We start from the raw sequence: 354,904 nt of genomic DNA, 5'->3' as shown, positions 1-354,904 counted from the left end.
TGAAGCTGGCGACGGTGAGGGTGTTATCCACATCGCTGTCGTTGTCCAGCACGTTGCCGATAGCCGGATTGTCTTCGGCCACGGAGTTGCTGTCAGCGATCAGAGCGGACGCATCGTCCTCCGGGGTGACGATGATATCCAGTGTGGAATCGCTGCCGGTATTGGTGACGTAAGTGACCTGCGGGACCGTGCCATTCCAATTGGCGGCCGGGGTGAAGGTGTAATCACCATTGCTGCCGAGGGTGAAGGTGCCGACGTTGGCGATGGTGGCGGTATCGCCGGCGTTGAAGCTGCCTGTAACACCGGTCACGGTGAAGCTGGCGACGGTGAGGGTGTTATCCACATCGCTGTCGTTGTCCAGCACGTTGCCGATAGCCGGATTGTCTTCGGCCACGGAGTTGCTGTCAGCGATCAGGGCGGACGCATCGTCCTCCGGGGTGACGATGATATCCAGTGTGGAATCGCTGCCGGTGTTGGTGGTGTAGGTGACCTGCGGGACCGTGCCATTCCAGTTGGCGGCCGGGGTGAAGGTGTAGTTGCCGTTCGCCGCGATGGTCAGGGTGCCCACGCCGGTGATCACGGCGTTGGAGCCAGCGGTGAAGGAGCCCGGCACGCCAGTGATGCTGAAGCTGGTAACGGTGAGGGTGTTATCCACATCGCCGTCGTTATCCAGCACGTTGCCGGTGGCGGGATTGTCTTCAGCCACAGTGTTGCTGTCAGCGATCATCACGGACGCATCGTCAACCGGGGTGACATTGCCGAAGCTCAGTTCGGCGGTGTCGGTGAGGTTGCCGTCGGAAACGGTGTAGGTCGCGGTCGGTACCGGGCCGTTGTAGTTCGGGGCGGGGGTGAAGGTGAAGCTGCCGTTGGCGTTGATCACCAGGGTGCCAACGCCTGCAACGGTGCCGCTCTGGCCGGCCAGGTAAGTGCTGCCGCCGAAGCTGAAGCCGGTGACGGTCAGGGTGCTGTTGTCGACGTCATTGTCGTTGGTCAGGACATTGCCGGTGGCGGCGATATCCTCGGTCACCGGAATCGGGCCGTCATTGGAGGCGACAGGGCCGTCATTCTCCGGCGTAACGGTGATGGTTAGCGTGGAATTGCTGCCGGTGTTGGTGACGTAAGTAACTTCCGGCACCGAACCGTTCCAGTTGGCGGCTGGAGTGAAGGTGTAATCCCCGTTGCTGCCGAGGGTGAAGGTACCGACGTTGGCGATGGTCGCGGTATCGCCGGCGCTGAAGTTGCCGGTGACGCCCGCGACGGTGAAGCTGGTAACCGTCAGGGTGTTATCCGCATCGCTGTCATTGGTCAGCACGTTGCCGGTGGCCGGGTTGTCCTCGGTGACGGTCTGGGTGTCAGCAATCAGAACGGACGCATCGTCGACCGGCGACACGTTGCCGAAGCTCAGCTCGGCAGTGTCGGTGAGGTTGCCGTCGGATACGGTGTAGGTCGCGGTCGGTACCGGGCCGTTATAGTTCGGTGCGGGGGTGAAGGTGAAGCTGCCGTTGGCGTTGATCACCAGGGTGCCGACGCCCGCGACTGTGCCGCTCTGGCCGGCCAAGTAGGTGCTGCCGCCGAAGGTGAAGTCGGTGACGGTCAGGGTGTCGTTTTCGACGTCACTGTCATTGGTCAGCACATTGCCGGTGGCTGGGGTGTCCTCGGTTACCAGCACCGGGCCGTCGTTGGCCGCCAGCGGTGAATCGTTTTCCGGTGTGGCGGTGATGTCCAGCGTCGAGCTGCTGCCGGTGTTGGTGATGTAGGTCACCTGCGGCACCGTGCCGTTCCAGTTGGCGGCTGGGGTGAACGTGTAGTTGCCGTCCGCAGCGATGGTCAGGGTGCCGACCCCGGCAATGACGGCGTTGGAACCTGCGGTGAAGCTGCCGGTGAGGCCGGCCACGCTGAAACTGGTGACCGTCAGGGTGTTATCCACATCGCTGTCGTTGCCCAGCACGTTACCGATGGCCGGGTTGTCCTCGGTCACGCTGTTGTTGTCAGCGACCAGGACGGACGCATCGTTCACCGGCGTCACGGTGATATCCAGCGTAGAGCTGCTGCCAGTATTGGTGGTGTAGGTGACCTGCGGAACGTCACCGTTCCAGTTCTGCACCGGAGTGAAGGTGTAGTTGCCGTCAGCGGCGATGGTCAGGGTGCCGACACCGGCGATGACCGCACTGGAGCCAGCGGTGAAGGTGCCAGTCACGCCACTGATGCTGAAGCTGGCGATGGTGAGGCCGTTATCCACATCGCTGTCGTTGCCCAACACGTTGCCGATGGCCGGGTTGTCCTCGGCGACGCTGTTGCTGTCGGCAACCAGAGCCGACGCATCGTCCACCGGCGTGACATTGCCAAAGCTCAGCTCACCGGTATCGGTGGCGGTGCCGTCGGACACGGTATAGGTCGCCGTCGGCACCGGGCCGTTGTAGTTCAGTGCTGGGGTGAAGGTGTACGAACCATTGGCATTGATCACCAGGGTACCAACGCCTGCAACAGTGCCACTCTGGCCAGCCAGGTAATTGGTTCCGCCGAAGCTGAAGCCGGTAACGGTCAAGGCATCGCCATCGGCGTCATTGTCATTGGTCAGGACATTGCCGCTGGCCGGGCTGTCCTCGGTCACCAGGACCGGGCCGTCGTTGGAGGCAACAGGGGCATCGTTCACTGGGATGACGTTGCCAAAGCTCAGCTCGCCGGTATCGGTGGCAGTGCCATCGGTGACGGCATAGGTCGCGGTCGGTACCGGGCCGTTGTAGTTCGGGGCCGGGGTGAAGGTGAAGCTGCCGTCGCTGTTGATCACCAGGGTGCCGACGCCGCTCAGGGTGGCCGTCTGGCCGGCGGAGTAGGTAGTCCCGCCCACTTCGAATTGGGTGACGGTGAGGGAATCGGCTTCTACGTCGCTGTCGTTGTTCAGGACGTTGCCAGTGGCCGGGGTGTCCTCGGTTACCGGGACCGGACCATCGTTGGCCGCGACCGGCGCATCGTTCACCGGGGTGACGCTGATGCTCAGCGTCGAGCTGCTTCCGGTGTTGGTGATGTAGGTGATCTGCGGAACCGCACCGTTCCAGTTGGCTTCCGGGGTGAAGGTGTAGGTGCCGTTGGCGTTGATCACCAGGCTGCCGATGCCATTGATGGTGGCGGTCTGGCCCGCATTGAAGCTGCCGTTGATGCCGGCCACGCTGAAGCTGGCGACGGTAAGCGCGTCGTCCACGTCGCCATCGTTAGCCAACACGTTGCCGGTGGCCGAACTGTCTTCGGCCATGGTGCTGCTGTCGGGGCTGAGGACCGAGGCGTCGTTCACCGGAGCGACATTGCCAAAACTCAGCTCGGCGGTGTCGGTGGTGGTGCCGTCACTGACGGTGTAGGTCGCGGTCGGGACCGGGCCGTTGTAGTTCGGCGCCGGTGTGAAGGTGTAGGAGCCATTGGTATTGATGACCAGGGTGCCGACGCCGGAGAGGGTGGCGGTCTGGCCAGCCGAATAGGTGGTTCCGCCTACGCTGAACTGGGTGACGGTGAGGCTATCGCCGTCGGTGTCGCCGTCGTTGGTCAGCACGTTGCCGCTGGCCGGAGTGTCCTCGGTCACCGCCGTAGGACCATCGTTGGCTGCGGCGGGGGCGTCGTTCACCGGATTCACGCCGATAGTGACGACGATGGTATCGGTGCCACCTTTGCCGTCTTCGACTATCACCGTGAAGTTGTCGGTGCCGTTGAAATTCGGGTTGGGCGTGTAGGTGTAGGAGCCATCCGGATCGATCACCACAGTGCCGTTACGCGGGCCGTCGCCGGGCGAGTAGGTCAGCGGGTCGCCCTCGGGATCGGTGGCGCCCAGTTGCCCGGTCACCGGGGTGTCTTCGTCGGTGGCGAGGCTGGCGTCCTGGGCTTGCGGGGCGCCATTGGGGACATCCGGTCCCGGCAGGGTTTCATCCGGCAGTCCGGTATCGGGCTCATCGGCCGGGGCTGCATCCACGGTGGGTGTGGTGTCGTCCTCTGCCAGCACTTCGGAAGCGAGCGGCGCGGTTCCGGTGGTGAAACCAATGATGGGGTCGACGCGATCACCCGTCGCATCCAGCATCACGAAGCTGTGGCCGCCACCTGCGGCACCACCACCCGCACCACCCGCGCTCGGGCCGGCCGCGGTAGCTTCGAGTTCCTTGGTCGGGTCGACGCCCGCCTCGATGGCCTTCTGCAGTTGGGCGACATCATCAGCAGGTGTTTGCGGAGCCGGCTGTGCAGCCTGGGTCTCAACGCTGGCTACTGCGTCGGTCTCGCTCCACTGAACGTCACGCCCCAGATCGACGGTACGACCGTCGGTGAGCTCAAGCGTCACCATCCCCTCGAGGCCCGTCTGCAACTGGTCGCCCTTGAACAGGCGGTCACCCTCTACGAGCAGGCGCTGGAACCCTTCCGGGGACATTGCGAAGACCTGGCCAACAATGCTTTTGACGATCGCAATAACACTGCTCATGGGGTGACTCTCCTGAATTGGATCTGGCTTGTCGTCACTGGGGTCGAATTGGCAGGACTTCGCGCAGGACTGACATTCCCTATCTATAGTTGTTACATGGCGAAAAGGTGGCGCCAAGATATTGGCTTATTACAATTGGCTATTGGAAATATGCCAAAGTATTGACCAATTGGCTTCCATCCTAAACAATCGATTTCATGCTGTCACTTTGATATTTATGTGTGCGTCCACCGGATTCGAATGTGACTCCGTTCACGAAATCCGGGCTTTGACGGGCAGCAAGCGCCAGTGAAGTTTTCGGACCTCAAATTCAACGAAAAGGATGCCAAGAATATGCGTCTGCGACTCTCCGCCGTTCTCCCTTTCGCCCTGGCTGCAAGCCTTCCCGTGCAAGCCCAGAGCCTCTCCGAGGCGATGCAGCGAGCCATGGACGTTCACCCGGAAATCCAGGCGGGCGTTAATAGCCGCCTTTCTGCTGACAAGCAGCTGAGGGCAGCCAAGGGCGGCTACCTACCGTCCGTCGACCTGCTGGGCGGTTATGGTCGCGAAGGCACCGACAACACCACCACGCGCGCCACCGGTAACGACCACTGGAAAACCATGACCCGTGGCGAGTCCAGCCTGCGACTGCAGCAGATGGTGTTCGACGGTTTTGCCACGCAGAACGAAGTCGGCCGCCAGCAGGCCACCGTGAACTCCCGTGCCTACTCCCTGATGGGGACTTCCGAGCGGACCGCGCTGGACGTGGCGCAGGTCTATATAGATGTGCTGCGCCGCGAAGAAATGGTCCGCCTGGCCCAGGCCAACCTGCGCAGCCACGAGCGCATCTTCGATCAGATCAGCCTGCGCAGTGAGCGCGGGGTAGGGCGTCTGGCCGACCAGGACCAGGCTGAAGCGCGTCTGGCCCAGGCCCGCAACAACCTGATCACCGAGCAGACCAACCTCAACGATGCCCGCACCAACTACTACAGCGTCGTGGGCATGGACCCGGCGGATCTGAGCGAGCCGGCCGGTCTGCCGGGGCAACTGCCGGAGTCCCTCGAGGGAGCCCGCCAGACCCTGCTGGCCAACAGTCCGATCCTGCGTTCCGCCGAGTCCGATGTCGCTGCTGCCGAGAAGCAGTACGACGCCGCCAAGTCCTTCTTCTATCCGCGCTTCGATGCTGAATTGTCCCGTGGAGCGGACAATGACATCGACGGTGAGGACGGCCACGTCAACGAATGGCAGGCGATGTTGCGCATGCGTTACAACCTGTTTGCCGGGGGTAGTAACAAGGCGGACCTGGAGTCCAAGGCCTACCAGATCAACGAAGCGCTGGATATCCGTAACAACGCCCTGCGCGTGTTGAACGAAGAACTGGGCCTGTCCTGGAACGCCCTGGGCAATGCCCGCGAGCAGCTGCCGATCGCCCAGCAATATGTCGACTACAGCACCCGCGTGCGTGAGTCCTACCAGCAGCAATTCAGCATTGGCGAACGTACCCTGCTCGACCTTCTGGACAGCGAGAACGAGCTGTTCACCGCCTCACGTCGCCTGGTGGACCTGCGCTACACCGAGCTGTTTACTCAGTACCGCATCAAGGCGACCATAGGCGAGTTGCTGAAAAGCCAGGGAGTGGTGGCACCGATGGCGACGGTCGTGCAAACCGAACTCAAGCCCGAAGCAACGCTCCCCGGCCTCAACTAGGTACCTGATTCGGATCCGCACGGCGCAGCAGGAAGTCCCCTCCCTCTACGCCGTGTCGTCCGGCCTGGGACCTGAATACCCGAAGAACCCAGAGCAGAGAATCCAGGCGTGGATCCAGAAGTCAGTCGCGCACACATCAATACCGATCCTCGCGGGCAGCATGACGATCCTTTGCTCGACTCGCTGCTATCCCTTTGTGTCCTGCATCGAAAGCCTGCCAATCGGGCGATGCTCACCAGCGGCCTGCCGCTGCCCAAACAACGCCTGACGGCCGAACTGCTGCCCCGCGCTGCCGCCCGTGTCGGCCTGCAGGGCCGCTTGCTGCAGCGTCGCCTGGAACAGATCCCGAAGATCGCCATGCCGGCCTTGCTGCTGCTCAAGGAAGGCCGTTGCGCGGTGATGCTTGGCTGGGACGACGACGGTAGTGCGCGCCTGCTGCTCAGCGAGAGCGATGGCGGTGAGGTGAAGGTCACCCGCGAGCTGCTGCAGGAGGACTACAGCGGCCATGTGTTCTTCGCCCAGCCCCAGCACAAGTACGACCTCAATCAGGGCAGCCTGATCCCGCGCACCAAGTCCTGGTTCCGCGACACCCTCAAGCGCTCCCGCTGGCTCTACACCGATGCGGTTGCCGCCAGCCTGCTGATCAACCTGATCGGCCTGGGCGCTCCGCTTTTCGTGATGAACGTCTACGACCGCGTGGTACCTAACCAGGCCGTCGCCACCCTCTGGGTGCTGGCCGTCGGCATCGGCGGTGCCTACGTGTTCGACCTGCTGCTCAAGACCATGCGCGGCCTGTGCCTGGACCTGGCCGGCAAGAAGACCGACCTGATCATTTCCGCGACGCTGTTCGAGCGCATCGTTGGCATGGCGATGAAATACCGCCCGGCGCGGGTCGGCAGCTTTGCCCAGAACATCCACGAGTTCCAGACTCTGCGGGACTTCCTCGCCTCGCTGACGTTGACCAGTGTCATCGACCTGCCGTTCACCTTGTTGATCCTGCTGGTGATCGGCTTGCTCGGCGGCCACCTGGTATGGGTGCCGATCCTGGCGTTTCCGCTCGCCATGGGCATCAGTTGGCTGTTGCAGAAGCCGTTGGTGGCGACCATGGATCGCACCATGGCACTGGCCGCCGAGCGCCAGTCGAGCCTGATCGAAACCCTCGCCGGCCTCGATGCGGTGAAGGTCAACAATGCCGAGAGCGACCGCCAGTACCTCTGGGAGCAGACCATCGGCACCCTGGGTCGCCTCGAGCTGCGGGTGAAGATGCTTTCCAGCCTGGCAATGAACCTGACGCTGATGATCCAGCAACTGGCTGGCGTGGTGATGATCGTTGCCGGCGTCTACCTGATCATGGCTGGCGACCTCAGCATGGGCGGGCTGATCGCCTGCTACATGCTGAATGGCCGTGCCCTCGGTCCGCTGACCCAGCTCTCCGGGCTGCTGACCCGCTACCAGCAGGCGCGCCTGACCATGAAGTCGGTGGATCAGATGATGGACCTGCCCCAGGAACGCCAGGAAAGCGAACAGCCCCTGGTACGTTCCAAATTGCAGGGCAGCCTCGAACTGCGCCAGATCAACTTCACCTACCCGCACCAGCAGACGCTCGCGCTCAGTGAGGTCAATCTGGTCATCCGTCCGGGCGAGAAGATCGGCATCATTGGTCGCAGCGGCTCGGGCAAGAGCTCCCTGGCCAAGCTGATCGTCGGCCTCTACCAGGCAGACTCGGGCAGCCTGCTGGTGGACGGCACCGACATCCGCCAGCTGGATGTCAGCGAGCTGCGCCACAACGTCGGCTATGTACCCCAGGACATCCAGCTGTTCAGCGGCACCCTGCGCGACAACCTCATGTCCGGCGCCCGCTATGTGGAAGACGAGCTGGTATTGCAGGCGGCCGAGTTGTCCGGCGTACACGAGTTCGCCCGGATGCACCCGCAGGGCTATGAGCTGCAGGTCGGCGAGCGGGGCCAGAACCTCTCCGGCGGTCAGCGACAGAACGTCGCCCTGGCCCGCGCGCTGTTGCTGGACCCGCCCATCCTGCTGCTCGACGAACCGACCAGCTCCATGGACAACCCTGGCGAGGAACGCCTCAAGGAACGTCTCTCCGCGGTAATTGCCAACAAGACCCTGCTACTGGTCACGCACCGTGCCTCGATGCTCTCGCTGGTGGACCGCCTGCTGATCATCGACCGTGGCCGGGTCATCGCCGACGGTCCGAAGGAAGCGGTCATGGAAGCGCTGAAGAAGGGGCAGATCAGTGTCGCATAAGGGTTTCGGCGCACTGCGTCAGTACTTCAAAGGTGGTGATTCCCTGGCCGACCAACCGCTGCCGGAGGTCAACAAGGCTCTGGTGGAGGACGCGCCGCGCGTGGTGCGCCTGACCATCTGGGTGCTTATTGGCTTCACCCTGTTCATGCTGCTCTGGGCGCACTTCGCGCAGGTGGACGAGGTCACCCGTGGCGAAGGCAAGGCGATTCCATCGTCCAAGCTGCAGAAGGTGCAGAACCTGGAAGGCGGCATCGTTTCCGAGCTGTTCATCCGCGAAGGCCAGGTGGTGGAAGTCGGTGACCCACTGCTGCGCCTGGACCCGACACGCTTCGAGTCCAACGTCGGTGAAACCGAGGCCGACCGCACTGCGATGCAACTGCGGGTGGAGCGCCTGAGTGCCGAGGTGGATGACCGCCCGCTGCAGATTTCCGAAGAGCTGCGCAAGCTCGCGCCCGAGCAGGCGAACAGCGAAGACGCCCTCTACCGCAGTCGCCAGCAGCAGTTGCAGGAAGAAGTGGCTGGCCTCGAAGAGCAGCTGGTGCAGCGTCGCCAGGAGCTGCAGGAGTTCATTTCCAAGCAGGGCCAGTACCGCAACAGCCTGCAGCTCCTGCGGCAGGAAATCTCCATTTCCGAACCGCTGGTGGCCCAGGGGGCGATCTCCAAGGTGGAAGTCCTGCGCCTACGTCGGGCCGAGGTCGAGAACCGCGGCGAACTGGAAGCCACCAGCCTGGCCATTCCCCGCGCGGAGTCGGCGATCAAGGAAGCCGAGCGCAAGATTGCAGAGACCCGTTCGCGCTTCCGCAGCGAGGCGTTGGCCCAGCTCAACGAGGCGCGCACCGAACTGAACAAGGCCAACGCCACCGGCAAGGCCCTGGAGGACCGAGTCAAGCGGACCCTGGTCACTTCGCCGGTGCGGGGCATCGTCAAGCAGTTGCTGGTCAACACCATCGGCGGCGTGATCCAGCCGGGCAGCGACCTGGTGGAAATCGTGCCGCTGGACGATACGTTGCTGGTGGAAGCGCGTATCCGCCCGCAGGACATTGCCTTCCTGCACCCCGGGCAGAGCGCCATGGTCAAATTCACCGCTTATGACTACACCATCTACGGCGGGCTGACCGCGGACCTCGAGCAGATTGGCGCGGACACCATCACCGACGAAGAGGGCAACAGCTTCTACCTGATCAAGCTGCGGACCCAGAAGAGCCATCTGGGAAGCGACCAGAACCCGCTGCTGATCATCCCCGGCATGGTGGCCTCGGTGGACATCATGACCGGCAAGAAAAGCATCCTGAGCTACCTCTTGAAGCCCATCATCAAGGCTCGTGCCGAGGCGTTGCGGGAGCGGTGATTCCGCCGAACTTGTAGGAGCGAGCTTGCTCGCGAACAGCCCGAGCACGATCGTTCGCGAGCAAGGGAACGTTCGCTCTGCCCCAGGCAGAGCCGATGACTGATGACCACGCTCTCAGGACTTGCCGAACTTGTAGAAGCGAGCTTGCTCGCGAACAGTCCGAGCACGACCTTTCGCGAGCAAGAACTGGGCGTCCCCCTCGGTCCTACAGAAAAGCTGTCCTCATTCGGTGAACAGCTTCTGCACCACCGAGAAGTCTTTCCTGCCCTTGCCCTGCTTGAGCAGCAGACGGTAGAGCTGCAACGCCAGGGCACCCATCGGCGTGCTGGAAAGACTGCCCTGTGCCGTTTCCTGAGCCAGTCCAAGGTCCTTGGTCATCAGTTCTGCCATGAAGCCGCCATCGTAGTCCTTGCTCGCCGGTGCGTTGGGCATGACCCCGGGCCAGGGATTGTAGCGTTCCAGCACCCAGTTGCCGCCCGAACTCTGGCGCATGATTTCGGCCAGTACAGCCGGGTCCAGGCCGTTGGCCACACCAAGGGCCATGGACTCCGCGGTGCCGATCATCTGCACCGCCAGCAGCTGGTTGTTGCAGACCTTGGCCACCTGGCCGGCGCCGTCGGGACCCGCGTGGAAAATGTTCTTGCCCATGGCCTGGAAGACCGGCCGCGCCTTTTCCAGTGTCGCCGCCTCGCCGCCCACCATGAACGTCAGGGTGCCGGCCGCAGCGCCTGCCGTGCCGCCTGACACCGGAGCGTCCAGCAACTCGATGCCTTTCGCCTTGGCGGCGGCGTGAACCTTGCGCGCGGATTCCGGAGCGATGGTCGAGCATTCCAGCACCACACTGCCGGGGGGAATGGATTCGAGCAATCCGTCGCTACCCAGCAACAGGCCTTCCACATGCTTGCTCGCCGGCAGCATGGTGATGACGACCTCGGCTCCGCTGACGGCATCGCGAGCGTCCCGGGCCGACTTGGCGCCCTCGGCCGCCAGCTCGTCGACGGCGGCCTGAACCAGGTCGTAGACCTTGAGTTCATGGCCGGCCTTGAGCAGGTTGCGGGCCATGGGCAGGCCCATGTGGCCCAGTCCGATAAAGGCGATCTTGCTCATCGTGCTTCTCCTGGGCCCGGCGCGGTGGCGGCGGGCGAGTTGTCAGAGATCGTCCAGCGGATGCCGGCCTTCCCACACCGGCTCGAAATGGGCCTCGATCACCGTACGGGGAATGGCCGCCACATCCGGCCAGTGCCAGCGCGGGGCGTTGTCCTTGTCGATCAGTCGGGCCCGCACACCCTCGGGGAACTCCGGATGGCGGCAGCAATTCAGGCTCATGGCGTATTCCATGCGGAAGACTTCGGCCAGCGACAGGTGCTTTGCGCGGCGTATCTGTTCCCACACCAGGTGCGCCGTGAGCGGGCAGCCGCCAACCAGGGTCTTGGCGGCGCGTGCCAGGGGCACGTCGCTGTCATGCTGCAAGGCGGCAATGGCCTTCCAGGCGGCCGCCACGTCGGGCACATCCAGCAGATCGTCGATACGCTGGCGTCGTGGCAGCCATTGAGCTTCCGGCAGTTGGCCGCGGGCTTCGTGTTCCAGTGCCTTGAGCAGACTGTTGAGCTGGGCTTCGGGGTGATCGCGCCAATTCAGCTGGACCAGGCCTGCGACCAGGGCTTCCTGCTGATCCTCCAGCAGGAAGCGGTCGGCCAGGTCGAGGTCCAGGGCATCGTGGGCGTTGATGGTTGCGGCGCCGAGACCGAGGAACAGGCCGAGCTTGCCCGGCAGGCGGGCGAGGAACCAGCTTCCGCCCACGTCCGGGTAGAGGCCGATGTTGATTTCCGGCATGCCCAGGCGACTGGAGGGCGTGACGATGCGGATGGACGCGCCTTGCATCAGCCCCATGCCGCCACCCAGCACATGGCCGTGGGCCCAGCAGATCAGCGGTTTGGGAAAGGTGTGGATGCGGTGGTCGAGGCGGTACTCATCAGCGAAGAAGCGGCCTGCCAGCGGCGGCACCACGCCGGGATGCTCGCGGCACGCGTCCACCAGCTTGCGGACATCCCCACCGGCGCAGAACGCCTTGGGACCGTTGCCGCGCAGCAGCACGCAGACGATTTCCGGGTCATCGGCCCAGGCGCGCAGTTTGGCGTCCAGGGCCTCGATCATCGGCAGGGAAAGGGCGTTGAGGCTGGTCTCGGCATCCAGGCTGGCGATGCCGATGCGCGCGCCGTGATGGCCGCTGCGTTCTTCGAAACTCACATTCATGATCGTTCTCGTCGGGCTCGAGGTCATTTGTTGCGCCAGTGCGGGTCGCGCTTTTCCAGGAAGGCGTTGACGCCTTCGCGGGTGTCCTCGGCGTCGAACAGGTCGACGAAGCGTTCGCGCTCTTCCGACAACCAGCTGTTCGGCCCACGCTCCCGGGCACCCTGGATCAGCGGCTTGATGGTGCGTACCGCCACCGGGCTCTGCCGCGCCACCTTGGCGGCCAGCAGCAGGGCGGTGCCACGGGCTTGGCCGCTGTCCACCACCTGTTCCACCAGGCCGATGCGCAGGGCGGTTTCCGCATCCACGCGCTCGCCGCAGAGGATCATGCGCTTGGCCCAGCCTTCACCCACCATCCAGGACAGCGCCTGGGTGCCGCCGGCGCAGGGCAGCAGGCCAACCGCCGCTTCCGGCAGGGCCATCTGTGCCTGGCGTTCGGCGATGCGGATATCGCAGGCCAGGGCGCATTCCAGGCCACCGCCCATGGCGTAGCCGTTGATCGCGGCGATGGATACGCCACGGAAGTCCCGCAGGGATTCGAACGCCTCGCCGAAGCGGCGGGCCATTTCGCGGGCGCGCGCCTTGTCGCCATCAGCGAAGAGGTTGAGGTCCGCCCCCGCACTGAAGAACTTCGGCCCCTGGCCGGTCACCACCAGCGCGTAGATCTGGTCGTCGTGGTTGAGGTGCGTGATCAACTGCTTGAGGCCGATCAGCGACTCACGGTCCCACGTATTCGCGGGCGGGTGATTGATGGTGATCAGCGCGGTGTGGCCGTGCTTTTCCACCGTCAGCTTGTGGGTGAGGTCGAAAATTCCGGGCTGGTAGGGTTCAACGGCGGTAGACATGTGCATCTCCTTACAGCAGGCGGTCGATGGCTCCGCCTTGTTCCAGTAAACGGCGCGCCACGATGACGCGCATGATCTCGTTGGTGCCTTCAAGGATCTGGTGCACCCGGGTATCCCGTACCCAGCGCTCCAGAGGATAGTCGTTCAGGTAACCGTAGCCGCCATGCAGTTGCAGGGCCTCGTTGCACAGCTCGAAGCACTGGTCGGTGGCAAAACGCTTGGCCATCGCGCAGTAGAGGCTGGCCTCGGCATGGCGATGGTCCAGGCGGTGAGCGGCCAGGCGCACCATCTGCCGGCTGGCTGTGAGCGCGGTGAGCATGTCGGCGAGCTTGAACTGCACGGCCTGGAAGTCGGCCAGCGGCTTGCCGAATTGTTTGCGTTCCTCGACATAGCGCAGGCTCTGTTCCAGGGCCGCCTGGGCGGCGCCGAGGGAGCAGCTGGCAATGTTCAGACGGCCGCCGTCCAGGCCCTTCATCGCATAGACGAAGCCCTGGCCTTCCGGGCCGATGCGATTGGCGACGGGAATGCGCACAGCTTCGAAGGTGATGGTGCGGGTAGGTTGGGCGCGCCAGCCCATCTTGTCTTCATTGCGGCCATAGCGGATGCCCTCGGCATCGGCTGGCACCAGGAAGCAGGAAATACCTTTGGCGCCTTCCTGTCCGGTACGCGCCATGACGATCAGGACTTGCGTACTGCCGGCGCCGGAAATGAAGCACTTGCTGCCGTCCAGCACGTAGTGGTCGCCATCGCGGCGAGCGCGGGTGCGCAGGTGGGCGGCATCGGAGCCGGCATCCGGCTCCGTCAGGCAGTACGAGGCAAGCAGTTCGCCGCTGATCAGTCCGGGCAGCCAGTGCGCCTTCAGCGCGGCGTCGCCGAAGGACGCGAGCATCCAGGTGGCCATGTTGTGAATGGTGAGGTAGGCGGTTGTGGCCACGCAGCCTGCCGCGAGCTGTTCGAAGATCAGCGCGGCGCTCAGTCGGGAAAGGCCCAGGCCGCCATCCTCTTCGGCGATATAGAGCGCCAGGAAGCCCTGTTCCGCAGCACGACGTATCACCTCCAGCGGGAAGTGGTGGTTGCGGTCCCAGTCTGCGGCGGATGGTGCCAGTTCATGGCTGGCGAAGGCGCGGGCGCTGTCCACCAGCAAGCGTTGTTCTTCGGTGAGGTCGAAATCCATATGTCGTCTGCCTTTGCTCGGTCCCGTGGCGCAGCCGGGCGCCTCGCCGCTACTTCAGGTGGATGGTCATGTTCGGACCGGTGACCGGGCTGTCATCGAACCAGCGGGAGGTGACGGTCTTGGTCTCGGTGTAGAAGCGCACCGCCTGTTTGCCATAGGCATGCAGGTCGCCATAGAAGGAGCCTTTCCAGCCGGTGAAGGAGAAAAACGGCAGGGGCACGGGGATGGGGACGTTGATCCCCACCTGGCCGACTTCCACCGCATGCTGGAAGTGCCGGGCGGCGCCGCCGGAACGGGTGAACAGGCTGGTGCCGTTGCCGTACGGGTTGGCGTTCACCAGTGTGATGGCGTCTTCCAGGGTGTCCACCTCCATGCACACCAGCACCGGGCCGAAGATTTCTTCGCGGTACAGGCCCATCTTCGCGGTTACGCCGCTGAAGAGGGTGGGGCCAAGCCAATTGCCGTTCGGATATCCAGGCACCTCGCACTGCGAGCCGTCGAGCAGGCATTGAGCACCTTCCGCCTTGCCTTCGGCTATCAGGCGCAGGACGCGTTGGCGAGCCTGCTGGCTGATCAAGGGGCCGAATGCCGAATGGGCGTCTTTCCAGTGGCCCGGGCGCAGTTCGGCCATTTGCGCGGCCAGGTCCGGAATCCACTCACGCGCCTCGCCAACGAAGATGGCCACGCTGATGGCCATGCAGCGCTGGCCGGCAGCTCCGCAGCTCGCACCCACCAGGTTGCTCAGCACCTGATCCTTGTGGGCATCGGGTAGCACCACCATGTGGTTCTTCGCACCGGCGAAGGCTTGCACGCGCTTCAGATGGGCCGTGCCGGTGCGGTAGATGTGCTGACCCACCGGGACCGAACCGACGAAGGAGATGGCGCGCACATCGGGATGAGTGAGCAGGGCGTCCACCTGTTCGCGGCCGCCGTGGAGTACCTGCAGGACGCCTTTGGGGGCGCCGGCTTCGAGGAACAGTTCGGCGAGGCGGTTGGGCGTCAGCGGGTCCTGCTCCGAGGGCTTGAGGACGAAGGTATTGCCGCAGGCGATGGCCAGCGGAAACATCCACAGCGGGATCATCGCCGGGAAGTTGAAGGGTGTGATTCCGACGCACACGCCCAAGGGTTGCACCCAACTGGCCGTGTCGATTTCACGGGCGACGTTCTCCACCGTCTCGCCCATCATCAGGCTGGCCACGTTGGCGGCGTGCTCGGCCACCTCGATGCCCCGCCAGACATCGCCCTTGGCATCGGCGAAGGTCTTGCCGGTCTCGCTGGCCAGCAGTTCGGCGAGTTCGTCGTGATGCTCCTTGAGCAACTGCTGGTAGCGCAGCATCAACCGGGCGCGCTCCGGGACCGGCACTTCACGCCAGGTGAGGAAGGCCTGCTTGGCGCTGGCGACGGCGGCTTCGATTTCCTCCGCCGTGGCCTTGGGCGCGAGGGCGAGGACTTCCTGGGTCGCCGGGTCGGTGATTTCGATCAGCTCGCGGGCACGGCTGTCGCGCCACTCACCGTCGATCAACTGCGGAATTGTCCGGGGCATCTGGTCCTCCACCCGTGAGACGGGACCTTGTTGTTTCTTGCCCTTATAGCGGCCGCCGATCCGGATGTGGATTGACGATCTTGGCTGCGGGATGGACGATCTTGGCATTGCAGGCCACTACAAGAATCCACATGAGCCGCTCCGTCGAGACCTCCAACTGGCCTTTGCCGGCCAATGGCGTGCGCTTCACCACGCCGCCCCGCCTGCGTCGCCTGCTGGCCCGCCACCCGCTGACTTCTGCCTGTTATCCACTGGCCCTGGGCTACTACCCGGAGGCGCTGGGGCACCGTATGGAACGGCATCAGCCCGAGGACAACCTGTTGATCTACTGCCGGTCCGGACAGGGCTGGCTGGACAGTGGGGATGGACGATTCGAGGTGGGCGGTGGCGACCTGCTGCTGTTGCCCAAGGGACAGGTCCATGCCTACGGCGCGGATGCGCAGCGGCCGTGGAGCATCTACTGGGTGCATTTCGAAGGCGAGCTGGTGGAGGACTACCTGCGCCCGCTGGGGAAATCGGCATTGCGCCGGATCGGCGTGCAGCCTCGGTTGCTGGCGGATTTCGACGCCTTGCTGGGGTTGCGCAAGCAGGGCCTGAACCTGCCGCACTTCGTCCATGCCGCGCATCAGTTACAGACCCTGCTGACGTCCCTCGCGATACTGCCCGTGCGGGGGTATCTGAAGTCAGGCCGCGTACTGGACGTGGACGCGGTGCAAGCGGTGATGCGCGCCCATTTGCACGACAGCCTCAACCTCGATCAGTTGGCGGCGCAGTTCAAGCTGTCGCGCTTCCACTTCGCCAAGACCTACCGTGCCCTGACCGGCCATGCGCCGATCCAGGATTTCATCCAGCTGAAGATGGCCCATGCCTGCCGTCTGCTCGATGAGGGCGACCGCGGTGTGAAGCAGATCGCCGAGCAACTGGGCTATGAGGACGTCTATTACTTCTCGCGACTGTTCCGCAAGGTGGTGGGCATGGCGCCCAGTCATTACCGGGTGTTGCATCAGGGGTGATTCGCGTTCCTGTAGGGGCGATTTCAATCGCCAAGCGGATCACAGGTTCGCCCTTGGGGTTTCCCGTAGGAGCTGGCTTGCCAGCGAATGGCCCCGTTTCGCTAGCAAGCTAGCTCCTACAAGGCTCCTGGGCCCCTACAGCAGGATCAATCCGCCTCCGGCGGCCTGCCGCCCAACAGCTTGAGCCACAGCGCGACCACCTCGGCCAGTTCGGCGCGGAGCACCTGGGGCGTCGGCAGTTCCATGCGCTGGTAGGCCGGTAGTCGTGCCAGGCGGTCATCGTTGCGGGGTTCTTCCAGCAGTTGGCTGGCGACCTGCACCACGTCAGCGAGGTCAACCGCGCCCTTGTGCTGGCGGCACCAGTCGCGGCGCAGGCGTGCACAGTCCTGCAGGCTGGTCGGCAATTTCCAGGCGCTGAGCAACAGCACGCCGACTTCGGCCGAGAGCTGTTCGCAGAGCCGTTGCACGTCGACTTCCAGGCGTGACACCTGTGGCCATTGGTGCAGCTCTCTGAGCAGCGGCAGGCTGCCGATGTCCTGAAGCAGGCCTGCCAGCAGCGCGTCTTCTTCCTCCAGGTGGGGCAGGTGCTGGGCCAGGCCGGCGCTCACGGCGGCGCGTTGCAGGCTGAGGTGCCAGCGCTTGTTGAAGACTTTGCGCAGGCTGGGTTCGTCGCCTTCGAACAACTGGTGCAACTCGAACGCCAGCACCAGGTTGACCAGGCGCCTGCCATCCAGTTGCCTGACCACGTCCAGCAGCCGCGCACCGGGTTGGATGTGTCCGAGCAGGGGCAGGGCCGCGAACTCCATCAATCGTTCGACCAGGTTGGGGAAGTTCTCCAGCAGGGCACTGGCCTGCTCGTGGGAGGGGGTGTCACTCGTCAGCAATTGGCGCAGGCGCAGGGAGGCCTCAGGCATTGGCGGCAGCGCGCCGGCGTCCTTGAGAAAGCGCTCGTAGAGCGCGAGTTTCACCGTGTCGTGACGATTATCCATGTGGGCTTGCTCCAGACGTCCTTGATTGACAAGGGTAGTGGGCATTTCTTAGGGTGCCCGACCATCGGGCGGGAAGCGCCCCGGCAACCGCCACGGAACAGATAGAGCGATGACTGAAAGCGACGACCGGATCAGGCTCGAAGAGAGCTGGAAAGAAGCCCTGCGGGATGAGTTCGAAAAGCCCTACATGAAGGCCCTGGGAGACTTCCTGCGCCAGGAAAAGAACGCCGGCAAGGTGATCTTCCCGCCCGGACCTTTGATCTTCAATGCCCTGAACTCCACTCCGCTGGAGCAGGTGAAGGTGGTCGTCATCGGCCAGGACCCTTACCACGGGCCGGGTCAGGCGCATGGTCTGTGTTTCTCGGTTCAGCCGGGCGTGCCGACTCCGCCGTCCTTGCAGAACATCTACAAGGAACTCAAGCGCGACCTGAATATCGAGATTCCTTCCCACGGCTACCTGCAGTCCTGGGCGGAGCAGGGTGTGTTGCTGCTCAATACCTCCCTCACCGTCGAGCAGGCTCGCGCTGGTTCCCACGCCGCTGCCGGCTGGCAGCCCTTCACCGACAAGGTCATCGAAGTCGTGAGCCAGAGCCGTCCGCGTCTAGTGTTCCTGCTCTGGGGCTCCCACGCGCAGAGCAAGGAACGGCTGATCGACCCTACCAAGCACCTGATCCTGAAATCGGCGCATCCCTCGCCGCTGTCGGCCTATCGGGGCTTCCTCGGTAATGGCCACTTCAGCCGCTGCAACAAGTTCCTCGCCCAGCACGGCATGGACCCGATCAACTGGAGCCTGCCCGACCTCTGAGGTCGGGTTCAGTCGGGAAAGCACTCCAGCCCTTTGAGGTCGGTGACCATTTCGCCAATGTATTCGCGCAGCGCATTGCGCTGGCGCTCATCGGCGCTGTTGAACAGGTCGGTGAGCAACTGCGCAAGGGCGTTTTCCGCGGCCGGATAGGCCTTGCGGTACTCCGGCGTCCAGGCGTCTTCCGGTTCCTGCAGCAAAGCAGTCAGGCGCGCCGGGAAGTTCGAGGCATGGCGAACGTACAGGGCGTTGCGCACCTCCTTCTGCCAGTTCTCGCGGTTCTCCGCCCAGATGCGGTTGTAATCGCCCTGGCCTCTGGCCCAGGTATCGATTCGCGCCACCTGGCTCGCCCGCAAAGGCCCCATCCATTCCTCGACGCGTTGGCGCATCCGCAGCGACCTGGCTGTCACCTGCGCCTTCAGGGGCGGCGCCACGTGCTCTTCGCGAAGTTCCGCATTGCGTTCGTCCATGGCGACATAGAATTCGCCCATCTGCTTGGGCGAAAGGCCCTTCGCCAGGCCCAGCACCGTAGGGGTGACTTGTACGGAGATGTCGTGCACGGCATTGCGCACCTGCACGAACTGGCCGCGCAGGTCGGTGGCGGTTAGTTGCGGGCGCTGGCTGATCTGCTCGAGTTGTTCCAGCCAAGCCACGTACTCCGGCAGTTGCGTGCTGCAGTGCCAGGCGAGGTGCTTTTGCAGTCGTGGTGTCATCCAGGCTTCCTGGCTGTCATCGAGAGTGATGTATTTGCTGATCCACCACGGGATGACCAGGTCAAGATTGCGGTAGGCCAGGTCGAGGCGGCTGCAGGCGACCAGCAGCAGGATGGCTGTGGCGAGCAGCGAATAGCGGAATGCAGCCATGCGTCCGGACATGAAAGTCAGCCTTGGGCGACCAGCGAATAGGGGAGAGCATAGGCGCGTCTCATTTCCTGTGGACCGGTGGCCGCAACCGGATGTTGCAGAAGAATAAAAAAAGCCCGCACAAGGCGGGCTAAGCGTGGCTCTCTTGTTTCGTCCAGCGCCGGAACACCGGTTCGGCGAGGAACAGCACCAATAGCAATCGCAGCACCTGCAGGGCGGTGACCAGCGGCACCGAGAGTTGCAGGGCTTCCGCGGTCAGGCTGAGCTCGGCGATGCCACCTGGCATCATGCCCAGCATCAGCGAGCGGTGATCGAGCCCATCCAGCCACCCGAGCAGCTCCGCTGCCAGCGCGGCAAAGGCCATGCCCAGGGCAGTGGCGAACAGCGTACGGGCGATGAAGGAGGGCGCCCGACGGAAAAATGCGCGGTCGAAGTGGCAGCCCAGGGCGCTGCCGATCAGCCATTGGCCCAGCTGGCTGGCGCCCTGCGGTAGACCGAGTTGCAGGTCGAAGCCGATGCTCATCGCGGCACTCACCAGTAATGGGCCGATCAGCCAGGGATTGGGCTGGTGAAAGCGTTGCATCAGCATCGCCAGCAACGCGCCACCGCCCAGCAGAAGGGCAAGCCAACTCCAGTCGACCTGTGCCACCTGGTGCTGTGTGGCAGGCACGCCAACGAACAGCTGGAACAGCGCAGGCACGCTCAGCACCACCAGCAACAGGCGCAGGCTCTGGCCAGCGGCGACGCGGCTGAGCACCGCGCCATTGCGCTGGCCGAGGTTGACCATCTCGCTGGCACCACCGGGCATGCTGGCGAAGAAGGCGGTGGCGCGATCCTCGCCGCTGCGCAGCATCAGGCTGATACCGATGACGCTGGAGAGGGTAGTGGCCACGGCACCGACCAGGATGATCGCGCTATTGGCCAGCACCTGCTCGATGACCGCCGGGGTGAAATGCAGGCCGATGCCGATGCCGATGCCGACCACCCACTGACCGCATTTGCGACCGCCAGGGACTTCCGCCAGCGGCAGGTTGCCGATGCAGCGCACGGCGATAACGCCCAGCAGCGAGCCCACCATCCATGGCAGCGGCCAGCCAATCAGGCTGGCCAGCCAGCCACCGGCGGCACCCACCAGCGGCGTCAGCAACCACTTAGGCATTGGCCAGGGCCGCCTTGGTGCGGCGTGCACGCATCCAGCGGATACCCGGCAGGGCCAGCATGATCGCGGTCAGCACCCACAGCGCGATAGTGATCGGGCTGCTCCAGAGGATGCCCAGGTCACCGTCGGTGATGGACAGGGCTCGGCGCAGGTTGGACTCCATCAGCTCACCCAGGACGAAACCGAGGATCAGCGACGACAGCGGGAAGTCCATCTTGCGCAGGAGGTAGCCGAACACACCGAGGGCGGCCATCAGCACCAGGTCGAAGGTGGTGCTGTGCACGGCGTAGACGCCGACCACGCTGACGATGGTGATCGCCGGCACCAGGATCCAGGTCGGAACGCTGAGCATGCGTGCGAACAGTCCCACCAGCGGGATGTTCATCACCAGCAGGATGACGTTGCCGATGAACAGCGAGGCGATCAGGCCCCACACCACATCAGGCTGCTGCTCGAACAGCAGCGGGCCGGGCGTGATGTTGTACAGGGTCAGGGCGCCGATCATTACGGCGGTGGTGCCAGAGCCCGGTACACCGAGGGTCAGCATGGGAATCAGCGAACCGCAGGCCGATGCGTTGTTGGCGGCTTCCGGTGCTGCCACACCACGCAGGTCGCCCTCGCCGAAGCGACCGGAGCTACCTGCCATGCGCTTTTCGCTCATGTAGGTGATGGCGCTGGCGATGGTGGCGCCGGCGCCCGGCAGCACGCCGATAACGAAGCCCGCCAAGGAGCTGCGCACGCTGCTCCACCAGGTGAAACTGAACTCCTTGAAGTTGAACAGCATGCGTCCGCTGGCCTTGACCGCTTGCTGGCCGGTAGCGGTGTGTTCGAGCATCAGCAGTACTTCGCTGACGCTGAACAGGCCGATGACGACGATCACGAACTGGATGCCGTCGGAGAGGCCAACGCTGTCGAAGGTGAAGCGATAGACGCCGGTGGTTGCGTCCACACCAACGGTGGCCAGGCCCAGGCCGATCAGGGCCGAGAGCAGCGTCTTGACCGGCTTGTCGCCGACCATCCCGCCCAGGCAGGCGATGGCGAAGACCATCAGCACGAAATACTCGGCGGGTCCGAAGGCCACCGCCCAGTTGGCCAGAATCGGAGCGAAAAGCACGACCCCGATGGTGGCGATGGTGCTGCCGATGAAGGAACTCATGGCCGACAGCGAGAGGGCGATGCCCGCTTTGCCCTGGCGCGCCATCGGGTAGCCATCGAGGGTGGTCATGATGGCCGCGGCGTCACCCGGTACGTTGAGCAGGATCGCCGAGATGCGCCCGCCGTATTCGCAACCCAGGTACACGGCGGCCAGCAGGATCAATGCGGTTTCCGGCGGCAGGCCGAGGGCGAAGGCCAGAGGCAGGAGGATGGCCACGCCATTGATCGGCCCAAGACCCGGAAGCAGACCGACGACGGTGCCGACGAACGCGCCGAACAGCGCTACCAGCAGATTGATCGGGCGCAGGGCGACATCGAAGCCCTGGGCCAGGAAGTTCAGGGTTTCCATCTCAGTTCTCCATGAATGCCAGCAGGCCCAGGGGCAGCGGGACATCCAGCAGGTAGTCGAACAGGCCGTAGAGCAGCACGCCCATCAGCACACCGCTGACCAGGCTGGCCAGCGGTCGCCCCATGAACAGCACGCCGAGGCCGAAGCCGACCAGGGAGGTGCTGACGATGAAACCAAGGGGTTCGAAGAGCAGTGCATAGGCGAACAGGGCGAACACGCAGAGGGCCACCTTGCGCGCCAGTGGCCAGGAGATCGGCAGGTTGTCGGCATCGCCTGGCTTGTAGATCAGCCAGATTGCAGCGGTGGCCATCAGGAACAGCAGCAGCAGGGGGTAGGCGCGCGGGCCGACCGGGTCGTAGCTGAAGGGGGCCTGGAAGCCCCAGGCGACCACGGCGAGCACGGTGCAGACGAGCAGCCAGACCGCAGCGAAGATTCGTACGTACATGGCGGAATACCCAGAAAGGATGTAATCCCCTCCCCGTGTCGGAGAGGGGAGGGATCAGGCGTTTACTGCGCCAGGCCGAATTCGCCAGCGAGTTGCTTGTATTGCTTCACCTGGTCGAAGACGTAGGCCTTCAACTGGTCGCCGGTGAGGCTCAGGGGGAACAGGTCGCGCTGTTCACGCAGCTTGCCGAACTCGTCGCTGGCCAACAGGGTGTCGAACTGCTGCTTCCACCAGTTGAAGTCCTCGTCGCTCACCTCCGGGCCCATGTAGAAACCACGGATCACCGGCCAGACGATGTCGAAACCCTGTTCCTTGGCGGTGGGAATCTCCGCCAGCTTGCCGGGCAGGCGCTGATCGGACAGCACGGCGAGGATGCGAATCTTGCCGGCGGCGAGCTGCGGCGTGATTTCCCCCAGGCCGCTGCTGGTGACCTGCACATGACCGCCGAGCATGGCGGTAAGGGTTTCTCCGCCGCCCTCGAAGGCTACGTAGCGCAGTTTCTGCGGGTCGATGCCGGCGGCGCGGGCGATCAAGGCGGTCTGCATCCAGTCCTGGCCGCCAATGGTAGCGCCGGCGCCGAAGACGATGGCGGCCGGGTCTTTCTTTACCGCTTCGACCAGTTCGCCGAGGGTCTTGTAGGGGGAGTCGGCGCGCACGGAGATGGCGCCGTAGTCGGTGCCGATGCCCGCCAGCCAGCGCACGGCGTTCTCGTCATAGCGGCCGAACTTGCCTTGCGCGAGGTTCAACAGGGAGCCGGAGGAGAAGGCGGTGATGGTGCCGGCGTCCTTCGGGCGCTGGGCGACCACTGCGTTGTAGGCCACGGCGCCGACGCCGCCGGGCATGTAGGTCACGCGCATGGGGGCCTTGAGCAGGCCTTCATCCTTCAGGCCGCTCTGCGCCAGCTTGCAGGTGAGGTCGAAGCCGCCGCCGGGTTTGGCCGGGGCGATGCACTCGGGGCGCTTGGGCTCGGCCATCAGCTGGGTGGACAACAACAGGCCGGAGGTGATCAGGGCGATGCGGGAGAGGGCAGTTTTCATCGGGGTTCTCCTGTGGAGTTTTATTGTGGTTCACCAAATGGGCAGCGCGTAACTGACGATCAGGCGCAGTTCATCCGCATCGCGGGCGAAGTTGGAGCGGAATCCGGCGTGGCGGGCGCGGAAAGTGAGGTTCTTCAGGCTGCCGTTGGGCACCACGTACTTGAACTCGACATCGCGCTCCCACTCGCGGCCTTCATCAAGGCTGTTGGTGACCTCGGCGTTGTCGCTGGTGATGTAGCGGGTCATGAAGCTCAGGCCCGGCACGCCCATGGCGGCGAAGTCCAGGTCGTAGCGGGCTTGCCAGGAACGCTGGTCGGCGTTGGCGAAGTCGTTGATCTGCACGAAGTTGATGAGGAACGGGTCGCTGCCGTCGATGTAGGCGAAGCCGGTGTCACCGCTCATGCGCTGGTATCCCAGGCCGAACTTGTGGCTGCCCTGTCCGTAGCTGACCATGCCGTTGAGGGCACGGTTGTCCACCTTGCCGGCCTCGGCGCGGCCGCTGTCATCGCTGATGGCGTAGCGCAGGTCGGCGCTCAGCACGCCGGCGCCGAGTGGCTGGGTGGCCAGCAGGCCGAAGAAGTTCTGGCGATAGACGTCGTCCAGCTCGGCGAAGTAATAGCGGCCGGTGAGTTGCGGGTTGAATGCGTAGTCGGCGCCGGCAAGGTCGAAATGATCCCCTGTGGCGGCAGCGGCGAAGCGCTTGTTCTTGTTGCTGATGGCCAGATCTTCGGAGTTGGTGGAAGCGCGGTCCTTGACCTCTGACAGGCGCCCGCCGGTGAAGGTCAGGTTGCTGATTTCCTTCGAACTCAGCAGGCCGCCCTCGAAGACCTGGGGCAGGATGCGACTGTCGCTGGCTTTCACCACCGGCAGCTCTGGAATGTGCGTTCCCAGCCGCAGCTCGCTCTTCGAGGCGCGGATTTTCGCGGTCAGGCCGAGCTTGCTGTATTCATCCGGAGTGCCGCCGTCGTCCTGCACTGGCAGCAGGTCGGTACCGCTGCGGCCGGGGCCGGAGTCGAGCTTGATGCCGAGCATGCCGAGCGCGTCGAGGCCAAGGCCGACAGTGCCTTCGGTGTAGCCGGATTCGATATTGAGGATGAAGCCTTGAGCCCATTCTTCGCGCTTGGACTGGCCGCTGCCGTCGCGGAAGTCGCGATTGAGGTAGATGTTGCGGGCTTCGAGGGTCGCCGAGCTGTCCTTGATGAACTCGGCATGGGCCGGGGTGGCCAGGGTGTAGCCAGCGATGGCGAGGCTGAGTGTGCAAACAGGCGGAAGCGCCTGCCGTGCGGCAGTGAGCATCGAGTGGTCTCCATTGTTGTTCTTGTAAGCCGGCGCAACCACGGGCCGGCTTTTAGGGGGTGGTACTTGCCACCCTGTCGCGATGCTATGCAGTGAAACTTTCGCCAGCCTTTCAGCGTGAAAGAAAGTCGTCATGTCGTTCACAGAGGCTGGCGCACCGTTAAACTTCTGAGCGATCGCTGCCATTCCGGAGACTTTGTCGTGCGAATCCTGCTGGTCGAAGACCATCCACAGTTGGCTGAGAGCGTTGCCCAGGTGCTCAAGGGCGCGGGTTGGACGGTGGACGTATTGCACGACGGTGTCGCCGCCGACCTGGCGCTGGCCAGCGAGGACTACGCGCTGGCGGTTCTGGACGTCGGCTTGCCGCGCATGGACGGCTTCGAGGTGCTGGCGCGTCTGCGTGGGCGCGGCAAGACACTCCCGGTGCTGATGCTGACCGCCCGCGGCGAGGTGAAAGACCGGGTCCATGGCCTGAATCTCGGTGCCGATGATTACCTGGCCAAGCCCTTCGAACTCACCGAGCTGGAAGCGCGGGTGAAGGCGCTGCTGCGACGCAGTGTTCTCGGGGGCGAGCAACAGCAACGCTGCGGCGCGCTGGTGTATGACCTGGGCACGCGGCGTTTCAGCCTGGCGGACGAAATCCTCAGCCTGACGTCACGGGAACAGTCGGTGCTGGAAGCGCTGATCGCGCGGCCGGGGCGCGTGATGAGCAAGGAGCAACTGGCCTCACAGGTTTTCGGCCTGGACGAAGAAGCCAGTCCCGATGCCATCGAAATCTACATCCATCGGCTGCGCAAGAAGCTGGAAGGCAGCGCAGTGCGTATCGTCACTTTCCGGGGCCTGGGCTACCTGCTGGAGAGCCAGGATGCGTGAAGCCGGGAGCCTGCGCGGGCGGCTGCTGCGGCGTCTGGCGTTGATGCTGGGTGTGCTGCTGCTGATCGCCAGCCTGAGTTCCTACTGGAACGCCCGCGAGGCCGCCGACACGGCCTACGACCGCACGCTGCTGGCCTCGGCTCGGGCTATCGCCGATGGCCTCTATGAGACCGATGGTCGCTTGCGTGCGGACGTGCCCTACGTGGCGCTCGATGTCTTCGCCTACGACAGTGCCGGGCGCATCTTCTACCAGGTGATCGATCCGGACGGGAAACTGGTGTCCGGCTACGACCACCTGCCGGCGCCACCGCCGGGCACCCTTCGCACGGACGATTACCCCGCCTTGGCGCGCTTTTACGACGCCGAGTACGAAGGCACGGGCGTGCGCGTGGTCAGCCTGCTGCAGCCGGTGAGTGAGCCCAGGCTGAATGGCATTGCGGAAATCCGCGTGGCGGAAACCGAAAGCGCCCGTGAGCGCCTCGCCCGGGGCCTGCTGGTCGACAGCATCTGGCGCCTGGTGTTGCTGGTGGTGGCGGCACTGGTGCTGGTCTGGCTGGCCGTCAGCGCCGCCCTGCGTCCCTTGAACAAGCTGCGCCTGGCGGTGGAAGAGCGTCAGGCGGATGACCTTCGTCCCTTGCCGGAAGTCGCGGTGCAGCGTGAGTTGCGTCCTCTGGTAGATGCGCTCAACCAGTTCACCGAACGTTTGCGCGGACTGTTCCAGCGCCAGGCGGATTTCATTGCCGATGCTTCCCATGAATTGCGCACGCCGCTGGCCGCCCTCAAGGCGCGGGTGGAGCTGGGCTTGCGCGAGCACGAACCGGCGGTCTGGCGCTCGACGCTTGAGGAGGCAGCGCAGAACACCGATCGCCTGACTCACCTGGCCAATCAGTTGCTGTCCTTGGCGCGAATCGAAAGCGGTGCGCGTGCCATCGCCGAAGGCGGTGCCGAACGCATCGAGCTGGGCCAACTGGCCAGGGAACTGGGCATGGCGCTGGCGCCCCTGGCCCATGCCCGTGGTATCGCTCTTGCCCTGGAGGCGGAAGATCAGGTCTGGGTGATGGGCGAGCCGACCCTGCTCAACGAGCTGCTCTGCAACCTGGTGGACAACGCGCTGGCCCATACGCCCAAGGGCGGCAACGTGATCCTGCGGGTGCGTTCACCTGCGCTGCTGGAGGTCGAGGACGACGGCAGCGGCATTCCGCCCGAGGAGCGCGACAAGGTGTTCCAGCGCTTCTATCGCCGCAATGCCCAGAGCGGGGGTGCAGGGCTGGGGCTGGCCATCGTCGGTGAGATCTGCCGTGCGCATCAGGCAGAAATCAGCCTGCACGATGGTGACAGTGGTGGATTGAAGGTGCGGGTGAGTTTCCCGCCGGCGTGATGCCATGCCATGTGATGCGGGGTTGCCCCTGCAGGAGCTGGCTTGCCAGCGAATGGCCCCTTTTCGCTAGCAAGCTAGCTCCTACGAGATATTCCCAACACCTAAGGCGCGAGGCTCAGCGGCTGCTGGACTTCCATCAGGTACTGGGCAACCTTGCCACTTTCGCGCAAGCGGGCCAGCCCCTGGTTGAAACGGGCGATCAGCTCGGCGTTGCCGGGCACCTCGCGGGAGAGCATCAGGTGCAGGCTGTCGCTGCGCAGGGGGAGGGGATGAAAGCTCATCTGCTTGCGCTCGGCGGAGCTGAACTTGTCGTTGAGGAGGGCGAAGGCGACCACCTTGTCCATTGGAAAAGCATCGAGCCGTCCGGCCAGGACCATGCGCAGGCCTTGTTCCTCACCGCTCAGGCGCTTGACCTGGATCTGGCCGCTGCGCTCGGCCTGCTGGAAGGTCGCCCCGTAGTCATAGCCAATCGCACCGCCGAGGCGTATGCCCTTGAGGTCGGGGATGCGTTTCCAGTCGAGGGGGCGATCCTTGCGGTGGAACAGGTAGTAGCTGCTTTCCACGACCGGGTCGCTGACGAAGAAGCGTTGCTCCCGTTCCGGGCTGCGCAGCCAGACGGCGGTACCGGCGCGTTCGCCGCGTTCGGCCAGGTGCATCGAGCGGGCCCAGGGATAGAACTCCCAATTCACCTTGATCCCTTCCAGGGCGAAAGCTTCTTCGACGATGCGCGACGCCACGCCCTGATGAGGCAGCTTGGCGCCCAGGTAGGGCGCCCATTCGCCATTGGTCAGGCGAACCTCTTCCGCAGCGGCGAAGCCGTGGCACAGCAGGCAGAGGGCGAGAAGGAGTACGCGCATCCGGATCCATCCAGCGACGTCAGGGGAAGGCTGAGTCTAGCGCTGTATGGCTGAATGCGCGTGGGCCTTTTACTGGAGCATGCCCATGGCCGCTTCCATGGCGGCGGAGAGGTCTTCGTCCGCCTGCATGTCGACGTTCGGGTCGAGGCCGAGCTTGGCGAAGGCGGGCACTTTGGCCCAGTCCAGTTGGGTGTAGGGATGCTCGCTGCCGAGGTAGCTCTGCAGGGTGGCGACCTGGACGATGTCGATGTAGTCGACGCGGGCCGAGTTGCGGCTGAAGTCCAGATACTGGTTGGGAACGGCAGCGATCGGCTCGGGGAATTCCCAGGCACGCAGGATGCGGTCGCCGATGAGCGGGTGAATGCGCTCGATCACGTGGTTGAGGCTGATGGAGTCGGCCAGCAGTTCGTTGTGCTCTTCGGCATAGGTGAGGATCGGCAGTACGCCGATCTGGTGCACCAGGCCGGCCAGGGTGGCCTGGTCAGGCATCAGGCGGGTGTAGTGACGGCAGAGCACGTGGCAGATGCCGGCGATTTCGGTGCTCTTGTTCCAGACTTCGCGCATCTTGCGGTCGACCACGTCGGTGGTGGCCTGGAACATTTGCTCCATGGCCAGGCCGGTGGCGAGGTTGCTGGTGTAGTTGATGCCGAGACGGCTGATGGCCATCTGCAGGTCGGTGATTTCCTTGTTGGTGCGCAGCAGCGGACTGTTCACCACCTTGATGATGCGGGCGGTCAGCGCGGCGTCATTGCCGATTACCTTGGTCAGGTCCTGGATGCTGGCGTTCGGGTCTTCGGCGGTTTCGCGCACCTTCAGCGCCACTTCCGGCAGGGTCGGCAGCACCAGTTCATCGCATTCGATCGCTTTGATGAGGTCTTGGAGGACTTTGTCGGCAAGCTTGCTCATTGAGATTCTCGTCAGGGGCGGGCTAGCGTTGTATTTCGCGGTCAGCGTCCAGGGTATAGGGCAGGTCGAGCAGGCTCAGGGTCGGGCCATCGGCAGTGCCGAGGTGGATGCGGCCATCCTTCACGGCGTCCTCCTGAAGCACGGCGAGCAGCTCGTAACCGTTCGTTGCTGGCGCTGCTAGCACCACCTCACCGACGGAGCTCTGGTGGACCGGGGAGAACAGTTCGGCACCCGGCAGGGGCAGCTCGCCGGCGGCCAGGGCCAGGCGGTAGAGGCGGCGCTTGAGTTTGCCCAGGTACTGCATGCGGGCAACGATTTCCTGGCCGGTGTAGCAACCTTTCTTGAAGCTGACGCCGCCCAGGGCCTGGAGATTGATCATCTGCGGGATGAACATCTCGCGAGTGGCACTGAACACCTGGCCCACGCCAGCGCGTACCTGCGCCAGCAGCCAGGCATCCAGGGGAGCTTGCGGCAATTGCGCGGCCAGGCGGGCCTCGACGGTAGCAGCCTCTGCCTGGGGCACCCAGAGTTCGGCGCGGCCGTCGGCCATACGCACGGCGATCAGCTTGCCGTCACGGGCGACGCTGTCGGCGGTGTGTGGCAGGTCCAGCCCCAGGGCAAGCAGCGCACCATCGCCCTGGCTGAGGCCGAAACGCACCCAGTCGGCGCTTTCGTCGGTGAGGGTGGATTTGGAGAAGACGGCATACTTCTTCAGGTCGGCCAGTTGCGTTTCGACCAGGTCGCTGGCCATGGCCAGGAGTAGGCCTTCGCCCTCGATGAGGATGCGGAAGCTGGAGGTCATCCGGCCCTTGGGCGTGCAGCGGGCACCCAGGCTGCTGGTGGCCTGGTCCAGGTAATTGAGGTTGCAGGTCACCTGGCCCTGGAGGAATTTCGCGGCGTCCACGCCGCGGACGGCGAGCAGGCCTTCATGGGTGAGCGGGCAGAAGAATGCTGAGTCGGCCATTGCGGATCGCTGGAAAAAAGTCTGGGGCGCCATCATAGAGTCCCGCTGGTGGCTTGTCAGCGGGTGCCCGGGACGACGGCTGTGGTTATAATGCGCGCCTCATTCCTGGAGGCGCTGTGATGGCCGACTCAATTGAACTGAACCGACTCTTCTGGCACAGCCGTCGCGGCATGCTGGAGCTGGACGTGCTGCTCGTCCCCTTCGTGCAGGAGGTCTATCCGAGTCTCGACGCCGAAGACCAGGCCCGCTACCGCAAGCTGCTGGAATGCGAAGACCAGGACATGTTCGGCTGGTTCATGCAGCGCGGCGAACCGGAAGATGCGGACCTGCGCCGCATGGTTCGCATGATCCTGGATCGTGTCCAGCCCAAGTAACGCCTTCGAATGCCACTGGCGCCCATCGCGGCGCCTGCTGGTGCTCTACCTGATCCTGTCTTTCCTGGCCTTTGCGGCTTTGTCGCTCGCCGACATTCCCCTGTGGGCGCGGCTTGCCGGCTTTCTCGCCTGCTTCGCACACGCCGCCTGGTGCCTGCCCAGGCAGATTCTCCTGACATCCCCCAAAGCCTTTACCGGATTGCGCCTGAACGACGACGGCTGGCAGCTGTGGCGCGCGCTGGATGGCTGGACGCCGATCCGCTTGCGCCCGGACAGCATGGCGCTGCCGCCGGCGGTGATGCTGCGCTTTCGGGTTCCGGGGGCTTACTGGAGTAGCGGGCTGTGCATTCCGGCGGATGCCCTCGATCAGGAGCAGCATCGCCGGTTGCGGGTGACGCTGGGCTTCAGTCGCCGAAGGTGGGCGGAGCCAGGATAGTGTCCTTGGCCTCCGGAAGCAGGTCCGGGTAATCCAGCGTGTAGTGCAGGCCGCGGCTCTCGTGCCGCTGCATGGCCGAGCGGATGATCAGTTCGGCCACCTGCGCGAGGTTGCGCAATTCGATCAGGTCGCGGCTGACCTTGTAGTTGCTGTAGAACTCATCGATTTCACTGAGCAGCAGGCGCACACGGTGCTGGGCGCGCTGCAGGCGCTTGCTGGTGCGCACGATACCCACGTAGTCCCACATGAAGCGCCGTAGCTCGTCCCAGTTGTGGGCGATGATCACGTCCTCGTCCGAGTCGGTCACCTGGCTGGCGTCCCAGGTCGGCAGGTGCGTGGGCATGCGCACCTTGTCCAGCTGGCCGAGCATGTGTTCCGCCGCCGAGCGGCCATACACGAAGCACTCCAGCAGGGAGTTGCTGGCCATGCGGTTGGCGCCGTGCAGGCCGGTGAAGCTGGTCTCGCCAATGGCGTAGAGCCCCGGAATGTCGGTGCGCCCGTGCTTGTCCACCACCACGCCGCCGCAGGTGTAGTGCGCCGCGGGAACCACCGGGATGGGCTCGCGGGTGATGTCGATGCCGAAGTCCAGGCAACGCTCGTAGACGGTGGGGAAGTGGCTCTTCACGAACTCGGCGGGCTTGTGGCTGATGTCCAGGTAGACGCAGTCCACGCCCAGGCGCTTCATTTCATGGTCGATGGCCCGAGCCACGACATCGCGTGGGGCCAGCTCGGCGCGAGGGTGGAAACGCTGCATGAAGCGTTCGCCATTGGGCAACTTCAGCAGTCCGCCTTCGCCTCGGACCGCTTCGGTGATCAGGAAGCTCTTGGCCTGCGGGTGGTAGAGGCAGGTGGGGTGGAACTGGTTGAACTCGAGGTTGCCGACCCGGCAGCCAGCGCGCCAGGCCATGGCGATACCGTCGCCGCAGGCGCCGTCGGGGTTGCTCGTGTAGAGGTAGACCTTGGCGGCGCCCCCGCAGGCCAGCACCGTGAAGCGGGCGTGGAAGGTGTCCACTTCCCCATTGTTGCGATTCAGTACATAGGCGCCCAGGCAGCGCTGGCCCTCGCGCCCAAGCTTGCGCTCGGTAATCAGGTCGACGGCCACCCGTTGTTCCAGCAGCTGGATGTTGGGGCGTTTCTTGGCCTGTTCCAGCAGGGTATTGAAGATGGCGGCGCCGGTAGCGTCGGCGGCATGGATGATGCGCCGATGGCTGTGGCCGCCTTCGCGGGTGAGGTGGAATTCGAAACCGCCGTCTTCGCGGGCGCTTTCGTCGTCACGGGTGAATGGCACGCCCTGGTCGATCAGCCATTGGATGGCCGCACGGCTGTGCTCTACCGTGAAGCGCACGGCATCTTCGCGACACAGGCCGGCACCGGCGATGAGGGTGTCCTCGACATGGGAATCGACCGTGTCGGTATCGTCCAACACAGCGGCGACCCCGCCCTGCGCCCAGTAGGTCGAACCATTGCTGAGATCGGCCTTGCTCAGGACCACGATGTTGAGGTGCGAGGGCAGGGTAAGGGCCAGGGTCAGGCCGGCGGCGCCGCTGCCGATGACCAGTACGTCATGCTGGAAATGTTGGCTCATGTCGGTTCCCGCGAAAAAAGCGGCGGCTAGTATATAGCTGGGGTGGGCGTCACAATAGCGCGCTTATGACGCTGTATGGTCCTACGGAACTTTTTTAGTCGTTCAGGTTCCATTCAGGGTCACCATTTTGAAGAGACGGTGCTTGCTTACATTGACGCAACGAATGCACATGAAATGTGCAACCCGGATGCCTGTAGATCAAGCGACTTATATTCGGCGCAGCATGGCCGCGAGCCCTGCTGCGCAATTCCGTGCAGATGAAAAAACAATCTGCAGGAAGCTTGCTTGGAGGGGAGAACTTTTGCGCAACGCCCGAGTCTATTTTGGCAAGCCGATCTACTGGCTGGCGCAACACCCCTTCGAGATCGACGAGGAGTGTTCATGCTAACCCAGGAACAGGATCAGCAACTGGTCGAACGGGTGCAGCGAGGCGACAAGCGGGCTTTCGACCTGCTGGTGCTGAAGTACCAGCACAAGATTCTCGGATTGATCGTGCGTTTCGTGCACGACGCCCAGGAAGCCCAGGACGTAGCCCAGGAAGCCTTTATCAAGGCTTACCGTGCGCTCGGAAACTTCCGCGGCGACAGTGCGTTTTATACGTGGCTGTACCGTATCGCCATCAATACGGCGAAGAACCACCTGGTGGCGCGTGGCAGACGCCCGCCAGATAGTGATGTAAGTGCTGAGGACGCCGAGTTTTATGACGGCGATCACGCCCTCAAGGATATCGAGTCACCGGAGCGAGCCCTGCTTCGTGACGAGATCGAGGCCACAGTGCACCGGAGCATCCAGCAACTGCCGGAAGATTTGCGCACGGCGTTGACCCTGCGCGAGTTCGACGGTCTGAGTTACGAAGACATTGCGAGCGTTATGCAGTGTCCGGTCGGTACTGTGCGATCCCGCATCTTCCGGGCGCGGGAAGCCATCGATAAAGCCTTGCAACCTCTGTTGCATGGAACCTGAGACAGCGGCGACAGCCAAGAGGGGAACCGCCATGAGTCGTGAAGCTTTGCAGGAATCGCTGTCCGCGGTGATGGATAACGAGGCGGACGAACTGGAGCTGCGTCGAGTTCTCGCCGCCAGCGAAGATCAAGAATTGCGGGCAACCTGGTCGCGTTACCAGATCGCTCGGGCCGTGATGCACAAGGAGCTGCTGGAGCCGCGCCTGGACATTGCCGCCGCCGTATCGGCCGCGTTGGCCGAGGAGGCCGCACCGCCGGTCAAGGTGGTTCGTGGGCCTTGGCGCAGCCTGGGTCGCCTGGCTGTGGCCGCATCGGTCACCGTGGCAGTGCTGGCGGGTGTTCGCCTGTACAACCAGGACGAAGCCGCCGGCACCCAGCAACTGGCTCAGCAGCAAGCTGGTCAACCCGCCATGGTCATGCCGCAGGCCCAGCAGGGTGCCGTGCTGGCTGGCTATAGTGAGGAAGCCCAGCAAGTGCAGCAGCCCATCGGCGCGACCCAGTCGTCGTCCGGTTGGCATGAGAAGCGCTTGCCGGCTTACCTGCGGCAACATGCGCAGCAGGCGGCCATGAGCGGTAGCGACAGTGCTCTGCCATACGCCCGCGCTGCCAGTCTGGAGAGCCGCTGAGGAGGAACATGCGCGCACTACCGGTAATCATCTTGCTTGGCGGCTGGTTGGCTCAACCAGCCCTGGCCGCCGACGCTCAGGACTGGCTGCAGCGACTCGCTGACGCGGAGCTGCGCCAGAGTTTCCAGGGAACGTTCGTCTACGAACGAAATGGGAGTTTCTCCACTCACGAAGTCTGGCATCAGGTCCAGCAGGGTGGGGAAGTGCGCGAGCGTTTGTTACAGCTCGATGGGCCGGCCCAGGAAGTGGTGCGGGTCAATGGCCGCACCCAGTGCGTGGGTGGTTCCCTATCCGATCAGTTGTCCGATGGCCAGGTGTGGCCTGCCCGGGCGATGGATACCAAGCAGCTCTCCGAGTGGTACGACCTGCGCCTGGCAGGTGAGTCACGCGTAGCCGGGCGACCGGCAACGGTGCTGACCCTGACCCCGCGTGACCAGCACCGCTACGGCTTCGAGCTGCATCTGGACCGCAATACCGGCCTGCCGCTCAAGTCGCTGTTGCTCAGTGACAAGGGGCAGCTCCTCGAACGCTTCCAGTTCACCCGCCTCGATACTGCCGGAACCCCGGCCGATGCCGATCTGCAGCCCAGCTCCACCTGCAAGGCCGTGCGGCTCACCGAGGCGCAAGGCGAAAAGCCTGTCCGCTGGCGATCTGAATGGCTGCCTCCGGGCTTCAGCCTGTCCAGTGCCCAGGAGCGTCGTAGCCCAGTGTCATCCGATGCCGTGTCCAGCCTGCTCTACAGCGACGGACTGGCGCGCTTCTCGGTATTCCTCGAGCCGCTGCATGGCGCTGTCGTCGAAGATGCGCGCAGCCAGCTGGGGCCGACCGTGATGGTGTCCAAGCGGGTCAGTACGCCAGATGGCGACGTGATGGTGACGGTGGTCGGCGAGATCCCGCTGGGAACGGCCGAGCGCGTCGCCCTGTCCATGCGGGCAGCGGAGGCCACTGCGACACAATGATCCCTGCTACAGGATCTGCATCCGAATTGCAGCGCGGGAGCCCAGGCTCCCGCCTTGTCTTTTTCACGTTGTTCCACCGGGCCTGGGGCTGATGCTCCGGGCCCGTTTTGCTTTTGTTTTTCTGTTTTGCTCGCAGGGCCGGGCGGCCCGGTGAGTTCATACCACTCGTTATGCGACGGGAGCTGTATGTCGATGCTTAACCTCAAATCCTGTATGACCGCCGTGGCAGCCCTGCTGCTACTCGGTCAAACCCTCGTGGCCCGTGCTGAACTGCCGGACTTCACGCCTCTGGTTGAAGAGGCGTCCCCGGCAGTCGTCAACATCAGTACCCGGCAGAAGCTGCCCCAGCGTGGTGCGGCCGGTGCCCCGGTGATGCCTGACCTGGAAGGCCTGCCGCCGATGCTGCGCGAATTCTTCGAGCGCAACATGCCGCAAGTGCCGCGCAATCCCCAGGGCGGCCGCCAGCGCGAGGCGCAGTCCCTTGGTTCCGGCTTCATCATTTCCAAGGACGGCTATGTCCTGACCAACAACCATGTGGTGGCCGATGCCGATGAGATCATCGTGCGCCTGTCCGACCGCAGTGAGCTGGAAGCCAAGCTCATCGGCGCCGATCCGCGTACCGACGTGGCGCTGCTGAAGGTCGAGGGCAAGGATCTGCCGATCGTGAAGATCGGCAAGTCCGACGAACTCAAGGTGGGAAGCTGGGTGCTGGCCATCGGTTCGCCCTTCGGTTTCGACCATTCGGTGACCGCCGGTATCGTCAGCGCGAAGGGCCGCAGCCTGCCGAACGAGAACTACGTGCCGTTCATCCAGACCGACGTGGCCATCAACCCGGGCAACTCCGGTGGCCCGCTGTTCAACCTGGACGGTGAAGTGGTCGGCATCAACTCGCAGATCTTCACTCGCTCCGGCGGCTTCATGGGCCTGTCGTTCGCCATCCCGATCGATGTCGCCATGAGCGTGGCCGACCAGCTCAAGTCCGAGGGCAAGGTCAGCCGCGGCTGGCTGGGCGTCGTGATCCAGGAAGTGAACAAGGACCTGGCCGAATCCTTCGGTCTGGACAAGCCGGCCGGTGCGCTGGTTGCCCAGGTCCAGGAAGGTGGACCGGCAGCCAAGGGCGGCCTGCAGGTCGGTGACGTCATCCTCAGCATGAACGGCCAGCCGATCGTGGTTTCCGCTGACCTGCCGCACCTCGTGGGCAATCTCAAGCCCGGCAGCAAGATTCAGCTCGAAGTGGTACGTGGCGGTAGCCGCAAGAGCCTCGATATGGCCATCGGTGCGCTTCCGGAAGAGGGTGACGAAATGGCTGCCGCGACCGGCGATGGCGTCGAGCGCAGCAGCAATCGCCTGGGCGTGAGCGTGGTCGAGTTGACCGATGAGCAGAAAAAGTCCCTGGACATCCAGGGTGGCGTGGTCATCAAGGAAGTCCAGGATGGTCCGGCTGCCATGATGGGGCTGCGTCCGGGCGATGTGATCACTCACCTGAACAACCAGGCCATCACGTCGGCCAAAGCGTTCACCCAGGTCGCCAAGGACCTGCCGAAAAACCGTTCGGTGTCCATGCGTGTCCTGCGTCAGGGCCGCGCAAGCTTCATTACCTTCAAGCTGGCCGAGTAAAGCGGTTGCGGTACGAAAGGGCGGCCATTGGCCGCCCTTTTTCGTTCCAGCCTTCCGCCGCATGGGCGTGACGGGCAGGTCGCCGATCAGGTAAACTCCCCCGCTATTTTTCGGCGAGCAACCTGCTTGCGGCTTCTTTTGAGTGTTGACCTGTGAGTGACCTGAGTCATATCCGCAATTTCTCCATCATCGCCCACATCGACCATGGCAAGTCGACCCTGGCTGACCGCTTCATCCAGATGTGCGGTGGCCTGTCCGATCGCGAGATGGAGGCCCAGGTACTGGACTCCATGGACCTGGAACGCGAGCGCGGCATCACCATCAAGGCCCACAGCGTCACCCTGCACTACAAGGCTCAGAGTGGTAAGACCTACCAGCTGAACTTCATCGACACCCCTGGCCACGTGGACTTCACCTACGAAGTCAGCCGTTCCCTGGCAGCCTGCGAGGGCGCGCTGCTGGTGGTGGACGCCGGCCAGGGCGTTGAAGCCCAGTCCGTGGCCAACTGCTACACCGCCATCGAGCAGGGCCTGGAAGTCATGCCCGTGCTGAACAAGATGGACCTGCCCCAGGCCGAGCCGGAGCGGGTGAAGGAAGAAATCGAACACATCATCGGCATCGACGCTACCGACGCCGTCCCTTGCAGCGCCAAGAGCGGCATGGGCGTGATCGACGTGCTGGAGCGCCTGGTGGAAGTGATCCCTGCGCCGGAAGGCGAGGTCGACGCTCCGCTGCAAGCCCTGATCATCGACTCCTGGTTCGACAACTACCTGGGCGTGGTCTCTCTGGTGCGCGTCAAACATGGTCGCGTGAAGAAGGGCGACAAGATCCTGGTGAAGTCCACCGGCAAGCTCCACCAGGTGGACAGCGTGGGCGTATTCACCCCGAAACACACCGAAATGCCCGATCTGAAGGCTGGCGAAGTAGGTTTCATCATCGCCGGCATCAAGGACATCCTGGGCGCGCCGGTAGGCGATACCTTGACCCTGTCCAACACCCCCGATGTGGACGTGCTGCCAGGCTTCCAGCGCATCAAGCCGCAGGTTTACGCCGGCCTGTTCCCGGTCAGCTCCGACGATTTCGAGGACTTCCGTGAAGCCCTGCAGAAGCTGACCCTGAACGACGCGGCCCTGCAGTACGAACCGGAAAGCTCCGAGGCCCTGGGCTTCGGTTTCCGTATCGGCTTCCTCGGCATGCTGCACATGGAGATCATCCAGGAGCGCCTGGAGCGCGAATACGACCTGGACCTGATCACCACTGCGCCGACCGTGGTCTTCGAGATCGTGCAGAAGAACGGCGAAACGATTTACGTCGACAACCCGTCCAAGCTGCCCGACCTCGCCTCCATCGCCGAAATGCGCGAGCCAATCGTCCGCGCCAACATCCTGGTTCCCCAGGAGCACCTCGGCAACGTCATCACCCTGTGCATCGAGAAACGCGGCGTCCAGCGCGACATGCAGTTCCTCAGCTCGCAGGTTCAGGTTTGCTACGACCTGCCGATGAACGAAGTGGTGCTCGACTTCTTCGATCGCCTGAAGTCGGTAAGTCGTGGTTATGCGTCGCTGGATTACAGCTTCGATCGCTTCGAACCCGCTAATCTGGTGAGGCTGGACGTGCTGATCAACGGCGAGAAAGTCGATGCCCTGGCACTCATCGTGCACCGCGACCAGGCCCACTACAAAGGCCGTGCGTTGACCGAGAAGATGAAGGAATTGATCCCGCGTCAGATGTTCGACGTGGCGATCCAGGCGGCGATCGGTGGACAGATCGTTGCGCGTACTACCGTAAAGGCGCTCAGGAAGAACGTTCTGGCCAAGTGCTACGGCGGCGACGTCAGCCGTAAGAAAAAGCTGCTGGAGAAGCAGAAGGCCGGTAAGAAACGGATGAAGCAGGTCGGCAGCGTGGAAATCCCGCAGGAAGCCTTCCTCGCTGTGCTCAAAGTGGATAGCTAGGGTCTATGTCGATCAATTTCCCGCTGTTGTTGGTTATCGCCGTGGCAGTTTGCGGCGTCCTCGCGCTTGTCGACCTCGTTCTGCTGGCGCCGCGCCGGCGCTCTGCGATTGCCGCTTACGAAGGGCAGGTCACCGAGCCCGATCCGGACGTCCTCGACAGGCTGAACAAGGAACCGCTGCTGGTGGAGTACGGGAAGTCCTTCTTCCCGGTACTGGCCATCGTGCTGGTGCTGCGCTCCTTCCTGGTCGAGCCGTTCCAGATCCCGTCCGGCTCGATGAAGCCGACGCTGGAAGTGGGCGATTTCATCCTGGTCAACAAGTTCGCCTATGGCATCCGCCTGCCGGTGCTGGATAACAAGGTGATCGAGGTGGGTGACCCGCAGCGCGGCGATGTCATGGTGTTCCGCTATCCCAGCGACCCGAACATCAACTACATCAAGCGTGTGATCGGCCTGCCGGGCGATCGCATTGCCTACAGCAGCGACAAGCACCTGACCATCAACGGTCAGCCGGTCGCCGAGAAACTGCTGGGCGAAGAGCCGGGCACGCTGGGCAGCGCCAATCTCTATGAAGAGAAACTGGGCGAGGCCGAGCACCTGATCCGCAAGGAAATGAAACGCTACCGCATGGAGCCGGGCCGCGAGTGGGTGGTGCCCCAGGGGCATTACTTCATGATGGGCGACAACCGGGACAACTCCAACGACAGCCGTTACTGGAACGACCCCCGCATTCCGAAGGACCTGCTTGGCATGGTTCCGGACCGGAATATCGTCGGCAAGGCCTTCGCCGTGTGGATGAGCTGGCCCGATCCGAAGATGCGCAACCTGCCAAACTTCTCCCGAGTGGGCCTGATTCACTGACAGGCCCCTCGTCATCGCGGTTTTGCGGCGTTGTTCATGACAGCGCCGCAGTCGCTATATAGTCTTGCTTGCGGGCCAACCGGCCTCCAATAAAAACAGACATTGAGGTCGATCATGACGTTCGCGCGTAAGCAGAAGGGTATGTCGGTTATGGGCTGGCTGCTGGTCCTGGCCGTAGTGGCTTTCCTGGCCAGCACCGCCTTCAAGGTCATCCCGCATTACCTGGATTTCTTCTCGCTGGAGAAGATAATCACTTCGGTGGAAACCGAGAAAGCGCTGGAAATCAGGACGATTCCCGACTTCTACAGCCATGTATCCAAGGGCATGCAGGTCAACGGTATCCGTGACCTGGACCTGGACAAGGCATTGAAGGTGACCCTGGAAAACAACGAGTTCCAGGCGCACCTGCAGTATGAAAAACGCGAACCTCTGGTCGAGAACCTCGATCTGGTGGTGCGCTTCGACAAAGAATTCCGTGTGCGAGCCCAGTGAGCGTATCCCTCAGTCGTCTCGAGCGTAAGCTCGGCTATACCTTCAAGGACCAGAGTCTGATGACTCTGGCCCTGACCCACCGCAGTTTTGCGGGGCGCAACAACGAGCGCCTCGAATTCCTCGGCGATGCCATCCTCAACTTCGTCGCCGGCGAGGCGTTGTTCGAGCGCTTCCCCCAGGCCCGAGAGGGCCAGTTGTCGCGCTTGCGCGCGCGGCTGGTGAAGGGCGAGACCCTGGCGCTGCTGGCTCGTGGCTTCGAACTGGGCGAGTACCTGCGCCTGGGGTCGGGCGAGCTGAAGAGCGGCGGTTTCCGCCGTGAGTCGATTCTCGCCGATGCACTGGAAGCGCTGATCGGCGCCATCTACCTGGATTCCGGCATGGAAGCCGCGCGCGAGCGCGTTATCGCCTGGCTGACCAATGAACTGGAAGGCCTGACCCTGGTGGATACCAACAAGGATCCCAAGACCCGTCTGCAGGAATTCCTGCAATCGCGGGCCTGCGAACTGCCACGCTATGAAGTGGTGGATATCCAGGGTGAACCGCACTGCCGAACCTTTTTCGTCGAGTGCCAGGTTACCCTGCTGAATGACAAGACCCAGGGCCAGGGCGCCAGCCGCCGTATCGCTGAACAGGTGGCCGCGGCCGCCGCCCTGGTCGCCCTTGGTGTGGAGAATGGCAATGACTGATATCGATACCCCCCGCTGCGGCTATGTCGCCATCGTCGGCCGCCCCAATGTGGGCAAGTCCACGCTGCTCAATCACATCCTCGGACAGAAGCTGGCGATCACCTCGCGCAAGCCGCAGACCACCCGCCACAACATGCTGGGGATCAAGACCGAGGGCAACGTTCAGGCGATCTACGTCGACACCCCCGGCCTGCACAAGAAGAGCGACAAGGCGCTGAACCGCTACATGAACCGCAGCGCCTCGGCGGCGTTGAAGGACGTGGACGTGGTCGTCTTCGTCGTCGACCGTGACCGCTGGACCGAAGAGGACCAGCTGGTGCTGGAGCGTGTGCAGTATGTACAGGGTCCGGTGCTGCTCGCGGTGAACAAGACCGACCGCATGGACGAGAAGGGCGACCTGATCCCGCACCTGTCCTGGCTCCAGGAACAGCTGCCGAACGCCGAGCTGGTGCCAATCTCCGCCCTGCAAGGCCACAACCTGGATACGCTGGAGCGCCTGGTGGCCGAGCGTCTGCCGGAAGGCGATCACTTCTTCCCGGAAGACCAGATCACCGACCGCAGCAGCCGCTTCCTTGCCGCTGAACTGGTGCGCGAGAAGATCATGCGCCAGCTGGGCGCCGAGCTGCCCTACCAGATCACCGTGGAAATCGAAGAGTTCAAGCAGGAAGGCCATGTCCTGCACATCCACGCCCTGATCCTGGTTGAGCGCGATGGTCAGAAGAAAATCATCATCGGCGACGGCGGCGAGCGCATCAAGCGCATCGGCCAGGACGCCCGCAAGGACATGGAAACCATGTTCGACTCCAAGGTCATGCTCAACCTCTGGGTGAAAGTGAAGGGCGGCTGGTCCGACGACGAGCGTGCCCTGCGTTCCCTGGGCTACAACGACCTCTGAGCCTCTCCATGATCAGCACGGCGCTGCCGACGTTCGTCCTGCACAGCAGGGCCTATCGGGAAAGCAGCGCGCTGGTCGACTTCTTCACGCCTGAAGGCCTCCTGCGCGCGGTGCTGCGTGGTGCTCGCGGCAAGGCCGGCACCCTGGCGCGGCCATTCCTGCCGTTGGAAGCCGAATTCCGCGGCCGCGGCGAGCTGAAGAACGTTGGCAGGCTGGAGAGTGCCGGCATTCCCAACCTGCTGGCTGGCGAGGCGCTGTTCAGCGGCCTCTACCTCAACGAGCTGCTGATTCGCCTGCTGCCGGCCGAAGATCCGCAGCCGGCGCTGTTCGAGCATTACGCCGTCACCGTCCAGGCCCTGGCCGCCAACCGTCCGCTGGAACCTCTGCTGCGCGCATTCGAATGGCGCCTGCTGGACGAGCTGGGCTATGGTTTCGCCCTGGATTCGGATGTCGCCGGGCAACCCATCGCACCCGACGGCATCTACCGCTTGCTGCCGGATGCCGGACTGGAGCCGGTGGGGCAGCTGCAACCCGGCCTGTTCCAGGGCCGCGAACTCCTCGCGCTGGCCGAAGCCGACTGGAGCGCCCCCGGCGCCCTCGGTGCGGCCAAGCGCCTGATGCGCCAGGCCCTGGCACCTCACCTGGGCGGCCGGCCACTGGTCAGCCGCGAGCTATTCATGACGATCAAGGAACCTCCCCGTGACTGAAGCCAACCGCGTACTTCTCGGCGTCAACATCGACCACGTCGCCACCCTTCGCCAGGCCCGCGGCACTCGCTACCCGGACCCGGTCAAGGCAGCGCTGGACGCCGAAGAGGCAGGCGCCGACGGTATCACCGTGCACCTGCGTGAAGACCGCCGTCACATCCAGGAGCGCGATGTGCGCCTGCTCAAGGAGGTTCTGCAGACCCGCATGAACTTCGAGATGGGCGTTACCGAGGAAATGATGGTCTTCGCCGAGGAGATTCGTCCCGAGCATGTCTGCCTGGTGCCGGAAACGCGCCAGGAGCTGACCACCGAGGGTGGCCTCGACGTTGCCGGCCAGGAGGCTCGCATCAAGGCCGCCGTGGAGCGCCTGGCCAAGGTGGGCAGTGAAGTGTCGCTGTTCATCGACGCCGATCCGCAGCAGATCGAGGCCTCGCATCGCGTGGGGGCTCCGGCCATCGAACTGCACACCGGCCGCTACGCCGATGCCCACAATCCGGAAGAAGCCGCTCGCGAATTGCAACGCATCCAGGAGGGCGTGGCGCTGGGCCTTCGCCTCGGCCTGATCGTCAACGCCGGTCATGGCCTGCACTACCACAACGTCGAGCCGGTTGCGGCGATCCCGGGAATCAACGAACTCAACATCGGCCACGCGCTGGTGGCCCACGCGCTGTTCGTTGGTTTCAAGCAGGCGGTGGTAGAGATGAAGCAACTGATCGTATCGGCTGCCCCCAAACGCTGATAGGTGCGGCTTTGTAGTCCGCTCAGCGAATGAATTCGCCCCCACAGGATTCGGTTCCTGTGGGGGCGAATTGCTTTAGCCGGGTAGTGTGGGAGCGATTTCAATCGCGAATGAATTCGCTCCCACAAAAAGCGCGGATCAGGGTTTTCGGGCGATCAGCACGGCGCGAGCCGGTGCCGGCAGGCCCTCGACGGTGCGGCTGTGGTCGGCGGGGTCGAGGAATTCGGGCAGCGACTGATAACGCATCCACTCGGTGCTGCGCTGCTCTTCGACGCTGGTGTAGCTGACATCCACGCAGCGGACATCCACATAACCCGCGCGGCGCAGCCACAGCTCCAGTGCCGGGACCGAAGGCAGGAACCAGACATTGCGCATCTGCGCGTAGCGGTCTTCCGGCACCAGTACTTGCTGGGCATCACCTTCCACCACCAATGTTTCCAGCACCAGCTCGCCATTCCGGCGCAGGCAGTCCTTGAGGTCGAAGAGGTGGTCGATGGGCGAGCGACGGTGGTAGAGCACGCCCATGGAGAACACGGTGTCGAAACCTTCCAGCTTCGCTGGCAAGTCTTCCAGCGCCAGCGGCAGGTGCCAGGCCGGGAGGTCCGGGAGGAAGCGCTTCATGGCCAGGAACTGGCAGAAGAACAACCAGTTCGGATCGATACCCACCACGCTATCCGCGCCGGCACCCAGCATGCGCCACTGGTAGTAACCATTGCCACAACCGACATCCAGCACACGGCGGCCGCACAGGTCGAGATGGGGCGCTACCCGTGACCACTTCCAGTCCGAACGCCACTCGGTGTCGACGTGCACGCCGAACAACTCGAACGGTCCCTTGCGCCACGGGATGAGTCCCTGCAGTGCGGACTTCAGCGCGGCGCGGGTCGATTCGTCACAGGGGCCGTCGAGCAGGAAGCGCTGGGCCAGTTCCACCTGTTGCGGTTGCAGGTCCGGGAGAGCATTTACCGCCGCGCCCCAGCGCTCCAGGTCGCCGTGGCCGACCGTCATCTTTGCGTCGAGTTGTGCGGGCAGGTCGGCTGCCCAATCCTGCAGGGGAGTGCCTGCCAGCTTTTGCTGCAGGGCATCGAGGTCCAGCTTACGAATCATGGCAGGGCGATCAGTGAGGCGAAATTGAGGCACTGGAACCAGGGCACCACCTTGGAGAACCCGGCGGCCAGCAGGCGCTCGCGGTGTTCTTCCAGGCTGTCCGGGTGCATGACGTTTTCCAGCGCGCTGCGCTTCTGGGCGATTTCCAGCTCGCTGTAACCGTTGGCGCGCTTGAACGCGATATGCAGTTCGGTGAGCAACTGGTGCTCCTCGGCATCTTCGAAGCGCAGCTTCTCGGAGAGGATCAGCGCACCGCCAGGCAGCAGCGCCTTGTGGATGCGGGAGAGGAGTTCGACACGGTGTTCTCGGGGCACGAATTGCAGGGTGAAGTTCATCGCCACCAGCGAGCAGGGCTGGAAGTCGAGGGCGAGGATATCGGCTTCGATCACGTCGACCGGCAACAACTCCTGGAACATGGCGTCCTGGGCGTGCAGGTATTCGCGGCAGCGTTCCACCATGGCGCTGGAGTTATCCACAGCGATGACCTTGCAACCGTCGGTCTTCACATGGCGACGCAGTGCCTGGGTCACCGCGCCAAGGGAACTGCCCAGGTCGTAGAGCGGGGTGCCGGGCTGGGCGAACTGCGCGGCCAGCACGCCAATGTTCTCGACGATGGTGGGATAACCCGGTACCGAGCGCTTGATCATGTCCGGGAAGACCCGGACCACGTCCTCGTTAAAGGCGAAGTCGGCGACTTGGGCCTGGGGATTGGCGTAGATGCGATCGGGACGTTCGGTCACGGGCCGGTACCAGCAATGGAAAAGGCCGGCATTCTAACGGACTGCGCGGCGCGGCCAAACCACCCTCACTTCAGCTGATCGGAAAAGAACTCGCCCGCGCCCTGCAGCGGCCCCAGTGGATTGCGCTTGACCTCATGCCGGCGGATGTTCGGCTCGCCGTTACTGACCTTGTGCACCACCACGTCATCCACCAGCACGAACACCGCGCGGAAGACCCAACCCTGCAACTCCCGGTTCTTGCGGAAGTTGAACACGTCGGCCCAGAAGTTGCCGACCCGCTGGGTATCCGTCTTGGTGAACTCGAAGGCGTAGCCGATACAGCGATCCTTGGCTTCCAGGCATTTCATCAAGCCTTCAGGCAGGTAGTCGATGGGCACGTTGGGCTGGACGAACATGAGACGCACATCGATGAAAGAAAGCATCTTGCCATTGCCCTGGATCAGCGGGTCGAAGCCCAGGGAAAACAGCTCGGGGCGCGTTGTCTTGCCGGGAACCGCCTGCGAATAGCGGATCTCCGCATCGGTGTAGTCCCTGAACGGCGACAGAACTTCGGCCCGCTCGCTGGGCAGCAGGCTACCGCAGCCTGCGAGAAGAACCGCACAGCAAAGCAGGCTCCACAGTCGTACCAGGCTGCCCATCACACGCTCCATTTTCCAGTGTCCGCCTAATTGCTATAGCCGATTTCCCGAGAGGGTGCCGATGGTTTTTTCGAGGAGGGTACTGCGGTCGAAAATGCCACTACGGAGGCCGCGATGCAGAACTGGCCCAGCCAGTAGGTGAGAATGATGAAGTAGCTCGCGCCGTCGAATGGCGAAACGAAACGGTTGATGCCGATGAGGCTGTCGGAGAGCACGAATAGCGCTGCGCCGCCTGCCGCCAGCATCGCCGACCTGCGCTCGACGCCCGCGCTTAGACGGGCCAGTGCGCGCCAGAGCATCGCGCTGATAGCCAGTGCATAGCAGGCTACCGGTAATAGCAGCGTGCCCAGTTCGCCAGAGGCGAGCAGGGCGAAGATGCCGCCTCCGCAGCCTACCGCCACCAGCAGGGCCAGCGGCGCCAGTCGGCTGCTCTGCTGCAGGTAAGCGCGCAGGTAGGCGAGGTGGGCGAGCAGGAAGGCTCCGAGGCCAAAGACGAACAGATCGGCCGGCCATTCCAGCAGCATGTCGCCGAGCAGCGAAAGGAGCAGGCCAATCGTGATCCAGCGGCGATAGGACCCGGAAGGCGCGCGGCGCAGCCAGAGCAGCAGGGCGATGATGGGAACCGGCTTGCTGACGAAGCACAGCCAATCCAGTTCAAGTGCAACGCCGGTGAGGAAGGACAGCACACCGGCCAGGCCGAAGATCAAGGTTCCCATGAATGCTCCCGCGAATCTGTCAGAGCAGCACTATGGGAACCCGTCACGGCGCTCGCCAGGCGGTGGACGCCATTGGTGCAGTCATTTGGCGCTATTTGACGCTGATCTGGCAGTCGAAGGATTCGGCCGGTGCCACATCGATCTCCCAGGGACGCTGGTAATCCAGGTGCAGGCGGCCCTCGCCGGGCTGGCTGGCCTTGAAGCGCCAGGTGGATTGGCCCGCGCTTCCCACCAGACCCGCGTCTTCGGGGGTCGAATAAACCTCCGGGCCGAGGCTCTGCAGCACATTGGTGGCGGCGTCGCGGACGACCCAGCGGAAACCGGTGGTGGGGTTGCTGGGCAGAGTCAGCACCAGTGGCTGGCCCTGGCTAAGGGATAGCGGGCAATCGTCCTGCTGGTCCTGAAGCACCACGGGGCCGGTCTTCTGCTGGGCGCAGGCGCCGAGCAGGATGAATCCCAGGGGCAGCAGCAGGCGAGGGGAGGGAACGAGGGACATCGGCGGCTCCGTCGGTCAAGGGCGGGGGTCAGCATAACGGCTGACTCCGCCCTTGCGTAGGTTCCGAAGGGGAAATCTCATCTCAAGCGAGGCTGTGGGAGTGATTTCAATCGCGAATGATTTCGCTGTGTCCGCATTAAGTGTTGCAAGTGGCTGCAGTGTCCGTAGGAGCTGGCTTGCCAGCGAATGGCCCCGTTTCGCTAGCAAGCTAGCTCCTACAAGGCCCCTGGACCGATGGCCGATCTCTGGCAACAGCTAACGCAGACATAGCCAATGATTTCGCTCCCACCCGCCGGACGCGCAGGCTCAGGCGAACAGCACCTTCGCCACATCGCCGAAGCGGCGCGCGAAGTGCACCGTCAGGCCTTCCTTGAGGTAGTCCGGCAGTTCTTCGAAGGCGCCGCGGTTGGCCTCCGGCAGGATCAGCTCGAAGATTTTCTGCCGGCGGGCGGCAATGACCTTCTCGCGGACTCCGCCGATGGGCAGCACCTGGCCGGTGAGCGTCAACTCGCCGGTCATGGCCACGCCTTTCTTCGGCGTCTGGTTGCGTGCCAGGGAGAGCAGGGCGCTGGCCATGGTGATGCCGGCGCTGGGACCATCCTTGGGCGTCGCGCCCTCCGGCACGTGGAGGTGGACGAAGGCCTGGTCGAAGAACGTCGGGTCGCCGCCATAACGCTTCAGGTTCGAGCTGATGTAGCTGTAGGCGATCTCGGCCGACTCCTTCATGACTTCGCCCAACTGGCCGGTCAGCTTGAAGCCCCGGTTCAGGGTATGGATGCGCGTCGCTTCGATGGGCAGGGTGGCGCCGCCCAGGCTCGTCCAGGCCAGTCCAGTGATCACGCCGATACCCGCCAGCACCTGTTCCCGGCGGAACGGCGGCAGGCCGAGGAAGTTCTCCAGGTCCTTCTGCCCAACCTTGATCTTCGCCTCGGGCTCCTCCAGCAGGCGCACCACGGACTTGCGGATGATCTTGCCCAACTGCTTCTCCAGCTGGCGAACGCCCGCTTCCCGCGCATAACCATCGATCACCGAGGTGAGGGCGCCGTCGGTGATGGACAGGCGGTCCTTCGGCACGCCGGTGCGTTCCAGCAGGCGCGGCCAGAGGTGGCGCTTGGCGATGGCGTGCTTCTCTTCGGTGATGTAGCCGGAGAGGCGAATGGTTTCCATGCGGTCCAGCAGCGGACCGGGGATGGAATCCAGGGTGTTGGCGGTGCAGACGAACAGGACCTTGGACAGGTCCAGGCGCAGGTCCAGGTAGTGGTCGAGGAATTCGACGTTCTGCTCCGGGTCGAGCGTCTCCAGGAGGGCCGAAGCTGGGTCGCCCTGGTAGCTGGCGCCGAGCTTGTCGATCTCGTCGAGCATGATGACCGGGTTCATCACCTCCACTTCCTTCAGGGCTTGCACCAGCTTGCCGGGCAAGGCCCCGATGTAGGTGCGGCGGTGACCCTTGATTTCGGCTTCGTCGCGCATGCCGCCGACGCTGAAGCGGTAGAACGGGCGACCCAGAGATTCGGCGATGGACTTGCCGATGCTGGTCTTGCCCACGCCGGGCGGGCCCACCAGCAGCACGATGGAACCGGATATCTCGCCTTTGAAGGCACCCACCGCGAGAAACTCGAGGATGCGGTTCTTCACGTCGTCGAGCCCGGCGTGGTGTTTGTCCAGCACCCTGCGGGCATGCTTGAGATCGAGCTTGTCGGCCCCGTACACGCCCCAGGGCACGGACGTGGCCCAGTCCAGGTAATTGCGGGTCACCGCGTATTCCGGCGATCCGGTTTCCAGGATCGACAGCTTGTTCAACTCTTCGTCGATACGCTTCTTCGCCTGCTCCGGCAGCACCTTGCCTTCCAGTCGCTGGGTGAACTGCTCGCTGTCGGCACTGCGGTCATCCTTGGTGATGCCCAGCTCCTGCTGGATCAGCTTGAGCTGCTCCTTGAGGAAGAACTCGCGCTGGTGCTGGCCGATCTTGCGGTTCACCTCGGCGGACAGCTCGCTTTGCAGCCGCGCCATTTCCACTTCCTTGCGCAGCAGCGGCAGCACCTTCTCCATGCGCTTGAGGATCGGCACCGTGTCCAGCACCTCCTGCAGCTCATGGGCGGGGGCGGTGGTCAATGCGGCGGCGAAGTCGGTCAGCGGCGACGGGTCGTTCGGGCTGAAGCGGTTGAGGTAGTTCTTCAGTTCTTCGCTGTACAACGGGTTGAGCGGCAATAGCTCCTTGATCGCATTGATCAGCGCCATGCCGTAGGCCTTCACCTCGTCGCGCGGGTCTTGGGGGCTCTGTGGATAATCCACCTCCACCAGGAAGGGAGGGCGATGGCGCTTGAGCCAGCCGCGAATGCGTACGCGCGACAAGCCCTGGGCCACGAACTGCAGTTTGCCGCCCTCGCGGCTGGCGTGGTGCACGCGCACCAGGGTGCCGTGTTCCGGCAGGGTATTGGGATCGAAATGGCGCGGATCTTCCGGCGGGTTCTCCATGAAGAACAGCGCCAGGCAGTGATGCTCCGTCTTGGCCACCAGCTCGAGGGTTTCCCCCCAGGGTTCCTCGTTGACGATCACCGGCAGTACCTGCGCCGGGAAGAACGGGCGGTTGTGGATGGGAATGATGTAGACCTTGTCCGGCAGGGTCTGGCCAGGCAGTACCAAGCCTGTCCGCTGGCTGGAAGTGGCTTCTTCGACGATGTCGGCGTTGATGTCCTGATCGCTCATGGGGGCACCTGGCAATTGGCTTACCCAGGCTATGTGGGGCAATGCGATGGCCTTTTCAACCGCCCGATGTCACGGCCTTCTGCCGTGCGGCGCTGTGCAACCCCGGTTGCGCCGGCTAGAATGCGCAAATTTTGATCAAGCCCCCCATGCTCGAAGCCCGCCTCCTGCGCCTGGACGATCAGGCCCGTCACCACGCCCACGACCATCACCAACTGGTGATGTCCCTTGCCGGCCGCGCCGAGTTCGAGGTGGATGGCCGCGGTGGCGAGGTCTGCCGGATGCGCGCGTGCCTGGTGCCGGGCGATGCCGGGCACGAGTTCGCGGGCGTGGGCGAGAACCGCATGCTGATCCTCGATCTGGACGAACACGGCACGTCGGCCGAGGACCTCGATCTGCTGGGTCGACTCTTCGAGACACCGCGTTTTCCGGAACTGGATGCGGACTTCCAGAACCTCCTGAGCTATGCCGGCGCGGAACTGGCGCGCTATGGCAGCGACCCGCTGCTGGCCAGATCCCTGGGTGGACTGCTGTTGCGCGCCCTGTATCTGCGCCTGTTCGGGGATGTGCAGCGTCGACCAGCGGGCAACCTCGATATCGAGCGTCTGGATGGCTATATCCAGGGCAACCTGTCGCGGCGGATCAGTGTGGCGGAGCTGGCCCAGGTAGCCTGCCTGAGCCCGAGCCACTTCCATGCCCAGTTCAAGGACCACCTGGGCCTGACGCCTCACCAGTACCTGCTGAAAACCCGCCTCGATCGCGCCGCCCGTCTGTTGCGCGAGAGCGAACAACCCCTGGTGCGGATCGCCGAGGAATGCGGCTTCTCCAGCCAGAGCGCGTTGACCACTGCCATGCGGCGTTATCTGGGGCTGACCCCCAAGCGACTGCGCAGCGCCAAGTAGTTCTTTCCTGCTACTCCGCCATCGATCTGTTTTCTGCCCTGGGTAACTGTCGGAGTTGCAACCTTTTCCGGGGTTCTTCCTTTTGGTTGTACCTGCTGGGCAACCTGATGTTCGGGATGGAAATGGGGAAATTGCCGGAATGTCCATTTCATGGGCTTGCACGCGGGTTGCACCTTTTGGCGGAAAGTTCCCTGAATCGGAGGATTTGGCAAAGAAACCAGAGAATCCTAAAAGAAAGGCGCAGTGCCATATCTCTAAATTCCGCACTCGCCTTCCGGGGCCCAAATGGGAATCGTTCTTGCGAGCCCTGATGGATGTACTAGACCGAGCAATAGCGCGGTTCGCAGGTGCGCCGGGAGCGTCACGGATTCGTGCGATGGACCAGGTCCAACAGAGCTGGTCCGTCGTCGCATTGGCGGGGCCGGATGCCCTGCGTCAATTGCCCGATCGGGATTGCATCGGCCCCATGGCCGAGGTGGTCGGGAAGTAAACCGGTGGTCGCCACGAGCGCCCGCCAAATACTAACCACGGGAGCGGACTACCCGCCGCCCCCGAATAAAAACAAACGAGCAGGGGAGACCCCCATGAGTATGAGCAACCCGATGCTGATCACTTTCGTGATCTATATCGCGGCCATGGTGCTGATCGGCTTCGCCGCCTATCGCTCCACCAACAACCTTTCCGACTACATCCTCGGTGGCCGCAGCCTCGGTAGCTTCGTTACCGCCCTGTCCGCCGGCGCCTCCGACATGAGCGGCTGGCTGCTGATGGGCCTGCCGGGTGCCGTCTACCTCTCCGGTCTCTCCGAAAGCTGGATCGCCATTGGCCTGATCATCGGCGCCTACCTCAACTGGCTGCTGGTTGCCGGCCGTCTGCGCGTGCAGACCGAGCACAACGGCAACGCCCTGACCCTGCCGGACTACTTCACCAACCGCTTCGAAGACAACAGCCGCATCCTGCGTATCTTCTCCGCCGTGGTGATCCTGGTGTTCTTCACCATCTACTGCGCGTCCGGCGTTGTCGCCGGTGCCCGCCTGTTCGAGAGCACCTTCGGCATCTCCTACGAAACCGCCCTGTGGGCCGGTGCCGCTGCCACCATCTGCTACACCTTCGTCGGTGGCTTCCTGGCTGTGAGCTGGACTGACACCGTCCAGGCCAGCCTGATGATCTTCGCCCTGATCCTCACCCCGATCATCGTGATGATTGCCACCGGTGGCATGGATACTACCTTCGCTGCCATCGAACTGAAGGACGCAGCCAACTTCGACATGCTCAAGGGCGCCAGCTTCGTCGGCGTGATTTCCTTGCTCGCCTGGGGCCTGGGCTACTTCGGCCAGCCGCACATCCTGGCGCGCTTCATGGCTGCTGACTCGGTCAAGTCCATCCCGAACGCCCGCCGCATCTCCATGGCCTGGATGATCTTCTGCCTGGCCGGCGCCGTGGCCGTGGGCTTCTTCGGTATCGCCTACTTCTCCGCCCATCCGGAGCAGGCTGGCGCGGTTACCGAGAACCACGAGCGCGTGTTCATCGAACTGGCCAAGATCCTCTTCAACCCCTGGATCGCCGGCGTGCTGCTGTCCGCCATCCTGGCCGCGGTAATGTCCACCCTGAGCTGCCAGCTGCTGGTGTGCTCCAGTGCCCTGACCGAAGACTTCTACAAGGCCTTCTTCCGCAAGAACGCCAGCCAGACCGAACTGGTCTGGGTCGGTCGCGCCATGGTGCTGCTGGTTGCCGTGATTTCCATCGCCATCGCCGCTGATCCGGAAAGCAAGGTTCTGGGCCTGGTGTCCTATGCCTGGGCCGGTTTCGGCGCTGCCTTCGGTCCGGTGGTGATCCTGTCCCTGATCTGGAAAGGCATGACCCGTAACGGCGCCCTGGCCGGCATGATCCTCGGTGCAGTCACCGTGGTGGTGTGGAAGAACTTCTTCGGCTGGACCGGCCTGTACGAAATCGTTCCGGGCTTTATCCTCTGCATCCTCGGCATCCTGATCTTCAGCCGCATTGGCAACGGCCCGTCCGCTGCAATGATCAAGCGCTTCGACGAAGCCGAGAAGGAATACCAGGACGCCCACGTCTGACACTGTGCGGCACGCGGCCGGTCGTCCGCGTGCCGTGCTCCGGGTTGATCCCGGGCTCTCACCAACGACCCGATAGTGCTTCACCGGCCCATGTCCCTGGATATGGGCCGGTTTTTTTTGCCCTGTGGATAAGTAAATGCGTGCCTGTCCGGCACTACGCGATTTTCGGTGCTTCGACCATAGTCCGGGTTTGGTAAGACCATGGTCGAATGGCCCTGTAGAAGGGTGGGGGATACAAAAGACGCCATACAAAAACAACTACCCACCGAGGTAAGACCCAATGAGTGCTGCTTCTCTTTATCCGGTCCGCCCTGAAGTGGCCGCCCAGTCCCTCACCGACGAAGCGACCTACAAAGCCATGTACCAGCAGTCCGTGATCAACCCAGACGGATTCTGGCGCGAACAGGCCAAGCGCCTGGACTGGATCAAGCCTTTCACCAAGGTTAAGCAGACCTCCTTCGACGACCATCACGTCGATATCAAGTGGTTCGCCGACGGCACCCTCAACGTCTCCGCCAACTGCCTGGACCGCCATCTCGCCGAGCGCGGCGACCAGGTCGCGATCATCTGGGAGGGCGACGATCCTTCCGAGCACGAACACATCACCTACCGCGACCTGCACGAGCGGGTCTGCAAGTTCGCCAACGCCCTGCGCGGCCAGGACGTGCATCGCGGCGACGTCGTGACCATCTACATGCCGATGATCCCGGAAGCCGTGGTCGCCATGCTGGCCTGTACCCGCATCGGTGCCATCCACTCCGTGGTGTTCGGTGGCTTCTCCCCCGAGGCCCTGGCTGGCCGCATCATCGATTGCCGCTCCAAGGTGGTGATCACCGCCGACGAAGGCTTGCGCGGCGGCAAGAAGACTCCGCTCAAGGCCAACGTCGATGACGCGCTGACCAACCCGGAAACCAGCAGCGTGCAGAAGATCATCGTGGTCAAGCGCACCGGCAGCGAGATCAAGTGGAACCAGCACCGCGACGTCTGGTACGAAGACCTCATGAAAGTGGCGGGCAGCACCTGCGCGCCGAAAGAGATGGGTGCCGAGGACCCGCTGTTCATCCTCTACACCTCCGGTTCCACCGGGAAGCCCAAGGGTGTACTGCACACCACCGGTGGCTACCTGACCTACGCATCGCTGACCCATGAGCGCGTGTTCGACTACCGCCCGGGCGAAGTGTTCTGGTGCACCGCCGACATCGGCTGGGTGACCGGCCACACCTATCTGGTCTACGGGCCGCTGTCCAACGGCGCCACGACCGTGATGTTCGAAGGCGTGCCGAACTATCCGGACATGACTCGCGTGGCGAAGATCGTCGACAAGCACAAGGTCAACGTGCTCTACACCGCGCCGACCGCCATTCGCGCCATGATGGCCGAGGGCAAGGCTGCGGTCGAAGGCGCCGATGGTTCCAGCCTGCGCCTGCTCGGTTCCGTGGGCGAGCCGATCAACCCGGAAGCCTGGCACTGGTACTACGAGAACGTCGGCCAGAGCCGCTGCCCGATCGTCGACACCTGGTGGCAGACCGAAACCGGCGCCTGCCTGATGACGCCGCTGCCGGGCGCCCATGCCATGAAGCCGGGTTCCGCAGCCCGTCCGTTCTTCGGCGTTCAGCCGGCACTTGTGGATAACCTCGGCAACATCATCGAGGGTCCGGCCGAAGGCAACCTGGTGATCATTGATTCCTGGCCGGGCCAGGCGCGCACCCTGTACGGCGACCACGACCGTTTCGTCGATACCTACTTCAAGACCTTCCGTGGCATGTACTTCACGGGCGACGGTGCTCGTCGCGACGAAGACGGCTACTGGTGGATCACCGGCCGCGTGGATGATGTGCTGAACGTCTCCGGTCACCGCATGGGCACCGCCGAGATCGAAAGCGCGATGGTGGCCCACCCGAAAGTCGCCGAGGCCGCGGTGGTGGGCGTGCCGCACGACATCAAGGGGCAGGGGATCTATGTGTACGTCACCCTGAACGCAGGCGAGGAGACTACCGAGCAACTGCGTCAGGAACTGAGAAACTGGGTGCGCAAGGAGATCGGTCCGATCGCTACCCCAGACGTAATCCAGTGGGCTCCGGGCCTTCCGAAGACCCGCTCGGGCAAGATCATGCGCCGTATCCTGCGCAAGATCGCCGTCGCCGAGTACGACTCCCTCGGCGACATCTCCACCCTGGCTGATCCCGGCGTGGTGCAACACCTCATCGATACTCATCGCACCATGCAGGCCGCCTGACCGGCACCTGCAGCAAAACCCCGCCCGGGCCACAAGCCCTGGCGGGGTTTTGCATTTCATGGCCGGAAGAATTGGTGCAGCGTCGCGCGGATGAAATCCCCCCCCATTTCGGCCGAATGGAAACTGCATCACTGCGTTGTAATTGCCGATTCTTTATCGGGTTTCCGCAGGGGGAGGGGAGTGGGGGTAACAGTCGCGGTTACGGGGTATCCCCATCTGGTTCCAACGGGAACGTGTTGCGCTCTTTCGGGGCGTTCTTTGCGTCATTGAAAACAACTTCAAAATCGTAAGGCCCCAGAACTATTGGGCTTTCTATTTTGTGGTCCGATAATTGCCTTGTTAAAAGGTTCTGTGTATCGCCTTTCCGGCACTTTTCCATGTGCCTGTCAATCCTCTTTCGACCTCTCTCCAGTGCTTCTGTAATTTGTTGTCGCATTGAAGAAATATCGACTTCGGGGCTGTGGCTAGAATGCCGCACACCCAGTCGGAGCCTTTTGCACACGGCATTCAGCCAGCAAAGACGACGACTCTTTCTACAATTCGTGGACCGTCTGGGCGAATCTCACGCTGCCAACAGAAGCCATATCCCTTTGAAGGAGTCATAACATGAAGAAGATTGCACTTCTCGGCGCCATGGCGCTGTCCCTGTTGTCGCCGTTGGCCGCTATTGCAGACGATGCGAAGCCTTTGCGTATCGGTATCGAAGCCGCTTACCCGCCCTTCGCCTACAAGACTCCGGAAGGCAAGATCACCGGCTTCGACTACGACATCGGCAACGCCCTGTGCGCCGAGATGAAAGTCGAGTGCAAGTGGATCGAGCAGGAGTTCGACGGCCTGATCCCGGCCCTGAAAGTACGCAAGTTCGACGCTGTGCTCTCTTCCATGAGCATCACCGAAGAGCGCCTGAAATCGGTCGACTTCACCAAGAAGTACTACCACACCCCTGCTCGCCTCGCGATGAAGGAAGGCACTGTCATCAATGACCCGCTGACCGACCTCAAAGGCAAGAAAGTCGGCGTGCAGCGCGCTTCCATCTACGACCGTTACGCAACCGACGTTTTCGCGCCGGCGGGTGCCGAAGTGGTTCGCTACAGCTCGCAGAACGAAATCTTCCTGGACATGACCGCCGGCCGTCTCGACGCCACCCTGGCGGACGTGGTGAACATCGATGACGGTTTCCTCAAGACCGACGCCGGCAAGGGCTTTGCCCTGGTAGGTCCCGACTTCAACGAGAAGAAGTACTTCGGTGAAGGTGCCGGTATCGCCGTGCGCAAGGGCGACACCGCCCTGGCCGAGAAGATCAACACTGCCATCGCCGCCATCCGCGCCAATGGCAAGTACAAGGAAGTGCAGGACAAGTACTTCAAGTTCGACGTCTACGGCGAGTAATCGCTTTTCCCTGAAAGTGGCACAAACTTCACATAGCGGTTTGTGCCACTTTTTCGTTGTGGCGGTGCCGCCCGGTGCATTCCGGCGCGCTGCATGAGGATCTGAATCATGCTCAACGGCTACGGCTCGACCATTCTCGATGGTGCCTGGCTCACCCTGTTGCTGGCCCTGTCTTCCATAACCATGGCGGTGGTGCTCGGCCTGATCGGCGCGGCGTTCCGACTGTCCCCGATCAAGTGGCTGTCCTTGCTGGGCGAGGCTTACGCCACCGTGATCCGTGGCATTCCCGACCTGGTGCTGATCCTGCTGATCTTCTACGGCGGCCAGCAAATCGTGAACGTCGTCGCGCCCATGGTGGGTTACGAGGACTACATCGATCTGGACCCCTTCTGGTCCGGCGTCTTCACCCTCGGTTTCATTTTCGGCGCGTACCTCTCGGAAACCTTCCGGGGCGCTTTCATGGCGATCCCGAAAGGGCAGGGCGAGGCGGGCCTGGCCTATGGCATGAGCGGCACCAAGGTGTTCTTCCGCATCCTCGTGCCGCAGATGATCCGCCTGGCGATTCCCGGTTTTACCAACAACTGGCTGGTGATGACCAAGGCCACCGCGCTGATTTCGGTGGTCGGCCTGCAGGACATGATGTTCAAGGCCAAGAGTGCAGCGGATGCGACCCGTGAACCCTTCACTTTCTACCTCGCGGTTGCCGCGCTCTATCTGGTGCTGACCAGCGTCTCCTTGCTGGCGCTGCGTTACATGGAGCGACGTTACTCGGCGGGCATCAAGGCGGCTGAACTATGATCTTCGACTACAACGTGATCTGGGAGAGCCTGCCGCTCTACTTCGGTGGTGTGCTGGTAACCCTCAAGCTCCTGGCGATTTCCCTGGCACTGGGCCTGACCACGGCCGTGCCGCTGGCGCTGATGCGGGTGTCCAAACAGCCCTGGGTGAACTTCCCGGCCTGGCTCTACACCTATGTGATTCGCGGCACCCCGATGCTGGTGCAGCTGTTCCTCATCTACTACGGCCTGGCCCAGTTCGAAGCGGTGCGTGAAAGCGTCTTCTGGCCTTATCTGTCCAACGCGACCTTCTGCGCCTGTTTGGCTTTCGCAATCAACACCAGCGCCTATACCGCCGAGATTCTCGCCGGCAGCATCAAGGCAACGCCTCATGGCGAGATTGAAGCGGCCAAGGCCATGGGCATGTCCCGCGGCAAGCTCTACCGCCGCATTCTGCTGCCGTCGGCCCTGCGTCGTGCGCTGCCGCAGTACAGCAACGAAGTCATCATGATGCTGCACACCACCAGCCTGGCGTCCATCGTCACCCTGATCGACATCACCGGCGCCGCGCGCACCGTGAACTCGCAGTACTACCTGCCGTTCGAGGCCTTCATCACCGCGGGTGCGTTCTACCTGTGCCTGACCTTCGTCCTGGTACGCCTGTTCAAGGCGGCCGAGCGCCGCTACCTGGCCTACCTGGCCCCGCGCAAGGCCTGACCTCATGCAGCGTATCGACCATGAACTGCCCTGGGGATGCCTGGGGACCCGCCGCCAGCTGACGGTCTTCCGTTTCGGCAGCGGCGAGCGCAAGGCGTACATCCAGGCGTCCCTGCATGCCGATGAGCTGCCGGGCATGCGTGTGGCCGTGGAACTCAAGCGCCGCCTGCGCGAGCTGGAAGAGCAGGGCCGCTTGAAGGGCGTGATCGAGCTGGTGCCGGTGGCCAACCCGGTCGGCCTTGGCCAGCTTGTCCAGGCTGCCCAGCAGGGCCGCTTCGAGCTGGGTAGCGGAAAGAACTTCAACCGTGATTTCGCGGACCTCGCCAGCCTCGTGGTGGATCGTCTGGACGGCCGTCTGGGCGCCGACGCGACTGCGAACGTGGCGCTCATCCGCCAGGCCATGGGCGAAGCCCTGACCGGGTTGCCACCGGCAGGTTCCGAGCTGGCGGGCATGCAGCGTCTGCTCCTGCAGCATGCCTGCGACGCCGACCTGGTCCTGGACCTGCACTGCGACTTCGAAGCGGCAGTACATCTCTACTGCCTGCCGCAGCACTGGAGCGCACTGCGTCCTTTGGCTGCGCGCCTGGAGGCCGGTGCGGTCCTGACCGCCGAAGACTCCGGCGGCAGCTCGTTCGATGAGTCCTGCTCGCTGCCCTGGCTGCGTCTGGCCCAGCGTTTCCCCGACGCATCGATTCCGCCGGCCTGCATGGCGACCACCGTGGAGCTGGGCAGCATGGCGGATACCGACAAGCCGCTGGCCGAGGTGCGCGCTGAAGCCATCCTGGCCTTCCTCGCCGACCAGGGGCTGATCACCGGTGAGTGGCCGGTTGTCCCGCAGGACTGCTGCGAGGCGACGCCGTTCGAAGGGGCTGAATATCTCTATGCACCGCACTCCGGGGTCGTGAGCTTCCTCCAGAGCGCCGGGGCGAAGGTCAAGGCTGGCGATCCGCTGTTCGAAGTGATCGACCCGCTGGATGACCGTCATGCAGTGATTTGCGCGTCGATTGACGGCGTGCTGTTCGCGCGTGAGCGGATGCGATTCGCGCAACCTGGACTTTGGCTGGCCAAGGTGGCCGGCCGTGAACCCATTCGTCAGGGACGCCTGCTGAGCGACTGAGCCAAACGAGACCGAAACCATGTACAAACTGGAAGTCCAAGATCTGCACAAGCGCTATGGCAGCCACGAAGTCCTCAAGGGCGTGTCCCTGGCGGCGAAGGCTGGCGACGTCATCAGCATCATCGGCTCGAGCGGCTCGGGCAAGAGTACCTTCCTGCGCTGCATCAACATGCTGGAGCAGCCCCACGGCGGCAAGATCCTCCTCAATGGCGAAGAGCTGAAGCTCGTGGCCAACAAGGATGGCGGCCTGAAGGCGGCCGACGCCAAGCAACTGCAACGCATGCGCTCACGTCTGGCGATGGTGTTCCAGCACTTCAACCTCTGGTCGCACATGAGCGCCCTGGAGAACGTGATCGAAGCGCCGGTGCATGTGCTCGGTGTACCGAAGAAGGAAGCCATCGAGAAGGCCGAGCACTACCTGGCCAAGGTGGGCGTTGCCCATCGCAAGGACGCCTATCCGGCGCACATGTCAGGCGGTGAGCAACAGCGCGTGGCGATTGCCCGTGCCCTGGCCATGGAGCCGGAAGTGATGCTGTTCGACGAACCCACTTCGGCTCTCGACCCGGAACTGGTGGGCGAAGTGCTGAAGGTCATGAAGGACCTGGCCGTCGAAGGCCGCACCATGGTCGTGGTCACCCACGAGATGGGTTTTGCCCGCGAGGTATCCAACCAGCTGGTGTTCCTGCACAAGGGCCTGGTGGAAGAGCGCGGTTGCCCGAAGGAAGTGCTGGCAAACCCGCAGTCCGATCGCCTCAAGCAGTTCCTTTCCGGCAGTCTGAAGTGATCCCCGCTGCGGCGGCCTGAGGGCCGCCGCAGCACGTTCGAATCCCTGTTTCACCACGTCTCTTTCCTTTTTCCGGGGTCTGCTAAGCTGCCTGCCATGACTGCCCATCGAATCGCTTTTCTCCTCTGGCCCGGTACCAAGGCACTGACCCTGGCGCTGGCCGAGGAAGCTCTGCGCGTTGCCCAGCGACTGCATCCGGAAGTGGTCTACGACATGTCCTTCCTGCAGGCCGAACCGGCCACCGAGGGAGCCTGGCGTCTGCCAGGCGACGCATGGGTGGGCAAGCTGGAAGGCCTGCATCGCCTGTTCCTGGTGGCCGACGAGCCGCCAGCCCAGACCTCGCCGGCACTCTCTGCCGCGCTCAAGCAGGCCGTGCGTGCCGGCTGCGTGGTCGGCGGTCTCTCCGCCGGCGTCTATCCGCTGGCCCAGCTGGGCCTGCTGGATGGCTACCGTGCGGCGGTGCACTGGCGCTGGCAGGACGACTTCACGGAGCGATTCCCCAAAGTCATTGCGACCAGTCATCTGTTCGACTGGGACCGCGATCGTCTGACCGCATGCGGTGGCTTGGCGGTGCTCGACCTGCTGCTGGCTGTGCTGGCCCGTGATCACGGTGCCGAGCTGGCTGGCGCGGTGTCCGAGGAACTGGTGGTGGAGCGCATCCGTGAGGGTGGCGAGCGCCAGCGCATTCCGTTGCAGAACCGACTCGGCTCCAGCCATCCGAAGCTGACCCAGGCCGTGCTGTTGATGGAAGCCAATATCGAAGAGCCGCTGACCACCGACGAAATCGCCCAGCACGTCTGCGTGTCCCGTCGCCAGCTGGAGCGGATCTTCAAGCAGTACCTCAATCGCGTGCCCAGCCAGTACTACCTGGAGCTGCGCCTGAACAAGGCACGGCAGATGCTGATGCAGACCAGCAAATCGATCATCCAGATCGGCCTGTCCTGCGGCTTCTCTTCCGGTCCGCACTTCTCCAGCGCGTACCGCAATTTCTTCGGCGTTACCCCGCGCGAAGACCGCAACCAGCGCCGCGGCTCCAGCCCCTTCGAAACGCAGCAACCGTTGCCGACCCCGGTGGCGGAGCGGACCTGACCCTCGTTTCACCCCAGCTTTTCTTGTAGGGGTGAATTCATTCAGAGATCGACATCGGTCCAGTGCCTTGTAGGAGCTAGCTTGCTAGCGAAAGGGGGCCATTCGCTGGCAAGCCAGCTCGGGCGCAGCGGCCCGTAGGTTGGTCCGAGCGAAGCGAGGCCCAACGAGGCAATGTCCAACCCCGCGTTGTTGGGCTGCGCTGCGCTCAGCACCAACCTACAAAAGTTCCTTACCGGACCGCCCATCACTTGCCTGCCCAATACCCACCAGTCACCCCGTGGAGAAAATTTCCCGGCGGGTGCGTAGCGGTGGCGATCAGCGTTTAAACTGCGCCTTCCCGACGCTTTCTGTCGCATTTCCATAAGCGCCGGTTTTCGCAGGGTTGGCGCTGTAAGAAGTTGTCGCATGGCGGCAATGCCAACCCAGAATCAGTCCCTACAATCCTTTCATCACTAGCCGTTCATGGCAGGAGAAACTGATGTCCGTTGAGCATGCGCAGGTCGAGCGCGCCGATTTCGACAAGGTGATGGTTCCCAACTACGCCCCCGCCGCTTTCATCCCGGTGCGTGGCCAGGGTTCCCGTGTCTGGGACCAATCCGGTCGCGAGCTGATCGATTTTGCCGGCGGTATCGCAGTGAACTCCCTCGGCCATGCACACCCGGCGCTGGTCAAGGCGCTGACCGAGCAGGCCAACAAGATCTGGCACGTCTCCAACGTCTTCACCAACGAGCCGGCCCTGCGCCTGGCCAAGAAGCTGGTGGACGCCACCTTCGCCGAGCGTGTGTTCCTGGCCAACTCCGGTGCCGAAGCCAACGAAGCGGCTTTCAAACTGGCCCGTCGTTATGCCCATGACGTCTATGGCCCGCAGAAACACGAAATCATTTCCGCCACCAACAGCTTCCACGGTCGCACCCTGTTCACCGTGACCGTTGGCGGCCAGCCGAAATACTCCGACGGCTTCGGCCCGAAGATGGAAGGCATCACCCATGTGCCTTACAACGACCTGGAAGCCCTGAAGGCAGCCATTTCCGACAAGACCTGCGCCGTGGTCCTGGAGCCCGTGCAGGGTGAAGGCGGCGTGCTGCCGGCGGACAAGGCTTACCTGGAAGGCGCCCGCAAGCTGTGCGACGAGCACAACGCGCTGCTGATCTTCGACGAAGTGCAGAGCGGCATGGGCCGTACCGGCCACCTGTTTGCCTACGAGCACTACGGTGTAACCCCGGACATCCTGTCCAGCGCGAAAAGCCTGGGCGGTGGTTTCCCCATCGGCGCCATGCTGACCACCACCGAGATCGCCAAGCACCTGGCGGTCGGCACCCACGGCACCACCTACGGCGGTAACCCGCTGGCCAGTGCCGTCGCCGAGGCCGTGCTCGACGTGATCAACACCCCGGAAGTGCTCAGCGGCATCATTGCCAAGCATGACCGCTTCAAGACCCGCCTCGAGGCAATCGGCGCCAAGTACGGCCTCTTCTCCGAGGTTCGTGGCCTGGGCCTGCTGATCGGCGCTGCCCTGTCCGATGCCTGGAAAGGCAAGGCCAAGGACGTACTGAACGCGGCCGAGAAGGAAGCTGTGATGGTCCTGCAGGCTGGCCCGGACGTGGTGCGCTTCGCCCCCAGCCTGGTGATCCCGGATGCGGACATCGACGAAGGGCTGGATCGCTTCGAGCGCGCCGTCGCCAAGCTGACCCAGGCGTAAACCTCTGCTGGACGCAGCGCACGGAAGCGCTGCGCTGCGATCCCAGGGATGGACAGATTCATGCGTGAGTGCGGGCCATTGGGGCCCGTCTTTTCTCCGGATGGAACCACTGGTTCGTTCGGAGTCTTCAACAAGAAAAGGAGTGACCCCCATGTTGGTGATGCGCCCCGCGCAAATGGCCGATCTCGCTGAAGTCCAGCGTCTGGCCGCGGACAGCCCCGTGGGTGTCACTTCGTTGCCGGATGACGCCGAGGTACTGGGCGAGAAGATTGCCGCGTCCGAGGCATCCTTCTCCGCCGAAGTGAGCTTCAACGGCGAAGAGAGCTATTTCTTCGTCCTCGAAGACAGCAAGACCGGTCGTCTCGCCGGCTGCTCGGCGATCGTCGCCTCGGCCGGTTTCTCCGAGCCGTTCTACAGCTTCCGCAACGAGACGTTCGTACATGCCTCTCGTTCGCTGTCGATCCACAACAAGATCCACGTCCTGTCGCTCTGCCACGACCTTACTGGAAACAGCCTGCTGACCAGTTTCTACGTCGAGCGCGACCTGGTGAACACCTCCATTGCCGAACTCAACTCCCGCGGCCGCCTACTGTTCATGGCGAGCAACCCGGAGCGCTTCGCCGATGCCGTGGTCGTGGAAATCGTCGGCTACAGCGACGAGCACGGCGAGTCGCCGTTCTGGGACGCGGTGGGGCGCAACTTCTTCGACCTCAACTACACCGAGGCCGAGCGCCTGTCCGGCCTGAAGAGCCGCACCTTCCTCGCCGAGCTGATGCCGCATTACCCGATCTATGTGCCGCTGCTGCCGGACGAAGCCCAGGAATCCATGGGCCAGGTGCACCCGCGCGCGCAGATCACCTTCGACATCCTGATGCGCGAAGGCTTCGAGACCGACAACTACATCGACATCTTCGATGGCGGTCCGACCCTCCATGCGCGCACCTCGAGCATCCGTTCCATCGCCCAGAGCCGCATGGTGCCGGTGAAGCTCGGCGAGCAGGGCAAGGGCGGACGGCAGTACCTGGTGTGCAACGGCCAATTGCAGGATTTCCGCGCGATCGTCGCCGATCTCGACTGGGTTCCGGGCAAGCCGGTGGTGTTGGGTGAAGAAGCCGCTGAAGCACTGGGTGTTGGTGAAGGCGCCAGCGTCCGCCTGATCGCGGTTTGAGTCTTTGATCCTCCTCCCGTCGGGAGGGGGTGGCCCCTGGTGGGCCGGATGAGGGCACTGCTCTCTCCCTCGCTTCCTTCCCGGACGGAAGGAGCGCAATTTCTGGAGGCACTATGATCGTTCGTCCCGTACGCAGCGCCGACTTACCGGCCCTGATCGACCTGGCGCGCAGCACTGGCGCAGGCCTGACCACGCTGCCGGCCAATGAGGAGCGCCTGTCGCATCGCGTCGGCTGGGCGGAGAAGGCATTCCGTGGAGAGGCCGAGCGTGCCGACGCGGACTACCTGTTCGTTCTCGAGGACGACGATGGCACCGTCATCGGCATTTCCGCCGTGGCAGGCGCCGTGGGTCTGCGCGAGCCCTGGTACAACTACCGCGTCGGGCTGACCGTCAGCGCCTCCCAGGAACTGCATATCCACCGTCAGATCCCCACCCTGTTCCTGGCCAACGACCTGACCGGCAATTCCGAGCTCTGCTCGCTGTTCCTCCATGCCGGCCATCGCAGCGGCCTGAATGGTCGCCTGCTGTCCAAGGCGCGTTTCCTGTTCATTGCCGAGTTCCCGGAGCTGTTCGGTGACAAGGTGATCGCCGAGATGCGCGGCATGTCCGACGAGCATGGCGTTTCCCCGTTCTGGGAAAGCCTGGGCCGGCACTTCTTCAAGATGGAGTTCTCCCGCGCCGACTACCTCACCGGCGTCGGCAACAAGGCCTTCATCGCCGAACTGATGCCCCGGTTCCCGCTGTACACCTGCTTCCTCTCCGAAGCGGCGCGCAACATCATCGGCCGCGTGCACACCGACACCGAGCCGGCGCTGGCCATGCTCAAGGGCGAGGGCTTCAGCTATCAGGGCTACGTCGACATCTTCGACGCCGGCCCGGCCATCGAATGCGAAACGTCGAAGATCCGTGCAGTGCGCGACAGCCAGAGCCTGGTGCTCGCTGTCGGTACGCCGGGCGATGACGCGACGCCTTTCCTGATCCATAACCGCAAGCGCGAAGACTGCCGCATCACCGCTGCGCCGGCCCGCCTGGCTTCCGGCACCCTCGTGGTGGACGCACTGACGGCCAAGCGCCTGAAGCTCTCTGCCGGTGCCTCGGTTCGCGCTGTTCCGCTGTCGGCCAAGGAGTCCGTATAAATGAGCACTCATTTCATTGCAGGTAGTTGGCAGGCAGGGCAGGGCGAAGCCTTCGATTCGTTGAACCCGGTGACTCAGTCGGTCGTCTGGTCCGGCCAAGGTGCCAGCGCCGTCCAGGTGGACGAAGCCGTGAAGGCCGCCCGTGCAGCGTTCCCGGCCTGGGCACGTCGCCCGCTGGAAGAGCGCATTTCCATTCTTGAGCAGTTCGCGGTGGCGCTGCGCAGCCATGCCGATGAACTGGCCCGCTGCATTGGCGAAGAAACCGGCAAGCCGCTGTGGGAGTCGGCCACCGAAGTGACCAGCATGGTCAACAAGGTCGCCATCTCGATCCAGAGCTACCGTGAGCGCACCGGCGAGAAAAGCGGCCCGCTGGCTGACGCCACTGCGGTGCTGCGCCACAAGCCCCACGGCGTGGTGGCGGTATTCGGCCCGTACAACTTCCCCGGCCATCTGCCCAATGGCCATATCGTCCCGGCCCTGCTGGCGGGTAACGCGGTGATCTTCAAGCCCAGCGAGCTGACCCCGAAAGTCGCCGAACTGACAGTGAAATGCTGGGTCGAGGCGGGCCTGCCGGCCGGCGTGCTCAACCTGGTACAGGGTGCCCGTGAAACCGGCATCGCCCTGGCTGGCAATGCGGGTATCGACGGTCTGTTCTTCACCGGCTCCAGCCGCACCGGCAATCTGCTCCACCAGCAGTTCGCCGGCCGCCCGGACAAGATCCTCGCCCTGGAAATGGGCGGCAACAACCCGTTGGTGGTGGATCAGGTCCAGGATGTGGACGCTGCCGTCTACACCATCATCCAGTCGGCCTTCATTTCCGCAGGCCAGCGCTGCACCTGTGCCCGCCGCCTGCTGGTGCCCGAAGGCGCCTGGGGCGATGCCCTGCTGGCGCGCCTGGTGAGCGTTGCCAGCACCATCAAGGTTGGCGCTTTCGACGCCCAGCCCGCGCCCTTCATGGGTTCGGTGGTTTCCCTGGATGCGGCGCGCCACTTGCTCAAGGCCCAGGATCATCTGATCGCGGGCGGTGCTTCGGTGCTGCTGGCCATGTCCCAGCCGCTGGAGAACGCGGCTCTGCTGACTCCGGGCATCCTCGACGTCACCGCCGTGGCGGATCGTCCGGATGAAGAGTTCTTCGGCCCGCTGCTGCAGGTGATCCGCTACAGCGATTTCGACGCGGCGATTGCCGAGGCCAATGCCACCCAGTACGGCCTGGCCGCCGGCCTGCTGTCCGATTCCGCCGAGCGCTACCAGCAGTTCCTCGTCGAGAGCCGTGCCGGCATCGTCAACTGGAACAAGCAACTGACCGGCGCCGCCAGCAGCGCGCCCTTCGGTGGCGTCGGCGCCTCCGGCAACCACCGCGCCAGCGCCTATTACGCCGCTGACTATTGCGCCTATCCGGTCGCCTCGCTGGAAAGCGAAACCCTTGCCCTGCCTGCAACCCTTACTCCAGGAGTCAGCCTGTGAACGCCTATGAAGTGAACTTCGACGGACTGGTCGGCCCGACCCACAACTACGGTGGTCTGTCCTACGGTAACGTCGCCTCGCAGAGCAACAGCCAGGCGGTTTCCAATCCGAAGGAAGCGGCACTGCAGGGCCTGGGCAAGATGAAGGCGCTGATGGAAATGGGCTTCAAGCAGGGCGTGTTCGCGCCGCAGGAGCGCCAGGACGTCGCTGCCCTGCGCAGCCTTGGCTTCGCCGGCACCGATGCGGAAGTCATCGCCAAGGCCGCCAAGGAAGCCATGCCGCTGCTGGCGGCCTGCAGTTCCGCCTCCAGCATGTGGACCGCCAACTCCTGCACCGTCAGTCCCAGCGCCGACACAGCGGATGGCCGCGTACACTTCACCGCCGCCAACCTGAACTGCAAGTTCCACCGTTCCATCGAGCATCCGACCACCAGTCGCGTGCTCGGCGCGATGTTCGCCAACGACAAGTTCTTCGCCCACCATGCGGCGCTGCCGGCGGTAGGCCAGTTCGGCGACGAAGGCGCGGCCAACCACACCCGGTTCTGCAAGGGCTACGGTGAGGCGGGCGTCGAATTCTTCGTCTTTGGCCGTAGCGCCTTTGACAGCCGTTTCCCGTCTCCGCAGCGTTACCCGGCGCGACAGACCCTGGAAGCCTGCCATGCGGTCGCTCGCCTGCATGGGCTGGGTGCGGAGGGTGTGGTCTACGCTCAACAGAACCCGGCGGTGATCGATCAGGGCGTGTTCCACAACGATGTGATTTCGGTGGGTAACGGCGAGGTGCTGTTCTACCACGAGGATGCCTTCCTCGAGACCGACAAGGTGCTGGCCGAGCTGGATACCAAGCTGGGCAAGCGTGGTGGTCGTTTCCAGGCGGTTCGCGTGCCGCGCAGCGCGGTGGGTGTGGAGGACGCGGTGCGTTCCTACCTGTTCAACAGCCAACTGCTCACCCGCGCCGATGGCAGCATGCTGCTGATCGTTCCGGAAGAATGCCGTGGCAATGCCAACGTCTGGAACTACCTGAATGAGCTGACCTCGGGGCAGGGGCCGATCCGCGAAGTGAAGGTCTTCGACCTCAAGCAGAGCATGCAGAACGGCGGTGGCCCGGCTTGCCTGCGCCTGCGCGTGGCACTCAAGGAAGACGAGCTGGCGGCGGTGAACCAGGGGGTGATCATGACCCCGGAACTCCACACCACCCTGGCCACCTGGGTCGAGAAGCACTATCGCGACCGCGTTAGCGAGTCCGACCTGGCTGATCCGCAATTGCTGGTGGAATGCCGGACGGCATTGGATGAACTGACGCAGATCCTTAAACTGGGCGCTGTTTATCCCTTCCAGCTCAACTGAGAAACCTGAAATGTCCGACGCCCTGCAACTCATCCTCGAAGATACCGACGGCACCCAGCTCGAAACCTCTTGCACCCGCTTCGCCGTCGTCTGGCAGGGCAAGGAAGTCTGGATCCAGCAGGCCGGCAATGGCCAGTTGCTGATCGGCGTGGACGTGGAGGAGGGCGACACCGAGTACGCCAACCTGCTGCTGCGCCCGCTGGCCACCAACCTGGTCAGCCTGCAGCTGGAAATGGAACCGGCCGACGCCGCTGGCGACGACGATGACCATGTACATGGTCCCGACTGCGATCACGATTGAGGTAACAGGATGCTAGCCCTCGGAAAACTGCTCGAACTGACCCTCGCCGGCCGCGAGCCGACCGAGAAGATCCAGCTGACATCCGGGGGCGTGCGTCTGCACTGGCTGGGGGAGGGGGCGCTGGACGTCACTCCGCCGGCCGCCGAAGACAGTGGGCTTGACCTGATCCTTTCGGCCGGGGTGCACGGTAACGAGACCGCCCCGATCGAACTGCTGGACCGCCTGGTCCAGGCCATCGCACGCGGCCAGTTGAAGCCGCGTACGCGCATTCTCTTCCTGCTGGGCAATCCCGAAGCCATTCGTCGCGGCGATCGCTTCGTCGAGCAGGACATCAACCGCCTGTTCAATGGTCGACATGCTGAATCCAGCGGTTTCGAAGCCATGCGCGCCGGGGAACTGGAGCGCTACGCCGCTGCCTTCTTCAGCAAGCCAGATCGCTCGCGCCTGCACTACGACCTGCATACCGCCATCCGTGGGTCGAAAATCGAACAGTTCGCCCTCTATCCCTATGTCGAAGGCCGTGAGCATTCGCGCAGGGAGCTGGCCCGCCTGCGTGACGCCGGTATCGACGCCGTGCTGCTGCAGAACAAGACCGGCATCACCTTCAGCTCCTACACCTACGCGCGGCTGGATGCGGAGGCCTTTACCCTGGAACTGGGCAAGGCGCGTCCGTTCGGCAGCAACGCGGAGGTCAACCTCGACCGACTCGAGGCGCGCCTGCATGCGCTGATCGAAGGATGCGAGCCGAAAGCCGACGGCGAAAGCCTGGATGGCCTGCAACTGTTCTCGGTATCGCGCGAGATCATCAAGCACAGCGAGTCCTTCCAACTGCACCTGGCGCCGGATATCGAGAACTTCAGCGAGCTGCCCGTAGGCTATCTGCTGGCCGAGGACATCGCCGGTACGCGCTGGGTGGTGGAAGAGCAGGGTGCGCGGATCATCTTCCCCAATCCAAAGGTGAAGAACGGCCTGCGGGCTGGAATCCTCATAGTGCCTGCCGACGTCTGAGAGCCTGGCCACGATCTGCTCACGAGACCGTGAACAGGTTCTACGTCTTTCTTTCCATCTGTACCTGTACCCGCACGGGGCCGGGATTTAGGATCGGGCCCTTCGCCCATCCAAGGAGCCCGGCATGAGCCTGATCGACCTGCGTAGCGACACCGTCACCCAACCCACAGCTGGTATGCGCGAGGCCATGCAGCGCGCCGAACTGGGCGACGATGTCTATGGCGAAGACCCAACCGTAAACCGCCTGGAAGCCAGCCTGGCCGAACGCCTGGGCTTCGAGGCCGCGCTTTTCGTGCCGACCGGCACCATGAGCAACCTGCTGGGCCTGATGGCCCATTGCGAGCGCGGTGATGAATACATCGTCGGCCAGCAGGCGCATACCTATAAATACGAAGGTGGCGGCGCCGCCGTGCTGGGCTCCATCCAGCCCCAGCCCATCGAGGGCGAGGCGGACGGCAGTCTGGATCTCGCCAAGGTCGAGGCCGCCATCAAGCAGGATGACTTCCACTTCGCTCGCACCCGTTTGCTGGCGCTGGAAAACACCATGCAAGGCAAGGTGCTGCCGCTGGACTACCTGGCCGCCGCCCGTGAACTGACCCGGCGTCGCGGCCTGGGCCTGCATCTCGACGGCGCCCGCTTGTACAACGCGGCGGTGAAGCTGGGTGTGGACGCCCGAGAGATCACGCAGCACTTCGATTCGGTGTCCGTGTGCCTGTCCAAGGGGCTTGGCGCTCCGGTGGGCTCGGTGCTCTGTGGCAGCGCGGCACTGATCGCCAAGGCCCGGCGTCTGCGCAAGATGGTGGGTGGCGGCATGCGCCAGGCCGGCCTGCTGGCTGCGGCGGGACTCTACGCGCTGGATCACCAGGTAGAACGCCTGGCGGAAGATCACGCCAACGCCGAGCGCCTGGGGGCGGGCCTGCGAGAGCTGGGCTACAGCATCGAGCCGGTACAGACGAACATGGTTTATGTGCAGATCGGCGACCAGGCTCGCGAGCTGGGCGGTTTCCTGGCGGGGCGCGGTATTCGCGTCAGCCCTGCCGCGCGCTTGCGCCTGGTAACCCACCTGGACGTGCAAGCCGCTGATATTCCCTCTGTGATCGAGGCTTTTGCCGCCTTCCGACAAGCCTGATCGGATGGCGGGCATAAATAGCCGCCATCTATCGCACAAAGAGACTATCCCGCTGGCGCAGGGCCGATATAATGCGGCCCTTTGCCGGTGATTCGTATGCCTGTCGCCAGACGGCTGCGAGTTTCGCGCGCAACGTGGGAAACAGGCGTTAAATGCCGGGATATTCTTGAGAACCTGCTGCTTTTTCGCCGATTTCCGCTTGCCGCCCTTCGCCGATAACGATTAGCACCCGCCGTCGTGGCCGCAGTTTCCGTGGAAGAACCTATGAAAAGCGCAGAAATCCGTGAAGCCTTCCTGAGCTTCTTCGAAGAGAAGGGGCATACCCGTGTCGCTTCCAGCTCCCTGATTCCGGGCAACGACCCGACCCTGCTGTTCACCAACGCGGGGATGAACCAGTTCAAGGACTGCTTCCTTGGCCTGGAAAAGCGCGCCTACACCCGTGCCACCACCAGCCAGAAATGCGTCCGTGCCGGCGGCAAGCACAACGACCTGGAAAACGTCGGCTACACCGCGCGCCACCACACCTTCTTCGAAATGCTGGGCAACTTCAGCTTCGGCGACTATTTCAAGCGCGATGCCATCCATTACGCGTGGGAATTCCTCACTGGCGACAACTGGCTGAAGCTGCCGAAGGACAAGCTCTGGGTCACCGTCTACGCCACTGACGACGAGGCCTACGAAATCTGGACCAAGGAAGTTGGCGTGCCGGAAGAGCGCATGGTGCGCATCGGCGACAACAAGGGCGCCCCGTACGCCTCCGACAACTTCTGGGCGATGGGCGACACCGGTCCTTGCGGCCCGTGCACCGAGATCTTCTTCGACCACGGCCCGGAAATCTGGGGTGGCCCGCCCGGCTCTCCGGAAGAAGACGGCGACCGCTACATCGAGATCTGGAACAACGTGTTCATGCAGTTCAACCGCACTGCGGACGGCGTGATGCACGCGCTGCCGGCGCCGAGCGTGGACACCGGCATGGGCCTGGAGCGCATCAGCGCCGTGCTGCAGCACGTCCACTCGAACTACGAGATCGACCTGTTCCAGAGCCTGCTGAAGGCTTCCGCTGACGCCATCGGCTGCGCCAATGACGACGCGCCGTCGCTGAAAGTCGTGGCCGACCACATTCGTTCCTGCTCCTTCCTCATTGCCGACGGCGTACTGCCTTCCAACGAAGGCCGTGGCTACGTGCTGCGCCGCATCATTCGTCGCGCCTGCCGTCACGGGAACAAGCTGGGTGCCAAGGGCGCCTTCTTCCACAAGATCGTCGCGGCCCTCGCCGGCGAAATGGGCGAAGCCTTCCCCGAGCTCAAGCAGCAGCAAGCGCACATCGAGCGCGTGTTGAAGACTGAAGAAGAGCAGTTCGCCAAGACCCTGGAACAGGGTCTGCGCATCCTCGAACAGGACCTGTCCGGCCTTTCCGGCACCGTGATCCCGGGCGATGTGGTGTTCAAGCTGTACGACACCTATGGCTTCCCGATGGACCTGACGGGCGACATCGCTCGTGAGCGCGGCCTGACCCTCGACGAGGAAGGCTTCGAGCGCGAGATGGACAAGCAGCGCGAAATGTCCCGCGCCTCCAGCGCCTTCGGCATGGATTACAACGCCCTGGTCAAGGTCGACGCCGACACTGATTTCACCGGCTACGTCTGCACTCACGGCGATGCCAATGTCGTCGCCTTGTTCAAGGACGGCCAAGCCGTCGAGCAACTCGCAGAAGGCGAGGAGGGCGTACTGGTCCTGGATCGCACGCCGTTCTATGCCGAGTCCGGCGGTCAGGTGGGTGATTGCGGCTTCATCGCTGCAACCGGCCTGCGCTTCGATGTGCGCGATACCACCAAGGCCGGTGGCGCCTTCCTCCACCATGGTGTGGTCGATCACGGCGTCCTTCGCGTTGGCAGCGCTGTCACCGCTCAGGTGGATGCCACCGTTCGTCAGGCAACCGCCCTCAACCACTCCGCCACCCACCTGCTGCACGCTGCGCTGCGCCAGGTGCTGGGTGACCATGTCCAGCAGAAAGGCTCCCTGGTCGACAGTCAGCGCCTGCGCTTCGACTTCAGCCATTTCGAGGCCATCAAGCCCGAGCAACTGAAAGCCCTGGAAGACATCGTCAACGCCGAAATCCGCAAGAACAGCGAAGTCGAGACCGAAGAGACCGACATCGACACCGCCAAGGCCAAAGGTGCCATGGCCCTGTTCGGTGAGAAGTACGGCGACCAGGTGCGCGTTCTGACCATGGGCGGCGATTTCTCTGTCGAACTCTGCGGTGGTACCCACGTATCCCGTACCGGCGACATTGGCCTGTTCAAGATCACCAGCGAAGGCGGTGTCGCGGCTGGCGTGCGTCGTATCGAAGCCGTGAGCGGCGCTGCTGCCCTGGCCTACCTGAACGGTGCCGAAGAACAAATCAAGGAAGCCGCGGGCCTGGTCAAAGGCAGCCGCGACAACCTGCTGGATAAACTGTCCGCGCTGCTGGAGCGCAACCGCCAGCTGGAGAAAGAGCTGGAGCAGCTCAAGGCCAAGGCGGCCAGTGCTGCCGGCGACGACCTGGCTTCTTCCGCCATCGATATCAAAGGCGTGAAGGTGCTGGCTGCGCGACTGGACGGACTGGACGGCGACGCGCTCCTGGCGCTGGTCGACCAACTCAAGAACAAGCTCGGCCGCGCGGTGATCCTGCTCGGCGGTGCGCTGGAGGGCAAGGTGACACTGGTCGCCGGTGTCACCCAGGACCTGACCGGCCAACTCAAAGCCGGTGATCTGATGAAGCAGGCCGCGGCAGCGGTTGGCGGCAAGGGCGGCGGTCGCCCTGACATGGCGCGTGGCGGCGGTACCGACGCTGCGGCCCTGGAACAGGCTCTGGCCCTGGCTGCACCGTTCGTCGAACAGGGCCTCTAAGGCCCGCCACCAACGGTCCGCCCCACGCCCGGCGGGCCTTGGCAGTGTTCTGCGTTGATTGTTTAATGGGCGCCCTTCACGGGATTAGGCGGCTTTTGAAATGGCTTTGATCGTACAGAAGTTTGGGGGGACCTCGGTCGGCACTGTCGAGCGCATCGAGCAGGTGGCCGAGAAGGTGAAAAAGTTCCGCGAAGGCGGCGATGACATCGTGGTCGTGGTTTCCGCCATGAGCGGCGAAACCAACCGCCTGATCGATCTGGCCAAACAGATCAGCGAGCAGCCGGTACCGCGCGAACTGGACGTAATGGTCTCCACTGGTGAGCAGGTGACCATCGCCCTGCTGGCCATGGCTCTGATCAAGCGCGGTGTGCCGGCGGTTTCCTACACCGGCAACCAGGTGCGCATCCTCACCGACAGCGCCCACAACAAGGCGCGCATCCTGCAGATCGACGACCAGAAGATCCGTGGCGACCTCAAGGCTGGCCGCGTTGTCGTGGTTGCCGGCTTCCAGGGTGTGGATGAGCACGGCAACATCACCACCCTCGGTCGTGGCGGTTCCGACACCACCGGCGTAGCCCTGGCAGCGGCCCTGAAGGCCGACGAGTGCCAGATCTACACCGATGTAGATGGTGTCTACACCACCGACCCGCGCGTGGTGCCCCAGGCTCAGCGCCTGGACAAGATCACCTTCGAAGAGATGCTGGAAATGGCCAGCCTCGGCTCCAAGGTGCTGCAGATCCGTTCGGTGGAGTTCGCCGGCAAATACAATGTCCCGCTGCGCGTGCTGCACAGCTTCCAGGAGGGTCCGGGTACCCTCATTACCCTTGATGAAGAGGAATCCATGGAACAGCCGATCATCTCCGGCATCGCCTTCAATCGCGACGAAGCCAAGCTGACCATCCGTGGCGTGCCGGACATCCCCGGCGTGGCCTTCAAGATCCTGGGCCCGATCAGTGCCGCCAACATCGAAGTCGACATGATCGTGCAGAACGTGGCGCACGATAACACCACCGATTTCACCTTCACCGTGCACCGCAATGACTACCAGAATGCCCAGCGCGTGCTGGAGCAGACCGCTAGCGAACTCGGCGCCCGTGAAGTGATCGGCGACACCAAGATCGCCAAGGTCTCCATCGTGGGTGTCGGCATGCGCTCCCATGCTGGTGTGGCCAGCCGTATGTTCGAAGCCCTGGCCAAGGAGACCATCAACATCCAGATGATCTCCACTTCGGAAATCAAGGTGTCCGTGGTCATCGAAGAGAAATACCTCGAACTGGCGGTGCGCGCGCTGCACACTGCGTTCGAGCTGGACGCCCCGACCCGACAGGGCGAGTAAGGCAAATTTCAAAAGGCGCGGCTCACCCCGCGCCTTTTGTCGTTTTTGGCTGCTACGGTGGAACTTTCCTTTTGCCGGGGCTGGTCAATACTTGGGTGTAAGCTCCAGCGGCAGTTCGTTCTGGGGCCGTAACCATTTCTTTTTTGCAGACTGTTGTCCCGAAACGAATCCGTAAGGAGAAAGGAATGCTGATTCTGACTCGCCGGGTCGGAGAGACCCTGATGGTGGGTGACGATGTCACTGTGACCGTGCTTGGGGTGAAAGGTAACCAGGTGCGCATTGGTGTCAATGCTCCCAAAGAGGTTGCCGTGCACCGTGAGGAAATTTACCAGCGCATACAGAAAGAGAAAGACCAAGAACCAAGCCACTAATTTTTCTGCAATTTTTGGCTTTGCAAACGGGGAAAACATGGTTATCATGCGCCCCGTGTTGCGGAGAGGTGGCCGAGTGGCCGAAGGCGCTCCCCTGCTAAGGGAGTACACCTCAAAAGGGTGTCGGGGGTTCGAATCCCCCCTTCTCCGCCATTATTTAGTGTTGTAGGGGTGGTTAGGTGCTAGATCGATAAGTTATTGAAACTTATCAAAAAAGCAGTTGACCGAAGCAAAAAAATCCCTATAATGCGCGCCCACAACGCACTCATAGCTCAGCTGGATAGAGTACCCGGCTACGAACCGGGCGGTCGGAGGTTCGAATCCTCCTGAGTGCGCCATCTTCCAAGATCCGCGGCGTTGCCAGGGTCCTGAAGAAACCAGCGGTGATCTGGTCTAAAAACACCAACTGCGCACTCATAGCTCAGCTGGATAGAGTACCCGGCTACGAACCGGGCGGTCGGAGGTTCGAATCCTCCTGAGTGCGCCATACCGAAAGGGCCTGCAGAAATGCAGGCCCTTTTCTTTTGCGCGTTATTTCCCCTCTTTCACGCAGCCGTTCGTGTCGAATGCCACCTGGTAGCTGACGCCTTTCTTCGGCTTGTAGTGGTAGCGCAACTTGCCATTGCTTCCGCTGATACGGTCTGGCTTGCCTAGGGCGCTTTCCACATCCGTGCGGGTCATGCCGCTGCGAATCTGTTTGCGAATGATCGCCTTGCGCCTTTCCTGCGCTGAAATCATGTCGCCGCACACCTCCTCTCGCTCACCGACCACTACTATTTCCTGAAAGCGTTCAGGGCTTTCCCATTTCTGAATCGGAAAATGCGAGTCGCTCCCTTCGTTCAGTATCGGGTCGCTGCTCAAGAGATTCGGCGTTCGCGTGCGATGTCGTTCGACCTGACTGTCTGTTGGGCAGCCATGCTGGTTGAAGCTGACGTTGCCCTCGGCGTCGCTGCAGCGGAAGACCGATGCCGCTTCCAGTGGGGGCTGCGACCAGCAGGGTAGGGCGGTAAGGATGAATATCGAGAGTCGTTTCATGGTGCCGTCTCCTTGGCATGGGCTCTCGAGGGTATCCGCTGAATCTCCACGCGCGGGCGTGTCCTACAGATGGGTGCCGTCGTCGCAGGAGGGTGACGGCAATCCCAGCTTTGCGATGCAAGCGATTGTTCTTTCCATGATTTTGTAACGCGTGAGTCTAAAGGCGGTGTTATCATTGCGCGGTCAGCCCCGCCGGGGCATTCGGACAACCATCATGGACTTACCCAGTAGTTACTCAGAATCCCGATTGCACAATCGCGAAATGACTTTCTGACCCCTTCTGGCGTGCTCTGCCACTGGGGGTGGAGCGCGCTATATGACTGAAGTAGAAGCCAAAAAGCCGCAAGAGAGCCTGCAGGACCGCCTGGCCCAGGTAATCGAACTGCTGCATCGCCACAAGCTGGTGGAAGACCTGACGCATCGTCAGGAAGGCCAGCATCGCGACCTCGTTGAAAATCTCGTCCATCGCCAGAACCTCGCGGAACTGCAGCGCAAGCTGGACGAGTTGCACCCTGCCGACATCGCCCACATCCTCGAAGCCCTGCCGCTCCAGGACCGTCTGACGGTCTGGCAGTTGGTCAAGGCCGAGCGCGACGGCGACATCCTCCTTGAAGTGTCCGATGCGGTCCGCGAAACGCTGATCGCGGACATGGACAATCACGAGCTGCTCGCGGCCGCCAAGGAGATGGACGCCGACGAACTGGCCGACCTCGCGCCCGAATTGCCGCGGGATGTGATCCATGAGCTGATGGAGTCCCTCGATGCGCAGCAGCGTGAGCGTGTTCGCTCCGTGCTGTCCTATGAGGAAGACCAGGTCGGCGCGCTGATGGACTTCGAGATGGTCACCATCCGCGATGATGTCGCCCTCGAAGTGGTGTTGCGCTACCTGCGCCGTCTCAAGGAATTGCCCGGCCACACCGACAAGCTCTTCGTGGTGGATTACGACGGCGTCCTCCAGGGCGTGTTGCCCATCAAGCGTCTGCTGGTCAATGACCCGGACAAGGAAGTGGCCGAAGTGATGGCCACCGACCCGGTGAGCTTCCATCCGGATGAGGACGCCTACGATGCTGCCCAGGCGTTCGAGCGTTACGACCTGGTATCGGCGCCGGTGGTGGACAAGAACGGCAAGCTGATCGGCCGTCTGACCATCGACGAAATGGTCGACCTGATCCGTGAGGAGAGCGAGACCGAAGTGCTCAACATGGCCGGTCTGCGTGAAGAAGAAGACATCTTCGCCTCGGTGTGGAAGTCGGTCGGCAACCGCTGGGCCTGGCTGGCGGTCAATCTGGTCACCGCCTTCATCGCGTCCCGCGTGATCGGGTTGTTCGAAGGTTCCATCGAGAAGCTGGTAGCGCTCGCGGCGCTCATGCCGATCGTTGCCGGTATCGGCGGCAACTCGGGAAACCAGACCATCACCATGATCGTCCGCGCCATGGCCCTGGACCAGATGGGCCCCGGCAACACGTCGCGCCTGCTGCGCAAGGAATTGGGCGTTGCGCTGATCAATGGCCTGATCTGGGGTGGGGTCATCGGTGCCGTCGCCTACTACCTCTATGGCAACTGGTCGCTGGGCGTGGTGATGACCGGGGCGATGACGCTCAACCTGCTGTTGGCAGCGCTGATGGGCGTACTTATCCCGATGACGCTGACGCGCATGGGGCGCGACCCGGCGATGGGGTCGAGCGTGATGATCACAGCCATGACCGACAGCGGTGGCTTCTTCATCTTCCTGGGGCTGGCCACGCTCTTCCTGCTCTGACAATCGAACCAATAAAGAAGCCGCCTCAACAGGGCGGCTTCTTCGTTTTTGCGATCATCCCAGACGCAGTTCCGGAATCGCGGGCATGAAAAAACCGGCAATCGCCGGTCTTTCATTCAATGCGGGTGGCCTCAGGATTCCTCTGCCGCCAGTTCCGCATCGTGGGCGATCAGGGCAACCAGGGCATTCTGCTGGCGCCGGGAGAGCTGGCGGAAACGCTGCAGCAGCTCGCGCTCGTGCAGGGTCAGCTCCGGGCTGTCCAGGCGCATGGAGACGCCTTCGTCCAGTGCGCCTTCCTGGAGCATGCTCTGCTCCAGGCGGGCGATTATTTCGGAGTTCATGCTGCGATGGTGATTGCGGGCCACGACAGCGATGCGCTCTCGCATACCCTCGGGGAGGCGAACGACGAATTTGTCAGCCGTGCGACTGGAATAGATAGCCTGTTTCATAGGGCGCATACATTCAACCGGTTAGTTCAGGAAAGCGATGCTGGCAATGAGCTGCAAGATTGTCACCGGTTTGACTGTTCTTAGCAGCAATTGTTCAACCAGTTTCGCGATTCGAGTCGGTATGACCCTAAGGTCGGAAAAACGTTTCCTTGACGTCAAATTGGTGTCAGATTGTGATCGTAATAGAGGCTTTTGGCCAGCACCAATTGTCCGAATTGCGAGTGGCTGAACACTTTCCAGACAATTCCCAAAGGCCGATTCCACCGCTCTATAACCATCATTGACCACAGTCCGACAGCCGCATTGCCCCTCGAAGCCCCATTCAAGGTCCATGAAGGCAGGATGATGCTGTCTGGCCATCATGTTTAAGGGTAGCTGCAGTTGTCAGACCATGCCCTGTGCAAAAGAATCCTTTGCGCTGTCATGAAAGCGGTTCAAAATTTTCATCTGTGATTTGCTTCGAATTCCGGCCGTGATCCATGGCCATTTCCCATTCCTCCAGGTGCACCCATGAAAGGCAGGCTCATCTACCTGATAGGCCCTTCCGGTTCCGGCAAGGACAGCCTGCTCGATGCCGTGCGAGAGCAGGCGGGCGCGCAGGGCTGCCGCGTAGCGCGCCGGGTCATCACTCGTTCTGCGGAAGCGAAAGGAGAGCTTGCCGAGGCGGTCAGTCCCGAAGCTTTCGCTGAGCGCGAAGAGCGCGGCGACTTCGCCATGAGCTGGTACGCCAATGGACTGTCCTACGGCATTCCCCGCCTGATCGACGATTGGCTGGAAGGAGGCGACGACGTGCTGGTCAACGGCTCCCGTGGCTACCTGCCCGAAGCTCGTCGGCGCTACCCGCACCTGCTGGCCGTGCTGCTGACGGTTGAAGACGAGGTACTGCGTCGGCGTCTGCATGCTCGCGGCCGTGAGTCGGCGGAGGAGATCGAAGCCCGCCTGGCCCGCAACACCGGATTCGCCGACACCCTGTTGGCCGGTGAGAACGACGACCTCTGCCTGCTGGACAATTCCGGCTCCATCGCCGAGACCTGCCAGCGCCTGCTGCGGCTCATCGAAGAGCACCGGCCCGTCGCCTGGCCCGACTCGGCCTGAGCCCTAGGAGCCTATTTACGATCTGCTGCGCGTCGGCCCTGCGGCGCTAAAAAAAGGTCCTCAATCCAACGGCAGCTCCGTGGTGCGCTTGACCTCGCTCATGGCGATGTTCGAGTGCGCCTCCAGCACATGGGGTCGTTGCAGCAGTTGATCCCGCAGGAAGCGTTCATAGCTGGCGATGTCCTTGGCCACCACTTTCAACAGGTAGTCCGAGCCGCCGGCCATGGTGTAGCACTCCAGCACTTCCGGATAGCCGACGATGGCCTCTTCGAACTCGGTGAGGTTGTTGCGGCCGTGGGCGGACAGCTTGATGTTGACGAACACCGTGATCGAGAAGCCCAGCAGTTTCGGATTGAGCAGGGCCACCTTGCGTTCGATCAGTCCTTCCTCCTGCATGCGATGAATCCGCCGCCAGCACGGTGATTGCGACAGCTCAACCCTTTCGGCCACTTCGGCGGCGGAAAGGTCGGCGTCGTGCTGCAGCAGGCGCAAAATCTTGCGGTCGATGGGGCTCAGAGGGTTTTGCATGAGTCAGTCCGAAATCTTGTTTTTGTTGGAAGGATCATGCGCAAGTCTGGCGTTGGAGCCCGAAAATAGAAAGAAAAAATCAGCACTGTCCGGTCATAGTCTTGGCACGCGTCCGACGCAGCGATCCTGCTTCGGACTGAACACAAGATGGCACTCACCGTTGCCATCAAGGTCGCCATAAAAATAAAAGGAGCGCCTGCATGTCTCTGGCCGAGATCCGCCTGGATGACAAATACCGCCTCGAAACCGGTCACCTCTACCTCACTGGCACCCAAGCACTCACCCGCTTGCCGATGCTGCAGAAGCAACGTGACAAGGCCCACGGCCTGAACACCGCCTGCTTCATCTCCGGCTACCGCGGTTCGCCCCTCGGCAACCTCGATAAGAGCCTCTGGGAAGCCAAGTCCTTCCTCAAGGAAAACCACGTCCACTTCCAGCCCGGCGTCAACGAAGAACTGGCCGCCACCGCCTGCTGGGGAAGCCAGCAGACCAGCCTGTTCCCCGGTGCCCGCTACGACGGTGTGTTCTCCATGTGGTACGGCAAAGGTCCGGGTGTGGATCGCTGCGGCGACGTCTTCAAGCACGGTAACTCCGCTGGCGTATCGCCTCATGGCGGCGTCCTGCTGCTGGCCGGCGACGACCACGGCTGCAAATCCTCCAGCATCGCCAACCAGAGCGAGCACGCCTTCATCGGCGCTTCCATTCCCGTGCTGAACCCGTCCAACGTCCAGGAAATCCTCGACTACGGGATCATCGGCTGGGAGCTGTCGCGTTACAGCGGTTGCTGGGTGGCGCTCAAGACCATCGCCGAGAACGTCGATTCCTCCGCCGTGGTGGAAGTGGACCCGCTGCGCGTTGATGTGCAGATTCCTCAAGACTTCGTCCTGCCGGAAGACGGCGTGCACATCCGCTGGCCGGACCCGCCCCTGGCGCAGGAAAAGCGCCTCAACATGTACAAGATCTACGCCGCCCGTGCCTTCGCCCGCGCCAACAACCTCAACCAGGTGATGCTCGACTCGCCCAACCCGCGCCTCGGCATCATCACCACCGGCAAGTCCTACCTCGACGTGCGCCAAGCCCTGAATGACCTGGGCCTGGACGAAGAGCTGTGTGCCAAGGTCGGCCTGCGCGTGCTCAAGGTCGGCATGAGCTGGCCGCTGGAGCCCGTCTCCGTCCACGAATTCGCAGAAGGCCTGGATGAAATCCTGGTGGTGGAAGAGAAGCGCAGCGTCATCGAGGACCAGGTTACTGGCCAGCTCTATAACTGGCCTGTGGATAAACGCCCGCGCGTCGTGGGCGAGTTCGACGAAGAGGGCACCTCGCTGCTGCCCAACCTCAGCGAACTGACCCCTGCCATGATCGCCCGCGTCATCGCCAAGCGCCTGGCGCCGATCTACTCCAGCGAGCAGATCGAATCCCGCCTGGCCTTCCTCGCCGCCAAGGAAAAAGCCCTGGCCGCGCCCAAGCACACGACCACCCGCACGCCGCACTTCTGCTCCGGCTGCCCGCACAACAGCTCCACCAAACTGCCCGAGGGCAGCCGCGCCCAGGGCGGTATCGGCTGCCACTACATGACCCAGTGGATGGACCGTAACACCGACACCTACACGCAGATGGGCGGGGAGGGTGCCACCTGGATCGGCCAGGCCCCCTTCACCGATACCCCGCATATCTTCCAGAACCTGGGTGACGGCACCTACTTCCACTCCGGTCAACTGGCCCTGCGCGCGGCCGTCGCCGCCGGGGTCAACATCACCTACAAGATCCTCTACAACGACGCGGTGGCCATGACCGGCGGCCAGCCCATCGACGGCGAACTGCGCGTCGACCAGCTCAGTCATCAGGTCTTCGCCGAAGGCGTGAAACGCATCGCCCTGGTCACCGACGAGCCGGAGAAGTACCCGACTCGCGATACCTTCGCGCCCATCGTCACCTTCCACCATCGCCGCGAACTGGATGCCGTGCAGCGCGAGCTGCGCGAGTTCAAGGGCGTGTCGGTGCTGATCTACGACCAGACCTGCGCCACCGAAAAGCGTCGCCGCCGCAAGCGCGGCAAGCTGGTGGACCCGGCCAAGCGCGCGTTCATCAACCCGGCCGTGTGTGAAGGCTGCGGCGACTGCAGCGTCAAATCCAACTGCCTGTCCGTGCTGCCGCTGGAAACCGAACTGGGCCGTAAGCGCCAGATCGACCAGAACGCCTGCAACAAGGACTTCTCCTGCGTTGAAGGCTTCTGCCCGAGCTTTGTCACCGTGCATGGCGGCAGCCTGCGCAAGCCCGAGGCCGCCGGTGCCAAGGCGCTCTTCGTAGCGTTGCCCGAACCGCGCCAGCCGAGCCTGGAGCGTCCCTGGAACATCCTCCTGCCGGGCGTTGGCGGCAGTGGCGTGACCACCGTCGGCGCGCTGCTGGGCATGGCCGCTCACATCGAAGGCAAAGGCTGCACCGTCCTCGACCAGGCCGGCCTGGCGCAGAAGTTCGGCCCGGTGATCACCCACATCCGCATCGCCGCCAAACAGGACGACATCTACGCCGTGCGCATCGCCGCTGGTGAGACCGACCTGCTGCTGGGTTGCGACCTGGTGGTGGCGGCCAGCGAAGAGGCCCTGGCCAAGCTCAACGACCGAATCGCCCACGCGGTGGTCAACAGCCATGAGGCCGCGACCGCAGAATTCACCCGCAATCCCGATGCCCAGGTGCCCGGCCAGGCCATGCGCGACGCGCTGGCAGAAGCTGTCGGTAGTGCCAAGACCCACTTCGTCGACGCCACGCGCCTGGCCACCCGCCTGCTCGGCGACAGCATCGCCACCAACCTGTTCATGCTGGGCTTTGCCTATCAGCGCGGCCTGGTGCCGATCTCTGCCGAAGCCATCGATAAAGCCATCGAACTCAACGGCGTGTCGGTCACCCTCAACCGGCAGGCGTTCCTCTGGGGTCGCCGCGCCGCCCACGACCTCGTGGCGGTGGAAAAGCTGGCCAAACCGGCGGAAGTGGAAGCACCGCGTTGCGAAACCCTGGAAGAAATCATCCAGCACCGCGCCGATCACCTGCGTGCCTACCAGAACGCCGATTACGCCGAGCGCTACCGCGCCCTGGTGGAGCGTGTGCGTCAGGCCGACAGCGGTGAAGACAAGGCCCTGAGCCGCGCCGTTGCTCGCTACTACGCCAAGCTGCTGGCCTACAAGGACGAGTACGAAGTGGCGCGCCTCTACAGCGCCGATGCCTTCCGCAAGCAGCTCGAAGCCCAGTTCGAGGGTGACTTCCACCTGGAGTTCTACCTGGCGCCGTCCTGGCTGGCCAAGCCCGACCCGGTCACCGGCGAACCGCGCAAGCGCCGCTTCGGACCCTGGATGCTCAAGGCCTTCGGTGTGCTGGCGCGCTTCAAGTTCCTGCGTGGCTCCGCCTTCGACCCCTTCGGCCATAGCGAGGAGCGCAAGGTCGAGCGCGAGCTGATCGCCGGGTACGAGGCCACGGTCGACCTGCTCATCAAGGAGCTGAAGCCGAGCAACTACGCCGCCGCCGTCGCCCTCGCCGAACTGCCGGAGCAGATCCGTGGTTACGGCCCGGTGAAGGATCGCGCCCTGGCCAAGGTCCGCGAGCAGGAGAAGCAGCTTCGCGCCCGTCTCACCGCCAGCGAAATTCAGGTGCTGCACCTGTTCGATCCGGCTGCCTGAACCCAATTACGCCCCCAGACCTCCCCCCTTTCCCGCATACGGGAGAGGGGCCGGGGGAGAGGGCGCTCTTCGACTTGATACACATCTCTACCGAAACAGAGGTACCTCCATGTCCGTCTTCACCCATGTCGAGTTCGATCATCACGAGCAGGTGGTCTTCGGCCACGACAAGGCCACCGGCCTCAAGGCCATCATTGCCGTCCACAACAGCAACCTCGGCCCGGCCCTCGGCGGCTGCCGCATGTGGCCCTACCTGAACGACGAACAGGCCCTGCGCGATGTGCTGCGCCTGTCCCGTGGCATGACCTACAAATCCGCCCTGGCCAACCTGCCGCTGGGCGGCGGCAAGGCCGTGATCATCGGCGACCCGCACCGCGACAAGAGCGAAGCGCTGTTCCAGGCCATGGGCGATTTCGTCGACAGCCTGGGTGGCCGCTACATCACCGCCGCCGACTCCGGCACCGGCGTCACCGAGATGCGCATCATGGCCGAGCGCAGCCGCCACGTGGCCGGCGCCGGCACCCGCGAAGCCCTGGGTGGCGGCGTGCGTGACGGCAACCCGTCGCCGTCCACCGCCTACGGCACCTTCGTCGGCATCCGCGTGGCAGCGAAGCACCGACTCGGCCGTGACGACCTGACCGGCCTGCGCGTGGCCATCCAGGGCGTTGGCCAGGTGGGCTTCAGCCTGGCGCAGTACCTCAAGGAGGCGGGCGCCCAGCTTTGGGTCTGCGATATCCACGAAGCCAACGCCCGTAAAGCCGCCGAGCAACTGGGCGCCCAGGTAGTGGGGCAGAACGAAATCTACGGCCTCGATGTGGACGTCTTCGCGCCGTGCGCCATGGGCGGCATCATCAACCCGCAGACCCTCGAAGCCCTGCGCGCGCCCATCATCGCCGGCGCCGCCAACAACCAGCTGGCCGACGCGGGCCTGGCCGAGGAGCTGCGCCGTCGCGGCACCCTCTACGCACCGGACTACGCCATCAATGCCGGTGGCATCATCGACGTCTGGTACGAGCGCAGCAACGGCAGCGAAACGGCGCTGCGCCAGCATGTCGAAGGTATCGGCGAGACCCTGCGGGAAATCTTCGTTCGCGCCGACAGCGAAGGCCGCACCACCACCGCCGTGGCAGATAGCCTGGCCGAAGAACGCTTCGGCCGCTGAGGTGAAGGCCTCGCGGGACACTGGTCCCGCGAGGCATGACAAAACGCACGGACGTCGCTAACATGCCGCCCGTCCTCCGGACCTCGCCAGCAATTGGCGAGTGCCGCGTCCCAGTAGCTCAATTGGATAGAGCATCCCCCTCCTAAGGGGAAGGTTGGTGGTTCGAACCCACTCTGGGACGCCATATATTCCGCGGCTTCCAGCCGATTCTCCTGCCGGCGATCTTCAATCCTACCAGCAGCGTACCAGCAGTTTTTACCTGATCCGGTTTGGGTGCGCTCGCATGCGCGTAACCATCGCCCGGCCACTTGCTGAGCTGGTGCAGTGCTTCGAGCAAAAAGGCCGTGCGCCAACGAGCACGCTTCAGGTCTTGCGTTCCGAGCGGAACCCCCCAAGTTTTGAAGTCGAGAAGCATCTGGCTGGCGCCGGGTTTGCTGAGTGGCGCGTCCAGGGCGGCGAAATACTGCTCGCCGTCTTTGAAGGCCACCGGCCGCAGGCTTTCCAGAATCTCCAGGCGGTGATAGCCCGCCGTGAAGGGCTGAAGTGCCAACTGCTGCGGGGGGGCAGCGAGCCGAGGGGCAGGTCCAGCGAGTGCAGCGCCCGGTAGTTCAGGGTGCGCAGCTGTTCCAGTTGCTGCAGCACCTGCTGCGCACTCAGGCCGGGTGCCTTCGCCACCAGCTTTCCAAAACCGGCATTGAGTTTCTCGGCGAGTTGCTTGGCGGTCTCGTGGTGCGAGCCGAGCGACCAGCGCACGGCCTTGGGCAGGCCCGGGATCTGGCTCATCGATTTTGGCAGGGCGAAGTAGTACTGGAAGCCGACACCGGAGGTGAAGACCAGATGGGGGATGCGTTGCGTGGGTTTAGACATGGGTAAGTCCTCAGAAATGGAATTTCTTGGACTGACAGCTACCCATTTGCCTCAAAGCCGTCGCGGAAGGCCCATGCTAGAGCGGTTCCGTGAGGATTATGGAGCGGGCGAAGGGAATCGAACCCTCGTCATGAGCTTGGGAAGCTCAGGTAATGCCATTATACGACGCCCGCGAAGGGTGCCCTTTTTACCAGAAGGCGCGGGCGAGGTGAAGCCCGGGGCAGCCACAAGTTACTGAAAATACTTGCGCCTGTCCGGGCGGCCACGCGTTCAAACGGCTACTGCCTGGTAGTCGGCAACCTGTGGGCGAGCCATGCCCTTGGTGGCCGGAGTCTTGAGGAAGCCCAGCATGGCTTGCTGGGTCTGCAGCCAGGCGGCCTTGGTTTCGACGTCGACGAAGTGGCCGGCGTTGTCGATGGTGGCGAACTGGCAATCACGCACGTGCTTGGCGAAGTGGCGGGCATCCTCTGCGGAGGTGTACTCATCCCGGTCGCCATTGATGAACAGCAGCGGGATGTCGACATTGGCCAGGCAATCCACGTAGCAGCGCGAATCCATGTTCAGCACCTGGCACACGTGGTGGTGCATCTGCAGGTATTCGTGATCGTCGAGGCTGCTGCAGTGCTTGTGGTTGAAGCGCTGGTACAGGCTCGGCAGGTATTTGCCGATGGTGTTGTTGACCAGATGGCCCACGGCGTCACGATCGATGGCGGACAGGCAATCCAGGCCACGGTTGAGGTAGTCCATCATCGGCGCGTTGAGGATGGGCGAGAAGGAGGTGACGATGGCCTTCTTGATCCGAGCCGGGCACTGGGCCAGGGCGAGCAGGGCGGAAACGCTGCCCCACGAGAAGGACATCAGGTAGTCCACCCGGAAGTGCTCGATCAGGTGGAGGAGGATGTCGGCCTCGGTCTCCTTGCCGATGAAGCGCGAGTTGTCGTTATGCGGCTTGGATTGGCCGGCATAGGGCTCGTCGAAGAGCACCACGTTGAAATGCGGTTGCAGGTATTTCACTGTCTGCGCGAACGAGGCGGTCGTCGACAAGGAGCCGTTGACCAGAATGATGGTCTCCCTGGCTTCCGGGTTGCCGTAGAACTCCGTGTAAACCTTGTACTGGCTGTGAATCTCGACGATGGCGGTTTCCGGCCTCATGTCGTTTCCTCCTGGCGCAGATGGGTCATGCGGGCCCTCTCAACGGCTTGGTCCGCTCTAAGTCTTGGCAGTAGGAAAACGCCTTTCGATGACAATCGAATGTCAGGCGGGAATTTTTAAAATTCTTTATTTATCAAGCGGATAGGTCGAGAAAAGACGAGGTAGTCCGGCGCTTTCAGGGCACCGAACGAGTCTTCTAACCAGGCAGGGAACCTACGAGTGCAGAGCACAGGAGACCGCAGGGAACGCTTAGACGGTCGGCGTGACTCTTTGGTCACGCTCTGACCTTGGGTTCGATTTAAGCAGGCCATGATTTCACTCGCAAGCGTATTGAAAGGAAAAATTCTTGCAGTTCGTCGGGTTATTCGATCCCGATGTGACTCACGAGTGTTCTAGCTAAAAGCAGGCCACTTCCGCGGCGGTGAGCGACCGGTAGTCGCCTGGCTGCATGTGGGCGTCAAGCTTCAGCGGGCCGACGCTCTCGCGGTGCAGGCGTACGACCTTGTTCTGGAAGTGACCGAACATGCGCTTGACCTGGTGGTAGCGGCCTTCATGGAGGGTCAGCCGGGCTGCACGGGGGGCGAGGATTTCCAGCTGGGCGGGGAGGGTGGTCAGCCCTTCATAGGCGAAATAGAGCCCCTGGGCGAAGATGTCGATGTACTCCGCGCCGATGGGTTGCTCGGTTTCCACGTAGTAGACCTTGGGCTGCTTGCTGCCGGGCAGGGTGAGCCGGCGCGACCAGAGTCCGTCGTTGGTGATCAGCACCAGGCCCGTGGTGGTGAGGTCCAGGCGTCCGCCCAGGTGCAGCTCGTGTTTGTCGGGCTCGTCCAGCAGGTCGAGCACCGTCGGATGCTCCGGGTGCTCGGTGGCGCTGACATGGCCGGAAGGCTTGTAGAGCATGAAGTAGCGGGCTGGCTTGCCGGCCTGGAGCAGGCGATCGTCGAGCTCGACGCGGCTGAATTCCCGGACCTCGACGCGGCTGTCGGTAACTGTTTGGCCATCCACTCGAATCCGACCGGCGGCCAGCAGCAGGCGCGCATCGAGACGGCTGAATTCCGGGAAATTGCTCAAAAATCGATCAAGGCGCATCAGCTTGGTGCATCGGGTGGCAACGCGCGCGCGCAGCGGGGGCAGAGGCAGGTGCGGTCGATGTCCTGCGGAGGAATCCTGTCGATCACAGCCGGGTCGATCTTTGCGTCGAAACACCAGCATGCCTCGCCACTCCTGGCAGGATCAGCCTGGGTGCACTGGTTGCTCTGGCCGCAAAGTGGGCAGCGGGTGGGATCGGATGGGGCGCTCATGGCAGTCGATCAGGTTGGAAAGGGCGCAAGGGTGCCGCCTTGGGATTCGGGCTGCAAGTCCGCGCCGATGGGGGCCGTTTTTCGGATGATCGCGCCGCCGACCGGTATTGCCGTCTGGCGCGGATGACCTAGGCTCGAATATGCAAGGTGAAGATGTCTGAAAACGACATGGCCGGCTTCACAAAACTCTGAAGGCATTTGAGAAGCTAACGCATAATCGCGGTCTATCGATTCTGTCGCCCACCATTTAGAGCAGAGCTGCCTCGTGTCCACCAACATAAGTGTCGTCAATAAAGCCAAGGCCTGGTCCGCTCACGGTGTCACTGCCACCGGCGTTGTGCTGGCCCTGATGGCCATTCTCGCCCTGTTCGACAACCAGCCCCGCGATTGCCTCCTCTGGCTCGGCGCCGCCCTGCTGGTAGACGGTCTGGATGGCACCCTCGCCAGGCGTGTACAGACCAGCACCATGCTGCCCAATTTCGACGGCTCGACCCTGGACCTGGTGATCGACTACCTCACCTACGTGTTCATTCCGGCCATCTTCATCTACCGCTACATCGACCTGCCGGAGCACACGGCGCTGGTGGCGGTGAGCCTGATCCTGGTGTCGTCGCTGTTCTGTTTCTGCAATCTGAACATGAAGAGCAGCGATAACTACTTCGTGGGATTCCCCGCTGCGTGGAACGTGGTGGCGCTGTACATCTGGATCATCGATCCGCCGGCGGTGGTAAGCCTGCTGCTGATCTGCGTCCTCGCAGCGCTGACACTGACCAAACTGAAGTTCCTCCACCCGTTCCGGGTACGCAAGCTGATGCCGCTGAACATCGTGGTCACCTTCGTGTGGATGATCAGCAGCATGCTGCTCATTCTCCAGCACCCGTTCTACAAATCCCTGGTGCTGGGCATCTGGTGGCTGGCCTCGGCCTACTTCGTGGGCATCTGCCTGTGGCGCAGCCTGCTGGACTGGACACACAAGCTGAAAGCCTGACCGTATTTTGTAGGGGCGATTTCAATCGCCAATGGCTGCACAGCTGCCACGGCCAAGCCCAAGCGCCGAACCTTCGGTCCGGTTGGCGAATGAATTCGCCCCTACAGGTGATCTGCGACCGCCTGATTTATCAGGATTGGCCTCCCCGTATTCAGGCCAATTGGCCGTAGGTCAAAGACACCGCCAGCAGTAGTTTGGAGGCATCCCTTCCCACCCTGAGGATGCCCCGATGACACCCCGCCTGGATTTCTACGCCGCCTCCCCCGATGCCCTCAAGGCGATGCTCGCCCTGGATGCTGCGGTGAGCAAATTGCCGCTGGAGAAGCCGCTGCTGGAGCTGGTGAAGCTGCGTGCATCGCAGCTCAACGGCTGCGCCTTCTGCGTCGACCTGCACAGCTCGGATGCCCGCAAGCGCGGGGAAACCGAGCGCCGTCTCTATGCGGTGGCAGTCTGGCGCGAGAGCCCCTTCTTCACCCCGCGCGAGCGTGCCGCCCTGGCCTGGACCGAAGCCCTGACGCGTCTTTCTGAAACCCACGCCCCGGATGAGGACTACGCGCAGCTGGCCGCCGAGTTCAGCGAGCGCGAGCAGGTGGACTTGACCGTGGCAATCAGCACCATCAATTCCTGGAACCGGCTGGCAGTCGGTTTCCGCAAAATCCCGAGTGAGTGAGGCCACCATGCGCAACCTGAAGACCTTGAGTGTGCTGGCCGCCGGCCTGGCACTGTTGAACGTTCCGTTGGCCTATGCGCACGAAGCGGGCGAGGGCCAGGAGCAAGTCACCATCCTGCAGGATCACGAGTTGCTCAATGCACCTGGCAAGCAGGCGATCCTGCTGACCGTGGACTATGCGCCGGGGCAGCGCTCCGTGGCTCACAGTCATGCGGGTTCGGTGTATGCCTACGTGGAGGAAGGGGAGGTGATCTCCCAGCTCAAGGGCGAAGAAGCCAAGCACTACAAGGCGGGCGAAAGTTGGTACGAGCCCGCTGGCAGCGTCCACCTGCAATCGCGCAATGCCAGCGACTCCAAACCGGCGAAGCTGGTGGTGTGGATGCTGAAGGGCCCGAAGGAAGCGGTTCTGGACCCTTACAAGCAGTGATGGTGCTTGGCTGCCGGGACGCGCGTTCGTTGGGCTTCGCGTAGCTCAACCGCAACCTGCGTGTAGGTGGGTGCTGCCGGGAACGCCGTAGGATGGATGCCGTAGGTCGATCGAAATACGCAGCACAGCTTCTGTGTAGGAGCGAGCTTGCTCGCGAAAGGTCTGACTCGGAAGGTTCGCGAGCAGAACTCGCTCCTACAGGTGCAGCGGGTTAGCCGGGTGCCGGGGTTGGCTCGGAGCGTTGTGATGTAGGAGCGAGCTTGCTCGCGAAGGGTCTGGCTCGGAAGGTTCGCGAGCAAGCTCGCTCCTACAAATGCTGGCGGGATGCCACGGTGACCCCTTACCAGAGCGGCAGGGTGTAGCTGAGGATCAGGCGGTTCTCGTCGAGGTCGTTGCCGAAGTTGGTGGAGCGTACCGTGGCGTTGCGCCACTTCACGCCGAGGTTTTTCAGCGGCCCGCTCTGCACCACGTAGGCGATGTCGGTGTCGCGTTCCCACTCCTTGCCGTCCTCGCGACCGGCGCCCAGTTCCACGCCGTCGCCGCTGAGGTAGCGGGTCATGAAGGTCAACCCCGGAATCCCCACGGCCGCGAAGTTGTAGTCATAGCGCGCTTGCCAGGAGCGCTCCTCGCGGTTGGCGAAGTCGCTGATCTGCACGAAGTTCACCAGGTAGGCGTCGCTGCCGTTGACGTAGGCGAAGCCGGTGTCGCCGCTCATGTGCTGGTAGCCCAGGCCCAGGGCGTGGCCACCGATACCGTAGGTGAACATGGCGCCGAAGGCCTTGTTGTCGACGTTGCTGCCGCCCTCGTCGGTAGAGCGGGCGAAGCGCAGGTCGCTCTTCAGGCTCTGGCCATCGCCGAGTGGCAACAGGTGGTTCAGGCTCAGGTAGTGCTGGCGGTAGAAGTCGTCCAGGCGGCCGAAGCCGTAGCCGGTGGTGAGGGCGTCGTTCCACTTGTAGCTGAGGTTGGCGAAGTCGAAGGCGTCGCTGGTGGTCTGGCGGGCGCGGATGTTCTTCACGCCCACCGTGGTAATGCTCATGTCCTCGTAATCGGAGGAATCGCGCTGGTTCACCTGGCGCAGGCGGCCGGCGTCGAAGGTCAGGCCGTCGATCTCCAGGGAATTGAGCTGGCCGCCCTCGAAGGTCTGCGGCAGCAGGCGCGAATCGTTGGCCAGCAGCACCGGCAGCTTGGGCATCAGGGTGCCGAGCTTGAGGGTGCTCTTCGAGGCCCGCAGCTTGGCGGTCAGGCCCAGCTCACCGTACTCGTCCTGGGCGCGTTTGGGTGCTTCGCGATCTCGCTTGAGCAGGCCGGAGCCGGCGCGGTCGGGGCTGGAGTCCAGCTTCACGCCCAGCAGGCCGATAGCGTCCAGGCCCACGCCGATGCTGCCTTCGGTGAAACCCGACTCGTAGCGCAGGAGGAAGCCTTGCGCCCATTCCTCGGCCTTGGCCTGCGGCGCGGCGTGCTGGCGGAAGTCGCGGTTGAAGTAGAAGTTGCGCAGCTCCAGGCTGGCTTTCGAATCCTTGATGAAGTCCGCTGTGGCGGTGCCGGATAGACCGAGGGCGCCGCCGGACAGCAGTAGGACGGTGGTGAGGGGATTACGGGTCATCATGATTCCTCTTGTTGTTGTTTTTTCAGGTACAGCGGAATAAAAGAGCGCGGCCCAAAGGAGCCCAGGCCGCGCCACGCTCAAACGTCAGAACTGTTCGCTGGAAAGACCGAAGAGCGGCTCGGCGCCAGCGCGGATGCTGGCCTCCAGGGCGAGGGTGCGCGGCAGTAGGCGGCGGAAGAAGAACTCGGCGGTGGCCCGCTTGGCACCGTAAAAGGCCTCGTCCTCGGCTTGACGCGCCTCGGCTACGGCAGCCATGCGCGCCCACAGCCAGGCGTAGGCCACATGGCCGAAGAGCTGCAGGTATTCCACCGAGGCCGCACCCACTTCGTTGGGGCTGCGGCTGGCCTGGGCCAGCAGCCATTCACTGGTGCCTTCCAGGCGCCCGAGTGCTTCCAGCAGCTCGGCGGAGTAGGGCGTGGCAGGTTGGCTGGCGAAGGCGCGCACCTCGGCGCAGAACAGCTTGAGCGCGGCGCCGCCATTGGCCACTACCTTGCGACCCAGCAGGTCGAGGGCCTGGATGCCGTTGGTGCCTTCGTAGATCTGCGCGATGCGTACATCGCGCACCAGTTGTTCCTGGCCCCATTCGCGGATGTAGCCGTGACCACCGAACACCTGCTGGCCGAGCACGCAGCTGTCCAGGCCGGTGTCGGTGAAGAAGGCCTTGGCCACCGGAGTGAGCAGGGCCACCAGGGCCTCGGCGCGCGTGCGTTCGTCGCTGTCATCGGTGTACTTGGCCAGGTCCAGTTGCTGGCCGACATAGCAGGCGAAGGCGCGGCCGCCCTCGGTCATGGCCTTCATGCTGAGCAGCATGCGGCGCACGTCGGGGTGATGGATGATCGGGTCGGCCACCTTGTCCTGCGCCACCGGGCCGGTGGGTGCGCGGCTCTGGATGCGCTCGCGGGCGTAGGCCACGGCGGCCTGGTAGGAGGCGTCGGCGCAGCCAATGCCCTGGATGCCGATGGACAGACGCTCGTAGTTCATCATGGTGAACATCGCCGCCAGGCCCTTGTTGGCTTCGCCGATCAGCCAGCCCCTGGCGCCGTCGAAGTTCATGACGCAGGTGGCCGAGGCCTTGATGCCCATCTTGTGTTCGATGGAGCCGCAGGACACGGCGTTCTGCTCGCCGAGGGATCCGTCCGCACTGACCATGACCTTGGGCACCAGGAACAGGGAGATGCCTTTCGGACCAGCCGGCGCGTCCGGCAGCTTGGCCAGTACCAGGTGGATGATGTTCTCGGTCAGGTCCTGCTCGCCTCCGGTGATGAAGATCTTGGTACCGGTGACGCGGTAGCTGCCGTCGGCCTGGGGTTCGGCCTTGGTGCGGATGATGCCGAGGTCGGTACCAGCCTGTGGTTCGGTGAGGCACATGGAGCCGGCCCAGCGTCCTTCGTACATCGGGGGCAGGTAGGTCTGTTTCAGGTCGGCACTGGCGTGGGCGTCGATCGCCAGGCAAGCGCCGGAGGACAGCGCGGAATACAGGGCGAAGCTGGAGTTCGCGGCGTAGAGCATTTCCTCGAACTGCACGGCAAGCATCTTCGGCATGCCCAGACCGCCGAAGTCGGGATTGCCGGAAAGCCCTACCCAGCCACCTTCGATGTAGGTGCCATAGGCCTCCTTGAAGCCCGCCGGGGTGCTGACCATGCCCGCATGCCACTGCGCGCCTTCTTCGTCGCCGCTGCGGTTGAGCGGGGCGATGAGCTGCCCGGTGACCTTGGCCGCTTCTTCCAGGATTGCGTCGGCGGTATCGGCATCGACCCGTTCGGCCAACGCAGGCAGGCGCGCCCAGAGGGACGGGGCGTCGAAGACCTCATGCAGGACAAAGCGCAGGTCGCGCAGCGGGGCGTTGTATTCGGGCATGGTGAGGAACCTCTGTTACGGCGATTGCGGGAAGGCACGGCCCGCAGGCCGTGCCGGATGGATCAATGGTTGCTGGCGGCCGCGGCTCCCAGGCCGGTCTGAGCGCGGACGAATTGGTCGGCGTAGGCGGCCCGCTCGCGGCTTGCGCGGGCGCTGCGGTCCAGGCTGGAAACCAGCACGATCACCGCGAAGGCCAACGGCATGGAGAACAGCGCCGGGTGGTCATAGGGGAAGATTGCCTTGGCATGGCCGAGCACCGTCACCCACACCGCTGGCGAGAGGGTCACCAGCACCAGGGCCGACACCAGGCCGACGAACCCGCCGCAGAGGGCGCCACGGGTGGTCAGGCCCTTCCAGTACATGGCCATGATCAGCACCGGGAAGTTGGCCGACGCGGCGACGCCGAAGGTCAGGCCGACGAGGAAGGCGATGTTCATCTGCTCGAACAACAGACCCAGGCCGATGGCCACCAGGCCCAGGCAGACGGTGGCGATGCGGCTCACGCGCATTTCATCCTTCTCGCTGGCACGGCCCTTCTTCAGCACCGTGGCGTAAAGGTCGTGGGAGATGGCCGACGCCCCGGCCAGGGCCAGCCCGGCGACCACGGCGAGGATGGTGGCGAAGGCCACGGCGGAGAGGAAACCGAGGAACAGGTTGCCACCCACGGCCTGGGCCAGGTGCATGGCGACCATATTGCCGCCGCCCACCAGGGCGCCGCCCAGCTTGCCGTCGACGAAGTACTGCGGGTCGGTGCCGACGATGACGATGGCGGTGTAGCCAAGCACGCAGACCACCAGGAAGAAGAAGCCGATGAAGCCGGTGGCGAACAGCACCGAGCGGCGGGCTTCCTTGGCGTTGGGCACAGTGAAGAAGCGCATGAGGATGTGCGGCAGGCCGGCAATGCCAAACACCAGGCCGAGGGACAGCGAGACGGCATTGATCGGATCGGCCAGCATCGAGCCGGGGCCCATGATGCCATTGCCGATGGCATGGGTTTCCACCGCGCGGCCGGCCAGTTCCTCGAAGCTGAAGCCGAACTCGCTCATGGCCATCAGCATCAGGGTGGTGCCACCGGCCAACAGCAGGACGGCCTTGACGATCTGTACCCAGGTGGTGGCGATCATGCCGCCGAAGATCACGTAGACCAGCATCAGCACACCGACCACCACCACCGCCATCTGATAGTCCAGGCCGAACAGCAGCTTGATCAGCTGACCGGCGCCGACCATCTGCACGATCAGGTAGCAGCAGACCACGGTCAGCGAACCGAGGGCGGCGAAGCTGCGTACGCGGGTCTGGTCGAGGCGGTAGGAGACGATGTCGGCGAAGGTGTACTTGCCCAGGTTGCGCAGGCGCTCGGCCATCAGGAAGGTGATCACCGGCCAGCCGACGAAGAACCCGATGATGTAGACGAAGCCGTCGTAGCCCTTGGTGAATACCAGGCTGGTCAGGCCCAGCAAGGTGGCCGCGGACATGTAGTCACCGGCAATGGCCAGGCCGTTCTGGAAGCCCGAGATACCGCCGCCAGCGGTGTAGAAGTCGGCGGTGGAGCGGGTGCGGCGTGCGGCCCACCAGGTAATCGCCAGGGTGGCGAGGACGAAAACGAAGAACATGCCGATGGCATGCAGGTTGAGCGGTTGCTTCTGCGCGGTGATGGTGTCTGCGAAGGCGCTCAGAGGTGCCAGGGCGAAGAGGGCGAGGAGGGCTTTCATGCCTGGGCCTCCGCGAGGATTTCTGTGCTGAGGCTGTCGAAACGGGTATTGGCGCTGCGCACGTACCAGGCGGTCAGCAGCCAGGAAAGGACAATGATGGCGGCGCCCAGCGGGATGCCTCGACTGAGGTGGCTGCCCTCGTAGAGTGGCATGTGCAACCAGCCGGGGACGAAGGCCACCAGCATGATGAACAGGTAGTAGACGCCCAGCACCACGGCGCTGAGTGACCAGGCGAGCACCGCGCGTTGGCGTGCCAGACGTTGGAACTTGGGGTTTGACCGGATGCGGTCGCAGCTTTGGACGTGAGGTGTGTTGTGGGTACTCATGACGGGCTCCGCTTGTTGTTGTTGTCGATGCCTGTTGCCGGCCGCCGCAGCTTTTTCGGACATGCGACGGCCCTTGGTGGCAACCGCTGGCTGCCACCCTGTTCTTGAAGCGCTGCTGTGTCCGGCCGCTGCCGGAGGCGGGTTAGAGGTTCTTCGCCATATCCCGCAGGACGTACTTCTGGATCTTGCCGGTGGAGGTCTTCGGCAACTGGGTGAAGATCACCGTCCTAGGCACCTTGAAACCGGCCAGGTGTTCGCGGCAGAAAGCGATGATGTCGGCCTCACGCGTTTCCTGCTGGTCGGCCTTGAGGGTGATGAAGGCGCAGGGGGTTTCACCCCATTTTTCGTCCGGGCGCGCCACCACGGCCGCTTCCAGTACCGCTGGGTGGCGGTAGAGCACGCCTTCCAGTTCGATGGTGGAGATGTTCTCGCCACCGGAAATGATGATGTCCTTCAACCGGTCGCGGATTTCCACGTAGCCATCCGGGTGCCAGACCGCCAGGTCGCCGGTGTGGAACCAGCCGCCCTCGAAGGCTTCGCTGGTTGCACTGGGGTTCTTCAGGTAGCCCTTCATGACGGTGTTGCCGCGCATGAAGATCTCGCCGATGGTCTGGCCGTCCATGGGGGCGGGTTCGAGGGTCTTCGGATCAGCCACCATCACGCCTTCCAGGGTGGGGTAGCGCACGCCCTGGCGGGACTTGATGCGGGCGCGCTCTTCCAGCGGCAGCTCGTCCCATTCCTCGTGCCAGGCACAGACGGTCACCGGCCCGTAAACCTCGGTGAGGCCGTAGACGTGGGTCACGCGGATGCCCATTTCCTCTACGGCACCAATCACCTTGGCCGGCGGCGCGGCGCCGGCCACCATGGCGTTCACCGGGTGGTCGATGGCGGCCTTGGCCGATTCGGGCATGTTGACCAGGGCGTTGAGCACGATGGGCGCACCGCACAGGTGGCTGACCTGGTGTTCGCGAATCAGGTTGAGGATTTTCTGCGGGTCGACCCGGCGCAGGAAGACGTGCACGCCTGCCAGCGCGGTTACGGTCCAGGGGTAGCACCAGCCGTTGCAGTGGAACATCGGCAGCGTCCAGAGGTAGACCGGATGGTTGCCCATGTTCCAGGTCATCTGGTTGCCAAGGGCGTTCAGGTAGGCGCCACGGTGGTGGTAGACCACGCCCTTGGGATTTCCGGTGGTGCCAGAGGTGTAGTTCAGGGAGATGGCCTGCCATTCATCCTCGGGCCATTGCCAGGCGTAGTCCGGGTCGCCTTCTGCCAGTAGCGCTTCGTAGTCCAGCTCACTCACGGCCACGCCCTCGCCGTATTCCGGGTCCTCGACGTCTATCACCAGCGGTGGGTGGTCGAGCATCCCGATGGCGGCGTGGATCACCTCATGGAATTCGCGGTCGGTGATCAGCACCTTGGCTTCGCCGTGCTGCAGCATGAAGGCAATGGCTTCGGCGTCCAGGCGCACGTTCAGGGTGTTGAGCACCGCGCCGATCATCGGCACGCCAAAGTGCGCCTCGAGCATCTGCGGGATGTTCGGCAGCATCACCGCCACCGTGTCACCCTTGCCAATGCCACGGCCGGCCAGGGCCGACGCCAGACGCCGGCAGCGCGCATAGGTCTGCGCCCAGTTGCGGCGGATGGAGCCGTGGATCACGGCCGGGTAATGGGGGTAAACGGCGGCAGTACGCTCGATGAAGCTGAGGGGGGAGAGGGCGATATGGTTGACGGCAGCAGGGGCGAGGCCCTGATCGTAGATCGACATGCTGGATACCCGGCGGCTGATTATTAGCTCTTCTGCACCGGCACATCTGGAAGATGCCGGTAGCTCTCTGGGGTGATTTATATACCAATTTCAGAATTGTATGGAAGTACTTCTATAGTCATATAGTAGAAGTACTATATTGTTTCTGTTCCTTCTGCAGGCCGGTATATCCTTGCCCACCCCCCAGCCGCTGGACTCGCCATGACCCAGACCCCGGTTCGACTTCACACTTGGCTGCGCCTGCAACGCGAGGGCGTGCCCCTGGCGGCCCGCGCCGATGCCCTATGCAGGGCGCTGCGCGGTTGCGCTGAGGTGCGGCAGGCCTTCTATCTGAGCTGGCAATCCGGTGCGCGCATTTACAGCCATGAGGGCAGTTGCCAGCAGCTACCGCCGGGGCAAGGTGACCCGCTGCAGGCCAGCGACGAACGTCTGGTCGAGCGTCTGGCGGAGGATGGGCGGCTGTCGCTGCATCAACTCCGCCAGCTCGATTGCTGGCTGGCTGGGCGCCTGCGCCGGGCCGCGATCAGCCATGGCCAAGCGTTCGACCTGACGCTGGAGATCGGCCAGCGGGGGCTGCTGCTGGTGGAAGTGCACGAAGGCGTGGCGCTGGATTGGCTGGGCTGCGTGCACGAGTTACTCACCACTCTGCTCGGCAGCGTCAACGGCCTGTTGCGCGCTTCGCCGTTGCTTGGCCATGACCCGCAACCGAGCCTGCTGGTGGATGCCGGGGCCGCCCCACTGGAACTGAACGCCGCGCTGCTGGCGATGCTCGGGGAAATGCCCATGGCCGAGGTGCTGCGCTTTTTGCCGGTGAACCATGCCTCCCTGGTGCGTGCCTGCCTGGTCCAGGAGCGCGCCATCGAAGGGGTGGAGGCCCAGTGCGGCGAACGCATGCTGGTCTGGACCTATATTCCCGATCCGCGGGAGCAGCGGGTGTTGGCGCGCTGCCGCGAAGCGACCACGCAGATCCTCGCTGAGCGCGAGGCAGCACGGGCGCGTCGCCTCTACCGATTGATCACTGAGAACACCACCGACCTGATTTCCCGGCATACCCCCGAAGGCCGCTTCCTCGACGCCTCACCGGCCTCCTGGACCCTGCTCGGCTACTGGCCGGAAGAGCTGCGCGGACAGCTCGCCCAGTGCCTCTTTCATCCCCAGGAGCTGGCCCAACTGGTGCAGCGCGCCCGGGATGCGCTGGAGCAAGACGGTTACCACACCATGACTTACCGCATCCGCCATCGTGCAGGGCATTACCTCTGGTTCGAGACGGCCAGCCGCGCTATCCGCGAGACCTACACCGGGGCGGTGGTGGAGGTGGTCAGCGTGTCCCGTGACATCACCGCGCGGGTGCAGGCCGAGGAAAACCGGCGGCGTCTGGCCGAGGTGGTGGAGGCCAACACCGACCCTGTGCTGTTCGTCGACCCCGCTGGGCACATCACCTACCTCAACCCGGCCGCCCGCCGGGCTCTGGGCCTGGAGGCCCGACAGTCGATGCCGGCGCTGGCCGAGGTGATGCTGGCGGACGATCTTGCGCGCCTGCAGCGCGAGGGCTGGCGCACCGCCGAGCGCAAGGGGGTGTGGAGCATCGATTCGCGGCTGCTGCCACCGGACGGCGGCGCATCGGTGCCGGTGTCCATGGTGCTGCTGGCCCACAGTACGGCGGGAGGCGAACGCTACTACTCGCTGGTGGCCCACGACATGACCGAGCGCGAGTTGCGCGAAGCCCAGCAGCGTCGCCACCAGGATGAGCTGGCGCACACCGCGCGGCTGGTGACCCTGGGCGAGCTGGCCTCCGGCATCGCCCACGAGATCAACCAGCCCCTCGCCGCGGTAGTCAATTACGCCAGTGCCAGCCAGCGCTACCTGCAATCCCTGGGCAGCAACCCCAAGGCGGCGGAGCGAGTGGCCCAGGGGCTGGAGCGCATCACCGAACACGCCAACCATGCCTCGGAAGTGATCAAGCGGCTGCGGGCCTTCCTGCGCAAGGGGCAGCGCAAGATGCAGGCGCTGGACGTGGCCGAAGTGGTCCGCGAAGCGGTACGGCTGTGCGCCTGGGAGGCCAGCGCCTGCCAGGTGGCGATCGCCGAGCAATTACCGGACAATCTGCCGCCGGTTTACGCCGATCGGGTGCTGCTCGAACAGGTGCTGCTCAACCTGCTGCGCAACGCCATCGACGCCAACCGCGAGGCTCATCCGGGCCGGGAGTCGATCATCCGATTGGCAGCCTCGGCGCAGGACGGCCAACTGCTCATCGAGGTTCGCGATCAGGGGCCAGGGCTCGGCGAAGAGGAACTGGGGCGCATCTTCACCCCCTTCTACACCAGCAAGCCGGACGGCCTGGGCCTGGGGCTGTCGATGAGTCGCAGCATTATCGAAGGATTCGGTGGCGCACTGGACGGGATGCCGAACGGGGAGGGCGGGCTGCTCATGCGTTGCCGCCTGCCACTGCAATAACAAGAAGGCAACAGGAGCGATTTGATGTCCAACAGTGGAGAACAGGTGGTCTATGTGGTGGACGACGACCAGGGCATGCTCGATTCCACGGTCTGGCTCCTGGAGTCGGTAGGCCTCAAGGCGCTGCCCTTCACCAGCGGCCGTGCCTTCCTCGACGCCTGCGACGCCAGTCTCGACGCCTGTGTATTGCTCGACGTACGCATGCCCGGAATGGGTGGCCTCAATGTTCAGGAGGAAATGCGCAGCCGCGGCCTGGACCTGCCGGTGATCTTCGTCAGTGGACACGCCGATGTGCCGATCGTGGTGCGCGCCTTCAAGGCGGGCGCCCATGATTTCATCGAGAAGCCCTACAACGAGCAGCTCCTGCTGGATAGCGTGCAGCAGGCATTGTCCCGCGTCGACCACCAGCGCACGGCTTCGGGCGGCCAGGGCCAGTTGCAGGAGTGTCTCGACAGCCTGACTCCGCGTGAGCGCGATGTGCTGCTACCGCTGGTACAGGGCTACACCAACCGCGAGATTGCCGAGCAGTTGGACATCAGCGTGAAGACCATCGACCTCTATCGGGCCCGCGTGATGAAGCGCATGCAGGCCGAACGCCTGCCTGACCTGGTGGGCATGGCCATCGCGGCAGGCCTGGTTGACCCTCTGAAACTGCGTTAGGCCTGGTTGTATGCCGGGCTAGGCAGCGGACGCCCTGCGGTCCAAGAGCCTTGTAGGAGCTAGCTTGCTAGCGAAACGGGGCCATTCGCTGGCAAGCCAGCTCCTACGGGCAATGCAGCTACTTGCAACACTTAATGAAGACGCAGCCATTTCAAGCACGGATGACCTCACTCCCGCGGCCAGGTTTAATGTTTATCCGTTGCTTAACTAAAGATAGGAAAACCTGAATTTTATTCACCCATCCCGCCGTGCGAGCCTCCATCGCATTCCAATAACACGGCTTTTCCCATGGGTTGTTCCACCGCGCACCAATCGTTGCTGGCCGCCTTGCCCCTAGGGCTGGTTCGCGCCGCGCGCCGTGCGCCGGGAGTCGCCCCGACGGTCCTGTTCTCCCGCAAGTGGGCCAGCCACCTTCTGATTTCCCTGCCGCTCGAACTCGCTTTCTGGGCGCTCTGGCATTGCCGTCACGCTCGTCCGCCGGATAGCGCTCTCGTCTGATCGGGCCGCCGCCGCAGCGGCCACCTCACCCCCAGAAAGAGAAATTCGATCCTTGCCCGAAGCGGCGAGGGTCAGATTGCGTGCCCACGGGCACTAAAGAGAGCGACATGACATTTGCCAGCGTGCAGGAAGCCCAGGATTTCCTCGAACAGAATCCGGACATCGACGCATTCGAACTCTTCATCCTCGACGCCAATGGCGTGCCTCGCGGCAAGCTGTTGCATCGCGACGAGCTCCTGGCCGTTTACGAAAGCGGCCGACCCTTACCCAGCACCATCCTCGGCCTGACCATGCACGGAGAGGATGTGGAAAACTCCGGCCTGGTGTGGGATGTGGGCGATATCGACTGCCGCGCCTATCCCCTGGCCGGCAGCCTGGTGCGCATGCCCTGGCGCAAGATGCCCACCGCCGCCGTACAGGTCAGCATGCACCCGCAAGAGGGGATGCCTGCCGCCATCGCCGACCCGCGTCATGTACTGGTGGAAGTGATCGATCGTCTCAAGGCCGATGGTTTCTACCCGGTAATGGCCTGCGAGCTGGAGTTCTACCTGCTCGACCAGAAGCGCGACGCCGATGGCCGCCCGCAGCCGGCGCTGGATGCCGATGGCCATCGTCCGCGTGGCACCCAGGTCTACGGGCTGCGTGAGCTGGAGCAGATCGAGCCGTTCCTTGCCGATCTCTATGCAGCCTGCAAGGCCCAGGGCATTCCGGCGCGTACCGCGATCTCCGAATACGCGCCCGGCCAGGTGGAAATCACCCTCGAACACGGCGATGCGCTGCAAGCCATGGATCAGGCCGTGCGTTACAAACGCCTGGTGAAGGGCGTCGCCCACGCCCACGGCATGCAGGCCTGCTTCATGGCCAAACCCTTCGCCGAGATCGCCGGCACCGGCATGCACATGCATGTGAGCCTGGCTGACGCCGAAGGCCGCAACCTCTACGCCAGCGAAGATCCGGCCGGCACGCCGCTGCTGCGTCAGTCCGTGGGAGGCATGCTCAAGAGCCTGCTGGATTCGCTGCTGCTGTTCTGCCCGAACGCCAACTCCTATCGCCGTTTCCAGGCCAACAGCTATGCACCGCTGGCACCGACCTGGGGTGTGGATAACCGCACCGTGAGCCTTCGCGTTCCGGGTGGCCCGGCCAACAGCCGGCACATCGAGCACCGCATCTGCGGCGCCGACGCGAACCCTTACCTGGCGGCGGCGGCCATCCTGGCCGGCATCCATCGTGGTATCCGCGAGGACATCGATCCGGGTAATCCCATCGAAGGCAACGGCTATGCCCAGGCGACGGAGTTGCTGCCGACCGACTGGCTGACGTCGCTGTGCGCCCTGGAGCAATCCAGTTGGGCCCGCGACGCGTTCGGCACCGCCTTCCTGGGCGTCTACCAGGCGGTGAAGCGCGCCGAGTACCGCCAGTTCATGTCCGAAGTCGGCGCGCAGGATTGGCGCTGGTACCTGAACCAGGCTTGAACCCGAATCTCAATGTTGAATCGAGGCTGCTCTTGTAGGGGCGAATTCATTCGCCAAGCAGGCCGAAGGTCTGCCCTGACGGCCTTGTGAATTTTCGAAGGACTCCACCATGACCGCTGCAATCAAACATCCGCTGCCCGCCGCCGAGCGCGCGCCCTCCTATTACTCCGCGACCCTCAACGAGGAGACCGCCTATCCCACCCTCGACGGTGAGGTGAATGTCGACGTCGCCATTATTGGTGGCGGCTTCACCGGTGTGGCGACGGCGGTCGAGATGGCGGAGCGCGGCTACAAGGTGGCCCTGGTGGAGACCCACAAGATTGGCTGGGGCGCCACCGGCCGCAACGGCGGCCAGGTGACGGGCAGCCTCTCGGGCGATGCGGCCATGCGCAAGCAGATGAGCCGGTTCCTGGGCAAGGATGTGGACGACTTCATCTGGTACCTGCGCTGGCGCGGCCACGAAATCATCAAGAGCCGGGTGGCGAAGTACGGCATCCAGTGCGACCTCAAGCACGGCCATCTACATGCGGCGATGAAGGCCTCGCACATGGACGAGTTGAAGGCTTCCTATGAGGAAGCGGTACGCCGTGGCATGGCAGACGATGTGACCCTGCTGGATACGGCCGGCGTGCGCGAGCACCTGGACTCCGACCTCTACGTCGGCGCCATCAAGAACACCCGCAACATGCACCTGCACCCGCTGAACCTGTGCATCGGCGAAGCCAAGGCCGCCGCCAGCCTGGGCGCGCTGATCTTCGAGCATTCGGAGGTGCAGGACATCATCCACGGCGATCGCCCGGCGGTGGTCACCAGCCGCGGCCGGATCAACGCCCAGCAGATCCTGCTGGCCGGCGATGTCTACCACAAGCTGGAGCGCAAGAAGCTCAAGGGCATGATCTTCCCGGCCATGGGCGGCATCGTCACCACCAAGCCCCTGGGCGACCTGGCCAAGCAGATCAACCCACAGGACCTGGCCGTCTACGACTGCCGCTTCGTGCTCGACTACTACCGCATGACGGGTGATGGCCGCCTGCTGTTCGGCGGTGGCGCCAACTACTCCGGGCGGGATTCCCGCGATATTGCCGCGGAACTGCGTCCCTGCATCGAGCGCACGTTCCCGAAACTCAAGGGCGTCGAGATCGACTTCAAGTGGAGCTGCGCCATGGGCATCGTGATGAACCGCATTCCGCAGCTGGGCAAGCTGTCGAAGAACGTCTGGTACTGCCAGGGCTACTCCGGGCACGGCGTGGCGACCACCCACATCATGGGCGAGGTCATGGCCAATGCCATGAGCGGCAGCCTGGAGAAGTTCGACACCTTCGCCCAGTGCCAGCACATTCGCGTGCCGCTCAGCGAGCGCCTCGGCAACCATATGCTGGCGGTGGGCATGTGGTACTACCAGATGATGGAAAAGCTGCGCTGATCGAATTGTTGTGCGTCTTTCAGCCGGCCTCGTGCCGGCTTCTTTTTTTTTGCCCGTAGGAGCTGGCTTGCCAGCGAATGGAGTCGCTTCGCCAGCAAGCTGGCTCCTACAGGAGTTTATCGATCCATGTCGCTGTAGGAGCTGGCTTGCCAGCGAATGGCCAGCTCCTACAACCGCTAACGCAGACAACAAAAAGCCCCGCATTTGCGGGGCTTTTCAGGCAAGGCGCCAGCTACAGGTCGAAGTCGTAGTCGGAGAGCTGTTTCTGCAGGCGGCGTTCTTCGAGGTAGTTGTCGATGATGCGGCGCTTGGTCAGGTTGGTCTTCGCGGTCTCGGCCGGGGCATCCGAATCGTCGGCTTCCTCGGAGACGAATTCCTCTTCGAGTTCGATTTCTTCTTTGGCAGTGGTCATAAGGTTCACTCCACAATGCGGGGCGCTATTGGCGCACCTTATAACCACAAAGCCAGAGCCGGTAAAAAAGATTTTTTCAATCAGATACCTGAGCGATTTAATAGGACATCAATCGTCAGAAGTCTTCGCCTTGTATTCGCACAGATCTTCGATGCGGCACGCGCCGCAGCGCGGTTTGCGGGCCACACAGACATAGCGGCCATGCAGGATCAGCCAATGGTGGGCGTCCAGCAGGAATTCTTTTGGTACGAACTTCAGCAGCTTTTTTTCCACTTCCAGCACGTTCTTGCCGGGGGCGATGCCGGTGCGATTGCTGACCCTGAAGATGTGCGTGTCCACGGCCATGGCGGGCTGGCGGAAGGCGGTATTGAGCACGACGTTGGCCGTTTTGCGACCGACGCCGGGCAGGGCCTCGAGGTCCTCGCGATTGTCCGGCACCTGGCTGCCATGCTTCTCGATGAGCAGGCGACAGGTCTCGATGACGTTCTTCGCCTTGCTGTTGTACAGGCCGATGGTCTTGATGTACTCCGACAGGCCATCTACGCCCAGCGCATGGATGGCTTCCGGGGTATTGGCCACCGGGTACAGCTTGGCTGTGGCTTTGTTCACGCCGACGTCGGTCGCCTGCGCGGAAAGGATGACCGCGATCAGGAGCTCGAACGGCGTGTTGTAGGCCAACTCGGTGGTGGGATTGGGGTCATCGTCGTGGAGACGACGGAAGATCTCGTAGCGTTTTGCGGCATTCATTGGGAATCAGCGGTCCGGTTGGTCAAGTGGCGCAGCAATGCCAATAGCGTACCCAGCAGGATAAAGGCTCCGGGCGCGAGGGCGAACAGCGGAATGCCATCGGCACCGAACTGCAGGCGCCAGCCGAGCGCGACAGGCCCCAGCAGCCAGTCGAAGTGGGTGAACAGGCTGGCATGTCCAAGGGCTTCCCGCAGGGCACCCAGCAATAGGGCGAGCAACGTGAAGACAAGCCCGGCGTACAGGCCATCGACGGCGTCTGTGGACGCCATTGCGGCCAATTGCAGGCAGGGCACCACCAGCAGGTAGAGGTAAGGGCCGAGGGCGCGATGCAACTCGAAGGCGCCCGCCTGCAGCAACAGGCTGGCCAGGCTCGCCAGCAGGGCGGCCAGCAGCAACGCGCCGAGCCAGTAGCCGGCGTCTTGCAGATGGCGGCGCAGGATTGGCAGGACCAGGGCGAATACCACCAGTACAGGCAAGCCGGCGAGGGCTATTCCCACGCCCTTGATCAGCAGGTCCGTGGCACCCAACAGCAGGGCCAGCCCTATCAGGTCGAAATGCCGGACGCTCATGGCGATGGGCTCCTGAGCAGTATTTGGCGATGGCCATCGAAGTATTGCAGCGCGTGCTGGATGGCACTGACCACGGCGCGGGAGGTGATCGTGGCGCCGGCGATCTGGTCGAATTCGCCCTTGTCGGCCTTCACTCGCCATTCCGCTTCGGGATGGCCGGCCAGGGAGGCGTCGGTGAAGATGTTCAGCCAGGCGCTGCGAGCGGGTTCGATGCGGTCGCCGATCCCCGCGGTTTCCCGGTGGCCGAGAACTTTAGTGGCCAGCAGGCGGCCGTCCGGGCGTATGGCCAGCAGCAGATGGATCGGGCCTTCGTAGCCCTTGGCCGTGGCCGGTAGCAGGACGGCGACCGGCGTACCTTCGCGGGTGGCCAGCCAGGCCCGGGTTGGCGCCGGATCACCCAGCAGTTCGCTGGCGGGCAGTGCAATGGGGTGGGCCAGGGGATGATTGTCGTAGCTGCCCGGCGGGAGCAGGTCGAGCAGGGCGCGCTCATCGGCCGCCTGGCGCTCGGCGTCGATGCGGCTGTCGAGCAATTGACTGGTGGCGATCAGCACGGCCAGGCCAAGCCCGGCCAATGTCGCCAGCCATGCCAGGCTGCGCCCGTTCATGGCTGCGTCTCCTGGCCACGTGCGGCCAGGCGGTCGAGGGTCGGCACTACCAGGTTCATCAGCAGGATGGCGAAGGCCATGCCGTCCGCATACCCACCCCAGGTGCGAATCACATACACCAGCACGCCTGTACCGACGCCGAACAGCAGGCGCGCGCGATCACTCCCGGCGCCGGACACCGGTTCGGTGGCGATGAAGAAGGCGCCGAGCATGGTGGCGCCGCTGAACAGATGGAACAGGGGAGAACCATTGGAATCCGAACCGGAGCCGTTCCAGCACAGGAGGCTGACCACGAAGAGACCCGCAAGCAGGCCCACTGGCGCGTGCCAGCGAATCACCTTTCGTTGCAGCAGGAACAGGCCGCCCAGCAGGAACGCCAGATTGATCCATTCCGCACCACGGCCACCAAAGCTGCCAAAGGCGTGATGGCTGGCGAAGAGTTCGTCGATGGTCAGGCGGTTGTTGTGCTTGAGACTGTCCAGCGCGGTGGCCTGGCTCCAGCCATCCACCAGCCCGCCGCCGAAACCCAGCACCTGCTGCAGGGATTCACCCAGGCCGGGGTGCTGGCCGGGCGTTGGCCACTGGTTGAGCTGAGCCGGGAAGGCCACCAGCACCAGGGCATAGCCGAGCATGGCCGGGTTGAACGGATTCTGGCCAAAGCCGCCGAACAGCGCCTTGCCGAACAGCAGGGCAAATGCGCAAGCGCAGGCGGTCAGCCACCAGGGTGAGTAGGGCGGCAGGGCCAGCGCGAGCAGCACGGCACTGACCAGGGCACTGCCTTCACCCAGCAAGGGTTGGTTGAGGAGTGACGACTCCGGTAGGGCGGGCTGCTGGCGCAGGCGGCGCACCAGGGCCTCGCAGGCGATGGCGACCGGCAGGGCCACCAGCAATTGCAACACGCTACCCCAGCCGTATTGCCAGAACAGCGCGAGAAGGCCCGGCAGGCAGGCGACCAACACCAGCTGCATGCTGGGGCGCGGGTCGAAGGCCGGGCGCGTGGTCATGGCCGGACTCGCAGGAAATCGTCGGCGCGAGCTGGCTCGTGAAGAATGCGGTGCAGCGTCCGTTCGCGAGCAAGCTCGCTCCTACAGACGATGCACTGCTCAGCGCTGCTCATTGAGGTTTCGCTCAGCCCGGGCCAGGCGCTCGCGAGCCTGGGCCAGCGCTGCCGGGTCGGCGTCAGTCTGGCGCTCCAGCTTGCTGACGTCGGCGCGGGCGTAGGCCAGTTCGGTTTTCAGCGCGCGCACGGCCGGGTCCACGGGGCGCTTGTCGATGCGCTGGAGGTCTGGCGGCTGCTTGCCGGAGGCGTCCTCGGCGGCGTGCAGTCCGGCTTCGGCATCGGCCAGTGCCTGGCGCAACGGAGCCAGTTCCGCTTCGTCGGCGCCGCGCTGTTCGGCGTCCTTGAGCTCGGCGCGACGGCTGACGAGGGTGATCTTGGCCTGTTTGAGGCGCGCTTCACCTTCCGTGGCCACTGGCGAGGCCGGGGCGCCATGAGCAGCGTCCAGGCGTTGCTGGGCCTGTTCCACGGCGGCACGCAGCTCGGCCAATTGGACCTGCTGATCCTCGGTGGGGGAATCACCGAAGGCCTTCTCGGCCCGCGCCAACTGGGTGCGGCTCATGGCGGCGGCGATCTTCGCCTGCTTGAGGGTGGCCTCGTCTGCTTGTGGCGCAGCGGCGTCCAGGGCTGCCTTGAGTGCGGCCTGGGCCTTCTCGTTGGCGGCACGCAGTTCGACGACCAATGCCTGCAGGTCGGACGTGCCGTAAACCTCCAGCTTGTCTTCGGCCTTTTTCAGCGCCACCTGAGCCATGGCGGCCTCGATCTTCAGGCGCTTCTGCTGGTCGCTGAGGCTCGGGATGGCAGCCTTCTGCGCCTTTACCCGCTCGATGGCGGCCTGCACAGCGTCCAACGGCGCCGCAGTCGTGTTCTGCTGGGCTTGCGCGGCGCGGGCGGCACGGGCTTCGCGTTCGGCACGGCGGCGGGCGTCGTCACGGGCGAGACGGGCATTGCGGAATTCGAAACGTTGGCGGAACTGGTCAGCGTGCTGGCGCTGGGCGCTGGCAGCCGGTTCGGCCAGGGGCAGGATGTCGATGCAGTCCACTGGACAGGGCGCCACGCAGAGCTCGCAGCCGGTGCATTCGTCGGTGATGACGGTGTGCATCTGCTTGGCGGCGCCGACGATGGCGTCAACCGGGCAGGCCTGGATGCACTTGGTGCAGCCGATGCATTCCGCCTCGCGGATGAACGCGATCTGCGGCGGCACCGGGCCGTTGGGCGCATCCAGCGGCAGCGGCTGGACCTTCAGCAGGTCGGCCAGGGCGATGATGGTGGTGGTGCCGCCGGGCGGGCACTTGTTGATCGCTTCGCCTTGGGCGATGCCTTCGGCGTAGGGCTTGCAGCCGGGGTGACCACACTTGCCACACTGCGTTTGCGGCAGGAGGGCATCGATGCTCTGGATCAGGTTGGCCTGGCTCATTGCGCCCCCATGCCATTGAAGCCGAGGAAGGCCAGACCCATCAGGCCGGCGCACACCAGCAGCATCGGCGTGCCGCGGAACGCGACCGGCACCTTGGTTTCATCCACTTGCTGCAGCAGATCGTCCAGCAGGGTCAGCACCAGCCAGAAGCCAAGGCCGCCGCCGAGGCCCAGGCCAATCGCCGCGCCGAAACCGCTCGCGCTGCCGATCAGCATGGCGCCAAGCGCCGCACCGTTCGCCAGGAGCAGGGGCCAGAGGCCTTCGCGGGGCAGGTTTGGTCGCACACGGCCGACGCCTTCGAGGCAGAGCCAGGTGAGCGGGGCGAGCAAGGGCAGGAAGATGAACAGACGCAGCGCACCCAGCCCCTGCGGCGCCAGTACGAACTGGTCGAGCAGCCAGGCGAGCGGGGTGGCCAGGGTGATCAGCGCGCCACCCGCCAGGGCCAGCGCCTGACTGCGCGGCTGGCGCAGGCTGTCGGCGCCCAGGGGCAAGCCGAGGATGAGGTTGTTGACCAGGGCCGCGCCGAGCAGGGCGAAGATGAAGTCGGTCATAGGGACGGAGCGTCGCCAGGCTGGAAAAAGGGCCGCGTATTATCCGGAATGCAGCCGGAGTGGTACAGGGGGCAGCCGCGATGGCCGGCGCCCTGATACAAGGCTAGCTCAGGTCCATGTGGAGTCGGTTAGCGGGTTGAAGCTGGCCATGGGTATCGCTTCGCTCCAGCGGAGCGCCGCCCGCCACATCCTACGTTCTCCGGTGCGAGTGTTCCTGAACAAAAATGCCCGCATGTGCGGGCATTTTGCTGGAGCTTGCGGTGTTACTTCACGCGCTGACCGGGCTTGGCGCCGCTGTCGGGGCTGAGCAGGTAGATTTCCTCGCCACCGGGACCGGCGGCCAGGACCATGCCTTCGGAGACGCCGAACTTCATCTTGCGCGCCGCCAGGTTGGCGACGTACAGGGTGAGGCGGCCTTCCAGCTTGCTCGGGTCCGGGTAGGCGCTCTTGATGCCGGAGAAGACGTTGCGCTTGGCGTCGCCGATGTCCAGGGTCAGGCGCAGCAGCTTGTCTGCGCCTTCGACGAACTCGGCCTTCTCGATCAGCGCGATGCGCAGGTCGACGGCGGCGAAGGTGTCGAAGGCGATTTCCGCCGCCAGCGGGTCCTTCGTCAGTTCGCCGTTGCCCTTGGGCGCCGACGCGGCGGCCAGGTCTTCCTTGGAAGCGGCGACCATGGCTTCGATCTTCGCCGGCTCGATGCGGGTCATCAGCGGGTTGAACGGGTTCAACTGGTGGTCGGCCAGCAGCACCTTGTGGTCGTCCCAGCTCAGCGGAGCGACATTGAGGAACTGCTCGGCGGCAACGGCCAGTTGCGGCAGCACGGGCTTCAGGAAGATGACCAACTGACGGAACAGGTTCACACCCGCGGCGCAGACTGCCTGTACCTCGGCCTGCTTGCCTTCCTGCTTGGCCAGGGCCCAGGGCGCCTTGTCGGCGATCCAGGCGTTGGCACGGTCGGCGAGCGCCATGATTTCGCGCATGGCGCGGGCGAAGTCACGGTTTTCATAGGCTTCGGTAATGCTCGGCGCGGCGGCGGCGAACTCGGTGAACAGCTCTGGCGCGGCGTTCTCGGCCACCAGCTTGCCGGCATTGCCCTTGTGGATGAAACCGGCGCAACGGCTGGCGATGTTGACCACCTTGCCCACCAGGTCGGAGTTCACCTTCTGCACGAAGTCCTCGAGGTTCAGGTCGAGGTCGTCGACGCTGCGGCTCAGCTTGGACGCGTAGTAGTAGCGCAGGTATTCCGGCTGCAGGTGGTCCAGGTAGGTGCGCGCCTTGATGAAGGTGCCGCGGGACTTGGACATCTTCTGGCCGTTCACGGTCAGGTAGCCGTGCACGTTCAGCGCGGTGGGCTTGCGGTAACCGGCGCCTTCGAGCATGGCGGGCCAGAACAGGGCGTGGAAGTTGACGATGTCCTTGCCGATGAAGTGATACAGCTCGGCGTTGGAGTCCTTGTTCCAGAAAGCGTCGAAGTCCAGTTCCGGACGGCGCGCGCAGAGGTTCTGGAAGCTGGCCATGTAGCCGATCGGGGCGTCCAGCCAGACGTAGAAGTATTTGCCAGGGGCGTCCGGGATCTCGAAACCGAAGTAGGGCGCATCACGGCTGATGTCCCACTCCTGCAGGCCGGCGTCCAGCCATTCGGCGATCTTGTTGGCCACCGAGTCCTGCAGGGCGCCGCTGCGGGTCCACTCCTTCAGCATGGCGTCGAAGTCCGGCAGCTTGAAGAAGTAGTGCAGGGATTCCTTGAGTACCGGAGTGGCGCCGGAAATGGCGGACTTCGGGTTCTTCAGCTCGGTGGGCGAGTAGGTCGCGCCGCACACTTCGCAGTTGTCGCCGTACTGGTCGTCGGCCGCGCATTTCGGGCAGGTGCCCTTGATGAAACGGTCGGCCAGGAACATCTGCTTGTCCGGGTCGAAGTACTGGGTCACCGGGCGGGTGGCGATGTGGCCGGCGTCGCGCAGCTTGGTGTAGATGCTGCTGGACAGGACGCGGTTCTCTTCCGAATGGGTGGAGTGGTAGTTGTCGAAGTCCACCAGGAAGTCGGCGAAGTCGGTGGTGTGCTCGGCGCGCACGTTGTCGATCAACTGCTCGGAAGTGATGCCTTCCTTTTCGGCGCGCAGCATGATGGCCGAGCCGTGGGCGTCGTCGGCGCAGACGTAGACAGCCTGGTTGCCACGCATCTTCTGGAAGCGCACCCAGATATCGGTCTGGATGTACTCAACCATATGCCCGAGGTGGATGGACCCGTTGGCATAGGGAAGGGCGCTTGTCACAAGGATCTTGCGGGGCTCGCTCATGGTGCTCGGCTACCGGATATGGAACAAAAGGGAAGTCGGCAACTATATAGGCCCGGCGCGATTTTTTCACCCGTGGACGACCCAGCGGTGAGGTGGTCGGGTACGATAGCCGCCTGATTTGCTCGGTCTTTCCGGAGTCATGCGATGAGTAGCCTTTCCCGCGCCCAGGTCGAAGCCACCCTGCGCCAGTTCACCGATCCCCACCTCGATCAGGACCCGGTCAGTGCCGGCTGCCTGCGCGAAGTCGATATCCAGGGCGGCAACGTCCGCGTGCGCCTGGAGCTCGGCTATGCCGCCGGCCTGTTCAAGGCTGGCTGGGCGCAGATGCTGAAAATGGCCCTGGAAAACCTGGGCGGCGTGGACCGCGCCGAGGTTCAGGTGGATTGCGTCATCGAGGCGCACAAGGCCCAGGAACAGGTGCCCGCGCTGGCCAATGTGAAGAACATCATTGCCGTGGCCTCCGGCAAGGGCGGTGTGGGCAAGTCCACCACCGCGGCCAACCTGGCCCTGGCGCTGGCCCGTGAAGGTGCGCGGGTGGGCATTCTCGACGCCGATATCTATGGTCCCAGCCAGGGCATCATGTTCGGCATTCCCGAAGGCACCCGGCCGAAGGTGCGGGACCAGAAGTTCTTCATTCCGTTGGAAGCCCATGGCGTGCAGGTGATGTCCATGGCATTCCTGACCGACGACAACACCCCGGTGGTGTGGCGCGGTCCGATGGTCTCCGGTGCGCTGATCCAACTGATCACCCAGACCGCCTGGGAAGACCTGGACTACCTGGTGGTGGACATGCCGCCGGGCACCGGTGACATCCAGCTGACCCTGGCGCAGAAAGTACCGGTGGCCGGCGCGGTGATCGTCACCACTCCGCAGGACCTGGCCCTGCTGGACGCCAGGAAGGGCGTGGAGATGTTCCGCAAGGTGAACATCCCCGTGCTGGGCGTGGTGGAGAACATGGCTGTGCACATCTGCTCCAACTGCGGTCACGCCGAGCACCTGTTCGGCGAGGGCGGCGGCGAGAAGCTGGCGGCCCAGTACGGCGTGGATCTGCTGGCCTCGTTGCCGCTTTCCATGGCCATCCGCATGCAGTCCGATGGCGGCAAGCCCACCACCATCGCTGACCCGGAAAGCCAGATCGCGATGATCTACCAGCAGGCGGCCCGCTGCGTCGGCGCGCGTATTGCGCTGTCCGACCAGGCCGCGACCGCCATGCCGAACATCACCATCAGCGACGACTGACGCTCCGGCCATCCGGCGGGGCCTTTGCCGAGGCTTCCGCCGGACTGTAAGATTCGCGGTCAAATTTTCAGCCCCCTCACAGGACGCCCGCCATGACCATCAAATCGGATAAGTGGATTCGCCGCATGGCGCTGGAGCACGGCATGATCGAGCCGTTCGTCGAGCGCCAGGTGCGTGGTGCGGACGATAGCCGGGTGATTTCCTACGGCGTTTCCAGCTACGGCTACGACGTGCGCTGCGCCGCCGAATTCAAGGTGTTCACCAACATCCATTCCGCCGTGGTGGACCCGAAGAACTTCGACGAGAAGAGCTTCGTCGATATCAACAGCGACGTCTGCATCATCCCGCCGAACTCCTTCGCGCTGGCCCGCACAGTGGAATACTTCCGCATTCCCCGCGACGTGCTGACCATCTGCCTCGGTAAGAGCACCTATGCCCGTTGCGGCATCATCGTCAACGTGACCCCGCTGGAGCCTGAGTGGGAAGGCCACGTGACCCTGGAGTTTTCCAACACCACCAACCTGCCGGCGAAGATCTATGCCCACGAAGGTGTGGCGCAAATGCTGTTCCTGCAGTCGGACGAGGCTTGTGAGGTTTCCTACAAGGATCGCGGCGGCAAGTATCAGGGCCAGCGTGGTGTGACCCTGCCAAAGGCCTGAGGCCTGCCAGCAATGAAAGAACCGGGCTCGAAGCCCGGTTTTTTTGTGCCCGGCGTCCGCAGGTCGGAAAGCTTGAATGCCCAGCGCTGGGAGGGGCTCTATGCAGGGAACTCCCTTCCACTGAGGAATACGGGATGCAAATCGACAAACTCATAGAGGCACTGTCGCCGGAATCCAGCTTCCTGCTGGGGACCGTTCTGCACGAGCTGCTGGCCGGACGCGACCCCTTGCATGAGGAGGGGCCGGGCGATCCGGATCAACCCGGCGAACCGAGCCAACCCCATGAGCCGGGGGAGCCCACCATTCCGGATGAGCCGCCACCGGCACCGGTGGTCTGAGGATCAGGGCACCAGCGGCAGGACGCGCTTGTGCTGGCTGTTGTCGTAGGTGCGGACGATGATGGCGTAGGCTTCGGGGCTGACCGGCTGGCCATGCAGGAAGGCGTCGATCTCGACGTAGGTCACCCCGTGGGCTTCTTCGTCGGGCTTGCCGGGGCGCAGTTCTTCCAGGTCGGCGGTGGGCACCTTGTGGACGGCGCTTTCCGGCGCGCCCAGGTAGCGGGCGATGCTGCGCACCTGGTGCTTCACCAGGCCGGAGAGCGGGGCGAGGTCGCAGGCGCCGTCGCCGAATTTGGTGAAGAAGCCCATGACCGCTTCGGCGGCGTGGTCGGTGCCGATCACCAGGCCGTTGTTGGCGTTGGCGATGGCGAACTGGGCAACCATGCGGATGCGCGCCTTGATGTTGCCGGTGACGAAGTCGCGGCGGGCGTCGGCGAGGTGGTTCAGGTGGGTGACCTGCTCGGAGAGGCCGATCACGCTGTCGGCGATATTCACGGTTTCTTCTTCGTCGGCGCGGATGAAGTTCATCGCCACCTGGGCGTCCGCTTCGTCGTGCTGGACGTTGTAGGGCAGGCGCACGGCGATGAAGCGGTAGCCATTATCACCGGTCTCGGCGCGTAGCTCTTCGACGCTGAGCTGGGCCAGGCGGCCGGCAGTGGTGGAGTCGACGCCGCCACTGATACCCAGCACCAGGACCTTGAGGCCGGACTTGCGCAGGCAATCCTTGATGAAAGCCTTGCGGCGTTCGACTTCGGCCACCAGCGCTGCTTCATCGGCGAAGGGCGGGACAACATCCAGGGCTTTGGCGATTTCTTGCTGGCGGTTGCTCATGTGCGGAGTCCTTACTGGGCGTCGGTGACGCGGAAAACGTGTTTCAGGTAGGCGACGAAGTTCTCGTCGCGGCATTGGGTCTTGCCCGGCTCATCGGAAATCTTCGCCACCGGCTGGCCGTTGCAGGCGGTCATCTTGATCACGATGTTCATGGGTTCGACGCCGGGGATATCGCAGGTCAGGTTGGTGCCAATGCCGAAGCTGACCTGGATGCGCCCGCGCAGGGCGCGGTAGAGCGCGAGTGCGCGGGGCATGTCGAGGCCGTCGGAGAATACGAGGGTCTTGGTCTGCGGGTCTATGCCCAGCTTCTCGTAATGCGTGATGGCCCTTTCCGCCCATTGCAGCGGGTCGCCGGAGTCGTGCCGCAGGCCGTCGAAGAGCTTGGCGAAGTACAGGTCGAAGTCGTTGAGGAAAGCCTGCATGTTGATGCAATCGGTCAGGGCGATCCCCAGCAGGCCACGGTACTCGCGGACCCAGCAGTCGAGGGCGGCGATCTGGCTGTCGATCAGGCGCGGGCCGAGCTGCTGGTGAGCCATCAGCCATTCGTGCGCCATGGTGCCGATGGGCTTGATGTCGTATTCGCGGGCCAGGTGCACGTTGCTGGTGCCGACGAAACGGCCGGGGAAGTCGCGTTTGAGGATGTGCACGACTTCTTCCTGGACACGGTAGGAGAAGCGTCTGCGGGTTCCGAAATCAGCCAGTTGGAAGCCGGCCAGTTCGTCGTCGCTGGCATTGGCGCTGAGCCAGTCGAGCTTGCGGTAGAGCCGCTCACGCGCCTGTACCAGCTTGACGTCGCGGTAGCGGTAGCGGTTGCGGACTTCGCTGATGATCGCCAGCAAGGGGATCTCGAAGAGGATCACATGCAGCCAGGGGCCACGCAGGCGCACGCAGAGCTGGCCGTTGTCGATGCCCAGTTGCAGATAGCGCAGGTTGAAGCGGAACAGGCTGAGGAAACGGATGAAGTCCTGCTTGATGAAGGGGATGCGCTCGAGGAAGTTCAACTGGTCGGGCGTGATCGAGATGTCCGCCAGCTGTTCGATCTGGAAGCGGATTTCCGCGAGGTAGGGCGTCAGGTCTTCATCGTTGCGGCAGCGCAACTCCCACTCGACTTCTGCGTTGGGGTAGTTGTGCAGCACCGCCTGCATCATCGTCAGCTTGTAGAAGTCGGTATCCAGCAGGTTCTGGATGATGCGGCCGGAAAAGGCGCTGTCGGGCATGTCGGTTCTCGGGGCTCCGGGCAAACCGTGGAAAGGGCGCAGGATGCGGCACGGGCGGGTGATACGCAAGGTTGCGGGAATGCTTGTTGTGGGGGCGAATTCATTCGCTGACCGGACCGCGGGGCCGGCTTGCGGATGCTGTGCATCCCCTTTGCGAATGAATTCGCCCCCACAGTAAAGGCTGTTCCCTGCCGGCGATCAGGCAAAAGAAAAGGCGCCCGGGGGCGCCTTGAAATGTGATCTATGGAGTAAGTCCACCAGATCAGAGCGGTGGGGCGGTGGGAAGTTCCACCGCCGGCCAATCATTTTTGCGGGGTCAGCATCAGGCGTTTGGTGCCGTAGATGGCATCGAGGTTCTGCGGCTGGAAGGGGAATTTCACGTAGCGCGCCTTCAGCCAGGCATCGATGCCGTCGGCGTAATGCGGGCTCGCCGGGTTGCCGGACTGGCCGGAGCTGTTCACGCCGATCATGGGCTCGGGCTGGCCGAAGTCGACGACGATGCGCATGGCTGGGATCAGCCAGGTATCGAAGCCTTCGCCCCAGTGATAGGCCGAGACGTTGAGGGTGGTGTGATCGCCGCCGGCTGGGTAGGGGCCGCGATCCAGGTAACCCTTCAGGGCGTTGAGGCCGCTGCGTTGGGTCGCACTCATGTAGGGCGCGAGCTGGGTGCTCTCGGTAACCCATTCATAGGTATGCAACTTGCCCCATTGCCAGGACTTGCGATCCGCTCCCAGGCGGCTTTCGGCGTAGCTGACGGCGGCGGCCAGGCTGCGCGCGAGGATGGCCGGCTTGTCTTCCTTCTGCGGGGTGTTCACGTCGTCCCAGAACGGGCTGTCGACGCGGCCCAGCAGATGGTCGGCCTGGGCCGAGTAGGACAGGTCGGCGGTCTGCACCAGGGCGCGCCACGCCGGGTTGGTCTCCGGGCCCAGTTCGTCGAGGAAGATCTGCCGGGCGCTTTCGTGAAGGAAGGCGCCGTAGTAGGCGGCGTCGGCGGATGTCGGGCTGAGACGGCCGTCGAAGGCCAGCAGGCGGTCGAAACCTTCCTGGGCCTTGGCCCGGTCGGCGGGCGGCAGGGCATTGATCGCCTGCTTGAGCGGCTGGGTCATGCCGGGGTCTTGCAGCATGGCCTTGAGTTTGACCGGGAAGGGGCTGGTCTGGTCGTACTGCATGGCGATCATGCTCTGCCAGTCGTGCTTGCCACTGCCGCCGGCCAGTTCGGCGATGCGTTCGGCGCGTTCCGGGTAGTACCAGGAGTTGGACAACTGCACCCCATAGCCGCCCTGGACGGTACGGTGGTTGGCGGTGCCGAGCCAGCCCTGCGCCGGGTCCTGGTCGTACGGATGGAGCATCGGGTCGGCATAGCCGTCCCAGTCATAGCGACCGTCCCAGCCGGGCGATGGCAGCAGGCCGCGGCCTTCGCGGCGATTCGGGTAGCGGCCGGTGACCTGCCAGGCGATGTGCTTGTCGTCGGCATAGAGGATGTTCAGGCCCATGGCGCGGATGGAGCGGGTGGCCTCGTGAGCCTGCTCCACCGATTGCGCGCGGGACAGGGCGAAGAAGGCGTCCAGTGACTGGTCGGCCTCGAGCTGGCTGGTCTGCAGGGCGATGCCGTAGCCGCTCTTGATTTCCAGTGGCTGCATCGGGTGTTTACGCTGGCCCAGCACCGAGTTCAGCAGCGGGCCGTGGCGGGTCTCGTAGATCACCTCGCGTACCGGGCGCTCGCCCTTCACGAAGAAGGTTTCCATGCGCTCGCTGGCAGGTACCCACTTGCCGTTGGCCTGGTAGTAGAGGCGGCTGCCTTCGCGCTTGATCTTCTCCAGGAACAGGTCCTGGTTGTCGCCCATGACCATGGTCATGCCCCAGGCCAGCTTGCCGTTGTAACCAGCGACTATGGCCGGCACGCCGGCGACGGAGACACCAGCGGCCTGGAATTTCGGCGAGCGGATCTGTACGAAGTTCCACACCGAAGGCATCGAAATGGGGAGGTGGGTGTCGTTGGCCAGGATGCTGCGGCCGGTGCGGCTCTTCTGTGGCGCGATGGCCCAGTTGTTGGATGCGGCGACACCGAGCATGTTGAGCGAGGCGATCTGACTCGCGGTATCTTCCAGTGCGCTTAGGCCCGGAATCTGGCCACCCAGTTGCAGGCCTTTGAGCTTCTCCGCTTCTTCGAAGGGCAAGGGTTCATCTGGATAGATGGGCGTGAGCCACGCCAGCTTGTCGGCACCGACCTTCTGCGCCAGGACCAGGGAGGCGATCTCTTCCTGCAGGTTCACGGCCAGGCCGAAGTTCAGCAGGGTGAACACCAGCACCGAGTCTTCGGGCTTCCAGTAGGCAGGTTTGTAGCCGGACTCGGCCAGGTCCATCGGCAGCTTGTCGCGGTAGCGATAGAGGTAGGCGTTGACCCCACGGGCGTAGACCGCGAAGAACTCCTTCAGGCGCGGCGAGGCGTTCTTGTAGAGGATGTCGGCGCTCTTGCGCAGGTTCACTGCGCGCATGAAGCGGTCGATTTCCAGCACGCCGGGGCCGGCCATTTCGGCGAGTCGGCCTTCGGCCATCAGGCGCAGCCCGACCATCTGGCTGAGGCGGTCGGACGCGTGCACATAGCCGAGGGTGAAGAGGGCGTCGTGGAAGGTCGTGGTTTCGATCAGCGGCATGCCCAGCGGGTTGCGGCGGATCGACACGCTCTGCGCAAGGCCTTTCACCGGCTGGAAACCAGAGGTGGGTGGCAGGCTGTCCGAGTAGCGGCTATCCAGCCAGGACTGGCAGCCGCTGAGGGCGATCATGGCGCCAGCAGCGGCGGCAACGCAGAACCGGGGAAGGAAGCGCTTGAAGGCTGGCGAAGCCATGGAACGGGCTCTCCTGAGAGGGGGCATCGGATCAAACGCGCTACGTTAGTGAGCCGCCCCGCGCCGTGCAAGCACCGCCCGGATTACTTTTTTGCGGTCGTCGGCTCGGTCCGAAGAGATGGACGGTGACCGGAAACGAAAAGGCCCGCACTAGGCGGGCCTTGATGAGTGCTGCGGCATCAGGCGCCATGGCACTTCTTGAATTTCTTCTGGCTGCCGCAGGGGCAGGGATCGTTGCGGCCCACTTCCTTCAGCGGGTTGCGCACCGGCTCCTGGTGGCCGTGATTGCAGTGCGGGCCGTGGACATGGCCGTGGTGGTGATCGTGGTCATGGTCGTGGTTGCAGTTCGGACCGTGGACGTGGGGTTCTTGACTCATGAAAGTACTACTCCGGGATGTAACTGCCGGGGATTATCTCGCCATTGCGGCTCAGGTGCACGCTCTTGCCGAACATCAACCCGGTCTTGACCTCGCCCTGCAAGCGGTACTTGATCGGCTCGTCGGGTTTTTCCAGCAGCTTCACGATGTACTTCATGTGGCGCCACAGGTTGGTGCGAACCGGGACTTCGAAGGTCTGGCTGCCATGGGCGGGCACGGTGAACCAGGTGCTGGATTCGCCGGATGCCAGTTTCACTTCGTTGAGGTGAACGGTGTAGATCAGTCCGCGCACGGGCAGGCTGACATCGTTGGGGTTGTCTATGCGAAAACGCAGCACGAACTGTTGTTCCAGCAGCTTGGCGCGTACCACGTCCACCTTGATCAGGCGCACGTCGGGGTCCTGGAAGCTGCCGCTGATCCAGGTAGAGCATCCACTGAGGCCCGAAAATGGGAGGGCGAAGAAAAACAGTAGGCTGAGAATTCTTATCGTTTGCGCCTGGTAAAACATTGCAATACTCCAAGTGACGCTCCAGTGTAACAAGCAACTGCTCGGCCGCAACCAGTTGTGGGGGTAAAAAAAGCTGCGCCATACTGCTAGGTAATTTGGACAGGAGTGTTACCAATGGGGCGTTATGAGATCGCCTTCTCCGGGAAGCTGGTACCGGGGGCGCAACTGGAATTGGTGCAGGCCAATCTGGCCAAGCTGTTCCAGGCTGACGCCCAACGCGTTGCCATGCTTTTCTCCGGGCGGCGCGTGATTCTCAAGAACAACCTGGACGAAGCCTCTGCGGAGAAGTATCGCTCGACCCTGGAACGCGCCGGTGCGCTGGTCGAAGTGATATCCATGGAGCCGGAAATAGAAGAGGTGGAGCTGGCGCCGCCGCCAGAGCCCGAACCCCAGGTCCAGCCCGCGCCCGTGCTGAGTCCGGTGCAGGCTGCATCGACCGGTCGCTTGAAGGTGGTACCACGGGATGAGTACATGGCGGCTTTTGTCGGCGTGGATGCGCCGGACTTCGGCATTGCACCGGTTGGCGCCGACCTGCAGGATGCCAAGCCTCAGGCGTCGGCACCGCGTTTCGACTTTTCCAGTTTCAGCCTGGCGCCTGTAGGTAGCGACATGGGGCAGCAGAAGAAGTCCCCGTCAGGGCCGCCGCCTGACACCTCCCATCTGCGACTCGAAGAGCACAAATAGATAGAAGAAAGGCCCGCGATTGCGGTAATGCTGTTCACATAAGAACGCCGCTAATCCCTTACCGGGTGAGCGGCGTTCTTGGTTTCTGCAGTGGGGAAACGCTGTAGGAGCCAGCTTGCTGGCGAATGGGCGATATCCCGGAAAGCTTCGCGAGCAAGCTCGCTCCTACAACAACAGCGACACCTCGTTGGCGGGGCTAACTGAACAGTATTACGCGATTGCGGGCCTTTTCTGTCGTCGAATCAGAAATAGCTCGAACAACATTTCTTGAACTTGAGACCGCTTCCACAGGGACACGGATCGTTGCGGCTCGCTTTCACCGGCACAGTCGGGTCGAGGAAGTACCAGTGGTTGTCCGCCTGGACGAAAGCTGAACGTTCACGATGGCTGTGCTCGCCACTCTGGTCGTGCCAGCGCGCGGTAAAGGTAACGAAGGCGTGCTCCGGCTGGCCGCCGAGCAACTCATGGTTTTCCACCTCCAGCCCGAGCCAGGTGCTGCCGAGGCTCCAGGCGCGGATGGCTTCTATATCCAGCCCCGAGCGCTGGGCGGGTAGGGTGGTCTCCACGAGGTAGTCCACCAGGCCCAGTACATAGGCGCTGTAGCGCGAACGCATCAGCGCCTCGGCGCTGGCCGCAGGATGGCCGGCGTGATGACGGCCACAGCAGACCTCGAGGAGATTGCCGCTTCCGCAGGGGCAGATTGCAGTGCTCATGGCTACCACCAGTACTTGCCGAAGTTTTGCGGGTTGGCCCAGAACTGAGAGGTAGGTGGCGGCAGGCCAAGCGTAGCGGGCTTCATAGCGGACCTCAAGCGTTATTGGTGACACGATGGTGACAGTGTTGGTGACAGATGACGAGCCTATAAGGTGACACGATGGGTCAACTTTCGGGCTCTTATCGTGGGCCTTGGGAATCCTCAGGCGCCGGGCGGGTAAGGGGGGAACCTGGGGAGCCTCTATATTGAAATGGGGTCTCAGATTTTTGACCCATTTTCTCAAAGGCTCCCCAGCGTGCCTAACTACTGGATTGGCTGCGAGATGATTTACGGGATTGGGACTCTGATGGGGCTTCCTTTCCGAAAGTCCCGCCAGCGGCAACGTAACCACCCACACCAGCAGTCACCACATCCAGGGCCTGGGCGATCTTAGAGGTACGGAACACAGGCGCCGAGGATTTGAGCTGGGACTTAGTGTTCTCCACGTTGCCCACTTGGTTCGCAAAGATCGTCTGGTAGTCGCGCTTGTAGTTGTCCACTACGGCCATCTTCTCGCGTGAGGTCTCCGCTTCCGTGACTCGCTTAATGCGGTCCATGGAGTTGCCCGAGAGGTTCGACTCGCCGATAGCAGCAGCGACCATCCCACGGTTTCTGAGGGACTTCAGGTTGATCTCTGTGAGCTGCTGGTTAGCCTGCTCGGCCTTGTCCTTGGCTTCGAGCGAGAGGTCCGCGTTGGCAATGTTCATCTGCTTGACGAGTTCGATCTGGGACCTCCTTCGGGCGTCCTCAGCTTGGCCTTCAGCCTTCGCCTTGTCCCGAGCGCCCATTGCGGCTCCTGCTGCACTGAGGCCGCCCATGGCCATGCTTATACTTATTGGCTCACACATAGCTGACCTCCTTACGGGCCTTCAGGGGCCGGCTGTTCAGTCAGTACGATCTGCTTGACGATTGGCAAGGCGACGGAAGTGGTCTCCCAGTCGGAGCCGGCCACTTTGACTTCCACCATAGCGGTAGCCATTACGTCCACCACAGCGGAGACCTCAAGTTCCCAGCTCAGCAAGGCGCTATTGCGGGTCAGTTCGATGTGCCATACGTCGCCGTCCTTGTTCTCACGGAAGGACAGCAGGGCGAACGCCTTGGGCACCAAGAAGATGCCACGGTCTGGGCCGCTGTAGACCTGTACGCGAGTGCCCACAAGGTCATCAATGTCCTCCAGGCCAGCCCGTTGAGCTGCACGGTTGAGCACGGGGCGAAGGCTTACCGGCACCAGTACGCCGAACTCCGCGATGTCTCGACCCCAGAAGGTGTCCAAGTGGACAGCAAGGAGGTCAAGGACATCCTCAGCCTGGGCAGCAGGGGTGCCAGTGAGTGGCCCTGCGTAGACCTTGGACACCGAGGGTTGACCTTCCAGGCTCTCGGCGATCTTGCCCGCCAGGGTTAGCTCAAGGTCGTTAAGTGCCTTGTCGCCGGTCTGTTCCATGCTGCGCTCGGTAAAACCGAACTGCACCGTATGGTCGAGTATGGAAATTCGAGCCGACACGAGGATGCCCACGTCTGGTGCCTCCATGGACACCAGCGAGCCCGCTACGGCTTCACCTTGGGTCACTGTGCGGCCATCGTAGGTCTGGCGGGGATCGAAGGTGACGGAGCGATCAGCCATGAGGGCGACCTGGGGGGCCGTTGGCACTGAACCGAATGGGCGAACCTCGGAGGGGAATGCATTGTTCATGTTCTCCCGCCACTCAGGACCGTTAAGTTGCTCATCGAAGGCTTCTTGCATCACTTGGGCATAGATCACGGGGTCGCTTGCGGCCATCTCAGCGGCTCGAATGTCCGAGTTGTGAAAGGTCACTTGGGTAAGCCCGAGAGATTTGACGGACTGGGTGTAGGTGCGGTCAGGGGTTTTGTTCTGGAACGGTTTCATTGTCTATAACTCCTAAGATTTCTGAGGGTGTGCTATCAGCGGCCAAGCTGGGCGCGCATGGCGGCCCCGATGTCTCGAATACGCGCGGCCTCAGCGATGCGCTTGGCCTTCTTCTCCGCGATCTCTTGCGGGGTCGGCACTTGGCAGCGCTCGGCGTGGACTCGGGATTCGGCGCGTTGACGGGCCTCAAGTTGCGCCTGTTCGGCCAAGTGCTCCCGGTAGACACGGGAAGCCACGGGGCTTGCATCCAGGGACAGGCCAGCAAGGGCAAACGCTTTAGCCACCTTGAAGACACCAGCGTGGTTCCCGCCTTGAGCTGCTACCAGCAAGGGAAGCAGGATGCCCTCAACGTACTCACGGGCCAGGGGTTGACCATTGACGGTCACCTTGGAGGGAGTTACAGGGGTGATTTCAATATTCATGGGTGGATGTCTCCTTCCCATAGAGCAACCTTCAGTCCGCACGGTGGGCGCGACAAGACACAAGGAGACGTGATCACGCCGACCCTGAAGGCTGCTCTATGGATTCTTGATTTCGATTGAGGCCCGTGGGAAGGGCACTGTGGAGACTTCAGGTGGGAGCTGAAGGTGAAACGGGGAGGACCGGTGGGCAGCAACCTACAGGATTCTTGTAGGTTGTTCGTTCGGTCTAACGGACATCCATTGCGAATCGAAGCGGGACGGTGAGGGCATCCCGCAGGGGAACCCCGGACGCCTCAAGGGACGCAAGCAGCTTGGGCAGCAGCGGCGACTTATGGCGGTCTATCAGATACTGCCGCTCGCTCTGCCATTCCCGGTGCGGCTTGAAAGAAGACCTGAGACCGATCAGCAGCGATAGCTTCGCTCGGTTATCGATAGCTTCGCGGAGCTGACCCAAGGTCGCTAAGTGCTCTTCCGTCGCGTCGGATCGGGCTTGGATTGGGTGACGCATTGTCGTTGTTCCTTTTTGATTGCTCCCTGAGTTCGCTCCCGATGACCGGCACACAGACCCACGACAAGGGATCGGCATCGGCACAAGGAGCAATCAGAAAAGCTGTGTTGATGGAGACGCCCAGCGACGGGCTGAAGGACCGAAGACAGCTCAATAGCTGACCTCAAGGGAATCGGGATCGTGGTCTGACAAGACCCGTCCCAACTCAGGGAAACCAAGGAGGTAACTTTGAGAATTCTCAAGGAGCTATTTATTTGTTTAAACAAGATAAATATTTGATTCCCTTAGAAAACTTTAAGATAAGCCCCTCTGTTCTCGTGGTCAGTTCGAGCGCCCCCAGTTCTCGAAAAGGCCCAGGTGAAGAAGTCATCCGAGCGAACACCACGATACGCCTGTCTGCTTGAGGCTCGGGCTCATCGGTCCCGATTGTCCTCCGGGTGTCCGCCTTGGCATGACCCCGGAGGGGTAGCGACTGGCGACGAACAGGGAGGCGGCCTTGTGATCGGCCAGCAGTGGAAACGAAAGGGCCACCCAGTGAATTGGGCGGGCTTATCTTTCTGTTCCCCTAAGAGTGAGGGGATTTGGCTGCGCCTTCAGTCGTGCCGATCAAACTCACCGTGGCGACGGAGGAGTTTTCGTTTCCAATCGGAGTCGAGAAGTACGACAAAGAGGAGAATCCCGCCGCCAATCAGGAAGAAGAAACTCTCGGGGCTCAGGTCGTACATTGTGGGTCCCCCTGCTGGCGTTTGCGTCTGTAAGCCACCAGTGGCCAGTTGATTACAGCCGTCAGCATAGCCATCCCACCAATCATGGTCATCGATGCTCCCAGGATCATCAGGGCGATCATGGAGAGGACCAGCAGTGCCGAGACGATCTTGACGAGGATGTCCACAAGTGAAAGCACTCGATTCACGAAGGTGGCCTGGCTCATTCCTTGGCCCCCCCAAAGGATTCCTTAAGGGCACCTTCGAGCTTCTTGACGCCTACCTGCTGGCTCCCACCATAGAGATCGAAGGTGATCGACTGGGAGCTGTGGCCCATGATGCTCTGTGCGATCTCTGTCTGGACCCCGTGGTGCTTCATCAGGCCAGCCAGGGAGTGGCGCAGGGAGTGATACGTCAGACCCTCACCAGAGTCGTGCTGTAGGGTGTCCCTAAGGGTCTCATTCAGAACCCGAGTGAAGTTGTGGGCCACCCTGTCGAACAGCTTCCCCTCGCAGCCCTCGACGTACTTAAGGAACGCCTTCAGGTCGAACCCGTAGGCTCCGTCAACGAGAGGCACAAGGCGATTCGAGTGTTTGTTCTTTAGGGTCTTCTCGTCACTGTCGTTGATTGAAACAACCACAGCGTCCCCGATCCTTAGGACATCCGCCTTGGTCAACTGGTAGACCTCCCCGATGCGAGCCCCAGTGATGACCCCAAGGGACATCGCCCAGCGCTTCCACGAGCTACCTGGGAGCTGGGCCATCTGGTCCATGAGCTTCTGAATCTGCTCCCCGGTGAACGCCTTACGGCCACTCTCGGCGCCCTTACTGATCTTCAGGCCCTTGTTGTATGCCTTTTCGAGATACCCACTGTTGATCGCCCAGGTAATGAGGGTCGATAGACGAGTGAGTAGCTTGTTCACCGTGAGAGGCTTCCGGCCATCCATCAGCTTCGCCTTCAGGTTCACCATGTCCTCGCGGGTGTGGGTCTTCAGGTCAAGCTCCTTGCCGGTAGCAGGGTCCGTAAGGGCCTCAGCCAGGGTCTTGAAGGCGCTCTTCATGTCCCGAATGGAGGCTGGAGCCAGCTCGCTTTGCTGCTCTGCGAGGTACAGCTCTGCGAGGACACTCAGGAGAACCTTGTCGGAAGCTGGTGCATGCGATTCATTTTGAGTCGCACCTGAGCAGGGCTCGGCCTTGCCATTGGACTTATAGGGACCACTAAGGCGATCCGGTATTGGGAAAAGCAGCTCTCGGGGAAAGTCACGCCAGTCCCTGCCGCCGTCAATCGCGTAGTGCAAGTCAAAATCCACCAGCTTCCAATATGAAACGCAACCACAACGGAAGCATCGTGCCGCTTCTATGAGGTCAGGGTGGAGAGGCCCACCCTTTCCGCTGGGAAAGTCGTGCGAAATGCCCCCATATTCGACATCAGCGGGTCGCTCGCAATGGGGGCAGAGGAAGATGCCGATGGGGTTGGACATGCCCTCAGCGTCGTACTCTGCTCGAAGTGCGGCAGCCTCGGCGCTCATCGTGACGAAAGCGTTCATGCCGAAGCTCCTTCAAAGGCAGCGCGCAGTGCTGCATACAGCGTCCCCACTGGGACCCTTTGAGACCCCGCGTAGAGATCGTATGTAATGTTCCCGGAGCTATGTCCGGTGATGCTCTGCGCGATTACTTCAGGCGTTGCGGCGGCCTTCAGTAGCCCCGACAGGGAATGCCTCAGCGAATGGAACGACTGGTCGCTACCTGCCGAGAGGCCCAGCGGTTCACGTAGCGCCTCATTAAGCGGTTTGTTGAAGTAATGAGCCTTGGCCTTGAACAACTTCCCCGGCTCCCCTGCGACCCACTCAAGGAATGCCTTCAGGGAGAACCCGTAGGTTCCATCGACAAGCGGAACCTGCCTCACGGAGAAGTCGTTCTTCAGGGTCTTGCCTTGCTCATCCTTGTTGATATCAATGACAGTGATTCCGTCCACCTGTTTCACATCGCCCTGAGTGAGCTGGTAAAGCTCGCCTATGCGGGCACCTGTAAGGACGCCGAGAGACAGCGCCCAGCGCTTCCAATCGCCTGATGGCAGGCTGTTAGCGTGGGCCATGATGGTTGCTACCTGACCCCGTGAGAAGGGCTTACGGTCGCTTTCTGCGCCTCGTTCGATCTTCAGGCCCTTATCGAAAGCCCGGTCAATGTGGCCGTTGTTCTTGGCCCAATCCATGACGGTCGATAGCTGAGTAAGCAGCTTGTTAATGGTCAGGGGCTTCCGGTCTTCCATGAGTTTCTCCTTGAGCGTCACCATGTCAGCCCGTGTATGGGTCGTGATGTCGAGGTCGCCCAGGAGCTTAGAAAGCGTCCTGCAATTGGACTGAATGGCGCGCAGGGTGGAGCCCTCGACGTTACCCTGGCGCTCCTTAATGAACAGCTCAGCGAGGTCCTCGAAGGAGATTGCCTCAGAGGGGGCGCCTACAGATAGGGACGCGGAAGCCTGGGGTAGTGGCGTGCTACAAGGCTCAGGGGCTTCAAGCCGCTCAATGATCCCGATGAGGGGCGCGGTGTTGCCCTTCAGGCGCGCCTGGGCGGCCTTGGCGATCTCCCGTCCAATGGTAAGGGCCTTGTGTTGATCGACGCTCAGCGGAGCCTTAGCGGCGGCCTCAGCGAGGGAGGCTGCGAGATCGTCATAGATCATGTCATATGCGGACAGGTCACTATCGCTATGGGCTTGCGCCAGGATCGAGTGAGCGATTTCAAGAAGGTGGGCCTTGAGTTCCTTCCAGTCTGCCTCTGGCCGGTCAAGCTGAAAGGCGGCCAAAGCCTGGAGGATTTCCTGGGAGAGCGTCATAGCGGAGGGCCTATCTGTGGTGCGGAGGGAAACTGTGAGGCTACTGGCGGAGCAGCCCCGAGGGCGGACGCGGAGGTAGTAGATTCCGTTACGGCGATAGTGCCATACAGACAGGCGCAGGGGCCGTTTCTGGTGGCTGTGCTGGTGACAGGCTGGTGACACTTGGCCCTGCTCGGGCATAGCTTCGATGGTGGTCATAATGAGGTGAGCCCTTGATGTTCATGGGGTCACCACCAGTACTTCCCAAATAATTCCGGGTTGGCCCAGAACTTCGCATTCAGCCAATCGGGGACCTGCTTGTACTCGCGTAGGTCGTAGGTGAACAGGGTGAGGGTTTGTTGCTCGCGGTGAAAGCGCTCGCTGGCCTGCAAGGCGAGGGAAAAGAAGTCGGTGTCCTGCCAGCCGCAGGCGCTGAGGTCGGCCAGCACCGCCACCCGGCTGGCATTCAGGTTGCGGATGCCGCCGAGCAGTTGCAGGCCGTTTCGCTTGGGCAGGTGCTCCAGGCAGTCCGCCAGCAGGGCAAGGTCGAAGCGGCGCGCGGCCTGCTCGGCTGGAAGCGATCCGGCGGGCACGTGCACGATCTCGCTGTCAGGGTGCGCAGTGGCGAAGGCTTCCAGCGCCGGAAGCGGGCTGTTGCCTACCAGCAGGAGACTTTGCGGGGCATAGCGTTCGAGCAAGGCCGCAAGAGCCTGCTGCGGGGTGCGGGAAGAGAAGCTGTCAGTCATCGAAAATCCTCGAACAAGTGGAGCAAGACTAGCCCGAAGGCGACTCATGGCCTAGTGCTGGCGGTTTCCGAGGCTGGCGTCTTTACTCCCTTATTGTCGGTATGGGCCGATTCTAAGAGGAGACTCGCTTATGAGCATTACACGGACAGCTTTACCCCTAATCCTGGTGACCAGCTTGTTGACCGGTTGCGCCGGTCTGCAGAAGACCGACTGGCCCAAGTGTGCAGCAGTAGGGGGTGTGGTAGGTGCGGGACTGGGTGCGATCGAGAGTAGTACATACGCTGGTTGGGGCGCTTTGATCGGCGCCGGCACGGCAGCTGCCTATTGCTGGGTACACGGCGATGGCGACGAAGATGGCGATGGTGTATTCGACAGCCGTGACAAGTGCCCTGGCACTCCGCCCGGCACCCAGGTCGACGCCGACGGTTGCCCGCTCAAGGCAGAAGAGCCTGTGGTGGAAGCAGTGGTCGTCGAGCACGAAACCATCGTTGTCCGTGACCTGCTGTTTGCCTTCGACTCCTCGAAGCTCGATGCAGCGGATGAAGCCACCCTCGACAACGTAGCTACTCGCCTGAAGAACGAAGCGCCTGACGCCAAGCTGACCATCACCGGTCATACCGACAGTGTTGGTTCCGACGCATACAACCAGGGACTCTCCGAGCGCCGTGCCCATGCGGTGGCTGACTATCTGGTGCGCAGCGGCATCCCGGCTTCCAATATCGTCGGTGTCGGTGGTGCGGGTGAAAGCCAGCCAGTGGCTGACAATTCCACCAAAGACGGTCGTGCCATGAACCGTCGCGTAGAGATCCAGATCGATCGTTAAACCCCGGTAAGCCTGCGGCGCACGCCTTGTGCGCCGGGGGCCTCGGGTCTTTACTCCTGTGTTACCGGCCTGGCCGGTGGCACAGGAGAATCATCATGGGCAACCAACTTCCCCGGGTTGCGATTTCACTTCTTCTGGTCAGCAGTTTCCTCTCTGGTTGCGCGTCCACGTCCAGCGATGGCAGTGCGGCGTTGAATCAGGGGAATTGGCCAATCTGTAGTCTGGTCGGTGGTCTCGTAGGTGGTGGATTGGGCGCAGTGGAGAGTTCTGCCTGGGCAGCCGGTGGTGCCGCGGCGGGCGCCATTGTCGGTGGCCTCATCTGCTTCGCGCAGGACGGCGATGCTGACAGCGATGGTGTGTTCGATCGTCGCGATACCTGCCCCAACACACCCGCCGGAGCGACCGTCGATAGCCGCGGTTGCCCGCAACGGACTTATACCCAGGCACCGGCGGAGCCTGCACCGCCGCCGCAGGACGAAGTCATCGTCCTCAGCGACATGGGCAACGTGCTCTTCGCTTTCGATTCCGCCGAATTGACCTCTGCCGCCAAAGACCAACTGGCAGCCGTTGCCAACCGGCTCACTGGTGCCAACCTGATCGGCGCCAAGGTGATCGGTCACACCGACAACGTCGGCTCCGACCCTTACAACCAGGGGCTTTCCGAGCGCCGGGCGAGGAGCGTGGCGGACTTCCTGGCCAGCCAAGGCGTGCCGGCAGACAAGTTGACGACTGAAGGCATGGGCGAAAGCCAGCCGGTGGCGGACAACGAGACGGATGCCGGGCGCGCGCAGAATCGCAGGGTCGAAATCCGGGTCGACCGCTGACGGATTTCCTGCGTTGTATCAACGAGTCTGTTGCAAGCGGATGCTTTTCCCAGCGACGCTCTGGTGCGTCGCCGGGCTTCGGCGTATGGTCCGCAAAAACTCGAACAATGCCAGGAGGGAGGCATGCGTTTATTCATGGGGCTGGGCAAGGTAGTTGCCCTGTTGTTCTGGTTGGTCGTCATTGCCAACGTCGCTTCACCGTTCACCCAACCATTCGACATGCTGCTCAACGGCGCCGGCATCCTGCTGGTTCTGGTCCACCTGTTCGAAATCATGCTGTTCAATTCCTTGTTGCGCGGTCGTGCCAATCCCTGGCGGGATCGCTTGCAACTCCTTCTGTTCGGCGTCTTCCATCTGCTGACCATTCCGCGTCACCGCGGCAAGGAGGCACGCCATGCGTAAGCTTGGACTCCTGCTGGCACTGATCGCCCCTGTCGCCCTGGCCGACGGCCAGGTGAAGGTGGACGCACACAACTTCCTCAAGCTGCCCACCCGAACGGGCAGCCTCAGCCTCGATCAGGTCGAAGTCGCCGATTACGCCACGCTGCTGATTCCGGCCGGCGTGACCGAGCTGCGCATCGGCGAACTGCGTATGGGGCGCGAGGCCCGACTGGGGATCGCACCGTCCGAGAAGGCTTTTCGCCTTGAGGTGCAGCGGGGCGAGATCGGCCCAGGCAGCCATATCACCGCATCAGGCGCGGCCGGCAGCATGAGCAAACCGGCCAGCGCGGGACGCAATCTCGAGCTGCGCCTGGTGGATGTCCATGTGAATGAAATGACCCTGGATGTGCGCGGTGGCATCGGCGCGCCGGGACGTCCGGGACTGGCTGGCGCCGACGGCGATGCCGCCGGTTGCCTCTGGGGTTCGGCTGGCCGTGGCTGGGATGGTCAGCCCGGCGACGATGGCGAGGCCGGTGGCGCTGGCGGTCAGGTGCGCCTGGAAGTGCCGGAGTCGTTCCCGGTGGATCTGGTTCGCGTGCGTCTTGATGGCGGCGTCGGCGGCGCGGCAGGCGAGGGCGGCGCCGGTGGCCATGGCGGTGCCGGCAAAGGCTGCCTGCTCTACAAGGCCGACGGCGCCAAGAGCGGTCGCGCCGGGCAACCCGGCAAGGCCGGCACTGCCGGCAATACCGGCAGCTTCAAGGTCGTACGTTTCTGATTGAGGGAGGGCGCACAGGGACGTGCGCCTGATTCAGAAACTCGGGCGAATGGCGACTATGGTCACCAGCGCCAGCCCGATCAGCAGATTGAACCCCACCACGCGACGGATGCGACCCAGCACCGCGCCACCTTCCGGCCAGTTTTCCGCATTCACTGCCGAACGCAGCTGTGGCAGTAGCAGGGCGCTCACCCGCAGGAACAGCGCCAGCATCGCCACATACAGCCCGATCATCATGTGTACGTATCGCGGCGCGGCTTCCATGCTGGCGTAGGACATATGCAGCATGCCCACACCTGAGAAGGGCAGTACCAGCACCGCCGGCCAGACCCAATAAAAGAAGCGGCGGAACACGTCCAGCCAGAGGCGCAGTCTTGCCGGGGGCTCCAGGGTGGCGACGGCGGCTGGTCGCAGGATCATCCAGGCGAAGAACATGCCACCGACCCATACCAGGGCGGCCAGCAGGTGCAGGGCGTAAAGGGCTGCGTGGGCAGTCATCCGGTCAACTCCATTCGGCGGGTAAAAGAAGGCGCGCTATCATAGCCGTCCTGTTAAAGTACTGAAAATTTATCCAGCTCTTCCCGCCGCAGTCACCCATGCTCAGCACCGAACTCAAGTCCCAGATCCAGGGCGCCTACAGCCGTTTTCTCGAAGCCAAGGGGCTGAAAGCCCGTTATGGCCAGCGCCTGATGATCGCCGAGGTTGCCAAGGCCCTGGGTGCCATTCCCGTGGATGACGAAGGTCACCGCGAGGGCGAGCCTGCCGTTGTGGCGGTGGAGGCGGGTACCGGTACCGGCAAGACCGTTGCCTACAGCCTGGCGACCATTCCTGCTGCGAAGGCCGCCGGCAAGCGCCTGGTGATCGCGACGGCCACCGTGGCGTTGCAGGAGCAGATCGTCCACAAGGACCTGCCCGACCTGATGCGCAACAGTGGCCTGAACTTCAGTTTCGCCCTGGCCAAGGGGCGCGGCCGCTATCTGTGCCTGTCCAAGCTCGACATGCTCCTGCAGGAAGGCCAGGCCCAGAGTGCCACGGCCCAGCTGTTCGCCGACGAGGGCTTCACCATCGACGTCGACGAGAAGGGACAGAAGCTCCTTAACCAGATGATCGAACGCCTCGCCGGCAACCGTTGGGACGGTGATCGCGATTCCTGGCCTGAAGCCATCGAGGACCAGGACTGGGCTCGCGTCACCACCGACCACAGCCAGTGCACCAAGCGCCATTGTCCGAACTTCCAGCAGTGCGCCTTCTATAAGGCACGGGAAGGCATGACCAAGGTGGACGTCATCGTCACCAACCATGACATGGTGCTTGCCGACCTGGCCCTGGGTGGTGGTGCCGTGCTGCCGGACCCGCGCGAGACGCTGTACGTGTTCGACGAAGGCCATCACCTGCCGGACAAGGCCATCGGCCACTTCGCCCATTACACCCGCCTGCGGTCCACCGCCGACTGGCTGGAGCAGGTGGCGAAAAACCTTTCCAAACTGCTGGCACAGAATCCCTTGCCTGGCGAGTTCGGTCGTCTGGTGGAAGGCGTGCCCGAGTTGGCCCGGGAGATTCGCACCCACCAGCAGTTCATGTTCAACGCCTGTGAAGAGGTTGCTGATTTCCGTGCCGGTGAAGACATGGAAGGCCGCGACCGTCCCCGCCATCGATTCGAGGCCGGCGTGGTGCCCGAGCACCTGCGAGAGCTGGGCATCGAACTGAAAAAGGGTTTCTCCAGGCTGCAAGACGTCTTCACCCGGCTTACCGAACTCCTCAAGGAAGCCATGGACGGTGAGGCCAGCACCGGCGTCGCCAGCCATCAGGCGGAGGAGTGGTATCCGCTGTTCGGCAGCCTGCTGTCTCGTGCCCAGGGCAACTGGGAGTTGTGGACGGCTTTCACCGTCGAAGACCCGGAAGACAGCCCGCCCATGGCGCGATGGCTGACGCTGGCGGAAAGTGGGGCGTTGCATGATATCGAGGTCAATGCCAGCCCCATCCTCGCCGCCGAGACATTGCGCCGGAACCTGTGGAATGTGGCCTACGGTGCCTTGGTCACCTCTGCAACCCTGACAGCCCTGGGTAAGTTCGATCGCTTCCGCATGCGTGCCGGCTTGCCCAAGGTCGCGGTCACAGCCGTTGTGCCGAGTCCGTTCCACCACGCCGATGCGGGACTGTTGCGGGTCCCGGACTTGAAAGCCGACCCCCGCGATGCCGCCGCGCACACTGCCGCTATCGTCCGTGAACTGCCCACTCTGGTAGAGGGCGCGCGTGGCACGCTGGTGCTGTTCGCTTCGCGTAGGCAAATGCAGGACGTATTCGAAGGCCTGGACCGTGACTGGCGCAAGCGCGTGCTGATCCAGGGCAACCTGTCCAAGCAGGAAACCCTGAACAAGCACAAGGCGCGGGTCGACGATGGCGAGCCCAGCGTGCTGTTCGGGCTGGCGAGTTTCTCCGAGGGTGTCGACTTGCCGGGCGCCTATTGCGAACACGTGGTGATCGCCAAGATTCCCTTCGCCGTGCCGGACGACCCGGTGGAAGCGGCGTTGTCCGATTGGATCGAGGCCCGTGGCGGCAATCCCTTCATGGAGATCGCCGTGCCCGACGCTTCCCTGCGCCTGGTGCAGGCCTGTGGTCGCCTACTGCGTACCGAGGCCGACCGCGGCACCATCACATTGCTGGATCGGCGCGTGGTCACCCAGCGCTACGGCCGCGCGATCCTCGATGCGCTGCCGCCATTCCGTCGCGAGATTGCCTGAAACAGGACTGCCCTTGACGCTGAGCGCCCCCCATCTGCGATGATGCCGGGGTTTTTGCGGGTGCCCAGCGCACCTGCCTTGTCCCGCTTCGTTTTGTCGCACCGTTGGCGAGATACGAACTTTTGGCGGTCTATGCTCAGCATTCTCTTGGGAACTCCGGTCCGATGCTTTCGATACCAAAACGCCCCCTCGCCCTGGCCATCCTTTTTGGCATGTCGGGAATCCCCCTGATTGCCCAGGCCGAGACCCTGTTCAATTTCGTCCGCCCGCTGGATGCGGTGCAGGTGACCACCCAGGATGCCAGTCTGCCGAGCGTGACCGCTGAAACCACCGCCAATGGTGAAGTTCTGCGTCGCGTTACCTTCAATGCTGCCGAGAAACCGAGCCTGCGCCTCACCCCGCAAAACGGCAGCTGGGACTGGTCCAAGGCCGAAGCGATGAGTCTGCGCATCCAGAGCGCCCAGGATTGGGCGATCACCCTGGACGTCGCTATCGAGAGCACCGATGGCAAGGTCCTGACCACCCAGGTCGCGCTACCGGCCGGACCGGCGCAGACCTTGCTGATCCCGCTGGCCGCGACGTCGCCCAATGCCCACGGGATGCGTGCGGCGCCACCGTTGCCCTGGACCGTCGATGGCAAGCGTTTGCTGCCGGCCACGCTGGTCAATGGCGAAGTCGACCGCAGCAAGATCGCTTCCGTGACGCTTTCCCTGAACCAGCCAAATGCCGCGCAGAATGTGTTGCTCAGTCGTTTTGGCACCGAAGAAAAAGACCTGCAGGAAGCGCTCTACCAGGGCCTGATGGACGCCTACGGTCAATACGCCCGTGCTGACTGGCCGGGCAAGGTGAAGAGTGACGAGCAACTGAAGAAGGGCGCTGCGGACGAAGCGAAACAGCTCGTCGACTGGACGGCCAAGTTGCCACAACAGGACACCTACGGTGGCTGGCTGGGTGGTGAGACTTTCGAAGCCAGCGGCTTCTTCCGTACCGAGAAGCGCAATGGCCGCTGGTTCCTGGTCACGCCGGAAGGCCATCCGTTCTTCTCCCTGGGCGTCAACGCGGTGACCCCTGGCCTGAGCCAGACCTACGTCGAAGGCCGGGAAGCCATGTTCAAGGCGCTGCCGAAGGACAATGAGCCCCTGGCCAATCATTTCGGCAAAGGCGACGACCGCGCCGAAACCGATGCCAACAAGGGGCGGGCGTTCAACCAGGGCCGCTGGTACGACTTCTACGGCGCCAACGTCGAACGCACCTACGGCGGCAACGACCCGCAACGCTGGGTCGGCCACAGCCTGGAGCGCCTCAAGGCGTGGGGCTTCAACACCGTTGGCAACTGGAGCGATCCGGCCTTCAACACCAGTGAGCGCATGCCCTACACCCTGCCGTTGTCCATCCATGGTGACTTCGCCACCATCAAGACGGGCTTCGACTGGTGGGGCGGCATGCCTGACCCGTTCGATCCGCGATTCGCGATGGCGGCGGAGCGCGCAATTGCCATTGCCGCCCGCGATCATCGCGATGATCCCTGGCTCCTGGGCTTCTTCGCCGATAACGAACTCGCCTGGGGCGGCCACAGTGAAGACCCGCGAGCCCGCTACGCATTGGCCTACGGCACCCTGCGCCTGACGACCGACGTGCCCGCCAAGCGCGCCTTCCTCAAGCAACTTCGCGACAAGTACCGCAACCAGCAGGGCCTCTCGAAAGCCTGGGGCATCGATCTGCAGGCCTGGGAGCTGATGGAAGACCCGGGCTTCGAACCGCCGCTGCCGAACCCGGAGCACCCGGCCATCGAGGAAGACTTCAAGCGCTTCCAGCGTTTCTATGCGGACACCTACTTCAAGACCATCGCCGACTCCATGAAGTGGCATGCGCCCAACCACCTGATGCTGGGCGGTCGTTTCGCCGCCACCGTGCCCGAGGCCATCGAGTCCTGCGCGCAGTACTGCGACGTGATCAGCTTCAATCGCTACACCCGTGAGCCGCAGCATGGCCTGGACATGGACTTGCTGCGCCGCCTCGACAAGCCCCTGATGCTCACGGAGTTCCACTTCGGGTCCCGTGACCGCGGTCCGTTCTGGGGCGGCGTCTCCGAGGTCTACAAGGAAGAAGAGCGCGGTCCGGCTTACGCCACCTACCTCAAGAAGGCGGCGGAGGAGCCGCTGATCGTCGGCGCCCACTGGTTCCAGTACCTCGATCAGCCGGCCACTGGCCGCCTGCTCGACGGTGAGAACGGTCACCTCGGTCTGGTCGGCATTACCGACCGTCCATGGCAGGGCTTCGTCGAGGCCGTGCGCAAGGCGAACCTGGCGCTGGCCGCTGATATCAGCAAGCCTGCCCAGCCGCTGGCGCCCTCCAAGGAGCAGCCCAAGGCCCCGGTGAAGGAACAACCCAAGGAAACGGCCAATCCTGCGCCGGCGGAAAAGCCAGCGGAGCCGCCGAAAGCGGCTGAACCACCGAGCGCCGAACCGGCCGATCAGCCCAAGGCTGACGAACCCGCCCAGCCTGAAGCTCCCACGCAGGAGGAAGCCGGGAAGCCCTGATGGGCGACCCGTCTTCGGCACCCGGTTCACAAGGGGCGGCAAGGCTGGAACAATGCCGCCTCCATTTCTTTCAGGAGCATGCCGGTGCAGACCCAGGGCTATTTCGACTTGCGCTTCGAGGCGGCGAAAGACGCGTTCGCCGAACTCTTCGCTGACCCCCAGGAGCGCGGTGCGGCCCTCTGTGTGCAGGTGGGCGGCGAGACCGTGCTCGACCTTTGGGCCGGCGTGGCCGACAAGGATGGCCAGCAGGCTTGGCACAGCGACACCATCCTCAACCTGTTTTCCTGCACCAAGACCTTCGCCTCCGTAACCCTGTTACAACTGGTGGGGGAGGGCAAGCTTGAGCTGGACGCCCCCGTGGCGCGTTACTGGCCCGAGTTTGCCGCAGCCGGGAAGGAACGCATCAGCGTTCGCCAACTGCTCTGCCACCGTGCCGGCCTACCGGCAATTCGCGCCTTGCTGCCGGCTGAGGCCCTCTACGATTGGACGGCGATGACCACCGCCCTGGCTGCCGAAGCGCCCTGGTGGACCCCCGGTGAAGCTCATGGATATGCACCGATCACCTACGGCTGGCTGGTCGGCGAGCTGATTCGCCGGGCGGATGGCCGGGGCCCGGGCGAGTCCATCGTGGCTCGCGTCGCTCAACCCCTGGGACTGGATTTCCACGTGGGCCTGGCCGATGAGGAGTTCGATCGCGTGGCGCATATCGCCCGCGCCAAGGGCAACATGGGCGACGCTGCGGCGCAGCGTCTGCTCAAGAGCATGATGACCGAGCCGAACTCGCTGAGTACGCGCTCGTTCACCAATCCGCCGTCGATCATGACCAGCACGAACAAGCCGGAATGGCGACGGATGCAGCAACCCGCGGCCAATGGCCATGGCAACGCGCGCAGCGTGGCGGGCTTCTATGCCGGCTTGCTCGACGGCGAGCTGCTGGACTCCGAGCTGCTCGCGGAGCTGACCCGCGAACATGCCCAGGGCGAGGACCTCACCTTGCTGACGTCCACTCGTTTCGGCCTCGGTTGCATGCTCGACCAACCCGACGTACCCAACGCCACCTATGGCATGGGCCGATACGCCTTCGGCCATCCCGGCGCAGGCGGCTCCACCGGCTTTGCCGACCCGGAACGCGAACTGGCCTTCGGCTTCGTCACCAACACCCTCGGCCCTTACGTTCTGATGGATCCGCGCGCCCAGAAGCTGGCCCGTGTGGTCAAGGACTGCCTGGGCTGAGCCACTCGTCACTTCGACTGTTTTTTTCTTTGCTGAATAAAGGCTTGGCGCGAAAATTTAAGCTCGGTTGAGAGATTAAAACGCCATCACTTTTCGTGGTGGCGTGCGGCCTTCAGCGACTACGGAATCCTGCCCATGAAGCTGTTAAAGATTTCCACCCTGATACTCTGTGTGTCTGCCTCCGGCTGCACCATGCTTGGCCCGCAGAAGGCCGAGGTGCCTGCCAAGCCCCAGCAGACCGTTTCCGCCAGCCAGTCCTGGTGGTCCTTCGGCGGTGATAAGAAAGCCAAGCAAACCAAGGTTGCCAAGGTGGACACCAAAGCGACCCAGGCCTGGCTCGATCAGTACGAGCCGCGTCTGCGCGAGGCCGTAAAAGGCAGCAAACTGGAAGTGGAGCGCCGTGAGAACGTGCTGGTGGTGACCCTGCCGGTCGACCCGTCGTACAACCCGGATCGCCCGAGCATGCTGCTGCCCGCCACCCTGGGTCCCATCACCAAAGTGGCGAAGCTGGTGGAGGGCGATACCAAGACCGCAGTGCTGGTCCTCGGGCACGCCGATAGCTCCGGCAAGGATGACGTCAACCGCAAGATCAGCCAGGAGCGCGCCCAGTCCGTTGCCGCGATCTTCCGCCTGAGCGGCCTGCAGCGTGATCGCCTGCACCTGAAGGGGCTGGGTTCGGATATGCCGCGCGCCGCCAACGACAGCCAGCAAGGCCGTTCCCTGAACCGTCGTGTCGAGATGATCCTCACGCCGCAGGAAACCCTGGTTGCGCTGATTGCCCAGTACAGCAAGCCGGCCAAGCCGGGACAGCTGGGCAAGGTCGAAGAGGTGGTTGCGGCAGATCAGGCCAAGTAAGCACGCCTTGGGTAAGCTATTGGCTTTCCGCACACAGGACTGCCAACCATGACCCAGACCCTGGCCGATATGCGCCGTGACTATGCCCGCGATGGGCTCAGCGAGGAGCAGGCTCCCGCCGAGCCCTTCAGCCTGTTCCAGAGCTGGTTCGGCGACGCGGTGAAGACCGAGCAACTGCCGGTCGAGCCTAACGCCATGACCGTTGCCACGGTCGACGCCGAAGGCCGTCCCCATTGCCGGGTGTTGCTGCTGAAAGGGCTGGATGAACGTGGCTTCACGTTCTTCAGCAACTACGACAGCGCCAAGGGCGAACAACTCTTGGCTAATCCATTCGCCGCCATGACTTTCTTCTGGCCCGCCCTGGAACGCCAGGTCCGTATCGAGGGCCGGGTAGAGCGGGTGACCCCGGCCGAATCCGACGCCTATTACCAGGTACGCCCGCTGGGCAGCCGACTGGGAGCCTGGGCATCGCCGCAGAGCCGGGTAATCAGCGATCGTGCGGAGCTCGAAGCGCTGCTGGCGAAAACCGAGCAGCGGTTCCTTGATAACGCGCCGAGCTGTCCGCCGCATTGGGGTGGGTATCGTTTGCTGCCCGAACGCATCGAGTTCTGGCAGGGGCGCCCGAGCCGCCTGCATGACCGCCTGAACTACCGACTCGTGGACAACGCCTGGGTTCGCGAGCGACTGGCCCCCTGACCTTTCCGCGTGATGGCGCAGCTCATCGTTGGCTGCGCCCTCCGTCATCCTGCGCCTCGTCGCCATCTCTTCCCCCGCCTGCAACACCTACCATTAGCCTCGTGGTTCCCGGCCCAGTCTGAGGTACGTCGATGAAGATCGTCATTGCTCCCGATTCCTTCAAGGAAAGCCTGAGTGCGCGCGAAGTGGCCGCTGCCATCGCTCGGGGCTGGCGCTCGGTATTTCCCGAAGCCGAACTGGTGCAGAAGCCCATGGCCGATGGCGGTGAGGGCACAGTGGACGCAGTGCTGGCCGCCACCGGCGGCGAACGCCGTGACGCGCTGGTACAGGGGCCTCTGGGCGACCCGGTGCGCGCACATTGGGGATGGCTGGGGCAGGGGCGCGCCATTATCGAAATGGCGGCTGCCAGCGGCTTGCACCTGGTCGCCCGTGACGCCCGCGATGCCACGCGCACCAGCAGCTTCGGCACCGGCGAGTTGATTCGCCAGGCCCTCGATGTCGGCGCGACGCGGATCATCCTCGGTCTCGGCGGTAGCGCCACCAATGACGGCGGTGCGGGCTTGCTCACGGCTCTCGGGCTGCGCCTGCTGGACAAGCACGGTGCGCCGCTACCGGCTGGCGGCGCGGCCCTGGCCCGGCTGGCGAGGGTCGATCCTTCCGGTCTTGATCCGCGTCTCGCCGGCGTTGAGTTCGAGGTGGCGGCGGATGTGGATAACCCGCTCTGCGGACCCCACGGCGCTTCCCATGTCTTCGGCCCGCAGAAGGGCGCCAATCCCGCGCAGGTCGAATCGCTCGATGCAGCACTGGGACATTACGCCGAGGTGATCGCCGCTCACCTCGGCGAAGACCATAGCCAGCATCCGGGCGTAGGGGCGGCCGGTGGCCTGGGGTTCGCCGCACGGGCCTTTCTCGGCGCGCGCTTCCGCCCCGGTATCGAACTGGTGGCGGAAGTGGCCGGGCTGGCCGATTCGGTAGTGGACGCCGATCTGGTGGTGACGGGGGAGGGTCGCCTCGACTCACAGAGCCTGCATGGCAAGACCCCGGTGGGCGTGGCGCGTATTGCGGGTGCCGCCGGCGTGCCGGTGATCGCCATTGCCGGGAGCCTGGGAGAGGGTTATCAGCGCCTGCGTGAAGTTGGCATCGAGGCCGCCTTCAGCCTGGTGCCCGGTCCCATGGAGCTGGAGCGGGCGATGGCGTGCGCTGCGGTGGAGCTGGAAGCGCGTAGCGCGGATATCGCCCGATTGTGGAAACTGGCCGCCCGCGTCTGACCGTGCTCAGGCGGTGTAACGCTGTGCCGCCCGTTCCAGCCAGGGCTGCAAGTCCTTGCGCTTGACGCCTTCAGCGCGAGCGACCTTCAACTGTTCCAGCATGAACGCCTGCTTTTCCTTGTCGCCTTCCGCCAGGGATAACGCGAGGTCGCGATCCATCCAGCGTTTGATGCGCACGTACAGCCACCAGTGGAAGTAAAGGCCGGCGATGGTGGTGATCGCGATGATGAAGTAGTCCATGGGCTAACCTTGTGGGACAGGGAGCTTGTAGGAGATTTCCCGTGAGGCTGTCGGAAAGCTGAACAATAGCTGAGTAGTCGGCCTGCTCAGGTGACAGCCCACGCAGCGCGGAGTCTAATGGACGGGTAATTAATTCTGGAGGAATTGCTATGCGTAAACCCTATCTGCTGGTTGCCTCTTTCACGGCAGTGGCACTGGCGCTGGGTGGCTGTCAGTCGAGCCTGACCGGAGACACCTATTCCCGTGACGAAGCTCGGCAAGTGCAGACCGTGCGCATGGGCACCATCGAATCGCTGCGTCCGGTGAAGATCGAAGGTACCAAGACGCCGGTCGGCGCCGGCGCTGGCGCTGTGGTCGGCGGCATTGGCGGTAGCACCATCGGCCACGGACGTGGCAGCGCAGTCGCAGCCGTGATCGGCGCGGTAGCCGGCGGCCTGCTGGGGGCGGCGGCAGAAGAAGGCTACACCCGTACCCAGGGTGTGGAAATCACCGTGCGTGAAGACGATGGTTCGATGCGCGCCTACGTCCAGGAAGTCCAGCCCAACGAAGTCTTCCGCGTGGGCGAGCGCGTTCGCATCATGACGGTCAACGGCACCAGCCGCGTCGCTCACTGAAGCTAAGCTGTCCCCATCGGGACAGCTTGTCGTTTTCCCCATTCCAGAATGACGGCGATAGCGCCTGGGTGCTATCGCCGTTTGGAGTGGGCGTTCTCTGCAGTTGCTAGCGTTTTGAAATAATTCAATCTATCGCGATGAATCGATAGTAATGGATAATCGCTGGGTTTTTTTCATGCCATTTCCGTTACTTGGAGGAAGGTGGCGCTGACCTAGGGGAGATATGGATGATTCTGGCGCTCATTGTCGCGCTGCCCTTTCTCGGGGCACTTCTTCCGCCGCTGGCCGAGCGCCTTGGCCGTTCCGTCTGCGCGGCCGTCACCGCACTGGTACCGCTGGCTGGCCTCGTTCTCCTGCTGACCCAGACCGATAGCATCTTCGCCGGTCACACCCTCAATTTCGCTCAGTCCTGGTTACCGGGCTTCGGGCTCAGCTTCAGCCTGCGGCTGGATGGCCTGGGCTATCTGTTCGCCCTGTTGATCCTCGGCATCGGGCTGCTGGTGATCCTCTACGCCCGCTACTACCTGTCTACGGAAGAGCCCATGGGGCGCTTCTTCGCCTTCCTGCTGTTGTTCATGGGCGCGATGCTCGGCGTTGTGCTGTCCGAGAACCTGCTGCTGATGCTGGTGTTCTGGGAGCTGACCAGTCTGTCCTCATTCCTGCTCATCGGCTTCTGGGGGCACCGCTCCGATGCGCGCAAGGGCGCGCGAATGGCGCTGGCGGTTACCGCAGGCGGGGGCCTGGCGCTGTTGGCCGGGATACTGCTTGTGGGACATATCGCCGGCAGCTTCGAACTGACCCAGGTGCTCGCCGCAGGCGAGCAGATCCGTGCCCACGGCCTTTATCCGGTGGCGCTGGTGCTGGTCCTGCTGGGTGCGTTCACCAAGTCCGCGCAGTTCCCATTCCATTTCTGGCTGCCCCACGCCATGGCCGCGCCGACCCCGGTGTCCGCCTACCTGCACTCGGCCACCATGGTGAAGGCCGGCGTATTCCTGCTGGCGCGCTTGTATCCGGCCTTGTCCGGTTCCGACCTGTGGTTCTACCTGGTCAGTCTGAGTGGCCTGGCGACGCTGTTGTTCGGCGCCGGTATGGCGTTGTTCCAGCACGACCTCAAGGGCCTGCTGGCCTACTCGACCATCAGCCATCTCGGCCTGATCACCTTGCTGTTCGGCCTCGATTCGCAACTCTCGAACGTCGCGGCAGTGTTCCACATCATCAACCACGCCACCTTCAAGGCCTCGTTGTTCATGGCCGCGGGGATCATCGACCACGAGACCGGCAGTCGCGACATGCGCCTGATCAACGGGCTATGGCGGTACATGCCGCATACGGCGGTGCTGGCGATGGTGGCGTCCCTGGCCATGGCCGGCGTGCCCTTGCTGAACGGCTTCCTCAGCAAGGAGATGTTCTTCGGCGAGACGCTGCAGCAGGATCTGCTGGGGAGTTTCAGTTGGGTGGTGCCGGCGGCGGCGACACTCGCCGGGGTTTTCTCGGTGGCCTATTCGTTGCGCTTCGTCCACGACGTGTTCTTCAACGGCGAGCCCGCCGTCCTGCCCAAGTTCCCGCCTCACGAGCCGCCGCGCTACATGAAGGTCCCGGTGGAAATCCTCGTGTCCCTCTGTCTGCTGGTGGGCATGCTGCCGGGCATCACGGTGGCGCCGCTGCTGGCCACTGCGGCTTCGGCCAGCCTGGGCGGCACGTTGCCGGAATACGACCTGGCGATCTGGCATGGCTTCAACCTGCCGTTGGCCATGAGTCTGGTGGCGCTGGTTGGCGGCGTGCTGGTCTATGTGCTGCGCAAGCCACTGTTCCGCTGGTACGCCGACCTGCCCGACACCGACGCCAAGGAAGTGTTCGAGCAGCAGGTGCAGCGCGCCGTGGTGGCCGCCCGCTGGATTACCGGGCACCTGGAGAACGGCTCCCTGCAGCGCTACCTGTCCTTGTTGCTGGGCGCCGCCATGGTGATGGTGGCGCTGTCGCTCGCGCCCCTGCCGCAGATCGCGGGCGAGCGTCCGCTCACGCCACTGGACGGTATCACTACCCTGGGATTGGCAGTGCTGGCGCTATCGGGTGTGCTGACTGCGATTTTCCATCGCCAGCGGCTGATCGCGCTGATGATCCTCGGCGTGGCCGGCTTGCTGGTGGCGTTGGCATTCGCTCGATTCTCGGCACCTGACCTGGCGCTCACGCAGCTGGTGGTGGAAGTGGTGACGCTGGTCCTGCTGATGCTGGCGCTCTACTACCTGCCGTCCCGTACGCCGGGTGAAAGCTCCAGCCTGCGTGGGCTGCGCGATTTCATCCTGGCCTGTGCAGTGGGCGTGATGGTGGCGTTGCTGGCCTACGCCGTGCTGACCCGACCCTACGAAGGTATCGCCGATTTCTTCCTCGCCAACAGCGTGTCCGGGGGCGGCGGCACCAACGTGGTCAACGTGATCCTGGTGGACTTCCGCGGCTTCGATACCCTCGGCGAAATCACCGTCCTGACGATCGCCGCCGTCGGCATCTTCGCCATGCTTTCGGGGCTGCGCCTGGAGAATCCGACCTGCGATCCCCAGGGGCGAAATTGGGCCGGCGCCAAGCACCCGCTGATTCTCGAAACCCTGTCGCGCCTGATGCTTCCCCTGGCCTTGCTGATTTCGGTGTTCATTTTCCTGCGTGGGCACAACCTGCCCGGTGGCGGCTTCATCGCCGGCCTGATCACCGCCGTGGCCCTGGTGCTGCAGTACATCGCCAGTGGCATTGCCTGGGTGGAACAACGCCTGCCGTTGAATTACCAGCGCATGGCGGGTGCCGGGGTGCTGATCGCCGGCCTCACCGGCCTCGGCAGCTGGGCCTTCGGCCGCAACTTCCTGACCTCGGCGTTCGGCCATTTCGAGCTGCCGCTGGTGGGTGAATTCGAACTGGCGACCGCCATGCTGTTCGACCTCGGCGTCTACCTGGCCGTGGTCGGCTCGACGTTGCTGGTATTGGTCAACCTGGGACGTCTGAGCCTGTCCCCGGCTGCGAGCAAGGAGATTCATTGATGGAGGCGCTGTTCGCCGTAACCCTCGGCTTGCTGACCGCCAGTGGCATCTACCTGCTGCTGCGCGGCCGGACATTCCCCGTGGTGCTGGGCCTGACCCTGCTCTCGTACGCCGTCAACCTGTTCCTCTTCGCCATGGGTCGGCTGGCCGGCGAAGCCGTGGTGCTCGGGCGCGACGTGCAGTATGCCGATCCCGTGCCGCAAGCCCTGGTGCTGACCGCCATCGTCATCGGCTTCGCCATGACTGCCTTCGTGGTGGTGCTGGCCTTGCGCGGGGTGGGCGATCTGAACAGCGATCACGTCGATGGCCTCACCGACGAGGAGTCGGCGCCATGATCCACCTGACGATCCTGCCGGTCCTGATTCCGCTGTTCACCGGTGCGCTGTTGCTGGTGCTGCCGTCCAACGAGCGCCTGAAGCGCAGCCTTTCCGTGCTCGCCACCCTGGCCCTGGTACCGCTGGCGCTGTACCTGATTCAGCAGGCGGGTGATGGCCAGTTGCGCGTTTACGCACTCGGCAGTTGGCAGCCACCCTTCGGCATCGTCCTGATGCTCGACCGGCTTGCAGGGCTGATGCTGCTGGCGACCGCCGTGCTGGCCTCTGCTGCCGTGATCTATGCCGTACGTGGCGACGATCGTATCGGCCTGCGCTTCCATGCGCTTTTCCAGTTCCAGCTGCTGGGGATCAACGGCGCCTTCCTGACTGGCGACCTGTTCAATCTCTTCGTGTTCTTCGAAATCCTGCTGATCGCCTCCTATGCGTTGCTGCTGCACGGCGGGGGTGGCGAACGGGTGAAAGCGGGGATGCACTACGTGATCCTCAATCTCGCCGGTTCGGCGCTGTTCCTGATCGCGATAGGTGCCCTCTACGGCATCACCGGCACCCTGAACATGGCTGACATGGCCCGCCAGGTGGCCGCGGCAGGGCCGGACAATGCCCCGGTGCTGGCCGCCGCCGGACTGGTGCTGCTGTTGGTGTTCGCCCTCAAGGCAGCACTGTTGCCGCTGTACTTCTGGCTGCCGCGTGCCTATGCCGCCGCGAGTGCGCCGGTGGCCGCACTCTTCGCGATCATGACCAAGGTGGGCATCTATTCGATCCTGCGGGTGTACAGCCTGGTCTTCGGCCCCGAAGCCGGCGAGCTGGCCAACCTGGCGCAGCCCTGGCTCTGGCCGCTGGCACTGGCCACAGTGTTGCTCGGTGCCCTGGGCGCGCTGGCTGCCGCCACCTTGCAGGGCTTGCTGGCTTACCTCGTGGTGGTCTCCGCCGGCACTCTGCTGGCAGCCATCGCCCTGGGGACTCCCGAGGCCCAGGGCGCGGCACTGTTCTATCTGCTGCACAGCACCTGGGTGGCCGGAGCGCTGTTCCTCCTGGCCGACCTGGTCAGCCGACAGCGGGGCGAGAAGGCGGGCCACCTGGTGCAAGGGCCGGCCCTGAAGAATCCGAGCATCCTCGGTGCGGCGTTCTTCTTCGGTGCCATCGCCGTGGCGGGCTTGCCGCCGCTGTCCGGTTTCTTCGCCAAGCTCCTGTTGCTCCAGGCTGCGCCGCCGGGCGCTGGTGCACTGCCGTTGTGGAGCGTGCTGCTGATCGGTGGTTTCGTCAGCCTGGTGGCCCTGAGCCGCGCGGGCAGCACGCTGTTCTGGCGTACCGGCTATCAGGTGTTGGGCAGTGCGGAACTGGATGGCGGCCGGCTGTTCGCCACCCTTCTGCTGCTGGCCGGCAGCCTGGTGCTGGTGGCGTTCGCCCAGCCGCTCCTGGACTACGCCCAGGCCACCGCCGTGCAGCTGCATGACGTGAACCTCTACCGCGCCATTCTCGAGGGGACCGGAGCATGATTCGACGAATCTTTCCGCACCCCGCCGAAAGCCTCTTGCTGCTGTTCGTCTGGCTGCTGCTGGTGGACTCCTTCGCCTTCAGCCACTGGCTGCTGGGGGGCTTTCTCGGCTGGGCAATTCCGTTCTTCTTCCAGCCGCTGTTGATCGAGCGCCCGAAACGCTGGCATCCGCTCAAGCTGATGCGCTTCCTGCTGATGGTGGTGGGGGACGTGCTGGTGGCCAATTTCCAGGTAGCACGCCTGACCCTCGGCCGCGTCGAAGCGCTGCGTCCCGCCTTTGTCGAAGTGCCCATCGAACTGGACAACGAACTGGCCATCAGCGTGCTGGTGAGCGTGGTGTCGCTGACACCGGGTTCGCTGGCCGCCGACCTCAGTGCCGACCGCCGGACCCTGCTGGTGCATGGCCTCGACGTGCCGGACAAGGTCGCCATGGTGGCTGAGATCAAGTCGCGCTACGAGGCACCGCTGAAGGAGATATTCCCATGCTCGGCCTAGTGATCCCGCTCTGCCTGGGTATGCTCGGGCTGGCGCTGCTGCTGACGCTCGCGCGTCTCATCAAGGGGCCTTGCCTGCCGGACCGAGTGCTGGCGCTGGATACCCTCTACATCAACGCCATCGCCATGCTCGTGCTCTACGGCATCTGGAAGGGCAGCAACCTGTTCTTCGAAGTGGCGCTGCTGATCGCCGTGCTCGGCTTCGTCAGTACAGTGGCGGTGGCCAAGTACATGCTGCGCGGAGACATCATCGAATGACTAGCGAACCGCTGTCCCTCTGGGTGGAAATCCTCGTCTGTGCGCTGCTGCTGCTCGGCAGTGCCTTCATGCTGATCGGCGCCATCGGCCTCTATCGCCTGCCGGACTTCTTCATGCGCCTGCATGGCCCGACCAAGGCCACCACCCTGGGCGTGGGTGGTGTGGTGATGGCTTCGCTGGTGTTCTTTTCGGCCGATGCCGGCGGGCTCAGCCTGCACGAATTGCTGATCAGCCTGTTCCTCTTCATCAGCGCCCCGGTCAGCGCCTACATGCTGGCCAAGGCCGCGGTGTTGCAGCAGTTGCCGCTCGACCAGAAGACCCGCGGCAAACCCTGGAACCAGTAAGCACTACAGTTTTTCCCGCCTGCTGTGCCTGTCTGGCCCCATGGACGGCCTCGTAGACTGGCGGCTTTCTCCCGGAGGTGAACATGGCGCAGCAAGGTCGACTGGTGGCGGTGGCCTGCCTGGTGCTGGCCATGGCGCTCTGGGGCAGCTCCTTCATCGCCCTCAAGCTGGCCTTCCAGGAAGTCGCCCCGCATTGGGTAATCTTCGCGCGTATGGCCCTGGGCAGCCTGATCTTCCTGGCCGCCTGGCGTTGGCGGGGCAACCTCGACTACCAGCCTGGAGACTGGAAATACCTGCTGGGCCTGGCCGCCTGCGAACCCTGCCTCTACTTCATCTTCGAAGCCCTGGCGCTGCAGCACACCAGTGCCTCCCAGGCCGGCATGATCACCGCGCTATTGCCGTTGCTGGTGGCGGTGGGTGCCTACGCTCTGCTGCATGAACGGATCACTCGCGGCACCCTGGCCGGCTTCTTCCTTGCCGTGGTTGGCGCTGTCTGGCTGAGCCTGGCCAGCGACTCGGACAGCCATGCGCCGCAGCCTCTGCTGGGCAATTTCTACGAGTTCCTCGCCATGCTCTGCGCCACCGGCTACACGCTGTTGCTCAAGCATCTGTCATCGCGCTACTCGGCCTTTTTCCTGACCGCCATGCAGGCCTTCATCGGCAGCCTGTTCTTCCTGCCCCTGGCCTGGGTCACTTCGCCCTTGCCGGAGTCCGTCAGCCCGCTGGGCATCGGCGCCATGATCTACCTCGGCACCGTGGTCACGGTGGGCGCCTACGGCCTCTACAACTTCGGCGTCTCGCGGATGCCGGCGAGCCAGGCCACCGGCTTCATCAACCTGATTCCCGTGTTCACCCTGGTATTCGCCTGGGGCTTCCTGGGTGAGCGGCTGACAGGGGTGCAACTGCTCGCCGCCGGCCTGGTGTTCGTCGGCGTGGCGCTGAGCCAATGGAAAAGCGCAGCGCCGGCGCCGGCAGGGGTCCTGGATTGATCAAGGGTTCAGCCAGGCCAGGACCACATCCAGCATCCGGTTGGCGAAGGCCCATTCGTTGTCGTACCAGGCCAGCACTTTCACCAGCTCCCCTTGCACACGGGTGTGATTGAGATCCACCACGCAGGAAACCGGATAGCCATTGAAGTCGCTGGATACCAGCGGCAACGCGTTGCACTCCATGACCCCCGGCGGCAAGGCTGTCATCCCGGCTTCGAGGGCCGCGTTGAGCGCCTCGCGGCTGGTCGGGCGTTCGGCGATGAACGAGAAATCCAGCAACGACACGTTCGGTGTCGGTACCCGTACCGCCATGCCATCCAGACGGCCGGCCAGTTCCGGCAGGACCAGCCCGATGGCCTTGGCCGCGCCGGTGCTGGTAGGAATCATCGAGACGGCAGCGGCGCGGGCCCGATAGGGATCACTGTGGCTCTTGTCCAACAGGTGCTGGTCGTTGGTGTACGCGTGCACCGTGGTCACCAGGCCGCTGCGGATACCCACTTCGCGGTGCAACAACATGGCCAGCGGGGCCAGGCAGTTGGTGGTGCAGGAGGCGTTGGAGACGATCTGCTGGCTGCCCAGCTGTTCGTGATTGACCCCGTACACCACGGTCAGGTCGGCGGTGTCGAGGGGATGTGACAGCAGCACGCGTGGCGCCCCGGCGGTCAGGTGCTGCTCCACCTGCGCGCGCTTCTTCATCTTGCCGGTGCATTCCAGTACCAGGTCCACGCCCAGCTGCGCCCAGGGCAGGTTGACCGGGTCGCGCTCGCGCAGCAGGTGGATGGTCTGGTTGTTCACCTGGAGGCGGTCGTCGCTCAGGTGAACATGACCGGGGAAGCGGCCGAAGGTCGAGTCGAAACGGGTGAGGTGGGCCAGCGATTCGAAATCGCCGAGGTCATTGATGGCTTCGATACGCAGGCGCTGGTCGAGACCCCGCTCGAACAGCGCACGAACCAGAGCGCGACCGATGCGCCCATATCCATTCAGGGCGATACGCAGCATGGTGTTCTCCCTCCTTTGATCCTTCCCCAAGCTTAGTGGGGAAGGGCGAGGATGGAGATTGCGGCCAGTCGTCAGTTGTCGCGGGCACCGCCGAAGGAGGCACAGCCACGTTGCACCTTGCCGTTCAGGCGCAGCTCGGCGGTCAGGTGCTGGACCGCACCGCTCATGCTGTCGACGCAGCGTTGGGGCGCGACCCACAGCTCCAGGCGCTGGCCATTGGCCTCACTGGACAGGTTGAAGCGGCCATCCGGCAGTTGTTCTTCCATGTAGGGCAGGGCCAGGGAAGGCTGGCCGGGACGGTCGAGGATCAGGCCCTTGCCACTGACGCTGACGCTCCAATCGGGCTCATGGCCGCTGGCGCGCAGCAGCAGGCGCTTGAAGTTGAGGTCATCGCAGCCATGCCCTTCGCGCTGCAGGCGGTAGAGGGTCTTCAGGTCCAGTTGGCCATCGGCGTCGGGCAACTTCGTTGCGCCCATGCGGGCGCGAATGTCGGCGAACAGCTTGCCGGGACCATCCGCGGAGAGGTTGGCGGCTTCCGGCAGCAGCCCGGTGGCGCCACTGTCGACCAGGGCGAAGCGGCGCTTCTCGCCGCACGGGCTGAACATCACCTGCCCAGAGACTACGCTCAGCTCACCCTGCAGACGCACCAGGTTGGCGTCGGGAGCGGGGGCTTTTTCGACGAACATCTGGCAGGCGCCGAAGAGGGGCAAGAGGCTGAACAGCAAGGGGCGGGCGAAGCGCATCATGGGTCTCCTTCAGGGAGCGGCCACGTTACCGGTGCACAGCGCCCGGCTCAAGGGCGGAGGAGAGGGATGATCCAGTTCAAGCGAGTCTATGAGGCGGCACAGCCCGATGATGGCCAGCGGGTGCTGGTGGATCGCCTGTGGCCGCGTGGTATCCGAAAGGAGTCACTGGCCCTGGCCTCCTGGCTGAAGGAGGTGGCGCCGTCAGACCAGTTGCGCAAGCAGTTCTGCCATGACCCGGCGCTGTTCGACGAATTCCGCCTGCTGTACCGAGCGGAACTCGCGGCCCATCCCGAGCACTGGCAGGGATTACTGGAAATGGCCCGCAAGGGAAGTCTGACCCTCCTGTACGCCGCCAAGGACGAAACGCGCAACAATGCCCGGGTGCTGGCGGAGTTTCTCGAAGAAGAGCTCGAACGCGGTGGTCCGCCCAGTTCGCCGGTGTGTTATGCCGGCGAACTGTAGGGGCCCTCAGCCCACGTGATAGGTCTGGCCGGTCTGCGCACCTTCTGCGCTTTTGGCGTAGGCCAATGCCGCATCGGCCGCCGATACTGCCTTGTAGCCACGGAAATAGGGACCGTAGCTCGGCAGCGCTTCCTCGATCACGGTCGGGCTGACGCTGTTGATGCGCATGCCGCGCGGTAGCTCCAGGGCGGCGCTGCGTACGAAGGCATCGATGGCGCCGTTGACCATGCTGGCCGATGCGCCGTAGCGGATCGGATCGTGGCTCAGCACCCCGGAGGTGAGGGTGAACGAGGCGCCGTCGTTGGCGAATTCGCGACCGATCAGCACCAGGTTGACCTGACCCATCAGCTTGTCCTGCAGGCCCACGGCGAACTCGGCTTCACCCATTTCTGCCAGGGCCCCGAAGTGCACTTTGCCGGCGGCGCTGATCAGGGCATCGAACGAACCGACCTTCTCGAACAGGCTGCGAATCGACGCGACGTCGGTGATGTCCGCTTGCAGGTCGCCACTGTTGCGACCAACGCGGATGACTTCGTGGCGCTCCTTGAGCTCCTGCTCGATGGCCTTGCCGATGGTGCCGCTGGCACCGACGAGGATGATTTTCATGGGTTGGAATCCTGTGTAGGGAATGAATGACAGGTCCAGTGTAGAGTGCGGTCTATTGTCGATAATCCATGCAATTGGAAAACTTTGGTTTTCGATTGGAAACAATAGGGTCGCAAATCAATGAGCGAAATGGACGACCTCGCCGCCTTCGCGGTGCTGATGGAAGCTGGCAGCTTCACCGCTGCAGCCGAGCGACTGGGCTGCAGCAAGGGGCAGTTGTCCAAGCGCATCCGCTTGCTGGAACAAGGATTGGGCGCTTCGTTGCTGCATCGCACCACGCGACGATTGGGCCTGACTGCCGCCGGGGCAGCCTTGCTGCCCGAGGCAAAGGCCCTGGCTGCGCAGGCGGAGCGGGCCAGGCAATCGGTGCGGCGCTTGCAGGAGGAGCTGACGGGCTGCGTGCGCCTGACGGTACCGGTGTCCCTTGGCGAGACCTTTTTCGATGCGCTGTTGCTGGACTTTATCCGGCAGTACCCGCAGATCCGCATCGAGCTGGATTTGCACAACGGCTATCGCGACCTGGTGGCGGAAGGCTTCGACCTCGCCATCCGTTCGGGCATGGACATGGATGATCGCCTGGTGGCGCGGCCGCTGTTCTCCCTGCAGGAAATCACCTGCGCCATCCCGGCCTATCTCGCCACCCACGGCGAACCCGAACAACCGGCGGACCTGGCGCGCCACCAGTGCCTGCTCAACACCCACTACAGCGGTTTCGAGGAATGGCTCTATCACCGGCAGCACCGGCTGGAGCGGGTCAAGGTGGCGGGTGCGCTGGCGAGCAATCACTACAGCCTGCTGAAGAAGGCGGCCCTCGCCGGTGCCGGCGTCGCACGACTGCCTTCCTACATGATCTACGACGAACTGGCCGATGGCCGTCTGGTGTGGCTGCTGCGTGAGTACCAGACCCGCCAGACACCGGTTTTCCTGGTGCACCCCTGGCAGGGTGGGTTGCCGAGACGCACCCAGGTGCTGGCGGACTACCTGCTGGCCTGGTTCGAACGCAGCCGGCTGAAACTGGACAAGGCGGGGGAGTAGGGCAGGGCGACGACGAAGGGTGTAACAGCGATGTTCATCCCGCGTCGTGCCCCGGCGAAGGCGTCAGGCGAGGTGCTTCAGCAGGCGCGCCTGCAGGGCTTCCAGCTCGTTCGGGTCAGCTTTCTTGCTGGCGTGGATAGCCAACGACTCGCCCTCGAAGCGCGGCACGATGTGCATGTGAATGTGGAACACCGTCTGGCCCGCCGGTGCGCCATTGAACTGCGCCACCTGCACGCCGACCGGTTGCAGCTCCTGCACCAGTACATGGGTCAGCCGTTGCACCACGGCCATGACCTTGGCCAGGGCGTCGGTTTCGATCTCCAGGATGTTGCGCGCGGCTGATCGCTTCGGGATCACCAGGGTGTGGCCAAACGACTGCGGGAAAATATCGAGGAAGGCGAGCACGTCGTCGTCTTCGTAGAGTTTGTAGCAGGGTGCCTCGCCACGAATGATCTGGGCGAAAACGTTCTGCGGATCGTAGGTGCCGTGCAGGCTCATCGAAGGCTCTCCATTTGCCGATTTGCGAGCCGTGCACATTAACGCCCGACGCGACGTCGGAAAACCCCGCTGATGCCTCGCCAGCTCACCCTCCGGACAAACGTCGAGAACATCACCGACAAGTGAAGCAGCCGTGGCCATTCGTGGCCACGGCCGCCGATACCGCTTGTCTCCGCACCACGGCTGAGGGCGGCCTGGGGGTTTGTAGGAGCGGGCTTGCCCGCGAAGCTTCTCCGGCGCCGTTTTCGCGAGCAAGCTCGCTCCTACAGGGCGATCCTCTGCTTCAACTTGTCCAAGCAGAACCTAACTACGCTTTGTCACCTGAAGGTCGCAAACTGACTATCCGTTCGCGTCACTTCCCCGATATTTTGGCGAAAGTCCCCGTCGCCAGCCGCCGTTTCTGGCGTTACCCTTCGCATCTGGATAAAAAGTGGAGCAACCGCGAAGAGGGTTCCGGCGATCTGGCCTACGGCGCGAAAAGCGTCGGCGGGGCGCGGCGAAGGATGTTCGCGCAATAGCTTCCAACTTGCTTTTACAGTTCCACCCCGCCTGGCGGGACGACTATTTTTCCGCTGCCGGCCTGTGTGGCCGGCGGCTGACTGCCTGAACCGGCCGTTCGAGCGAGCGGCCCAGTATCGAGAGGATCGACCGTGCACAACGTCGTAATCAGTGGCACCGGCCTGTATACCCCGTCCAACAGCATCTCCAACGAAGAGCTGGTGGAGTCCTTCAACGCCTATGTGCAGGCCTTCAACGCCGAGAACGCCGGCGCCATCGAGCGGGGCGAAATCGAGGCCCTGGCTGAATCCAGCGTGGCCTTCATCGAGAAGGCGTCCGGTATCAAGAGCCGCTTCGTGGTGGACAAGGACGGCATCCTCGATCCGAAACGCATGACGCCGCGCATCCCCGAACGCACCAATGACGAGTGGGGCATCCTCTGCGAGATGGCCGTGGGCGCTGCCAAGCAGGCCCTGGAACGCGCGGGCAAGATCCCGGCGGACATCGACGGTGTGATCGTCGCCTGCTCCAACCTGCAGCGTGCCTATCCGGCGGTGGCCATCGAAGTCCAGGCTGCACTCGGCATCGAAGGCTTCGGCTACGACATGAACGTCGCCTGCTCCTCGGCCACCTTCGGTATCCAGGCTGCCACCAACGCGGTGCAGACCGGCCAGGCCCGCGCCATCCTGATGGTCAACCCGGAAATCTGCACCGGCCACCTGAACTTCCGTGACCGCGACAGCCATTTCATCTTCGGCGATGCCGCAACGGCGGTGATCATCGAACGTGCCGACCAGGCCACCTCCAAGCACCAGTTCGACGTGGTCGGCACCAAGCTGCTGACCCAGTTCTCCAACAATATCCGCAACAACTTCGGCTTCCTCAACCGCGCGGCGGAAGAGGGCATGGGTGCCCGCGACAAGCTGTTCGTCCAGGAAGGCCGCAAGGTGTTCAAGGACGTCTGCCCGATGGTCGCCGAGCTGATCGCCACCCACCTGGAAGAGAACAAGCTCAACGTCGCCGACGTGAAGCGTTTCTGGCTGCACCAGGCCAACCTCAACATGAACCTGCTGATCGCCCGCAAGCTGCTGGGCCGTGACGCCGAAGCCGACGAGGCGCCGGTGATCCTCGACACCTACGCCAACACCAGCTCCGCCGGATCCGTGATCGCCTTCCACAAGCACCAGGACGACCTGCCCAGCGGTGCGCTGGGTGTGCTCAGCTCCTTCGGCGCCGGTTACTCCATCGGCAGCGTGATCCTGCGCAAGCGCTGATGAATCATCCCGCCGACGCCGACCTGCTACCCCGGCTCCTGGCCGGGGAGCAGGGGGCGTTCTGCGAGTTGATCGGCGCCTACCAGGGCGCCATGCGCGCGGTGGCCTACGCGATCGTCGGCCAACGGCATGCCGACGAGGTGGTGCAGGACGCCTGGCTCGCCGTGGTGCGCAATCTCGACGGCTTTCAGCAGCGTTCCAGCCTGAAGACCTGGCTTCTGACCATCGTCGCCAATACCGCCCGCAGCCGGCTCAAGCACAACCGCCGCGAGGTGCTGCTCGACGACCTGCCTGCCCCTCACGGGACCATCGGTGATGCCCGCTTCGCCGAGGACGGCCACTGGGCAGCGACCGTGCCGGCCTGGCACGAGGACACGCCCGAGGCCCTGCTCACCGAGGAAGAGCTGCGCGAATGCCTGGAGAAGACCCTGCTCAGTCTCTCGGAGATGCAGCGCAGCGTGGTGTTGCTGCGTGAGCGCCAAGGGCTGGAGCTGGAGGAAATCTGTAATTTGTTGGAGATATCGCTCTCCAATGTCCGGGTGCTGCTGCATCGCGGACGCCTGAAGCTGTTCGCCACCCTGGAACATTTCGAGGAGACAGGCCAATGCTGACATGCAAGGAACTGGTCGCCCGCTCCAGCGAATTGCTCGACGGCGAACTGAGCTTTCGCGAGCGCATGGCTGTGCGCCGTCACCTCGTGCTGTGCCGCAACTGCCGGCGCTTCATCAAGCAGATGAGGCTGACCCAGGCCGTCGTCCGCCAGTTGCCGGAAACCCCGGGTGCCGAAGTGGACGACCTCGCCGCACACCTGGCGCAGAAGCGCCGCGACTCCTTCTAGCCGTCCTTTCCCCGCGACGTAGTAGTCGCGAATCGGCAGTTTCGCAAGTCGCCACCTTCATTTCATTTTCGCTCGTCGCGCTCGCCAAAATCGGCTGAAAGACGCGTGCTAGAGCGTCTGCGTGCTTATGAAAATTCGGAGTAAAAAAGTTCCGCTGTCACAAAATATTTATATATAAGCAACTGAGCTGAAATAACCCGCCGCCAAGATTCCCCACCAGCACCGACGAGCCCAGACGCTCTCGTGTTTTCTAACGCTAAAGACCAATAGGGGAACCCTTCGATGATCCGTAAGCACTTCGCCGGTTTTGCCGCCAGCGCCATGGCTCTGGCCATTTCCGCCCAGGCTTTCGCCGGTACCGTTACCACCGACGGCGCCGATATCGTCATCAAGACCAAAGGCGGCCTGGAAGTCGGCACCACCGACAAGGCTTTCAGCTTCAAGCTCGGCGGCCGTCTGCAGGCTGACTACAGCCGCTTCGACGGTTTCTACACCGTGAACGGCAACACCGCTGACGCTGGCTATTTCCGCCGCGCGTTCCTCGAACTGGGTGGCATCGCCTTCACCGACTGGGCTTACCAGATCAACTACGACTTCTCCCACAACGCCGGCGGCGACAACCGTGGCGGCAGCGGCACCGACTCCAACGGTGATGGCTACTTCGACGAAGCCTCCATCTCCTACCTCGGCTTCGCGCCCATCGCCATCAAGATGGGTCGTTTCGACCCCGACTTCGGTCTGGAAAAAGCCACCAGCTCCAAGTGGGTGACCGCCCAGGAACGTACCGCTGCCTATGACCTGGCCGACTACGTCAACGCCCACAACGGCGGCATGGGCGTGCAGGTTTCCGGCAGCTACGGTGCTTCCCTGTACGGCTCTGCCGGCATCATGGCCAACGACGCCACCAACTCCGACAAGGACGGTGACAGCGTCAAGCAGTTCAACGCACGTGGCGTCTTCGCCCCGCTGCACGAAGCCGGCAACGTCCTGCACTTCGGCGTGAACTACGCCCAGCGCGACCTGTCCGACACCTCCTTCGACGGCCGTATCCGCAGCCGCCTGGGCATCCGCGGTGTGAGCACCGACGGTGGCCAGGACGCCGGCAACAACGGCAACCGCCTGGTACTGGCCGGTGCCAACAACACCCCGGTCGGCGCCTACGACAACGACAGCACCTGGGGCCTGGAAGCTGCCTTCGCCACCGGTCCGTTCTCCATCCAGAGCGAATACCTGAAGCGCGAAGTCGAAGCCAAGGCTGCCAACCGCGAAGACATCGACGCCGACGGCTACTACGTTCAGGTTGCCTACACCCTGACCGGCGAATCCCGTGACTACAAACTGGGCAAGTTCGACAAGATCAAACCGTCGAACAACCGCATCGGCGCCTGGGAAGTGTTCTACCGCTACGACAACATCAGTGCTGAAGACGACAACGGCGCCTTCGCCAACATCGACGACGTCGAAGCCAAGGTGCACAACGTCGGTCTGAACTGGTACGCCAACGAAGCCGTCAAGATCAGCGGCTACTACGTCAAGTCCAAAGTGGACAACGCCACCAACGCGGTTGGCGACGACGACGGCGATGGCATGGTCGTCCGTGCCCAATACGTGTTCTAAGAAGACACGGGTTTCCGCTCCTTTGCTTGAGCCCCGCCATCTGGCGGGGCTTTTTTATTGCTGCGGCGGAAGGGCGCGGACAAGCGTTTCTGGCAGGCGCCGCGCAGCCTACGTATGCTTTGCATCCCTGCCACCGGTGTGCATGCCCATGCTGCTGATCTCCAACAGCGTCCACCTGCCTGACGACGAAATCGAGCTGACCGCCATCCGTGCCCAGGGTGCGGGCGGGCAGAACGTCAACAAAGTCTCCAGCGCCGTGCACCTGCGCTTCGACATCAATGCCTCATCGCTGCCGGACTTCTATAAGGAGCGCCTGCTGCAACTGCGCGACAGCCGCATCACCGGCGACGGCGTGATCATCATCAAGGCCCAGCAATACCGCACCCAGGAACAGAACCGCGCCGACGCCCTGGAGCGCCTGGCGGAACTGATCCGCAGCGTGACCAAAGTGCAGAAGGCACGACGGCCGACCAAGCCCACGCTGGGCTCAAAGAAGCGCCGCCTGGAAGGCAAGGCCAAGCGCGGGGCGATCAAGGCCGGCAGGGGGAAAGTGGATTTCTAGGACAGGCCTGCGCCCCGATTGTCAGGTTGAAATCGGACCTCCTGTAGGAGCGAGCTTGCTCGCGAAGATCCCGCCCCGGCTGTTCGCGAGCAAGAACTCGGCGTCCCCCTCGCTCCTACACGTTCGGCGATGGGCCAGGCGTAGAGATCACATGCTTCAAACGTGAGTGTTTACTAATGCGCATGCCCTTCTGCCTCTCCGTGCCCTTCTTCCTGGGTAACCTCCGCCTCATGCCCGTGGCCTTGGCTTTCCCCACCGCCGTGCTGGTGTCCGTCGCTGGCGTCCACCAACTGGCGATAGCCGTCCGCGTCCAGCCCAGGTAGTCGCTGGAGGAAGGCCACCATGCCCCAGATGTGCTCGTCGCCCATGCTCTTGCCCCAGGCCGGCATGCCGGTGGCCTTGATGCCGTGCTTGATCACCCAGAAGGCGGCTGCGGGGTCGCCGTCCACGCCTTGTTGGCTCAGGTTCGGTGGAGCGGGGTAGAGGGCCAGGCTCAGCTCGGTGGCGGCGAGGCCAGGGGCCAGGTGGCAGCCTGCGCACATGGCGGCGTAGTTGCCGGCACCGGCGCGTATCAGCCCGGCGTCATCCAGCGGTGGAACCTGGATGTCGCGTGACCGGACTTCGATGGAGCGCTCGCGCGCTGCGGTGAGGAACCGGTGCACGAGAGAGTAGTGTGGGTCGTCGGCGGCGACGTTCACCACGCCGCTGTAGACCACGCCGCCCACGCCGGCGGCTACCACCAGGCCGGCGAGGGCCAGGGTTTTTATTGTTTTTTTCATGGTTGGGTTCTCAGAACCAGAAGCGGATACCGGCGACGAAGCGGGCTTCGTCATTGTCGTCGCCTTCTTCGCGGGCGAAGTCGGCGGTGTTGCCGTAGTTCCGATTCCAGTTCACGCCTATATAAGGTGCGAACTGGGGCGTGAACTCGTAGCGCAGGCGCAGGCCCAGTTCGGTATTGCCCAGCCCCGAACCGACACCTCGCTCGTGGTCATTGCGGCCGTAGAAGTTGACCTCCGCCGCGGGCTGCAAGATGAGCCTATTGGTCAGCAGGATGTCGTACTCGGCCTCCAGGCGCAGGGCGCTCTGGCTGCCCTCGCCGAGGTAGGCGGTGGCCTTGGTTTCCAGACCATACAAGGGCATGCCCTGGACGCCGAAGGCCGCCCAGGTTTGCGGCGAACCGGGCTTGAAGTCCTGGCGCACGCCGGCCACCACTTCCCACCAGGGGCTGATGGCGCGGCCATAGAGCGCCTGGAGTTCAGCTTCCTCGGTGGTGCCGTTGCCGCGTTCGCCCTCCGAGCGGAACCACAGCCTGTTGATGTCGCCGCCGATCCATCCGGAAGCGTCCCAGCTCAGCACGCTGGCGTCGTCGGCGTCCTGGTACTCCAGCTGGTCCATCAGGAAAAAGCTGTTGATGCCGCCGGCGTGCATGGTATGGGCAGGCAGCGCTGGAAAGGCCGCTGCGCGGTCGGCAGCGGTCGGTGCGGGAATGGGACTGCGGCTGCCGTATCCGTCGGTTTTGGCCGGCTGCTCGCCATGGTTCATCTGGCTGTGATCCATGGCGCCGTGGTCCATCTGCTCTTGCTGCATCTGGCCGTGGTCCATGGTGTCTTGATCCATCTGGCCATGGTTCATCTGCCCATGACCCATGGCCCCGTGATCCATGGTTTCGGCGGCCTGCGCACCCCCAGCGACGGCAACGGCCATCGCCAGGGTGAGCAGGGTAGGGCGCTTGAGGCTATCGATCATCGCTGTTTTCCGTTTCGGGCTTGGCGTCCTTGTGCATGGCGCCGTGGTCCATCTTGCTGTGATCCATGTTCTTCATCTGGCTATGGTCCATGCCCTGCATCTGGCTGTGATCCATCTGGCCGTGGTTCATCTGGTCATGGGGCACGTCCTGTTTCTCGGCTGCGCCGGCCTTCTGGTGTGCCGCGTGGTCGTTCTCTCCGGCCCAGGCAGTGGGCACCGCCAGGGCAAAGGTCAGGGCGGTGGCGAGGGTCTTCAGCGATCTGTTCATGGTTCTCTCCTTCATTCGTCCACGCGGACTTCACGGAACATGCCCATGTCCATGTGGAACAGCAGGTGGCAGTGATAGGCCCAGCGGCCCAGGGCGTCCGCGGTGACGCGGTAACTGCGCCGGGTGCCGGGAGGCATGTCGATGGTGTGCTTGCGCACCAGGAAGTTGCCCGCCTCGTCCTCCAGGTCGCTCCACAAGCCGTGGAGGTGGATGGGGTGGGTCATCATGGTGTCGTTGACCAGGGTGATGCGCAGGCGCTCGCCGTACTTGAGCAGCAGCGGCTCTGCGTCGGCGAAGGGGATGCCGTCGAAGGACCAGGAGAAACGCTCCATGTGCCCGGTCAGGTGCAGTTCGAGGGTGCGGTCGGGCGTGCGGCCATCGGGATCGGGGAAGGTGCTGCGCAGGTCGGCATAAGTCAGCACGCGGCGGCCGTTGTCGCGCAGGCCGATGCCGGGGTCCGCGAGTTTCGGTGCTGGCGTCATGGTCTGCATGTCCACCAGCGGGTTGTTGGCTTCGGACGCGGGGTGGGCCTGCATCTGGCCGCCCATTTGTGAGTGATCCATGCCCTGCATGGTGGAGTGATCCATTCCGGCCATCGGTGAATGGTCCATGCCCGGCATCTGGCTGTGATCCATCCCGGCCATCTCGCCCTGGTCCTTGGCGCCATGCCCCATTGCGCCATGGTCCATGCCCATGTCGGCCATGCTGATCAGGGGGCGCGGGTCCGGTTGCGGCACCGGCGCGCTCAGCCCTTCGCGAACGGCGAGAGTGCCGCGGGCATAGCCGGAACGGTCCATGGATTGGGCGAAGATCGTATAGGCCTCGTCGCCTGTGGGCTCCACCAGCACGTCGTAGGTTTCGGCGACGGCGATGCGGAACTCATCCACGCTCACCGGTTCCACCGGCTGGCCGTCAGCGGCGATCACGGTCATTTTCAGGCCGGGAATGCGCACGTCGAAGTAGGTCATCGCCGAACCGTTGATGAAACGCAGGCGGACCTTCTCGCCCGGCTGGAACAGCCCGGTCCAGTTGCCGTCGGGCGCCTGGCCGTTGAGGAGGTAGGTGTAGGTGGCGCCACTGACGTCCGCGAGGTCGGTGGGGCTCATCTTCATCTCCGCCCACATCTTGCGGTCGGCCATGGCGGCGGCCCAGCCGTCCTTGCTGACGTCATCGATGAAGTCGCCGACGGTGCGCTTGTGCTGGTTGTAGTAGTCCGATTGCTTCTTCAGCTTGGCAATCACGTGCGCCGGATCTTCGTCGGTCCAGTCGCTCAGCATCACCACGTAGTCGCGCTGGTACTGGTAAGGCTCGGGCTCCTTCGGCTCGATGACGATGGGGCCGTACACGCCCACCTGCTCCTGGGCGCCCGAATGGCTGTGGTACCAGTAGGTGCCGTGCTGCTTCACCTGGAAGCGGTATTCGTACATGCCGTCCGGCGCGATGCCGGCGAAGCTGAAGCCCGGCACACCGTCCATGTTGGCCGGCAGGACCATGCCGTGCCAGTGGATAGAGGTGTCTTCGTCCAGGCGATTACGCACCCGCAGGGTCACGGTGTCGCCCTCGCGCCAGCGCAGCAAGGGGCCGGGGAGGGTGCCATTGATGGTCTTGGCTATGCGTGCCTTGCCGGTGAGGTTCACCGGCGTCTCGCCAATGAACAGGTCGAACTCGGTGCCACGGAGCACCGTCGGTTGGCCCGGGCTGGTCAAAGCCCAGACGGGGGTTTTCCACAGCCCGAGGCCACCGAGTATGCCGCCGGCGGCCAGGCCTTTGACGAAGGTCCGCCGCGAGGTTTTGCACTGCATGCCGATTCAATCCAGTCAGTCGAAAGAGGCGCCGCGCAACCCGTCGTTGCGCGCTTCAAGCGCAAAACTGCCACATCGGAAAACGGCAGGTGATTACATTTCTGTCAGCTTCCCCGCGCCCGTCGTGCGTGGCTGGTCTATCGTTTCCGAACGGCAGCGGTAGGGCGCAGGCCTTTGCCGGGTTCAAGGACAACCAACCCGTTTGCGGGAGACGCAACATGGCCAACCGCACCCGTTTCAATGCCGTTCTGTTGGCCTTGCTGGCCTGCAATCCGGCCTTTGCTGCGACGGACGCCGGCATCTCCGCCGGCGAAAGTGGCGATACCCCCAGCGCGGGCGTTTCTGCCGTGCCCGAATCCGCGCCGGAAGCCGCACCAGCGCAAGCGGCAGCGCCCGCTGCCCAGCCGGCCGCGCCCCAGGCCGTGTTCAAGACCGAAGAGCTCGACCAGATGATGGCGCCCATTGCTCTCTATCCGGACTCGTTGCTGGCCCAGGTGCTGATGGCGGCGACCTATCCGGGCAACGTGGCGGACGCGGTCGCCTGGTCCAAGGCGCATCCGGACGTCAAGGGCGATGACGCCGTGAAGCAGGTCGCCAACCAACCGTGGGACCCCAGCGTCCAGTCGCTCGTGGCATTCCCGCAGGTGCTTGCCACCCTCGGTCAGGACCCAGCCTGGGTGCAACGCGTGGGCGATGCCTTCCTCGCCCAACCCAACGATGTGATGGATTCCGTCCAGCGTTTGCGCCGCCAGGCCCAGGCCGCCGGCAACCTGCAATCCAACGAGCAGCAGACGGTAACCGTGCAGGCGGCTCCGCCACCCAGTTCCACCACCACCGTGGTGCAGCCGGCAGCCAGCAACCAGACCATCGTCATCGAGCCTGCGAACCCGCAAGTGGTCTACGTCCCCAGCTACAACCCGACCGTGGTCTATGGCAGCTGGTCCTACCCGTCCTATCCACCTCCCTACTATCCACCACCGCCCAGCTACGGCTATCCCATCGCGACGGGCCTGGCGACGGGCCTGGCCTTTGGCGTCGGCGTGGGCATCGTCAACTCCCTCTGGGGCGACTGCGACTGGGGCGGCGGTGATGTCGACATCGACGTCAACAAGTACAACAACATCAACAGCAACCGGCAGATCAACCGCAACCAGAACAAGTTCGTCCACAACCCGGTCAACCGCCAGGGCGTGCCCTACCGCGACAATGTCAATCGTCAGCAGAATGGCTTGCGCCTGAATGGCAGCCAGCAGCGCGAGGCGGCGCGTGGGTATGACGCCAACCGCACCGCGGAACGCCAGAAAGCCCGCCAGAGCCTGCAGCAACGCGGCATCGAGGCTCCGGCCCGTACCAACCAGCAGGCTCGCGAACGCGCCCAGGCTGCCACTCGCGACATGAATAACCCGCAGGCACGCCAACGTGCCGAAAGCGCCCGGCAGCAGCGCCAGGCGGGTGATGCCAACCGCCAGCAACGCCCGCGTGCACAGAACAACCAGCAAGTGCGGCAGCAGGCCCGTCAGCAGCACACCGCCGCCCGTAAGCAGGCACCGCGCAACAACGCCTTTGCCGGCGCGCGGCAGCCATCCCAGTCGCGCGCGGCGACCAGTCGAGGTGAGTTCAGTCGGGCCTCAGCCTCGCGTCCTCAAACCCAAAGGGCCTCTGCCGGCCGGCAGGTGCAACGTCCAGCCCACGCACCGTCTCGTGGCGGTGGTGGCCGTCGGCGCTGAAAGGAGACAGCACATGAATCGCGCAATCCGCATCTTCGCCCTGCTGTCGCTCGCCGCCTGCGCCATGGGCGCCGGCGCAATCGAGCGCTTCAAGACTCCGGACGCCGCAGCCGATGCCTTCGTCGCCGCCCTCGGAACCGAAAAGGCCGATGCCAATCGCCTGGCTGCGTTGCTGGGGGCCAACTGGCAGGAGTACATCCCCACCAAGGGCATCGAACGCAAGGATGTCGATGCCTTCATCGCCTACTACCGGGAAAAGCACAGCATCGACACCGCCACCAAGGGCCGCGCCCATGTCGTCGTCGGTAATGACCCCTGGACCCTGCCGATCCCAATCGTCCAGGGCAAGGAAGGCTGGAGCTTCGACGCCAAGGCCGGCGGCGAGGAAATTCGCCTGCGCCGCATCGGTCGCAATGAGCTGTCGGCCATCGAGGCGGCGGAGGCGTATCACGATGCACAGATGGACTACGCCGAGGTCGATCGCAATGGTGACGGCATCCTCGAGTACGCCCAGAAGTTCATCAGCAGCGATGGCCAGCACGACGGCCTTTACTGGGCCGATGAAGACGGTACCGAGGAGAGTCCGCTCGGCCCGCTCTTCGGTGGCCAGACCAAGGGTGACGACTGGCACGGCTACCACTTCCGCATCCTCACCGCCCAAGGGCCGTCGGCCCCCGGTGGCGCCTACGGCTACATGCTCGGCAAGGCCATGAGCCGCGGCTTCGCCCTGGTCGCCTGGCCCGCCCAGTACGGCGACAGCGGCGTGATGAGCTTCATGATCAGCCACGAGGGCCAGGTGTTTCAGAAGGACCTGGGCCGCGACAGCGAGAAGATCGCCAAGGCCATGAAGATCTTCGATCCGGACAGCAGCTGGGATGAGGTCAAAACCGACGACACGCCGGACTCTTAATCGCGTAAATGGGCTTCTGCCGATCAAATCGTTACAACGAAAAAGCCGCAGGGGCCTCATAGGCCCCTGCGGCTTTTCTCAATAAGGTCGGGCGTCCTTGCCCGCCCACGCTCAGCAGGTAGCGAGCGCGGGGGTCATTCCAGCAGGAACCTTGGCCTGGGCCGGGGTCCGGTTGGCGGCCCACTTCACCAGCAGGGTCATCGCAACGAAGCCGAGGCAGATGAGTACCGGGTAGGCGACCATGATTTCGCCCAGGGAGTATTTCCAGCTCAGCGGACGGGCGATACCCAGCATCGCGCCGTAGAACCAGGACACCCCGGAAACGACACCCGAGAACAGCGCGAGGCTACGGGCGTTGATGTCCATCTTCAGCAGGCTGCCGGCCTTGTCCATCGCAGGCATTACCACGCTGTGCAGTACCCAGCCATTGAGGGTCAGCAGGGCGACCACAAGGATCTTGGCCTGGAGTTTCGGGTTGAGGAAGTACATCGCACCTTTCTGCGAGTAATCCAGCGCGAGGATGCCGATACCGGTCACCCAGAGTGCCGCCAGGGCGAGCAGTACGGTCTTCTTCAGCGCATGCAGATGTTCTTTATCGGCCTCGGTGGAATCGCGGCCCTGGAACAGTTGCTTGACCATGGCGATATCGCTGGTCAGGACCAGGCCGATAGCCACGCAGCAAGCGATGAGGTGGGCGTAGACGACGCCCATGCGAGTCAGCTCCATGGTTGCCGGCTGTTGGAACAGGGAAGCAACAAGATGAAAAAGCTCCATGGTTTACCTCTTTCTAACAATTGGGCGCTGTACTGATGCAACAGCGGCATTGGAATTGTGGATATCTCGGTTCGCCGTGACCGCGAACTTTTTTTGGGGACGAAGAATCCCCGGTGCATGAACTCATGCACTGTGAGTTATTCAGGATTTCTGCGTCGAAGTCAGGTGCGCTAATCAGTGGTGTTGATGTCAGGGCGCGTCCTGATCGCCGGGGCATAATAATCGCAACCTGCGGATTTTGATCAAAAAACGATCAAAAGTCCGACCGGCGGCAGTGCGGGTGATGGTTATAAAGGCTCGCAAAAAGTGAGAGATCGCCTCTAAACCGGTGGTTTCCGATAGCCATGAAGTCCATGTGGACAATGCGGAATTTTGATGAGCGGTAGCTGGTTGTTCGGTCATCTAATGGCTGATATGTCATGTTGTTCGGTTAATTTGCAAGATGTGGGGCCAGCGAAGGGGCCCATCGATCCGAGTTCTGTGCTCTTCCACCGCATTGCCCGCTTCTCGGTGCACCGCCAACATCAGGTTTCGATTCCGGAGGCTCTCTATGGAAAGCAATGGTTGGTTGCTGTTGGCTGCTTCGGGCACGTTTCTCGCTGCCGCGCTGCATGTCGCTTGCATCTCTCTCGGTCCAGCCTGGTACGACGCCATGGGCGCCGGCGAACGGATCGTCCGCTGGTCACGCGAGGGCCGTCGGAAGCCGGCGCTGATCACCAGCGCGATCACCCTCATGCTCGTGATCTGGGCACTGTACGCACTGGCTGGCGCCGGCCTGTTCTCGGCCCTGCCGGCTGCCCGTTTCGTATTGGCCGCGATAACCGCCGTCCTGCTGTTGCGTGGGGTGGCAGGCCTGGCCCTTGCCCGGTTCAGACCCGGCTACAACGGCGCCCGCTTCTGGATCGTCAGTTCGGCCGCCTGCCTGGGGCTCGGCGGGTTGTACCTGATCGGAACCGCACACGCCTGGTCCCGGCTGTAGGCGCTTTTGTGTAGGAGCGAGCTTGCTCGCGAAAGGTCGGCTCGGAGGTTCGCGAGCAAGCTCGCTCCTACAGGGCGGCGAGGCGTGAAAAGGCCTTCACCGCACGTCGCCAAGACCTGGCCACGCCGACGCATGGCAGCCCGGAATCAGGTTAACAACTGATCAAAAACTATACTGATCTGGCGGGGGTAAAGGCTGGGGGGACCATGCAGGAGGGCTCGCCATGCGTATCCTCAAACCGTTCGTCTTCTTCCTGGCCTGCGCGGCCAGCGGGCTGGCCCTCGCGCAGCAACCCTGGCCAACCTCCAGCAGTTCCGGCGAAACCCTGCTTGCCTGGAATGGCGGCGGCCACGGCGGTGGCAAGCACTTCAAGGGCTATCGCCACGGCTATGGCCACAAGCACTACTACCGCCACCGCGGCTACTACAACCACGGCCCGCGCGTGATCTATGCACCGCGCTACTACGGCGGCTATTACTCGGGCGAACGCCCCTATTACTACCAACGCTACGGCAGTCCGCGGATCGTGATTCAGTACTACGACCCGAGGCTGGGGATATTCATCGGATCGGATATCGGGGGGTATTGAGCAAGGTACCTGAACGGCTGGCCGGCATTTGCCGACCAGCAACGGAGCTAGCACTCCTGACGTCGCCGTACGTTACTTCGCAGCAGCCAGGTAATACGCCACCAGCGCATTGGCATGTCCGTGGCCCATGCCATGTTCGGTCTTGAGCCAGGCCACCATCTCCATGTGCTTTTTGCCGCTCACGGTTCCCAGCAGCGTCAGCCAATGGGTGATGGGCTGTCCGTATTTCTTTTCGATGGAGGGGAAGTACGAGGCCGGTCCTTTTACCTGGGTGTCTTCCGACATGGTGAAGCTCCTTTGGATGCTTTCGGGCGTAACTACGTTAGTTCAGGACTGAACCCGTCGCCTATCGGCCGTGCGCTAATTGCTGTAGGAGCGAGCTTGCTCGCGAACAGAACGGGCTCAGAAGCTTCGCGAGCAAGCTCGCTCCTACAAGTGTCTTGCGTTCGATGTCGTTTGCCGTTCGGGCGCGCTTGAGCGTCAGCTGGCGACGTGCAGGGAAGTGGGAGATTGGAGATTGGGAAGGGGCAGAGCGGGGGGGGGGAAGCAGGCGCCGCCGAGCGGCGGCGCCTTGGAACCATCAGTCCTGGCGGCTGGTGACTTCCAGCAGGTGGTAACCGAACTGGGTTTTCACCGGGCCTTGCACGACGTTCAGCGGGGCGCTGAATACGACGGTGTCGAATTCCTTGACCATCTGGCCGCGGCCGAAGGAGCCGAGGTTGCCGCCGTCGCGGCTGGAAGGGCAGGTGGAGTGTTGTTTGGCGATTTCAGCGAAATCGGCGCCGCCTTCGATAGCGGCTTTCAGTTCGTTGCACTTCTCTTCGCTGGAAACCAGGATGTGGCGGGCGGTGGCGCGTGCCATGGTGGGTACTCCTCGTCTATTGAGGGGGCAGAGCCTAGCGGATTTGGCTGCTGATTCAAGGTGCTTGGTTGGTCGGAGTGCAGTTGGGGTGGGGATTGGCCTGTTCTGCGGACCGGTTAGCGAATGAATTCGCCCCCACGGGTTGTTTCCCTCACCCCCGGCCCCTCTCCCGGAGGGAGAGGGGAGAAAAGCGAAGGGGGAGGGGACCTGGGCGCGCATCAGGCGAAGACGAAGTCGTCAGCGGTGATGTTCGCGGTGGGGATGCCGGTCAGGGTGATGCTGCCTATCTCGCCATTGACGTCGGCGGTCACCGTGATCTGGGTGCTGCCGAAGAAGTCCGTGATGGTGAGGTCGGCGAAGGTCTGGCCGCTGGCGCTGAGGTCGACTTTTTCGACGCCGTCTTCGAAGTCGAAAATCTCGTCCTGCCCCCAGATCGCGCCGAACTTGAACTGGTCCGTCCCTGCCGGTGGCTCGAAGAAGACGTCACCCACCATGAAGTCGTTGGCGCTGCTGCTCACCAGCACATCGTCGCCCGTACCGCCCTGCATGACTGCACCGGCTTCACCTGAAGTCAGGGTGTCGTTGCCGGCGTCACCGTTGAGGTTGGTCTGGAAGCCGAAGGGATCGGCGCCGCCGAACAACTGGTCGTCACCGTCGCCGCCGTTGGCATTGGCGAATTCCTGGACGATGAGGGTGTCGTTGCCGGTGCCACCGAACAGCTCGTCGAAGCCCGGCCCGCTGTCGATGACGTCGTCACCACTGCCGCCGTCGAGGAAGTCGGCGCCCTCCAGACCGAAGATCTGGTCATTGCCGCCCAGGCCGAAAATGCGGTCATCGCCAGGGGTGCCAATGAGCACGTCGTTGCCTTCTGTGCCGGCGACGATGAAGTCAGTGTTTCTGCCGAAGTCGTCCTGCGTCAGATTGTGCGTGCCTTGCAGGCGCAGGGTGAAGTCGAGGTTATCGAGCACACCGTCGTCATTCTCGTCGGCGATCAGCCAGGTGTTGCCCTGGCGCAGGGTATAGAACAGGTCGGTCACGCCGTTGCCACCGCCGACCAGCACGGCACCCAGTTGCGGATTGATGTTGACCTGGCCGCGGAAGAAGAACTCTCCGTTGAGCTCCAGGGTGTCGCCGCCCACTGCGCCGGCGCCCTGGAAGTCGGTCAGGGTGTCGAAGGTGGCGAATGGCGAGCTGGGATTGAAGCCGGTGAAGAACTCGAACTCATCGTCGCCTGCACCACCGGTGAGTGTGTCCTGGCCCGCTTCGCCCATGATCAGGTCATTGCCGGCGCCGCCATTGAGGATGTCGCTGCCGGGGCCGGCGAAGATCTCATCATTGCCGTCCTCGCCGAAGATCTGGTCATTGCCGTCTCCGCCGAAGAAGTCGTCATTGCCCACGCCGCCGTTGAGGACGTCGTTGCCATTGTCGCCGTCGAGGGTGTCGTTGCCTTCGCCACCATTGACGATGTCATTGCCATCGCCACCGGACATGGTGGTGTCATTGCCGGCGCCGCCGTTGAGGATGTCGTTGCCGGCGCCGCCGATCAGGAGGTCGCGGTCGGCTTCGCCATTGAGTATGTCGTTGCCGGCTCCGCCGGTGAGGCGGTCGATACCCGCGCCGCCGTTGAGGGTGTCGTTGCCGGCGCCGCCATCGACGATGTCGTTGCCGCCGAGGCCGTTGATCACGTCGCCGCCGCCGAGGCCGAAGATGGTGTCGGGATCGTTGGTGCCATTGATCACTTCGCCGGCTTCAGTGCCGGCAATGACGAAGGCGGTGGCGCCGAAGTCGCTCCTGACGAGGTTGTGGATGCCATCCAGTTGCACGGCGAAGTCGGTGGCGTCGAAGATGCCGTTGTCGTTGGAGTCGGCGAACAGCAGGGTGCTGGCGGCGCCGATGGCGTAGAAGACATCGGTGAAGCCGTTATTGCCGAAGCCGAGATTGCTTCCCACCGTGGGTACCCCGTTGCGGGCGCCCTGGAAGACCAGACGGTTGGGGAAGCTGGAGAGCCGCAGGATGTCACCGCCGACTACGCCTGCGCCCTGGAAGTCGGTGATGCGGTCCTGGCTCAGGGAGCTGGATTCGTTGCCGGTTTCCACCGTCCAGAAATAGCTGTCGGCGCCGCCGCCCCCGGTGAGGACATCGGCGCCAAGGCCGCCGGTAAGGGTGTCGTCGTCGTTGCCGCCAAGAAGCGTGTCGTTGCCTGAGTCGCCGGAGAGGTCGTCGTTGCCGTCGCCTCCGTCGATGGTGTCATTGCCGCCGGAGCCGAGCAGGAAGTCGTTGCCGCCTTGTCCGTTGATAAGGTCGTCGTCTTCCGTGCCGAATATGAAATCGTCTCCCGGAGTGCCAGGGAAAGTAGCCATGGATCATTCCTCCCATAGGGGAAAGAGCGAACCGTTACGGCAGGTTCGAGGTTAGGTATAGACAGGCCAGTCCGGGCGGCCTGAGCGGCTGGACACCCGGTGTGGCGACCGACGGGCAAGCCATGTGACACCTCATATCAACGCGCCCGATGGGCTCGGGTGTTGCCGGCCGGCATGTGCACTTTTGCGGTGCACCGATCCTGAAGTGCCCTGTTACATCTGCTCATCGTGGGCTTCGACAATCAGCCATTCAGCCAGTTCAAGCAATTGTGGGCTGGCGCCGGGACGTTCCGGATAGACCAGGAAATAGGCACCGCCAGTGGGCACCCGGAGATCGAAGGGGGCCACCAGCCGGCCGGTAGCGAGGTCCTCGCCGATCAGCGCCCAGTCCCCCAGGGCCACGCCATTGCCCTGGGCCGCGACGGACAGGGCCAGGTCGAGGGTGTCGAAGTGGTGTCCACTACCGAGTTTGTCGAGGGTGGCGCCAGCGGCCAGCAGCCAGGTTTTCCAGTCCTGGTCATCGCGGGTGGGATGGAGCAAGGTGTGCAGGGCCAGGTCGGCGATGCTGGTGAGCGGCACGGGGCCGTTAATCAGTTGCGGGGAGCACACGGGCGTGAGCTGTTCATCGAACAGGTGGTGGGCGACCTGGGCGCTGCCGGGCTGTGTGCCGTAGATCACCGCGGCGTCGAACTCTTCACGGCGAAAATCAACGCCGTATTGCACGGTGGTGGTCAGCTCCACCGGTACGTCCGGGCGTTCCGCCTGCCAACGCATCAGGCGCGGCAAAAGCCAGCGCATTACGCAGGTAGGGGCCTTGAGTTGCAGGGCCTCGCGCTTTGCACCTACTTGTTCGACGGCCTCATCGATCAGGTTGAACACCTGCTGAATGCGCGGCAGGAGTTCTCGACCCTGGGTGGTAAGGCTGAGCCCCCGCGCCTGACGCTGGAAGAGTGGGTACCCCAGGTGGCTTTCCAGCCCGGAAATCTGCCGACTCACGGCGCCCTGGGTGAGGTGCAGCAGTTCGGCGGCACGGGTGAAGTTGCAGCACTGGGCGGTGATCAGAAAGGTATGCAGGGCGGGCAGGGGAGGCAGGCGTTTCATTGTATGAGCCATGATTTTAGGGCATGGCTAGTATGACGATTTTTGCCTTGTCAGGCATACCGCTCGACGGCTCAATAGGCGCTAGTTGTGGTCCTCCAGCCGGTTTTGTTCCTTGCGCAGGGAGTGGCCGCCATCAGTTTCTCTCATGGAGCCCATACAATGTCGAATACCCTCCCGACCTTCCCCGAGACCCTGGCCGGCGTTTATATCAACGGCCAATGGCTTCCCGGTGGCACCGTGCTGGATGTGGTGAACCCGTCTACCGAGGAGCACCTGGCGAGCATCGGCACCGGTGATGCCAAAGACGTCGACCAGGCCGTGCAGGCTGCCAGCCAGGCGTTCCCGGCCTGGGCACGTAGCAGCGGTGCCGAGCGTGGCGCGGTGCTGCGCCGCATCGCCGAAGGCGTACGCCAGCGTCGTGAAACCCTGGTCCAGCTGCAGTCGCTGAACAACGGCAAACCGCTGTTCGAAGCGGCCATCGACGTCGATGACGTGATCGGCACCTTTGAGTACTACGCCGGCCTGGCCGAAGGCCTGGACGCCCAGCAGGACCGTCCGGTGGAATTGCCGACCGAAGACTTCGCCGCTCGCCTGCGCCGCGAACCCATTGGTGTGGTGGGCCTGATCGTGCCGTGGAACTTCCCCATGGTGACCACCGCCTGGAAACTCGCCCCGGCGCTGGCAGCTGGTTGCGCCGTAGTGCTCAAGCCTTCTGAAGTGACGCCGCTGCCGGAGCTGGAGCTGGCGCGCATCATCGCCGAGGCTGGCCTGCCGACAGGTGTGCTCAACATCGTGTGTGGCACTGGCCTGGCGGTGGGGGCACCGCTGTCCTCCCATCCCCAGGTGGCCAAGGTGTCCTTCACCGGCAGCAACGCGGTTGGCGTGCAGGTGATGCAGCGCGCGGCCGAAACCGTGAAGGGCATCAGCCTGGAGCTAGGTGGCAAGTCGTCGCTGCTGGTGCTGGAAGACGCGGACCTGGAGTTGGCCGTCGAACTGGCCTGCGGTGGTGCCTTCTTCAACGCCGGGCAGATGTGCTCGGCCACTAGCCGCGTGCTGGTGGCAGAACCCCTGGCGGCCGATTTCCTCGCCCTCGTGCAGGCTTGCGCTGAAGCGATCCAGGTGGGTGAGCCCTTCAGCGCGGGGGTGGAGATGGGCGCCCTGGTGAATCAGGCCCAGTACCAGCGCGTGCGCGGCCACATCGAACGTGGCATCGCTTCCGGCGCGCGCCTGGTGTGTGGCGGTGGGCGTCCGGCTGAGCTGGAACGCGGTTTCTTCCTCAAGCCCACCGTGTTCGCCGATGTACCCAAGGACAGCGCCTTGTGGAACGAGGAAATCTTCGGACCGGTGCTCTGCGTGCGTAGTTTCTCCACCGAGGAAGAGGCTATCGCCCTGGCCAACGACACCCAGTTCGGCCTGGTGGCCAGCGTGGTGAGCCGTAACCTCGATGCCGCCGAGCGCGTGGCCAACACCCTGCAGGCCGGCATGGTGTGGATCAACTCGCCGCAGGTGATCTTCCCGCAGACCGCCTGGGGTGGTTACAAGCAGAGCAGCATCGGCCGCGAACTCGGTCCGTGGGGCCTCTCCTCCTTCCAGGAAATCAAGCACGTGGTAAGGGCTGTGTGACGGCACAAGTGGGGTTGGTACGGGGGGCTTCACTTGTGGGGGCGATTTCAATCGCTAAGCAGGCCGTAGGCGTGCCTGACGGACCATCGTGGGGCCGCTGCGCGGCCCTTCGCGAATGAATTCACCCCCACAAACAACTGCATCAAGCCCAACAGAGCCGCCTTCGGGCGGCTTTGTCATGTCTGGGTTCCAGCCATGCATTCAGGACATGGCTCCGATGACGAATTTTCGATTGTTGCGTCCCCTGGCGCACCGCAGGATGACCGCGCCGGCCACTTCGCTGCCGTAGCTCCATACAAGAACAAGAGGAGTCCTCAATGGGCGAGCATGATCTGAGCAGAAGAAATTTCATCAAGACGGTAGGTGTCGCTTCGGTGGCCGCTGCCACCCTGTCGATGCCCTTCATCCGGGCCAGTGCCAGCGATACCCGTTTCCAGGGCAAGACCCTGCGACTGCTGACCTGGTCGGACGACACCGGGCTCGCTGCACTGCGCAATATCGCGGCCACCTTCGAGGCCAAGACCGGCGCCAAGGTGATCGCCGACCGTACCGGCAGCACTTCGGAAATGGTCGCCAAGCTGAAGGCCGGTGGTGATCGCCCGCAGTACGACATCATCACCCTCGCCGGGGTGGGCGCCGAAGGCCTGGCCAGTGCCGGGCTGCTGGAGAAACCCGACCTCAATCGCATTCCCAACCTCAAGGACGTCCCCGCCCAGTACCAGACTGGCGCTAACGGCCACGGGATCGGTTACCTGCTGTGGTGCAACAGCCTGGTCTACAACACGCGCACCGTGAAGGAAGTACCGGACAGCTACGCCGCGCTCTGGGACCCGACCTACGAAGGCCGCCTGTTCCTGCCGCCGCCGAACTGGACCGAGGCCATGGACCTGATCATCATCGCGGCCAAGCTGGCCGGCGGTGATATCCACAACATCGAGCCGGGCTTCAAGAAGCTGGAGGAGCTGAAGGACCGCGTGATGACGCTGGGCGAAAACCCCAACCAGATCGCCGAGCTGTTCCGCACCAACTCGCTGGACATGGGCGGCCTCTACGCCCCGGCATTCTTCCCCAAGCAGATTCGCGACCCTGCCTACAGCCTGGGCGCCACCTTCGGCATGAAGGAAGGCTTCTACACCGACCTGATGCTGTCGGTGATGCCCAAGCATCGTCCGGGCGATATCGACCTGGCCTATGCCTTCCTCGACCATTCGCTGGACCCGCTGGTGCAGGGCAAGATGGCCGAAGACATCTTCAACGGTCCGGTCAACGCCAAGGCGATCATCTCCGCCGAGGCGCGCAAGAGCCCCTTCATCCTCACGCCGGAGCAGATCGCAGAGAAGGCGATCATGCACGACAACGCCTTCCTCGCCACGGTCCACGACCAGTGGATTCGCCGCTACACGGAAATCTTCTCTTCCTGATGCAGCCACGGCGCCTGCCGTGAGTCGCGCCGGGCGGCTGGCCTTCGGCCGTCCGCTCGGGCGCGTGGTTTCCCTGTTCTGACGAGACGACCGATATGGAACACATTGATCTGACCGAACCGGTCGGCGCGGCACCGCTGCGCCCGGCGAAGGCGGTTTCTCCTACTGTGCGGGCCTGGCTCTTTCTGACTCCTTCCATGCTGTTCCTGGCCGTACTGGTGGCCGCCAGCCTGCTGGTGCTGCGCATGAGCATCGGCGAGAAGGGCGCTGAGTGGAGCGGGTTCAGCCTGGCCAGCTATGCCCAATTGGCCGAGCCCTACTACCTGAAGTCGCTGTTGCTGACCCTGCGCCTGGCGCTGTTCAGCGCGCTGATCGCGGTGGTCCTGGCGATTCCGGTGGGCTACTGCATGTCACGCCTGCAGTCGCCGTTCCTGCGCCGGATATTCCTGGCCGCGGTGCTCCTGCCATTGCTGGTGAACCTGTTGCTGCAAAGCTACGGCTGGCTGGTGATCCTCGGTCCGGCGGGCATGCTCAACCAGGCCCTGATGGGATTGGGGCTGATCGACCGGCCGATGATGCTGCTCTACAACCAAACCGGCGTGCTGATGGGCCTGGTGCAGACGGCCTTCCCCCTGGCGGTGCTGCCGATTGCCAGCGCCATGCGTGGCGTGTCGCGCACCTACGAAGAGGCCGCCGCGACCCTGGGCGCCAGCCGCGTGCGGGTGTTTTGCCAGGTGGTGTTGCCGATGAGCCTGCCGGGCATCTTCACCGGCGCCACCCTCGTGTTTGCCTACAACGCCAGCAGCTTCGTGGTGCCGCTGCTGCTTGGTGGGCGGCGCGTGCCGATGCTGGCGGTGATGGTGCATGACCAGATCGCCCCGCTGATGAACTGGCCCGCGGCCTCCGCCGCTGGCGTAGTGCTGATCGTTACCACCCTGGCGATCATGACCTTTTCCGAGTACGTCACTGGCCGTCGCCGCCGCATGCTGGAGGCTTCGCAATGAGCAATCCGTTCCGTTCCCACGCGGCGCTACCGGGGGAAACCGGCCGCTTCGCGATGATTCTTTCCGGCATCATCCTGCTGCTGGCGGTGCTGCCGATCCTGACCATGATCGTGATGTCCTTCAGCGGCGCGTCGAACCTCGATTTCCCGCCGTCGAGCTACAGCCTGCAATGGTACGAGGCAGCCTGGCGCACCTTCGTTTCGCCCGACGCCAGCGATGTGCTGAGCCTGGGACAGGCGCTGACCACCAGCCTGCTGGTGTCCTGCCTGACCATGGTGCTGGCCACCCTGGTCGCGGTGCCGGCGTCCTACGCGCTGACCCGCTGCGAGTTCCGTGGCAAGGCCGTGGCGCTGCAACTGATGTCGCTGCCGCTGGTGTTCCCCATGGTGGTGCTGGGTCTGGCGCTGTTGCTGGTATTCGACAGCCTGCCATTCCACATGGATACCTCGAGGCTGGTGATCGCCCACGTGATCCTCGCGCTGCCTTTCGTGGTGAAAAACTGCACGGCGGCCATGGTTTCCATCGGCACGGAGGTGGAGGAGGCCGCGCAGATGCTCGGCGCGTCGCCGCTGCGGGCGATCCGGGATGTGGTGGTGCCGCTGATGCGCTCGGGCATCCTGGCCGGGATGCTGCTGGCCTTCATCGTGTCGTTCAACGAGTTCACCGTTACCTACTTCCTCTACAACATCGATGTGATGACCGTGCCGATCTGGATGTACAGCCGCACCGTGTCGTCTCTCGACCCCACCGTATTTTCCTTTGCCGTGCTGATCGTGCTGATCGACTTCGCCCTGATCTGGGCGCTGGAGAAGCTGGTTGGTGATGGCGGCGTGTCTTTCTGAATCGAGGTGAAGCATGTCTGGACTGATTCTGCAAAATGTCGAAAAACGCTATGGCTCCATCTGTGCCGTGACGGACGTCAACCTGCACCTGCCAGAGGGAAAGCTGGTGTGTTTCCTCGGCCCCTCGGGCTGCGGCAAGACCACCCTGCTGCGGATGATCGCCGGCCTCGAGAGCCTGAGCTCCGGGCAGATCCTCCTGGATGGCAAGAACATCGGCTACACCCCGGCGCACGAGCGCAACTTCGGCATGGTGTTCCAGTCGCTGGCGTTGTTCCCGCACATGACGGTCGGCGAAAACATTGCCTACCCGCTGCGCCTGCGCAATGTGCCCAAGGCCGAGCAGCAGGCGCGCGTGGCCGAGCTGCTGCAGATGATCCAGTTGCAGCAGATGGTCGACCGGCCGGTGTCGCGGCTTTCCGGCGGGCAGCGCCAGCGCGTGGCCATTGCCCGCGCCATCGCGTCGCACCCCAAGCTGTTGCTACTGGATGAGCCTTTGTCGGCGCTGGACGCCAAGCTGCGCGAGTCGATGCAAATCGAGATCCGCCAGCTGCAGCAGCGCCTGAATATCACCACCATCATGGTTACCCACGACCAGCGCGAGGCCATGACCATGGCCGACATCGTGGTCGTTCTGGGCGAGCACCGAGTGCAGCAGGTGGGTACGCCGATCGAGATCTACCGCAACCCGGCCAACGAGTTCGTTGCCGACTTCATCGGCACCGGCAACATCTTCCCCGCTACCGCCCTGGGTAGCGGTCGCGTCGGGCTGCCCGGCGGTGCGGCAATCGAGGCACCGATCTGCCCCAGCATCCAGGCTGGCGCACCGATCAAGCTGCTGGTGCGCCCGGAAGACCTGCAACTGTCGGCGCCCCACGCCGGCGGGGCCAACAGCGTGCCGGGTACGGTGACCTTCGTTCGGGACATCGGCGCCACCATCGAGACCACGGTGGAGTGCTCCGGCGTTTCCCTCACCGCGCTGACCACGCCTTGCCAGGACATTGGCCTGGCCGTCGGCAATCCGGTGGCGGTGACCATTCCGGAGCATGCCTGCCGGGTGCTTTCGGCATGAGTGATGACGTGTTGTTTGGCCATTGGCCTCGATCAGCGTCAGGCGCACACTGGCGGGTGAACCTGGAAATGGAGTGCTGATCATGGACCTTCAACTACAAAACCGCAGTGCCCTGGTGTGCGGCGGCAGCTCCGGGTTGGGTTTCGGCGTGGCCGAGGCCCTGGCCAGGGAGGGCGTACGGGTCTGCCTGCTGGCGCGCAACCTGTCCAAGCTTGACCTGGCCGTGGAGCGCATCCGCCGTAATGGTGGCGAGGCGCAGGCGGTTGCGGTGGACCTGAACGACCTGGGCGCCGTGGACATGGCCATCGAGCAGGTGGTCGCGGCCATCGGCGCGCCGGACATTCTGATCGCCAACAACGGTGGGCCGCCGCCGATCAATGCCGTGGAGTTCGATCCGCAACTCTGGCACCGGCAATTGGATGCCATGCTGCTGAGCACCATGGCGCTGGTGAACGCATTCCTCCCCGGCATGCGCCAGCGTCGTTTCGGTCGCATCCTGATGATTTCGTCCACCAGTGTGGTGGAGCCTATTCCCGGTCTGGTGCTGTCCAGTGCCTTGCGCAGCGCCCTGGCCAACTGGGCCAAGACGCTCTCAGCCGAAGTGGCCGCCGACGGTGTGACGGTGAATACCCTGATGCCCGGTTCGTTCTGGACCGAGCGCACCGAAACCTTGTTGCTGCGTGCTGCCGAACGCAGCGGTGCGTCGGTTTCCAGCCTGATGGCCAAGGAGCAGGCGGCGATTCCGGTGGGGCGCTATGGCGCGGCGGAGGAGTTCGGTGCGATGGCGACTTTCCTGGCCAGCCCGCTTGCCAGCTATGTCACCGGGACGCTGATTCCGGTGGATGGCGGTGTTCTGAAAGGTTGAGTCCGAACGGGCAGCCCTTCGGGCTGCTCAGCGAATGAATTCGCCCCCACAAGAGCGGTTCGTGCTGCTTCTGTGGGGGCGATTTCAATCGCTAAGGGCCGCGAAGCGGCCCCTCATTTCTCACCACGCGCATGACGGCTCGAAGCTGTCGGCCCGCGCCATATCCCACATCCGTTCGTAGAAGTCCGCTTCGATCTTTTCCTTGAGCAGGTCGCCCGGCTGCAGGAACACGTGGATTTGCGAGAACAGGCGAATCTCCTTGTCCGAAACGCGCCGCACCAGGTGGCGGGGTTCGAGTTGGTTGGGGTGATCCAGGCCGGCAGCGGCGAGCATTTCGGCCAGCGCTTTCAGCGTATTGCGGTGGAACATCTGCACCCGTTGGGCCTTGTCCGGTACCACCAGCGCGCGTTGGCGCAGCTTGTCCTGGGTGGCGACGCCGGTGGGGCATTTGTTCGTGTGGCAGGACTGCGACTGGATGCAGCCAATGGCGAACATGAAGCCCCGCGCCGAGTTGGCCCAGTCGGCACCGATGGCCAGTACGCTGGCAATGTCGAAGGCGCTGATGATCTTGCCGCTGGCGCCCAGCTTGATCTTGTCCCGCAGATTCAACCCCACCAGGGTGTTGTGCACGAACAGCAGCCCCTCGCGCAGCGGCACGCCGATGTGGTCGGTGAACTCCAGCGGGGCTGCGCCTGTTCCGCCTTCCTTGCCGTCGATCACGATGAAGTCGGGAAGGATGCCGGTTTCCAGCATGGCCTTGGCGATGCCCATGAATTCCCACGGATGGCCGAGGCAGAACTTGAAGCCCACCGGTTTGCCGCCTGACAGCTCTCGCAACTTCGCGATGAACTGCATCATTTCGATGGGGGTGGAGAAGGCGCTGTGTCGCGAAGGGGAGATGCAGTCTTCGCCCATGGGCACGCCTCGGGTGAGGGAGATTTCCTCGGTGACCTTGTGCTTGGGCAGGATGCCGCCGTGGCCGGGCTTGGCGCCCTGGCTGAGCTTGATTTCGATCATCCGCACCTGCGGGCTGCGCGCCTGGGTGGCGAAGCGCTCGGGGTCGAAGTGGCCGTCGCTGGTGCGGCAGCCGAAGTAGCCACTGCCCAGTTCCCAGACGAGGTCGCCGCCGTTTTCGCGGTGGTAGGGGCTGATGCTGCCTTCGCCGGTGTCGTGGTAGAAGTTGCCGAGCTTGGCGCCACGGTTGAGCGCGCGGATGGCGTTGGCACTGAGCGAGCCGAAGCTCATGGCCGAGACGTTGAACACCGAGGCCGAGTACGGCTGGGTGCATTGCGGCCCGCCGACCAGCACGCGGAAACTGGACGGGTCGCTGAGCGGTGCCGGGCGCATGGAGTGGCCGATGAATTCGTAGCCGGCGCGATAGACGTCGATCAGCGTGCCGAAGGGTTTGTCGCCACCTTCGTTCTTGGCTCGTGCATAGACCAGCGAACGCTGGGCGCGGGAGAAGGGGAGGCGGTCGTCGTCGGCTTCCAGCAGGTACTGGCGGATCTCCGGGCGGATGCCCTCGACCAGGTAGCGGATGTTGCCGAGGATCGGGTAGTTGCGCCGCACCGCATGGCGCGATTGCAACAGGTCGAACACACCCAGGGCGCTGAGCACTGCGCCCAGCAGCGTCAGGGGCCATACCCATTCGTGGCCGATGAAGGGCAGGCTGATGAGGGTGAACAGGATGCAGAAGGCGAAGAAGGCGTAGCGGCTCAATAGCGAAAGGCTCATGCGGACTCCTTGTTTGCAGGTACCGGCACAGAGTAGTGCGAATGCGCGGGAATTGCCTTGCCGGGGCTCAAGATCGGGATTTCCGGACAGCCTTGGTGCTGGGCGCTTCTTGTAGGTTGGTCTGAGGAACGAAGCCCAACACAGCAAGGCTGGACTACGCATCGTTGGGCCTCGCTGCGCTCGGACCAACCTGCGGTTTGCAGTTGCGAATGAATTTGCTCCCCAAACAAGAAGCCCGGCATTTGCCGGGCTTCGAGGTTTTGTAGCGAGTTGCGATCAGCTTACGCGTTGGGCTTGCGGCAGGCGGTCGGAACCCCCTTCAGCAACGCGGAAGACATTGGTGCGATCAGAGCCGCTTTCGGCGATGCGGTTAGCGCCAGTGCGGTCGGAGCCGCCTTCAGCGATGCGGTTGGCGCCAGTGCGGTCGGAGCCGCCTTCAGCGATGCGGTTGGCGCCAGTGCGGTCGGAGCCGCCTTCAGCGATGCGGTTGGCGCCAGTGCGGTCGGAGCCGCCTTCAGCGATGCGGTTGGCGCCAGTGCGGTCGGAACCGCCTTCAGCGATGCGGTTGGCACCGGTGCGGTCGGAACCGCCTTCGGCAACGCGATCCAGCACCATGTAGCCTTCAGCAACAACCGGCTCGATGGTCTGGGAGGAGGACGGCAGAGCGAAAACAGAGCTGCTCAGGGTGGCGATGAACAGTGCGGCGATGGCTTGAGTTTTCATGGTCTGGGCTCCTCGAAGGGGGGCTGGAAACTGAGTACGGAGCCAATCTTACGGATGGGTGAATGATTAAAAAGTGATCACGCCCGATAGAGACCATCAACGCCGTTGATGGTTGGTTTAAGCCTTTTATATCAATGGGTTGTGTTGTTTTATCCACTGGTAGGTGGCCAAGTCTCGTAGGGTGGATGTCGCTTTTTACATCCACCGGCGGAGCCCAGGTGAATCACGAAAGGTGGACCGGTTGTGGAAGCAGGCCGTGCCGGTAGCCGCCCTTGGTGCTCGTGGACAAAAGAAAACGGCCCCGAAGGGCCGTTTTTTTGTACAGCGAGGTCGTTAGCCGCCGAGGTAGGCGTCGCGGACCTTGGGGTCGTTGAGTAGGTCGTCGCCGCTGCCTTGCATGACGATGTGCCCGTTTTCCAGCACATAGCCACGGTCGGCCAGCTTGAGCGCCTGGTTGGCGTTCTGTTCCACCAGGAAGATGGTCACGCCGTCCTTACGCAGTTGCTCGATGATGTCGAAGATCTGCTGGATGATGATCGGCGCCAGACCCAGGGAAGGTTCGTCGAGCAGCAGCAGCTTGGGCTTGCTCATCAGCGCGCGGCCGATGGCGAGCATCTGCTGTTCGCCGCCGGACATGGTGCCGGCGCGTTGCTCGAAGCGTTCCTTCAGGCGTGGGAACAGGTGCAGCACCTTGTCCATCTGCTCCTGGAAGTCGCCCTTGGCGGTGAAGAAGCCGCCCATGGCCAGGTTTTCTTCGACGGTCAGGCGGGCGAACACGCGGCGGCCTTCTGGCACGACGGCGATGCTCTTGCGCATGATGTCGCAGGATTCCTGGCCAACGAGTTCTTCGCCTTCATAGCGAATGCTGCCACTGGCGGCACGCGGCGAGCCGCAGAGGGTCATCAGCAGGGTCGACTTGCCGGCGCCGTTGGCACCGATCAGGGTGACGATCTCGCCCTTTTTCACATCCATGCTGACGCCGTGAAGCGCCTGGATCTTGCCGTAGAAGGTGGAAACCTTGTCGAAAGTAAGCATGGTTCAGGCCTCCCCCAGATAGGCTTTGATCACGTCGGGGTTGTTGCGGATCTGCTCCGGCGTGCCGTCGGCCAGGGGGGTGCCCTGGTTGATCACATAGATGTGGTCGGAAATGCTCATCACCAGCTTCATGTCGTGCTCGATCAGCAGCACGGTCACGTTGTGCTCGTTGCGCAGCATCGCGATCAGCGCCTTGAGGTCGTCGGTCTCTTTCGGGTTGAGACCAGCGGCCGGCTCGTCGAGCATGAGGATGCGCGGGCGCGTCATCATGCAGCGGGCGATTTCCAGGCGACGTTGCTGACCGTAGGCCAGGGTGCCAGCCGGGCGGTTGGCGAAATCGGTCAGGTTGACCTTCTCCAGCCAGTGGGCGGCGTAGTCCATGGCCTCGCGTTCGCTCTTGCGGAAGCCCGGAGTCTTCAGCAGGCCGGCGAGGAAGTTGGTATTGAGGTGGCGATGCTGGGCGACCAGCAGGTTCTCCACCGCAGTCATTTCCTTGAACAGGCGAACGTTCTGGAAGGTCCGAACCACGCCCTTGCCAGCGATCTTGTGGCCCGGCAGGGCTTCGATCTGCTCGCCATCCAGGCTAATGCTGCCGGAGGTCGGCTGGTAGAAGCCGGTCAGGCAGTTGAACACAGTGGTCTTGCCGGCGCCGTTCGGGCCGATCATGGAGACGACTTGTTTTTCCTGTACGGTCAGACCCACCCCGTTGACGGCCAACAGGCCGCCGAAGCGCATGGTGAGACCGCTTACTTCGAGAATCGGGCGGCTCATTGTTTCAGCTCCAGGTGGGGACGTTGCATCGGCATCAGACCTTGCGGACGCCAGATCATCATCAGCACCATCAGGGCGCCGAACATGAGCATCCGGTACTCGCTGAACTCACGCATGAGTTCGGGGAGCAGGATCATCACGATGGCTGCGAGGATCACACCCAGCTGGGAGCCCAGGCCACCGAGCACCACGATGGCGAGGATGGTCGCCGACTCGATGAAGGTGAAGGACTCGGGGGTCACCAGGCCCTGGCGCGCGGCGAAGAAGCTGCCGGCAAAGCCCGCGAAGCTGGCACCCAGGGTAAAGGCGGAGAGCTTGATGACGGTGGGGTTCATGCCCAGCGCGCGGCAGGCGATCTCGTCTTCACGCAGCGCTTCCCATGCACGGCCCAGCGGCATGCGCAGCAGGCGGTTGATCACGAACAGGGTCAGCAGCACCAGCAGCAGGGCGATCAGGTAGAGGAAGACCACCTTGTTCACCGAGTTGTAGGCCAAGCCGAAGTACTCGTGGAAGGTTTGCAGGCCTTCTTCGGCGCGGCGCTCGAAAGACAGGCCGAAGAAGGTCGGCTTGTCGATGTTGCTGATGCCGTTCGGGCCGCCGGTGAGGCCGGTGAGGTTACGCAGCAGGATGCGGATGATCTCGCCGAAGCCCAGGGTCACGATGGCCAGGTAGTCACCGCGCAGGCGCAGCACCGGGAAGCCGAGGATGAAGCCGAAGAAAGCCGCCATCAGGCCGGCAATCGGCAGGCACACCCAGAAGCCCAGGCCGTAGTAGTGCGAGAGCAGCGCGTAGCTGTAGGCGCCGACGGCGTAGAAGCCGACATAGCCAAGGTCCAGCAGGCCTGCCAGGCCGACCACGATGTTCAGGCCAAGGCCGAGCATCACGTAGATCAGGATCAGCGTGGCGATGTCGACCGCCCCGCGCGAGCCGAAGAACGGCCAGACCAGGGCCAGGACGATCAGGCCGAGGATGAACCAGCGCTGGGTCGAGGGCAGGGTCAGGAAGTTGCTGGTCTTCTTCGACATGCCCGGCAGCTTGGGCGCAGCAGCCCAGGCGCCCTGGACTTTTTCACGCATCAGTTGCCAGAAGAACATGGCCACGGCGCACGCCGCGATCGCCAGCAGGGTCGGGGTATTGGCGCCGGTGACCACCAGGCCCACGCCGACGACGCTGAGTTTCAGGCCGAGGACCGGGTAGGCGACGGCCAGCACCAGGAGGGCGCTGAAGAACGCCGTTTTGAGTCGAGTGCTCATACCTTCTCCACCTCCGGACGGCCAAGGATGCCGGTCGGCCGGAACAACAGGACCAGAACCAGCAGGCTGAAGGCCACGACGTCCTTGTACTGGTCGCCGAAGATGTCGGCGCCGAAGGCTTCGGCTACACCCAGCACCAGGCCACCGAGCATGGCGCCCGGAATGCTACCGATGCCACCGAGCACAGCTGCGGTGAAGGCCTTGATACCGGCGAGGAAGCCGATGTGCGGGTTGATCACGCCGTACTGCATGCCCAGCAGCACCGCGGCCACGGCGGCCAGGGTGGCGCCGATGACGAAGGTCAGGGCGATGATGTTGTTGGTGTTGATGCCCAGCAGGTTGGCCATGCGGATGTCTTCCGCGCAGGCGCGGCAGGCACGGCCGAGGCGCGAGCGGGAGATGAACATCGTGAGGCCGTACATGACCAGGAAGGTGACGACGAAGATCAGGATCTGCATGTAGGAGATCACCACGCCATTCATGGTGCTCTCGCCAAACACGAAGTTGCCCGGAATCAGGTTGGGAATCGCCTTGTCCTTGGAGTCCTGAGTCAGCAGTACTTCGTTCTGGAGGAAGATCGACATGCCGATCGCGGAGATCAGCGGGATCAGGCGGTTGCTGCCGCGAAGGGGACGGTAGGCGACCCGTTCGATGCTGTAACCGTAAGCGCTTGCAACGATGATGCTCGCGGCGAAGGCCGCGACGATGATGATCGGAAGGCTTTCCAGACCGAGCATGGTGAGCCCGGCAATCACGATGAAGGCTACGTACGAGCCAATCATGTAGACCTCGCCATGGGCGAAGTTGATCATGCCGATGATGCCGTAGACCATGGTGTAGCCGATGGCGATCAGGGCATAGGTGCTGCCAACGGTGAGCCCGTTAACCAGCTGTTGCAGATAGTGGTAGAGATCAGGCATTCCCTAACTCCTCGGGCATCACGAAAAGCGGCGCTTGTGGCGCAGCGGAGCCCGTAAAACACGGATAAACAAAGCCCACTGCCTAAGCAGTGGGCTTTGCGTTCAGGCGGGAAGCTTATTTAGCTTCGGTTTTGGTGCCGTCCTTGTGCCACTCGTACACCACGAAGCTGAAGTCCTTCAGATCGCCCTTCTCATCGAAGGCCAGGTTGCCGGTCGGGGTAGCGAAGGAGTTGGCGCGCAGGGCGGCAGCTACCTTGGCGGTATCGTCTTCGCCGGCTTTCTTGATGCCTTCGGCGATGACTTGTACAGCGGCGTAGGCCGGGAACACGAACGGACCGCTCGGGTCTTCGTTCTTGGCCTTGAAAGCATCTACCAGGGCCTGGTTCTTCGGATCCTGGTCGAAGGACTTCGGCAGGGTTACCAGCAGACCTTCGGAAGCCGGGCCAGCGATGGCGGAGAGCTCTTTGTTGCCCACGCCTTCCGGACCCATGAAGCGTACTTTCAGGCCTTTTTCAGCCGACTGGCGCAGCAGCAGGCCGAGTTCCGGGTGGTAGCCGCCGTAGTAGACGAAGTCCACACCGGCTTGCTTCAGCTTGGAAACGATGGTGGAGAAGTCCTTGTCGCCGGCGTTGATGCCTTCGAACAGGGCGACTTTCACGCCTTTGCTTTCCAGGGTCTGCTTGACGGCAGTGGCGATGCCTTCGCCGTACTGTTGCTTGTCGTGGATTACGGCAACGGTCTTCGGCTTGATGTGGTCGGCAATGAAGTTGCCGGCGGTCGGGCCCTGCAGGCTGTCCAGGCCGATGGTGCGGAACACCAGCTGGTAGCCACGGGAGGTGATGTCCGGGCTGGTGGAGGCCGCGGTGATCATCAGGATGCCTTCGTCTTCGTAGATGTCGGACGCGGGCTGGGTGGAGCTGGAGCAGAGGTGGCCAACTACGTAGTGGATACCGTCGTTGACGATCTTGTTGGCTACGGCAACAGCCTGTTTCGGATCGCAAGCGTCGTCATAGACCACGCCTTCGAGCTGAGCGCCGTTCACCCCGCCGGCCTTGTTGATCTGCTCGATCGCCATCTTGGCGCCGATGAACTGCATCTCGCCGTACTGGGCAACCGCACCGGTCACCGGGCCAGCCAGGGCGATCTTGATGGTGTCAGCTGCTACGGAGTAGCTGGCGACACCGGCGAGAGCCATGGCGGCGAACAGTTTGGAAATCTGCTTGGTAGCCTTATTCATAGTGCTCCACTCTTGTGTTTTTCGTTGTTGTTGTCCTGTTTGCCGAAGCTACGGGACAAGGTATTGCACCCCGCCGACACGCCCCGACAACTGTACCGGAACAGTGTAGATTGCTGATTTACGGCTTGAAAAGTCGGGTATTGATGGCGGAATGATCTTGTGTCGCTTAATTGAAACAAACGTATAGAAATACGGCGTGTCTTGTGCATGGTTGGCATCGTCAAGCAGGGCTTGTCTGAAAGTTGACCGGCGCTATCATTGCGCGCCCCCAAATCCTTTCGTTACCAACCAACTCAATACAAGCCATGAACGATAACGCTAGCACCCTCTATGCCAAGCTGCTCGGCGAAACCGCCGCCATCACCTGGGAGGAGCTGCAGCCCTTCTTCGCCCGGGGCGCCCTGCTCTGGGTGGACGGTGCCGCGGACCTGGTCGGCGTTGCACTGGCCGTAGCCGAAGACGACAAGGCACAGGTCGCGGCACTTCTGGCAGCCGGCAAACTCAGCAAGGTGGAGGAGTCGCGCGCCCAGGATCTGCTGGCTCGCGATCCGAAGCTCTGGGCCGTGGTGGTAGCGCCCTGGGTCCTGATCCAGGAGCGGGACGAGGCGCCGAGCGTTCACTGAGCCGGCGTCTGATGGATACCAGGGAAGGCGTCCAGGAGTGCGCCGCCCGCTTGATCGTGCACCGGTCAGGGGCGGCCAGCGAAACTGGTGGAGCGGGCTAGACTCAATCCACCTTCTTCTCTTTGATAACCACAGGGAGCGTAACCATGTTCGAACCAGGCCATGTACATCGGGCCAGCGTGCCCGGTTTTCCGGGGCAGCAGTTCTCCATCGACCTCTACTACGAAGCGCGTCCGAATGCGAAGGAAGGCACCATGCTGCACTTCCGCATGGTGGGCGAAATCGAGGGCAAGCCATTCTCCGAAGAGTTCGAGATGCATCGCGATACCGCGTTCAACTTCGCCAGCATCGTTTCCAAGGTGGCGGTGAAGAACGGGCTGCACCCGAACACCACGCTGATCATGCGTAACCACAAGGAATACGATTTGATCTTCGAAGACATCCGCCGCGTGTTGGGCGCCGAGCCCGGTGAGACGGTGAATCTCGACCATCTCGAGAAAGACGGTTTCTGACCGATTAGTCCGTAGGATGGGGCGGGCGGCGTTCCGCGAGCGGAGCGATACTCATGCGGACAAGGCTGATGGGTATCGCAAGCTCCACCCATCCTACGTCGCTATTCAGCTTGGGCTTTTCTTGTGGGGGCGAATTCATTCGCGAAGGGCAGCAACGCTGCCCCTCATGGAGTCCAAGGGGCAGCCCCTCGGTCTGCCAAGCGATTGAAATCGCCCCCACAGCTTTGCGCGCCTACGCGCTCACCCAGCGCTGGCGCATCCAGCCGCTCAGGGCATCCACCGCCAATACCAGGATCAGCATCGCCAGGATCACGCTGGCCGCCTGGGCTTCCTGGAACAGTGACAGGCTCACGTAGAGCATCTGCCCCAGGCCTCCGGCGCCGACGAAGCCGAGCACGCTGGCCATGCGGATGTTGTTCTCCCAGCGATAGAGCATGTAGGCCACCAGTTGCGGCCAGACCCCCGGCAGCGTGCCGTAGCAGAAGGCGGCGACGCGGCCACCGCCATTCAGGCGGATGGCTTCGGCGGGTTCGGGCGGAGTGTTTTCCAGGGCTTCGGCGAACAGGCGTCCCAGCACCCCGGCAGTATGCAGGGCCAGGGCCAGGGTGCCGGCGTTGGGACCCAGTCCGGCGGCCAGCACCATCAGCGCCGCCCAGACCAGTTCCGGCACCGCACGCAGTGCGTTGAGCAGCAGGCGCGCGGCACCTTGGGCCAGGCTGCCGAAGCGCCCGGCGGCCGGCAGAGCGATGAGCAGGCCCAGCAGCGCTGCCAGCAGCGTGCCGAGTGCCGACATGGCGAGGGTTTCCAGGGCACCCCAGCCGATGGCCTTGAGGTGCGCTTCGGAGAAATCCGGGCTCAGGAAGCGCATCGCGTAGCTGCCCATCTGCTCGAGGGCGTCGCCGCTGACGAGGGCGCCAAGGTCGATGCCCAGCCAGACGAAGGACGCGATTGCCGCCGCCAGCAGGGCGAGGATTACCAGGATATTGCCCGTCCTCACGCGAACCTCCCGCGCAGGAAGCGGCTGAGCTGGTCGGCCAGCAGCACCAGGACGAGGAAGGTCAGCAGCATGCTGGCGACTTCACCGCCGGCGAACATGCGCATCGACAGATCCATCTGCTGGCCCAGGCCACCGGCGCCGACGAAGCCCATCACCACTGAGGCGCGCACTGCGCATTCCCAGCGGTAGACGGTGTAGGAAATCACCTCCGCCGCTGCGTTGGGCAGCACGCCATAGGCGAATGCGGCCAAGCGAGGGCTGCCTGCGGCAAGCAGCGCGCGACCGGGGCGCGGGTCGACGGACTCGAAGATTTCCGCGTAGACCTTACCGAGCATGCCGCTGTAGGTGATGGCGATGGCCAGGACGCCGGCGGTGGGGCCGAGGCCCACGGCCCGGACGAACAGCAGTGCCCAGACGATTTCCGGCACGCTGCGCAGGAAGATCAGCAGCCCGCGCACCGGCCAGCGCAGTGCTTGCGCCCACCAGGCCGGACGTCCGCCATGGTGAAGGGCTGACAGCGACAGCGCACGACTGGCCCAGAGCGAGGCGGGCAGGGCGATCAGCAGCGCCAGGCTCATTCCGGCGGTGGCGATTGCCAGGGTTTCCAGCGTGGCGCGACCCAATAGCTGAAGGAATTCCTCGCCGTGTTCGGGTGGCCAGAAGGCGGACAGGAACTGTCCCATGGTGCGGGCGTTACCCTCATCCAGCAGCACGACCGGGTTCAGCTCGCTCAGTTCGAATCCGGGCCAGAGCAGCGCCACGGCCAGCAGGGTGAGCAGCAGCCGAGGCAGCGCCGCGGGGTCGCGGGGGGCGGTTTTCAGCATCGCGGAATGTGCAGCGTGGGCGCCGCCACGAGCGGCGAGGAGGGCGCATCGCCGCGCAGTTGCTCGTTGGCGTAGAGGGCATCCAGGTCAGCCTGGCTGACGGCTTCTCGCGGGAGATCGAACGCGACGCGACCGTCGCGGATGCCGACGATGCGCGGGAAATGTTCCAGCGCCAGCTCGACGGCGTGCAGGCTCGCCAGCAGCGTGACACCACGGCGGCTGGCATCGGCGCAGAGTACGCCGAGGGTGTGGTCGGCCAACACCGGGTCCATCGCGGAAACCGGCTCGTCGGCGAGGATCAGGTCAGGCGCCTGGTAGAGCACACGGGCGATGCCCACGCGTTGCAATTGACCGCCGGAGAGTTGGTCGCAGCGTTCGAAGAGCTTGTCGGCCAGGTCCAGCCGGGCCAGGGCGGCTTGGGCGCCGGCGCTGTCCAGGGGGTGCAGCAGACTGAGCAATCCCTTGGACAGGGACCATTGGCCGAGTTTGCCGGCCAGCACCGCGGTGACCACCCGCTGGCGCGGCGGTAAGGGGGGCGACTGATGCACCAGGCCGATCCGTGCCCGCAGGCGCTGGCGCTCGCGCGCTGAGAGCGACCAGGGCGTTGTGCCGAGCAATTGGAGTTGCCCGGCGGCGGGTACGAGGTTGGTAGCGAGCAAGCGCAGCAGGCTGGTCTTGCCGGCGCCGGACGGGCCGATGATGGCGACCCGCTCGCCGTTGCCAATGGTGAGATCGATACCCAGAAGCGCAGGTTGGCCATTGGCGTGGACCAGGTCCACGCCGTACAGCGAAAGACTCACTTCAACAGGCCGGCCGAGCGGGCAGCTTCCTCGATGCCCGCGTAGTTCTCGGGCTTGGTCGGAATGAAGCGGCTGGCGGCCTGCAGGTCGAGGATCGCCTTGTGCTCCGGGTTGGCCGGGTCAAGTGCGAGGAAGGCCTGCTTGATCTTCTCGGCCAGGGCCGGGTCCAGGGTCCCGCGAACGGTCCAGTTGTAGTCGTAGTAGGTCGGGGTGGTGGCGAAGACCTTCACCTTGTTGGTGTCGACCTTGCCGGCGTCCACCAGCTTCTGCCAGACGCTGGCATTGAGCACGCCGCCATCCACCTTGCCCGCCTGGACCCAGGCCACGGTGGCGTCATGGGCGCCGGAATAGGCGACGCGGGAGAAGTACTGCTCGGGCACGATGCCGTCCTTCTGCATGAAGTAGCGCGGCATCAGGCTGCCGGAGGTGGAGGACACCGAGCCGAAGGCGAAGGTCTTGCCCTTGAGGTCCTGCAGGGATTTCACCGCCGGGTCGGCGCTGATGAACTTGCTGGTGAACTTCTCGTCCTGCTCGCGCTGTACCAGGGGGATGGCATTGCCAGTCTTCAGGCGGGTCTGGACGAAGGTGAAGCCGCCGAGCCACGCCATGTCCAAACGGTCCGCCGCCAGGGATTCGACCACGGCGGCGTAGTCGGCCACGGGAACGAACTCCACTTTCATGCCCAGCTGCTTCTCGAGGTAAGCACCGAGCGGCTTGAACTTGCGCAGCAGTTCGGTGGGGGCTTCGTCGGGAATGGCCGAAACCCTGAGGACTTCGGCGGCCTGGGAAACAACAGCGGAAACGGACAGTGCGATGCCGGCCACGAGGGCGAGAGAGCGTTTGAGCATGGGATTCTCCGGTTCAATAGCGGAAAAGGCAGGCGGATTATAGTGAGCGCCCGGAGGCTTGGAAGCTTCACGTTGCTGACCATGTGTTTAAGATGTGCGTTTCGCCAACTGCCTGGAGCTCCGGCATGACCGATTCGCTGCCTTCCATTGCCTTCGCTGGCATCGGCCTGATGGGCCTGCCCATGACCCGTCGCCTGCTGGCCGCCGGTTACCCGCTGACCGTATGGAACCGCTCACCGGAGAAGTGCGCGCCCCTGGTGGAGTTGGGCGCGCGCCGCGTGAAGACCCCGGTCGAGCTGTGCGCCGAGGCGGATATCGTGATGCTCTGCCTAGCCGACACGCGCGTCGTGCGCAAGGTGGTGTTCGGTGAGGGCGGCATTGCCGAAGGCGCCAAGCCGGGACAGGTGCTGGTGGACTTTTCCAGCCTCGAACCCGCCGCCACCCGTGAGATGGCCGCCGAACTGGAAGCCAGTACCGGCATGCGCTGGATGGATGCACCGGTCTCCGGCGGCACGTCCGGTGCCGAGGCCGGCACCCTGGCGATCATGGCCGGTGGTCATGAGGACGATGTGGAACGTGTGCGGCCCATCCTCGGGCACCTGGGGCAGCGCCTGACCCGCATGGGTTCGGTGGGGGCCGGCCAGGTGACCAAGGTCTGCAACCAGATGATCGTGGCGTGCAATGCGCTGGTGATCGCCGAAGTGATCGCCCTGGCGGAAAAGGCCGGCGTGGATGCCAGCCTGATCGCCCCGGCGCTGGCGGGTGGCTTCGCAGATTCCAAGCCGCTGCAGATTCTCGCGCCGCAAATGGCCGCCAGCCATTTCGAGCCCATCAAATGGCATGTGCGCACGCTGTTGAAGGATCTGGATACCGCCGTCCGCCTGTCCCGTGAACACGACTCGGCAACACCGCTCAGCGGCCTGGCGGCGCAACTGATGCGCTTGCACGGCAGTCAGGGCAATCTGGAACGTGATCCGGCTACGCTGGTGGAAATGTATCGGGAGAATGATTGATGAGAATCGCCGCCAACCTGTCCCTGCTGTTCACCGACCGCCCATTGATCGAGCGCGTCATTGCCGCCCGTGTCTGTGGATTCGACGGCGTCGAGGTGCAGTTCCCCTACGAGTTGCCGGCGATCCGCATGAAGGAAGTGCTGGAAGCCGCCGGCCTGCCGCTGATCCTCTTCAACCTGCCGGCTGGCGACCTGATGGAGGGTGGCCCCGGCTTGGCCGCCGTGCCGGAGCGCCAGGAGCAGTTCGACGATGCCCTGGCCCAGGCGCTGAGCTACGCCGCCATGACCCGTCCGCGCTTCGTCAACGTGCTGGCTGGCCGTCAGGCCGAGGGCGTCAGCCGTGATCGCGCCCTGGCCTGCCTTGCCGCCAACCTGCGCAAGACCGCCGAAGCCTTCGCTGTGCTGCATATCGGCGTGGTCTGTGAGGCGATCAACCCGCTGGATATGCCCGGCTTCCTGATCAATACGCCGGAGCAACTGGACCTGTTGCTGCGCGATGTCGACCACCCCAATCTCTCGGCCCAGTACGACCTCTACCACATGGCTCGACAGGGCGTGGATGCGGCGGCGGGCATCCGCCTGCTGGCGGGCCGGATCGGCCACGTGCAATTCGCCGATTGCCCCGGTCGCGGTGAGCCAGGCACGGGCAAAACCGACTTCGGCCCGGCCCTGCGCGCCTTGCAGGATGACGATTACCCCGGCTGGCTGGGCGCCGAGTACAAGCCCTCGGGCGTCACGGCAGACACCCTTGGCTGGCTGCCGGATTGGAAGGCCAGGTTGGCCTGACATTCCTATGCGCAAAACAATTGTGGGGGCGAATTCATTCGCTGAGCGGACCGAAAGGTCCGGCAACAGATTCCGATGGTGGACGCTGCGCGCCCATTAGCGAATGAATTCGCCCCCACAGGGAACCGATTGAACCGTTTCAGAGAGAACACCATGACCGACCCCATCCGCCTCACGCAGTACAGCCATGGCGCTGGCTGCGGCTGCAAGATTTCCCCCAAGGTGCTGGAAGTGATCCTCGCCGGCAGCGGCGCGCAGAACCTCGACCCGAAGCTCTGGGTAGGCAATGCCTCCAGGGACGATGCGGCGGTCTATGCGCTGGACGACGAGCGTGGCGTGGTGTCCACCACCGACTTCTTCATGCCGATCGTGGATGACCCCTTCGACTTCGGCCGTATCGCTGCCACCAATGCCATCAGCGATATCTACGCCATGGGCGGCGACCCGTTGATGGCCATCGCCATCCTCGGCTGGCCGGTGAACGTGCTGCCGCCGGAAGTGGCCCGCGAAGTGATTCGGGGTGGCCGTTCGGTGTGCGACGAGGCGGGCATTCCACTGGCCGGCGGACACTCCATCGATGCCCCCGAGCCGATCTTCGGCCTGGCCGTCACCGGCGTGGTGGACAAGCGCAACATGAAGCGCAACGACACCGCCACCGCAGGCTGCAAGCTTTACCTGACCAAGCCCCTGGGCATCGGCATCCTCACCACTGCGGAGAAGAAGGGCAGGCTGCGGGAGGCCGACGTGGGCCTGGCCCGCGACTGGATGTGCACGCTGAACAAGCCCGGCAGCCGCTTCGGCAAGCTCGCCGGGGTCAAGGCGATGACCGATGTCACCGGCTTCGGCCTGCTTGGCCACCTGGTGGAAATGGCCGACGGCAGCGGCCTGACTGCCCGTATCGACTACGCCAAGGTGCCCAGCCTGCCAGGCGTGGAGTACTACCTGGAACAGGGCTGCGTACCCGGCGGCACCCTGCGCAACTTCGATAGCTATGGCGACCGCCTGGCGCCCCTTGCCGAAGTGCAGAAGCTGCTGCTCTGCGACCCGCAGACCAGTGGTGGCCTGCTGGTCGCGGTGGCGCCCGAAGGCGAGGCCGAGTTCCTGGCCGTGGCCGAAGAGCTTGGGCTTCAACTGGCGCCCATCGGCCAACTGCACGAGCGACAGAGTCTCGCGGTCGAGGTTTTCTGATGCGCCCGGATAGCTCGAACTACCGCGAAATCTTCCTCAATGACTTGCCGATGATGGACGCCCGCGCGCCCGTGGAATTCTCCAAGGGCGCCTTTCCCCATACGGTCAACCTGCCACTGATGACCGACATCGAGCGGCAGAAGGTGGGGACCTGCTACAAGCAACACGGCCAGCAGGCAGCCATCGCGCTGGGCCATCAATTGGTCAGTGGCGCCACCAAGGCGGAGCGTCTCGAGGGATGGGCCGCCTTCGCCCGCGCCAATCCCCAGGGCTACCTCTACTGCTTCCGTGGCGGCCTGCGTTCGCAGCTGGTGCAGGAGTGGCTGAAGACCGAGGCCGGCATCGAGTATCCGCGCGTGAAGGGCGGCTACAAGGCGATGCGGACTTTCCTGCTGGAGACCACCCAGGACGCGGTAACCCAGTGCGATTTCGTACTGGTCGGAGGCCTCACCGGCACCGGAAAGACCGACGTAATCGCCCGACTCTCGAACAGCCTGGACCTGGAGGGCCACGCCAACCATCGGGGTTCGAGCTTCGGCAAGCGCGCCACCCCGCAACCGGCGCAGATCGATTTCGAGAATGCGCTGGCCATCGACATCCTCAAGAAGCGTGCTGCGGGCCACGAGCAGTTCGTGCTGGAAGACGAGGGGCGCATCGTCGGCAGCTGTTCAGTGCCACTGGAGCTGTACCAGGGCATGCAGGCGTATCCGCTGGTCTGGCTCGACGACAGTTTCGAGGATCGGGTAGAGCGCATTCTGCGGGACTACGTGGTGAACCTGTGCGCCGAGTTCATCGCCGCCCATGGTGAGGAACAGGGGTTCACCCGTTTTGCCGAGCGCATGCGCCAGAGCCTGGGCAACATCGTCAAGCGCCTGGGCGGCGAGCGCCACCAGCGCATGGCGGACTTGATGGATCAGGCGCTGGTCGAACAGCAGTCCACCGGTAATGTGGAGCTGCATCGGGGCTGGATCGAGGGCTTGTTGCGCGAGTACTACGACCCGATGTACGCCTTCCAGCGCGAGAGCAAGGCGTCTCGCATCGAGTTCGCCGGCGAGCAGGCGGCAGTACTCGAATACCTTCGGCAGCGCCAACCGGCGCGGCGCTGACTTCACGCCGGATTGGAGTCCTTGGGTCGCAGCGGCAATACGTTACTGCTGGTCAGTCCGTGGGAACGGCGGAGGAAGTCTTCGATGGCCTCCAGCGACTGCGGACGACTGAGCAGGTAGCCCTGGACGTAGTCGCAGCCATGGCCACGGAGGAATTCCAGCTGTTCGCGGGTCTCCACCCCTTCCGCCACCACGTGCAGATGCAGCGTATGGGCCATGCCGATGATGGCCTGGACGATCTCCATGTCGGCACGGCTGCCGGGGATGTCCATGACGAAGGAACGGTCGATCTTGAGCGTATCCAGGGGCAGGCGCTTCAGGTACGCGAGCGATGAATAGCCGGTGCCGAAGTCATCGATGGAAATGCTCACGCCCAGGCCGCGAATGCGCTCCAGCAGGTGCAGCGCCTGGTTGACGCTGCACATCAGGGCGTTCTCGGTGACTTCCAGCTCCAGGCGTTGCGGCCGTATCCCGCTTTCCTCCAGGGCACGTTGCACCTCGTCCGCCAGTTCATGGCGGCTGAGGTTGAGCGCCGAACAGTTCACCGCCATCCGCAAATCATGGAAGCCCTTGGCGGCCAGGCTGGCCAGGTCACGGCAGGCACGGCGCAGCACCCAGCCATCCAGTTCGGCGATGAAACCATTGGCTTCGGCTACACCAATGAAGCGGTCGGGGGGGAGCAGGCCGAGTTGAGGATGCTGCCAGCGGACCAGGGCTTCCAGTTTGGTCACCTGGCCGCTGTTGAGGTCGAGGATCGGCTGGTAGTTGAGGAACAGGCCCTGGTCCCTGGCCAGTGCCAGGTGCAACTCCTCCTCCAGTTGCAGCTCGAAGGTCGCCTTGTGCTTCAGGTGATGGCTGAAGAAGTGGAGGTTGTTGCGGCCGCTGCTCTTGGCCTGGTAAAGCGCGAGGTCGGCGTGTTTGAGCAATTCCTCGCAGGTTTCGCCATCGTCCGGGAAGAGGCTGATGCCGATGCTGGTGGTCATGGTGACGTTGCGCCCGGCAAGGCTGATGGGCTCTTTCATGCGTTGCATGATGCGCTCGGACAGGGCCTTGGCTTCGGTCAGGCTACCGAGGCTGGCCAGCACGCAGAACTCATCACCGCCCAGGCGCGCGATGACATCCTCTCGGCGCAGCACGCTGCGTACCCGCTCGGCCACGACCTTGAGCAGCTCATCCCCAGCATCGTGCCCGAGGCTGTCGTTGACGCGCTTGAAATGGTCCACGTCCAGGAACATCACGGCCAGGGGTTGCTTGAACTCGGCGTGCTGTTGAAGTTTTTCGACGAAGAACTCGTTGAAGGCGCGGCGGTTGGGCAGGTTGGTGAGGGCGTCGTAATGGGCGACGTTCTGCAGTTTGACCTTCACCTGTTCCAGTTCATGCAGCAGGTTGCTGACATGCTGCAGGTCGCGCTCCTTGCGTTGCAGCTTCTTGTCGGCCCAGGCCACGCACAGCGCGAACAGCAACACCATCCCGGCGATCACCGCGAGGCTGAGACCGAGCTGTACGGCGTTGTCGGCTCGCTTGAGGTGAAGTTCGGTCCCCGCGGGAACCGCCAGTTGCAAGGCCAGCATGCCGGTGAAGTGCATGCTGCAGATGGCGCCGCCCATGGCCAGGCTGGCCGGGATCTTCAGCAACTGGTGGCCCTCGCTGCGCTCGCGGAAGAATGCGGAAAGCAGCATGGCAGCCAGGCTGGCGGCGACGGCGACTCCGACCGATACGGCGACCATGACGGGGTGGTAGTACTGGGTCGCCACCGAGCGGATCGCGGCCATGCCGCTGTAGTGCATGAGCGTAATGCCAAGGCCGATGGCCAAGGCCGCTGCCAGGTAGTGGCGGGGTTCGACGTTGGGCCGGCCGAGGGTGTACATGCCCACCAGCGACGCGGAAACCACCATGACCAGGGAGAGCGTGGTGGTGGGAATGTCGTAGTCGATGGTGATAGGCGCTTCGAACGCCAGCATGGCGATGAAGTGCATCGCCCAGATGCCGCCCCCCAGGCACCAGGCTCCCAGCCAGCACCAGCGTCGTCGGGTTTCCGGTTGCTGCGCATGGGCTACGCGTTCGGCCATGTCGAACGCGCAGTAACCGGCGCCTGAGGCGACCAGGAAGGCCAGCAGCACCAGCCAGCTGTTATGGGTACAGGCCAGCAGGATCTGGCCGTCCGCAGGAAGTTCGGTACCGAAGCGCAGACCCAGCCAGTCCATAGAAGGAATCCTATGCAGACTATTGAATATCGAGGGGAGGGAGTGCTTGGTGGCACCGTGCCTTCAGTATAGTCAGCGCGCAGCTGCTTCCTGAGACGGACGTACCTGTACGCCGAACGGTCGTCCGCGGCGGATGGCCGGCCGGCGCGTCAATTCGCCCCCGGCAGCATCGGGTTACATAAATCACACGAATTTTCGCAGACAGTGGCTGGCCGCACGCTCTAGATTGCCGGATAGACCCCGGCTAGCGGTTGTCCGGGCGCACAACAAGAACGAGACCGACTCATGCAGCAATCTCCCCAAGCGGCCAATGCCTGGCGCGTGCTTTTCCTGCTCTTCCTGGCCAACCTCTTCAATTTCTTCGACCGGACCATCCCGGCCATCATCATCGAGCCGGTGCGCCACGAGTGGAGCCTGAGCGATTTCCAGCTGGGCCTGATCGGTACCGCCTTCACCCTGGTCTATGCGATCGCGGGGGTGCCGCTGGGGCGCATGGCCGATACCGGCGCGCGGAGGAAGATCATGGGCTGGGGCCTGGCCGTGTGGAGCGGCCTGACTGCCGTGAACGGACTGGCCTGGAACTTCTGGAGCTTCCTGCTGGTGCGCATGGGGGTGGGCATTGGCGAGGCGAGTTACGCGCCGGCGGCCAACTCATTGATCGGTGATCTCTTCCCTGCCCACAAGCGTGCCCGTGCAATGGGCATCTTCATGCTGGGCCTGCCGCTGGGGCTGGTGCTGGCGTTCTTCACCATCGGTGCGATGGTGAAGGCTTTCGATAGCTGGCGTGCGCCGTTCTTCATCGCCGCCGTGCCGGGGATCATCCTGGCGATCTTCATGTTCTTCATCAAGGAACCGGCCCGTGGCGCCGCCGAGGCCGTGCAGGTCTCCACCGCCACCCCGGTGGATAAACCGCTGCGCCGGGTGCTGGCGATCCGTACGTTCTGGTGGCTGACCGTTGCGGGCCTGACCTACAACTTCGCCACGTACGCGACCAACTCCTTCATGGTGCCGATGCTGCAGCGTTACTTCCTGATGCCGCTGGAGCAGGCGGCCATCGCTACCGGCATCATCACCGGCCTGACCGGGCTGGTCGGCCTGACCCTGGGTGGCTGGGTGGCAGACAAGGTGCACCAGAAATCCGAACGCGGCCGCCTGCTGCTGGCGGCATTCAGCATGGCGGTGGCGGCCATCTGCACCGGCTACGCATTGTTCGCCGGCCGTATCGAGATCGGCCTGTTCGTGGGTGTGTTCAGCCTGGGCTGGCTGTTCGCGTACAACTTCTATACCTGCGTCTACACCGCCATCCAGGATGTGGTCGAGCCGCGCTTGCGGGCTACCGCGATGGCGCTGTTCTTCGCCGGCCTCTACCTGCTCGGTGGCGGCCTTGGCCCGGTGGTGGTAGGGCTGCTGTCTGACCACTACTCCCAGGCGGCGATGCTGGCGGCCGGTGCCAGCGAAATGAACGAAACCTTCAAGGCCGTGGGACTGCACAACGCCATGTTCCTCGTGCCGGTGGCCCTCACCCTCACCATGCTGGCGCTGTTCCAGGCCGCGCGCTGCTTCGTGCGCGATGCGGCGAACATGCGTCAGGGAATGCTGGCCGCAGCGGCCTGACGACAGCCCGGAAAGCAAGAAGGCCCGCATTTGCGGGCCTTCTTTTTGGGTGACGGGTATCGCTTCGCTCGCGGAACGCTGCCCGACCCATCTTGTAGGATGGGTTGAGCTTGCGATACCCATCGATCGAGGCCGATGGCTGATCAGCCGGCTACCAGCACCCGGATCGACTCCAGTCGCAGCGCGGCCTTGTCCAGCAGTTGCTGGCCTTCGTCACGCTGGTGACGGACAGCTTCCAGTTCGCTGTCGCGCACGCTCGGGTTGACCGCCTGGAGGGCGGTGAGGCGGGCCAGTTCTTCGTCCAGTTCGGCCTTCAGGCGGCGCTTGGCCTCGGCCACGCGCTCGGCATGGCGCGGGGCGATCTTGGCTTCGCTGGCGTTGATCTGTGCCGCGAGCACATCGCGCTGGGCCTGGACGAATTTGTTGGCGCTGCCGCGCGGCACGCTTTCCAACTGGTCGTTGAGGGTGTCGAAAGCCACCTTGGACGCCAGGTCGTTGCCATTGCCATCCACCAGGCAGCGCAGGGCCTTGGGCGGCAGGAAGCGGTTCAGTTGCAGGGCGCGCGGGGCCACGGCTTCGCTGACATAGAGCAGCTCCAGCAGCACGGTGCCGGGCTTGAGCGCCTTGTTCTTGATCAGCGCCACGGCGGTGTTGCCCATGGAGCCGGAGACCACCAGGTCCATGCCGCCCTGCACCATGGGGTGTTCCCAGGTGAGGAACTGCATGTCTTCGCGGGACAGGGCCTGGTTACGGTCGTAGGTGACGGTCACGCCCTCGTCGTCGCCGAGGGGGAAGCCAGCGTCGAGCATCTTTTCGCCGGGCTTGAGCACCAGGGCGTTTTCGGAGTGGTCCTCACTGTCGACCCCGAACGCTTCGAACAGGGACTCCATATAGATAGGCAGGGCGAACTGGTCGTCCTGGTCGAGAATCTCCTCGACCAGGCGTTCGCCTTCGCCAGCGCCGCCGGAGTTGAGTTCCAGCAGGCGGTCGCGGCCATTGTGCATTTCGCCTTCCAGGCGCTTGCGCTCGGCTTCGGCTTCGCTCACCAGGGCATCCCAGGCGCTGTCATCGCCGCCGTCGAGCATTGGCAGCAGGCGCGGGCCGAACGTGTGCTGGATCGCGCTGCCGGTGGGGCAGGTGGCGAGGAAGGCGTTCAACGCCTGGTTGTACCACTGGAACAGGCGCTCCTGCGGACTGGTTTCCAGGTAGGGCACATGCAGCTGGATGGTGTGCTTCTGACCGATACGGTCGAGGCGACCGATGCGTTGTTCCAGCAGGTCCGGATGCGCCGGCAGGTCGAACAGCACCAGGTGATGGGCGAACTGGAAGTTGCGGCCTTCGGAGCCGATTTCGGAGCAGATCAGCACCTGCGCGCCGAATTCCTCATCCGCGAAGTAGGCGGCGGCGCGGTCGCGCTCGAGGATGCTCATGCCTTCGTGGAACACGGTGGCGGGGATGCCGGAGCGCACGCGCAGGGCGTCTTCCAGGTCCAGGGCCGTTTCCGCGTGGGCGCAGATCACCAGCACCTTGAACTTCTTCAGCATCTTCAGGGTGTCGATCAGCCATTCGACGCGCGGGTCGAAGCGCCACCAGCGCTCGGATTCGTCGCCGATGTCCTGGTGGGACTGGAAGCTGACTTCCGGGTAGAGGTCCGGGTGCTCGCCGATGGGCAGCTCCATGTACTCGACCGGGTTGGGCAGCGGATAGGGGTGCAGCTGGCGTTCGGGGAAGCCCTGCACGGCGGCGCGGGTGTTCCTGAACAGCACGCGGCCGGTACCGTGGCGGTCCAGCAGCTCGCGCACCAGGCGCGGCGCGGCTTCCTCATCGCCGCCGGCAAGGGCCTGCAGCAGACCTTCGCCCTCTTCGCCGAGAAAGCCCTTGATGGTCCCTTCGGCCTTGGCGCTCAGGCGGCCCTGGTCGAGCAGCTCCTGGACGGCTTCGGCGACCGGACGGTAGTTGGCGCTTTCGGCGCGGAAGGCCTCCAGGTCGTGGAAGCGACTTGGGTCCAGCAGGCGCAGACGCGCGAAGTGGCTTTCCAGACCCAGTTGTTCCGGGGTGGCGGTGAGCAGCAGGACGCCGGGGATGACCTCGGCCAGTTGCTCCACCAGGCGGTACTCGGGGCTGGCCTGTTCCGGGTGCCAGACCAGGTGGTGGGCTTCGTCGACGACCAGCAGGTCCCAGCCGGCGGCGAAGGCGGCATCCTGGGCGCGCTCGCTGCCCTTCAGCCATTCCAGGGACACCAGAGCCAGCTGGGTGTCTTCAAACGGGTTGCTGGCGTCGCTTTCAGCGAAGCGCTCGGCATCGAACAGGGCGACCTGCAGGTTGAAGCGACGGCGCATTTCCACCAGCCATTGGTGCTGGAGGTTTTCCGGAACCACGATCAGCACCCGGCTGGCGCGGCCGGAAATGAGCTGGCGGTGGATGACGAGGCCAGCCTCGATGGTTTTGCCCAGGCCCACTTCGTCGGCCAGCAGTACGCGCGGCGCAACGCGGTCGGCCACTTCACGGGCGATGTGCAACTGGTGGGCGATCGGCTGGGCGCGTGCGCCGGAAAGGCCCCAGAGGGAGGACTGCAGGAGACGCGAGCGGTGTTCCAGCGTGTGGTAGCGCAGAGCGAACCATTTGTGCGGGTCGATCTGCCCGGCGAACAGACGATCATTGGCCAGGCGGAACTGGATGAAGTTGTTCAGCTGGGTTTCCGGGAGGATGCGCGGCTCGTTCTGGGCGGTGATGCCGTGGTAGATCAGCAGCCCATCGATATCCTCGACTTCCTGGACGTTGAGCTTCCAGCCGTCGAAGTGGGTGATCTCGTCGCCCGGAGCGAAGCGCACGCGGGTCAGGGGTGCATTGCGCAGCGCGTACTGGCGGGTCTCGCCAGTGGCCGGGTAGAGCACGGTGAGCAGCCGGCCATCCGATGTCAGGATGGTTCCGAGCCCTAGCTCCGCTTCGCTGTCACTGATCCAGCGTTGCCCCGGTTGATACTGCTGCGCCATGCGTGTCTCCCTGAATTGAAAAAAGCCGCGTATGTTAACGGAACCGAGGGCGCAGGGCGACGCCGGATACGGGCCGACTATCCGCAAAAGTGTAGCGAGCGCCGGTAAAGAAACGCCCCAAGTGGCCGACAGACTGACCAAAGGAGGGCGTCATCATGCTGCCACCGATTCCGCAAGGCCTGGTCCCTGTCACGGCCCAGCAGGACGCGGTCAAGCCGCGCCCCGACATCCCGCCCGTCACCCCCATGCAGGAGAGTGCGCAGGAAAGCGCCGTGGGTCTGGAAAAGCGCCATCCCCAGGAAGCCGAGGAATTGCTGCGGGAAGAGCAGCGACGCCGTCAGCGGCGAGGCTATACGCCCCAGGAACTCGCGGCCGGGGAGGTTGCAGAGGAGGACCTGGCGGTTCTCGAAGAGCTGCCGCGCCAGGGGCTGTGGGTGGATGTGGAGGTCTGAGGCGCGCAGAATGAGGCGTCTCATTTCCTGAAGCCGATATCGGTGGACCTGTTCGACGATATTCCCCTCCAGCTGCCAAACGCCGAACTGCGCTACGAGCCGCATTTCCTTTCCCGGGATGAGGCCAGCGACTGGTTGACGCGTCTGGTGGCCGAGACCGCCTGGGAGCAGCCGCAGGTTTATCTGCATGGCCGCTTTTATCCGGTGCCTCGACTGGTGGCCTGGTATGGCGATGCCGAGGCCTGCTACCGCTATTCCGGACTGACCCACGAGCCTTTGCCCTGGACGCCTTTGCTGGCGGAGATTCGCGCGCGGGTCGTGGCGGCGGTGGGGCAGCCCCTGAATGGCGTGCTGCTCAACTACTACCGCGACGGTCAGGACTCCATGGGCTGGCACAGCGACGATGAGCCCGAGCTTGGGCGCAATCCGTTGGTCGCCTCGCTCAACCTGGGCGGCACCCGTCGCTTCGACCTGCGGCGCAAGGGCAGTAACCGCATCGAACATTCCCTGGAGCTGGGCCATGGCGCACTACTGGTCATGAGTGGGCCGACGCAGCATCATTGGCAACACCAGGTGGCGAAGACCCGTACCCCTTGCGCCCCCCGACTCAATCTCACCTTCCGTTGGATTCGCTGATGAGCAACGACGACAACCTGATCGATTTCGGCGCCGAGCGCGACAAGCGCATCCATGATGTCCATGACAAGCGCCTGGACGACATGCGCAAGGCCTTCGAGCAAGCCATGCCGCTGTCCAAGGGCAAGAAGGGCGGCAAGAAGCCGAAGAAGCGCTGAGAGCACCTCCTCTCCTGCTTCTTGTGGGAGATTCCATGTCAATCAGCCTTGCAGCGACCCTGTAGGTTGGTCCGGGCCACGCTGGTCGAACCGAGCGAGGCCCAAATCGACCTCGCACGTTGGGCTTCGCGGAGCTCAGGCACAACCTACAAAAGCCGCGCTGCAGTCGGTGGGCGAACTCATTCGCGAATGAATGCGCTCCCACCGTTCGTTTCGCCCCTCCTGCTCCCGGCCACCCCCCCCCTGAAAATTGATTTGGATCAGTGTCCCGACAGCCTTGTCGCGGGCGCTCTGCGGCCATTGATCCAAGTCAATTTTCCCTGCCTGCTGGGCGAGTAACTTGAACCCATCGAAGCAACAACGCCACAACGCAGGAGGCAGATCATGTTCGTCGATACAGTGGTTCTCGCCGGTATAGGCACCGTCGGTCTCATGTGCGCCTTCTTCGCTGGCGTTGGTTACTTCATCTGGAAGGACTCGCACAAACGCAAACCGCGTTGAGTCCACTGGGTTTACAGGCACGCAAGGCACCTCGGGCGACTTCGGTCGCCCATTTTTTTGTCCCCACTTTTCTTCCTCCGCGGCCCGCGCCAGACTGGCGCCATGCCGATCCAGACCCTTTTTCGCCTCAATGAACTCGACCCGCAGCAATGGGATGCCCTGCTGCCGGACGAGCAGCCTTTCCTGCGTCATGCCTTTTTATCCACCCTGGAAGAAAGCGGCAGCGTGGGGGCGCGCAGCGGGTGGCATCCTGCGCACCACGTGTTGCGTGGGCCGAAAGGCAAGTTGCGCGCCGCGCTACCGGCTTATCTGAAGAGCCATTCCTATGGCGAATACGTGTTCGACTGGGCCTGGGCCGATGCCTGCCAGCGCGCGGGCATTCCTTATTACCCCAAGCTGCTTGCGGCCGTGCCCTTTACCCCGGTGGGGGGCGCGCGCGTACTGGCGGTGGACGACGCTGCAGCCAGCGAGCTACTGGACTCGGTAGTCGCCGATGTGGCCGCCGACGACCTGTCCGGCTTGCACATCAATTTCACCGATGCCTTTGCCGACCACCATCTGCGCGGGCGTGAAGGCTGGCTGGAGCGGCTGGGCTGCCAATTCCATTGGCGTAACCACGGGTATCGGGATTTCCAGGACTTCCTCGACGCCTTGAGTTCGCGCAAGCGCAAACAGATCCGCAAGGAACGCGAACAGGTGGCGGGGCAGGGGATAGAGTTTCAATGGCGTCAAGGCCGGGAACTGGGTGAAGCAGACTGGGATTTCGTCTACGCCTGCTACGCCAACACCTATCGGGTGCGGGGCCAGTCGCCGTACCTGACGCGCAAGTTCTTCAGCCTGCTGGCGGAGCGGATGCCGGAAGCCATTCGTGTGGTGCTGGCACTGCAGGCAGGTCGGCCGGTGGCGATGGCGTTCTCGCTACAGGGTGGCGACACCCTCTATGGGCGCTATTGGGGTTGCCTGGCGGAGTTCGATAGGCTGCATTTCGAAACCTGCTTTTACCAGGGCATCGACCAGGCGATTGCCACGGGACTTCAGCGCTTCGATGCAGGCGCTCAGGGTGAGCACAAGCTGATTCGGGGATTCGAGCCGGTGATCACCCGCTCCTGGCACTGGCTCGCCCATCCCGGTTTGCGGGCTGCGGTGGGCGATTTCCTGGTGCAGGAGCGGGGTGGCGTGCTGGCCTACGCCGAGGAGGCGCGAGGCTTGCTGCCGTATCGGCGGGATTGATCAGCCGACTTGCGTCTGGTCGGGGGTGGCGGTGCTGCCGCCCCACTCGAGGAAGCGGAGTTTGTGGACTTCACCGTCGCTGTCTTCGTAGACGAGGGTGACGGGGACGACGCCAGTCCTCTGGGAGGTGTCGGTGCGGTGAAGCACTTTCTGGATGTCGACTTCCATCCCGTAGTGGTAATCCACCGGCGCAATGCCGGAACCTTGATTCGGGGTGCCATCCTGGGCGAATACGCTGGGCGCGAGGCTGGTGAGCAGGGCGCTTACAACCGAGGCCATTTTCATAGGCTTTTATTCCTCTGTTGGGTTTCGCTTACAAGGGACTTTATCTGACCGACTGAGAACGGTTAGTTCAAGTGCCCCCTCGGAGTGGTTCTGGTCTGAGCGTTTTTTGATCACTCGCAATCGCCCATGCTTGAGGCGCTGCGACCGTTTGTCGCAGATTCTGAAATTTCTTCGTTCGTGGTCTAGCTGGTACGCCGGTGCAACACATCGGGAACCCTCTGGAGAGTTCCCGTTGCTTGCGGATCAGCTGTTGCTGGTGTGGCTGCCCCACTCGAGGAAGCGAACCTTGTGCAGGTCGCCTTGGCTGTCCTCGTAGACCATGGTCACCGGTACCACGCCTGCGCGCTGGGTTGCGTCGGTGCGATACAGGACGCGCTGGACGTCCAGTTCCATGCCGTAGTGATAGTCGACTGCGGGAATGCCGGCGCCTACGTCGCGCTGGTGGTCCTGGGCGAACACACTTGGAGCGAGGCTGGCGAGAACGGCGCTGACGGCGGATGCGATCTTCATGGGCTGATCCTCTCGGGGTCCGTGGCGGGTTTCAGGTGAAACCAGATACGGGACCCATATGACCAGCCGGCTGCGCCCGATTGAAATCAAAGCGCCTTGTAGTGGAGATCAGCCGCGTCGATGAAACGACGCGGCCAGAACTCAATCCACGCCGACGAATCCGCCTGTCTGGTGTTGCCAGAGGCGCGCGTAGAGACCACCGTGCTCCAGCAATTGCGCGTGGCTGCCGCTTTCCACGATGCGCCCCTTGTCCAGCACCACCAGGCGGTCCATGCGTGCGATCGTGGACAGCCGGTGGGCGATGGCGATGACTGTCTTGCCGCGCATGAGGGTTTCGAGGCTTTCCTGAATGGCCGCTTCCACTTCGGAGTCCAGCGCTGAAGTGGCTTCGTCGAGGATCAGGATGGGGGCGTCCTTGAGCAGAACGCGGGCAATGGCGATGCGCTGACGCTGGCCGCCGGACAGTTTCACGCCGCGTTCGCCGACATGGGCGTCGAATCCGCGTCGGCCGTTGGCGTCCGAAAGCTGCGGAACGAACTCACCCGCGCGGGCCTTGTACACCGCTTCCAACAGTTCTGCATCACTGGCGCCGGGACGGCCGTAGAGCAGGTTGTCACGGATCGAACGGTGCAGCAGCGAGGTGTCCTGGGTGACCATGCCGATCTGCGCCCGCAGGCTTTCCTGGGTCACCCGGGCAATGTCCTGGCCGTCGATGAGGATGCGCCCGCTTTCCAGGTCGTAGAGGCGCAGCAGCAGGTTGACCAGGGTCGACTTGCCGGCGCCGGAGGGGCCGACCAGTCCGATCTTTTCGCCAGGCCGCACCACCAGGTCGAGGCCTTCGATCACGCCGCTGCCTTTGCCGTAGTGGAACGCGATGCGCTCGAAGCGCACCTCGCCCCGGTCGACCTTCAGCGGTTGAGCATCCGGTTGGTCGGTCACCTGGCGCGGCACGGCGATGGTCTGCATACCGTCCTGCACCTGGCCGATGTTGTCGAAGATTCCGGTGACTACCCACATGATCCAGCCGGACATGCTGATGATCCGGATCACCAGGCCGGTGGCCAGGGCGATGGCGCCGACGCTGATCAGCCCCTGGTTGCACAGCCACAGGGCGAGGCCGCAGGTGCTGACGATCAGCAGGCCACCCATGATGGTCACGGTGGCATCCATGGCGGTGATCACCCTCGCCATCGCCTGGGATTTGCGCGTCTGGTCGCCGATTGCTTCGCGGGCGTAGTCCTCCTCCTCGCGGGTATGGGCGAAGAGCTTGAGGGTGGTGATATTGGTGTAGCCGTCGACGATGCGCCCCATCAGCTGCGAGCGGGAGTCGGAGGACTCCACCGAGCGCCGCTTCACTCGTGGCACGAAGTAGTGGAGGGCGCAGAGGTAACCGGCTATCCACAACACCAGGGGCACCATCAGGCGCCAGTCGGCTTCGGCGAACAGCACCAGCGAACTGACTGCGTAGATCAGCACGTGCCAGAGGGCGTCCACCGCTTGCACCGCCGAGTCGCGCAGGGAGTTGCCAGTCTGCATGATGCGCTGGGCGATGCGCCCGGCAAAGTCGTTCTGGAAGAAGCCCAGGCTCTGTTTCAGCACATAGCGATGGTTCTGCCAGCGGATCAGGTTGGTCAGTCCGGGTGTGATGCTCTGGTGCACCAGCAGATCGTGCAGGCTGTTGAACAGCGGCCGCAGGATCAGCGTCACCACGGCCATCCAGGTCAGTTCCGTCCCGTGCAGCCGGAAGAGTTCGCCCGTGGGGGTGGCCTGGATCAGGTCGACGATGCGGCCCAGGAAGCTGAACAGCGCCACTTCGATCAGGGCAACGATCAGCCCCACCAACAGCAAGGCGCTGAAGATCGGCCAGACCTGGCGCAGGTAATAGGCGTAGAAGCGCAGCACGCTGCGCGGGGGCATTTCGTCTGGCGCCTGGCGAAAGACGTCGATCAGGCGCTCGAAGCGTTGGAACAGCATGGCGAATCCATCCGAAGGTGGAGCGATCGACCCGGGCTTCCTGCCCGGGCCGAGGGCGTCAGAGCCGTTTGGCGGAGAGAATCACCACCGGTTGCAGCGGAACGTTCTGGAACATCCCGCGATTGCCGGTGGGGACGTTGGCGATCTGGTCCACGACGTCCATGCCGCGTACCACCTTGCCGAACACGGCATAGCCGAAGTCGCGGCTGCCGTGGTCGAGGAAGGCGTTGTCGTTGTGGTTGATGAAGAACTGGCTGGTGGCCGAGTTCACCGCCTGGGTGCGGGCCATGGCCAGGGTGCCGCGCAGGTTGCGCAGGCCGTTGTCGGCTTCGTTCTTGATCGGATCACGGGTGTCTTTCTGGCTCATGTCGGTATCGAACCCGCCGCCCTGGATCATGAAACCGGGGATGACGCGATGGAACACCGTGCCGTTGTAGAAACCGGCATCCACGTAGTCGAGGAAGTTCTTCACGCTGACCGGGGCCTTGTCGGCTTCCAGTTCCACCTCGATTTCCCCGGCGCTGGTGGTCAGCAGCACGTGGGGCTTGTCGGCAGCCATCAGGTTCAGGGAGACGAACAGGGCGCAGGCGCCCAGGACAAGTTTCTTCAGCATGGGATTTGTTCCTTGTTGCGCTCCACTTCATCAATGAAGTTGAGCAGGGTGGCGTTGAAACGTTCGGGTTGATCCAGGGGAGTGGCGTGACGGGAGTTCTCGATGACCACCAGGCGCGCGTTCGGCAGTTCCTTCACGTAGGTCTCTTTCTGGGCGACCGGGGTGTAGTCGCTATCGGCAGTGATCACCAGGGTCGGGCACTGGATGCGCTGCAGGCGGTCGCGCACGCCCCAGCCAATGATGGCGTTTAGCGCGGAGAGATAAGCGCGCTTGTCGTTTTGCGGCCAGCGTTCTTCGATCTTGCGGCGCAGGTCGGCCTGCTCGGGCAGCGGGAACAGAAGGCCGCCGAGCGCCTTGGCGATGCTTTCGAGGCTGAGCAGGCGCGAGAGTGTCCAGCGTTTGGCGATCTCCAGGAAATCCTTCGGCGTGCGGGGTTTCACCTCGGGGCCGCTGTTGACGATGGTGAGGCTGCGCAGCAGTTCCGGGTGATCGACGCCGAGCTGGAAGCCGATCATTCCGCCCATGCTGATGCCGACCAGATGCACGTCGATCAGCTTGAGGTGCTCGATCAGCGCCGCCACGTCATCGGCGAAGCCGGCGATGCTGTAGCGTTCATGGGGCTTGTCGGAGCGGCCGTGGCCGCGCACATCGATGGCGATCACCCGGTAATGGGCGGCGAGGGTGGGGACCTGGTATTCCCAGTCGCGGGTGCTGGAACCGAGGCCGTGCACGAGCAGGACGGGCATGCCGCGGCCGTAGTCCTCGTAGTGAAGCTGGCAACCGTCGTTCTCGAAATAGGACATGTGACCTCCTGTCAGGCGCTGGGAAGCGGAGCGGCGAAGGGGGCATCCAGGGGGGCGGAATCGAAGGTCTTGATCAGTTCGACCAGGATCTGCGACGCCGGGCCGAGGGCCTTGTCCTTGTTGGCATATAGATAGAAGGAGGGATGGCGACTACCACCTTGCTCCATGGGCAGCGGCTTGAGCTGGCCTTCCTTGAGTTCCCGCTCGATGAGGTGGCGCGGCAGCCAGGCGAAACCGAGGCCGCTGCTGACGAAGTTGGCGGCTGTGGACAGGCTGCCAACGGTCCAGCGTTGTTCCGCACCCAGCCAGCCGACGTTGCGCGGCTGGGTCCGGCCGGTATCGCGAATCACCACCTGCAACTGGCTTTCCAGGTCCTGGAAGCTGATCTCCCGTTGCAAGCGATGCAGGGGATGGTCGGGGTGAGCGACGGCGACGAACTCTACCGAGCAGAGTCCGGCACCCAGGTAGCCTTGGATATCCAGTGTGGTGATGGCGAGGTCGGCCGAACCCTCCAGCAGCACCTCCTCCACGCCGGACAGCACTTCTTCCCGCAGGCGCACGCGGCAGCCGCGGCTCTGCGGCATGAAGGCGGTGAGGGCGCGCACCAGGCGGGCATTGGGATAGGCCGCGTCCACCACCAGGCGTACTTCGGCTTCCCAGCCTTGCTCCATATGGTGGGCGAGTTCTTCCAGTTGGCTGGCCTGCTTGACCAGTTGCCGCGAGCGTCGCAGCAGCACTTCGCCGGCTTCGGTCAGCACGGCCTTGCGACCTTCGATGCGCAACAGCGGAACGCCCAGCTGTTCCTGCATGCGCGCAACCGTATAGCTGACCGAGGATTGCGAACGATGGGTCGCTTCGGCGGCCTGGGCGAAACCGCCGTGGTCCACGACCGCTTGCAGGGTTCGCCACTGGTCCAGTGTCACGCGCGGGGCTTTCATGCGGAGCTGCTCCTCTAGCTGCTTATGCCGGCAAATTGGGCGCGCTCATGGCGCTGATTCCGCTTGCGGCGCTCTGTTAAGCTGGCGGCCTCTGCACTGGAGATCGCCCATGAAAAAGCTGTGCTGTGCCTTGTTCGCCCTGCTGCCAACCCTGGCCTTCGCTTACCCCATCGAAGTGGAGAAGCAGTACAACGGCGCCGAACTCGTCTACGACACCACGGACATCGACAACAACCTGGCCGCCATCAACATTCAGAACGTCGGTGGAACGCCGGCAGAGTGCAAGGTGGTATTCGTGAACGGCCCGGAGACCCCAAAGGTGCGCAAGGCCGTCATTGAGAACGGCAAGAGCGCTTACCTGACCGCTAATTTCAGCCGCGCGATCATCAAGCTGCGGATCAAGCTGACTTGCAATCCCAAGTAGTCAAAACGCGAATTCGGGCACAGCAAGCAGCCTAGTGCCCCTCCTACTACAAATCAACTTTCTTGATATTTTGAAGCGGATATTTCCGCTTTTTCATCGATTAGTGACGATCTAATCTGCGCCCCATCGACGCAATCAACCCCCGATGGAGGTAGCCCAAATGTCCCGTGTACTCGTCATCGAAAGCAGTGCCCGCCAGCAAGGTTCCGTTTCCCGCCAGCTCACCCAGGACTTCATTGCCAAGTGGCAAGCCGCCCACCCGGCAGATGAAATCACCGTTCGCGACCTCGCCATCGAACAGGTTCCGCACCTGGACGGCGATCTGCTGGGCGGCTGGATGAAGCCCGCGGACCAGCAGAGCGACAGCGAGAAAGCCGCCCTGCAGCGTTCCAACCTGCTGACCGAGGAACTCCTGGCTGCCGATGTACTGGTCATGGCTGCCCCCATGTACAACTTCGCCATCCCCAGCACCCTGAAGTCCTGGCTGGACCACGTGCTGCGCGCCGGCGTCACCTTCAAGTACACCGAAACCGGCCCGAAAGGCCTGCTCACCGGCAAGCGTGCCTTCGTCCTGACCGCTCGCGGCGGCATCTACTCCGGCAGCCCCATGGACCATCAGGAACCTTACCTGCGCCAGGCCATGAGCTTCATTGGTATCCATGACGTGACCTTCATCCACGCCGAAGGCCTGAACATGGGCAACGAGTTCCAGGAGAAAGGCCTGGCTTCGGCCAAGGCTCAACTGGCACAAGTTGCCTGATTCACCGCTTCGCTCCCTCAAGGTGCGCGGACGCTCCGCACCTTGAGGGTCTGGTTTTCCAGAAGCATCGTTAAACGACGAGCGCGGTGCTACGACAGCGGTGAATTGCGCCGGGAGAAGTCAAACAGGTTGGTACGGGGCGAAACGAGGCGGGGGACGGAGGGCAAGGCTTTGCTTCCGTTAAGACCTCATCTGCTAACGGCTGCAAAACATCCCACAGATTGGGCTCTCCGAGCCACAACCTGTGGGAAGCGCGTGCCTCAGCAGACCTTGGCGATGGCAGCGGCCAGGTCGGCGATGCGGCTGTGGTCCAGCCCCGCGACGTTGGCCCGGCCGGTGCTCACCATGTACACGCTGAACTCCGCACGCAGGCGGGCCACCTGTTCAGGCGAGAGGCCGGTGTAGGAGAACATGCCGCGTTGCGCGCCGATGTGGGCGAAACGATCCGCGAGGCCATAGGGCTGCAGGGCTTCCACCAGGCCAGCACGCAGTTCTGCGACGCGTGAACGCATGACTTCCAGTTCCGTCATCCACTGGGTCTTGAGCGTGGCGTCACCGAGGATGGTGGCGACCACCGCGGCGCCGTGGGCGGGCGGGGTGGACCAGAGGTTTCGGGCGAGGAAGGCCAGTTGGCTGCGAACGTCGACCAGCTTCTCGGTGTCGGCGGCGCAGACGATCAGTGCGCCGGTACGCTCGCGGTAGAGACCGAAGTTCTTCGAGCACGAGCTGGTGACCAGCACTTCCGGCAGCGCCTCGGCGAACAGGCGCACGGCCCAGGCGTCTTCTTCCAGGCCATCACCGAAACCCTGGTAGGCGAAGTCGATCAGCGGCAGCAGCTCGCGCGCCTTGACTACCTCCAGCACCTTGCGCCAGTCGTCCTGGGAAAGGTCGAAGCCGGTGGGGTTGTGGCAGCACGCATGCAGCAGCACCACGTCACCGTTGGGGATCTGCTCCAGGGCTGCGAGCAGGGCGCTCACATCCAGGCGGTTGGCCGCATCCACGTAGGGATAGTGACGGACCGCGATGCCGGCACCGGCAAAGATGGTTTCGTGGATCGGCCAAGTCGGATCGCTCAGCCACACGCCACGGCCCGGCAGGTTGCTGGCGATGAATTCCGCCGCCAGACGCAGTGCGCCGGTGCCGCCCGGAGTCTGGGTAGCACCGGCGCGGCCTGCAGCCTCGAGCGAGTTGCCGGTACCCAGCACCAGGTCCAGCAGCAGTCGGCCGAAGGCCGCGTCACCGTGGCCGCCGATGTAGGTCTTGGTGGTTTCGGTGTCCACCAGGCGTTGCTCGGCGAGTTTCACTGCATGGGGAATGGGCGTCAGGCCCCGGGCGTCCTTGTAGACGCCCACGCCAAGGTCGATCTTGGCCGGGTTGGGGTCCAGGCGGTAGGCGTCCATCAAACCGAGGATGGGATCGCCGGGCACCCGGCCTACCTTGGCGAAATGGCTCATTTACGGCCCTCGGCGGTCTCCGCGACCTGGTCGGTACGAGCGGACATGATGAAGTCGTTGCGATGCAGGCCCTTGGCCTCATGGCTCCACCAGGTCACGGTGACCTTGCCCCACTCGGTCAGCAGACCCGGGTGATGACCTTCTTCCTCGGCAATGGCGCCCACTGCATTGGTGAAGGCCAGGGCATAGCGGAAGTTCTTGAAGCGGAATTCCTTCTCCAGCTGCATGACGCCGTCACGCACTTCGATATTCCAGTCGGGGATCTGCTTGATCAGTACGGCCAGTTCTTCGTCGGATACCAGCGGTGCGTCGGCGCGGCAGGCTTCGCAATGGGCTTGGGACAGGGCGGTCATGGGGGGCTCCAGTATTTTTGTAGGTTGGGCAGAGCGAAGCGAAGCCCAACGCGTGGGTTGTTGGGCGTCGCGGCGTTCAGCGGAACGCCGCCCGGCCCAACCAACGTTCATTCCGTGTGACTCAGGCAGCCTTCGGCTTCGGCGGGAACTTGGGCGCGTGCAGGCCCATGCCCATGGCCTTGTGCACCAGCGCCATGATGTCTTCATGGGCCAGGTCGAACAGGCGCTTGAGGTCCGGCAGCACGAAATACAGCGGTTGCAGGATGTCGATGCGGTAGGGGGTGCGCATGCATTCCAGCGGGTCGAAGGCCTGGTGCTCGGGCTCACCCGACAGAGCGTAGACCGTCTCCTTCGGCGAGGAGAGGATGCCGCCGCCATAGATACGCCGGCCCTGCGAGGTTTCCATCAGGCCGAACTCGATGGTCATCCAGTACAGGCGCGCGAGGTAGACACGCTCCTCTTTGGTGGCCTTGAGGCCGAGCTTGCCGTAGGTGTGGGTAAATTCGGCGAACCAGGGGTTGGTCAGCAGCGGGCAGTGGCCAAAGATCTCGTGGAAGATGTCCGGCTCTTGCAGGTAGTCCAGCTCTTCCGGCGTGCGGATGAAGGTGGCTACCGGGAATTGCTGGCTGGCCAGCAGTTCGAAGAAGGTCTGGAAGGGGATCAGCGCCGGAACGCGGGCAACGCTCCAACCAGTGGTCGCCTGGAGCACCTTGTTGATTTCGCCCAGTTGCGGAATGCGGTCATGGGGCAGGCCGAGCTGCTCGATGCCGTCGAAATATTCCTGACATGCGCGGCCTTCGATCACTTTCAACTGGCGGGTGATCAGGGTGTTCCATACCTGATGGTCGGTTTCCGGGTAATGGATGAAACCGTTGGCATCGGGTTCGCGGGCCACGTACTGCGTCGTTTTCATTCGGCCTCCTGGGGGATGGGGCTTCGTTGTTGTGTTGCCATATCGATAGCGCAGACCGGGCCACAACGCAGCAGGGGCAAGGCCTGCATAGGACCAGGCAGGGTCGTCAAAGCGTAAGGAAATATTTACAGTGGCGGCGGGGAGGCCAGATATCGCCTTGTCGGAGCGGCGATATGTCACATATTCTTGACGGAAAAGTGGGGTCGAGAACGGATTCTTTCGTCGATTACCCAAGGAACAACCCGACCCAGGGGTGCTTGATGCGTATCAAAGTCCATTGCCAGAACCGCGTGGGAATCCTCCGCGACATCCTCAACCTGCTCGTCGATTACGGCATCAACGTCAATCGCGGTGAAGTCGGCGGCGACCAGGGCAATGCCATCTACCTGCTCTGTCCGAACATGATCAACCTGCAGCTGCAGTCGCTGCGGCCGAAGCTCGAAGCTATTCCGGGCGTGTTCGGCGTCAAGCGCGTGGGACTGATGCCCAGCGAGCGCCGCCATCTGGAGCTGAACGCGTTGCTGGGCGCGCTGGATTTCCCGGTGCTGTCCATCGATATGGGCGGCTCGATAGTCGCAGCCAACCGCGCGGCGGCCCAACTGCTTGGCGTGCGCGTGGACGAAGTGCCGGGAATCCCGTTGTCGCGTTATGTCGAGGACTTCGACCTGCCGGAACTGGTGCGCGCCAACAAGGCCCGGATCAATGGGCTGCGCATCAAGGTCAAGGGCGACACCTTCCTCGCCGATATCGCGCCGTTGCAGTCCGAGCACGATGAAAGCGAAGCCCTGGCTGGCGCGGTGCTGACACTGCATCGCGCCGACCGGGTTGGCGAGCGCATCTACAACGTGCGCAAGCATGAGCTGCGAGGCTTCGACAGCATCTTCCAGAGCTCCAGGGTGATGGCCGCTGTGGTCCGCGAAGCCCGGCGCATGGCACCGCTGGATGCGCCGCTGCTGATCGAAGGCGAGACCGGCACCGGCAAGGAACTGCTGGCCCGCGCCTGCCACCTGGCCAGCCCACGCGGGCAGTCGCCGTTCATGGCGCTGAACTGCGCCGGCCTGCCCGAATCCATGGCCGAGACCGAACTGTTCGGCTACGGCCCCGGCGCCTTCGAGGGCGCCCGACCGGAAGGCAAGCTCGGTCTTCTGGAACTCACCGCCGGCGGCACCCTGTTCCTCGATGGTGTTGGCGAGATGAGTCCGCGCCTGCAGGCCAAGCTCCTGCGCTTCCTGCAGGACGGTTGCTTCCGCCGGGTGGGCAGCGATGAAGAGGTTTACCTCGACGTGCGGGTGATCTGCGCTACCCAGGTGGACCTGTCCGAACTCTGCTCCAAGGGCGAATTCCGCCAGGACCTCTACCACCGACTCAACGTGCTGTCGCTGCACATCCCGCCATTGCGCGAGTGCCTGGACGGCCTGCCGCCGCTGGCGGACCACTTCCTCGATTCGGCCAGCCGACAGATCGGCTGCAGCCTGCCGAAACTGGCGCCGCAAGTGCTGGACAAACTCGGCCACTACCACTGGCCGGGCAATGTGCGGCAACTGGAGAACGTGTTGTTCCAGGCGGTTTCGCTGTGTGATGGCGGCACCGTCCGTCCCGAACATATCCGCCTGCCGGACTATGGCGCGCCGCAGCCCTTGGGCGACTTTTCACTGGACGGCGGGCTGGACGTGATCATCGGCCGCTTCGAAAAGGCGGTGCTGGAACGGCTCTACGCCGAGCATCCCAGCAGCCGCCAACTGGGCAAACGCCTCGGGGTTTCCCACACCACCATCGCCAACAAACTGAAGTTGCACGGATTGGGCAAGGACGAGAGTTAGACCATCGTTCAATGGTCCGGGGGAGGGAGGATGCGTAAAAAGGGTCCTGTCTGAATCTTGCGTGATGCGGACACAAGCGTTTCTGACATTCCTCTCCCGGAATGATTGGGCGGGCGACCAGATGGTCGCCCCTTTTTTTGCCCGCGATTTTTTGGCGGGTGCAGCGGCCGGACGATGACGTAGGTTGGGTAGAGGAACGAAACCCAACGAGCGGGGCCGGTGTGTAGGGTGGATGTCGCTTTTTACATCCACCAGCGTGGCCAGGCTCAACACCCATGGTGGATCGATGAAGCGTGATCCACCCTACAGGGGCATTTCCGAGTTTCACGCCAGTTTCAGCAACCCCATCCCCACCAGCAGCAATCCCAATCCGAGCCAACCACGGCCCGCCAGGCGCTGGCCGAACAGCGTCCAGCCCACTGCGACAGTGGCGAGGATGCCGAAACCGCCCCAGATGGCATAGGCCAGCGACAGGTCGATACCGCGTACCGCCTGCGCCAGTGCGGTGAAGGCCATCAGGATGCAGAGAATCGCCGCACCCCCCAGCAAACGACGGCGGAAGCCGTCGGAATACTTCAGCAGCACGTTGGCCAGCACCTCCAGGGCGATGGCGGCGCCGAGCCAGGCGAAGTGAATCCAGGTCACGCCGTTCATGCCATCACCTCCTGGCCGTGGGCCTCGTGTGCGGCACGGGTACCGAACTTGATCAGCAGGATGCCGGCGATCATCACCGTCAGGCCGAGCGCTTTGATCAAGCCGATGCTCTCGCCCAGCCAGGTCACACTGACGAGGGTGATCAGCACGATGCCAATACCTTCCCAGAGGGCGTACGCCACGCCGACCGGCACCCGCTTGATTGCCAGCGACAGGAAGAAATACGACAGGCCGATCAGGCCGTACATCAGCACGTAGCCGAACACGGGGGCGTGCTCGGCGGCGAACTTCATCGAAGTGGTGCCGACGACTTCAAAAAGAATCGCGGCCAACAGATAGAACCAGGAACGCATGGTGCCCTCCCATGGGCATGCAGAGCCCTCCGCCCGGAGGCGAACGACGTGTTTGCAGGAAATCCTGACCTTGGAACATCGGGGTGCGCCCGACGCTTCCACGGCAATGAGGAAAGGGGAGGGGCTACAGGTCGCCGGTCCAGTGGCGCTCGCGGGAAGCGAGGCGGGCGAAGAGGAAGGGGTGGAGCAGTGTGTTCAGCATAATGAACACAATGTTAGCGATATTGAGGGTGAAAGGCAATTTAGTGGCTGTGGTGGCTTGTCGCGGCTGAGTTTGTGTTCGTTATTTTGTTCGATTTGGAGGGGCGCTTTTCCTGTAGGGGCGAATTCATTCGCCAAGCAGGCCGAAGGTCTGCCCTCCCAGGCAGGGTCTGCTGCGCAGTCCTTGGCGAATGAATTCGCCCCTACAATTTGTGCGCCCCACACCGCTCACCCAACTTCCCGACTCAACCAGTCGAAGAAGGCCTTCACCGGCGGGTGCCGTTCACGCCCCGGCACGCAAAGCGTCGAGTAGCCCGCGCCGGCGACACTGATTTCCGGCCGGAAGGGCACCAGCAGGCCGCTGGCCAGGCTTTCCGAAACCAGGATCGAGCTGGCCAGCACCAGGCCCTGGCCTGCGATGGCAGCTTGCAGGGCGTAGTGTTCCTCGTCGTATTCCCGCTGCGGTGCGCTAGCCAGCAGGTGTTCCGCTCCAGCCGCCTGGCACCAGGCCTTCCAGCCCAGCTCGTAGAGCAGGGCGTTGCGCCAGCGCACCGTGATCAGCGTCGGCAATTCGTTGCCGAGTCCGGCTACCAGGGCTGGCGATCCATAGACGCCGAAGCATTCGTCCAGCAGGCACTGGCTGTGCAGGTTGGGGTAATCGCCCATGCCGTAGCGGATCACGAAGTCGACGCTGGCGTCCTGGTGCAGGTCGATCAGGCTGTTGCTGGTATCCAGGCGCACGCTTACTTCCGGGTGCTCGGCGTAGAAGCGGCCGAGCCGGGGGATCAGCCAGAGCGCGGCAAACGCCGGCGTGGTGGACAGGGTCAAGTTGCCGCTGCTGCGTTGCGGGCGTAGCTGGTCGAGGGTCTGGGTGACCTCCAGCAGGGCGCCATGGAGGCTGCCGAACAGACGCTGGCCGCAAGCCGTCAGGCGCACGCTGCGGGGTAGACGGTCGAACAGTGGCACCCCAAGCCAGCTCTCCAGGCCGCGGATTTGGTGCGACACCGCTGTCGGCGTCACTGCGAGTTCTTCGGCGGCGGCCTTGAAGCTGGAAAGGCGCGCAGCGGATTCGAAGGTGCGCAGGGCGGTCAGGGGAAGGCTGGAAAACATGAAAAGCTCCATGGATGAATCCAATTCATCCAAATGAAGTAATCCTCATTTGTCCGAAATGGCTGGCGTCACTAGCTTAGCGCCTGAGTTTCCGCCAATTCATGTGCTTCTGGAAGCACAGTCATCAAGGAGATTGAGATGAGTACCATTCTTTCCGTGCAAGGTAGCCCGCGTGGCGAGCGTTCCCATTCCCGTCGTTTGCAGGAGTCCTTCCTCAAGGCCTGGCAGGCGCGGCAGGAAGACGCCCAGGTGCTGCGCCGCGAAGTGGGGCGGGTGGCCATTCCCGCCGTCACCGAAGGCTGGATCGCCGCCGCCTTCCATCCAGAACCCGAGGCGCGCACCGAGGTGATGAAGGCGGACCTCGCGGTGAGCGACCTGCTGGTGGACGAGCTGTTCTCGGTGGACCGCCTGGTGATATCCGCGCCCATGTACAACTTCGGCGTGCCCAGCGGGGTCAAGGCCTGGGTCGACCAGATCGTGCGGATTCGCCGCACCTTCGACTTCGACCCGAACAAGCAAGGCAATCCCTATACCCCGCTGGTGCTGGGGCGCAAGGCGCTGATCATCACCACCCGTGGCGACCACGGCTACGGCCCAGGTGGCGCCAACGCCCACATGAACCATTCCGACGCCTACCTGCGCACGGTGTTGGGTTACATCGGCATCACCGACGTCACGGTGGTGGCGGTGGAGAATGACGAGTTCGGTGGCGAGGCGTTCGAGCAGTCCTACCAGCGTGCCGAACGGACTTTGGCGGACCTGGCGGAAACTTTCTGAGGAGGCGGCCATGGCCTGGATATTCCTGCTGGTAGCCGCGTTCTTCGAAGTGCTCTTCGCCATGGGCATGAAGTACGCCGAAGGCTTCACCCGGCCCTGGCCCAGCGTGTTGGTGGTGGTGGCCGCGGTGGCCGGGATCTGGTTCCTGACGCTGTCCATGCGCGTGCTGCCGGTGAGCATCGCCTACCCCATCTGGACGGCCATCGGCACCCTGGGCACGGTGCTGCTGGGATTCCTCTTGCTGGGAGAAGCGTTGACGCCGACGAAGCTGGTGTCGGTGGTGTTGATCGTCGCGGGAGTGGCGGGGCTCCGGTAGGTTGGTACGGGCGGCGCTCCGTCAGAGCGAAGCGAAGCCCAACGCATCGTGTTTCGGTTGAGCTCCAATGTTGGGCCGCGCTGCGCTTGGCGCCAACCTACGGAGGTGTGGAAATGGCGGGCTCCGGTAGCCCGTAGGGTGGATGTCGCTTTTCACATCCACCAGCGTGGCCGGGCCTGACGCCGATGGTGGACCGATAAAGCGTGGTCCACCCTACGAAAGGCCTACCGCCTGCTCACCTGCACGGCCGGCGCCAGGTCCTGGCACTGGGTGTTCAGGCCGGGGGCGAGGTAGGGCTGCAGTATCGGCGCCATGCCCTTGAGGACCTGCACGGGCAGGGCAGAGGTGAAGCTGAACTTGTCCGCCTGGCTGCCTTCGACGAAGGCAGTGAGGGTGCCGAAGTGGCGCGGACCCAGATAGAAGACGAAGGTCGCGGTGCGGTTCATCGCCTTGGAACTCTTCACCGTGCCCCAGCGGGTCACGGTCTGGATGCGGTTGTCGCCGGTGCCGGTCTTGCCGCCCATGACCAGCGGCTGGCCGTCAGGCAATGTGAAGCTGCCTTGCAGGCGTCGGGCGGTGCCGCCTTCAACCACCTTGGAAAGCGCATCGCGCAGGGTCGCGGCGACTTCCGAGGTCATCACCCGCTTGCCTTCGCTGGTCTGCTGGCCCACCAGAGTTTCGTAAGGGGTGTCGGCTGCGAAGTGCAGCTGTTCGATGCGCAGGGTGGATTGGCGCACGCCGTCGTTGAGGATGATGCCCATGAGTTCGGCGAGGGCGGCCGGGCGGTCGCCGGAGCTGCCCAGGGCGGTGGCGAGCGATGGCACCAGGTGGTCGAAGGGGTAGCCAAGGGACTTCCAGTGTTCGTGGATGTCGAGGAAGGCTTCCACCTCCAGCATGATGCGGATGCGCTTGTCGCGAGCGTATTTGCGCTTGGATTTGAACAGCCAGCCGTAGACTTCGCGACGTTCGTCGCCACTGGCCTCCACGGCCTCCCGATAGGTCGCCTGCGGGTGCGCCTGCAGGTAGCCGAGCAGCCAGAGTTCGAGTGGGTGCACGCGGGCCACGTAGCCCTGGTCGTTGAGGTCGAAGGCGCCGGGGCCGTAGCGTTTGTAGAGGTCTTCCACGCGCTTGTCGGTCAGCGCCGGGTTGGCCTTGGGCACCCGCTCGCGCATGAACGCGGCGAAGGTGGCGAGATCGGCCTGGGGTTGCAGGTAGCGGTGGATGGCGGCCATCCGCGCGCCCCAGGGGTTGAGGCCGTCGAGGAAGGTCGACATGCGTTGCTCCGCATCCTTGCCCTGGTACTTGTTCCAGAAACGGCGCAGATAGGTCTGGCTTTCGCGGGACACGAACAGGTCCAGGTAGCCCTGGCGGCGCGGGTCCTTGTCGTCGGACAGGAGCTGCATCTTGCCACCGTCGGGGCGGTACATATCGTGCCGCACGATATCGCGCATCAGACGCACGAACGGCAGGTTGATGGATTCGCGCAGGGCATCGCGCAGGGTGGGGCGACGATCGTTGTCTTCCTTGCGGAAGTTGTTGAAGGTGTGCAGCCCGCCACCGGTGAAGAAGGCTTCATAGGGGCTGGCGGAGTACTTGCGGTCCAGGGCCGCCTGGAGCATGGCGTCGAGGTTGCGGTCCTTGGTCATGATCAGGTAGTCGATGGCCCACTTGGTGATGAAGTCCAGCGGGTCGACCGGAACCTTGCGCAGCTCCGCCACCGGCAGGCCGGCGTAGCGCTGGTGCAGGGTGGCGATGTTTTCCAGGTAGGTGGCGAGCACCCGCAGCTTGGCGGTGGAGCCCAATTCCAGCTTGCTGCCTTCGTTGATGTCGAAAGGCTGGTCGGTGTTGTCGGTCTGCACGCGCACGCGGTTGCCCGACGGGGTGCGCTCGAAGAGGGTGAAGCTGTAGCGCACTTCGCGGGTTTTCTCCGGGGACAGCAGGCGTTCGCCGTATAGCCCGACCTGCTCGGCGAAGGCTGGGTCGGCCAAGTGGCGCAAGTAGTCGGTCACGGCGTTCTGCAATTCGCTCTGCAAGGTGCTGTTGGCGGTGAGATCAAGGCGGTCCAGGTCATAGAGCGGCATCTTGAGCATGCTCGAGAGGCGGCTGCGGGTGACGCTGATGCCTTTGTTCGCTTCCACGGCCTGGAGCGCCGGTTCCTCCACCCAGTTGCGGAAGCGCAGCCTGGCAGCCAGGGCGGCATCGCGTAGTGGCGTGTCGATGATCCCTGCGCCAGCCAGCACGCGGATATGGCTGTCGGTCAGGGTGTTCAGCTCTTCATGGGCGCTGGAGAGGTAATAGGAAGGACGGCGCTGGGCGATGAACAGCGAGAGCACCTGGCGCATGGCCAGGCCGCGTTCGGCCAGGTCGCTGTCCTTGTTCCCCAGTATCTGGTTGACCCGATTGAAGTCGGCGCCGTACCAGACACGCAGCCCATCGGCGACGCCGTGTACCTCACCGTGCCCCGGCGCGGCCGAGAGCGGCACGCTGTTGAGGTAGTCCATGACGATGCGTTCGCGGGCGGCCAGGGTTTCCGGGCCGCCCTGGTAGGCGCGCACGCTGGCGGAGACCATCTGGCGGATCTTTTCCGAGGCCGAGGCGGTGCGGCCGTAGGGCGAATGACGGTATTTCTCCAGTTGGGTGGCCAGCGTACTGCCGCCCGCCGACTGGCCGTCCAGGTCGATGGCCTTGCCTACCTGGGTCAGTGCCGCCTTGGAGAAGCGCGGCCAGTCCACCGCCGGGTTGGCCAGCGGCGTTTCCTGATCCAGCAGTTTGCGGTTTTCGATGAACAACAGGCTGCTGACCAGAAGCGGGGGGATGCTGACGAAATCCGGGTAGCGCTGCTGTGGATAACTGAACTGATAGAAGGGCAGGCCACGGCAGTCGCAGATGCTGATGCCGGCCTGGCTCTTTTCCCGGTAGGGCGGGAACAGCCCGCGATCGGCGTAGTTGATCAACGCCGGCGAGAAGCGCGTCTGCTGCTCAATCGCATAGCCGCGTTTTTCCAGGCGTTCGAGCATCTCCGGCAGGGAGGCATAGCCCAGGCGGCGGTCGAAGGGGCCGTCGCCGGGATAGCGGATTGCCTTGCTCGGGCCATCTTCCAGCTTGTAGCTCAGCGTCGCGGCGTAGCGGCTGAGTTCTCGCGCCTGAAAGCGCGACGTCTGCATTTCATGAGTGGCGGCAGCAGCGACGATACCGCTGGTCACCAGGAAAATGCTCCAGAACAGGAGACGGTGCCTGCGGCGTGGCGGCTTTTCCGGCGGAACGCCGGAGTCATTGAGACTACCTGGGGGTACCTCGTTCCTGGTTTCGTCGGATTGCCATATTGCGCCCATAGTCCACCGGCCTGGCCTGTCACCGCTCTTGATTGCAATGTTAGTAGGTCGTCGGCCGGCTGCATGGTGGAGTTGCGGCAAAAACGGGAGCGAATCAATGACAGGCGACAATCGGATGCAACTCGACAACAGCTGGCGCGCCAACGTTTCAAGTTGGACACGTCCCGCGCGAGAAAGTCGCAGCGAAGGCCGGCACTTGGCCATCGACCGGGCTTTGCGGTACCCCGCGATGGGTTTCGTTCCTCAACCCATCCTACGAATATGAAAAGTCGAAAAGCAGGATGGGTTGAGCTTGCGAAACCCATGGGGCGGGTCGCGAAAGACGGCGCTCCCCACCCGTTCCACTGGTACTTCAGTGCACCAAAAGTAGGCATGACGTTGCCTCGTCTTTGTGCAAGACTCGCCGCCGATCTCGGACGCGTCTGCGCCCGCCGGACCGTTCCGCCCCACAAGGACGGCACTTCCAGGCGGCCAAGGGTCGTTACCACGACCCGGCTTCTCGGCTACGCGGCTGACTCCTCGACAACTACAAGATGAGGTACCACCCCATGTCCGTAGCTGATCATCAGCCACAACATGAATCGCTGCACCGAGACCTCGGTGAGCGTCATATCCGCCTGATGGCTTTGGGCGCTTGCATTGGCGTCGGGCTGTTCCTGGGTTCGGCCAAGGCCATCCAGATGGCCGGTCCGGCCATCATGCTGTCCTACATCATTGGCGGGCTCGCCATTCTGGTGATCATGCGCGCCCTCGGCGAGATGGCTGTGCATAACCCCGTGGCGGGGTCCTTCAGCCGTTATGCCCAGGATTACCTCGGCCCGCTGGCCGGCTTCCTGACCGGCTGGAACTACTGGTTCCTCTGGCTGGTGACCTGCGTGGCGGAAATCACCGCCGTGGCTATTTATATGGGCGTCTGGTTCCCCGAGGTGCCGCGCTGGATATGGGCCCTGGCGGCATTGATCAGCATGGGCGGCATCAACCTGATCGCCGTGCGCGCTTTCGGTGAGTTCGAGTTCTGGTTCGCCCTGATCAAGATCGTCACCATCGTCGCGATGGTGGTGGCCGGCACCGGCATGATCGTCTTCGGCTTCGGCAATGACGGTATTGCCACCGGCATTTCCAACCTCTGGGAACACGGCGGCTTCATGCCCAACGGCGTGCAGGGCGTGCTGATGTCCCTGCAGATGGTGATGTTCGCCTACCTCGGCGTTGAGATGATCGGCCTCACCGCCGGCGAAGCGAAGAACCCGCAGAAGACCATTCCCCAGGCCATCGGCTCGGTGTTCTGGCGCATCCTGCTGTTCTATGTCGGCGCGCTGTTCGTGATCCTCTCCATCTATCCGTGGAACGAGATCGGCACCCAGGGCAGCCCCTTCGTGATGACCTTCGAGAGCCTGGGCATCAAGACTGCCGCCGGCATCATCAACTTCGTGGTGATCACCGCTGCGCTGTCGTCCTGCAACGGCGGCATCTTCAGCACCGGCCGCATGCTCTACAGCCTGGCCCAGCAAGGCCAGGCGCCGCGCGCCTTCGCCGTCACCTCCAACGGTGTGCCGCGTCGCGCGCTCCTGGTGTCCGGTGCTGCACTGCTGCTGGGTGTGCTGGCCAACTACCTGGTGCCGGAGAAAGTGTTCGTCTGGGTGACCTCCATCGCCACCTTCGGCGCTATCTGGACCTGGGCGATGATCCTGCTGGCGCAACTGAAGTTCCGCCGCAGCCTCACCCCCGCCGAGCAGGGCAAGCTGCAGTACCGCATGTGGCTGTTCCCGCTCAGCTCCTACCTGGCCATGGCCTTCCTGGTGCTGGTAGTGGGCCTGATGGCCTACTTCCCCGATACCCGCGTCGCGCTTTACGTAGGGCCGGCCTTCCTGGTGCTGCTGGTGGTGCTGTACAAGGCGCTCAACCTGGCTCCTGCCAAGTCGGACGAGCCGATCGGCGACGCTGCCTGATCTTCATCGCTCCACCATCGGGCCCGCCATGTGCGGGCCCGATGCTTTTTGGCGACAGCGAATTGCCGGAAGCGACTAGGCTGAATCCATCCACTTTCTACGGAGATCATCGCCATGGCCGGTTCAGCTGCCATTCCCTGCCTGCGTTACCGCGACGCGCCCGCCGCCATCGGCTGGCTCTGCCACACCTTCGGCTTCGTCGAGCATCTGGTGGTGCCCGAGCAGGACGGCAGCATCTCCCATGCCCAGCTAAGCCTTGGCGACGGCATGATCATGCTCGGTTCCGTGCGCGACACTGATTACGGCCGCCTCATGCGTCAGCCCGATGAAACCGGCGGGCTTGGCACCCAGAGCATCTATCTGGTGGTGGCCGACGTCGATGGTGTGCACGCCCGCGCCGTGGCCGCCGGCGCCACCATCGTGCTGCCGCTGAAGGACGAGGATTACGGCGGACGAAGCTTTACCTGCCGCGACCCGGAAGGCCACCTGTGGAGCATTGGCTCGTACGATCCCTGGGCTTGAGCCGCTCGGTCCATTGCCGGAAGATCGCGCCCCAGCTGCCGGCAATCCCGACTGAACGGAATTTCCGAGGAATACGCCATGCAAAGCATCACCTTCCCAGACGGCACCCAGGTGCCCGCCATCGGCCAGGGCACTTGGCACATGGGCGAGAACCGCAGTGAACGCACGCGCGAAGTCGCGGCGCTGCGCCAAGGGCTGGAGCTGGGCCTTCGCCTGATCGATACCGCCGAGATGTACGCCGAAGGCGGTGCCGAGGACGTGGTAGGCGAAGCCATTGACGGTCTGCGCGATCAGGTCTTCCTGGTCAGCAAGGTCTACCCGTGGAACGCCAGCCGCCGTGGCACCGCCGTGGCGTGTGAGCAAAGCCTCAAGCGCCTGGGCACCGACCATCTCGATCTTTACCTGCTGCACTGGCGTGGCGAGCATCCGCTGGAGGAAACCGTGGAAGCCTTCGAGCGCTTGCGCGAACAGGGCAAGATTGCGCGCTGGGGCGTTTCCAACCTCGACCTTGACGACCTTCACGAGTTACCTGCTGGTTGCGCCGCCAATCAGGTGCTGTACAACCCCGAAGCGCGCGGTATCGAGTTCGACCTGCTGCCCTTCCAGCAACAACAGGGCATGCCGCTCATGGCCTACTGCCCGGTAGGGCAGGGCGGCAAGCTGCTGCGCAATGCGGCGATGCAAGAGGTCGCGCGTCGCCACCAGGCCAGCACCGCCCAGGTGGCCCTCGCCTGGACACTGCGCCAGGACGGTGTGATTGTCATTCCCAAGGCCGTCGACCCGCTGCACCTGAAGCAGAACGCCGAAGCCCATAAGCTCCAGCTCAGCGCCGACGACCTCGCCCTGATCGACCACAGCTTCCCGCCGCCACGGCGCAAGCGTCCGCTGGAAATGGTCTGAGGTGCGGATTCGCCAAGCTAGCTCCTACACGATCGACCGTCGCTACAGCGCGCATTGTCTGTAGGAGCCAGCTTGCTGGCGAAATGGCCGGCATTCGCTAGCAAGCTAGCTCCTACACGTGCTTCACCCAGCGCTGGGTCCTCCATGGTGGCAAGATAATTCCTCCGACCAGATTCCTATTGTCCGACAGCTCTCATAGACTCTTGCCCACTTCTTTCCAGGGAATGGCCTTGATGAAACGCACGCTGTGGACGTTGTTGGGCTTGGTTGGGCTGATCGCTACCGCAGGGGCGGATGAGCCGCCCGCGCAGGATCCCTTGCTCGACGTCCCCGCTGCAGCGAGCGCTTCGGGCAGTGAAGCCCGTGGCGTGCTGCGTGCGCGCAACCAGGCCGTCCTGGCCAGCGAACTGGCCGGGCGCATCGTCGAAATGCCCTATGCCGAAGGCCAGGCGTTCAAGAAGGGCGAGGTGCTGGTGCGCTTCGACTGCAGCGCCTACCAGGCCCAGCTCAACGCCGCCAATTCCGCCGTGCGCGCCGCCCGCGAAGAACTGAAGAACAAGCAGCAACTGGCTGCCCTCAATTCCGTCGGCCGTTTCGAAGTGGCCCTGGCCGAGGCGCGCCAGGCGCAGTCCCAGGCCGAAGCGCAGGTCTACCAGGTGCAGGTACAGCGCTGCCAGGTGAAGGCCCCCTTCGACGGCCAGGTGGTGGCGCGCAAGGTGCAGCCCCATGAGAGCGTCGCCAGTGGCGCGCCGCTGCTGGATGTGGTGGACAACCGCACCCTGGAGATCCACCTGCTGGTGCCCTCGCGCTGGCTGAGCCGGCTCAAGCCCGAGCAGGCCTTCGAATTCGTGCCCGACGAAACCGGCCAGCCGTTGCACGCGGTGGTCAAGCGCCTTGGCGCGCGCATCGACGAAGGTAGCCAGACCCTGCTGCTGATCGGCGGTCTGCCTGCCGAGGCACCTGGCCTGTTGGCCGGTATGAGTGGCACCGCGCACTTCCCGGAGAAGCCATGAACGCAGCTGCACCGGGGGCAGTCGAGCGCGTCTTCGCGCTCTTTCTCGGCCTGCAGCAACAGGCTCGCCAGAAGATCAGCACCGAGCAGCTGGCCTTCGCCATGGTCAACGACGGCCAGGCCCTGTTCGGCTTTCGCCATGCGGCGTTGCTGATCGCCGGCAAGGTGCAGGCGCTGACCGGGATCAGCCTGGTGGAGCCCAACGCGCCCTTCGTGGCCTTTGTCGAACGCGCCGCCGCGCAGTTGCTTGGCCAGGACCGGTTAAGCGCAACGGCCGCCATCGACGCCGAATCCCTCGACGAGCAGTCCCGCGCCGATTGGCAGGCGTTGTCCGCCGCCCACGCGTGCTGGGTTCCTCTGAAAGACCGTGGTGGTGAAGTCTTTGGTGGGCTCTGGCTGGCCCGCGAGCATGCTTTCAATGACGCCGAGCTGGCGTTGCTGACCCAGCTTGGTGACACCTACGCCCACGCCTGGCTGGCACTGCAGCCGCGCAAACCCTGGCGCCTGCGCTGGCCGAAGAAGAAGCTGCTGGCCATTGCCGGCGGACTCTGTCTGCTGCTCCTGATCCCGGTGCGCCAATCGGTGCTGGCGCCCGCCGAAGTGGTGCCCCAGGGGGGCCGGGTGGTCGCAGCGCCGCTGGACGGGGTGATCGCCGAGTTCCTGGTCAAGCCCAATCAGAACGTCGCTGCGGGCGACCTGCTGGTGCGCTTCGATGCCACCAGTCTCAAGGCCCAGGCCGACGTTGCCGAGCGCGCCCTGGGCGTCGCCGAGGCCGAACTCAAGGCCAACACACAACGTGCCTTTGCCGATGCGGAATCCAGCGCGCGCATTGACCTGCTCGCGGCTCGAGTGGAGCAGAAGCGCGCCGAGCGTGACTATGCCCGCCAGCTGCTGGCGCGTAGCGAGGTACGCGCCGAACGTGCCGGTATTGCGGTATTCGCCGACGCCGAGCGCCTTACCGGCAAGCCGGTGCAGACCGGCGAGCGACTGATGCAGATCGCCGATCCGACCCAGGCCGAACTGCGCATCGAGCTGCCGGTGGGGGATGCCATCGCCCTGCAACCCGGCGCCGAAGTGGCGCTGTTCCTCGACAGCGATCCGCTCAACCGTCATGCCGCGCGCCTCGAACGTTCCGCCTATGAGGCCCAGTCCACCGCCGCCGGGCAACTGGCCTACCGCCTCGATGCCGCCTTCAGTGACGCTCCGCCGCGTATCGGTCTGCGAGGCACCGCCAAACTCTTCGGCGACCGCGCGCCATTGGCCTACTACCTGCTGCGCCGGCCGCTCGCCGCGTTGCGTCAGAGCCTGGGCTTCTGATGCTGCCCGCGCTGCGTCCTGACCTTCAGCTGTCACCGGCCGCGCCTGGCCTGGACGGTGCTCCCCAGTGGACCCTGGCCGATCCCTTGCGCGGCCGCTATTTCAAGCTGGGCGCCGCTGCCGTGCGCCTGCTGCGCCACTGGGCGCTGAGCGATCCGCAGCGGGTGCTGGAGGCCGCCAACGCCGAGCCGGGCCTGCCCCTGGGCGGTGCTGAGCTGGAAGAGATGCTGCGTTTTCTGCGCGGGCATGACCTGATCGCCGCGTCGGATGAGGATCAGCGCGCCAGCTACGCGATGAAGTCCGCTGCCCAGCAGCAGAGCCTGGGCAAGCGCGTGCTGCATCAATACCTGTTCTTCCGCATTCCGCTGTGGCGCCCAGACGCCTTCCTCAACCGCGCCTGGCCCGTGCTGGAGCGCAATGGCCATTGGTTGCTGCGCTGGGGCCTGCCGCTGGTGTTTGCCCTCGGGCTGTTTCTGGTGGTGCGCGACTGGCAGCGCTTCATCGCCACCTTCCCGCACCTGTTCAGCCTCGGTGGGGCGGTGGCCTTCGGCGTGGCCCTGACCTTTGCCAAGCTCTGCCACGAATTCGGCCATGCCTTCATGGCCAAGCGCGCTGGCTGCCGGGTGCAGAGCATGGGCCTGGCCTTCATGGTCCTGCTGCCGATGTTCTACACCGACGTCAGCGACGCCTGGCGGGTCAATGACAGGCGCTCACGATTGCTGATCGGCGCCGGTGGTGTGCTCGCCGAACTGGTACTGGCGGTGTTGGCGTTGCTGGCCTGGTCGCTGCTGCCGGACGGCCCGCTGCGCACCTCGGCCTTCATGCTGGCCAGCGCCACCTGGATCACCACGCTGCTGATCAACCTCAACCCCTTCATGCGTTTCGACGGCTACTTCCTGCTCAGCGATCTCTGGGGCGTGGACAACCTCCAGGCGCGCGCCTTTGCCCTGTGCCGTTGGCGCCTGCGCGAGGTCTTGTTCGGCTACGGCGAGCCCATGCCCGAACCTTGGCAGCCCGCCATGGCACGGCGACTGATCACCTGGGGCTATGGCTCTTGGCTGTGGCGCGCGGTGCTGTTCTTCGGTATCGCCCTGGCGGTCTATCACCTGTTCTTCAAGGTGCTGGGCATCTTCCTGATGCTGGTGGAGCTGGTCTGGTTCATCGGCCTGCCGATCTGGAAGGAGTTGCTGGAGTGGTGGCAGCGCCGCGATCAGGCGAACCCGCGCAAGGTACTGCTGACCGGCAGTGGACTGCTGGTGCTGCTGGCCCTGCTGGTGCTGCCGTGGCGCAGTTCGGTCGAGGTCCCCGCGTTACTCGAAGCCTCCCGTGCCACGGCCCTGCATGCGCCTGTGGCGGCACGGCTGAAGGCGTTGCAGGTGAAGGATGGTCAGGCGGTGGAGCAGGGCACGCTGCTGCTGGAACTGGAATCCCCTGACCTGGATTCGCGCCAGTCCATCGTTCGCCGCGAGATCGAAATCCTCCAACTGCAACTACGCCGCCAGGCAGGGCGCAGTGAAACCGCCGCCGACGCCGGCATCCTCGAACAGCGACTGGCCGAGGCCGTGGCCGAGTACCGCGGCCTGGCCGCCCAGCGCGAACGCCTGCAACTGCGCGCACCCCAGGCTGGCGTCGTGCGCGACCTGCTGCCCGATCTCACGGTTGGGCGTTGGCTAAGCCCGCAGGAGGCCCTGGCGCGAGTGGTGGAACCCGGCCAGCGACTGCGCGGCTACCTGGCCGAAGAATATCTCTGGCGCGTGCAGTCGGGGGCGGAGGGCCGCTTCATCGCCGACGACCCGGCGCGCCCCGCAATTCCGGTACGGCTGGAGGAGGTGGATGCCACCGGCGTCGCTTACCTGGAGCTGGAAGCGCTCAGTTCCGATCATCACGGCCCCATCGCCGTGCGCCGCGATGCCCAGCACCGCGCCGAGCCGGTGCAGGCCCAGTACGGCGTGCGTCTTAGCCTGCTGGACGATTCCATCCACCCGGCCCAGCCGCTGCGCGGCGTGGTGGTTCTGGACGGGGAAGGGCAGTCGGTCCTCGGTTTCGCCTGGCGCCGTCTGGCGGCGCTGGGGGTGAGGGAAAGCGGTTTCTGATTTCCAAGGAGCAAGGACGGTTCCATGCCAATCCCCCCAATGCCGATTTGCTCGCGCCTGCCTTTGACGTTCGAGCTGGCACCTCTGCTGGAAGCCCTGGGGCGAATCGACGATGCCGCGTGGCAGGGCCACTTCAATACCGGCTACTACGAGGGTGACTGGAGCGGTGTCGCTCTGATCGCTCCAGACGATGCGCCATTGCCGCTGGCTCCCGGACAGGGCGAGCCGGTTCGCAGTGGCTGGTGGCAACGAGAGGCCGCCTGGAACGAACTGCTGGATGCCTTCCACACCACGGTGCGCAGTGCGCGCTTGCTGCGCCTGGGGCCAGGCTCGCGCATCCATGAACACTGCGACCCTGACCTCGGCATGCCAGGCAGCGACCTGCGCCTGCACGTGCCGCTGCTGAGTCCGACAGGGGTGGAGTTCCTCGTTGATGGCCTGCAAGCGCCCATGCAGCCGGGGCAATGCTGGTTCCTCGATCTGTCCCGCCCGCATCGTGTGGATAACCCCGGGCCGGGCGAGCGCATTCACCTGGTGCTGGATTGCCAGCCCAACGATTGGCTGCTTGGACTCATCGAGCAGGGGCTGCCCGACACACCCGCGCTACAGCCGGGGAGGGCGGGGCAGGCATTTGCCCGCTTCCGCGAACTGGTGGAGCGGGATGCGCAGTTGGCCCGGCGCCTGCGCGCACTGACTGATATGGGTGAATTTCAGCGTGCGGCAGTAGCCATGGGCGCCGAGCACGACCTGTATTTTTCTGAAGCGGAAGTCCTGGCGGCGATGCGCCAGGGCAAGCGGGCATGGAACGATCAATGGCGAGCATGAACCCGGAAGATTTCAGCGGCTGGCTGCCCATCCGAGCGTGGCAGCAGGAAGGCGAGTGGCGGGTGGACTGGTGCTGGTTTGGCGAGCAGCGGTTGACCCGGCCCTTCTTTCGCGACGACGTGGATCAGGCCCTGCGCCTGCCCTTCAATCAGGCGTTTCGGCGCGAGACCAGCATCCAGGCGTTGCTGGCCTGGCAGGCCGCAAGCCCCGGCCTGGCGCCAGATGCTTTCATCTTTCATGCCTCCCGCTGCGGTTCTACCCTGATCGCGCAGATGCTGGCCTGCCTCGACAGCCATGTGGTCCTGTCCGAGCCTCCGCCTCTGGACAGCCTGCTGCGTGGTCACTATCAGGACGGTCTCGCCGGCGCTGTCCAGGAGGCTGCCGTTGTCGCGATGCTTTCGGCATTGGGTCAGGCCCCATCGCCTTCGGCGCGGCACCTGGTGGTCAAACTGGATGCCTGGAACCTGTTCGAATTACCCATCCTGCGGCGCTGCTTCCCGGATACGCCCTGGGTGTTCCTCTATCGCGATCCCCTGGAGATCGCCGCGTCGCACCTGCTGATGCCCGGCATGCACATGATTCCCGGACAGCTCGGGGTTTCACCGCTGAACGAGACGGGGGAAGCCACGGTGCCACGCGAGGACTACATCGTCAGGCGGCTGGGGCGCCTGCTGGAGCAGGCGGCCGCGATGTGCCGGGAATACGGTGGGCTGGCGCTCAATTACAGCGAGCTGCCCCACGCTGCTGTGGGCCAGCTGCGCGAACGGTTGCGGCTGGCTCCGGATCAGCTGGAGGTGGTCATGGCTGCCAGTCGGCAGAATGCCAAACGGCCAGGCGAGACGTTTGCGGCGGACGCGCAGCAGAAACGCGATTCGGCACCGGCTGCCTTGCGCGATGCAGTGTCTCGCTGGGCGGAAGGTCCTTACCAGGCGCTGGAGGCGCTGCGTCTGGATCAGTCGCGCTGAACGGGCTCGCGGCGCATCTGCAGCTGCACCTCGTCCGTGCTTGCGGGCAAGGCGCGGAATCCCAGGCGCTGGTAAAGGCGGATCGCCGGGTTGTGCCCCATGACCGCAAGTTCCAGCGCTTTGCATTGCCGGTCTGCGCGGCGGGTGAGATCCCCCAGCAGCCATTGGCCGTAGCCGCGCCCGCGATGATGGGCTTCCAGGCCGATTTCCAGCACGCGTATGGTGCTGGCGCCTTCATGAAGGGTAATGAGCCCGATGGGCGCATCGTCCAGCAGCACCAGTTCCGTGTGGGCTTCGGGATAGTGGCTGGCGAAAACTCGTTGCTGGAGCTGCCATTGCTGTTCGAGAAGGGCGGGGCAGGCAGCAATCATGGCCGGGTCCAGCCCGCGCAACTGGGCGAAGAGCTGACGCATCCAGGGCTCGTCGGCCGCATTGGCTACCCGCTTGGTCAGCATGTCAGTCGTCTTTATCTCGATCATGCGCTGCTGTAATTTCCTCTACCGCCCAGGCCCGTGCCTGAATTCCTAACGATCAGGGAGTGACCAGATGTTCATCGAAACCCAGGGCCTTACCGCAAAGATGTTCGCCTCTGAGGTTGGCCAGGTCTTCACCGCCGAGACGGTGCCCGAACCTGTGGAGCTGACCTTGCTGAGGCTGGTGGAAGGCAGTGCTCCCAATCCGGGATTCCGCACGCCGTTCTCGCTGATCTTCACCACTCCGATGAGCGTGCTCCTGCTGGACGCGCAATACCGCCTGAAGAGCGCCAGCGGAAAAGAGTATCTGCTGCACCTTAGCCCGATCGTTTCTCCCCTCGACGGTCAGCGCCACTACCAGGCCCAGTTCAACTAGGCCTGGCAGCGGGCAGCCCGGGTCAGTTGCGACTCGGGAACACTCCCTGGGTGCAGATGCACTGGGTCAGTGCCAGGAACGGCTGCACCACGCCAGTGGGCAGGTTCTGGCCGCTGAGCCCCAGCGTTACCTGGAGGCTCGCCTGCACCGGCAGCTGGACGCTTCCCGGAGCCGGAGCGTAGATCTGCACGGTCACACCGGTACGGCCCGAGGCGCCCTGCGCCTGGGCCAGGGTGGCGTCTGCCGCAGGCTGCTCGGAGGCGGCTGCCGTCGTGGACGACTGCAGCACCACAGTCGCCTCGGCGGTGGCGCCGTGGGTATGGGTGGGCAGGTTGAGCGTGGTCAGCGTGACGTTTTCCGAACCGGCCATCTGGCCGAGGGGCTGCTGGGCACTTTGCCCGACCGGTACCCGTCCGTTGAGGTTGGGCAGGCCGAAGTTCTGGACGCCGTTGCCGCCATAGGTGACGCCCAGCAGGGCGAACAGCGCCTGGTTCTGCTGGATCGACAACAACTGGCCGCTGCAGGTCATCCAGTTCCGTGGTGCGAAGTTGCCCGCGAAGGGCGCGATCACACCGAGGTAACTTTCGATATCCATTCGTGAGTCCTCGCGCCGTCAGTTGCGGGAGGGGAAAACCCCTTCCATGCAGATGATGTAGTTGATCACCGTGAACGGCTGCAGGATGGAGAAAGGCTGGTTACTGCCGGCAGCCTGGACGTTGACGGTCGCTGCGCTGGACAGGGGAAGGTTCACCGAGCCGGGGGCCGGAGCGTAGATCTTCACATCCACGGGCGTGCGGCCCGAGGCGCCGTTGGCGACGGCCAGTACGCTGTCCGCGGCCGGTGTTGCCGAAGTTGCCGCAGCGGTGCTGGCGGGCAGGGAGGCGGTGGCGGTCGCGGTAGCGACGTGGGTGTGGGCGGGCATTTGCGCGGTGGTCAGGGTGACCGACTCGGTGCCGGCCATCTCGCCCAGGGTGTACGGGGAGGTGCCGGGGGACTGGCCGGCGCCGACGGGCACGCGACCTTGCAGGTTCGGCAGGCAGAAGGTGGTCTGGCCATTACCGCCATAGACGGTGCCGAGCAGAGAGAACAGGGCGCTGTATTGAGCGATGGAGATCGTCTGCCCCTGGCAGAACGCCCAGCCACGGGGAGCGAAATTGGGGGCCCAACCGCTGATCGAGCCGAGATAGGACTGGTCACTCATGAGACTGATTCCTTCCTTGCGTGTGTGAGGCTTTATTGGAATAGGCAAGGAAGTACTGGCAATTAAATGGCACTTCCCTGCGCGCGGTGAACGATAGACGAAATTTCCTTTCGCCTCTTGTTCTTTAGCACAGGCAAGCGTCGATTCTGTGACTCAAACGAAGTAAGGCGGGGTTGTTTAAGACTTCTTGGTCATTGATGGCAGGCTGATGGCTGAAAGCCATTTCCAGAGTAGGAAAAAGCAAATAACATCGTCGGACTAATCAGGCAGTGCAGAGTCACCGACAGGGAGCGCACAGCATGTTCTGGTCGAACAAGAATAAAGTATCCGGCCGCCCGTCCCAGGCCGACGTCCGTTCTCCCCTGGCTCTGCCCCTCGAACCTCGCATGATGTTCGACGGCGCCGTCGCCGCCACCGTTGCCGATACCGCAGCGAGCCAGCCCACCGACACCCCTGATGCGCAGGATACTGCCGCGGCCGAGAGCTCGTCCCATGACGGCCTGGCTGCCACCCCCACGGGTGGCACCGGCGACCAGCGCCAGGAAGTGGTGTTCGTCGATAACGGCGTCAAGGACTACCAGCAACTGGTCGCTGCCATCAAACCGGGTACCGAAGTGGTGGTACTGGATAGCAGCAAGGATGGCCTGCAGCAGATCGCCGACTACCTGGACGGCCGCAGTGGCATCGATGCCATCCATATCATCAGTCATGGCTCGGAAGGGCAGGTGCTGCTCGGCACTTCGGTGCTGGACACGGGCAGCGTCCAGCAGCGTGCGGATGATCTGGCCGCCATCGGCGATTCACTGAAGGCGGACGGCGACATCCTGATCTACGGCTGCGATGTGGCCAAGGGTTCCGGCCAGACCCTGATCCAGCAGATCGCCAGCTTCACGGCAGCCGATGTGGCGGCTTCCAGTGATGCAACGGGTGCCCTGGGCAAAGGCGGCGACTGGAATCTCGAAGCAGCGGTGGGCAGCCTTGAAACAGCATCGCTCTGGCAGGATGCGTCGCCAGGCTACGACTCGCTGCTGGCCACCGTTACGCTCAATTCGACCTGGTTGGCCAACAATGCTGACGAGTGGAGCTACTCGGATAATCAGGGCGCTGGAAATCTCGCGGCCACTGCCACCAGCATCTATCTCAATGTCGACTCGAATGCCTTCAACACGCCTCCCGTCGAGTTCACCATCAGCAGCAGCGGTGGCCCGTTCAATCTTGATAGCATCTCCGTCCAGGCACTGGACGCCAATGATTATCAGTTCGAGATCTATCCCACCGGCAACTATGCCGCCAAGGTCACCAGCGTCCTGATAGCGAACCAGACCGGTCAGACCATCGTCATCCCTACCAACCTGCTGAGTATCACGTCCTTCACGATCCGTTTCCTCGATGCGGTTCCAGGGCCGGATATAAATGAGGGAAGTCCAAACAACATGGACTTCCTCAGTTTCACCACGTCGCCCGCCAATATCGCGCCGACTCTCGGCAACCTCAACGGCGACAGCGTGGCATGGGCGGGCGTCGGCAACACCGTGACGCTGGACGTCGGCGGCAACGCCACACTGGCTGATGCGGAACTGGGCGCCCTCAACGGCGGCAATGGCAACTGGGCTGGCGGGAGCCTGACCGTGCAGCGTCCCAGCGCGGTTTCCGGCGACATCTTCGGCTTCAACACCTCAGGCGCACTGTTCACCGTCAGCGGCAATGCCCTGCAGTCCGGTGGCCAAACCTTCGCCACCTTCACCAGCACCGGCGGCGTGCTGACCGTCACCTTCACCAGCAGCGGCACGGCGGCCACCACCTCGTTGGTCAATGACGTGGCGCGACATATCACCTACCGCAGCGACACCCCGGCCGGCGACGCGACCGTGCGCTTCACCCTGAGCGACGGCACCTCCACCGCCACGGCTAACGTCACCGCCACCAGCGACACCATCTACATCACCAATACCACCGACACCGCCACGATCAATGCGAGTGACGGTGTGAGCATCAGCGAGGCGGTGGCGATTGCCGCTGCGGACGCCACGGGCAGCCAGACGCTGATCTTCACCAACAGTTTCAATGGCGCCGTCTCGCTGGCCGGTAACCTGTCCGTCAACGAAAGCCTGACCCTCAACGCCGATTCGGCTTCGAGCCTGATTATCAACGGCAGCACCATCACCCTGGGCGGCGGCACTACGCTGAGCTTCGTGAGTGGGAGCGGCGACACCACGACCGTCAACAGCAACATTGCGGGTACCGGCGCGCTGGCCAAGTCCGGCGCTGGCACCCTGACACTGGGGTCCACCAGTAACTCCGCCCTCTGGTCCGGGGCCGTGTCGGTGACGGGGGGAACGCTCACCGCCGACACCGGGTCGCGTCTGTCGACCGGGAACCTGACACTGGATGGCGGCACCCTGGCCATGACCGTGACGGGGGCGGCGGGAACGACCACCACTTTCACCAATGCCATCACCCTAGGCGCGGGCGGCGGCATCATCAGCGTCGCAGGTGGCGGCGGTGCCAACATCGCCAATTTCTCTGGCGCGATTTCCGGCAGCGGCAGCCTGACCAAGACGTCTCCGTCGATCCTGCAGCTCAGCGGCAACAACACCTACACCGGTGCCACCAACGTCACGGGCGGCACCCTGCTCGTCAGCCACGTCAATGCACTGGGTACCACTGCGGGCGGGACTACCGTCAGCGATGGCGCAACGGTGCGTATCGCCGGTGCCCTGACCGTTGCCGAAAGCTTCGTGGTGAGCGGTAGCGGCACCTCGGTATCCTCCGTCAATTACGGTGCCATTCACCTGGTCTCTGGCTCTTCGACCCTGAGTGGCAACGTTACCCTGGCGGGGGCTGCCGATATCAGTGCCGCCTCCGGCAGCACCCTGACCCTCAGCGGCGCCCTGAATGGGGCGTTCAGCCTGAACAAGACCGACGCCGGCACGCTGGTCCTGTCCAACAGCGGCAACGAGGCGGGGCTCACCGCCGGCACCACCATCACCGCCGGTACGCTGTCGATCGCCAACGACGACTACCTGAGTTCCGGCACCATCACGCTGAACGGCGGCACCCTGGCCATTACGGGCGCCACCACGGTCGACAACGCCATCGCGCTGGCTTCTGCTTCGACCATCGCCACCAGCGCCAATGCCACCCTGAGCGGCGTTCTCAGCGGCAGTGGCACCCTGACCAAGTCCGGCGCCAGCACGCTGACCCTGTCCGGCAGCAATACCCACAGTGGTGCCGTCAGCCTCACCGCTGGCGGCCTGACCCTGAGCGGCGGCTCGGCACTCGGCAACAGCAGTGCGGTGACGCAGTCGGCCGGCACTGTACTGACCATCTCCACCGCCGAGACCATCGGCTCCCTCGCAGGCACCGGCAGCGTGGTACTCAACGCCGCGCTGACCGCTGGTGGCGACAACACCAGCACCACCTATTCCGGCGTGATCTCGGGCACTTCCGGCCTGACCAAGGCCGGCAGCGGCACGATGACGCTGACCGGCAACAACACCTACACCGGCGCCACCACCGTGTCGGCGGGCGGACTGACGCTCAACCGCGTCGGCGGCGCGCTGGATGACAACACGTCGGTGGCGGTGGCAGCCGGCACGACCCTGACCATCTCGGCCGACGAGACCATCGACGTCTTGTCCGGCGCCGGTACCGTGGCCCTCGGTAGCTCCGCGCTGACGGTCGGTATCAACGGCACCAGCAGCACCTTCTCCGGCGCGATTACCGGCTCCGGCACCCTGACGCTGGATGGCGGTGGCACCTTCACGCTGTCCGGCACCAACAGCGGGCAGAGCTGGGGGATGCAGGTGTTGAGCGGCGGCACGGTTTCCATCGCCGGCGACGCCAACCTGGGCAGCGGAACCCTGCAACTGAACGACGGCACGCTGTCGGTCACCAGCACCGGGACCATCGACAACGCGATCACGCTGGGCGCGAGCGCCGGCCGCGTCTCGGTGGATACCGGCCTGGCCCTCAGCCTGAGCGGCGCGATCGGCGGCGCTGGCGCCCTGACCAAGACCGGCAGCGGCACGCTGACCCTGTCGGGCGGCAACAACTACTCGGGCACCACCACAGTCTTGTCCGGCACGCTGTCCGTGGCGGGCGACGGCAACCTCGGCGCCGGCGCAGTCACGCTGGCGGCCGGCACGACCTTGCAGGTGACCGGCGCTACCACCATCAACAATGCGTTCAATCTCGGTGGCGCGGCCACCTTCCAGACCGATGCGGCAGTGACTGTCTCCGGCGCGATCACTGGCAGTGGCAGCCTCACCAAAACGGGTGCGGGCACACTCACGCTGAGTTCCCTCAGCAGCAACTACTTGGGCGGCACCACGCTGGCCGCGGGTACCCTTTCGGTACAGTCCAGTGCGGCCCTGGGCAGTGGCACCATCACCTTCAATGGTGGCGCGCTGGATGTCAGCACGACCACAGCGCTGGCCTTCTCCAACGCCGTGAATATGGCCACGGTCGGCAGCATCAGCTTCATTGAGGACGCCGAAGCCACCTTCAGCGGCGCCTTCGCCGGCACCGGCGGGCTCACCGTGACGGGCGTTATCAACGGTAACCGTGAGCTTCTGACGCTGAGCAACAGTGGCAACTCGACCACCTGGAGCGGCACGCTGACGGCGACCAACGCAGCCTTGCAGTTCGCCGCCGACAACATGCTGAGTTCGGGCACGATCACCCTCAACAGCGGCAGCGTGCTGCTGGCCACTGCCGGCACCACCGTCGACAACGACGTGGTCCTCGGCGGCGCGGGCATCCTTTTCTCCAACGCCGGCAATCTGGTGCTGTCTGGCGTGGTGTCGGGCTCGGGGGCGCTGACCACCGGCGGCACCGTTGGCACCAGCGTCACGCTCGCCGGCAACAACACCCACACCGGCAGCGTCACGGTTGCCGCCGGCAAGTTGATCCTCAGCGGCGGTTCGGCCGTCAGCGACAGCGCGGCGGTCACCGTCAGCAACTCCACCACACTCGAACTGGCGTCCAGCGAGACCATCGGCTCGCTGGCCGGCACCGCCGGCACCATCCTGACGCTCGGCAGCAACACCCTGACCACGGGCGGCAACAACATAAACACCACGTTTGCTGGCGCGATTGACGGTACCGGTGGCCTGACCAAGGCCGGTAGCGGCACCCTGACGCTGTCGGGCAACAGCAGCAACAGTGCACCGGTGGTGGTGGCTGCCGGCGAATTGGCAGTTGGCGGTACTGCGATTGGCAACACCGCCAGCGTGACGGTGAACTCGGGCGCAACGCTGTCGCTGTTCTCGAACGAGCGCATTGGCGCGCTTTTCGGTTCCGGGACGGTGCAGTTGGGCAGCAGTACGCTGTTCATGGGTGGCTCCAATCTGAGCACTACCTTCAGTGGCTCCATCAATGGTGCCGGCAATATCGACCATAACGGCACGGGCTCGCTCACTTTGAGCGGAAGTAACGGCTATACCGGCACCACCACTGTGTCGAACAGCGGCACCATCAGCATCACGGACACCAGCAATATCAGCAGCGGCGCGGTAATCATGGCCACCGGCGGCACCCTGATGGTCACCGGCAGCAATGTCATGCTGAACAATTCGTTCACGCTACTCAGCGGCGGTGCCAAGGTCAGTAATGCCAACGGGCTGACGCTGTCGGGCCCCCTGTCGGGGGTTGGTGGCCTAACCAAGGAAGGCGCCGGCACTCTTACGCTTTCAGGTGCCAACACCTATGGCGGCAGCACCACAATCTCCGCCGGCACCTTGATGGTCAACGGCAGTACCGCCAGCGCGACCACCGTGGCCAGCGGCGCCACCTTGGCTGGTAGTGGCACCCTGGGCGGCAACGTGACTGTCCAGAGCGGCGGCGTCCTGTCGCCGGGCAACAGTGCCGGGACCCTGACGGTGAACGGCAACCTGCAGCTGAACGCGGGTAGCATCCTGGCGGTCGAGATCAACGGCACCACGGCCGGTACCCAGTACGACCAGGTTGTGGTCAACGGCACAGTGGACGTTTCCGGCGCCACCCTGGCCGTGACCCATGGCTACACCCCCGGCCTCGGCGACACCTACGTCCTGATCGACAACAACCTCGCCGACGGCGTGACCGGCAACTTCAGTGGCCTCGCCGAAGGCGCCACCCTGGCCGCCGGCGGCAACAGCACCGAACTGACTGTCAGCTACGTCGGCGCCACCGGCAACGACTTCACCCTGACGGCGCCGACCAACGAGCCGCCGGTAGTCGGCAACCTGAATGGCGACAGCGTGGGTGTCATCGAAGGCGGCGGCGCGGCCCTTCTGGATTCCGGCAGCAATGCCACGGTTACCGACAGCGATTCTGTGGACTTCGATGGCGGCAAAGTCACCGTCGCCATAATCGCCAACCGCGCCAGCGGCGAAGACATCCTCTCCATCCTGAGTCAGGGGACGGGGGCAGGGCAGATCGGTGTTTCCGGTTCGAACGTCACCTTCGGCGGCGTGTTGATCGGCACCTTCACCGGCGGCACCGGCAGCAACGACCTGGTGATCAGCCTGAACGCCAATGCGACCCCGGCGGCCGTCCAGGCGCTGGTGCGCACTATCACCTACACCAACGGCAACACCCTCGATCCGAGCACCGCCACCCGTACCGTGCGCATCACCGTGGACGATGGCGACGGCGCCACCAGTGCCAACGCGGACATCGCCGTCAGCGTGACCAGCGTGAACGATGCACCCACCTTGTCCGCCACCGGCGGCACGCCCACGTACACTGAGAACGGTGCGGCGGTGGATCTGTTCAGCGGTGTGAGCGTCGGCACCGTCGAAGCGGGTCAGACCATCACCGGCCTCACCCTGACCGTGAGCAACCTCGCCAACGGTGCCAGTGAAATCCTGCGCATCGACGGTACCGACATCATCCTGGTCAACGGCACCAGCGGCACCACCACCGGCGGTAACGGCATCGGTTATAGCGTCAGCGTCAGCGGCGGGACCGCTACCGTGACCCTGACCAGCGCCGGCGGTCTCAGCGCGGCCAACGCCCAGACCGTCATCGATGGCATGAGCTACCGCAATAGCAGCGAGGCGCCGAGCGGCATCAGCCGTGTGGTCACGCTGACCAGCATCAGCGACAGCGGCGGCACCAGCAATGGCGGCGTGGACAGTACCAGCGTCAGTGTCGTGGCCACCGTCGGCATCGCAGCAGTGAACGATGCACCCAGCATCACCGCGCCCGGTTCCATCGCTGTGACTGAGGATGTCACCACTGCGCTGACGGGCATCAGCTTTGCCGATATCGATGCGGGCACCGGCAGCGTCACCGCCACCTTCAGTGTGGCCAGCGGCACCCTGGCTGCCACCAGTGGCAGCGGCATCATCGTGGGGGGCTCGGGCACCGGCAGCCTCACGCTGACTGGCAGGCTGGCCGACATAAACGCCTTCATCGCTGCCAGCGGCCTGAGCTTCACCACCGCCAGCAACGCCACGGCCAACGTGACGCTGACGGTCGCCATCGACGATGGCGGCAACACTGGCAGCGACCCGGGCCTGTCCGGTACCGGCAGCAGCGAGGCCGCCTCGACCACCCTCACGCTGGCGGTCGCGGCCGTCAACGATGCCCCGGTCAACAGTGCCCCGGCCAACGCCACGGTGGATCAGGACGACACCCTGGTATTCAGCAGCGGCAACGGCAACCTGATCACCATCAGCGACGTGGACGCAGGGGGCGGCACCGTGCGCGTCACCCTCACCGCCACCAATGGCCTGATTACATTGAGCAGCCTGACGGGCCTGGTCTTCACGGTCGGCACTGGCACTGGCGACGCCAGCATGACCTTCGATGGCAGCATCGCCGACATCAACAACGCCCTCAACGGCCTGAGCTTCGCACCCACCGGCGGGTACAACGGCCCAGCCAGTCTGCAACTGGTCACCGACGACCTCGGGCTGAGCGGTAGCGGTGGCGTCCAAAGCGATACCGACACCATCAACATCACCGTCAGCCCGATCAACCCGCTGATCACCGATATCGGCGTCAGCAACCCGGATGGTGGCTACAAGGTGGGTGATGTCATCACCGTCACCATCAGCTTCGACCAGACCGTAATCGTCGACACGTCCGGCGGCCGGCCTTCGTTGCTGTTGGAAACCGGCCTGGTGGATCGTTCCGCCACCTATGTTTCCGGTTCGGGCAGCAATACCCTGACCTTCAGCTACACCGTGCAGGCAGGTGATGTCAGCGCCGACCTGGACTACCAGTCCACCGGCGCCCTGGCCCTGAACGGCGCGACCATCCGAAACGCCGGCAGCGACGACGCCATCCTCACCCTGCCGGCCGTGGGTGGCGCCGACTCCATCGCCGGCCAGCACGGCATCATCATTGACGGCCTCGTGCCGCAAGTGACCAGGGTCAGCGTGCCGGCCAACGGCACCTATGTGGCGGGGCAGAACCTCGACTTCACCGTCAACCTCAGCGAAGCGGTGACCGTCGACACCCTTGGCGGCACGCCGCGCATCGCCATCACCCTGGACGGTGGGGGTACGGTCTTCGCCAACTACCTCAGCGGTTCCGGCACCTCCGCGCTGGTGTTCCGCCTGACCGTCAGCAGCGGCCAGCTGGATACCAATGGCATCAGCGTGGGTGGCGCGATCCAGGCGAATGGAGGCACGTTGCGCGACGGCGTGGGCAACAACGCCAACACCACACTGAATAACGTCGCTAGCACGACGGGCGTGCGGGTGGATGCCGTGGTGCCGACCGTTGGCAGCGTCAGTGTGCCCGTGGGTCTTCCCTACAACGCCGGCGACACCCTGACCTTCGTGGTCAACGCCAGCGAAGCAGTGATCGTCAACGGCACCCCGCGCCTGAGCCTGGATATCGGCGGCAACACCGTGTTCGCTCAATACGTGAGCGGTTCCGGCACCAGCACCCTGGTCTTCCAGTACATAGTGGTCATCGGCGACACCGACGCCGATGGCATCGCCGTGAATGGCCTGGAGGCCAATGGCGGCACCTTGCGGGATGCCGCGGGCAACACCATGGACCTGGTGCTGAACAACGTCGGCGATACCAGCGGTGTGATAGTCGACACCCTTGCACCCGTGTCGAACGGCATCGTCGCCCTCGACCCGTCGCCGACCAACGCCGGCAGTGTGCGTTACACGGTGAGTTTCAGTGAGGCCGTCAGCGGTGTGGACCTCAGCGACTTCGATCTGGTGACTGGCGGCACTGCCGCCGGTAGCCTGACCGGGCTGGTGCAACTCGATGCACAGACCTATCAGGTCACCGTCAGCGGTGTGAGCGGTACCGGCACCCTGGGCCTGAACCTTAAAGGCTCCGGTACCGGCATCGTGGACCAGGCTGGCAACGACCTTTCTGCCGGCCTGACCGGCGCGGTGTACAGCGTGGACCGCGATGTCCCCACCGTCACCAGCGTCAGCGTGCCGGCCAACGGCACCTATGTGGCGGGGCAGAACCTCGACTTCACCGTCAGCCTCAGCGAAGCGGTAACCGTCGACACCCTTGGCGGCACGCCTCGCATCGCCATCACCCTGGACAGCGGAGGTACGGTCTTCGCCAATTACCTCAGCGGTTCCGGCACTTCCGCGCTGGTGTTCCGCCTGACCGTCAGCAGCGGCCAGCTGGATACCAATGGCATCAGCGTCGGCGGCGCTATCCAGGCCAATGGCGGGACGTTGCGCGACGGCGTGGGCAACAACGCCAATACCACCTTGAATAACATCGCCAGCACGACCGGCGTGCGGGTGGATGCCGTGGTGCCGACCGTGGCCAGCGTCAGCGTGCCCGTGGGCCTTCCCTACAACGCCGGCGACACCCTGACCTTCGTGGTCAACGCCAGCGAGGCAGTGATCGTCAACGGCACCCCGCGCCTGGCGCTGGATATCGGTGGCACTACCGTATTCGCCAACTACGTGGCGGGTTCCGGCACCTCGACCCTGGTGTTCCAGTACACCATCCAGGCGGGCGACAACGATGCCAACGGCATCGCCGTCACCGGCCTTGCCGCCAACGGCGGGACCCTGCGGGATGCCGCCGGCAACAGCATGAACCTCGCGCTGAACAGCGTGGGCGACACCAGCAACCTGATCGTCGATACCCAGGCACCCAGCCCGAGCGGGATCGTCGCCCTCGATCCGTCGCCCACCAACGCCGGCAGCGTGCGCTACACCGTGACCTTCAGCGAGAACGTCAGCGGCGTGGACCTCAGCGACTTCGCCCTGGTCACCACCGGCACTGCCGGTGGCAGCCTGACCGGTTTGCTGCAGATCGATGCGCGTACCTTCCAGATCACCGTCAGTGGCGTGAACGGCACCGGCACGCTGGGGCTCAACCTCAATGGTTCCGCTACCGGCATCGTCGACGCTGCTGGCAACGCCATCACCGGCGGCCTGACCGGCGCGGTGTACAGCGTCGACCGCGACGTGCCCACCGTTACCGGCGTCAGCGTGCCGGTCGGCGTGCCCTACAACGCCGGCGACACCCTGACCTTCGTGGTCAACGCCAGTGAGGCTGTGATCGTCAACGGCCTTCCGCGCCTGGCCATCGACATGGGCGGCACCACCGTGTTCGCCGACTACGTGGCGGGTTCTGGCAGCAACACGCTGGTATTCCAGTACAGCGTCCGCGCCGGCGACAACGATGCCAACGGCATCGCGGTCACTGGCCTGGTGGCCAACGGTGCGACCCTGCGCGATGCCATCGGCAATCCGATGAACCTGACGCTGAATGGCGTCGGCAATACCAGCGGCGTGATCGTCGATACCACGGCTCCCAACGCCAGCGCGACTGTCGCGCCGCTCGCCACTCCAGGCAGCGTGCAGTACACCGTGACCTTCGACGAAAGCGTCAGCGGCATCGACCTCGGCGACTTCAACCTGGTCACCACCGGCAACGTCACCGGCACCCTGCAATCGCTGGTGCAGGTGGATAGCCGGACCTTCCTGGTCACCGTCAGCAATGTCGCGGGCGCCGGTACCCTCAGCCTCGGGCTGAACACCACTGGCACGCTGATCACCGATACCGCCGGCAATCCCATGCTCAGCGACTTGTCGGCGCAGACCTACAGCGTGCCGCAGAGCGATGGCGATCCCGAGTTCCGCGCCAACCCGCCGGTCATCACGCCGCCGGAGCCGACGGTTCCGTTCGACCCAGTGCAGCCCAACGTGCCGCCGCCGCCGTTCACCTCGCCGCTCATTCCGCCGCCGCTGTTCGAGCAGCCGACGCTGGGCAGCGGCATTCCGACCCTGGGCAACATCTTCATCAACCAGGGAGCCTTGGCGCCCAGCTTCATCGCCCAGGTATTCGGCAGTAGCGACGGCTTCCGCGATGGCTCCGGCTCGGGCTTCCTCGGCTTTGGCGGGGGTGATGGTGGTGTGTTCGGCACCAGCAGTCTGTCGAGCTTCTTCGACAAGGATGTGCCGCAGGACACCGAAGAAATGAAACTGTTCGACGGCAAGCAATGGCAGGGCGGCTCCGGGGGGAGCGGCCACGGCATCTTCGGCGCGCCCACGCTTGGCCAGCAGTTGCAGGACATCAAGGACAACGAGCAGCGTCAGGTCAGGGAGCTGGCCATGGCACTGGGACAGATCCAGGCGGATCGCCCGCAGGCTTGAAAAACAACGAATTAGAAATCTGTAAGTGCCGTGTCTAGGGGGCGGCCCAAGGATGAGCAAAGCAGCGAAGTTTTTCAGCGTAAGTGTGCTGGCTCTGGCGGTCACGGGTTGCGCGGTGACCAGCCAGCCCATCGACCGTAGCGTCAGCGAGCAGCGTGCGCGCCAGGACCTGGCGACCATGTTCAAGGACCAGGAGCCCCTCAGCGGAGCCCTGACCTTGCACGAAGCCATGGCCCGCGCGGTCAAGTACAACCTCGAGGCGCGCCTCAAGGTGATGGAAGAAGCCCTGGCCAAGCGCCAGGTGGATCTGGCCAGCTTCGACATGCTGCCGCGCATGGCCATGGAAGCGGGCTACGCCGGGCGCAGCAACGTCAGCGCCTCCAGCAGCCAGAGCGTGCTGACCGACACCCAATCGCTGGAACCGTCCACCTCCCAGGATCGCGACCGTGGCGTGGCGGACCTGACCATGGTGTGGAACGTGCTCGACTTCGGTGTCAGCTACGTCAGTGCCAAGCAACAGGCCGACCAGCGCCTGATCGTCCAGGAGCGCCGCCGCAAGGTGGTTCACACCATTATCCAGGACGTGCGCTCGGCCTACTGGCGCGCCGTGGCGGCCGACCGACTGCTGAAGCAGATCGACAGCCTGATGGCGCGCGTCGATGAAGCTCGCAGCAGCAGCCAGCGCATGAGCTCGGAGCGCATCGGCGACCCGGTACAGGCCATGAGCTACCAGCGCGCGCTGATCGAGGCTACCCGCCAGCTGGAAGAGCAGCGCCGCGCCTTGTCCCTGGCCAAGACCGAACTGGCCGCGCTGATCAACCTGCCGTTGAACACTGACTTCACCCTGGCCGCCACCGACGACTACCAGGTGCCGGAACTCAAGGTGGACATGAACCGCCTGGAAGAAGAAGCCCTGGCCAGCCGTCCGGAACTGCGCGAGCAGGACTACCAGGCGCGCATCAGCGCTGCCGAAACCCGCAAGGCCATGCTGCGCCTGCTGCCGGGCCTGGAGTTCTCCGCTGGCGGCCATTACGACAGCAACTCCTTCCTGGTCAACCAGAGCTGGGCCGACTACGGGGTGAAAGTCACCTGGAACCTGTTCAACGTCCTCTCCGGCCCGGCCGCGATCGACGTCGCCAAGGCCGGCGAGTCCGTCGCCGCTGCCCGTCGCCAGGCCATGTCCATGGCTGTGCTGGCGCAGCTCTACGTGGCCAACGCCAACTTCCACGAGGCCCAGCGCCAGTTCCAGACCAGCGAAGAGCTGGCCAGCCTCGACGGACAGATCGCCGAACAACTGCGCAATCGCTACAAGACCCAGAGCATTGGCGAACTGGACCTGATCCAGGGGGAACTGAACACCCTCCAGGCGCAGCTCAAGCGCGACCTGTCCTACGCAGAACTGCGTAACGCCTATGCCCAGCTGTTCGTCAGCGCCGGCGTCGACCCACTGCCCGAATCACTGCCGGACGACAAGCTCGCCACCATCGCCAGTGCGCTGGAAAGCGGCGAGTCGCGCTGGGAGAGCGGGGACATCAGCACTGCCAAGTAGGTGGGTGCTGGTCAGGGCGAAGCGAAACCCAACAGGGCATCCCGATTGTTGGGCTTCGCGGGGCTCCGCCCAAACTGCGGGCTGATCCGGCCGGAATTTTTGTTGGGAGGCGACTAGGGCGCAGTGCCGTCCATGCCGTTTTCAACAATGCGGGCGACGGCCTTGCCCGGCTGGTCAGTTTTCGCCCTTGATAAGCTTTCGCTCGCGGCAAGGAAGGCGTATGTTCGCCGGCTGCTTTGCGAGGCCCCAGATGATTTCGCTCCATTCCTTTACCTGCCTGCCGAGGCGGCCATGAAGCTGTCCGGTCGCGGTGTCGCGCTGTCGCTGACGGCGTCCGTCCTGTTTGCCCTTATGCCCGGATACGTGCGTGAGCTGGCGCCGCTCGATGGCGTGCAGATTTTCGCGCAGCGTGTGCTCTGGTCGATTCCAGTGGTGCTCCTGTTGCTGGCCCTGACTCGCCAGTGGTCCACCTTCATCAGTGTGCTCGGGCGTCTGCGGCGCGAACCCTTGCTACTGGCCTCCTTGCCGCTCGCGGCAGTGTTGATCGGCCTGCAGTGGGGGCTTTTCCTCTGGGCGCCGCTGCAGGGGCGGATGCTGGAGGTTTCCCTAGGGTACTTCCTGCTGCCGCTGGCGATGGTGGTGGCGGGACGGGTGTTCTATGCCGAGCACTTGCGGCCGCTGCAGTTGCAGGCCGTGCTCTGTGCGTTGGCTGGGGTGCTCCACGAGCTCTGGCTGACGCGGGCGTTTTCCTGGCTGACCCTGGTCACCGCCCTGGGTTATCCACCTTATTTCATGCTGCGTCGCTGGATGCGGCTGGACGCGTTATCCGGTTTCATCCTGGAAATGGCGGTGCTGGCGCCGCTGGCCATCTGGCTGATCCTGAACTTCTCGCCGCCAGGGGCCTTCAGTCAGGCGCCGCAACTCTGGTGGCTGATTCCAGGCCTCGGGTTGTTGGGCACCCTGGCCTTCGCAGCGATGATGGCGTCCAGCCGACTGCTGCCGCTCGGGCTGTTCGGGATTCTCAGCTATGTGGAGCCGGTGCTGCTGTTCGCGGTGGCTGTGGCCTTCCTCGGCGAGCCGTTCAATCCCGCACAGCTGTGGACCTACCTGCCGATCTGGCTGGCGGTGCTGCTGATTGGTTGGGATAGCGCCAAGCTGCTACGCAAGCAGGCCCGACAGGGCTTCTAGCACCTGGTCCCGCAGCAGCGGGGCCAGGTTCTCCGAGTGGGGCTCGCCGGGCTCCAGCCAGGCCAGTTCCTCCAGTTCGGCTGCGGCTTCCACACTGTGGGGCAGGTAGGCGACGAAGATTTCCGCATCGACCCAGGTCTCCGCCTCGTTGGCGGCCGGTGCGTTGAACCGGCCCAGCGGAGTCAGGGCCGACGCTTCCAGGCGTAACTGCAGCTCTTCCCAGAGCTCACGCTGCAACGCTTGCAGTGCACTTTCCCCAGCCTCGCGCTTGCCTCCCGGCAACATGAACGCACGGGTGCCGCGCTTGCGCACCAGCAGCAGTCGATTTTCTGGGTCCAGCAGGCAGGCGGCGGCGATGTTCAGCGTGGTCACGGTGTCTCGGCTTCCGGGAGGAGTTGGTAGTGCAGCTGCACCACGCCGGTGGGGAAGCTGCGTTGTTCGCGAAGCTGGAGGCGGCGTCCGAGTCCGGTGGCGAACATCGGGATACCCGCGCCCAGGAGCAGCGGTATGAAGCTGACCACCAGTTCGTCGAGCAGCCCGGCAGAGTAGCAGGTCCCCGCCAGCGAGCCACCCCCTGCCAGCCAGATGCGTTTGCAGCCAGCGGCAGTCAGCTGGTCGATGGCCTGGGCCGGGGTGTCGTGGCTGATCTGCACCTCTGGCGCCGCGGGCGGCAAGTCGCTCCGGCTCAGCACGATGCAGGGCTTGGCCGGGTAGGGCCAGTCGCCTCCGAAAGCCTGGATGGTTTCGTAGGTCGCACGTCCCATCAGCAGGCCATCGATGCTGTCGTAGAAGGCTTGGTAGCCGTGATCCTCGCCGGATGCCGCGATGGGGTCCAGCCAGTCGACGCTGCCGTCGGGACGAGCGATGTAGCCGTCGAGGCTCGCGGCTATGTAATAAATCAACGCTGCGCGCATGACGAGGCTCCGGATGTGGATGGAAAAAGCGTATACCCGCTGGGTGATTCCGTCGCTGTATCGCTCGGAAATCGGGCGTTTGCTCGCAACTCCGGGTAACCTATGCAGCTGTTTACGCTTTCGATCGAGGTAGCCCTGTGTTTTCCCAATTCGCCCTGCACGAACGTCTGCTCAAGGCCGTTGCCGAACTCAAATTCGTCGAGCCGACTCCGGTGCAGGTGGCGGCCATTCCGCCTGCCCTGGAAGGGCGCGACCTGCGGGTGACTGCCCAGACCGGTAGCGGCAAGACCGCCGCCTTCGTCCTGCCGCTGCTCAACCGCTTGATCGGCGAGGCCAAACCGCGCGAACGCATTCGCTCGCTGATCCTGCTGCCGACCCGCGAGCTGGCCCAGCAGACCCTGAAGGAAGTGGAGCGCTTCTCCCAGTTCACCTTCATCAAGTCCTGCCTGGTTACCGGCGGTGAAGACTTCAAGGTGCAGGCCGCGATGCTGCGCAAGCTGCCGGACATCCTGATTTCGACCCCCGGCCGCCTGATCGAGCACCTCAACGCCGGCAACCTCGACCTGCGTGAAGTGGAAGTGCTGGTGCTGGACGAGGCCGACCGCATGCTCGACATGGGCTTTGCCGAAGACATGCAGCGCATCACCGAGCTGTGCAGCAACCGCGCACAGACCCTGCTGTTCTCCGCCACCACCGGCGGCAACGCCCTGCGCGAAGTGGCCAACAACGTGCTGCGCGATCCGCTGCACCTGCGCCTGAACAGCATCGACCAGCTCAGCGAAGGCACTCGCCATCAGATCATCACGGCCGACCATCCTGAGCACAAGGAACAGCTGGCGCGCTGGCTGCTGGCCAACGAGACCTACCAGAAGGCGATCATCTTCACCAACACCCGCGTCCAGGCCGATCGTCTTTACGGCCACCTGGTCGCCGGCGGCTACAAGGCCTTCGTGCTCCATGGCGACAAGGACCAGAAGGACCGCAAGCTGGCCATCGACCGCGTGAAGCAGGGCGGCACCAAGGTGCTGGTGGCGACCGATGTTGCCGCCCGCGGCCTGGATATCGAAGGCCTGGACCTGGTGATCAACTTCGACATGCCGCGTTCCGGCGACGAGTATGTACACCGCGTTGGGCGTACCGGCCGTGCCGGTGGCGAAGGCCTGGCGATCTCGCTGATCTGCCACAACGACTGGAACCTGATGTCCAGCGTCGAGCGCTACCTCAAGCAGAGCTTCGAGCGCCGGGTCATCAAGGAGCTGAAGGGCACCTACGCCGGTCCGAAGAAGGTCAAGGCATCTGGCAAGGCCGCCGGCGTCAAGAAGAAAAAGACCGACAAGAAGGGTGACAAGAAGGCGCCAGCCAAGGCCGCCGCACCCAAGCGCAAACCGAGCAAGCCTCGCGAAGAGTCCCGCGTGGTCAGCAACGACGGTCTGGCGCCACTCAAGCGCAAGAAGCCGGCGGCGGAATAAGTCTTGTCATTCGACCTTGCCTGGCCAGTCCAGGCATTGCTCGTCATTTATATGGTGATGAGCGTGGTGTGTTTCGTTGCCTATTGGCGCGACAAGCGTTTCGCCGTGGCCGGGGCGCAACGCACTCCTGAATCACGCCTCCACCTGTATGAACTTCTTGGCGGCTGGCCCGGCGGCCTACTGGCCCAGAGACTCATCCGCCACAAGAACCGCAAGGTCGCCTACCAGGTGAAGTTCTGGCTGATTGTGGCCGTGCATCTGGGCGCGTTGGGGTATTGGGTTATTCGCTGATGGGGCAGGGCGGAGCTGCGGCCCGCCTGGCGAGTGAATTGGGCCTGTAGGAGCTGGCTTGCCAGCGAATGGCTCCTTTTTTCGCTAGCAAGCTAGCTCCTACAAGGTTTCTGGACCGGCGGTCGGTGTCAGGGCACCAGTACGATCTTTCCGTCGCGCTCGCCAGCGGCTGCGGCGGCAACGGCTTCCTTGATCCGGCTGATGTCGTAGGTCGCGGCAATGCGTGCCTTGAGCTTGCCGGTAGCGATCAACTGGATCAGCTCGCCGAACAACTGCATCTGCTGCTGCGGGGTCGCCTGGCGGAACCAGCGTGCCAGCCAGAAGCCTTTCAGGGTGACGTCGCGGAACACGAAGGAGCCAGGGTTCACCTGGCACGGCTCGCCACTCATGCGGCCGTAGTTCACCAGCACCCCACCTTCGGCGAGGCTGGCTGCGAGGTGATCCGTGGAAGCGCCGCCCACGGCGTCGATACCCAGTTTCACCGGTGCACCGCCGGTTGCTTCACGGACGCGCTTGGGCAGGTCGGGGCCGTCCACCAGCACCACGTCGCCGCCTTCGGCTTGCACGCCGGCCACTGCCGATTCGCGACGTACCACGTTGATGGTTTTCAGTCCGCGAATCTTTGCCAGTTGGACCAGGTAGCTGCCCACCCCCGAGTTGGCAGCGTTCTGGATCACCCAGTCGCCCGGCTGCAGGTCGACGAAGTCGCGCAGCATCAGATAGGCAGTGGGCGGGTTGACGGTGAGCATCGCCAGTTGCTGGGGATCGGCACTTGGCAGCGGGATCAGTTGCTTGGCATCGGCGACCAGATGGGTGCGCCAGGTACCGCAGCCCACCGGCAGCAGCACGGTCTGGCCGCGCTTGAGGTTCGTGACGTCAGCGGCCACTTCGAGCACTTCGCCTACGCCTTCATTGCCGCCGATGGCAGGCAGCGGCGGCAGCATGCCGTATTCCCCGGTCAGGGTGAGCACGTCGGACGGGTTGATGGGCGCCGCCAGCACCTTCACCAACGCCTGGCCGGCGGCCACGGGCGGGAGTTCCAGTTCCACGGCTTCGATCACGTCCTGGGGCACCGGGCCACGGGTCTTGTATTCGGCTTTGAGCATGACGCTTCTCCTGGCGGCTTGAGGGGAGGTTGAGTCTAGCCGCAGGCGGGCGAGGGCGACTGAATCCAGCAGTATTCCCACGGCTGATCGGATGGCGCGATGAGGACGCTGGAGGTCGTTCTGATGCTGATGCTGGCCAGGGCCTTTGCTAGGTTCGGCGGCGAAGCAGGATTCGGGGCTTCCTCACGCTCACGCCAATCATCAAAGGGAACAAGAAGATGAAGATCGCCAAGACACTGATGTCCGTCGTGCTGTCCATCGGCCTGGCCGGTATCGCCCAGGCCGCTACCGAGTTGAAGCATTGGCCGGAGCCGGCCGCCAAACAGTTGGATGCGCTGATCGCCAAGCATGCCAACCAGGGCAACTTCGCCGTGTTCGACATGGACAACACGAGTTATCGTTACGATTTGGAGGAGTCCCTGCTGCCGTTCCTGGAGATGAAGGGCGTGCTCACCCGCGAGAAGCTCGACCCCTCGCTCAAGCTGATCCCGTTCAAGGACGTCAACGGGCACAAGGAAAGCCTGAACAGCTATTACTACCGACTCTGCGAAGTGGACGACCTGGTCTGCTATCCCTGGGTCGCCCAGGTGTTCTCCGGTTTTACCCTGCGTGAGCTCAAAGGCTACGTCGACGAACTGATGGCCTATGGCAAGCCGGTCCCCGCTACCTATTACGAAGGGGATGAAGTGAAGACCATCGAGATCAATCCGCCGAAGATCTTCACCGGGCAGAAGGAGCTGATGAACAAGCTCAGCGAGAACGGCATCGAGGTGTACATCATCACCGCCGCGCTCGAAGAGCTGGTGCGCATGGTCGCCTCGGACCCCAAGTACGGCTACAACGTCAAACCGCAGAACATCATCGGCGTCACCACCCTGCTGAAGGACCGCAAGACCGGTGCCGTAACCACCAGCCGCAAGCAGATCACCGATGGCCAGTATGACGAGAAGGCCAACCTCGATCTGGAGCTGACGCCGTATCTGTGGACCCCCGCGACCTGGATGTCCGGCAAGTACGCGGCGATCCTCACCTACATCGATGAGTGGAAGAAGCCCATCCTGGCGGCTGGCGATACCCCCATCAGCGACGGCTACATGATGTTCCACGGCACCGACGTGGCCAAAGGGGGCATCAACGTGTGGGTCAACCGCAAGGCCAAGTACATGGACCAGATCACTGCCATGCAGAAGCGCAATGCCGAGGCCCAGGCCAAGCAGGGACTGCCGGTGACGGCGGACAAGAACTGGGTGGTGGTGGTGCCTGAAGAGATCCAGTAGGAAACGCCACCCGCAAAACGGCCGCCCGAGGGCGGCCGTTTCGATTCATGCACTAGAGTCATTCCTGTCGGCTTGATTGGTGAGTCTGGCTGTCCTGGCTGGACAGTGAAGCCGTGTGGCATGGCTGCTACGCTGCCGGGCCTTGCTTGAAATCCATCACGGAGTGATCGATGAAGTACCTGGCGCTCGCCCTCAGCCTGAGCCTCGTCGGCTTGCCATCCGCCGCCATGGCCTGGTCCAACCATGCCCTGGGCACCGCCCTGGCGCTGGCCAGCCTGCCGCAGGTCAAGGACGCGCCGCCCGTTCCGGTGGAGAGCCTGGAATCCTTCCTGGAAGAGGAGGGCGTGGCCCTCGAACAGTTTCTGGACGAGCAGGAGGAGTTCTTCCGGGAAACCCTCACGGACTACCCGGCCCGCCCGGACGACCTGCGTTGGATCCCGACCCACGGTGGCGACCATCGCAAGGCCTTCCTCATGGCATTGCGGGTGAACCCGGAGATCAAGCTGGCGTACTTCGTCCAGGCCCTGCCTGGCATGGATTGGAGCGCACGGACGCCGCTGGACGCGTCCGACGTGCTGGTCTTCCGCAAGCTCAGCCTGTGGCGCGAATGGCGTTTCTATCAGGTGCAGCCCGGCGAAACCTTGCCGGCCCTGGCGGTGGTCGCCAGCGCTGCGGATGAGCCGGACTACGGCCATGACATCAATCTGTTCAGCGACAACCCCGGCGAAGTCGGCGCCCGCTACAACTTCGGCAAGCAGCCCTTCGGCGATGCCCGATTCGAATACTCGTCCCAGGCGCCGTTCCACATCGGCTACTACCACGAAGACGAGATCATCTACCGGGCCGCACCGTACCTGGCGCGCACCTATCCCGAAGTGCGGGTCTACCAGTACCTCGGACTGGCACGCTTCGCCTTCGAGAGCGGCCATCCGTACTGGGGCTATCGCTTTCTCGGCTGGGGTCTGCATTACATCCAGGACCTCACCCAGCCCTATCACGCCAAGGCCTTGCCGGGGCACGGCACGCTCCGGCTGTTCTGGGTCGCCCTGAAGGCCGCGGTGGGACTGGACAGCGACAAGCTCGCAGCCATCGAGCAGGTGGCCAACCGGCATACCGAGGTGGAGCGGTACCAGGCCGACTGGCTGCGCAAGCTGCTGCGCGAAGGCAGCAACGACAACCCATTGCTGCGCGCTTATGCCGACAACCGTACCGACGCTGATTACCCGACATTCGACGGGGAGTCCCTGCGGTTGGTGGTGTCCCAGGAGTCCTACGATGCCGCCGATGATTTCGACGAGCGCATCGCGAACTGGCTGGCGGGTGGTCAGCCCCAGGTCGGCTTCAGCCAGGGCAACCAGCTCGCGCCGTTGCCAGAGGATGTCCAGCTCAATCAGATACTGGTGCGACTGATCCGCCACTTCGGCGCGCACAGCCGCAACGCCACCCGCTCGACCTTGCCCTGATCCGCCTCAGAGGCGGATCACATGGCCCTCGTCTGCGGCTACCCGGCCATGGAACAGGTTGACGACCAGCTCCTGTGCCGCTTCGAACCCCAGGCCTTCCTTCACCGTTAGCCAGGGGCGGGGTGGGCGGCTGACTTGCTGGTAGAAGTCCAGCAACCCCTCGCCGATATGCCTGCTGACCTGTTCCGGCCCCCATTCGGCATTGCGCTTGCGGATCTGGATCGGCGCGAAGAAGAACTCCGGCTGCGGGCCGACGGGGCAGCTCAGCGCGTTGGCTTCCGGCGTTTGCGCGGAGCCGGCGAAGCAGCTGTACACCAGGTTCGGACCAAAGTGCCGGTGTATGCGGGTACGCAGTGCGAGGTCGCCGGAAAAGTCGACGTAGAGGGTGGGCAGGTCAGTCGCCAGGCTTTCCAGCTGGTCATAGGTGCAGCTCTGCTGGTAGCAGCCGAGGCCGTCGACGAAGTCGCTGTTGCGGGAAGATGTCATGGCGACCAGATGACGCCCTGCCTGGCGTCCGAGGCAGGCGGCGGTGCCATAGGCAGTCTTGCTGGAGGCGCTGGAGAACACCACCTGGTGGGCGCCGAACAGGTCGTTGTCGTCGAGGAAGTCCGCCAGCATGGACGAGGTCAGGAACAGCGGTTTGAGCAGGATCTGCAGCGCCTCGGTGTCGGGGCTGTAGTAGCTGTCCCAACTGCAGCGCGTGTACTGGTTGTAGGCCGAGGTGAGGGTCCGGCGGTGTTCCGCGCCATCATAGAAGCCCCGCGGCGTGACCCGCTCCGGTTGCATACGGACATGGCTGGCGATGGGGAAGTAACCGTAGAAACGCTCGCCGATCTCGATGCCCGCTACTCTCGAATCGAGCACGTCGGCAAAGCCCCACACCGGCATATGACCCCAGCCTTCTTCGTGCGTGGGGAAGAAATGCCAGTACTGCATGGAGTCGCCGAAGGCGGCGTAGGTGATGTTGTTGGTGGTGAGGGAGAAGAGGTCCAGGCGCAGGACGATCTCCCCTTCGGCCGCTCCCAGGCTTTCTTCCTGTCGCACCAGGCGGGTCTGATCAAGGGCGCTCTTGCGGGTGAACAGGCGTGATACTGTGCTGCGATTCGACATTTCCGGCTCCAGTTCTGGTGGGGTTGGAACAGGCTAGCAAGAGCCCTTTCAGCTCGGGTTCGGAAACCGCAAGAGAGATCCATGGAGTCCGCAAAGCCCCGCAACAAGCCCCTCAAGCGGCCCTCACAGGCCCGCGCCCGATTCACCGTGGAGGCCATCTACGAAGCCTTCGTTCGGATTCTTCGCCAGCGCGGCTGGAACGGCGTGACTACCCGCGCCGTCGCCCTGGAAACCGGCGTTGCCGTGGGCACGCTCTACGATTACTTCCCCAGCAAGGAAGCCCTGCTGTCCGGCTATATCCGCCATCAGCTCGACCTGCTCCTGCAACGTCTGGAGCGCGAAGTGGTGCTGGCGACGGGCGTCGATTGGCAGACCCGTGTACGCCGTCTGGTGCGGCTCTCCTGCGGCCATTCGCAGGAGCAGGCGAGGCCCTTCTTCGATAACGAGTTGATGGAGCTGGAGCGCCTCATCGCCGAACCCTGGCACCACCAGCGGGTGTACCAGGAGGTGGCGGGCAAGTGGCGCGAAGCAGTGGCCGCCTGTTCCGATATGCCGCGCCAGCCGCGTCCGGAAAGCATTGATGCACTGTTCGTAGCCGTATGGGGCGGGCGCCGTTATGGACTCACCGCGCAGCTGACGGCACAGCAGGTAGAGGCCTGGCTGCTGGAGATGGAAGAGCTTTGCTGCGCGCGCATCCTGATGGAAACGGCGCGCGCCGAGTCCGAGAGGGCGCCACAGGTCTCGACCTGAACCCAAAGGAGCAAGACGAAAGAAAGGCGGCCAAGCCGCCCTTCTTGTGTGAGCTCAATCCCGCCGCTCAGTGATACTGCTGCAACCGCAGTTCGGTGCTTTCCGGCAGCACGGCGCGCTCTTCGCCCGGATTCTCCAGTTCACTCTCCATGGCATCTTGTTGGCGCGCCAGCAGGCCGAAGAGGGTGGTAATGGGGTGCAGCGGGCGCTTCTGAGCAACCTGGCCATTATTGTCGACGGCCTGGGTGGGCGGCGGCAGCGGTTCGGTACTGACCCGGAAGTCGCTGATCTCGATCACCCCTCGGCCTTCGGCCAGGAGGTGGAAGGAGAAGGCCTTGCGCGCTTCGGGGTTGTCGAAGGCGAATTTGACCTTGAGCGGCTTGCCCTGTTTCAGCAGCGGCATCTCCGGAATCGGCAGTGTCACATCACGCTCGAACTCCTTGGCTTTCAAGCGCAACTGAGCGCCTTGCTTGTCCATGCGCACGACCTTGATGGTCATTTGCACGCTGGTCCGGCTGTCCTTCGGCAGTTCCATGTATTGGGCGCCGATCAGATTGTCGGCCCAGTCATCCTTGGCCTTCTCTTTCAGGCGAATGCGCTCGCGGGTGGCGAACTGGTATTCCTGGCCGAGGTTGCCGCCTTGCAGCGACTGGTCGATCAACGCTGCGCGCTGGGACACCAGGCGGGCCTTCTTGCCGCTGAAGCTACCCTGGTAGCGGGCCTCGTCGGCGATGAAACCCTCGCTCTGGTAGCGCCGGCAGACCTGGCGGAAGTCGCACTCGGTGAAGGTCTGCTTGCCGTCGTGGTAGCGCAGCTTGCCGTTGGTGTAGGACATGATCTCTCGGCCCGTTTCGTAGTCGCGGAACAGTGAGCGGCCGGACAGGTTCTGCGGCACCCGGTAGCCGAAGTAGTCGAGTATCGAGGCGGTCAGGTCGACATGGCCGTAGACACCGCTCTTGATCGGCGGCAGTGAGGCCTGCTCGGGAGCCAGCACCAGGTTGAAGCCCCACGCCGAGGCGAGGCGAACGTTCTCGATGCCGTGGGATTCATCGGAGGTGACGATCACCAGGGTGTTCTTCAGGACGCCCTGTTTCTCCAGGCCGGTGAGGAAGGCATCCACCGCGTCGTCCAGGTAGGCGATAGCCGCCTTCTTGGAGTCCGGATAGCGCATCAGGTATTCGACCGGGGCGGAGTAGGGCTGGTGGGTACCGACGGTGAGGAGGGTGAGCATCCACGGCTTCTTCTGCTGGCGCAGTTGCTTCACATAGGTCTGCGCGCCTTCGAAGAAGGACTTGTCATCCATCCCCCAGGGGAATTCCAGATAGGCCTTGTTGCGGAACCAGTCGCGTCCACGGGTCTTGTCGAAGCCCATCTGCGGCATGATCTTGTCTTTGGCCATGAAGCGCAGCCCGGCGCCCTGGAGGAAGTGGGTACTGAAGCCGTGCTGGTGCATTTGCGCAGGCAGGCAGGCCTTGGCGCGGGCGGGGTTGTTCAGCAATTCCAGGCCCTTGGGCGTGCCCGAGTCCAGCTTGCTGTAGTCACCGCAAAGCATGGCGTACAGGCCGCGGATGGTCTGGTGACTGTGCAGCACGTAGTCCGGCGTGGTCATGGCGCGCTCGGCCCAGGCGCTGAGCTTGGGCATCAGCGAATCCTGGTAGCTGCTGTTGATCGCGGCGCGGTTGGCAGCGATGTAGGCACCGGGGATGCCTTCCAGGGTGATCACCAGGACGTTGCGTGCACGGCCGGGGCCGGCGAGCAGCGGCGTGCCGTCGAGGTCCAGGCGCGCCAGTCCGGCGATGTCCGGTGGAACCTCGGGTTTGTCGCCATCGAGCCAATCCTCGACGGCCAACTGGCCGACATTCACGGCGCTGGCCATCAGCTTGTGCGGCAGGTTGAATTGTTGCCACTGGTCGGCGTCGCTGGGCTGCACGGATTGCAGGGTGACGTGCCCCATCAGCAAGGCGGCTGGCGTGGCGAACCACTTCCAGTTCAGCGGACGGTGCCGGCGCCGCCAGCACAACAGGCAGGCCAGCAGGCTGGCACCCAGCGCCAGGCCCAGGTACGGGTGGGTGATGCCGCCACCCTGGGTCGAGTGGCTGACGAACTGCGGGTCGAGCAGGTATTTGAGGTCACTGGTTTCAGGCATGCGCCCCACGGCGCCGATCAGCTCGGCGTTGCCGAGGATCATCAAGCTCCACAGCAGCATCAGCGGAAGTGCCAGCAGCAGCGAGCGGCCGTACAGCAGCACAATCAGGAAACTGCCGAATGCGAGGTCGGAGAGGTAGCCGAAGGGATTGGACCAGCCCAGCCAGTAGCGGCTGGCGATGGGAATCGCCAGGAAAAGCACGCCAAGTGTTGCGAGCGAAAGGGACTGCGACAGCCAACGGCTGAATGGGCGCACAGGAACTCCTGAGATGTGACAGTGAGAATCCATCGATTGATGCCGGAATACATGGATCGCGCTTGCGAGGACATGATTCTGAAACATCGTTGTGCTAGCGACCAGTAGACAGTTTTGCAGAATGAAAATTCAGGAAGTCCTTTACAACGCATCGGGCGATGAAAGGCGGTTTTCCCGAGCTTCGTGGTGGCTGCTCCAGGCTGCGGCACTCGTGGTCCACAGGGCAGCCAGCAGGTAGAATGCCGCCTCGACTTACAGAGGTTGCGAAGATGGCACTTATCGGGCGTTTCAATTCACTTCAGGTGGCCAAGCACACCGACTTCGGGCTGTACCTGGATGGCGGCCCGGACGGCGAAATCCTCCTGCCCAAACGCTACGTGCCCAAGGACCAACCCACCGAGGTGGGCGACTGGCTGAATGTCTTCCTCTATCTGGACAGCGAAGACCGCCCGGTGGCGACCACCCTCAAGCCCAAGGTGCAGGTTGGCGGTTTCGCCAGCCTCAAGGTGGTGGAGATCAATCGCGTCGGCCTGTTCCTCGACTGGGGCCTGCCCAAGGACCTGCTGCTGCCCCACTCGGAAGAGAAGCGCCCCCTGCAAGTCGGCGACTACGTCGTGGTGCACGTCTACCTCGATAAACGTACCCGCCGCGTCACCGCCACCGCGCGCCTGGATCGCTACCTGGACACCACGCCGCCCCACTACAAGCCGGGCCAGGAAGTGGACCTGCTGGTGGTGGAGAAGACCGATCTGGGTTTCAAGGCCATCATCGATGGCAAGCACTGGGGCCTGCTGCACAAGAACGAGGTCTTCAAGTTCGTGCGCAACGGCATGCGTGAAAAGGGCTACATCAGGGAGATTCGCCCGGATGGCAAGATCAGCCTGACCTTGCAACCGGTAGGGGTGGAGGCTGTCAGCGGCCTGGGTGAGCAGATCATCGCGGCATTGCGCGCTGAAGGCGGAGTGCTGAAGCTTTCCGACAAGAGCCCGCCGGAACTGATCAGCCAGCGCTTCGGCGCCAGCAAGGGCAATTTCAAGAAGGCTATCGGTGGCCTCTACAAGCAGGGTCTGATCCGCATCGAAGACGATCGCATCGAGTTGCTCTGAATTACGCGAAGGCCGCGCACACCGCGGCCTTGAATACAAAACCCCCGCTCCGGAGTTCGCTCCTGCCGGGGGTTTTGCATTTCAAAGGTCTTGCAAGTTGCACGCTTCTCATCCCCCGGATCGTGCGCAATGCATGGAAAAAACTGTTCAAAGATTTTGCAACCGACTGATTTATTTGGCGTTTCCGTTGTCATAGCGCTGGCATGCACGCTGCAAAGTGGGGTGCAGGAGCAATCATTTTTCTGGGAGAGAAGACATGGATCTGGATTTTGACAAGCTGATCGGCGCCTTTCCGGAATACGAATTGAGCACCAAGCCTCGACCCGATGGGGGCTTCGTGCTGACGCTCGAGCGCGAGGGGAAATTCTTCCAGCGCGTGGTGGCGGCGACGGCGCAACTGGATTGGCTGGTCAGCACGCTCCAGCGCGACCTGGCGCTGGAGCACGGCGAGGTTCCGCCGGTGGAGTCACTGAAGGTACTTCATGGAAAGCCCTTGCCGCGCTATCTGCGCGCCTGAGGCCGGTAGGCCGCGACAGGGCAGTCGCGGCCGAAATCGCCAGGGATCAGGTCTCGACTCCGGAGGGTGGCAGCATGGCGTCGTCTTCCTGGCCCTCATGCTTGTTCGATGGCGCGCGCGGTTGCTCGTCGCGGGCTTCGTCCTTTTTCGGTTCACCCAGCAGTTCCTTGGCCGAAGCCTGGGCTTCGTCCACTTGCTTGTTCAATTCGTTTACCGCTTCGCCGATGGCTTCCCGGGCGATTTCCTGGGCGGCCGCCTCGGCTTTCTCCGCCAGTTTGTTGGCCGATTCCTCGGCCAGGTCGCAGCCGGCGAGGCTGGCCAGCAGGCCGGCGCCAAGCAGCAGGGCGGTGAGGCGGGGGGCAGGTTTCATGCGATGTTTCTCCAGTTGCGACACGCGGCCGCCATCATTGCCTACGGCAAGCTCTGAGGAAACCAGCCAATCAGGCAAATCTGTATACGGACGTTTCTGACCTTTCGCGCAGCAGAAAGCCCCGGGGTCCACAGCGGCGACTGAATAGAGCCCGGGGCTTGGGGTCGGCACACGCCGGCCTCGAATAGACTGACCGGCAGATTGGGGCGGGGTTCCGCGCGACAGCGCAAAGCAGGTTGTTTTCACTAGGCTTAGCGAGGCAACCCATGCTGAGGCGCGGTCGAAATGAGCAAGGTCCCGAGGCTGGTCACACTCTGCTCGCTGATGCTGGCGTCGGCCTTTGCGCTGGCGCAGGACGTCAGCTTCGACGATATCCAGCCGATCCTGCAGGCGCGCTGCGTGATGTGTCATACCGGCGATGCGGCGCCACTCGGTCTACGCCTGACAAGCCTGGACGAACTGCTCAAGGGCAGTAGCATACGCCGAGTGGTGGTCAGCGGTGATCCTGCGGGCAGCGAGCTTGTCCGGCGCCTCAAGGGACAAAGTCAGCCGCGCATGCCGATGACCGGGCCACCCTTCCTGAGTGATGCCGAGATCGGCCTGGTCGAGGACTGGATAGCCGGTGGATTGCAGCCCGGCACCCGACCAGCGGATGCCATCCTCAATCCGGCGCCATTACTGCGCCCATCTGAGGGGCAGCCAGTGACCTACGAGCATGTGGCGCCGATCTTCGCCAGCCGTTGCGTCAAATGTCATTCCGCCTACGGCCTGATGGGCTCGGCTCCGGAAGGCCTGCTGTTGAACTCCTACGCCGCCATCCTCGATCGCCATGAACGCGTGCGCGTGGTGCCCGGTGCTTCGGGCGCCAGTGAGCTGGTGCGGCGCATTCGAGGCCAGTCGCAGCCGCAGATGCCCTATGACGGGCCGCCCTTTCTCAGCGATGAGGAAGTCCAGTTGATCGTCGACTGGATCGATCAAGGTGCCCGCGATAGCAACGGCCAACCGGCACCCAGCCCAGTGGGGTCGCGGGTTCGGCTTCAGGGGGTGCTGGGGGAGGGTTGGACCCTGGATTCGCTACAGCTGGTGATCGGCCCCGGCACCCGGATCGACAAATCGCCTGGCGTCGGGGACGTCGTGGAAGTGCGCGGGCGCTGGGGGCAGGACGGGCGGGTGCTGGTCGATCGTATCCGTCGGCGCTGATCACCGTCTCCCAATTGCGTTACCCCTCGATCGATCAGGCCTCGGAAGGCGTCGATAACTTGCGCTGCCGGCGACCGCGCAGCAGCTCCGCTCCGCTGACCAGCACGATGCCGCCCAGCACCAGGGTGGCGCCGATGGCAAAGGACAGGTCGATCGTTTCTCCCAGTACCAGCACGCCGAAGGTCACGCCGAACAGGGGAGTCATGAAGGACAGCACCGACAGACGGGTGGCCAGGTAGCGCCGCAGCAGCCAGAACCAGGCGAGGTAGCTGATGAGCGCGATTACCACCACCTGGAAGGCCAGGCTGATGACTGCCTTCTCGGTCAGTTGCATGTCGGTCTTGCCGGTGCTGAAGGCCACGACGGTAAGCAGCAGGACTGCGCCGAACAACTGATAGAAGAGGGTTTTCACCGGGTTGGCCTCGGACAGCGACGAACCACGGATCACCAGGGTCGTGGCACCCCAGGCTGCGGCGCCGCACAGGGCATAGGCATCGCCCAGCAGTACGTTGCCGGGTGCGTCGGAGGGCTGGCCGAGGAACGCGGTGGCAATGCCGCCGAACGCCACCATGACACCGAGCCATTGCACAGGGGAGAGGCGTTCCTCCGGCAGCATGAGGTGCAGGCCAAGGGCCGCGAACATGGGCGCGGTATAGAGGAACACCGACAGGTGCGAGGCGCTGGTGTGGTTGAGGCCTTCGCCGATGAACAGGAATTCCAGCGCGAACAACGTGCCGACGGCGATACCGGGTAGCAGGGTTCCGTCGCTGAAGGCGCCGCGACCTTCTTTCCACAACACCAGCGCGCCCAGCACCAGGGCCGCTCCGCCGGAGCGGACGGCGAGCTGCAGGATCGAAGGCACGTCGTCGATGGTCAGCTTGATCGCCACCTGCTGGAAACCCCAGCAGATGCAGAGGACGAACATCAGTCCGCAGGCGAACCAGTCCAGGGGGAGGCGGGAGGGTTTCATCGTTCGACTCGCAAGGCAGAGGGGCGCGGCAGAGGCCGCCAATGGGCGCAGGATCGGTCCTCGGGCGCCTTGCATTCAAACGATGATTTGTCATCATGCTTTGACTAGAACTCAAAGCGAACCCGCCATGCGTCTTCCTTCGCTCATCGCCTTGCGCACCTTCGAGGTCGCCGCCCGCAGCCGTAATTTCACCGAGGCCGCCCAGGAGCTTTCCGTAACGCCGGGAGCGGTGAGCCGCCAGATCCGCCTGCTGGAGAGCGAGTTGGGTGTGAGCCTGTTCGACCGCACGCGCAACACCGTCACGCTCAATGACAACGGTCATCGCCTGGCCGCCACCGTTACCCAGGCCTTCGAGTTGCTCACCCGCGGTGCCGACGAACTGCGTGGCCAGGACGAGGGCCCCATCCACATCACCTGTGCGCCGTCGATCGCCAGCCATTGGCTGATGCGTCGGCTCAACCAGTTCGCCGCCAGTAACCCGGACATTACCCTCAGCCTCGAGGCCACCGAGCAACTGGTGGACCTTGAGCGGGGCGAGGCCACCCTCGCCATCCGCTTCACCACTACCGAAACACCCATGCCCGCCAGCGAGTTGCTGTTTCTCGAAGAGTTCTTCCCCGTCTGCAGTCCGGCGTACCTGGAACAGTTCGGCCCGATACGCAAGCCGCGGGACATGCTGGGCGCGCGACTTATCCACACCCACTGGAAAAACACCGCCAATCTGCATCTGCCGAGCTGGGAAGACTGGTTCGCCACCTTTGTCGGCGAGCCGGGGCCGGTCAGGGGCGGGATGCGTTTCGGCCTGATCGGCCATGCCATCCAGGGAGCGGTGAGCGGGCAAGGGTTCGCACTGGGGTCAACGGCCCTGGCCTGCGACGACATTGCCAACGGGCGGCTGGTGCTGCCCTTCGGCGAAGAGTGCCGCCTGCCGACACCCTGGGCCTATCGGCTGGCTTGGAGCCGCCGGTTGCCACCGCCGGAAAAGGTGCGTCGCCTGATTGACTGGCTGCTGGCCGAGGCGCGAGCCAGCACCGTGCCGGATCAGGGCTGAAGGGAAGGGGTATGAAGCGGCGGATGACGCTGGGCGTTGCATCCGCCGCCGCGAGGTGCCGCTACATCATCTTGCGCAATTGATGCAGGCGGTGTTGCAGGTTCTCGGCCCAGTCTGGCGTGGCCTGGCCCATGCCGGCGGTCCTGAGCATCGGATGGTGGCTGACGACGCGGGCGAGAATCGGTTCCTGGGTGGGTTTCACGTCGACGAAGAACACATGCTTGCCTTCGTCCAGCGTGCGCTGGAAGCGTTTCACCACGGCATTGGGTGTCTGGATTCCGAACAGGCTGCCTTCCCAGACGCTGAACCCGAACAGGGCGATGGCGAGGAAGATAAAGGGAATCCAGCCGGCGGCGGTGCCGGTCCAGCCGCTGAACCAGGCCACCAGCATCACCATGGCCGCCAGGGCCACGCCGATGCCGACGCCGATCATGCCGGAATGCACCATGTCGCGCTTCATCACGGAGGAGACGTCGTGGAGATGGTAATGCTCGACGTCGGCATCGCGATCACTGAGCACATGGATCTGCTCGTGGTCGATGCCCTGCGCTTCGAGTTCGTCTTCGACCCTTTCCAGGTCTTTGAGATTGTCGCTGATGTAGTAGTGCCGCTGCATGGGACACCTCCCAGCTGGCTGACGCCGGCCCCCATCCGACCGTTACCCCCGGTTTCCGGCCGCATTCGGCCTGTGGGGAAGTTTAGTCGGGCGAGATTCATTGCAAGCGGCATCCGCCCATCGGCAGGACGGAGCGGTGACGCCGGGCGGCAGGTCTGGCACCTGTCCGCCCCAGGGCGCCCAGAGGGTCTTACTTGTTGCCGATGCGGATATGGCGGCTCGGCGCGACCTGGGCGCTGACGCCCTTGGCGATTTCCTGGATCTCGCCACCCTTGTTCAGGAAGGCGGCAATCTGCGCTTCCAGGGCTTCGCTGCTGGTGGTGGCTGCCGGCGGCTTGGGGGTGCTGCTGTGGGAGGTCTTGATGCGCATATCACTTCTCTGTACGTGATGGCCGGGGTGGGCCATTTGGAACGACTGAAAAAAAAACCGGCCCGAAGGCCGGTTCTTTTATCGGCTTGTGCTTACAGCACTTGCACTTCGTCGGCTTGCAGGCCTTTCTGGCCCTGCACAGCGATGAAGGAGACCTTCTGGCCTTCCTTCAGGCTTTTGAAGCCGGCGCTTTGGATAGAACGGTAGTGAACGAACAGATCGGGACCGTTATCGGTGGTAATGAAGCCGAAGCCCTTTTCATCGTTGAACCACTTGACGGTGCCGGTTTGGCGCTCGGACATTGGAATGTCTCCTAGAAACTGAGTTATTGCTGGGCTGGAACGTTCCAGCCTGTCACTGAGTGCAGAGAATCGGCAACCGATGAAAAGGGGACCGCTAAAGTACAGACCGTTTTCCGGTGACACATGCATCACAGCGCTCGACACAATACCTGTGCTTTCGAGGAATGCCTAACCTTTTATTCGCCAGCCGTCCGATCAGGACGTCCGATTACTCCTTGGGGCAAACCCTTGCTCACGCGTTGAAGGCGATACCGCAGCCCATCTGTAGGAGCGAGCTTGCTCGCGAACAACCCGGTGCAAGGCCTTTCGCGAGCAAGCTCGCTCCCACCAGCCGGTCGGTGAACCAGGCTGCCTCAATCAGGCCATCTACGACTCCAAGCACAACGGCCGCAACCGCTGTACCTACGTTCCCTGAGAAACGGGCGCGGTCTGGCCCTCAACCACCCGTTCCAGCCAGTCCATGAATGCGCGCGCACGCCGGGGTAGCCGGCGGTGCGCGTAGAGCAGGGTCACTTCCAGTGGCGGCGCCTGGAATTCCGGCAGGAGCGCCACCAGTTCGCCGCTTTCAAGGAGTTCGCGCACACCATGCAGCGGCACCTGGATCAGACCCAGCCCGCCCAGGCAGGCGGCGCTGTACGCCTCGGCATTGTTCACGGTCACGCTGCCGGCCATGGGCAGGTAATGCACCCTGCCGCTGGCCAGGTACTCGAAACCCGCTGGCCGGCTGCCCAAGACCGACACGTAGTGCACCAGCCGATGGTTCGCCAGATCCTCCAGCGAGCGCGGTACACCATGGGCGGCGAGGTAGGCGCGGCTGGCGACATTGACCACCGGGAAGGCGCCCAGGGGCCTCGCCACCAGCGACGTGTCCAGCAATGGCCCGACCCGCAGCACCAGGTCGAAGCCCTCACGTACTAGGTCCACCCGCCGATCGGTGCTGCTGACTTCCAGCTCGATTCCCGGGTGCAGATCGGCAAATTCGGCCAGGCGCGGCATTACCACCTTGCGTGCCAGGACCGTGGGCATGTCCACCCGGATGCGGCCTGACAATGCCGTGGCGTCCTGGCGGAACAAGCCCTCCAGTTCGTCCATCTGCGCCAGCAACTCGCGGCTACGCTCATACAACAACAAGCCGTCCTGGGTCGCTCGCACCTTGCGTGTGGTGCGTTGCAGCAGGCGCGTACCGATGAGTTCCTCCAGCGCCTGAATCTGGTCGGACACGGTAGAGCGGGGCAGGCCGAGGCTGTCGGCGGCCTGGGTGAAACTTGACAGCTCGCTGACCCGTACGAAGGTTCTCAGTAGCTCCAGCTTGTTCATCCGTGTGGCGCCTCCCTCCGGATTGTTCGTAATGGGCGATCAGTAATTCCGATTACAGATTATTTATCGGTCTTTGTCCGGACAATAAGCTCCTCACCACATCCACCACCTGCCACCCAGGAGCATTGCAATGACCCGCAAGATCGCACTCATCACCGGCGCCAGCCGTGGCCTCGGCAAAAGCATGGCGCAGCACCTGGCGGCCCAGGGCATCGACATCATCGGTACCTACCACAGCAAGCTGGAGGACGCCGAATCCCTCAGCCGCGAAATCATGGACCTGGGCGGACATGCCGCGATGCTTCAGCTGGACGTGAGCAAGAGCGCCACCTTCGACGCCTTTGCCGCCAGCCTGGGCCGGCTGCTGAAGGCCGAGTTCGGCCGCGACGACTTCGACTTCCTGGTGAACAACGCGGGCATCGGCATCCATGCCAGCTTCGCCGAAACCACCGAGGAGCAGTTCGACCAGTTGGTGAACGTTCAGCTCAAGGGGCCGTTCTTCCTCACCCAGAAACTCCTGCCGCTGATCGCCGACGGTGGGCGCATCCTGAATATCTCCACGGGCCTGGCGCGCTTCGCACTACCGGGCTATGCCGCCTATGCGGCAATGAAAGGCGGCATCGAAGTGCTGACGCGCTACCAGGCCAAGGAGCTGGGTGCGCGCGGCATTTCCGTGAACGTCCTGGCCCCCGGTGCCATCGAGACCGATTTCGGTGGCGGCGTGGTGCGGGACAATTCCCAGGTCAATGCCTTCATCGCCGGCAATACCGCCCTCGGACGCGTCGGCTTGCCGGAAGACATTGGCGCAGCCGTGGCCATGCTGCTTTCCGACGCGGGTCGCTGGATCAACGGGCAACGGGTGGAAGCTTCGGGCGGGATGTTCCTTTGAGGAGGAGGCGCGCGTATTTCGACAGGTAGGCGACGCGCCTCAATCGGTGGGTTCGTAAGCGTAGCTGGACACGCTCGGGAGTGGACGTCGCCTTATAGGCGACGATTCCTTGCGAACTACCCGACCAGCACGGGCGCTTGCCCGACTGCTACGGCGTTTCATCAGACGTTGGAGCGTGTGAAGGAGGTAGATTCACTACTGCGCAATCCCCGTAAACAGCTGCAAGCATCGTTGCGGGTCGCCGGTTTCGATGCCGGTGTGCAGCCACTTCTGGCGTTGCTCGAAGGTGCCGTGGGTGAGTGGGTCGCGCATGGGGGCTTTGCCCGGGATGGTGGCTTGTTCCTTTCCATAGGTCATGACCGCCTGCAGCATCTTGTCCACCTCTTCGGGTTTCACCCAGGCGTATTTCTTCTGGGCGTAGCTGGCCCAGCTGCCAGCCAGGCAGTCGGCCAGTAGCTCCTGGGCGACCACCAGGCCTTCCGGTCCGGAGAGTTCGACGCCGCCTTCCTTCATATCCTTGATCCAGCTGTTGACGCCCACGAGGTTCTGCATGTGGTGGGCGACTTCGTGCGCCACGACGTAACTTCGCGCGAAGTCGCCGACATCAGGCGATTTCTTCTGCAGGCCGTCGAGGAAGTCCAGGTCCACATAAAGGCTCTTGCTGCCGGGGCAATAGAAGGGGCCGCTGGCCGCGCCGACGTCTTTGCAGGGGTACTCGACCTTGCCCCGATAGGTGACTAGCTTGGCCTTCTTGTAGGAGTAGTCGCCACGGGCGAGGAACTCGCCCCAGATGTCTTCGATGCTCTCCATCATCAGCTCGACCATTTCCTGCGAGCTGGCTGGTGCCTGGACAGGGGCGGGAACTGGCGCGGCGGCAACCGGTGCGGAGGGGGCTTCGATGCCATTGCTCTCCGGGAAGATCGGTGGGGGCGGCTTCAGGCGCTCGAACAGCTGCGCGGGGCCGAATGCCAGGTACAGCGTCACGCAGACCAGCGCTACCGCCATGAGCAGCCAGGCAAGGATTCGCAGCAGGCGGAGCAGCAGACCTTTGCGGGGGCTCGGGGTGGCGGCTTTTTCGGGCATGGTGATGGTTCCTGTTGGCGTCGAGATTCAGTGTTGTCGCTACTTCGCTTCCTTGCCATTTGTTTCTTGCATGAGACGCCTGTCACATGATGGCAACCTGATGCTGCTTGAATGCGCTGCACTCAAATGTCGCCCGGAGAACCGCTCATGGCAGCCGCAAGCAGTCTGGCTCGCCTGCTCAAGACCGTGGAGCCGCTGGCCCCGGAAATGAGTATCAGCGATGTGGCTGATCGCCTGCTGACGCCCGAGCACAAGGCGTTCCTGTCGCTACCTGTGGTGGACGCGCAGGGCAAGCCGCTGGGGCTGGTCAGCCGCTATACCTTGCAGGACATCTTCATGCAGCGCTTTGGCCGCGACCTCTGGGGCCGCCGTCCGGTGGGCGACGTGATGAATCCGGTGCCGCTGACCGTGGCGCTCGCTTCTGGCCTGGAGCCGGCGGCCAAGCAGGTCACCGCGCAATTGCAGTACCCCATTACCGAAGATTTCATCCTGGTGGACGAGCAGGGACGCTACCTGGGACTGGGTACGGTGCTTGATTTGCTGAAAGCCATGGAGCTGCGCGTTGCCCAGCGCAACCGTGTACTGCGCCAGGCACTGGTGGACCTGAAGGAGTCCCAGGCGCAACTGGTGCAGTCGGAGAAGATGGCATCCCTCGGCCAGATGGTGGCGGGCGTCGCCCATGAGCTGAACACGCCGCTGGGGTATGTGAAGAACAACGTGCAGCTGATGGAAGAGCTGACCACACCGTTGTTCGCCCTGGCCGCGAGCCAGGCTGCCTTGGCCTCTTGCCTGGAAGACCCGAACTGTGACGAACAGCGGCTGGCTGAAGCGCTGGAACGAGCCGCCGCCAGCCGTGAAGCAGCCGCTCCCGAGCTGCTGGTGGACGACTTGCGACAGCTGTTCGGCGACACGCTCTACGGCCTCGACCAGATCGCCGAGCTGGTGTCCGGACTCAAGGACTTCGCCCGTCTTGACCGTGCCATGAGCGAGGAAGTTGACCTCAACGATTGCATCCGCAGCGCCTTGCTCATCGCCCGCAATCACATCAAGGACAAGGCCGAGGTTTTCCAACTGTTGGGTGAGCTGCCGCGTATCGCCTGCGCGCCGTCGCAGATCAACCAGGTGCTGTTGAACCTTTTCACCAACGCGGCCCAGGCCATGGATGCACCGGGGCGCATCCAGGTGAAGAGCTGGGCCGACGACGTCCATGTCTGCATCTCCGTGCAGGACAGCGGTCGGGGCATGCCGCCGGAAGTCATGCAACGCATCTTCGACCCGTTCTACACCACCAAGCCGGTGGGGCAGGGCACGGGATTGGGGTTGTCCATCAGCTACAAGATCATTCGCGACCACGGCGGCAGCATCCGCGTGGCGTCGGAGCCGGGGCGCGGAACGCGCTTTCTCATCAGCCTGCCGCGCAGTCAGGCGGTCGAACTGAAACGGAGTGCCTGAGCCCATGACCTCACCTGTCCGCATCCTCTTCGTCGATGACGAGGAGCGCATCCTGCGCAGCCTGGCGCTGCAGTTCCGTCGCCAGTACGAGGTGATCACCGAGAGCGATCCGCTGCGGGCATTGGAGCGCCTGAAGGAAGAGTCGGTGCAGATCATCGTCAGCGACCAGCGCATGCCACGCATGAGCGGCGCTGAACTGCTGGCCCGCTCGCGAGAAGTCGCCCCGGAGTGTCTGCGCATCCTGCTTACCGGTTATTCGGACCTGGACGCTGCGGTGGAGGCCCTGAACAACGGCGGCATCTTCCGCTACCTGACCAAGCCCTGGGACCCGCAGGAAATGGCCTTCACCTTGCGCCAGGCAGCGGAAATCGCCGAGCGCCAGGCCAGTGCGCCGGTCACCGCCGCCACCAGCGACCTGGCCGCACCGCTGAACCTGCTACTGCTCGACGACGACCCGGAAACGCTGCATTGCGTCGAAGCCTTCTGCCAGGCCGGCGGCCATCGGTTGATACGCGCCCACAACTTGAGCGAAGCGCTGGTGACGCTGAACCTGGAACCCGTGGACCTGCTCGTCAGCGACCTCAAGCTCGGCGGCGAGGACATGGCGCCGCTGCTGAAATCCCTGGCCCAGGCCCATCCGCGCCTGCTCAGCCTGGTGGTGACACCATTCCGCGATACCCAGGCGCTGCTGAAGCTGATCAACGAAGCGCAGATCTTCCGCTACCTGCCCAAGCCGATTCGTCGGGGGTTGTTCGAGAAGGGCCTGAAGGCTGCAGCCGAACAGGCTTTTCTCTGGCGTTCCCAACCCCTTGACCTGGTCCCGCGTGTGGCCGAGGTGCCGAAGGAGGCCGGCGAAAACCAGCGTGTCGGCAGCATCCTCGGCATGCTGGCCAGGTTGCGGGAGCGGGTGATCGCCTGACCCGCGAGGCCCTCGCGCCTGCTATTTCGTGGATTTCACATGGCCGTGTCGAACTTCCCTGGACGGGGAGTAACCATAAAACGCGGCGTAGCACTTGCTGAAATGACTGGCGGAGGCGAAGCCGCAGGCAACGCTGACCTCCGCAATGGGTAGGTCTGAGTATTGGAGCAGGCGGCGGCTCTCGGTAATACGCAACTCCAGATAGAAGCGAACCGGCGTGGTTCCGAGTTGCTGCTGGAAGAGTCGCTCCATTTGCCGCTTGGAGCGGCCGACATAGCGCGCGAGCTGGTCCTGGGTAAGCGGCTCCTCGATGTTCGCGCTCATCAGGGTAATCGCGTCGCGGACCGGTTCGCTCATCTTCTCGTGCAGAGACGGATGGACGCGTCGATAGCGTGATTCCTCGAACGCCAGGATATCGACAATAGCGTCGACCAGCCCGCGGCCATGCAGGAGGTCGATCCATTTCAAGACCATGTGGAAGGCACCCGTCGGACTCGCGGCGGTCAGCCGGTCGCGATCCACGACAAAGCTCTCGCACGTCACTTGGCTGCTCTTGGCCAGCTCAGCGAGAGCGGCCCGATTTTCCGGATGCACCGCACACTTGTAGCCATCGAGCAACCCGGCCTGCCCCAGGAACCATGCGCCATTCCAGAGGCCGGCGAGGGCGACGCCCCGGTCCTTTGCCACGTGCAGCACGTGTGTCAGCTGCGGCGAAGCACATAGCGTTGTCCGAAGCCCCCCACACACAACAAGCAGATCGAGTTCGCGCAAGAGCTCGCCGTGAAGTGGCGAACTCGGCGAAATCACCAGATCGAGGTCGCTGGCTACTGACGTGCCATCCAGCGTGAAGGTTTTGGTGGAGAACGCACCTGCGCGAATCAGGTTGGCGGTCACCAGGGTGTCGAGCGCTTGCGTGAAGGCCGGGAGAGAAAAATGCTCGAGCAGGACGAAGCCCACTCGAGCTTGAGGTAACTGCTCATCCTTGTGTTCACCCACAAACCGGAGGTTCCGTCCCTGCAAACCGTCGCTAAAAAACCTCCGCTCTCTCAATCTCTTCCTCGTTCAATTTCAACTGGTTCGACTCTTCAGCATCTGGGCTGGCCCGCATCATCTGGCCGGGCACAAGCCCGGAAGCAGGAAACGCCCAGGCGTTATCGCCTGGGCGCTTCGAGTCCGACCCGGAGTGGATGTACCCCGGTGTGTAGTGGTTCAGATCAGGCGGTTTTTCCTACTGCGCCGACCCGCTCGGGTTGGTGGTGCTGTCGTTTGGTGGTGATGCCGATCAGCATGATCATGACCGCCAGGCCCAGGGTCGAAGTCACTTCGAGGCGGTGCTGAGGCATGACGAACATCACGCCCAGGGCGAAGACGATGAAGGCGATGACCGCCCAGGTCAGCCAGGGGAACAGCCACATCTTGAAGGCGATTTCTGCATTCTGCTTCTGCAGCATCGAACGCATGCGCAGTTGGGAAAACGCGATCACCAGATAGACCAGCAGGGCGATGGAGCCGGAGCTGGCCAGCAGGAACGCAAAGACTTGAGCGGGTGCGAAGAAGTTCAAGGCGGTCGTCAGCATACCGATGAGGGTGCTGGCGATGACGGCGGCGCGGGGTACGCCTGCTGCGGAAGTCCGCTGGATGAAAGCGGGCGCATCGGAACGCTTGCCGAGCGAGAAGATCATGCGGGAGGAAATGTAGATCGACGAGTTCAGGCAACTGGCGACTGCCACCAGCACCACCATGTCGACCAGGAACTTGGCGTAGGGGATGTTCATGATTTCCAGCGCGCGCTGGTAGGAACCCTGGACCGGCAGCAGCGGGTCATTCCACGGCACGACTGAGATGATGACGAAGATCGACAGGAGATAGAAAACACTGATTCGCCAGATCACGGAGCGGGTAGCCTTGGCGATGTTCCTGGCAGGGTCGCTCGATTCGGACGCCGCAATGGTCACTGCCTCGGTACCCATGTAGCTGAACATCGTCGTCAGCAGGGCACCGATGATTGCGGTCCAGCCATTGGGCATGAACCCACCGTGCTCCAGCGTCAGGCGCTGCAGGCCGCTTACCTCACGATCAGGCAGGATTCCGAGAAGAGCACTGGCACCCAGCGCGATGAAGGCCACGATCGCGATGATCTTGAGCATCGCGAACCAGAATTCGAACTCGCCGTACTTCGCCACGCTGAAGAGGTTTGTCGCGGTGAGCAGCACGGTCACGCCAAGTGCGAAGAACCAGGTCTCGACCTGGGGAAACCAGTTGTTCAGCACAACGCCTGCGGCGATCGCTTCAATGGGAATGACCAGGACCCAGAACCACCAGTACAGCCAGCCGATGGTGAAGCCGGCCCATCGGCCGATGGCCCGGTCGGCATAGGTGGAGAACGAACCCGTATCGGGGCTGGCTACGGCCATTTCTCCCAGCATGCGCATGACCAGCACGACAAGGGCCCCGGCCAATGCATAGGCCACGATTGCGGCAGGGCCGGCAGATGCGATGGCATGGCCTGAGCCAACGAACAATCCCGCGCCGATGATGCCGGCGATGGAGAGCATGGTTATGTGGCGAGGCTTGAAGCCTTGCGCCAGCTCGCTGCTTGCGCTTTCCGCTCGGGTGATAGTCATTCTGATCTCTTCTCTTGGACTTGTTATGGAGACGCGAGGCTGCCACCAGATCGCTGGTAACTCATTTCGCCGCTCGACTCGGCGGCGCACCAGCGCTGACACTCATTTCTGGCAAGCATCACGCGAGGCCAACATAGTCCACGTGGAGCGGAGATCGGTTGGTCCTACTCGCCACCGCGTTGAGGAAAAACGACATCGATTTGTGTACGCGCGGCATGGGTGGCGCTCGTCCATGAGCGATTGGCTGCTTGGGTGCGGTCATGCAAAAAATCCCCGACTCGACCACCGCGCAGAAGGCGGTGGCGAATCAGGGCAATCGACGCGCCGTTACTCAGCCGCGTTGATCCAGATCGTTTTCAGTTCGGTGTACTGGTCATGGGCCCAGATCGACTTGTCGCGACCGCCGAAACCGGACTCCTTGTAACCGCCGAATGGGGTCGAGGCATCGCCTTCACCGAAACAATTGACGGTGACCACGCCGGCACGGATCTCCCTCGACAGGCGCAGGGCATTGCGCAGGCTGCCGGTGTAGGCCGAAGCGGCCAGGCCGTAGACGGTATCGTTGGCCAACTCGATCGCCTCATCGATGGTCGAGAAGCTGGTGACGCTCAGTACCGGGCCAAAGATCTCCTCGATGAACAGGCGGCTGTCGCGAGACACGCCGTCGATGATGGTCGGCTGCACGAACACGCCCGAATCGGTCTCGCCACCCTGCACCACATTGAGTTTCTGCTCGGTGGCGTATGCCAGGTAGGAGCGAACCTTCTCGAAGTGCGACTTGCTGACCATAGCGCCCAGGCGATTGTCCGGGTCCAGCGGGTCGCCGAGTTTCCAGTCCTTGAGGTGCTTGACGATCAGCGACAGCAGCGCGTCCTTGACGTCCTTGTGGACGATCAGGCGCGAGGACGCCGAGCAGTTCTCGCCCATGTTCCAGAACGCACCGGCGGTCACGAACTGGGCGACTTCGTCCAGGTTCTCGCAGTCGTTCATGACCACCGCCGGATTCTTGCCACCGAGTTCCAGAACGATGCGCTTGAGGTTGGACTCGGCGGCGTACTTCAGGAACAGGCGGCCGGTGTCGGTGGAGCCGGTGAAGCTGACCATGGGGATGTCCATGTGGCGGCCAATGGCCTCGCCCACTTCACGCCCACCACCCGGGACGAGGTTGAACACGCCCGCAGGAATACCCGCCTCATAGGCCAGCTCCGCCACACGCAGGGCGCTCAGGGTGGTTTCCTTGGCCGGCTTGACCACGATCGAGCAACCGGCTGCCAGCGACGGGGCGATCTTCCAGGCGAGCATCAGCAGCGGGAAGTTCCACGGCAGCACCAGGCCGACCACGCCGATTGCTTCGCGCACCACCATGGTCACGGCCGCGTTGCCGGTCGGGGCGGTGCAGTCGTAGATCTTGTCGATCAGCTCAGCGTGCCAGCGGATGGTGTGGATGGTTTCCGGCACGTCGACGTTCTGGCACTCGCTGACCGGCTTGCCGCTGTCCAGCGATTCGAGCACCGCCAGTTCATGGGCGTTGTCTTCCAGCAGTTGGGCGAACCTGAGCAGGATGTGCTTGCGCTCGCCGGGCTGCAGTTTCGACCAGCGGCCGTCCTCGAAAGCCTGCTTGGCGGCGGCCACGGCCACATCGACATCCTGCACGTCGCAAGCGGCGATCTCGGCCAGTACCTCGCCGGTGGCCGGGTTGGTGGTGACAAAGGTACGGCCTGACAGCGCCTTGCGGAACTTACCGTCGATAAACGCCTGGGTACGGAATTCCACTTTGGCGGCGATTTCCGCGTACTGTGCCTTGCTCAGCAATTCAGCCATTGTTGGAACCCTCGGTGATTTTCGCGATGTTGCGCTTGAGAACACTGAGAACCTCTTGCAGCGCTTGTTTCTCCTCGCTTTCGAGCGGCTGCATGGGCGCGCGCACGCCACCGGCGCGCAGACCGATCAGCTCGCAGCCGTGCTTGATGGACTGCACGAATTTGCCGCTCTCGAGGAAGTCCATCAGCGGCATCAGTTCGGCCATGATGCGGCGGCCCTTGTCGAAGTCCTTCTCGATCACGCAGGCCTCGTACAGGGCTACGTGTTCACGGGGAATGAAGTTGGAGCCGGCGCAGACCCAGCTGCGTGCGCCCCAGGCGAAGAATTCCAGTGCCAGGTCATCCCAGCCGCAAGAGAGGGCGATGTCGGGGTGTTGCACGGCCAGGCGATGCAGGCGGGCGGTGTCACCCGAGCTTTCCTTGATGGCTTTGATGTTCTTGCAGTCAGCCACCTCGGCGAAGAACTCGTCACCCATGCCGACGCCCATGCGGGCGGGGTAGTTGTAGAGCATGATCGGCAGGCCAGCTGCGCGGTCCACGGCGAGAACGTGGGTGGCGATTTCCTTCTGCGTCGGCAGGGCGTAGGGCGGCGAGCCAACCAGCAGTGCGTCGGCCTTGATGGCCTTGGCCGCTTCGGCGTAGGCGATCGACTCCTCGGTGCGGACGGCGCCGGTGCCTACCACCAGCGGCAGGCGGCCATTGATCACGTCCTTGGCGTGCGCGGCGAGGTCGAAGCGCTCCTGGGCGGTGTGGGCGTAGTACTCACCTGTGGAACCGCCGATGACGATGCCGTGAACCTTCGATTCGATCAGGTGTTCCAGCACTGCGGCGAAGGCCGACTTATCGATGCTTCCGTCCGCTGTAAGGGGGGTGATTGCCGGGGTGAAGATACCGTCAAAGTTCACGATGCATTCTCCAGGGTGTTGAATGTTGAATGTTCACCGAGTCCCGGTTCATTCCAGGGATCGGCGCATTGTTTTCACGTTAGAGAGGCCGCCTGTTGCAGGTTGAGCGAGCGGGTTTCCGGGGCAAGGGCCAGTGCGAACAGCAGTCCGACCAGCGTTACAAGTGCGGCGGCATACATGGTCGAGGCGATGCCGAAGGTCTGCAGGGAGATCGGCACGAGGTAGGTGCCTACCGCAGCGCCAATGCGCGACAGTGAGGTCCCGATGCCGACGGCGAAGGTCCGAATCTCGGTGGGGAAGAGTTCGTTCGGATAGACCAGGGTCAGGACCTGCGCACCGCCGATGAACAAGGCGTACGTACCGAACAGGAACAGAATCAGCAGCTGCGAACTGGAGTGGTAGATGCCCAATCCAAGCAGTGCGAGGCCGGACCACAGGAAGCTGTAGATCAGCATGCTGCGACGTCCGATGGTGTTGATCAGGCGGGTCGCGATGATGCAACCCAGTACGAAAAGCAGGGTAATCGCCACTGAGCCAAAGGAAGCCCAGTCACCCTTGAGGTTAAGCGCCTGCAGGACCGTGGTGGCGAAGGCGTAGACGGCGAAAACCGGGATGACCGAGCAGGTCCAGAAGGCGGTGACGAACAGCATGCGTTTGCCGTATCCGGAATGGAGCAGGTTCCAGAACGAGAGCTTCTTCCGTTCCTGCTGCTCGGGGAGATTCAGTAGAGAAAAGTCGGGCCCGTATACCTGCTTGATGACGCCCTCAGCCTCGGCAATGCGACCTTTGCTGAGCAGCCAGCGGGGCGACTCGGGAGTGCCGATTCGCAGCAGGAAGAGGAGGGCGCCAATCACCGCAGCGCTGGCCAGGACCAGGCGCCAGGCCTCATCGCCACCGACCCGCAGGATGATTTCACCCACGATATAGGCAGCCGCTGCACCAGCGAACCAGAGGATAGTCAGCGTCGCCAGCCGCGGGCCGCGATACTTTTTCGGCAGGAACTCGACCAGCAATGCCGTGGCGACCGGATACTCGATACCTACGGCCACGCCTATGAGAAGGCGCAGGGCGAACAAACCTTGGGCGGAGTCAACCCAGTACTGGGCGAGCGACGCGATCATGAACAAGGTCGGCCCGACGAAGAATGTTTTCTTGCGTCCGAATCGCTCACTCAGCCAACCGCCGAAGAACCCACCAAAAAAAATGCCGATCAACGCCGAGGCGGCAATCAAACCCTGCCAGAAGCTGCTGAGGCTCATTGCCGAAGTGACTTGCACCATGACAACGCCGATGATGCTGAGCACATAGCCGTCAACAAACGACCCGCCGCCTGATCGAAGGGTCAACAGCTTATGAAAGCCGTTGATGGGGACGTCTTCGATAGACGTACTAGGAATTATCATTATTTTCTCCTGGCTTACATGGTTTTTGCGTAACTTCAGGCGGAGCTGATCCTCAAGGCTGATATCTGATTAGCTCCAGAGATTGCCAAGTCGCCTGAATTGAAAGTGGCTTGCCATCGCGGGGCTGAATGCCAATTGATGATTGGGTTGGATATTCCCGGTAAAACTGTCGCTGCCTAGCTTTCTTTCCCGGCGCGATACTGTCCCCATTTGAGGTTCAGGTTTACGCCAACAGAAAGGAGAGGTTCCGGCGGGTTCATGTTTGGGCCGGGAGCGTTCAGCAAGAAGTCAATCAGTTCGCTCTTTTTTCCGGCCAGCCAGTCAGCCAGCAATTTCCCGGTGACGGTCCCTCGGGTGACACCAAGACCGTTGCAGCAGAGGGCGCCATAAACATTGTTGGCTAACTGTCCGAAGTACCCCATGTGATTTCTCGACAGAGCCAGTGCGCCGCCCCAGGTATATTCGAATTCAACTCCGGGCAACATTGGGAATCGACTTTCAAATGACGCACGGTGTCGACTGATGAACCGGTCGATAAACTTTTTATTGCTACGCCCATCAGGGTTGAAGCTGAAACTGTTGCGAATCAGCAAGCGGTTATCCGGCGTACGCCGAACTGTCGTGCCGAACGGGTCGGCGGGAATGACCCCCCAGAACGGTTTTCCACCCAGTCGCGCCTGCTCGTCGGCGCTGAGCGGGCGAGTGATGCTGGCGTAAGTGAAGATTGGCAGCATGCGGCCCTTGAGAAAGCCGAAGCTCATGCCGAAGGCGTTGTTGGTGAGGACGAGCTTATCGGCGGTGATGCTGCCACAGGCGTGAGTGAGGACGACTTTATCGCCGTATTCGACCTCGGTGATGGGCGTGTTTTCGAAGAGGCTGACATTCCCCGGGAGGCTGTCGGCCAGCCCTTTCACCAGGGCAGAGGGTTGAATCAGTACCGTTCCAGGAGTGAACAGGGCTTTACGGTAGAAGTGTGTACCGATATGCGCTGGAAGTTCGTCGGCCTCGATCATTTCATAGGCCTGACCCAACTTGTCCAAGCCACGCCTGTAAGCATCCAGTACGGCAATGCCACGATCTTCGATGGCCGCCTGGTACTTGCCGCAGGCTTTCATCTGACAATCAATGTTGTGCTGCTCAACCAGGTCCTTGAGCAAGGACTGTCCGGTGAGATTCAGTTTCAAACTGATTTTGGCGGTGTCGATATCACCGATGTAATCCTCGGCCCCTATATCGTGAGGGAGATCTATGGCAAAACCGGCATTGCGGCCTGAGGTGCCGAATCCGACTTCCTGAGCTTCGACAAGAATGATTTCTTCATTGGGGAAGTTGAGCGCCAGTTGCCGGGCGGCGGCAAGCCCGGTGAATCCCGCTCCCACTACAACCCAACGTGCGGAGCTCTTGCCGAAATGGCCAGGCCTTGGCTGACGAGGTTTACTGAGGTGGTACCAGCCACAGCTCTTGTCGTCGGCAGGTAAAGACGTGATTTTTGTCATTTCATAGACCTAACTTTCTTATTTCAGCTTGGTAAGCATCTCTTTCACGAGATGAGCACGCTGCCAACTTGTCATCGTTGATGTTCGGCGCCCGTTGGATGGGGGTCGGAAAGAAGATTAATGACAGGGTCAGGTCATCAACAAGCAACATTTAGGGGTGGCAATCGATGATCGGAGGTTATGGATTGTCGAGGGAAGATAGAAACGAAAAAACCCGCACTTGGCGGGTTCTTTGGTGAATATCAAACGTTAACTATGGCAGTGTTTCTTTGGATCTTTAATTGATAAATAGTGAGGGGAAACGATAACGCCAGGTCATCAGAGCTGTGCAATCAGCCAGTCACGCAGGCGGCAGCAGGCTTCGTCACTTTCCTTGTCTTCGTTGAAGGTCAGGTAATGCAGGGCGTCCTTCAGCACCAGCTCCTGCTCGACCGGCCGGACCAGCAACCCTTGATCAACCAGTTGACCTACCAGGTGGTTCCAGCCGAGCGCGACACCTTGATCATTCCGGACCATCTGTATGAGCAAGGTGTAGTCGTTGGCGTTGAAGAAGTGCGGGCCGTTGGATGGGCGTGCTTCGAGATCGATATCGTTGAGTGCCAGCCAGACCTTCCAGTCGACATGTTCGGCGACCTGCGAGCGACCGTAGGGGCTGAGATTCAGCAGCACGGTATCGCGAAGCCCCTCCAGGGTGGATATCTCCGGGTGCTCCGCGAGGTACCTCGGCGTACAGACCGGGTAGATCACATCGTGCATCAGGGGATAGCTGCGATACCCCTCGCGGATCTTGGCCATTTTGGTGATGAAGATGTCCGGACGCACGCCGGGCTCCATCGATAGGAAGTTCTGCGTCGTAATCAGGTTGAGGTCAACGTCCGGGTTTGCGCTGAAAAAGCTTGGCAAGCGCGGCGCCAGCCAGTGCGCCGAGAACGCAGGTGAGCAGCAAAGGGTGAGCACGCGTCTGGACGTGCTCTTGCTGCGGATACGCTCGGCGGCCTGGGAGATGTTGACGAAAGAAAGCTGCACCGCATCGAAGAAAATCGAGCCGGCTGCAGTGAGTTCCACGGCCCGACCCTCGCGCTTGAACAACTCGGCGCCCAGATAGGTTTCCAGCTCGCGAATTTGCCTGCTGATCGCCGCCTGTGTCACGCACAGGGCCTCCGCCGCACGTGTGAAGTTCTGGTACTTGGCCGCCGCAACGAAGGATTTCACGGCGCGAAGCGATGGCATCTTGACCAGTGTCTGGTCGGGTTCAGTGTGCTTAACCATAACTACAAGTAATCAAGATCCTGAATAAAAAGTCGGTTCTGCCGACCGGGGACCTCACCCTAGACTGCGACCTGCTGCAATCGCGGCGGGGCGGCTTTGCTGCTGGTTTGAGGTTATCCGAAAGGGCGCTCACGCAGAAAGCCCTGACCTTGGAAAGTGCGAGCTGACGAGTCGATGACTCCATTTTTCGCCGATTTAAGCAAGCACCGACAACTTCATGCGCCTGTTCTGGAGTGCAAATAACAATGGATAAAAACACTGCTGTTTTAGCCCTGATCCGCCAACGCAAAGAGCGTCATGCCCTGCCTCGAGCTGTCTACAGTGACGCTGAGGTTTATCGCCAGGACCTCGAACATATCTGGCACAAGGAGTGGATCTTCGCCGGCCATACATTCGAACTGGAGAAGCCGGGCCAGTACCTCACCTTGCAGATCGGGGACTACCCGGTTGCCGTGGTGCGTGGCGGCGATGGCCAGGTGCGGGCGTTCCACAATGCCTGCCGGCATCGGGGCTCCAAGGTGTGCACCGAGAACAGCGGCAAGGTCGCCAAGCTCGTGTGCCCCTACCACAAGTGGGTGTTCGATCTGGATGGAAAATTGCTGTTCGCGGGCAACATGGGGCCCGACTTCAACACGGCTGACTACGGCCTGAAGCCGGCGCATTGCGAAGTCGTGAACAGCTACATCTACGTCTGCGTAGCCGACAAAGCGCCGGATTTCGAGAAGTTCCGCAAGGCCGTCTCACCCTTCATCACCCCGCACAACCTGGATGATTGCAAGGTGGCGTTCGAGTCCAACCTGGTCGAGCGGGGCAACTGGAAGCTGGTGTTCGAGAACAACCGCGAGTGCTACCACTGCGATGGGACGCATCCCGAGTTGCTCAACTCCTATGTCGAAAACCTTTCGGTGGCGGGTGTAGGTGGGGAGGATGACCCGGAGTTGGTGGCGCACTGGAACCGCTGTGAGGCAGCCGGCCTGCCCAGTCGCCTGGTGATGGACGAAGCCGGGCAGTTCCGCATGACGCGCATTCCGCTCTCTGCCGGTGCCGTGAGTTACACCATGGACGGCAAACCCGCAGTGGCCGGGCGTCTCGACCGGAGCGGTGAGGCCGATATCGGCGCGCTGCTGTATTTCAACTATCCCTCTACCTGGAATCACTTCCTGGGCGACCACGCCCTGAGTTTCCGTGTATTGCCGCAAGGCCCCAATGAAACCCTGGTGACGACCAAGTGGCTGGTGCCCAAGGACGCCCAGGAGGGCCTGGATTACGACCTCGAAAGACTGACCCGCGTCTGGATCGCTACCAACGACCAGGATCGTCGTCTGGTGGAAGGGGCTCAGGCGGGCGTCAGCTCTCCTGCCTATGAGCCGGGGCCGTACTCATCGATTGCAGAGAACGGCGTCTGCCAGTTCGTGGACTGGTACTGCGCGACCATGACCAGCCGACTGGCCGACTGAGTCCATTTCCGCTTCGAATGGGCCCCGTTTCATCCGCCGGGTGAAACGGGGTTTTTCTGTCTGGAAGGCCTTGGCGCCGAACCCGGTGACACTACACATGAACTCGCATTCTCATCGAAATGGTCATGCCAGAGGCTTCGGCCTCGTGCTGCTGGCTGCGTTCTGTTACGGCCTGCAGCCGCTGTTCGCTCAGTACGCCTACGCGGGCGGTGCCGATCCTGTGGGGCTGCTGTTGTCGCGCTTCGCAATGGCTGCCGGCGTGCTGCTGGTGTTCCTGCGTTGGCGCGGAATACCGCTTCCCACAGGCCAGCTGGCGCGACAAAACCTGTTACTCGGATTCGGTTACGGGCTTGCGGCACTGGGCTATTACAGCGCCGCGCGATCTGCATCGGTCAGTCTGGCGATCATCCTCGTGTACACCTTTCCGGCCTTCGTAACGGTCGTATCCATAACCTGCCTGGGGGAGCGGTCCAGCACACTCAAACTGGTCAGCCTGGCATTGGCCCTGGGCGGGGTATCGATGGCTACGGGGCTCAACCTGTCCGGCGCATCGATGGGGGCGCTGTGGGCGCTGTTCGCGGCGGTGTGCTACGGGGCGTCGGTCATCTACGGCACCCATCGGATCAACCATGAAAACCCATTGGCTTCAGCCGCGATGCTGCTTCTGGGCTGTGCGCTGACGTTCGCCGTCCCGGCCGTCCTGCAAGGTGCCTCATTGCCCTCGACCGCCCCCGCATGGTGGGCAACCTTGGGGTTGGCACTGTTCGCCACCCTGGTACCGGTGGCGGCCTTCCTGGCCGGCTCGCCGCGTATAGGTCCGTCGTCGGCGGCGACCCTGTCGACCCTGGAGCCGGTGGTAGCCGTGAGCATTGCGGTGCTGCTCATGGGCGAGCAGGTCACCCACGCGATGTTGGCGGGTGGACTGATGGTGCTGATCGCGGCGGTTCTGCTGGCGCGTCAGGGTTCTTCGGAGCGGGAGTTTACTTCGCTGGAAGGCTCCGCCACTCGCGATCAATAACATGGCGTTATGGTTACGGGCGAACAAATGTCGTTGGACGCTGTAATGCCCAACCCCTAATTTGAAGCTGCAACGCGACATTCATAAATCGATGTCGCTTTTATGGAGCAGGATTTTCTGCGCGCCGGTTTACCCACGTCAGAGACGAATGGAACTCCGGTTTTGCTGGACGCTAATCACAGTCGATTTGACGAATGAAGAGCGCGAAGTTGACTGATTGGTTAATAAGCATAACAAAGAGGTTTTATGAATCAGGCCGACGAAATTCTTTCGGTAAAGAACATCTTCAAGGTATTCGGACCCCATCCGGAAGTTGCCATGGAAATGTTGCGCAAGGGCGCCGACAAGAACGAAATATTCCGCAAGACCGGTCATGTCGTCGGTGTGTTCGACGCCAGCTTTTCCGTCAAGCGTGGCGAGATCTTCGTGATCATGGGGCTGTCCGGATCGGGCAAGTCGACCATGGTGCGACTGTTCAACCGCCTGATCGAACCTACCTCCGGCAGCATCCACCTGAATGGACGCGAGATCACCGGCCTGTCGGACAAGGCACTGCTCGATGTCCGTCGCAAGGAGATGGGCATGGTGTTCCAGTCCTTCGCGCTGATGCCGCACATGAGCGTCCTGGAAAACACCGCGTTCGGCCTGGAGATTTCCGGTGTGGGCGAGCGCGAGCGCCAAGCCCGCGCCAGCGAGGCCTTGAGCCAGGTCGGTCTCGCCGGACATGAGCACAGCTATCCGCACCAATTGTCCGGAGGCATGCAGCAACGTGTGGGGCTTGCCCGCGCGCTGGCGAACGACCCCACGATCCTGTTGATGGACGAAGCGTTCTCTGCGCTGGACCCGCTGATCCGAAGCGAGATGCAGGGCGAACTCATGCGCCTTCAGGCAGAGCAGCAGCGCACCATCATCTTCATCTCTCACGATATCGAAGAAGCCATTCGAATCGGCCACCGCATAGCGATCATGGAAGGTGGTCGGGTGGTGCAGATCGGCACACCGCAGGAGCTGCTGAACCAGCCCGCCAACGAATACGTCGAGACCTTCTTCAAGGGCTTTGACAGTTCCCGGGTGCTCAAGGCCGGTGACGTGGCTCAACTCGATCCCGAGATGGTGTGTCGGGTGAATGGCAAGGCCCCGAAATTCAAGACTGGCATTCCTTATGGTTACCTGATCGACGAGTGCGACCAACTGTTGGCTGTAGTGGGAGCAGACGAAACCGTCGGTGGAGTCGCTGGGCTGCCGGGCGACGCGCTTAGCCTGCACAAGCAACACCCCGTCTACACCGACACGCCCCTTCATGACGTGCTGGATATCGTCGCGGCACTGCCATACCCGGTGCCCGTCCTGGACCGCAGCGGTGCTCTGAAGGGCACCATTTCCAAGAATCAGCTGCTGCACACCTTGAGTCGCCATTGAGCGAATCCCGCGATCACGCAGCAGCCGCAACTTCGGAGAATAGGTAGCCACCATGTCAGAGTTCAGTCTTCTCGATCCTTTCCAGAACGCCGTCATCCCGCTGGGTGAGTGGGTGGAAACCACCCTGAGATACCTGGTGCACAATTTCCGGGATGTGTTCCGCGCCATCCGCTGGCCCATCGACCAGGTGCTCAATGGCATTGAGTTCGTCCTGCAGAGCATCCCGCCGACCATCGGCATCATCCTGTCTTCGCTGCTGGGCTGGCAGCTGGCCGGCAAGCGCATGGCACTGCTGTGCTTCGTCACCCTGACCCTGCTTGGCTTCATCGGCGTCTGGTCGGAGTCCATGACTACCCTGGCGCTGGTGCTGACCTCGGTGTTCTTCTGCGCCGTGATCGGTATTCCGCTGGGAATCCTCTGCGCTCGCAGCGACCACTTGGAACGAGTGATTCGGCCAGTCCTCGACGCCATGCAGACCCTGCCGGCGTTCGTCTACCTGGTGCCCGTGGTGATGCTGTTCGGCATTGGCAACGTGCCTGGCGTGCTGGTGACCATCGTGTTCGCCCTTCCACCGCTGGTGCGCCTGACCAACCTGGGCATTCGCCAGGTACCCGAAGACAAGATCGAGGCCGCGCGTGCCTTTGGCTGCACCCGTCGGCAGATGCTGACCCGCGTGCAACTGCCGCTGGCCACCTCGACCATCATGGCCGGCCTGAACCAGACCCTGATGCTGTCCCTGTCGATGGTGGTGATCGCCTCGATGATCTCGGTTGGCGGCCTCGGGCAGATGGTCCTGCGCGGCATCGGTCGCCTGGACATGGGCCTGGCAACGGTCGGCGGGGTAGGGCTGGTGTTGCTGGCCATCTTCCTCGACCGCCTGACCCAGGCCATGGGCGCGCGCTCTAGCGCCGACCCGAGCCTGCGTTGGTACCACACCGGCCCCGTTGGCGCGCTGCTGCGTCTGTGCGGTGCCGGGCACTCCTCCGGGCGGCGCAAGACCGCCTGAGCCGATTGATTCGATCTGCCGAACCCGACAGAAAACAATATAAAGGTACGAGACGATGCATCGATCCAAGTTCTCCCACAGCCTCCTGCAATGCGCCACCGCCCTGTCCCTGGCAGTCGCTGCCCTGAGTGCCAGCGCTTCGACCGACAAGCCCGGCGAGGGCGTCGAGATCACGCCGATCTTCCCCTCCATCGCCGAGGAGCGCTTCCGCGGAGAGGTGGCGATGGAAGGCCTGCGCGAACTGGGCTACGAGGTCCAGGAGCCGAAAGAGACCGAGTACGGCGTGATGATGGTGGCCCTGGCCAATGGCGATGCCGATTTCACCGTGCATCTCTGGGAAAAGCTGCACGACAAGTTCTACCAGCAGGCCGGCGGTGACGACGTGATGGTCAAGACCGGCAACATCCTGCCGGGGGTCAGCCAGGGTTACCTGATCGATAAGAAAACCGCCGACCAGTACAACATCAAGTACATCACCGACCTGAAAAAGCCGGAGATCGCCCAGCTGTTCGACACCGACGGCGACGGCAAGGCCGACCTGACCGGTTGCAACCCGGGCTGGGGCTGCGAGCTGGTCATCTCCCACCACATGAAGGCCTATGACCTGGACAAGAGCGTGCACGTCAATCAGGGCTCGTACTTCGCCCTGATGGCCGACACCATCACCCGCTACAAGGAAGGCAAGCCGATCCTGTACTTCACCTGGGTGCCGCAGTGGATTGCCAGCGTGCTGGTCGAGAACACGGACGTGGTCTGGCTGGAGGTGCCGAAGACCGACCTGCCGGACGGCAATAACGACGTGGACACCATGTACAAGGGCAAGAACCTCGGGTTCGCCGTGGACAAGGTGGTGGCGGTGCTGAACAAGGACTTCGCCGAGGAGAACCCGGCGGCCGTGAAGTTCCTCTCGCAGGTGCAGATCAGCACGGATGACGAGAGTGCGCAGAACCTGAAGATGCAGCAGGGCGAGAAGAAGCCCGCCGACATCCAGCGCCATGCCAAGGAGTGGGTCGCCGCGCATCGCCAGGAGTTCGATAGCTGGCTGCAAGCCTCGCGAACCGCCGCTGGGAACCAGGTCAGCCAGACCAAGCAGTAATGCCTTCGGGAGCCCGTGCTGCGGGCTCCCTCATTCCCTTTACCCAAACAAAGCCCGTCTGTGGAGTCTCCACATGTCGCTCTACTCGTTCGTCCGCGATTTCCGTTTCCACCATGCACCGTCCCATACCCGCGAGCTGCTGCAGACCTGCTTGCTGGATATTCTCGGTGTGGCGGCCGGAGCGCGTGACAACCACACCAGCCAGGCGCTGAAACGCTACGCACTGGCACATTACCCGGCTGGAAAACTGGCTAGCCGCCTGCTCTTCGATGGCCGCGCGGTACACCCGCTGGGCGCCGCGTGGGCAGGGGGCTTCAGCGTTGACAGCCTGGATGCCCACGAAGGCCATTTCACGTCCAAGGGGCATGCTGGCGCGACCGTGGTGCCGGCCTTGCTGGCGATCGTCGACGCATGCCGTGAACAGGGGAGGAACATCAGCGGTGAGGAACTGCTGAGCGCCCTCTGCATCGGCTATGAAACCGCTCTGCGTGCCGGCGCCGCACTGATGGCTACCGCTCCTGAATACCATGCCTCCGGAGCCTTTTCCGGCGTCGGCGTCGTATGTGGAGGCGCGCGCTTGCTGGGCCTGGACGAAATGCGCTTCCGTCACGCGCTGGGTATCGCCGAATACTTTGGTCCGCGCTGCCCGATGATGAGACTTGTCGATCATCCGTCGATGTTGCGTGATGCCCATGGCGCGGGAGCCTACGCCGGCCTCAATGCCCTGCTGCTGGCTGAAGCAGGGGTCACCGGGGCGCCGGCCGAGACGGTGGAAGATGATGCAGTGGCCGCCCATTGGCGGGATCTCGGCGAGCGCTGGGAAATCGACGCCCAGTACTTCAAGCCCTGGCCGGTTTGTCGTTGGGCCCAGCCGGCCCTCACCGCCGTGACGGCCCTCATGGCCGAGCATCCGCAGATCCGTGGCGAAAACATCGAGCAGATCCAGGTGCAGACCTTCCATGAGTCCATGCGCCTGCAGGGGCATACGCCGGCCAACGCCGACGAGGCCCAGTACGCGTTGGCCTTCCCGCTTGCGGCGCTTGTGGTGCGGGGGCAGGTCGGGCCGTTGGAAGTGACCGGTGAAGCGATCCACGCCGCCGACATCCTCGCGGTGAGTCAGCGCGTTGAAATCGTTGAGAGCGATGAACTCTCTGCACGTTTCCCCAATGAAATCCTGTCGAGGGTTTCGATCCAGCTCAAGGATGGTCAGGTCCTCACAAGCCCGATCACCGCTGCCAAGGGGGACCCCGAAACAGCCATGAGCCACGCGGAATTCCTCGCCAAGTTCAATCTGCTGGCCGGGATCAGCCTGGGACCGGAGCAACGGCGCGAGATCGAACAGACTATTGCGGCACTCCCGGGTAGCCCCAGCTGCGAGAAGCTATTCGCCTTGCTGTTCGAGCAGGCAGGCGCGATTCGATGAGGTTGAACGGGACGCGGATCGGCCCGTGTAACGTGGTTGGTTTTTTTGATTGGGGGCTGTCCGGCACTTCACGCCGGGGGACGCGCCGCTACCAGGGATGGAGTGGCAATGATGTAAACCCTGTACAGCTGTGAGTCGAGAAATGAGAACGTCATTCGAGAGTGTATTGAAGTGCAAGAACCTGGCTCATCTGGATAGGGCCAGCCGTGCAGGTCTGACGACGCCGGTACGTCGTGTCGCCTTCATCCTGCGCGAGCACTTCTCGATGATGGCCTTCACTGGTGCAGTGGATGCGTTGGTGACGGCCAACCTCATGAGCTCGACTCCCGTGTTCGAGGTCCTGGTCGTCGGCGGAGAAGGCAACCTGGTTACGAGCGACCTGGGGATTGCCATTTCCACTGACTGCACGCTTGCTGAACTGGACGAGAAGCATCAGGACATCATCGTGGTGTGCGGCGGATTCCGTGTCCGTCTCCGCAGTGAGCCGCAACTGAAGGCGAAACTGCGTAGTGCCGACGCGGCGGGGGCGGTGCTTGGCGGCCTCTGGAATGGTGCTTACTTCCTGGCTGAAGCTGGCCTGTTGAATGGCCATGAGTGCGCCTTTCATCCTGACGGTCGAGCGATGATGGCGGAGCTCTTTCCCAAGGTGAGCGTCACCACCCATTCCCACGTGCTGGACCGCAAGCGCATGAGTTGCGCAGGCGCGAACAGCTCGCTGGGCATGATGCTCGAAGTGGTGGGACACAGCGCAGGCCAGGAACTGCTGGATGCGGTGGAGGAGGTCCTGGGGTGCGACAAGATGCGGGAAACCGTTGACGTTTCAGTGGTGTCGATCGACTTCGATCCAACCTTGCCGCGAACGCTCAAGCTCGCATTGGAACTGATGCACAGCAACATCGAAGATCCGATCGACATCGGTGAGATCGCGCGATATGCGCGTATATCCAGACGACACCTGGAGCGTCTGTTCAGGCGGCACGTCAAGGCGACCCCTCCGCGCTACTACATGGAGCTGCGACTCACCCATGCGCGCCAACTGTTGCAACACACCAACAAGTCCTTGACCGAAATATCGGTGGCCAGCGGATTTGCCACCCTTCCGCATTTCAGTCGCTGCTTTCGCGAGAAATTCGATGTGGCGCCCGGTCAATTTCGTTCTCGGTCTCAGTTCCGGGTCGGATAGGTGGCGCCGCTGAGGGCTGCAGGGCTGCCCTGTGGCTGCCGGCAAAGCTCGCTGTCGGCAGCGATCAGTCCAGACGCGGCGTCGCTTCGGGAAATGGAAGCGGCGAATGCAGAACTGTCCGGAAGCCCCCAATTGTGAGAATTTGCTTGCGCTGGTACCAGACTTTGGAGCGACATCCAGGTATCAGCAGGGGAAATGTCGATTCGTACCCTGAGTTGCTGTGAGTCGAGAAATGAGAGCGTCCTTCGAGAGCGTTCTGAAGAGCAAGAACCTGGCGCACCTGGACAAGGCCCGTCGTTCAGGGCTGACCACGCCTGTTCGTCGTGTGTCCTTCATCCTGCGCGAGCATTTTTCGATGATGGCCTTCACCGGTGCGGTGGACGCGTTGGTGACGGCCAATCTGATGAGTTCGACCCCCGTGTTCGAAGTCGAGGTGGTGGGTGGGGATAGCAATCTCGTCGTGAGTGACCTCGGCATCTCCATCTCCACCGATCGCACCCTCAGCGAGTTGGATGAAAAGCGTCAGGACATCCTGGTGGTCTGTGGCGGCTTTCGCGTTCGACTTGAGGGTGAGGCGCTGCTACGGACGAAGCTTCGATCGGCCGACGCCGCCGGGGCGGTTCTGGGAGGGCTCTGGAATGGGGCCTTTTTCCTGGCTGAAGCAGGCTTGCTGGATGGCCATGACTGCGCCTTCCACCCGGACTGTCGGGCCATGATGATGGAGCTGTTCCCGAAGGTGAATGTGACGAGCCATTCCCAGGTGCTCGACCGCAGGCGAATCAGTTGTGCCGGCGCGAACAGCTCCCTGGGCATGATGCTGGAAGTCGTGCGCCACAGTGCCGGCGACGAACTGGTGAGTGCGGTGGAAGAGGTGCTCAGCTGCGACAAGATGAAGGATGTCGTCGATGTGTCAGTTGTCTCCATCGATTTCGACCCCACTTTGCCTGAGTCGATCAAGCTCGCACTGGAGCTGATGCACAGCAATATTGAAGATCCCATCGAGATTGAAGAGATTGCGCGCTATGTGGGGATATCCAGGCGACATCTGGAACGCCTTTTCCGGCGCTACGTGAAGGCGACGCCGCCACGGTACTATCTCGAGCTGCGGCTCACCCGGGCACGCCAGCTACTGCAGCACACCAACAAATCGCTGATCGAGATCGCAGTGGCGAGCGGGTTCGTCACCCTCCCACATTTCCAGCGCTGCTTCCGCGCGATGTTCGAAATGGCCCCGGGGCAGTTCCGCAAACGAAATCACTTCAAGGTTTGAGCGTGCGGGCCAGGCCACGGAGACCGGCGGTCATCGTCGCAGCCTTGCTCGCATGGCAAACACGTGGCGCTGCGCAGACGCTCGCGGGGATATGACTGACTGCGGAATTCAGGTGGACAGGGCACGCCGGAGGTTCGCGAGCAAGCTCGCTCCTACAGGTGTGTTGATTTCATTTGAGCTTGGGAATCCACGTTCTGACGTGGTCTAGGGTTAGCAGGATGAATCCCTGCGATCCAGAGCGGCAAGGCTCTATGTAGGAGCGAGCTTGCTCGCGAAAGGTCGGCAACGCGCCTGAATCGGACACATCAGCCGGCGCAAAAAAAAGCCGCCTGTGTGGCGGCGGCGAGGTCTCAAGCCTTTGGCCTTCGACGAGTCACGTCTGTACGGAGGAACCGGCTTCGAAGCATTCGAGGCCGTGCAGGTCGCAGAACCGGGTGAGGGCCTGCCAATGCGATCAGCTGGAAGCGCACCGTGATCAGCGGAGCGATGCTGTTCATGACCTGACTGCGATGCAGATTACGCTGCCTTTGCCGGGCAATAGCTGTCCATACCCGACCACGAAAAGGACGAACGCGACGCGCCATGCTGATTCAATAGCCCTGGTTGTATGCGCCGGCAGCACTCAACAAAGAACGGAGCTCCAGACCGGCTTGCGCCAGCCTGGAAGCTCCGCAAGGTGCGACTCCCCAGTTCCTTCTTCGTTATGGTGCCGAACGGTGCCCCACTTCGACGTCATCGAAGTCCGGTGCGTCAGCGGCATCCTCGGCTACGTCCGCAGCCTCCCTGGCTGCATCGCGGGCTGCGTCGCGGGCAGCATCAGCAGCAGCCTTGGCCGCATCCCTGGCGGCATTCGCGTCGTCCCTTGCAGCGTCCCGAGCCGCATCTGCCGCTGCTCTGGCAGCGTCCCTGGCGTTATCCGCAGCCGCTTTTGCGGCATCCCGCGCGGCATCCGCGCCTTCGTCACCTGCCGCCTTGGCTGCATCGCGGGCCGCATCGGCGGCTGATCGGGCGGCGTCCCTGGCTGAGTCTGCGGCATCCCTGGCTGCATCCCTGGCGGCGTCCGCATCAGCCCGGGCGGCATCCCTGGCTGCATCCGCATCATCTCGGTCCGCGTCCCTGGCGGCATCAGCGGCATCGTTGTCGGCGTCGTTATCGTTGTCGTGGTCGGCATCGTTGTCGTGGTCGCCCCTGTTGCCGGCGACACCTCCGTGGTCCGCATCGCCGCGTCCCGGCCCGCCATGGCCATCGCCATCGCCATCGCCATCGCCATCGCCATCGCCGTCACCGTGGCCGCCATGTCCGGAGCCGGCGTTGCCGCCGCCCCCGTCATGACCGCCTCCATCTCCTCCGTGGCCGGAACCGCTTCCTCCGCCACCGCTTCCTCCGCCATGACCACCGCCGCTGCCACCAGAGCCGCCGCCGTGACCACCGCCACCGCCACTACCACCACCGCTACCACCACCTCCGTCCTGGGCATGGACGCTGAGTGAAGTCGAAATGTAATCAGGTACCAGCACGCTGGATGCCGAGAGAACACCACCAATCGCTAGAGTGAGCAGGCACTTTCTAAAAGACATAGTCGGGCCTCCGTCTCGGTCTTCTGGGGTTGTCCCCGAGGAACACTCAGTCGGTTGAGCCTGGAGCAAGGCCCGTGGTTCAGCACTGGGTCCATCCTTCTGGACGGGCGGAAGGGGCGTCTGCACAAGGCTCTTGGAGCGCAGTGGAATAACGCGAGGGGCCTTTGGTACGGGGCTTTTTAACGGCGAAGAATTTTGTGGGAAATTTTCCCACAGTGAATCACGGGGGAAACACCTGGAGGCTGTTCGCCGGACAGTTTGAACTTTCAGCCCGGCTTTACATGTCGGCATGCATCTGACGAGCGGTAACCCATTGCTCCACGAAAATCCTCCCTGAGGCTCGCCAGTGAAGCGGTATCGGGAAGGGCGTATCAGCGCTTCCCCATGGTCGAGGCGGGTGAGCTGTGCAGGGGCTTGGCGCGCGGTAGCCGGAGATCGGCGCGCAGGCCGCTGCCTTCGCGGTTGGCGAGGCTGATGCTGCCGCCCAAGCGAGAGGCAATCATCTGCACGATGGCCAGGCCGAGCCCCGCGCCCTGGGGGTTGTCCTGGCTGTAGAAGCGTTCGAACAGCCGCTCCAGTCGGCTCTCGTCGATGCCTGGCCCCTGGTCTTCGACCCGCAGCAGGAAGCAGTCCTGGCCATCCGGCCGCAGGCTGACCTTCACTTCGCTGCCGGCCGGGGAGAAGTTGCTGGCATTGGTCACCAGGTTCTGCAGGGCAATGCCAATGGCCGCCGGATCGCTGGTGGTGCGGTAGTCGCCTTCCGCCACGTCCAGGGACAGCTCCACGCCCTTGTCCAGCACCAGGGGCGTGAGTTCGGCAAGGTGCTCGCGAACCAGCGGCTCCAGGTCCACGGGCTGCCATTTCTGTTTGGCCAGTTCCGGTTCCACCCGGGCCATGGTGAGCAGCTGGTGAACCACGTGGGTCAGGCGGTCGACGCCCACGGTGAGAAATCGCAAGGCTTCGGTGCGCTGTTCATCGTTCGTGGCTTCCAGGGCGTTCTGCGCATGCAGGCGCAGGACCGTGAGGGGTGTTCGCATTTCGTGGGCGGCGTCGCCGATGAAGCGACGTTCGCGCTGGAGCATCTGTTCGATCTGCGCCAACAGCCGGTTGATCGCCGCCTGCATGGGCTCCAGCTCCCGCGGCAGTGGAACGACCTGCAGGGGCGCGAGGGAGTCGGCATGCCGGCTGCGGATCATTCGCGCCATGTTCTGCAAGGGACGCAGGCCCCAGCCGATGGCGAGCCAGACCAGCGTCGCGAGGATGACGATGCCGATCAGGTTTGGCCACAGGGTATGGCGCACGATGCGTTCCACCAGGTCCTGACGCACATCGTCGCGCTCGCCCACCCAGATCAGCAGGCCCTGTTCCGGGTCCGGCAGGACGAATCCGCGCCAGTGGTGGTCGCCGAGCTGGAGGTTGTAGAACCCTGTGCGAACGGGGACGTGGTCGAAGGGCGGTGAACTGGCCGATTGCACCAGGCTACGGCCGTCGCGGTCCCAGACGTGGAAGGCCAGCTTGCTCTCGTAGGGGTGGCCGACCTTGTGCGGCCCGGCCTGGCTGAGGGCCTGGTTGAACGCCCGGAACAGTTCAGTCCGGTCGCTGCTGGCCTGCGGCATGTGCATGACCCCCAGTAACAGCCGGGCGTTCTGCGCCAGGTGGGCATCGTAGATTTCCTCCACCTCATGGCTGCTGTCGCGGTAGTTGAGGTAGACGATGATCAGTGTGCCGAGCAACAGCAGGACCATCACCAGCCCCAGGGTGCGGCGGCGCAACGAGGTCATGGCTGCGCATCCACCAGGTAGCCGATGCCTCGCACGGTGCGGATAAGGTCGCTGGAGAGCTTCTTGCGAAGGTGGTGGATATGCACTTCCAGGGTGTTGCTTTCGGCTTCTTCGTCCCAGCCATAGAGCGTCTGCACCAGGCGCTCGCGGGTGAGCACCTTGCCCGGTTGCGAGAGCAGTTCGTGGAGCAACTGGTATTCCTTGGGCGTCAGCGGCACCGGGTTGCCTTGGTAGCTGACTTGCTGGTTGGTCGGGTCGAGCACCACGCCGGCGTGTTCGATGAGTACCTGTGGCCGGCCCGCGCTGCGGCGCAGGAGGGCGCGCAGACGGGCCTTGAGTTCATTGAGGTCGAAGGGCTTGACCAGGTAATCGTCGGCGCCGGCATCCAGGCCGAGGATACGGTCCTCAAGGGCGTCTCGGGCGGTGAGTACCAGTACCGGCAACGTGGAACCGCCAGCCCGGAGTTTCTGCAGGACGTGCACGCCGTCCAGTCGCGGCAGGCCGAGGTCGAGGATGGCCAGGTCGAACTCTTCGTTCTGCAAGGCGTGCAGGGCGCTGGCGCCGTCGGTGAGCCAGTCGATGGTATAGCCCTCCTGGCGCAGGCCGGCGCGCACGCCTGCGCCGAGGGCGTTGTCGTCTTCGACGAGTAGAAGTCGCATGGGTCGCCTTAGTGCTTCAGTGCGTCTGGATTTCCTGCAGTAAAGCATCGATTTCCTGACGCCTGCCCTGGTCGGCCAGCTCGCGCCCCGGACGCGGGGCGGCGGCCTTGGCCTTGAGCAAGGCCTCGCGCGCCTGCTCCGGGTGACCCTGGCGATTGAGGTGGTCGCCCCAGAAATACAGGCTGTCGATTCCCGCCGGGTTGATCTCCAGGGCCTTGCGCAGCAACTGGTCGGCCTTGTCCTCGTCGCCGAAGCTGACGGGCCAGCCGGGCACCCGGTCGTACAAGGCGCCGAGGCTGGTATAGGCCGAGCCCTGCAGGGCCTGTGGGTCGAGCTGGATGGCTTTTTCCAGTGCGGCGCGGGCTTCCTTCACCTTGCCCAGCGCTCCCAGACCACCTTCGGCGCCGGCCCAGCTGCTGGTGACGATGCCGTGCCAGATCCAGGCTTCGGCCGCCTGCGGGGCGCTGCGGGTGAAGGCGCCACTCTGGGCGGCGAGCTTCTCGAATTCAGCGGCGCGCTGTTTCTCCGGAAGCTGGTACTGGATTTCCGCCCAGCGTTTCTGGATGTCCGCCAGCCGCTGGCTGCCGCCGGCGTCGAGGGCCCATGCGGGGATGCAGAGGGTCACGAGCAGTCCGAAGGTGCACAAGAGCTTTTTCATCATGAATGGTCCTTGCCGTGATGGAGGCCGCTGAAGCGGCGAATGATCGGCAGCTGCTTGTGCAGGGCGCGATCCACCAGGCCCGGCAGCATGCTGTTGAGGCGGACGAAGAACTTCTCCGGCCAGCCGAGGTAGAGCTCGCTGAGGTCTTTCTCGATGGCCGCGATCACCGCGCCGGCCACTTGCTCCGGCTCGTCCACGCCCACCTTGAGTTCGGCGTTGAGGGCCATGGCGGTCTGGCTGTTCATGCTGGTGCGGGTGGCGCGCGGCGCGACGTACAGAACGTTCACGGAGGTGTCGGCCAGTTCCCGGCGCAGCGCCTCGGAAAATCCGCGCAGGGCGAACTTGCTGGCGCAGTACACGGCATAACCGGGATAGCCGATGGAGCCGTAGGTGGACCCCACGTTCACCACCAGGCCGTGGCGCTGCTGACGCAGCAATGGCAGGAGGGCACGGGTCAGTTGCAGGGTGGCGGTGACGTTGAGGGCGAGCATGTCTTCGATCTGGCCGTCGTCCACCTGCTCCAGCATGGCGAAGGCGTTCACCCCGGCAGCGTTCATCAGGACGTTGACGCCGCCCATGCCTCGGGCGGCATCCAGCACTCGCTGGCGGCCCGTGGCGGAACGCAGGTCGGCGCCGACCCAGGACAGTTGATGCGAGAAGCGCTGGCGCAGCTCGCCCAGGGTGTCCGGATGGCGACTGACCGCCAGCACCTGGGCACCCCGTGCGCAGAGTTGTTCGACCAGGGCCAGGCCGATGCCGCCACTGGCGCCCGTGAGCAGTACCCGGCAGTCATCGAGTCGCATGGCTCACCTCACCGGCGCGGGGCAGGCCACGGAACATCTCTGCATACAGCTGGTAGACGACCTTGGCGGCGTGGATCACGGCCTGTTGGTCGTCTTCGTCTTCCAGGCGATCCATCAGGCGGCGGTAGGTGGCCATGTGATCCTGGTCGAGGGCACCGTGGGAGGACAGGTAGCTGAAGGCCTCCGCCGGCAGTGCGAGGCTCTCGCGGATGGCGCCGGCAGCCTGGGTCGCCAGGGCGATGCTGGTGCCTTCCAGCACGTTGACCATGCCGAACAGGCCCACCGGGTTGCCTCGGGCAATCAGGTCGTAGAGGTAGGCGACCATCAGTTCGATGGCCAGCGAGGGGCGACTCTGGCGGGCGGCCTCGGCGTCGCCTCCGCAGGCCCGGATGTCGTCGAGAATCCAGCGTTCGTGGCCGTATTCCTCATCGATGTATTCGCACACGGCGCCCCGCAGCCATTCCAGACGCGAGGGCAGGCGCGCCCCGCACGCCATCATCAGCGGCACGGTATGGCGCACGTGGTGGTAGGCCTGGCCGAGGAAGGCGCGGTAGCCCTCCAGGCTCACCTGCCCGGCCAGGGCCTCGCGTATCACCGGAACACTGAACAGGGCGTCCCGCTCGGTGACGGTGGCGGCTTGCAGCTGGTTGAAGAAACTCATGGTCGTACCTCGTTCTCGAGTTCGAGCAGGGCGCTGCGATAGCGCTCGGCGATGGCGTCGCGGCGTAGGCGCCCGTTGCTGGTGAGCAGTCCGTCGGCAACGCTGAAAGGCGTGGCCAGCCGGTGCCAGGCCCTGACCCGCGCGTAGTCGGGTAGGGCGGCGTTGGCACTGGCCACCGCATCGGCGAGGGTCTGGTCGTCGCAATGCGGGTCCAGCGGCCAGAGCAGGGCCAGGTTGCCGGGCAGGCCTTCACCCTGGACGAAGGCCTGGGCGATCACCCCGCGCTGGGTGAGCTCGGCTTCTACCCAGTCCGGATTCACGTTGCGGCCGAAGCTGGTGATGAACTGGTGTTTCTTGCGGCCCTTGAGGTGCAGATAGCCTTCGCTGTCGAACTCACCCAGGTCGCCCGTGGACCACCAGTTACCTGCATGGGGCGCCTCGCCCAGATAGCCGAGCAGGGTTGAGCCGGCGACTTGCACTTCGCCGTCATCCGCCACGCGAACCTGAACATGGGGCAGGGGCCGGCCGACGCTGCCGGGGCGATTGGCACCAGGGCGGTTCAGGCAGACCACCGATGCGCATTCGGAGAGGCCGTAGCCTTCGAATACCGGCAGGCCGACCCGCGCCGCGCGGGCCAGCAGATCCTCCGAGACACGCGCGCCGCCCACCGCGACAAAGCGGAACTGTGCGGCGCTGAGGAGGCTGCGTTCAATGGCGGTGACCAGGCCGAGTAACAGCTGCGGCACCAGGATCAGGCTCTGGGCACCACTGAGTACGAGCGTGGCGAGCATACGTTCCCAGTCCACCCCGCTCGCACCCTGGATACCTATCTGACGCTGCGGCAACAGGGTGACGCAGGCACCGGCGAGCAATGCGGCGTAGACCCCGAGGTTCTCCAGCAGCACGGCCATCGGCAAGACGGCCAGGTAGTGCGCCGGTGCAGTGGGGCGGCTGGCGACGTCCAGTTCCTGGCTGACCCGCAGTAGGGCCGGCGCTCCCAGGCAGACGCCCTTGGGCTGGCCGGTGGTGCCGGAGGTGTAGGTGATCTTCGCGGTTCCGGTGGGCAGGACGGCACGCGTGCCGGGGGGCCTGCGCCAGAAGCTGTCGTCCGCCCGGAAGCCAGCGTTTTCCAGTTCGCCTGCGTAGCCTGCATCGGCCACGGCCAGGCGGACGTCACACTGCGCCAGGCAATGAGCGCGCTGCTGCGGGCTGAAAAACGGCGGCAGGGTCAGGCAGGGTCGCCCGGCAAAGAGGGCGGCCAGGTCCCAGAGCAGCGCCTCGGGTCCGTTGTCCATCCCGAGTGCCAGCACGCCCTCGGGCTCATTGCGCAGCAGGCCTTCGCGCCGCTCCACTTCGGCCAGCAACTGGGCATAGGTATAGCGCCGGGTATCGCCTCGGATCGCCAGGGGCATCGGTAGATGATTGGCATGTTCGCGCAGGCGCGCGCGCAGGGCTTCAGGCTGCATGGTGGGACGCCCTGTCGATATCGGGAAAGCCCAGGCGCGCGAGCGCACCATTGCGCTGCAACTGCTCGAAGCCATGGCGGATGTTGCCCGTGAACACCTGGGGCTTCTGCTCGTAGTAGGTGCCCCATTGCTGCTGAGCCTCGCCGAGGCGGAAAGGGTCGGCCTCGCCGAGAGGCAGAGGTTCAAGACCCAGGCGACGGAAGCTGTTGATCAGTGCCGGGGCGCCGGTGAACACCACCCACTCCAGGCCCCTCAGGTTCAGCAGCCAGGTCACGGCGACGATGATCAGCCGCGCGTTGCCGGTGTTGATCGAGGCCAGGTTGCCCACTTCAACCACCTGCTCGCGCCTGACCTCGCTGCCTGCGAGGGCGGAGATCAATGCTTCCGCCGGGCGCTCCAGGTACTGCTCGAGGAACAGTGGCCCCTGCTCGGCGAGGCGAATGCCGGTCGCGGCGCTGAGCGCTCCGTGATGATTGCGCAGGCTGAGCAGCTCGGGCATGAACTGACGGATATCCGCGCCATGGGCACTGAGGAACCGGCGATGGACGAAATCCTCGGCCTGGGTGCGTCCAGGGGTGCCGGACAGCAGCAAGGACAGGGAGTATTGCTGCGAATTCAGACCAAAACGGAAGGGGAACAGGGCGTTCCACTCGGCATTGTTCATCGCGGCCCTCCAGGCGAATGGCGAATGGAGGGAGTATCCGGCGCGAGGCTTAAGGGACTCTGAAGATGCCGCGCGCACCTGTCGCGTACTGGTCATCTCGCTGACATGCGGGCGTCATCGCCACGGGGCATCCTGATTGCAGGAACAGAAAGGGCACAGGAAGTGCCAGGGTGCAAACTGAAGCTGCCGGCGATGGCAGCTTTTTTTTTGCTTGCGGCAACGCGAAGCATTTGTTGGTGCGAGCTTGCTTGCGAAAGGGCGCGCTCGGAAGGTTCGCGGGCAAGTTCGCGCCTACAGGTTACGCGCAGGCCGCCGCCTGAAAAGAAAAACCCGGCAAAAGCCGGGTTTTTGCGGTGGATGGCGTCTTATTCGGTGCTGAGGACGCCGCGACGGATCTGGTCGCGTTCGATGGATTCGAACAGCGCCTTGAAGTTGCCCTCGCCGAAACCGTCGTCACCCTTGCGCTGGATGAACTCGAAGAACACCGGCCCCATCAGGGTTTCCGAGAAGATCTGCAGCAACAGGCGCTTGGTGCCGCCTTCGGTGGTGCCGTCCAGCAGGATGCCGCGCGATTGCAGTTCGCCTTCCGGTTCGCCATGGTCTGGCAGACGGCCCTGGAGCATCTCGTAGTAGGTGGCCGGCGGTGCGGTCATGAAGCGCATGCCAAGGGCTTTCAGCTCGTCCCAGGTCTTGACCAGGTCGTCGGTGAAGAAGGCCACGTGCTGGATGCCTTCGCCGTTGAACTGCATCAGGAACTCTTCGATCTGCCCCGCGCCCTTGGAGGACTCTTCGTTCAGCGGGATGCGGATCATGCCGTCCGGTGCGGTCATGGCCTTGGAGGTCAGGCCGGTGTACTCGCCCTTGATGTCGAAGTAGCGGATCTCGCGGAAGTTGAACAGCTTCTCGTAGAAGTCCGCCCAGTAGGCCATGCGGCCGCGGTACACGTTGTGGGTCAGGTGATCGATGAACTTCAGGCCGGCACCTTTCGGGTGGCGGTCGACGCCTTCGATGAACTCGAAGTCGATGTCATAGATCGACGAGCCTTCGCCGAAACGGTCGATCAGGTACAGCGGCGCGCCGCCGATGCCCTTGATCGCCGGCAGGCGCAGTTCCATCGGGCCGGTGGGGATCTCGATGGGCTGGGCACCCAGTTCCAGGGCGCGGGCGTAGGCCTGGTGGGCATTCTTCACGCGGAAGGCCATGCCGCAGACGGACGGGCCGTGCTCGGCGGCGAAGTAGGCGGCCTGGCTCTTGGGCTCGTTGTTGAGGATCAGGTTGATCTCGCCCTGGCGGTACAGGTGCACGTCCTTGGAACGGTGAGTCGCTACCTTGGTGAAACCCATGATGGCGAAGATGGGTTCCAGGGTATTCGGGGTGGGGGACGCGAATTCGATGAATTCAAAGCCCTGCAGGCCCATGGGGTTTTCGAACATGTCAGCCATTTTTTGGCACCTCAAGCAATTGATTGGAAGTTATAGGTCAATGCGAGGTGGCGGCCGGTGGCGCGCAGGAAATGCCGCGTACGCTGCGGGCGAGGTAGTCGCCGATGGTGACTTTGAATCCGAGGCTTTGCATGGACGTTGCCTCAGGCCGGTTTGTCGGCTTGCTGGTCAGGGTGGGCCTGGATGAAGGCCGGATGCTCGAGGGCAAGGCCTTCTACCCGGGCGATCTTCGGATAGTGTGACAGGTCCAGCTCGAAACGGCGGGCGGCATAGACCTGCGGTAGCAGGTAGACGTCGGCCAGGCCCGGTTCGCCGAAGCAGAAACCTTCCTCTCCTATAAGGGCTTCGACCGCGTTGAAGCCTTCCGCGATCCAGTGACGAATCCAGTTCATCACCTCGGCTTCCTCGATCTTGAGGCCGCGCAGGCGGTTGAGCACCGAGACGTTGTGCAGCGGATGGATATCGCAGCCGATGATGGCCGCCACCGCACGTTGTTGGGCACGGGCTTCCAGGCCTTGGGGCAGGAGGGCGGACTGCGGATGGCGTTCTTCGAGGTATTCGATGATGGCGGGGGACTGGGTGAGGACCTGGCCGTCATCGGTGCGCAGGCTGGGCACACGGCCCTGGGGATTGAGCGCCTTGTACTCGGGGCTGTGCTGCTGGCCGCCGTCCTGGATCAGGTTCACCGGGATATGCCGGGCGTCCAGTCCCTTCAGCGCCAGGGCGATACGCACCCGGTAGGAAGAGGTGGAGCGGTAATAGGTGTAGAGGTCCATGGCAATCGCTCGGCGGCAGGCGTTCCGGTGTGAGGTCCGGGCGGCAGCATTATTGTTTTCGTAATCAGTTTACACTTTGCGTAATTTGCGGGCTGGGGGCGGGGCTGTCAAGCGGCGAGCGATAGATGTTGGGTAGGAGCGAGCTTGCTCGCGAAAGGAGGCTTCGCGAGCAAGTTCGCTCCTACAAAAGTGCTGTCCCGGTGTGGTGAAAACGGAGGCCAGAAAAAAGGCCCCGCATCGAGCGGGGCCTGGGTATCACTGGTTCTGCTTGGCGTCGTGCACGCCTGCGGTGTTGTTCAGCAGGCTGCCGGTCGCCGTTTGCAGGAAGGCTTCGAGGTACTTCTGCAGATGCGGGTCGCTATCGCCGGGCACGCGCTCCGCCTTGGCATCGGCGCCCAACTGGTACTGGTAGAGGCGCGCCGGGAAGTCCTTGGGCTGTACCAGGATGCGGTCGCTGCTGACGATGGCCACCGTCTGGTCGCTGCCGGACGGCTTGATCACGCCGATGCCCGGATCGCCTTCCGGCAGGTTGAGCAGGTCACGACCCCAGCACTGGTGGCGCACATCGCCGCCCAGGCGGCCCATGATGGTGGGCACGACGTCGATCTGGGTGCCGACGGTATGGTTGAGGTCGCCGAATTTCTCCTGCACGCCGGGGCCGATCAGTAGCAGCGGCACGTTGAAGCGGAACAGGTCCATCTCGGTGAGCTGCTTGTCGCTGCCGAAGCCATGGTCACCCACCACCACGAACAGTGTGTCCTTGAAGTAGGGCTCCTTGCGCGCTTTCTCGAAGAACTGGCCCAGGGCCCAGTCGGCGTAACGCATGGCGGTCAGGTGCTCGTCATGGGCGCCGTGGCCGGTGACCTTAGCTACCGGCAGCTCCACCGGCAGGGCATAGGGCGTGTGGTTGGAGAGGGTCTGCAGCAGCGCGTAGAACGGCTTGTCGGTGGGCATCTTCGCCAGTTCGGCGGCACCCCGGTCGAACATGTCCTGGTCGGACACGCCCCAGGTCTTGTCCATGAATACCGGATTGACGAAGTCTTCGCGGCCGATGAAACGGGTCATGCCCTGGTTGCTGAAGAAGCCGGACTGGTTATCCCACTGGAAGTTGCCGTTGTAGACGTAGAGATCGTTGAACTCGCGAGCGCTCAGCAGTTGCGGCAGGCCGGAGAACTTGTGCGCGCCTTCCGGGGTGCGCATCAGGTACTCGAAGCTCGGCAGGTTGGGGAAGCAGGCCATGGTGGCGAACATTCCCTGGTGGGTATGGGTGCCGTTGGAGAAGAAGCGGTCGAACAGCAGTCCCTCCTTGGCCAGTTTGTCGAAGTACGGGGTGATGCCGTCCTGGCTGCCCATGGCGCCGACATAACGACCGGCGAAGCTCTCCATCAGGATCACCACCACGTTCTTGATCGGCAGCGTGCCTTCAGCCGGCGGGGTGAAATCACGACGGATGGCTGCCGTGTCAGCGTCCACCAGCTTGTCGTTGGGGGTCAGCAGCATCTGGCGCACGGCGGCCAGGGCTTCGTCCTCGGGCAGCGTCGCCTTCCAGGCGTTGTCGCGGTGGGACGAGAAACTGTTCTTGGCGGCATCTACCAGGGTCAGGGTGCCGTTCAGGCCCAGCTGGTTGGCGAACATCGAATCGGTGGTGAAGGCGTCGCCCCAACGCAGCGGCGGCCCCTGGCGCAGGTGGCCACGGACGGCGACCACGGCGATCACCAGGCAGACCATGAAGATCGCCACGCGGCTGAACCAGGGCGCGGTGGAACGGGCATTGGGCTGGGCGTTCACTACGCTCGGCGCGCGCGGACGACTGACCAGGTCCAGGCCACGGAACATCAGGTAGAGCAGGGCGGTGGCGAGGGCCCAGGCGATCAGGTAGCGACCTACCGGGAAGCCGTTCCAGATCATGCTGGCGACGGTGCCCAGGTCTTCCTGCAGATACTGGAACACCAGGCTGTTCAGGCGCTGGTGGAACTCGCGGTAGAAGTCCAGCTCGCTGATGCCGAGGAACAGCGTGAGGCTGGCGAACAGGGTCAGCCAGAGCCGGTGCAGGCCGCGTGCGGCCATGGCGCGGACGCTGAACAGCGACAGCAGCAGCGGAACCAGGGCAAATACCACCACCCGCAGGTCGAAGCGCAGGCCGTTGAAGAAAGCTTCGACGAAGACCGAGGCCGGGCTGTCGCCGATCTGGTCGCTGTTGTACACCAGCAGCGCCACTCGCAGCAGGGTGTACATCAGCATCAGCGCGAGAGCGCTGAGCAGGGTGAACGCCAAGTGGCTCTTGACGGTGGGGGTGTCCAGGTTGAACGAGGACTGCCGGGTGGCTACGGGTTCCTGTGCGGTCATGCGATCAAGCATCCATTGGTCTACTCAGGGCGGGGCGGCACCTTTGGAGGTGAACGATGCCGGGGGTCAAGTAGATCACCTGATGGCACATTGGTTCCAGATAGGTCCGCCGAAAACGACGGACATTGCCAGAGGGAATGTGAAGAAAACGTCGAATGGCGGCCAGCAGCGCCGCCGAGATGTGTCGGACTGTTTCGTTGGATTGGGGCCGGTATCGGTCAATTGGGCACCCCGAGGCCCGCCAGCTTCTCCGGATTGCGCACGATGTAGATGTTGCTGACCCGGCCTTCGTCGTCGTACGCGAAGGTGACGGAGGCTGCGACTTCGTCGCCATGGGCGAGAATCACCCCGCGCCCGCCGTTGAGTTCGGCGGGTAGCCAGTCGTAGTCGCTCCAGTAGCCGCGCAGGGAGCCGAAGATGAAGTCCAGCACCTCGGCCTTGCCCTGGAGGATGTGGCCCAGGGTCGGCACTTTGCCGCCGCCATCGGCGCACAGCTCCACTTCGTCCGCGAGCAGGGCGGTCAAACCGGCAGTGGCGCCGCTGACGATGGCCGCGTGGAAGGCTTCGAGCAATTGCTCCTGGCGTTCCCGTCGTGGCTGGTGGCGCACCTTGCCTTCAGACAGGCCCATGCGGGCGCGGGACACCAGCTTGCGGCAGGCCGCTTCCTGCACGCCGATGGCGCGGGCCACGTCCGCGTAGTCCTGGTCGAATATCTCGTAGAGCAGGTAGGCCGCACGCTCCCGTGGCGTGAGGCGTTCCAGCAGCAGAAGGAAGGCGGTGGACAGCGAGGAGGAGAGTTCCAGCAGCATTTCCGGCGACTCCGTGGTTTCGCTGTGGATGGGCTCCGGCAGCCAGGTGCCGACGTACTCCACCCGTGCCCGGTGGCCCAGGCGCAACTGGTCGATGCAGTGACGGGTGCAGAGGGTGGTCAGCCAGGCACGGGGGTTGTCCAGGGTGGCGGGATCGCTCTCGCGCCACTTGAGGAAGGTTTCCTGCACGGCGTCCTCGGCGTCGCTGCGCGAGCCGAGAATGCGGTAGGCCAGGTTCATCAGGAAGCGGCGGCTGTCTTCGAAGACAGCCGTGGCGTCGGCGGTTATCACGTCAGTGCCTCGATATCTGGATGCGGTTCCAGAGGTTGATCATCGCCACGGTAGCGGTCAGCGCGCCGATTTCGACTTCGCTGAAATGCTCGCGCAGGTTGGTGCGCAGGGCAGCATAGTCGGTGCGCCGGTCGAGTTGGGTCAGCGCTTCGGTCCAGGCCAGGGCCGCCTTTTCACGCGGGGTGAAGTCGTTGCAATGGTCCCAGACCACCAGGCGGTCCAGGCGCTCGCTGGTTTCGCCGTCTTCCCGTGCCTCGCGGGTATGCATTTTTACGCAGAAGGCGCACTGGTTGAGTTGCGAGGCGCGCAGTTGCACCAGGTGGTGCAGGCTGCGTTCGAGGCCGAGGGCATCCAGCGGCGTGTGCACCTCGCCCATGGCGTTGATCACGTCGGGGATGACCTGCTGGTAGTTGAGGGGGCTTGCCTGGTTCATCACGTGTTCCTCGTTCGGGACTGGAAGGGGGTTACACCTTCACGACGAACCAGGGTGTCGGGTTGTGACGTGCCCTCTCGGAATGAATGTAGGAGCGAGCTTGCTCGCGAAAGATCGCGCGCTCGGACTGTTCGCGAGCAAGCTCGCTCCTACAGGGCAGGACTGCGTCCTGCTTCGCGATTGAAATCGCCCCCACAGGAAAAGTGCCAAGGCTGATCGCTCGCGCGGACTGCCCCCTCTCCCTCTGGGAGAGGGCAGGGTCAGGCCCGCTCGGTGCCAATCCTTTTCGCGAATGAATTCGCTCCTACAGGGCAGGACTGCGTCCTGCTTGGCGATTGAAATCGCCCCCACAGGAAAAGTGCCAAGGCTGATCGCTCGCGCGGACTGCCCCCTCTCCCTTTGGGAGAGGGCTGGGGTGAGGGTTCTATCCGGCCTGCTCGGTGCCGATCCTTTTCGCGAATGAATTCGCTCCTACTGGCAGGGCGGTGCCGTGCTTGGCGATTGAAATCGCCCCTACAGGGTTGTCTACCGGCGTTCGCGGATTGCGGCTGCTTCACGGGTCACCAGGTCGATGAACGACAGCGCCAGGGGCGAGCGTTCGTCGCGCCGGCGCACCAGCCAGACGGCGGTGGTGGCGCCCGGGTCCAGCAGGGTCCGGTAGACCACGCCGTCGACGCGGGTGCGGCGGAAAGAGGCGGGCAATATCGACACGCCAAGCCCGGCCGAAACCAGGCCGATGATGGTCATGGCTTCGCTGGCTTCCTGGGCGACGCGGGGCAGGAAGCCGGCGTTGCGGGCGAGTGTGAGCATCTGGTCATAGAGCCCGGTACCGAAGGTGCGCGGGAAGAACACGAAGGGTTCCTCCGCCAGCGCGCTGAACTGAATGCCTTCCTCACTGCCGGCGGCCAATGGGTGGTCGGCGCGCAGGATCGCCACCAGCGGTTCGCTGAACAGCTCCACCGCCAGCAGGTTGTCCGGCAGGCTGAGGGGACGGATCACGCCTACCTGCAGGCTGTCCTCCAGCAGCGCCTTGACGGTTTCCGCGCTGCTGCCTTCGGTCAGTTCCAGGTGCACATCGGGATAAGCCTGGCGAAATGCGTGGATGCTGCGGGGAATGGTGGAGGTGAAGGGCGCGGAGGAGGTGAAACCCACCTTCAGTTCTCCCAGCTCGCCACGGTGGGCGCGGCGCGCCAGTTGCACCGCCTTGTCCACCTGTACCAGTACCTGGCGGGCTTCATCGAGAAAACGGCGGCCGGCTTCGGTCAGCTCGACGCGGCGGTTGGTGCGTTCCAGCAAGCGTGCACCGATCTCCTCTTCCAGCGCCTGAATCTGCTGGCTCAGCGGCGGCTGGGAAATGCCCAGTTGCTCGGCGGCCCTGCCGAAATGCAGTTCTTCGGCCACGGCAATGAAATAGCGCAGATGCCTGAGTTCCATGGGGATCTCCATTGATATCTAAAACGTATCAAATGTGTCGAACAATATATTGGAGATAATATAAACCGCTCGATATCCTTCGGCCCATAACCCCAACAACGAATATCCCCAGCCCCTGATCCAGGCGGCACGGCCTCGTTGTGCCTGCTCGCCGCTACATTCCGAAGGTGCCCCGTGAGCAAATCCCAGGCAATACTCAAGACCGACGACGAACCCGCGTTTAGCGAGGCGGCCCGTGACGCAGCCAGCAAGCTGCCGGATGCCGCCGCCAATGACCCTGAGCTCTCCACTTACATCCGCAAGGGCACGCCGCAATTCATGCGTACTTCCCTGGCGCTGTTCTCCGGCGGCTTCGCCACGTTTGCCCTGCTGTACTGCATCCAGCCCATGATGCCGGTGCTGTCCAAGACCTATTCCATCACCGCCGCGCAGAGCAGTCTGGCCCTTTCGGTGTCCACTGCCATGCTCGCCCTCGGCCTGCTGGTGACCGGTCCGCTGTCTGATGCCATCGGCCGCAAGCCGGTGATGGTGGTGTCGCTGCTCGCCGCTGCGCTGTTCACCCTGGCCAGCGCCGCCATGCCGACCTGGGAAGGTGTGCTGCTGATGCGTGCCCTAGTGGGTCTGGCACTGAGCGGCCTGGCCGCCGTGGCCATGACGTACCTCAGCGAGGAAATCCATCCCCATCACCTCGGCCTCTCCATGGGCCTCTATATCGGTGGCAATGCCATCGGTGGCATGAGCGGGCGCCTGATCAGCGGGGTGCTGGTGGACTTCGTTTCCTGGCAGGCGGCAATTGGCGTGTTGGGTGGCCTGGCGCTGGTCGCCGGGCTGGTGTTCTGGCGCGTGCTGCCCGAGTCGAAGCATTTCCGCCCGCAGCCGCTCAAGCCGTCCACCCTGGTGGAGGGCTACCGCATGCATTTCCGCGATGCCGGCCTGCCCTGGTTGTTCCTCACCGGCTTCCTGCTGATGGGGGCGTTCGTCACCCTCTTCAACTACATCGGTTACCGCCTGCTGGCTTCCCCCTACCAGATGAGCCAGGCCGTGGTGGGCGTGCTGTCGGTGGTTTACCTCACCGGTATCTACAGCTCGGCCTGGGTGGGTTCCCTGGCGGACAAACTGGGTCGGCGCAAGGTGCTCTGGGCCTCGATCCTGCTGATGCTGGGTGGCCTGGTGCTGACCCTGTTCAGCCCGCTGGGGATGATCCTGGCCGGCATGGCGATCTTCACCTTCGGCTTCTTCGGCGCCCACTCGGTGGCCAGCAGCTGGATCGGCCGCCGTGCCCAGCGCGCCAAGGGCCAGGCGTCCTCCCTGTACCTGTTCTGCTACTACGTCGGTTCCAGCCTCGCCGGCACCCTTGGCGGTCTGTTCTGGCACCACTACGGCTGGCAGGGCGTCGGCCTGTTCATCGGCGGACTGCTGGTGATCGCCGTGGCAGTCGCCCTGCACCTGGCGCGGCTGCCGGCGCTGCCGGGCAACGCCATCGTGCAGCCGGCGCACTGATGTCTCCACCCGGGATCGCCACCGCGATCCCGGGTGCGACAACGCGCCCCTCGCGGCGATATCCCCGGTGATGACGAGGGCTGGCAGAATGGCCAGCCTACCCACCGACCAGAGTGGGAACCGACTGCCTTTCATGCGTGCACCACCCCTTCGAACCGATCAGGGAAGTACTGCATGAGCATCACCTCCACCGATATCTGCAACGCCGCCGATGCCCTCAACGGGTTCGTCGGCTTCAACCGCAAGCTGGGCAAGTACATCGTGCGTTTCAGCGAGGATTCGTTCGGCATGGACGTGCCCGACGACAGCATTACGCCGGCCTGTGAGTTCGTCTGGACGACCAAGACCGACCAGGTCATGACCTTGAGCCGCGAGTGCCTGCAGATCCTGCTGGAACAGAACATCAACGATCGCCTCAACCTGACCGACGTGCTGCTGGTCTATCTGCGCCGCACCGACCTGCCGGAGATCAGCGCCGAGCGCCGGCGTCTCTGACTTGTACGGGCATCGCCGGGGGCGCTTCCCCGGCGACGAAATCAGGGCAACCAGCGCAGCCCCATTACCCCTCCCACGATCAGCCCCATGCAGGCCAGCCGGCCAGCGGAGGCGGAATCCCCCATCCAGATCACGCCCGCCAGGGCGGTTCCCACGGCGCCGATACCGGTCCAGACGGCGTAGGCCGTGCCCACCGGAAGATGACGCAGGGCCAGGGTCAGCAGCCCGAGGCTGCCACTGAGTACCAGCAGGGTGCCGGCCAGGAGCCAGGGCCGTTGCAGGCCGTTGGCGCTTTTCAGGCCCAGGGCAAAGGCCACTTCCAGCACGCCGGCGGCGAGCAACATCAGCCAGGAGCTTGTCGGGGTCATCGGCTATCTCTCATCTCAAAAAAGAACGAGCCCCCGCAGGGCTCGCAAGGTGGGGGAGGAATCTCTCAGCCGGCGAGCAGCTTGCCGCGTACCAGGCTGCCCAGGGTCTTGAAGGTCAGCACGGCCAGGGCAACGCTGAGGAACAGCAGGCTGGCCCAGGCGATCACCTGCAGCGGCAGGCTGCCTTGCACATGGGCGTACTTCAGTGCTGCGTTGGCCAGTGCCGCCAGGGGGAAGCTGATGGCCCACCAGGACGGGGCGAAGGGTACGTCGCGGCGGAACACCTTGAAGCCCAGGACAACGGCCAGGAACAGTCCGAAGTAGAAGAGCAGGGCGGCGAAGCGGTCGATTCCGAACAGGTTGGTGTAGGCCAGGAAGCCGACTTCGAAAGGCGCGATCAGGATCATCAGCGACGGAATCATGGGTTTGGCCAGCGCTTCCTGATGCACCAGTCGCGGGAAGATGCTGCTGAAGAAGACCAGTGCCAGGGTCGCACCAATGGCCGTCGCGAACAGATTCAGCTCACTCGCCCAGGCCATGGGCATATGACCGCCGGTAACGGCAACGTCCAGCGTCGCGACACCCGGAATCAGCCAGGCGGGCACTGCGTGCTGCAGGTCCTGCTTGCCCTTGAGCAGACGCGACAGCACCAGGCCGCCGAGCAGTACGGCAAGCACGCTGCCCAGGGTCCACATGATCCGGCCCAGGGTTTCGTTGTAGGGCGCTGCGGTCACGGACAGCAGCAGGATGGCAATCACGATGGTGCCGAAGAAGTTGCCGGCGATGGGGTGGGTGAACTCGTTGATGACGGCCTGGCGGTGACGCAGCAGCTTGGTCAGGTAACCGGCAACGAGCACCACGAAGACCAGTGCGGCGAACAGGCCGATGGCTTCGCCGATCAGCGGGCTCACGCCGAAATACTGGTGGGCCAGGCGCCAGCCGATGCCGAGGCCGGCCAGCCCCATGACGGAGCCGAACAGGTTGACCGGCAGGTGCTTGATTGAGGTAGTGCGCACCGGCTTGGCCTGGACGTCTTCTTGCGGGGGGATGAATACGGTGTTCATGGCGGACTCCGTTGGGCTGGATTTGTCGTTGGAGATAGTTTCTGCCATGCTGGAGTTGGCTTAAATAGCCATGTAACGACGTATTCAGCCAACCTCCCGACAGTGACGGACAAACCCATGCGTATCGCCCTGCTGGCCTTTCCCCGCGTGCAATTGCTGGACATCGTCGGCCCGGCGGATGTCTTCGCCGAAGCGGCGAAGCAACTGGGCAATCCCCGTGCCTACCGGGTCGAGGTGATCGGTACCGAGCCGGGGCTGCTCAAGGGCAGCAGCGGCTTGCGCCTGGCGGTGGACTCCACTGTCGAAACCCACAAGGGCAAGCTCGACACCCTGCTGGTGGCGGGCAGCCCCTTTGTCGACGACATCGCCGGTAATCCGGCCCTGCAGCAGTGGCTGCGCCAGCAGGCGGGGTCGGTACGGCGGATCGGTTCGGTGTGCAGCGGTGCCTTCGTCCTCGCTGCCGCCGACATGCTGCGCGGGCGTCGGGTGACCACCCACTGGAACAGCAGCGCGCGCCTGTCGCAAGAGAACCCGGAGACCCATGTGGAGGCCGACAGCATCTACGTCAAGGACGGCAACCTCTACACCTCCGCCGGTGTCACGGCGGGCATGGACCTGGCGCTGGCCATGGTGGAGGAAGACCACGGCCGCGAGCTGGCGCTACGCGTCGCGCGCGAGATGGTGATGTTCTTCAAGCGGCCGGGCGGACAGTCCCAGTTCAGCGCCCACCTGGCGGCGCAGACCGCTGAGCGGTCGGTGATCCGGGACATCCAGGACCACGTGCTGGCCAATCTGAAGGGCGACCTCGGCGTGCCGGCCCTGGCTGCAAGGGCTGGCATGAGCGAGCGCAATTTCGCGCGGGTGTTCAAGCAGGAAACAGGTTCCACGCCAGCCGAATTCGTCGAGCTGGCGCGCATAGACGCCGCGAGGCGCCTGGCCGAAGAGTCCGACGTTCCCCTGAAACGGCTCGCCGATGAGGTGGGCTATGCCAACGTGGATGGCTTTCGGCGCGCGTTCCAGCGCCGCCTGGGCGTGACGCCAAGTGATTACCGGGCGCGTTTCAAGCTGGATGACTGAGTTCGGCGCCGATGCCGATCTGGTTGCCATCCGGGTCGCGTACGGAGAAATCGCGCATCCCGTAGTTGCAGATGGCCAGTCGCCACAGGAATGCTGGATTGGCGGGCGCAGCTGCATCAGCTACTGCGTGGACTGAAGCTGCGCCCCACCGGGATCAGACGAAGGGTTGGTTGCCGAAGCCGCGCGGCAGGCGCTGCTTGCCAGGCATCTGCGTGAGCCGTTCTACCCATACCGAGCGCCAATCGCTGGCAGCGTGGGCCGCCTTGGCCTGACGCGCCGCACGCCGCGCGGCATTTCGTGCGTCTCGACGAGCCTCCTTGAAGGCCTCGGTGTTCTTGCAGTTGCGGCATTTCACCCGCGCCAGCTCGGTGGTGGAAATCAGGTTACTGCCGTGTCGTCCGCAGGCAAGGTTCTTGCCGATCTTGTAGTGAGTGATCATTCGCAGATCTCCTGAAACTCAGCGCCCGGCTATTCGCAGGAGGAGTGCAAGGCACCAGTGGGTTGCATGCGTTTTGACCGGACGCGAATCCCCAGGGTTCGAGTCGTTGGACCGAACGGTCTAGTAGACGCCGGGAATCAGGCGTGAAGTTCGCGCACAGTAGGCTTCGTACTCCTCACCGAACTCGGTACGCAGCAAGGCTTCTTCCGCATGGATACGCGCCAGCAGCGGCGGCAGGGTCAGGACCACCAGCATCAGGCCGATGCCGGAACGGAAGGCAAGGGCCCAGCCGAGCGAGGCGATCATCAGGCCCAGGTAGCTGGGGTGGCGGATCACACCGTAGATGCCGTCGGTCACCAGGCGGTGGCCGGGCTGGATCGCCACCAGTCCGCTGAAGCGGTTTCCCAGCACGAACACCGGCCATAGTCGGAGCGCGCCGCCGGCGGCGAACAGGACGACGCCCAGCCAGCGAACACCGTCGCCGCCGAAGGTCCAGACATCGAGGCGATCGGTGTAGGCCGGCAGGAAGGCACTGAGGATGCCGATTATGCCGAACACCGGGAGTACCCAGCGATTGCGCCGGTCTTCGCGCACCCCACTGTTGAGGTTGCCGCCGGAGAAGGGCGCCAGCCCCGCAAGGATGAACAGCACCAGGGTCAGGGCCACCAGCGGCGGATGCCCGAAGAAGGCTGCGAAGCCGCCAAGGCCGAGAATCGCGAGGCCCAGATAGGCGAGGGTGCTGGCAAGGGTGACGAGCAGCAGGCCGGGCCGGGACATGGTGGCGCACCTCCGATCAGCGTCGACAAGGCATTGGACAGCAGGCCGTGTGGCCGGTGCTATAACTGAAGTCCTTGGGGGATTCACCGAGGAGGGCACCGTCATGGGATGCCGCGGAATCCTGCTGCTGGTATTGCTCGCGCCCTTTGCTCGGGGTGAGGGCTATGGCGATTCGTACTATGGGTTGGGGCCATACCTGGGCACGACCTACTACCCCAGCAGCCCCCTGCAATCCTATGTATCGCCGCCTCCCAGGCCCTTCGCCGACCTGCCGCCGCAACCCTTCGTCGTCGTTCCCGACTACCACCCGTTTCGCGATGCCCAGTTACCCCGCGTCAGCACTGAAAAGCCGCAAGTACTGATTCGCACCTTCGACCCGGCGCTAGGCGTGTATCGCGATGTCGAGGTGCGGGACGGGGAGGGCGTGCTGGCTGAAGAAGTCTGTGAGGGGTGGTGGTGCAGCGAGGAATGAATGCGAGTCCGGATTGTTCGCGAGCAAGCTCGCTCCTACAGGGCGATTCGCAGCTTCGGGCTTTGTAGGAGCGGGCTTGCCCGCGAAGTTTTTTGCGCCGTCATTTTCGCGAGCAAGCTCGCTCCTACAGGGCGATTCGCAGCTTCGGGCTTTGTAGGAGCGGGCTTGCCCGCGAAGTTTTTCCGGCGCCTCACGACTCTCCCAAGCTTCGCCGCCCGAACCGCCGTCGGTAATCCGTGGGTGATAGCCCGACCATCTTGTTGAATACCTTGCGGAACGCCGCTGGGTCCTGGTAGCCGACCTCCCAGGCGATCTGATCCACCGAGCGGTTGGTCAGCTCCAGCAGCTCGCGGGCCTTGGCCGCACGCAGTTGCTGGCAGTACTCGGTGGGGCGCAGGCCGGTGGCCTGCTGGAAGCGGCGCAGGAAGGTGCGCTCGCCCAGCCCGGCCTCGGCGGCCATGGCCGGCAGGCTCACCTGACGGGCGTCGTGGCGCTGCAGCCAGCGCTGCACCTTGAGCACCGCTTCGTCGCCGTGGGTGAGGCGCGGGGTGAAGCGGCGGAAGTACTGCTGCGAATGACGGGTCAGGTCGAGGGCGAGGAAGCTGGCGGTATTCGCGGCGATGGTCGGTCCCAGCAGCCGATCCACCAGGGTCAGCCCCAGGTCGGTCCAGGCCATCACACCCCCGGCGGTGATGATGTCGCCGTCGTCCACCACCAGTTTATCGGCATCCACTTCCACCTCCGGATAGCGCTCGCCGAGGTCCTTGGCCAGGCTCCAGTGGGTGGTCAGCGGACGACCGGCCAGCAGCCCGGTCTGGGCCAGCACGAAGGCGCCAGCACACACCGAACACAGGGTGACGCCGGCGGCGTGGCGCAGACTGAGCCAGTCGACGAAGGGTTGCAGGGTTTCGGCAGGGGGCAGGGCGCCAAGGCAGGGCAGGGCAATCACCACGGAGGGCCGGCTTTCGCTGTCCGGGTGGCTGTCCCACGTGCAGCGGATTTCGCCATCTGGGGCGGCGCTCCAGTGACGCACCCGGAGGGTAGACAGGTCGGCATCGGCGTGCTCGGCGGCCAGGCGATTGGCGACCGCGAACAGATCGGAGAGGCCATGAGCGGCTGCCAGCTGGGCGCCGGGATAGAGCAGGAGGCCGATCTCCAGCATGGTCTTCATTGTCAGTTTTTCCTGCGAATTTGTCGGTTGCGCCGATCCTCATCCGGCGCCGGGAGGAGCACCTTAGGCCCCACGTATCCACCCCCACAACCTGAGGTGAAAATCATGAGCAAGCAAGCCGTCATCGTAGTCGACATCCAAAAGGACTATTTCCCCGGTGGTCTGTGGACGCTGAGCGGTGCTGACGCCGCTGCCGACAACGCCGCCCGGATCATAGGCGCTGCCCGTGAGGCCGGCGACCTGGTGGTGCATATCCGCCACGAGTTCACCAGCCCGGAGGCGCCGTTCTTCCGTCCCGGTTCCGAGGGTGCGGAGATCCATCCCAAAGTGCTCAACGCCGACGGTGAGCCGGTGGTCCTGAAGCACTTCGTCAACTCCTTCCGGGAAACCAATCTGAAGGAGATCCTCGAGGGCAGCGGCGTGGACAAGTTGACCGTGGTGGGCAGCATGAGCCACATGTGCGTCGACGGCATCACCCGTGCGGCGGCCGACTTCGGCTACGAGGTCACGGTGATCCACGATGCCTGCGCCTCTCGGGACCTGGAGTTCCAGGGCAAGACCATCCCCGCCGAGCAGGTCCACGGGGCGTTCATGGCCGCCCTGGCCTTCGCCTACGCCAAGGTGGTGTCCACCGACGAATACCTCGCCCAGTAAAACTGATGAGGGTGGGGGGACTCTGGCGACAGATGTGCACGTCGATACGGACGACGTTTCGCTCTACTATCACCAGCTGGATTGCTGCTGATATGCCTGACCCGGAGTCCCCCATGACTGACCAAACCCTTCCCCCCGAGTACCTGGAATTTGCCGAAGAACTGGCGGACGCGGCGGCCCGGGTCACCTTGACGTATTTCCGCCTGCCATTGGAGGTGGAGAACAAGGAGGCTGAGCGTTTCGACCCCGTGACCCTGGCCGACAAGGGCGCCGAGCGGGCCATGCGCGCGCTGATCGGCGAGCGCTATCCCGGCCACGGTGTCCTGGGTGAGGAAGAAGAGAACATCGCCGGTGAAGCACCCTGGACCTGGGTGCTGGACCCGGTGGATGGCACCCGCTCCTTCATCAGCGGCATCCCGCTCTGGGGCACGCTGATCGCCCTCAACGACGGCACCCGTCCAGCCCTGGGCGTGATGGACCAACCCTTTACCCGCGAACGCTTCGTCGGCGACGGCAACAGCGCTTCGCTCAACGGCCGGCCCATCCAGACCCGCGCCTGCGGCAAGCTCACCGAGGCGACACTGATGGTCACCAGCCCCGAGCACTTCCGCGAGTCACCCTATCGTGAGCTCTTCGAGCAGCTTGCCGGCCAGGTGCGTCTGGTGCGCTACAGCGGCGATTGCTATGCCTACTGCATGCTGGCCCTGGGGCTGGTGGATGTGGTGCTCGATCCCGGGCTCAAGCCTTACGACATCCAGGCGCTGATGCCGATCATCCAAGGCGCCGGTGGCGTGGTTACCCGCTGGGATGGTGGCGACGCGCAGGACGGTGGCGATGTCATCGCCTGCGGTGATCCGCGCCTGCATGCGCAGATTCTGGAGTTGATGCAGTCAGTGTGAGGGCTGGTCGAGGGCGGGGAACCGGCGATTCGTCGACTGGCGTCTGCGAAAGTTTTTGTGTTTCCCGCCTAAGCATATGAATGTCAAGCGTATTCCGCTGCTCGAATTATTGGCCGGAAAATAAACCTGTACTTCCTGGCTGAACCGCGTATAGTCCCGCCCACTGCACTGCAATTGTCTCTGCGATACTTGGCTCGATGTTCTGATTGAAGTTATTTCATCTCCTCGATTCGTTACAGCATTAGCACTTCAGTAATTCCTGATTAATTATCAGGGTTATTTCTTTTTATCCTGGAGATATGAAATGTCCAATCGTCAATCCGGCACCGTCAAGTGGTTCAACGATGAAAAAGGCTTCGGCTTCATCACCCCCGCAGAAGGCGCTGACCTGTTCGTTCACTACCGTTCGATCGAAAGCTCGGGCTTCAAGAGCCTCAGCGAAGGCCAGCAAGTGACTTTCGAAGTCGTACGCGGCCAGAAAGGCCTGCAGGCGGACAAAGTTCAGGTAGTCTGATACTTTTCCTCTAAAAGAGCCCCGCAAATGCGGGGCTCTTTTATTTATATCTCCAGAAAGTTCAAGTTAAATTCTTCGGCGTATAGTGCTGAGGGATTCTTTTTTATTTATCGCCTCCATGAATCATTGATAGTGGCAAGCTGGCTATTTGGTTCTGCGCTCCTGGCGGCATCACTCACTGTATTGGAGAGTTCTGCATGCCGGGCTATCAAGTCAGATTCCAGGATATATCAGTGGGGGATATGGACTTTCATATCCGCTCATTACTCGACCATCAGCAGTATCACGATCCCGAACTCGAGGCTGAGCATCTCGGGATATCCCCTGAAAGCTGGCCCCTGTTCGGTCAGGTCTGGCCGTCGGGGCACGTCCTGGCGCACGCCATGCTGACGATGGAGCTGGAAGGCAAGCGCATCCTCGAAGTGGGAGCTGGGTTGGCCCTCGCCAGCCTTGTCGTGCACCGACGGGGCGGCGATGTAACGGCCAGCGACTACCATCCGTTGATTCCCGCCTTCCTGACGGAGAACCTGCGCCTGAATGATCTCGGCCCGATCAATTACCAGGTCGCCAAATGGTCCGACATCAATGACGATCTCGGGCTGTTCGACATGATCATCGGCAGCGATGTCATCTACGAGCACGAACAACCGGCGCAGCTTGCCGACTTCATCGACCGGCATTCGGCTGACGTGGTGGATGTCTACATCGTCGATCCCAATCGCCCGAACCGCTCGAAGTTCTGCCAGGAAATGGCGGAACTCGAATACGACTCGGAAATTACCTGCATGAACCGCGTGATGAACAACGGCGAAGCCTATAAAGGTTCTCTGCTGCACTTCCAGCGCGACGATTCCCGCTTCAATCAATGAATGGCGGCGGCATGCCGTAGTCGCGGGGCGATTCGGCCAGGGCGCTCTACACTGGCACAGGTTATCGACTGCACCGAGGCGCGGCGTCATGACCTATCCACGCGAAAGCACCGGCTTGTTGCTGGTGGACCCGTACAACGATTTCCTCAGCGAAGGCGGCAAGCTCAACGGACTGGCCAAGCAGGTGGCCGATGCCGTGGGCACCCTGGACAACCTGCGCCGGGTCGTGGCGGCGGCGCGCAACGCCGGCATCCAGGTGTTCTACGTTCCCCATCACCGTGCACGCCCCGACGATCTCAAGGGCTGGACTCATCCCAGCCCTTACCAGCTCGGCGCTGCCCGCGCCCAGGTGTTCGCGGCGGGTAGCTGGGGTGGCGAGTGGCACCCGGACTTCCAGCCGCGGGAAGGTGACGTGCTGGTGCATGAGCACTGGGGCGGCAGCGGCTTCGCCAACACCGACCTGGACTTCCAGCTCAAGCAGCATGGCGTGCAGCAGGTGATCCTGGTGGGCATGCTGGCCAATACCTGCATCGAATCCACAGGGCGGTTCGCCGCCGAGTTGGGCTACCACGTCACGTTGGTGACGGACGCGACGGCGGCGTTTTCAGCGGAAGCCATGCACGCCGCCCATGAGCTGAATGGGCCGACCTATGCCCACGCGATACTCAATACCGAAGAAGTGCTGGCGGCGCTCACGCCCACCCCGTCTTCCTGAAGTCGGTGCGCACAGCGCCCCCCAGAGCGGTGGTGCTTTATGTAGGAGCGAGCTTGCTCGCGAAAGATTGCGCTCGGACTGTTCGCGAGCAAGCTCGCTCCTACACGTTCGGGATTGCGCGAGACGCCTCAGTAGCTGTACTTCAGCGTCGTCATGAAGTTGCGCGGGGCGCCGTACACGCCGGAGCTGTTCGCGCTGCTGAAGTACTCCTTGTCGAACACGTTGTTCAGGTTGACCGACGCAGTGAGGTTTTCGCTGATGTCGTAGCGGGCCATCAGGTTGGCGACGGCGTAGCTGTCCTGGGCGAAGACGTGCAGGTCGTCACCGTACTTGCTCTGCCAGTTGAAGCCGCCACCGACGGTCAGCTTGTCCAGGGCTCCGGGCAGGCGGTAGGAGGTGAAGGCCTTGACGTTGTGGCGCGGCACGAAGGTGCGGATGCGGTCGCCGTCGGCTCCTTCGGTGATGTTGTAGGCGTAGCCGGCGGAGACCTGCCAGCCTTCCTGCAGCTCACCGTTGAGCTCCAGTTCAACGCCCTTGCTGGTGGCGCTTTCCTCGGAGGTGTAGGCGGCAACTCCGTCCCAGATCGCCAGGTTCTCCTGCTTGGTCTTGAACAGCGACAGGCTGGAGTTGAGGCGTTCCTCGAAGAAGCTGCCTTTCACCCCGACTTCGTAGCCGGTGCCTTCCTCCGGTGGCAGGGTGCCGTTGTCGGCATCGCGGACCCAGAAGCCCTGCGGATTGAAGATCTTGGTGTAGCTGGCATACACCGACCAGTTTTCGTTCAGGTCCTGGACCACGCCCGCGTAAGGAATGGTGACGCCGGTTTCCTTCTCGCTGGTCTTGCTGGTGGTATCGGGGAACGTGGTGGATTCAGTGGTGCGCTTCCAGTCGATCACGCGGCCGCCGAGGATCAGGCTGGTGCTGTCGGTCAGGTGTAGACGGGTGGTCAGGTAAGCCGCGTACTGGTCTTCCTTCATGTCACTCTCACCGACCCTGCTGAACGCCGGTACGTTCGCCTCCCCACCCCAGTTGTAGATGCTGTCGATGGTGCCGTCGTAGGGGGGCGTCGACCATGAGCCGAGCCAGCCACCGTAATCCGGGCTGTCCATCTCGCGGAGTTGGGACAGCGTGACGCCGGTGATCAACTCGTGCTCACGGCCAAACAGGCTGAAGGGTCCGGTCGCATAGACATCCAGGTTGTCCTGGGTGGGTGAGCCGCCCCACTTGGTGGGCATGAGGCTGGCGCCAGCACCGGTGGCCTGGTCGATGTCCCCGGACAGGTAGCTGACGACGGCGTCGTACTTGTTCTCGGTATGGCCGACTTCGACCTTGCCGCTCCAGCCATTCTCGAACTGCTGCTCGATAGACGCGAAGACGTTGGTCTGCTCACGGTCGTAATAGGACCAGTCCGGCGCCGTGTTGGCCGAGCGCGGCATGTTGGTCTTCTGGCCGTTGCTGAAGAACATCGGGAAACCGCCGCGCATGGGCGAGTCGGTATTGGTCTTCAGGTAGCTGAAGCCGACGGTGAGCAGGGTGGATTCGGTGAGGTCGAGTTCGGTGATGCCATAGACCAGGCCGATCTGCTGCTCGAAACGGTCGATCCAGGCGTTCTGGTCCTTGTAGTCGAGCACCATCCGCCCGCGCACGTTGCCGCTGTCGGTGAGCGAGCCGGAAACATCCACGCCACTGCCGTAACGGTCCCAACTGCCGGCTTCGGCGGTGAGGCTGATCTGCGGATCGAAGGTCGGGCGCTTGCGGATCAGGTTGACGGTAGCGGCGGGGTTGCCCATGCCGCTGATCAGGCCGGTGGCGCCGCGTACCACTTCGATGCGGTCGTAGATGGCGGTGCTCTGGGTATAGTTATCCAGGCGCGGTGAGGTCGGCACGCCGTCCACCTCGAAGTTGTTGATCTGGAAGCCGCGCGACCAGTAGGCGTCCGAGTCGGCGCCGAGCCCGTTGCGAACCACGGTGATGCCGGAGGTGGCCTCCATGGCTTCGGTGAGATTGGTGAGCTTCTGGTCCTCGATGCGCTGGCGCGTCAGCACGGTGACCGCTTGCGGGGTTTCCTTGGGGGTGAGGTTGAGCCGCGTGGAGCTGCTGGAGGAATAGGTGGTGTAGGAACCGCTGCCTTCGGTGGTAGAGCCCGGTGCCTTGCCGGAAATGCTCAGCGTGGTCAGCTCCAGCGCCAGGCCGGCGTCCGGTGCCGGTTGCAGCTCGTAATGCCCGCTGCCGGTGGGCACGGCTACCAGGGAGTTGCCGCCGAGGAGGATTTGCAGCGCCTGGTCTGGGCTGTAGTTACCGCGCAGGGGCTGGCTGGTCTTGCCTGCGGTCAGCGCACCATCGCCGGCCAGCAGGATGCCCGTCTGCGCCGCGAACAGGCCAAGCTGGGTCGCCAGCGGTCCGGCAGGGATGTCGAAGCGCTGTACGTGCTGCTCGGCGGCGAGTGTTGCGGAGCTGGCCAGGAAGGCGGAGGCGCCGGAAACGGCCAGGCCGATGGCGAGCGCCAGCGGGCGAGCGGAGAAGCGTGGTGACATGCTGGAAATCCTGTGGAGTCGTGAAGGCTGAACGCCGTTGTCACCAGCTAATTCGGATGGTTCGCGAAAATCGGACATGCGAATGAGAAATATTTTTGATGATGCCTGGGATCAGCGGGGTTCCAGGCTGATCCACCAGGGCAGCGGGCGGCTGATACGGATCGGCAGCACGCCTTCCAGCATCGCCAGGGCCTGCTCGCCGTCATGCAGGGGGAAGCTGCCCACCACCCGCAAGTCGGCCACTTCCGGCGCCACGACCAGGTGGCCATGGCGGTAGCGCGAGAGCTCTTCGACGAATGCCGAGAGCGGAATGTTGTCGGCCAGCAGAACGCCCTTGCTCCAACTCTGTCGCGCCGGGTTCACCGGCGAAACGGCGCTGATCCCTTGGCGGCCCAGGTGTAACTGCTCGCCGGCGCGAGCCACCGCCCTGGCGTCACCCGCCTGGTTGCGGGCCTCCACGGCGCCCTCGTAAACGCTGAGATCCGTGCGACCTTCCCGCTGCAACACGCTGAAGCGGGTGCCCAGGGGGCGCAGTCGGCCCTCCAGCGTTTCCACCAGCAGCGGGCGCGGGTCGCTGGCGGTCTCGATCAGGACTTCGCCCTGGATCAGTTTCAGCAGGCGCAGGTCGTCGCGATAGTCCACGTCCAGCGCGGAACTGCTGTTCAGCCAGAGGCGGGTGCCGTCGGCCAGACGCAGCTCGCTGACCTCGCCGACGGCGCAGTGGTAGTCCGCGCGCCAGGCAGCCAGCAGGTCGGGCAGGCCGCCATGGCGCCAACCCAGCCAGCCCAGCAGGGCGGCACCGGAGAGGGTCGCCATGCCACGCAGCACCTGGCGCCGCGCAGTCGGGCGACGGGCGCCACGCAGGGCCTGCAAGGCGCCTTCGCCGTCCGCCTGCAGCGGCTCGAAGCGCTGGCCGACCCGCTCGACGTAGTGCCAGGCCTGGCGGTGCTGGTCGCACTGGCCATGCCAGTGCTGCCATTCCTGGTGGGCCTGGAGGTCGCCGGGATCGGCGTGCAGGCGCGCATACCAGTGAGCGGCCTGTTGCAGGGCGGCGTGATCGGGTTTGGTTGCGCTCATGGTCTCAGGCCAGCGCCTCGTCGAGCTCCGCTTCCAGCAGCAGGCACTGATACATGGCATCGGCGATATAGCGCGTCACGCTGCGCTCGGAAACCCCCAGGCGCTGGGCGATGTCCTTGTAGCCCAGGCCGTGAAGCTGGGCCAGAAGGAAGGCCTCGGCCACTTTCGTTGGCAGACGGCAGAGCATCGCGTGTACCTGCTGCAGGGCTTCGAGCACTAGCAGTCGGTGTTCTTCGGAGGGGACGAAGGCTTCCGGGCGGCTGGCCAGCACCTCCAGCCATGCCTGCTCCACCTGGCGGCGGCGCCAGAAATCCACGCAGACATTGCGCGACATGCCGCTGAGATAGGCGCGGGCATGGCTCTCGTTGTCGAAGGTGCGTGGCCTGCTCAGCAGGCGCACGAATACATCATGTGCCAGGTCCGCCGCATCGCTGGCGTTGCCAAGCTTGCGGTTGAGCCATGCGCGAATCCATCCGTGATTCTCGCGGTAATACAGCTCGACTTGCCGCTGGTAGGAAGGGGTCGACATCACAGGGATACGCCGGGTTTGGGATTTGGATGCATTTGAGAAAGATTTGCATCTTATGTGTTGCGTTACCGGCTGGCAATCTGAACGTCGTAGGAGCTGTAGGGCGGCATGCGGCCTGTCTCTCAGTACACATCCCTCACATAGCGCTTCTCCCGCGCCATCCTGCCGACATAGGCCTCGGCATCGTCTGAGCTGAGGCCGCCATGCTCGCGCACCACTGCCTTGAGTGCCGCATCCACATCCCTGGCCATGCGGCCGGCGTCGCCGCAGACGTAGAAGTGCGCGCCATCCTCCAGCCAGCGCCAGAGCTCAGCACCTTGTTCGAGCATGCGCTGCTGCACGTACACCTTCTCGGACTGGTCGCGGGAGAAGGCGGTGTCCAGGCGATGCAGGTGGCCGCTGGCCTGCCAGGCGTGCAGCTCGTCGCGGTAGTAGAAGTCGGTCGCTTCCCGCTGCTCGCCGAAGAACAGCCAGTTACGGCCCTTGGCGCCGGAAGCTTCGCGCTCCTGGAGGAAGGCGCGGAAGGGGGCGATGCCAGTGCCCGGGCCGACCATGATCATTGGCCGCTGCGGGTCGGACGGCACGCGGAAGTGGGCGGACTTCTGGATGAAGATCGGCACATCGCCCTGGCCGGCGCGGTCGGCAAGGAAGGCCGAGCAGACGCCGTCTCGATCACGTTCCTCGCACCGATAGCGCACGGTGGAAACGGTCAGGTGGACTTCATCCGGCGTAGCCAGGGGGCTGGAGGCGATGGAGTAAAGGCGCGGTTGCAGGCGCTTGAGGCAGCCCAGCAGTTCCTCTGCGCTGGCGCGGATCGGGAACGCACGCAGCAGGTCGGGCAGTTGCCTGCCCCAGAGCCAGTCGCCCAGTTCCGCCTTGTTCGCCGGCTCCAGCAGGCGCTGGAGCTCCGCACTGTCGGAACGCTCTGCGACGAAGCGCAGCAGATCGGGTGTGACCTTGGCGATCTCGAAATGCCGGCCCAGCGCATGGGAGAGTGGCAGGACGCCCTGATCTCGCACTTCAACCGAATGATTGCCGTCGAGGTCCAGGGCGGTCAGGACCTCGTTCACCAGCGACGGACAGTTGCTGGGCCACACGCCCAGCGCATCGCCGGCCTGATAGCTCAGCCCGCTGCCCTTGAGGTCGAGGACGATCTGCCGGGTTTCTTTGCTCGAGCCCTGCGCATTCAGCACGGGGTTGCGCAGCAGGCGGCTGGCGAGAGGGCGTTGGCGGCTGTAGGCCGGAATCTCTGAATCCTCGGCGGGAGCTCCAACGGTTTGCAGAACCGGTTGCTCCACCACGGCACCGGCCAGGGCCCGCAGGACGTTGGCCAGCCAGGCGCGCGCCGGTTCCTCGTATTCCGGTTCGCAGTCCACGCGCGGTGCCAGGCGACGGGCACCGAGTGCTTCGAGGCGGGCGTCGAGCCGGCGACCGAAGCCGCAGAACTGATCGTAGTTGGAGTCGCCCATGGCGAGCACGGCGAAGTCCAGGCCGACCAGCGAAGGCGCGTTATCCGTGTTCAGGACGCTCCAGAGTGACGCGCCGTTGTCGGACGGATCGCCATCGCCGAAGGTGCTGGCGATCACCAGCACGGTGCCGGCGCTGGCCAGTTCGGCCGGCTGGATGGCGTCCATCGAGCGCACCGTCACTGCGCGACCTTCCGCCTTGAGTCGTTCCGCACAGACGGCGGCGAAGCGCTCGGCATTGCCCGTTTGCGAACACCAGAGCACCAGCAAAGGGTTATCCACAACGGTATTGGGCACCGGTTGTGCCGCTGGTGACTCCCAGCTGCGGGAGAACAACCCGGCGAGGATGCCGTCCAGCAGAAGGCGGGTATCCGCAGCCAGGGGCGCGCTGGCCGGCAAGGTAGGGACGCCACCTTGCTTGCGGCTCTCCTCACTGCGCAGGCCGAGCAGGTAACCCTGCAGGTAGCGCTGCTCGGTTGGCGCCAGGCTGAGGTCGGCACTGTCTTCGAGATTCAGCAGGCGGGCGAAGGCGTTGATCGGCATGTCGGCGAGTTCCTCCGAAAAACCGGCAGCGGCGCTGGCCGCGACCGACTCGACTTCTAGCAAGGGGATGAGCTGGGGGCTGGCCGGCGTGACGGGCGCCAGGGCGACGGCGCTGTACTTGAATTCCGGCTGCAGCGAAATGGGATCGATGGCATCGCTGGTCACCGCATTGATCGCCAGGTCGTCGCCGTAGCGATCATTCCAGTGGAACGGCGCGAAGCAGTTGCCCGGTTGCACGCGGTCGGTGACCACCGCCGGCAAGATGGCGCGACCACGGCGAGAGCGCACTTCAACCTGGCCCTTGTCGACGATGCCCAGACGGCTGGCATCGTTCGGGTGAATTTCCAGGAAGGCGCCAGGGTTGAGCTTGTTCAGGGTGGCCACCTTGCCGGTCTTGGTCAGGGTGTGCCACTGGTGCTGCACGCGGCCGGTGTTGAGCACCAGCGGGAAGGCATCGTCGGGCAGGTCCGCCGGTTCCATGTGCGGACGGGGGAAGAACACCCCCTTGCCGTCCGCGGTGGCGAAGGCAATGGCCGGGCGGGTGCCGTCGGCATTCAGTTTGAGCGCCTGGCTGACGCCGTCGTTGAGGTAGCGAATGGGGTTGCGCGCGTTGGCTTCACTGCCCGGTGCACAGGGCCATTGCAGCGGCCCCTGGCGCAGCAGCTCGAAGCTGGCGCCGCGGATGTCGTAGCCGGTCTTGGGGTTCCAGGCCCGTTTGATCTCGTCGAACACGTCCTCTGCGGAGTTGTAGTCGAAGGCGTCGGCAAACCCCATCGCGCAGGCCACGCGGGCGATGATCTGCCAGTCCGGCAGGCTGTCGCCGGGGGCGTCCACGGCCTTGCGGGTGAGGGTGAGATTGCGTTCGGAATTGATCATCACGCCTTCCGACTCGGCCCACAGCGCGCCGGGCAGGAGGATATCGGCGTAGCGGTTGGTCTCGGTGTCGAGGAATGCGTCCTGGGTGATCACCAGTTCGGCGGCCTGTAGCCCCTCGATGGCGTGGCGGCGATTCGGCACGGTGGCCACCGGGTTGGTGCAGATGATCCAGCAGGCCTTGATGTCTCCGTCACGCATGGCCTCGAACATGGCGACGGTGCCGTTGCCGCCATCCTGGCGCAGGTGCCCGCGTGGGAGTTGCCACAGGTCTTCGATGAAGGCGCGATCGTCCGCCACCAGCAGCGAGCGCTGGCCGGGCAGGCCGGGGCCCATGTAGCCCATTTCGCGTCCGCCCATGGCGTTGGGCTGGCCGGTGAGGGAGAAGGGACCGCTGCCCGGACGGCAGATGGCGCCGGTGGCCAGGTGCAGGTTGCACAGGGCGTTGGTGTTCCAGGTGCCGTGGGTGCTCTGGTTGAGGCCCATGGTCCAGCAGCTCATCCACTCCGGTGCTTCGCCGATCCATTGGGCGGCCTTGTGGATATCCGCTTCAGGCAGGCCGGTGATGGCGGCGACGCGTTCCGGCGTGTAGTCCTCGAGGAAAGCCGGCATGGCTTCCCAGCCTGTGGTGTGGGCGGCAATGAAGTCGGGATGGGTATGGCCGTTGCGATGCAGCAGGTGCAACAGACCGTTGAGCAGGGCGAGGTCGGTGCCCGGCCTGATGGGCAGATAGAGGCTGGCCTTGTCGGCGGTGGCAGTGCGGCGTGGATCGACCACGATCAGCTTCGCCCCGGCCTTGACCCTGTCCATCATGCGCAGGAACAGGATCGGGTGGCAGTCGGCCATGTTGGCGCCCGTCACCAGGAACAGGTCGGCCTTGTCGAAATCCTGATAGGAGCCGGGCGGACCATCCGAACCCAGGGAGATCTTGTAGCCGCTGCCTGCGCTGGCCATGCACAGCCGGGAGTTGGATTCGATGTGACGGGTGCGGATGAATCCCTTGGCCAGCTTGTTGGCCAGGTACTGCGCTTCCAGCGACATCTGCCCGGATACATAGAGGGAGATGGCGTCCGGGCCATGGCTATCGAGCAGGGTGCGGAGGCGTCGCGCGGTGTCGTCGATGGCCTGGTCGATGCTGGTGCGCACCGGGTCGCGGCTGCGTTCGTGGCGCAGGTAGGCGTGCTCCATGCGGCCGGAGTCGGCGAGCGGCTGGGCGCAGGTATTGCCCTTGGTGCAGAGGCGGCCGAAGTTGCTCGGATGATCCTTGTCGCCCGTCACCTTGATCACGCGGTTGTCCGCGACTTCCATGACGATGCCGCAGCCGACGCCGCAATAGGGACACACGCTTCGCACTGTCTTGTTCGCCATATCCCGTTCCTTGCACGGAAACGAAAAAGCGCCATGCCACCCTCCGTCGGAACGGGGGAGACACGGCGCCTTTGTCGTGGGGTAGGGCAATCGGCATTGATTGCCTTGGCGGTGCTATCGCAAGGCACATGCCAAGTCTCCAGCGATGCGCGTGAAGGCTTGGCGGGACGGTGCTTGCGGGTAATTTCCCGCTTGATTCGCAACGTGCTGGATGAGCTTCAGGATGGGGCGCGGAAGGTGCATGCGCACCGTTTTGGTTCTTGTCCGGATGCTCGCGGGATTCGCCGGTGGCAACGGTCGAGGCAGCTGCCGGGCCTGCTGGAGGCCGCGCCGTTGCTGGCGTTGGCAAGGTGGCGCAAAACGCGATTCGGCAATCTGGCACAGCCACTGCATAGGCAGGACCAGGCCCACCGCGAACAACGCGGAGGGCGGCCCGGCAGATCAAAGGCGATCACTCCCGGGATTACAGGTGCCCCAAGCAAAGTGGCTCGGCGGCATCGAAGAACGAACAGGCAAAGGCGCCTGGGACGATAAGTCCCAGGCGCTTTTTTTTGCCCCCAGAAAACGTGATTGGCTTGGGCCGGGTGCTACCTATGAACTCCAACGTCGCTTCCACTGATGTGCAAACGCTGATCGTCATCGGCAATGGCATGGTCGGCCATCATTGCGTCGAGCAATTGATCGAGCGCGGCGCCCTGGACCGCTATCGCATCGAAGTCTTCAGCGAAGAGCCGCTGCGTGCCTATGACCGCGTGCACCTCTCCGAATACTTCACGGGCCGCGATGCCGAATCCCTGGCCCTGAGCGAGGCCAGCCTCTATCAGACGCCGGGCGTGACCCTCCACCTGGGCGTGCCCGTGCTGGGCATCGACCGCGAGCGGCGCGAGGTGATGACCGCCAACGGTAGCCTGGCCTATGACAAGCTGGTGCTGGCCACCGGTTCCTATCCTTTCGTGCCCCCTATTGAGGGCGCCGAAGGCGACTCGCGCCTGGTCTACCGCACCCTGGCGGATCTCGACACCATTCGCGCGGCTGCCGCCCAGGCACGTCGTGGCGTGGTGGTGGGCGGCGGTCTGCTGGGTCTGGAAGCGGCCAACGCGCTGAAGTCCCTGGGTCTCGACGCCCACGTGGTGGAGTTCGCCCCGCGCCTCATGCCGGTCCAGCTCGACGACCTCGGCGGTGCGGCCCTCAAGGCGCGTATCGAAGCGCTCGGCGTGGGTGTGCACCTCTCCAAGGCCACCCAGTCCATCAGCGCCGGCGAGGACTATCGCTATCGGATGAACTTCGCTGGCGAGGATTTCCTCGAAACCGACCTGATCGTCTTTTCCGCTGGTATCCGCCCACAGGATGCCCTCGCGCGCCAGTGCGGCCTCGAACTGGGCGCGCGCGGCGGCGTGGCGATCGATGGCCAGTGCCTGACCTCGGATTCGGACATCTTCGCCATCGGTGAGTGTGCCGCCTGGAACGGCAGCATCTTCGGCCTGGTCGCTCCCGGCTACCAGATGGCCCGCAGCGTCGCCACGCAGCTCTGCGGTGAAGACGCCGATCCCTTCATCGGCGCCGACATGTCCACCAAGCTGAAGCTGTTGGGCGTGGATGTGGGCTCCATCGGCGATGCCCACGGTGCGTTGCCTGGCGCGCGCAGCTACCGCTTCATCGACGAAGCTGCTTCCAGCTACCGCCGGCTCGTGGTGTCCGCCGACGGCAAGCAGGCCCTGGGTGCCGTGCTGGTGGGCGACAACAGCTACTACGACACGCTGCTGCAATACGTGCAGAACGGCATTGCGCTGCCAGCTGACCCGTCCAGCCTGATCCTGCCGGCGGGCGAGGGCGCTCCGGCCCTGGGCGCGGACGCGCTGCCGGCCACCGCCACCATCTGTTCCTGCCACAACGTCAGCAAGGGCGCGATCTGCTCTGCCATCGATAGCGGCTGCACCGACGTCGCCGGGGTCAAGACCTGCACCAAGGCGGCCACCGGCTGCGGCGGTTGCGCGGCGCTGCTCAAACAAGTGGTCGAGCACGAGCTGTCGGCCCGTGGCGTGGCGGTGGACAAAAGCCTTTGCGAGCACTTCGCCTACACCCGTCAGGAGCTCTATGCACTGGTGCGGGTGGAAGGCATCGAGACCTTCGAGGAAATGCTCGCCAAACACGGTCGCGGCCATGTCGGCTGCGAGATCTGCAAGCCGGCCATCGGCTCCATCCTCGCGTCCTGCTGGAACCGGCCGATCCAGGACCCCTGGCTGGTGCCGCTGCAGGACACCAACGACACCTTCATGGCCAACATGCAGAAGAACGGCACCTACTCGGTGGTGCCGCGCATCCCCGGTGGCGAGATCACCCCGGAAGGCCTGATCGCCATCGGCGAAGTGGCGAAGAAGTACGACCTCTACACCAAGATCACCGGCGGCCAGCGCATCGACCTGTTCGGTGCCCAACTCCACGAGCTGCCGGATATCTGGGCGGAGCTGATCGCCGCCGGCTTCGAGACCGGCCACGCCTACGGCAAGTCGACCCGTACCGTGAAGTCCTGCGTCGGCAGCACCTGGTGCCGCTACGGCGTGCAGGACAGCGTGAAGATGGCCCTGGATATCGAGCACCGCTACAAGGGCCTGCGTTCCCCGCACAAGCTGAAGTTCGCTGTCTCCGGCTGCACCCGCGAATGTGCCGAGGCGCAGAGCAAGGACGTGGGCGTGATCGCCACCGAGAAAGGCTGGAACCTCTATGTCAGTGGCAACGGCGGCATGCGCCCGCGCCACGCGGAGCTGTTCGCCACCGATCTGGATGACGAAACCCTGATCCGCTACATCGACCGCTTCCTGATGTTCTACATCCGCACCGCCGACAAGCTGCAGCGCACCTCGGTCTGGCGCGAGAGCCTGGAAGGCGGCCTGGACTACCTCAAGGCGGTGATCATCGACGACAGCCTGGGCCTGGGTGCGGAGCTGGAAGCACAGATGCAACTGGTGGTGGATCGCTACGAATGCGAGTGGACCAACGCCATCAACGACCCGGAGAAGCTCAAGCGCTTCCGCACCTTCGTCAACGACGCGAGCGGCGACCCGGACATCCATTTCGTCAAAGAACGTGGGCAGATCCGTCCGGCGCGGGCGGCCGAGCTCACCTTGATCCCAGTAGCCGAGGAGGTGGTCTGATGATCGAAGCAAGCTTGCAACGCAATGAAGTCCGGGGCCGTTGGCAAACCGTCTGCCGCCGGGAGGATCTGGTGCCTAATTCGGGCGTGGTGGCCCGGGTGAGCAACATCCAGGTAGCGCTGTTCTACCTGAAGGGCGAGGAGGGTGAGCAGTTGTTCGCGGTGCAGAACCACGACCCAATGGCCCATGCCAACGTGATCGGCCGCGGCATCATCGGCCACCTCGGCGGCGACCTGGTAATCGCCTCGCCGCTCTACAAGCAGCACTACCGTCTGGAGGACGGTTCTTGCCTGGAGTACCCGGAGCAGAAGCTGCGGGTATGGCCAGTCAGGTTGCAGGGGGATGTGGTCGAAGTTGGCGTTGATTGAACGGCTGAGTTTCTACGCCGCGCCGGGGGACCAAAAGCGGTTCAGGCCCACCTGATCGTCAGCGGAAAGTCATCCAGAGTGAGCGGCTGTTTCTGTAGGAGCGAGCTTGCTCGCGAATCGCTTGACTCCGAATCTTCGCGAGCAAGCTCGCTCCTACACAAGAAGTTTCTACGTCGCGCGCTGGGCCCGCGCATACATCATGTGTGCATCCATCAGCAGCGCTTCCATTCCCGATAGCAGGGCTTCCTGGCGCAGGCGGTCGGCGGTGCCTGATCCCTGTTCAAGACGCAGGCGTTCGATCAGGCGGCAGACTTGCACCAGCCGGTAGTCGCCCAGGCGGTGGAACGCCTCGGGGCTGGAGTCGTCGCGCACGTCCAGCACGTCGTCGTTGAAGTCTTCCAGAGTCGGGAAGCGATGCAGAGTCTTCATGCCAATTTCCGTGAGTCGGGGAACGCAGAGTCGAGGCCGGAAAACTACTCATTCGCCTCGTAGGGGTTCAAGGCAGACCCGTGCAGGAAATTTCGTGTTGAGTGGTAAGCAGGTTGCCGGGGCAGGAACGGATTGCCACCGCTTCAGCTGAAGACCAGCGCACCCTGCTTGCAGCAACGCACCAGCGCTTCTTCCAGCTTGCGGTCGGGCATGGCGTGGGCGCGGAGGGTGCTCGCGGTTTTCTCCACGTAGTCCCGCGTGCTGCCGTAGTGGCCGCTCGCGCCGTCGAACACCTGGCGCAGCACGTGGTCCGGCAGGGCGCCGGCATAACAGGCGAAGTCACGGCGCAACACGAAGCCAAGGGCCTGCACCTGGGGCCCGCCCGCCAATTGGCAGTTGAGCCATTTCGGCTGGTAGGCGGCATCGGGCATTTCCCGCTGCCAGAGAGCGAACAGGTGTTCGTGCAGTTGCTCTTCCGGAAGGCGATAGGCGAAGCCTGCACAGGAGCCGCCACGGTCCAGGCCCAGCACCAGCCCCGGCGTTTCCGGCGTGCCGCGATGGATCAGCGACCAGAGGTAGAGGCCGCGGTGATAGCCGTGGATACGCGCGCGGCGGGACTCCACCGCAGGACATTCCGGTCGCCAGATCAGCGAGCCATAGGCAAACAGCCAGACGGGCCCGCCGCGATGGCGCGCCATGGTGTTTTCCAGGGAAGCGAGCAGTTCCGCGCGAGTGAGCTGGACCGGCTGCTCGAGCAGGGGCGGGTAGGGCGTGAAAGTGGTTTCTGGAATGCTGCCGGCCATAAGTGAACTGCGATAGGGCTCGTTGTTTGTTTTAGCAGGTAGCGGGTCGTCGGCGAACTGACGGTCGTCGAATTCCGCACAAATTTCTCGCCAGCCGAGCTCAACACGTCCCGCTGATGAATGAAAGGAATGACTTGGCATGCCTTTATCGCGGGGAGTGATAAAGCGCAGCTCGTATTCAATCGGGCGCATCTCCGACGACGTGATGCGGATCGACATGTTTTGTTGCAAGGAACTGCGTCACGCTGTCATCAAATGCGAAATTTTTGTCGTGAGATGCAAAGAGCCAGTTGGCGGCTATCCCTAGGCTTTGCGACCCGGTTCCAAGGGGTGGAAAGCGTGTGCGCCCGCCCCGACAAACTCCTGGAGTCATTCATGGCGAAACCGCTTTGCACCCTTGCGCTGGCAGGCGTTGTCCTGCTCGGCAGCGGCTGTTCCAGCAAGATCACCCAACCCGAGGAGTACTCGGGTTTCCTCGGGGATTATTCGAAGCTCGAAGAAACCATGTCCGCCAGCGGTGAGCCCGTGCTGCGCTGGACCGCGCCGGACTTCGACCCGAAGCGCTACGGCACGCTCCTGGTGGAAAAGCCGGTGTTCCATCCGGCCCAGGCCCCCAGCGACCAGATGAGCCAGCAGACCATGGACCAGATCGCCGCCTACATGCGCATGTCGTTGCAGCGCGAACTGATTGGCAAGGCCCGCCTGGTCGGTACACCGGAGGCGGACACCCTGATCGTGCGTCCGTCCATCTCCGCCGTGGCGATCTCCAACGAGCACCTGAAGGTCTATGAGGTCATCCCGATCGCCCTGCTGGCGGCTGCCACCACCACGGCGGCGGGAGCGCGCGACCAGGAAGTGGCCATCTACGCCGAAGTGGAAGCGGTGGATGCAGCCAGCGGCAAGCCCGTCGTCAGGACGGTGCGCAAGGGCCAGGGCTTGAGCCTGGAAAACCGCAAGACTCCGCTGGTACTGGACGACCTCAAGCCCGTGCTCGATGACTGGGCGCGGGACGCGCGCAACTTCAGGCCCTGACGGGCCTCCCCCGATAAATACCCAGGTGGGAGCCGGTCGATGGCCGGTTCCTTTTCGCGTGCGCCGGAAACACTGGCGCACAGCGGTCTGGCCTCGAATCCGCAACATCTCCGGCGCCTTGCACAACCCAGCCGGATGCGGACGTCTTCCCCCAAAAAACCAGGTGATGAAATGGTAAGTGACGGGATTCTCGATTACTTCGCCCTTGGCGTGCTGTTCTTCGTCGTGATCGTGCTGTTCTACGGCATCATCGTGATCCACGACATCCCTTACGAAATCTCCAAGCGGCGTAACCATCCGCACCAGGATGCGATCCACGCCGCCGGCTGGGTGAGCCTGTTCACCCTCCATGCGCTGTGGCCGTTCCTGTGGATCTGGGCCATGTTGTACCGCGAGGATCGCGGCTGGGGCTTCGGCACACCGAAGGCCGAACTGGAGCAGCAACTGGCCGAGATGCGCCGGCGTCTGGAACGCCTGGAAGGGCAGGGCGCGCCCCGTTCGGCCCGCGCGGTAGAGGAGGCCTGACATGGACCTGTTGCTGATCCTCACCTACACGGCCATCTGCGTTGCCATCTTCAAGATCTTCCGCATCCCGCTGAACAAGTGGTCGGTGCCCACTGCCGCACTGGGCGGCGTGGTGCTGATCGGGACCCTGATCTTCCTGATGAACTACAACCACCCGTACTCCGAAGTGGCGCGCAGTTACTTCGTGTCGACACCGGTGGTTCCGACTGTGAGCGGCCAGGTGGTGGAGGTGCCGGTCAAGACCAACCAGCCGCTGGAGAAGGGCGACGTGCTGTTCCGCATCGACCCGACGCCGTTCGAAAACAAGGTCAAATCCATCAAGGCGCAGCTGGTGTCGGCTCGTGCCGACCAGTCCCGTGCCCGTGAACTGGCTGCCCGCAATGTCGGCAACCGCCGCGACGTGGACCTCACCACCGCACGGGTGGATGACCTGCAGGCACAGCTGAACATCGCCCAGTTCGACCTCGACCACACCGTGGTGCGCGCGCCGAGCAAGGGCTTCGTGACCCATGTGTCGCTGCGCCCGGGCATGATGGCCACGCGGTTGCCGCTGCGTCCGTCGATGGTGTTCATCCCGGACGAGGGCCACTACATCGCCGCCTGGATGCGCCAGAACAGCCAGCTGCGACTGACCCCCGGCGACGAGGCCGAAGTGGCGTTCGACGGCATCCCGGGCCAGGTGTTCAAGGGCAAGGTGAAGCAGGTGATTTCGGTGATCGGCGAAGGCCAGGTGCAGCCCTCCGGCAACCTGCTCAGCTTCACCGGCTCGCCGCCTCCTGGCCGGGTGCCGGTGATCGTCGAGATCACCGACCCGGACTATGCCCGCTACGCATCCCTGATGCCCGGCGGCGCCTACGGTCAGGCGGCGCTCTACAGCGAACATTTCCACCACGTGGCGGTGATGCGCAAGATCCTCCTGCGCATGGCGGCCTGGATGAACTACATCTTCCCCTTCCATTGAGCGTTGCACCTGCCTTTCGCCCTCGAACCTTTGCGGGTGCCGGGGCGACGGGCAGGTGATTTTTTCTGGCTGCGGGAAATCCGGCTTGGGCGGCGCAACGCGTTGTTGCTCACCGGTTTCAAGGACTGGCGGGACGTTCCCGCCGGCCGGGTGCGGGACGGTCACAGGGAGTACCCGAGCGCGTCTGGACAACTGCATGGATTTCGCTGCGCGGAATCCGCATGTCTGACAGAGAGAGGGATGTATGACCGGGAAAACCGACAAGTCCAGGGAGTTGGCCAACGGCCTCAGGATGCCTCGCAAGCAGTACGAGGCGGAGCTGAAAAGGTTGCATGTCGAACTGGTGAAGCTGCAGCGCTGGGTGGTGCAGGAGGGGATCAAGGTCTGCGTCGTCTTCGAAGGCCGGGATGGGGCCGGCAAGGGCGGTGTGATCAAGGCCCTCACGGAACGCACCAGCCCGCGCATCTTCCGTACCGTCGCGTTGCCGACGCCCACGGAGCGGGAGAAGTCGCAGATGTACGTACAGCGCTACATCGGCCACTTCCCGGCCGGTGGCGAAGTCGTGATCTTCGACAGGAGCTGGTACAACCGCGCGGGCGTCGAGCGGGTCATGGGCTTCTGCAGTGACAAGGAGGTTGAAAAGTTCTTCGCCTTCACGCCGCTGTTCGAGCGCGCGGTGGTCGAGTCGGGGATCATCCTGCTGAAGTACTGGCTGGAGGTCAGTCCGCAGGAGCAGGAGCGCCGGCTCGAGGACCGCATCCGCGACGGGCGCAAGACCTGGAAGCTGTCGCCGATGGACATCAAGTCCTTCACGCGCTGGGACGACTACACCCGGGCGCGCGATGAAATGTTCATGGCGACCGATACCGCGTGGGCGCCCTGGCATATCGCCCGCTCGGAGGACAAGCGCCGTGTTCGCCTCAATGTCATCCAGCACCTCCTGGACCAGATTCCCTACGCGGACGTCCCCGAGGAAAGCGAAGCGAAGCTGCCCAAGCGCGGCAGGATCGGGACCTATCAATCCCCCGATTATCCCTTCCGCTACATCGCCCAGCGGTACTGAACCGCCAGGCGCCGAGGTTCGCCTCACCGCCCCGGGCTGCGTTTATCCGGCCCGCGGGCGGATCTGAATCCGAATACAGGAACTCCCATGGCAACTCGTAGAGGGCGCACCTCGCTGCGCTCGTTCCCGGGCCTGATCGCCCTGCCGGCCGGCCTGCTGCTGGGCGTCCTGCCGCTGGCCCACGCCGTGCAGCAGACCGTCGCGCCGATTGCAGCGCCGATGCTCGCACCCGAGCCGCCGCCGAATCGAACCTATGATTTCGAATGCCTTCGCGAGCGCCGCACCATCCGCATCCTGGTCCCTTACAGCCGCACCTTCTTCCATATCGAGCAAGGCCGCCAGAAGGGCGTCAGCCATGAAACCGGACTGGCGTTCGAACGCTGGCTCAATCAGCGATACCCGCGCCGGAGTGGTGGTTCGCGCTGGCACGTGATGTTCATCCCGGTGAGCCGCGACCAGTTGCTGCCCAGCCTGATCCGTGGCGTCGGCGACATTGCCGCAGGTGGTTTGGTGGCAGACGAGCGTGCACGCTTCGGTGGGCAGGTGGTCATGGCGTCCGGCGAGTTCCGCAGCGAACCGGTGCTGGTGAGCGGCCCCTTCGGCGCGAAGCTTGCGCGCCTCGATGACCTGGCCGGCAAGGAGGTCGCGGTACCCGCGCTGAGCCATGATTTCTGGGGACTGGTGGAACTGAGCCGGACCTTCAGCGAGCGTGGTCTGGCGCCGATTCATCTGTTGCCCCAGTCCGAAGGCATCGAGCCCGAGGAGCTGCTGGGACGGGTGAATGCCGGGACGCTCGCCGCAGCCGTGGTGGACCGGCGCGTGGCGAAAGCCTGGCAGCCGACCTTGGGCAACCTTGCGATCCAGCCCCTCGGGTTCTCCTGGGGTGGCCCCTACGCCTGGGCCGTGCGCGACGGCAATCCCGAGCTGCGTGAAGTGCTGGCGGAGTTTTTCAGTGACCAGCAGCGCGGCAGGCGCCCGGCGCGAGCCTGGAAGGAAGAGCGGCTGGAGGCCGGACGCTTTCTCGATGAACCGGCTTCAGCCGACGAACTGCGTCGTTTCCACCGGCTCAATCGGGCCTTCATCGCGTCCGCCGAGCGCCATGGCCTGGACCCCCTGATGCTGATGGCCCAGGCCTTCCACGAATCGCGATTCGACCAGCGTGCGCGCAGCAACCAGGGCGCGGTGGGGGTGATGCAGGTGCTGCCGAGTACTGCGGCGGACCCGAACGTGCGGGTGTCAGGCGTAGGCAGCAGTGCGGAAAGGAACGTCGAAGCTGCCAGCAAGTACCTGCGTTTTCTCGCCGACACCTACCTGGACGACCCGGCGCTGACGCCGGACAACCGTATGTTTCTGCTGCTTGCGGCCTATAACGCCGGGCCCGGCAATTTGCAGAAGATCAGGCGCATGGCGCGGGAAAGTGGTCTCGACCCGGATCGCTGGTACGGCCATGTGGAGCGGATGGCGGCCAGGGAACTGGGGCGTGAAACCCTCGATTACGTGAGCAACGTGTACAAGTACTACGTCTCCTACCGATTCGCCCAGGAGCGGGAGGAAATGCAGGCGGAAAGCCTGTTCGGCAGGCTGGAAAAAAGGGGCTGATATGCAGCCCCTGGGAAGGAGCGGCTCGCTGCCGAGGCAGGAGCCGCACGGGGAATCAGAAGAGCACGTAGGCGCTGGCGCTGGTCTGGTCGAGTTCGATATCGCCGACCTTCAGGACTTCCTGTTCCAGGCGCACGCCGACGTTGCGGAACACGTCCACTTCGACGCCGAGACCGTAGGTCAGGTCCAGGTCGCTGCTGTCACCGGCGCTGTCGTCGTCGGCCTCCCAGGCATGCACGCCGGCACTGGCGAACAGGCGCACGCGGTCGCCCACCGGAACGCCGAAGTGGGCGGCGGCCTGCAGGGAGTGGCCGTCGAAATCGGCGCGCTCGCCTTCGAAGCTGCCCAGGTCGACCCATGCGCCTTCCACTGCCAGGTAGGGGTTGAAGCGGTAGCCGACGTAGGCCTTGTAGCTGTTGTCGTCGTCGCCGATGGTGCGCTCGTCGATTTCGACCCGGGTCACGCCGCCGCCCAGATACAGGCCGCGGTCATCCGCGAAGGCGCTGAGGGAGCTGAAGGTGAGGAGGGCGGCTGCCAGTTGTTTGCCGAATTTCATCGTTTGTCCTGTTGGGTTGGTTGGATTGGAGCGGGGGATCAGGCCGATCCTTTTGGCCGGAACTCTCTGTCCAGGCGTTCGCGAATCTGCAATGCGCTCGCGTCGAGGGCCGGGTAGATGTCCTCGACCGTGGGTTTGTCGGATTGCCCGACGTTGCGACCCTTGGCGCGGTCGACGGCGCGAGCGAGGGTTTCGCCGCTGGTGCCGTCGCGGACTTCGCTTTCGAAGAACACATAGAGGGTTTCATCGCGCACGCCGGTGACGTGCAGGGAGAGGCCGATCAGCATGCCGATCGGGATGTACTCCGTGACGTTCGGATCACGGGGTTTACGCTGGAGATCGGCGATCGAGACACGCAAGGACAGGGCCCCCGGTGTGGGCCGGTTCACCAGGCGGTAGCCGGCTGAGGACAATTGCCGTTCCAGCTGGCCTCGGAAGTGGAGGAGCAGTTTGTTGATATCCGCATCGGACTCGCTGAAAACCTGCTCGTTATTGGCGAGTGACTTGGGCAAGTCGATGAATATCGATTTGTCATGTTTGCTTGAAAGTGGCGCTGGATATTTCTTCCAGGCAATGGTGCCTTCGTCTCTTTCAATGATTTGCAACGGCGCAGTGGCGGGTCGTGTCGATAGTTCGGTCGTATCGATGGCTGGAGCCATCGAACAGCCACACAGCACCATCGAAAGCGAGAGGATGGAAAGTTCTTTGATATGCATGTGAATTCCTGTTGGGGTCGCGCCGGGCCGGCCTGCTCGATGCACCGGGGAGTGGTCGCAGGCACGAACGCAATCCGGCTTGCCGTCAAGCGGTTCGCCCGGATGAAAGAGCACGTGAAGCCTTGCTTTCGCGCCCTTTCCGGCGCCCATGCACTGTGGGCCAAGGGCGGCCAGAACAAGAATCAAAAATCGTTATTTGTGCCGTGTGGTGCGCAGCTGGGAGTCGATGTGCGAGAGAATCCGCATCATTCCTGTGGTTAATGAAATCAATAAGCTCAGAAAAGATTCATGAAAAACCAGTTCAAGTTCTTCCTGAAAAGTGGCGGAGCAGTGTTGTTCGAAGCCGCAAACAACCAGTTGCATATAAGTTCGAATGTGGGTGAACCGCGCACGGTGACACTTTCCTATTCGGAATCCCGCTTGTTGCAACTTCTGCTGGATAAACCGGGGGAAACCCGCAGTCGCAACGAAATCATGGAATACGCCTGGGATAACCGTGTGGTTGCCGCCGGAAGTCTGAACCAGGCGATATTCACCCTGCGCAACCTGATCGAAGACGGCACCGACCACGAGTTGCTGCAGACCGTCCCGCGCCGGGGTTATCGATTCAACGCGCAACAGGTCGCTGACGAAGCCACGCCGTCGTCCGCATCGGCGTCTGCGCCGGGCGTCGCCGAGGTCGTGGCCGAGGCGGACGCGGAGCAGGCCCCGACGACCGCCGATTCTCCATCCACCGCCCCACGGCATCGGCTGGCAAACCTGCTCCGCTCGCCGAAGCTGCTGGTGCCTGCCTATGTATTGATGTGCTGCCTGCTCGCGCTGGTGGCGCTGTATCGCCTGGGCGTCTTCGATGACGCCGCGTCGGAGCTGGTGATCGAAGACGTGGCGGCCGGTCACATGACCTACCACTTCATCGGCGACAGCGCCGAGGAGAACGCCAGGATTCGCGAGACCTTCAAGCCGGCGCTGGATGCCCGCGAGGAAGGCCTTGCCGGACATATCTGGATCAATCGCTCGAACCGCCTCTACGACCTGGCCTGCGTTCGTACCGATGGCACCACGGAGAACCTGATCTTTCTCGAGGACAACAAGATGGCCAACCTGCAACTGGAAATGGTCCGTCGCTGCATGAGGGGCTGGCCATGATGCTGCGCCGCTACAAACACGCCTTCATCCTCGGTGGGCTGGCCTTGCTGGCCGTGGCCGGCCTGGTGTTCGATCGCCCCGCCTACAGGCTCGGCGTTTCCTACCACGGCACCAGCGACATCGTGCTCAACGACGGTGCGCGGATTCGCCTGGAAGAGCGGCTCATCATCGGTGAAAAGATGAGCTTCGCTGCCATGGAACGCGTCGCTTCGGAGGTCAACTACGCGTCGCTGGTGGCGGATGTCCTGCATTTCGGACCCCGCAGTATCGATGTCCGCCTGCAGAAGGCCCAGACCAGCCGGGCCCGGCCCATGGAACGGATGAGTGAGATTCCCGATGTGATGTTCGGCCGTCAGTACGGCCTGGCGACGGGGGCGACGATGCGGCTGGAATTCCTGCCGGCGCCGGAGGGCGCAATCTGCTACTACGCGCGGGAGATCGACAACTTCCGTTGCCTGAACCGCTGAACTGCCGCCTGGCGCGCGGAGCGGTGGCAATGGCTGGCCACCCTCCGGCGCCTGCCCCGGTCAGGCGATTTCCGGCAGGCGAAGTTCGGTCACTTCCTTGAGCTTCCCATCCAGGGTGCGGGTTTCCACGCTCAGGATGACCATGGGCCGCTCGGTGCGAACGACCTTGATGCGCGTGAGGGTATCCGGGGTGTTCTGGATGACCAGGGATTCCCCGACATTGCGACACAGGACCAGCATTTCAGGCACTCCGTTGAAGTAGTCACGGCATCGATTTTCGAAGCCGCCGTAGGCCTGATGCGAATCAAAAATGCTCATTGCTGTTGGGCCCCTGCACCGGGCGGACTTCGGGACGCGTTCGGAAGAGGGTGATTACCGGCATCGCGGAGTATCAGGGCAGCCCTTCGGCCTGCTTGGCGAATGAATTGGCTGTGTCCGCATTAAGTGTTGCAAGTGGCTGCAGTGCCCGTAGGAGCTGGCTTGCCAGCAAATGGCCCCGTTTCGCTAGCAAGCCAGCTCCTACAAGGCTCCTGGACCGATGGCCGATCTCTGGCAACAGCTAACGCAGACATAGCCAATGAATTCGCCCCCACAGGAAGGGTGCCCCCGGGACGTACGGAATCTCCGGCGCGAGTCACCCCTCTCCTCTTCAGGGAGAGGGGCCGGGGGAGAGGGTTGCCTCCGGCTGGCACGAGCGCATTGAAGGCAAGGTATCCGTAGAGCGGAGTCCACAGGCAGCACCCTGCTAACGCCAAATGAACATTGCTGATTTTGATTTCCGCGCGCGCCCTTCAAGAATCCGCTCGTCCCGCGGTCGATGACCCGAGGGAGGCTCGGGCCTCCCTGAACATCCGGGGCCTGTCTTGCTACCAGAAGGGGCGTTGAATGAAGTTCATACCTGTCATCCGGCTGATCTGCTGGATCGTCTGTTCGGTCCTGGTGGCCGTCTCGTTCGGGGTCATGCGCAACTCCGTCATCGGCGGCTTGCTGATGCTCTCCGGTGCGATCTGGCTGTGCCCCGCCAGCTGGCGGGCAATCGAAAGCCTGACCGGAAAAGGGTGCAGCGTCGCTGTGGTCGTGCTCTCGGTGCCGCTGTTCCTGCTGGGCCTGCACATCACCACTACCGCCCGCGAGCTGACCAGTACCCCCGCGCCACAGCGCATCTACTCCGAGGGTGAAGCCTCAACGCGACAGGATGCGGCGGACCATCCGGAAGTGAATCCGGGCGCCCTGAATTTCTTCCGGCACATCATGGAGCAGGACTACCTGGTCGCCCTGGCCGGTGGAAAGTCGGCGCTGAACGAGCTGGCGATGGTCAACCCGGTGGAGCGCATGCCCAGCTCGCGCCTGGCGCAGTTATACGAAGGTGACGAGGACGCCGTGGACCCGTTCTTCAAAGGTCGCAAGCTCATCGTCACCGGTGAGGTCCTGGGCGTGCGCGTCGACTATGCCGACGACGTGGTCCTGGAACTGCCTGGCGCCCATCCGCAGTTGAACGTGCAGGCGGAGCTCCACAGCGATCCGCGCAAATATTCCGAGCCGGTGGTCGAGGGCAAATACGTGGACCTCTACTGCACCGTTTTCGGCAAGGTCTCCGACGACAGCGCCAGCAGCCTGTATCTGAAGGATTGCACCGAGGTCGATTTCACGCCCGACGCCAAGGCCTATGCCGACAACCTCACCGAAGCCCTGCGCGGCTGGCTGCGCACAGGCGGCAAGCACATCTTCCCCAACGACAACGCGGCGACCTACTTCCTGGTTTCGTACCTGGCAGGCACCCAGTTGCCGCCTGAAAACCCCTGCCTGCGGGAGGACGCCGCGCTGGAAGCGTGCGTGAAATCCCTGGACAACATGCAGGCCAGCGCCCTGTTCGAGAATGCGCGTGGCGACCTGCGGCGCTGGCAGGAATGGCTCGGCCTGCCGACCCCGGAAGGTTACGGCCAGCTGAGTAGTCGCTGATGGACCTGGGCTTTCGGGGCCTGGCGCTCTGCTGCCTGTTCGGGCTGTCGGCAGTCGGCCCGGTGCAGGCGGCGGACGTTCACCTGCGCGGACATTGGCAGCAATTCATTGACGAAGAAGACAGCCTCGTCGGCGTGTTGAGCCGCGACGAGGAGGGCGAGGCGGTGGCCGCCGAGCTGTACTTGCAGGCCTTTCGCAATGGTGTCGCCATCGGCGAGGAGGTACATCGCTTCGCCCTGCCGGAAACGGTCCGACTGTTCGCCATTCCCCTGGAGGACGACGTCGATTGCTACCGCGTGCTGGGCGTCGTCGGCCTGGATGCCGAGGATGAACCCGTCAGCGCCCAGGATGATTCCCCGCCCGGCACGGGGGAGTGCGACGCCCCGGATTCATTGCCCGCCGGCGCCTTGCTACCGAGCTGAGCTTTCACACCGACAACTGCACTTCCCGCTGGCCATCGATGCGCTGCGCGCCGCGCCGGCTCACCACCAGCTCGCCGATGGCGATCAGGCGGCTGCGGGTGACGTTGCGGCTGAGGCCCAGCAGGTTGGCGGTGTGCACCTGGTTGTAGTGGCAATGGCGATAGGCCGCGCGCAGTAGCGCGTCTTCGACCTTCTGGTGGAGGTCGCCAGCTTGCTCTTCGAACAGGCGCTGGAACGCCTGTTGCAGTTGCGCCTCGGCACCCCCTTCGACGCCGCGCGGTTCTTCCGGGCGGTCGATGCGCAGGTTGGACAGGTGCAGGTCGGCTGCCTGGATCACGCCATCGCGGCAGATCAGCAGGGTGTGGTGAATGACGTTTTCCAGCTCGCGGATATTGCCTGGCCAGGAGTAGCCGCGCAGTTTGCGTTCAGCGTCGGGGCTGAGCTCGCTGCGGCCATAGCCCAGGCGCCGGCTGTATTCGTCTATGAAGTGACGGGTCAGCGGCAGGATATCGCCGGGGCGCTCGCGCAGCGGGCTGAGCTCCAGGCTGACGACGTTGAGCCGGTAGTAGAGGTCCTCGCGGAAGTGCCCGGCGTTGATGGCCTTTTCCAGTTGCACGTTGGTGGCCGCCAGCACGCGCACATCGATGGGAATGCTCTTGCGCGAGCCGAGGCGCACCACCTCACGCTCCTGCAGCACACGCAGCAGCTTGACCTGAATGGGCATCGGCAGGTCGCCGATCTCGTCGAGGAACAAGGTGCCGCCGTTGGCCGCCTCGAACCATCCCGCCTTGGCCGCCAGGGCGCCGGTGAAGGCGCCTTTCTCATGGCCGAACAGTTCGGCTTCCACCAGGGATTCGGAAAACGCGCCGCAGTTGACCGCTACGAAGGGGCCGTCACGGCGACTGCTGAGGTTGTGCACATGGCGCGCCACCAGCTCCTTGCCGGTGCCGGTCTCGCCGATGATCAGCACGCTGGCCTCGCTCGGCGCCACTTGCTGGAGGTGCGCCAGCAGGGACTGGGACTTCGGGTCCTCGAATACCTGGGCGGTGGCCCTGACCGAAGTGGCCAGGGCCGGGGAGGGGGGCAGCGTGAGCAGGTTGGAAGAGGCTTGGCGCGGTGCTTTCATGAGTAGAAGGTCGGCTTCGGCAGGGTCTGGTTGAGGGCCCACTCGCCCAGTTCGCGGACCTTGTAGTCCACCGGGTCGTGCAGGGTCTGGGTGCGCAGGTTGCGCCAGTGGCGATCCAGGCGCAGGGCGGCGTGGGTGGAGCGTGCGCCGGTGACTTCGAACAGGCGGCTGCACAGGTCGAGGCCGGTGCGGCTGGCAGCCACCTTGGCGGTGGCGATGGCCAGGGCCAACTCGCCGCGCTGGACCTCCCCGAGGTCTGGTCCCTGGTTCCACGCGGCGTCGAGCAGGCTGGAGGCGCGTTGCACCAGCGCGCGAACACCTTCCAGGCCAACCCAGAACTCGCCGTAGTGGGCCAGGACGTAGGGGTCTTCGCCGATGTGGCTGGCGGGCGATTTGAACCAGGGCCGCGCCTCCTTGAGGGTGTAGGCGCGGGCGTCCTCGAAGGAGCCTTCTGCAATGCCCAGGTAGATGTGGGTGAAAATCAGCTGGGCGATCAGCGGGCGCAGGCAGGCGAATGGCGTGCTCAAGGGGCCCGGGTCCAGCAGCAGCTCGTTTTCTTCGACCCGCACGCGCTCGAAGAGGGCGCTGCCGCTGTCGGTCTGGCGCTGGCCCATGTTGTCCCAGTCATCCGCCAGGCTGATGCCGCTGCGGGCGGTGGGGATGGCGGCGATCAGCAGCTTGCCGCTCTCTTCATCGAGGCCGGAGGCGATCAGCATCTGCGAATCCAGCGCGCCCGAGCAGAAGCTCTTCTTGCCGGAGAACTCGCGCCAGCCGGCGAACTTCTTCACCGTGGTACGGGTGTCCAGCGGGTTCAGGGCGTTGCCCCAGAACCAGCGATTGCGTGCGGTGAGTTGGAACCACGGCTGCCATTGTTCGGCGCGGGAAAACAGTCGCACCGTGGCCAGCATCAGGTGCTGGAAGCCGAAGACATGGGCGATGGAACTGTCCACGCGGGCGAACTCGCGTATCACATCCAGGGTGGTCTGCCAGTCGTGACCCAGGCCGCCATGTTCCTCAGGAATGATCAGTGACAGCAGGCCGCTTTGGCGGATCGCGTCGCGCTCGGCCTTGGGCGTGCCGCCACGGGCGTCGCGTTCGGCCGCGGTTTCGGCGAAGCCGGCCGCCAGCTCGCGCGCAATCTGCAGCGGTGTGGGGCGGGTGAGATGCTGCGGGGCATTCACGCGGATTACCTCTTCAGGTGGATTTCTTGTCGTTGCATCGCCCCTTCGCCGGGAAGGGGCGGGGGCAGTTCAGCGGGCGGCGGCGGTCTTGGGCAGCACGTCGTTGGCGATCATCTCGCCGAAGGGACCGGTGAGGTTGGTCACACCGCGTCCGGCCAGGCTCGCGTAAGGCTCGGGCAGTAGCGGGAACACCAGCTCGGCGAAGCGGTAGGCCTCTTCCAGGTGCGGGTAGCCGGAGAAGATGAAACTCTCGATGCCGAGGTCCGCGTACTCCTTGATGCGCTCCGCCACCTGCTGCGGATCGCCCACCAGGGCAGTGCCGGCGCCACCGCGTACCAGGCCGACGCCGGCCCAGAGGTTGGGCGCGATCTCCAGGTTGTCGCGGCGGCCGCCGTGCAGCGCGGCCATGCGCCGTTGGCCCTCGGAATCGAAGCGGGCGAAGGACTGCTGGGCGGCGGCGATGGTGTCGTCGGAGATGTGTTCGATCAGCTTGCTGGCGGCGCGCCAGGCTTCTTCCTCGGTTTCGCGGACGATCACGTGCAGGCGGATGCCGAACTTCACCGTGCGACCGTGGCGGGCGGCGCGTTCGCGCACATCGGCGATCTTCTTCGCCACCGCTGCCGGTGGTTCGCCCCAGGTCAGGTAGACGTCCACCTGCTCGCCAGCCAGGTCATGGGCCGCATCGGAGGAGCCGCCGAAATAGAGCGGCGGGTAGGGCTGCTGGAGCGGCGGGTAGAGCGCCTTGGCGTTCTCCACCTGGATGTGCTTGCCCTCGAAGTTGACCGACTCACCTTGCAGAACACGGCGCCAGATGCGCAGGAATTCGTCGGTGACTTCATAGCGCTCGGCGTGGCTCAGGTGGATGCCGTCGCCACGGTTCTCGTCGGGGTCGCCGCCGGTGACCACGTTGATCAGCAGACGGCCGCCGGAAAGGCGGTCGAGGGTCGCGGCCATGCGCGCGGAAACGGTGGGAGAGATGATCCCCGGACGGATCGCCACCAGGTAGCGCAGGCGTTCGGTCAGTGGTGCCAGGGCCGAGGCCACCACCCAGGAGTCCTCGCAGGAGCGGCCGGTGGGGATCAGCACCCCGTAGTAGCCGAGGCTGTCGGCGGCTTGTGCCACCTGCTTGAGGTAAGGCAGGGAGACCGGTCGGGCGCCCTGGCTGGTGCCAAGGAAATGACCATCGCCGTGGGTGGGGAGAAACCAGAAAACGTTCATGTCAGGTCCTTCAGGCAATCTTCAGCAGGTCCGCGGCAGCGCCGGGGAACAGAGGCGCTGCACGTTCGGCGGCGAGCTGGATGCGGGCGTTCAGCGCGTCACTGCTGATCTGGTAGTCGTCGAAATCGGACTCGGAGGCGTAGACGCCGATGGGCAGGGTCAGCGACTGGAAGAAGCTGAACAGCGGACGCAACTGGTGGTCGAGGACCAGCGCATGGCGCTCGCTGCCGCCGGTGGCGGCGAGCAGCACCGGGGTGTCGATCAGGGCGTTCTGGTCGATCAGGTCGAACAGGTGCTTGAACTGGCCCGGATAGGTGCCGCGATAGACCGGGGTGGCCACCACCAGCAGGTCGGCGGATTCGATGGCGCGCAGTTCATGCTCGACGGTCTCCGGCAGTTCCTTGCGGGACAGGGCGCCGCCTACCGAGCGAGCGATGTCGCCCAGTTCGATCAGGTGACTCTGGATGGTCAGGTGCTGGCCCAGTTCGGCGACGATGGCCTGGGTCAGGACCAGGGTGCGGGAAGGGCGGAAGGTGCTGCCGGTGACAGCGACCACTTTGATCGGCTTGGTCATGGGGAATCCCTTGTGATGTTGCTCTGTGTGCAGCAGGACAGAGCAAAGGGCGTACCAAGGCGAAAAGTGTGCTGAATCAGGGCAGTTCAGCGCTGTTTTCCGGTTTTTGTTGGTGAATGGGCAACAGTTGTGCTGATGAAGTGTTGCTGTGGCAACACTTCTGCGGGGTATTCGGATAGCTCTTATATGCGAAATTGGAATATATAAATATCAATCAATAATTTTTTTATCTATATGTGTTCGGGCATCATTCCCCTGCGCTATCGGCTGCCAGGAATGCACCATGTCTCTGCTTACTCTCCCCAATGCCCGTGAACTGACCAAGTCGGTACGGGCAACCGTGCTGGTCTTCAAGGACCCGGCATCCCAGGAACTGCTTGGCCGCATCGAGCGCCTGGCACCCAGTGAGGCCAATGCGCTGATCATCGGCGAGACCGGCACGGGCAAGGAGCTGGTGGCCCGGCATATCCACAATCTCAGTCGCCGCGCTGGCGGCCCGTTCGTGGCGGTGAATTGCGGCGCCTTTGCCGAAACCCTGGTGGAAAGCGAATTGTTCGGCCACGAGAAGGGTGCCTTCACCGGTGCCACCCAGGCCAAGGCCGGCTGGTTCGAGACGGCCAACGGCGGCACCTTGTTCCTCGATGAGATCGGCGACCTGCCGCTGAACATGCAGGTGAAGCTGCTGCGAGTGCTGCAGGAGCGGGAGGTGGTACGACTGGGCTCGCGCACGCCGATTCCAATCGACGTGCGCCTGGTGGCGGCGACCAACGTGAACCTGGCGGATGCCGTGGTGGCGGGGCACTTTCGCGAGGACCTGTTCTATCGGCTGCATGTGGCCAGCATCAAATTGCCGCCACTGCGCGAGCGCAAGGGCGATGTCCTGCCTCTGGCGGAGTTCTTCCTCGCCGAACATTCGCGGCGCCTTGGCTACACGCCCGCGAGCCTGAGCGAGGGGGCTGAGCGCAAGCTGCTCGCCCACAGCTGGCCGGGCAACATCCGCGAGCTGGAGAACTCCATCCACCACGCCCTGCTGGTTTGCCGCAATCGCGAAGTTCAACCCGGCGACCTGCAACTGGTGGAACTGCGTCCGGCCTCGATTCGCCAGGACGTGCCGTTACAGCCCGTTGGACTCGAGGCCGCGCTGGAAGCGCTGTTCGAGGAAAATCAGCCTGACCTCTACGAGAAGATCGAGGAACGGTTGTTCCGCACCGCCTACCGCTTCTGCCACGGCAACCAGTTGCAGACCGCCCGCTTGCTGGGCATCAGCCGCAACATCGTGCGGGCACGGCTGGAGAAGATCGGCGAACTGGAAGTGGCGAGTCGTACTCCCAGCGTGCGTCTGGCCTGAACCCCTTTCTTGCGCCCCTCATCATGGGGCGCATGCGGACTTGTAGGAGCGAGCTTGCTCGCGAAGCTTCTGAGCCGCCCCTTTCGCGAGCAAGCTCGCTCCTACACAAAACCCCTCCTGCTTTGGCCATTCAGGCAAAAAGCACGGTTTTTTGACTCACCTATTCGCCGATTTTGCAAGCATCTACCTGATGCTTCCGGGCGGTGGCAAACAGCGGATCAACGGAAGATGGATGGCTGAAAGGCTCTAGGACGGGCTTTTCAGCGTTGGGTAATGGCCCCGAAAAGGGTGGGGATGGCCCCGTAATGGCGTGTACTTCTCATCTTTGTAAGCACATGTTTCATATTTAAAACATTAAAAAACAATAAGTTAACTAATCAAAAAGAGCAAAAACCGTAGGAATGACGGTCGCTTGACAGTGTTTTTGGCCGAATCTTTAGTCAGGTGTGTAAGAAATTGTTTCGTGCCGTGGGCAGCTGCATCGTGAGGGCGCTGCAGCCTTAGCCGGGAAACAATAAAAGCTAGGGAGAACGTCATGAGCACTGTCCATTCAGCTCCATTCCAGGCGGCGATTCCGCCCATCTCTTCACATCTCTCCGAGTATCACGGCCCGCCGGGTCGTTGACCTTGGTGCCGGTACATATTGCCGGCACCTTCAGGGATAGAACCTCCTGCTGAAGAGCATGAACTGCGCTAGCACCAGCGTCGCTTCAAGGTAGGCGTCATCTAGTCCCCCAAATCCCGAAGTCAAGTCGAAAGCGTGGCGCCTGACCTTGCTGCCATGGCGCTCGCCCCTACTCAGTCGGAATTGAGGAATCAGCAAAATGGCCAATTTCAACCTCGCGGACCTGGATTTCATCCTCCAGCAGATTCTCATCGCTGAAGCACACGCTTCCGGTGAGGACCTTCGCGACTTGCTACCCAACGTGCAGGTGCCGTTCGGCCTGCGCACCATCGATGGTTCGTTCAACAACCTGTTCGCCGGCCAGACCGAATTCGGCGCTGCGGACAACATTTTCCCGCGCCTGCTGGACCCGGTGTTCCGCCCTGCGGAGGCGGGAACCTCCTACGCGCAGACGACCGGAACGGTGATCGACTCCCAGCCGCGCACCATCAGTAACCTGATTGTCGACATGACGGCCAACAACCCGGCAGCGGTGGCGACGGCCTTCGACCCCGGCCTGGACGGGACCCTCGGAACCGCCGACGATGTGCTCAAGGACGGCGCCCAGATCGTGACCAGTCCTGGCCTCGATGGCCTGTTTGGCACGGCCGATGACACACCGACCTTCTTCATTCCCAACGTCGCGCCGGATGCCGGACTCTCGGCCCCCTTCAATGCCTGGATGACCTTCTTCGGGCAGTTCTTCGACCACGGCCTGGACCTGGTGACCAAGGGCGGCAACGACATCATCTTCATCCCGTTGCAATCGGACGACCCGCGCTTCGTCGCCGGTAGCCCGACCAATTTCATGGTGCTGACCCGTGCCACCCAGTTCGGCGGCCCCGGCCTGAACCAGAACACCACCTCGCCCTTCGTCGACCAGAACCAGACCTACAGCTCACACCCCTCGCACCAGGTGTTCCTGCGTGCCTACGAGATCGGCGCAGACGGCCATCCACACGCGACCGGCAAGCTGATCACCAATCGCTCGCTTGGCGCCGATGGTGACTTCGGCACCGCTGATGATGTGGAAATCGGCGGCATGGCCACCTGGGCGGTGGTCAAGGCCCAGGCCCGCGACATCCTCGGGATCAACCTGACCGATGCCAACGTGTTCGATGTGCCGCTGCTGGCCACCGATGCCTACGGCAACTTCATCAAGGGGCCGAACGGCTTCCCGCAAGTGGTGATGAAGGGGGCCGATGGTCTCGCCGGCACTGCGGACGACGTCCTGGTGGAAGGCAATCCGCTGGCGCCCATCAGCCTGGCCAATGCGGTCGGCACCGGTCATCAGTTCCTCATCGATATCGCCCACAGCGCCGACCCCTCGGCCGCAGCTGGCCTGGTTCGCGACAACAACGGCGTGATCGGCGGCGTGCAGCCGGCCGGTACCTACGACGGCGAACTGCTGGATGCCCACTACATGGCCGGCGACGGACGGGTCAACGAGAACATCGGCCTGACCACGGTGCACCATGTGTTCCACTCCGAACACAACCGCCTGGTGGAGCAGACCAAGACCACCCTGCTGGCTTCCGGCAACCTGGCCGAGCTGACTCCCTGGCTGATGCCGGGTACCGCGCCCGCCGTGTTCCCCACCACGCCCGCGGCGATCGCCGCGCTGGATTGGAACGGCGAGCGGCTGTTCCAGGCCGCCAAGTTCGGCACCGAGATGCAGTACCAGCACCTGGTGTTCGAAGAGTTCGCCCGGACCATCCAGCCCCAGGTCGACGAATTCCTGGCGCCGTCCGGCTATGACACCACCATCGATGCGTCCATCGTCGCCGAGTTCGCCCACACGGTTTACCGCTTCGGCCACTCGATGCTGACCGAGACCATCGACCGCTTCGACCCGAACTTCAACCCGGTCACGGTCGACCCGCTGCACCCGACCAACGACCAGCAGATCGGCCTCATCGCCGCCTTCCTCAACCCGCTGGCCTATGCCGCCAGCGGCCCGAGCGCCGAAGCGGCGGCGGGTGCCATCGTGCGTGGCCTGACCCGCACCGTGGGCAATGAGATCGATGAGTTCGTCACCGAGGCCCTGCGCAATAACCTGGTGGGCCTGCCGCTTGACCTGGCAGCACTGAACATCGCCCGTGGCCGCGACACTGGTGTCCCGTCGCTGAACGCGGCGCGTCGCGAGTTCTTCCAGATGACTGGCGACGAACAGCTGACCCCCTATACCAGCTGGGTGGACTTCGCCGATCACCTCAAGCACATGGAGTCGCTGATCAACTTCATTGCCGCCTACGGCACCCACACCAGCATCACGGGTGCCACTTCCCTGGCGGCCAAACGCGCGGCCGCCACCCTGCTGGTACTGGGGGGGGCCGGTGAGCCGGCCGACCGCCTGGACTTCCTGCACAGCACGGGCGCCTGGGCCAGTGCCGCCAACGGCGTGACCACCACCGGCCTGGACCTGGTGGACTTCTGGATCGGCGGCCTGGCCGAAGAGAAGATGCCCTTTGGCGGCATGCTGGGCTCGACCTTCAACTTCGTCTTCGAGACCCAGTTGGAGTCCCTGCAGAATGGCGACCGCTTCTACTATCTGTCGCGCACCGCGGGGATGAACTTCGGCACCGAGCTGGAGAACAACTCCTTCGCCAAGCTGGTGATGCTCAACACCGACGTCACCCACTTGCCGAATGCGATCTTCTCCACCCCGACCTGGACCCTCGAGGTCAACCAGGCCGCGCAGCACACCGGCCTTGGCGTGGACGGCCGCGCCGACCCCACTGGCGGCATCCTCATCAACGGCGTGGAAATCGCTGCGCTGGTGATGCGCGACGACCCCAACACCGCAGCCGTGGAAACCAACTACCTGCGCTACACCGGTGAAGACCATGTGGTGCTCGGCGGTACGGCGAACAACGACACCATCATTTCCGGCGAAGGTGACGACACGCTGTATGGCGATGGCGGCAACGACGTGCTGGAGGGCGGTTACGGCAACGACACCGTCATGGGCGGCGCAGGTGACGACATCATCACCGATGCCGGCGGCGACAACCGCATGGAAGGTGGCGACGGCAACGACGTGATCCACGTCGGCAACATGATGGCCGGCGGCGCCGGCAACCTGATCCTTGGCGGCAACGGCAAGGACTTCATCGTCACCATCGAAGACATGTCCACCACCTTCGGCGGCCAGGGCGACGACTTCATCTACAGCGCCAAGACCAGCCTGCCACCCACTGGTAACGAGGGTAACGACTGGATCGAGTGGGGTACCCAGGACGGCGCGCCCGGCGACAACTTCGCGCCCCTGCTGGCTGACAACGTGATCGGCCACGACGTCTTCATCGGCGGCGGCGGCTTCGACGAGATGATCGGGGAGGGCGGCGACGACATCTTTGTCGGCAGTGATGCCCAGGACAAGATGGACGGTATGTCCGGCTATGACTGGGTCACCTACAAGAACGACACCATCGGCGTCACCGTCGACCTTTCCCTGGCGGCATTCCTCGGCATCGGTGAAGTGGGCGACCACATCGCCTTCCCGGTGGCCCAGTCGCCGGCCTCGATCTTCGACCGTTTCGCCGAAGTGGAAGGCCTTTCGGGTTCGGACTTCGCCGACATCCTGCGTGGTGACGACGTCGATCCGACCACCATCATCAACCACGGCGGCGCCACTGGCGGCGCGCTGACCAATCTTGACCTGATCACTGGCCTGCGGGCGTTCCTCGGTAACCAGGCATCGGTCGGTGCGGACGCCATCCTCGGCACCGCCGACGATCTGGTGGATACCTTCATCGGCGGCAATATCATCCTTGGCGGTGGCGGCAGCGACATCATGGAAGGTCGTGGCGGCAATGACCTGATCGATGGCGACCTGTGGCTGAACGTGCGCATCAGCGTACGTGCCAACGCAGACGGCACTGGTGCGGAAATCGCCAGCTTCGACAGCATGGTGGACCTGATCCCACTGATGCTGAACCACACCTTCAACCCCGGCCAACTGGTGGCCGTGCGTGAACTGCTCAATGGAGGTGCTGACTTCGACACCGCCAATTACCAGGGCCGTGCCGCCGATTACACGGTGGTGACCAATGCCGACGGCTCGGTCACCGTGACTGACTCGGTGGCTGGCCGTGACGGCATCGACCGGCTGACCAACGTCGAGCGCATCCAGTTCTCCGACGGTAGACAGGTTCTGGTCACCGGCCTCAACGCCGAGCCGACGGGTTTGTTGACCATCAGCGATGCCAATGGCGGCGGCCTGCAAGTGGGCGATTTCCTCACGGTTTCGGCTGCGGGGATCAACGACAACGACAACCCCGGCGGTGACATTACCGACGTCAACTACGTCTGGCAGGTCGAGCGCAATCCGGGCACCGGCGTCTTCGAGGACATCATTGCCGCCCCGGCGGGCGACCTGGCCTTCCAGAGCGCCAACGGCATCCGCTTCCGGATCACTCCAGACCTCGCGGGCCTGTCGCTCCGGGTCAAGGGCGTCTACCAGGATGCCAACGGCGTGACCGAGCAGGTGTTCTCCGCGCCCTCCGCTGCCGTGGCAGCCTTCACCCCGCCGCCGCCCACCCTGGTGGTCGACCCGGGGCCCGGCGTCGCCCAGAGCGGCCCCGGCATTCAACTGGTACGCGGAGACCTGAACTTCATTCTTGACCAGATCAAGATTGCCGAAGCCCACGCCGGTGGCGCCGACCTGCTGTCGCTGCTGCCCAATATCCGCGCCTCGATGGGCCTGCGTACGGTAACCGGTGAGTTCAACAACCTGCTGAACTTCTCCGGTATCGACCAGAGCCAGTTCGGTGCTGCCGACAACACCTTCCCGCGCCTGCTGCCGCCGGAGTTCACCAACGAGAACGATGAAGCACCGTTCCTCGGTGTGACCAACACCAACTACAACTCCTCCACCAGCGTGGTGGACAGCGACCCACGTACCATCTCCAACCTGATCGTCGACCAGACCAACAACAACCCGGCAGCCGTTGCGGCGGCCGCGGGGACTGATGGTTCGACCGTGGTGACCAGCCCGGGCCTGGATGGTCTGTTTGGCACCGCCGATGACCAGTTGGTGAACTTCATCCCCAACGAGATGCCGGATGCCGGCCTGACTGCGCCGTTCAACGCCTGGATGACCTTCTTCGGGCAGTTCTTCGACCACGGCCTGGACCTGGTGACCAAGGGTGGCAGCGGCACTGTGTTCATCCCGCTGCAACCGGACGATCCGCGCTTCGTGGTGGGTAGCCCGACCAACTTCATGGTCCTCACCCGCGCTACCCAGGTGGGTGGCGTGCCCGGGCAGAACGAGAACACCACGTCGCCCTTTGTCGACCAGAACCAGACCTACAGCTCGCACCCATCGCACCAGGTGTTCCTGCGCGAGTACGTGATGACGGCCAATGGTCCGGTGGCCACCGGTGAGCTGATCACCAACCGCAACCTGGGCGCTGACGGCCAGTTCGGTACCGCCGACGATGTCGAGATCGGCGGCATGGCCACCTGGGCGGTGGTCAAGGCGCAGGCCCGCGACATGCTGGGGATCAACCTGACCGATGCCAACGTGTTCGATGTGCCGCTGCTGGCCACCGACGACTATGGCAACTTCATCAAGGGGTCGAATGGTTTCCCGATGGTGGTCTTCGTGGGCCCGGATGGTCTGCCGGGTACTGCGGACGATGTGCTGGTCCAAGGCGACCCGACCGCCAACGGCGGTCTTGGGATCAGCCTGACCGGCGCGGTGAGCACCGGTCACCAGTTCCTCATCGACATCGCCCACAGTGCCGACCCCACCGGTGGCCTGACTGCCGACGCCGACGACATCGTCAACGTGGGCACCACCCCGGCGGCGGGGACCTACGACAACGAGCTGCTCGACGCGCACTACATGGCCGGTGACGGCCGGGTCAACGAGAACATCGGCCTGACCGCTGTACACGCGATCTTCCACTCCGAGCACAACCGCCTGGTGGCGCAGACCAAGACCACCGTGCTGGCCAGCAACGACCTGGCGTTCCTCGCCGAGTGGCTGCTGCCGGGTACCGCACCGGCTGTGTTCCCGACCACGGCTGGCGAAATCGCTGCCCTGCAGTGGAATGGCGAGCGGCTGTTCCAGACCGCCAAGTTCGGTACTGAAATGCAGTACCAACACCTGGTGTTCGAGGAGTTCGCGCGGACCATCCAGCCGAACGTCGACCCGTTCTTCGCGCCGACCCAGGTTTATGACGTCAACCTCGATCCCTCGATCGTCGCCGAGTTCGCCCACACGGTTTACCGTTTCGGCCACTCGATGCTGACCGAGACGGTCGACCGCTTCGACGCCAACTTCAACCCGGTCACGGTCGATCCGCTGCACCCGACCAATGACCAGCAACTGGGCCTGATCGCCGCCTTCCTCAACCCCCTGGCCTATGCCGCCAGCGGTTTGACTCCGGAAGACGCCACCAGCGCCATCATCCGGGGCGTGACGCGCACCGTGGGTAACCAGATCGACGAGTTCGTCACGGAGGCCCTGCGCAACAACCTGGTGGGCCTGCCGCTCGACCTCGCCGCACTGAACATCGCTCGGGGCCGTGATACCGGCGTGGCAACGCTCAACCACGCTCGCGCGCAGTTCTATGAAGCCACCGGCGACGCCAACCTGAAGCCCTACGTCAGCTGGGCCGACATGGTGCTGCACCTGAAGCATCCGGAGTCGCTGATCAACTTCATCGCGGCCTACGGTACCCATGACTCCATCGACGTAACAGCAACCACCCTGGCCGAGAAGCGTGCCGCGGCGACCGCCATCGTCCTGGGAGGGGCAGGGGCGCCTGCCGACCGGCTGGACTTCCTCAACAGCACCGGCACCTGGGCTGGCGTGGAAACCGGCCTGAACCTGGTGGACTTCTGGATCGGCGGCCTGGCCGAGAAGGTCACGCCGTTCGGCGGCATGCTCGGCTCGACCTTCAACTTCGTGTTCGAGAACCAGCTGGAGAAACTCCAGGACGGTGACCGCTTCTACTACCTGGAGCGTACCGCCGGCCTGAACTTCAATGCCGAGCTGGAAGGCAACTCGTTCGCCAAGCTGATCATGGCCAACACCACCGCCACCCACCTGCCGGGCGTGGTCTTCCTGACCCCCGCCTTTACCCTGGAGGTCAACCCGCTGCTGCAACACACCGGTCTCAACGAAGCGGGGGCCGATGGCATCCAGGGCACCGCGGACGATGTCGTCGGCGCAGACGGCATCGCCGGCAACTCCGACCCGCTGGGGGACAACCCGCTGCTGCCGCTGGTGGTACGCGACAACCCGGACACCCCCGGGACCGATACCAACTACCTGCTGTATCGCGGTGCCGACCATGTGGTGCTGGGTGGTAGCGCCGGTAACGACATCCTGCGCTCCAGCGAGGGCGATGACACCCTCTATGGCGACGGCGGCAACGACCGTCTGGATGGCGGCTACGGCAATGACTTCATTAATGGTGGCGACGGCGACGACATCATCACGGACGTGGGTGGCGACGACAACATCAAGGGTGACAACGGCAACGACGTGATCCAGGGCGGCAACGGCGTCAACCTGATCCTCGGCGGCTTCGGCAATGACTTCATCATCACCGGTGAGGACGCCAGCGAAGCCTTCGGTGGCCAGGGCAACGACTTCATCCTGGGCTCGAAGGCCAACGAACAGGACATGGGTAACGAAGGGGACGACTGGCTGGAAGCCGGCACCTCCGACGGCGCCCCTGGCGACAACTTCGATCCGGCCGGCAACGACCCGATCGCCGGCAACGACGTGTACATCGGCAGCGGCGAGAACGACAAGTTCAACGGCGAGGGCGGTGACGACATCATGGTCGGCAGCGCTGGCCAGGGTGATCGCTACATCGGGTCTTCCGGCTACGACTGGGCGACCTTCAAGAACGATACCCGTGGTGTCACCATCGACATCAGCGATCGCTTCTTCGATCAGCCGCAGCAACCGGGCTCGGGTGCGTCGGTGCTGGCCCGCTTCGACTTCGTCGAGGGCCTGTCGGGATCGGCGTTCGGTGACGTGCTCAGTGGCGACGATTCCGACGCCACCAGTCTGCCGACGGCAGGCGCCAAGGGCAGCGTGCTGACCAACATCGGCCTGATCGCCGGGCTGCAGGAGTTCCTGGGTGCCGGTGTCACCTTCTTCGACGGTGGCAACATCATCCTCGGCGGCAGCGGTAGCGACATCATCATGGGACGGGGTGGCGATGACCTGATCGATGGTGACAAGTGGCTGAACGTACGCATCAGCGTGCGCCAGAACGTCGATGGCAGCGGTCCGGAGATCGCCAGCTTCAACAACATGACCGACATGGTGTCGCTGATGGTCAACGGCACCTACAGGGCGGGGCAACTGGTGGTCGTGCGGGAGATCCTGCAGGGCACTGCTGCGTTGGATACTGCGGCTTATCAGGGGCTTTCCTCCGAGTACGACTTCACCGTGAACCTGGATGGTTCAGTCACTGTCACCGACCTGGTGGCCGGCCGTGACGGCACCGACCGCCTGACCAGCATCGAGCGCCTGCAGTTCACCGATGGAATCATCGACCTGTCCGGCACCGATGCACGCCCGGTAGGCGTCGTGAGCATCAGTGACGGCACGCCTGAAGTCGGCTCGCTGCTGAGCGCATCCCTGGCGGGTGTCACCGACGCCGACAACCCCGGTGGCGTCATCACCGGTCCGGTGTCCTATTACTGGCAGGTGGAAACCAATCCGGGTACCGGCATCTTCGAAGATATCGTCTCCGTTGCCGCCGGTGAGGTGGCCCGCGCCACTGGCCGGACCTTCCGCATCACGGAAGACCTGGCCGGCCTGGCCCTGCGGGTGATGGCCATCTACAAGGACGCCAATGGCGTGCTGGAGACGGTGCTGTCGAATGTGACCGATCTGGTTTCGGCCACGCAGGTCAACGATGCGCCGACGGGGGCACCGGTGATCAGCGATACCACGCCGACCCAGAACCAGCTGCTGACGGCCTCGCGGGGTACGGTGGCGGACGTCGATGGCACGACGACCTCGGTGTTCGGCTTCCAGTGGCAGTCGTCGAACAACGGCACCACCTGGGGCAACATCGGTGGTGCCACGACGGCCACTTTCACGCCGGGAACGGCGCAGGTCGGGCTGTTCCTGCGGGTGGTCACCAGCTACGTCGATGACAGTGGCTTCAACAACTCGGTGGCGTCGCTGGCGACGGCGCGGGTCGGTGGCATCTTCAACGGCGGGCCTGGCAATGACACGCTGACCGGTGCGGCCGGTGACGACCTGATCAGTGGCGGGGCCGGCAACGACACGCTGAGTGGCGGCGCGGGCAACGACGTGCTCGATGGTGGGGCCGGCAACGACACCATGTCCGGCGGCTTGGGCGATGACACCTTCGTGGTCAGCAATCCCGGCGACGTGGTGAACGAGCAGAACGGACAGGGCACTGACCTGGTCTGGACGACCCTGGCGAGCTACACCCTGACCGCCAACGTCGAGAACCTGGTCTATGGCGGAAGCGGCAACTTCGCCGGCAACGGCAACGTCCTGGCCAACACCATTACCGGTGGCGTCGGCAACGACACCCTGATGGGCGGCGCCGGCGCCGACAACCTGGTGGGTGGGGCCGGCAACGACACGCTGGATGGTGGTTCGGGCAACGATACCCTGGCCGGTGGTCTGGGTGACGACACCTTCGTGGTCAGCGATGCGGGCGACGTGGTGGTCGAGCAGAACGGGCAGGGCACCGACCTGGTGTGGACAACGCTGACCACCTTCACCCTGGGTGTGAACGTCGAGAACCTGAGTTATGGCGGTGCCGCGAGCTTCACCGGTAATGGCAACGCCGTGACCAACGTGATCCGGGGCGGCAACGGTAACAACGTGCTGCAAGGCGGTGCCGGTAACGACATGCTCGTGGGTGGCCTCGGGAACGACACCTTGGGTGGCGGTTCCGGCAACGACACCATGATCGGTGGACAGGGGGACGACATCTACGTGGTGACGGAAGCCGGGGATGTGGTCATGGAGCTGGCGAACCAGGGCGCCGACACGGTGTGGACGAACCTGGCGAGCTACACCCTGGCGGCGAACGTCGAGACCTTGCTGTCGGGAGGCGCCGGCAACTTCAGCGGCACCGGCAATGCCTTGGCGAACACCATCAACGGCGGTGCGGGTAACGACACGCTCAACGGTGGTGCGGGTAACGACACGCTGAGTGGCGGCGCGGGCAACGACACCTTCGTGTTCGGCGGGAACTTCGGCCAGGATCGCGTCCTCAGCTTCGATGCCAACCCGGTGGGTGGCCAGGACCTGCTGAACGTGGCGTCCCTGGGCATCACCGCGGCAAACTTCGCAGCCAACGTGGTGATCACCGATGTCGGGGCGGATACCCGGGTGGCGATCGGCGCCAACAGCATCACTCTGGTGGGTGTGACGGATGCCACCAGCGTGAC

General features: G+C 63.7%; 313 protein-coding genes and 5 tRNA genes. 167 read left to right on the top strand and 151 right to left on the bottom strand.

Annotation, left to right across the window (positions count from 1 at the left end; all coding sequences use genetic code 11):
- On the bottom strand, window positions 1-4,453 hold a 4,453-nt coding region (locus DM872_RS19435; RefSeq protein ID WP_179061004.1), incomplete at its 3' end, for a retention module-containing protein.
- Between the two features lie 333 nt (window positions 4,454-4,786).
- Here DM872_RS19435 and DM872_RS19430 point away from each other — a divergent pair.
- The 3 genes from DM872_RS19430 (at window position 4,787) to DM872_RS19420 (ending at window position 9,752) form a co-directional block, all read left to right on the top strand.
- The gene (locus DM872_RS19430) at window positions 4,787-6,139 is read left to right on the top strand and encodes a TolC family outer membrane protein (RefSeq protein WP_179061003.1); all 1,353 of its coding nucleotides are present in this window, start codon (window positions 4,787-4,789) and stop codon (window positions 6,137-6,139) included.
- 108 nt (window positions 6,140-6,247) lie between these two features.
- Window positions 6,248-8,404: a type I secretion system permease/ATPase gene (locus DM872_RS19425; RefSeq protein ID WP_179061002.1), complete on the top strand. Its 2,157-nt coding sequence runs from the start codon at window positions 6,248-6,250 to the stop codon at window positions 8,402-8,404.
- Window positions 8,394-9,752 (top strand): HlyD family type I secretion periplasmic adaptor subunit, encoded by a 1,359-nt coding sequence (locus tag DM872_RS19420; RefSeq protein ID WP_179061001.1) that lies wholly within the window; start codon window positions 8,394-8,396, stop codon window positions 9,750-9,752. The genes DM872_RS19425 and DM872_RS19420 overlap by 11 nt, the downstream gene beginning before the upstream one ends.
- A gap of 222 nt (window positions 9,753-9,974) precedes the next feature.
- On the opposite strand, the gene mmsB is transcribed toward DM872_RS19420, so the two are convergent.
- Genes mmsB through DM872_RS19395 form a run of 5 tightly spaced genes read right to left on the bottom strand, consistent with a single transcriptional unit; the run spans window position 9,975 to window position 15,564 of the window.
- Window positions 9,975-10,859 carry a 3-hydroxyisobutyrate dehydrogenase gene (gene mmsB, locus DM872_RS19415; protein ID WP_179061000.1) on the bottom strand — a complete coding sequence of 295 codons (885 nt, stop codon included), beginning with the start codon at window positions 10,857-10,859 and terminating at the stop codon, window positions 9,975-9,977.
- Window positions 10,860-10,901: 42 nt separating this feature from the next.
- On the bottom strand, window positions 10,902-12,005 hold the full coding sequence (locus DM872_RS19410) for an enoyl-CoA hydratase/isomerase family protein (RefSeq protein ID WP_179060999.1): 1,104 nt from the start codon (window positions 12,003-12,005) through the stop codon (window positions 10,902-10,904).
- A 23-nt stretch (window positions 12,006-12,028) separates the two neighbouring features.
- Complete coding sequence (locus tag DM872_RS19405) at window positions 12,029-12,847, bottom strand: enoyl-CoA hydratase (protein ID WP_179060998.1); 819 nt, start codon at window positions 12,845-12,847, stop codon at window positions 12,029-12,031.
- A 10-nt stretch (window positions 12,848-12,857) separates the two neighbouring features.
- Entirely contained in the window at window positions 12,858-14,021 is a 1,164-nt protein-coding gene (locus DM872_RS19400; RefSeq protein ID WP_179060997.1) for an isobutyryl-CoA dehydrogenase, read from the bottom strand.
- 49 nt (window positions 14,022-14,070) lie between these two features.
- Window positions 14,071-15,564 carry a CoA-acylating methylmalonate-semialdehyde dehydrogenase gene (locus DM872_RS19395; protein ID WP_179060996.1) on the bottom strand — a complete coding sequence of 498 codons (1,494 nt, stop codon included), beginning with the start codon at window positions 15,562-15,564 and terminating at the stop codon, window positions 14,071-14,073.
- A 131-nt stretch (window positions 15,565-15,695) separates the two neighbouring features.
- On the opposite strand from DM872_RS19395, the gene DM872_RS19390 reads away from it, so the two are divergent.
- A complete protein-coding gene (locus DM872_RS19390; RefSeq protein WP_179060995.1) occupies window positions 15,696-16,577 on the top strand; it encodes an AraC family transcriptional regulator in 882 nt (293 codons plus the stop codon).
- Between the two features lie 146 nt (window positions 16,578-16,723).
- On the opposite strand, the gene DM872_RS19385 is transcribed toward DM872_RS19390, so the two are convergent.
- The gene (locus tag DM872_RS19385; RefSeq protein WP_179060994.1) at window positions 16,724-17,566 is read right to left on the bottom strand and encodes an HDOD domain-containing protein; all 843 of its coding nucleotides are present in this window, start codon (window positions 17,564-17,566) and stop codon (window positions 16,724-16,726) included.
- Between the two features lie 109 nt (window positions 17,567-17,675).
- Here DM872_RS19385 and ung point away from each other — a divergent pair, with 109 nt between their 5' ends.
- Window positions 17,676-18,371, top strand: a complete 696-nt coding sequence (ung, locus tag DM872_RS19380) for a uracil-DNA glycosylase (RefSeq protein WP_077527440.1) — start codon at window positions 17,676-17,678, stop codon at window positions 18,369-18,371.
- Window positions 18,372-18,379: 8 nt separating this feature from the next.
- On the opposite strand, the gene DM872_RS19375 is transcribed toward ung, so the two are convergent.
- From DM872_RS19375 to DM872_RS19350, 6 genes are all read right to left on the bottom strand, one after another.
- Window positions 18,380-19,243: a DUF6279 family lipoprotein gene (locus DM872_RS19375; protein WP_179060993.1), complete on the bottom strand. Its 864-nt coding sequence runs from the start codon at window positions 19,241-19,243 to the stop codon at window positions 18,380-18,382.
- A 118-nt stretch (window positions 19,244-19,361) separates the two neighbouring features.
- Window positions 19,362-20,390, bottom strand: a complete 1,029-nt coding sequence (locus tag DM872_RS19370; RefSeq protein WP_179060992.1) for an AbrB family transcriptional regulator — start codon at window positions 20,388-20,390, stop codon at window positions 19,362-19,364.
- A complete protein-coding gene (locus tag DM872_RS19365; RefSeq protein ID WP_179060991.1) occupies window positions 20,383-21,894 on the bottom strand; it encodes a tripartite tricarboxylate transporter permease in 1,512 nt (503 codons plus the stop codon). The genes DM872_RS19370 and DM872_RS19365 overlap by 8 nt, the downstream gene beginning before the upstream one ends.
- A gap of 1 nt (window position 21,895) precedes the next feature.
- Entirely contained in the window at window positions 21,896-22,339 is a 444-nt protein-coding gene (locus tag DM872_RS19360; protein WP_179060990.1) for a tripartite tricarboxylate transporter TctB family protein, read from the bottom strand.
- Between the two features lie 62 nt (window positions 22,340-22,401).
- Entirely contained in the window at window positions 22,402-23,376 is a 975-nt protein-coding gene (locus tag DM872_RS19355) for a Bug family tripartite tricarboxylate transporter substrate binding protein (protein WP_179060989.1), read from the bottom strand.
- A gap of 30 nt (window positions 23,377-23,406) precedes the next feature.
- The gene (locus DM872_RS19350) at window positions 23,407-24,672 is read right to left on the bottom strand and encodes an OprD family porin (protein ID WP_179060988.1); all 1,266 of its coding nucleotides are present in this window, start codon (window positions 24,670-24,672) and stop codon (window positions 23,407-23,409) included.
- A 201-nt stretch (window positions 24,673-24,873) separates the two neighbouring features.
- Here DM872_RS19350 and DM872_RS19345 point away from each other — a divergent pair, with 201 nt between their 5' ends.
- Window positions 24,874-25,545: a response regulator gene (locus DM872_RS19345; RefSeq protein WP_077527432.1), complete on the top strand. Its 672-nt coding sequence runs from the start codon at window positions 24,874-24,876 to the stop codon at window positions 25,543-25,545.
- Window positions 25,538-26,923 (top strand): sensor histidine kinase, encoded by a 1,386-nt coding sequence (locus DM872_RS19340; protein ID WP_179060987.1) that lies wholly within the window; start codon window positions 25,538-25,540, stop codon window positions 26,921-26,923. Before DM872_RS19345 ends, DM872_RS19340 begins: the two co-directional genes overlap by 8 nt.
- A 101-nt stretch (window positions 26,924-27,024) precedes the next feature.
- Here the strand turns inward: DM872_RS19340 and DM872_RS19335 are convergent, their stop codons facing one another.
- The 3 genes from DM872_RS19335 to ygfZ form a co-directional block, all read right to left on the bottom strand.
- Window positions 27,025-27,780 carry a substrate-binding periplasmic protein gene (locus tag DM872_RS19335; protein WP_179060986.1) on the bottom strand — a complete coding sequence of 252 codons (756 nt, stop codon included), beginning with the start codon at window positions 27,778-27,780 and terminating at the stop codon, window positions 27,025-27,027.
- Window positions 27,781-27,849: 69 nt separating this feature from the next.
- A complete protein-coding gene (locus DM872_RS19330; protein ID WP_179060985.1) occupies window positions 27,850-28,686 on the bottom strand; it encodes an HDOD domain-containing protein in 837 nt (278 codons plus the stop codon).
- A 22-nt stretch (window positions 28,687-28,708) separates the two neighbouring features.
- Window positions 28,709-29,650, bottom strand: a complete 942-nt coding sequence (gene ygfZ, locus DM872_RS19325) for a CAF17-like 4Fe-4S cluster assembly/insertion protein YgfZ (RefSeq protein WP_179060984.1) — start codon at window positions 29,648-29,650, stop codon at window positions 28,709-28,711.
- 119 nt (window positions 29,651-29,769) lie between these two features.
- On the opposite strand from ygfZ, the gene DM872_RS19320 reads away from it, so the two are divergent.
- Both DM872_RS19320 and DM872_RS19315 read left to right on the top strand, forming a co-directional pair.
- Window positions 29,770-30,024 (top strand): FAD assembly factor SdhE, encoded by a 255-nt coding sequence (locus tag DM872_RS19320; protein ID WP_151132420.1) that lies wholly within the window; start codon window positions 29,770-29,772, stop codon window positions 30,022-30,024.
- Entirely contained in the window at window positions 30,008-30,460 is a 453-nt protein-coding gene (locus DM872_RS19315; RefSeq protein WP_179060983.1) for a protein YgfX, read from the top strand. Before DM872_RS19320 ends, DM872_RS19315 begins: the two co-directional genes overlap by 17 nt.
- On the opposite strand, the gene nadB is transcribed toward DM872_RS19315, so the two are convergent.
- Complete coding sequence (gene nadB / locus DM872_RS19310) at window positions 30,429-32,045, bottom strand: L-aspartate oxidase (protein WP_179060982.1); 1,617 nt, start codon at window positions 32,043-32,045, stop codon at window positions 30,429-30,431. The genes DM872_RS19315 and nadB overlap by 32 nt on opposite strands.
- Before the next feature lie 381 nt (window positions 32,046-32,426).
- Between nadB and rpoE the strand changes: the two genes are divergently transcribed.
- The 11 genes from rpoE (at window position 32,427) to pdxJ (ending at window position 42,540) form a co-directional block, all read left to right on the top strand.
- The gene (rpoE, locus tag DM872_RS19305; RefSeq protein ID WP_044870604.1) at window positions 32,427-33,008 is read left to right on the top strand and encodes an RNA polymerase sigma factor RpoE; all 582 of its coding nucleotides are present in this window, start codon (window positions 32,427-32,429) and stop codon (window positions 33,006-33,008) included.
- Window positions 33,009-33,039: 31 nt separating this feature from the next.
- A complete protein-coding gene (locus DM872_RS19300; RefSeq protein ID WP_179060981.1) occupies window positions 33,040-33,633 on the top strand; it encodes an RseA family anti-sigma factor in 594 nt (197 codons plus the stop codon).
- 8 nt (window positions 33,634-33,641) lie between these two features.
- A complete protein-coding gene (locus tag DM872_RS19295) occupies window positions 33,642-34,592 on the top strand; it encodes a MucB/RseB C-terminal domain-containing protein (RefSeq protein WP_179060980.1) in 951 nt (316 codons plus the stop codon).
- Window positions 34,593-34,784: 192 nt separating this feature from the next.
- Window positions 34,785-36,209 (top strand): DegQ family serine endoprotease, encoded by a 1,425-nt coding sequence (locus tag DM872_RS19290; protein ID WP_179060979.1) that lies wholly within the window; start codon window positions 34,785-34,787, stop codon window positions 36,207-36,209.
- A 152-nt stretch (window positions 36,210-36,361) separates the two neighbouring features.
- Window positions 36,362-38,161 (top strand): translation elongation factor 4, encoded by a 1,800-nt coding sequence (gene lepA, locus DM872_RS19285; RefSeq protein ID WP_077527420.1) that lies wholly within the window; start codon window positions 36,362-36,364, stop codon window positions 38,159-38,161.
- A 5-nt stretch (window positions 38,162-38,166) separates the two neighbouring features.
- On the top strand, window positions 38,167-39,021 hold the full coding sequence (gene lepB / locus DM872_RS19280; protein WP_179060978.1) for a signal peptidase I: 855 nt from the start codon (window positions 38,167-38,169) through the stop codon (window positions 39,019-39,021).
- A gap of 114 nt (window positions 39,022-39,135) precedes the next feature.
- Window positions 39,136-39,513 carry a DUF4845 domain-containing protein gene (locus DM872_RS19275; RefSeq protein WP_077527418.1) on the top strand — a complete coding sequence of 126 codons (378 nt, stop codon included), beginning with the start codon at window positions 39,136-39,138 and terminating at the stop codon, window positions 39,511-39,513.
- Window positions 39,510-40,199: a ribonuclease III gene (gene rnc, locus DM872_RS19270; protein ID WP_179060977.1), complete on the top strand. Its 690-nt coding sequence runs from the start codon at window positions 39,510-39,512 to the stop codon at window positions 40,197-40,199. The genes DM872_RS19275 and rnc overlap by 4 nt, the downstream gene beginning before the upstream one ends.
- Window positions 40,192-41,094 carry a GTPase Era gene (gene era / locus DM872_RS19265; RefSeq protein ID WP_179060976.1) on the top strand — a complete coding sequence of 301 codons (903 nt, stop codon included), beginning with the start codon at window positions 40,192-40,194 and terminating at the stop codon, window positions 41,092-41,094. The genes rnc and era overlap by 8 nt, the downstream gene beginning before the upstream one ends.
- Before the next feature lie 8 nt (window positions 41,095-41,102).
- Window positions 41,103-41,801, top strand: coding sequence for a DNA repair protein RecO (recO, locus tag DM872_RS19260; RefSeq protein WP_179060975.1), 699 nt, complete (start codon window positions 41,103-41,105; stop codon window positions 41,799-41,801).
- Window positions 41,794-42,540 carry a pyridoxine 5'-phosphate synthase gene (gene pdxJ / locus DM872_RS19255; protein WP_179060974.1) on the top strand — a complete coding sequence of 249 codons (747 nt, stop codon included), beginning with the start codon at window positions 41,794-41,796 and terminating at the stop codon, window positions 42,538-42,540. The genes recO and pdxJ overlap by 8 nt, the downstream gene beginning before the upstream one ends.
- A 138-nt stretch (window positions 42,541-42,678) precedes the next feature.
- On the opposite strand, the gene cmoB is transcribed toward pdxJ, so the two are convergent.
- The 6 genes from cmoB to lon form a co-directional block, all read right to left on the bottom strand.
- Window positions 42,679-43,647 (bottom strand): tRNA 5-methoxyuridine(34)/uridine 5-oxyacetic acid(34) synthase CmoB, encoded by a 969-nt coding sequence (cmoB, locus tag DM872_RS19250; RefSeq protein WP_179060973.1) that lies wholly within the window; start codon window positions 43,645-43,647, stop codon window positions 42,679-42,681.
- The gene (gene cmoA / locus DM872_RS19245; RefSeq protein ID WP_179060972.1) at window positions 43,644-44,387 is read right to left on the bottom strand and encodes a carboxy-S-adenosyl-L-methionine synthase CmoA; all 744 of its coding nucleotides are present in this window, start codon (window positions 44,385-44,387) and stop codon (window positions 43,644-43,646) included. The genes cmoB and cmoA overlap by 4 nt, the downstream gene beginning before the upstream one ends.
- 65 nt (window positions 44,388-44,452) lie before the next feature.
- Window positions 44,453-45,025: a hypothetical protein gene (locus DM872_RS19240; RefSeq protein WP_179060971.1), complete on the bottom strand. Its 573-nt coding sequence runs from the start codon at window positions 45,023-45,025 to the stop codon at window positions 44,453-44,455.
- A 26-nt stretch (window positions 45,026-45,051) separates the two neighbouring features.
- On the bottom strand, window positions 45,052-45,741 hold the full coding sequence (locus tag DM872_RS19235; RefSeq protein ID WP_179060970.1) for a lysoplasmalogenase: 690 nt from the start codon (window positions 45,739-45,741) through the stop codon (window positions 45,052-45,054).
- A gap of 91 nt (window positions 45,742-45,832) precedes the next feature.
- Window positions 45,833-46,237 carry a protease inhibitor I42 family protein gene (locus tag DM872_RS19230; RefSeq protein ID WP_179060969.1) on the bottom strand — a complete coding sequence of 135 codons (405 nt, stop codon included), beginning with the start codon at window positions 46,235-46,237 and terminating at the stop codon, window positions 45,833-45,835.
- 306 nt (window positions 46,238-46,543) lie between these two features.
- Window positions 46,544-48,943 (bottom strand): endopeptidase La, encoded by a 2,400-nt coding sequence (gene lon, locus DM872_RS19225; protein ID WP_179060968.1) that lies wholly within the window; start codon window positions 48,941-48,943, stop codon window positions 46,544-46,546.
- Between the two features lie 146 nt (window positions 48,944-49,089).
- Here lon and DM872_RS19220 point away from each other — a divergent pair, with 146 nt between their 5' ends.
- The 23 genes from DM872_RS19220 to DM872_RS19110 all read left to right on the top strand — a co-directional run bounded on the left by DM872_RS19220 (window position 49,090) and on the right by DM872_RS19110 (window position 74,359).
- A complete protein-coding gene (locus tag DM872_RS19220) occupies window positions 49,090-49,842 on the top strand; it encodes a helix-turn-helix transcriptional regulator (RefSeq protein WP_179060967.1) in 753 nt (250 codons plus the stop codon).
- Between the two features lie 584 nt (window positions 49,843-50,426).
- Window positions 50,427-51,920: a sodium/proline symporter PutP gene (putP, locus tag DM872_RS19215; protein WP_179060966.1), complete on the top strand. Its 1,494-nt coding sequence runs from the start codon at window positions 50,427-50,429 to the stop codon at window positions 51,918-51,920.
- A gap of 280 nt (window positions 51,921-52,200) precedes the next feature.
- Window positions 52,201-54,156 (top strand): acetate--CoA ligase, encoded by a 1,956-nt coding sequence (gene acs, locus DM872_RS19210; protein WP_179060965.1) that lies wholly within the window; start codon window positions 52,201-52,203, stop codon window positions 54,154-54,156.
- 606 nt (window positions 54,157-54,762) lie between these two features.
- Complete coding sequence (locus tag DM872_RS19205) at window positions 54,763-55,545, top strand: ABC transporter substrate-binding protein (RefSeq protein WP_077527404.1); 783 nt, start codon at window positions 54,763-54,765, stop codon at window positions 55,543-55,545.
- A gap of 108 nt (window positions 55,546-55,653) precedes the next feature.
- Window positions 55,654-56,343 (top strand): ABC transporter permease, encoded by a 690-nt coding sequence (locus DM872_RS19200; protein ID WP_179060964.1) that lies wholly within the window; start codon window positions 55,654-55,656, stop codon window positions 56,341-56,343.
- Window positions 56,340-57,038: an ABC transporter permease gene (locus tag DM872_RS19195; RefSeq protein WP_179060963.1), complete on the top strand. Its 699-nt coding sequence runs from the start codon at window positions 56,340-56,342 to the stop codon at window positions 57,036-57,038. Before DM872_RS19200 ends, DM872_RS19195 begins: the two co-directional genes overlap by 4 nt.
- 4 nt (window positions 57,039-57,042) lie before the next feature.
- On the top strand, window positions 57,043-58,155 hold the full coding sequence (locus tag DM872_RS19190) for a succinylglutamate desuccinylase/aspartoacylase family protein (protein ID WP_179060962.1): 1,113 nt from the start codon (window positions 57,043-57,045) through the stop codon (window positions 58,153-58,155).
- Window positions 58,156-58,174: 19 nt separating this feature from the next.
- Window positions 58,175-58,939, top strand: a complete 765-nt coding sequence (gene aotP, locus DM872_RS19185; RefSeq protein WP_028626373.1) for an arginine/ornithine transport ATP-binding protein AotP — start codon at window positions 58,175-58,177, stop codon at window positions 58,937-58,939.
- A 96-nt stretch (window positions 58,940-59,035) separates the two neighbouring features.
- Window positions 59,036-60,028 (top strand): transcriptional regulator ArgR, encoded by a 993-nt coding sequence (argR, locus tag DM872_RS19180; protein WP_179060961.1) that lies wholly within the window; start codon window positions 59,036-59,038, stop codon window positions 60,026-60,028.
- Window positions 60,029-60,506: 478 nt separating this feature from the next.
- Window positions 60,507-61,727 (top strand): aspartate aminotransferase family protein, encoded by a 1,221-nt coding sequence (locus DM872_RS19175; RefSeq protein WP_179060960.1) that lies wholly within the window; start codon window positions 60,507-60,509, stop codon window positions 61,725-61,727.
- 151 nt (window positions 61,728-61,878) lie between these two features.
- Complete coding sequence (aruF, locus tag DM872_RS19170; RefSeq protein ID WP_179060959.1) at window positions 61,879-62,895, top strand: arginine/ornithine succinyltransferase subunit alpha; 1,017 nt, start codon at window positions 61,879-61,881, stop codon at window positions 62,893-62,895.
- Between the two features lie 113 nt (window positions 62,896-63,008).
- Window positions 63,009-64,031 carry an arginine N-succinyltransferase gene (gene astA, locus DM872_RS19165; protein WP_077527397.1) on the top strand — a complete coding sequence of 341 codons (1,023 nt, stop codon included), beginning with the start codon at window positions 63,009-63,011 and terminating at the stop codon, window positions 64,029-64,031.
- Window positions 64,032-65,495, top strand: coding sequence for a succinylglutamate-semialdehyde dehydrogenase (astD, locus tag DM872_RS19160; RefSeq protein ID WP_179060958.1), 1,464 nt, complete (start codon window positions 64,032-64,034; stop codon window positions 65,493-65,495).
- A complete protein-coding gene (gene astB / locus DM872_RS19155) occupies window positions 65,492-66,838 on the top strand; it encodes an N-succinylarginine dihydrolase (protein WP_179060957.1) in 1,347 nt (448 codons plus the stop codon). The genes astD and astB overlap by 4 nt, the downstream gene beginning before the upstream one ends.
- A 10-nt stretch (window positions 66,839-66,848) precedes the next feature.
- On the top strand, window positions 66,849-67,139 hold the full coding sequence (locus DM872_RS19150) for a topoisomerase II (protein WP_077527394.1): 291 nt from the start codon (window positions 66,849-66,851) through the stop codon (window positions 67,137-67,139).
- 9 nt (window positions 67,140-67,148) lie between these two features.
- Window positions 67,149-68,147: a succinylglutamate desuccinylase gene (astE, locus tag DM872_RS19145; protein WP_179060956.1), complete on the top strand. Its 999-nt coding sequence runs from the start codon at window positions 67,149-67,151 to the stop codon at window positions 68,145-68,147.
- Window positions 68,148-68,271: 124 nt separating this feature from the next.
- A complete protein-coding gene (ltaE, locus tag DM872_RS19140; protein WP_179060955.1) occupies window positions 68,272-69,276 on the top strand; it encodes a low-specificity L-threonine aldolase in 1,005 nt (334 codons plus the stop codon).
- Between the two features lie 264 nt (window positions 69,277-69,540).
- Complete coding sequence (gene alaS, locus DM872_RS19135) at window positions 69,541-72,165, top strand: alanine--tRNA ligase (protein WP_179060954.1); 2,625 nt, start codon at window positions 69,541-69,543, stop codon at window positions 72,163-72,165.
- A gap of 100 nt (window positions 72,166-72,265) precedes the next feature.
- Window positions 72,266-73,501, top strand: coding sequence for an aspartate kinase (locus DM872_RS19130; protein ID WP_179060953.1), 1,236 nt, complete (start codon window positions 72,266-72,268; stop codon window positions 73,499-73,501).
- Window positions 73,502-73,686: 185 nt separating this feature from the next.
- On the top strand, window positions 73,687-73,872 hold the full coding sequence (gene csrA, locus DM872_RS19125) for a carbon storage regulator CsrA (RefSeq protein ID WP_003283978.1): 186 nt from the start codon (window positions 73,687-73,689) through the stop codon (window positions 73,870-73,872).
- 62 nt (window positions 73,873-73,934) lie between these two features.
- Window positions 73,935-74,025 (top strand) — tRNA-Ser (locus tag DM872_RS19120).
- Between the two features lie 108 nt (window positions 74,026-74,133).
- Window positions 74,134-74,210, top strand: a tRNA-Arg gene (locus tag DM872_RS19115).
- Between the two features lie 72 nt (window positions 74,211-74,282).
- Window positions 74,283-74,359, top strand: a tRNA-Arg gene (locus DM872_RS19110).
- A 44-nt stretch (window positions 74,360-74,403) separates the two neighbouring features.
- Here DM872_RS19110 and DM872_RS19105 read toward each other — a convergent pair.
- Entirely contained in the window at window positions 74,404-74,907 is a 504-nt protein-coding gene (locus DM872_RS19105; RefSeq protein ID WP_179060952.1) for a DUF4124 domain-containing protein, read from the bottom strand.
- A gap of 316 nt (window positions 74,908-75,223) precedes the next feature.
- Between DM872_RS19105 and mgtE the strand changes: the two genes are divergently transcribed.
- Window positions 75,224-76,666 carry a magnesium transporter gene (gene mgtE, locus DM872_RS19100; protein ID WP_077527388.1) on the top strand — a complete coding sequence of 481 codons (1,443 nt, stop codon included), beginning with the start codon at window positions 75,224-75,226 and terminating at the stop codon, window positions 76,664-76,666.
- A 131-nt stretch (window positions 76,667-76,797) separates the two neighbouring features.
- Here the strand turns inward: mgtE and DM872_RS19095 are convergent, their stop codons facing one another.
- On the bottom strand, window positions 76,798-77,124 hold the full coding sequence (locus DM872_RS19095; RefSeq protein WP_041770386.1) for an Arc family DNA-binding protein: 327 nt from the start codon (window positions 77,122-77,124) through the stop codon (window positions 76,798-76,800).
- Window positions 77,125-77,625: 501 nt separating this feature from the next.
- On the opposite strand from DM872_RS19095, the gene phnN reads away from it, so the two are divergent.
- Complete coding sequence (gene phnN, locus DM872_RS19090; protein WP_179060951.1) at window positions 77,626-78,210, top strand: phosphonate metabolism protein/1,5-bisphosphokinase (PRPP-forming) PhnN; 585 nt, start codon at window positions 77,626-77,628, stop codon at window positions 78,208-78,210.
- Window positions 78,211-78,270: 60 nt separating this feature from the next.
- Here phnN and DM872_RS19085 read toward each other — a convergent pair whose 3' ends face one another.
- Window positions 78,271-78,738 (bottom strand): Lrp/AsnC family transcriptional regulator, encoded by a 468-nt coding sequence (locus DM872_RS19085; RefSeq protein ID WP_179060950.1) that lies wholly within the window; start codon window positions 78,736-78,738, stop codon window positions 78,271-78,273.
- A gap of 200 nt (window positions 78,739-78,938) precedes the next feature.
- Between DM872_RS19085 and DM872_RS19080 the strand changes: the two genes are divergently transcribed.
- The 3 genes from DM872_RS19080 to DM872_RS19070 all read left to right on the top strand — a co-directional run bounded on the left by DM872_RS19080 (window position 78,939) and on the right by DM872_RS19070 (window position 83,752).
- Window positions 78,939-82,406, top strand: a complete 3,468-nt coding sequence (locus tag DM872_RS19080; protein ID WP_179060949.1) for an indolepyruvate ferredoxin oxidoreductase family protein — start codon at window positions 78,939-78,941, stop codon at window positions 82,404-82,406.
- Window positions 82,407-82,515: 109 nt separating this feature from the next.
- Window positions 82,516-83,568, top strand: coding sequence for a Glu/Leu/Phe/Val dehydrogenase (locus DM872_RS19075; RefSeq protein WP_179060948.1), 1,053 nt, complete (start codon window positions 82,516-82,518; stop codon window positions 83,566-83,568).
- A 107-nt stretch (window positions 83,569-83,675) separates the two neighbouring features.
- A tRNA-Arg gene (locus DM872_RS19070) sits at window positions 83,676-83,752 on the top strand.
- Between the two features lie 179 nt (window positions 83,753-83,931).
- Here the strand turns inward: DM872_RS19070 and DM872_RS19065 are convergent.
- From DM872_RS19065 to DM872_RS19045, 5 genes are all read right to left on the bottom strand, one after another.
- Window positions 83,932-84,435: a hypothetical protein gene (locus tag DM872_RS19065; protein WP_179060947.1), complete on the bottom strand. Its 504-nt coding sequence runs from the start codon at window positions 84,433-84,435 to the stop codon at window positions 83,932-83,934.
- Between the two features lie 99 nt (window positions 84,436-84,534).
- Window positions 84,535-84,608 (bottom strand) — tRNA-Gly (locus tag DM872_RS19060).
- A 97-nt stretch (window positions 84,609-84,705) separates the two neighbouring features.
- Window positions 84,706-85,587: an alpha/beta fold hydrolase gene (locus tag DM872_RS19055; RefSeq protein WP_179060946.1), complete on the bottom strand. Its 882-nt coding sequence runs from the start codon at window positions 85,585-85,587 to the stop codon at window positions 84,706-84,708.
- 396 nt (window positions 85,588-85,983) lie between these two features.
- Window positions 85,984-86,676: a pseudouridine synthase gene (locus tag DM872_RS19050; protein ID WP_179060945.1), complete on the bottom strand. Its 693-nt coding sequence runs from the start codon at window positions 86,674-86,676 to the stop codon at window positions 85,984-85,986.
- Entirely contained in the window at window positions 86,676-86,888 is a 213-nt protein-coding gene (locus tag DM872_RS19045; protein ID WP_179060944.1) for a cysteine-rich CWC family protein, read from the bottom strand. Before DM872_RS19045 ends, DM872_RS19050 begins: the two co-directional genes overlap by 1 nt.
- Before the next feature lie 265 nt (window positions 86,889-87,153).
- Between DM872_RS19045 and pcsA the strand changes: the two genes are divergently transcribed.
- The 3 genes from pcsA to DM872_RS19030 all read left to right on the top strand — a co-directional run bounded on the left by pcsA (window position 87,154) and on the right by DM872_RS19030 (window position 88,973).
- A complete protein-coding gene (gene pcsA, locus DM872_RS19040; RefSeq protein ID WP_179060943.1) occupies window positions 87,154-87,876 on the top strand; it encodes a phosphatidylcholine synthase in 723 nt (240 codons plus the stop codon).
- A 229-nt stretch (window positions 87,877-88,105) separates the two neighbouring features.
- Complete coding sequence (locus DM872_RS19035) at window positions 88,106-88,546, top strand: carboxymuconolactone decarboxylase family protein (protein WP_179060942.1); 441 nt, start codon at window positions 88,106-88,108, stop codon at window positions 88,544-88,546.
- A 7-nt stretch (window positions 88,547-88,553) separates the two neighbouring features.
- Window positions 88,554-88,973: a cupin domain-containing protein gene (locus DM872_RS19030; protein ID WP_179060941.1), complete on the top strand. Its 420-nt coding sequence runs from the start codon at window positions 88,554-88,556 to the stop codon at window positions 88,971-88,973.
- A gap of 340 nt (window positions 88,974-89,313) precedes the next feature.
- Here DM872_RS19030 and DM872_RS19025 read toward each other — a convergent pair whose 3' ends face one another.
- From DM872_RS19025 to DM872_RS19005, 5 genes are all read right to left on the bottom strand, one after another.
- Window positions 89,314-90,576 carry an OprD family porin gene (locus DM872_RS19025; RefSeq protein ID WP_179060940.1) on the bottom strand — a complete coding sequence of 421 codons (1,263 nt, stop codon included), beginning with the start codon at window positions 90,574-90,576 and terminating at the stop codon, window positions 89,314-89,316.
- 87 nt (window positions 90,577-90,663) lie between these two features.
- Window positions 90,664-92,436 carry an acyl-CoA dehydrogenase C-terminal domain-containing protein gene (locus DM872_RS19020; RefSeq protein ID WP_179060939.1) on the bottom strand — a complete coding sequence of 591 codons (1,773 nt, stop codon included), beginning with the start codon at window positions 92,434-92,436 and terminating at the stop codon, window positions 90,664-90,666.
- A 62-nt stretch (window positions 92,437-92,498) separates the two neighbouring features.
- Entirely contained in the window at window positions 92,499-94,148 is a 1,650-nt protein-coding gene (locus tag DM872_RS19015) for a cation acetate symporter (protein ID WP_179060938.1), read from the bottom strand.
- Window positions 94,145-94,474 (bottom strand): DUF485 domain-containing protein, encoded by a 330-nt coding sequence (locus tag DM872_RS19010; protein ID WP_179060937.1) that lies wholly within the window; start codon window positions 94,472-94,474, stop codon window positions 94,145-94,147. Before DM872_RS19010 ends, DM872_RS19015 begins: the two co-directional genes overlap by 4 nt.
- A 142-nt stretch (window positions 94,475-94,616) precedes the next feature.
- Window positions 94,617-96,239 carry an acyl-CoA synthetase gene (locus DM872_RS19005; RefSeq protein ID WP_179060936.1) on the bottom strand — a complete coding sequence of 541 codons (1,623 nt, stop codon included), beginning with the start codon at window positions 96,237-96,239 and terminating at the stop codon, window positions 94,617-94,619.
- A gap of 201 nt (window positions 96,240-96,440) precedes the next feature.
- Here DM872_RS19005 and DM872_RS19000 point away from each other — a divergent pair, with 201 nt between their 5' ends.
- The 4 genes from DM872_RS19000 (at window position 96,441) to DM872_RS18985 (ending at window position 102,746) form a co-directional block, all read left to right on the top strand.
- Complete coding sequence (locus DM872_RS19000; protein WP_179060935.1) at window positions 96,441-98,693, top strand: PAS domain-containing sensor histidine kinase; 2,253 nt, start codon at window positions 96,441-96,443, stop codon at window positions 98,691-98,693.
- Between the two features lie 24 nt (window positions 98,694-98,717).
- Window positions 98,718-99,353 (top strand): response regulator transcription factor, encoded by a 636-nt coding sequence (locus DM872_RS18995; RefSeq protein ID WP_179060934.1) that lies wholly within the window; start codon window positions 98,718-98,720, stop codon window positions 99,351-99,353.
- Window positions 99,354-99,958: 605 nt separating this feature from the next.
- Window positions 99,959-101,323, top strand: a complete 1,365-nt coding sequence (locus DM872_RS18990; RefSeq protein ID WP_179060933.1) for a glutamine synthetase family protein — start codon at window positions 99,959-99,961, stop codon at window positions 101,321-101,323.
- Between the two features lie 109 nt (window positions 101,324-101,432).
- Entirely contained in the window at window positions 101,433-102,746 is a 1,314-nt protein-coding gene (locus DM872_RS18985; RefSeq protein ID WP_179060932.1) for an NAD(P)/FAD-dependent oxidoreductase, read from the top strand.
- 232 nt (window positions 102,747-102,978) lie between these two features.
- Here DM872_RS18985 and DM872_RS18980 read toward each other — a convergent pair whose 3' ends face one another.
- The 8 genes from DM872_RS18980 to metG all read right to left on the bottom strand — a co-directional run bounded on the left by DM872_RS18980 (window position 102,979) and on the right by metG (window position 110,401).
- The gene (locus DM872_RS18980; RefSeq protein WP_179060931.1) at window positions 102,979-103,158 is read right to left on the bottom strand and encodes a PA3496 family putative envelope integrity protein; all 180 of its coding nucleotides are present in this window, start codon (window positions 103,156-103,158) and stop codon (window positions 102,979-102,981) included.
- Window positions 103,159-103,266: 108 nt separating this feature from the next.
- On the bottom strand, window positions 103,267-103,905 hold the full coding sequence (gene nth / locus DM872_RS18975) for an endonuclease III (protein WP_179060930.1): 639 nt from the start codon (window positions 103,903-103,905) through the stop codon (window positions 103,267-103,269).
- Window positions 103,902-104,474 carry an Rnf-Nqr domain containing protein gene (locus DM872_RS18970; protein WP_179060929.1) on the bottom strand — a complete coding sequence of 191 codons (573 nt, stop codon included), beginning with the start codon at window positions 104,472-104,474 and terminating at the stop codon, window positions 103,902-103,904. Before DM872_RS18970 ends, nth begins: the two co-directional genes overlap by 4 nt.
- Window positions 104,471-105,079 carry an RnfABCDGE type electron transport complex subunit G gene (locus DM872_RS18965; protein WP_179060928.1) on the bottom strand — a complete coding sequence of 203 codons (609 nt, stop codon included), beginning with the start codon at window positions 105,077-105,079 and terminating at the stop codon, window positions 104,471-104,473. Before DM872_RS18965 ends, DM872_RS18970 begins: the two co-directional genes overlap by 4 nt.
- Window positions 105,076-106,083 (bottom strand): RnfABCDGE type electron transport complex subunit D, encoded by a 1,008-nt coding sequence (locus DM872_RS18960; RefSeq protein ID WP_179060927.1) that lies wholly within the window; start codon window positions 106,081-106,083, stop codon window positions 105,076-105,078. The genes DM872_RS18965 and DM872_RS18960 overlap by 4 nt, the downstream gene beginning before the upstream one ends.
- Before the next feature lie 99 nt (window positions 106,084-106,182).
- The gene (gene rsxB, locus DM872_RS18955; protein ID WP_179060926.1) at window positions 106,183-107,553 is read right to left on the bottom strand and encodes an electron transport complex subunit RsxB; all 1,371 of its coding nucleotides are present in this window, start codon (window positions 107,551-107,553) and stop codon (window positions 106,183-106,185) included.
- Window positions 107,550-108,104, bottom strand: a complete 555-nt coding sequence (locus DM872_RS18950; RefSeq protein WP_179060925.1) for an Rnf-Nqr domain containing protein — start codon at window positions 108,102-108,104, stop codon at window positions 107,550-107,552. The genes rsxB and DM872_RS18950 overlap by 4 nt, the downstream gene beginning before the upstream one ends.
- Window positions 108,105-108,367: 263 nt before the next feature.
- Complete coding sequence (gene metG / locus DM872_RS18945) at window positions 108,368-110,401, bottom strand: methionine--tRNA ligase (protein WP_179060924.1); 2,034 nt, start codon at window positions 110,399-110,401, stop codon at window positions 108,368-108,370.
- A 144-nt stretch (window positions 110,402-110,545) separates the two neighbouring features.
- Between metG and apbC the strand changes: the two genes are divergently transcribed.
- The 3 genes from apbC to DM872_RS18930 all read left to right on the top strand — a co-directional run bounded on the left by apbC (window position 110,546) and on the right by DM872_RS18930 (window position 112,637).
- On the top strand, window positions 110,546-111,640 hold the full coding sequence (gene apbC / locus DM872_RS18940) for an iron-sulfur cluster carrier protein ApbC (RefSeq protein ID WP_179060923.1): 1,095 nt from the start codon (window positions 110,546-110,548) through the stop codon (window positions 111,638-111,640).
- Window positions 111,641-111,732: 92 nt separating this feature from the next.
- Window positions 111,733-112,299, top strand: coding sequence for a dCTP deaminase (gene dcd / locus DM872_RS18935; protein WP_179060922.1), 567 nt, complete (start codon window positions 111,733-111,735; stop codon window positions 112,297-112,299).
- 134 nt (window positions 112,300-112,433) lie between these two features.
- Window positions 112,434-112,637 (top strand): hypothetical protein, encoded by a 204-nt coding sequence (locus tag DM872_RS18930; protein WP_179060727.1) that lies wholly within the window; start codon window positions 112,434-112,436, stop codon window positions 112,635-112,637.
- A 3-nt stretch (window positions 112,638-112,640) separates the two neighbouring features.
- Here DM872_RS18930 and nadE read toward each other — a convergent pair whose 3' ends face one another.
- From nadE to DM872_RS18905, 5 genes are all read right to left on the bottom strand, one after another.
- A complete protein-coding gene (gene nadE / locus DM872_RS18925) occupies window positions 112,641-113,468 on the bottom strand; it encodes an ammonia-dependent NAD(+) synthetase (protein WP_179060921.1) in 828 nt (275 codons plus the stop codon).
- A gap of 11 nt (window positions 113,469-113,479) precedes the next feature.
- Window positions 113,480-114,685 (bottom strand): nicotinate phosphoribosyltransferase, encoded by a 1,206-nt coding sequence (pncB, locus tag DM872_RS18920; RefSeq protein ID WP_179060920.1) that lies wholly within the window; start codon window positions 114,683-114,685, stop codon window positions 113,480-113,482.
- Window positions 114,686-114,987: 302 nt separating this feature from the next.
- Complete coding sequence (locus DM872_RS18915) at window positions 114,988-117,531, bottom strand: penicillin acylase family protein (protein ID WP_179060919.1); 2,544 nt, start codon at window positions 117,529-117,531, stop codon at window positions 114,988-114,990.
- 179 nt (window positions 117,532-117,710) lie between these two features.
- Window positions 117,711-117,908, bottom strand: a complete 198-nt coding sequence (locus DM872_RS18910) for an SEC-C metal-binding domain-containing protein (RefSeq protein WP_120649789.1) — start codon at window positions 117,906-117,908, stop codon at window positions 117,711-117,713.
- Window positions 117,909-117,915: 7 nt separating this feature from the next.
- Window positions 117,916-118,416 carry an LEA type 2 family protein gene (locus tag DM872_RS18905; protein ID WP_179060918.1) on the bottom strand — a complete coding sequence of 167 codons (501 nt, stop codon included), beginning with the start codon at window positions 118,414-118,416 and terminating at the stop codon, window positions 117,916-117,918.
- Window positions 118,417-118,530: 114 nt separating this feature from the next.
- On the opposite strand from DM872_RS18905, the gene DM872_RS18900 reads away from it, so the two are divergent.
- A complete protein-coding gene (locus tag DM872_RS18900) occupies window positions 118,531-119,100 on the top strand; it encodes a hypothetical protein (RefSeq protein WP_179060917.1) in 570 nt (189 codons plus the stop codon).
- Between the two features lie 242 nt (window positions 119,101-119,342).
- Here DM872_RS18900 and DM872_RS18895 read toward each other — a convergent pair whose 3' ends face one another.
- From DM872_RS18895 to DM872_RS18860, 8 genes are all read right to left on the bottom strand, one after another.
- Window positions 119,343-119,813 (bottom strand): YchJ family protein, encoded by a 471-nt coding sequence (locus tag DM872_RS18895; protein WP_179060916.1) that lies wholly within the window; start codon window positions 119,811-119,813, stop codon window positions 119,343-119,345.
- 301 nt (window positions 119,814-120,114) lie between these two features.
- Complete coding sequence (locus tag DM872_RS18890) at window positions 120,115-120,702, bottom strand: virion core protein, T7 gp14 family (protein ID WP_179060915.1); 588 nt, start codon at window positions 120,700-120,702, stop codon at window positions 120,115-120,117.
- A gap of 11 nt (window positions 120,703-120,713) precedes the next feature.
- Window positions 120,714-121,739 carry a hypothetical protein gene (locus tag DM872_RS18885; RefSeq protein ID WP_179060914.1) on the bottom strand — a complete coding sequence of 342 codons (1,026 nt, stop codon included), beginning with the start codon at window positions 121,737-121,739 and terminating at the stop codon, window positions 120,714-120,716.
- Between the two features lie 35 nt (window positions 121,740-121,774).
- Window positions 121,775-122,161: a hypothetical protein gene (locus DM872_RS18880; RefSeq protein WP_179060913.1), complete on the bottom strand. Its 387-nt coding sequence runs from the start codon at window positions 122,159-122,161 to the stop codon at window positions 121,775-121,777.
- Window positions 122,162-123,381: 1,220 nt separating this feature from the next.
- Window positions 123,382-123,600: a hypothetical protein gene (locus DM872_RS18875; RefSeq protein ID WP_179060912.1), complete on the bottom strand. Its 219-nt coding sequence runs from the start codon at window positions 123,598-123,600 to the stop codon at window positions 123,382-123,384.
- Window positions 123,597-124,919: a tyrosine-type recombinase/integrase gene (locus DM872_RS18870; RefSeq protein WP_179060911.1), complete on the bottom strand. Its 1,323-nt coding sequence runs from the start codon at window positions 124,917-124,919 to the stop codon at window positions 123,597-123,599. The genes DM872_RS18875 and DM872_RS18870 overlap by 4 nt, the downstream gene beginning before the upstream one ends.
- A complete protein-coding gene (locus DM872_RS18865) occupies window positions 124,916-126,205 on the bottom strand; it encodes a site-specific integrase (protein ID WP_179060910.1) in 1,290 nt (429 codons plus the stop codon). The genes DM872_RS18870 and DM872_RS18865 overlap by 4 nt, the downstream gene beginning before the upstream one ends.
- 227 nt (window positions 126,206-126,432) lie before the next feature.
- Complete coding sequence (locus tag DM872_RS18860; RefSeq protein ID WP_179060909.1) at window positions 126,433-126,930, bottom strand: DUF6231 family protein; 498 nt, start codon at window positions 126,928-126,930, stop codon at window positions 126,433-126,435.
- A gap of 130 nt (window positions 126,931-127,060) precedes the next feature.
- On the opposite strand from DM872_RS18860, the gene DM872_RS18855 reads away from it, so the two are divergent.
- The 4 genes from DM872_RS18855 (at window position 127,061) to DM872_RS18840 (ending at window position 129,733) form a co-directional block, all read left to right on the top strand.
- Window positions 127,061-127,753, top strand: a complete 693-nt coding sequence (locus DM872_RS18855; protein WP_179060908.1) for an OmpA family protein — start codon at window positions 127,061-127,063, stop codon at window positions 127,751-127,753.
- Between the two features lie 95 nt (window positions 127,754-127,848).
- Window positions 127,849-128,577 carry an OmpA family protein gene (locus DM872_RS18850; RefSeq protein ID WP_179060907.1) on the top strand — a complete coding sequence of 243 codons (729 nt, stop codon included), beginning with the start codon at window positions 127,849-127,851 and terminating at the stop codon, window positions 128,575-128,577.
- 123 nt (window positions 128,578-128,700) lie between these two features.
- Entirely contained in the window at window positions 128,701-128,979 is a 279-nt protein-coding gene (locus DM872_RS18845) for a DUF1145 domain-containing protein (RefSeq protein ID WP_179060906.1), read from the top strand.
- Window positions 128,972-129,733: a collagen-like protein gene (locus DM872_RS18840; protein WP_179060905.1), complete on the top strand. Its 762-nt coding sequence runs from the start codon at window positions 128,972-128,974 to the stop codon at window positions 129,731-129,733. Before DM872_RS18845 ends, DM872_RS18840 begins: the two co-directional genes overlap by 8 nt.
- Before the next feature lie 33 nt (window positions 129,734-129,766).
- Here the strand turns inward: DM872_RS18840 and DM872_RS18835 are convergent, their stop codons facing one another.
- Window positions 129,767-130,231, bottom strand: coding sequence for a CopD family protein (locus DM872_RS18835; RefSeq protein ID WP_179060904.1), 465 nt, complete (start codon window positions 130,229-130,231; stop codon window positions 129,767-129,769).
- Window positions 130,232-130,329: 98 nt separating this feature from the next.
- On the opposite strand from DM872_RS18835, the gene dinG reads away from it, so the two are divergent.
- The 6 genes from dinG to DM872_RS18805 all read left to right on the top strand — a co-directional run bounded on the left by dinG (window position 130,330) and on the right by DM872_RS18805 (window position 139,066).
- Window positions 130,330-132,474, top strand: coding sequence for an ATP-dependent DNA helicase DinG (dinG, locus tag DM872_RS18830; RefSeq protein WP_179060903.1), 2,145 nt, complete (start codon window positions 130,330-130,332; stop codon window positions 132,472-132,474).
- 164 nt (window positions 132,475-132,638) lie between these two features.
- Window positions 132,639-135,014, top strand: a complete 2,376-nt coding sequence (locus DM872_RS18825) for a beta-galactosidase (protein ID WP_179060902.1) — start codon at window positions 132,639-132,641, stop codon at window positions 135,012-135,014.
- An 84-nt stretch (window positions 135,015-135,098) separates the two neighbouring features.
- Window positions 135,099-136,247, top strand: coding sequence for a serine hydrolase domain-containing protein (locus tag DM872_RS18820; protein ID WP_179060901.1), 1,149 nt, complete (start codon window positions 135,099-135,101; stop codon window positions 136,245-136,247).
- A gap of 135 nt (window positions 136,248-136,382) precedes the next feature.
- Window positions 136,383-137,102 carry an OmpA family protein gene (locus tag DM872_RS18815; RefSeq protein WP_256873433.1) on the top strand — a complete coding sequence of 240 codons (720 nt, stop codon included), beginning with the start codon at window positions 136,383-136,385 and terminating at the stop codon, window positions 137,100-137,102.
- 48 nt (window positions 137,103-137,150) lie between these two features.
- Window positions 137,151-137,798 carry a pyridoxamine 5'-phosphate oxidase gene (pdxH, locus tag DM872_RS18810; protein WP_179060900.1) on the top strand — a complete coding sequence of 216 codons (648 nt, stop codon included), beginning with the start codon at window positions 137,151-137,153 and terminating at the stop codon, window positions 137,796-137,798.
- A 131-nt stretch (window positions 137,799-137,929) separates the two neighbouring features.
- Window positions 137,930-139,066, top strand: coding sequence for a glycerate kinase (locus tag DM872_RS18805; RefSeq protein WP_179060899.1), 1,137 nt, complete (start codon window positions 137,930-137,932; stop codon window positions 139,064-139,066).
- A 6-nt stretch (window positions 139,067-139,072) separates the two neighbouring features.
- On the opposite strand, the gene DM872_RS18800 is transcribed toward DM872_RS18805, so the two are convergent.
- Window positions 139,073-139,306, bottom strand: coding sequence for a hypothetical protein (locus DM872_RS18800; protein ID WP_179060898.1), 234 nt, complete (start codon window positions 139,304-139,306; stop codon window positions 139,073-139,075).
- A 149-nt stretch (window positions 139,307-139,455) separates the two neighbouring features.
- On the opposite strand from DM872_RS18800, the gene DM872_RS18795 reads away from it, so the two are divergent.
- The 8 genes from DM872_RS18795 (at window position 139,456) to DM872_RS18760 (ending at window position 146,858) form a co-directional block, all read left to right on the top strand.
- On the top strand, window positions 139,456-139,920 hold the full coding sequence (locus DM872_RS18795) for a glycine zipper 2TM domain-containing protein (protein ID WP_077527826.1): 465 nt from the start codon (window positions 139,456-139,458) through the stop codon (window positions 139,918-139,920).
- Between the two features lie 227 nt (window positions 139,921-140,147).
- Entirely contained in the window at window positions 140,148-142,943 is a 2,796-nt protein-coding gene (locus DM872_RS18790) for a monovalent cation/H+ antiporter subunit A (protein ID WP_179060897.1), read from the top strand.
- The gene (locus DM872_RS18785) at window positions 142,943-143,278 is read left to right on the top strand and encodes a Na+/H+ antiporter subunit C (RefSeq protein ID WP_179060896.1); all 336 of its coding nucleotides are present in this window, start codon (window positions 142,943-142,945) and stop codon (window positions 143,276-143,278) included. The genes DM872_RS18790 and DM872_RS18785 overlap by 1 nt, the downstream gene beginning before the upstream one ends.
- Window positions 143,275-144,774 carry a monovalent cation/H+ antiporter subunit D gene (locus DM872_RS18780; RefSeq protein ID WP_179060895.1) on the top strand — a complete coding sequence of 500 codons (1,500 nt, stop codon included), beginning with the start codon at window positions 143,275-143,277 and terminating at the stop codon, window positions 144,772-144,774. The genes DM872_RS18785 and DM872_RS18780 overlap by 4 nt, the downstream gene beginning before the upstream one ends.
- Window positions 144,771-145,268 carry a Na+/H+ antiporter subunit E gene (locus tag DM872_RS18775; protein WP_077527830.1) on the top strand — a complete coding sequence of 166 codons (498 nt, stop codon included), beginning with the start codon at window positions 144,771-144,773 and terminating at the stop codon, window positions 145,266-145,268. The genes DM872_RS18780 and DM872_RS18775 overlap by 4 nt, the downstream gene beginning before the upstream one ends.
- On the top strand, window positions 145,256-145,525 hold the full coding sequence (locus DM872_RS18770) for a K+/H+ antiporter subunit F (protein ID WP_077527831.1): 270 nt from the start codon (window positions 145,256-145,258) through the stop codon (window positions 145,523-145,525). The genes DM872_RS18775 and DM872_RS18770 overlap by 13 nt, the downstream gene beginning before the upstream one ends.
- A complete protein-coding gene (locus DM872_RS18765) occupies window positions 145,522-145,869 on the top strand; it encodes a Na+/H+ antiporter subunit G (RefSeq protein WP_179060894.1) in 348 nt (115 codons plus the stop codon). The genes DM872_RS18770 and DM872_RS18765 overlap by 4 nt, the downstream gene beginning before the upstream one ends.
- An 83-nt stretch (window positions 145,870-145,952) precedes the next feature.
- Window positions 145,953-146,858, top strand: a complete 906-nt coding sequence (locus DM872_RS18760; RefSeq protein WP_179060893.1) for a DMT family transporter — start codon at window positions 145,953-145,955, stop codon at window positions 146,856-146,858.
- On the opposite strand, the gene gap is transcribed toward DM872_RS18760, so the two are convergent.
- Both gap and DM872_RS18750 read right to left on the bottom strand, forming a co-directional pair.
- Window positions 146,859-147,857, bottom strand: coding sequence for a type I glyceraldehyde-3-phosphate dehydrogenase (gene gap, locus DM872_RS18755; RefSeq protein ID WP_179060892.1), 999 nt, complete (start codon window positions 147,855-147,857; stop codon window positions 146,859-146,861).
- A 71-nt stretch (window positions 147,858-147,928) separates the two neighbouring features.
- Window positions 147,929-148,600 (bottom strand): COG3650 family protein, encoded by a 672-nt coding sequence (locus DM872_RS18750; protein ID WP_179060891.1) that lies wholly within the window; start codon window positions 148,598-148,600, stop codon window positions 147,929-147,931.
- A gap of 69 nt (window positions 148,601-148,669) precedes the next feature.
- On the opposite strand from DM872_RS18750, the gene DM872_RS18745 reads away from it, so the two are divergent.
- The gene (locus tag DM872_RS18745; protein WP_179060890.1) at window positions 148,670-149,065 is read left to right on the top strand and encodes a DUF488 domain-containing protein; all 396 of its coding nucleotides are present in this window, start codon (window positions 148,670-148,672) and stop codon (window positions 149,063-149,065) included.
- A gap of 6 nt (window positions 149,066-149,071) precedes the next feature.
- On the opposite strand, the gene DM872_RS18740 is transcribed toward DM872_RS18745, so the two are convergent.
- Window positions 149,072-149,671 carry a short chain dehydrogenase gene (locus DM872_RS18740; RefSeq protein ID WP_179060889.1) on the bottom strand — a complete coding sequence of 200 codons (600 nt, stop codon included), beginning with the start codon at window positions 149,669-149,671 and terminating at the stop codon, window positions 149,072-149,074.
- 120 nt (window positions 149,672-149,791) lie between these two features.
- On the opposite strand from DM872_RS18740, the gene DM872_RS18735 reads away from it, so the two are divergent.
- Window positions 149,792-150,706, top strand: coding sequence for a LysR family transcriptional regulator (locus DM872_RS18735; protein WP_179060888.1), 915 nt, complete (start codon window positions 149,792-149,794; stop codon window positions 150,704-150,706).
- 63 nt (window positions 150,707-150,769) lie between these two features.
- Here the strand turns inward: DM872_RS18735 and DM872_RS18730 are convergent, their stop codons facing one another.
- Complete coding sequence (locus DM872_RS18730) at window positions 150,770-151,204, bottom strand: HIT family protein (RefSeq protein WP_179060887.1); 435 nt, start codon at window positions 151,202-151,204, stop codon at window positions 150,770-150,772.
- A 650-nt stretch (window positions 151,205-151,854) separates the two neighbouring features.
- On the opposite strand from DM872_RS18730, the gene DM872_RS18725 reads away from it, so the two are divergent.
- From DM872_RS18725 to arfB, 5 genes are all read left to right on the top strand, one after another.
- Entirely contained in the window at window positions 151,855-152,976 is a 1,122-nt protein-coding gene (locus tag DM872_RS18725) for a beta-ketoacyl-ACP synthase III (RefSeq protein ID WP_179060886.1), read from the top strand.
- The gene (locus DM872_RS18720; RefSeq protein ID WP_179060885.1) at window positions 152,976-153,587 is read left to right on the top strand and encodes an RNA polymerase sigma factor; all 612 of its coding nucleotides are present in this window, start codon (window positions 152,976-152,978) and stop codon (window positions 153,585-153,587) included. The genes DM872_RS18725 and DM872_RS18720 overlap by 1 nt, the downstream gene beginning before the upstream one ends.
- A complete protein-coding gene (locus tag DM872_RS18715; protein WP_179060884.1) occupies window positions 153,581-153,814 on the top strand; it encodes an anti-sigma factor family protein in 234 nt (77 codons plus the stop codon). The genes DM872_RS18720 and DM872_RS18715 overlap by 7 nt, the downstream gene beginning before the upstream one ends.
- A gap of 282 nt (window positions 153,815-154,096) precedes the next feature.
- Entirely contained in the window at window positions 154,097-155,431 is a 1,335-nt protein-coding gene (locus DM872_RS18710; RefSeq protein ID WP_179060883.1) for an OprO/OprP family phosphate-selective porin, read from the top strand.
- Window positions 155,432-155,579: 148 nt separating this feature from the next.
- Window positions 155,580-155,993 (top strand): alternative ribosome rescue aminoacyl-tRNA hydrolase ArfB, encoded by a 414-nt coding sequence (gene arfB / locus DM872_RS18705; protein WP_179060882.1) that lies wholly within the window; start codon window positions 155,580-155,582, stop codon window positions 155,991-155,993.
- A gap of 173 nt (window positions 155,994-156,166) precedes the next feature.
- On the opposite strand, the gene DM872_RS18700 is transcribed toward arfB, so the two are convergent.
- The 4 genes from DM872_RS18700 to DM872_RS18690 are packed head-to-tail and all read right to left on the bottom strand — an operon-like array spanning window position 156,167 to window position 159,809.
- Entirely contained in the window at window positions 156,167-156,772 is a 606-nt protein-coding gene (locus DM872_RS18700) for a c-type cytochrome (protein ID WP_179060881.1), read from the bottom strand.
- Between the two features lie 10 nt (window positions 156,773-156,782).
- Complete coding sequence (locus tag DM872_RS18695) at window positions 156,783-157,739, bottom strand: copper resistance protein B (protein WP_256873432.1); 957 nt, start codon at window positions 157,737-157,739, stop codon at window positions 156,783-156,785.
- On the bottom strand, window positions 157,729-158,007 hold the full coding sequence (locus tag DM872_RS30740; protein WP_306296699.1) for a hypothetical protein: 279 nt from the start codon (window positions 158,005-158,007) through the stop codon (window positions 157,729-157,731). The genes DM872_RS18695 and DM872_RS30740 overlap by 11 nt, the downstream gene beginning before the upstream one ends.
- Window positions 158,008-158,018: 11 nt before the next feature.
- A complete protein-coding gene (locus tag DM872_RS18690; RefSeq protein ID WP_179060880.1) occupies window positions 158,019-159,809 on the bottom strand; it encodes a copper resistance system multicopper oxidase in 1,791 nt (596 codons plus the stop codon).
- Window positions 159,810-160,027: 218 nt separating this feature from the next.
- Between DM872_RS18690 and DM872_RS18685 the strand changes: the two genes are divergently transcribed.
- A complete protein-coding gene (locus tag DM872_RS18685; protein ID WP_179060879.1) occupies window positions 160,028-161,536 on the top strand; it encodes a DUF3300 domain-containing protein in 1,509 nt (502 codons plus the stop codon).
- Between the two features lie 13 nt (window positions 161,537-161,549).
- Window positions 161,550-162,446, top strand: a complete 897-nt coding sequence (locus DM872_RS18680) for a DUF2950 domain-containing protein (protein ID WP_077527852.1) — start codon at window positions 161,550-161,552, stop codon at window positions 162,444-162,446.
- Between the two features lie 111 nt (window positions 162,447-162,557).
- Here the strand turns inward: DM872_RS18680 and DM872_RS18675 are convergent, their stop codons facing one another.
- Window positions 162,558-163,220, bottom strand: coding sequence for a hypothetical protein (locus DM872_RS18675; RefSeq protein WP_179060878.1), 663 nt, complete (start codon window positions 163,218-163,220; stop codon window positions 162,558-162,560).
- Window positions 163,221-163,770: 550 nt separating this feature from the next.
- On the opposite strand from DM872_RS18675, the gene DM872_RS18670 reads away from it, so the two are divergent.
- Together DM872_RS18670 and DM872_RS18665 are read left to right on the top strand one after the other, a co-directional pair.
- A complete protein-coding gene (locus DM872_RS18670; protein ID WP_179060877.1) occupies window positions 163,771-164,199 on the top strand; it encodes a hypothetical protein in 429 nt (142 codons plus the stop codon).
- 223 nt (window positions 164,200-164,422) lie between these two features.
- Complete coding sequence (locus DM872_RS18665; RefSeq protein WP_179060876.1) at window positions 164,423-164,788, top strand: hypothetical protein; 366 nt, start codon at window positions 164,423-164,425, stop codon at window positions 164,786-164,788.
- Between the two features lie 72 nt (window positions 164,789-164,860).
- On the opposite strand, the gene DM872_RS18660 is transcribed toward DM872_RS18665, so the two are convergent.
- The 4 genes from DM872_RS18660 to DM872_RS18645 form a co-directional block, all read right to left on the bottom strand.
- Complete coding sequence (locus DM872_RS18660) at window positions 164,861-165,073, bottom strand: DUF4287 domain-containing protein (protein WP_179060875.1); 213 nt, start codon at window positions 165,071-165,073, stop codon at window positions 164,861-164,863.
- A gap of 295 nt (window positions 165,074-165,368) precedes the next feature.
- The gene (locus DM872_RS18655; RefSeq protein WP_077526349.1) at window positions 165,369-165,650 is read right to left on the bottom strand and encodes a peptidylprolyl isomerase; all 282 of its coding nucleotides are present in this window, start codon (window positions 165,648-165,650) and stop codon (window positions 165,369-165,371) included.
- Window positions 165,651-165,868: 218 nt separating this feature from the next.
- A complete protein-coding gene (locus DM872_RS18650; protein WP_179060874.1) occupies window positions 165,869-168,010 on the bottom strand; it encodes a calcium-binding protein in 2,142 nt (713 codons plus the stop codon).
- A gap of 213 nt (window positions 168,011-168,223) precedes the next feature.
- Window positions 168,224-169,111 (bottom strand): LysR substrate-binding domain-containing protein, encoded by an 888-nt coding sequence (locus tag DM872_RS18645; protein WP_179060873.1) that lies wholly within the window; start codon window positions 169,109-169,111, stop codon window positions 168,224-168,226.
- A gap of 159 nt (window positions 169,112-169,270) precedes the next feature.
- Between DM872_RS18645 and DM872_RS18640 the strand changes: the two genes are divergently transcribed.
- The 6 genes from DM872_RS18640 to DM872_RS18615 all read left to right on the top strand — a co-directional run bounded on the left by DM872_RS18640 (window position 169,271) and on the right by DM872_RS18615 (window position 175,935).
- Complete coding sequence (locus DM872_RS18640; protein WP_179060872.1) at window positions 169,271-170,734, top strand: aldehyde dehydrogenase family protein; 1,464 nt, start codon at window positions 169,271-169,273, stop codon at window positions 170,732-170,734.
- Between the two features lie 317 nt (window positions 170,735-171,051).
- On the top strand, window positions 171,052-172,155 hold the full coding sequence (locus DM872_RS18635) for an ABC transporter substrate-binding protein (protein ID WP_179060871.1): 1,104 nt from the start codon (window positions 171,052-171,054) through the stop codon (window positions 172,153-172,155).
- A gap of 95 nt (window positions 172,156-172,250) precedes the next feature.
- Window positions 172,251-173,159 (top strand): ABC transporter permease, encoded by a 909-nt coding sequence (locus DM872_RS18630; protein ID WP_179060870.1) that lies wholly within the window; start codon window positions 172,251-172,253, stop codon window positions 173,157-173,159.
- Window positions 173,156-174,001, top strand: a complete 846-nt coding sequence (locus tag DM872_RS18625; protein ID WP_077526355.1) for an ABC transporter permease — start codon at window positions 173,156-173,158, stop codon at window positions 173,999-174,001. The genes DM872_RS18630 and DM872_RS18625 overlap by 4 nt, the downstream gene beginning before the upstream one ends.
- Before the next feature lie 13 nt (window positions 174,002-174,014).
- Window positions 174,015-175,070: an ABC transporter ATP-binding protein gene (locus DM872_RS18620; protein ID WP_179060869.1), complete on the top strand. Its 1,056-nt coding sequence runs from the start codon at window positions 174,015-174,017 to the stop codon at window positions 175,068-175,070.
- A gap of 82 nt (window positions 175,071-175,152) precedes the next feature.
- Window positions 175,153-175,935 (top strand): SDR family oxidoreductase, encoded by a 783-nt coding sequence (locus DM872_RS18615; protein WP_179060868.1) that lies wholly within the window; start codon window positions 175,153-175,155, stop codon window positions 175,933-175,935.
- 120 nt (window positions 175,936-176,055) lie between these two features.
- On the opposite strand, the gene DM872_RS18610 is transcribed toward DM872_RS18615, so the two are convergent.
- The 7 genes from DM872_RS18610 to DM872_RS18580 all read right to left on the bottom strand — a co-directional run bounded on the left by DM872_RS18610 (window position 176,056) and on the right by DM872_RS18580 (window position 183,608).
- Window positions 176,056-177,669, bottom strand: coding sequence for an FMN-binding glutamate synthase family protein (locus DM872_RS18610; RefSeq protein WP_179060867.1), 1,614 nt, complete (start codon window positions 177,667-177,669; stop codon window positions 176,056-176,058).
- Window positions 177,670-177,945: 276 nt separating this feature from the next.
- Window positions 177,946-178,392 (bottom strand): phage infection protein, encoded by a 447-nt coding sequence (locus tag DM872_RS18605; RefSeq protein WP_179060866.1) that lies wholly within the window; start codon window positions 178,390-178,392, stop codon window positions 177,946-177,948.
- Window positions 178,393-178,725: 333 nt separating this feature from the next.
- Complete coding sequence (locus DM872_RS18600) at window positions 178,726-179,427, bottom strand: ABC transporter ATP-binding protein (RefSeq protein WP_179060865.1); 702 nt, start codon at window positions 179,425-179,427, stop codon at window positions 178,726-178,728.
- A 3-nt stretch (window positions 179,428-179,430) separates the two neighbouring features.
- Window positions 179,431-180,198, bottom strand: coding sequence for a high-affinity branched-chain amino acid ABC transporter ATP-binding protein LivG (livG, locus tag DM872_RS18595; RefSeq protein ID WP_179060864.1), 768 nt, complete (start codon window positions 180,196-180,198; stop codon window positions 179,431-179,433).
- Window positions 180,195-181,451 carry a high-affinity branched-chain amino acid ABC transporter permease LivM gene (locus DM872_RS18590; RefSeq protein ID WP_179060863.1) on the bottom strand — a complete coding sequence of 419 codons (1,257 nt, stop codon included), beginning with the start codon at window positions 181,449-181,451 and terminating at the stop codon, window positions 180,195-180,197. The genes livG and DM872_RS18590 overlap by 4 nt, the downstream gene beginning before the upstream one ends.
- A complete protein-coding gene (gene livH, locus DM872_RS18585; protein WP_179060862.1) occupies window positions 181,448-182,371 on the bottom strand; it encodes a high-affinity branched-chain amino acid ABC transporter permease LivH in 924 nt (307 codons plus the stop codon). Before livH ends, DM872_RS18590 begins: the two co-directional genes overlap by 4 nt.
- A 115-nt stretch (window positions 182,372-182,486) precedes the next feature.
- A complete protein-coding gene (locus DM872_RS18580) occupies window positions 182,487-183,608 on the bottom strand; it encodes a branched-chain amino acid ABC transporter substrate-binding protein (protein ID WP_179060861.1) in 1,122 nt (373 codons plus the stop codon).
- A gap of 305 nt (window positions 183,609-183,913) precedes the next feature.
- Here DM872_RS18580 and DM872_RS18575 point away from each other — a divergent pair, with 305 nt between their 5' ends.
- The gene (locus DM872_RS18575; RefSeq protein ID WP_179060860.1) at window positions 183,914-184,231 is read left to right on the top strand and encodes a DUF2288 domain-containing protein; all 318 of its coding nucleotides are present in this window, start codon (window positions 183,914-183,916) and stop codon (window positions 184,229-184,231) included.
- Window positions 184,232-184,377: 146 nt separating this feature from the next.
- Complete coding sequence (locus DM872_RS18570) at window positions 184,378-184,743, top strand: DUF5064 family protein (protein ID WP_179060859.1); 366 nt, start codon at window positions 184,378-184,380, stop codon at window positions 184,741-184,743.
- Window positions 184,744-184,975: 232 nt separating this feature from the next.
- Here the strand turns inward: DM872_RS18570 and phnE are convergent, their stop codons facing one another.
- From phnE to DM872_RS18550, 4 genes are read right to left on the bottom strand one after another with little or no spacing between them, the layout of a single operon-like run.
- Entirely contained in the window at window positions 184,976-185,740 is a 765-nt protein-coding gene (phnE, locus tag DM872_RS18565) for a phosphonate ABC transporter, permease protein PhnE (protein WP_179060858.1), read from the bottom strand.
- Window positions 185,737-186,564 (bottom strand): PhnE/PtxC family ABC transporter permease, encoded by an 828-nt coding sequence (locus DM872_RS18560; RefSeq protein ID WP_179060857.1) that lies wholly within the window; start codon window positions 186,562-186,564, stop codon window positions 185,737-185,739. The genes phnE and DM872_RS18560 overlap by 4 nt, the downstream gene beginning before the upstream one ends.
- Window positions 186,558-187,364: a phosphonate ABC transporter ATP-binding protein gene (locus tag DM872_RS18555; RefSeq protein ID WP_179060856.1), complete on the bottom strand. Its 807-nt coding sequence runs from the start codon at window positions 187,362-187,364 to the stop codon at window positions 186,558-186,560. Before DM872_RS18555 ends, DM872_RS18560 begins: the two co-directional genes overlap by 7 nt.
- The gene (locus tag DM872_RS18550) at window positions 187,361-188,212 is read right to left on the bottom strand and encodes a putative selenate ABC transporter substrate-binding protein (RefSeq protein ID WP_179060855.1); all 852 of its coding nucleotides are present in this window, start codon (window positions 188,210-188,212) and stop codon (window positions 187,361-187,363) included. Before DM872_RS18550 ends, DM872_RS18555 begins: the two co-directional genes overlap by 4 nt.
- Before the next feature lie 125 nt (window positions 188,213-188,337).
- On the opposite strand from DM872_RS18550, the gene DM872_RS18545 reads away from it, so the two are divergent.
- The 4 genes from DM872_RS18545 (at window position 188,338) to mnmH (ending at window position 192,304) form a co-directional block, all read left to right on the top strand.
- The gene (locus tag DM872_RS18545) at window positions 188,338-189,225 is read left to right on the top strand and encodes an NAD(P)-dependent oxidoreductase (RefSeq protein WP_179060854.1); all 888 of its coding nucleotides are present in this window, start codon (window positions 188,338-188,340) and stop codon (window positions 189,223-189,225) included.
- Window positions 189,225-190,010: a hydroxypyruvate isomerase family protein gene (locus tag DM872_RS18540; RefSeq protein WP_179060853.1), complete on the top strand. Its 786-nt coding sequence runs from the start codon at window positions 189,225-189,227 to the stop codon at window positions 190,008-190,010. Before DM872_RS18545 ends, DM872_RS18540 begins: the two co-directional genes overlap by 1 nt.
- A 153-nt stretch (window positions 190,011-190,163) precedes the next feature.
- The gene (gene selD / locus DM872_RS18535) at window positions 190,164-191,198 is read left to right on the top strand and encodes a selenide, water dikinase SelD (protein ID WP_179060852.1); all 1,035 of its coding nucleotides are present in this window, start codon (window positions 190,164-190,166) and stop codon (window positions 191,196-191,198) included.
- Complete coding sequence (mnmH, locus tag DM872_RS18530; RefSeq protein WP_179060851.1) at window positions 191,198-192,304, top strand: tRNA 2-selenouridine(34) synthase MnmH; 1,107 nt, start codon at window positions 191,198-191,200, stop codon at window positions 192,302-192,304. The genes selD and mnmH overlap by 1 nt, the downstream gene beginning before the upstream one ends.
- 2 nt (window positions 192,305-192,306) lie before the next feature.
- Here the strand turns inward: mnmH and DM872_RS18525 are convergent, their stop codons facing one another.
- A complete protein-coding gene (locus DM872_RS18525) occupies window positions 192,307-194,508 on the bottom strand; it encodes a putative bifunctional diguanylate cyclase/phosphodiesterase (RefSeq protein WP_179060850.1) in 2,202 nt (733 codons plus the stop codon).
- A 285-nt stretch (window positions 194,509-194,793) separates the two neighbouring features.
- Here DM872_RS18525 and DM872_RS18520 point away from each other — a divergent pair, with 285 nt between their 5' ends.
- The gene (locus DM872_RS18520) at window positions 194,794-196,122 is read left to right on the top strand and encodes a spinster family MFS transporter (protein ID WP_179060849.1); all 1,329 of its coding nucleotides are present in this window, start codon (window positions 194,794-194,796) and stop codon (window positions 196,120-196,122) included.
- A 143-nt stretch (window positions 196,123-196,265) separates the two neighbouring features.
- Here DM872_RS18520 and rapA read toward each other — a convergent pair whose 3' ends face one another.
- Window positions 196,266-199,115, bottom strand: coding sequence for an RNA polymerase-associated protein RapA (rapA, locus tag DM872_RS18515; RefSeq protein WP_179060848.1), 2,850 nt, complete (start codon window positions 199,113-199,115; stop codon window positions 196,266-196,268).
- Window positions 199,116-199,270: 155 nt separating this feature from the next.
- Between rapA and DM872_RS18510 the strand changes: the two genes are divergently transcribed.
- The 5 genes from DM872_RS18510 to DM872_RS18495 all read left to right on the top strand — a co-directional run bounded on the left by DM872_RS18510 (window position 199,271) and on the right by DM872_RS18495 (window position 202,092).
- Window positions 199,271-199,567, top strand: a complete 297-nt coding sequence (locus DM872_RS18510; protein WP_179060847.1) for an aspartate-semialdehyde dehydrogenase — start codon at window positions 199,271-199,273, stop codon at window positions 199,565-199,567.
- Window positions 199,568-199,609: 42 nt separating this feature from the next.
- Window positions 199,610-200,203 carry an alpha-ketoglutarate-dependent dioxygenase AlkB family protein gene (locus DM872_RS18505; protein WP_179060846.1) on the top strand — a complete coding sequence of 198 codons (594 nt, stop codon included), beginning with the start codon at window positions 199,610-199,612 and terminating at the stop codon, window positions 200,201-200,203.
- Window positions 200,203-200,361, top strand: coding sequence for a hypothetical protein (locus DM872_RS18500; RefSeq protein ID WP_179060845.1), 159 nt, complete (start codon window positions 200,203-200,205; stop codon window positions 200,359-200,361). The genes DM872_RS18505 and DM872_RS18500 overlap by 1 nt, the downstream gene beginning before the upstream one ends.
- 384 nt (window positions 200,362-200,745) lie before the next feature.
- Window positions 200,746-200,862 carry a cytochrome c oxidase subunit CcoM gene (gene ccoM / locus DM872_RS30735; RefSeq protein WP_306296698.1) on the top strand — a complete coding sequence of 39 codons (117 nt, stop codon included), beginning with the start codon at window positions 200,746-200,748 and terminating at the stop codon, window positions 200,860-200,862.
- A gap of 102 nt (window positions 200,863-200,964) precedes the next feature.
- On the top strand, window positions 200,965-202,092 hold the full coding sequence (locus tag DM872_RS18495) for a GNAT family N-acetyltransferase (RefSeq protein WP_179060844.1): 1,128 nt from the start codon (window positions 200,965-200,967) through the stop codon (window positions 202,090-202,092).
- On the opposite strand, the gene DM872_RS18490 is transcribed toward DM872_RS18495, so the two are convergent.
- The 6 genes from DM872_RS18490 to DM872_RS18465 form a co-directional block, all read right to left on the bottom strand.
- Complete coding sequence (locus DM872_RS18490) at window positions 202,093-202,377, bottom strand: DUF2790 domain-containing protein (RefSeq protein ID WP_179060843.1); 285 nt, start codon at window positions 202,375-202,377, stop codon at window positions 202,093-202,095.
- A 243-nt stretch (window positions 202,378-202,620) separates the two neighbouring features.
- Window positions 202,621-202,887, bottom strand: coding sequence for a DUF2790 domain-containing protein (locus tag DM872_RS18485; RefSeq protein WP_077526380.1), 267 nt, complete (start codon window positions 202,885-202,887; stop codon window positions 202,621-202,623).
- Window positions 202,888-203,028: 141 nt separating this feature from the next.
- Window positions 203,029-204,861 carry an ABC transporter ATP-binding protein gene (locus DM872_RS18480; RefSeq protein WP_179060842.1) on the bottom strand — a complete coding sequence of 611 codons (1,833 nt, stop codon included), beginning with the start codon at window positions 204,859-204,861 and terminating at the stop codon, window positions 203,029-203,031.
- Window positions 204,862-204,919: 58 nt separating this feature from the next.
- Window positions 204,920-205,474, bottom strand: coding sequence for a peptidylprolyl isomerase (locus DM872_RS18475; protein WP_179060841.1), 555 nt, complete (start codon window positions 205,472-205,474; stop codon window positions 204,920-204,922).
- Window positions 205,468-206,277, bottom strand: a complete 810-nt coding sequence (locus DM872_RS18470) for an alpha/beta fold hydrolase (protein WP_179060840.1) — start codon at window positions 206,275-206,277, stop codon at window positions 205,468-205,470. The genes DM872_RS18475 and DM872_RS18470 overlap by 7 nt, the downstream gene beginning before the upstream one ends.
- Before the next feature lie 11 nt (window positions 206,278-206,288).
- Window positions 206,289-207,215: a LysR family transcriptional regulator gene (locus DM872_RS18465; protein ID WP_179060839.1), complete on the bottom strand. Its 927-nt coding sequence runs from the start codon at window positions 207,213-207,215 to the stop codon at window positions 206,289-206,291.
- A gap of 109 nt (window positions 207,216-207,324) precedes the next feature.
- Between DM872_RS18465 and DM872_RS18460 the strand changes: the two genes are divergently transcribed.
- Window positions 207,325-207,639 carry a 3-phosphoglycerate kinase gene (locus DM872_RS18460; RefSeq protein ID WP_179060838.1) on the top strand — a complete coding sequence of 105 codons (315 nt, stop codon included), beginning with the start codon at window positions 207,325-207,327 and terminating at the stop codon, window positions 207,637-207,639.
- A 160-nt stretch (window positions 207,640-207,799) separates the two neighbouring features.
- Window positions 207,800-208,399, top strand: coding sequence for an FMN-dependent NADH-azoreductase (locus DM872_RS18455; RefSeq protein ID WP_179060837.1), 600 nt, complete (start codon window positions 207,800-207,802; stop codon window positions 208,397-208,399).
- A 260-nt stretch (window positions 208,400-208,659) separates the two neighbouring features.
- Here DM872_RS18455 and DM872_RS18450 read toward each other — a convergent pair whose 3' ends face one another.
- The 3 genes from DM872_RS18450 to phhA form a co-directional block, all read right to left on the bottom strand.
- Complete coding sequence (locus DM872_RS18450; protein ID WP_179060836.1) at window positions 208,660-209,853, bottom strand: amino acid aminotransferase; 1,194 nt, start codon at window positions 209,851-209,853, stop codon at window positions 208,660-208,662.
- The gene (locus DM872_RS18445; protein ID WP_077525746.1) at window positions 209,850-210,206 is read right to left on the bottom strand and encodes a 4a-hydroxytetrahydrobiopterin dehydratase; all 357 of its coding nucleotides are present in this window, start codon (window positions 210,204-210,206) and stop codon (window positions 209,850-209,852) included. Before DM872_RS18445 ends, DM872_RS18450 begins: the two co-directional genes overlap by 4 nt.
- Before the next feature lie 121 nt (window positions 210,207-210,327).
- Entirely contained in the window at window positions 210,328-211,119 is a 792-nt protein-coding gene (gene phhA, locus DM872_RS18440; protein WP_179060835.1) for a phenylalanine 4-monooxygenase, read from the bottom strand.
- A gap of 260 nt (window positions 211,120-211,379) precedes the next feature.
- Between phhA and DM872_RS18435 the strand changes: the two genes are divergently transcribed.
- The gene (locus DM872_RS18435) at window positions 211,380-212,939 is read left to right on the top strand and encodes a sigma-54-dependent transcriptional regulator (protein WP_179060834.1); all 1,560 of its coding nucleotides are present in this window, start codon (window positions 211,380-211,382) and stop codon (window positions 212,937-212,939) included.
- A 324-nt stretch (window positions 212,940-213,263) separates the two neighbouring features.
- Here DM872_RS18435 and mdtI read toward each other — a convergent pair whose 3' ends face one another.
- The 3 genes from mdtI to DM872_RS18420 all read right to left on the bottom strand — a co-directional run bounded on the left by mdtI (window position 213,264) and on the right by DM872_RS18420 (window position 215,257).
- Window positions 213,264-213,593, bottom strand: coding sequence for a multidrug/spermidine efflux SMR transporter subunit MdtI (gene mdtI / locus DM872_RS18430; RefSeq protein WP_179060833.1), 330 nt, complete (start codon window positions 213,591-213,593; stop codon window positions 213,264-213,266).
- The gene (locus tag DM872_RS18425; protein WP_179060832.1) at window positions 213,590-213,946 is read right to left on the bottom strand and encodes an SMR family transporter; all 357 of its coding nucleotides are present in this window, start codon (window positions 213,944-213,946) and stop codon (window positions 213,590-213,592) included. Before DM872_RS18425 ends, mdtI begins: the two co-directional genes overlap by 4 nt.
- Window positions 213,947-214,375: 429 nt before the next feature.
- Window positions 214,376-215,257, bottom strand: coding sequence for a LysR substrate-binding domain-containing protein (locus tag DM872_RS18420; protein WP_179060831.1), 882 nt, complete (start codon window positions 215,255-215,257; stop codon window positions 214,376-214,378).
- A 138-nt stretch (window positions 215,258-215,395) separates the two neighbouring features.
- Here DM872_RS18420 and DM872_RS18415 point away from each other — a divergent pair, with 138 nt between their 5' ends.
- Both DM872_RS18415 and DM872_RS18410 read left to right on the top strand, forming a co-directional pair.
- Window positions 215,396-216,034 (top strand): FMN-dependent NADH-azoreductase, encoded by a 639-nt coding sequence (locus tag DM872_RS18415; protein ID WP_179060830.1) that lies wholly within the window; start codon window positions 215,396-215,398, stop codon window positions 216,032-216,034.
- Window positions 216,035-216,044: 10 nt separating this feature from the next.
- Entirely contained in the window at window positions 216,045-216,350 is a 306-nt protein-coding gene (locus DM872_RS18410) for a DMT family transporter (protein ID WP_179060829.1), read from the top strand.
- A 224-nt stretch (window positions 216,351-216,574) separates the two neighbouring features.
- On the opposite strand, the gene DM872_RS18405 is transcribed toward DM872_RS18410, so the two are convergent.
- Window positions 216,575-219,682, bottom strand: coding sequence for a transglycosylase domain-containing protein (locus DM872_RS18405; RefSeq protein ID WP_179060828.1), 3,108 nt, complete (start codon window positions 219,680-219,682; stop codon window positions 216,575-216,577).
- 548 nt (window positions 219,683-220,230) lie between these two features.
- Here DM872_RS18405 and DM872_RS18400 point away from each other — a divergent pair.
- The 8 genes from DM872_RS18400 to DM872_RS18365 all read left to right on the top strand — a co-directional run bounded on the left by DM872_RS18400 (window position 220,231) and on the right by DM872_RS18365 (window position 229,265).
- Window positions 220,231-221,631 (top strand): amino acid permease, encoded by a 1,401-nt coding sequence (locus DM872_RS18400; RefSeq protein ID WP_179060827.1) that lies wholly within the window; start codon window positions 220,231-220,233, stop codon window positions 221,629-221,631.
- Window positions 221,632-221,745: 114 nt separating this feature from the next.
- Window positions 221,746-222,153, top strand: a complete 408-nt coding sequence (locus DM872_RS18395; protein ID WP_179060826.1) for a VOC family protein — start codon at window positions 221,746-221,748, stop codon at window positions 222,151-222,153.
- A 78-nt stretch (window positions 222,154-222,231) separates the two neighbouring features.
- On the top strand, window positions 222,232-223,053 hold the full coding sequence (locus DM872_RS18390; RefSeq protein WP_179060825.1) for an aldo/keto reductase: 822 nt from the start codon (window positions 222,232-222,234) through the stop codon (window positions 223,051-223,053).
- A 233-nt stretch (window positions 223,054-223,286) separates the two neighbouring features.
- Complete coding sequence (locus tag DM872_RS18385; protein ID WP_179060824.1) at window positions 223,287-224,066, top strand: efflux RND transporter periplasmic adaptor subunit; 780 nt, start codon at window positions 223,287-223,289, stop codon at window positions 224,064-224,066.
- Window positions 224,063-225,382 (top strand): efflux RND transporter periplasmic adaptor subunit, encoded by a 1,320-nt coding sequence (locus DM872_RS18380; RefSeq protein WP_179060823.1) that lies wholly within the window; start codon window positions 224,063-224,065, stop codon window positions 225,380-225,382. The genes DM872_RS18385 and DM872_RS18380 overlap by 4 nt, the downstream gene beginning before the upstream one ends.
- Window positions 225,379-227,475 (top strand): efflux RND transporter periplasmic adaptor subunit, encoded by a 2,097-nt coding sequence (locus DM872_RS18375; protein ID WP_179061009.1) that lies wholly within the window; start codon window positions 225,379-225,381, stop codon window positions 227,473-227,475. Before DM872_RS18380 ends, DM872_RS18375 begins: the two co-directional genes overlap by 4 nt.
- Before the next feature lie 24 nt (window positions 227,476-227,499).
- Complete coding sequence (locus DM872_RS18370; protein ID WP_179060822.1) at window positions 227,500-228,300, top strand: aspartyl/asparaginyl beta-hydroxylase domain-containing protein; 801 nt, start codon at window positions 227,500-227,502, stop codon at window positions 228,298-228,300.
- On the top strand, window positions 228,288-229,265 hold the full coding sequence (locus tag DM872_RS18365) for a sulfotransferase family protein (protein WP_179060821.1): 978 nt from the start codon (window positions 228,288-228,290) through the stop codon (window positions 229,263-229,265). The genes DM872_RS18370 and DM872_RS18365 overlap by 13 nt, the downstream gene beginning before the upstream one ends.
- On the opposite strand, the gene DM872_RS18360 is transcribed toward DM872_RS18365, so the two are convergent.
- On the bottom strand, window positions 229,253-229,744 hold the full coding sequence (locus tag DM872_RS18360) for a GNAT family N-acetyltransferase (protein ID WP_179060820.1): 492 nt from the start codon (window positions 229,742-229,744) through the stop codon (window positions 229,253-229,255). The two genes, DM872_RS18365 and DM872_RS18360, sit on opposite strands and share 13 nt — an antisense overlap.
- A gap of 67 nt (window positions 229,745-229,811) precedes the next feature.
- Between DM872_RS18360 and DM872_RS18355 the strand changes: the two genes are divergently transcribed.
- Entirely contained in the window at window positions 229,812-230,114 is a 303-nt protein-coding gene (locus DM872_RS18355; protein WP_179060819.1) for a DUF6916 family protein, read from the top strand.
- Window positions 230,115-230,136: 22 nt separating this feature from the next.
- On the opposite strand, the gene DM872_RS18350 is transcribed toward DM872_RS18355, so the two are convergent.
- Window positions 230,137-230,709 carry a phage tail protein gene (locus tag DM872_RS18350; RefSeq protein ID WP_179060818.1) on the bottom strand — a complete coding sequence of 191 codons (573 nt, stop codon included), beginning with the start codon at window positions 230,707-230,709 and terminating at the stop codon, window positions 230,137-230,139.
- An 18-nt stretch (window positions 230,710-230,727) separates the two neighbouring features.
- Window positions 230,728-231,315, bottom strand: a complete 588-nt coding sequence (locus DM872_RS18345) for a phage tail protein (RefSeq protein ID WP_179060817.1) — start codon at window positions 231,313-231,315, stop codon at window positions 230,728-230,730.
- Between the two features lie 299 nt (window positions 231,316-231,614).
- On the opposite strand from DM872_RS18345, the gene DM872_RS18340 reads away from it, so the two are divergent.
- The 3 genes from DM872_RS18340 (at window position 231,615) to rarD (ending at window position 245,643) form a co-directional block, all read left to right on the top strand.
- Window positions 231,615-242,906, top strand: coding sequence for a DUF4347 domain-containing protein (locus tag DM872_RS18340; protein WP_179060816.1), 11,292 nt, complete (start codon window positions 231,615-231,617; stop codon window positions 242,904-242,906).
- A 52-nt stretch (window positions 242,907-242,958) separates the two neighbouring features.
- Window positions 242,959-244,455: a TolC family protein gene (locus DM872_RS18335; RefSeq protein WP_179060815.1), complete on the top strand. Its 1,497-nt coding sequence runs from the start codon at window positions 242,959-242,961 to the stop codon at window positions 244,453-244,455.
- A gap of 291 nt (window positions 244,456-244,746) precedes the next feature.
- Complete coding sequence (gene rarD, locus DM872_RS18330; protein WP_179060814.1) at window positions 244,747-245,643, top strand: EamA family transporter RarD; 897 nt, start codon at window positions 244,747-244,749, stop codon at window positions 245,641-245,643.
- Here the strand turns inward: rarD and DM872_RS18325 are convergent.
- Together DM872_RS18325 and DM872_RS18320 are read right to left on the bottom strand one after the other, a co-directional pair.
- On the bottom strand, window positions 245,614-246,015 hold the full coding sequence (locus DM872_RS18325) for an NUDIX hydrolase (protein WP_179060813.1): 402 nt from the start codon (window positions 246,013-246,015) through the stop codon (window positions 245,614-245,616). The two genes, rarD and DM872_RS18325, sit on opposite strands and share 30 nt — an antisense overlap.
- Window positions 246,012-246,557, bottom strand: coding sequence for a dihydrofolate reductase family protein (locus DM872_RS18320; protein WP_179060812.1), 546 nt, complete (start codon window positions 246,555-246,557; stop codon window positions 246,012-246,014). Before DM872_RS18320 ends, DM872_RS18325 begins: the two co-directional genes overlap by 4 nt.
- Window positions 246,558-246,694: 137 nt before the next feature.
- Here DM872_RS18320 and DM872_RS18315 point away from each other — a divergent pair, with 137 nt between their 5' ends.
- Together DM872_RS18315 and DM872_RS18310 are read left to right on the top strand one after the other, a co-directional pair.
- Entirely contained in the window at window positions 246,695-248,026 is a 1,332-nt protein-coding gene (locus DM872_RS18315; protein WP_179060811.1) for a DEAD/DEAH box helicase, read from the top strand.
- Between the two features lie 3 nt (window positions 248,027-248,029).
- Window positions 248,030-248,317, top strand: a complete 288-nt coding sequence (locus tag DM872_RS18310) for a DUF1294 domain-containing protein (RefSeq protein ID WP_256873431.1) — start codon at window positions 248,030-248,032, stop codon at window positions 248,315-248,317.
- 128 nt (window positions 248,318-248,445) lie between these two features.
- Here the strand turns inward: DM872_RS18310 and DM872_RS18305 are convergent, their stop codons facing one another.
- Window positions 248,446-249,423: a zinc-dependent alcohol dehydrogenase family protein gene (locus DM872_RS18305; RefSeq protein ID WP_179060810.1), complete on the bottom strand. Its 978-nt coding sequence runs from the start codon at window positions 249,421-249,423 to the stop codon at window positions 248,446-248,448.
- A gap of 239 nt (window positions 249,424-249,662) precedes the next feature.
- On the opposite strand from DM872_RS18305, the gene DM872_RS18300 reads away from it, so the two are divergent.
- Window positions 249,663-250,700: a haloacid dehalogenase-like hydrolase gene (locus DM872_RS18300; protein WP_218649412.1), complete on the top strand. Its 1,038-nt coding sequence runs from the start codon at window positions 249,663-249,665 to the stop codon at window positions 250,698-250,700.
- 170 nt (window positions 250,701-250,870) lie between these two features.
- Entirely contained in the window at window positions 250,871-252,163 is a 1,293-nt protein-coding gene (locus DM872_RS18295) for a phospholipase (protein ID WP_179060808.1), read from the top strand.
- A 6-nt stretch (window positions 252,164-252,169) separates the two neighbouring features.
- Here the strand turns inward: DM872_RS18295 and DM872_RS18290 are convergent, their stop codons facing one another.
- A complete protein-coding gene (locus DM872_RS18290; RefSeq protein ID WP_179060807.1) occupies window positions 252,170-253,273 on the bottom strand; it encodes a DUF2855 family protein in 1,104 nt (367 codons plus the stop codon).
- A gap of 81 nt (window positions 253,274-253,354) precedes the next feature.
- On the opposite strand from DM872_RS18290, the gene DM872_RS18285 reads away from it, so the two are divergent.
- Window positions 253,355-254,023, top strand: coding sequence for a TetR/AcrR family transcriptional regulator (locus DM872_RS18285; protein WP_179060806.1), 669 nt, complete (start codon window positions 253,355-253,357; stop codon window positions 254,021-254,023).
- A gap of 67 nt (window positions 254,024-254,090) precedes the next feature.
- On the opposite strand, the gene DM872_RS18280 is transcribed toward DM872_RS18285, so the two are convergent.
- Complete coding sequence (locus DM872_RS18280) at window positions 254,091-256,424, bottom strand: LTA synthase family protein (protein ID WP_179060805.1); 2,334 nt, start codon at window positions 256,422-256,424, stop codon at window positions 254,091-254,093.
- A gap of 269 nt (window positions 256,425-256,693) precedes the next feature.
- On the opposite strand from DM872_RS18280, the gene DM872_RS18275 reads away from it, so the two are divergent.
- A complete protein-coding gene (locus DM872_RS18275) occupies window positions 256,694-257,530 on the top strand; it encodes a CvfB family protein (protein ID WP_179060804.1) in 837 nt (278 codons plus the stop codon).
- Between the two features lie 256 nt (window positions 257,531-257,786).
- A complete protein-coding gene (locus DM872_RS18270) occupies window positions 257,787-258,047 on the top strand; it encodes a DUF3509 domain-containing protein (RefSeq protein WP_179060803.1) in 261 nt (86 codons plus the stop codon).
- Window positions 258,048-258,093: 46 nt separating this feature from the next.
- On the opposite strand, the gene DM872_RS18265 is transcribed toward DM872_RS18270, so the two are convergent.
- Window positions 258,094-258,417 (bottom strand): hypothetical protein, encoded by a 324-nt coding sequence (locus DM872_RS18265; protein ID WP_179060802.1) that lies wholly within the window; start codon window positions 258,415-258,417, stop codon window positions 258,094-258,096.
- Window positions 258,418-258,702: 285 nt separating this feature from the next.
- Here DM872_RS18265 and DM872_RS18260 point away from each other — a divergent pair, with 285 nt between their 5' ends.
- A complete protein-coding gene (locus DM872_RS18260; RefSeq protein WP_179060801.1) occupies window positions 258,703-259,617 on the top strand; it encodes a c-type cytochrome domain-containing protein in 915 nt (304 codons plus the stop codon).
- 34 nt (window positions 259,618-259,651) lie between these two features.
- On the opposite strand, the gene DM872_RS18255 is transcribed toward DM872_RS18260, so the two are convergent.
- The gene (locus DM872_RS18255; RefSeq protein ID WP_179060800.1) at window positions 259,652-260,587 is read right to left on the bottom strand and encodes a DMT family transporter; all 936 of its coding nucleotides are present in this window, start codon (window positions 260,585-260,587) and stop codon (window positions 259,652-259,654) included.
- Window positions 260,588-260,714: 127 nt separating this feature from the next.
- On the opposite strand from DM872_RS18255, the gene DM872_RS18250 reads away from it, so the two are divergent.
- On the top strand, window positions 260,715-261,638 hold the full coding sequence (locus tag DM872_RS18250) for a LysR substrate-binding domain-containing protein (RefSeq protein ID WP_179060799.1): 924 nt from the start codon (window positions 260,715-260,717) through the stop codon (window positions 261,636-261,638).
- A 61-nt stretch (window positions 261,639-261,699) separates the two neighbouring features.
- On the opposite strand, the gene DM872_RS18245 is transcribed toward DM872_RS18250, so the two are convergent.
- From DM872_RS18245 to DM872_RS18230, 4 genes are all read right to left on the bottom strand, one after another.
- The gene (locus tag DM872_RS18245) at window positions 261,700-262,254 is read right to left on the bottom strand and encodes a magnesium transporter (RefSeq protein ID WP_179060798.1); all 555 of its coding nucleotides are present in this window, start codon (window positions 262,252-262,254) and stop codon (window positions 261,700-261,702) included.
- Window positions 262,255-262,444: 190 nt separating this feature from the next.
- Window positions 262,445-262,624, bottom strand: coding sequence for a hypothetical protein (locus tag DM872_RS18240; RefSeq protein WP_028626729.1), 180 nt, complete (start codon window positions 262,622-262,624; stop codon window positions 262,445-262,447).
- Window positions 262,625-262,716: 92 nt separating this feature from the next.
- The gene (locus tag DM872_RS18235) at window positions 262,717-262,926 is read right to left on the bottom strand and encodes a cold-shock protein (protein ID WP_069082902.1); all 210 of its coding nucleotides are present in this window, start codon (window positions 262,924-262,926) and stop codon (window positions 262,717-262,719) included.
- A 402-nt stretch (window positions 262,927-263,328) separates the two neighbouring features.
- On the bottom strand, window positions 263,329-264,243 hold the full coding sequence (locus tag DM872_RS18230; RefSeq protein ID WP_179060797.1) for a LysR family transcriptional regulator: 915 nt from the start codon (window positions 264,241-264,243) through the stop codon (window positions 263,329-263,331).
- Between the two features lie 130 nt (window positions 264,244-264,373).
- On the opposite strand from DM872_RS18230, the gene DM872_RS18225 reads away from it, so the two are divergent.
- Complete coding sequence (locus DM872_RS18225) at window positions 264,374-265,132, top strand: SDR family NAD(P)-dependent oxidoreductase (protein ID WP_179060796.1); 759 nt, start codon at window positions 264,374-264,376, stop codon at window positions 265,130-265,132.
- Between the two features lie 195 nt (window positions 265,133-265,327).
- On the opposite strand, the gene DM872_RS18220 is transcribed toward DM872_RS18225, so the two are convergent.
- The gene (locus tag DM872_RS18220) at window positions 265,328-266,215 is read right to left on the bottom strand and encodes a neutral zinc metallopeptidase (RefSeq protein WP_179060795.1); all 888 of its coding nucleotides are present in this window, start codon (window positions 266,213-266,215) and stop codon (window positions 265,328-265,330) included.
- Window positions 266,216-266,362: 147 nt separating this feature from the next.
- On the opposite strand from DM872_RS18220, the gene DM872_RS18215 reads away from it, so the two are divergent.
- Window positions 266,363-267,667 (top strand): sensor histidine kinase, encoded by a 1,305-nt coding sequence (locus DM872_RS18215; RefSeq protein ID WP_256873430.1) that lies wholly within the window; start codon window positions 266,363-266,365, stop codon window positions 267,665-267,667.
- A 4-nt stretch (window positions 267,668-267,671) separates the two neighbouring features.
- Window positions 267,672-268,586: a response regulator gene (locus DM872_RS18210; protein WP_179060794.1), complete on the top strand. Its 915-nt coding sequence runs from the start codon at window positions 267,672-267,674 to the stop codon at window positions 268,584-268,586.
- A 21-nt stretch (window positions 268,587-268,607) separates the two neighbouring features.
- Here DM872_RS18210 and DM872_RS18205 read toward each other — a convergent pair whose 3' ends face one another.
- The 7 genes from DM872_RS18205 to DM872_RS18175 all read right to left on the bottom strand — a co-directional run bounded on the left by DM872_RS18205 (window position 268,608) and on the right by DM872_RS18175 (window position 278,103).
- Complete coding sequence (locus DM872_RS18205; RefSeq protein WP_179060793.1) at window positions 268,608-269,636, bottom strand: GlxA family transcriptional regulator; 1,029 nt, start codon at window positions 269,634-269,636, stop codon at window positions 268,608-268,610.
- A gap of 164 nt (window positions 269,637-269,800) precedes the next feature.
- Entirely contained in the window at window positions 269,801-271,210 is a 1,410-nt protein-coding gene (gene gabP / locus DM872_RS18200) for a GABA permease (protein ID WP_179060792.1), read from the bottom strand.
- A 327-nt stretch (window positions 271,211-271,537) separates the two neighbouring features.
- A complete protein-coding gene (locus tag DM872_RS18195; protein WP_179060791.1) occupies window positions 271,538-273,031 on the bottom strand; it encodes an aldehyde dehydrogenase in 1,494 nt (497 codons plus the stop codon).
- Window positions 273,024-273,935: a dihydrodipicolinate synthase family protein gene (locus DM872_RS18190; RefSeq protein WP_179060790.1), complete on the bottom strand. Its 912-nt coding sequence runs from the start codon at window positions 273,933-273,935 to the stop codon at window positions 273,024-273,026. Before DM872_RS18190 ends, DM872_RS18195 begins: the two co-directional genes overlap by 8 nt.
- Before the next feature lie 74 nt (window positions 273,936-274,009).
- Window positions 274,010-275,338, bottom strand: coding sequence for an MFS transporter (locus DM872_RS18185; RefSeq protein WP_179060789.1), 1,329 nt, complete (start codon window positions 275,336-275,338; stop codon window positions 274,010-274,012).
- Between the two features lie 176 nt (window positions 275,339-275,514).
- Window positions 275,515-276,834: an NAD(P)/FAD-dependent oxidoreductase gene (locus DM872_RS18180; protein WP_179060788.1), complete on the bottom strand. Its 1,320-nt coding sequence runs from the start codon at window positions 276,832-276,834 to the stop codon at window positions 275,515-275,517.
- 318 nt (window positions 276,835-277,152) lie between these two features.
- A complete protein-coding gene (locus DM872_RS18175; protein WP_179060787.1) occupies window positions 277,153-278,103 on the bottom strand; it encodes a LysR substrate-binding domain-containing protein in 951 nt (316 codons plus the stop codon).
- Window positions 278,104-278,348: 245 nt separating this feature from the next.
- On the opposite strand from DM872_RS18175, the gene DM872_RS18170 reads away from it, so the two are divergent.
- From DM872_RS18170 to DM872_RS18125, 10 genes are all read left to right on the top strand, one after another.
- The gene (locus DM872_RS18170) at window positions 278,349-279,560 is read left to right on the top strand and encodes an aromatic ring-hydroxylating oxygenase subunit alpha (protein ID WP_179060786.1); all 1,212 of its coding nucleotides are present in this window, start codon (window positions 278,349-278,351) and stop codon (window positions 279,558-279,560) included.
- Window positions 279,561-279,657: 97 nt separating this feature from the next.
- A complete protein-coding gene (locus DM872_RS18165) occupies window positions 279,658-280,578 on the top strand; it encodes a DMT family transporter (RefSeq protein ID WP_179060785.1) in 921 nt (306 codons plus the stop codon).
- Window positions 280,579-280,824: 246 nt separating this feature from the next.
- Entirely contained in the window at window positions 280,825-281,997 is a 1,173-nt protein-coding gene (locus DM872_RS18160) for a quaternary amine ABC transporter ATP-binding protein (RefSeq protein WP_179060784.1), read from the top strand.
- Between the two features lie 52 nt (window positions 281,998-282,049).
- Window positions 282,050-283,003, top strand: a complete 954-nt coding sequence (gene proW, locus DM872_RS18155; protein WP_179060783.1) for a glycine betaine/L-proline ABC transporter permease ProW — start codon at window positions 282,050-282,052, stop codon at window positions 283,001-283,003.
- A 55-nt stretch (window positions 283,004-283,058) separates the two neighbouring features.
- Window positions 283,059-284,099 carry a glycine betaine/L-proline ABC transporter substrate-binding protein ProX gene (gene proX / locus DM872_RS18150; RefSeq protein WP_179060782.1) on the top strand — a complete coding sequence of 347 codons (1,041 nt, stop codon included), beginning with the start codon at window positions 283,059-283,061 and terminating at the stop codon, window positions 284,097-284,099.
- Window positions 284,100-284,172: 73 nt separating this feature from the next.
- The gene (locus DM872_RS18145; RefSeq protein WP_179060781.1) at window positions 284,173-285,522 is read left to right on the top strand and encodes an MmgE/PrpD family protein; all 1,350 of its coding nucleotides are present in this window, start codon (window positions 284,173-284,175) and stop codon (window positions 285,520-285,522) included.
- Window positions 285,523-285,664: 142 nt separating this feature from the next.
- On the top strand, window positions 285,665-286,705 hold the full coding sequence (locus DM872_RS18140) for a GlxA family transcriptional regulator (RefSeq protein ID WP_179060780.1): 1,041 nt from the start codon (window positions 285,665-285,667) through the stop codon (window positions 286,703-286,705).
- Window positions 286,706-286,937: 232 nt separating this feature from the next.
- On the top strand, window positions 286,938-287,975 hold the full coding sequence (locus DM872_RS18135) for a GlxA family transcriptional regulator (RefSeq protein ID WP_179060779.1): 1,038 nt from the start codon (window positions 286,938-286,940) through the stop codon (window positions 287,973-287,975).
- A 716-nt stretch (window positions 287,976-288,691) separates the two neighbouring features.
- The gene (locus DM872_RS18130; protein WP_179060778.1) at window positions 288,692-288,979 is read left to right on the top strand and encodes a hypothetical protein; all 288 of its coding nucleotides are present in this window, start codon (window positions 288,692-288,694) and stop codon (window positions 288,977-288,979) included.
- Window positions 288,980-289,135: 156 nt separating this feature from the next.
- Window positions 289,136-289,465 (top strand): hypothetical protein, encoded by a 330-nt coding sequence (locus DM872_RS18125; protein WP_179060777.1) that lies wholly within the window; start codon window positions 289,136-289,138, stop codon window positions 289,463-289,465.
- A 458-nt stretch (window positions 289,466-289,923) separates the two neighbouring features.
- Here the strand turns inward: DM872_RS18125 and DM872_RS18120 are convergent, their stop codons facing one another.
- The 13 genes from DM872_RS18120 to DM872_RS18060 all read right to left on the bottom strand — a co-directional run bounded on the left by DM872_RS18120 (window position 289,924) and on the right by DM872_RS18060 (window position 303,778).
- Window positions 289,924-291,333 (bottom strand): ATP-binding protein, encoded by a 1,410-nt coding sequence (locus DM872_RS18120; RefSeq protein ID WP_179060776.1) that lies wholly within the window; start codon window positions 291,331-291,333, stop codon window positions 289,924-289,926.
- Entirely contained in the window at window positions 291,330-291,992 is a 663-nt protein-coding gene (locus DM872_RS18115; protein WP_179060775.1) for a response regulator, read from the bottom strand. The genes DM872_RS18120 and DM872_RS18115 overlap by 4 nt, the downstream gene beginning before the upstream one ends.
- 16 nt (window positions 291,993-292,008) lie before the next feature.
- Window positions 292,009-292,650, bottom strand: a complete 642-nt coding sequence (locus tag DM872_RS18110) for a tetratricopeptide repeat protein (RefSeq protein ID WP_179060774.1) — start codon at window positions 292,648-292,650, stop codon at window positions 292,009-292,011.
- Entirely contained in the window at window positions 292,650-293,456 is an 807-nt protein-coding gene (locus DM872_RS18105) for an SDR family oxidoreductase (protein ID WP_179060773.1), read from the bottom strand. Before DM872_RS18105 ends, DM872_RS18110 begins: the two co-directional genes overlap by 1 nt.
- Window positions 293,443-294,117, bottom strand: coding sequence for a TenA family transcriptional regulator (locus DM872_RS18100; RefSeq protein ID WP_179060772.1), 675 nt, complete (start codon window positions 294,115-294,117; stop codon window positions 293,443-293,445). The genes DM872_RS18105 and DM872_RS18100 overlap by 14 nt, the downstream gene beginning before the upstream one ends.
- Entirely contained in the window at window positions 294,114-295,583 is a 1,470-nt protein-coding gene (locus DM872_RS18095; protein ID WP_179060771.1) for an AMP-binding protein, read from the bottom strand. Before DM872_RS18095 ends, DM872_RS18100 begins: the two co-directional genes overlap by 4 nt.
- The gene (locus DM872_RS18090; RefSeq protein ID WP_179060770.1) at window positions 295,573-296,247 is read right to left on the bottom strand and encodes a thermostable hemolysin; all 675 of its coding nucleotides are present in this window, start codon (window positions 296,245-296,247) and stop codon (window positions 295,573-295,575) included. Before DM872_RS18090 ends, DM872_RS18095 begins: the two co-directional genes overlap by 11 nt.
- 365 nt (window positions 296,248-296,612) lie before the next feature.
- Entirely contained in the window at window positions 296,613-297,689 is a 1,077-nt protein-coding gene (hppD, locus tag DM872_RS18085) for a 4-hydroxyphenylpyruvate dioxygenase (RefSeq protein ID WP_179060769.1), read from the bottom strand.
- Window positions 297,690-297,832: 143 nt separating this feature from the next.
- Window positions 297,833-298,465 (bottom strand): maleylacetoacetate isomerase, encoded by a 633-nt coding sequence (gene maiA / locus DM872_RS18080; RefSeq protein WP_179060768.1) that lies wholly within the window; start codon window positions 298,463-298,465, stop codon window positions 297,833-297,835.
- A 255-nt stretch (window positions 298,466-298,720) separates the two neighbouring features.
- Window positions 298,721-300,811, bottom strand: a complete 2,091-nt coding sequence (locus DM872_RS18075; protein ID WP_179060767.1) for an LTA synthase family protein — start codon at window positions 300,809-300,811, stop codon at window positions 298,721-298,723.
- Between the two features lie 218 nt (window positions 300,812-301,029).
- On the bottom strand, window positions 301,030-301,911 hold the full coding sequence (gene sigJ, locus DM872_RS18070) for an RNA polymerase sigma factor SigJ (protein ID WP_179060766.1): 882 nt from the start codon (window positions 301,909-301,911) through the stop codon (window positions 301,030-301,032).
- Window position 301,912: 1 nt separating this feature from the next.
- Window positions 301,913-302,344 (bottom strand): carboxymuconolactone decarboxylase family protein, encoded by a 432-nt coding sequence (locus DM872_RS18065; protein ID WP_077525803.1) that lies wholly within the window; start codon window positions 302,342-302,344, stop codon window positions 301,913-301,915.
- A 525-nt stretch (window positions 302,345-302,869) separates the two neighbouring features.
- Window positions 302,870-303,778 carry a LysR family transcriptional regulator gene (locus tag DM872_RS18060; RefSeq protein ID WP_179060765.1) on the bottom strand — a complete coding sequence of 303 codons (909 nt, stop codon included), beginning with the start codon at window positions 303,776-303,778 and terminating at the stop codon, window positions 302,870-302,872.
- 174 nt (window positions 303,779-303,952) lie between these two features.
- Between DM872_RS18060 and DM872_RS18055 the strand changes: the two genes are divergently transcribed.
- Window positions 303,953-305,278, top strand: coding sequence for an MFS transporter (locus tag DM872_RS18055; protein WP_179060764.1), 1,326 nt, complete (start codon window positions 303,953-303,955; stop codon window positions 305,276-305,278).
- Window positions 305,279-305,452: 174 nt separating this feature from the next.
- Window positions 305,453-305,773 carry a DUF2025 family protein gene (locus DM872_RS18050; protein WP_179060763.1) on the top strand — a complete coding sequence of 107 codons (321 nt, stop codon included), beginning with the start codon at window positions 305,453-305,455 and terminating at the stop codon, window positions 305,771-305,773.
- Window positions 305,774-305,814: 41 nt separating this feature from the next.
- Here the strand turns inward: DM872_RS18050 and DM872_RS18045 are convergent, their stop codons facing one another.
- Both DM872_RS18045 and DM872_RS18040 read right to left on the bottom strand, forming a co-directional pair.
- Window positions 305,815-306,141 (bottom strand): DMT family transporter, encoded by a 327-nt coding sequence (locus tag DM872_RS18045; protein ID WP_179060762.1) that lies wholly within the window; start codon window positions 306,139-306,141, stop codon window positions 305,815-305,817.
- Between the two features lie 65 nt (window positions 306,142-306,206).
- Window positions 306,207-307,205, bottom strand: coding sequence for an SLAC1 anion channel family protein (locus DM872_RS18040; protein WP_179060761.1), 999 nt, complete (start codon window positions 307,203-307,205; stop codon window positions 306,207-306,209).
- 117 nt (window positions 307,206-307,322) lie between these two features.
- Here DM872_RS18040 and DM872_RS18035 point away from each other — a divergent pair, with 117 nt between their 5' ends.
- Window positions 307,323-308,282 (top strand): GlxA family transcriptional regulator, encoded by a 960-nt coding sequence (locus DM872_RS18035; RefSeq protein ID WP_179060760.1) that lies wholly within the window; start codon window positions 307,323-307,325, stop codon window positions 308,280-308,282.
- Window positions 308,283-308,436: 154 nt separating this feature from the next.
- Here DM872_RS18035 and DM872_RS18030 read toward each other — a convergent pair whose 3' ends face one another.
- Together DM872_RS18030 and DM872_RS18025 are read right to left on the bottom strand one after the other, a co-directional pair.
- Window positions 308,437-308,721: a hypothetical protein gene (locus DM872_RS18030; RefSeq protein ID WP_179060759.1), complete on the bottom strand. Its 285-nt coding sequence runs from the start codon at window positions 308,719-308,721 to the stop codon at window positions 308,437-308,439.
- 120 nt (window positions 308,722-308,841) lie between these two features.
- A complete protein-coding gene (locus DM872_RS18025; protein ID WP_179060758.1) occupies window positions 308,842-309,498 on the bottom strand; it encodes a methyltransferase family protein in 657 nt (218 codons plus the stop codon).
- Window positions 309,499-309,601: 103 nt separating this feature from the next.
- On the opposite strand from DM872_RS18025, the gene DM872_RS18020 reads away from it, so the two are divergent.
- The gene (locus DM872_RS18020; RefSeq protein ID WP_179060757.1) at window positions 309,602-309,970 is read left to right on the top strand and encodes a hypothetical protein; all 369 of its coding nucleotides are present in this window, start codon (window positions 309,602-309,604) and stop codon (window positions 309,968-309,970) included.
- Window positions 309,971-310,160: 190 nt separating this feature from the next.
- Here DM872_RS18020 and DM872_RS18015 read toward each other — a convergent pair whose 3' ends face one another.
- A complete protein-coding gene (locus DM872_RS18015; protein ID WP_179060756.1) occupies window positions 310,161-311,141 on the bottom strand; it encodes a GlxA family transcriptional regulator in 981 nt (326 codons plus the stop codon).
- Between the two features lie 105 nt (window positions 311,142-311,246).
- Here DM872_RS18015 and DM872_RS18010 point away from each other — a divergent pair, with 105 nt between their 5' ends.
- From DM872_RS18010 to DM872_RS17990, 5 genes are all read left to right on the top strand, one after another.
- On the top strand, window positions 311,247-311,795 hold the full coding sequence (locus tag DM872_RS18010; protein WP_179060755.1) for a cysteine hydrolase family protein: 549 nt from the start codon (window positions 311,247-311,249) through the stop codon (window positions 311,793-311,795).
- Window positions 311,796-311,908: 113 nt separating this feature from the next.
- A complete protein-coding gene (gene hisN / locus DM872_RS18005; RefSeq protein ID WP_179060754.1) occupies window positions 311,909-312,694 on the top strand; it encodes a histidinol-phosphatase in 786 nt (261 codons plus the stop codon).
- A 304-nt stretch (window positions 312,695-312,998) separates the two neighbouring features.
- Window positions 312,999-313,208 carry a cold-shock protein gene (locus DM872_RS18000; protein ID WP_077525815.1) on the top strand — a complete coding sequence of 70 codons (210 nt, stop codon included), beginning with the start codon at window positions 312,999-313,001 and terminating at the stop codon, window positions 313,206-313,208.
- Window positions 313,209-313,405: 197 nt separating this feature from the next.
- On the top strand, window positions 313,406-314,077 hold the full coding sequence (locus DM872_RS17995; RefSeq protein ID WP_256873429.1) for a class I SAM-dependent methyltransferase: 672 nt from the start codon (window positions 313,406-313,408) through the stop codon (window positions 314,075-314,077).
- Window positions 314,078-314,165: 88 nt separating this feature from the next.
- On the top strand, window positions 314,166-314,792 hold the full coding sequence (locus DM872_RS17990; protein WP_179060753.1) for an isochorismatase family cysteine hydrolase: 627 nt from the start codon (window positions 314,166-314,168) through the stop codon (window positions 314,790-314,792).
- Between the two features lie 128 nt (window positions 314,793-314,920).
- On the opposite strand, the gene DM872_RS17985 is transcribed toward DM872_RS17990, so the two are convergent.
- The 4 genes from DM872_RS17985 to DM872_RS17970 form a co-directional block, all read right to left on the bottom strand.
- A complete protein-coding gene (locus tag DM872_RS17985) occupies window positions 314,921-317,323 on the bottom strand; it encodes a TonB-dependent siderophore receptor (protein WP_179060752.1) in 2,403 nt (800 codons plus the stop codon).
- A gap of 111 nt (window positions 317,324-317,434) precedes the next feature.
- A complete protein-coding gene (locus DM872_RS17980; RefSeq protein WP_179060751.1) occupies window positions 317,435-318,400 on the bottom strand; it encodes a FecR domain-containing protein in 966 nt (321 codons plus the stop codon).
- 4 nt (window positions 318,401-318,404) lie between these two features.
- Window positions 318,405-318,929: a sigma-70 family RNA polymerase sigma factor gene (locus tag DM872_RS17975; protein ID WP_179060750.1), complete on the bottom strand. Its 525-nt coding sequence runs from the start codon at window positions 318,927-318,929 to the stop codon at window positions 318,405-318,407.
- Between the two features lie 122 nt (window positions 318,930-319,051).
- On the bottom strand, window positions 319,052-323,179 hold the full coding sequence (locus tag DM872_RS17970; protein WP_179060749.1) for a sulfite reductase subunit alpha: 4,128 nt from the start codon (window positions 323,177-323,179) through the stop codon (window positions 319,052-319,054).
- A 593-nt stretch (window positions 323,180-323,772) separates the two neighbouring features.
- Between DM872_RS17970 and nirB the strand changes: the two genes are divergently transcribed.
- Complete coding sequence (nirB, locus tag DM872_RS17965; RefSeq protein WP_179060748.1) at window positions 323,773-326,331, top strand: nitrite reductase large subunit NirB; 2,559 nt, start codon at window positions 323,773-323,775, stop codon at window positions 326,329-326,331.
- Complete coding sequence (gene nirD, locus DM872_RS17960) at window positions 326,331-326,699, top strand: nitrite reductase small subunit NirD (protein ID WP_179060747.1); 369 nt, start codon at window positions 326,331-326,333, stop codon at window positions 326,697-326,699. The genes nirB and nirD overlap by 1 nt, the downstream gene beginning before the upstream one ends.
- A 168-nt stretch (window positions 326,700-326,867) precedes the next feature.
- Here nirD and DM872_RS17955 read toward each other — a convergent pair whose 3' ends face one another.
- A complete protein-coding gene (locus DM872_RS17955) occupies window positions 326,868-327,128 on the bottom strand; it encodes a hypothetical protein (protein WP_179060746.1) in 261 nt (86 codons plus the stop codon).
- Window positions 327,129-327,271: 143 nt separating this feature from the next.
- On the bottom strand, window positions 327,272-327,931 hold the full coding sequence (locus DM872_RS17950; RefSeq protein ID WP_179060745.1) for a gamma-glutamylcyclotransferase: 660 nt from the start codon (window positions 327,929-327,931) through the stop codon (window positions 327,272-327,274).
- A gap of 375 nt (window positions 327,932-328,306) precedes the next feature.
- On the opposite strand from DM872_RS17950, the gene DM872_RS17945 reads away from it, so the two are divergent.
- From DM872_RS17945 to DM872_RS17925, 5 genes are all read left to right on the top strand, one after another.
- On the top strand, window positions 328,307-328,963 hold the full coding sequence (locus DM872_RS17945; RefSeq protein ID WP_179060744.1) for a DUF3313 domain-containing protein: 657 nt from the start codon (window positions 328,307-328,309) through the stop codon (window positions 328,961-328,963).
- Between the two features lie 186 nt (window positions 328,964-329,149).
- Complete coding sequence (locus DM872_RS17940) at window positions 329,150-329,488, top strand: DUF3302 domain-containing protein (protein WP_179061005.1); 339 nt, start codon at window positions 329,150-329,152, stop codon at window positions 329,486-329,488.
- A gap of 1 nt (window position 329,489) precedes the next feature.
- Window positions 329,490-330,449 carry an HlyD family secretion protein gene (locus DM872_RS17935; protein WP_179060743.1) on the top strand — a complete coding sequence of 320 codons (960 nt, stop codon included), beginning with the start codon at window positions 329,490-329,492 and terminating at the stop codon, window positions 330,447-330,449.
- Window positions 330,450-330,693: 244 nt separating this feature from the next.
- Window positions 330,694-331,512: a polyphosphate kinase 2 gene (gene ppk2, locus DM872_RS17930; RefSeq protein ID WP_179060742.1), complete on the top strand. Its 819-nt coding sequence runs from the start codon at window positions 330,694-330,696 to the stop codon at window positions 331,510-331,512.
- Between the two features lie 87 nt (window positions 331,513-331,599).
- Window positions 331,600-333,111, top strand: coding sequence for a transglycosylase SLT domain-containing protein (locus DM872_RS17925; protein WP_179060741.1), 1,512 nt, complete (start codon window positions 331,600-331,602; stop codon window positions 333,109-333,111).
- Between the two features lie 55 nt (window positions 333,112-333,166).
- Here the strand turns inward: DM872_RS17925 and DM872_RS17920 are convergent, their stop codons facing one another.
- Both DM872_RS17920 and DM872_RS17915 read right to left on the bottom strand, forming a co-directional pair.
- Complete coding sequence (locus tag DM872_RS17920) at window positions 333,167-333,667, bottom strand: outer membrane beta-barrel protein (protein ID WP_179060740.1); 501 nt, start codon at window positions 333,665-333,667, stop codon at window positions 333,167-333,169.
- Window positions 333,668-333,705: 38 nt separating this feature from the next.
- Window positions 333,706-334,383: a DUF3313 domain-containing protein gene (locus tag DM872_RS17915; protein WP_179060739.1), complete on the bottom strand. Its 678-nt coding sequence runs from the start codon at window positions 334,381-334,383 to the stop codon at window positions 333,706-333,708.
- 288 nt (window positions 334,384-334,671) lie between these two features.
- On the opposite strand from DM872_RS17915, the gene DM872_RS17910 reads away from it, so the two are divergent.
- Window positions 334,672-335,529 (top strand): transcriptional regulator, encoded by an 858-nt coding sequence (locus DM872_RS17910; protein WP_179060738.1) that lies wholly within the window; start codon window positions 334,672-334,674, stop codon window positions 335,527-335,529.
- Window positions 335,526-335,996 carry a hypothetical protein gene (locus DM872_RS17905; protein WP_179060737.1) on the top strand — a complete coding sequence of 157 codons (471 nt, stop codon included), beginning with the start codon at window positions 335,526-335,528 and terminating at the stop codon, window positions 335,994-335,996. The genes DM872_RS17910 and DM872_RS17905 overlap by 4 nt, the downstream gene beginning before the upstream one ends.
- Window positions 335,997-336,056: 60 nt before the next feature.
- Here the strand turns inward: DM872_RS17905 and DM872_RS17900 are convergent, their stop codons facing one another.
- A complete protein-coding gene (locus DM872_RS17900) occupies window positions 336,057-336,314 on the bottom strand; it encodes a hypothetical protein (protein ID WP_179060736.1) in 258 nt (85 codons plus the stop codon).
- A 567-nt stretch (window positions 336,315-336,881) separates the two neighbouring features.
- Here DM872_RS17900 and DM872_RS17895 point away from each other — a divergent pair.
- Window positions 336,882-337,955, top strand: coding sequence for a hypothetical protein (locus tag DM872_RS17895; protein WP_179060735.1), 1,074 nt, complete (start codon window positions 336,882-336,884; stop codon window positions 337,953-337,955).
- Entirely contained in the window at window positions 337,955-338,377 is a 423-nt protein-coding gene (locus DM872_RS17890) for a hypothetical protein (protein WP_179060734.1), read from the top strand. Before DM872_RS17895 ends, DM872_RS17890 begins: the two co-directional genes overlap by 1 nt.
- Window positions 338,378-338,381: 4 nt before the next feature.
- Here the strand turns inward: DM872_RS17890 and DM872_RS17885 are convergent, their stop codons facing one another.
- The 4 genes from DM872_RS17885 to msuE form a co-directional block, all read right to left on the bottom strand.
- Window positions 338,382-339,503, bottom strand: a complete 1,122-nt coding sequence (locus tag DM872_RS17885; protein ID WP_179060733.1) for a sigma-54 interaction domain-containing protein — start codon at window positions 339,501-339,503, stop codon at window positions 338,382-338,384.
- Window positions 339,500-340,684 (bottom strand): acyl-CoA dehydrogenase family protein, encoded by a 1,185-nt coding sequence (locus DM872_RS17880; protein WP_179060732.1) that lies wholly within the window; start codon window positions 340,682-340,684, stop codon window positions 339,500-339,502. Before DM872_RS17880 ends, DM872_RS17885 begins: the two co-directional genes overlap by 4 nt.
- Before the next feature lie 69 nt (window positions 340,685-340,753).
- Window positions 340,754-341,902 carry an FMNH2-dependent alkanesulfonate monooxygenase gene (gene ssuD / locus DM872_RS17875; RefSeq protein WP_179060731.1) on the bottom strand — a complete coding sequence of 383 codons (1,149 nt, stop codon included), beginning with the start codon at window positions 341,900-341,902 and terminating at the stop codon, window positions 340,754-340,756.
- Window positions 341,903-341,912: 10 nt separating this feature from the next.
- Window positions 341,913-342,476 carry an FMN reductase gene (gene msuE, locus DM872_RS17870; protein ID WP_179060730.1) on the bottom strand — a complete coding sequence of 188 codons (564 nt, stop codon included), beginning with the start codon at window positions 342,474-342,476 and terminating at the stop codon, window positions 341,913-341,915.
- Window positions 342,477-342,759: 283 nt separating this feature from the next.
- Here msuE and DM872_RS17865 point away from each other — a divergent pair, with 283 nt between their 5' ends.
- Both DM872_RS17865 and DM872_RS17860 read left to right on the top strand, forming a co-directional pair.
- The gene (locus DM872_RS17865) at window positions 342,760-343,824 is read left to right on the top strand and encodes a sigma-54 interaction domain-containing protein (RefSeq protein ID WP_179060729.1); all 1,065 of its coding nucleotides are present in this window, start codon (window positions 342,760-342,762) and stop codon (window positions 343,822-343,824) included.
- A gap of 824 nt (window positions 343,825-344,648) precedes the next feature.
- Window positions 344,649-354,904: peroxidase family protein (locus tag DM872_RS17860; RefSeq protein ID WP_179060728.1), on the top strand; the 10,256-nt coding region annotated here is incomplete at its 3' end.

The organism is Pseudomonas taiwanensis (assembly GCF_013393345.1).
Lineage (GTDB): Bacteria > Pseudomonadota > Gammaproteobacteria > Pseudomonadales > Pseudomonadaceae > Metapseudomonas > Metapseudomonas resinovorans_C.
This window is presented reverse-complemented; position numbering and strand designations above follow the sequence as displayed.

Bases quoted from the DNA above. Each gene is read 5' to 3' on its own strand.
- livH (WP_179060862.1), bottom strand. From the start codon at position 182,371: ATGCCTGATCTCTACCACTATCTGCAACAGCTGGTTAACGGGCTCACC.
- dinG (WP_179060903.1), top strand. From the start codon at position 130,330: ATGCTCAGCACCGAACTCAAGTCCCAGATCCAGGGCGCCTACAGCCGT.
- DM872_RS18840 (WP_179060905.1), top strand. From the start codon at position 128,972: ATGCGTAAGCTTGGACTCCTGCTGGCACTGATCGCCCCTGTCGCCCTG.
- DM872_RS18215 (WP_256873430.1), top strand. From the start codon at position 266,363: ATGGCAGCCGCAAGCAGTCTGGCTCGCCTGCTCAAGACCGTGGAGCCG.
- argR (WP_179060961.1), top strand. From the start codon at position 59,036: ATGACTGCCCATCGAATCGCTTTTCTCCTCTGGCCCGGTACCAAGGCA.
- DM872_RS18170 (WP_179060786.1), top strand. From the start codon at position 278,349: ATGGATAAAAACACTGCTGTTTTAGCCCTGATCCGCCAACGCAAAGAG.
- DM872_RS18020 (WP_179060757.1), top strand. From the start codon at position 309,602: ATGGGATGCCGCGGAATCCTGCTGCTGGTATTGCTCGCGCCCTTTGCT.
- DM872_RS30740 (WP_306296699.1), bottom strand. From the start codon at position 158,007: ATGAACAGATCGCTGAAGACCCTCGCCACCGCCCTGACCTTTGCCCTG.
- DM872_RS18465 (WP_179060839.1), bottom strand. From the start codon at position 207,215: ATGAAAGCCCCGCGCGTGACACTGGACCAGTGGCGAACCCTGCAAGCG.
- DM872_RS18850 (WP_179060907.1), top strand. From the start codon at position 127,849: ATGGGCAACCAACTTCCCCGGGTTGCGATTTCACTTCTTCTGGTCAGC.
- DM872_RS18365 (WP_179060821.1), top strand. From the start codon at position 228,288: ATGGCGAGCATGAACCCGGAAGATTTCAGCGGCTGGCTGCCCATCCGA.
- DM872_RS18835 (WP_179060904.1), bottom strand. From the start codon at position 130,231: ATGACTGCCCACGCAGCCCTTTACGCCCTGCACCTGCTGGCCGCCCTG.
- DM872_RS17995 (WP_256873429.1), top strand. From the start codon at position 313,406: ATGCCGGGCTATCAAGTCAGATTCCAGGATATATCAGTGGGGGATATG.
- DM872_RS17985 (WP_179060752.1), bottom strand. From the start codon at position 317,323: ATGTCACCACGCTTCTCCGCTCGCCCGCTGGCGCTCGCCATCGGCCTG.
- DM872_RS18545 (WP_179060854.1), top strand. From the start codon at position 188,338: ATGACCGATTCGCTGCCTTCCATTGCCTTCGCTGGCATCGGCCTGATG.
- alaS (WP_179060954.1), top strand. From the start codon at position 69,541: ATGAAAAGCGCAGAAATCCGTGAAGCCTTCCTGAGCTTCTTCGAAGAG.
- msuE (WP_179060730.1), bottom strand. From the start codon at position 342,476: ATGACCAAGCCGATCAAAGTGGTCGCTGTCACCGGCAGCACCTTCCGC.
- DM872_RS18390 (WP_179060825.1), top strand. From the start codon at position 222,232: ATGCAAAGCATCACCTTCCCAGACGGCACCCAGGTGCCCGCCATCGGC.
- DM872_RS19065 (WP_179060947.1), bottom strand. From the start codon at position 84,435: ATGTCTAAACCCACGCAACGCATCCCCCATCTGGTCTTCACCTCCGGT.
- gabP (WP_179060792.1), bottom strand. From the start codon at position 271,210: ATGACTATCACCCGAGCGGAAAGCGCAAGCAGCGAGCTGGCGCAAGGC.
- DM872_RS19350 (WP_179060988.1), bottom strand. From the start codon at position 24,672: ATGCTCACTGCCGCACGGCAGGCGCTTCCGCCTGTTTGCACACTCAGC.
- recO (WP_179060975.1), top strand. From the start codon at position 41,103: ATGATCAGCACGGCGCTGCCGACGTTCGTCCTGCACAGCAGGGCCTAT.
- ccoM (WP_306296698.1), top strand. From the start codon at position 200,746: ATGTTCGTCGATACAGTGGTTCTCGCCGGTATAGGCACCGTCGGTCTC.
- astE (WP_179060956.1), top strand. From the start codon at position 67,149: ATGCTAGCCCTCGGAAAACTGCTCGAACTGACCCTCGCCGGCCGCGAG.
- DM872_RS18160 (WP_179060784.1), top strand. From the start codon at position 280,825: ATGAATCAGGCCGACGAAATTCTTTCGGTAAAGAACATCTTCAAGGTA.
- DM872_RS18235 (WP_069082902.1), bottom strand. From the start codon at position 262,926: ATGTCCGAGCGCCAAACCGGCACCGTCAAGTGGTTCAACGATGAAAAG.
- DM872_RS18075 (WP_179060767.1), bottom strand. From the start codon at position 300,811: ATGACCGCACAGGAACCCGTAGCCACCCGGCAGTCCTCGTTCAACCTG.
- DM872_RS18625 (WP_077526355.1), top strand. From the start codon at position 173,156: ATGAGCAATCCGTTCCGTTCCCACGCGGCGCTACCGGGGGAAACCGGC.
- DM872_RS18865 (WP_179060910.1), bottom strand. From the start codon at position 126,205: ATGACGCTCTCCCAGGAAATCCTCCAGGCTTTGGCCGCCTTTCAGCTT.
- DM872_RS19175 (WP_179060960.1), top strand. From the start codon at position 60,507: ATGTCCGTTGAGCATGCGCAGGTCGAGCGCGCCGATTTCGACAAGGTG.
- DM872_RS18300 (WP_218649412.1), top strand. From the start codon at position 249,663: ATGTCCGTCGTGCTGTCCATCGGCCTGGCCGGTATCGCCCAGGCCGCT.
- DM872_RS18320 (WP_179060812.1), bottom strand. From the start codon at position 246,557: ATGCGCGCAGCGTTGATTTATTACATAGCCGCGAGCCTCGACGGCTAC.
- DM872_RS19375 (WP_179060993.1), bottom strand. From the start codon at position 19,243: ATGTCCGGACGCATGGCTGCATTCCGCTATTCGCTGCTCGCCACAGCC.
- mnmH (WP_179060851.1), top strand. From the start codon at position 191,198: ATGCGCCCGGATAGCTCGAACTACCGCGAAATCTTCCTCAATGACTTG.
- acs (WP_179060965.1), top strand. From the start codon at position 52,201: ATGAGTGCTGCTTCTCTTTATCCGGTCCGCCCTGAAGTGGCCGCCCAG.
- DM872_RS18860 (WP_179060909.1), bottom strand. From the start codon at position 126,930: ATGACTGACAGCTTCTCTTCCCGCACCCCGCAGCAGGCTCTTGCGGCC.
- cmoB (WP_179060973.1), bottom strand. From the start codon at position 43,647: ATGATTCGTAAGCTGGACCTCGATGCCCTGCAGCAAAAGCTGGCAGGC.
- nadB (WP_179060982.1), bottom strand. From the start codon at position 32,045: ATGAGCCAACATTTCCAGCATGACGTACTGGTCATCGGCAGCGGCGCC.
- DM872_RS18560 (WP_179060857.1), bottom strand. From the start codon at position 186,564: ATGCTGAAAACCGCCCCCCGCGACCCCGCGGCGCTGCCTCGGCTGCTG.
- DM872_RS18910 (WP_120649789.1), bottom strand. From the start codon at position 117,908: ATGAGTCAAGAACCCCACGTCCACGGTCCGAACTGCAACCACGACCAT.
- DM872_RS18345 (WP_179060817.1), bottom strand. From the start codon at position 231,315: ATGAGTGACCAGTCCTATCTCGGCTCGATCAGCGGTTGGGCCCCCAAT.
- DM872_RS18060 (WP_179060765.1), bottom strand. From the start codon at position 303,778: ATGGAACTCAGGCATCTGCGCTATTTCATTGCCGTGGCCGAAGAACTG.
- DM872_RS19055 (WP_179060946.1), bottom strand. From the start codon at position 85,587: ATGAGGCCGGAAACCGCCATCGTCGAGATTCACAGCCAGTACAAGGTT.
- DM872_RS18035 (WP_179060760.1), top strand. From the start codon at position 307,323: ATGCGTATCGCCCTGCTGGCCTTTCCCCGCGTGCAATTGCTGGACATC.
- DM872_RS18960 (WP_179060927.1), bottom strand. From the start codon at position 106,083: ATGACCACGCGCCCGGCCTTCGACCCGCGCCCCAGCATGCAGCTGGTG.
- DM872_RS19290 (WP_179060979.1), top strand. From the start codon at position 34,785: ATGCTTAACCTCAAATCCTGTATGACCGCCGTGGCAGCCCTGCTGCTA.
- DM872_RS18400 (WP_179060827.1), top strand. From the start codon at position 220,231: ATGTCCGTAGCTGATCATCAGCCACAACATGAATCGCTGCACCGAGAC.
- DM872_RS18525 (WP_179060850.1), bottom strand. From the start codon at position 194,508: ATGGACTGGCTGGGTCTGCGCTTCGGTACCGAACTTCCTGCGGACGGC.
- nirD (WP_179060747.1), top strand. From the start codon at position 326,331: ATGATCGAAGCAAGCTTGCAACGCAATGAAGTCCGGGGCCGTTGGCAA.
- DM872_RS18680 (WP_077527852.1), top strand. From the start codon at position 161,550: ATGAATCGCGCAATCCGCATCTTCGCCCTGCTGTCGCTCGCCGCCTGC.
- phnN (WP_179060951.1), top strand. From the start codon at position 77,626: ATGAAAGGCAGGCTCATCTACCTGATAGGCCCTTCCGGTTCCGGCAAG.
- ppk2 (WP_179060742.1), top strand. From the start codon at position 330,694: ATGACCGGGAAAACCGACAAGTCCAGGGAGTTGGCCAACGGCCTCAGG.
- DM872_RS18360 (WP_179060820.1), bottom strand. From the start codon at position 229,744: ATGATCGAGATAAAGACGACTGACATGCTGACCAAGCGGGTAGCCAAT.
- DM872_RS17945 (WP_179060744.1), top strand. From the start codon at position 328,307: ATGGCGAAACCGCTTTGCACCCTTGCGCTGGCAGGCGTTGTCCTGCTC.
- nadE (WP_179060921.1), bottom strand. From the start codon at position 113,468: ATGAGCAACCGCCAGCAAGAAATCGCCAAAGCCCTGGATGTTGTCCCG.
- DM872_RS19395 (WP_179060996.1), bottom strand. From the start codon at position 15,564: ATGCCCCGGACAATTCCGCAGTTGATCGACGGTGAGTGGCGCGACAGC.
- DM872_RS18930 (WP_179060727.1), top strand. From the start codon at position 112,434: ATGCAAATCGACAAACTCATAGAGGCACTGTCGCCGGAATCCAGCTTC.
- DM872_RS19205 (WP_077527404.1), top strand. From the start codon at position 54,763: ATGAAGAAGATTGCACTTCTCGGCGCCATGGCGCTGTCCCTGTTGTCG.
- DM872_RS19430 (WP_179061003.1), top strand. From the start codon at position 4,787: ATGCGTCTGCGACTCTCCGCCGTTCTCCCTTTCGCCCTGGCTGCAAGC.
- DM872_RS19390 (WP_179060995.1), top strand. From the start codon at position 15,696: ATGAGCCGCTCCGTCGAGACCTCCAACTGGCCTTTGCCGGCCAATGGC.
- aotP (WP_028626373.1), top strand. From the start codon at position 58,175: ATGTACAAACTGGAAGTCCAAGATCTGCACAAGCGCTATGGCAGCCAC.
- astA (WP_077527397.1), top strand. From the start codon at position 63,009: ATGATCGTTCGTCCCGTACGCAGCGCCGACTTACCGGCCCTGATCGAC.
- DM872_RS18140 (WP_179060780.1), top strand. From the start codon at position 285,665: ATGAGAACGTCATTCGAGAGTGTATTGAAGTGCAAGAACCTGGCTCAT.
- DM872_RS18570 (WP_179060859.1), top strand. From the start codon at position 184,378: ATGTTCGAACCAGGCCATGTACATCGGGCCAGCGTGCCCGGTTTTCCG.
- DM872_RS19150 (WP_077527394.1), top strand. From the start codon at position 66,849: ATGTCCGACGCCCTGCAACTCATCCTCGAAGATACCGACGGCACCCAG.
- DM872_RS18670 (WP_179060877.1), top strand. From the start codon at position 163,771: ATGGAAAGCAATGGTTGGTTGCTGTTGGCTGCTTCGGGCACGTTTCTC.
- DM872_RS18885 (WP_179060914.1), bottom strand. From the start codon at position 121,739: ATGAAACCGTTCCAGAACAAAACCCCTGACCGCACCTACACCCAGTCC.
- DM872_RS18700 (WP_179060881.1), bottom strand. From the start codon at position 156,772: ATGAAAAAAACAATAAAAACCCTGGCCCTCGCCGGCCTGGTGGTAGCC.
- DM872_RS19030 (WP_179060941.1), top strand. From the start codon at position 88,554: ATGCGCAACCTGAAGACCTTGAGTGTGCTGGCCGCCGGCCTGGCACTG.
- DM872_RS19000 (WP_179060935.1), top strand. From the start codon at position 96,441: ATGACCCAGACCCCGGTTCGACTTCACACTTGGCTGCGCCTGCAACGC.
- DM872_RS18410 (WP_179060829.1), top strand. From the start codon at position 216,045: ATGGCCTGGATATTCCTGCTGGTAGCCGCGTTCTTCGAAGTGCTCTTC.
- DM872_RS19230 (WP_179060969.1), bottom strand. From the start codon at position 46,237: ATGTCCCTCGTTCCCTCCCCTCGCCTGCTGCTGCCCCTGGGATTCATC.
- DM872_RS19035 (WP_179060942.1), top strand. From the start codon at position 88,106: ATGACACCCCGCCTGGATTTCTACGCCGCCTCCCCCGATGCCCTCAAG.
- DM872_RS17885 (WP_179060733.1), bottom strand. From the start codon at position 339,503: ATGAAAGCACCGCGCCAAGCCTCTTCCAACCTGCTCACGCTGCCCCCC.
- DM872_RS19195 (WP_179060963.1), top strand. From the start codon at position 56,340: ATGATCTTCGACTACAACGTGATCTGGGAGAGCCTGCCGCTCTACTTC.
- DM872_RS18750 (WP_179060891.1), bottom strand. From the start codon at position 148,600: ATGCGCTTCGCCCGCCCCTTGCTGTTCAGCCTCTTGCCCCTCTTCGGC.
- DM872_RS18800 (WP_179060898.1), bottom strand. From the start codon at position 139,306: ATGGACTACTTCATCATCGCGATCACCACCATCGCCGGCCTTTACTTC.
- DM872_RS19010 (WP_179060937.1), bottom strand. From the start codon at position 94,474: ATGAGTACCCACAACACACCTCACGTCCAAAGCTGCGACCGCATCCGG.
- DM872_RS18580 (WP_179060861.1), bottom strand. From the start codon at position 183,608: ATGAATAAGGCTACCAAGCAGATTTCCAAACTGTTCGCCGCCATGGCT.
- DM872_RS19405 (WP_179060998.1), bottom strand. From the start codon at position 12,847: ATGTCTACCGCCGTTGAACCCTACCAGCCCGGAATTTTCGACCTCACC.
- DM872_RS18270 (WP_179060803.1), top strand. From the start codon at position 257,787: ATGGATCTGGATTTTGACAAGCTGATCGGCGCCTTTCCGGAATACGAA.
- DM872_RS19045 (WP_179060944.1), bottom strand. From the start codon at position 86,888: ATGAGCGCCCCATCCGATCCCACCCGCTGCCCACTTTGCGGCCAGAGC.
- putP (WP_179060966.1), top strand. From the start codon at position 50,427: ATGAGTATGAGCAACCCGATGCTGATCACTTTCGTGATCTATATCGCG.
- DM872_RS18890 (WP_179060915.1), bottom strand. From the start codon at position 120,702: ATGTGTGAGCCAATAAGTATAAGCATGGCCATGGGCGGCCTCAGTGCA.
- DM872_RS18475 (WP_179060841.1), bottom strand. From the start codon at position 205,474: ATGCTGAAGAAACTTGTCCTGGGCGCCTGCGCCCTGTTCGTCTCCCTG.
- ung (WP_077527440.1), top strand. From the start codon at position 17,676: ATGACTGAAAGCGACGACCGGATCAGGCTCGAAGAGAGCTGGAAAGAA.
- DM872_RS18760 (WP_179060893.1), top strand. From the start codon at position 145,953: ATGGCGCAGCAAGGTCGACTGGTGGCGGTGGCCTGCCTGGTGCTGGCC.
- DM872_RS18905 (WP_179060918.1), bottom strand. From the start codon at position 118,416: ATGTTTTACCAGGCGCAAACGATAAGAATTCTCAGCCTACTGTTTTTC.
- DM872_RS18010 (WP_179060755.1), top strand. From the start codon at position 311,247: ATGAGCAAGCAAGCCGTCATCGTAGTCGACATCCAAAAGGACTATTTC.
- DM872_RS18695 (WP_256873432.1), bottom strand. From the start codon at position 157,739: ATGATCGATAGCCTCAAGCGCCCTACCCTGCTCACCCTGGCGATGGCC.
- DM872_RS18275 (WP_179060804.1), top strand. From the start codon at position 256,694: ATGGCACTTATCGGGCGTTTCAATTCACTTCAGGTGGCCAAGCACACC.
- DM872_RS19095 (WP_041770386.1), bottom strand. From the start codon at position 77,124: ATGCGCCCTATGAAACAGGCTATCTATTCCAGTCGCACGGCTGACAAA.
- DM872_RS18730 (WP_179060887.1), bottom strand. From the start codon at position 151,204: ATGAGCCTGCACGGCACCTACGATCCGCAGAACGTTTTCGCCCAGATC.
- DM872_RS18185 (WP_179060789.1), bottom strand. From the start codon at position 275,338: ATGATAATTCCTAGTACGTCTATCGAAGACGTCCCCATCAACGGCTTT.
- DM872_RS19005 (WP_179060936.1), bottom strand. From the start codon at position 96,239: ATGTCGATCTACGATCAGGGCCTCGCCCCTGCTGCCGTCAACCATATC.
- rapA (WP_179060848.1), bottom strand. From the start codon at position 199,115: ATGGCGCAGCAGTATCAACCGGGGCAACGCTGGATCAGTGACAGCGAA.
- DM872_RS18265 (WP_179060802.1), bottom strand. From the start codon at position 258,417: ATGAAACCTGCCCCCCGCCTCACCGCCCTGCTGCTTGGCGCCGGCCTG.
- DM872_RS18650 (WP_179060874.1), bottom strand. From the start codon at position 168,010: ATGGCTACTTTCCCTGGCACTCCGGGAGACGATTTCATATTCGGCACG.
- DM872_RS18485 (WP_077526380.1), bottom strand. From the start codon at position 202,887: ATGAAGATCGCATCCGCCGTCAGCGCCGTTCTCGCCAGCCTCGCTCCA.
- DM872_RS17980 (WP_179060751.1), bottom strand. From the start codon at position 318,400: ATGAGCGCAACCAAACCCGATCACGCCGCCCTGCAACAGGCCGCTCAC.
- DM872_RS17955 (WP_179060746.1), bottom strand. From the start codon at position 327,128: ATGAAGACTCTGCATCGCTTCCCGACTCTGGAAGACTTCAACGACGAC.
- DM872_RS19370 (WP_179060992.1), bottom strand. From the start codon at position 20,390: ATGCCTAAGTGGTTGCTGACGCCGCTGGTGGGTGCCGCCGGTGGCTGG.
- DM872_RS18845 (WP_179060906.1), top strand. From the start codon at position 128,701: ATGCGTTTATTCATGGGGCTGGGCAAGGTAGTTGCCCTGTTGTTCTGG.
- DM872_RS18380 (WP_179060823.1), top strand. From the start codon at position 224,063: ATGAACGCAGCTGCACCGGGGGCAGTCGAGCGCGTCTTCGCGCTCTTT.
- DM872_RS18950 (WP_179060925.1), bottom strand. From the start codon at position 108,104: ATGACCGACTTCATCTTCGCCCTGCTCGGCGCGGCCCTGGTCAACAAC.
- DM872_RS19360 (WP_179060990.1), bottom strand. From the start codon at position 22,339: ATGTACGTACGAATCTTCGCTGCGGTCTGGCTGCTCGTCTGCACCGTG.
- DM872_RS18675 (WP_179060878.1), bottom strand. From the start codon at position 163,220: ATGGAGCTTTTTCATCTTGTTGCTTCCCTGTTCCAACAGCCGGCAACC.
- DM872_RS18240 (WP_028626729.1), bottom strand. From the start codon at position 262,624: ATGCGCATCAAGACCTCCCACAGCAGCACCCCCAAGCCGCCGGCAGCC.
- astD (WP_179060958.1), top strand. From the start codon at position 64,032: ATGAGCACTCATTTCATTGCAGGTAGTTGGCAGGCAGGGCAGGGCGAA.
- rpoE (WP_044870604.1), top strand. From the start codon at position 32,427: ATGCTAACCCAGGAACAGGATCAGCAACTGGTCGAACGGGTGCAGCGA.
- DM872_RS19295 (WP_179060980.1), top strand. From the start codon at position 33,642: ATGCGCGCACTACCGGTAATCATCTTGCTTGGCGGCTGGTTGGCTCAA.
- DM872_RS18520 (WP_179060849.1), top strand. From the start codon at position 194,794: ATGCAGCAATCTCCCCAAGCGGCCAATGCCTGGCGCGTGCTTTTCCTG.
- DM872_RS18815 (WP_256873433.1), top strand. From the start codon at position 136,383: ATGAAGCTGTTAAAGATTTCCACCCTGATACTCTGTGTGTCTGCCTCC.
- DM872_RS18780 (WP_179060895.1), top strand. From the start codon at position 143,275: ATGATCCACCTGACGATCCTGCCGGTCCTGATTCCGCTGTTCACCGGT.
- DM872_RS18720 (WP_179060885.1), top strand. From the start codon at position 152,976: ATGAATCATCCCGCCGACGCCGACCTGCTACCCCGGCTCCTGGCCGGG.
- DM872_RS18135 (WP_179060779.1), top strand. From the start codon at position 286,938: ATGAGAGCGTCCTTCGAGAGCGTTCTGAAGAGCAAGAACCTGGCGCAC.
- DM872_RS18735 (WP_179060888.1), top strand. From the start codon at position 149,792: ATGAGCGAAATGGACGACCTCGCCGCCTTCGCGGTGCTGATGGAAGCT.
- DM872_RS18385 (WP_179060824.1), top strand. From the start codon at position 223,287: ATGAAACGCACGCTGTGGACGTTGTTGGGCTTGGTTGGGCTGATCGCT.
- DM872_RS18090 (WP_179060770.1), bottom strand. From the start codon at position 296,247: ATGAACAATGCCGAGTGGAACGCCCTGTTCCCCTTCCGTTTTGGTCTG.
- DM872_RS18025 (WP_179060758.1), bottom strand. From the start codon at position 309,498: ATGTCCCGGCCCGGCCTGCTGCTCGTCACCCTTGCCAGCACCCTCGCC.
- DM872_RS19025 (WP_179060940.1), bottom strand. From the start codon at position 90,576: ATGACCCGTAATCCCCTCACCACCGTCCTACTGCTGTCCGGCGGCGCC.
- DM872_RS17990 (WP_179060753.1), top strand. From the start codon at position 314,166: ATGACCTATCCACGCGAAAGCACCGGCTTGTTGCTGGTGGACCCGTAC.
- DM872_RS17890 (WP_179060734.1), top strand. From the start codon at position 337,955: ATGGACCTGGGCTTTCGGGGCCTGGCGCTCTGCTGCCTGTTCGGGCTG.
- DM872_RS18260 (WP_179060801.1), top strand. From the start codon at position 258,703: ATGAGCAAGGTCCCGAGGCTGGTCACACTCTGCTCGCTGATGCTGGCG.
- DM872_RS18395 (WP_179060826.1), top strand. From the start codon at position 221,746: ATGGCCGGTTCAGCTGCCATTCCCTGCCTGCGTTACCGCGACGCGCCC.
- ltaE (WP_179060955.1), top strand. From the start codon at position 68,272: ATGAGCCTGATCGACCTGCGTAGCGACACCGTCACCCAACCCACAGCT.
- DM872_RS18495 (WP_179060844.1), top strand. From the start codon at position 200,965: ATGCCGATCCAGACCCTTTTTCGCCTCAATGAACTCGACCCGCAGCAA.
- DM872_RS17915 (WP_179060739.1), bottom strand. From the start codon at position 334,383: ATGCATATCAAAGAACTTTCCATCCTCTCGCTTTCGATGGTGCTGTGT.
- hisN (WP_179060754.1), top strand. From the start codon at position 311,909: ATGACTGACCAAACCCTTCCCCCCGAGTACCTGGAATTTGCCGAAGAA.
- DM872_RS18110 (WP_179060774.1), bottom strand. From the start codon at position 292,650: ATGAAAAAGCTCTTGTGCACCTTCGGACTGCTCGTGACCCTCTGCATC.
- DM872_RS18230 (WP_179060797.1), bottom strand. From the start codon at position 264,243: ATGAACAAGCTGGAGCTACTGAGAACCTTCGTACGGGTCAGCGAGCTG.
- era (WP_179060976.1), top strand. From the start codon at position 40,192: ATGACTGATATCGATACCCCCCGCTGCGGCTATGTCGCCATCGTCGGC.
- DM872_RS18795 (WP_077527826.1), top strand. From the start codon at position 139,456: ATGCGTAAACCCTATCTGCTGGTTGCCTCTTTCACGGCAGTGGCACTG.
- DM872_RS18880 (WP_179060913.1), bottom strand. From the start codon at position 122,161: ATGAATATTGAAATCACCCCTGTAACTCCCTCCAAGGTGACCGTCAAT.
- DM872_RS18115 (WP_179060775.1), bottom strand. From the start codon at position 291,992: ATGCGACTTCTACTCGTCGAAGACGACAACGCCCTCGGCGCAGGCGTG.
- DM872_RS18175 (WP_179060787.1), bottom strand. From the start codon at position 278,103: ATGGTTAAGCACACTGAACCCGACCAGACACTGGTCAAGATGCCATCG.
- DM872_RS18225 (WP_179060796.1), top strand. From the start codon at position 264,374: ATGACCCGCAAGATCGCACTCATCACCGGCGCCAGCCGTGGCCTCGGC.
- csrA (WP_003283978.1), top strand. From the start codon at position 73,687: ATGCTGATTCTGACTCGCCGGGTCGGAGAGACCCTGATGGTGGGTGAC.
- DM872_RS18620 (WP_179060869.1), top strand. From the start codon at position 174,015: ATGTCTGGACTGATTCTGCAAAATGTCGAAAAACGCTATGGCTCCATC.
- DM872_RS19200 (WP_179060964.1), top strand. From the start codon at position 55,654: ATGCTCAACGGCTACGGCTCGACCATTCTCGATGGTGCCTGGCTCACC.
- DM872_RS18855 (WP_179060908.1), top strand. From the start codon at position 127,061: ATGAGCATTACACGGACAGCTTTACCCCTAATCCTGGTGACCAGCTTG.
- DM872_RS18590 (WP_179060863.1), bottom strand. From the start codon at position 181,451: ATGAGCACTCGACTCAAAACGGCGTTCTTCAGCGCCCTCCTGGTGCTG.
- DM872_RS18370 (WP_179060822.1), top strand. From the start codon at position 227,500: ATGCCAATCCCCCCAATGCCGATTTGCTCGCGCCTGCCTTTGACGTTC.
- DM872_RS18145 (WP_179060781.1), top strand. From the start codon at position 284,173: ATGTCGCTCTACTCGTTCGTCCGCGATTTCCGTTTCCACCATGCACCG.
- DM872_RS18875 (WP_179060912.1), bottom strand. From the start codon at position 123,600: ATGAGCCAGGCCACCTTCGTGAATCGAGTGCTTTCACTTGTGGACATC.
- hppD (WP_179060769.1), bottom strand. From the start codon at position 297,689: ATGGCTGACATGTTCGAAAACCCCATGGGCCTGCAGGGCTTTGAATTC.
- nth (WP_179060930.1), bottom strand. From the start codon at position 103,905: ATGAATGCCGCAAAACGCTACGAGATCTTCCGTCGTCTCCACGACGAT.
- DM872_RS18335 (WP_179060815.1), top strand. From the start codon at position 242,959: ATGAGCAAAGCAGCGAAGTTTTTCAGCGTAAGTGTGCTGGCTCTGGCG.
- lon (WP_179060968.1), bottom strand. From the start codon at position 48,943: ATGAGCGATCAGGACATCAACGCCGACATCGTCGAAGAAGCCACTTCC.
- DM872_RS18990 (WP_179060933.1), top strand. From the start codon at position 99,959: ATGACATTTGCCAGCGTGCAGGAAGCCCAGGATTTCCTCGAACAGAAT.
- DM872_RS19020 (WP_179060939.1), bottom strand. From the start codon at position 92,436: ATGCCCGAATACAACGCCCCGCTGCGCGACCTGCGCTTTGTCCTGCAT.
- DM872_RS17925 (WP_179060741.1), top strand. From the start codon at position 331,600: ATGGCAACTCGTAGAGGGCGCACCTCGCTGCGCTCGTTCCCGGGCCTG.
- DM872_RS18305 (WP_179060810.1), bottom strand. From the start codon at position 249,423: ATGCTCAAAGCCGAATACAAGACCCGTGGCCCGGTGCCCCAGGACGTG.
- DM872_RS18350 (WP_179060818.1), bottom strand. From the start codon at position 230,709: ATGGATATCGAAAGTTACCTCGGTGTGATCGCGCCCTTCGCGGGCAAC.
- DM872_RS17910 (WP_179060738.1), top strand. From the start codon at position 334,672: ATGAAAAACCAGTTCAAGTTCTTCCTGAAAAGTGGCGGAGCAGTGTTG.
- DM872_RS18290 (WP_179060807.1), bottom strand. From the start codon at position 253,273: ATGTCGAATCGCAGCACAGTATCACGCCTGTTCACCCGCAAGAGCGCC.
- DM872_RS17935 (WP_179060743.1), top strand. From the start codon at position 329,490: ATGGACCTGTTGCTGATCCTCACCTACACGGCCATCTGCGTTGCCATC.
- DM872_RS18195 (WP_179060791.1), bottom strand. From the start codon at position 273,031: ATGGCTGAATTGCTGAGCAAGGCACAGTACGCGGAAATCGCCGCCAAA.
- DM872_RS19340 (WP_179060987.1), top strand. From the start codon at position 25,538: ATGCGTGAAGCCGGGAGCCTGCGCGGGCGGCTGCTGCGGCGTCTGGCG.
- DM872_RS18450 (WP_179060836.1), bottom strand. From the start codon at position 209,853: ATGAGCCATTTCGCCAAGGTAGGCCGGGTGCCCGGCGATCCCATCCTC.
- DM872_RS18645 (WP_179060873.1), bottom strand. From the start codon at position 169,111: ATGAAACGCCTGCCTCCCCTGCCCGCCCTGCATACCTTTCTGATCACC.
- DM872_RS19050 (WP_179060945.1), bottom strand. From the start codon at position 86,676: ATGCGCCTTGATCGATTTTTGAGCAATTTCCCGGAATTCAGCCGTCTC.
- DM872_RS18245 (WP_179060798.1), bottom strand. From the start codon at position 262,254: ATGCAGCGGCACTACTACATCAGCGACAATCTCAAAGACCTGGAAAGG.
- DM872_RS18985 (WP_179060932.1), top strand. From the start codon at position 101,433: ATGACCGCTGCAATCAAACATCCGCTGCCCGCCGCCGAGCGCGCGCCC.
- DM872_RS18510 (WP_179060847.1), top strand. From the start codon at position 199,271: ATGCTGCCACCGATTCCGCAAGGCCTGGTCCCTGTCACGGCCCAGCAG.
- DM872_RS18965 (WP_179060928.1), bottom strand. From the start codon at position 105,079: ATGAACGGGCGCAGCCTGGCATGGCTGGCGACATTGGCCGGGCTTGGC.
- DM872_RS19365 (WP_179060991.1), bottom strand. From the start codon at position 21,894: ATGGAAACCCTGAACTTCCTGGCCCAGGGCTTCGATGTCGCCCTGCGC.
- DM872_RS19355 (WP_179060989.1), bottom strand. From the start codon at position 23,376: ATGAAAACTGCCCTCTCCCGCATCGCCCTGATCACCTCCGGCCTGTTG.
- proW (WP_179060783.1), top strand. From the start codon at position 282,050: ATGTCAGAGTTCAGTCTTCTCGATCCTTTCCAGAACGCCGTCATCCCG.
- DM872_RS17920 (WP_179060740.1), bottom strand. From the start codon at position 333,667: ATGAAATTCGGCAAACAACTGGCAGCCGCCCTCCTCACCTTCAGCTCC.
- ygfZ (WP_179060984.1), bottom strand. From the start codon at position 29,650: ATGGCCGACTCAGCATTCTTCTGCCCGCTCACCCATGAAGGCCTGCTC.
- gap (WP_179060892.1), bottom strand. From the start codon at position 147,857: ATGCTGCGTATCGCCCTGAATGGATATGGGCGCATCGGTCGCGCTCTG.
- DM872_RS18605 (WP_179060866.1), bottom strand. From the start codon at position 178,392: ATGAAAACTCAAGCCATCGCCGCACTGTTCATCGCCACCCTGAGCAGC.
- lepB (WP_179060978.1), top strand. From the start codon at position 38,167: ATGTCGATCAATTTCCCGCTGTTGTTGGTTATCGCCGTGGCAGTTTGC.
- DM872_RS18970 (WP_179060929.1), bottom strand. From the start codon at position 104,474: ATGAGCGTCCGGCATTTCGACCTGATAGGGCTGGCCCTGCTGTTGGGT.
- DM872_RS18635 (WP_179060871.1), top strand. From the start codon at position 171,052: ATGGGCGAGCATGATCTGAGCAGAAGAAATTTCATCAAGACGGTAGGT.
- DM872_RS18040 (WP_179060761.1), bottom strand. From the start codon at position 307,205: ATGAACACCGTATTCATCCCCCCGCAAGAAGACGTCCAGGCCAAGCCG.
- DM872_RS18455 (WP_179060837.1), top strand. From the start codon at position 207,800: ATGTCCCGTGTACTCGTCATCGAAAGCAGTGCCCGCCAGCAAGGTTCC.
- DM872_RS18690 (WP_179060880.1), bottom strand. From the start codon at position 159,809: ATGCAGTGCAAAACCTCGCGGCGGACCTTCGTCAAAGGCCTGGCCGCC.
- DM872_RS18105 (WP_179060773.1), bottom strand. From the start codon at position 293,456: ATGCGACTCGATGACTGCCGGGTACTGCTCACGGGCGCCAGTGGCGGC.
- DM872_RS18745 (WP_179060890.1), top strand. From the start codon at position 148,670: ATGATCCAGTTCAAGCGAGTCTATGAGGCGGCACAGCCCGATGATGGC.
- DM872_RS18770 (WP_077527831.1), top strand. From the start codon at position 145,256: ATGCTCGGCCTAGTGATCCCGCTCTGCCTGGGTATGCTCGGGCTGGCG.
- DM872_RS18255 (WP_179060800.1), bottom strand. From the start codon at position 260,587: ATGAAACCCTCCCGCCTCCCCCTGGACTGGTTCGCCTGCGGACTGATG.
- maiA (WP_179060768.1), bottom strand. From the start codon at position 298,465: ATGGACCTCTACACCTATTACCGCTCCACCTCTTCCTACCGGGTGCGT.
- DM872_RS18685 (WP_179060879.1), top strand. From the start codon at position 160,028: ATGGCCAACCGCACCCGTTTCAATGCCGTTCTGTTGGCCTTGCTGGCC.
- DM872_RS18180 (WP_179060788.1), bottom strand. From the start codon at position 276,834: ATGACAAAAATCACGTCTTTACCTGCCGACGACAAGAGCTGTGGCTGG.
- DM872_RS18775 (WP_077527830.1), top strand. From the start codon at position 144,771: ATGATTCGACGAATCTTTCCGCACCCCGCCGAAAGCCTCTTGCTGCTG.
- rarD (WP_179060814.1), top strand. From the start codon at position 244,747: ATGAAGCTGTCCGGTCGCGGTGTCGCGCTGTCGCTGACGGCGTCCGTC.
- DM872_RS18095 (WP_179060771.1), bottom strand. From the start codon at position 295,583: ATGCAGCCTGAAGCCCTGCGCGCGCGCCTGCGCGAACATGCCAATCAT.
- mgtE (WP_077527388.1), top strand. From the start codon at position 75,224: ATGACTGAAGTAGAAGCCAAAAAGCCGCAAGAGAGCCTGCAGGACCGC.
- DM872_RS18480 (WP_179060842.1), bottom strand. From the start codon at position 204,861: ATGCTGTTCCAACGCTTCGAGCGCCTGATCGACGTCTTTCGCCAGGCG.
- DM872_RS18500 (WP_179060845.1), top strand. From the start codon at position 200,203: ATGAGCAACGACGACAACCTGATCGATTTCGGCGCCGAGCGCGACAAG.
- DM872_RS18610 (WP_179060867.1), bottom strand. From the start codon at position 177,669: ATGAGCCTTTCGCTATTGAGCCGCTACGCCTTCTTCGCCTTCTGCATC.
- DM872_RS18895 (WP_179060916.1), bottom strand. From the start codon at position 119,813: ATGAGCACTGCAATCTGCCCCTGCGGAAGCGGCAATCTCCTCGAGGTC.
- DM872_RS19105 (WP_179060952.1), bottom strand. From the start codon at position 74,907: ATGAAACGACTCTCGATATTCATCCTTACCGCCCTACCCTGCTGGTCG.
- DM872_RS18980 (WP_179060931.1), bottom strand. From the start codon at position 103,158: ATGACCACTGCCAAAGAAGAAATCGAACTCGAAGAGGAATTCGTCTCC.
- phhA (WP_179060835.1), bottom strand. From the start codon at position 211,119: ATGAAAACGACGCAGTACGTGGCCCGCGAACCCGATGCCAACGGTTTC.
- DM872_RS18785 (WP_179060896.1), top strand. From the start codon at position 142,943: ATGGAGGCGCTGTTCGCCGTAACCCTCGGCTTGCTGACCGCCAGTGGC.
- DM872_RS17895 (WP_179060735.1), top strand. From the start codon at position 336,882: ATGAAGTTCATACCTGTCATCCGGCTGATCTGCTGGATCGTCTGTTCG.
- DM872_RS18765 (WP_179060894.1), top strand. From the start codon at position 145,522: ATGACTAGCGAACCGCTGTCCCTCTGGGTGGAAATCCTCGTCTGTGCG.
- arfB (WP_179060882.1), top strand. From the start codon at position 155,580: ATGCTGCTGATCTCCAACAGCGTCCACCTGCCTGACGACGAAATCGAG.
- DM872_RS18575 (WP_179060860.1), top strand. From the start codon at position 183,914: ATGAACGATAACGCTAGCACCCTCTATGCCAAGCTGCTCGGCGAAACC.
- DM872_RS18710 (WP_179060883.1), top strand. From the start codon at position 154,097: ATGATCCGTAAGCACTTCGCCGGTTTTGCCGCCAGCGCCATGGCTCTG.
- DM872_RS19410 (WP_179060999.1), bottom strand. From the start codon at position 12,005: ATGAATGTGAGTTTCGAAGAACGCAGCGGCCATCACGGCGCGCGCATC.
- DM872_RS18295 (WP_179060808.1), top strand. From the start codon at position 250,871: ATGAAGTACCTGGCGCTCGCCCTCAGCCTGAGCCTCGTCGGCTTGCCA.
- DM872_RS18805 (WP_179060899.1), top strand. From the start codon at position 137,930: ATGAAGATCGTCATTGCTCCCGATTCCTTCAAGGAAAGCCTGAGTGCG.
- DM872_RS18165 (WP_179060785.1), top strand. From the start codon at position 279,658: ATGAACTCGCATTCTCATCGAAATGGTCATGCCAGAGGCTTCGGCCTC.
- DM872_RS18435 (WP_179060834.1), top strand. From the start codon at position 211,380: ATGCGTATCAAAGTCCATTGCCAGAACCGCGTGGGAATCCTCCGCGAC.
- DM872_RS18490 (WP_179060843.1), bottom strand. From the start codon at position 202,377: ATGAAAATGGCCTCGGTTGTAAGCGCCCTGCTCACCAGCCTCGCGCCC.
- DM872_RS18630 (WP_179060870.1), top strand. From the start codon at position 172,251: ATGGAACACATTGATCTGACCGAACCGGTCGGCGCGGCACCGCTGCGC.
- DM872_RS19385 (WP_179060994.1), bottom strand. From the start codon at position 17,566: ATGGATAATCGTCACGACACGGTGAAACTCGCGCTCTACGAGCGCTTT.
- DM872_RS18405 (WP_179060828.1), bottom strand. From the start codon at position 219,682: ATGGGCGCAATATGGCAATCCGACGAAACCAGGAACGAGGTACCCCCA.
- DM872_RS19190 (WP_179060962.1), top strand. From the start codon at position 57,043: ATGCAGCGTATCGACCATGAACTGCCCTGGGGATGCCTGGGGACCCGC.
- DM872_RS19080 (WP_179060949.1), top strand. From the start codon at position 78,939: ATGTCTCTGGCCGAGATCCGCCTGGATGACAAATACCGCCTCGAAACC.
- DM872_RS19235 (WP_179060970.1), bottom strand. From the start codon at position 45,741: ATGGGAACCTTGATCTTCGGCCTGGCCGGTGTGCTGTCCTTCCTCACC.
- DM872_RS18120 (WP_179060776.1), bottom strand. From the start codon at position 291,333: ATGACCTCGTTGCGCCGCCGCACCCTGGGGCTGGTGATGGTCCTGCTG.
- DM872_RS18415 (WP_179060830.1), top strand. From the start codon at position 215,396: ATGAGTACCATTCTTTCCGTGCAAGGTAGCCCGCGTGGCGAGCGTTCC.
- DM872_RS17865 (WP_179060729.1), top strand. From the start codon at position 342,760: ATGTCTCTGCTTACTCTCCCCAATGCCCGTGAACTGACCAAGTCGGTA.
- DM872_RS18460 (WP_179060838.1), top strand. From the start codon at position 207,325: ATGAAAAAGCTGTGCTGTGCCTTGTTCGCCCTGCTGCCAACCCTGGCC.
- DM872_RS18065 (WP_077525803.1), bottom strand. From the start codon at position 302,344: ATGAACCAGGCAAGCCCCCTCAACTACCAGCAGGTCATCCCCGACGTG.
- DM872_RS18050 (WP_179060763.1), top strand. From the start codon at position 305,453: ATGAGCATCACCTCCACCGATATCTGCAACGCCGCCGATGCCCTCAAC.
- DM872_RS18285 (WP_179060806.1), top strand. From the start codon at position 253,355: ATGGAGTCCGCAAAGCCCCGCAACAAGCCCCTCAAGCGGCCCTCACAG.
- DM872_RS18470 (WP_179060840.1), bottom strand. From the start codon at position 206,277: ATGTCCTATTTCGAGAACGACGGTTGCCAGCTTCACTACGAGGACTAC.
- DM872_RS17950 (WP_179060745.1), bottom strand. From the start codon at position 327,931: ATGGCCGGCAGCATTCCAGAAACCACTTTCACGCCCTACCCGCCCCTG.
- apbC (WP_179060923.1), top strand. From the start codon at position 110,546: ATGAGTAGCCTTTCCCGCGCCCAGGTCGAAGCCACCCTGCGCCAGTTC.
- ssuD (WP_179060731.1), bottom strand. From the start codon at position 341,902: ATGAACGTTTTCTGGTTTCTCCCCACCCACGGCGATGGTCATTTCCTT.
- DM872_RS19075 (WP_179060948.1), top strand. From the start codon at position 82,516: ATGTCCGTCTTCACCCATGTCGAGTTCGATCATCACGAGCAGGTGGTC.
- DM872_RS18250 (WP_179060799.1), top strand. From the start codon at position 260,715: ATGCGTCTTCCTTCGCTCATCGCCTTGCGCACCTTCGAGGTCGCCGCC.
- DM872_RS18790 (WP_179060897.1), top strand. From the start codon at position 140,148: ATGATTCTGGCGCTCATTGTCGCGCTGCCCTTTCTCGGGGCACTTCTT.
- DM872_RS19275 (WP_077527418.1), top strand. From the start codon at position 39,136: ATGACGTTCGCGCGTAAGCAGAAGGGTATGTCGGTTATGGGCTGGCTG.
- DM872_RS19015 (WP_179060938.1), bottom strand. From the start codon at position 94,148: ATGAAAGCCCTCCTCGCCCTCTTCGCCCTGGCACCTCTGAGCGCCTTC.
- DM872_RS19300 (WP_179060981.1), top strand. From the start codon at position 33,040: ATGAGTCGTGAAGCTTTGCAGGAATCGCTGTCCGCGGTGATGGATAAC.
- DM872_RS18030 (WP_179060759.1), bottom strand. From the start codon at position 308,721: ATGATCACTCACTACAAGATCGGCAAGAACCTTGCCTGCGGACGACAC.
- metG (WP_179060924.1), bottom strand. From the start codon at position 110,401: ATGAGCGAGCCCCGCAAGATCCTTGTGACAAGCGCCCTTCCCTATGCC.
- nirB (WP_179060748.1), top strand. From the start codon at position 323,773: ATGAACTCCAACGTCGCTTCCACTGATGTGCAAACGCTGATCGTCATC.
- DM872_RS18220 (WP_179060795.1), bottom strand. From the start codon at position 266,215: ATGCCCGAAAAAGCCGCCACCCCGAGCCCCCGCAAAGGTCTGCTGCTC.
- DM872_RS19220 (WP_179060967.1), top strand. From the start codon at position 49,090: ATGCTCGAAGCCCGCCTCCTGCGCCTGGACGATCAGGCCCGTCACCAC.
- DM872_RS19130 (WP_179060953.1), top strand. From the start codon at position 72,266: ATGGCTTTGATCGTACAGAAGTTTGGGGGGACCTCGGTCGGCACTGTC.
- DM872_RS18740 (WP_179060889.1), bottom strand. From the start codon at position 149,671: ATGAAAATCATCCTCGTCGGTGCCAGCGGCACCATCGGCAAGGCCATC.
- mdtI (WP_179060833.1), bottom strand. From the start codon at position 213,593: ATGAACGGCGTGACCTGGATTCACTTCGCCTGGCTCGGCGCCGCCATC.
- pncB (WP_179060920.1), bottom strand. From the start codon at position 114,685: ATGCCCGACAGCGCCTTTTCCGGCCGCATCATCCAGAACCTGCTGGAT.
- DM872_RS19330 (WP_179060985.1), bottom strand. From the start codon at position 28,686: ATGAGCAAGCTTGCCGACAAAGTCCTCCAAGACCTCATCAAAGCGATC.
- selD (WP_179060852.1), top strand. From the start codon at position 190,164: ATGACCGACCCCATCCGCCTCACGCAGTACAGCCATGGCGCTGGCTGC.
- DM872_RS18355 (WP_179060819.1), top strand. From the start codon at position 229,812: ATGTTCATCGAAACCCAGGGCCTTACCGCAAAGATGTTCGCCTCTGAG.
- DM872_RS18550 (WP_179060855.1), bottom strand. From the start codon at position 188,212: ATGCTCAAACGCTCTCTCGCCCTCGTGGCCGGCATCGCACTGTCCGTT.
- DM872_RS17905 (WP_179060737.1), top strand. From the start codon at position 335,526: ATGATGCTGCGCCGCTACAAACACGCCTTCATCCTCGGTGGGCTGGCC.
- DM872_RS18715 (WP_179060884.1), top strand. From the start codon at position 153,581: ATGCTGACATGCAAGGAACTGGTCGCCCGCTCCAGCGAATTGCTCGAC.
- DM872_RS18445 (WP_077525746.1), bottom strand. From the start codon at position 210,206: ATGACCGCCCTGTCCCAAGCCCATTGCGAAGCCTGCCGCGCCGACGCA.
- proX (WP_179060782.1), top strand. From the start codon at position 283,059: ATGCATCGATCCAAGTTCTCCCACAGCCTCCTGCAATGCGCCACCGCC.
- DM872_RS18900 (WP_179060917.1), top strand. From the start codon at position 118,531: ATGGGGCGTTATGAGATCGCCTTCTCCGGGAAGCTGGTACCGGGGGCG.
- pdxH (WP_179060900.1), top strand. From the start codon at position 137,151: ATGACCCAGACCCTGGCCGATATGCGCCGTGACTATGCCCGCGATGGG.
- DM872_RS18425 (WP_179060832.1), bottom strand. From the start codon at position 213,946: ATGCGTTCCTGGTTCTATCTGTTGGCCGCGATTCTTTTTGAAGTCGTC.
- DM872_RS18045 (WP_179060762.1), bottom strand. From the start codon at position 306,141: ATGACCCCGACAAGCTCCTGGCTGATGTTGCTCGCCGCCGGCGTGCTG.
- DM872_RS19240 (WP_179060971.1), bottom strand. From the start codon at position 45,025: ATGGGCAGCCTGGTACGACTGTGGAGCCTGCTTTGCTGTGCGGTTCTT.
- DM872_RS17975 (WP_179060750.1), bottom strand. From the start codon at position 318,929: ATGTCGACCCCTTCCTACCAGCGGCAAGTCGAGCTGTATTACCGCGAG.
- DM872_RS18600 (WP_179060865.1), bottom strand. From the start codon at position 179,427: ATGCTTACTTTCGACAAGGTTTCCACCTTCTACGGCAAGATCCAGGCG.
- DM872_RS19320 (WP_151132420.1), top strand. From the start codon at position 29,770: ATGGCCGACTCAATTGAACTGAACCGACTCTTCTGGCACAGCCGTCGC.
- DM872_RS19335 (WP_179060986.1), bottom strand. From the start codon at position 27,780: ATGCGCGTACTCCTTCTCGCCCTCTGCCTGCTGTGCCACGGCTTCGCC.
- DM872_RS18420 (WP_179060831.1), bottom strand. From the start codon at position 215,257: ATGTTTTCCAGCCTTCCCCTGACCGCCCTGCGCACCTTCGAATCCGCT.
- DM872_RS18000 (WP_077525815.1), top strand. From the start codon at position 312,999: ATGTCCAATCGTCAATCCGGCACCGTCAAGTGGTTCAACGATGAAAAA.
- mmsB (WP_179061000.1), bottom strand. From the start codon at position 10,859: ATGAGCAAGATCGCCTTTATCGGACTGGGCCACATGGGCCTGCCCATG.
- DM872_RS17970 (WP_179060749.1), bottom strand. From the start codon at position 323,179: ATGGCGAACAAGACAGTGCGAAGCGTGTGTCCCTATTGCGGCGTCGGC.
- DM872_RS18100 (WP_179060772.1), bottom strand. From the start codon at position 294,117: ATGAGTTTCTTCAACCAGCTGCAAGCCGCCACCGTCACCGAGCGGGAC.
- DM872_RS18660 (WP_179060875.1), bottom strand. From the start codon at position 165,073: ATGTCGGAAGACACCCAGGTAAAAGGACCGGCCTCGTACTTCCCCTCC.
- DM872_RS18665 (WP_179060876.1), top strand. From the start codon at position 164,423: ATGCGTATCCTCAAACCGTTCGTCTTCTTCCTGGCCTGCGCGGCCAGC.
- livG (WP_179060864.1), bottom strand. From the start codon at position 180,198: ATGAGCCGCCCGATTCTCGAAGTAAGCGGTCTCACCATGCGCTTCGGC.
- DM872_RS18015 (WP_179060756.1), bottom strand. From the start codon at position 311,141: ATGAAGACCATGCTGGAGATCGGCCTCCTGCTCTATCCCGGCGCCCAG.
- DM872_RS18340 (WP_179060816.1), top strand. From the start codon at position 231,615: ATGTTCTGGTCGAACAAGAATAAAGTATCCGGCCGCCCGTCCCAGGCC.
- DM872_RS18615 (WP_179060868.1), top strand. From the start codon at position 175,153: ATGGACCTTCAACTACAAAACCGCAGTGCCCTGGTGTGCGGCGGCAGC.
- DM872_RS19085 (WP_179060950.1), bottom strand. From the start codon at position 78,738: ATGCAAAACCCTCTGAGCCCCATCGACCGCAAGATTTTGCGCCTGCTG.
- DM872_RS18825 (WP_179060902.1), top strand. From the start codon at position 132,639: ATGCTTTCGATACCAAAACGCCCCCTCGCCCTGGCCATCCTTTTTGGC.
- DM872_RS18915 (WP_179060919.1), bottom strand. From the start codon at position 117,531: ATGGCTTCGCCAGCCTTCAAGCGCTTCCTTCCCCGGTTCTGCGTTGCC.
- DM872_RS18210 (WP_179060794.1), top strand. From the start codon at position 267,672: ATGACCTCACCTGTCCGCATCCTCTTCGTCGATGACGAGGAGCGCATC.
- DM872_RS18640 (WP_179060872.1), top strand. From the start codon at position 169,271: ATGTCGAATACCCTCCCGACCTTCCCCGAGACCCTGGCCGGCGTTTAT.
- aruF (WP_179060959.1), top strand. From the start codon at position 61,879: ATGTTGGTGATGCGCCCCGCGCAAATGGCCGATCTCGCTGAAGTCCAG.
- DM872_RS17900 (WP_179060736.1), bottom strand. From the start codon at position 336,314: ATGAGCATTTTTGATTCGCATCAGGCCTACGGCGGCTTCGAAAATCGA.
- DM872_RS18540 (WP_179060853.1), top strand. From the start codon at position 189,225: ATGAGAATCGCCGCCAACCTGTCCCTGCTGTTCACCGACCGCCCATTG.
- DM872_RS18995 (WP_179060934.1), top strand. From the start codon at position 98,718: ATGTCCAACAGTGGAGAACAGGTGGTCTATGTGGTGGACGACGACCAG.
- DM872_RS18870 (WP_179060911.1), bottom strand. From the start codon at position 124,919: ATGAACGCTTTCGTCACGATGAGCGCCGAGGCTGCCGCACTTCGAGCA.
- DM872_RS19400 (WP_179060997.1), bottom strand. From the start codon at position 14,021: ATGGATTTCGACCTCACCGAAGAACAACGCTTGCTGGTGGACAGCGCC.
- rsxB (WP_179060926.1), bottom strand. From the start codon at position 107,553: ATGAGCCAGGCCAACCTGATCCAGAGCATCGATGCCCTCCTGCCGCAA.
- DM872_RS18655 (WP_077526349.1), bottom strand. From the start codon at position 165,650: ATGGCACGCGCCACCGCCCGCCACATCCTGGTTTCCAGCGAAGAGAAG.
- dcd (WP_179060922.1), top strand. From the start codon at position 111,733: ATGACCATCAAATCGGATAAGTGGATTCGCCGCATGGCGCTGGAGCAC.